394 protein-coding genes, 2 tRNA genes and 1 CRISPR repeat array (2 of these 397 running past the window's edge) are annotated in these 461,373 nt (G+C 50.0%); of the genes, 219 read left to right on the top strand and 177 right to left on the bottom strand.

The window, feature by feature from the left end:
* Window positions 1-2,952, top strand: the 3' portion of a protein-coding gene (locus ACYVAM_RS17495) for a DUF1553 domain-containing protein (RefSeq protein ID WP_461069258.1). Its footprint begins 255 nt before the window's first position; only the last 2,952 of its 3,207 coding nucleotides appear in the window; its start codon lies beyond the left edge, outside the window; it ends in the stop codon at window positions 2,950-2,952.
* Between the two features lie 11 nt (window positions 2,953-2,963).
* Window positions 2,964-4,412 carry a DUF1501 domain-containing protein gene (locus ACYVAM_RS17490; RefSeq protein WP_461069256.1) on the top strand — a complete coding sequence of 483 codons (1,449 nt, stop codon included), beginning with the start codon at window positions 2,964-2,966 and terminating at the stop codon, window positions 4,410-4,412.
* 70 nt (window positions 4,413-4,482) lie between these two features.
* Here ACYVAM_RS17490 and ACYVAM_RS17485 read toward each other — a convergent pair whose 3' ends face one another.
* Window positions 4,483-4,989, bottom strand: a complete 507-nt coding sequence (locus ACYVAM_RS17485; protein ID WP_461069254.1) for a hypothetical protein — start codon at window positions 4,987-4,989, stop codon at window positions 4,483-4,485.
* A 245-nt stretch (window positions 4,990-5,234) separates the two neighbouring features.
* Here ACYVAM_RS17485 and ACYVAM_RS17480 point away from each other — a divergent pair, with 245 nt between their 5' ends.
* Together ACYVAM_RS17480 and ACYVAM_RS17475 are read left to right on the top strand one after the other, a co-directional pair.
* Window positions 5,235-5,708, top strand: coding sequence for an anthrone oxygenase family protein (locus ACYVAM_RS17480; protein ID WP_461069252.1), 474 nt, complete (start codon window positions 5,235-5,237; stop codon window positions 5,706-5,708).
* 217 nt (window positions 5,709-5,925) lie between these two features.
* A complete protein-coding gene (locus tag ACYVAM_RS17475; protein WP_461069250.1) occupies window positions 5,926-6,507 on the top strand; it encodes a DUF308 domain-containing protein in 582 nt (193 codons plus the stop codon).
* Between the two features lie 89 nt (window positions 6,508-6,596).
* On the opposite strand, the gene ACYVAM_RS17470 is transcribed toward ACYVAM_RS17475, so the two are convergent.
* Window positions 6,597-7,940, bottom strand: coding sequence for a vanadium-dependent haloperoxidase (locus tag ACYVAM_RS17470; RefSeq protein ID WP_461069248.1), 1,344 nt, complete (start codon window positions 7,938-7,940; stop codon window positions 6,597-6,599).
* A gap of 337 nt (window positions 7,941-8,277) precedes the next feature.
* Between ACYVAM_RS17470 and ACYVAM_RS17465 the strand changes: the two genes are divergently transcribed.
* Window positions 8,278-8,538, top strand: coding sequence for a hypothetical protein (locus ACYVAM_RS17465; protein ID WP_461069246.1), 261 nt, complete (start codon window positions 8,278-8,280; stop codon window positions 8,536-8,538).
* A 12-nt stretch (window positions 8,539-8,550) separates the two neighbouring features.
* On the opposite strand, the gene ACYVAM_RS17460 is transcribed toward ACYVAM_RS17465, so the two are convergent.
* From ACYVAM_RS17460 to ACYVAM_RS17435, 6 genes are all read right to left on the bottom strand, one after another.
* Window positions 8,551-9,654 carry an alpha/beta hydrolase gene (locus ACYVAM_RS17460; protein WP_461069244.1) on the bottom strand — a complete coding sequence of 368 codons (1,104 nt, stop codon included), beginning with the start codon at window positions 9,652-9,654 and terminating at the stop codon, window positions 8,551-8,553.
* A gap of 53 nt (window positions 9,655-9,707) precedes the next feature.
* Window positions 9,708-10,430: a 3-keto-disaccharide hydrolase gene (locus ACYVAM_RS17455; RefSeq protein ID WP_461069637.1), complete on the bottom strand. Its 723-nt coding sequence runs from the start codon at window positions 10,428-10,430 to the stop codon at window positions 9,708-9,710.
* 140 nt (window positions 10,431-10,570) lie between these two features.
* Window positions 10,571-11,773 (bottom strand): DUF2235 domain-containing protein, encoded by a 1,203-nt coding sequence (locus ACYVAM_RS17450; protein WP_461069242.1) that lies wholly within the window; start codon window positions 11,771-11,773, stop codon window positions 10,571-10,573.
* Window positions 11,774-11,962: 189 nt separating this feature from the next.
* Complete coding sequence (locus tag ACYVAM_RS17445) at window positions 11,963-12,763, bottom strand: M90 family metallopeptidase (RefSeq protein WP_461069240.1); 801 nt, start codon at window positions 12,761-12,763, stop codon at window positions 11,963-11,965.
* A 64-nt stretch (window positions 12,764-12,827) separates the two neighbouring features.
* On the bottom strand, window positions 12,828-14,210 hold the full coding sequence (locus ACYVAM_RS17440; protein ID WP_461069238.1) for a DUF4403 family protein: 1,383 nt from the start codon (window positions 14,208-14,210) through the stop codon (window positions 12,828-12,830).
* Window positions 14,211-14,415: 205 nt separating this feature from the next.
* Window positions 14,416-14,964, bottom strand: coding sequence for a DinB family protein (locus tag ACYVAM_RS17435; protein WP_461069236.1), 549 nt, complete (start codon window positions 14,962-14,964; stop codon window positions 14,416-14,418).
* A 142-nt stretch (window positions 14,965-15,106) separates the two neighbouring features.
* On the opposite strand from ACYVAM_RS17435, the gene ACYVAM_RS17430 reads away from it, so the two are divergent.
* The 3 genes from ACYVAM_RS17430 to ACYVAM_RS17420 all read left to right on the top strand — a co-directional run bounded on the left by ACYVAM_RS17430 (window position 15,107) and on the right by ACYVAM_RS17420 (window position 17,127).
* Window positions 15,107-16,132, top strand: a complete 1,026-nt coding sequence (locus ACYVAM_RS17430) for a S66 peptidase family protein (RefSeq protein WP_461069234.1) — start codon at window positions 15,107-15,109, stop codon at window positions 16,130-16,132.
* 64 nt (window positions 16,133-16,196) lie between these two features.
* The gene (locus ACYVAM_RS17425; protein WP_461069232.1) at window positions 16,197-16,433 is read left to right on the top strand and encodes a DUF3820 family protein; all 237 of its coding nucleotides are present in this window, start codon (window positions 16,197-16,199) and stop codon (window positions 16,431-16,433) included.
* Window positions 16,434-16,467: 34 nt separating this feature from the next.
* Window positions 16,468-17,127, top strand: coding sequence for a Rossmann-fold NAD(P)-binding domain-containing protein (locus tag ACYVAM_RS17420; protein WP_461069230.1), 660 nt, complete (start codon window positions 16,468-16,470; stop codon window positions 17,125-17,127).
* A gap of 147 nt (window positions 17,128-17,274) precedes the next feature.
* Here ACYVAM_RS17420 and ACYVAM_RS17415 read toward each other — a convergent pair whose 3' ends face one another.
* Complete coding sequence (locus ACYVAM_RS17415) at window positions 17,275-18,078, bottom strand: YncE family protein (protein ID WP_461069228.1); 804 nt, start codon at window positions 18,076-18,078, stop codon at window positions 17,275-17,277.
* Between the two features lie 163 nt (window positions 18,079-18,241).
* Here ACYVAM_RS17415 and ACYVAM_RS17410 point away from each other — a divergent pair, with 163 nt between their 5' ends.
* Window positions 18,242-19,348, top strand: a complete 1,107-nt coding sequence (locus ACYVAM_RS17410) for a mannonate dehydratase (RefSeq protein ID WP_461069226.1) — start codon at window positions 18,242-18,244, stop codon at window positions 19,346-19,348.
* A gap of 20 nt (window positions 19,349-19,368) precedes the next feature.
* Here the strand turns inward: ACYVAM_RS17410 and ACYVAM_RS17405 are convergent, their stop codons facing one another.
* The 4 genes from ACYVAM_RS17405 to ACYVAM_RS17390 all read right to left on the bottom strand — a co-directional run bounded on the left by ACYVAM_RS17405 (window position 19,369) and on the right by ACYVAM_RS17390 (window position 23,026).
* A complete protein-coding gene (locus tag ACYVAM_RS17405) occupies window positions 19,369-20,772 on the bottom strand; it encodes a S8 family serine peptidase (protein WP_461069224.1) in 1,404 nt (467 codons plus the stop codon).
* A 60-nt stretch (window positions 20,773-20,832) separates the two neighbouring features.
* Window positions 20,833-21,072 carry a hypothetical protein gene (locus tag ACYVAM_RS17400; RefSeq protein ID WP_461069222.1) on the bottom strand — a complete coding sequence of 80 codons (240 nt, stop codon included), beginning with the start codon at window positions 21,070-21,072 and terminating at the stop codon, window positions 20,833-20,835.
* Window positions 21,073-21,217: 145 nt separating this feature from the next.
* Window positions 21,218-22,567, bottom strand: a complete 1,350-nt coding sequence (locus ACYVAM_RS17395; protein WP_461069220.1) for a S8 family serine peptidase — start codon at window positions 22,565-22,567, stop codon at window positions 21,218-21,220.
* 48 nt (window positions 22,568-22,615) lie between these two features.
* Window positions 22,616-23,026, bottom strand: a complete 411-nt coding sequence (locus tag ACYVAM_RS17390) for a hypothetical protein (RefSeq protein ID WP_461069218.1) — start codon at window positions 23,024-23,026, stop codon at window positions 22,616-22,618.
* Window positions 23,027-23,328: 302 nt separating this feature from the next.
* On the opposite strand from ACYVAM_RS17390, the gene ACYVAM_RS17385 reads away from it, so the two are divergent.
* The 6 genes from ACYVAM_RS17385 to ACYVAM_RS17360 all read left to right on the top strand — a co-directional run bounded on the left by ACYVAM_RS17385 (window position 23,329) and on the right by ACYVAM_RS17360 (window position 32,801).
* Window positions 23,329-24,645 (top strand): gluconate:H+ symporter, encoded by a 1,317-nt coding sequence (locus ACYVAM_RS17385; protein WP_461069216.1) that lies wholly within the window; start codon window positions 23,329-23,331, stop codon window positions 24,643-24,645.
* 229 nt (window positions 24,646-24,874) lie between these two features.
* Entirely contained in the window at window positions 24,875-25,471 is a 597-nt protein-coding gene (locus ACYVAM_RS17380; protein ID WP_461069214.1) for an RNA polymerase sigma factor, read from the top strand.
* Window positions 25,472-25,554: 83 nt separating this feature from the next.
* The gene (locus ACYVAM_RS17375; RefSeq protein WP_461069212.1) at window positions 25,555-26,619 is read left to right on the top strand and encodes a FecR family protein; all 1,065 of its coding nucleotides are present in this window, start codon (window positions 25,555-25,557) and stop codon (window positions 26,617-26,619) included.
* Window positions 26,620-26,652: 33 nt separating this feature from the next.
* Window positions 26,653-30,105, top strand: a complete 3,453-nt coding sequence (locus ACYVAM_RS17370; RefSeq protein WP_461069210.1) for a SusC/RagA family TonB-linked outer membrane protein — start codon at window positions 26,653-26,655, stop codon at window positions 30,103-30,105.
* A 25-nt stretch (window positions 30,106-30,130) separates the two neighbouring features.
* A complete protein-coding gene (locus ACYVAM_RS17365) occupies window positions 30,131-31,654 on the top strand; it encodes a RagB/SusD family nutrient uptake outer membrane protein (RefSeq protein ID WP_461069208.1) in 1,524 nt (507 codons plus the stop codon).
* A 97-nt stretch (window positions 31,655-31,751) separates the two neighbouring features.
* A complete protein-coding gene (locus ACYVAM_RS17360; RefSeq protein WP_461069206.1) occupies window positions 31,752-32,801 on the top strand; it encodes a glycoside hydrolase family 43 protein in 1,050 nt (349 codons plus the stop codon).
* A gap of 19 nt (window positions 32,802-32,820) precedes the next feature.
* Here ACYVAM_RS17360 and ACYVAM_RS17355 read toward each other — a convergent pair whose 3' ends face one another.
* The 5 genes from ACYVAM_RS17355 to ACYVAM_RS17335 form a co-directional block, all read right to left on the bottom strand.
* Window positions 32,821-34,107, bottom strand: a complete 1,287-nt coding sequence (locus tag ACYVAM_RS17355) for a DUF5690 family protein (protein WP_461069204.1) — start codon at window positions 34,105-34,107, stop codon at window positions 32,821-32,823.
* A 150-nt stretch (window positions 34,108-34,257) separates the two neighbouring features.
* A complete protein-coding gene (locus ACYVAM_RS17350) occupies window positions 34,258-37,029 on the bottom strand; it encodes a bifunctional YncE family protein/alkaline phosphatase family protein (protein ID WP_461069202.1) in 2,772 nt (923 codons plus the stop codon).
* A gap of 199 nt (window positions 37,030-37,228) precedes the next feature.
* Window positions 37,229-38,113, bottom strand: a complete 885-nt coding sequence (locus ACYVAM_RS17345; protein ID WP_461069200.1) for a cation diffusion facilitator family transporter — start codon at window positions 38,111-38,113, stop codon at window positions 37,229-37,231.
* Between the two features lie 232 nt (window positions 38,114-38,345).
* Window positions 38,346-40,487 (bottom strand): glycoside hydrolase family 31 protein, encoded by a 2,142-nt coding sequence (locus ACYVAM_RS17340; protein WP_461069198.1) that lies wholly within the window; start codon window positions 40,485-40,487, stop codon window positions 38,346-38,348.
* Window positions 40,488-40,505: 18 nt separating this feature from the next.
* Window positions 40,506-41,522 carry a zinc-binding alcohol dehydrogenase family protein gene (locus ACYVAM_RS17335; protein ID WP_461069196.1) on the bottom strand — a complete coding sequence of 339 codons (1,017 nt, stop codon included), beginning with the start codon at window positions 41,520-41,522 and terminating at the stop codon, window positions 40,506-40,508.
* Between the two features lie 215 nt (window positions 41,523-41,737).
* Here ACYVAM_RS17335 and ACYVAM_RS17330 point away from each other — a divergent pair, with 215 nt between their 5' ends.
* Window positions 41,738-42,547 (top strand): hypothetical protein, encoded by an 810-nt coding sequence (locus tag ACYVAM_RS17330; protein WP_461069194.1) that lies wholly within the window; start codon window positions 41,738-41,740, stop codon window positions 42,545-42,547.
* Between the two features lie 66 nt (window positions 42,548-42,613).
* Here the strand turns inward: ACYVAM_RS17330 and ACYVAM_RS17325 are convergent, their stop codons facing one another.
* A complete protein-coding gene (locus tag ACYVAM_RS17325) occupies window positions 42,614-42,943 on the bottom strand; it encodes a tetratricopeptide repeat protein (RefSeq protein ID WP_461069192.1) in 330 nt (109 codons plus the stop codon).
* A gap of 167 nt (window positions 42,944-43,110) precedes the next feature.
* Here ACYVAM_RS17325 and ACYVAM_RS17320 point away from each other — a divergent pair, with 167 nt between their 5' ends.
* The 3 genes from ACYVAM_RS17320 to ACYVAM_RS17310 all read left to right on the top strand — a co-directional run bounded on the left by ACYVAM_RS17320 (window position 43,111) and on the right by ACYVAM_RS17310 (window position 45,596).
* Window positions 43,111-43,848: an electron transfer flavoprotein subunit beta/FixA family protein gene (locus tag ACYVAM_RS17320; protein ID WP_461069190.1), complete on the top strand. Its 738-nt coding sequence runs from the start codon at window positions 43,111-43,113 to the stop codon at window positions 43,846-43,848.
* Between the two features lie 74 nt (window positions 43,849-43,922).
* Window positions 43,923-44,885 (top strand): electron transfer flavoprotein subunit alpha/FixB family protein, encoded by a 963-nt coding sequence (locus tag ACYVAM_RS17315; protein WP_461069188.1) that lies wholly within the window; start codon window positions 43,923-43,925, stop codon window positions 44,883-44,885.
* A gap of 114 nt (window positions 44,886-44,999) precedes the next feature.
* Complete coding sequence (locus tag ACYVAM_RS17310; protein ID WP_461069186.1) at window positions 45,000-45,596, top strand: bifunctional nuclease family protein; 597 nt, start codon at window positions 45,000-45,002, stop codon at window positions 45,594-45,596.
* 54 nt (window positions 45,597-45,650) lie between these two features.
* Here the strand turns inward: ACYVAM_RS17310 and ACYVAM_RS17305 are convergent, their stop codons facing one another.
* The 3 genes from ACYVAM_RS17305 to ACYVAM_RS17295 all read right to left on the bottom strand — a co-directional run bounded on the left by ACYVAM_RS17305 (window position 45,651) and on the right by ACYVAM_RS17295 (window position 49,577).
* Window positions 45,651-46,106 (bottom strand): PPC domain-containing DNA-binding protein, encoded by a 456-nt coding sequence (locus ACYVAM_RS17305; protein ID WP_461069184.1) that lies wholly within the window; start codon window positions 46,104-46,106, stop codon window positions 45,651-45,653.
* A 165-nt stretch (window positions 46,107-46,271) separates the two neighbouring features.
* Window positions 46,272-48,257, bottom strand: a complete 1,986-nt coding sequence (locus ACYVAM_RS17300; protein ID WP_461069635.1) for a hypothetical protein — start codon at window positions 48,255-48,257, stop codon at window positions 46,272-46,274.
* 870 nt (window positions 48,258-49,127) lie between these two features.
* On the bottom strand, window positions 49,128-49,577 hold the full coding sequence (locus ACYVAM_RS17295; RefSeq protein WP_461069183.1) for a PaaI family thioesterase: 450 nt from the start codon (window positions 49,575-49,577) through the stop codon (window positions 49,128-49,130).
* Window positions 49,578-49,705: 128 nt separating this feature from the next.
* Here ACYVAM_RS17295 and ACYVAM_RS17290 point away from each other — a divergent pair, with 128 nt between their 5' ends.
* The 4 genes from ACYVAM_RS17290 (at window position 49,706) to ACYVAM_RS17275 (ending at window position 52,265) form a co-directional block, all read left to right on the top strand.
* Window positions 49,706-50,467 carry a phosphosulfolactate synthase gene (locus ACYVAM_RS17290; protein ID WP_461069181.1) on the top strand — a complete coding sequence of 254 codons (762 nt, stop codon included), beginning with the start codon at window positions 49,706-49,708 and terminating at the stop codon, window positions 50,465-50,467.
* A gap of 11 nt (window positions 50,468-50,478) precedes the next feature.
* Window positions 50,479-51,120: a DedA family protein gene (locus ACYVAM_RS17285; RefSeq protein WP_461069180.1), complete on the top strand. Its 642-nt coding sequence runs from the start codon at window positions 50,479-50,481 to the stop codon at window positions 51,118-51,120.
* Between the two features lie 75 nt (window positions 51,121-51,195).
* Window positions 51,196-51,939, top strand: a complete 744-nt coding sequence (locus tag ACYVAM_RS17280; protein ID WP_461069178.1) for a shikimate dehydrogenase family protein — start codon at window positions 51,196-51,198, stop codon at window positions 51,937-51,939.
* Window positions 51,940-51,980: 41 nt separating this feature from the next.
* Window positions 51,981-52,265, top strand: coding sequence for a putative quinol monooxygenase (locus tag ACYVAM_RS17275; protein WP_461069176.1), 285 nt, complete (start codon window positions 51,981-51,983; stop codon window positions 52,263-52,265).
* Window positions 52,266-52,306: 41 nt separating this feature from the next.
* Here the strand turns inward: ACYVAM_RS17275 and ACYVAM_RS17270 are convergent, their stop codons facing one another.
* From ACYVAM_RS17270 to ACYVAM_RS17250, 5 genes are all read right to left on the bottom strand, one after another.
* On the bottom strand, window positions 52,307-53,080 hold the full coding sequence (locus tag ACYVAM_RS17270) for a glycoside hydrolase family 25 protein (RefSeq protein ID WP_461069174.1): 774 nt from the start codon (window positions 53,078-53,080) through the stop codon (window positions 52,307-52,309).
* Window positions 53,081-53,192: 112 nt separating this feature from the next.
* Complete coding sequence (locus ACYVAM_RS17265; RefSeq protein ID WP_046376234.1) at window positions 53,193-53,438, bottom strand: hypothetical protein; 246 nt, start codon at window positions 53,436-53,438, stop codon at window positions 53,193-53,195.
* A gap of 200 nt (window positions 53,439-53,638) precedes the next feature.
* A complete protein-coding gene (locus ACYVAM_RS17260) occupies window positions 53,639-54,274 on the bottom strand; it encodes a peroxiredoxin (protein ID WP_461069171.1) in 636 nt (211 codons plus the stop codon).
* Window positions 54,275-54,418: 144 nt separating this feature from the next.
* A complete protein-coding gene (locus ACYVAM_RS17255; protein WP_046376232.1) occupies window positions 54,419-55,075 on the bottom strand; it encodes a response regulator transcription factor in 657 nt (218 codons plus the stop codon).
* 4 nt (window positions 55,076-55,079) lie between these two features.
* Complete coding sequence (locus tag ACYVAM_RS17250; protein WP_461069169.1) at window positions 55,080-56,657, bottom strand: sensor histidine kinase; 1,578 nt, start codon at window positions 56,655-56,657, stop codon at window positions 55,080-55,082.
* A 91-nt stretch (window positions 56,658-56,748) separates the two neighbouring features.
* Here ACYVAM_RS17250 and ACYVAM_RS17245 point away from each other — a divergent pair, with 91 nt between their 5' ends.
* Window positions 56,749-57,246 (top strand): DUF3299 domain-containing protein, encoded by a 498-nt coding sequence (locus ACYVAM_RS17245; RefSeq protein WP_461069167.1) that lies wholly within the window; start codon window positions 56,749-56,751, stop codon window positions 57,244-57,246.
* A 115-nt stretch (window positions 57,247-57,361) separates the two neighbouring features.
* Here the strand turns inward: ACYVAM_RS17245 and ACYVAM_RS17240 are convergent.
* Window positions 57,362-57,435: transfer RNA gene (locus ACYVAM_RS17240), tRNA-Ala, on the bottom strand.
* A 167-nt stretch (window positions 57,436-57,602) separates the two neighbouring features.
* Here ACYVAM_RS17240 and ACYVAM_RS17235 point away from each other — a divergent pair.
* The gene (locus ACYVAM_RS17235) at window positions 57,603-57,857 is read left to right on the top strand and encodes a GIY-YIG nuclease family protein (protein WP_461069165.1); all 255 of its coding nucleotides are present in this window, start codon (window positions 57,603-57,605) and stop codon (window positions 57,855-57,857) included.
* A 53-nt stretch (window positions 57,858-57,910) separates the two neighbouring features.
* On the opposite strand, the gene ACYVAM_RS17230 is transcribed toward ACYVAM_RS17235, so the two are convergent.
* From ACYVAM_RS17230 to ACYVAM_RS17215, 4 genes are all read right to left on the bottom strand, one after another.
* Window positions 57,911-58,537 (bottom strand): C40 family peptidase, encoded by a 627-nt coding sequence (locus ACYVAM_RS17230; RefSeq protein ID WP_461069163.1) that lies wholly within the window; start codon window positions 58,535-58,537, stop codon window positions 57,911-57,913.
* Between the two features lie 67 nt (window positions 58,538-58,604).
* Window positions 58,605-60,746 (bottom strand): Tex family protein, encoded by a 2,142-nt coding sequence (locus ACYVAM_RS17225; RefSeq protein ID WP_461069161.1) that lies wholly within the window; start codon window positions 60,744-60,746, stop codon window positions 58,605-58,607.
* The gene (locus ACYVAM_RS17220; protein ID WP_461069159.1) at window positions 60,743-60,877 is read right to left on the bottom strand and encodes a hypothetical protein; all 135 of its coding nucleotides are present in this window, start codon (window positions 60,875-60,877) and stop codon (window positions 60,743-60,745) included. The genes ACYVAM_RS17225 and ACYVAM_RS17220 overlap by 4 nt, the downstream gene beginning before the upstream one ends.
* Before the next feature lie 47 nt (window positions 60,878-60,924).
* Window positions 60,925-61,116: a cold-shock protein gene (locus ACYVAM_RS17215; RefSeq protein ID WP_012925283.1), complete on the bottom strand. Its 192-nt coding sequence runs from the start codon at window positions 61,114-61,116 to the stop codon at window positions 60,925-60,927.
* Between the two features lie 219 nt (window positions 61,117-61,335).
* On the opposite strand from ACYVAM_RS17215, the gene ACYVAM_RS17210 reads away from it, so the two are divergent.
* Complete coding sequence (locus ACYVAM_RS17210) at window positions 61,336-62,127, top strand: M23 family metallopeptidase (protein WP_461069633.1); 792 nt, start codon at window positions 61,336-61,338, stop codon at window positions 62,125-62,127.
* Window positions 62,128-62,184: 57 nt separating this feature from the next.
* Here the strand turns inward: ACYVAM_RS17210 and ACYVAM_RS17205 are convergent, their stop codons facing one another.
* The 3 genes from ACYVAM_RS17205 to ACYVAM_RS17195 all read right to left on the bottom strand — a co-directional run bounded on the left by ACYVAM_RS17205 (window position 62,185) and on the right by ACYVAM_RS17195 (window position 64,590).
* On the bottom strand, window positions 62,185-62,391 hold the full coding sequence (locus ACYVAM_RS17205) for a hypothetical protein (protein ID WP_046376226.1): 207 nt from the start codon (window positions 62,389-62,391) through the stop codon (window positions 62,185-62,187).
* Window positions 62,392-62,453: 62 nt separating this feature from the next.
* The gene (locus ACYVAM_RS17200) at window positions 62,454-63,953 is read right to left on the bottom strand and encodes a CCA tRNA nucleotidyltransferase (RefSeq protein WP_461069157.1); all 1,500 of its coding nucleotides are present in this window, start codon (window positions 63,951-63,953) and stop codon (window positions 62,454-62,456) included.
* A 79-nt stretch (window positions 63,954-64,032) separates the two neighbouring features.
* The gene (locus ACYVAM_RS17195) at window positions 64,033-64,590 is read right to left on the bottom strand and encodes an L-threonylcarbamoyladenylate synthase (RefSeq protein ID WP_461069155.1); all 558 of its coding nucleotides are present in this window, start codon (window positions 64,588-64,590) and stop codon (window positions 64,033-64,035) included.
* Between the two features lie 158 nt (window positions 64,591-64,748).
* Here ACYVAM_RS17195 and ACYVAM_RS17190 point away from each other — a divergent pair, with 158 nt between their 5' ends.
* Window positions 64,749-65,870, top strand: coding sequence for an AI-2E family transporter (locus ACYVAM_RS17190; RefSeq protein WP_461069153.1), 1,122 nt, complete (start codon window positions 64,749-64,751; stop codon window positions 65,868-65,870).
* Window positions 65,871-65,872: 2 nt separating this feature from the next.
* Here ACYVAM_RS17190 and ACYVAM_RS17185 read toward each other — a convergent pair whose 3' ends face one another.
* A complete protein-coding gene (locus ACYVAM_RS17185; protein ID WP_461069151.1) occupies window positions 65,873-66,880 on the bottom strand; it encodes a nitrilase-related carbon-nitrogen hydrolase in 1,008 nt (335 codons plus the stop codon).
* 171 nt (window positions 66,881-67,051) lie between these two features.
* Between ACYVAM_RS17185 and bshB1 the strand changes: the two genes are divergently transcribed.
* The 3 genes from bshB1 (at window position 67,052) to ACYVAM_RS17170 (ending at window position 70,873) form a co-directional block, all read left to right on the top strand.
* A complete protein-coding gene (gene bshB1 / locus ACYVAM_RS17180) occupies window positions 67,052-67,771 on the top strand; it encodes a bacillithiol biosynthesis deacetylase BshB1 (protein WP_461069149.1) in 720 nt (239 codons plus the stop codon).
* 358 nt (window positions 67,772-68,129) lie between these two features.
* Window positions 68,130-69,167 (top strand): hypothetical protein, encoded by a 1,038-nt coding sequence (locus ACYVAM_RS17175; RefSeq protein WP_461069147.1) that lies wholly within the window; start codon window positions 68,130-68,132, stop codon window positions 69,165-69,167.
* A gap of 83 nt (window positions 69,168-69,250) precedes the next feature.
* Window positions 69,251-70,873, top strand: a complete 1,623-nt coding sequence (locus ACYVAM_RS17170; RefSeq protein WP_461069145.1) for a vWA domain-containing protein — start codon at window positions 69,251-69,253, stop codon at window positions 70,871-70,873.
* Between the two features lie 23 nt (window positions 70,874-70,896).
* Here ACYVAM_RS17170 and ACYVAM_RS17165 read toward each other — a convergent pair whose 3' ends face one another.
* The 7 genes from ACYVAM_RS17165 to ACYVAM_RS17135 all read right to left on the bottom strand — a co-directional run bounded on the left by ACYVAM_RS17165 (window position 70,897) and on the right by ACYVAM_RS17135 (window position 76,608).
* The gene (locus tag ACYVAM_RS17165; RefSeq protein WP_461069143.1) at window positions 70,897-71,361 is read right to left on the bottom strand and encodes a response regulator; all 465 of its coding nucleotides are present in this window, start codon (window positions 71,359-71,361) and stop codon (window positions 70,897-70,899) included.
* Window positions 71,362-71,516: 155 nt separating this feature from the next.
* Window positions 71,517-72,188: a type IX secretion system protein PorG gene (gene porG / locus ACYVAM_RS17160; protein WP_461069141.1), complete on the bottom strand. Its 672-nt coding sequence runs from the start codon at window positions 72,186-72,188 to the stop codon at window positions 71,517-71,519.
* Between the two features lie 107 nt (window positions 72,189-72,295).
* Window positions 72,296-73,309 carry a DUF6089 family protein gene (locus ACYVAM_RS17155; protein WP_461069139.1) on the bottom strand — a complete coding sequence of 338 codons (1,014 nt, stop codon included), beginning with the start codon at window positions 73,307-73,309 and terminating at the stop codon, window positions 72,296-72,298.
* Between the two features lie 169 nt (window positions 73,310-73,478).
* The gene (locus ACYVAM_RS17150; RefSeq protein WP_461069137.1) at window positions 73,479-74,354 is read right to left on the bottom strand and encodes an NAD kinase; all 876 of its coding nucleotides are present in this window, start codon (window positions 74,352-74,354) and stop codon (window positions 73,479-73,481) included.
* Window positions 74,355-74,429: 75 nt separating this feature from the next.
* Window positions 74,430-75,098, bottom strand: coding sequence for a CBS domain-containing protein (locus ACYVAM_RS17145; protein WP_461069135.1), 669 nt, complete (start codon window positions 75,096-75,098; stop codon window positions 74,430-74,432).
* 119 nt (window positions 75,099-75,217) lie between these two features.
* Entirely contained in the window at window positions 75,218-75,994 is a 777-nt protein-coding gene (locus ACYVAM_RS17140; RefSeq protein WP_461069133.1) for an alpha/beta fold hydrolase, read from the bottom strand.
* Window positions 75,991-76,608, bottom strand: coding sequence for an anthranilate synthase component II (locus tag ACYVAM_RS17135; RefSeq protein WP_461069131.1), 618 nt, complete (start codon window positions 76,606-76,608; stop codon window positions 75,991-75,993). Before ACYVAM_RS17135 ends, ACYVAM_RS17140 begins: the two co-directional genes overlap by 4 nt.
* A gap of 217 nt (window positions 76,609-76,825) precedes the next feature.
* On the opposite strand from ACYVAM_RS17135, the gene ACYVAM_RS17130 reads away from it, so the two are divergent.
* On the top strand, window positions 76,826-78,136 hold the full coding sequence (locus ACYVAM_RS17130) for an NAD(P)/FAD-dependent oxidoreductase (protein WP_461069129.1): 1,311 nt from the start codon (window positions 76,826-76,828) through the stop codon (window positions 78,134-78,136).
* 133 nt (window positions 78,137-78,269) lie between these two features.
* On the opposite strand, the gene ACYVAM_RS17125 is transcribed toward ACYVAM_RS17130, so the two are convergent.
* Complete coding sequence (locus tag ACYVAM_RS17125; RefSeq protein WP_461069127.1) at window positions 78,270-79,910, bottom strand: carboxylesterase/lipase family protein; 1,641 nt, start codon at window positions 79,908-79,910, stop codon at window positions 78,270-78,272.
* A 163-nt stretch (window positions 79,911-80,073) separates the two neighbouring features.
* On the opposite strand from ACYVAM_RS17125, the gene ACYVAM_RS17120 reads away from it, so the two are divergent.
* Window positions 80,074-80,817, top strand: a complete 744-nt coding sequence (locus tag ACYVAM_RS17120; protein ID WP_461069125.1) for an NUDIX hydrolase — start codon at window positions 80,074-80,076, stop codon at window positions 80,815-80,817.
* 48 nt (window positions 80,818-80,865) lie between these two features.
* On the top strand, window positions 80,866-81,714 hold the full coding sequence (locus ACYVAM_RS17115) for a hypothetical protein (RefSeq protein WP_461069123.1): 849 nt from the start codon (window positions 80,866-80,868) through the stop codon (window positions 81,712-81,714).
* Between the two features lie 43 nt (window positions 81,715-81,757).
* Here the strand turns inward: ACYVAM_RS17115 and ACYVAM_RS17110 are convergent, their stop codons facing one another.
* Together ACYVAM_RS17110 and ACYVAM_RS17105 are read right to left on the bottom strand one after the other, a co-directional pair.
* Entirely contained in the window at window positions 81,758-84,199 is a 2,442-nt protein-coding gene (locus ACYVAM_RS17110) for a T9SS type A sorting domain-containing protein (protein ID WP_461069121.1), read from the bottom strand.
* A gap of 101 nt (window positions 84,200-84,300) precedes the next feature.
* Entirely contained in the window at window positions 84,301-85,242 is a 942-nt protein-coding gene (locus tag ACYVAM_RS17105) for a LysR substrate-binding domain-containing protein (protein ID WP_461069119.1), read from the bottom strand.
* Between the two features lie 207 nt (window positions 85,243-85,449).
* Here ACYVAM_RS17105 and hemH point away from each other — a divergent pair, with 207 nt between their 5' ends.
* Window positions 85,450-86,511: a ferrochelatase gene (hemH, locus tag ACYVAM_RS17100; RefSeq protein ID WP_461069117.1), complete on the top strand. Its 1,062-nt coding sequence runs from the start codon at window positions 85,450-85,452 to the stop codon at window positions 86,509-86,511.
* Between the two features lie 238 nt (window positions 86,512-86,749).
* On the opposite strand, the gene ACYVAM_RS17095 is transcribed toward hemH, so the two are convergent.
* From ACYVAM_RS17095 to ACYVAM_RS17080, 4 genes are all read right to left on the bottom strand, one after another.
* Window positions 86,750-87,748 (bottom strand): c-type cytochrome, encoded by a 999-nt coding sequence (locus tag ACYVAM_RS17095; protein ID WP_461069115.1) that lies wholly within the window; start codon window positions 87,746-87,748, stop codon window positions 86,750-86,752.
* 175 nt (window positions 87,749-87,923) lie between these two features.
* Window positions 87,924-88,511 (bottom strand): carboxymuconolactone decarboxylase family protein, encoded by a 588-nt coding sequence (locus ACYVAM_RS17090; protein WP_461069113.1) that lies wholly within the window; start codon window positions 88,509-88,511, stop codon window positions 87,924-87,926.
* 86 nt (window positions 88,512-88,597) lie between these two features.
* Window positions 88,598-89,152: a peroxiredoxin gene (locus ACYVAM_RS17085; RefSeq protein ID WP_461069111.1), complete on the bottom strand. Its 555-nt coding sequence runs from the start codon at window positions 89,150-89,152 to the stop codon at window positions 88,598-88,600.
* 308 nt (window positions 89,153-89,460) lie between these two features.
* Window positions 89,461-90,543 (bottom strand): hypothetical protein, encoded by a 1,083-nt coding sequence (locus ACYVAM_RS17080; RefSeq protein WP_461069109.1) that lies wholly within the window; start codon window positions 90,541-90,543, stop codon window positions 89,461-89,463.
* A gap of 204 nt (window positions 90,544-90,747) precedes the next feature.
* On the opposite strand from ACYVAM_RS17080, the gene ACYVAM_RS17075 reads away from it, so the two are divergent.
* Window positions 90,748-91,680, top strand: coding sequence for an OmpA family protein (locus ACYVAM_RS17075; RefSeq protein ID WP_461069107.1), 933 nt, complete (start codon window positions 90,748-90,750; stop codon window positions 91,678-91,680).
* A 106-nt stretch (window positions 91,681-91,786) separates the two neighbouring features.
* On the opposite strand, the gene ACYVAM_RS17070 is transcribed toward ACYVAM_RS17075, so the two are convergent.
* The 7 genes from ACYVAM_RS17070 to ACYVAM_RS17040 form a co-directional block, all read right to left on the bottom strand.
* Window positions 91,787-92,656, bottom strand: a complete 870-nt coding sequence (locus ACYVAM_RS17070) for a DMT family transporter (RefSeq protein ID WP_461069105.1) — start codon at window positions 92,654-92,656, stop codon at window positions 91,787-91,789.
* Between the two features lie 113 nt (window positions 92,657-92,769).
* Window positions 92,770-94,869: an NAD(+) synthase gene (nadE, locus tag ACYVAM_RS17065; protein ID WP_461069103.1), complete on the bottom strand. Its 2,100-nt coding sequence runs from the start codon at window positions 94,867-94,869 to the stop codon at window positions 92,770-92,772.
* 370 nt (window positions 94,870-95,239) lie between these two features.
* The gene (locus ACYVAM_RS17060; protein ID WP_461069631.1) at window positions 95,240-96,103 is read right to left on the bottom strand and encodes a glycerophosphodiester phosphodiesterase; all 864 of its coding nucleotides are present in this window, start codon (window positions 96,101-96,103) and stop codon (window positions 95,240-95,242) included.
* A 25-nt stretch (window positions 96,104-96,128) separates the two neighbouring features.
* Window positions 96,129-99,350 carry a TonB-dependent receptor gene (locus tag ACYVAM_RS17055; protein ID WP_461069101.1) on the bottom strand — a complete coding sequence of 1,074 codons (3,222 nt, stop codon included), beginning with the start codon at window positions 99,348-99,350 and terminating at the stop codon, window positions 96,129-96,131.
* Window positions 99,351-99,645: 295 nt separating this feature from the next.
* On the bottom strand, window positions 99,646-102,141 hold the full coding sequence (locus ACYVAM_RS17050; RefSeq protein WP_461069099.1) for a S9 family peptidase: 2,496 nt from the start codon (window positions 102,139-102,141) through the stop codon (window positions 99,646-99,648).
* Window positions 102,142-102,374: 233 nt separating this feature from the next.
* Window positions 102,375-103,307, bottom strand: a complete 933-nt coding sequence (locus ACYVAM_RS17045) for a phosphatase domain-containing protein (protein WP_461069097.1) — start codon at window positions 103,305-103,307, stop codon at window positions 102,375-102,377.
* Window positions 103,308-103,309: 2 nt separating this feature from the next.
* Window positions 103,310-104,821, bottom strand: a complete 1,512-nt coding sequence (locus ACYVAM_RS17040) for a nicotinate phosphoribosyltransferase (protein ID WP_461069095.1) — start codon at window positions 104,819-104,821, stop codon at window positions 103,310-103,312.
* A 152-nt stretch (window positions 104,822-104,973) separates the two neighbouring features.
* Here ACYVAM_RS17040 and rpoN point away from each other — a divergent pair, with 152 nt between their 5' ends.
* The 6 genes from rpoN to ACYVAM_RS17010 all read left to right on the top strand — a co-directional run bounded on the left by rpoN (window position 104,974) and on the right by ACYVAM_RS17010 (window position 110,994).
* The gene (gene rpoN / locus ACYVAM_RS17035; protein ID WP_461069093.1) at window positions 104,974-106,419 is read left to right on the top strand and encodes an RNA polymerase factor sigma-54; all 1,446 of its coding nucleotides are present in this window, start codon (window positions 104,974-104,976) and stop codon (window positions 106,417-106,419) included.
* Window positions 106,420-106,529: 110 nt separating this feature from the next.
* On the top strand, window positions 106,530-107,168 hold the full coding sequence (locus tag ACYVAM_RS17030) for a hypothetical protein (RefSeq protein ID WP_461069091.1): 639 nt from the start codon (window positions 106,530-106,532) through the stop codon (window positions 107,166-107,168).
* Between the two features lie 49 nt (window positions 107,169-107,217).
* Complete coding sequence (locus ACYVAM_RS17025; RefSeq protein ID WP_461069089.1) at window positions 107,218-108,015, top strand: enoyl-CoA hydratase/isomerase family protein; 798 nt, start codon at window positions 107,218-107,220, stop codon at window positions 108,013-108,015.
* 53 nt (window positions 108,016-108,068) lie between these two features.
* Window positions 108,069-108,142: transfer RNA gene (locus tag ACYVAM_RS17020), tRNA-Arg, on the top strand.
* A 106-nt stretch (window positions 108,143-108,248) separates the two neighbouring features.
* On the top strand, window positions 108,249-109,118 hold the full coding sequence (locus tag ACYVAM_RS17015) for a DNA/RNA non-specific endonuclease (protein WP_461069087.1): 870 nt from the start codon (window positions 108,249-108,251) through the stop codon (window positions 109,116-109,118).
* A gap of 559 nt (window positions 109,119-109,677) precedes the next feature.
* Entirely contained in the window at window positions 109,678-110,994 is a 1,317-nt protein-coding gene (locus ACYVAM_RS17010; protein WP_461069085.1) for a phage integrase SAM-like domain-containing protein, read from the top strand.
* Window positions 110,995-111,142: 148 nt separating this feature from the next.
* Here the strand turns inward: ACYVAM_RS17010 and ACYVAM_RS17005 are convergent, their stop codons facing one another.
* Entirely contained in the window at window positions 111,143-112,426 is a 1,284-nt protein-coding gene (locus tag ACYVAM_RS17005) for a Y-family DNA polymerase (protein WP_461069083.1), read from the bottom strand.
* A complete protein-coding gene (locus tag ACYVAM_RS17000; protein ID WP_461069081.1) occupies window positions 112,426-112,872 on the bottom strand; it encodes a LexA family protein in 447 nt (148 codons plus the stop codon). The genes ACYVAM_RS17005 and ACYVAM_RS17000 overlap by 1 nt, the downstream gene beginning before the upstream one ends.
* A 582-nt stretch (window positions 112,873-113,454) precedes the next feature.
* Between ACYVAM_RS17000 and ACYVAM_RS16995 the strand changes: the two genes are divergently transcribed.
* Window positions 113,455-113,694 carry a hypothetical protein gene (locus ACYVAM_RS16995; protein ID WP_461069079.1) on the top strand — a complete coding sequence of 80 codons (240 nt, stop codon included), beginning with the start codon at window positions 113,455-113,457 and terminating at the stop codon, window positions 113,692-113,694.
* A 484-nt stretch (window positions 113,695-114,178) separates the two neighbouring features.
* On the opposite strand, the gene ACYVAM_RS16990 is transcribed toward ACYVAM_RS16995, so the two are convergent.
* Complete coding sequence (locus tag ACYVAM_RS16990; protein ID WP_461069077.1) at window positions 114,179-114,592, bottom strand: response regulator; 414 nt, start codon at window positions 114,590-114,592, stop codon at window positions 114,179-114,181.
* A 214-nt stretch (window positions 114,593-114,806) separates the two neighbouring features.
* Between ACYVAM_RS16990 and ACYVAM_RS16985 the strand changes: the two genes are divergently transcribed.
* Window positions 114,807-115,214 carry a response regulator gene (locus ACYVAM_RS16985; RefSeq protein ID WP_461069075.1) on the top strand — a complete coding sequence of 136 codons (408 nt, stop codon included), beginning with the start codon at window positions 114,807-114,809 and terminating at the stop codon, window positions 115,212-115,214.
* A gap of 723 nt (window positions 115,215-115,937) precedes the next feature.
* Here the strand turns inward: ACYVAM_RS16985 and ACYVAM_RS16980 are convergent.
* A complete protein-coding gene (locus tag ACYVAM_RS16980) occupies window positions 115,938-117,323 on the bottom strand; it encodes a hypothetical protein (RefSeq protein WP_461069073.1) in 1,386 nt (461 codons plus the stop codon).
* Between the two features lie 578 nt (window positions 117,324-117,901).
* Between ACYVAM_RS16980 and ACYVAM_RS16975 the strand changes: the two genes are divergently transcribed.
* Entirely contained in the window at window positions 117,902-118,147 is a 246-nt protein-coding gene (locus ACYVAM_RS16975; RefSeq protein ID WP_461069071.1) for a hypothetical protein, read from the top strand.
* A gap of 264 nt (window positions 118,148-118,411) precedes the next feature.
* The gene (locus tag ACYVAM_RS16970) at window positions 118,412-118,885 is read left to right on the top strand and encodes a hypothetical protein (protein ID WP_461069069.1); all 474 of its coding nucleotides are present in this window, start codon (window positions 118,412-118,414) and stop codon (window positions 118,883-118,885) included.
* A 53-nt stretch (window positions 118,886-118,938) separates the two neighbouring features.
* Here the strand turns inward: ACYVAM_RS16970 and ACYVAM_RS16965 are convergent, their stop codons facing one another.
* Both ACYVAM_RS16965 and ACYVAM_RS16960 read right to left on the bottom strand, forming a co-directional pair.
* A complete protein-coding gene (locus ACYVAM_RS16965) occupies window positions 118,939-119,274 on the bottom strand; it encodes a LytTR family transcriptional regulator DNA-binding domain-containing protein (RefSeq protein ID WP_461069067.1) in 336 nt (111 codons plus the stop codon).
* Window positions 119,275-119,534: 260 nt separating this feature from the next.
* Complete coding sequence (locus tag ACYVAM_RS16960; protein WP_461069065.1) at window positions 119,535-120,689, bottom strand: serine hydrolase; 1,155 nt, start codon at window positions 120,687-120,689, stop codon at window positions 119,535-119,537.
* A 1,523-nt stretch (window positions 120,690-122,212) separates the two neighbouring features.
* On the opposite strand from ACYVAM_RS16960, the gene ACYVAM_RS16955 reads away from it, so the two are divergent.
* Window positions 122,213-125,518 (top strand): cellulose binding domain-containing protein, encoded by a 3,306-nt coding sequence (locus tag ACYVAM_RS16955; RefSeq protein ID WP_461069063.1) that lies wholly within the window; start codon window positions 122,213-122,215, stop codon window positions 125,516-125,518.
* A 200-nt stretch (window positions 125,519-125,718) separates the two neighbouring features.
* Here ACYVAM_RS16955 and ACYVAM_RS16950 read toward each other — a convergent pair whose 3' ends face one another.
* Window positions 125,719-126,654: a DUF4238 domain-containing protein gene (locus ACYVAM_RS16950; RefSeq protein ID WP_461069061.1), complete on the bottom strand. Its 936-nt coding sequence runs from the start codon at window positions 126,652-126,654 to the stop codon at window positions 125,719-125,721.
* 603 nt (window positions 126,655-127,257) lie between these two features.
* Here ACYVAM_RS16950 and ACYVAM_RS16945 point away from each other — a divergent pair.
* Window positions 127,258-128,502: a DNA/RNA non-specific endonuclease gene (locus ACYVAM_RS16945; RefSeq protein WP_461069060.1), complete on the top strand. Its 1,245-nt coding sequence runs from the start codon at window positions 127,258-127,260 to the stop codon at window positions 128,500-128,502.
* Window positions 128,503-128,616: 114 nt separating this feature from the next.
* Here the strand turns inward: ACYVAM_RS16945 and ACYVAM_RS16940 are convergent, their stop codons facing one another.
* Window positions 128,617-129,930: a hypothetical protein gene (locus ACYVAM_RS16940; RefSeq protein WP_461069059.1), complete on the bottom strand. Its 1,314-nt coding sequence runs from the start codon at window positions 129,928-129,930 to the stop codon at window positions 128,617-128,619.
* A gap of 485 nt (window positions 129,931-130,415) precedes the next feature.
* Between ACYVAM_RS16940 and ACYVAM_RS16935 the strand changes: the two genes are divergently transcribed.
* From ACYVAM_RS16935 to ACYVAM_RS16910, 6 genes are all read left to right on the top strand, one after another.
* Window positions 130,416-130,610, top strand: coding sequence for a hypothetical protein (locus ACYVAM_RS16935; RefSeq protein ID WP_461069057.1), 195 nt, complete (start codon window positions 130,416-130,418; stop codon window positions 130,608-130,610).
* A gap of 242 nt (window positions 130,611-130,852) precedes the next feature.
* Complete coding sequence (locus tag ACYVAM_RS16930) at window positions 130,853-131,770, top strand: hypothetical protein (protein WP_461069055.1); 918 nt, start codon at window positions 130,853-130,855, stop codon at window positions 131,768-131,770.
* A gap of 4 nt (window positions 131,771-131,774) precedes the next feature.
* The gene (locus tag ACYVAM_RS16925) at window positions 131,775-132,143 is read left to right on the top strand and encodes a hypothetical protein (RefSeq protein WP_461069053.1); all 369 of its coding nucleotides are present in this window, start codon (window positions 131,775-131,777) and stop codon (window positions 132,141-132,143) included.
* Window positions 132,136-132,483, top strand: a complete 348-nt coding sequence (locus ACYVAM_RS16920; protein ID WP_461069051.1) for a hypothetical protein — start codon at window positions 132,136-132,138, stop codon at window positions 132,481-132,483. The genes ACYVAM_RS16925 and ACYVAM_RS16920 overlap by 8 nt, the downstream gene beginning before the upstream one ends.
* Complete coding sequence (locus tag ACYVAM_RS16915; RefSeq protein WP_461069049.1) at window positions 132,476-132,889, top strand: hypothetical protein; 414 nt, start codon at window positions 132,476-132,478, stop codon at window positions 132,887-132,889. The genes ACYVAM_RS16920 and ACYVAM_RS16915 overlap by 8 nt, the downstream gene beginning before the upstream one ends.
* Window positions 132,877-133,554, top strand: coding sequence for an antA/AntB antirepressor family protein (locus tag ACYVAM_RS16910; RefSeq protein ID WP_461069047.1), 678 nt, complete (start codon window positions 132,877-132,879; stop codon window positions 133,552-133,554). The genes ACYVAM_RS16915 and ACYVAM_RS16910 overlap by 13 nt, the downstream gene beginning before the upstream one ends.
* Window positions 133,555-133,717: 163 nt before the next feature.
* Here ACYVAM_RS16910 and ACYVAM_RS16905 read toward each other — a convergent pair whose 3' ends face one another.
* Both ACYVAM_RS16905 and ACYVAM_RS16900 read right to left on the bottom strand, forming a co-directional pair.
* The gene (locus ACYVAM_RS16905) at window positions 133,718-134,008 is read right to left on the bottom strand and encodes a hypothetical protein (RefSeq protein WP_461069045.1); all 291 of its coding nucleotides are present in this window, start codon (window positions 134,006-134,008) and stop codon (window positions 133,718-133,720) included.
* A gap of 48 nt (window positions 134,009-134,056) precedes the next feature.
* Complete coding sequence (locus ACYVAM_RS16900) at window positions 134,057-134,347, bottom strand: hypothetical protein (RefSeq protein WP_461069043.1); 291 nt, start codon at window positions 134,345-134,347, stop codon at window positions 134,057-134,059.
* 74 nt (window positions 134,348-134,421) lie between these two features.
* Here ACYVAM_RS16900 and ACYVAM_RS16895 point away from each other — a divergent pair, with 74 nt between their 5' ends.
* Window positions 134,422-134,772: a hypothetical protein gene (locus ACYVAM_RS16895; protein WP_461069041.1), complete on the top strand. Its 351-nt coding sequence runs from the start codon at window positions 134,422-134,424 to the stop codon at window positions 134,770-134,772.
* Between the two features lie 68 nt (window positions 134,773-134,840).
* Here the strand turns inward: ACYVAM_RS16895 and ACYVAM_RS16890 are convergent, their stop codons facing one another.
* Both ACYVAM_RS16890 and ACYVAM_RS16885 read right to left on the bottom strand, forming a co-directional pair.
* On the bottom strand, window positions 134,841-138,851 hold the full coding sequence (locus ACYVAM_RS16890; RefSeq protein ID WP_461069039.1) for a phage tail tape measure protein: 4,011 nt from the start codon (window positions 138,849-138,851) through the stop codon (window positions 134,841-134,843).
* 165 nt (window positions 138,852-139,016) lie between these two features.
* Window positions 139,017-139,577: a hypothetical protein gene (locus ACYVAM_RS16885; RefSeq protein ID WP_461069037.1), complete on the bottom strand. Its 561-nt coding sequence runs from the start codon at window positions 139,575-139,577 to the stop codon at window positions 139,017-139,019.
* Between the two features lie 204 nt (window positions 139,578-139,781).
* Between ACYVAM_RS16885 and ACYVAM_RS16880 the strand changes: the two genes are divergently transcribed.
* Window positions 139,782-139,967 carry a hypothetical protein gene (locus ACYVAM_RS16880; RefSeq protein ID WP_461069035.1) on the top strand — a complete coding sequence of 62 codons (186 nt, stop codon included), beginning with the start codon at window positions 139,782-139,784 and terminating at the stop codon, window positions 139,965-139,967.
* Window positions 139,968-140,276: 309 nt separating this feature from the next.
* Here ACYVAM_RS16880 and ACYVAM_RS16875 read toward each other — a convergent pair whose 3' ends face one another.
* From ACYVAM_RS16875 to ACYVAM_RS16835, 9 genes are all read right to left on the bottom strand, one after another.
* Window positions 140,277-140,873 (bottom strand): terminase small subunit, encoded by a 597-nt coding sequence (locus ACYVAM_RS16875; protein WP_461069033.1) that lies wholly within the window; start codon window positions 140,871-140,873, stop codon window positions 140,277-140,279.
* 312 nt (window positions 140,874-141,185) lie between these two features.
* Entirely contained in the window at window positions 141,186-141,530 is a 345-nt protein-coding gene (locus tag ACYVAM_RS16870; protein ID WP_461069031.1) for a hypothetical protein, read from the bottom strand.
* A gap of 1 nt (window position 141,531) precedes the next feature.
* Complete coding sequence (locus ACYVAM_RS16865; protein WP_461069029.1) at window positions 141,532-141,936, bottom strand: hypothetical protein; 405 nt, start codon at window positions 141,934-141,936, stop codon at window positions 141,532-141,534.
* Window positions 141,937-141,938: 2 nt separating this feature from the next.
* On the bottom strand, window positions 141,939-142,622 hold the full coding sequence (locus ACYVAM_RS16860) for a hypothetical protein (RefSeq protein ID WP_461069028.1): 684 nt from the start codon (window positions 142,620-142,622) through the stop codon (window positions 141,939-141,941).
* A 129-nt stretch (window positions 142,623-142,751) separates the two neighbouring features.
* On the bottom strand, window positions 142,752-144,260 hold the full coding sequence (locus ACYVAM_RS16855; protein ID WP_461069026.1) for a replicative DNA helicase: 1,509 nt from the start codon (window positions 144,258-144,260) through the stop codon (window positions 142,752-142,754).
* A 147-nt stretch (window positions 144,261-144,407) separates the two neighbouring features.
* Window positions 144,408-145,193 carry a Lin1244/Lin1753 domain-containing protein gene (locus ACYVAM_RS16850; protein WP_461069024.1) on the bottom strand — a complete coding sequence of 262 codons (786 nt, stop codon included), beginning with the start codon at window positions 145,191-145,193 and terminating at the stop codon, window positions 144,408-144,410.
* A 48-nt stretch (window positions 145,194-145,241) separates the two neighbouring features.
* Window positions 145,242-145,619 carry a helix-turn-helix transcriptional regulator gene (locus ACYVAM_RS16845; RefSeq protein ID WP_461069022.1) on the bottom strand — a complete coding sequence of 126 codons (378 nt, stop codon included), beginning with the start codon at window positions 145,617-145,619 and terminating at the stop codon, window positions 145,242-145,244.
* A 108-nt stretch (window positions 145,620-145,727) separates the two neighbouring features.
* Window positions 145,728-147,092, bottom strand: a complete 1,365-nt coding sequence (locus tag ACYVAM_RS16840; protein ID WP_461069020.1) for a hypothetical protein — start codon at window positions 147,090-147,092, stop codon at window positions 145,728-145,730.
* Window positions 147,093-147,100: 8 nt separating this feature from the next.
* Complete coding sequence (locus tag ACYVAM_RS16835) at window positions 147,101-148,333, bottom strand: phage integrase SAM-like domain-containing protein (RefSeq protein ID WP_461069018.1); 1,233 nt, start codon at window positions 148,331-148,333, stop codon at window positions 147,101-147,103.
* Between the two features lie 530 nt (window positions 148,334-148,863).
* Here ACYVAM_RS16835 and ACYVAM_RS16830 point away from each other — a divergent pair.
* Window positions 148,864-148,992 (top strand): hypothetical protein, encoded by a 129-nt coding sequence (locus tag ACYVAM_RS16830; RefSeq protein ID WP_461069016.1) that lies wholly within the window; start codon window positions 148,864-148,866, stop codon window positions 148,990-148,992.
* Between the two features lie 52 nt (window positions 148,993-149,044).
* Here the strand turns inward: ACYVAM_RS16830 and ACYVAM_RS16825 are convergent, their stop codons facing one another.
* On the bottom strand, window positions 149,045-150,862 hold the full coding sequence (locus tag ACYVAM_RS16825) for an AAA family ATPase (RefSeq protein WP_461069014.1): 1,818 nt from the start codon (window positions 150,860-150,862) through the stop codon (window positions 149,045-149,047).
* Window positions 150,863-151,483: 621 nt separating this feature from the next.
* Between ACYVAM_RS16825 and ACYVAM_RS16820 the strand changes: the two genes are divergently transcribed.
* On the top strand, window positions 151,484-152,548 hold the full coding sequence (locus ACYVAM_RS16820; RefSeq protein ID WP_461069012.1) for a hypothetical protein: 1,065 nt from the start codon (window positions 151,484-151,486) through the stop codon (window positions 152,546-152,548).
* Between the two features lie 263 nt (window positions 152,549-152,811).
* Window positions 152,812-153,324 carry a hypothetical protein gene (locus ACYVAM_RS16815; RefSeq protein WP_461069010.1) on the top strand — a complete coding sequence of 171 codons (513 nt, stop codon included), beginning with the start codon at window positions 152,812-152,814 and terminating at the stop codon, window positions 153,322-153,324.
* A gap of 113 nt (window positions 153,325-153,437) precedes the next feature.
* Here ACYVAM_RS16815 and ACYVAM_RS16810 read toward each other — a convergent pair whose 3' ends face one another.
* The 3 genes from ACYVAM_RS16810 to ACYVAM_RS16800 all read right to left on the bottom strand — a co-directional run bounded on the left by ACYVAM_RS16810 (window position 153,438) and on the right by ACYVAM_RS16800 (window position 155,388).
* A complete protein-coding gene (locus ACYVAM_RS16810) occupies window positions 153,438-153,617 on the bottom strand; it encodes a dihydrofolate reductase family protein (RefSeq protein WP_461069008.1) in 180 nt (59 codons plus the stop codon).
* 297 nt (window positions 153,618-153,914) lie between these two features.
* The gene (locus tag ACYVAM_RS16805; RefSeq protein ID WP_461069006.1) at window positions 153,915-154,595 is read right to left on the bottom strand and encodes a hypothetical protein; all 681 of its coding nucleotides are present in this window, start codon (window positions 154,593-154,595) and stop codon (window positions 153,915-153,917) included.
* Window positions 154,596-154,821: 226 nt separating this feature from the next.
* On the bottom strand, window positions 154,822-155,388 hold the full coding sequence (locus tag ACYVAM_RS16800; RefSeq protein ID WP_461069004.1) for a hypothetical protein: 567 nt from the start codon (window positions 155,386-155,388) through the stop codon (window positions 154,822-154,824).
* A 208-nt stretch (window positions 155,389-155,596) separates the two neighbouring features.
* Between ACYVAM_RS16800 and ACYVAM_RS16795 the strand changes: the two genes are divergently transcribed.
* From ACYVAM_RS16795 to ACYVAM_RS16770, 6 genes are all read left to right on the top strand, one after another.
* Window positions 155,597-156,202, top strand: coding sequence for a hypothetical protein (locus ACYVAM_RS16795; protein ID WP_461069002.1), 606 nt, complete (start codon window positions 155,597-155,599; stop codon window positions 156,200-156,202).
* 38 nt (window positions 156,203-156,240) lie between these two features.
* Window positions 156,241-156,627: a hypothetical protein gene (locus tag ACYVAM_RS16790; protein WP_461069000.1), complete on the top strand. Its 387-nt coding sequence runs from the start codon at window positions 156,241-156,243 to the stop codon at window positions 156,625-156,627.
* Window positions 156,628-156,942: 315 nt separating this feature from the next.
* Entirely contained in the window at window positions 156,943-157,176 is a 234-nt protein-coding gene (locus ACYVAM_RS16785; RefSeq protein ID WP_461068998.1) for a hypothetical protein, read from the top strand.
* Window positions 157,177-157,723: 547 nt separating this feature from the next.
* Window positions 157,724-158,086 (top strand): hypothetical protein, encoded by a 363-nt coding sequence (locus tag ACYVAM_RS16780; RefSeq protein WP_461068996.1) that lies wholly within the window; start codon window positions 157,724-157,726, stop codon window positions 158,084-158,086.
* A 136-nt stretch (window positions 158,087-158,222) separates the two neighbouring features.
* Entirely contained in the window at window positions 158,223-158,837 is a 615-nt protein-coding gene (locus tag ACYVAM_RS16775) for a 2,3-bisphosphoglycerate-dependent phosphoglycerate mutase (RefSeq protein WP_461068994.1), read from the top strand.
* 64 nt (window positions 158,838-158,901) lie between these two features.
* Window positions 158,902-159,834, top strand: a complete 933-nt coding sequence (locus ACYVAM_RS16770; RefSeq protein WP_461068992.1) for an NADP-dependent oxidoreductase — start codon at window positions 158,902-158,904, stop codon at window positions 159,832-159,834.
* Window positions 159,835-159,928: 94 nt separating this feature from the next.
* On the opposite strand, the gene ACYVAM_RS16765 is transcribed toward ACYVAM_RS16770, so the two are convergent.
* The gene (locus ACYVAM_RS16765; protein WP_461068990.1) at window positions 159,929-161,197 is read right to left on the bottom strand and encodes an asparagine synthetase B; all 1,269 of its coding nucleotides are present in this window, start codon (window positions 161,195-161,197) and stop codon (window positions 159,929-159,931) included.
* A 143-nt stretch (window positions 161,198-161,340) separates the two neighbouring features.
* On the opposite strand from ACYVAM_RS16765, the gene ACYVAM_RS16760 reads away from it, so the two are divergent.
* On the top strand, window positions 161,341-163,953 hold the full coding sequence (locus ACYVAM_RS16760) for a M1 family metallopeptidase (RefSeq protein WP_461068988.1): 2,613 nt from the start codon (window positions 161,341-161,343) through the stop codon (window positions 163,951-163,953).
* Between the two features lie 208 nt (window positions 163,954-164,161).
* Here the strand turns inward: ACYVAM_RS16760 and ACYVAM_RS16755 are convergent, their stop codons facing one another.
* On the bottom strand, window positions 164,162-164,464 hold the full coding sequence (locus ACYVAM_RS16755; protein ID WP_461068986.1) for a hypothetical protein: 303 nt from the start codon (window positions 164,462-164,464) through the stop codon (window positions 164,162-164,164).
* A gap of 656 nt (window positions 164,465-165,120) precedes the next feature.
* On the opposite strand from ACYVAM_RS16755, the gene ACYVAM_RS16750 reads away from it, so the two are divergent.
* From ACYVAM_RS16750 to ACYVAM_RS16725, 6 genes are all read left to right on the top strand, one after another.
* Window positions 165,121-169,560: a beta strand repeat-containing protein gene (locus ACYVAM_RS16750; protein ID WP_461068984.1), complete on the top strand. Its 4,440-nt coding sequence runs from the start codon at window positions 165,121-165,123 to the stop codon at window positions 169,558-169,560.
* Between the two features lie 95 nt (window positions 169,561-169,655).
* Complete coding sequence (locus ACYVAM_RS16745) at window positions 169,656-170,693, top strand: T9SS type A sorting domain-containing protein (RefSeq protein WP_461068982.1); 1,038 nt, start codon at window positions 169,656-169,658, stop codon at window positions 170,691-170,693.
* 48 nt (window positions 170,694-170,741) lie between these two features.
* On the top strand, window positions 170,742-170,888 hold the full coding sequence (locus ACYVAM_RS16740) for a hypothetical protein (protein ID WP_461068980.1): 147 nt from the start codon (window positions 170,742-170,744) through the stop codon (window positions 170,886-170,888).
* 158 nt (window positions 170,889-171,046) lie between these two features.
* Window positions 171,047-171,334: a PqqD family peptide modification chaperone gene (locus tag ACYVAM_RS16735; RefSeq protein ID WP_461068978.1), complete on the top strand. Its 288-nt coding sequence runs from the start codon at window positions 171,047-171,049 to the stop codon at window positions 171,332-171,334.
* Window positions 171,306-171,746, top strand: coding sequence for a lasso peptide biosynthesis B2 protein (locus ACYVAM_RS16730; RefSeq protein ID WP_461068976.1), 441 nt, complete (start codon window positions 171,306-171,308; stop codon window positions 171,744-171,746). The genes ACYVAM_RS16735 and ACYVAM_RS16730 overlap by 29 nt, the downstream gene beginning before the upstream one ends.
* A 20-nt stretch (window positions 171,747-171,766) precedes the next feature.
* Window positions 171,767-172,942 carry a nucleotidyltransferase family protein gene (locus tag ACYVAM_RS16725; RefSeq protein WP_461068974.1) on the top strand — a complete coding sequence of 392 codons (1,176 nt, stop codon included), beginning with the start codon at window positions 171,767-171,769 and terminating at the stop codon, window positions 172,940-172,942.
* 10 nt (window positions 172,943-172,952) lie between these two features.
* On the opposite strand, the gene ACYVAM_RS16720 is transcribed toward ACYVAM_RS16725, so the two are convergent.
* Window positions 172,953-174,899 carry an asparagine synthase-related protein gene (locus ACYVAM_RS16720; RefSeq protein ID WP_461068972.1) on the bottom strand — a complete coding sequence of 649 codons (1,947 nt, stop codon included), beginning with the start codon at window positions 174,897-174,899 and terminating at the stop codon, window positions 172,953-172,955.
* Window positions 174,900-175,229: 330 nt separating this feature from the next.
* Between ACYVAM_RS16720 and ACYVAM_RS16715 the strand changes: the two genes are divergently transcribed.
* Window positions 175,230-175,934, top strand: a complete 705-nt coding sequence (locus ACYVAM_RS16715) for a hypothetical protein (RefSeq protein ID WP_461068970.1) — start codon at window positions 175,230-175,232, stop codon at window positions 175,932-175,934.
* Here the strand turns inward: ACYVAM_RS16715 and porU2 are convergent.
* Entirely contained in the window at window positions 175,931-179,191 is a 3,261-nt protein-coding gene (gene porU2 / locus ACYVAM_RS16710; RefSeq protein ID WP_461068968.1) for a putative type IX secretion system sortase PorU2, read from the bottom strand. The genes ACYVAM_RS16715 and porU2 overlap by 4 nt on opposite strands.
* A 317-nt stretch (window positions 179,192-179,508) precedes the next feature.
* Here porU2 and ACYVAM_RS16705 point away from each other — a divergent pair, with 317 nt between their 5' ends.
* Genes ACYVAM_RS16705 through ACYVAM_RS16690 form a run of 4 tightly spaced genes read left to right on the top strand, consistent with a single transcriptional unit; the run spans window position 179,509 to window position 183,428 of the window.
* Window positions 179,509-180,381, top strand: a complete 873-nt coding sequence (locus ACYVAM_RS16705) for a methylated-DNA--[protein]-cysteine S-methyltransferase (RefSeq protein WP_461068966.1) — start codon at window positions 179,509-179,511, stop codon at window positions 180,379-180,381.
* Window positions 180,382-180,391: 10 nt separating this feature from the next.
* Window positions 180,392-181,087, top strand: coding sequence for a 2OG-Fe(II) oxygenase (locus ACYVAM_RS16700; protein ID WP_461068964.1), 696 nt, complete (start codon window positions 180,392-180,394; stop codon window positions 181,085-181,087).
* Window positions 181,084-181,344: an Ada metal-binding domain-containing protein gene (locus ACYVAM_RS16695; RefSeq protein ID WP_461068962.1), complete on the top strand. Its 261-nt coding sequence runs from the start codon at window positions 181,084-181,086 to the stop codon at window positions 181,342-181,344. The genes ACYVAM_RS16700 and ACYVAM_RS16695 overlap by 4 nt, the downstream gene beginning before the upstream one ends.
* 56 nt (window positions 181,345-181,400) lie before the next feature.
* Window positions 181,401-183,428 carry an alpha/beta hydrolase domain-containing protein gene (locus ACYVAM_RS16690; protein WP_461068960.1) on the top strand — a complete coding sequence of 676 codons (2,028 nt, stop codon included), beginning with the start codon at window positions 181,401-181,403 and terminating at the stop codon, window positions 183,426-183,428.
* 12 nt (window positions 183,429-183,440) lie between these two features.
* Here ACYVAM_RS16690 and ACYVAM_RS16685 read toward each other — a convergent pair whose 3' ends face one another.
* Window positions 183,441-184,919 carry an aminotransferase-like domain-containing protein gene (locus ACYVAM_RS16685; RefSeq protein ID WP_461068958.1) on the bottom strand — a complete coding sequence of 493 codons (1,479 nt, stop codon included), beginning with the start codon at window positions 184,917-184,919 and terminating at the stop codon, window positions 183,441-183,443.
* An 86-nt stretch (window positions 184,920-185,005) separates the two neighbouring features.
* Between ACYVAM_RS16685 and ACYVAM_RS16680 the strand changes: the two genes are divergently transcribed.
* The 3 genes from ACYVAM_RS16680 (at window position 185,006) to ACYVAM_RS16670 (ending at window position 187,299) form a co-directional block, all read left to right on the top strand.
* Window positions 185,006-185,629 carry a pyridoxamine 5'-phosphate oxidase family protein gene (locus ACYVAM_RS16680; protein WP_461068956.1) on the top strand — a complete coding sequence of 208 codons (624 nt, stop codon included), beginning with the start codon at window positions 185,006-185,008 and terminating at the stop codon, window positions 185,627-185,629.
* Between the two features lie 64 nt (window positions 185,630-185,693).
* A complete protein-coding gene (locus tag ACYVAM_RS16675; RefSeq protein WP_461068954.1) occupies window positions 185,694-186,353 on the top strand; it encodes an FMN-binding negative transcriptional regulator in 660 nt (219 codons plus the stop codon).
* A 40-nt stretch (window positions 186,354-186,393) separates the two neighbouring features.
* Window positions 186,394-187,299 (top strand): cation diffusion facilitator family transporter, encoded by a 906-nt coding sequence (locus tag ACYVAM_RS16670; protein ID WP_461068952.1) that lies wholly within the window; start codon window positions 186,394-186,396, stop codon window positions 187,297-187,299.
* Window positions 187,300-187,302: 3 nt separating this feature from the next.
* Here the strand turns inward: ACYVAM_RS16670 and ACYVAM_RS16665 are convergent, their stop codons facing one another.
* Together ACYVAM_RS16665 and ACYVAM_RS16660 are read right to left on the bottom strand one after the other, a co-directional pair.
* Complete coding sequence (locus tag ACYVAM_RS16665; RefSeq protein WP_461068950.1) at window positions 187,303-187,911, bottom strand: hypothetical protein; 609 nt, start codon at window positions 187,909-187,911, stop codon at window positions 187,303-187,305.
* A gap of 130 nt (window positions 187,912-188,041) precedes the next feature.
* Window positions 188,042-188,944 (bottom strand): SDR family oxidoreductase, encoded by a 903-nt coding sequence (locus tag ACYVAM_RS16660; protein ID WP_461068948.1) that lies wholly within the window; start codon window positions 188,942-188,944, stop codon window positions 188,042-188,044.
* 361 nt (window positions 188,945-189,305) lie between these two features.
* Between ACYVAM_RS16660 and ACYVAM_RS16655 the strand changes: the two genes are divergently transcribed.
* Window positions 189,306-192,107, top strand: coding sequence for a TonB-dependent receptor (locus ACYVAM_RS16655; protein WP_461068946.1), 2,802 nt, complete (start codon window positions 189,306-189,308; stop codon window positions 192,105-192,107).
* A 288-nt stretch (window positions 192,108-192,395) separates the two neighbouring features.
* Here ACYVAM_RS16655 and ACYVAM_RS16650 read toward each other — a convergent pair whose 3' ends face one another.
* Window positions 192,396-194,396 (bottom strand): hypothetical protein, encoded by a 2,001-nt coding sequence (locus ACYVAM_RS16650; RefSeq protein WP_461068944.1) that lies wholly within the window; start codon window positions 194,394-194,396, stop codon window positions 192,396-192,398.
* Between the two features lie 295 nt (window positions 194,397-194,691).
* Here ACYVAM_RS16650 and ACYVAM_RS16645 point away from each other — a divergent pair, with 295 nt between their 5' ends.
* Window positions 194,692-196,080, top strand: coding sequence for a Gfo/Idh/MocA family protein (locus ACYVAM_RS16645; protein WP_461068942.1), 1,389 nt, complete (start codon window positions 194,692-194,694; stop codon window positions 196,078-196,080).
* Window positions 196,081-196,111: 31 nt separating this feature from the next.
* Here ACYVAM_RS16645 and ACYVAM_RS16640 read toward each other — a convergent pair whose 3' ends face one another.
* Entirely contained in the window at window positions 196,112-196,849 is a 738-nt protein-coding gene (locus ACYVAM_RS16640; protein WP_461068940.1) for an OBAP family protein, read from the bottom strand.
* Between the two features lie 127 nt (window positions 196,850-196,976).
* Window positions 196,977-198,194: a glycosyltransferase gene (locus ACYVAM_RS16635; RefSeq protein ID WP_461068938.1), complete on the bottom strand. Its 1,218-nt coding sequence runs from the start codon at window positions 198,192-198,194 to the stop codon at window positions 196,977-196,979.
* Between the two features lie 342 nt (window positions 198,195-198,536).
* Here ACYVAM_RS16635 and trxA point away from each other — a divergent pair, with 342 nt between their 5' ends.
* Complete coding sequence (gene trxA, locus ACYVAM_RS16630; protein ID WP_461068936.1) at window positions 198,537-198,881, top strand: thioredoxin; 345 nt, start codon at window positions 198,537-198,539, stop codon at window positions 198,879-198,881.
* A gap of 116 nt (window positions 198,882-198,997) precedes the next feature.
* Here the strand turns inward: trxA and ACYVAM_RS16625 are convergent, their stop codons facing one another.
* Both ACYVAM_RS16625 and ACYVAM_RS16620 read right to left on the bottom strand, forming a co-directional pair.
* Window positions 198,998-200,758, bottom strand: a complete 1,761-nt coding sequence (locus ACYVAM_RS16625) for a pyruvate dehydrogenase complex dihydrolipoamide acetyltransferase (RefSeq protein ID WP_461068934.1) — start codon at window positions 200,756-200,758, stop codon at window positions 198,998-199,000.
* Window positions 200,759-200,933: 175 nt separating this feature from the next.
* On the bottom strand, window positions 200,934-202,130 hold the full coding sequence (locus tag ACYVAM_RS16620; protein WP_461068932.1) for a class I SAM-dependent rRNA methyltransferase: 1,197 nt from the start codon (window positions 202,128-202,130) through the stop codon (window positions 200,934-200,936).
* A 164-nt stretch (window positions 202,131-202,294) separates the two neighbouring features.
* Between ACYVAM_RS16620 and ACYVAM_RS16615 the strand changes: the two genes are divergently transcribed.
* On the top strand, window positions 202,295-203,164 hold the full coding sequence (locus ACYVAM_RS16615) for a sugar phosphate isomerase/epimerase family protein (RefSeq protein WP_461068930.1): 870 nt from the start codon (window positions 202,295-202,297) through the stop codon (window positions 203,162-203,164).
* 139 nt (window positions 203,165-203,303) lie between these two features.
* Here ACYVAM_RS16615 and ACYVAM_RS16610 read toward each other — a convergent pair whose 3' ends face one another.
* A complete protein-coding gene (locus tag ACYVAM_RS16610) occupies window positions 203,304-204,341 on the bottom strand; it encodes a zinc dependent phospholipase C family protein (protein ID WP_461068929.1) in 1,038 nt (345 codons plus the stop codon).
* A 132-nt stretch (window positions 204,342-204,473) separates the two neighbouring features.
* Between ACYVAM_RS16610 and ACYVAM_RS16605 the strand changes: the two genes are divergently transcribed.
* The 3 genes from ACYVAM_RS16605 (at window position 204,474) to radC (ending at window position 206,100) form a co-directional block, all read left to right on the top strand.
* Window positions 204,474-204,872: a Dabb family protein gene (locus ACYVAM_RS16605; protein WP_461068927.1), complete on the top strand. Its 399-nt coding sequence runs from the start codon at window positions 204,474-204,476 to the stop codon at window positions 204,870-204,872.
* Between the two features lie 104 nt (window positions 204,873-204,976).
* Window positions 204,977-205,243, top strand: coding sequence for a 30S ribosomal protein S20 (gene rpsT / locus ACYVAM_RS16600; RefSeq protein WP_461068925.1), 267 nt, complete (start codon window positions 204,977-204,979; stop codon window positions 205,241-205,243).
* Between the two features lie 161 nt (window positions 205,244-205,404).
* On the top strand, window positions 205,405-206,100 hold the full coding sequence (gene radC, locus ACYVAM_RS16595; protein WP_461068923.1) for a RadC family protein: 696 nt from the start codon (window positions 205,405-205,407) through the stop codon (window positions 206,098-206,100).
* A gap of 59 nt (window positions 206,101-206,159) precedes the next feature.
* Here radC and ACYVAM_RS16590 read toward each other — a convergent pair whose 3' ends face one another.
* The 4 genes from ACYVAM_RS16590 to ACYVAM_RS16575 form a co-directional block, all read right to left on the bottom strand.
* Complete coding sequence (locus ACYVAM_RS16590) at window positions 206,160-206,741, bottom strand: pseudouridine synthase (protein ID WP_461068921.1); 582 nt, start codon at window positions 206,739-206,741, stop codon at window positions 206,160-206,162.
* 45 nt (window positions 206,742-206,786) lie between these two features.
* Window positions 206,787-207,551, bottom strand: coding sequence for an exodeoxyribonuclease III (locus ACYVAM_RS16585; protein WP_461068919.1), 765 nt, complete (start codon window positions 207,549-207,551; stop codon window positions 206,787-206,789).
* 25 nt (window positions 207,552-207,576) lie between these two features.
* Window positions 207,577-207,756, bottom strand: coding sequence for a hypothetical protein (locus ACYVAM_RS16580; protein ID WP_461068917.1), 180 nt, complete (start codon window positions 207,754-207,756; stop codon window positions 207,577-207,579).
* A 251-nt stretch (window positions 207,757-208,007) separates the two neighbouring features.
* On the bottom strand, window positions 208,008-209,228 hold the full coding sequence (locus tag ACYVAM_RS16575; RefSeq protein WP_461068915.1) for a nucleoside permease: 1,221 nt from the start codon (window positions 209,226-209,228) through the stop codon (window positions 208,008-208,010).
* A gap of 187 nt (window positions 209,229-209,415) precedes the next feature.
* Here ACYVAM_RS16575 and ACYVAM_RS16570 point away from each other — a divergent pair, with 187 nt between their 5' ends.
* On the top strand, window positions 209,416-210,135 hold the full coding sequence (locus tag ACYVAM_RS16570) for a DUF4292 domain-containing protein (protein ID WP_461068913.1): 720 nt from the start codon (window positions 209,416-209,418) through the stop codon (window positions 210,133-210,135).
* Window positions 210,136-210,319: 184 nt separating this feature from the next.
* Window positions 210,320-212,530, top strand: coding sequence for a M28 family peptidase (locus ACYVAM_RS16565; RefSeq protein ID WP_461068911.1), 2,211 nt, complete (start codon window positions 210,320-210,322; stop codon window positions 212,528-212,530).
* A gap of 120 nt (window positions 212,531-212,650) precedes the next feature.
* On the opposite strand, the gene ACYVAM_RS16560 is transcribed toward ACYVAM_RS16565, so the two are convergent.
* The 3 genes from ACYVAM_RS16560 to ACYVAM_RS16550 all read right to left on the bottom strand — a co-directional run bounded on the left by ACYVAM_RS16560 (window position 212,651) and on the right by ACYVAM_RS16550 (window position 216,382).
* The gene (locus ACYVAM_RS16560; protein ID WP_461068909.1) at window positions 212,651-213,154 is read right to left on the bottom strand and encodes a Rad52/Rad22 family DNA repair protein; all 504 of its coding nucleotides are present in this window, start codon (window positions 213,152-213,154) and stop codon (window positions 212,651-212,653) included.
* Between the two features lie 31 nt (window positions 213,155-213,185).
* Window positions 213,186-215,846 (bottom strand): DNA mismatch repair protein MutS, encoded by a 2,661-nt coding sequence (gene mutS / locus ACYVAM_RS16555; RefSeq protein WP_461068907.1) that lies wholly within the window; start codon window positions 215,844-215,846, stop codon window positions 213,186-213,188.
* A 341-nt stretch (window positions 215,847-216,187) separates the two neighbouring features.
* A complete protein-coding gene (locus ACYVAM_RS16550; protein WP_461068905.1) occupies window positions 216,188-216,382 on the bottom strand; it encodes a hypothetical protein in 195 nt (64 codons plus the stop codon).
* Window positions 216,383-216,589: 207 nt separating this feature from the next.
* Between ACYVAM_RS16550 and ACYVAM_RS16545 the strand changes: the two genes are divergently transcribed.
* The 3 genes from ACYVAM_RS16545 (at window position 216,590) to ACYVAM_RS16535 (ending at window position 218,770) form a co-directional block, all read left to right on the top strand.
* Window positions 216,590-217,120, top strand: coding sequence for an RNA methyltransferase (locus ACYVAM_RS16545; protein WP_461068903.1), 531 nt, complete (start codon window positions 216,590-216,592; stop codon window positions 217,118-217,120).
* Between the two features lie 74 nt (window positions 217,121-217,194).
* The gene (locus ACYVAM_RS16540) at window positions 217,195-217,671 is read left to right on the top strand and encodes a hypothetical protein (protein ID WP_461068901.1); all 477 of its coding nucleotides are present in this window, start codon (window positions 217,195-217,197) and stop codon (window positions 217,669-217,671) included.
* 190 nt (window positions 217,672-217,861) lie between these two features.
* Window positions 217,862-218,770, top strand: a complete 909-nt coding sequence (locus tag ACYVAM_RS16535; RefSeq protein WP_461068899.1) for a sensor histidine kinase — start codon at window positions 217,862-217,864, stop codon at window positions 218,768-218,770.
* 97 nt (window positions 218,771-218,867) lie between these two features.
* On the opposite strand, the gene ACYVAM_RS16530 is transcribed toward ACYVAM_RS16535, so the two are convergent.
* From ACYVAM_RS16530 to ACYVAM_RS16520, 3 genes are all read right to left on the bottom strand, one after another.
* The gene (locus ACYVAM_RS16530) at window positions 218,868-222,635 is read right to left on the bottom strand and encodes a PVC-type heme-binding CxxCH protein (protein ID WP_461068897.1); all 3,768 of its coding nucleotides are present in this window, start codon (window positions 222,633-222,635) and stop codon (window positions 218,868-218,870) included.
* Window positions 222,636-222,668: 33 nt separating this feature from the next.
* Window positions 222,669-223,781, bottom strand: a complete 1,113-nt coding sequence (locus ACYVAM_RS16525; protein WP_461068895.1) for a Gfo/Idh/MocA family protein — start codon at window positions 223,779-223,781, stop codon at window positions 222,669-222,671.
* Window positions 223,782-223,856: 75 nt separating this feature from the next.
* Window positions 223,857-224,747 carry a sugar phosphate isomerase/epimerase family protein gene (locus tag ACYVAM_RS16520; protein ID WP_461068893.1) on the bottom strand — a complete coding sequence of 297 codons (891 nt, stop codon included), beginning with the start codon at window positions 224,745-224,747 and terminating at the stop codon, window positions 223,857-223,859.
* Window positions 224,748-224,882: 135 nt separating this feature from the next.
* Between ACYVAM_RS16520 and ACYVAM_RS16515 the strand changes: the two genes are divergently transcribed.
* Window positions 224,883-225,755, top strand: coding sequence for an AraC family transcriptional regulator (locus ACYVAM_RS16515; RefSeq protein WP_461068891.1), 873 nt, complete (start codon window positions 224,883-224,885; stop codon window positions 225,753-225,755).
* Window positions 225,756-225,806: 51 nt separating this feature from the next.
* On the opposite strand, the gene ACYVAM_RS16510 is transcribed toward ACYVAM_RS16515, so the two are convergent.
* Window positions 225,807-226,700: an alpha/beta fold hydrolase gene (locus ACYVAM_RS16510; protein WP_461068889.1), complete on the bottom strand. Its 894-nt coding sequence runs from the start codon at window positions 226,698-226,700 to the stop codon at window positions 225,807-225,809.
* 118 nt (window positions 226,701-226,818) lie between these two features.
* Window positions 226,819-228,204, bottom strand: a complete 1,386-nt coding sequence (gene radA, locus ACYVAM_RS16505) for a DNA repair protein RadA (protein WP_461068887.1) — start codon at window positions 228,202-228,204, stop codon at window positions 226,819-226,821.
* Between the two features lie 239 nt (window positions 228,205-228,443).
* Here radA and ACYVAM_RS16500 point away from each other — a divergent pair, with 239 nt between their 5' ends.
* Window positions 228,444-229,118, top strand: a complete 675-nt coding sequence (locus ACYVAM_RS16500; RefSeq protein ID WP_461068885.1) for a porin family protein — start codon at window positions 228,444-228,446, stop codon at window positions 229,116-229,118.
* 94 nt (window positions 229,119-229,212) lie between these two features.
* Here ACYVAM_RS16500 and ACYVAM_RS16495 read toward each other — a convergent pair whose 3' ends face one another.
* Window positions 229,213-229,632 (bottom strand): LytR/AlgR family response regulator transcription factor, encoded by a 420-nt coding sequence (locus ACYVAM_RS16495; protein ID WP_461068883.1) that lies wholly within the window; start codon window positions 229,630-229,632, stop codon window positions 229,213-229,215.
* A 242-nt stretch (window positions 229,633-229,874) separates the two neighbouring features.
* Window positions 229,875-230,306 carry a LytR/AlgR family response regulator transcription factor gene (locus ACYVAM_RS16490; protein WP_461068881.1) on the bottom strand — a complete coding sequence of 144 codons (432 nt, stop codon included), beginning with the start codon at window positions 230,304-230,306 and terminating at the stop codon, window positions 229,875-229,877.
* A gap of 365 nt (window positions 230,307-230,671) precedes the next feature.
* Between ACYVAM_RS16490 and pheS the strand changes: the two genes are divergently transcribed.
* The 4 genes from pheS (at window position 230,672) to ACYVAM_RS16470 (ending at window position 234,778) form a co-directional block, all read left to right on the top strand.
* Window positions 230,672-231,712, top strand: a complete 1,041-nt coding sequence (gene pheS / locus ACYVAM_RS16485; RefSeq protein WP_461068879.1) for a phenylalanine--tRNA ligase subunit alpha — start codon at window positions 230,672-230,674, stop codon at window positions 231,710-231,712.
* An 86-nt stretch (window positions 231,713-231,798) separates the two neighbouring features.
* Window positions 231,799-233,022: an exodeoxyribonuclease VII large subunit gene (locus ACYVAM_RS16480; protein ID WP_461068877.1), complete on the top strand. Its 1,224-nt coding sequence runs from the start codon at window positions 231,799-231,801 to the stop codon at window positions 233,020-233,022.
* A gap of 71 nt (window positions 233,023-233,093) precedes the next feature.
* Window positions 233,094-233,282 (top strand): exodeoxyribonuclease VII small subunit, encoded by a 189-nt coding sequence (xseB, locus tag ACYVAM_RS16475; RefSeq protein ID WP_046376117.1) that lies wholly within the window; start codon window positions 233,094-233,096, stop codon window positions 233,280-233,282.
* Between the two features lie 149 nt (window positions 233,283-233,431).
* Window positions 233,432-234,778 carry a DUF937 domain-containing protein gene (locus ACYVAM_RS16470; RefSeq protein WP_461068874.1) on the top strand — a complete coding sequence of 449 codons (1,347 nt, stop codon included), beginning with the start codon at window positions 233,432-233,434 and terminating at the stop codon, window positions 234,776-234,778.
* Window positions 234,779-234,836: 58 nt separating this feature from the next.
* Here the strand turns inward: ACYVAM_RS16470 and ACYVAM_RS16465 are convergent, their stop codons facing one another.
* The gene (locus ACYVAM_RS16465) at window positions 234,837-235,397 is read right to left on the bottom strand and encodes a DUF4136 domain-containing protein (protein ID WP_461068872.1); all 561 of its coding nucleotides are present in this window, start codon (window positions 235,395-235,397) and stop codon (window positions 234,837-234,839) included.
* Between the two features lie 152 nt (window positions 235,398-235,549).
* Here ACYVAM_RS16465 and ACYVAM_RS16460 point away from each other — a divergent pair, with 152 nt between their 5' ends.
* The 5 genes from ACYVAM_RS16460 (at window position 235,550) to ACYVAM_RS16440 (ending at window position 241,901) form a co-directional block, all read left to right on the top strand.
* Complete coding sequence (locus ACYVAM_RS16460; protein WP_461068870.1) at window positions 235,550-236,632, top strand: SDR family NAD(P)-dependent oxidoreductase; 1,083 nt, start codon at window positions 235,550-235,552, stop codon at window positions 236,630-236,632.
* A gap of 68 nt (window positions 236,633-236,700) precedes the next feature.
* Entirely contained in the window at window positions 236,701-237,651 is a 951-nt protein-coding gene (locus ACYVAM_RS16455; protein ID WP_461068868.1) for a tryptophan-rich sensory protein, read from the top strand.
* A gap of 213 nt (window positions 237,652-237,864) precedes the next feature.
* Window positions 237,865-238,350: an IS200/IS605 family transposase gene (gene tnpA / locus ACYVAM_RS16450; protein WP_461069629.1), complete on the top strand. Its 486-nt coding sequence runs from the start codon at window positions 237,865-237,867 to the stop codon at window positions 238,348-238,350.
* Between the two features lie 489 nt (window positions 238,351-238,839).
* On the top strand, window positions 238,840-241,461 hold the full coding sequence (gene clpB / locus ACYVAM_RS16445) for an ATP-dependent chaperone ClpB (protein ID WP_461068866.1): 2,622 nt from the start codon (window positions 238,840-238,842) through the stop codon (window positions 241,459-241,461).
* Between the two features lie 224 nt (window positions 241,462-241,685).
* Window positions 241,686-241,901, top strand: a complete 216-nt coding sequence (locus tag ACYVAM_RS16440; protein WP_461068864.1) for a hypothetical protein — start codon at window positions 241,686-241,688, stop codon at window positions 241,899-241,901.
* A 6-nt stretch (window positions 241,902-241,907) separates the two neighbouring features.
* On the opposite strand, the gene ACYVAM_RS16435 is transcribed toward ACYVAM_RS16440, so the two are convergent.
* Window positions 241,908-242,681 carry a M48 family metallopeptidase gene (locus ACYVAM_RS16435; protein ID WP_461068862.1) on the bottom strand — a complete coding sequence of 258 codons (774 nt, stop codon included), beginning with the start codon at window positions 242,679-242,681 and terminating at the stop codon, window positions 241,908-241,910.
* A 260-nt stretch (window positions 242,682-242,941) separates the two neighbouring features.
* Here ACYVAM_RS16435 and ACYVAM_RS16430 point away from each other — a divergent pair, with 260 nt between their 5' ends.
* Entirely contained in the window at window positions 242,942-243,343 is a 402-nt protein-coding gene (locus ACYVAM_RS16430; RefSeq protein WP_461068861.1) for a Dabb family protein, read from the top strand.
* 60 nt (window positions 243,344-243,403) lie between these two features.
* Here ACYVAM_RS16430 and ACYVAM_RS16425 read toward each other — a convergent pair whose 3' ends face one another.
* Window positions 243,404-244,870: an MFS transporter gene (locus ACYVAM_RS16425; protein WP_461068859.1), complete on the bottom strand. Its 1,467-nt coding sequence runs from the start codon at window positions 244,868-244,870 to the stop codon at window positions 243,404-243,406.
* A gap of 159 nt (window positions 244,871-245,029) precedes the next feature.
* Between ACYVAM_RS16425 and ACYVAM_RS16420 the strand changes: the two genes are divergently transcribed.
* Window positions 245,030-246,178, top strand: coding sequence for an acetamidase/formamidase family protein (locus ACYVAM_RS16420; RefSeq protein ID WP_461068857.1), 1,149 nt, complete (start codon window positions 245,030-245,032; stop codon window positions 246,176-246,178).
* Window positions 246,179-246,217: 39 nt separating this feature from the next.
* Here ACYVAM_RS16420 and ACYVAM_RS16415 read toward each other — a convergent pair whose 3' ends face one another.
* Both ACYVAM_RS16415 and ACYVAM_RS16410 read right to left on the bottom strand, forming a co-directional pair.
* Complete coding sequence (locus ACYVAM_RS16415; protein ID WP_461068855.1) at window positions 246,218-246,652, bottom strand: hypothetical protein; 435 nt, start codon at window positions 246,650-246,652, stop codon at window positions 246,218-246,220.
* A 75-nt stretch (window positions 246,653-246,727) separates the two neighbouring features.
* Window positions 246,728-248,392 carry an ArnT family glycosyltransferase gene (locus tag ACYVAM_RS16410; protein WP_461068853.1) on the bottom strand — a complete coding sequence of 555 codons (1,665 nt, stop codon included), beginning with the start codon at window positions 248,390-248,392 and terminating at the stop codon, window positions 246,728-246,730.
* A 269-nt stretch (window positions 248,393-248,661) separates the two neighbouring features.
* Here ACYVAM_RS16410 and pgi point away from each other — a divergent pair, with 269 nt between their 5' ends.
* From pgi to ACYVAM_RS16385, 5 genes are all read left to right on the top strand, one after another.
* Entirely contained in the window at window positions 248,662-250,320 is a 1,659-nt protein-coding gene (gene pgi, locus ACYVAM_RS16405) for a glucose-6-phosphate isomerase (RefSeq protein ID WP_461068851.1), read from the top strand.
* A gap of 162 nt (window positions 250,321-250,482) precedes the next feature.
* Entirely contained in the window at window positions 250,483-251,343 is an 861-nt protein-coding gene (locus ACYVAM_RS16400; RefSeq protein WP_461068849.1) for a porin family protein, read from the top strand.
* Window positions 251,344-251,483: 140 nt separating this feature from the next.
* A complete protein-coding gene (locus ACYVAM_RS16395) occupies window positions 251,484-252,386 on the top strand; it encodes a hypothetical protein (RefSeq protein WP_461068848.1) in 903 nt (300 codons plus the stop codon).
* A 153-nt stretch (window positions 252,387-252,539) separates the two neighbouring features.
* A complete protein-coding gene (locus tag ACYVAM_RS16390; RefSeq protein ID WP_461068846.1) occupies window positions 252,540-253,106 on the top strand; it encodes a precorrin-2 dehydrogenase/sirohydrochlorin ferrochelatase family protein in 567 nt (188 codons plus the stop codon).
* Window positions 253,107-253,122: 16 nt separating this feature from the next.
* A complete protein-coding gene (locus tag ACYVAM_RS16385) occupies window positions 253,123-253,671 on the top strand; it encodes an NADPH-dependent FMN reductase (RefSeq protein WP_461068844.1) in 549 nt (182 codons plus the stop codon).
* Window positions 253,672-253,674: 3 nt separating this feature from the next.
* Here the strand turns inward: ACYVAM_RS16385 and ACYVAM_RS16380 are convergent, their stop codons facing one another.
* The 6 genes from ACYVAM_RS16380 to dtd form a co-directional block, all read right to left on the bottom strand.
* A complete protein-coding gene (locus ACYVAM_RS16380; protein ID WP_461068842.1) occupies window positions 253,675-254,010 on the bottom strand; it encodes an MGMT family protein in 336 nt (111 codons plus the stop codon).
* Window positions 254,011-254,117: 107 nt separating this feature from the next.
* Window positions 254,118-255,269 carry a serine hydrolase domain-containing protein gene (locus ACYVAM_RS16375; protein WP_461068840.1) on the bottom strand — a complete coding sequence of 384 codons (1,152 nt, stop codon included), beginning with the start codon at window positions 255,267-255,269 and terminating at the stop codon, window positions 254,118-254,120.
* A 488-nt stretch (window positions 255,270-255,757) separates the two neighbouring features.
* Window positions 255,758-256,330, bottom strand: a complete 573-nt coding sequence (locus tag ACYVAM_RS16370) for a DUF3109 family protein (protein WP_461068838.1) — start codon at window positions 256,328-256,330, stop codon at window positions 255,758-255,760.
* A 107-nt stretch (window positions 256,331-256,437) separates the two neighbouring features.
* Window positions 256,438-258,849 (bottom strand): LysM peptidoglycan-binding domain-containing protein, encoded by a 2,412-nt coding sequence (locus tag ACYVAM_RS16365; protein ID WP_461068836.1) that lies wholly within the window; start codon window positions 258,847-258,849, stop codon window positions 256,438-256,440.
* A gap of 16 nt (window positions 258,850-258,865) precedes the next feature.
* Window positions 258,866-259,510 (bottom strand): O-methyltransferase, encoded by a 645-nt coding sequence (locus ACYVAM_RS16360; RefSeq protein ID WP_461068834.1) that lies wholly within the window; start codon window positions 259,508-259,510, stop codon window positions 258,866-258,868.
* A gap of 90 nt (window positions 259,511-259,600) precedes the next feature.
* A complete protein-coding gene (dtd, locus tag ACYVAM_RS16355; protein WP_461068832.1) occupies window positions 259,601-260,053 on the bottom strand; it encodes a D-aminoacyl-tRNA deacylase in 453 nt (150 codons plus the stop codon).
* Window positions 260,054-260,354: 301 nt separating this feature from the next.
* Between dtd and ACYVAM_RS16350 the strand changes: the two genes are divergently transcribed.
* Together ACYVAM_RS16350 and ACYVAM_RS16345 are read left to right on the top strand one after the other, a co-directional pair.
* The gene (locus ACYVAM_RS16350; protein WP_461068830.1) at window positions 260,355-260,567 is read left to right on the top strand and encodes a hypothetical protein; all 213 of its coding nucleotides are present in this window, start codon (window positions 260,355-260,357) and stop codon (window positions 260,565-260,567) included.
* A 73-nt stretch (window positions 260,568-260,640) separates the two neighbouring features.
* On the top strand, window positions 260,641-260,937 hold the full coding sequence (locus tag ACYVAM_RS16345) for a hypothetical protein (RefSeq protein WP_461068828.1): 297 nt from the start codon (window positions 260,641-260,643) through the stop codon (window positions 260,935-260,937).
* A gap of 17 nt (window positions 260,938-260,954) precedes the next feature.
* Here the strand turns inward: ACYVAM_RS16345 and ACYVAM_RS16340 are convergent, their stop codons facing one another.
* Window positions 260,955-262,871, bottom strand: coding sequence for a S9 family peptidase (locus ACYVAM_RS16340; RefSeq protein WP_461068826.1), 1,917 nt, complete (start codon window positions 262,869-262,871; stop codon window positions 260,955-260,957).
* 277 nt (window positions 262,872-263,148) lie between these two features.
* Between ACYVAM_RS16340 and ACYVAM_RS16335 the strand changes: the two genes are divergently transcribed.
* A complete protein-coding gene (locus tag ACYVAM_RS16335; RefSeq protein ID WP_461068824.1) occupies window positions 263,149-263,934 on the top strand; it encodes a DUF2490 domain-containing protein in 786 nt (261 codons plus the stop codon).
* On the opposite strand, the gene ACYVAM_RS16330 is transcribed toward ACYVAM_RS16335, so the two are convergent.
* Entirely contained in the window at window positions 263,931-265,199 is a 1,269-nt protein-coding gene (locus tag ACYVAM_RS16330; protein WP_461068823.1) for a sensor histidine kinase, read from the bottom strand. The two genes, ACYVAM_RS16335 and ACYVAM_RS16330, sit on opposite strands and share 4 nt — an antisense overlap.
* Window positions 265,196-265,873, bottom strand: coding sequence for a response regulator transcription factor (locus ACYVAM_RS16325; protein WP_461068821.1), 678 nt, complete (start codon window positions 265,871-265,873; stop codon window positions 265,196-265,198). Before ACYVAM_RS16325 ends, ACYVAM_RS16330 begins: the two co-directional genes overlap by 4 nt.
* 236 nt (window positions 265,874-266,109) lie before the next feature.
* On the opposite strand from ACYVAM_RS16325, the gene ACYVAM_RS16320 reads away from it, so the two are divergent.
* The 4 genes from ACYVAM_RS16320 (at window position 266,110) to ACYVAM_RS16305 (ending at window position 272,947) form a co-directional block, all read left to right on the top strand.
* Window positions 266,110-267,546, top strand: coding sequence for a TolC family protein (locus ACYVAM_RS16320; protein ID WP_461068819.1), 1,437 nt, complete (start codon window positions 266,110-266,112; stop codon window positions 267,544-267,546).
* A 146-nt stretch (window positions 267,547-267,692) separates the two neighbouring features.
* Window positions 267,693-270,920, top strand: coding sequence for an efflux RND transporter permease subunit (locus ACYVAM_RS16315; protein ID WP_461068817.1), 3,228 nt, complete (start codon window positions 267,693-267,695; stop codon window positions 270,918-270,920).
* A 247-nt stretch (window positions 270,921-271,167) separates the two neighbouring features.
* Window positions 271,168-272,310 carry an efflux RND transporter periplasmic adaptor subunit gene (locus ACYVAM_RS16310; RefSeq protein WP_461068815.1) on the top strand — a complete coding sequence of 381 codons (1,143 nt, stop codon included), beginning with the start codon at window positions 271,168-271,170 and terminating at the stop codon, window positions 272,308-272,310.
* A 151-nt stretch (window positions 272,311-272,461) separates the two neighbouring features.
* Window positions 272,462-272,947 (top strand): ankyrin repeat domain-containing protein, encoded by a 486-nt coding sequence (locus ACYVAM_RS16305; RefSeq protein WP_461068813.1) that lies wholly within the window; start codon window positions 272,462-272,464, stop codon window positions 272,945-272,947.
* Between the two features lie 168 nt (window positions 272,948-273,115).
* Here ACYVAM_RS16305 and ACYVAM_RS16300 read toward each other — a convergent pair whose 3' ends face one another.
* Window positions 273,116-273,832: an SDR family oxidoreductase gene (locus tag ACYVAM_RS16300; protein WP_461068811.1), complete on the bottom strand. Its 717-nt coding sequence runs from the start codon at window positions 273,830-273,832 to the stop codon at window positions 273,116-273,118.
* Between the two features lie 238 nt (window positions 273,833-274,070).
* Here ACYVAM_RS16300 and ACYVAM_RS16295 point away from each other — a divergent pair, with 238 nt between their 5' ends.
* Entirely contained in the window at window positions 274,071-275,459 is a 1,389-nt protein-coding gene (locus tag ACYVAM_RS16295; protein WP_461068809.1) for a glycoside hydrolase family 88/105 protein, read from the top strand.
* Window positions 275,460-275,667: 208 nt separating this feature from the next.
* Here ACYVAM_RS16295 and ACYVAM_RS16290 read toward each other — a convergent pair whose 3' ends face one another.
* On the bottom strand, window positions 275,668-276,108 hold the full coding sequence (locus tag ACYVAM_RS16290; RefSeq protein WP_461069627.1) for a nuclear transport factor 2 family protein: 441 nt from the start codon (window positions 276,106-276,108) through the stop codon (window positions 275,668-275,670).
* 235 nt (window positions 276,109-276,343) lie between these two features.
* Here ACYVAM_RS16290 and ACYVAM_RS16285 point away from each other — a divergent pair, with 235 nt between their 5' ends.
* The 6 genes from ACYVAM_RS16285 to ACYVAM_RS16260 all read left to right on the top strand — a co-directional run bounded on the left by ACYVAM_RS16285 (window position 276,344) and on the right by ACYVAM_RS16260 (window position 282,085).
* Window positions 276,344-278,272, top strand: coding sequence for a tetratricopeptide repeat-containing sensor histidine kinase (locus ACYVAM_RS16285; protein WP_461068807.1), 1,929 nt, complete (start codon window positions 276,344-276,346; stop codon window positions 278,270-278,272).
* Window positions 278,273-278,386: 114 nt separating this feature from the next.
* A complete protein-coding gene (locus ACYVAM_RS16280) occupies window positions 278,387-278,863 on the top strand; it encodes a DUF6252 domain-containing protein (protein ID WP_461068805.1) in 477 nt (158 codons plus the stop codon).
* A 3-nt stretch (window positions 278,864-278,866) separates the two neighbouring features.
* Entirely contained in the window at window positions 278,867-279,508 is a 642-nt protein-coding gene (locus ACYVAM_RS16275) for a response regulator (RefSeq protein WP_461068804.1), read from the top strand.
* A 100-nt stretch (window positions 279,509-279,608) separates the two neighbouring features.
* A complete protein-coding gene (locus tag ACYVAM_RS16270; RefSeq protein ID WP_461068802.1) occupies window positions 279,609-280,301 on the top strand; it encodes a hypothetical protein in 693 nt (230 codons plus the stop codon).
* Window positions 280,302-280,370: 69 nt separating this feature from the next.
* Window positions 280,371-281,129 carry a hypothetical protein gene (locus ACYVAM_RS16265; RefSeq protein WP_461068799.1) on the top strand — a complete coding sequence of 253 codons (759 nt, stop codon included), beginning with the start codon at window positions 280,371-280,373 and terminating at the stop codon, window positions 281,127-281,129.
* 62 nt (window positions 281,130-281,191) lie between these two features.
* Window positions 281,192-282,085, top strand: a complete 894-nt coding sequence (locus tag ACYVAM_RS16260; protein ID WP_461068797.1) for a helix-turn-helix transcriptional regulator — start codon at window positions 281,192-281,194, stop codon at window positions 282,083-282,085.
* A 5-nt stretch (window positions 282,086-282,090) separates the two neighbouring features.
* Here the strand turns inward: ACYVAM_RS16260 and ACYVAM_RS16255 are convergent, their stop codons facing one another.
* From ACYVAM_RS16255 to ACYVAM_RS16245, 3 genes are all read right to left on the bottom strand, one after another.
* Complete coding sequence (locus ACYVAM_RS16255; RefSeq protein ID WP_461068795.1) at window positions 282,091-282,501, bottom strand: putative toxin-antitoxin system toxin component, PIN family; 411 nt, start codon at window positions 282,499-282,501, stop codon at window positions 282,091-282,093.
* Window positions 282,498-282,707 (bottom strand): hypothetical protein, encoded by a 210-nt coding sequence (locus ACYVAM_RS16250; RefSeq protein WP_461068793.1) that lies wholly within the window; start codon window positions 282,705-282,707, stop codon window positions 282,498-282,500. Before ACYVAM_RS16250 ends, ACYVAM_RS16255 begins: the two co-directional genes overlap by 4 nt.
* A gap of 87 nt (window positions 282,708-282,794) precedes the next feature.
* Window positions 282,795-283,037, bottom strand: coding sequence for a hypothetical protein (locus ACYVAM_RS16245; RefSeq protein ID WP_461068791.1), 243 nt, complete (start codon window positions 283,035-283,037; stop codon window positions 282,795-282,797).
* A 600-nt stretch (window positions 283,038-283,637) separates the two neighbouring features.
* Between ACYVAM_RS16245 and ACYVAM_RS16240 the strand changes: the two genes are divergently transcribed.
* The 14 genes from ACYVAM_RS16240 (at window position 283,638) to ACYVAM_RS16175 (ending at window position 307,792) form a co-directional block, all read left to right on the top strand.
* Complete coding sequence (locus ACYVAM_RS16240) at window positions 283,638-285,536, top strand: TIGR02556 family CRISPR-associated protein (RefSeq protein WP_461068789.1); 1,899 nt, start codon at window positions 283,638-283,640, stop codon at window positions 285,534-285,536.
* Between the two features lies 1 nt (window position 285,537).
* Window positions 285,538-286,434: a type I-B CRISPR-associated protein Cas7/Csh2 gene (gene cas7b, locus ACYVAM_RS16235; protein ID WP_461068787.1), complete on the top strand. Its 897-nt coding sequence runs from the start codon at window positions 285,538-285,540 to the stop codon at window positions 286,432-286,434.
* Window positions 286,431-287,186, top strand: coding sequence for a type I-B CRISPR-associated protein Cas5b (gene cas5b / locus ACYVAM_RS16230; protein WP_461068785.1), 756 nt, complete (start codon window positions 286,431-286,433; stop codon window positions 287,184-287,186). The genes cas7b and cas5b overlap by 4 nt, the downstream gene beginning before the upstream one ends.
* Window positions 287,186-289,609: a CRISPR-associated helicase Cas3' gene (cas3, locus tag ACYVAM_RS16225; protein WP_461068783.1), complete on the top strand. Its 2,424-nt coding sequence runs from the start codon at window positions 287,186-287,188 to the stop codon at window positions 289,607-289,609. Before cas5b ends, cas3 begins: the two co-directional genes overlap by 1 nt.
* Window positions 289,610-289,614: 5 nt before the next feature.
* On the top strand, window positions 289,615-290,328 hold the full coding sequence (locus ACYVAM_RS16220) for a CRISPR-associated endonuclease Cas6 (RefSeq protein ID WP_461068781.1): 714 nt from the start codon (window positions 289,615-289,617) through the stop codon (window positions 290,326-290,328).
* 85 nt (window positions 290,329-290,413) lie between these two features.
* Window positions 290,414-291,520 carry a CRISPR-associated endonuclease Cas1 gene (gene cas1 / locus ACYVAM_RS16215; protein ID WP_461068779.1) on the top strand — a complete coding sequence of 369 codons (1,107 nt, stop codon included), beginning with the start codon at window positions 290,414-290,416 and terminating at the stop codon, window positions 291,518-291,520.
* Window positions 291,517-291,807: a CRISPR-associated endonuclease Cas2 gene (cas2, locus tag ACYVAM_RS16210; protein ID WP_461068777.1), complete on the top strand. Its 291-nt coding sequence runs from the start codon at window positions 291,517-291,519 to the stop codon at window positions 291,805-291,807. The genes cas1 and cas2 overlap by 4 nt, the downstream gene beginning before the upstream one ends.
* A 9-nt stretch (window positions 291,808-291,816) precedes the next feature.
* Window positions 291,817-292,404, top strand: coding sequence for a CRISPR-associated protein Cas4 (gene cas4, locus ACYVAM_RS16205; protein ID WP_461068775.1), 588 nt, complete (start codon window positions 291,817-291,819; stop codon window positions 292,402-292,404).
* 196 nt (window positions 292,405-292,600) lie between these two features.
* Window positions 292,601-293,223: a CRISPR direct-repeat array (repeat unit 37 nt; unit sequence ATTCCAGAGGCTAATCCACGAGAAGAAGGATTGAAAC).
* Between the two features lie 197 nt (window positions 293,224-293,420).
* Window positions 293,421-295,115 carry a hypothetical protein gene (locus tag ACYVAM_RS16200; RefSeq protein ID WP_461068773.1) on the top strand — a complete coding sequence of 565 codons (1,695 nt, stop codon included), beginning with the start codon at window positions 293,421-293,423 and terminating at the stop codon, window positions 295,113-295,115.
* 13 nt (window positions 295,116-295,128) lie between these two features.
* Window positions 295,129-301,179, top strand: coding sequence for a hypothetical protein (locus ACYVAM_RS16195; RefSeq protein WP_461068771.1), 6,051 nt, complete (start codon window positions 295,129-295,131; stop codon window positions 301,177-301,179).
* Window positions 301,179-302,369, top strand: a complete 1,191-nt coding sequence (locus ACYVAM_RS16190; protein ID WP_461068769.1) for a hypothetical protein — start codon at window positions 301,179-301,181, stop codon at window positions 302,367-302,369. Before ACYVAM_RS16195 ends, ACYVAM_RS16190 begins: the two co-directional genes overlap by 1 nt.
* A gap of 28 nt (window positions 302,370-302,397) precedes the next feature.
* Window positions 302,398-304,515: a fibronectin type III domain-containing protein gene (locus ACYVAM_RS16185; protein WP_461068768.1), complete on the top strand. Its 2,118-nt coding sequence runs from the start codon at window positions 302,398-302,400 to the stop codon at window positions 304,513-304,515.
* A 2-nt stretch (window positions 304,516-304,517) separates the two neighbouring features.
* Window positions 304,518-307,355 (top strand): fibronectin type III domain-containing protein, encoded by a 2,838-nt coding sequence (locus ACYVAM_RS16180; protein ID WP_461068766.1) that lies wholly within the window; start codon window positions 304,518-304,520, stop codon window positions 307,353-307,355.
* Window positions 307,352-307,792 (top strand): hypothetical protein, encoded by a 441-nt coding sequence (locus ACYVAM_RS16175; protein WP_461068764.1) that lies wholly within the window; start codon window positions 307,352-307,354, stop codon window positions 307,790-307,792. The genes ACYVAM_RS16180 and ACYVAM_RS16175 overlap by 4 nt, the downstream gene beginning before the upstream one ends.
* An 18-nt stretch (window positions 307,793-307,810) precedes the next feature.
* Here ACYVAM_RS16175 and ACYVAM_RS16170 read toward each other — a convergent pair whose 3' ends face one another.
* On the bottom strand, window positions 307,811-309,535 hold the full coding sequence (locus ACYVAM_RS16170) for a GMC oxidoreductase (protein ID WP_461068762.1): 1,725 nt from the start codon (window positions 309,533-309,535) through the stop codon (window positions 307,811-307,813).
* A gap of 239 nt (window positions 309,536-309,774) precedes the next feature.
* On the opposite strand from ACYVAM_RS16170, the gene ACYVAM_RS16165 reads away from it, so the two are divergent.
* Both ACYVAM_RS16165 and ACYVAM_RS16160 read left to right on the top strand, forming a co-directional pair.
* On the top strand, window positions 309,775-311,133 hold the full coding sequence (locus ACYVAM_RS16165; protein WP_461068760.1) for a cytochrome P450: 1,359 nt from the start codon (window positions 309,775-309,777) through the stop codon (window positions 311,131-311,133).
* 210 nt (window positions 311,134-311,343) lie between these two features.
* Window positions 311,344-311,721 carry an HPF/RaiA family ribosome-associated protein gene (locus ACYVAM_RS16160; protein ID WP_461068758.1) on the top strand — a complete coding sequence of 126 codons (378 nt, stop codon included), beginning with the start codon at window positions 311,344-311,346 and terminating at the stop codon, window positions 311,719-311,721.
* A gap of 81 nt (window positions 311,722-311,802) precedes the next feature.
* On the opposite strand, the gene metK is transcribed toward ACYVAM_RS16160, so the two are convergent.
* From metK to ACYVAM_RS16140, 4 genes are all read right to left on the bottom strand, one after another.
* A complete protein-coding gene (gene metK, locus ACYVAM_RS16155) occupies window positions 311,803-313,080 on the bottom strand; it encodes a methionine adenosyltransferase (RefSeq protein ID WP_461068756.1) in 1,278 nt (425 codons plus the stop codon).
* 84 nt (window positions 313,081-313,164) lie between these two features.
* A complete protein-coding gene (locus ACYVAM_RS16150) occupies window positions 313,165-314,361 on the bottom strand; it encodes a lycopene cyclase family protein (RefSeq protein WP_461068754.1) in 1,197 nt (398 codons plus the stop codon).
* A gap of 133 nt (window positions 314,362-314,494) precedes the next feature.
* On the bottom strand, window positions 314,495-315,388 hold the full coding sequence (gene lipA / locus ACYVAM_RS16145; protein ID WP_461068752.1) for a lipoyl synthase: 894 nt from the start codon (window positions 315,386-315,388) through the stop codon (window positions 314,495-314,497).
* Between the two features lie 132 nt (window positions 315,389-315,520).
* Window positions 315,521-316,306 carry a hypothetical protein gene (locus ACYVAM_RS16140; protein ID WP_461068750.1) on the bottom strand — a complete coding sequence of 262 codons (786 nt, stop codon included), beginning with the start codon at window positions 316,304-316,306 and terminating at the stop codon, window positions 315,521-315,523.
* Window positions 316,307-316,556: 250 nt separating this feature from the next.
* On the opposite strand from ACYVAM_RS16140, the gene ACYVAM_RS16135 reads away from it, so the two are divergent.
* Window positions 316,557-316,991 carry an OsmC family protein gene (locus ACYVAM_RS16135; protein WP_461068748.1) on the top strand — a complete coding sequence of 145 codons (435 nt, stop codon included), beginning with the start codon at window positions 316,557-316,559 and terminating at the stop codon, window positions 316,989-316,991.
* A gap of 15 nt (window positions 316,992-317,006) precedes the next feature.
* Here ACYVAM_RS16135 and ACYVAM_RS16130 read toward each other — a convergent pair whose 3' ends face one another.
* Window positions 317,007-317,774: a hypothetical protein gene (locus ACYVAM_RS16130; protein WP_461068746.1), complete on the bottom strand. Its 768-nt coding sequence runs from the start codon at window positions 317,772-317,774 to the stop codon at window positions 317,007-317,009.
* 602 nt (window positions 317,775-318,376) lie between these two features.
* On the opposite strand from ACYVAM_RS16130, the gene ACYVAM_RS16125 reads away from it, so the two are divergent.
* The 6 genes from ACYVAM_RS16125 to ACYVAM_RS16100 all read left to right on the top strand — a co-directional run bounded on the left by ACYVAM_RS16125 (window position 318,377) and on the right by ACYVAM_RS16100 (window position 327,447).
* Window positions 318,377-319,165: a FecR family protein gene (locus ACYVAM_RS16125; RefSeq protein ID WP_461068744.1), complete on the top strand. Its 789-nt coding sequence runs from the start codon at window positions 318,377-318,379 to the stop codon at window positions 319,163-319,165.
* Between the two features lie 30 nt (window positions 319,166-319,195).
* Window positions 319,196-322,351 (top strand): SusC/RagA family TonB-linked outer membrane protein, encoded by a 3,156-nt coding sequence (locus tag ACYVAM_RS16120; RefSeq protein ID WP_461068742.1) that lies wholly within the window; start codon window positions 319,196-319,198, stop codon window positions 322,349-322,351.
* 80 nt (window positions 322,352-322,431) lie between these two features.
* Window positions 322,432-324,111 (top strand): RagB/SusD family nutrient uptake outer membrane protein, encoded by a 1,680-nt coding sequence (locus ACYVAM_RS16115; protein ID WP_461068740.1) that lies wholly within the window; start codon window positions 322,432-322,434, stop codon window positions 324,109-324,111.
* 222 nt (window positions 324,112-324,333) lie between these two features.
* Window positions 324,334-325,260 carry a sugar phosphate isomerase/epimerase family protein gene (locus ACYVAM_RS16110; protein ID WP_461068738.1) on the top strand — a complete coding sequence of 309 codons (927 nt, stop codon included), beginning with the start codon at window positions 324,334-324,336 and terminating at the stop codon, window positions 325,258-325,260.
* Window positions 325,261-325,288: 28 nt separating this feature from the next.
* Entirely contained in the window at window positions 325,289-326,032 is a 744-nt protein-coding gene (locus tag ACYVAM_RS16105) for a 3-keto-disaccharide hydrolase (protein WP_461068736.1), read from the top strand.
* An 89-nt stretch (window positions 326,033-326,121) separates the two neighbouring features.
* Complete coding sequence (locus ACYVAM_RS16100; protein WP_461068734.1) at window positions 326,122-327,447, top strand: Gfo/Idh/MocA family protein; 1,326 nt, start codon at window positions 326,122-326,124, stop codon at window positions 327,445-327,447.
* Between the two features lie 67 nt (window positions 327,448-327,514).
* On the opposite strand, the gene ACYVAM_RS16095 is transcribed toward ACYVAM_RS16100, so the two are convergent.
* Both ACYVAM_RS16095 and pyrF read right to left on the bottom strand, forming a co-directional pair.
* Entirely contained in the window at window positions 327,515-328,807 is a 1,293-nt protein-coding gene (locus ACYVAM_RS16095; RefSeq protein WP_461068732.1) for a DUF2851 family protein, read from the bottom strand.
* Between the two features lie 110 nt (window positions 328,808-328,917).
* Window positions 328,918-329,757 (bottom strand): orotidine-5'-phosphate decarboxylase, encoded by an 840-nt coding sequence (gene pyrF / locus ACYVAM_RS16090; protein ID WP_461068730.1) that lies wholly within the window; start codon window positions 329,755-329,757, stop codon window positions 328,918-328,920.
* Window positions 329,758-329,869: 112 nt separating this feature from the next.
* On the opposite strand from pyrF, the gene rfbC reads away from it, so the two are divergent.
* On the top strand, window positions 329,870-330,415 hold the full coding sequence (gene rfbC, locus ACYVAM_RS16085; protein WP_461068728.1) for a dTDP-4-dehydrorhamnose 3,5-epimerase: 546 nt from the start codon (window positions 329,870-329,872) through the stop codon (window positions 330,413-330,415).
* A 43-nt stretch (window positions 330,416-330,458) separates the two neighbouring features.
* Here the strand turns inward: rfbC and ACYVAM_RS16080 are convergent, their stop codons facing one another.
* Complete coding sequence (locus ACYVAM_RS16080; protein WP_461068726.1) at window positions 330,459-331,151, bottom strand: type 1 glutamine amidotransferase domain-containing protein; 693 nt, start codon at window positions 331,149-331,151, stop codon at window positions 330,459-330,461.
* Between the two features lie 271 nt (window positions 331,152-331,422).
* On the opposite strand from ACYVAM_RS16080, the gene ACYVAM_RS16075 reads away from it, so the two are divergent.
* Window positions 331,423-331,818, top strand: a complete 396-nt coding sequence (locus ACYVAM_RS16075; protein WP_461068724.1) for a hypothetical protein — start codon at window positions 331,423-331,425, stop codon at window positions 331,816-331,818.
* An 83-nt stretch (window positions 331,819-331,901) separates the two neighbouring features.
* Here the strand turns inward: ACYVAM_RS16075 and ACYVAM_RS16070 are convergent, their stop codons facing one another.
* The 5 genes from ACYVAM_RS16070 to ACYVAM_RS16050 form a co-directional block, all read right to left on the bottom strand.
* On the bottom strand, window positions 331,902-333,464 hold the full coding sequence (locus ACYVAM_RS16070) for a hypothetical protein (RefSeq protein WP_461068722.1): 1,563 nt from the start codon (window positions 333,462-333,464) through the stop codon (window positions 331,902-331,904).
* 103 nt (window positions 333,465-333,567) lie between these two features.
* Window positions 333,568-334,593: a DUF6807 domain-containing protein gene (locus tag ACYVAM_RS16065; RefSeq protein WP_461068720.1), complete on the bottom strand. Its 1,026-nt coding sequence runs from the start codon at window positions 334,591-334,593 to the stop codon at window positions 333,568-333,570.
* Window positions 334,594-334,720: 127 nt separating this feature from the next.
* Complete coding sequence (locus tag ACYVAM_RS16060; protein ID WP_461068718.1) at window positions 334,721-335,338, bottom strand: hypothetical protein; 618 nt, start codon at window positions 335,336-335,338, stop codon at window positions 334,721-334,723.
* A gap of 56 nt (window positions 335,339-335,394) precedes the next feature.
* Complete coding sequence (locus ACYVAM_RS16055) at window positions 335,395-337,305, bottom strand: DUF3857 domain-containing transglutaminase family protein (RefSeq protein WP_461068716.1); 1,911 nt, start codon at window positions 337,303-337,305, stop codon at window positions 335,395-335,397.
* Between the two features lie 7 nt (window positions 337,306-337,312).
* Window positions 337,313-339,349, bottom strand: a complete 2,037-nt coding sequence (locus ACYVAM_RS16050; RefSeq protein ID WP_461068714.1) for a transglutaminase domain-containing protein — start codon at window positions 339,347-339,349, stop codon at window positions 337,313-337,315.
* A gap of 203 nt (window positions 339,350-339,552) precedes the next feature.
* On the opposite strand from ACYVAM_RS16050, the gene aat reads away from it, so the two are divergent.
* Genes aat through ACYVAM_RS16025 form a run of 5 tightly spaced genes read left to right on the top strand, consistent with a single transcriptional unit; the run spans window position 339,553 to window position 343,206 of the window.
* The gene (aat, locus tag ACYVAM_RS16045) at window positions 339,553-340,176 is read left to right on the top strand and encodes a leucyl/phenylalanyl-tRNA--protein transferase (protein WP_461068712.1); all 624 of its coding nucleotides are present in this window, start codon (window positions 339,553-339,555) and stop codon (window positions 340,174-340,176) included.
* 40 nt (window positions 340,177-340,216) lie between these two features.
* Window positions 340,217-341,251, top strand: coding sequence for a glutamate 5-kinase (gene proB / locus ACYVAM_RS16040; RefSeq protein ID WP_461068710.1), 1,035 nt, complete (start codon window positions 340,217-340,219; stop codon window positions 341,249-341,251).
* A 42-nt stretch (window positions 341,252-341,293) separates the two neighbouring features.
* Complete coding sequence (locus ACYVAM_RS16035) at window positions 341,294-341,563, top strand: hypothetical protein (RefSeq protein ID WP_461068708.1); 270 nt, start codon at window positions 341,294-341,296, stop codon at window positions 341,561-341,563.
* A gap of 30 nt (window positions 341,564-341,593) precedes the next feature.
* On the top strand, window positions 341,594-341,959 hold the full coding sequence (locus ACYVAM_RS16030) for a toxin-antitoxin system TumE family protein (RefSeq protein WP_461068706.1): 366 nt from the start codon (window positions 341,594-341,596) through the stop codon (window positions 341,957-341,959).
* Entirely contained in the window at window positions 341,956-343,206 is a 1,251-nt protein-coding gene (locus tag ACYVAM_RS16025) for a glutamate-5-semialdehyde dehydrogenase (protein ID WP_461068705.1), read from the top strand. The genes ACYVAM_RS16030 and ACYVAM_RS16025 overlap by 4 nt, the downstream gene beginning before the upstream one ends.
* Before the next feature lie 24 nt (window positions 343,207-343,230).
* On the opposite strand, the gene ACYVAM_RS16020 is transcribed toward ACYVAM_RS16025, so the two are convergent.
* On the bottom strand, window positions 343,231-343,539 hold the full coding sequence (locus tag ACYVAM_RS16020; RefSeq protein WP_461068703.1) for a hypothetical protein: 309 nt from the start codon (window positions 343,537-343,539) through the stop codon (window positions 343,231-343,233).
* Between the two features lie 268 nt (window positions 343,540-343,807).
* On the opposite strand from ACYVAM_RS16020, the gene ACYVAM_RS16015 reads away from it, so the two are divergent.
* Window positions 343,808-344,056, top strand: a complete 249-nt coding sequence (locus tag ACYVAM_RS16015) for a hypothetical protein (RefSeq protein WP_461068701.1) — start codon at window positions 343,808-343,810, stop codon at window positions 344,054-344,056.
* A 78-nt stretch (window positions 344,057-344,134) separates the two neighbouring features.
* Here the strand turns inward: ACYVAM_RS16015 and ACYVAM_RS16010 are convergent, their stop codons facing one another.
* The 4 genes from ACYVAM_RS16010 to ACYVAM_RS15995 form a co-directional block, all read right to left on the bottom strand.
* Window positions 344,135-345,406, bottom strand: a complete 1,272-nt coding sequence (locus ACYVAM_RS16010) for a replication-associated recombination protein A (RefSeq protein ID WP_461068699.1) — start codon at window positions 345,404-345,406, stop codon at window positions 344,135-344,137.
* Between the two features lie 203 nt (window positions 345,407-345,609).
* Window positions 345,610-346,209: an RNA polymerase sigma factor gene (locus ACYVAM_RS16005; RefSeq protein ID WP_460938704.1), complete on the bottom strand. Its 600-nt coding sequence runs from the start codon at window positions 346,207-346,209 to the stop codon at window positions 345,610-345,612.
* Window positions 346,210-346,314: 105 nt separating this feature from the next.
* Window positions 346,315-347,976: an adenine deaminase gene (ade, locus tag ACYVAM_RS16000; protein ID WP_461068698.1), complete on the bottom strand. Its 1,662-nt coding sequence runs from the start codon at window positions 347,974-347,976 to the stop codon at window positions 346,315-346,317.
* A 4-nt stretch (window positions 347,977-347,980) separates the two neighbouring features.
* On the bottom strand, window positions 347,981-349,129 hold the full coding sequence (locus ACYVAM_RS15995; RefSeq protein ID WP_461069625.1) for an acyltransferase family protein: 1,149 nt from the start codon (window positions 349,127-349,129) through the stop codon (window positions 347,981-347,983).
* 207 nt (window positions 349,130-349,336) lie between these two features.
* Here ACYVAM_RS15995 and ACYVAM_RS15990 point away from each other — a divergent pair, with 207 nt between their 5' ends.
* The 5 genes from ACYVAM_RS15990 (at window position 349,337) to ACYVAM_RS15970 (ending at window position 355,287) form a co-directional block, all read left to right on the top strand.
* Window positions 349,337-351,001, top strand: coding sequence for a UxaA family hydrolase (locus ACYVAM_RS15990; RefSeq protein ID WP_461068696.1), 1,665 nt, complete (start codon window positions 349,337-349,339; stop codon window positions 350,999-351,001).
* An 81-nt stretch (window positions 351,002-351,082) separates the two neighbouring features.
* On the top strand, window positions 351,083-351,856 hold the full coding sequence (locus ACYVAM_RS15985; RefSeq protein WP_461068694.1) for an SDR family NAD(P)-dependent oxidoreductase: 774 nt from the start codon (window positions 351,083-351,085) through the stop codon (window positions 351,854-351,856).
* A 100-nt stretch (window positions 351,857-351,956) separates the two neighbouring features.
* Window positions 351,957-352,811, top strand: coding sequence for a fumarylacetoacetate hydrolase family protein (locus ACYVAM_RS15980; RefSeq protein WP_461068692.1), 855 nt, complete (start codon window positions 351,957-351,959; stop codon window positions 352,809-352,811).
* An 80-nt stretch (window positions 352,812-352,891) separates the two neighbouring features.
* Window positions 352,892-353,722, top strand: a complete 831-nt coding sequence (locus tag ACYVAM_RS15975) for an amidohydrolase family protein (protein ID WP_461068690.1) — start codon at window positions 352,892-352,894, stop codon at window positions 353,720-353,722.
* A gap of 101 nt (window positions 353,723-353,823) precedes the next feature.
* The gene (locus ACYVAM_RS15970) at window positions 353,824-355,287 is read left to right on the top strand and encodes a gluconokinase (protein ID WP_461068688.1); all 1,464 of its coding nucleotides are present in this window, start codon (window positions 353,824-353,826) and stop codon (window positions 355,285-355,287) included.
* On the opposite strand, the gene ACYVAM_RS15965 is transcribed toward ACYVAM_RS15970, so the two are convergent.
* A complete protein-coding gene (locus ACYVAM_RS15965; RefSeq protein ID WP_461068686.1) occupies window positions 355,282-355,794 on the bottom strand; it encodes a GNAT family N-acetyltransferase in 513 nt (170 codons plus the stop codon). The two genes, ACYVAM_RS15970 and ACYVAM_RS15965, sit on opposite strands and share 6 nt — an antisense overlap.
* A gap of 243 nt (window positions 355,795-356,037) precedes the next feature.
* On the opposite strand from ACYVAM_RS15965, the gene ACYVAM_RS15960 reads away from it, so the two are divergent.
* From ACYVAM_RS15960 to ACYVAM_RS15945, 4 genes are all read left to right on the top strand, one after another.
* Complete coding sequence (locus ACYVAM_RS15960) at window positions 356,038-357,243, top strand: glycosyltransferase family 4 protein (protein ID WP_461068684.1); 1,206 nt, start codon at window positions 356,038-356,040, stop codon at window positions 357,241-357,243.
* A gap of 124 nt (window positions 357,244-357,367) precedes the next feature.
* Complete coding sequence (locus ACYVAM_RS15955) at window positions 357,368-358,699, top strand: thioredoxin family protein (protein WP_461068682.1); 1,332 nt, start codon at window positions 357,368-357,370, stop codon at window positions 358,697-358,699.
* A 68-nt stretch (window positions 358,700-358,767) separates the two neighbouring features.
* Window positions 358,768-359,334: a low affinity iron permease family protein gene (locus ACYVAM_RS15950; RefSeq protein ID WP_461068680.1), complete on the top strand. Its 567-nt coding sequence runs from the start codon at window positions 358,768-358,770 to the stop codon at window positions 359,332-359,334.
* Between the two features lie 156 nt (window positions 359,335-359,490).
* On the top strand, window positions 359,491-361,518 hold the full coding sequence (locus tag ACYVAM_RS15945; protein WP_461068678.1) for a PAS domain-containing sensor histidine kinase: 2,028 nt from the start codon (window positions 359,491-359,493) through the stop codon (window positions 361,516-361,518).
* Here ACYVAM_RS15945 and ACYVAM_RS15940 read toward each other — a convergent pair whose 3' ends face one another.
* Genes ACYVAM_RS15940 through ACYVAM_RS15930 form a run of 3 tightly spaced genes read right to left on the bottom strand, consistent with a single transcriptional unit; the run spans window position 361,519 to window position 364,788 of the window.
* A complete protein-coding gene (locus ACYVAM_RS15940; RefSeq protein ID WP_461068676.1) occupies window positions 361,519-362,112 on the bottom strand; it encodes a biliverdin-producing heme oxygenase in 594 nt (197 codons plus the stop codon). It lies immediately after the preceding gene.
* Window positions 362,109-362,540 carry a response regulator gene (locus tag ACYVAM_RS15935; protein ID WP_461068674.1) on the bottom strand — a complete coding sequence of 144 codons (432 nt, stop codon included), beginning with the start codon at window positions 362,538-362,540 and terminating at the stop codon, window positions 362,109-362,111. The genes ACYVAM_RS15940 and ACYVAM_RS15935 overlap by 4 nt, the downstream gene beginning before the upstream one ends.
* A gap of 7 nt (window positions 362,541-362,547) precedes the next feature.
* On the bottom strand, window positions 362,548-364,788 hold the full coding sequence (locus tag ACYVAM_RS15930; RefSeq protein ID WP_461068672.1) for an ATP-binding protein: 2,241 nt from the start codon (window positions 364,786-364,788) through the stop codon (window positions 362,548-362,550).
* A gap of 263 nt (window positions 364,789-365,051) precedes the next feature.
* Between ACYVAM_RS15930 and ACYVAM_RS15925 the strand changes: the two genes are divergently transcribed.
* The gene (locus ACYVAM_RS15925) at window positions 365,052-366,302 is read left to right on the top strand and encodes a hypothetical protein (RefSeq protein ID WP_461068670.1); all 1,251 of its coding nucleotides are present in this window, start codon (window positions 365,052-365,054) and stop codon (window positions 366,300-366,302) included.
* A 152-nt stretch (window positions 366,303-366,454) separates the two neighbouring features.
* Here ACYVAM_RS15925 and ACYVAM_RS15920 read toward each other — a convergent pair whose 3' ends face one another.
* From ACYVAM_RS15920 to ACYVAM_RS15910, 3 genes are all read right to left on the bottom strand, one after another.
* The gene (locus ACYVAM_RS15920) at window positions 366,455-367,129 is read right to left on the bottom strand and encodes an outer membrane beta-barrel protein (protein ID WP_461068668.1); all 675 of its coding nucleotides are present in this window, start codon (window positions 367,127-367,129) and stop codon (window positions 366,455-366,457) included.
* A gap of 209 nt (window positions 367,130-367,338) precedes the next feature.
* Window positions 367,339-367,395, bottom strand: coding sequence for a SipW-dependent-type signal peptide-containing protein (locus ACYVAM_RS15915; RefSeq protein ID WP_461069623.1), 57 nt, complete (start codon window positions 367,393-367,395; stop codon window positions 367,339-367,341).
* Window positions 367,396-367,399: 4 nt separating this feature from the next.
* Window positions 367,400-368,392 carry a GRP family sugar transporter gene (locus ACYVAM_RS15910; RefSeq protein ID WP_461068666.1) on the bottom strand — a complete coding sequence of 331 codons (993 nt, stop codon included), beginning with the start codon at window positions 368,390-368,392 and terminating at the stop codon, window positions 367,400-367,402.
* Window positions 368,393-368,524: 132 nt separating this feature from the next.
* On the opposite strand from ACYVAM_RS15910, the gene ACYVAM_RS15905 reads away from it, so the two are divergent.
* The 5 genes from ACYVAM_RS15905 to ACYVAM_RS15885 all read left to right on the top strand — a co-directional run bounded on the left by ACYVAM_RS15905 (window position 368,525) and on the right by ACYVAM_RS15885 (window position 372,710).
* A complete protein-coding gene (locus tag ACYVAM_RS15905) occupies window positions 368,525-368,968 on the top strand; it encodes a DMT family transporter (RefSeq protein WP_461068664.1) in 444 nt (147 codons plus the stop codon).
* Between the two features lie 84 nt (window positions 368,969-369,052).
* Complete coding sequence (locus ACYVAM_RS15900; protein ID WP_461068662.1) at window positions 369,053-369,676, top strand: hypothetical protein; 624 nt, start codon at window positions 369,053-369,055, stop codon at window positions 369,674-369,676.
* Between the two features lie 61 nt (window positions 369,677-369,737).
* On the top strand, window positions 369,738-371,009 hold the full coding sequence (locus tag ACYVAM_RS15895) for an MFS transporter (RefSeq protein ID WP_461068660.1): 1,272 nt from the start codon (window positions 369,738-369,740) through the stop codon (window positions 371,007-371,009).
* A 121-nt stretch (window positions 371,010-371,130) separates the two neighbouring features.
* Complete coding sequence (argH, locus tag ACYVAM_RS15890; protein WP_461068658.1) at window positions 371,131-372,465, top strand: argininosuccinate lyase; 1,335 nt, start codon at window positions 371,131-371,133, stop codon at window positions 372,463-372,465.
* Window positions 372,466-372,476: 11 nt separating this feature from the next.
* A complete protein-coding gene (locus ACYVAM_RS15885) occupies window positions 372,477-372,710 on the top strand; it encodes a hypothetical protein (RefSeq protein WP_461068656.1) in 234 nt (77 codons plus the stop codon).
* Window positions 372,711-372,818: 108 nt separating this feature from the next.
* Here ACYVAM_RS15885 and ACYVAM_RS15880 read toward each other — a convergent pair whose 3' ends face one another.
* The gene (locus tag ACYVAM_RS15880) at window positions 372,819-373,682 is read right to left on the bottom strand and encodes an SMP-30/gluconolactonase/LRE family protein (RefSeq protein WP_461068654.1); all 864 of its coding nucleotides are present in this window, start codon (window positions 373,680-373,682) and stop codon (window positions 372,819-372,821) included.
* A 198-nt stretch (window positions 373,683-373,880) separates the two neighbouring features.
* Here ACYVAM_RS15880 and ACYVAM_RS15875 point away from each other — a divergent pair, with 198 nt between their 5' ends.
* A complete protein-coding gene (locus ACYVAM_RS15875; RefSeq protein WP_461068652.1) occupies window positions 373,881-374,090 on the top strand; it encodes a hypothetical protein in 210 nt (69 codons plus the stop codon).
* Window positions 374,091-374,163: 73 nt separating this feature from the next.
* On the opposite strand, the gene ACYVAM_RS15870 is transcribed toward ACYVAM_RS15875, so the two are convergent.
* A complete protein-coding gene (locus ACYVAM_RS15870) occupies window positions 374,164-375,414 on the bottom strand; it encodes an MFS transporter (RefSeq protein WP_461068650.1) in 1,251 nt (416 codons plus the stop codon).
* Between the two features lie 54 nt (window positions 375,415-375,468).
* Here ACYVAM_RS15870 and ACYVAM_RS15865 point away from each other — a divergent pair, with 54 nt between their 5' ends.
* Entirely contained in the window at window positions 375,469-376,134 is a 666-nt protein-coding gene (locus tag ACYVAM_RS15865; protein ID WP_461068648.1) for a phosphoribosylanthranilate isomerase, read from the top strand.
* 78 nt (window positions 376,135-376,212) lie between these two features.
* Here ACYVAM_RS15865 and ACYVAM_RS15860 read toward each other — a convergent pair whose 3' ends face one another.
* A complete protein-coding gene (locus ACYVAM_RS15860) occupies window positions 376,213-376,635 on the bottom strand; it encodes an Hsp20/alpha crystallin family protein (protein WP_461068646.1) in 423 nt (140 codons plus the stop codon).
* A 396-nt stretch (window positions 376,636-377,031) separates the two neighbouring features.
* Here ACYVAM_RS15860 and ACYVAM_RS15855 point away from each other — a divergent pair, with 396 nt between their 5' ends.
* The gene (locus ACYVAM_RS15855; RefSeq protein ID WP_461068644.1) at window positions 377,032-378,372 is read left to right on the top strand and encodes a tetratricopeptide repeat protein; all 1,341 of its coding nucleotides are present in this window, start codon (window positions 377,032-377,034) and stop codon (window positions 378,370-378,372) included.
* 119 nt (window positions 378,373-378,491) lie between these two features.
* On the opposite strand, the gene ACYVAM_RS15850 is transcribed toward ACYVAM_RS15855, so the two are convergent.
* On the bottom strand, window positions 378,492-379,262 hold the full coding sequence (locus ACYVAM_RS15850; protein WP_461068642.1) for an AMP nucleosidase: 771 nt from the start codon (window positions 379,260-379,262) through the stop codon (window positions 378,492-378,494).
* Window positions 379,263-379,423: 161 nt separating this feature from the next.
* Between ACYVAM_RS15850 and ACYVAM_RS15845 the strand changes: the two genes are divergently transcribed.
* Complete coding sequence (locus tag ACYVAM_RS15845; RefSeq protein ID WP_461068640.1) at window positions 379,424-379,867, top strand: type I restriction enzyme HsdR N-terminal domain-containing protein; 444 nt, start codon at window positions 379,424-379,426, stop codon at window positions 379,865-379,867.
* 107 nt (window positions 379,868-379,974) lie between these two features.
* Here ACYVAM_RS15845 and ACYVAM_RS15840 read toward each other — a convergent pair whose 3' ends face one another.
* The 4 genes from ACYVAM_RS15840 to ACYVAM_RS15825 form a co-directional block, all read right to left on the bottom strand.
* Entirely contained in the window at window positions 379,975-380,544 is a 570-nt protein-coding gene (locus tag ACYVAM_RS15840; protein ID WP_461068638.1) for a YceI family protein, read from the bottom strand.
* Between the two features lie 66 nt (window positions 380,545-380,610).
* On the bottom strand, window positions 380,611-381,066 hold the full coding sequence (locus ACYVAM_RS15835) for a MarR family winged helix-turn-helix transcriptional regulator (protein WP_461068636.1): 456 nt from the start codon (window positions 381,064-381,066) through the stop codon (window positions 380,611-380,613).
* 54 nt (window positions 381,067-381,120) lie between these two features.
* On the bottom strand, window positions 381,121-383,151 hold the full coding sequence (locus ACYVAM_RS15830; RefSeq protein WP_461068634.1) for a hypothetical protein: 2,031 nt from the start codon (window positions 383,149-383,151) through the stop codon (window positions 381,121-381,123).
* A gap of 148 nt (window positions 383,152-383,299) precedes the next feature.
* Window positions 383,300-383,851: a GNAT family N-acetyltransferase gene (locus ACYVAM_RS15825; protein WP_461068632.1), complete on the bottom strand. Its 552-nt coding sequence runs from the start codon at window positions 383,849-383,851 to the stop codon at window positions 383,300-383,302.
* 148 nt (window positions 383,852-383,999) lie between these two features.
* Here ACYVAM_RS15825 and ACYVAM_RS15820 point away from each other — a divergent pair, with 148 nt between their 5' ends.
* Together ACYVAM_RS15820 and ACYVAM_RS15815 are read left to right on the top strand one after the other, a co-directional pair.
* A complete protein-coding gene (locus tag ACYVAM_RS15820; RefSeq protein ID WP_461068630.1) occupies window positions 384,000-384,605 on the top strand; it encodes a Maf family protein in 606 nt (201 codons plus the stop codon).
* A 116-nt stretch (window positions 384,606-384,721) separates the two neighbouring features.
* A complete protein-coding gene (locus ACYVAM_RS15815; protein WP_461068628.1) occupies window positions 384,722-386,293 on the top strand; it encodes an alpha-amylase family glycosyl hydrolase in 1,572 nt (523 codons plus the stop codon).
* Between the two features lie 151 nt (window positions 386,294-386,444).
* Here ACYVAM_RS15815 and ACYVAM_RS15810 read toward each other — a convergent pair whose 3' ends face one another.
* The gene (locus ACYVAM_RS15810; protein ID WP_461068626.1) at window positions 386,445-386,600 is read right to left on the bottom strand and encodes a hypothetical protein; all 156 of its coding nucleotides are present in this window, start codon (window positions 386,598-386,600) and stop codon (window positions 386,445-386,447) included.
* A gap of 164 nt (window positions 386,601-386,764) precedes the next feature.
* Here ACYVAM_RS15810 and ACYVAM_RS15805 point away from each other — a divergent pair, with 164 nt between their 5' ends.
* On the top strand, window positions 386,765-388,189 hold the full coding sequence (locus ACYVAM_RS15805; protein WP_461068624.1) for an arylsulfatase: 1,425 nt from the start codon (window positions 386,765-386,767) through the stop codon (window positions 388,187-388,189).
* A 176-nt stretch (window positions 388,190-388,365) separates the two neighbouring features.
* Entirely contained in the window at window positions 388,366-389,304 is a 939-nt protein-coding gene (locus ACYVAM_RS15800; RefSeq protein WP_461068622.1) for an aspartate carbamoyltransferase catalytic subunit, read from the top strand.
* A gap of 96 nt (window positions 389,305-389,400) precedes the next feature.
* On the opposite strand, the gene ACYVAM_RS15795 is transcribed toward ACYVAM_RS15800, so the two are convergent.
* From ACYVAM_RS15795 to ACYVAM_RS15775, 5 genes are all read right to left on the bottom strand, one after another.
* Complete coding sequence (locus tag ACYVAM_RS15795) at window positions 389,401-390,774, bottom strand: PhoPQ-activated pathogenicity-related family protein (RefSeq protein ID WP_461068621.1); 1,374 nt, start codon at window positions 390,772-390,774, stop codon at window positions 389,401-389,403.
* 216 nt (window positions 390,775-390,990) lie between these two features.
* Window positions 390,991-392,622 carry a SusD/RagB family nutrient-binding outer membrane lipoprotein gene (locus tag ACYVAM_RS15790; RefSeq protein ID WP_461068620.1) on the bottom strand — a complete coding sequence of 544 codons (1,632 nt, stop codon included), beginning with the start codon at window positions 392,620-392,622 and terminating at the stop codon, window positions 390,991-390,993.
* A 22-nt stretch (window positions 392,623-392,644) separates the two neighbouring features.
* Window positions 392,645-396,061, bottom strand: a complete 3,417-nt coding sequence (locus ACYVAM_RS15785) for a SusC/RagA family TonB-linked outer membrane protein (RefSeq protein ID WP_461068619.1) — start codon at window positions 396,059-396,061, stop codon at window positions 392,645-392,647.
* An 87-nt stretch (window positions 396,062-396,148) separates the two neighbouring features.
* Window positions 396,149-396,346, bottom strand: coding sequence for a hypothetical protein (locus tag ACYVAM_RS15780; RefSeq protein WP_461068617.1), 198 nt, complete (start codon window positions 396,344-396,346; stop codon window positions 396,149-396,151).
* A gap of 102 nt (window positions 396,347-396,448) precedes the next feature.
* Complete coding sequence (locus tag ACYVAM_RS15775; protein ID WP_461068615.1) at window positions 396,449-396,985, bottom strand: RNA polymerase sigma factor; 537 nt, start codon at window positions 396,983-396,985, stop codon at window positions 396,449-396,451.
* A gap of 834 nt (window positions 396,986-397,819) precedes the next feature.
* Between ACYVAM_RS15775 and ACYVAM_RS15770 the strand changes: the two genes are divergently transcribed.
* The 10 genes from ACYVAM_RS15770 to ACYVAM_RS15725 all read left to right on the top strand — a co-directional run bounded on the left by ACYVAM_RS15770 (window position 397,820) and on the right by ACYVAM_RS15725 (window position 412,374).
* Window positions 397,820-398,863, top strand: coding sequence for a polysaccharide deacetylase family protein (locus ACYVAM_RS15770; RefSeq protein WP_461068613.1), 1,044 nt, complete (start codon window positions 397,820-397,822; stop codon window positions 398,861-398,863).
* Window positions 398,864-398,901: 38 nt separating this feature from the next.
* Entirely contained in the window at window positions 398,902-400,092 is a 1,191-nt protein-coding gene (locus tag ACYVAM_RS15765) for a sialidase family protein (RefSeq protein WP_461068611.1), read from the top strand.
* Window positions 400,093-400,147: 55 nt separating this feature from the next.
* Window positions 400,148-402,385: a hypothetical protein gene (locus ACYVAM_RS15760; protein WP_461068609.1), complete on the top strand. Its 2,238-nt coding sequence runs from the start codon at window positions 400,148-400,150 to the stop codon at window positions 402,383-402,385.
* 236 nt (window positions 402,386-402,621) lie between these two features.
* Entirely contained in the window at window positions 402,622-403,509 is an 888-nt protein-coding gene (locus ACYVAM_RS15755; protein WP_461068607.1) for a glycerophosphodiester phosphodiesterase, read from the top strand.
* Between the two features lie 21 nt (window positions 403,510-403,530).
* Entirely contained in the window at window positions 403,531-404,913 is a 1,383-nt protein-coding gene (locus ACYVAM_RS15750; RefSeq protein ID WP_461068605.1) for a purple acid phosphatase family protein, read from the top strand.
* Window positions 404,914-405,043: 130 nt separating this feature from the next.
* A complete protein-coding gene (locus ACYVAM_RS15745; protein ID WP_461068603.1) occupies window positions 405,044-406,183 on the top strand; it encodes an acyltransferase family protein in 1,140 nt (379 codons plus the stop codon).
* Between the two features lie 126 nt (window positions 406,184-406,309).
* Window positions 406,310-408,895 (top strand): family 20 glycosylhydrolase, encoded by a 2,586-nt coding sequence (locus tag ACYVAM_RS15740; protein WP_461068601.1) that lies wholly within the window; start codon window positions 406,310-406,312, stop codon window positions 408,893-408,895.
* A 60-nt stretch (window positions 408,896-408,955) separates the two neighbouring features.
* Window positions 408,956-409,798 carry an ROK family protein gene (locus ACYVAM_RS15735; protein ID WP_461069621.1) on the top strand — a complete coding sequence of 281 codons (843 nt, stop codon included), beginning with the start codon at window positions 408,956-408,958 and terminating at the stop codon, window positions 409,796-409,798.
* Window positions 409,799-409,876: 78 nt separating this feature from the next.
* The gene (locus ACYVAM_RS15730) at window positions 409,877-411,127 is read left to right on the top strand and encodes an MFS transporter (protein WP_461068599.1); all 1,251 of its coding nucleotides are present in this window, start codon (window positions 409,877-409,879) and stop codon (window positions 411,125-411,127) included.
* 77 nt (window positions 411,128-411,204) lie between these two features.
* Window positions 411,205-412,374, top strand: coding sequence for a XylR family transcriptional regulator (locus ACYVAM_RS15725; protein WP_461068597.1), 1,170 nt, complete (start codon window positions 411,205-411,207; stop codon window positions 412,372-412,374).
* 41 nt (window positions 412,375-412,415) lie between these two features.
* On the opposite strand, the gene ACYVAM_RS15720 is transcribed toward ACYVAM_RS15725, so the two are convergent.
* Complete coding sequence (locus tag ACYVAM_RS15720; protein WP_461068595.1) at window positions 412,416-413,645, bottom strand: DegT/DnrJ/EryC1/StrS family aminotransferase; 1,230 nt, start codon at window positions 413,643-413,645, stop codon at window positions 412,416-412,418.
* A gap of 266 nt (window positions 413,646-413,911) precedes the next feature.
* Here ACYVAM_RS15720 and ACYVAM_RS15715 point away from each other — a divergent pair, with 266 nt between their 5' ends.
* Window positions 413,912-415,015, top strand: coding sequence for a vWA domain-containing protein (locus tag ACYVAM_RS15715; protein ID WP_046375993.1), 1,104 nt, complete (start codon window positions 413,912-413,914; stop codon window positions 415,013-415,015).
* Between the two features lie 157 nt (window positions 415,016-415,172).
* Window positions 415,173-415,886 carry a uracil-DNA glycosylase family protein gene (locus ACYVAM_RS15710; RefSeq protein WP_461068592.1) on the top strand — a complete coding sequence of 238 codons (714 nt, stop codon included), beginning with the start codon at window positions 415,173-415,175 and terminating at the stop codon, window positions 415,884-415,886.
* Window positions 415,887-415,934: 48 nt separating this feature from the next.
* Here the strand turns inward: ACYVAM_RS15710 and ACYVAM_RS15705 are convergent, their stop codons facing one another.
* Window positions 415,935-416,468 carry a lipocalin-like domain-containing protein gene (locus ACYVAM_RS15705; protein WP_461068590.1) on the bottom strand — a complete coding sequence of 178 codons (534 nt, stop codon included), beginning with the start codon at window positions 416,466-416,468 and terminating at the stop codon, window positions 415,935-415,937.
* A gap of 205 nt (window positions 416,469-416,673) precedes the next feature.
* Window positions 416,674-417,186 carry a lipocalin family protein gene (locus ACYVAM_RS15700; RefSeq protein ID WP_461068588.1) on the bottom strand — a complete coding sequence of 171 codons (513 nt, stop codon included), beginning with the start codon at window positions 417,184-417,186 and terminating at the stop codon, window positions 416,674-416,676.
* Between the two features lie 304 nt (window positions 417,187-417,490).
* Between ACYVAM_RS15700 and ACYVAM_RS15695 the strand changes: the two genes are divergently transcribed.
* Window positions 417,491-417,811, top strand: coding sequence for a heavy metal-binding domain-containing protein (locus ACYVAM_RS15695; RefSeq protein ID WP_461068586.1), 321 nt, complete (start codon window positions 417,491-417,493; stop codon window positions 417,809-417,811).
* 116 nt (window positions 417,812-417,927) lie between these two features.
* Here the strand turns inward: ACYVAM_RS15695 and ACYVAM_RS15690 are convergent, their stop codons facing one another.
* Window positions 417,928-419,469, bottom strand: a complete 1,542-nt coding sequence (locus ACYVAM_RS15690) for a P-loop NTPase family protein (RefSeq protein ID WP_461068584.1) — start codon at window positions 419,467-419,469, stop codon at window positions 417,928-417,930.
* 163 nt (window positions 419,470-419,632) lie between these two features.
* Here ACYVAM_RS15690 and ACYVAM_RS15685 point away from each other — a divergent pair, with 163 nt between their 5' ends.
* On the top strand, window positions 419,633-421,426 hold the full coding sequence (locus tag ACYVAM_RS15685; RefSeq protein WP_461068582.1) for an IPT/TIG domain-containing protein: 1,794 nt from the start codon (window positions 419,633-419,635) through the stop codon (window positions 421,424-421,426).
* A 103-nt stretch (window positions 421,427-421,529) separates the two neighbouring features.
* On the opposite strand, the gene ACYVAM_RS15680 is transcribed toward ACYVAM_RS15685, so the two are convergent.
* Window positions 421,530-422,465 (bottom strand): 2-hydroxyacid dehydrogenase, encoded by a 936-nt coding sequence (locus tag ACYVAM_RS15680; protein ID WP_461068580.1) that lies wholly within the window; start codon window positions 422,463-422,465, stop codon window positions 421,530-421,532.
* 154 nt (window positions 422,466-422,619) lie between these two features.
* On the opposite strand from ACYVAM_RS15680, the gene pdxA reads away from it, so the two are divergent.
* From pdxA to ACYVAM_RS15665, 3 genes are all read left to right on the top strand, one after another.
* Window positions 422,620-424,302, top strand: a complete 1,683-nt coding sequence (gene pdxA, locus ACYVAM_RS15675; RefSeq protein ID WP_461068578.1) for a 4-hydroxythreonine-4-phosphate dehydrogenase PdxA — start codon at window positions 422,620-422,622, stop codon at window positions 424,300-424,302.
* Between the two features lie 94 nt (window positions 424,303-424,396).
* On the top strand, window positions 424,397-425,284 hold the full coding sequence (locus tag ACYVAM_RS15670) for a YicC/YloC family endoribonuclease (RefSeq protein WP_461068576.1): 888 nt from the start codon (window positions 424,397-424,399) through the stop codon (window positions 425,282-425,284).
* Between the two features lie 5 nt (window positions 425,285-425,289).
* Window positions 425,290-425,928, top strand: a complete 639-nt coding sequence (locus ACYVAM_RS15665; RefSeq protein ID WP_461068574.1) for a DNA-3-methyladenine glycosylase — start codon at window positions 425,290-425,292, stop codon at window positions 425,926-425,928.
* Here ACYVAM_RS15665 and ACYVAM_RS15660 read toward each other — a convergent pair whose 3' ends face one another.
* Complete coding sequence (locus tag ACYVAM_RS15660; RefSeq protein WP_461068572.1) at window positions 425,929-426,492, bottom strand: pentapeptide repeat-containing protein; 564 nt, start codon at window positions 426,490-426,492, stop codon at window positions 425,929-425,931.
* Between the two features lie 341 nt (window positions 426,493-426,833).
* On the opposite strand from ACYVAM_RS15660, the gene ACYVAM_RS15655 reads away from it, so the two are divergent.
* Window positions 426,834-428,183: a hypothetical protein gene (locus ACYVAM_RS15655; protein WP_461068570.1), complete on the top strand. Its 1,350-nt coding sequence runs from the start codon at window positions 426,834-426,836 to the stop codon at window positions 428,181-428,183.
* A gap of 140 nt (window positions 428,184-428,323) precedes the next feature.
* Here ACYVAM_RS15655 and ACYVAM_RS15650 read toward each other — a convergent pair whose 3' ends face one another.
* Window positions 428,324-429,526 carry a hypothetical protein gene (locus ACYVAM_RS15650; RefSeq protein ID WP_461068568.1) on the bottom strand — a complete coding sequence of 401 codons (1,203 nt, stop codon included), beginning with the start codon at window positions 429,524-429,526 and terminating at the stop codon, window positions 428,324-428,326.
* 261 nt (window positions 429,527-429,787) lie between these two features.
* Between ACYVAM_RS15650 and ACYVAM_RS15645 the strand changes: the two genes are divergently transcribed.
* The 22 genes from ACYVAM_RS15645 (at window position 429,788) to ACYVAM_RS15540 (ending at window position 456,966) form a co-directional block, all read left to right on the top strand.
* Complete coding sequence (locus tag ACYVAM_RS15645; RefSeq protein WP_461068566.1) at window positions 429,788-430,135, top strand: LytTR family DNA-binding domain-containing protein; 348 nt, start codon at window positions 429,788-429,790, stop codon at window positions 430,133-430,135.
* 747 nt (window positions 430,136-430,882) lie between these two features.
* A complete protein-coding gene (locus ACYVAM_RS15640) occupies window positions 430,883-431,779 on the top strand; it encodes a glycosyltransferase family protein (RefSeq protein ID WP_461068564.1) in 897 nt (298 codons plus the stop codon).
* 74 nt (window positions 431,780-431,853) lie between these two features.
* Window positions 431,854-433,320: a right-handed parallel beta-helix repeat-containing protein gene (locus tag ACYVAM_RS15635; RefSeq protein ID WP_461068562.1), complete on the top strand. Its 1,467-nt coding sequence runs from the start codon at window positions 431,854-431,856 to the stop codon at window positions 433,318-433,320.
* Between the two features lie 780 nt (window positions 433,321-434,100).
* Complete coding sequence (locus ACYVAM_RS15630) at window positions 434,101-434,904, top strand: polysaccharide biosynthesis/export family protein (protein ID WP_461068560.1); 804 nt, start codon at window positions 434,101-434,103, stop codon at window positions 434,902-434,904.
* A 49-nt stretch (window positions 434,905-434,953) separates the two neighbouring features.
* On the top strand, window positions 434,954-437,251 hold the full coding sequence (locus ACYVAM_RS15625; protein ID WP_461068558.1) for a GumC family protein: 2,298 nt from the start codon (window positions 434,954-434,956) through the stop codon (window positions 437,249-437,251).
* An 82-nt stretch (window positions 437,252-437,333) separates the two neighbouring features.
* On the top strand, window positions 437,334-438,011 hold the full coding sequence (locus tag ACYVAM_RS15620; RefSeq protein ID WP_461068556.1) for a sugar transferase: 678 nt from the start codon (window positions 437,334-437,336) through the stop codon (window positions 438,009-438,011).
* Between the two features lie 36 nt (window positions 438,012-438,047).
* Window positions 438,048-438,830 carry a WecB/TagA/CpsF family glycosyltransferase gene (locus ACYVAM_RS15615; RefSeq protein ID WP_461068554.1) on the top strand — a complete coding sequence of 261 codons (783 nt, stop codon included), beginning with the start codon at window positions 438,048-438,050 and terminating at the stop codon, window positions 438,828-438,830.
* On the top strand, window positions 438,827-439,810 hold the full coding sequence (locus ACYVAM_RS15610; RefSeq protein ID WP_461068552.1) for an NAD-dependent epimerase/dehydratase family protein: 984 nt from the start codon (window positions 438,827-438,829) through the stop codon (window positions 439,808-439,810). Before ACYVAM_RS15615 ends, ACYVAM_RS15610 begins: the two co-directional genes overlap by 4 nt.
* Window positions 439,810-440,154, top strand: coding sequence for a cupin domain-containing protein (locus ACYVAM_RS15605; protein WP_461068550.1), 345 nt, complete (start codon window positions 439,810-439,812; stop codon window positions 440,152-440,154). Before ACYVAM_RS15610 ends, ACYVAM_RS15605 begins: the two co-directional genes overlap by 1 nt.
* Window positions 440,155-440,177: 23 nt before the next feature.
* Window positions 440,178-441,596, top strand: coding sequence for a flippase (locus tag ACYVAM_RS15600; protein WP_461068548.1), 1,419 nt, complete (start codon window positions 440,178-440,180; stop codon window positions 441,594-441,596).
* A 2-nt stretch (window positions 441,597-441,598) separates the two neighbouring features.
* Window positions 441,599-442,507, top strand: a complete 909-nt coding sequence (locus ACYVAM_RS15595) for a glycosyltransferase family 2 protein (RefSeq protein ID WP_461068546.1) — start codon at window positions 441,599-441,601, stop codon at window positions 442,505-442,507.
* 32 nt (window positions 442,508-442,539) lie between these two features.
* Window positions 442,540-443,709 carry a glycosyltransferase family 4 protein gene (locus ACYVAM_RS15590; protein ID WP_461068544.1) on the top strand — a complete coding sequence of 390 codons (1,170 nt, stop codon included), beginning with the start codon at window positions 442,540-442,542 and terminating at the stop codon, window positions 443,707-443,709.
* Between the two features lie 29 nt (window positions 443,710-443,738).
* Complete coding sequence (locus ACYVAM_RS15585) at window positions 443,739-444,971, top strand: O-antigen ligase family protein (protein WP_461068542.1); 1,233 nt, start codon at window positions 443,739-443,741, stop codon at window positions 444,969-444,971.
* Entirely contained in the window at window positions 444,968-445,852 is an 885-nt protein-coding gene (locus ACYVAM_RS15580; protein ID WP_461068540.1) for a glycosyltransferase family 2 protein, read from the top strand. Before ACYVAM_RS15585 ends, ACYVAM_RS15580 begins: the two co-directional genes overlap by 4 nt.
* Window positions 445,853-445,856: 4 nt before the next feature.
* Window positions 445,857-447,125 carry a glycosyltransferase family 4 protein gene (locus tag ACYVAM_RS15575; RefSeq protein WP_461068538.1) on the top strand — a complete coding sequence of 423 codons (1,269 nt, stop codon included), beginning with the start codon at window positions 445,857-445,859 and terminating at the stop codon, window positions 447,123-447,125.
* 55 nt (window positions 447,126-447,180) lie between these two features.
* Window positions 447,181-448,068: an aldo/keto reductase gene (locus ACYVAM_RS15570; protein WP_461068536.1), complete on the top strand. Its 888-nt coding sequence runs from the start codon at window positions 447,181-447,183 to the stop codon at window positions 448,066-448,068.
* Entirely contained in the window at window positions 448,065-449,738 is a 1,674-nt protein-coding gene (locus ACYVAM_RS15565) for a GMC oxidoreductase (protein WP_461068534.1), read from the top strand. Before ACYVAM_RS15570 ends, ACYVAM_RS15565 begins: the two co-directional genes overlap by 4 nt.
* Window positions 449,739-449,820: 82 nt before the next feature.
* Window positions 449,821-451,089, top strand: a complete 1,269-nt coding sequence (locus tag ACYVAM_RS15560; RefSeq protein ID WP_461068532.1) for a glycosyltransferase — start codon at window positions 449,821-449,823, stop codon at window positions 451,087-451,089.
* 79 nt (window positions 451,090-451,168) lie between these two features.
* Entirely contained in the window at window positions 451,169-452,419 is a 1,251-nt protein-coding gene (locus ACYVAM_RS15555) for a glycosyltransferase family 4 protein (RefSeq protein ID WP_461068530.1), read from the top strand.
* A gap of 51 nt (window positions 452,420-452,470) precedes the next feature.
* On the top strand, window positions 452,471-454,054 hold the full coding sequence (locus ACYVAM_RS15550) for a hypothetical protein (RefSeq protein ID WP_461068528.1): 1,584 nt from the start codon (window positions 452,471-452,473) through the stop codon (window positions 454,052-454,054).
* Between the two features lie 48 nt (window positions 454,055-454,102).
* Complete coding sequence (locus ACYVAM_RS15545) at window positions 454,103-455,791, top strand: IPT/TIG domain-containing protein (protein WP_461068526.1); 1,689 nt, start codon at window positions 454,103-454,105, stop codon at window positions 455,789-455,791.
* 335 nt (window positions 455,792-456,126) lie between these two features.
* The gene (locus tag ACYVAM_RS15540) at window positions 456,127-456,966 is read left to right on the top strand and encodes a LytTR family transcriptional regulator DNA-binding domain-containing protein (protein WP_461068524.1); all 840 of its coding nucleotides are present in this window, start codon (window positions 456,127-456,129) and stop codon (window positions 456,964-456,966) included.
* A 112-nt stretch (window positions 456,967-457,078) separates the two neighbouring features.
* Here ACYVAM_RS15540 and ACYVAM_RS15535 read toward each other — a convergent pair whose 3' ends face one another.
* Both ACYVAM_RS15535 and ACYVAM_RS15530 read right to left on the bottom strand, forming a co-directional pair.
* Window positions 457,079-457,561: a response regulator gene (locus ACYVAM_RS15535; protein ID WP_461068522.1), complete on the bottom strand. Its 483-nt coding sequence runs from the start codon at window positions 457,559-457,561 to the stop codon at window positions 457,079-457,081.
* A gap of 380 nt (window positions 457,562-457,941) precedes the next feature.
* Complete coding sequence (locus tag ACYVAM_RS15530) at window positions 457,942-458,262, bottom strand: hypothetical protein (RefSeq protein WP_461068520.1); 321 nt, start codon at window positions 458,260-458,262, stop codon at window positions 457,942-457,944.
* Between the two features lie 990 nt (window positions 458,263-459,252).
* Between ACYVAM_RS15530 and ACYVAM_RS15525 the strand changes: the two genes are divergently transcribed.
* Both ACYVAM_RS15525 and ACYVAM_RS15520 read left to right on the top strand, forming a co-directional pair.
* Complete coding sequence (locus tag ACYVAM_RS15525; protein ID WP_461068518.1) at window positions 459,253-459,720, top strand: response regulator; 468 nt, start codon at window positions 459,253-459,255, stop codon at window positions 459,718-459,720.
* Window positions 459,721-460,228: 508 nt separating this feature from the next.
* Window positions 460,229-461,373 carry the beginning of a right-handed parallel beta-helix repeat-containing protein gene (locus ACYVAM_RS15520; protein WP_461068516.1) on the top strand. Its footprint extends 1,963 nt past the window's final position, so only the first 1,145 of its 3,108 coding nucleotides appear in the window; the start codon lies at window positions 460,229-460,231; its stop codon lies off the right edge, out of view.

The following is a 461,373-nucleotide window of genomic DNA, read 5'->3' as shown; positions in this document are numbered from 1 at the left end:
CGCGAAGGAGCGATGGCGGCTCTGAAAAAGGCCAGGAGCAAACACGCCATCGTACCCGGCGACCTCAGCAACAGTGAGGTATATCATCGAATTATCAGCAAGGACGACCACGACATGATGCCGCCCAGGGCGTCGAATCGGGTGCTGAGCGTTTATGAGAAAGCCGTACTCATCAAGTGGATTGAGCAGGGCGCTGACTACAAACCGCACTGGGCACTGATCAAACCCCAAAAAGCAGACTTACCTACCGTAAAGAACAGCCAGTGGCCAGCGAATCCGATCGATTATTTTACCCTGCAAAAAATGGAGGAGAAGGGGCTTACGCCCGCGCCCGAGGCTGACAAAGAAACCTTGCTGCGCCGGGTATCCCTTGACCTCACGGGGCTGCCCCCTACGCTCGATGAAACAGCCGCTTTTCTGGCCGACAGAAGCCCTGATGCTTATGAGCGAGTCGTCAATCGGCTGATTCAATCGCCCCATTACGGCGAGAAAATGGCCGTCGACTGGCTGGACTTATCCCGCTATGCCGATACGCACGGCTATACCGTTGACCGCTACCGGGCCATGTGGCCCTGGCGGGATTGGGTTATCCAGTCGTTCAACCGGAATCGTCCTTTCAGCCAATTCATTACCTGGCAGCTGGCGGGCGATCTGTTGCCCGCTCCCACCCCTGAACAACGGCTGGCGACAGGCTTCAACCGAAACCATTCCCAGAATATGGAAGGGGGCATTATCAACGAAGAATTCCGGGTCGAATATGTGGCTGATCGAACCAACACGCTGGGCACGGCGATGCTGGGGCTGACAGTAGAGTGCGCCCGCTGCCACGATCATAAGTTCGACCCCATTTCCCAAAAGGATTATTACAGCCTGTTTGCCTTTTTCAACAACGTGGACGAAGCCGGACAGATCTCCTGGGATGATGCGATGCCGGTGCCAACCATGCTGCTGACTCAGCCCAAACAGGACAGCCTGCTGGCGTTTATCGACACAAAAATTCAGGCCGCCGAAAGTGCCCTGAAGCAAACGGTTCAGGCCGAGCGAAAAACGTTCGACCAATGGCAAAGCCAGACAAATACCGTATCGTTTGATCCTCGTAAAGGCTTACAGGCCCACTTCACCTTCGACCGACTGGTTAGCGGGCGATTCGTCAACGAGCTGAGTGCCAAAGACAGCGGGAAGGTGCTCGACCCGGTGTTGGTACCGGGCAGGCGGGGCAACGCTTTTCAATCCAACGGCGACGATATTCTGACGCTGGGGCAGGCTGGTGTGTTTAATCGGTCGCAACCGTTTTCCATTGGCGTGTGGGTCAACATACCGAAAGCCGTTTCCAAAGCAGCGCTCGTTCACAAAGGCAACGGCGATATTCTGTACAACTTCCGGGGATATTTTCTCAATCTCCGCGACGATAAGGCAGAGTTATTAATGGCCCACACCTGGCCCTACAACAGTCTTGTCCGGGTTAGTCAACAGGCATTGCACAAAGAGAAATGGATTCACCTGACCATGACCTACGATGGGTCCAGCAAGGCCAGTGGGCTCCGTTTATATGTGAATGGGCAGGAAGCCGCTTTGCTGACCGAAAAAGACAATCTCTACAAAGACATTCTGTTTTCGGGAAAACAGACCGGCCTGATGGTGGGCGCCGACATGCGGGGACCCGGTTTCAAGAAGGGGCTGGTCGATGAGCTGGTCGTTTATAACCGAACCCTAACATCGCCAGAAGTACAGGCCCTGGCTCAATCGGTACGAGCCGTGAGCCCCCCGAAAGGCGACCCGATGAAGGAGTACTTTTTCAGCCATCGGTCAACGGTCTATCCGCAACAGCAGGCTAAATTGCAGGCATTGCGGGCCGAACGCAATCGACTGGTGGAAGGCATACCGGAAATCATGGTGATGGAGGAAATGAAAACGCCCCGGCCAACCTACCTGCTTAAACGGGGGGTCTACGACGCCCACGGTGCCCAGGTCCGCCCCGATGTACCCGCCAGCGTCTTGCCCTTCTCGCCCGAATTTCCCCGCAACCGGCTGGGACTGGCGAAATGGCTGCTGCATCCCGATAATCCCCTGACGGCCCGCGTGGTCGTTAACCGCTACTGGCAAACCTACTTTGGAACGGCGATTCAAAAATCGGCCAATAACTTTGGTAATCAGGGCGGCTTGCCCACCCACCCCGAACTCCTCGACTGGCTGGCCGTAACCTTCAGGGAGAGTGGCTGGAACATGAAAGCCATGCAGAAGCTCATTGTCATGTCGGCTACCTACCGCCAGTCGTCCCGTGCCACACCAAAAAGCCTACAGCAGGACCCGGAAAACGTCTGGCTGGCCCGTGGGCCAATTGCCCGGCTGACCGCCGAAATGATTCGGGACAATGCGCTGGCTGCCAGCGGGCTACTGTCTGTAAAAATGGGTGGACCGAGCGTAAAGCCCTACCAGCCGGAGGGTCTTTGGGCTGTCAATAACACGACGTATGAACCGGATAAAGGCGAAAATCTGTACCGCCGGAGCTTGTACACCTTCTGGCGCCGGACAAATCCGCCCCCATCGATGAACACCTTCGATGCGCCGTCACGGAGTTACTGCGTTGTTCAGCGGCAAAAAACCAGTACACCCCTGCAAGCTCTGATCCTGCTCAATGACCCGCAGTTTGTCGAAGCGGCCGAAGTGGTCGCCGAACGCGCGTTTGAAGCCTGTAAAACGCTTCCGGATCAGCTTACACACCTGTTTCGGTTGCTGGCCAGCCGAAAGCCCACAGATAAGGAGCTAACGATTCTGACTCGATTGTATGGGCAGGAATACCAGAATTTCAAACAGAGTCCGACCAAAATGCAGGGCTGGCTTCAGGCGGGCGCGCACAAGCCAATCGGCACAGTCGACAAACCTGCCCTGGCGGCCGGGGCCGTTGTGGCGAGTACGGTCATGAACTCGGAAGCCTTCGTCACCAAACATTAACCAGCAATGCAATGAGCAGAAAAGCAACTCAACAACTGGCCGACACCTTCAACCGGCGGTCATTTCTAGCCAGGGCATCGCTGGGTTTAGGGTCGGTGGCGTTGGGGACTTTACTTCCCCGGAATCTATTTTCCAGGCCAACGGCTCAACAGGCGTTGACCGCACCGAACCGCCCGCCCAAAGCTAAACGGGTGGTGTATATGTGCCAGAGTGGCGGTCCTTCTCAACTTGAACTGTTCGACTATAAGCCGTATCTGGAAAAAATGCATGGCAAAGATCTGCCCGAATCGGTGCGAAAAGGCCAGCGATTGACCAGCATGAGTGCCCAGCAATCGGCGCTGCCGCTGGTGAGTTCGCCTTTTCGATTCGCCCAGCATGGAACGAGTGGTGCCTGGGTAAGCGAGCTGATGCCGTACACGGGCAATGTGGCCGATGAGCTTTGCTTTATCAAGTCGATGTACACCGAGCAGATCAACCATGACCCCGCGTTGACGTTTTTCCAGACAGGAAACCAGCTCGCCGGACGTCCCAGCATAGGTGCCTGGGTGAGTTATGGTCTGGGAAGTGCCAATGAAAACCTGCCCGCGTTCATCGTGCTGGTGTCGAAAGACGCCCCAAAGGACCAGCCTTTATACGCCCGGCTTTGGGGGAATGGGTTTCTGCCGTCCCGGCATCAGGGCGTGCAGTTTCGGTCGGGTACCGATCCGGTGCTGTACCTCAACAACCCGAATGGCTACACCACCGCCGATCGTCGCTACATGCTCGATGCCCTAAAAGAGCTCAATCAGGTTCAGGAGGAACTGTATGGCGACCCGGAAGTGGCGAATCACATTGCACAGTACGAGATGGCCTTCCGCATGCAGACGTCGGTTCCCGACGTGAATGATCTCTCGAACGAACCTGATTGGGTGTTCGACCTCTACGGCCCCGAGTCCCGCAATCCGGGTACGTTTGCAGCCAACTGCCTGATGGCCCGACGGCTGCTGGAACGCGATGTGAAGTTCGTTCAGCTATACCACCAGGGCTGGGACCAGCACGGGAATCTACCCAGCGGCCTCACCAAGCAGTGTAAAGCAACCGATCAGGCATCGGCGGCTCTGGTGCTCGATCTTAAACAGCGTGGCCTGCTGGACGATACCGTTGTGATTTGGGGCGGTGAATTTGGCCGGACAAATTACTCACAGGGCAAATTAACGAAAGACAATTACGGGCGCGATCACCACCCGCGCTGCTTCACCATGTGGATGGCGGGTGGCGGTATAAAACCCGGTATTACCTACGGTGAAACCGATGAGTTCGGCTACAACATTGTCCATAACCCGGTGCATGTGCACGATTTCCAGGCGACTCTGCTTCATCTGCTGGGCGTTGATCACGAAAAACTGATCTACGAATTTCAGGGACGACGCTTCCGGCTGACGGATGTAGAAGGGAAACTGGTGAACGGTATTCTGGCTTAAGAAAGGATTTCCTGTTCCGGCCTTTAGCAACACCGGGTTAGTCGATTCGCCGGATCCGGGGCTAGCTCATTTACTTTGGTGGGCTCCCTCCGTTCGGCACATTAGTCCGGATGCGAATCGTGTTGGCTGTCGCCCGCGGATCTTTATAGGTAACAGGTAGCGGACCATACTCTTTCAGCAGTTGGTCCATGAGCTGGGTAACACTACTATAAATCAGGCTTTCATCGACCAGGCCGGGCTCCAGGCTATAGATATTCAGGAACGTCTCCGACTTGGCTTCCGGTTGATATGTCTGGCTATAATAGCTCATATCGACGGATACGAGACTTTTGTAGGTCAATTGAAAGGAGACGCTGGCGATTGGCTGACCCTGTTCATCATTGAGCACCAGCCGAACCAGCTCAGGTGACAGCTCTTGAAACGTCCAGTTCAGGTCGGTAGCGTCCTGGATTTGCGTCAACGTTTTGTCCAGCAAAGGTTTGGTCTTTTTTTGCCAGTAAAAGTGATTACTCTGCACTTTTTCGAAGGCATCCTTCAGGCTTTGTGCTTTTCGCTGTACGTGCTCAAGAGTTGTCATTGGTCCGAGTTTATACGTTGATTATCCAGTAGTCAGTAAGCCGCTTTTGCATCCATTTTACTCATCAATGGCCATCTGGCTCGTTCAGCGCTAGTCATCTTATTTCCCTTTCCCGCAAATTCATCACTCGGTTTACCGGGTCTGTCAACGCTTTTTCCGCGTTGGCTCCCGTTTTCCGGCATCCTCAAACGCTGCTGGCTAGGTTTGCTGCCTAAACACACTATGACCGTTTACTAACCAGCCTAATGAGTCCTGTATCAGCCTTTCTGTTAGCGTTATTCATCCTGAACCTGGGCACTGCCTTCGGGGCAGGCTTGTATGAAACCCGGATTGTTCTTCCGATCTGGTTTCCCAAATCAGCGGAGTCTGGCTATCGTGTCAATACGGAGGCTATGCATGAACTAGACGCGGGCAGAAGTTTCTGGGCTTTTATCACAACGGGGCCGCTTACGCTCCTCACATTGGCTAATCTCGTGCTGGCCTGGCAATCACAGGCAACGGGGCACGGCTGGTGGCTGGCCGCAGCGTTGATTACCCTCATCGAACGCATCGGAACGTTTACTTTTTTCATCCCAACAATCATTAAACTTCAGAAAGCCGATCAGCTACCTGCAGCCTCCGTCGGCCGTTTAGTAACCTCCTGGATCAGACTAAATTATATCCGTAACGGACTCACGTTACTCGCCTGCCTGGCGGCACTGCGCGCGCTTTCCTTTTAGGCATAAGGGCCTCATGGCAACACGCCGAACAGCTGACTTTGCAGATGCAAAACCAGTAGATCGAACACACTCCTTTATCGGCCTAAATGACGCTCGTTTGTGAGGACCTGCCCAGATTTCCGGGCGGGTCCTCACTGTTTTTACGGGTTTAAAACAATGGTGTAAGGCATGGGTTAAGGCTGAAAAATGTGCAACAAAACTTAACGAACTCAACGTCATGTCAACTCAAAATCACGCAACGCCCTGGGGCTTTTTGCTGACCAAAGGGCTTATTTATGTACTGATAGGTGTTTATATTCTTGCGTTTGCTCAGTCATTTACACCGCTGTCAGGCCAGATCCTTGGTGGCTTGTTTATACTGGCCGGTGTTGTCCAGTTTCTGTTTTCGGGCAGAAACCATAGTACCGACAACAGCAATATTTGGGGGTATGCCTATGGCCTTAATGACATAGGTTTTGGAATAGCCATTGTGGTTGATGCAATGGGTGATACGACGACAATTATGGAAACGATGGCTTTCTGGGCTATGGTGTACGCCGTTTTACAGTCGGTGCAGGCGATGTATTCATTTATTGCGGCACGTGGCGGTAAAAGTATACCCATCACTAACAAGCTGATCCACGCAGCCGATGTGCTGGTAGCCGGTGGGATGTCGTACGTGCTTCTGTCGTTTACAATTGGTTTCGATGAATCCATGCGTTTATCGGGCGTCTTCCCGATTGCGCTTGGTATTTCAATTTTCGTTCTAACCCAGCAAATGCGGGCGCAGGCGGCCCAGCAGGAACGGCGGGTTAGCTAAAATAGCTTGCGGTGATTCCACCGATGCGGTTGACGGTCAATTGCATCGGTGGAATCACCCGGCAAACGCCTATTTACACGATTACGTCGCTACTTTCGGACGAGTTCTGGTCGGGCATCGGCACCATCCTGCCGGGCACGCTTGATTACCTCCTGCCCTACTTTCTGGCCTATATCCAGCCCCACGACATTGTCGATCCGAAAATGAACGCCCCCTTCGAAACGGGACTCGGCTGCTTCTCTGGCCTTGTTCAAAAAATAGGCCGCATCTTCCGGAAATAGATACGCGAGTGTGTTGGCCCGGGCATTGGATAAGGTTGCGTGCCCAGACGGATAACTGGGATGCGGAGGAGTAAACATCAGTATGGGCGAATAGGTGGTGTCATACTGATTGGGGCGGATTGACCAATACGTATATTTAGCATCCCAACAGGCAATGTAAGCATCATTGGCGGCCACACTAACCAGCGCATAAGCGCGGGCTGCCCTGGGCGCATCGAGGTGCAGGTTATGCTCAAATAACTTTCTATCGATCTCACTACCCCAGAAATCGTTGCTTGCCCAATAAAACGCCCGCGATACGGCCTGTGGTGATTTCTTGAACTGTTTTAGCTCCTGCATATCGTCGGCAGGTTCAGGCGGTGGGCCTGGCCGAAATTGATTACCGGCCGCCAGCACCCAGGGTTTACAACTCCCCATCATAGGTTGTATCGGTGGGCGTTTATCGTTCCACAAACCCGTATCCGTGGGGCGTTTGCCGTCCCATACAGCATCCGAGCCATCCATTTTAGCCCGTTCGATCACGGCTTGCGCTACCCGTTGTCCTAACTCAAATCCGGCCTTACTATCACTGGGGTACACCACGCCCGCCAGCACTCGCGACTGGCACGCCCGCTCGGCCACCAGCCGAATTGAATCTGCTTTGTTGGGAAATAGATACCCCAGAATAGCAGCCGCTGCGCCAGCCGCTACTGAATGTTCGCAGGGATATGAGGGACTATCGGGGTTAGGTAGATAAGGGGATATGGCTTTGTTGTGCGTCGATGGCCGGGGACGCCGGTACGCGTATTTCGTTTGCCAGGCGGCCACAGTTGCGTCGTAAATGGCAATGTTCATCAGTGCCTTGCCCCGCACCCAGGCAGGCGGAAACCCATTATTCAATTTCTCAATAGCCGTTTGCCAGCGATAGCCCGGCGCTCCGGCATTCCAGTAGTCGATGAGCCGAGTAGCCGACGAATCGCGCTGACGCTGCGCACTCAGCAGGGCTTTCTCTTCGGCCTGGGTCGCGTTGGCATCGGGCGGGGCCGGGAGTTTGTAGGCATCGCCTGATGGAATAACCCAGGTCTTCCAGGAGCCCGCCCGTTGGTCAATCTGAGCAGGGCTCTGCGTCGTAGTTGCAAGGCCGATTAGAAGAAAAAACAGACTAGTTTTCATCAGAAGCAGTAGTTGGCGTAAAGTCAAAATTACGAACGCCAACCTACAGCTACTAGGGCACAAATACGCTCATAAACAGGTATTTATACGTGTTTTATTACCTGGCATCATGGTCTGCTCTTAGTGATGTTTATAGCCTCTCTACGACGAACCCGGCGCGGCAACCAAAACGATGCTTCCCGTAGCGGTTAGTGACACGGTAAGCGACTAAATTAAAACATACGTTTATTCTTTCGCGTTAAATTGAAATATTCTGTAGTTGATTTTAGGCTATAGGGCGACATATCATTCCTGTACACCCCCGAATGAATGGCTGCACTACACAACGAACGACCAGATGGACATAGAAAAAATAGCCAATTTCGTAACGCCCTTCAGGCTTGTATCGCTAATGGGCATCGTCATGATAGGCATAGGATTTCTCCATATGGATCAGCGGGATAACGTTCTGCAATTCATCTTCGGGATTCCGCTTGCGGCCGGTATGCTTGGGTTTGATTATCTGATGCGCCGGGCTACCCGTGACAATACACTGTATTTATGGATCGTGGAAGCCGTTATCGTTGCCTTCATGTGGTACGGGTTCAACCACTCGTAAGTCAAGAATTTACTATCGTTTCTTGCTGCCTTTCACCGGCTTTGCCAATAAATTAGCCGTGAAAAAAGGCAGCATTTTCTGCTCGATGCGCTCCGCAATCCGGTTGATGTGATCACCGTCGTACTCTTCATACGTGTGCGGAATCTGGTAGTTGGTGAGCATACTGTCCAGTATCTTGTTGTTGGCCGCGATACTTTCGTCTTTCGAACCGGCATCGAACGCCAGCGCGTGGAGTTGCTTTATGTTTGACACATACTGATCGAGGGTGGCCAGGGGTGCGTTGGCTGCCCATTTGGCCGTAACCATGGCCTGGGGTTCGCCATCCTTCACCGGCAAATCCAGAAAGAACGGTGCCTTGGTGGGGTTGGGCGACCAGGAAGCTGCGGAAGCAAACATGGCTTTTGTCAGGAAATCAGCCTTATCCAGATCAGCAACTGACTTAACCGCTTCCATGCGGGTAGCCATTTTTGCATCGCCCGGGCCACTCATGTTGGGAACCATGCAACAGGGGCTGAGAAGGTATAGGCTGGAGAAGATTTCGGGGTGCTTCTGGCCAATGCGAATCGTGCCGTATCCACCCATCGAATGGCCTGCCAGTCCACGGCTGGATGCCTCCGGAATCGTGCGGTACTGCTTGTCGATGTACGAAACCAATTCATCCGCAACGAAATCTTCCCAGTTGCCAATGGTCACTGAATTGGAATACATGCTGCCGAAATAGCGATTGTAAGCATTGGGCGTCACAACGATAAATTCACCCGTTTTACCCTCGGCCAGCGCTTTATCGACAACGGCCGGCAGATTGATCCAATGCTTGGTCAGGCCGTACCATTTGTCGTCGCTGTCCGTAAACCCATGCAGAAAATAAATAACGGGGTAATGCCGCTTTTTATCCGTCTGATAACTGGGCGGCAGATAAATCGACACATCCCGATCCGGCGAGTCACCGGCCAGATTGCCTTCCAGCCCTTTGCCGTGCACTTTTATGCGTTCAACCCGGCCGGTTCCCGAGGGACCATTCTGGCTGTAGGCCTGCGGAGCAACGACGAACCCAAGGATAGTCAGAACCAAAATCGAAGAGAAAAGACGACGAAACGTCAGGTATTGACGGTGCATAATAACGGCTGGTAGAAATTGGATGTTATAATTGGTTGGCGGTTTGGGCAACGTTAAAAATCGGTGTTTGCCTGTTTCAGCTCCAACGGCTTGATCCAGATATTCCGGAACAGCACATCGTGGCCTTCGGCCTGTAATTTAATACCACCGGGCGTATCGGTAATGCCTTTTCCGCCGTCGTTGCCCCCATCGATACCGGAGTTAGGGCCACCCCACACCTGGCTTATTTTCTGATTGGTATGAGCTTTTTTTCCGTTCAGGTACATCGTTACCATAGCGGGTTCAGTCCGTTTGCCATCAGTAAACCGGGCCGCCCGAAACTCAATATCGTAGGCGTTCCATTTTCCGATGCCGTTGTATAGCTTGTAAGGCGATGGCGATTCGTTGATAACGGCTCCTAAACCATGGCTGGTCGTGTCTCCATCGAACACCTGAATTTCGTAGCGATTTTGCAGATACACGCCACTGTTGCCCCCCGGCTTGCTGACATAGAATTCGACATGCAGCCGGAAGTCGCGGAACGTTTCTTTGGTCACAATATCAGCGGCCCCGTATTTACCTCCGGCAGCCGCCGGATCATTGGTGTTCATCACCGTACCGGCGCCAGCGGGATCTTTTTCAATCATCCATTTAATGGGCAGGCTGGCTGCTAAACGAGGGCCTTCCCAATAGGTCCACTTTTCATCCAGCATCTTGCGCGACCCATCGAAAAGAACCTCCGCTCCTTTGGGCGCTTTCACCCCAACACCAACTGGTTCTTTGGCATTGGGAGTCATAGCCACGCTACAGGCAAGAACTAAAAAAGCGGGCAAAACGGCACGTTGGGCAGTCGCAAAGGGCGTCATCAGATCGGGATTCGTTTGGTGATAAAACTATAGTCTAGTAAGACCATACCCCGCCCGATTTACCCGGTTCGTCAGAAGCCATTTTCGACATGATGCGTTTGGGGTAACATTATTTTGTAGGGTTTCTTGCAGATCACCGACGTTTGCCGGTCGATAGCGCTTTGGGCAATGAGCGGAACGAGGCCCGCTTTGGCGCATAGTTCATCTACGTTGCGCATGCCCTTCTGAAAAAGTATCCGCTTGATCCAGCGGGCACGCTCATCCCTGATCTCGCCATAGAACGTGTCAGCCTGCGTACTTCGGGCCAAATAAGCATCCGAGAATTGAAGCCCGTGCTGTTTGGCCTGTTCCACCATCCAGAGCAGGGCATTGTCTGACAAGCCGGTATCCGCATAGCCTCCACCGACATTGCTATGGATGCCCGTAAACCATACCTGTTTCACCCGCTGGTGGGGTTCGAGACCCGCTTCGTCCCAAAGCGTTGGCAAAAAAGCACGTCGGTTTTCGTCAATCGAAAGGGCATGATAAGCCGCTTTCACTTTAGGGTTGAGGCCCACGTTGAGAAAGCGATAATTACCCAGCAACCATTTCGACAATTTCTCCGACACGGTATTCCCGAGCAGCCACTGCGGCACCAGCATGGGAATGCCTAACGACCCCACCGTATCCCAAACGCCAATCATTTCAATTGAGGGCTCGTAGCAATCATGGGTTCGTTTGTAGTCGCTGACCACCTGATCGCTTTGCCCCGCCTTTAACTGTTTATAGGCCAGACGAAGCTGATTGAGGTACTCCATCGATTGGTTGGCTTTCCGGGCCGATGTTTCTCCGGGACGGTTATTTTCCGTTGTGATCGCCGGTTTATTGGCCGTATCGACTAAGCTGGTTTCTGGCCGGGCAAGGTCCTGATTCGTCAGCGCCTTATCAATGCCGAACTGGCAAATCAACCCCGCCAGACTCCGTACAGTGTAGGCACCCCGGCTAAACCCGAACAAATAAATGGAATCGCCGGGCTGGTAGCGCTCGGCAATAAACAGGTAACACTCAAAAATATTATGCAGCAGTCCGTTGCCCGTCAGGCCGCCCATAAACCGGTCCAGTCCTTTGCCGGTTCCCACACCCAGATCGTAAAAGATCTCTTCCTGCCCCTCGGCCTTTGCCAGCGCCAGCGCTCTGGCAATTTTCACCACATTCGTCGGCACCAGACTACCCCGGTCCAGTTGCTCGGGGTCATTCCAGGTACCGTCGGCACAGACAATAATTTTCTTCCCCATCGTTCACCGTGTTTAGTGGTAAAACTTAGGAAAAAGAGTCGTTTATGAAGCCAGGCATTTATTTAACGTAACGAATTCTGAGTGAGCGAACTACCGGCAAAGATTGGTCGCTTTTTAGAACGAGATCGTCTTCGTTAAACCGGTAACGGGACCGGCAAAACAGATGGCCTCCTGACAGGCAGAAAACACCTACTCTGTCAGCCCTACCGCTTTATCGGCTTCCAGCGGATTCTGCCGGAATATTTCTTCCAGCCGGGCAAACAGGTCCGGGTGTTTTTCCTGAAGCAGATCGGGGCGTTTAAAAAAGTATTCCGATACAACGGCGAAAAATTCCGCTTCGTTCGTGATGCCGTAGGGGTTGATATCGGAGTGATTGGCTTTGATATCCTGAATACTCTTATGAATGAGTTGCAGCCAGGGCTTCACGTGGTCTTTCTCCAGCAAATTTTCTGGCAACCCATCGGTAGCGCCGTCGGCTTTGTCGAGCAGGTGAACAAACTCGTGAATACCCGTATTTCCTTTGCTGGTTTCGTTGGCAAAACCTTCGTGCAGCGCTGGCTTCGACAACACCATCGTGCTCTGCAAGGCACCACCCTCCCCTACCATACCCAGAATATTCCGGTCATCGCCAGTGGTCTGATAATCTGCATTAAATCGATCCTGACACAGCAGCACATCGGTCAGCGGATAATACCAGTCCGCAAATCCGAAAATGGGAATGATGGCGCTGCTGGCTACCAGCACCTTGTCCAGATCATCCACCGGCGTATCTACTCCCTCAATGGTGACGTGGCTCAGGAAGTAGCTCACCCGATCCTCGAACAATTTCTTTTTGTCGTCCGGCAACGACTGGTAGTACGAAACGTTTTTCTGCAACAATTGCGGATAGCTGTCGGGCAAGGGCAGTACTTCTTTGTCTTTTTTATCCTGCAGATAACGCCAGAGAAACCAACCGGCCACAAGCGCCGTGATTGTCACGAAAAGAGTCATTTTTTCGGCTGTTTGAGTCGTGTATACCTGAACACAAAATACGGGCGAACAACCCGTGAGTACCTTATAACTGGTTTACTTTCACGTCTATTTTCGATTGCACATTGATCAATGCCTGAATACCGTCGGGACGGATGGCTATTTTCTGAGGCACAAACCGAAACGTTTTGATACCCAGATCCGTCGTTTTGCCCGGTCCTTTTTCAAACGCTTTGTCGATAGACGCTGGCAATTTGGCAATGTCATCGCCCAGTGGAATAGTCAGTAAATGTTCCAGTAGCTTACGTAACCCTTTATGCCAGACAGTGTTCGAATCTTTGGATAATGCTTTCCAGGTCTCAGCGTCAAAATCCAGATTATTGACCCGTAGCGTATTGGTGAGCGTATCGAACTCGGGACGGCCGCGCAAATAGACGGTTCCATCGAGCAGCCCGCTCAGGTTTGCCTTAACGATGAGTGACTGCTGGCCACCGTAGACTGATACTTCATTGATGGTTAACGAGCCGAGGGCCAGTTTTTTGTTTTTGTTGTTGGTCGTAATGGCCAGCATTCGATTGATATCGGCGTAGGGAATATAGCTTAGTACATGCAAATCCGATGTTTCCAGGACCTGCTCCCGTTTTTGCAGAATAGGTAATGGTGCCTTCGCCCGTTCCGGTGCTTTGGGTTTGAGTTCGGTTTGCGTTTCGAGGGCAACACGAATGTGGGTGGTGATCTGACGGCTGTTGCCCGTGACAGGCCCGGCCATAACACTGATGGGTTTAGGAATCAGCCACAATCCGTACGCTTCACTGATCAACAACGGATTTTGTAGATCACGCCAGATAGGCTTCACCATTTCGTCGAGACGTAATTCTGTGTGTACGGCAGAGTCGATGGCCATTTCGATGGCCGTCTTGTGCTTATCCAGTATATTTTGAACCAGGTTTGTTAAGGAAATGCCGCCCCCTAACAGATGAATCTCGGGCTTGACGATCCAGGTATAATCCGTGAAGCTTGTCCGGCTCGCCAGCCGCCAGTTTGGTGTTACCCCGATTGGACTTTTAAAATGAACGTTTAAGGCACAGAAGGGCTTTTTGGGCGGTGTGGTATCCCGACTAAATGGCCGGGTGAGCCACATCTGAAGGGGAGCCGATAACTTTACCTGTTGATCGGCATACTCGACATGCACAGGTCCCAGGCGCTTGACCCGAAACGAAATGATGCCTTTTGTTTTGCCGTCCTTTGTTTCCTTACCAACCAGAACGGGGTCAAGCTCCCGGTTAATTTTCTCCTCCAATTCCCGAAGATCAAAGGTAATAGGCCCCGCCAGATACGAAATCTGAGCGGGAATCAGCGGGTCGAACCCTTCTGCTTTGGGAGCCTGCGGTTGTACTTTCTGGCATTGCACCAAAAGCACAATCAGGCTAAGGCCGATAAAATAACCGAGTAGTGGTGGTGTTCTCATTAATGGTGGAAGTGGCCAACAGCCTGATGTCAGGCTGTTGTTAAACCGCATTCCAGAATAACTTACTTTCTTTTGGGTATGTTTAACCGGGCCGTTTCATAGAGTAACTAGCCCCGTTTTCTATGGTCCGTGTCCCGTAGGGATTAGAAAGAATGTGCCGTCCGATTTAATAATCGGACGGCACATGAACCGACAGCACATACCATTAGAACAACTTCTCGTTAGGCGGCTTTATACCCTTCATCCGAATGTAGATCGTACATTGGCCCCGATGGTGTGTCTGGTGTTCAAATGCCTTGGCCAGCAGCACTTCACGGGTCATTTCACGCTGACCCATTTTCACGGATTCAGCCAGTTGAGCGTCGTTTAGTCCTTTGACGGCGTCGAGCATGAAATCATAACTATCCATCACCGTTTTGGTCAGAGCCGCTTTTGTTTTGAGTTCGTTCATCTCTTCCAGTTTCTTGCCCTGAAAGGGATTCGCTTTGCCGCTGACCATAGCGCCAAAATTGTAATTGGCCGCGGCCAGGTGTAGCATCTGATCGGCAAAACTGCGAATTTCGGGCGTTGGTTTGTAACTCATACCCTCTTCCGACATCACGTCCAGATACTCTTTTGTGTACTCTTTGGCCCGTTGCCAGTCGGCCGTTAGCTGTGTTATCGTTGTCATGGGGGCAGCGGCTTGCACAGCCGAAAATGCCCAGAGCAAGCCCACGATGGCGAGCATAAAGCGGAGTGGTAATTTAGTGATCATTGCAGGATTGTTAATTGGTTAATACCGAATTATAGCTTGTTCCTGTAAAAGTTCGGCAAATGTATAAGCTACTCCGTTTGCTTGCTCACCCGTTCGTTTTCGGTTATCTTTCTGCACTGATTTCGACCCACTTCTTACCCTGATGCCGTCTCGCCGTTCATTTCTACAGGCCACAACCCTGGCACCTTTTCTAGCGCTGGAGGTCAGCTCGTCAGCGCCAACCCTCATCAAGCCTGACCGCTTACGACCCGGCGACACCATTGGGTTGTTTTGTCCGGCGGCTCCGGCCTATAGTCGCGAAACGGTTCAGATAGCGCAGGAATCACTCCAGGCACTGGGCTTCAAAACGATGGTTGGTCCGCACGTATATGACCGGTACGGGTATCTGGCCGGACGCGATGCCGACCGAGCCTCCGATCTGCACGCGTTCTTCAACGATCGTTCCGTCAAAGCGGTCATGGCGATTCACGGCGGCTGGGGCTGCGCCCGGCTATTGCCGTTGCTGGATTACGACCTGATTCAGAGAAACCCCAAAATTCTAATCGGCTATAGCGATGTGACGGCCCTACTCCTGGCCATATACGCCAAAACAGGACTGGTCACGTTTCATGGCCCGGTGGCATCGGCCACGTTCAACGGGTATACGGTCGACTGGTTTAAGCGGCTCCTCCTGGACGGTGAGGCCCTGACCATGCACAACCCCACCGAAAAAGGCGATAACCTCACGCAAACGCAGGACCGAATTACCACGCTCAAACCCGGACTGGCCCGTGGCCGTCTGGTGGGTGGCAATTTAACAGTACTCAGTCACCTGATCGGCTCCCCCTACCTGCCCGACTGGAAAAACACGATCCTGTTTCTGGAGGATACCCACGAGGATATTTATCGCATGGACAGGATGTTCACGCAGCTCAAACTGTCGGGTATTCTGAATCAGATCGCGGGCTTCGTGTTCGGCAAATGCAGCGACTGCGGTCCCGGCAGTGGATACGGCTCCCTGACGCTGGACGACGTGCTGACGGAGTACATTATCCCGTTGGACAAACCCGCTTATTCGGGGGCTATGATCGGCCACATTCGGGATAAGTTTACGGTCCCGCTGGGCATCGACGCCGAAATCGACGCGACGGCCGGCACCATCCGACTGCTGGAGTCAGCCGTCAGCTAACCCATCAAGTAGCCCGTTTTTCAACGCTCAACACGACCCGTTTTCCTTCAAATCATTTATTCATATGCCCAACGAACAAGCCCACGGCAACACCGACATCTTACGCGAACTGTTGCATTATGAAATGCCGTTTGGCAAGTATAAAGGTAGGCTGATCAGATCCTTGCCCATGTCCTACCTGGAATGGTTCGTGCAGAAAGGCTTTCCGGCGGGCAAGCTGGGTATGCTGCTGCAAACAATGTATGAGATTAAACTGAATGGTCTGGAATACCTGCTCGACGGATTGAAACGTAACCAGTAAGCAGCTAGTTAATCTATCCTAAACGATTTACGACATGAAAATCAGAGCGATTATAACCGGGGCTACGGGTATGGTAGGCGAAGGTGTCCTCCATGAATGCCTGCTGCACCCCGATGTGGAGCAGGTGCTGGTCATCAACCGAAAACCGGGCGGAGTAACGCACCCGAAACTTAAGGAAGTCATCCTGAAAGACTTCTTCGATCTATCACCGATTGAATCACAGTTAAGTGGCTACAATGCCTGTTTTTTTTGCCTGGGTGTGTCATCGGTCGGAATGAGCAACGACGAGTATCGGCATCTGACGTATGACCTGACCCTGCATTTCGCCAGACTCCTGGCGACGTTAAATCCGGATCTGACATTTGAATACGTATCCGGCGCAGGCACCGACAGCACTGAAAACGGCCGGTCAGCCTGGGCACGGGTGAAGGGCGCTACCGAAAACGCGCTCATGCAGTTGTTCAAAAACGCCTACATGTTGCGGCCGGGTTTTATGAAACCAACGCCGGGTCTGAAAAATGTAAAAACATACTATACCTATATTGCCTGGCTGTACCCCATTGGCCGGGTTCTTTATCCTGCCGGTTTCTCGACCTTACAGGAACTGGCACTCACCATGATCAAATCGGCCAGCATCGGGTATGAGAAAAAAATTCTGGAAGTAAAGGACATTGTAGCGCTGGCAAAGCAGTAGTTCGCTTGTCGACACAAGTCTTTATTAAAAAAGGGATTAACCATAGAGGCACAGAGTACATAGAGAAAAATGACTTTGTGTCTTTTGAGCCTCTGTGGTTAATCCCTTTTTTATCCAGAAAGATGGCACTTACTGGACAGTCCCATTTCATTCCACTACCGAGACAATCACGTAATTATCGTTGCGGGTAATTCCGTAAAGAACGGGTTTGCCGGTCATGCTTCGGTCAATGGCGAAGGCCTGTCCTTCGCTGCGGGTCGGAATGGTTTTGACGTATTGCAGCGTATGCCCTCGTTCGGGCAATTTCAGCACATATACTTCGGGCTTGTCATGACCAGTGCAGTAGATAAACCCGTCCGCCCCCCAGGTGCCTCCCGATGTGCTGTAGGGCGCAAAAGCCTGTAACACATTGGCCGGAAACGCCCAGGATTCCAGTTGCTGCCAGTTTTCGTTGAATTTGACCAGTGTTGTCCAGCGGTTATCCCGGCCTTCGGCGGAGGCTTTATTCGAGTAGTTGGCAAAGGCCACCCACCAGTAGCCCTGGTAAAAATCAGCCCAGGTCACGGAGCCGGGAAACAGCCCGAAGCTATGGTTGGCAATATGCTTTAGGGTACGCGTATCGAAGATTTCGATGGAGCTGGCCATGGGCACATCGGGATAGTTCGAGTGGGTGCAGTAAAGTTTCTTCCCAATGACAACCCCGCTGTTCATGTGCTTGAGAAAACCCGTCGTATCGCTCCAGGCGGCTACCTGCTTCCCATCCGACTTGGTGTGTTTGGTCAGCGAATGATTGTTGATGACGTAAAAATGAGTCTGGTCGACCGCCACTCCCTGCTGAACCTGAGGCAGTTGAAACCGCCGAATTTCCGTTGCCGTCTGAGCCAGGCTGGTCAGGGAACAGCACATCATTAGGCCGAATAGGGTATGTCTAAGTCCTTGGTGAAAGTGCATAGTTTGGAAGTTCGCGGGTCGAGGCCGAAAGTTAAGCGACACGGGCCTTTTTTGGCTCATGACCCGGCACAATGTTGCTCGATGCGGGTATGGCGGAGGGTCGATTGTCTTTGTTTTTTGGTAAAAAACTACTGGACTTCCTCCGAATCGGGCCTTTTCTCCCATGGAAAACTCACGTCGCACATTCATCAGACAGGCTACGTCCGCCGTCACGTTACCAATGGGCAGCCTGTCGGCCCTGGCTAACCCCGCTCCGAAAAATACACAAACGATCTCCCTAATGAACGAAGCTGATCTGCAAATGGGACTGGCCTATTTCTGGGGATTCGAGCCACAGAAAATGAAACTCTCCAAGCAGATGGGCGTCAATGGGGCCATTGCGCCGGCTAGCCCCGGTATGGTGGGAATGAAAGATGGAAAAGCCTGGGATCTGGCCGTTCTGAAGGCCATAAAAGATGGGTTTGCGGCCGAAGGGCTGACCTTACAGGTCATTGAAAGTCCGACGCCCCTCGACAAAGCAAAGCTGGGCCTTGCAGGTAAGGATGAAGAAATCGACCATTTCATTACGTTCATGAAAAACCTCGCGAATGTGGGTGTCGATACGGTTTGTTACAACTGGATGCCGGTGATCAACTGGTCGCGCACGAACATGGCAAAACCGTCGCGGGGTGGCGCGCTGGTCAGTTCATTTACCTACGACGAAGCGAAGAAACAGCCGCTTACATCTTTTGGCGAATTCTCGGCCGACACGATGTGGAAAAACCTCGACTACTTTTTGAAAGCGGTCGTTCCTGAAGCGGAGAAAGCCGGCATAAAGCTGGCCCTGCACCCCGACGATCCGCCGGTCGATACCCTGCGGGGCATCTCCCGGATTATGACGTCGGCCGACGCCTTCAAGCGCATGCTGGCCCTTTATCCGAGCCCCAACAACGGCATTACTATGTGTCAGGGCAGTTTTGCCACCATGGGCGAAGATATTCCGACGGTGGTGAAGTACTTCGGGGAACGCAACAAAATCTTCTTTGTGCACTTCCGCGACATACGGGGCAACCGCCAGAACTTTGAAGAGACCTTCTTCGATGATGGGCAGAACGATATGTACAAAGCCATGAAGGCCTATTACGACATTGGCTACAAAGGCCCCATCCGGCCCGATCATGTACCGACCATGGCAGGCGACAGCAATGAGCATCAGGGCTACAGCCTGTTAGGCAGTTTGCACGCGGTTGGCTACATGCAGGGACTGATGGAAGCCATCCGCAAGAGTTGACACACTAGCGTAATCGTACACTATGGAGCCTGAACCAAGCCCGCGCCCACCTGGGTGGCTGGGAAAGGAAGACTTCTGGCCGTACTCTGTAGTTTCTTCCATAGCTTCATGCCCCGCAAACTCGACGAGGTTTCGGCCCAGAGCGCGGCACAACCCGATACGTGTGCTGTAGCCGAGGCAACCCCACTGATTGTGGCATATCGACGCGGCCGGGGCCAGGACGAAAGCGTATCTACGCCGGGAGCAGCAATGTCAATTTTGCCCACGGGTGAGAACGGAGTAGGCTGTAAATTCTGGTTGAGCGCAGCTACCGACAGGATGGTAGATGAGTTGGCCGGAGCACCCACCGATGCGCCGGTACTACTGGATCCGGAAATGATCAGGCAACCCTTGTTTAGAGCAGCCTGCCCAACGGCGGTAAACACAGTCGATGGGCCTCCCGACATGGACAGCGGAGCGAAAATGACTGGACATCGATTTGCAATGGCCCAGTTAATTCCCGTTAGTACACTAGCGACGGTACCCGCCATGGAGTTGGTCAGCACCTTGGCCACATAGATGGCCGACTGGTGTCCAATGCCGTAGCGCGGAGTCGGGTCGGCAGGAGCCAGCGGGCCACAAGCCGTACCAATCATGTGCGTACCATGCCCATTGATGTCCATGACGGGCTCACCCACAAAGGTTTGACTTACAATTGTGCGCCCCGAAAAATCGGGGTGACCGACATCGCACCCGTTCGTCAGCACGGCTACATTTATACCCGCGCCAGTGCGTCTGCTGGCAGACACTTTGCAGGCTTTCAGTCCCCAGGTAGCCTGAAGCACTTCCGTTTCTTCCTCTATTTCGTGATGAGAATGACCGTTTCCGCTTTTACGTATCTCGTTGGCAATCGTCTTGGTGGCCTGTAAAAATCCCCGTAGATAGTCATTAGATGGTTGTTGTAAGGATTCGGCAAAGCCGGGTAAACTCTCAAACGTTGTATTTTTGGCTAGCGCAACGAAGCCACTCTCAACAACACTCCCGCTTGTTCCGCCATCGGCAAATACAAAATACTCCGGCTCAATCGAGGCAATTGGACTATCTGGAGCGATCTTGGTCTGTGCCCCCAGCTTATGCTCACTAGCCGCCTGGCCACCAATCAGCGCCATGTTGATTTCGGGTAAGAACAGCGCATCGGCATCGCTCAGTTGATCCAGCGTAACGGCCTGCCCCTCAAAGTCTCCGGCATGAGCCACCCGCATAGCCTCTAAATACCGTAGACCCGACTGACCAGCGCCTTCTTTGAACGTAACTAGATAGCGACCGGTTTGAAAACTATCGTTATCACGGGCTAAGGCGGCTAGCAACAGGTCATCGACAGAAGAAGACACCCGGCTGGCCGATGATCCCTCCGGAGCGTCATTTTGCAGATCACTTTGTGCCATGACAATGTCCCTCCAAGTAAGTAATAGGTTATGGTTTATTCCACGGGCAGGCAGATCGCTCTACCAGGTAATCGATTCGTCGGATGGCGGGAGCTGAATAGGTGATTCCGGCGACACATCGGCTACACCGGGGACTTTTCGCAGTTTCTGCACGACTTCATCGCTGGCAGAGCCTGTGATACAGCCAATCTGGTCAAGTACCTGATCAACGTTGAATCCGGTTTTGGTTAACTCGTTGGATACCTCACTTATTGGCCGATCACTGGCCAGGGTGACAACCCATTTCTTCGTAGTAGACATAATAGTAGGGGAATAACGTACCGGTTGATCGTCTGCCTTTGAAACGACCAATAGGAGTAAAATAACAAACCATCGACCGTATATCATGCACTTTTGTGGGTAGGTGGTATGTTCGTTACATACCACCTACCCCGTTTAGCGTTGTCTAGGGAGCCTGTACCAGACCGGCGCCCACGCGTGTGGCCGGGAAGGGCAAGTGTCTGGCCGAGGCCTGTAGCTTCCGCCAGAGTGTCAGGCCACGCATATTGGGCGATGTTTCGGCCCAGAGCGCGGCACAACCCGATACGTGTGGCGTAGCCATACTGGTTCCGCTAATCGTTCGGTAGCGGGTTGGCCGAGGCCAGGATGAGAAGACATCCCGGCCAGGACCTGCAATCTCAATCTTTCCCTGGCAAGAAAAGGACGATGGGGCCAGATTTGAATCGAGCGAGGCTACCGACATAATTGTGGGCGAGTTGGCCGGATAACCCGTTGGCCCACCCGGCACATTACCGGCTGCGGCAATGATGAGACAACCGTTGTTCAGCGCAGCTTGCCCGGCTGCGGTATAGGACGGCTGAACTCCACCCTGCCCACCAAGGGACATGGAAATAACGGCACACCGATTGGCAACGGCCCAGTTCATACCTGCCAGCACACTGCTGCCTACACTACCACCTGAATTCGATAGTACTTTACCGACATAAATGGACGACCGATACCCAATCCCGTAGCGGGGTGTTGTGCCTGCGGGCGCTTTAGGACCACAGGCGGTACCTGTCGTATGGGTGCCATGCCCATGAATATCCTGAACCGGCTGCCCCACAAAGGTTTGGCTCACAATAGGGCGGCCCGCAAAATCGGGGTGGCCCAGATCAAAACCTGTGTCGAGTACGGCTACTTTTATACCAACGCCACTGCGTATGCTGGGTGGTACCCGGCAGGCATTTAACCCCCAGGTTGCGCCAAGTACCTGCACCTCCTCTTCGATTTCCAGCTGCGAATTGCCATTTTCCCGCATCTCTTTCGCAATGGTCTCGGTTGCCTGCAAAAACCCCCGCAGAAATTCATTCGACGTCCCCTGGGCCGTTTGCGTCGCACGGCCTTGTAAAAATTCGGAATACATGCTATCCGCAAAAACAAAGTATTCGGGGTCAATGGACAGGATCGGGCTGTCTGAAGCAATCTCGGCAAAGGTGCTTATGCTGCGCTCCTGAGCCGCATTACCTCCAAGCAGTGCTGAGCCAATTTCCGAGAAGACTACGGCGTCAGCATCACCGACACTTTCCATCTCCAGGGCCTGATTATCGAAATCGCGGGTATCGGCAACGCGCATTCCCTGCGTTTGCAGAGACTGAAGCCCTTCTTCCATGGCACCTTCTTTAAACGTAACCACATACCGGCCCGTTTCGAAACTGGTATCGTTCCGCTCAAGGGCAGCAAGTAATAATTCATCAACAGATGAAGAAGCCCGATTAGCGCCGTTCGACGAATTGGTTGACTCTTTCTTAGCCATGACTTTAACTTTTTGGTTTAGATAATAAAGAGGAAAGGGAACTACGATTTAAATCCCGGATGGGTCTACCAGCACGTCCAAACGTACATTCAGGGCTTGACTGAAATTCACATTTATCCGCGTCCAGAAGCCACCATTAAAGGGGCTAACGTTGAGCACACTCATTGACGCATTGCCAATAAATCGGTTCTGACGAGCATCGGAGTTGAACTCGCTGATCGAGACAAATACCCGTGAGTTGGCGGTAATTCGCGCGTCCAGAGCTCGAACGTTGACCAGGCCATTGCCCCGCCACGTGAAAAATGTAGAGAAGGTTGCCGGGCTTAAATTGGCGACCGTATCCAAAGGAGCAGTGGGGTGCCCAGCGGGTTTGGCATCCTGGATTTGCTCGGGCAAATTGCTGCCAGCCATTACGGTCTTCGGTGCGTGCTCCTGCAGGGTTATGCTTTCTGTTTCCATGATCGTTTGTGTTAATAAACTGGTTAGTTGTTATTTCCTTAGACAAAGTAGGGATGTAAATAATCACAGAATTAATATCCCTTATCTAACGGTAAACATTTAAAAACCAAGCAGTTAACATATAACTATCCCCTCTTATAGGTTATTTTATAAGGCTACTTTTGCGAATTTTCCGGTTGCAGCTAGCGAATTTATTTTGGCAGAAAAGGAACAATCCGTCGATACCCGCCCACAACCAGCGGGCGATTGCATTAGAGAAAACCACCTTCTGCGCTTTGTAGGGTAGATTCCTTATTCCTACCATGCCCCTAACTATTACCCTCCTCGGCATTCTGGTCCTGATTGTGCTTATTTCGGTTGTTCGCTTGCACGCTTTTCTGGCTTTTCTGGTCGTAGCGCTGGGCGTTGGTCTGGCACTGGGGCTAGCTCCCCTGCTGGTGCTGGACGCTATTCAAAAAGGGATTGGGGGGACGCTGGGCTCGATCACCGCCATTATCGCCCTAGGAGCCATGTTGGGTAAACTGGTCGCTCAGAGTGGCGCGGCCCAACGAATTGCCGTGAATATGATGACGCTTGTCGGAACCCGGCATGCCCGCTGGGCCTTTTTGATAACGGGCTTCATTGTGGGCTTACCCCTTTTCTATTCGGTTGGGTTTATGCTGCTGGCACCGCTCGTAATCACGGTGGCCTACCGCTACAAATTACCCGCCCTGTACATTGGCCTGCCAATGCTGGCGTCCCTGTCGGTGACCCAAGGGTACCTTCCACCCCACCCGGCCCCACTGGCGATTCTCAAGCAATTCAATGCCGACATGGGTCTGACGCTGTTTTACGGCATCATCGTTTCCATTCCGGCCATTCTCGTATCGGGGGCGCTGTTTGGGAGTACGCTGAAACGCTACACTACCTTACCAAACCCCGCCTTCATTGCGGCCGACTTACCCGGCGACCAGATGCCTTCAGCCACGGTCAGTTTCCTGACGGTTCTTTTGCCCATTCTGCTCATTGGTTTCAGTACGGTCGTTAGCCCCCTGTTGCCCATCGGTTCGGTCGGTCAGCAAGTCCTGCTTTTTATCGGCGAGCCCGTTGTGAGCATGTTCTGTGCCGTTATGGTGGCAAGCGTTACGCTGGGTCTTCGGTTGGGTAAGTCCATGTCGGTCGTGACGGCTATGCTGGCCGATTCGATTAAAGATGTGGCCATGCTTTTTCTGATCTTTGGCGGGGCAGGTGCCCTCAAACAGGTACTGACGGACGGTGGTGTAAACCAGGCGGTGGCCGACCTGATGCAGGGCTCCACTCTGCATCCATACGTGCTGGCCTGGGGTATGGCCGCTCTTATTCGGGTATGCGTGGGCTCATCGACGGTATCAGGAATCACAACGGCCGGATTTGTGGCCCCGCTCCTGACCGCGTCGGGTGTCAATCCTAATTTGATGGTATTGAGTATTGGGGCGGGTAGTATGATGTTCTCCCACGTCAACGATACGGGTTTCTGGCTCTTTCGGGAATATTTTCAACTGTCGATGGTCGATACCCTAAAAACCTGGTCCATTATGGAAACGCTGGTTTCGGTATCGGGGCTGGCAGGAGTTATGGCGTTGAACTGGGTATTGAGGTAGGCATCTGTCTACCGATGAAGATTGTACAGGCCCCCTAACCATGTGAAAAAGCTCCCACGGTCTGTGTCCTCACAGACCGCTTACCCGGATGGCTATCATACCAGCAGAACCACGAAAGCAGGCCACTCAAACAGCGTTAACAAACGAAAACTCCATCTTTAGCCTCACAAACAGTACAATTCCCATAAAGAGTAGTAAATTTAATCTTCCAGCAATTCGATGGTCAAAATTGGAAGCCTCAACGACTGCTTATCTGTATACAACTGACGCTGCCCTGTGGGACGATTTCCTGGGCGGTAGCAAGCACGCTTATGCGTATCTGTATAGCAAATACGCGCCGACATTATACAATTACGGCTATAAGATTGCCCAGAATCGGGAGTTGACCGAAGACTGCCTGCAAGACCTTTTTCTGACCATTCTGGAAACCCGCGAGCGTTTGGGCCGCACCGACTCCATTAAGTTTTACCTGATGCGCGCCCTGCGCCGGGACATTGTTCGGAAGCTAACCAATGAGCAGCGATTCGATCATGAGCTGGATACGCTCGACTTCACCATTGAGTTTCAGTATGAACCGACCTGGCTCGATCGGCAGATCTCGCAGGAGCAATCTGCCCTTTTGCTATCAGAACTGAACAACCTCCCCGCCCGGCAGAAAGAAGCCCTTTTTCTGAAATACTTCGACAACCTCAGCTACGAAGAGATTGCCGGGATCATGGGCATCGAGCAAACGTCGGTGTATAAAATCGTCTATAAAGCCATTGCGTCTCTCCAAAAACGAATGCCGGTACAGACCGTATTCTTACTATTAGTACTGATTCGATAAATTTTAGCAAAAAAGCAGGGTTACCAAGGGATAATTAGCGACGTACGGCTCTTTGTTGAGTGTAGTTCCGCCAGTAGCCTGTTATGAATTCCGCTCAACAACCCGATTACAGCCAGTATTCGCTTCACGATTTTGTCCTGGACGACTCGTTCCGCCAATGGGTTTTCGAACCCAATGAGCAACGCATGACGTTCTGGCACAGCGTTATGCTCCGGCACCCTGAGCAACGGGGGCTCATCGACGAGGCTGCCTCACTCCTGCTCCACCTTCATGCTCGTTACGACGATCTGACGGACGCCAGCCAGCAACGGATCTGGCAAGTTCTCGACCGGGCCTTTGACGAACACAAAGCCACAACGGCTATTGTCCGGCCTCTTTCGATCTGGCAACGGTTCACCACCGGGCGATCAGGTTGGCAGCTGGTAGCTTCTCTGACGGGCTTGCTCCTGATAGCGGCTGGGCTGATCTACTACCAGCTGATGCCCAGACAAATGCGCATCCACACGGCTTTTGGCGAAAACAGAAGCGTAACCTTGCCGGATGGGTCAAGGGTGTTGCTGAATGGAAACACGACCCTTACCTATACGGATAGATGGAACGACAATCAGTCGCGTGAGGTCTGGCTCGATGGCGAAGGCTTCTTTACCGTCACCAAAAAGAAAAGCCTGACTGGCCGGATAAAGTTTGTGACCCATACGCCGGGCCTGGACATCACCGTTCTGGGAACGCAGTTTAATGTCAACACCCGGCGGGGCAATACGGCCGTCACGCTGATCGAGGGGCGGGTGCAGCTCTCCAAGCCCAATGAACCGTCGGGGCGGATAATCGACATGAAACCCGGTCAGTTTGCGACCAGCCAGCCCAACATCGAAACGGTAGCTGTCAAGACCGAAAAGCCCCGGCTACATACATCGTGGGTCGAACACCAGTTCGTTTTCGAGAATACAGCCCTGAACGATATTGCCCAGCAGCTTTACGATACCTATGGCCTTGAGGTCGTTTTTGAAGACGGCGATCTGGCCAACCGCCGATTTACGGGGAATCTCTCGAATCAGAGCATCGAAACGCTGCTGACCACCCTTTCGCTCACATTCGACCTGTCGGTTCAGCGGAATGGCGACCGAATCAGTTTACGCCACAATCCATAAGTTAACCAGACTCATTTTCCTATCTCTCATCTTATGAAAAACCAGTATCTTATTTGTTCAATGCTGTTAACGGGAGGCTACGCAATACCGCAACTAACCGTTGCGCAGCTACTTACCCAAGCCCAGCCAACTGTTGAACGTACGGCCAACCGACACCTGTCTACCTCCGATAGATTAGCGATTCAGCGCAACCGCCGTAGTCGCTCCCTCAAAAAAGCACTGACCGAACTGGAACGGCGGTTCAACGTCAGCGTGGCCTACGACGAGCAATTACTGACCGGACGTCAGACTGAAGTCGATCTGGATGGCCTCTCGCTCGAACAGGCGTTGACCCAACTGATTGACTCCCAGGGATTACGCTACCGGAAGGTTAAAGACAATCTTTTTGTCATTCAGGCAGTTCCTCCAAAGGCCGATAAAGCCGCGCCTATTGACAATTCAGCCAGTGCATCGCTTACATCGTTGAGCAGTGATGTCATTTCGCCGAAGGCCGAGGCTGCCATTACGGTCACCGGGCGCGTACTGGATGAAACGGGCAGTCCATTGCCTGGCGTTACGGTTGTGTTGAAAGGCACAACGACCGGCACGACAACCAGTGCCGAAGGGGTTTATACGCTCTCGGTACCCGACGGAAATGCGACGCTGACGTTCTCATTTATTGGGTATACAACGCAGGATGTAGCGGTCAATAACCGAAGCACGATCGATGTCAGGCTGGTTCCTAATGCGACCGAACTAAACGAGGTCGTTGTCATTGGTTATCAGTCGGTTCGCAAGCGAGATGTAACGGGGGCCAACGACGTCATCAATCCGACCGAAGCCAACCGGGTAACGGCCCAGTCGCTGCCGGAGTCCATCCAGGGGCTGGCACCGGGCGTAACGGTTCGGAATACAGGCGTACCGGGACAACAGGCATCCATCCAGATTCGGGGGGTAGCCAGTTTCCTGAATACGGATCCGCTTTACGTTGTTGACGGCATGATTGCCGATGCCAACCCAACGCTCAATTCGGATGATATTGAGTCGATCCAGATTTTGAAAGATGCCTCGGCAGCGGCCATTTATGGATCACGGGCCGCCAACGGCGTTATCATTGTCACAACCAGGCAAGGAAAGGAAGGACCAGCGCGGGTGTCGTTCTCGGCTAAGTATGGCATACAACAAGCGTATAAACGCTGGGATGTCATGAATGCATCCGAGTTTGCCGCCACGCAGCGGCAACAGTATCAGAATGCAGGGCAAACCCCACTAAGCAGCGTAGCCGAAGCCACGTTCAACCCGAATGTGAATACCGATTGGCAGGACCAGGTGCTCCGCACAGGCAGTTTGCAGAATTACAACATCAACCTGTCGGGTGGCTCAAAAACGAGTCAATACTATATTTCGGGGAGCTACTTCAACAATACGGGTTACGTTATTGGCAGTAACTTCAACCGGGCCAGCCTGCGGATCAACACCCGCAGCGTATTGAACCGGTTTACCGTGGGCGAAAACCTGGTACTGACCAACTCAAACACCCAGAATCAGCCAGCCGGTACGAACCCAATTTACGACATGGTCTATAATCTGCCGGTCATTCCGGTTCAGGACCCGAGTTATATCAGCCCAACGAATCCGCTTGGCTACGGCATTGGCTCGTTCAATGCGGTGAGTTACGCATTTAACCCCGTTGCCGCCCGTAGCCTTGCCCCCAGCCGGACCAACGTTGCCCGGCTCGTTGGAAACGGTTTTATCGAGTATAAATTCGCCGACTGGCTGAGTTACCGCTTCAACGCAGGTCTGGATGCCAACTTTAGTTACAACCAAAATCTGCGTTACCTGGGTGTATTTCAGTATAATGCCTCTCCAGTTCCCACATCAGTCGGCGAAGACCGGTCACAATACAGAAGCTTTTTGTTTGAGAATACACTGAATTTCAACCGGACATTCGGGGCTCACAACATCAACGGCGTAGTGGGTATCAGCCAGCAAACGAGCCGAAACGATATAACGTCCGGCTCTCGCACCAATCTTGGGTATGCGGGTGGGCAGTATTTCACAACCATCGGGGCGGCAACGGGTATCTCCAATTCAGCCGGGGGAACACCCGACTATTACCGAATTCTGGGCTATCTCGGTCGGATCAACTATACGTATGGCGATCGGTATCTGCTGACCCTGACCGGCCGTGTCGACCAGGACTCGCGATTCGGGGCCAGCAACCGAACGGGCTTCTTCCCGTCGGTGGCTGCGGGTTGGCGCATCAGTCAGGAGAAGTTTTTCCATGTCGACTGGATTTCGGAGCTAAAGCTGAGCGCGTCGTATGGTAAGTTAGGGATCGTCGTGCCAACGCTGGGTTCATTCCCCTATACAGCCTATATCAACAGCAACCCACGGGCCATTTTTGGCACCGACCAGGCCCCGGCCGTTGGCGCTTATCAGGCCCAGCTGTCGAACCCGGATATACGATGGGAACAGCGGATTCAGCAGAACGTCGGTGTCACGGCCAGTTTCCTGAACAACCGCATTTTCACCGAGATCAACGTCTACAATTCCCTCTCGTCGAATGCTATTCTGAACCTGACCGTACCGGGCTATTTGGGTAACCTGCGCGGCAATCCGTATGTCAACACAGCCTCCATCCGCAACCGGGGTATCGAGTTTGCCGCTACCTACCGTAGTACCAAACACGACTTTAAGTGGGATGTATCAGGCAACTTCACCACCATAAAAAACCGCATTGAAAGTGTTGGTAATCAGGGCCAGGGTATCAATTACATCGTTAGCGGCAACACACGTTCGCAGGTAGGCAATCCTATTGGGCAGTGGTTTGTGCTCAAAACGAACGGCCTGTTCCAAAATCAGGAGGAAATCAATAATTATCGCGGACCGGATGGATCCATCGTACAGCCCTTCGCCAAACCAGGCGACATCCGCTACGTAGATACTAATAATGACGGACGGATCGACGTTAACGACCGGCAGTTCGTTACCTCGCCCTGGCCTACGTTGCAGACTGGAGCGCAGTTTAATGGTTCGTATAAGAACTTCTCCTTGAACATCCAGTTGGTGGGTACGTTCGGTTATACGGTCTACAACGACGTTCGGCGTATTCTGGACAGCTATCAAAACACCAACTTCCGCTCTGACCTCAGCCCCTGGACACCGACGAATACCGGCACCTCCGATCCCCGTTTGGGATTGGAAGCGACTGATCAGGGCATTATTTCCAACAACCTCGCTTATAGCGACCGTTGGCTCGAAAACGCGTCCTACGTTCGGGTGCGTAACGTGGAAATCGGCTATAACTTACCAAAAGAACTGGCGAATCGCTTCAAAATGCGCGGTGCCCGACTCTATGTCAGTGGTCAGAACCTACTCACAATTACCGGGTATTCCGGACTGGACCCCGACGTTACGGGGGCTAATATTCAGGAGCGAGGTGTTGATAATGGACACTGGCCCACACCCCGCGTGATATCAGTAGGTATCAACTGTGATTTATAGTGAACACTCCCTAACGAAATTAATCATGAAAAATAAATTCATTTTCCTGACTCTAACCGCTCTGATAGCGCTGGTAGGTTGTGAGCGGGACTTAAACATTGTCAATCCAAATCAGGTAACCACGGCCGTCTTCTGGCGGACAGCCGACGATGCGCTGGCCGGTGTCAACGCCATCTACAGCACGACGCACCGGGGTGGCATTTCACGATGGATGCCCTTCTATTACATCATCCGCTCCGACGAAGGTCGTAGCCAAAGTCCGGATCCGGGTATCCTCAACAACATGGATCGGTTCCTGGTAACTGATTACAACTACGGCAATGCCTATGGTGTCTGGAACGATAACTACATCGGCATCAATCGGGCCAACCAGGTCATTGCCAACGTCCCGGGTATTCAAATGGACGAGACGCTGAAGGCTCGCTACATAGGAGAGGCCAGGTTCCTGCGGGCCATGTATTACTTTCACCTGGTGACGCTCTTCGGCAACGTACCGCTTGTTTTGACCCCTTCGGCGCTTGGCGATCTGCCCGGCTCCGCAACGATTGCCCAGGTGTGGGCCCAAATCGAGCAGGACCTGACCCAGGCAGCAACCGCCCTGCCAACGACCTACAGTTCAGCCGATGTGGGCCGGGCCACGAAAGGAGCCGCGTATGCCTTGCTGGCTCGGGCTTATCTGCAGGAGCGAAAGTATACCGAAGCACTAACGCCCCTCCAGTGGCTGGCCGATGGAGAAGGCAAAAGTATTTATGCGCTTGTTCAGAACTACCGGGATAACTTTCTGATTACAACCGAGAACAACCGGGAATCGGTGTTCGAGTGGCAGTTTGAGATTAATCCGGCGGAGTACACGGACGACGACACCGAAACCCCGAATCAGAATTATGGTACGTCACTCGCGCAGTTCTTTGGTCCTCCCGGCATCGGCTGGTCCGACGGCGAAGCCAGCCGCTGGCCGATCTATCAATTTAATGAACCCACGACGACCGGAGCCCGCGATCCGCGCCTGGAAGCGTCGTTTTTGTTTGACTCAACCGATGTTCGTGGCCCGGCATTCACGCAGATTTACGGACAGACGTTCCTGCAACGATACGGTGCCGACAACAAGCGGGTATGGTTCCGTAAGTTCCAGAACGACCACTGGAAAAACGAAGAGGGCTATCGTTCGCCAAATAACTGGCGCTATATTCGATATGCCGATGTATTGCTGATGTATGCCGAAGCGCTGAACGCGACGGGCAAAACGGCGCAGGCTTACACCTATGTGGATCAGGTGCGGCAACGGGCAGGATTGGCCCGGCTCTCCACTGCCCGGCCCGGCTTAACGCAGGACCAGTTTCTGAACCAGCTCAAACACGAGCGCGTCACGGAACTGTCGGGAGAAGGCTGGCGATGGAATGATCTGGCCCGCTGGGGAGACCTCGGCCCACAGCTGGCCCCTCGTGATGCCGGGTTTGCCACGTTTACCAAGGGCCAGGATGAATTACTGCCCATTCCGCAGCAGGAGCGGGATTTAAACCCAAACCTGGTGCAAAATCCAGGCTATTAAGTTTGTCTGACACTGCAGAAACGAAGAAATACAGGGTTGCGCTAAAGAGCCTGTATTGCTTCGTTTCTGCAGTCTATAACCCCATTCGACGTCAACGATGAAGAACTTTCTTTTTCTTTTACTACTTGCCCTCTACGCTTGCAAATCAGCGGATACATCATCAACTACCCCCACTCCACCGGTTACGGCAGCTGATACGGTTGGCCGGTTCCGTAATCCATTACTCACGTCAGGGCCTGATCCCTGGGTGACGTATAACGACGGGTTCTATTACGTAATGCACACCACCGGAAATAATCTGCGTATCTATAAAACCCGGACCATGAGCCGTCTGGCTGCGGCTCCTTCTGTTGTCGTTTGGACACCGCCGAGCACGGGCCCGAACTCCCGCGACATCTGGGCACCGGAGCTTCATTTTATCACTGGTAAATGGTACATCTACTATGCCGCCGATAACAACGGTGCCGACGCCACGCACCGCATGTTCGTACTCGAAAACGAATCGGCCGATCCAACGCAGGGCACCTGGACCGATAGAGGCCAGTTGACTTTACCCGACAATAAATGGGCGATTGACGGAACGGTATTGCAACTCAATGGCCAGCTTTACTTTTCCTGGTCCGGATGGGAAAACGAACTGGGCGGCCTGCAAAACCTGTACATCTGTAAGCTAACGAATCCCTGGACGGCTGAGGGGCCCCGCGTCCGCCTATCGACACCCGACTATGCCTGGGAGAAACAAGGATTCGGCGTTAACGAAGGGCCTGAATTCCTCGTCCATAACAACAATGTGTTTGTCATCTATTCAGCCAGTTTCTGCGGCACCGATCAGTACGCACTAGGCCAACTGACGGCCACGACCAGTGCGAACCTGGTGGACCCAGCATCGTGGGCAAAGTCAGCGACACCGGTTTTTGGCCCTTACGGTCTGAATGGCACCTATGGTCCTGGTCACCAAAGTTTCTTTACAACACCCGATGGAAAAGAAAACTGGATGGTCTATCACGCCAACCCGGGAGCCGGACAAGGTTGTGGTGACCAACGCTCCATCCGGATGCAGCCATTCACCTGGAAAGCCGATGGCTCCCCGGATTTTGGTACGCCTGTACCCTTAACACAGTTAGTAAAACGACCAAGTGGCGAGTGATCGTGACTGGCCAGACCGTTCAGGCAACCGTTTCGACCTCGGTGATCGCTACGTTTGCCTTGAATCGGCGGCTGAAGTAAATGAACGAAGCAATCACCAGTACGCCATAGACGGCCGATAAAATGTAAGCGCCGTCCATAAAAAACTCCCGGTAACTGATCGTAGCGTGCCCGAAATTCTTATAGAGCAATACCGCGACACTGCCCAGATAACCGTACCAATCGGCCAGCGTTACGATGAACCCTACGGTGCTCACATACCGAAATGTGGCAATCAGTCGCTCAAAGTAAAGGCCATTGCAGGGTACGTAGGCCATGTATAAACCCAGTCCCGTTAGCAGAAACCAGTTGCCGGGCGATAGCATTCCGGTTGAGTAAGCATAGGTGCTAACGCCAACCAGCGTTCCGCCCGCCAGCATCAGGCAGTTGAGCAGTGCAAACGCCCGAAAATTGTTGGTCACCCGCTGGAGCAGCGCCATAACGATAAGAATACCGACGGCGACCATGGTTTCGGTTTTGGCAAAAATACCGGGGTTTTCGACGCCTGCATCTTTCAGGATTTCCGGCCCGAAATTGTCGCGAAAGTCCCGGAACGCCGATAACAGTACGTACGACGCAATGAGCAGAATCAGGCCCGGTCTGAAACTCCGAACAAAGCTTCGGCGCTCGCTAGCGTCCATCGGCTTGCGTTCGGTGCGCAAGGCACGGTCCTCAGCAGTAGGTGGTGGCAGCAGGGTCAGCGCATAAATGGATACCAGCATGGGCAACACAAACAGGCTCCCCGTCACAAACGGCAGCCAGAATTCCGACACGCCCCAATCGGCCCGGATGGTCAGCGCCACCGTTTTGACGAAACCCGAAGCAAAGATAAACGAAGCGGTCAGGCCCGCGACGAGTCCATCCGTCTGCCGCCGACCTTCCAGAAAACCCAACATGGTGCCATAGACCAGTCCTAATGGTAATCCGTTCAGAAACAGGAAGATAATATTATAGGGAGCGGGCACAAGCGCGAAGCCAAGCAGGGCCAGCAACGCCATCAGCACAAATAATAGAATGTTGATGGCCCGACGGCTCGGCGACATTTCGGAAACGACCTTAATGCCAATGCCTTTAGACATGGCGTAACCAAAGACCTGCGCCGTAACCAACCATATTTTATAGCTGATACCAGCAAACGCCATCCCCTCAAACGTGACCGCCGTGATACCCCGACGAAAGGCGTACATACAGGCGTAGGTACAAAAGGCAGCCGTAGCGCCGAAAAGCATAAAGGCCGTTGGATTCCGGAGGAAGGCAGGAGATTTCACAAATAGCGTGCGTTAATGTTGATGAGTAAGGCCTTTGACGAAATTAAATTGGGAGTCAAGCACGCAAGATAAAACAAAATTGATCTCGCGGTTACGTAGATGGCCAGGCTAATTCGTCGTCCCGACATCGATCATCAACCGGCACTACGGTCAAAACTCTCCGTTCTGCTGCCGATAATGCTCGGCTCGCTGGTCAGCCCGGTCATCCATTTCGGGACCTTTCTGAATTTTACGCCAGTCAAACGTTTTCTTATATGGCTTCATGGCGGCCTTTGGGTCGAACACCCGAACATCGGGCAGTACGGCATCATAAGGTCTAAAATCAGGTTTGTCGGCAAAAAAGTCCTGAAGTAGGGAGGCCGTTTGATCGTACTGATTGACGTACGGCACGCCCAGGATGTTGTACATCATTTTCAGAATGGAACCGAAATTAGCGTGTGTATGCGAGACATAGCCGCGCTTGACATACGGCCCGGCCAGCATCAGCAACGACCGGTGTGCATCGATATGGTCCACGCCCCCTTGTGGGTCATCTTCGGTGATAATGACAAGCATGTTCTTCCAGTATTTGGTGCGGGATAGAAAATGCAGCACCCGACCAACGGCCAGGTCATTATCAGCCATGTACGAATGAAGGTAAGGATAGGCAAAATCAGGGCGCGGCCCGGCTCCATGATCATTGGGTATCTGCATCGTCACAAATTGTGGCATCGGCTGCTTGCCCTTGATCCACCTGGCGGTAAACTCCCGCTCGAACTGCTCCATCCGATATTGGTCGGGCACATTGGTATTGTATCCGGCAAAATCGCGCGAGGTGTGCGGATACACGGCTTTCGGCATCGGGAACACCACCGACTGGGCCGCTCCAAACTGCGTGGTTGTCCATTCCTCCACGTTTCCGGCATATTCGTTGGCCTGCCCGAAATTATACAGTGATATCTTGTTTCGCTCGAAAGCTTCCCACAACCCGCCGATCTCATTATAATCTTCGGGATCTATGGCGCCAGACGCCTTGGGAAACCGCCGACCCGGTGCTTTCGAATCGGCATCGAATCGCCCCGCCGAAGCGGCATTGGCCTCTACCCATTCGTTGGGAATGGTCCCCAGCATCCAGTGGTGGCCGTGGATACTGGCATCTGAATCGCAGTAGAAATTATCCGAAAACGCAAACTGCTTGGCGACGCGCACATGATTGGGCATAATATCGGCATTGGTCACACGTACGGTATCGCCCGGCCGGTCAGTCGTTCGGCCGCTGGTTCCCCGGCTGGTCGCGATGCGGCTTTTGATGGTCACTCCTACCCCAAACCGCGCCAGTGTTGAATCGCCGTTGGCGGTCCCGAGTTGCCCTAGTACTTCATCGTACGTCCGGTTTTCTTTAGTAATGTAGACAATGTGCTTAATGGGCGACTGGCGTGTTTTTGGTAAAACAGGTAACGGGTTGCGGCCGTCGTCGGTCAGCGTAACCGTCTGGTACGTATTGTCCAGAACCTGCTTCGTATAAACCGCCAACTGGGCTGCGTCAGGTACGGGAATTGCCTGAAACGTGCCCAACTGAATATCACCGATGTATGTTCCCTGTGGGGGCTTCACAAAAGTAGCACCACCGTTGGGGCCTGCGCCATAACCCCGGGCCGAGGTCACATACAGCATTTGCTCAGGTCCGTCACCGGGCGATAAGGCTACGCGGGTGGGTCCCCAACCGGTTGGAATAAGGCCCCGAACCGTACGCGTGGGCACATCCACTACCGCCACTGCGTTGAAGGCCAGCAAGGTCACGTACAAGGTTTTTTCGTCGTTGGTCAAGGCCATCCCAAAAGGCATCAGCCCCCGGTAGCGGTCCAGGGTTGACTTGACCCGGAGTTGAATGGTGCCCACCAGCTTTTTACCGGAACGGCCAACCGATTTGTAGTCAATGATCGAAATGTTATCGTTTGTGGCATTGGACACATAAGCGTACCGGCTCCCAACGACCACGGAGTTGGGCGATGCGCCCCCAACCACTTCGGCTTCCTCGATCATTTCTCCAATCTGCACACCGGTTTTTACTTTGTTCACAACCTTATTGGTTTTCAGATCGACCGTCCAGACGCTCATTGCTTCATCAGCCAGTGGACTTCCTAAACCCGGAATCCGGCGTCCTTCCACCTCGACTCCTTCTGCGGATTCTTTGGTATGAGCGGCATAAGGCGGAAACTTGAGGGCCATGGTATCGCCATTGGTCTTGGTTACGCCCGGCACTTTGGGGTAGGCATACAAGCCAACATTAGCCACGAACGCCAATTTTCGGTCAGGGCTGATGGCTAGGCCAAACGGCTGTCGTCCCGTGGGAATCGAAGCCGTGATTTGCTTGGTGGTCAGGTCGATGCGTACGAGCCGGAAATTAGCCCGGTCCAGCACGAGCAGCTCGCTCCCATTCAGCAGCAAATCGGAGGTAAAACTATCCGTATAGCCATTGCCATCGAGGGCGATGCTGTCGATGGTTTGGTATTGGTCGGTGTCGAAAATAAGCACCCGTCCTTTGTCGCCATTACTCAGGTAGGCTGTGCGGTTATCAGGCGCAAAGGCCACGCCCAGGAAGGAGCCTTCTTTCAGCGCAGCCGGAATTTTACCGGCATAATCAGGAATGCGGGTAGCCGCCAGTTCATTCAATTTGTAGACGGTCAGAACGCCATCGTGCAGCGATACAGCCCGTTGCCCATTGGGCGATAGCGCCAATCCGAATGGGTCATTGGTGATCCGAATGGTTTTACCGGCGGGTGTCACGTAGCGCCCACTGGGCAATACAGACCGTCCAGCCGTGTCTATTTTGCAGAACTCCGCCCGCCCCGGCACTTGTAGGGTCGTATAGGTTCTGGGTTTTGGCTGAGCCAACAGATGAAAACAGGACAGATAAAAGAGAAAGAATAGAAGGTGCTTCATAGTTCGGTACAGAGCCTATTCCTAAACGTTGACATGAACTAACGTTCAGGATTGTCTCTTCCCAAAGGTAACCGTATGTCGATCAGCCTTTCAACAAAATATATTAAGAATTTATGTCCAGATTCGCCCGGGCTCCCCGGCGGTCAGTTAGGCAGGCGGTAGTTGTCAATAAACCGCTGATCGTTACCCATAAAAGCCATCAGACCGGTTCAATATGCACAAGCACATCATAAACAGATGGCTTTTCTCTGAGAATTTCCGCTTTGACGGCATGGGCGATGTCGTGGCCCTGCTTGACCGTCAGATCACCCGGAACCAGCACGTGCAGATCGACGAAATATTCAAAGCCCGTTTTCCGAACCCGATATTTGTCGATTCCTTTAACCTGCGGAACGCTTAAGGCAAGCGCTCTAAGCTCGTTTTGCCAGTCGCCAGCGGGTGTTTCGTCCATAATTTCACCAAACGAAGGCCGAAAGATCAGATACGCATTGTAAACGATCACGAGCGAAGCCAGCAGAGCCGCCCAATCGTCGGCACTTTCGTAGCCAGGACCACCAATCAGCGCGATACTAATGCCTACGAAAGCCGTAAGGGATGTGATGGCGTCGCTGCGGTGATGCCAGGCATCCGCTTTCACAGCGCTACTATCGGTTTCTTCACCTACTTTCGAGATTCGCCGAAACAAGACTTCCTTCACCAGAACGACACCTGCCAAAACAGCTAATGTGAAAGGCGCGGGTATTTCGTGAGGCACCTGAATATTTTTGATGCTCTGCACCGCAATCAGAATAGCTGCCCCTACCAGGGCCAGTGCTACGACAATGGCAGCCAACGGTTCGGCTTTCCCATGGCCATAGGGGTGATCCTGGTCGGGGGCTTTCGACGCCGTACGGAGGCCAAACCAGACAAAAATCGAGGTAACGATATCCGTTCCAGACTCCATAGCATCGGCAATCAGGGCGTAGGAGTTTCCTAACCAACCAGCCAGTCCCTTTACTAAAACCAGCCCAATATTAACGGCAATCCCGATTAGGGTTGTTTTTTTTCCCCGTTCGGCCTGGTGCGGTTTTATCGTTTGTTCCATATTGAGAGTCTATCCGTAACGCGCTGATGCGGCATACCAACGTTACCTCTATCAACCTTATAGTAGCCGGTTGGTTTATTTTTGGAGCCTATAACCTCCCTGAGACCCATTTTTGACCGTGTGATTTGTCCGGGCCATTCAGCGCTACCGGGCTTTCGAAGGCCGTGGCTGTTTCTTTAGAAACCAGTGCGGTATTTGGGAATAAACCGGAAAGCATTTGCTCTCTGGGCGTTTACTTAGTCATCTGTGTAAAGGTAACCGCCCCAATGGTATTAGGTTTTCCGGGTTCAGGGGCTGAAATAGTACCGCTAATCTGCCCGTTTGCTTGCCTTGTCACACGAATTTCCCGGAAGCTGTATTGCCCTTTTTCGTAATTGAATGTTTCTCCATCGTCGTCATACAGTCGGTAGTGGCCGGGTTTCGCACCGTAATAGCGAACCTCTATGGGTAGGACTTCGCTTGCTTTGGGCGCGTGGAGCCGGGCTGGCATCATGGGCACAATGCCCCCATCTTTGACATACACCGGAATTCGGTCCAATCCGGGCGACGTTGTAATTTGCTGGCCATTTCCCACCCGTTCGCCCGTGTAGAAATCGTACCAGTTGCCCGTAGGCAGGGTTACTGTCCGGCTCTTCTGGCCTTTAAACAAAGGCGCCACCAGCAAATATTCTCCTGCCATATACTGGTCTTTGATCTCCCGCTGAACGGCTTCGGCATACGGATTTTTCTCCAGGCTCGTCGTGACCAGTTCGTGTTTTACGTCCGAGCTAAAGCCTTCTTCCAGATTCATAGCCCGGAACGGGGGTGTACCGTTAAAATGGTATTTGGCAAACTCACTGTACCAATACGGCATCATCCGCATCCGAAGTAACGCCATGTCCTGCACAGACTGGCTCACATCGGCAAATGACCAGGGCTTTGTGCCACTATCCCACGCATTAATCATGGCCATTGGCGAGAAGACAACGGTCTGTATCCGACGTAGCCATTCCTCACTATTATCGGACGAACGAACTTCCGGCGTCCACAAAACCCCGGCGAAGCTACTGTTGATCAGCGCCGTGATAAAGTCTTCATGTTTGTAATAATCGTTGTAAATAACATACGGGAACGACGAACCGCCACCATTCGACGCGCGTATCAGCCCGAAGGTGCGGTTGTTCTGCTTCCGGTACATGTCAAGGCTGTACTGCTGTAGCAGAAGTCCGTACGTCTGCCGCATCTGTTCGGCCGCATGCCCCGATGGGAACGTAGCCACATCCGGCCAGAGCCATGAATCATAGCCATCAACCTCATCGATTTTATACCCGCTTACGCCGAGATTTACGCCGTCTTTCGCCAGTTGACCAAAGAAGAGTTGCCTTGCTTTGGGAAGTGTCAGATCGGGCACCTGACCCGTCCAGACGGTATGCGACGCGGTGAAGGGCGAAATAGAGGCAAAAATGGAGGCTGAAGGGGCTACATAGGGGTTCAGCCAGAGGTTCGCCCGAACGCCTTTGGCCAGCATCGTCCGCAAAAAGCCTTCGGGGTCGGGGAAACGAGTTTTGTCCCATTCAAAGGTGCAGGGATATGACTTGCTCTGCCAACCCGGTTCAAGCCCGACCACGTCGAGGGGAAATCCTTTCTGATCGAACAGGTCCGCTTCGGCCTGTACCTGATCGGCCATGTACAACTTCTGAACCCGTTGCTGAAAGCCCAGTCCCCAACGAGGAGGCAAACACCCGCCCCCATTAAAGAGATTATACCGCCGGACAACGTCCAGCGGTTTGGGTCCGGCGAACACATACATCTCGATGCCCGCAGCCGGAACAAGTATTTCAACCGCATCGGAATACGGCCGACTCGTCCAGGACTTGTCGGTATTACGATCCTGCGATTTGGGCGGATCGGAACTATCTTTCCGAACGGCCGTACCTGCATAGACGGTCAGGTACCGGGCCGAATTAATGAAAACCCCGTACCCGTCAGACGATACGTAAAACGGCGTAGGAGCGTGCGTCCGGCCATTATCGGAGCCGCCATAATGGTCGACATGCAGATTCAGAATTCGGCCTCGCTGGTGAACAGTCTGAAAATTAAGGCCGAAGCCATAAAGTTGTTCGGTACGGTTGAGTGGAAAACGCAGGTACGTTTTCCCGTCTACGATGCGCGCTGTAACAGCGCCCTTTGGTAAGGGAAAAGCCGAGTGCCCCAGCGTCGTCAAGGCCACTACGTTAGGTTTGGCACCAGCAGCGGTCAGCAAATTATAGGCCTCAGGTTTACCAACAGTCGCCTTCCAGACTCCAGGCTGAACGGACACCCAGGTAACGGTTTGTGCTGTGGTAATCGATGTAGTAAAGAGGAGGCAAAACAGCAGTTTCAGTCGAGTCGGCATTGTCGTTTTAGCCAAAAATCAGGACATCATAACCATTGCTTTGATGACCCCGTTACCCGGATCAAGCCAATTGGCAAACTCATCGCTGACCTGATCGAAACTGACCCGATGGGTAATATAGGTGGTAGGATCGATGGCTCCGCTTTTCATGCTCGAGATTACCAGCTCGAAATCAGCTCTTGTGGCATTGCGGCTGCTCATCAGCGTAGCTTCACGTTTATGAAACTCAGGGTGGTTCACACTGATATCGCCCTTTTGCAAACCAACCAGTACATACCGACCGCCGTGGGCCAGATACGAAAAGGCCGTGTTCATGGCCCGCAAACTCCCGGTAGCATCGATCACAACGGTAGGCATATCGCCGTTGGTAATGACCCGTAGTTCTTCCTGTACGTTGTCATTTGCAGCATTTATGGTAAAGGGAACGTTCAGTTTTTCCCGACAGAAAGCAAGTCGGTCTTCATTGATATCCAGGGCAATGACCGTCGCTCCGGCAATTCGGGCGAACTCCATAATGCCTAAACCAATAGGCCCCGCCCCCACAACCAGGACAAACTCACCAGCCTGCACCGCTGCCCGACGAACCCCATGGGCCCCAATAGCCAGCGGCTCTACCAATGCCAGTTCATCGAAACCCAGCCCTTCGCCATGCACCAGCAAACGGGAAGGCACGGACAGATATTCGACCATGCCGCCGTCCATGTGAACGCCGGCAACCTGCAGGGATACGCAGCAGTTCGGTTTCCCCGACCGGCAGGCGATGCAGTGCATACAGTTCACGTATGGAATGATGGTGACAGATTCGCCCGGTACAAAATCGGGCGCACCATCGGCGGCTACCACTTCTGCGGCTAATTCATGGCCTAAAATACGGGGGTAGTTAAAATAGGGCTGTGTTCCTTCAAAGGCGTGTAAATCCGTCCCACAGACACCTATCTGCCTGATTTTTAGTAAAGCGTTTCCAGGTGTTAGAACAGGAACTTCAGCCTGCTCGTAGGCAAACTGACCAGGTGTGAGGCAAACCAGGGTCTTCATAAGTAAGTCAATCTAAGTTAAGCGGCAATCATCTACCTACCCTGATATCCAGCGCAGGTAAGTGTATTTTATGAAAGTAAACAATACAAAGGAATACTATTTTTTCAGAACCATCATCCGTCCAATAAACTAACTGATCTTTAACACAATTGAATCGTCTACTTATGTAACTTTACACCTGTTAACTGAACTATCCAGCATCGACCTGTTCGCGTATGAAAGCTTTTTCCATTCTGACGAATACACTGGCAACCAGCTTTTTGGCTATTGCTTTTAGTGGTTGTGCTCCAACGCTCACAACCACTTATAGGCTCGAACCTGTTTCCGGCGATGTGGCCATGATTGAGGGCAGGCCGGTCACGAAAGCGGAGCAGAATGGCGTGGGTGTTGTGGCATCTTTTGAGCGGGAAGACCTGGAGTTTGTTACGCTCGACATTGAAGTTAAAAACCGTACCGACCACCCCATCGACGTCAACCCAGCCGACTTCCATTTTACGGCGCTCGGTGCAGCTCAGGATACGCTGCCAGAACCAACGAACACAGGTCTTGCTCTCTCGCGGGCTGCCGCTGATCCTGCCTATGAAGCAGGTCGTGTAGGGCAGAAGCGCAAGCAAGAAGAGAAACGGCTAAAAAAAGCCAAAGTATTGAACACAATTCTGATGGTTGCGGTCATTGCCAGCGATGTATCCTCCTCATCCAATAGCCGTTCTTACCGCGAATATGCCACCAATCGGGTTGCGCACGGTGTTGCCTATCAGGGTCTGGCCGCGAAACGGATCATCGACTACAGCACCTTTGCCAACCGGATGCAACGCTATGACTACGAAGAATATCGCTGGCGCGAACTGGCTCTGAAGGCCAATACACTGGCCCCCGGCGAATCGGTCCGGGGATTTGTGTATTTACCCAAAGTAGCGAATGCCCGTTACCTGGCCGTCAAGTATACCATTCCTGAACAGGCAAACGTGCCACTCCTGTTTAAACAGGAGCTGGTGCAGCAACCCAAAAGCCGCACCCGCCGATAGTTGGCTTGCCTACCTGAACACTCAAAAAATAGATAAACAGCGAAGCGGTACGACTGTTTTATACGATCACCAGTCATCGTCGTCATCGTCAAATGCCTGTTGCGCCCGCTCCAGCTCCTGAAGCGTTTTCTGGTTTTGCTGCGCTTTAGCCAGTAAAATTCCCTTTTCATACAACTCCGCTGCCCGCTCCCGCTCATCCAGTTCTGCGTACAGAGCGGCTGCGTGGTAATAGGTCGGCAAATAACCTGGATGATTGGTTAGCAATTGATCGAAATAGAGTCGAGCCTGAGCTGGCTGGCTGCTCATGTATTCCATAGCCAACGCATAGATGTTAAATGGATCATTGGGCTCTTCCTCTACAAATCGAATTAATTGCTGGATGCGTTCGTTATTCATACGTGCAAGAAAATTAGTATGCATGCATACTTTTATTTAAGAGTATTTGTACTTTTGAGTCGTAAAAGTAAGGATTCGTACGCAGCGAGCGGTATCTATTCAGCCAAGGTATCCGATACGGTTCATTGCCTACGAATCAGTATAACAACCACAAAACCCCAATCAGCATGAAAATTTTAGTGTGTGTGACGAGTGTGCCGGACACCACCACCAAAATTGCCTTCACGGACAACAACACCAAGCTCAACAAAGCGGGGGTAACGTTCATTACGGGTCCCTACGACGACTATGCGCTGGCAAGGGCCGTTGAGCTAAAAGAAAAAACGGGGGCTACCATTACCGTATTAAACGTAGGAGAAGCTGATTCCGAGCCCGTTATTCGTAAATGCCTGGCCATTGGTGCCGATGACGCGATTCGCGTCAATGCCGAACCGACCGATGCTTATTTTGTAGCTGAACAGATTGCTGCGATTGCCAAAGAAACTAGCTACGACCTGATTCTCATGGGGCGCGAATCTATCGATTACAATGGCGGTCAGGTGCATGGTATCGTTGGTGAAATGCTGGGTATTCCCTCCATTTCGCCTGTTATGTTACTCGATCTGGACGGTGACACGGCCAAAATTACCCGCGAGATCGAAGGCGGCAAAGAAAGCCTGGAGGCAAAATTACCCCTCGTATTAGGCTGTCAGGAACCCATTGCCGAATGGAAAATCCCAAATATGCGTGGCATCATGACCGCCCGGACTAAACCGCTCAAGGTAGTCGAGCCAACGGGCACGGACAAACTAACCACCGTTGCCAGCTATGAACTACCGGCTCCGCGTGGTGCCGTTAAAATGATTCCCGCTGATGCGGCAGAAACGCTCATTCAGCTCCTCCATACTGAAGCAAAAGTCATTTAATCAGTTTGTAGTTTGTCGTTCGTAGCATTACCTACAGCGATTATTGACTGCAACGTAAAACCATAAATCAACTTATGTCTGTCCTCATATTTGCTGAATTAGACGAAGGTAAAATCAAGAAATCCTCACAGGAGGCTATTTTCTACGGTGCTAAAGTGGCCGAAATGACGGGCACTTCAGCGACAGCTATTATTCTTGGCCCGGCTGATGACACTGAACTGGCTTCGGCCGGTCGGTTCGGAGCTACCAAAGTACTCCATGCCGCCGATGATAAACTGGCAGAACCCAATGGAATGGCTTATGCTACCGTGGTGGCGGCAGCAGCCCAACAGGAAGGCAGTAAAGTGATCGTGCTCGCCAAGTCATCGCTGGCCGATGCCATGACGGCCCGGTTGGCCGGTAAATTGAAAGCTGGCCTGGCGGCAAACGTGATCGAGTTGCCTAATTTATCCAACGGTTTTCTGGTCAAAAGCAGTATTTACACGGGTAAAGCATTTGCCTATAATGACTTAAAAGCTGACGTGAAAATTCTGGCTATCAAGAAAAATACGATCACGCCGGAAGAGAAAGACGCAACAGCTTCTGTAGAAGCTTTCGCTCCTGCTCTAAACGATGCAGATTTCGTTATTTCGGTAAAAAACACCGAAAAATCGTCGGGCGACATTCTTTTGCCCGAAGCCGACCTTGTTGTATCAGCCGGCCGTGGTTTAAAAGGACCCGAAAACTGGGGTATTGTCGAAGACCTGGCCAAAGCCCTCCACGCGGCTACTGCCTGCTCGAAACCTGTTTCGGATCTCGACTGGCGCCCTCACTCCGAGCACGTAGGCCAGACGGGAATTAAAATAAGCCCCAACCTGTACATTGCCTGTGGTATATCCGGGGCTATACAACACCTAGCTGGTGTAAACTCATCGAAGGTGATTGTTGTTATTAACAAGGATGCTGATGCACCGTTCTTTAAGTCGGCGGATTATGGTATTGTTGGGGATGTTTTCGACATACTTCCGCGTCTGACAAAAGCCGTGCAGGCATTGTAACGGTTGTAAGGAACGGAGTAGTAAGTCGTAAGTGACTGACTTTTTTTTTACTTACGGCTCACTCACCGATGGGTGTCCCCGTTATTACTTACGACTTTTTGTTAATTTCGCACCGTGGATAAGATTAAGCTGGAAATATTAGGACTGTCGCCCAGCCAATCGCAATCAGGTTCGTTTGCATTGGTATTAGGCGAGGAATATGGCAACCGACGATTGCCAATTATCATTGGTATGTTTGAAGCGCAGGCCATTGCTATAGAAATCGAGAAGATTGTGCCCAACAGGCCCATGACGCACGATTTGTTCAAGCAATTTGCCGAACAATTCAAGTTTACCGTTCGTGAAATTATGATCTCCGACTTACGGGAAGGCATTTTTTTTGCTAAAATCGTCTGTTTCGATGGCGTTCGCGAGTCAATTATTGACGCTCGGCCGTCCGATGCAATAGCTATTGGCATCAGGTTCGATGTACCCATATATACGAATGAGTCAATCCTGTCCGAAGCTGGTATTACAGCTACAGGCAACGATGAGGAAGAAGAGCAAGAAGAACTGGTTCGCTCCTCGAACAAGCCATCAACGCGGTCCTTTGGCGATCAGTTAAAGAATGCGTCTTCAGAAGAGCTACAGCGCATGCTCGAGGAAGCCCTCGGCAACGAAGAGTATGAGCGAGCGGCTAAAATCCGCGATGAGATGAGTAAACGCAATTAATTTATTTTTTACTATTACAAAAAAAAGCTATCCTTAATGGGATGGCTTTTTTTATTACTTCTTCTGTTTTTTCCGGACCACTAGCTCCTTATACCCAAAAGTAGGATCAGGCTCGCGTGCATAGATTAGTTCAGGCATAACGCCAATAACCAGTTCAGCTGTGGTGTAGATGATGCAGCCATCCAATAAGTGTCCCCCAATGGTTCGGCCAGTTGAATCAGAAGCCGATAAATGGATATGGCTTCCATTCATAGATAATGTACCAACGAGCGAAACGATCTCAAAATGTCCCCGCCATACGCTGGCTGCTTCCTGATTAGCCAGGCGTAATGTCAGATCTGTCAAACTACCGACACAAGTAAGCACTGCGCCAGCACTGATTCGTTCCTGCTGAACGACCAATTCCAGTGATTTCTTTAAATCCTGACCTGGCTTTAATCGTACAGAGTATGTCTGCATAGTAGCCGCAACGGCTGGTGCATGGCTACTTGATGGTTGCGCATTAAGCATGGTTATAAAACATTGGCACGTAAGCAGTAGTAAAACGAGTCGCATTCGGTATGGTGATTTTTATCTGGCTAAATCTGGTTAGTCACTGCTTAAAAGTCTGGACCTTATTAAATAAAAAAACCGGGAGCGTTGGCCCCCGGTTTTTTTTATTTATACGATACTCACTTATTCAACACCGAAGAGTACATCTGACCGGCGACCGCTGTTACCAGCCCGGCGAGTTTTCTTTTTAGCAGGTGCTGGTGGAGCCAGTAACTTAGCTTTCTGCTCATCTGTCAGTGGCTTCAGGTCAGTGATCGAGTAGCTGTTGTCGCTAATCGTTGTGTTGAAGCTACCCACCGCTTGCTCAGGCTGACCGTTGCATGGCAGTTTCGTAACAGTGAATACAGCGCGGAAGTACTGAACTTGTGGGCGTACCCGGCGACCTTTGTAGCGAATCGCGTTACCGCTTTCGATTTTAGCTTTTTCAGCTTGTAGTTGTTGAGCTAGACCACCTGGTAATTCACGAATGTTCAGGATAACCGTGTTCGTGTCGAACTCAACCGTGCTGTTTGCCAACTGACGGTTCAGGCCACGGTAACGAAGGCGTGTAACGGTGTCACCCACTGAGGTAACGGTGCCATTACAGTAACATACGTTAGCCACTTCACGTGTGTATGGCGTGCGGTAATAAACTTCCAGACGCTCAAGTTTATGGCGGTATTCACATTCAATAATGTTTTTCTTGTCGCGAATGCTAGCGAAGCTTGTTGTCGCAACCTCGCTCATACAGGTGCCACATTTTGCTACTTGCTTGTTGTGAACCGTTACGTAGTAAAAGCCTGGGGTTATCTGACCTTTCGAGAAGTAAGCGGTTGGGAAAGCGATCGTCGTGTCCGTCGTATTTTCTAACTGAGCGATCACCTGATCCGTTGAACCAGCCACTACTGAATCGGCGCGGTAGTACAGACGAGCCGTGAACGTTTCGTTCTTTGGGTTCGGGGTTGTGCTGCGCCAGCTGATAACAGGAGCCGTTGTGGTTTGGTTAACAGCTGCATACTTCTGTGCATCTGTGCTGTCAACAAACGAGAGCGATGCACCTTTAAGCGAAGAACTATTGAAACGTACGTTCAACTCAGGAACTTGTTCGCAGGTTGGGCAGGTAACAGGCGCTTTCGGAATAAGCTTCTTTTGAACAAATCCTTTCCGAACTGCCAAACCTACGTTGAAACCGCCGTGCTTACGCTTGAACTCATATACTTGATCGTCGATACCGTTGATGATGAGGTAGTTCAACTGAGTAATGAATCCTTGGCCCTGAACGCCGATGTTCCAGTTGTTCCGCAGGGGAAAGAAGATAGCTACCGACCCTAAAGCGCCTAAGTGGTATAGACTTGGGCTAGGGTTAACCGACCGGATCAAACCACCACCGCCTACGAATGAAGACACGGCAGGTAATGATAAGGTCGATGGCGTGTAAGCAGCGATTGTAGCCGCTTCTGTACGGAACAAACCGCCACGAGCTCCTAACTCAATGAACGTTGTCGCATCGGGATTACGACGGCTACGAGCCAGCGTAAACGTCAGGACAGGTCCAACCGTCAGGAACATATCTTCCGAAGCCCGTTGGCGAATAGTTACCTGATCTCGGTTAAACCCGCGAGCTGCGGCCAATCCATACAGGTAATCCGTATAAATACTCCGTGTGATGTAGTTCTGGTAACCAAAAGAGGCTCCTAAGCCAAACCGGAGCCGACGGGTAGCAGGCGTCAAAAAGTAATCAATGTTGCCTGTAATGTTAAAGCCTGCGCCATTGTACAGGGTGTTGTCTCGCTTGTTAGGGCCAAACGTATTCTCCCATGTTCCGCAATAAGCGAAGTTAGGACCGGCATACAAGCCAACCCGCCAGGGCGATAATCGCCGTACTAAAATGAACGTTTGGAAGGTTGTATCACAATCGTCCAGCTCAGCAACATCGCTGGCTTGTGCTTTGAAATCACCTCTGCGCAGTGTATCGGTGTATACACCTTTACCCAGACGATAAATGTTTTCTCGCACATAATTGCCGCTCGGTGCGGTTGTTGTAGCGGGTTGAACCCGGACTGTGTCAGCCTGTTGAGCAAGGCTAACAGAAGGTATTGCAAAACCTAGCAACACGAGTCCAGCCAGCATCCTCATAGGGTGTTGTTGGATAAATGTTCGCATATTTATTGAGTTAATTTGACGCAATGTTTGTTACTAAACTGTTATTCTCCCAAATGTGACCACGGAAATTTAGGGAACGGCCTGTCTTTTTTAAGCTATAGGTTACTTGACGAACCCATGTTGCCCTATATGACTAGCTTTTCAGAGAAATGTTTCAGGGTTACTCATAACTTTTATGATAATTCCTAAAAAAACCTCTCTACTCCTTAAATTATGGCCAGATAAATCTGACCAACCACACAGGTTATTTGATGAATAGCTCCATCAAGCAGCCCCACAATTCGCTATTTTTCTGCAATGTTAAGACTGAATTGCAAAACTCAATTCATCTATCAGTTTTTTTTTCGTCTTCATTACGAAATTATCTAGTTGACCAAATTTATAGGATACTCCCTAAGTCAATTTGACGGTTTAAATTTGGCCAGATCCTAGTCGTATCAAGTACTACTAATCTGATAGAATTGTGTTCGAAACTGGCATATTTTTTATTAATGGTCAATAATAGGAAGAATAAGGTGATAAAAAAATAATTACTCGTCTCAGCGACAAACAAACACTAAATCCCCGAGATTTTCTTACTTCTTCCTTTATTCGTTCTATTTATTCCAGCTATTATCTTGTCTGCCACCCGATTCTCTAGGAATTATCTACATAAGATAAAGGACGCTAGTACTACTCATCGCGGCCTCTTTTCAAGAGGTAATAATCTGCTTTCTGCAGGTATTGTTCACCCAGTATAAGCAATTACATAAGTCGATACGCTTAGACGAGCAAAATTATAAATTATAACAAATTGATCCGGCCAGACTAAATGTCATTGATTTTCTGGACACTGTATCAAAAATCCATTTTAACGGATGTCTGAATTAGATTGGTTGCACATTTAGCAACAATTTTACCCGTAGAGGCCAGGATACGCCCTTCGCAATGAACAATATTTTTTCCCTCCCGGATGACTTCAGCCATTGCCGTAACAACGTCTCCCCTACGAGCTGACTGTAAAAAATCGATTGTCAGATTAACCGATGTGTAAGCATATTCCCGGCCGAGCGAGTAGACCATAGCGCCAATTAAATCATCCAGAATAGCCGCACCCGCCCCACCGTGCAAAACACCGGCGGGGTTTGTCATTTCGGCACGAATGGTAAAATCAGCCACGAGTCGGCCGTACTCTACCTCCCGAATGGTGCCATTGAGCCAACGGCCAAAAGGTGATATACTGCCGCTCATGTCTTGCCCTATTCGGGCACGAAAGAACTCAAGCCGGGGATTTGTGATGTTATCCATGGGAACAAAAATAGTACTTAACTAAGCTAAAAGTCTATAACATGCTATTATTTATGTACTTTCTTGGGAGTTTTTCAAGACTTGTACTACTTTTGGGCGTTTTTAATACGCCTACGTAATTACTCCTCATGAATTATACGCTTACGCAGATACCCGATCGAACCGAAAAGCCTCGTCAAAGTGGGCTGACTATGGTTATGGATAAAGGGTTAAGCCTCCGGGAAGTAGAGGATTTTTTATCCGTCTCTGCAGACCACACAGACATTGTTAAGCTGGGATGGGCAACCTCATTTGTTACCCCGCGCCTGAACGAAAAATTAGCGATCTATCGCGAAGCAGGTATCCCCGTGTATTTCGGCGGAACCTTGTTTGAAGCGTTTGTCGTGCGAAATCAATTCGACGATTACCGCAGGTTATTAGACAAATTCGGCATGGATTACGCTGAAGTATCCGACGGGTCGATCGATATGACCCAGGACGATAAGTGTGAATACATCCGGCAACTTGCGACTCAGGTCATCGTACTTTCCGAAGTAGGCTCCAAAGATGAAGCTAAAATTATTCCGCCTTACAAATGGATTCAGTTGATGAAGGCTGAACTGGAAGCAGGTGCCTGGAAAGTAATCGGTGAAGCCCGCGAAGGTGGTACAGTTGGTTTGTTCCGGTCGAGCGGAGAAGTCAGACAAGGACTGGTCGAAGAAATTTTAACGCAGGTTCCCTTCGAGAAAATTTTATGGGAAGCCCCCCAAAAGGAACAGCAGGTCTGGTTTGTTAAATTGCTCGGTGCAAACGTAAACCTGGGCAATATCGCCCCTCATGAAGTTATTCCATTGGAAACCATCCGGTTAGGACTTCGTGGCGATACATTCTTACAATTTTTAGATAAGTAGAGGAAAACCATATGGATCTTATTAAATCGCTACTTGATTTTTTGCTTCATCTTGATCGCTACCTCGATATATGGGCAAACGAGTACGGTGTACTGCTGTATGCCATCCTCTTCCTGATCATATTTACGGAGACAGGATTAATTGTGATGCCGCTATTACCCGGCGACTCTCTGTTGTTCGCTGCTGGTGCCCTGGCCGCTCGGCCTACCAATGAATTAAGTGTATGGGTAATTATTCCGTTGCTGATTGTGGCGGCCTTATTAGGCGACAACGTTAATTACTTTGTTGGCAAATTTCTGGGAACAAAAATTAAATCTCGCGAACGCATCTTGTTCTTTAAACGGGAATACATTGCCGAAACAGAAAAATTCTACGAAAAATACGGTGGACGAACCGTAATCATTGCCCGATTTATTCCCATTGTACGCACCATTGCTCCGTTTGTGGCAGGCGCGGGCAGCATGAGTTACGGCACTTATATAAAGTTCTGTATTCTTGGTGCCATCTTATGGGTAACGAGTATTTCGCTTCTGGGCTACTTTTTTGGAAACTTCCCAATCGTTCAGAAAAACTTCGAACTCGTGGTATTTGGCATCGTCGGTTTATCGATTGTTCCCATCATTCTGGAGTTTTTCAAAAAACGGGCTCGTTAAACTTTTCAGCATGCTATCAGACAGTACCTATGCCATTGCATTAAGCAATGGCATAGTGTTTTTAAACCAAGTATTATGACACGCTACGGCCTGATCGGTTTTCCACTTACGCATTCATTTTCAAAACGATACTTTACGGAGAAATTTGATCGGGAAGGTATTACCGACAGTCGGTACGACCTGTTCGAACTACCGATCATTACCGCGTTACCTGACGTCCTGGCTTTGCCTGACTTGCGGGGTATAAATGTTACGATTCCGCACAAACAGGCCGTTCTGCCTTATTTAGATCGATTGGATGCGTCAGCCGAGAAAATCGGTGCCGTTAATGTCATCAAGCTGGAAGCTGATGGTTCCCGAACCGGTTACAACTCCGACTACTACGGTTTTCAGCAATCGCTGGTCGATTGGCTGACGTCGCTTGGCCGCTCGTCTGAGGGGCTGCGAGCGTTGGTACTGGGTACAGGTGGCGCGTCGAAAGCGGTTACGGTCGCTTTGACTGATCTGGGAATTCCGTACACCTATGTGTCGCGAACGAAAAGCGCGACTACCCTTACGTATGATGAACTGGCTGAGACATTGGGTGATTATTCATTAATCATCAACGGTTCGCCCATTGGTACCTATCCAACGGTTGACGAAGCACCAGCGCTTCCCTATCATTTGTTAACGGATCATCATTTACTGTATGATCTCGTGTACAATCCTACCGAGACGAAGTTTATGAAGCTTGGCCAGGAACAGGGCGCAGCGGTGCATAATGGTTTGCGGATGCTGGAATTACAGGCCGAAAAAGCCTGGGAAATCTGGCAACGGTAAATTTTGGATCTTCCTGCTTTTAGTAAATAAACGTACTACCGATGCCTCTTTTAGTATTTGCCACCATTACCGCCAAAGCTGGTGCAGAAACCAACCTCAAAAATGCCCTGAGCGAACTGATTCTGGATGTTCGAACTGAACCCGCCTGTCAACTCTACGAATTATACGAGAGCACTGAACAGCCCGAACGCTTTATTATGCACGAGCGCTGGGATGATGAAGCGGGTCTGCTGGCCCATACCCAAATGGCCCATATGAAAACTTTTGGTGAGAAAGCCAAAGACTGGTTAGCTGGCCCACCAGCCTTAACGAAAGTGAGTATATGAACGGGCTTCGGCCCGTTTAGTTTGTCTGTATATTTCTATCCCTACAAACAGATATCCTTCATTCGATCCTCATCCATCACGAACACGTTAAAGTCTACCTGCCCCCGAATACCCTGAACCCAGCCACTCTGGTTGTGTTGCCAAAGGTATAATTTGTCCGCATCGTAACTCCGCAGGTGTTTGGCGGAATAGTCGGCGATCCAAAGCGGGTATTCACCCAGGTTATCTTTGATGTATCGTTTGTATAGGTTACCATTCGTGTAAATGATTGGCCGTACGTGATAGTGCTCCTCAACTGTTTCGAGCCAGAGCCTCAGACCATTGATAATTGTTTCATCCGACTGGCCGTTTACCACCTCGAAGTCAACAACGGGAACGAAATCACCCTCGCTCAACTCTACAGTCCGAATGAAATTAGTAGCCTGTTTCAGCGGGTCACGCGTGGGATGGTAGAAGTGATAAGCTCCCCGCCGTAGCGCCGACTTTTTTGCTTCTCGCCAATTCTTCTCAAAATGCTTATCCGCTAAGGTTGCGCCTTCGGTCGCCTTGATGAACACGAACTGAAGTCGAACACCATCGGCTTCCATTTGCCTGACACGTGCCCAGTTTATCCGGTCATTATGCCGCGATACATCGATACCGTGGATGCCATATTTCATGGGCAACCGAATGCCGAAGGCGCGGACAAACTGCCAATCGAGCTGATTTGCTTTACGTGAGCGAACAACCCAAACAGTAATGAACACGATAAAGAATGCCGCAATCCATAGACCATATCGCTGAACGATGAGCTTAACCAGAACGCGGGTTTTCATGCAGTTTCTTAATTAGTGGGCCAAAAATACAGCATTAGCCCTGAACATAGTGCACATAAAAAAGCCCTCTGCACATACAGAAGGCTCTTTACTCAAATTTCGATGGTCGTTCTTAATCGTGGCCCTCTAGTTTAACCAACTTATTATATAAGCCAAGCAACAAAAAAGGAGCTGCCCACTGGCCAACAAACAGGCTGCGATCACGCTTATTTATCGACTGTAAATACAGTGAAACTCCCATAGAACCGAGTGCCGCCCATAAGAAAAGATCGGAAGGTAACTTGGCTGTTTGCTCTTCAATAGCGGTTGCTACTGGTCCTTCTGTGTGCTCAGGATTGTTGTTTTGAGACTTTGCCATAACGCTAAGTGTTTTGTTTATTCTACAAACCACCTAACTCAATGAACAATCATAAGGTTTTAAGACTATAGTTTTAAGCGGGTATTGTATGGATATGGTCCGCTTCACCCAAAAACCACGTCTGGCTAAGCGAAACAGCCATTACAGTAATGGCTGTTTCGCTTAGCCAGACGTGGCAACCTTAATAGTGTAATTAGACTCTATATATTGGGCTGGGGCGTTGTGCGCAAATACGGCTTGACAAACGTCACGCCTTTCGGAAACTTAGCCTCCAATTGATCATTGGTAACGGCAGGTGTAACAATAACGTCATCACCTGGCTGCCAGTCGGCGGGAGTTGCCACCTGATAATCAGCGGTCAACTGAAGCGAATCAATGACACGAATGAGCTCGTTAAAATTACGCCCGGTTGAGGCTGGATAGGTCAGCGTCAATTTGATTTTTTTATCGGGCCCAATCACAAACACCGAGCGAACCGTCGTTTTTTCACTGGCATTGGGGTGAATCATATCATATAAAGTAGCCACCTTCCGGTCAGCATCGGCAATTATGGGGAAGTTGACTTCCGAACCGGTCACGTCTTTGATGTCGGGTGTCCAACGGTTGTGCGATTCCAAATCATCCACCGACACGGCAATAACTTTTACATTCCGTTTGCCAAACTCATCTTTCAAGAGTGCTGTCCGGCCTAATTCCGTTGTACAAACGGGCGTGAAATCGGCAGGGTGCGAGAACAGCATTCCCCAGGAAGTACCTAACCATTCATGAAAGTGGATGGGGCCTTGCGTTGTATCGGCCTCAAAATCGGGAGCAATATCTCCTAAGCGTAACGACATGGTAATACAGGTTTATTAGTTAACAAATCCTATCTGGTTAATATAGTATCCAATAAATGGAAAACCGGCGCTGAGCCGGTTTTGGGAGCAAACCTAAAAAACAATTTTCAAGTTCGCAATGTGATGAGTAGAGTTGCTCAGAGATCAGATCAGTTTATCCTCTACGGCCATTCTGACTAATTCAGCGGCATTACGCACTTGCAACCGACGCATCATATTAGCCCGGTGGTTATCGACGGTCCGAACACTAAGTTGAAGTTTCTCGGCAATTTCGCGACTGCTCATACCATCGACCAGGAATTGCAGGATTTCTTTCTCCTTATTGGATAGCTTCGATTGGCGCTCGGCACGGCCATGTCGATCTCCTTTCTTCAACTGCTGCATGTAGCCGCTTAAAATGATCGAAGCTACCGGCGAACTATAATATTTCTCTCCGGAAGCGATGGTTCGAATGGCTTTGATCATCTCATCGGACGACGAATCTTTTAGAATATAGCCATATGCGCCAGCCTCTACAGACCGTAAGATATAATCTTCATTGTTGTGCATTGACAGCATCAGCACACGCACATTTTTATACAGTCGGCTAATGACCTGCGTCGTCTGGATGCCAGACATACCAGGCAATGAAATATCCATCAAGATCAAATCGGGTAAACGACTTGGATCGGGCTGAAGCACTTTCAGTTTATCGAGGATTTCTTCGCCATCGTTGGCTTCATCAATAATTTCCAGGCCATCAGCTTGTTCAAGTAGAAGCCGAATGCCGTCACGAACGATAGAGTGGTCGTCCACCAACATTATTCTAGTAGGTGTCATGGGGTGCAAAATGCGTTTTATAGGGAATGCTTACTTGAATTTTAGTGCCTTTACCAAACGCAGATTGTAATTTAAATTTACCGTTGAGCAATTTGGTTCGTTCCTGCATATTATGTAAACCCTGCGAAGGCGGCCGTAGTTCTGACGGATTCGCGATGTCGCCATTTATTTCTGACTTTTGTTTCATTACGCCACCTTCCTGTTTTTTCCGAGGTACCTGAAATCCTTTCCCATCATCGCTGACGACCAGTTGCAAGAAATTACCCCGTTCATATAATTCGATATGAATGTGTGACGGTTTAGCGTGTTTAACGGCATTACTGACAGCCTCCTGAGTTACCCGGTAGAGCATAATCTCAACATTTCGGTTCAACCGAGGCATATCGGAGGTAAAATTTGTTTCAAACGTAACATCAAAGGAATCGCTTCGGTCTTGCTCCGCCAGCATTTTGATGGCGGGTATGATACCGAAATCACTGAGCACACTGGGCATTAAATTATTGGAAATCGTCCGAGTTTCCTGAATGGTCTGGGTAACCAGGCTCTTTAACGTTTTCAAATTTTTGGCGTGTGGTGCCGTACCAACCTGTTCTGCTGCGGCAGCTCTGGTCAGGCTGGCCTCAAGCCCTTCAATTTGTAATTTAATAGCCGTAAGCATCTGACCGAGGCCGTCATGCAGCTCGCGCGATAACCGTTTACGCTCCTCTTCCTGCCCGGCGATGAGGTAAGAAGTTCGTAGTTTCTGGTCGTCAATCTCCTGCTGGTATTGCAGTTTTGTGGCTTCAAACAGTTTCTGGCGGGTTTCCTTCAGGATACGGTTAGCATTCAGCAGCTTCTTATTAGCAGCCGTTGTCTGGCTCTCGGCTTCAACCAGTTGCGCAAATGTCTGCTTGAGTCTTCGGGCAGCAGGACGGAAAATCAAGAATCCTATTCCAACCAGAACGGCTACTGTAAAGATGTATAAATAGAGTTCTATCGATTGGAGGAGCGTTAATTTAGCCCTGAGTTCGCCCGTGTATTCCCGAACAATACCATCCATTTCCTCTAGAAATGGCTTTTCATTCGCCAGCATCAGCTTGATACTGGCCTGCACTTCAGGTGTCTTGGTTTCGTCGAACGTTTGCAATCGCATCAGCCGATGGGCACTTTGCCGGAACGCATCAAACTGCGGACGAATGGCCTCATACAATCGTTGAACCGTATCGGAATTAACAATATATACCTTTGGGTTATCGACCTTTCCCTGCCGGCTTTGTATATGATAGCGTTCGAAAACAGGAAATACCTGACGCAAAGCCGCTACATTCTCCGAAAAATTAGCCTGTTCACTGGCATCCGCAAGTTGCAGGACTTGCTTCACAATTTGCTGACTTTGGTGCCGCTGCAAAGCTGAATACCGAATGATCCATAGTTCGTCCTGAACGGCACGCAGACGCCATTGCGTAAGCCCCTGCCCTACCGTCAGCAAAACGGCCAGAATAATCAGTAAAGTCATGTATAGCCGGGTAAACCGAATGGGAATTACCGAGCCATCTTTTGTGTTATCGTTGAGTGTATCAGGCACGAGCAGCGTGGTTGATGATAAAGTCCGTTAGTAAAAGTAATATTTTTTGTATTTTTACCATTGTATCTTCGCATATAAGACTTCCTTCAACATGACTCGTTTAGTAATTGCCTTTTTAGTCGTATCGCTCGCAGCCCCGGCCTTTCGTCCGGCACTGCCCCCTGTAAATCGGATTAAGTCAGGCATATCACCTGCGATGACTGCCGAACCGGTAAAACTTTCGTGGGAAGTTCTACGCGATGTCACATTTAAGAAAAAATGGTATGCCGAAGAATCCGTATACATGCTCTACCCAACATTTGGGCAAGGTATTCAGAAATTGAATGGAAAAACGGTCGATCTTACGGGATACGTGCTTCCCGTGGACCTGGAATCGAATATTTATGTTCTGTCGGCATTCCCCTATAGCGCCTGCTTCTTTTGCGGGGGTGCGGGCCCAGAATCGGTCGTGTCGCTGAAATTTAAAAAATCCGATAAAAAATTTAAGACCGACGAACGCCGTACGTTCCGAGGTACCCTCAAATTGAATGCGGACAATATTTATGAACTGAATTACATCCTGGCCGACGCGGAGATGATTCCGCAATAGGTTATATTGATTTACTCAAAAACAAACCCCACCAGTCGGCCGACTGGTGGGGTTTGTTTTTGAGTGAGTATCCAACAAAAAACCACTCGTTCAGAGTGGTTGGTTTGCAACGTAGTGGAGAATATCGGAGTCGAACCGATGACCTCTTCCATGCCATGGAAGCGCTCTAGCCAGCTGAGCTAATCCCCCAGAAACACCAGTGATCGTGTTTTGTGGGTGCAAAGATGAGTAAAAAATAGTTTTGACCAAAATTGAACGCCATTTTTTTTATTCGGGTAACTCAACCTATCCGCTGGATCAAGCAATGTTTGTTTTGTATGATCAATTGTGTAGTTTTGATAATACATCCGATACATATGCATACGGTATATATTATCTATAGCCCTTCCACTGACCAGTATTTTATTGGCCAGACCAAAGACCTGAAAATAACACTGTGGCAGCATAATGCTAAGACTAACCCTGTTACGGCTAACGGAAAGCCTTGGGAAGTACGCTTTACGCAGGCATTTGATACGCGAAATGAGGCCCTGAGTTTAGAAATGAAGCTGAAAAAGAAAGATCGTACGCATTGGGAAGAGCTGATTAATAATGCTCAGCCAGCTGTGTAGATAACCTCCTCATAAAAAAAACCGCTCCTGAAGCGGTTTTTTTTATGGGTTTATTAAAATGGGCGCAACGCCTTCACGAATCGACCTTTAAAATAATCTGCATAGAGATTATCTTCCCGAACGCCCCGCGAAGAAGACGCGTGAATAAACCGGATATTCTGCGCACCGTTTACCTCCGTCACGATTCCGGTATGCGAAACATACCCGGCCTGCCCTTTGTCGGGTACGAAAAAAATCAAATCACCAGGCAAAATTTCTGCCACCTCAACTTCGTGGCCAACTTCTGATTGCTGCCAGGATATTCGGGGCATTTTCAGACCTACCGTATTAAAAACGGCATAGACCAGACCCGAACAATCTATTCCATCGGATGTATTCCCGCCAGACCGGTAGGGAGTTCCGGTATAAGTTCGGGCAATTTTCACAACTTCCGGTACATACCGGTTTTCGTAGGTACGACTATCCACAACTTTGCCCGTCGGTTTGGCCGGAACAGCGGGCGAACGGCTGGGCGTTTTACCGGTGGATGATCGATGGGCAACTGGCCGGGACGATGAAGACGGTCGACGGCTAACAGACGGACCAGAAGAACGAAGTGCATTACAGGCACTCAGTAAGACGAGCAGGCAGGCACTCAGCAGTACGGGACGTAGACCTTCCCGAGACCAGCGTTGTTGCATACAGAATTAGGTTAGGGTAGTGTAGGCAATTTTTTAACGTTAAGGCACATCAACCTATTGCAACCTATCAAAATTTCATAGTTAATGCAATTCGTTTTCGGGCCTTATCCACCTCAATCACTTTAACTTTTACTTTCTGGTACACTTTCACCACCGTTTTGGGGTCTGAAACAAAGTGATTGGCCAGTTGAGAAACGTGTACAAGTCCATCCTGCTTAACACCAATATCGACAAATGCGCCAAACGCGGTGATGTTGGTTACGACACCAGCCAGCACCATGCCTTCGTGCAAATCATCGACTGACCGCACACGTGCATCGTATTCAAAGACCGAAAGTTGCTCGCGCGGATCACGGCCGGGTTTGGCCAGCTCAGCTAAAATATCACGAAGCGTGGGGAGACCAACCGTACTGGTCACATACTTGTCGATCTTGATTTGCTGCCGCAGTTCCGGTCGGCGGATAAGGTCATCGACTTTGCTGGCTACGTCAACGGCCATACGCTCAACAACGGCATACCGCTCGGGGTGAACGGCACTATTATCCAACGGATTCTTAGCGCCTTCGATCCGCAGGAAACCCGCACACTGTTCATAGGCTTTCGGTCCCAGACGAGGTACTTTTTTGAGCTGGTCGCGGGAGGTAAACGGCCCATTCTCGGCCCGATAGGCCACAATGTTACCGGCCAATTGAGGCCCCAGCCCCGATACATAGCGCAACAAATAAGCACTCGCCGTATTGAGCGATACACCAACCTGATTGACACAACTTTCCACCACCGTGTCGAGGCTGGTTTTCAAGTCGGTCTGGTCCACATCATGCTGGTATTGCCCAACACCAATTGATTTGGGATCTATCTTCACCAATTCGGCCAGCGGGTCCATTAATCGGCGACCAATACTAACGGCTCCACGAACGGTAACGTCTCGATCCGGGAATTCTTCACGAGCGACCTCAGAAGCCGAATAAATCGACGCGCCCTGCTCGCTCACCATGAAAACCGGTTTATCCAGATTCAGCGCTTGTATAAACTCCTCCGTTTCCCGACCGGCAGTACCATTCCCAATGGCAATAGCGTCAATAGCGTACTGCGACACAAGATTTTGAACGGTTTGAATAGCCTGCTGCCGTTGGGATTCAGAATGGGCCAGATACAGCACAGTTTCGGTCAATAAACTCCCCTGGGCATCCAGACAAACCGTTTTGCAGCCCGTACGATAACCGGGGTCGATAGCCATAACGCGTTTCTGACCCAGGGGTGGGCTAAGCAGCAGTTGACGCAAATTGTCGGCAAAAATTTGGATGGCTTCAGCATCAGCCTTCTCTTTCGACATAGTCGAGAATTCCGTTTCGAGCGAAGGCTTGAGCAATCGTTTGTACCCATCGCGAATGGCCAGCACCATCTGCTCCTTACAAACAGGCGTCCCCGACCGATCAGCCACAAACTGCCGTTCGAGCCGTTGCGTAGCCGCTTCTTCATCCGGGCCAATGGTAACGGCCAAAAACCCTTCTGTTTCGCCCCGGCGCAAGGCCAGCAACCGGTGGGATGGCACCCGGCGGAGCGGTTCGGCAAAATCGAAGTAATCTTTGTACTTTATACCCTCTGTTTCTTTCCCTTTTTTAACGACAGACCGAATAATGGCTTCCCGCTCAAAGAGATGACGAATTCGCTGGCGGGCGTCGGCGTCTTCACTGATTCGCTCGGCCAGAATATCGCGGGCGCCCTGTAAGGCATCAGCCAGTGTGGGCACCGCATCGGAGAGATGCCGCTGAGCTATCCGCTCCAGATTTACTTCACGCTGGGCAATGATCACGTTGGCGAGGGTCTCCAGCCCACGTTCGATAGCCTGACTGGCGCGGGTCTTTCTTTTTTGCCGATACGGTAGATACAAATCTTCCAGATCGGTGAGTGAATCGGCCGTTTCGAGTTTTCGACGTAGGTCGGGCGTGAGTTTACCTTGCTCGTCAATGGATTTAAGAATAGCTTCCCGGCGCTTGTCGAGGTCGATTAATTTTTGGTAAGTATCCTTAATCTGTCCGATTTGTACTTCATCAAGGGGATTTCCATCCGTCGATACCGTGGCTTCTTTCCGGTAACGGGCAATAAAGGGAACGGTGGCTCCGCCGTTGAGTAGATCGATAGTGGCCGTTACGGACCGGAGTTGTAAGCTAAGTCGGGCGGCAACGCGTTGCTCAATAGATTGGGTCATGCGAAAAATAGAGTAGGTCGTTTGTTGGGAGCGTACTCCGTGCCACGATCAATCAGGTTATCCTGAGCGAATGGGCGGGCAAACGAGCCTGCAAAAATGGCCTTATGAACCGACAGAGCAAAAAAAAACATGCCGATTGGCATGTTTTTTACAACGGTTGTCTTGGTATATCTTACGATTAAGCCATTTCGACGTTTACGGCGTTTAAGCCTTTCTTACCGCGTTCGACATTGAATTTAACTTTGTCGTTTTCACGGATTTGGTCGATGAGACCGGAAGCGTGTACAAAAATGTCTTCGCCACCGTCATCGGGTTTAATAAAACCAAACCCTTTGGTTTCATTAAAGAATTTTACAGTTCCTGTTTGCATTGCTATTTTAAATTTAGGCGAAGGACGGTACAATAAATGTATTTTCCAAATGCATTTGAAAAATATTCCTTGTATGCTGAAAATAATTTTCAAATGGGCTATTACATCCGTATCCGAGCCATTCAGGCTATAATATTCTACCTACCTATCACCCTACTTGCGTATTTTTACCGCCAGAATCGAATACAAACAGTAGTGAAGATTGACCTAATGTTGTTCATGCGGATAGCAGGTATCTTGGGGGCATTGCTAATTGGTGGTCTGAATGCGGCTTCCTCTCAGGTCGTCATCAGTAATTCCGATGAGCCTACGCTATATACCTACTGCCAGCAGTTCCAGACCCTATACACACAAATCCGGGAACAAAGTGTAAGCCCCGACTCAGCTCGGCTGCAGTTCAGCCATATTATGCTGGGGCTGCAAACACGATTTCGTAGTATGGAAGGCTACAAACAGGATTCTCTACAACGGGACAGCCTTCGTCGAACGGGCATCTACTTTAACTTCCCGATCCGTGGCTACTCGACCAATGCCATTGGCGGTACGCATGGTGAAGGCTACCGGGGCAATGGCTTCGACTTATTCGATTATAATGTACGCGGTAGCCATCCCGCCCAGGATATTTTTATCAGTGATCGAAATCAGGATAACATCGACGACCGAACCAGCCAACCTGTCGATATTCTGGCGATGAGCCAGGGGCTGGTACTGGCCGTCGAAACGGGCTGGAAACCAGGCTCCGACTACCGGGGAGGCAACTGGATCTGGGTATATGATCCGCTGCTAAATGGATTATTCTATTACGCTCACAACAGCGAGGTCGATGTATCGCCTGGGCAATGGGTAAAAGCAGGACAAAAGCTGGCAGAAATGGGCAGGACCGGTTTTAATGCCTACAAATCCCGGTCACCAACGCATCTGCACCTTATGTACCTTCAAATTAAACCCGATGGTCTCCCCCAGCCTGTTAATACGTATGAATGGCTATTGACCGCCAAACTGTCTAAATGATGTATGTAGGCTACAGGATATATGATATATACTATATATCATATATCCTGTAGCCCTTTACGATTCGCGGACGAGGTTAACGCCCGTAACGAGGAATATCATACCAACAATGAAAGGTGCGGCTGATTCAGCTTTTGATACGTGCATGCCTAACACCGCCTTTCCTTCTGAGAGAAAAGCGACTAAAGCGAACAAAACGACAACTACACCCAGAATGGTGAGAGAGGCCCCAAAGAAGCGACGAAAATTTGTATTGTTATCCATGAGCACATTAATGTAGCGTGGTGAATGAGAAATAATGAGTGGCTTATTAAACTTACCGACTTTTATTCGGCACGCCTGACTGTTTTAGGGGTCAAGCCGCGTTTGCGGCCTTCTTCAAGTAAAAATGGGTAAGCTGCTTCGAGCGAATTCGTAACAACCCCATCCAGAATGGCTTCCCGCATCACGGCTTTAATCTCACCAACTTCTTTGGACGGGGGCAAACCAAATGTTTCCATAATTAACTCACCCGTGATAACGGGCTGAAAACTACGAAGTTTATCGCGCTCTTCGAGGTCGTGCAATTTACGTTCGACACGGTCAAAATTACGCAGGTGTTTCTGTACACGTTCATAATTTTTAGACGTAATATCAGCACGGCAGAGGGCCATAAGCCCTTCGAGATCATCGCCTGCATCCACTAACAACCGGCGCAGGGCGGAGTCTGTAATTTGTTCCTTTGTTAAGGCAATGGGCCGCAGGTGCAACCGGACAAGCCGCTGCACAAAGCGCATATGTTCGTTAAGCGGCAATTTCATGGTCCGAAAAATGCCGGGTACCCATCGCGCTCCCAGGTCCTCGTGCCCATGAAATGTCCAGCCAACCTTTTGATCAAACCGCTTGGTGGCTGGTTTCGCGATATCGTGCAGCAGAGCCGCCCAGCGTAGCCAAAGTTCATTCTCGGCCTCACCCGCATATTTGGTTGGATTGGCCCGATTGGCGATGTTGTCGAGGACTTGAAGCGTGTGGTAGAAATTGTCTTTATGACCCTTCCCTTCGATGGTTTCAACGCCTTTTAAAGCAACCAGTTCGGGGAAGATCCGATCCAGTAATCCAGCATGATACAACAATTTGAACCCATACGAAGGGGTAGGCGACAGAATGATCTTGTTCAGCTCGTCAGTTACGCGTTCCCTCGAAACGATGGTGATCCGCTCGTTCATCCGCACGATGGCATCGAATGTATCCGGCTCAATATCAAAGCTTAACTGCGAGGCAAAGCGGATAGCCCTCATCATCCGAAGCGGGTCATCTGAAAACGTAATGTCTGGGTTAAGGGGCGTGCGGATAATTTTCCGCTTGAGATCCTTCAGCCCTCCGAACGGATCCAGCAGTTCGCCGTAGCCAACGGCTGACTCCGAGTTGTGGTTCAGGCTAATGCCCATGGCATTGATGGTGAAATCGCGCCGGTTCTGATCGTCTTCGAGCGTACCATCTTCGACAATTGGTTTGCGCGATTCGCTCCGGTATGACTCTTTGCGCGCGCCAACAAACTCAACTTCCCACTCCTCTTCGTCCAGCCGGTCTGCCGATGCGGTAGCTTTAAGCATCGCCGTTCCAAAATTCGGGAATACCGATACGTTTGTGCGAAGGGCTTTACCAACGGCTTCGGCGAGCGCAATACCACTACCCATGCAGACTACATCAATATCTTTCGACGGACGCCCTAAAATTAAATCACGCACGAACCCACCGATGACGTAAGCCTGCAGGCCAAGCGCATCAGCCTGTTGAGCAATGACCTCAAAAACGGGATTCTTATGTAAGGTGTCGCTAAAATTCATGTATACTAGATAATCACAGTCGCGCTGCGGCCTACCGTCCGTTGCAGTTGGTCAAAATTGGCCAACCCTGGTTGACAAGTTATTTCCTGATAAAATTAATTTCTCCATTCACGGCCAGACGCATAATACGCGGTCGTTTAGGCATACCCGGTAGCGCCCCAAACCGTTCGACAATGATTGCCTCGACCGGTGGCGGCAATACCAGAGACTCCAGTGGAATAGACAATAGCCCACGACCAAAACTACCGATCAGCCGTTGCACCTCCGTACTCAGCGACCGCCGAACGGCCACTTCGCCCGTTGGTTGCCCAGCAGCCCCGGTTGCCGCCGATTGCCACAGCAGGGCCGACAGATTTTTCCCCTGTTCGTAAATAACCGTTAATGGAATCTCGGCAAATTCCACTAAATCGTAGGCCACATCGGGGATTTTCGCCACGTATAAACCTACCTGATCGGCGTTTTGAATGACTACAGTTGGCTGTAAACCAGTGGGCATGAGTGCCCGTAAGGTCAACAATTTCTCAACGGCTGCATCATTAACAGGGTCAGCAACAACCGACCAGCCCGTTTCGTCGGCCAACCCAATAAGTTGTCCCTGCCTGAGTTGAAAAGCGATATCGCGAATGCTTGGCGTCATAAGTAAATAAACCGCAAAAATACAGCAAGTTTGGAGAAAGATGGTCAGCTATCGGTAAGATACATCTTGGGCTCTTCTCTCTGATGAACAAATTACGACAGACGATGTTGAAACTCTGATTCTTAATTCCCTACATTAAGACGAACCACCTTTCGCATATGGCAGCCGAACCGCTACGCCCCCACTATCATCAATTCTCCCATTCGCTGCTTGCCCTAGCCATCCTGACGGCCGGGATCTACATAGGGCAGGATATTCTGGTACCATTGGCCATGGCGGGTTTAATCGCCGTTCTACTACGTCCTATTGAGAACAGACTCGTTCGAATGGGCATGCATAAAGTTATTGCCATTAGCCTGGCCCTGCTGGTGGCGATCATTCTGGTCGCTGGCATTGCCGTGACGCTGTCCATGCAGCTCTCCGACTTTGCCGATGACCTGCCCAAAATCCGGCAAAACCTAACCGACTTTTTCAGCGATGCCAAACGCTGGGTCAGGCGCGAATACAACGTAAGCTATCGGCAACAGGAAAAATACCTTCAGAAAGCCCAGGCTCAAACACTCGATAGTTTGCAAAGCCCCGACACGCTTGGGTTCATTACCGGTCCCCTGGGTACGCTCACATTAATTCCAATCTATGTCTTCCTTTTGCTCTATTACCGCACCATGTTAGTGCATTTTATTGTCGTGCTTTTTTCCGAGAAACACACCGAACGAGTGCGCGAAGTACTGGGCGAAGTGAAAGTTGTTATTCAGAGCTATATGGTCGGTTTGCTTATCGAAACGGCCTGTGTAGCCGCTCTAAACTCCGTTGGCTTACTACTATTGGGTGTGCAATATGCTGTTTTACTGGGCATTATGGCGGCTATTTTAAATCTGGTTCCCTACATTGGCGGACTGGTCGCTACGCTGTTAACGGTGATCATCACGTTTAGCAATAACCCCGAAACGTCAATTATTCTGGGCGTGGTTGGCGTGTTTCTGCTCGTCCAGTTTATCGACAACAATGTTCTGGTTCCCCTGATCGTGGCCTCTAAAGTGCGGATCAACGCCCTTATTTCCATCATAGGCGTACTCATTGGCGGTGCCTTGGCCGGTGTATCGGGCATGTTTCTGTCGATTCCAGCCATTGCCATCTTAAAAGTAATTTTCGACCGCGTCGAGGGCCTCCAGCCCTGGGGTGTATTGCTGGGGGATCAAACGCCCGAAGAATCGGGCGGCAACTTATTTCGCTTGCCCCGACGCCGACGGAAACCAAAAACAAGCGAAGTCGAAGCGTAGTCTCAGCTGTATAACTTCTTGATGACCTCTTGCTGGGTCCGCATAAACTGGGGGCGCTCGGCCGGTTGGCTCAAAAGCGTGTTCGGTGGATATACACTATGTCTGGCATAACTTTCCGTGTAAAGTTCGAGCCGTTGGCGAGCCAGTTGATTTCCTGCTGCGGGCCGCTGCCTGAATTCGCGCAAAGCGGCCAGGTCGATGTCGGCGTTGGCCACGATGCTTTCCCCATAAGCTGCTTCGGCCAGTATAATTCCCTTAGGATCAATTAGTTTTGAATGACCATTGGCCGTACCTACCGGCAGTGAATTGCCAACCACACCGGCCGAGTTTGCCGATACCATATAGGCCATATTTTCAATGGCCCGGGCCTGTTTGGCTATATTTTTGGGCGTTAACTGCGGGCTTCCAATTTCCGATGTTGCGTGTAGCAGCACCTCGGCCCCGCGCATGGCCAGGCAACGAGCTACTTCCGGAAACAGTATATCTTCTGAAGCAATACAGGCCAGATTACCAATGTTTGTCTTAGCCACCGGAAACAAAGAATCATAGCCGTAAGCGTCGAGATACAACTCCCAAACATCGTGCGGAGTGGGGGTATACAACGCGTTTAACCGGCGATACCTCAATAGCATGTCGCCGTTAGGGCCGATGATAAAACTGGTTTGAAAATAAAGCTCAGGAAAAAAAGGGTCCTGTTCGTAGGCATTTCCAGAGAAATAAATCTGTTGCCGCTGTACCATCGCACTCAGGGCTTCATAAATCCGTCCGTCAATTTCAAGCGCAGCCTTATCCCGCCACTGGTCTACGGTTTCATCCATTGGTGGACCCGTCAGAAAGAATTCGGGTACGACAATGAGTAAGGTATCTCGGCCGATGAGGCCAACTGAAGCGGCAATCTGGCGTTCAATACGCTCAATGGATTGAAGCATAATCGCTTCGGCTTCATCACGGGTTTGGTACGAGTTTACGGTTTGACAAGTTAACTGGAGGGCAAGGGCTTTGTAGGACATAGATCAGGTAGTGACGGTAGTGTTTGCATTAGGGTTGCTAAATAAGGTGTTTCTACCGTAAAAACCGCAACCGACGCCCTTTGGCACTGATCCGGAACAAATCCAGGGCCTGGGTGATTATCTATCTGTCAGAATTTACTACAGAAACCACCAACCGTTAAATATACATACATGACCGTTGACGTACTGGCCATTGCGGCCCATCCCGATGATATTGAAATGACCTGTGCCGGCACCGTTCTTTCGCTGGTGGCGCAAGGTAAAACTGTAGCGGGTGTCGATCTGACCCGCGGAGAACTGGGAACACGCGGAACGCCAGAAATTCGGCTGCAGGAAGCCGCAGAAGGTGCCCGGATCATGAACCTGGTGGCTAGAGAAAATATGGGTTTTCGCGATGCTTTTTTCAGAAATGATGAAGAACACCAGTTGGCCCTTATCCCGATTATCCGTCAGTTTCGCCCCGAAATCGTTTTAACCAATACGCCCGACGACCGCCACCCTGACCACGGTCGTGCTGCCGAACTCGTTGCCGATGCCTGCTTTTACGCTGGTTTACGCCAGATCAAAACAGTGGGGAAAGATGGTAAACCTCAGGAAGCCCACCGGCCGAAATTTGTTTATAACTTCATTCAGGACCGCTCCCTGAAGCCCGATTTTGTGGTTGATATTACGCCCTATTGGGCCGGAAAAATAGCGGCCATCAAAGCGTATAAAAGCCAGTTTTTCAACCCCCAAAGCACGGAGCCTCAAAGTTATATTTCGGGCGAACCGTTCATGAAATTTCTGGAGTCGCGCACGCGCGAACACGGGCATATGATTGGTGCAGAATTCGGCGAGGGATTCATCAGTCGACGGATGCTCGGCGTTCAGGACTTGTTTGCGTTAGTATAGCGGGTAATCATGAACGTTGACAAGGCTGGTGACTCTGATAGCCAGACAACTAGGAGGCCCACCTTTGTCACCGTTTTTCATCTTACCTACTTTCTATCAACACAAAGGCCTGGCGACTACACGAACGATAAACGTGTAGTCGTCAGGCCTTTGTGCTTAACGACAACGTTCATCTAGGTCGTGTTGTCATAAAATTGACCGGTTATACACTTCTTATAGCTTCTAAATGAGTTAGGCTCCACCTTCGTCCTCCCAAACCGTATGCTTTTATCAGAAGTGGGGCGGGTGGTCCCGTTCCGGCTTGCCTGGCCGACCGCACCCTGCTTACATCCGTTTTGTGTTATTTTTTCAATTCGATATGCAGGCTTTTTTTTGTTTATCTCTGGTTTTCGCCAGCGTCTTTTTTACGAACAGCTCCTTTCAGGAAACACCTCAGCAGGCGCTCAATCAGTATATAACGTTCTTGAATCAGTCAACCGACGAGGTAAGCTATCGCGCCCAACAAATCCAGCTCTACTATTCAAGTATTGATGTCTATAAATCGAAATTGGGCATATCTCCCAAAATGCCGTCATCCAGACTACTGGAGTCGTATTATTACAAAAAAGCCCTGACTCCTTTTGCCTTAACCGAAACCGAAAAACAGCGCTTGAATACGAGTACAGAATCCCTCTGGAAGCTGCTGACCAAAATTGATGAGACAACCAAAGCCCTGGAAACGTATAACCGGCTCAAGGATTATGAACGCGACAAGTTTGCGAAAGCCAATGCGTTGATTGCTGAGTTGCAAACGCTTACCCGCCAGTTCAGTCGCGAAAAAGACGACATGCATATACAAATTCAACGGGTATATCGTCGTTACCAGCCTTACCGGGATACGGATGCTTATCTGTATGCGGAAAAAGAAATGGAGCAGGTGCTGATGAGCCAGCGAAAACTACTCGATACGCTATCCTATTACCTGAATGAAAAAAGCCATGCCGACTGGTCCATAAAACCCGTTCAGCAAAGTATCCTGGCAGATCAGGCACTCCTGGCCACGTTTGGTAAAGCAACACCAGCTATTGGTTATCCTGCATCGGACATGGTCAATTCATTCAGAACGGGTTTGCGAGCCATACAGGAGGTCAAAAAGCGCGCTGTCGATGAGTATACCTTTGCGGCACAGCAAACCGCTGAGCATGGCAACAAGGTATATCGTTCGCTTATTAATCAGTATAACAACGATTTAGTGAGTTGGCAAAATGAGTTTGTCAAAAACAGCACCTCGACAAAACAACTGCTGGCGTACCCGAAATTCTCCCCTGTTTTACGGTTGATCCTCCTCAGCCAGTCCTTCAGCCCATTCAACAAGCCCAACCCTTTAACGACAGTAAGCCCCTTGCCTTTGTTATAAAACCAGTTGCAACCCCGGCCACTACCGCTACGTTTCAGGCCCTGAACGCCTATGTGGAGTTTATCAACGAATCGCTGCGGCAAATGAATCATGTACAGGTTTTGGTGCGTAACTACCAGTCCTCGGCAGATCGCTATCGAGAATTATCCGGCAACAAACGCCGGAATGGTTTAACCTATTCTCATGAAGAATATAAAGTGCCCATTTCCGACCACCAGCTTCTGATTCTGAACAGCGTCCAGATTCCATTATCCTATCGCAACTCGATTAATAAACAGGCCGATGTGCTGCTGGCGATGTTGACCGAAATGGATAAGCTGAGCATTGAATTGATTGACTATACAAACAAAAGTCAATATGAACAGGACCATTTTCGACGGTCCAATATGATTTTGGACCGATACGCTTACCTGTTCGATGAGTTCGATAAAAAGAAGGAGCAACTCTACCGAGATGTCCGACGCATTCATGAAAGCTACCCACCCAGCAAACCGATCACATCCTGGATCAAATCGGGCAAGGCGTTACTCGATATCCTTGATACCAACAAAGAAAGTCTATTCGGCATACGAGCGTATTTACGTGGTGAAACAACCGAACCGCCCGCTACCGATTCACTGCATGCCCAAGCCCGAACCCTGATTGCGACTGAGTACCAAAACCTGAAAGGTCTGCAACGGTATGGCCCCAGTAATGGTCTGTGCCCTTACTCGCCGTATGAGGCTATTGGCGCCAACTCACTTCGTATGGCCGAAATGGCTCCAAAAATCAAAAAGCCCACGGCTGCTTCTACGACTCATCCTTACGAAACGTTTTACTATTTCTTTAACAACGAGCTGGTTTATCAATACAATAAATTCAGCGAGCTGGCTAAAACAGGCGTTTTGAAAGCCGTGAATGAGCCCAACGTCTTTGCTTTTCGTCGGTCTACATCAGCAGCCGGGCAGCAGACTACGCCCGAAGAGACGATACTGCCTGGCCCTAAACCAGACAGTGCGAGCAAGCCTGTTGCCAGTACACGCCCAGCCCAATCTCCGAAACTCACTCAACAGGACCGGACGATTATAAAGCACGACACGGTTTATGTCAATCGAGTGAGAACAGATACGGTATATATGGATCAGAAAAGCCAGCCAGGCGGTCCGCTTTCCCTGGCGGGCTTTGCTCCTAATAACATGGTTCTGTTGCTTGATGTATCGGCGTCCATGGCTTCTCCCTATAAAATGCCTTTGCTAAAACGATCCATAAAATCACTTCTCAGCGTGCTCAGACCCGAAGACCAGCTTTCTATTGTCGTTTACTCCGGCAAAGCGCGTGTTGTTCTACAGCCCACTTCGGGAGCCAACGTCAACGAAATCGCCCAGGTGATTGATCAACTCCAGTCAGACGGAGACACCGATGCGGATAAAGGCCTTCGACTCGCCTACAAGCTTGCAAACAAGCATTACTTACGGGCAGGAAATAATCGGATTATTCTGGCAACCGATGGCGAATTTTCGGTTAGCGACGAGGTGTACAACCTGGTTCGTGACTCAAGTAAAGACGATGTGTACCTGACCATTTTCACCTTTGGCCGGAGCGAGGTAAATGGAAAAAACCTCACAAAGCTGGCGCAATCCGGGCGAGGCTCCTACACACACATTACGGCCGGAAACGCCAATCTGCAACTGATTCTGGAAGCACAAGCAAAACGAGTACCCTATTAGTTACCAGTTCATAAACGTAGCGATCAACTCATGGATGGCAACGTAACGGTACCTAACCAGTATTCATTTAAAACCCGGAAATGATATTCCCATTCGTCAAGATCCATCGGTTTATTGATAAAGGAATGAGCGCCTAACTCATAGGCCGTTTCAACGATAGCCGTATCGTGATGACTACTGAGTATAATCACAGGCAACCGAGGATAGTGCCTTCGTATGTCTTTCAGCAATTGCCAGCCCAGAGTAGGGTCGGGCAAATATAGATCCAGCAACACCAATTGAGGAAACTCTTCCTGTTTGTCAAAGGTGATTTTCAGATGAGTAAGAGCCTCTTTTACACTCGATGCGAAAACAGGTTGAGCCTGCGGAACCTTTGCTCGTAAACTATAACCAATCAGTAATTGATGATCCTTGTTATCCTCGACAACCAACAGAGGCAATGACTTGCTTCGGTTGCTACGCTGTCGATTAGAAACTGTTGATATCATAATAGACTATTTAACAGAAGTGATGAAGTGATACAGTATGACCGCTAAGGCATTTTCTGTGAATAGTTACGCGTGCTATATAATTTTGCGGGCTTATTTTAGTAAATATACTTGGTATTTCTACACAAAAGTTTCCTTATAAGGATTATCTTACACTAAGGGCAAACGATTTTATAAAATGTGTAACTCAATGTGATAGCCGTGTAGGTATAGCTATCTTTAAGAGCCGGATTACTCTGCGTCACTTTTGTGAATGCCTGCCCAAACGTTTTTTCACCCAATCCATCCAGATAATCATTATTTGTAAAGCGGGTGCCAAATTCAACGCCAACGCTCCAGGGTCGCTTGATTTCATACTTGATGCCCACCCCCAGCGGATACGTGACAACCCCACCGACTCGTACGACCGCATTATTAAACCTACATATCCCAATGCCGCCGAAAATATAAGGCGTCCAGTTCTTTACTCTGGGCGACGCTACGTAATTCAGGAAATTATATTCAAAATCGATCTCTGCGGCTGTGATGTTCGTTCGAAATGAATAGTTGCGCGCCTTTTGAAGCGGGTCACTACTAACTCCATCCTCACCCCGGAGCCCACCAAGCGAGCCAGTTCCCCGAATGGAAAAAGAACGGGTCGCATTATACCGAAAGAAAAGACTTCCCGCAGGTCTGTAGAATCTAGGATTGAGCGAGGGCGACACATCGCCTTTATAAAGCATACCGCCCAACCCGCCCCCGATTTCAATTTTTTGCGCCTGTACAGTCAGGCTGATAAAAAGCCCGGCTACAATAAGCCGGGCCTTCCTGATTTCATTTTGATACATAAAGTAGATAACAGACCTCAACCAGGCGCGCAAAACTCGTTAATGCCAATGACTGCCATAACGTATAGTTGCTGAAACCGAACAGATAGCCTAGAGGACAGCCTCAGCTATTTGATCGGTGGGCATTTTATTTTGCTCGGAATAATGTAATGAATCGAGAAATTAGTTAGTAAGTAGCCATCGTTTAATTTCCCGTCCGTTGAGCGAACCGGAGTCGTCAACGCATCAGAAATAGCGGCCTGCAATTCAGGACTGCCGTTATTGAACAGATTCTGTAGGGGTGTATAACGGTCCGGTGCGTTTTTATAGCGGGCCGCAAATTGCTCAAAGCGCCGGTTAGACATGACAGTGGCTACACCTTGCTGGGTGGCGGGATCGGCGTAAGGGCCATTACCTACGTCATCGAGGTAGTCCGTGAAGGTATACCGGAAGCCAATTTCAGCCCCTATATTAAAGCTTTCATTTAACTTATACCGTACACCGAAACCAACCGGAATCGCCAACGTTACCAGCGAATAAGGCTTGTCGAATCCTGGCTGTCCTTGTCCTTCCGTGTGTAAAGGCTGGAGTTTTACCCATTCCTGACCGGCATACACATCGGTCCCAGTACCGCTTGCTACCGGCGTTCTGGCTTCAGGACTATGGGCTACCAAGGCTAATCCACCAAAAATATAGGGCGTAATTTTCGCTCTGGATTCCGAATTTCGGCCATCCTCAATGAAGTTGTAGATACCTGTTACGGCAAACTCTTTCAGATCATTCCGAAAGTGAGCATTTCGGGCATATTGCGGAAGATATTCTTCAATATTGCTCTTGGCAAACGTATAATCGTCACCCGTGATACGCGCCCAGGTGAACGTGGCACGAGCGGCAAAATGGGGTGTAAACTGGCGGGTGTAGCCCAGGCCGACATTCCAGCGGGGTAAGGTAACCAATGACTTAAATGCCTTACGATAACCGGCTAAATCGCCAAAATAAGTGGATGTACCTGCACCAAACGAAATTGACGAATACGGAGCGAAACGCGCATTCTGTCGGCGCTGTGCCGAACTGTCTGTAACTGACCCTGCCAGCAAACAGATTGCTGCAGCGCCCATTACTACCTGTTTATATTTATTCATATTCGTTAAATACGTGAATCAACCACTACTGGCCCGAAAGCCAGCCAATTCCGAAACGGCAAGGGACTTGCTTTTATTGGCAATGAGCTATAAAAATTATGCCAGGTCCAAAAAACAAGCAAAAGAAACGGGATTCTTTCAGCCGAATGTGCGTAATTACTCCCTGCCGTTAATTACGAATGTCCCAGCCCCAGTTGAGCTTACTACGAAGCGTATTCAGGAAATTATCGTCATTGAGCTTAACCAGGCGTGCCTTAAACGATTCTTTTTGCACGCTGATTCTAACCGACGTATCCACTGTGTAGGAACGGGAGTCTAAGGCTGCCAAAAAGTTGCCACTCCTGCTTTCGACCTCAAAGGCCAATTGACAGGTATCCATAACGATCATGGGTCGAACGTTGAGGTTGTGCGGGCTGATGGGCGTAATGATAAAACTTTCTGTTTGGGGTAACAGGACCGGTCCTCCACAACTGAGCGAATAACCCGTTGACCCTGAAGGTGTTGAAATGATCAGCCCATCGGCCCAATACGAATTCAGAAACTCACCATCGAGGTAGGAATGGACGGTGATCATGGATGAGGTCTGGGTACGGGTAATCGTGAAATCGTTGAGCCCGAACGGTAGATTTCCAAAAATATCCTGAGTAGACCGTACGCTCACTAAGGTACGCTCGTCGATGGTGTATTGTCCATTGAAAATAGCATCAATCATGAGCCGTACGGATGCCGGAGCTACGGTGGCCAGAAACCCCAGCCGACCAATGTTGATACCAATAATGGGAATTTGCCGGGAGCCAACATGCGTAACGGCATCGAGCAAAGTACCGTCGCCCCCGAGGCTAAAAATAAAGTCGGCGTCGGCAACGCCTTCTTCAACCGTATACGTTGCCTGACTATAATGCGCGACAGCCGCATTGTCCAAATATTCGCGGTAGCCCAGCGAAATGATTACTTCCGTTTGCCGCCTGGCCAGTTCTTCAAACATTGACTGAATGTAAGGCCGTGCCGATTCGGGAAAGTTGCGCCCGTGAATGGCGATTTTCATAGATAAAAGTTTACGGTCTGCGGTGTAAAGTTACGGCGATTCGTCTCGATGAAACTTAACCCGAAAACGTCAACGCTAGGTATTAAGGTAACGCAGTAGTAAATCGAGCCGCTCCTGATCGATACTTTCGACAGGCGCATTGGCAAAGGCCGCTTCTATCCGATAGCCAAACCGCTCGAGGGTCGAGATGACAGGCGTGATATCACGGCGGTTTAGTTTGAGGGTCAGCCGAGAGCGATCAGGCATGCCAAAAGCAGCACTGGAAAAATAGCTGCTGATAATTTTGACGTTATTGGATTCAATCAGTCGGCTAATCTCCGCCATTGAATAGTCCCGCTCATTCATATTCAGGATCAGAATGGCCCCTACTTCCTGAACGCCCAGATCCTGGGCGAATTTCTTAAGCAATTCATTGACGGAAATGGTACCGATAAACTCGCGCCCTTCCCCAATGACTGCAATGACCTGCATTTGATGTTGAATAGCCAGCCCCAATACTTCGAGCAAATGCTGTTCTTCATTGACAAAAGTCTGCTCGAACAGGCACATCACGTCGCGCAACGGACGCTCATCATCAGCAACATCCATAAGCAATTCTTCGCTTACGATACCTCGGTAATCGCCCTGATCAGTCAGTATGAGTTGACCGACGCGGTGCTCTTCCATCCATGCTAAAGCCTGCCCAACCAGGTCGGTTGGCTTCAGGGCGGGAAGCATGGGATCTATTAGTTCGGCAGCCAGCATAGTTAATAGAGTGTCGTATGATAAACAGTACCTGTTCGCCGAAAACTACGGAAATTCTCGCATAGTTTTCAATTTTAGTGTGGGAACAAAATTTTATGTTCCTGATGCACACCCTAAACTTACGCAACTAACTCGGTTACGGGATTTTTGGCGAGCCAGTTATCCAATAATTCGTTAAATTGGTTCGGACATTCCATCATCGGTGCATGGCAGCACTTATCAATAAAATGCAATTCTGAACCCGCAATCAGCCGGTTAAACTCATGGCCTACTTCGGCTGGCGTGATGGTATCGTTGAGCCCCCAAACGAGTAGCGTAGGAACCTGAATCTGATACAGATCTTTAGCGACATTGTTCCGCTGGGCTGATTTAGCAATGGCAACAATGCTCATGCATTTAGGAATACTGCTGGTTATTTCGAAAACTTCGTCGATCAGATCTTTCGATGCCACTGCCGGATCATAGAAGGTGTAGGCCACCCGCTCGGCAATATAATCGTAGCTGCCGCGCTTGGGAAACGAACCGCCCATCCCATTCTCAAACAGGCCCGAACTGCCCGTTAGTACCAGACGCCGAACCTGTTCCGGATTCTTAAACGTATACAGAATGGCCAGATGACCGCCCAGCGAGTTTCCAAGCAAGGTCATATCGTCCAATGATTTCTGGCCGACAAACTTTTCGATATACGCCACCAGGCCCTCCAGACTTGCCTGCCGGATGGGCATTTCGTAAATAGGCAACAACGGAATGACAACCCTGTAGCGATCCGAAAATGTTTTGATAACGCTGTCCCAGTTGCTAAGTGCCCCAAACAGGCCATGCAGCAGAAGCAACACTTCGCCCTGGCCTTCATCTACATAGCGGAAACCGGCTTCTTCCCGAATCTGATAGTTCATGCGTACTGCGTGGTTAAGGTTGTGGTGGAGTTCCTCTCGTTAATAGTAAACAATATAAAATCAATCCAGTTTTTGATAAGTGCTAATCCATGCTCCGTCAGAGCGGCTTCCGGATGAAACTGCACCCCCCATAAAGGCAGCGTTCGGTGGCGCAGGGCCATTACCTCATGCTGCCCGGTAAAGGCAGTACCAATCAGTTGCGGGGGCAGGTCCGTCAGCACCAGCGAATGATACCGGGTTACAGCAAATTCGGGAGGCAATCCCCGCCATAATACATCATCCGTTTGTGTCTGAATCACCGATACCTTACCATGCATGGGTCGACTGGCCTGGGTGAGTGTTGCGCCAAAAAATTCACCAAGCGCCTGATGCCCCAGACATACGCCTAATATCGGCACCCGTTGGTAATAATGTTCGATCACGTTTAGTAAACGACCCGCCTGCTTCGGCATGCCGGGCCCGGGCGACAGCACAACCGCATTAACAGATTCGTCAATGAGGGAATTCCATGAGTCGTCATTTCTGACTACCCGGCAACGGGCACCCGCCTGTTGTAGGTAATCAACCAGCATGTACGTAAACGAATCGAAATTATCAACCACCAACACGTTCATGCCGCTATAACGCAATTCATTTTGACAAAATTAATGCTTCTCAAAAAAAGCAACAACTTTTATTTTTTTAAATCTGATTATCAATTAATTAAAAAATCACTATCTGTAAATTATTCAATTTATATAAAAAAAGTGCTACCTAACTTCGCCTTCCTTCATTGATTGGTGCCTGTAGCGTTTAAATTTGGACTTTATTCCCAGACCTAAGCCTTTTGGTATGCTTATAGATTCGTCCAGCCAGCGGAGCGGAGAAGTTGATGCACCCATCATTATCGTCGGTGCCGGTATGGCCGGACTGACCTGCGCCGTTTACCTTAAACAGGCCGGTATACAGGCGCTTGTGCTCGAAGCTGCCGACGGTGTTGGCGGTCGGGTGCGTACGGATGTGGTCGATGGCTTTCGGCTCGACCGGGGGTTTCAAATTTTCCTGACTGCTTATCCCGAGGCCAAACGGTTGTTAAATTATTCGGCCCTCAACCTGCGCTCCTTTCGATCGGGGGCGCTTATCCACCAGCCCGCTGAGCCGACCTGGATGAGTCTGCTGAATCCCATTCAGGAGCCGCTTTCGATTTTCCAGACGCTGGTGTCGCCCGTTGGTACGTTCGGCGATAAACTGCGCATTGTGGAGCTTCTGCGCCGAACGCAGGAACTTCCTTTGTACGAACTGTTTCAGCAAACCCCAACCACTACGCTGGCTCTTTTGCACGAGATAGGCTTCTCGGATCAAATGATCGAGCGGTTCTTCCGGCCATTTTTTGGGGGCGTATTCCTGGAAGATGCCCTGACCACATCGAGCAACTTTTTTGAGTTCTGCTTTCGCATGTTCTTTTTGGGTGATGCCGCCATCCCCGCCAATGGTATCGAAGCTATTCCGACTCAATTGGCCAATCGGTTAGGAGCCGATCAGATTCGATTGCAAGCGCCCGTCAAACAGGTTTCAGGGAATACCATTTACCTGAATTCCGGCGAAATCCTGACTGCCCGTGCCGTTGTACTGGCTGTCGATGCTGCACAGGCCGCCCGCTTAACAGGCCGCCCAGAACCGCCTGAACAAGCCTTCAATCACACGACCTGCACTTATTTTAGTGTTCGTTCGGATCAGTTTACCAATGAACAGGCGCATAAAAAACTCTTGTTACTGAACACTCATCGGAGTTCAGCCGTGCATAATGTGGCCATTCTAAGCGATGTGGCCCCCTCCTACGCGCCAACCGGTCAAACACTGGTGTCGGTCAGTACGCAGAGTTTGATTTTATTCGACGAAGCGGAATTAACCCGAAAAATCAGATCCGAACTGAGTAGCTGGTTTGGCCAGGGTGTCCAGCAATGGCGGCACCTACGAACGTACCACATTCCACACGCCCTGCCCGCTTACAACCCGGCGCAGGCCGGAAACGACATCGTCCGGCAGCCACTTTTCCTAGCGGATAACCTGTACCAATGCGGTGATCAGACTACTTATCCGTCGCTCAATGCGGCTATGCAAACAGGCCGGGAAGTAGCGGAACTGATTATTGAGGGTGTATAAATGAAACGGGGACAGTTTGTTAGACTGTCCCCGTTTCATTTATACACCCTCAGTTGTCCAGTTTTCGACATGGCCAAGCCAGAGCTTGGCCCAGACAAATTCACGCTTAGTTGATTCCGACTATTTATTCTTCCTACTGCTTAGCGTAGAAAGGGTCCAGGAACAGGTACCGCGCCCGATTCGTTTCCGTTTCAAGTTTTGGGTTTACGTCGATATGCATAAACTGCACACTATTGCCTGCGTTTGCGGCTGACCATTTGGGCAGACCAGCGCCGTTTGGATTCGCTGTTTTTATGAAGTTCGCAAAGTAGTTCTGCATCAACTCCGACACTTTATAGTCTTCCGGTGCCCAGGCATACACCTTGTTGCTCGCCAGATTGCCCATCGCATATTCGATTTCGGCCGAGTGGACGGCACCCCGTGAGGGGGCAATTTTAACCGCGTTTGCATCTGTCGATTTAACAACGCCACCAGCCAGACCCGGTGCGGCATTGCCCATTTCGGGGGTCATGGCCGGGCGTGGCCGGGAATAATAATAGCGATATACGGGTTTGCCACCGCCCGTTTTGATTTGCATGTCCGCCCATTTCCAGGTGCTGTAGGCCAAAAAGCGATCACTGGCCAGGGCAGTCGCCGATTGCAGAATCTCTTCTTCGGTAGAACCCGGATACAGTTTAAGCACTTCATCCGCCTTGTCGTTGTAGAGTCGTTTGAGTGCATTGGCGTAGTTTTCAGGGGTCGGCTTTTCCTGGCCCAGTACAGCCCGATAGTTCATTTCTTCTGAATTCCAGCCAACCAGCAATGGCACATGCGCCTGCTCACCAGCTGCGAAAATATCCAGCGGTGCTTTCGGAAAGAAGTACCCGTCGATCGTGGCCGTAAACCGGGGGGTACTCGGTTTGGCCGTTGCTTCCAGCAGTTGTTCGGCTGGAATGGCCCGCAGTTGGGCCAGGGAACCCGCGCCAACAGCCGTCGCGAAGGTTGTACCCGACTCTTCTCCCTTGGCTTGTGGAACAGGTGGTAAGCCGCCCAATAACGAACCGCTTTCGCCGATGGCCGCGTTAATCAGATTCTTCGATAAAGGCGATACCATCAAGGCGCTTACGGCAATAGAACCCGCCGACTCGCCCGCAATCGTTACCCGGTTCGGGTCGCCCCCAAAGGCAGCGATGTTTTGCTTCACCCAACGAAGGGCAGCTGCCATATCCAAATAGGCATAATTTCCGGATGAGTGGTTGGGCGACTCTTTGGTTAACTCAGGATGCGAAAAAAAGCCAAACACGCCAAGACGGTAATTGACCGTTAGCGCCACAATGCCCTTCTTGGCCATGCTCTCGCCATCGTAACGAGCCTCGGAGCCGTCGCCAGCCATGAAACCCCCTCCGTAAAAGTACACCAGTACGGGCAGTTTCTCCTTGGCCGATTTAGCGGGCGTCCATACGTTGAGGTAGAGACAGTCCTCACTCATTCCATTGGAGCGAAAACCCATATCACCAAAGATAGCCCGCTGCATGGCCCGAGGACCAAACTTATCCGCTTTCCGGACGTCCTGCCAATTTTTAACGGGCTGGGGTTCCTTCCAGCGTAATTCGCCTACGGGTGGCTCGGCAAAGGGGACGCCTTTGAAGGCGCGAATACCACTTGGCTCAAGAACGCCTTCAACGAGGCCATTGGCTGTTTTGGCCTGCGGAGCCGAGCCTGTTTTAGCCGGCTGAGCCATCGATAGATGAGCCAGCTGCGCGGTTAGTAACGACAAAATAATCAGGGTTTTCATGTAATTTGGTTTAGTATAAGCAGGAAAAGTTTTAAACCAATCAGCCAATCGGCTGGAATCGTCAACCGACAGCACACCTATTGTCTCATCCTGCGACAATAATAAAAAACTAAATTGAGACCACCCAATTTTTTGTTACTTGCGCATCCTAACTGTCACGCGTATGCCGCATCAATTAACGCCGGAAGAGCAAAGTCCCAATGGAAATGATTTCTTGCCGGGTCTGGCGCTGGACTTTGTTGTGTTTGGCTTTCATCAGAATCAGCTAAAAATTTTGCTACTCGAATACCAGAATACGAACCTGTTTGCTTTACCGGGTGGTTTTATTCGGCGAGACGAAAACTTGAACGATGCCGCCCGTCGGGTGCTGGCCGAACGAACGAGTCTGACGGATATCTACCTGGAGCAATTTTATATTTTTGGCGATCTCGACCGGCATGACAAAGCCCCGCTGCGGGCCATCATGGAAGCCAAAGGGCTGGCTCCTGCCGACGACCATTGGCTGCTGGACCGTTTTGTTTCGGTAGGCTATTATGCGCTGATCGACTTTACCAAAACCATACCCATTCCGGATTCACTCTCCGATACCTGTGACTGGTATAAGTTAACGGCTCTGCCCACGCTCATGCTGGACCATAAAGCGATCGTTCAGAAAGCCCTGGATACCTTACGGGCTGATCTCGACCGGAAACTGATTGGCTTTAACCGATGGGCAGCACCACTCCTGGCCGAGACGTTTACAATGGCCGATCTACAACGTCTTTACGAAACAATCCTGGGCCAAAAATTACGCCGATCGAGTTTTCAACGCAAAATACTTAGTCTGGACATCGTCGAACGGCTTGATAAAAAATACAGCGGTGGCGCACATAAAGCGCCCTTCCTGTATCGGTTCATAACCTGCTAAAGGCCGAAACAGCGTACTCAACAGCCAATCTGCTTTACTGATTTTTTCATGCGTGGAAACGTATTTATTCGTTATGGTTTACCCCTATTGGTTGCGCTACCGATCAGCTTTCTGGTGCTTTATCCGCAAGTATTCTGGTGTATGATGGTGGGCTCATCGCCCGACTTCCGACGGTTAACCGATGGTACGACTCCCCTCTATATACAGCATACGGCTACGGCAAAACAGCAATTACTGTTCCGGCGGCATACGCAGGCGGCTTTCGACCGAATCCGACGGTTCTGGGGCGACCGGCGCGGCCAGGCCATTCTCATCTACTGCCCCGTACAGAGCGACTACGAACGGTATTGCGCCGGGGGCGAAGGGGCTGGTTGCAGCGTGGGCACACCCTGGGGTGCCTCCTATCTGGTTTTAGGGCCAGATGGTAATAATACCGATGTGATTGCACATGAACTTTGCCACGATGAATTGTTTACCCGAATAGGCTGGTGGCGCGTCAAACGGCAGATTCCCCAATGGTTCAATGAAGGACTGGCGTTAATGGTCGATTACAGATTCAGCAGTCCGGCGGTTTGGGAACAACCCGACAGTACAGAGCAAGCTTCGTCGGAGGAAAATACGGCGTTATCTTTTCCGCAACGCCCATTATTGACCCTTACTGAACTGGAAACGACCCGCGATTTTTTCGGTGGCGACTACGTCCACACAATGCTGGCCTATCAAACAGCCGCTGATGAGGTGGCACGCTGGCTGGCCGTCGTTGGCCGGGCCGGGGTTCCTGCTTTAAGTGACGCGATCAATGCTGGTCACGAGTTTGGCGAAACCTATCGGCAGTTGGAACGGAACAAACGGAAAGGCATTGGCTGGCAGAAAGAGCCGAAAGACACAAAACGGTAAGGGTACAAGCCAGCGAAAAGAAACAAGACTCAACCCTGGTCTATCAAAACTTGACAATTCGTTTAGAAGTCGTTCGGTCCCCGATTTTTATACGCAGGACATACGTTCCAGGTGAATAGTGGTCCAGCGTAATCAACGACACGGCCTGCCGGGTTTGCTGGCGACAGATCAGTTGCCCCGTTAAATCCGTTACCTCCAGCAGGGCGGGTTCAGTCATCGACAAACCGTCGATTTGTACGGTCAATGTAGTCGTTGCAGGTACTGGATAGACGGTTACGTTGCTGGCCAGCGACTGATCATCGACGCCCAGTAAGGGAATCAGATTGACGACGGCTACTTGCCGTAGTAGGGTGCTTTCGCCACATCCGTTACTGACAGCAGTCAGCAGATACGAGGTTGTTTTAATGGGTCTGGCATCAAAAACATATGGATTTGCACTCGTCGACACCGTTTTGGGGCTGCCTACGCCAGTAGCCGTACTATCATGGTACGAAAATTCCCAGGGGCTATCGCCCGTAAAAGCAACTGAGAGTGTAGCCGGTTGACCTTCGTAAATGGTTTGATTACCGGTTAACGTTGCTGTGGGCCGCGCCTGGACCGTTAACCGCGTCGGGCTGATGCTTCCTTTAACCGGAATTTTAGGGTTGGTTGCCGTCACGCGTATCCAATAGGAACCAGCGGGTGTATTGGCGGGAATAGTCCCAATCAGTTTTCCATCCGTAACCAGATTCGTCGGTATGTCGATGAAGTTAAATTTTGCCGTATCGGTTTCGACTGGCGTGACTTGAAGCGTGAAAACGCTCCCTGGATTTAACGTTCCTGTCGTTATGAAATTGGTGGTCAGACTCGTTCCGGCGCAGAGCGTTGAGGAGTTAACAGCGAGTGTCTCAATAGTTGGAATCAGCACGGTAACCGTCGCCGTTCCGCCCGCACCGGGCAACCCAGTCCCGCATTTATTAGCTACTTCAGTAACCTGATAGGTGGTTGTATGATCCGGCAAAACCAGTAACGTAGTGTCTTTCACACTGGTCCCGGACAAGCCATTCGAGAACGTAAACCGGTAAGGCCCCACGCCCGTAAACGTCAGCGTTAGGGGCACTTCAATGCCCAGATTGGTGGTAGTTGTGCCAAGAAGCGATACCGTTGGCGTCGTTTGCACGAACACCTGAATAGCCACTTTGGGACTTTCGCAGTCATTCAGCTTTTGCGCTACATAATACGTAAACGTACCCACCGTTGCCGTTGATGGCTGCGAGGCTATCGTTGAACTGGTTCCACCCGTTGCCGCCGTGCCGTACCACACCAGCGATGCACCGGCATCCGTTGCCGTAGCGCTCAGCGGGCTGGCCGTTTGAAACTGGCACAGGGAAAGAGAACTAGTAGCGATTGTCGGTTTGGATGGTTGAGCCTTTATGTTTACAACTAAATAAGTATCGGCGTTTGGATGGTTGGTACAATACTTATTGGGATCGCTGGGGATTGAATACAGACGAAAAATACGTTTGCCAACACTATCTGCCGTTATACTTGTCGAATTTTTATCACAAATGCGTACCTGATCGCCCGTGTTAATGGCCCTACTCTGCGTCACCTCACAAAAGCCACTATGAAATCCGGGTTCAGCATTGACTGGTAAATCGCTGAAATTTAGACTATTGCCACTCTGGCATAGATCGATCAATCCGGCAGATACGACTCCACCCACACCAGCAACGGATGTTTTCTCTGTGGTCATAACGGCAGGACCACTTTTCGCTCGTGCTAGTGTGGTAAATTGAAAAGCTACTTTTTCACTTGCGCACTCCTCCACACGCTGTGTTACCAGATAGGTTTTATTCCCCGGCTCGCCATTTATTCGATATTCGGAATTGTATACTCTTGAAGAAGCATTCAGGTCACCGTATTGCGAAAGGGAAAAGGCAACTTTTGCCCCATCAGCATCATAAAAATCAACCGTACTGGCTGGAATTAAATTACTTACGCCTACGCTTGAGTGGGATGTATTTGTATTCGTAGTTGACAGTGAAGCTACGAACTGACAGTCACTGGGCGGATTGGGAACCGTTGGTGGGGCGGGTCTGGCTTTCACGGTCAAAACGCTTACGCTGGGCGTTCCAACCACATCCGGGTTTCTCGATACGATTCTGATCCGGTAATTATTCCCGGCCGGTGTATTGGCCGGAATCGTTGCCCGACACGTAAATTCGTAGCGACCTGATGAGGCAATCAGAGCAGATGGTATTTCCGTATAAGCCCCTCCTCCATCCGACAACTCGACAGTAAACGAAATGCCACCCGAGCTTTTAACCCCTTTTACCTCAAGGTCGGTTCCGGCACAAACCGACGTAACAGCCAAGGGTTGGGTGTCCAGTTGCTGCGCGAATACCTGACCTGGCCCAAGAATAAACACCAGGCACGAACAACAAATAAACAGCCACTGTCGAAGCCATGTACAGCCGATGAAGTTATATGCTAATTGAGTCATGCTGGTACGTATGGATTACAGGCAACCAAGTAACTACAATCCGTGGTAATTTCTACTCACAGAAGCGGTTAAAGTTATCGTCGGTCAGTTAAACCGCTTGATTAGCGGACGCTCATTACGGTTCCGCGCCGGGTTGTATTCATGAGTTCGCCGGGTAGATGGGCCAGTATTTCCTGTTTAAAAGCGTTGATGAGCTGCCGTTTCAAAAAACTCCGATGCATCACTAAACTTACTTCCCGAACGGGTGCTGGCGCGTCGAACGGTCGGAGCCGTGCCCGGCGTGCAGCATCCATATCCAGGGTGGCCAGGTATGGGAGCAACGTAAAGCCATCCTGTTTGTCGATCAGTTTGATCAGCGTTTCCAGCGAACCCGTTTCGTACCGCAGGGTCGTTTTCCCGTTTGCATGTCGATCGGCACCGCATAAATTCATGACCTGCGTCCGAAAACAGTGGCCCTCCGTTAATAACCACAACCCATCCGACAGCAAATCGGCAGCGGAAACGGTGGTCTTGATTAGCATCGGGTTCGACTCGGCCGCATACGCCACAAAAGGCTCCTGAAACAACGGCATTTCGGTAATACCATTTTCTTCCAGTGGCGTTACAACCAGCCCTACATCAATAAGCCCGTTACGCAGTTTTTCAACCACTTGCTCGGTTACCAGTTCCTGAACATGCACCGATACGGCAGGGTATTTACCCACAAATTCACCAATAAAATAGGGAAGCAAATAGGGCGCCAGCGTCGGAATGATGCCGATTCGGAAATCACCCCGAAAATCCTCTTTCGACTCGCTGACAATTTCGGGGATGCGCCGGGCGGCCCGAAGGACATCTCTGGCCTGCGCTAAAATAGACTGTCCGGTTTCGGTAGGAACAACGGGTTGTTTAGAGCGGTCAAACACCAGAACGCCCAACTCATCTTCCAGCTTCTGAATCTGCATGCTCAGGGTTGGCTGGGTAACGTGGCAAGCATCGGCAGCCGTTGCAAAATGCCGATAGGTATCAACAGCAACAATATAATCAAGTTGAGAAAGCGTCATACTTAAGGTAAAAAAGATGAAGTGATACGAAACGATCTTCTCCCACTTAGTCATCAATAAAACCGATACAAATCTAGATCAGATAGAACGAAACAAATCTATCCTTGTCGTATTTTTGTAGCTGGATAGCTACCCAGCCAGTCGGAATACGGAGCGGGTTCTAAAACGACCTGCAACTTACTGGTTATCATCACTGTTTCCCTTACCATGGACGTTTCTGTTTTTCAACCACCCCTTACCGCTCAAAAATCGTACGGTAAAACGGGCGTTTTGATTGTCAATCTGGGCACACCCGATAGCCCATCCGTACCGGATGTACGAAAATACTTACGTGAATTTTTGATGGATGGCCGGGTTATCGACATACCCGCTCTGCCCCGTTCGGTGCTCGTCAATGGCATTATTGCTCCTTTTCGCGCGCCCAAATCGGCAAAAATTTATAAACAGCTCTGGAAAGAAACTGGCTCGCCCCTGAAATATTACGGGATGGTTGTTGAACGGGAATTGCAGCTTGCGCTTGGCGATGAGTATGTAGTTAAGTTAGCCATGCGCTATCAAAGTCCCAGTATTGACGCTGGTTTGGCCGAGTTCCAGAAACTGGGGCTGACCGATATTATCGTTGTGCCGTTTTTTCCGCAATATGCCTCAGCGTCTACGGGTTCAGTCTATGAGAAGGTAATGGATATTGTGAAAAACTGGCAGGTGATTCCTTCTATCCGGCTTGTCAATCGATTCCTGGAACACCCAAAATTCATTGAAGGATTTGCCCAGATTGGTCGTAAATACATGGCGGCCTATGATTACGACCACTTTTTGTTCAGCTACCATGGATTGCCCGAACGGCAGATTCGGAAGGGTGATATCACGAAAAGCGTTTGTCAGTTTGGCGAGTGCTGTGGTTCGCTTCAGCCACTGAATCAGCACTGTTACCGGGCACAATGTTTCGAAACAACGCGCTTACTGGTCAAGGCACTCAATATTCCCGAAGGCAAATACACCACCTGTTTTCAATCCCGCCTAGGCAGCGACCCCTGGATTAAGCCCTACACCGACGACATCATTAAAGAACTGCCGGGCAAAGGCATCAAAAGTGTATTGGCCTTTTCACCCGCGTTTGTGGCCGATTGTCTGGAAACAACAATCGAAGTAGGCGTTGAGTACAAGGAATTATTCGAACAGGCGGGCGGACAGCACTGGCAGTTAGTCGAGAGCCTGAACGACAGCCCAATCTGGATTGAAACGCTGGTCGACTTAGTTAAAACCGTGTAGCGCAGACGTTTCTCGTACCCAAAAATCAGACAAGCAAAAGCCCGCTTCTTGGGAAAGAAGACGGGCTTTACATTACGGCAGATACAGCACTGAAGACTATCAGGTACAAGTTATCGCAACATGCCTACATACGGTACCTACTTTATGGTAACACAGTAGACCCGTAGTTATCATTACCGCGCTGTACAATTGTAATCTACCCTATAACGATAGGATAACAATATTTGTTTGATGAAAATTACCGATTTGCGACTAATCTCGCCCTGGTCGTAAAGCGCTCTACTTTGTTTCCGACGGGTTTCAGGGTACGCAGGTAATCGTATACAGCACCCAAGTCCTGTTCGGTCATTCCACCCAGCATGGTCCAGGGCATGAGTGAGTTGAACTCATTCGCCTGCACGGCCGGGTGGCCATTCTTCCGATCAGCATAAGCCTTAAAACGGGCGATAAAGGCCTCTTTTGTCCAACTGCCAATACCCGATTTGTCGGGTGTGATATTCATGGAACGTACTATTCCTCCTGGCATCGGAAACTCCCGGCCACCCGCAAAGTCCATACCGGATAGCGGTTTTCCCTGCCCGTCAACCGGCGTATGACAGTCGGCACAAGCGGCAAACGTAGTTATGTATTTGCCATACGCCACGTGGTCGGTGGTATCAGGCCGGGCTCCGGCCTGGGTTTGGGCCGGAATGGTGTTGATAATAAAATTCATCGGAAAGTCCGATTCGGCGGCCGGTATCGTGTTTGGGATCGGTTTCAGTGTTCGCAAATAAGCAATAATGTCTTTAATATCAGCCGGGTCCATTTTTGCGTAACTCATATACGGCATGACGGGGAACAGCGCATGGCCATCACGGCTGACCCCGGTTGTAATGGCCCGAAAGATTTCCCCATCCGACCAGCTCCCAAGGTAATATGGAGTTAAGTTGGCGGCATAATAATTACCGGGAAATCCCATTTCGCGCAGAAATCCTTCGCCCCCTTTCCCTTCCGTGCCAGGCACCATAGGCCCAGCCAGTTTTGAGAAATCGCGGGTCGAATGACAATCCATGCAGGAGGCAACATGGTTTGCCAGATAGCGTCCATGCTCAATTTGAGCTGCCGTAGGGCGAATAGTTAAAACAGGGGCGGGATCAACCTTAGGCAACGCAAATTTAACGTAGGTTAATCCCGTGGCTACCAGTAAAATAAGCGCTGCAAGTACGCCGAGAATAATGATTCCAATCCGTTTTTTCATAGTAGTGAAAGAGGTGTTCAGTCGCAAGATTAAACAGAATGATAACAGATTCTACTGCAGCATGTGTAAACGGTCATTTATTAAGTAAAAGGCCTGAAAAAGCCCACCAATTTCTTCGGCTAGAAGAAACAAGTGGGCTTTCAGTACGCTTCCCTACCTAATGAATCAGAAGCGATTACAGCAAAGTGATCAACCCTTTGACAACTGATGCTAAACGGATTGCATCGAAAATCCGTGGCTCGCTGGAACCATGTTTCAGCACGCTCTCTTCGTGCGATCGAACGCAGAGTTCGCACCCATTAACCGCTGAGACGACCAGACTCATCAATTCGAAAAACTCCTTACCCAGCACCGGATTCATCATGATGCTCATGCGAATACCAGGTTGTGTTTGCTGGTAGTAATCCTTACCCATGAAGTGCCGGAACCGATAAAAAACATTGTTCGTGCTCAGTAACGACGTACAGGCGATTGTTTCAGCCAGTTCGGCATCGGTTGCTCCCTCCTGACGGGCAGCCGCCGTCAGCGAATCAACCAGGGGCTGGTATTTTTCGTTAACTGCCACCGACACAGCCAGTAAAAGAGCCTCTTTTTTCGTCAATGTCTGACTGCTGTTCAAGACGTTACCAACATTGATTTTGAGGTCACGCAGGTAGCGGCTGTCTGCCTGGGCTAGTGCGTCGAGCGCCGGATGCTCACCCGTTGTATCCAGTCCCACTAAATTCAGCAGCGATACGACCGTTTCGTTTTGTGTAATTGTCATGTTTTAAAGAGCGAAAGAATGAATGAGCGAAAGAGTGAAAAGCTTAGCGGTATGCCCATTCATTCTTTCGCTCTTTGTCCATCAGATTAAGCCGTTAACGTTTCTTCACCTTTCACCCAGTTACAAGGGCATAGTTCGTCGGTTTGCAACGCGTCGAGGACACGGATCACTTCGTTTACATTACGCCCAACCGACAGGTCGTTCACGGCTACCCAGCGAACAATGCCCTGGGGATCAACGATGTAGGTTACCCGGTAAGCAACTTTTTCGTTTGCTTCCAGAATACCCAGTTCTTCGGCCAATGATTTGGAAGTATCCGCCAGCATTGGGAATTTCAGGCCACGCAGATCGTCGTGATTCTTACGCCAGGCCAGGTGAACGAATTCGCTGTCTGTCGATGCCCCGATAACCATCGTGTCGCGATCCTGGAAATCTTCGAACTTCTTATTGAATTCGGCGATTTCAGTTGGGCAAACGAAGGTAAAATCTTTTGGCCACCAGAACATCACCAACCACTGACCAGCGTTTTTATGGTCATCGGACGAGATTTCGTAGAACTCTTTGTCTTTATCGAGCGAAACAACGGCTAGTTTTTTAAAATCCGGGAAGGTAGACCCAACGGAGATAATGTGATTTTTCATGGAATTTATTGAGGTTGTATATCAGACGTAATCTTGATTAAGCACAAAGTACGGAAGCAATACGCAAACGAGTTATGACTTTTATCAATGACCTCATAGATAAAAACTATCAAAAATCAGCAACTACAATGATTTTCAGCAGGCTATAGAAATGGCCATTCAGCAACGGCCCATTATCTTCTTTAAAGAATAATCTTATTCATTAAATACGTCCAAATTATAACTTTACCGATATATACCCAAAACATAAAAAAAGGTCCGATAAACGCATTCGTCTATCGAACCTTCTTTTTAACTCACTTAATTACTTAAGCTGCCATCTGTAAATAGGGCTCCTGATCGGCCTGGGGCCCTTCCAGCATCGGCGCAATGACTGTGTTCATGCGTTCGCGCACAAAGCTCTCCTGCAAATAGGATGGCAACTTGGCTACCAGTTGCCGATATGCCTGAATGCCAAGTGCCTTGGCAATGTAGGCTTCATGCACCGAGTTGACATGCGCCACAATGTTTACCAGACTCTGGTGATACAGTTTAACATCAATTTCAGAATCCACGAAACGCTCGATCTCCCGATTGGTCGATGAGATCCGTAAACGGCTCAGCATGTCGAAGTAGGTGGTGTAGCCGATTTGTTTTGCCAACTGCTTGTACTGCTCCACACTAAACTTCTGCAGAATCTCACCCGTCTTGGGGCTACGGAGCGCTGTTTTCGGATTCGTCTGAATGGCATTTCGTAAGGCTTTCACGCGCTGATCACGAGTTGTTTTCAGGAACTGCGCTAACTCGGCCTGTGCCGAAGCCGCTCTTGAAGGCAACAGCAAATCCGTTTTCGACGCCACACTGAATCGTTTCGACATGGGTAGTCGCTGAATCCGGTAGCTATTTATCGGACCAAGGGCATAATAGCCGATGGAAGCCGGATAATAACCCCGCACCACAGCATTGCCAATCCGCTTGCGAATCAGTTCTTCATTGCTGACATTGATGCCTTGCACGGCCAAAAAGGCCCGTGCGCTAAACAAGGCGCTGTAATAGGCTTGCGGAAATGTCCAGTGCAACGAGCTTTGCAGGTACTGCTCGTCGTTGACAACCGGCGTGATTCGTAATGCATACTCAGCGCTCCAGCTATTCAATAATAATTTCTCCAAGGCCTTGCGGCTCTCGTCCGTAACCTGTCCGTAAAACTGTTGAAAGACAGGAAACTTCACGATGTCAAAAAGGTCGTTCTGATGATGGATGTGGTAGTCCATCGCAAAGAAATGGTTCAGAAACACCTGCGCCGGAATAGATTTCCGCCAGTTGTCGTCGAGCGGCAAGTTGCCCGCCGAAGTCGGTGCAAGGGGTGCCTGAGCGTCCTGGGAATGCATCGTCACGTTGGTTATCTGTGTCATATTTAATTAACGAAAAAGGTGCTTTCAGCGTTCCTTTCAGGGCAACTTTTTACCATCCATATAGTATTGATTATCAATAAGTTATAAGTCATTTTTACAGACAAAAAATGCCTCTAAAAATGACTTATTTCGTGTGTAGGCAATAGGGTCAAGTTTGCGTATTTAAACGTACTTTTGGGGCACGTTTCAACGTTGTTTTAACACATGAATTGGACAAAATATATAGTGATTGCCGGGTGTCTAACGCTCAGCACCATCCCATCAGCTACCGTTTGGGGACAGATTAAGAATCAGGTTACCCCAAAAGATGGCAAAGCTTTAGTTGAAGGACTATTTTGGGATGCAGAAACGAAAAAACCTATTCCCGGCGTCAACATACAAGCAAAGACTCAGAATGGCGTCTTACAGGCTCAGCAGACTTCGAATGCGGAAGGAGTCTACCAGATCAAACTCGATCCAAGGCAATCGTATGTAATGACCGCCAAAGCAAATGGCTATGCGCCACTGGATGAGCAGATTACCTTTACATCGCCTACAGTCGATTACCTGAATAAAAAAAGAGTACCGACTCTTTTATACCGGGTAAATGCAACAAAACCAGCCAGCACAGCCAGCGCCAGTTCGTCGGCAGCGTCTGCTCCTCCACCATCAACCGCGACAACGGCATCGGTCGCCAGACAAGCTCCGGCTGGGAACGTACCTGCCCCTGCATCCGACAATCAGCGGGCTGTACCCCCAAAAACACTCGATGCGAAAGTGGTGTATACGCCACCGCTCATAGTAGCGGCCGTCGGCAAAACGACGCAATTGCGGGCGCTGCAATTCGTACAAAGCAAAACAGAGCTTCTGCCCGATGCCCAGCCAGCCCTGGAGCAGCTTTTACAATTCATGCAGAGCCAGCCCACGGCGGAAATTGAACTATCGGGGCACACCGACAATCAGGGCGATTTCGATCAGAATCTGGCGTTGTCAAAGCAGCGGGTGGACGTCATAAAGGCTTATCTGGTCAGCAATGGCATTGCAGCTACTCGCATCACAACGCGCGGCTACGGCCCCACACGCCCCATTGCCAGCAACAATTCGGAGGCCACCCGCCAACTGAACCGCCGGGTGGAAATGATCGTGCTGAAGCAGTAAGTGGGGGTTAATGGTTTGTAGTTTGTGGTTTGTAGTTGGCTGACGCCAGTCTATCTAACGCATTAGCCAACTACAAACCACAAACTACAAACCGTATACCACCGACTCACCTCCTGCCGAGCCACAGCCCGCCAATCACGAATCCGGTGCCTACAAGGGTATAGAGCGTAATGGGTTCGCCCATGAGGAAATACGAGTAGGCAAACCCGAAAATGGGGCAAAGAAACAGCCAAAGCGATGCTTGGATCGCGTCTTGCCGAACCAGGTAAAACCATAGTTGTAAAGCCGCCACCGACACGGGTACAATAAGCCAGAAGACCGACAACCAAAACCGCTCGTCGTAGTGTGCGTTGCTGAAACTGGCCGGGTCAATAACGGCACTCAGGAGCGTGAAGGGTAGAATCAGGATGCCGCCCAGCAACACCTGCCAGCCATTGATAACAAGATTGGGAAGTCGCCACGTGATCCGGGCGTAGTAAACGGTGGCGGCCGAAACCGAGATCATCCCGCCCAGCAAAATGAGCAGCCCCTCTACCGTAGCGTAGCTGTTTTGCAGGAGTGGATAGGTCGCTACACCGACGCCCAGCAGACCCAGCAGCAAGCCGCTAATCTGGTTCAGGCTTGGCATCTTCCGCAGCCAAAGCGCCGATAAGAGCGCAATGAACAATGGATTCGTCGCTGTCGATAAACTGCCGATGCCTGCCGATACTTGCTTGAGCGCCAGCACAAACGCGCCGAGATAAATGGTTGTGTTCAGGAGGGCGAAAATGGCTAACTGACCAAATTCCGTGCGCGTTGGCCAGGCATTCTTCGTTCGTTGAACACCATAGGCAAACAGTAGCATACCACTCCCGGCAATAAAAAACCGGACGGTAGCCAGAATAAGCGGATGCACCGACTGCACCCCAAACTTAGTCGCCACGGAAGCCGACGCCCAGAGAGCGGCAAAGAGAAGGCCGGGAATGAGTTGTTTCATAACATCTCCTTCCCGGCTATTTAACTTGTCGTAAAATCATCAAAATTCGATACGAGACCTACAATATGTCACGTTAGAAACCTATTGTATGCGGCCAATTTACGCCCTTTTCCCTAAAACCCAATTTTACCTTTTCGCCCATTGGGCTTCTGTTCATTGGCCCAGTCGCGCATTTCTGCCAGTTCTTTTTCGAAACCGCCCGACAAGATTGGGAAGCGACACCACGAGCGGGGATCGAGGTTGTGGTCGTCCAGGTGAAACGAGGGTGCGTAGCGCTCGCGTTTCCACTGATTTCGGCTCCAGAGTTTGAAGAATCGCTCCACCCAAAGCAGGAGTTTGTCGCGGTCATGAACCGGTCCGCCGTCGCGGCCCGCATACCGAACCTCCATCAACTTCAGCACCTCAACCGGCGATTGCTTGTCGCGGATGGCCGACTCTTCGATCGAGTTTAGCACATCGTAGGGCATCAGATCGTCTTCATCGGTCTGCTTCTTGTCCTGTGGCCGGAGTTCGGCGGTGGGTTGCAGGTTATTGACCGCTTTCAGGCCTCTTACTTTAATTAACTCATCAGGCTCCGCTGGCGAGCTGGTCGAGGCCGTGCGGTCGGTGGGTTCGGGGGCGTTTTTCACGTTCAGACCCACCGTTTCCAGCCAGCGCAGCCAGCCGCGAAGAAAATGTTTGTCGATACCCGTGATGGGCGAAATACTGCCCGCCGTGTCACCATCCATAGTAGCGTAGCCAACGGCCGCTTCGGAGCGGTTCGAGGTGGTTAGCAACAAAGCATTGTTGATGTTGGCCAGCATCCAGATACTCGGAGCCCGCACCCGCGCCTGAATATTTTGCAGCGCCAGATCGTCGGTATCCCACGACAATTTGCGGCCCAATTGTTCCTCAATCAGCCCAGTGTAGGTTTCCACCAATCCATTGATGTTGATATTGAGGAAGGTCGCGCCAATATCGTCGGCCAGTTCTTTGGCCGAATTAAACGTATCGTCCGACGAGTTCTGTGTTCCCTGGTACATCACGGTCAGCAGCTTACCCATAATTTCCTCCGCCGTTTTGCAGTCCTGAATCGCCTTGATGTAGCTCAGTTTTTTCTTGACGCCATCCAGGCCAATGTTCTCGATGGCCATCCGGATCATCAGAAAAACCAGTGCGGCAATAGCCGACGAATCGGCCCCGCCACTCAGCGAAAGCACATAGCCTTGCGAACGGCTCTTGCGCAGGTAATCGAACAGGCCCAGCGCAACGGCCCGCGCAAATTCTTCTTCTTTGAGGTAACCGCCCCGCTCCCAGCCTTCGAGTTGCGCTTTCTGGATGACGGGGGCAATGTCGGGCCATTCGAACCGGTCCGTTACGCGTAGATTTGGGTACGCCAGCGCAATATTGGCCCGGTTCTGCGTTTGGTTCAGGCGGGTCGCTTCAATGTCGATGACGGCTGGAACGATCACAAAATCTTCATAGCTCAGGCGAGGGCCCGATACCAGCAGTTCGCCGTTGGAGGCTACCATCGAGTCGCCGTCATAAATGATCCGGCCCGCTTCATTGCCCAGCATGTTGGCATATATATAACTGACGCCAAACGAGCGGGATGCATCGACAACGAACCGTTCCCGCACCTGCGATTTCAGAAAGGCAAAATGACTGGCCGTTGGGTTCAAAATAACATCGATACCCCGTTCATAGAGCAGACGGCCGGGACGACTGGCTACCCAGGCATCTTCGCAAATCTCGAAACCAACGCGCACGCCCGACAAGTCATACACGACATCGCCAAAAGGATAGGTAAAATCACCAATTTTGATTTCGTCCCGAACAAACGGTGGCCACGGCTGAAACCAGCGCGTTTCATAATGAACCCCATTATTGGCCAGATACTGTTTGGCCGTGAAGCCCAGAATCCGCTTGTTGGCAATCAGGCAAGCCGTATCGAAGGTGCGGTTGTTGTGCCGCAAGGGAAGACCGACGGCCACCACAATATCGTTTGTGTACTCAACAATCTCCAGCAGCGAAGCAATGGATTGATCGATGGTATTCTGGGCAAAAAACGCATCCTCGCAGCCGTAGCCCGAGATACAGAATTCAGGCAGACACAACAGGCTAACATTCTGTCGTTGGGCTTCCTCAATGGCACTGATAATATTTTTCTTGTTATGCTCCCAGTCTAGCGGGATTTGATTCAGGACGCCAGCGGCTACTTTGAGAAGTTTCATGTATAATGGCGAAAGAGCGAATGAACAAAATGAGCGTGCTGTCGCTATGGCGAGTAAAGGCCCGCCCACTTCGTTCAGTAATTAGAACAACGTTACAAGGATAACAAAGATGGGCGAAAATAGATTTGATGTCGCTGGAATGAGTTGGGAAACGATACTAAAATCTATTATGCTGTGCTGTCAGCCGGGTCACCGACCGTCCCGGCGAACCAGTTGCGATTCTCAAAACCCTGGCAGTCGGGTTTAAGAACCCGACTTCACCGTTGACACCACAAAATTGCGACTACCGACCAACGCAGAAAGCCGGGCGAGTTTTACTTCATCCCGGCTTTTGCTGGCGTCAACGTAACGAATGTATGCGAGACGGCTTTTAAAACAGATTTGGATAATCGGTGATGATCCCATCTACCCCTAACTGTTTGAGGCTGTCTATTTCGGCTTTTGTATTCACCGTCCAGGGAATAATTGATATTCCCTGATCATGGCAGGCCTTCACCGTTTCGGCGGTTACCGATTTGTAATAAGGGCTGTAGGTATTGGGCTTGAAGCCTAGTGCAGCCAGGTTTTCATCCAGTGTTTTGGCATTCGCGGTCAGGTACGAGAGCGAAATATCGGGCTGTTGCTTATGGATCAGTTGCAAAGGCCGGACATCGAACGACTGGATGATCAGCCGCTTGCCCAACTTTTGTTTCTGAAGAACCGCCATCACCAGATTGACGAATTCCGTTGGTTCGGGATGATACACGCCATCGGTTGCCGGATTGGATTTAATTTCGATGTTGAACATCGGCATGGGAAGCCCCTTCGTTTTGGCATATGCGTTGACCGAGTCGATCAACTCCGAAAGCAGTGGCTTGTAGGCCGGGAATTTCTGCTGTTGGGCAAACTGTGGATGCGGCTTACTTCCCACATCATACTTCTTGATATCCGCATAGGTCAGTTGATAGAGGTTGATTTTTTTCTGCTCTTCAGCCGTAACGGGTGTGCCATCCGGCTTCAGGGAAATATCCGACGACATGTAATTGTCATGCGAGACAACAACCTGTTTATCTTTCGAAATCACCACATCCAGTTCCAGCGTCTGAACACCCAGGTCCATCGCTTTTTTCATAGCCCGAACCGTATTCTCCGGCATCAGCCCGCGGGCTCCCCGGTGGCCTTCCCGATTGAAATTGGGTTGCGCCATCAGTACGTGAGAACCCAGCAACAGAGACAGTAATCCTAACTTTTTCATTGTATTCATAATATGTGCTAATTCATTAGAAGCTATACCGTGCGCCAAGCTGAATCTGGAACGGGTCACCCGACGGGGTTATGGCTCCCGAGTTATTGACCCGGTAATTATACCGCTGCGTCGACTGGCTGAAGGCGGGTATGGCCGCATTTCCTCCACTGGCTGGAACACCCAGTGCGTACAGCGACTGCGTACCCAGCGATAAGTTTGTACCCTTATTCCGGTTCAGCAAGTTAGCGAAGTTGAAGATATCGGCAGACACTTCGATAGCGTGGCTCTTGTGAATCCGGAACCGCTTCAGCGCCCGGATGTCGAGTACGCCATAAAACCCATTGATACCACCGTTGCGCTCGGCAATCTTACCCGAATAAGCATTGATGTAGTTTTTCAGGCTCTGGCTGGCGTCAGGATTATCGAGCAGTGTTTGCAGACCCGTCCGAACGTTGGTCGGCACTTCCGCGCTGTTGCGGTCGAAGACAAACGCCAGATCATTCGTGGCGACGAAGTCCGCGTTGGTGTTGGCACCCGACAGCAGCGAGTAGCGTGTACCACCGATACCTGTGTAACGGACGCCCAGCGTGATCCCGAAGAACGAGGGCAGCGTACCGTAGAACACGACTTTGTTCCGGAACTGATTGTCGGAATAGGTCATCTTGCTCAGGTTGCGCGGGTCATCTTTCACCGGTAAAGACAGCGTAGCCGTATTGGCCACGTTACCATTGTAGGTAACATTGTCGCGGGCATCATTCCAGGTATAGCTGGCCGTGATTTCACCATCGCGGAAATACTGCCAGGTTGCATCGACAACGGCGGCAAACTGATTGACGCGGCCTTCGCTGTTTAGCTCCAGCACCCGGCCCAGCTTCTGGCTAAGACGCCCCTGCTGCCAGTCGCCTACACCACTGGTAGGCATACTCGCCAGCGGTACATAGACGCCCCGATTATCTTCGTTAGCAAGCCGGAAGAATGGGTCTGTCACCATGTTGCGGTCAACGTACATGTAGTTATTCCGGCCCAGCGACATATAGCCCGAAATACCCACTTTCAGCTTGTCGGTCAGGAAGCGCGAATACGAGATATTGGCTTTATACAGCGTTGGTATCTTAGCGTTTGGCCCAGTCATGTTGATTGTCGGCACCTGAAACTGCGCCAGCGTCGGAATGCTGGCATAGTTGCTCCGGTAGGCCGCAAAATCAGGTGTCGGCACGTTGGCATCCCGTACATCGACGGTGGCGAAATGCTTGCCGTCAAAAGTCAGGTTATTGATCAGCATGTAGTTGTTGATATCGGATGCAAATACACCTGCCCCAAACCGGACAAAGTCACGGTGCTGGTTGTTTACGTCCCAGTTAAACTGAATGCGCGGCTGCAGAATAAAGCTCTTGATCTGGTTGTCGGTGCGTAGTTTCAGTTCGTCGAATACCAGTTGATTAAACTGTGCTTTAGGATAGATCGAATAGTCGAAACGCAGACCCGCCGTCATTTCCAGCCCTGGTGTCAGCCGGGTACTCAGTTGTCCGTAAGCGCCTGTGTTGAAAATGCTGCTGTAAACGGTTGGGTCAGCTACGAGCGGCACCTCGCGGTAAAAACGGTAAGGCCGTAGGTTATTGAAGTTGTCAAGTGCAGACGTTACCGTCACGACACCGTTCGTTGTGCTGCTGGTTTCGTTGTAATGAAACCGCCCGTTTACCTCACTACCATACAGCGATTTCGCGTGAGTATACATCAGGTCGACCCCGAACGTGTATTGCACCTTGTCCGTATTGTAATAAAAGTTATCGACGAGTTGTAACACGTTGTTGGTGAAGCCTTCCTGCGCGAAGCGGTGTCCCCCCATCTGGATGTTGGTCGACAATGTACCGCCTTCAATGGTCGACCGCACGGTTTCCACAATATTACGGGGAATGTTGGCGGCCGGCAGCTGATCGCCGGGGCTGCTTTTCTGGTACGTGTACAGATGTTGCAGCTTCAGTTCGTTGGTAATTTTGGGCGTAAACGTCGTACGGAGCGTAGCCAGCAGGCTATTGTCGACGTTATAATCGTTGCCGTACGATTCAAAGGCGTTGATCGACGTATTGTCGGCCAGACCCAGCTTGTTCCGGTCATTGGTGTAGTTGTCGCGGATCGTTAGCAGGTTATTTGAATTGATCTGCCAATCGATACGAGCGAAGGCCGCATCGGTACCCCGCTTTTTGGGAAAGGTACCAAACTGCTGCGTATTGGCCATCCCGTACTTGTTGCGGGCAATCTCCACAAAACGATTGAGGGTCGCGTTCGTTACATTGAACCGGCGCTCATCGAGGGGCGTCTGAATGTCGGCGATGATCAACGGGCGCGAATCCTGCTGATGATCCCAGACCACGAAGTAATGCAGCTTGTCTTTGATGATCGGTCCACCCAGCGAAAACCCAAATTGATTGGTCGAGAACGGCACATTCCGCAGGTTACCCCGAATGTCATATTTGCTCGACAGCCAGTTGGCGCGGGTATAGTTAAATACGCTACCCGTCAGTTTGTTGGTACCGGCTTTCGTCACGGCACTCACTAAACCGCCCCCGGCCCGGCCGTAGACGACGTCGTACTGGTTGGTAATCACCTTGAATTCGCGAACCGCTTCAATCGAAATGGAATACGGCGCACCGCTACGGCTCGTGGTCGAACCAGCCGAGGTTGGGTTCTTCGCGGTCATACCGTCGATGGTGTAGTTAGTCGACGAGCCAAGCTGCCCCGATAGACTACCACTGCTGTTTGTCAGGGGCGACAGGTTGATCAGCTGCGTGAAGTTCCGGCCGTTGACGGGCAACGACACCAGCGTTTTCGCGTTGATGGCCGTAGCCGCACCCAGAATATCGGTTTTGTTTTTTAGGCCCGACGCCACGACCTGTACCACTTCCAGGTCTTGCCCGGTTTCCTGCATAGTCAGGTTGACCTTGATGTCGTCGCCCTGATTGACCATGTACCCTGTCCGGCGCTGTTCGCCCAGACCGACCGCTGTCACAGTAACTGTATACGGGCCACCTAGCGGAATTTCCTTGAAGTAATATTCACCTTTTACGTTTGTAACGGTTCCGGTCGAGAAACCCGTCGACTCATTGCGCACCCGGACGGTCGCACCGGGCAGCGGTGACTTCTGCCCTTCGGTGATGATGCCCGAAATAGACGCCTGTGTTGTTTGGGCTACGGTTTTGTTGATAGTGAAACAAACGAAGAGTAACAAAAGAAGACTTAAATAGAGCTGTTTTTTCATGCAGAGGATAAGCGTTTTTTTCGAACTGCAAAGAGACTATTACTATATGTCTTTAATATTATTTTAACATTATCAAATTATCATGCTTACCAACGCAATCCTATAAAATTCAAAAATAACTTATTAAAATACCAAATTCCTTTATTTAACGGTAACTCCTGCTGCCAGCGGTTGTCTTTTGCTCAAGTCAACCAGATAACCACACGCTGGCTTATGAATTATAAAGACAAAGCCGGACTAGATAAATCCAGTCCGGCTTTGTTGTACATCTTACTTTTGGGTAGTTGTCTATCCCCTACTTCTCGTTGTTTCCTCCGCTTAGTTTGCCAGCTTTATTCGCCTGACCCGTCGCAGCGGGGGCGGGATTTTTTACGTACTTATCCAGCCAGCCGTTCATTTCCCACAACATATGCAGGAGCGACTCTTTGGCGGTGTAGCCGTGGCTTTCGTAGGGCAAAAACACCAGTCTTGTGGTCGCGCCAAACCCTTTGAGGGCATTGTAATACCGTTCCGACTGAATGGGGAACGTACCCGTGTTGTTGTCCGCTTCGCCATGAACCAGCAGCAGGGGCGTTTTCATTTTGTCGGCGTTCATAAACGGCGACATTTTGTTGTACACATCCGGAGCCTGCCAGTAGCTACGCTGCTCATTCTGGAATCCAAAAGGTGTTAACGTACGGTTATAGGCACCACTCCGGGCAATACCTCCTTTAAACAACTTACTGTTCGACAGCAGGTTGGCCGTCATGAAGGCCCCATACGAGTGGCCACCTACGCCCACGCGGCTCGAATCGACCACACCCAGCCGGACACCTTCGTCAATGGCCGCTTTCGCGCTCGATACCAGTTGCTCCACATAGGTATCATTGGGCTCTTTGTCGCCTTCGCCTACAATCGGGATGCTGGCATTGTCCAGAATGGCGTACCCCATCGTTACGAAGGCAGCACCACCCCAGTAGCTGATCCGGTTGAATTGGTAGGGCGATCCGGATACCTGACTGGCAGCTTCTTTGCTTTTGAATTCGGCCGGGTAAGCCCACAGGAAGGTGGGTAATGGCCCTTGTTCTTTCTTATAACCAACGGGCAAATAGAGCGTAGCCGTTAGTTCAACGCCATCGGCCCGTTTGTAGCGAAGCTGCTGCTTCTGAACACCCTTCAACTGTGGGTAGGGATGCGGGAAATACGTTGCCTGAATAGGTGCGATTCTGGCTTTCAAATTCCGAACGAAATAATTCGGGTTCTCATCGGGCGTTTCGCGGGTGGTTAAAATCACCTGTCTTGTCGCGTCCAGCACCGCAACAGGCCGCTCGAAATAAGGGGCCGCCGACCGCCAGAGTTCGCGCGTCTGTTTGGTCTTCAGATTCAGCAGGCTGACGAACGGCCGGTCGCCCTGCGGTGACGAGCCAATGGCATTCAGCATCAGAATCTCATCATTGGGCAGCAGATTCAGCACATCCCGTCCATATTGATTCTGTTTCATATCGGGCTGACCGGGGTTCGTGTAGCGATCTTCATACGAACGATCGAAAAGAACGGCGGTCTGCCAATTGCCGGGATTAACCGTTTTGGTAATGGTTTTGCGGTTCTGCCACCACCGTTCGGTAGCCAGCGCGGTAGACTCATTCCCCCATTCGAAGTTCTCGAACCGGAACTGAGCGGCATAAATTTCTTTCGGCGTAGCCGAGAAAGGGGCCTCGATCATGAAGACTTTATCCCGAATATCGGCTTTCACTTTCGGGTCGCCTTTGTCCTGCGCAACGGTGTAATAAACGGAAGCCGGTGCATCGGCCCGCCAGGTGAAATCGCGGGGGCCGGTGGGAGCTCCGTCGCGGCTGTAAGGAACGCTTTCCTGCAAAGGGCCATCGTTCAGGGTTTTCACCAGCGAACCGGCCATGGCATAAATTTCGGTTTTGAGCGGAAACCGCCCAACCGGCACCAGATATGAGAATGGCGTGTGAACGGTTTCGATCATGACATACTTACCATCCGGCGACGGATCGGTCGACAGGATAATACCCGGCTGCCCGATGCTGGTCATCGAGCCATCCAGGCCTACCCGGGCGACCTGCGCCGTGGTGTAAAACGCGAATTGCCGCTCATCGGAAGGACTTTTCAGCAAATCCTGGTAGGTTGGCGCCTGACCGCGGGCCCCAGCCACGTTTTCCTGCGTGGTAGGACCAGCGGGCACCCGACTTACCTCAGTGGCGGGACCGCGCGTAGCGGGAACCGTTTTGACGATCAGGCTTTTGCTGTCAGATACCCAGTGATATGGGACGCCCAGCGTGGCATTGAGTACCACAGAACCAACCTTTTTAGCCGTTACCGTAGCGACATCGGCAATGTAGAGCTCAATCTGGCTATCGGTCGAATTGGCGAACGCCACTTTCGTTCCGTCTGGTGACCATTGAACAAAGCTGATGAGGGGTGTGGCAGGCAGTCCCGCAATGGCTTTTGCCTCTTTGTCGGTTAGCTTTTTAAGAGTCAACCCCGTTATGTAACGGGCGCGGCTGGGCCCTGTGTTGGCCGGATTCAGGCGTAAACCCGCCAGTTTTAACTCAGGCTGAGCCAGTTCGGCAATGCTGGGGGCCGAAGCCTGCTCCAGAATGAGCATCATATCCCCTTTCGACGACATGCTTACGGTTGGCGTAAGTGGCGTTGTTACCAGATCAGCCAACGGCTTTGGCGGTGTTTGGTAGCTTACCGCGTCCTGGGCTTGTCCGGCCAGCGAAACCGCCAGCAGGGAAACAAGCAGGATCCAGCGGCTTTGTTGAGTAGTTCTGTCGTGAAGCATCGAATAAAAGGTTGGTTCAAATGAGAAGAGAGCACAAACAGACATAGGCTTTTTGCCTGAGCTATATCGAGGATAAGGTGAGGTTATCCGGTAATCAGAAAGAGCTTCAAGCAAAATCTATGACATGACAAAATTAAAAAATAATTAGAATATAGTCTGACTTAAGGAAGCTTTGCCAAACATGATTTTTCATTTTTAGCCATTTACTTCCTATTTATAAGGAAAAACAACTATTAAAAATCACCATAATCCACTTGTACGCAGGTTAGCTTAAGCGTTCGACGCCACAGATCGACGACCTGCTGGCGGTCGTCGATGACGAGCTCGACCTGGTAGCGCCCGAGTATGTGCTGGTCATACAGTTCATGTTTTACAATAAAATCTTTCCGGTTGTCATTGCGGGGACGCATAAACAATTGATAGTCGGCCGATTTCCACTCAAAATACTGCTCAAGCCACGCCATCGTTTCGGACCGGCAAATGGCGTCGCGGCCCGAGAAAAATATAATGGTGTAACCCGACGACTTTAGCGCCTGAACCAGTCGGATAACTGGCCACTTGGGCGTATCAATGCCCACCCGCTGCCAGTCGAAGGGCGAGCGGTCTCCGCGTTGCGCGACTGTGCCGTCAATGTCGACCAGCACACAGTAGGGCAGCGATGGACCGTTGGCGGTGGCATTTCGGCGCAAAATTTCCGGCTCAAATTTGAAATTCGCTTTCAGAATAGCCAGTTGCCCGGCCTGCCGTCGAATCCCGTTCTCCCCTACCGAATCGGGCCGGGCGCTGTCGCGCCGGATGCACTCCCCAAGGGGCGTATCCATCAGTTTGTAGCTGACGTCAACTTCATCGAAATGTGCCATCAGGAGTTTGCGAAACTCGTTAATATAGCGTTGCCGCAGGTTGGTGTTGTCAATCAGCACATGCCATCCTCGCTTTAATCCCTCCAGAATAGCCGTTTTCTGCAATTCATTCACCAGGGTTTCAATCCGGTCTCTCTCCGGCTCAGGCCAGTTTTTCCAGTATTCTCCCAGCGAAACCGGCAGCAGGCTACGCCGTAGATCATCGCGGTTAACGCGCAGCCAATTGGCGTTTTCGAGACAGAATCGTTGCGCAAACGTCGACTTTCCGCTGCCGCTCAAGCCCGTCAGAATAATAACTTTTTTCATGGTTACACCTGCGTCTGGCCTTCGCGAAGTGTTAAAATCAGTTCTGTTTTCAGTTCATGCAGCCCTTTTTCGAGCCCTACCGGATACGTGTGCGGATTCACAAATCGTTTTACGCCAGGGTGCAGATTGGCCAATTGGGTTTGGACCCGCTCCCGCACAGCGTGAATGTCCGGCAGAGAATAGACGCACTTGCCCGACTGAAATACGGAAACCAGCAGATCCTCATAGTCCTGCGTAGCCTCAAACCGCCTGCGTTTGGTAAAATCAAGCGGGTCGATCATCGTGGCTGTTTCGTTGCTCCGATTGTCCATGCTTTCCAAGTCGTAAATCATATCGGCCAGAAAACCCCGTTCATCGCGAAACCGGCGTACCTGCTGAATCCCCGGCGTCGATGTTTTGATCGCCTGTTCAGACAGTTTCATCTTGTATTCCCAGGTCGGGGCTTTCCCATTAGCCGTTTGTCCGGCCACCCCTTCGTGCCGAAGGGCCGCCAGTTTATAAACACCGCCGAGAGCGGGCTGGTCGAAGGCCGTTACGAGTTTTGTGCCCACACCCCAGATATTGATTTTTGCCCCCTGTTGCCGCAGGCTGTTGATAATCGTTTCGTCCAGGTCATTGCTGGCAACGATCGAAGTATCCTGAAAACCAGCGGCATCCAGAAGTTTGCGGGCTTCGATACTCAGGTACGCCAGATCGCCGGAGTCGAGCCGTATACCCGCCAGTTTGTAGCCGCGCTGCACCAGTTTCCGGCCGGTTTCGATGGCATGCCGGACCCCCTGCAAACTGTCGTACGTATCCACCAGCAGCGTCACATTGTTGGGCAGCGCATCGGCGTAGGCATCAAACGCCTGCTGCTCATCATCAAACGACATCACCCAACTGTGGGCGTGCGTCCCCCGAACCGGAATGTCATAGAGTTTGCCCGCCAGCACATTGGACGTGGCATCGCAGCCGCCAATGTAGGCCGCCCGGCTGGCCGTCATGCCCCCGTCGACACCCTGCGCCCGACGTAAGCCAAATTCGAGCAAGGTGTCTTTTTCGGCCACGAGCCGGAGCCTGGCCGCCTTGGTGGCAATCAGCGATTCGAAATTAATGAGATTCAACAGGGGCGTTTCCAGTAACTGGCACTGTAAGATAGGCCCCCGCACGCGCACCAGCGGTTCATTCGGGAAAACGACGGTTCCCTCGGGTATGGCTTCGATGTCGCAGGTTAGTTTCAGATCGGCCAGATAGTCAATGAAGGCGTCTTCGAACAGAGGCTTACCATCGTTTCCGGTCAGGGTTCGGAGGTAGCGCAAGTCTTTTTTCGAGAAGCCGAAATTCTCGATATAGCCGATCACATTGGCCAGGCCACAGGCAATGGTGAAGCCCCCATTGAATGGATTTTTCCGAAAATAGAGATTAAAAACGGCCTCTTTTTCCGACGTTTTCGTTTTCCAGTAACCATAGGCCATCGTTACCTGATACAAATCGGTCAGCAGGCTGAGCGAGGTGTCATAAAGCTTATTTGTCATACACTACGAAGGTAAGGTGTTGAAGGTTTATAGAAAATCGTGCAGAGAAAAACATTTTTTGGTTAATTTGGCCTAATAATTGTGAGGGGCCCTTTTAACCAGACTCTTACTCACTCAACGTAACAAGATCATCCACAGCTCGCAGTACCACCATGCAGAAATTAAGTCTTTCGCAATCCCTTCAACAGAAGCTGTCTCCGCAGCAGATTCAGTTTATCAAACTGTTACAGATACCGACAGTTGAACTGGATACGCGCATTGAGGAAGAACTGGAAATAAATCCGGCTCTGGAAGAGGGTATGGACGAAGAATATGACCAGAAAGAGGAGGACCCCTACGATGAAACCGACGACTACAAAGACCGGGACAATGACCTCGATATAGATAGTTACATTCAGGATGAAGATTATGCCGGGTATAAAATGCAGGGCGATGGGAACTATGGCGAGGAAGAACGCGATATGCCCCTGGCAACCAGCTCAAGCCTGACAGATTCCCTGCTTCAACAATTTGGCTATCTGCAACTAACCGAAGAACAACGCATTGTTGGCCTGCAGCTCATCGGCAGCATTGAAGCCGACGGCTATATCCGGCGGTCGATTCAGGCCATTGTCAACGATCTGGCCTTCTCCCAGAACGTATTTACCGATGCGGATGAAGTGGAAGAAGTGCTGCAAAAAATTCAGTCGTTCGACCCGGCAGGCATCGGCGCCCGGTCCCTGCCCGAATGCCTGCTGCTACAGCTTCGGCGCAAAGACCAGTCGGACCCCTACAATGTGCTGGCGATTCGGATCATCGACGAGTTCTTCGACGAATTCTCCAAAAAGCATTACGATAAAATCCAGCGCCGGCTCAACATCAGCGATGAATCGCTCAAACGGGTAATTGACATCATTATCCGATTGAACCCCAAGCCAGGTTCTATCGAAGGCGAATCGGGGAATATTCAATACCTGATCCCCGATTTTCTGCTGACCAACAACAACGGCAAGCTGGAGTTGACGCTGAACTCTAAAAACGCCCCCGAGTTACGGATCAGCCGCTCTTTTGCTGACATGCTCGATACCTACGACAAGAGCAAAAAGCAGAATAAAAACCTGAAAGAAACGGTTTCGTTCGTGAAGCAGAAACTGGATGCGGCCAAGTGGTTTATCGACGCCATCAAGCAACGCCAGCAAACGCTGCTCAAGACCATGAACGCCATTGTGCGGTACCAGTATGACTTTTTCCTGACCGGCGATGAGTCCCGGCTGCGGCCCATGATCCTGAAAGATATTGCCACCCTGATCGACATGGACGTGTCGACGGTCTCGCGGGTGGCCAACAGCAAGGCCGTACAAACCGAATTTGGTATTTATCCGCTCAAATATTTCTTCTCCGAAGGCATCTCGACCGATACGGGCGAGGACGTCAGCAGCCGGGAAGTGAAAAACATTCTGAAAGACCTGATCGATGCGGAGCCCAAGCTTCACCCGCTCTCAGACGACAAACTGGAGAAAATACTGAACGACCGCGGCTACAACATTGCCCGCCGAACCGTTGCCAAATACCGCGAACAACTCAACATTCCGGTAGCCCGGCTCAGGAAGCAGTTGTAAGACGAATGAATTATAAATGATGAATGCCTTGAGTTGTTAACTTTGTGGAACAGGTCAACGCCGGCTCCATCGATCGTTGATCGTTCATCATTTATAATTCATACTTTCCTTTGACCTCCCGTTTTGCCCACTTCCTGTCGGCGGTTCTTCATCCGTTGCTGATGCCGACATTCTTATTTGCCCTGTTGCTGTTTCGTGTACCGACTGTGTTGGGGCTGGACGTCTTTTCTCCCTCGCTGAGACTGAGCATCCTGGTTCTTATTTTTGTGGGCACGTTCATGGTTCCGTCCGTGCTTATCTATTATCTCTACCGCAATGGATACGTCAAAAGCCTGTATCTGAACACGCTGGCCGACCGTCGATTGCCGTATTTTCTGACGGCCCTGATCTACCTGATTACGGCCTATCTGTTCACGTTTCAGATGCAGGTACTGTCGACGCTGGCGCCCGAAATAGGCGTCATTATTGGCAGTATTGCCGTCTCGATTCTGTTTGTGGGCCTCATCAGCCTATCCTGGCAAATCAGCGCACATGGCGTGGGCATTGGGGGTGTAGTGGGCATTATCAGTAGCCTGATGCTCAAGTTTGGCCTGACCGATTTGTTCATACCCTTGTTGCTGCTGGTGATGCTGTCGGGCTTTGTGGCGAGTGCCCGGCTCAGGCTCAATGCCCATACTCCCGGTCAGGTTAGTGCCGGGCTGGCGCTTGGCCTGCTGGTTAGCCTGATTACCGTATATTGGTTTCTTTAACTTCCTGCCCGACTTAACAAATCGGGCTTTTCCCTTATGACCTTTTGCCATGTACGATAACCTTCTCTACAACGTCACCGACACGGTTTGCCGGATCACCCTCAACCGACCCCAGGTATACAATGCCCTTAGCCCCGGCCTGATTCGCGACATTACGGCCGCCATTGAAGCCGCAGGGGCCGATGAGCAGGTCCGGGTCATCGTTCTCACCGGCGCGGGCGACAAAGCCTTTTCATCGGGCGCTGACCTGAAAGAAGGCGTCACGAATGCGGCTTCTTCGGGTGGGCAGCTTGCGCTGGGCGACGCCCTCCGAACTACCTACCACCCCATGATTCAGGCGATCCGCAACGTAGCCAAACCGGTTATCGGCCGCATCAACGGTGTAGCCGCCGGGGCGGGCTGTTCACTGGCGCTGGCCTGCGATGTGGTTATCTGCGCCGATGAGGCTTATTTCAGCCAGATATTTGTCAACATCGGCCTGATGCCCGACGCGGGATCGACCTTCTTTCTGCCCCGGCTTATTGGTCCGCAACGTGCGTTTGAGCTATGCAGCACCGGCCGACGCGTCTACGGACCCGAAGCGGCCCAGATGGGTCTGGTGAGCCGCTCGGTGGCCACGCCGGAACTGGATGCGGCTGTCGATACCGTTGTGGCGTATTATGCCTCCGCTCCTACCCTGGCTATTGGGCTAATGAAAAAAGTATTGAATCAATCGTTGCAGTCTGATCTGGCTCACCAGCTCGAACAAGAAGCTGACAATCAGGACAAAATAGGCCGTTCGGCCGATGCTGCGGAAGGCATTGGGGCCTTTCTGATGAAGCGTAAAGCAAATTTTTCCGGAAAATAGGTTGACAAACGTCTTTTTTATCCCTACTTTTGCACTCCCAATCAACGGGAAATGCATTCGTAGCTCAATTGGATAGAGCACCTGACTACGGATCAGGAGGTTTGGGGTTCGAATCCCTACGAGTGCACTGATTACCAGCCATTTACGAGTTAATTCTTGTGAATGGCTATTTTTTTGCATACGGATTTGCATACATGGGGTTTTATATGCGATTCACTTTAAGGCGTTGAATCATGGCATTTCGCACTCAAATTGGCAGATTTTTTATTGGTTTCTTGCTCATTTTATCACTCGACCAATGTAAGCAGGCCAGCGTGCCCATTCCGGCCTACACAACGCCAACTCGTGATGACAATATGGCGATGGGTAACCCTGATGGTGCCAAAAAATCAGAAACTAGTCCGAACGCTTACTTAGTTATCCGCCCGACTTATTCGCTTTCCTACAATCAATCCACCGGCATCGCTAACTGGTGTAGCTGGCACCTCAGCGCTGCCTGGAAAGGATCAGCTACTCGCTACGCCGGTAATTTCATTCCTGATCAATCGTTACTCGCTACATGGTATCAGGCCCGGCATGCTGATTATACAAACACCGGCTTTGACCGTGGCCACCTCTGCCCTTCTGATGATCGGGATAGTACGGCCGAGGAGAATCGGACGACATTCATCCTAACCAACATCGTACCCCAGGCACCGCAGCTTAACCGCCAATCATGGCTAAGGCTGGAGGACTATTGCCGGAGCCTGGTAGCTCAAGGCAACGAGTTATACATTATTGCGGGCACTTACGGCAAAGGTGGTGAAGGTGATAATGGGAAGGCTACAAGCATAGCCAGTGGTAAGCTTACCGTTCCTGCTGCACTTTGGAAGTTGATCGTGGTGTTGCCTGTGGGTTCGGATGATGTGAACCGGATAAATACTCAGACGCGTGTTATTGCGGTCTGGATGCCCAACACTAATAATGTGGGCGAACAACCCTGGCCAGGTTTTCGGGTGAGTGTAGATGAGGTGGAGAAGCAGACTGGATACAACTTGCTGTCGAGCGTGTCAAATGACGTGCAGCAGGTAATTGAAGCGAAAGCAGATAATTTAGCTTTATAGCTTCTAGTAAAACATAAAGCTAATTCTAACCTTGACCTCAATGTTTATTCCTTCTACGTAAGATTAGTTATACAGCGGGCCTAAAGAAAGTACTATATTGACTGCGAAAGCAGCGTGAGTACAACTAGAATTTTTATATGAGCTACTTTCAACTACTACCGATGATTAATGAATGTATTGATTTTATCAATTTTAAAGGGCCTTATTCGAAGAAGAAATGGGCTATGCTTTATGTATTCGGGCTAGATTTCAAGCAGGGTGTCATGATATCTGTTAATTAGCTGTTTTTAAAAAAGGTGTAACTTGTATGCGTTGACTGAATTTGAATAAAACATATATCTGTTCTATAAACTAACCTGGCTACGGTCCCTCGGCGATCATGTCAGATGACGCGAAAGAACGGCAACCGCCAGATTAAGAAACGGGTTAAACAGCTGCTGAAGAAGCGATCATTATTATTTCGTTACCAATACAAAGCCCTGCCATAACTGGTGGGGCTTTTGTGTAAGTTGGCACTTTGGCTGTTCGCTTTTCTTACCTTAAAACCCTGACGCAAGCTATGCTTACCCAGCAACCGCTTTCCTTTTCGCTCAACCGCCAACGCATGGAACTAGCGCTTCTGTTTGAACTACCCGCCCAGCTCAACCAGGGGCTTTGCGAACTTCAATGTCATCTGCGGGTGGAGGGGACGAGCTGCCCACCCTACGGATCAGGCGTCTTTGTGCTGGCCTTGCAATGGAATGCCAAGGGACAAAAACTCGAAGGCTACCCTTCTGAAACCCTGGTGATCAACCAAACCCTATCCGAGATTCGCGCCCAGCATCGTCAGCTTATGCGGGATTTAATTCGGGCTGACCAGCAGCCTACAGCGGACTTGGTCCACCATCACTGGACAACAGGAGAGCTGATTTCACCTCAGTTGATGGTCGTCTTTGATGAATATATGACCTATCTGAACCGCGTGCCGCTGTCCGAACGAAAAAATAAATCCACCCTTCACAAATGGTACCTGGCCCATCGCCATTTGCGGGACTATTTGAGCCAGACCCACCAACTTCATTTATCCTTGAGTGAGGTAACACCTGTCTGGGGGCGCAACTTTTATCATTGGTTGCGCGAAAACGATCAATCCGAGGACATCGCAGCCCGCTACTTCTGCTTCATTCGGGAGACGCTGCATTACGCCGTCGAGCGGGAGATGATTGCCTACAACAAACTCCAAAGCATTGAAATCACACGGGAGGCTGCCAAAGTGGTGGTGTGTCTGTCGCCCAAGCAAATTGAACAGTTAGCTGATCTGGAAGGCTTATCACCGTTGCTCAATCAGGTCCGGCTTTGGGCGCTGTTCTGTTGCTATACTGGCCTGGACTACACGGATGCGGTCGCCTTTGCGAGTGATCCGACTCCCCACATTCAGACCCTACCTTACGGCGAAAAGATCGTCTGGCGCCGACTCAAATTTCATCAGGTGAAAGGGGCCTTGCCCGAATGGGGCTTTAGTCACATCCCGCTGCTTCCTGAAACCAAGCGATTACTCTTGCAAATCCACGAGTGGACGGCTCTCAGCCCCCAGCGGATGAATCAGAATTTACATAAGTTGGAGGAGAGGTTGAATCTGCCCTTCCGGCTGACAACCAAAGTCTGCCGAAAGACCGCAGGAGCTTTATTTCTGATTCGAGGCTACCAGGCCGAAGCGGTGCGCAAGATTCTGGGCATCCGCGCCCTTGCGGTGTTTGAGCGGTGTTATTTATCGCTGCTGAGCGATCTGGTCGATATCAACATGGAACGCTTAAACCGCGATCCTTCCTTAGCGGCCAACTTTCATGGTCGGGGTCTGGTGGCGGGCTTTCCTGCCACTGGCTCGGACACGTTGTAGATTGCCTACTTGAACGTCCACTTTTTAAACAGAATAAGGAACGACAAACCGGCGCTGCCGATTTCAATAAAATCATCATTTCTCTAGGAGTACGGAAGAACGCTGGCCATTACAAAACAATCTCTTTACTCCGCTACCTACTAAACCCTTATCGTACCTTAAGAATTTCACTCCACTTTGTTGTGTAGCAGGGAGAAAGATACTTTCGATTGTGCTCCCAGTCGGGACTAAAACTCTGATTGGCCAGTTGGATCGTTCCCCGACCGTGTCGCTGATTAAGCCGATCCATAACAACGGATAACTTAACCAATCGCTCGTCGGGTCCGTCGATGAAGATTCCCTTCTGGCGGTAATCGCTGGGCACAAAGCCCGACAGAATGATTCCTACTTTCTGATAGGCATAGCCAAACTGAAAAATGGACTGTAGCGCCAAATCACCATAACGAACAAGCTCAGTGATGCTGGCGGTTGGATGAGGCAGGGTAATCGTCCTGGCATTGTAGTACTGCTTCGCGGGTTGCCCGTTCGGGCTTTTTTTGAACCGGTTCGTGTGTAAGAAAACCGTCATCGTGCTGCACAGTGAATCCTGCTTTCTAAGCTTTTCGCTGGCCTTGCCCAGATACGTGGTCATGGCCTCAGTAATGGTCTTCAGGTCTGGGATAAGCCTACCGAACGACGGCGCCGTGATGATGGCTTTCTTCGGTGGCTGACCCACTTCCAGCATCCGGCAGGGAAAGCCCCGCAGCTCGTGTACCAGACGCAAGCCGTTGACGGTCATCACTTGGTTTACCCAATCATCATTGGCGTCCCGCAGCTGGGCTGCGGTGGTGATCCCGTTTTTCTTGAGCATACCCGCATAGCGACGGCCAACACCCCACAGATCACCTACCGGAAAATCAAACAGCACCTCATCAATCGCTTCTGGGTTATCCAGCACACAGACACCGTTCAATTCGGGACGCTGTTTGGCTATCCGGTTAGCCAGTTTGGCCAGCGTTTTAGTTGGGCCGAAACCTACACAGACCGGAAGCCTGAGCCACTGAGCCACGGTGGAGCGAATGGACTCGCCTAGGCCACGATAACTGGGATAGAGTCCCTCGTACCCATCAGCCTGAATAAACGCTTCATCGATGCTGTAGACCTCAACGTCTTCGACAAAATGCGTGAGCGTACTCATCAACCGCGCACTCATATCCCCGTAGAGCGTGTAGTTGGAGCTAAAGACAGCAACGTTATACTGTTCGATCAGCTCAGCCATTTGAAAGAAGGGAACTCCCATCTTGATGCCCAAGGCCTTAGCTTCGTTCGAGCGGGCTACCACGCAGCCGTCGTTGTTGGAGAGTACCACCACCGGTCGGCCGATCAGGCTCGGATCAAAGCTACGCTGGCAGCTGGCGTAGAAGTTATTGGCGTCGACTAAACCTAGCATCATCAGAACTTTTGCAGGTTATAAGTGACTACGCCCACAATAGAGAAGTTCTCTCCCGGATGCACGTAAATGGGTAAATACTTCGGATTCGATGACTCCAGGACAATTAACTTATCCGCGTACCGGATTCGTTTTACTGCATGGCCACCGTCGTACCACACAATGACAATCTTGCCATCGGAAGGTGTACGAGAACTATCCACAATCAACACATCACCTGGCTCGATCCGATCACCGATCATACTATCCCCGGTGACACGCACAAAATAGGTAGCCTCGGGGCTGGTGATGCACAAATCATTGAGATCACAGACTTTGTCCAGATAGCTTTCGGCCGGGCTGGGAAAGCCACCCTGAACGAGCGAAGAAAAGAAGGGAATCAGGTATTTAGTGGAGGCTGTCACCTTCACCATCGCTCCTTCATCAAGGTGATCTATCCTGTCAATCATAGCGTCAAAAATATGCACAAGACGCTATATTATACTTTTGTTATATATGTTGCAAGTGTAGTATATTGAAATAATCTTGACACGCAAATGAATTGGGTATGAAAATGGTCATTTCTCCGGGCGATCGGGTGCGGATTACCAGATTAATTAATGGCTATGAACGGGGCTATTACACGGGAATGGTGATAGCTTGGACTTCTTCGGGAAAGCTCAAGATCAAGGCGGATACCTGTACAGTTGCAGTGGTGTCGAGTGAATTGGTCAAGAAGGTAGCTGACGGACCATCCGAGTTATAACAAAATAAGCCCCGCCAATCATAACAGAGTAGTTAAGTATACGGGCTATATAAAATATAAACATATATACTAACGTTTGTTTCTATAATTACATTAGATACTTAAATGTTTATATCAGCCGCTGTCCAATGGACGACGGCTGTTTTTTACCATATAAATATTATTGCCTGTAGAGACTAGTCTACCTTATTTAGCGATCGCATTGAGTTAATATAATAATGCATGTCAGCTACAGCCAGATCTTACTGAGGTCTGGCTGTTTTAAAGAATACTTATTCATCCCGTTTTGTCTTTAGCAACACCTTCCATCGACGGCGGGACACGGATAATGCTTTTCCATCGGTCACCTGAACCATTTCAATTCGCTCTTGGCTGTATTGGGCGTATGGATGGAGGCACCACCACCCGTCAGAAGCGAAGCGCCAAGGTGGTTATTTCGGATCCAGCTACGCCAGATTTCGATGCCCTTGATTTTGTATTCTACCAGCTATTGCAAGGCGTCGGGTTGTTTCTAGCATCGTCTTAATGTATGATGGCTTTCATTTAAATGTATTTGCGTTTGATAAGATTTGAGACAATGTGGTCAAGAAAGTAGTGACCCTTTATTTGTTTCACTGTCTATTTTTATATGTTTATACGTATTTATGACTTTTTGTGGACTTCCCTTTTACTGATTGTCCACGAGCTACTTGAAGCAGGTCTCCCCAACAGGCCTGCCAAGAAGCCACTGCCTGAAGAAGAGCACCTGAAAACTTACAGATAAGGTCTTAATCATACTATTTGGGCTTCCAACCAAGCCTTTTTTCACTTCGGTATCTGTCTTAAAAAGTTTACGTCTGATTTTGACGACCTCGTCCAGGTCGGTTAGGCTAATGCCGATACGCCTTTTCAGAGTGGGTTTATCTTCGTGACAGCTGGACCGCTACGAAACGGAATTGCCCAACTCGGAAAGCTGGGCAATTCCGTTTTCATAGGTTAAACGCATGACTGACTATAGTAACGGCCAAAGTCTAACAGCATCGACCTACCAGCCACTCTCCCCGCAGCCGGATGACTAATTGACTCAGTAATGTTCCATTTATAGGCTTGGTAATAAACTCGCTGGCACCAAGTACCTGTGCTCGTTGTCGATCCTGCTCCTCATCAGATGTGGTCAGAATAACAATGGGCGTAGATTGGTAAAGCGGGTGTTCCCGAAGTTGTTTTAGCGCCTCGAATCCGTTAAGCCGGGGCATATTTAAATCCAGAATAATTAATTCAGGTGTCGATCCGCTTTGTTCCAGGGCTTCTAGTAAGGCCAGACCATCGTGAGCAAAGGCGAGCTGGCATTGGGGGCTATTCTTAGCGAAAGCACTATTCAGCAAGTAGCGGTCGTCTTCATCATCATCGGCCACAAAGACGCAGGTGTAGGAGTTTTTGGTCATCAGTAAGGCTGAAGGTTACAATGGATAAAAGGGGACATCTCAATAGTCTTCTATATGATCAGCCTGTCAGCCATTCATCAGACAATAGTACAATGAATTTAGGTAGCATGCGCTCTGTTTGTTACCTTATCGACTAACTAGTTCACTGAACAAAGGACTTCCGAATGCGCTTATCCTAAGTAGCTGTTTTACGACACTAAATACACTACCTCCGATGAATACGATAAAGCCCTGGGTTGCCCTGCTGGATGCCGATGAAGATGACTACATATTCTGGCAACATGGCTTTAGCTCATGGGCTCAGCATCTGGAACTGTACTGGTTTAACTCCATCAGTGCGTATTTCTCGGCGACCAGCCTAGGAAAGGATACGCCAGTAGCTTTAGTGATGGATGGAGTAATACCCGATGGAGAGGAAATGAAATGGTTGAGTACTTTATTACTCCACCCCAGTTGTCAGCAGGCCTGTCTGATTATGCTATCGGCCGAGGTAGATGAACAACAGCGGGAAGCCTCCCTGCGGCTAGGGGCGGCTGATCATTTGCAAAAACCATCAAATTTGAATGATTTACAGGCTGCGGTCTCGAAAGTAAGTTCGCATGTAGCCGCCAAGCGTGGTTAATAAGTACAGGATAAGGAGTTATAATTGTAACAACAGGAGCTACTAGTAGGGACCTTGTAATGGAAATACCCTAGTTTTAAACCCGCCAAAGTCAGTCCACATTGCAGGGGTATTAGTTAACCCATTTAATTTAAATCAGCCTATAAAGGCACTTTTTCCCATTTCTCTTCAATTTTTGTAGTCTAGGCATAACCCCACAAACATCCCTACACACCCCTTCGCCGAGTCCCTTCACAATTACTCACCTGCCGATAGCACATCAGAGGGGGTTAATTAACTTACTAAATTAACTCAAATCAACACATAAAGGGGCTTTGCCTCAGCCATAGGTCTCCCCCCCTATACCCCTTTTTCGAAACGTAATCTCTGATACTCTTCTGCCCTGTGGATAAAATTTATAAAAAGGCAGATTATGGAGTTTAGCCTAGCTTGAGGCAGTGTATGACTTTTCGTACTATTCGCACCCAAGAATTGGCTAATAAGCAGTTTTCGCATCTCCAGATTGACCGCTACGAAACAAAAATGCCCAACTCAGGGAGCCGGGCGATTTCGATTACAAAGGTTAGACGCAGGATTTTGCAGAAGTAACAAGGGTGGCAGAAAAAATAAAAAGATTTGTTTTCACCTGCATATCATACACTTCCTACACGGTTTAATAAGCGTATTACCTACATCATACCCGGTGTCAAGTCAGACATGGTTATTGTACGATTATGAGATATGTCATATCGACTTATGCTCTGACGGCAAAGTTCTGTTTGACAAATCAGCTTCTCGGCGGGGCACAGCTCGTACCCAGGTACGAAAAAATTTGCGATGTTCATCTTTTGCCATTCGCTTAGGTAATGAGCCTTTCAATAAGTCCCTACTCATCTGCCGCTTTAAAGCAGGTTGCCCTGGTCTTTTCACCGGCACCCTCGATTTAGTTTTGTCTATTTCCTGATATTCAGGAATGCTGGCGCTGTCAAATTCCTCTTCAAATCTCGGGCCCCCACCTATTAACAAATCGATTTGACGCTCTGGAAGAACTTTAACTAATTCGGCTCGAGTAAATTTATCTGTGGGCGACCGGTTAATTTTTTGAAATATTTTGTACCATTCGTTAGATCTACTTCGATACTTATGAGCCAAGAATGTAATAAATGGCCACAAGCCCCATTTTTGTTTGTTGTAATCAATGTAAGCTTTGTTGATATCAGCATATACCTCAACAATTTTTGTAGGCTCGATCGTACGATGCTCGACCGAGGGTGTCTTGTGGTGAATAGCTTCATCGACAAAAGCAACTACGCCATATTTGGGAATTCTAGTAGCACCAAATTCAGTCGGAATAGGAAGGAGTTCTTTTGCTCTCCTTAGATCTCTGATAAATTCTGTTGGCAAATTGCGGGCAATGTGAGCTTCGTACTTTTCGCTGCTTGCCGGATTGACAATATACTCGGGACCCGAAATCTCTTTATCATTTACATAATTAAGATTAACAAATAGTGTTTGCCCAATTGTATCCTTGTGTAAATTAGTGGTAGTTTGAAATCTCACTTTGGTATAATGGACTTCAATAATTATCTTCCAGTTTTCGTTTATTACTCCGCTCTTCTGTAAATACTCAAGCTGGCCAGCCTTTTCCATTGTGGCCAAAGTATTAATAATAATATCGTTTTCAATGCCTGCTTTTTGCACTAAGTCATAACTACTATTTTTAACAGCATTACTCTCAAGCTTAACAAGGCTGGCTTTGCTTATTAAGTCATATACGCTATCTCCTTCATCCATTTCAGTTAACACTATTCCACCTACGCAAGAGGAATTATATTTTGATCTATCTTTCTCGGGCTTTTGATCAATCATTTTATCTAAAGTATCACTAAGCCTTTGAACGTCGACATCTGGCCCCTCAAAGACTTTTGGAGTTGCTAATTCCTTTAGCAGTTCCGCTGGTGTTTTTTCTCTAATAGGAGTTTTATCTCTAATAATAGTGGCTAATGGTGGCGGTGATTGGGTCCTTAAGCCAGGGAATTTAGCAGGATGAGAGGCTTTACCTCCGCCTGCCTTAGTCCGGGCTAAGGCAGCCCGTTGCCAACGATTAGGTTTTCTTCTTCTGCAGAACATAGAGGTCTCTAAATGGTATTAAACTCAGAAAATAGTCTGATTGTCAGACGCTACCTACCTACCGCTAGCGGAAAAGTTATTAATCATTATCTACTATCCAACACTTCATCATGATGGATATTACACCCGCTCTAAGATAATGTATGAACACAGTACGATTTATAGCTGACTTTTAAGTCACAATAAAGACAGATAGTAAATTAAATAGATACATTTTCAAACAAATGGTATAATTTTTAAATATATTTTGAAAAATTATACCATATAAGGTCAATGATCATAAAACATTCATCATTCAGTGTTCATAGGGGCAAATAAACTATTGACTAGTAGCCCGCCCGCAATACGTCCAGGCTACTGCGCTGAGACAGTTGTAGATTGAAGCCCGAATCAATAGATTGCTAGAAAAGAGACGGTCAACTGAGAGGGAATATTTAAACTAGGACACTAATACATTTCCAGGCATTCACTTTATCATTAATCAGCGGAGCAGGTTTGATTAGCCTAAACTGTATCTAGTCAAACCTTATGGCAAACGTTCTGTTGTAGGGGTAATCTCTCAACTTTGATATAACCTTATGGCTAATCCAGACAATCCAAATCCAGAGCACAAAGAAGGACCTGTCGCTAAGACGATTGAACAACAAACGGCTAAGTTGCCTTCTGACTTGTTCCTGTGGGCAGCCTTGGGTTCAATGGGCGCTTCGCTATACATGCAATATAAGGGTGACCGGGATCGCAGCCTGTTCATTGGCCAGTGGGCGGCTCCCTTTTTGATACTAGGCTTGTACAACAAACTAGTTAAAGTGGAAGGCAGTGATTAGAGCCGTTTATCGAATTGACTTAGGAGGCCTGCTACTGATTAGTGGTAGGCTTTTTGTTATTATGGCTCCCATGTCCCATTTGGCTGATCTATTCCATTCAATCAGTTAGTGCTGATCTGCAGGTACAACCCAAGGCTAGTATCGAATTGATGCCCTGACTCATTTGTAGATCAAGCCAGCTCTATTGGAGTCAACAATAGATTAAGTTACTGACTTAAAAGCCTTCCCCGTAAACTATCAAAACAAACCATCTGGTTGATCGTAATGAGTGATTTAGTGATTTGCCCAAAGTGTGAGTCCGATCAGGTAGTCGAGGTCGGCATTAAGCCATCGATGCCTGTTGAAGACATAACGCTCACCCGGGAAAAGGAGGACCAGGTATTGACTGATTTATTTGGTCATGATAACCGGGACCGGCAATGTTTGGTCTGTGGCAATAAGTGGAATGCTGAAGAAGAAGACCTACGGCAGCAGGAAGATCAAAGCCAGTTCAACGCTCTCACCTTCGGCGATAGGAAGGATAAATTTTACGCCGATTATGAGTCGGGGCAGCTTGACCAGGCCGGACAAAACGTCCCGATGGAAGCCCTTGGCGTTTACAAAAGAAAGGGCATAAAAGCGGCCTACCGATTTCTCAAACTGCTGGACATAAAAGTAAACCGATTTAAAAAAAGAACAACACTGGCTGTTTTAGGGGTTGTATTTCTATTGCTTGTGTTGATTTATATGTTAGTTTAATTCTGAGTTCAATGTGTGTGCCCTAAAACAGTAACTACTCTACCTGTGTAATCCTAAAAGTAAGGGGTTAATTCAAGCAAAAGTACTGCCTCTTCAACACTGGCAACGCGTCGTCGCGACGCTTCGAAAGTTATACGTGTGTTCGCAAATTCCAGATGCACCGTCAGCCCTTTAGCGCTGTATCGATTGTAGCTGACAACATAGGTGGGATTGATGGCTATACCTTTTCGGACCTGAATGATATGTGGATACCAGGCACTAACTTTTTTAAGTGTCGTGCTGGCTAGCACCGTTTTACCATCCGGATAGTGCAAGGTTGTGTAGTTCCCATCGCCCTGTAAATAAGCAACGGGTTTGGTTCGGTCGATGTGTTTAGAGTGCTTGGGCATGGTGGATAGATTAAACGGCCAAAGTTCGGGGTTAATCTAGAAAAGCCAAGCACCCTACAGCCGGAAGGCTCTCTAATGCTCTCATAAACAAGCCCGACACAAGCGCATCGAGAACAAAAAAGCCCAGCCGCCATACGACCGGGCTTTTGAGTTGAAGGGAAGTGACTAGTCAGTTACTTAACTCTACTCCAGCGCCTGTTCCACTGGCAGAACTAGGGTCCTTTCTCATCGAACGGCCAGAAAGCTGGGTTCCTTAAACACTACTTGTACCACCCGTCAAAGGCTGCAACCACATCAGTCCATACACTCGTGCCTGGCTTTTGATCGGAATTAACCAGTACCGCTACATAGACTTCGTTCTCGAATCCAAACAGCCACGCTCCTACTTCTCCAGCATTGTTCGAGGCTGGGTATCCCCCGTTTTTTATGACGTATTTCTGGCCCGTGTTAGTCTTAATATTGGACTTATCATAACCCAAGGTGTCTCTGCGCATAGCGTCGGCTAGGGTTTTTGGCAGGATCTTGTAGGTATGGTGCAGTGCATTCATGAACGTCGCCATTTGCAGCGCCGACATGTTCCAGCCACGTTCGCCGTTGGTCAGGGTCATATCACCCCAATCTGTTCCTTTTCCGTTGGGGGCTGCCCATTTATAGCATAGGGCTGGGTTCACATCGGTAGGTTTACAGGCCATATTAGGAGCCAGTCCAATCTTATCGAACACATTGAGCTGGCAGTAGTCCATGTAGGCATCGGTGTATTCCTGAGCCTGTTTCTGCTCAACTTCGTTTATTTTCTGCACGGATGCATTGGCCGGCATCGGCGTTATGGAATAGCCACCTGCTACGTTTGGAATCAGGAACCGCATGAGAGCGAAGTTCATGTTCAGGTAATCAAACGTCAACCGGGGTGAGGTAGCCCCTACGACCATAGCCGCTTTTAAAGACCCATAGTCCGAGGGAACATTCTGCGGAAAGCCACTTCGCATGGCCAGGAGTTGCCGAAATGTAACGGTTTTAATACTACTATGTAATGACCAATGTTTAGGCAGATATGACCACATGGGCGAATCGATGCTGATGGATTTGGCGTTGAGGGCATGCAGTAGAGCCGCAGCCGTCACAGTTTTGCTTACGCTGGCCACATTGATTTTATCGCCCACATCCATCTTACGTTCAGGAGCGTCGGCTGGCTGGCGGGCATTGCCTCCGGCGCGTGAGGCCCGTAGCGATCCGTCGGCAAAAACGACGATCTGGTAACCCATCACGTCGGGTTTGATCCGGGCTTCAATATCGTCGGCCAGAGCAGCTACATCGAGCGTTTTACCGTCTTTGCCCACATCGGCATTTGGTTGACAGGCGGTTAATAAGGTAAGCAGAGTAAGAGAACTGGCTATTGAAACAGGAATTGTTTTCACGGCTACTATTGGGTCTAGATTTGTTGGGAACAAAGGTAGCCTGGCCCCTCACAGCCTATCAAGCGCATAAATCCTGCTTTCCAGGGCGATTTCTACGGATTTGTAAGCCGCGTAGTAGTACGCGTAACCTGCGTGAATTGGTGATCATGACGCGGCCATCAAGTGTTGTCATGTTGGCCGGTGAAGCCTGCTCTCAGCTTATACCTGATGATGATATTGCTGCCGCCTTCGAGGATTTCAAGACCAAAGCTTAGGACGTTATTGAATCATCCAATGATCCGGCGCCTTACACTACAGCTTGGAATTTAATCAACTTGTATGCCCAGAGCAGTTTAGCAGAATTCTCGCAGGGCAATATCTCTGCATTGGACAAACTAAAAGAGCAACTCAAGTCTAGTATCGAATTAATGCCTTAGCCATTTTCCAATAAATTCTCAAAAGTACGGGGGGGTAGTAAGAAACGGAGTATGACCGGGGGTGGTTTCCGCCGGTAGCCCCGGGCATCGCTCGTTGATAATTATAAGCTGACAGTAGTCAATTTTTACAGCAATGGCGGAGGACAATTCACCCGATGCGGTAGTCCCAAGGCCCGTTTTTAGACGCTAAAAGGTAAAAAATTCTTCTTTTTTTGCAACTCTCTATCTTATAGCATGTTAACCACTTCGATGTATACCGTAGGGGGGTGTTCAGCATAGTATATCATACGATTGCTAGCCCGAAAGCTACGTTTGAAGGCTTTTTTGTCTCTTTTAAGGGTAGCTAGCAAATCTGTTTACAATAGGGCTATAAGAGGTGGTGAGAGTTAGAAAATTAACCAATAATATCACTCCGCGCTTGAGCAAACACCTGACGATAGCAGCCATCGTTAGCGTTGTGCGGTAATTCCAAAGCTATTTTTGAGAAGAAATCTAGGTTAATAAAATGATTTTCGCCTAAATCGCTCGTAACTAGTTAACTACCCCCTAGCATACACCATAGAGTGTTTTATCCACGGTAATATATGACCTTTGAATCACTCCATATGTGCCGAGGGCGCGTTTTAAACGCAACCCTTAATACGATATTGAGCCGTATTTAAACTTGGATAAAATCTAGCTCCCCTTTTGCTCATTGCCCAACTTCGGTCGGCTACTTATCCGGATGCTCAGGAGGTTTTTGTGGTAATAAAAACACATCTTGCTAACCAAAATTCGGACCCTTCAGTCGGGGCCGTAAACCCGCCTTATTTTCGCTGTCCAGGCACTAATCAGTCCTTGCACAATTCCCCTCTCCTTAAAGTAATACTTTACCCATTTTCAAGAGAGAGTAGCGGGGCTACGGGGTTTTCCGCGTCTAACTGCGGGCTCGACATGTACGGCAATTGTCGTACAAATGGGTACTTGGTTCACTAAATCATTGCCCGATTTATTCCACTAGTTACCCCGCATGGCAACGCTAGACCCGGGTTACTTCGGCCAGGTATTGGCCGAGGAATCCGGGTTAATTCCGGGATTTAACCAAAAAATAGTCGCTTTTGCGCCCGGTTGGAACAATTCTCCGAGTTTTTGGGCGAAATCTCCGACTGCCTGGCTGGCAAAACCCCTAATCTTGCCCCCGCGATAAACGGGGCATTTTATTTTACCACATCCTGTACATCCGCTATTAACTCCCATTGGGCTCTACCAGCGGCAAAAAACTTGTTGTTCGTACTATTTTCACTTTTTATTAATTACCTTTTTACCAATGTTTGTATGACCATTTCTACTGTACCGAAACTAACTTCGAGGAACCCGGATGATAGGTTTCTTAGCAGCGTGACGTCATTATGCCCTAGACGGCTAGGCCCAGGGATGCCCCTCGTTTGGTTGAGTCTGCTGACCGTTTTGTTAACCCTAACCAGGGCAAACGCTCAGGACCCCTGCTTTGGCCCAACCATACCCACGATTACCACCACCCGAACGGCTATCTGTGCCGGAACCAGCACCATTTTACGAATCCAGAGTGGAAGCTTAAACGACGCGAGTAACTGGAAGTGGTATGCGGGGAGCTGCGGCGGCACGCCGGCCGGTACCGGTTCGTCGATACAAGTAAGCCCAGGATCAACGACGACTTACTACGTCCGGGGGGAAGGGGGCTGTGTCACCCCCGGTGCGTGCGCATCGCAACAAATCACAGTCAGTGAGCCCTTCTTCGCGAGCTTGAGCAACAACGGCCCCTTAACCTGCGCCAGGACCAGCGTCACGCTGACAACTAACGGCGGACCGTCGGGTGCCACGTATACCTACAGCGGTGGCGTTCAAGCCAATTCGGCCAACCCGGCCACCGCTACGGTCAGCCAGAGTGGTCCTTACAGTGTGACCGTGGCGGTGGCCGGAGGCTGCTCGTCCATCGCCACGACGACGGTCACCAGTAACACGGTGGCCCCTACCGTTGTTGTAACGCCAAGCAGTCAGAGTATCTGTTCGGGCCAGACAGCGACCTTCACGGCCTCGGGTGCCGATACCTACACCTGGAGTACCGGGGCTACCACCGCCAGTACTGCCGCCAGCACGCCCGGCTCCTACTCGGTCACCGGTACCCGGGCTAGTAATGGTTGCTCAGCCACGGCCGCGGGCCAGCTCACCGTCTTGCCCACCCCGACGTTAAGTCTGGATAACGCGCGCACGTCATCTTCCTCCCGCTGCGATACGCCCAACGGTCAAATCGGCTTTACCACCAATGTGGCCGGGGGGGACTACTCGGTGAGCTATCGCACCAGCCAGTTGAGTGACGTGCAGACCAAAACCGTCACCGTAGCCGACAGCCGCTTCGTGCTGTCGGGGCTGAGTGGCGGCAGTTATTACGGCTTCAGCCTGAGCAGTGCTGGGTGCACGGGCACCAATAGTGTGACGGTGACGCTGACCAGCCCCGTGCCACCTAGTGTGAGCATCAGTCCGGCTTCCCAGACCATCTGCCAGGGCCAAACGGCGATCTTTACGGCTCAGGGCGGGGATGCCTACAGCTGGAGTACGGGTACCACCACCGCCAGCCTCTCGGTTAGCGTGAGCGGGGCCTACTCGGTGACGGCTACGGCCAGCAATGGCTGCTCGGCGACGGCCACGGCGAGCCTAACGGTCAATTCCCTGCCGATGGTGTACGCCGTGACCGGGGGGGGCGCCTATTGTACCGGCAGCAACGGCATTGGCGTGGGCCTGTCGGGCTCGGAGTCGGGGGTCAACTACCAGCTCCAACGTGATGGTAACCCGGTGGGCTCGCCCCTGGCCGGCACAGGTAGCGCCCTGAGCTTCGGTCCCCAGACCACTGGTAGCTATACCGTGCTAGCTACCAGCACCAGCTGTCAGCAAGCCATGAACGGGTCGACCACGGTGACCAGCACGCCCCTGCCCTCGGCGCCCACCCTGGTGACCCAGAGCGGCTATAGCTACCCGGCCGGGCAGAGCAGCCTGACCATCGCCCAGAACGTGGGGCCGGTGAGCCTAACGGTGATGGGCTGCTCGGAGGGTATGGTCATGGCCAACGGCAACGCAGCCAGCAGCTTCACCGTCTCCACAGCCATGACCGGCACCCAAACCTACACGGCCACCTGCACCCAGGGCGGCTGCACCAGTCCGGCAGGCAACTTCCAGCTCACGGTGGTGCCCACCACGCTCAGCGTGCTGCACAAGGACGTAGACTACGGTCAAACCCAGGACCAGATCATCAAGCCATTTCTCAAGCTGGCCAATGCCGGCGGGCAGCCCGTGCCCTACGGCGAGCTAACGGTCCGCTACTGGTTCACCTCCGAAGGCAATTCACCCCCCACGGACTTTCAGCTTTATTACGCCCAGCTAGGAGCCGTCACCATGAAGTATGTTCCCCTGGCCCAACCCCGGCAGGGTGCCTTTGGCTACGTCGAGTACAGCTTCCCCGGGGGCGGCAGCCTGCCGGCCAACGGCAACTCGGGACCCATTGAGAATGGCATACTGAAGAAGGACCGCAGCAACTTCAACGAAACCGACGACTACTCCTACCAGCCTAACCGGGACTATCTGCCCAACGCCCGTATCACCGCCTATCGGAACGGCGTGATCGTCTGGGGCCAGGAGCCCACCCCGGTGGCCTCCCAGACCGCCGTGCAGGTGTACTCGGCCGCCAAGGATGGAGGGATCACCTCCCAGATCCAGACCCGGCTGGAGCTGCGCAATACGGGCAACGTAGCGCTGCCTGTCTCGAGCCTGAAGCTGCGCTACTACTTTACCTCTGATAACGGTCAGACGGCCAATGTGTACGTGGATTATGCTGATTTGGGGGCCAGCAATGTGCAGGCCCGTGTGGTTCGCTTACCCGCGCCGGTCAACGGAGCCGATAGCTATCTCGAGCTAAGCTTCCCGGGCAACCCCCGACAACTGGGCCCTCTGAGCAGCTTAGGGGTGATTGACTTCCGGTTGGTGCGCTCGGACTTTGGCTTGTTGAATCAGGGCAATGACTATTCGTACGCGCCCATTTATGGGCCGGTGGGGCTGAACAACCGGGTGACCGTGCTGTTGAACAACACGCTGATTTTTGGCACGCCGCCCTCGGGGGCACCGGCCCGGGTAGGAGCGCCCGAGCCGATGTTAGCTTTGCAGGCCAAGGTGTTGGGTAACCCGGTGGTGGGTAGTCAGGCTCAGATCGAGATTCGGGGCGCTGAAGGCCAGGTGGTCAACGTGCGGCTGGTGGATTTGCAGGGCCGGACCGTCCATGAGCAGCGCATCGAGCAGGCGGGTGAGACTGAGTTAGTGAGTCTGCCGCTAGGCCAGAGCCGGGGGCTGTTGCTGCTGAACGTAAGCACGGCCAGCCAGCAACAGCGTTTGAAGCTAGTGCGGCCATAATATACAGTTAGAAGAAAAGCGGTAAACGCCTGCCTCGCTTGGGGTGGGCGTTTCTTTTGCAGAGGCATTATCTCATAAATCGCTCCAAGTTGAGACGACAGAGTTTTCATGTATATGCTTCGCTAATTGGGCGCTTCAAGAAACAGAAATGAATACCGTTCTTTCTTCAAATTGTCGGCTACATGGGGACGACTATTAAATTAATGTTGATTGAGTTTGTGCATGACATCATACGTAACCTTATTTAAGTCTACATTTAGAAATTCCGGTTTAAGTTCCTCATACCCTTCTACAATATGACGCAGAAAAGCTTCGTTTGCACAAGCAACGTGTCTGTGTGACTGATGTAAAATGCTTGTGTTAATAAGCGTATGTAGATGTCCGTCGTAAAATTCAGGCACTTTATCAGCTAGAACGAGTATGCGATTCTTACTAATGGGCACAATTAGCTCGTTGAATATTCGGTCTAAACGCAACTCTGGATTATTAGTTATGAATGGGCTGTCACCGATAAGTGTGTCTTCAAAACTGGTTGGTAAATAAAACAGATTCCACTTTTCAAATAATCTAAGACCTTCCTGGAGGGCTGCTGGTGAGAGTGGCGCAGTTTGTTTGAAAAAACGAAGATTGTCGACATTACTCAATATTTCACTTTGAATTTTGGAAAGGACTGAGTCGGTCAGAGGATTACCTGCTTCGTCTGTTATATAGTTAAAGTGTCGACTTGACAAACCTTCTGTTTCGACTAATTTTTGGAACAACTTATCTGAATAAGGTGATCGCCAAAAGAGCATGCTGAAGAATAAGATGATCTGAATCTTATCTTGTATATCAATCTCTTGACTACCATCACCGTCTTTTATTTTCCTCAAAGATGGAGCCGATTGCGAATCCATTTCGGTATGGTATGGCTCTTCGAGCGTAAAAAGCAACTTACCATCAGGCCGATAGCTATTCAGGTGCTTAACGAAAAACCAATTATCAGGGCGTTGCCTTACATGAAACTCTTTTTCCAGTTTATCGTAAACACAAAATAACCCCTCTTCATCGGTGAACCCAGTTAAGTAGAACACGGGTAGGTAGTGATGCTTTTTGGCTGGATTCTTTGGAAGAAAGTTTGAATCAAAATCTTTCATAGCTTGAGTGAATAATGGGGACGACAGCTATCTTACTCCATAGAGGCAAATATTGTATATTCACCCAAACAAAGGTCTCACGAAAACTCTCCTTTCTAAAGATTGTACATATTCATCGCAAGCATCAGTTCGCAATCAGATTCGCATTTAAATAAATACAGCAGATCGATTCGCCGGGTCGGAATCTACATTTTTTTTGGTGACTTTACAGTGTTCTCTATAGATACATTCTCATCTCAACAGCAACAGCCATGAATAGTTGACCAAATACAATAGTCCTAGAGCCGTTTTTAGGGGACAAATTGTAGAAAAAACCGCTTTTCTTGTAACGCTCTAGTTATTAACACGTTGCCTACGCCAATGTATTCCGAAGGGGGTGTTCAGAATAATCTACTATTCCGTAATCAGAATAGTAGCCAAGATTTAAGCTATTTCTGAAGAAAATCGGCTCATGTGGGCATTCCGGAGACGCTGGTCATTAACAATCCAACATTATGCGCTTATAAGTACTGGATATATACGACATGTTCTTATTAACTTATCTTGACATGTCTTAAGATAAGCTTAGTTTTACCTTCATCTCACACCAACCATTACTAAACATTGAAAAAACTTATATACGTTTTTAGTGTAGCTGCTATTTTACTGGGTTGCCAAAAAGACCAACCTACGTCCGTAACTCCAGCACCAACAGCCCCTGTAGTACCCACTACGCCGACATATTCGGATGGTAGCACAAGCTTACCGCTGCTCATGGGCAATCCCAATCGAGCGACAACCAATCCTGATAACACAGATAATCTACTCCTTGTGAAGGAGCAATACGTTGTTTCCTACAACAACTTGCTGGGACGGCCTAATTGGGTCAGCTGGCACCTCCAAGAAAGTGATTTAGGCCAAATTGATCGGCAGGATGACTTTCGAACCGATGCAACTTTACCAACCGGCTATTATCAGGTGAAGCCCACCGACTATACGTCTGCTGATGGCTTTGATCGGGGCCACCTATGTCCCAGTGGTGATAGAACTGACACCAAAGTAAATAACTCGGCTACCTTTCTGATGACCAATATGATTCCCCAGGCACCAACCCTGAACCGGGGGGTGTGGCAGGAGTTGGAGTCTTACTGCCGACAACTAGTAGAGGAGGGCAATGAACTCTATATTACAGCCGGAGGCTACGGGGTTGGAGCGACGGGATCACAAGGGTATAAAACTGTCCTGGCAACGGGGAAAGTAAAACCACCTACCCAATGCTGGAAAATAATAGTCGTTTTACCCGAAGGGGATAATGACTTGTCTCGAATCAATGCTCAGTCCAAGGTGATTGCCGTCGACATGCTCAATGCGCAAACTGTCCGGACTGGCTGGGAAGATTATATTGTAACCATTAGCGATATTGAGAAAGCCACGAATTATACGTTCTTGTCAAGCCTGCCTACGTCTACCCAGACTGCACTGAAAGCGAAGAAGTATAAACTTGATGCTGTAGTTACTCCGCCAACGACGGTAACCACTACGACGCCCCCTACTAGTACTACAACAGCGCCACCGAGTTCGGCAACCACCACGCCACCGACAACTGCTACTGTGACGCCACCCGTGACCACTACGACTCCGCCTACCTCAGCTACAGTAACACCACCGACTACTACGACTCCGACTCCACCAAGTAGTGGAACGACCACAACCCCAACAACTACGACGAGCACACCACCCAGTACCGGCGATGCGAAGTGCGGCATCTATAATGGGAAACAACTTTACATTGGCCCTAAAGGCGGCTGCTATTACATTAATAGTAACGGCAACAAGACCTATGTTGATCGAAGCAATTGTCACTGCTGATCACTAAATGAAGAGGGGATATAAATATTGTGTATAACTACTGGGGTATAGCTACTATAAGAAGTCTATTTATTAGCAATAATAAGCACTCAAATTATACACTATCTATCTTTTCTAAGCCCAAGGTACGTCATTACCAAAATCATTTTCATAAATATAACATCTGTTTATATACTTGCCTTTGTACTTTAAAATGTACAATAGTGAAAGTTCAATGTACCACAAGCCGAGCTGTAATACCTCAAATTTTAATAAGCTACTCATCTCCGCAACCTTACTTCGTTTCGCTGCTTGTGAATGAACAATAGCGTTTCGTACCTGAACGAATGCTTCTGGTGCGTCTGCAATATTGCTGTCTGATTCGTCCATATATTGTTTTAAATTAACTAGCGTTGTAGGCAATGCATTACTTACATTAAGCAAAGAAATCAACAGTCGTATTTTGTTGGAGGCGGAGATGTTATCCGCATCATTTCCCATGATTAACTTTTTTTGCTCGACGATTAACCAATTGTAGATCAGCTCAAGCCCCGTTTGTGCCATAATTATTGCGCCATCGATCAACCCTGATTGGATATTAGCTTCAGTATACCAGTGCAACACATCGTTCAAAAACTGCCGGTGCTCTTTGACTTGCCAAAGAGCGTTAAAATCAATCCAAAGTTTATTGAGATCATAAAGCACATCAGGTGTCCATGATTTGACCTTTTTAAATTGATCAATATTATAACTTGTGTAATCACACCAAACTGTTTCATTATCGAATATACCCTGCCTGAAAACAGGCGAGCAACGTCTTCCATTTAAAAAGTTTAGAAACATTGATAATGCAGATAGCGGTTTATTTACGTCCTTAAAAGTAATTGATGCTCTCCTACTTGAAATTTCGCCATTGTATAAAGTGAAATAACCGCCTTTTTTTGTCAATGCACGGCTTCTATCTGAACATTGTGGATGTTTTCTTAAAATGATCGAAAAATTTTCATCTTCTAGAAGCAAAATATTATTAGAAGAGTCAGAATTTATTTGATTGGCTTCTCCATGAAACTCCTTTAAATTGGCAATGACGAAGCTGACTTTTTGAACAGGTATAGCTTTGTCACCAATAACGTTAATTCCCACCATTCTTCCTTCTAGGTAAATGGGTTCTGTGCCATTAATTAAATTGAATGAAGCTTTGCCTACAGATAAACCATCAACGAGCATGTCATATACAGTCCCAAAACTTTCATCTATCAAATCATAGAAGATATCCATTATACTCCATGACTGCTCAATCACTTCCCCACTAAATCGGGTTTCAGAGCTAGGAAACCATTCGAATGTCAAACTACCATTAACTATAACAATTTTGTTTTTAAGAACTAGTTGAAACTTGCCCGTATAAACAGGAATTGAATCATTTGGACTAACCATTGCTGCAAACATGTTGAAAGGGTTTATTATTGATGCTATTACTCGCTGCTAGTGACTTGACTCAATACAAATGATAATAGAGCAGAAGTAAACTCAAAGATGGCGAAATCTAAAAATTTACTTCACGAAGGTATTCTATATTGACCATCTGTATAGAGCAAAAGGGCACGATAAGCAACAATACCAAAACTATCATGTACTCTGAAAATAAATGAGTAACATAATACTAGGAAATAAGTAGCACATAATGCTTTTGGTAGCGACACGATCGCAGCGAGTGATCATAACTATTGTAGGCACGTATGATCTACTGTTACACGGTTTGTTTGTTGCCCAAGCAGATTCAACAGGATATAGACAAGTGAAGGGTGCGACTTCAAATAGCACCCTTTATAGTTTCTAATGGCTTTCAGCTCATACATTATTACATCCTATGCTTGTCGTGCAATGTGTTGCTTTTATGCAAATCATATATATTTACCTGAAACATCTTCGAAATGGCAAAAAAGCAGACACTATCACTGAGAATTCCACCCGAGAGCTTCCCTAAACTTGAGGAACTGAAAACGCTTTTCAACGAAAGTGGCAGTGAGGTGGTCGAGCGAGCAATTGATTATCTATTTGAGCGCAGAAAGGAAGCAGTAGAACTTGAAAACGTTAAACGCAGTCAGCTAGCGGCCGGCAACAAATGACCGATATCAGCCAAAGGAACTATATTCATTGCCTCTTTACAAAGAAAGCAACACACTGTGTTGCTTTTCGCATTTTTATTCTTTAATATTGTCTTAACCTAAGGAATATCATAAGAAACCGCAGAGTGCCGATGAGGTTGCCCGGTGGAACTGATGTCCTTTAAAACAGTAAACCCCCTCGTTTGAACTTTCTCAGGGTGCAACGAGGGGGCCTTATGGAAACCATTTAAATCTTTCATCAAATGATCACGGAGCAAAACTACGTGGGTAGGGGGACGAATGCAACCCTTACTGAGCAAACGGCTAAAATTGACCGTCAAACGCTTTTTTCGACTGAAAAGCGGCAAACACTGCTGGCTGAATCAGTCAACTACACGCCCTCTTCGGCTGCCTCTCAGCCAGGCGATCTTTATGTCAATCCAGCCACTGGTGTAATAGACCATACCTGGAAACCGTTTCCCGGCCTTGAATGGCTTTATGAGATTTCCATCGATGGTAAAGTGCGCCACATCGTGACCGGCAAGCCAGTGCGCACCTACATGAACAAGGGCTTTGAAATTTTGATGACCCGAGTTAGGGTCGGAAACAAGTCTGTCCGTCCGTCCATTCACCGAGCTCTGGCACTGGCGTTCATTCCAAATCCGAACGGCTATCTGTGGGTTCAGCCCAAAGATAAAAGTAAACCGATGACGCATGCGTCGAATTTGCAGTGGGTACCAAAACGGTTCTTAGGCGTTCGGCACGTCCGGGTCAGTTCATTGGCTCCGCAGAAGCAACAATCATCAGTCACGTCAGGATCATACAATGCGTATATCCTTGATCGTATGCTCGACGAGGGAAAGTTGAATTGTTCAGAGCGAAAGCTGGCTGGTATCATTTCAGTACTGGATGACAGTATGGCACCTCAGCTACAGGAAGGTGCTCGAATCGTTGCGGTGCCGGTGAGCCCTACTAACTATGATAGCCTGATCGGTAAGGTTGTCGCGGTGGCTGTCAAGGCCAAATTCTTTGCTTACTATTTGGGCCGTGTGGTCAGCATTACGGCAGACGAGGTTGTTGTTAGCCGGGATAATACGGAGTGGTCAGATAGAACTGAAAGTCGGTCATCAGTTGCCAGTATCGCGCGTGTAGTCTCAGTTTTGGAAACCTCTATCTACTAAGTCAATGGAAAGTAACTCAACCCCGAATGACCCAACGGCAAATTCAGCCACACAAACGGGCCGAAATCAGATCAAAATTAATCCCAGTTCATTAAACGACGCTGTCGAAGCACTTGAGACTGCTAACATAAATCTGTATGAATTGGTGATTGATTATTTGAGCGTACATTCTCCTTCGGCTAATGCTGAACTAGTTCAGAAATTTCTTTACGACTGGGTGATTAAGACTGATTTTACAATCGATGAAAATCGCAAAGCCCTGCATTCAACCTTTCGGCTTATTGGCTTTTTAAATGAATTAGCGGAAAAGGCTTATGAGGTAGAGTTTTTCACCAACCTAGTTAAAGAAACAAAGGAGGTGAGCCATGTATAAGCCTAACAAACTAACCCCTCCCTCTAACGAGCAAAAAGAGGCTTTTTTCAAATGGGTTGCCAGTGATTACGAATCCCGCGAAGGATTATTTTTAGTACTGAATTTGCTTGGTGAATTTCGAGATGCCCCAGATAGTAGTGATTTCATATCTAAGTTGTTAGCCGATTGGCTACACGACGAAAAAAATGATGTAAACGAAAATCGCTTTGTTGTGCGGGATTTAGTCAGACACCTTTCGTTTGTCAAACAACTCAAGGATGAGTTTTTGTATTTTGAACATAATTCCGACTTCTTAGAAAAGTTGGGGGAAAAATTTGAAAGGGAGGTGGGTCATGAATAAATCAACCCAAACCACCCTGGAGGTTCGATCAGGGAATGCGGTTCAACTGATACCTATTGCTTCAATTATTCGGATTGAGGTAGGCAGAGATTCCCGCTCTCGAATACTGAAAAGTTGTGGAGAAACTTGCTCTGCAACAATTAGCATAGCCCGCCTTCAGAATCAACTGCCTGGTTTCTGGCGGGTTAACTCGGGCCACCTTGTCAATCCGGAATTTGTCAACTGTTCATTCGGAGCCGTAAAACATGACAACCTTCTTCTGATGACCGTCGGCGATCCAGTACCAGTACACGTTCAGCGTAAAGAGCAGATCTATGCGCTGATGAGGCTCAAGCTGGCGCAGATGCCTCGCTACGAACGGGAAACAAACATCCTGCTTAATTTCCTGCTCCGATGTCAGTACTGATTCCAGTTTCTACCGGTGGGCAAGGCCTGCCGGTAGAATCGGCCCGGGCGCTTTATGACTTTCTGGGGTTTGATGGATCGCAGTGGAACCGATGGGCCAAGAAGAACATCGTCAACAATCCGTACGCGTTGCAGGGAGTCGATTGGGAGGTTTCCGACACAATGTCGAAAACCTCGGAAGGAGGCAGGCCATCCGTTGATTACCGGTTAACGATTGACTTTGCCAAACGCTTGTCCATGCTGGCCAGAACGCCCAAGGGTGAAGAGATCCGGCAGTACTTTCTGGATTGTGAAGCGACTCAGTCACCTGGCCAACTACAGATGGCTAGGCGACTGGCTTCTTTAGAAAAGATGGTCAGTCAGCTCATGGACCGCGAACAACTACGACTCCAGACGGATCCGGCTGCTTACCCCTTACCGGTGACGGTAGAAACTTACCGTGCCAAAGTTGCCCGGTTGGTCACTCAGTATGCCGAACACACGCAGGCGGTCTATTATGTTGTCTGGAACCGGGTCTATGATCGGCTGCACCTCCACTATGGGTTCAATGTCCGAGCTCAGCGTAAATCTAACTACGAAAACCTACTCGACGTCGCTGAACGTTGTGGTCAGATGGAGCGGCTATACACCATTGTATCGACCGAGTTTACTATTGAGAAGGAATGATCAACAATCACTTTAGTGTAGATGCCTGGTTCTTTAAAGAGGATCAGGCATTATTTATGTCTATGGCACCGTGGAAAGAGTACTTATATTTATGATATACTACTATAAAAAATGGTGTATATGTTTCTGCCGTTGGTTATCGGCTAATTATTCATTTTGCCGTTTATACGTGTACGTCTTTCACCTTGATGCTATTGCGTTCCGCAAATCTGATGATGGCTGATTTTCGGAATCGCTTAATCTGACGGCCATGCACAAACATCTTCTCTTCTGCGAGCATCAAATGAGCCGTTGTTTTGCTGATATCAAAGTACTGGGCGATCCAATCCCAACTTACATATCGATCTTCCTTAAGAGCTGCTAATTCTTTTTGGGCTTCTGCCAGTTGAGCCGCTACCTTTTTGTAATCAGCCACTAGGTTTGGTAGCTCGTTGAGGGCCTGAAGTAAATCCATATAGAGTCAGATAGTTTATCGTATCACAACTCCAATCAAACAGATCTGTTAGGTCGCTATTTCTTTGAGTTTTATGCTATTTCGCTCGGCAAATCGAAGGATATCTGACTTCTTAAATCGTTTGATCTTTCGGCCATGTACAAACACCTTCTCATTGGCCAACATCATATAACCAGTTTTCTTAGTAACGCCGAAGTACTCACATATCCATTCCCAATTCACGTATTTATCCTCTTTTAATGCCGCCAGTTCACGTTGAGTGGCCGCTAATTCTGCTGCTACCTTTTTGTAATCAGCAACCAGGTTCGGTAGCTCGGTAAATGCCTGTAGTAAATCCATAATGAAATGATAAGAATAATATCAATCAGGCTTTCGTAAATCAACCTGCACCTTTGTCTGAACGAAAATAAGTTATGGAGCCAATTGTTGTACTTACTGGGCAGCAGGTCAAAGAATTAATTGATCGATACGAATTGGTGACTGCCCGACTTGTTGAGGCAGATCGCGAATTGCAGGCTTTGCGGTCTGAGAAGTTTGTCGGTATTGACTGGATTGCTAGCCTGTGGTCAGTCGATCCGGATACGGCCCGCAAAATGATTCAGGTACTGGCCACCGGACCCAATCGGATGAATATTAAAGTGCTTAGTTTCGGGCCGAAGATTGTTAGATACCGTAAATCAGACATACAGCGGCTGACGGATTCAAATCTGGTTCAGCTTAAAGACATGCTGATTCAGAAACGAGCCCGGAAAAAAGTCCGTTAACTTGGAACACATAACAAAGAAACGGGTAGCGAAGCTCGCTACCCGTTTTCTGATTAAAACCATTCCCACTAAAGCTTTACCCCCATTTTCCTCAATGTATCCCGCTCATCGACGAAGCTTTTGCGACTGCCATCTTGTTCTACATAAATACCTGGTGTTAACATAGTGCGGTCTTTTTTGCCGGACATTGATGCCAGATGTTTGATAACTTCTTTGGTCAGCTCCTTTTGCTCCTGTAATTCCTGCCTGACTAACGAGAAGTCCTGCTGAGCCGACTGATTTTTATTGAAACTAGGGCTCTGTACGTACTGAATGACCATATCAGGTAATGCGACTCCGACTCGGCTCATGATTGCCCGCACAGCTGCATTTGGATCATCCCGGTTGAGGGCTTCCAGTGCCGTATCGTACTTAGCCGACATACTGGCCTTGGTAACGTGCTCGCCCCGCTCAACCTCAATGTCAGTACCTTCAATCCGATGGCCGCCCTGCTCGTGGGAACGGCCACTGAGGGGGATCCGGCCACCGTCCCGCAGTTTGATAATGTTTTTAAATTGCTGCTTGATCGCAAAAATCGAAGCCAGAATACTGGCCACGGCCGCGAAGTAAGCGATCGGTCCGGCAATCGGGCCCAGCTGTGCTGATTTGGCTGCGTAGGTGGTCAGGAAGTTAATCCCGTTGCTAATGGCTACTGCTGAGTTGGAAATGGCGGTAGCGGCATCAATAGCCTGCTGTACAGCCAGCGCTTTGCGTCTGACAGCTTCCTCTTCTGCTTTCTGACGCTTCAAATTATCGAGCTCCGCCCGGCGCAAAGCCAGATTGTTGGCGTACCCTTCTTTATCCCTTTCCATTTCAACGGAAACCTGCTCCTCTTTGGCGCTGATCTGGGCATCCAGGGCTTGAATAACCGTATCAGACTGCTCGATGATCAGCTGGGTCGTCGACTGAATTGACTCACCAATTGACTTGAAGCTTTCACGGAGTGAGTTCAACTGCACATCATTCATTCCGTTGGAAATACCCAACAGTTCGAAGATGTCCCGGTTCTTAGGGGTATTGTTGGCCAGTTCGGTTTGCTGTTTTTTCAAGCCGTCGACGGCCGCCTGGGTCTGGGTGATCAACAGGGCGTTTTCAGCCGCTCCCTGTTCTCTGAGGAGCCTGATCGTTTCCTCCCCAAAGTGAATGCGGACAGCCAGCTTCTTTTGTTCCCGCATCGTTGTGATATCGTCGGCATTGAGTGAGGGATCATCCGCGCGCAGATTCTTTTCAAACTGATTTGTATCAGCGAAAGCCGTTTCAATAGCTTCCTGATCTTTGTTTTGTTTCAGGATCAGATCCGCTGCCAGGGTGTTGCGGTCCCGGTTACGTTTAGCGACCATGGCCTTATATACCGCACTGTTTTTTTCCTCATTGGCCAGAATCAATTCCCAAGCCTTCTCGAACTCAGCAAGCTCTTTGGGGGTACCGGTAGCGGCTATAATTGCCCGGGCGTCATTCCGCTGTTTGACAAGCGCATCATAGCCCAGGGTATTTTGCTCTTCAATCTTTAGCTTTTCCTCCCAGAACTTATCGAATAGCTGTAATTCGTTTTCATTGGACTTTTTGGCCAGCTCCAGTAACTGATACTCCTGACGGATACGGGACAGAACTAGTTGACGGGACCGCTCGTCCTCGATCTGTTTCTGACGGTCGGCAAAGATCTGGGCAATCATCGGGGCCGAGTTCTCCAGGGTAATGCTGGTATCAGCGACTACCTGACGTTTTCCGTTCACCTCGACGACTTTGTTTGACTTAGCCAGTTGCAGCTTTTTCTCAATCAAATCGCGCTGTTGCTTGAGCTCCTTCTGATCCAGATCGGCCCGGGCGTTAATGTAAGCTTCTCCGCCTTTCTGCAGGGCCTCCAGTCGCTCCTTACCATAGTCGGATTCCAACTTCTGGGCTTCTTTGGCAAAGTCCTCTTTGGCAGCCAGTAACAGGCGGTTATTCTCATTTTCAATATCCTGCGCTTTCTTCCCGGCTTTCTTCTGTTCATCGGTGGCCCCTTCATTGAGCAATTGCGCTAGATTCTTGGCCTGATCAGCCGCTTGCTTATTTACTTTGGCCAGATTGCTGTCGGCTAGCTTCTTACCGGTGGAGGCTGCCAGAATCTTCTCCCTGGACTCCTGAAACTGTTTGCGCAGCTTACCCTCATCCTGAACGTTATCCTTGATCTGCTGCTCCAGTTGTTTACGCAGACGGGCGTGATCAGCTACCGCATCGAAATACGCCTTATCCCGCTGGGCTTTGACGGTTACAGCAGCATCCTTGATGGCCTGCGCTTCAGTATCCCCTCGATCTTTATTTACTTTTTTAAGGATGGTCAGATCATCGTTGACTGATTGCGTAGTAGCCGTAACGATTCCACCTGTTAGCGCATCCTGACGGGCCTGATTCAGATTAGCCTGACGCTGTTTGTTGGCATCTTTGCCAGCTGTATACAGAGCCCCCAATAGGCCATCCTGCTCATTATTGACGTAGCTACTAATGAACGTTTTGAACACCGATGTTTTAGAGCCGATATCGTTAACGAAGTTGGTAAACCGCTGCACCATACCTCGCAGGAAACCGTCATTGCTTTGTCCCAGATTCCGGAAGAAACTATCAATCGAGGTACCCGCTTTTTTGAGATCAGTGGCCAGATTATCGGTATTAGTTTTGGCCTGATCGTACGCCACATTGGTACCGGTAAGCGTTTCGGTCATCTTGGCTACCTCTCCCCGGGCATCCAGTACCTGTTTGGCCGCTACAATATTTTCCGTACCAAAAATTTTGGCTTGCTTGGCAGTCGTATTGTACTTTTCAGCTGCATTCTCCAAAGCTGTATTTAGTCCAACAATCGATGGCCGCAGGTTCTTATCCGAATCAGTTTCCAGCTTAAGCAGTACGTTCCGAAGGGCCGTACCAGCCTCCCCGCCCTTGATCATCTTACCCGCCAGTATCTGAAGCAGCGCGTTTCCCTGCTCAAAGCTGAGGCCGGCGGCTTTCATGGCAGTACCGGAATTCTTCAAGGCTTCCGCCGTATCGTTGATTTCGGAGTTACCCAGCTTGGCACCTGCGGCCAGCACGTTCGAGAAGCGAGCCGCCTGATCAGCACCCTCCTCGAACTGGGATAAGCTACCCAGTAATGCCCGGGCCGTATCGTCGAGACTTTCTTTTGATGCCTGGGAGAGGGTGATTACTTCCTTGGTGGTCTGAGCCAGTGCCTCATTATTTTCCAGCAATTCAAGCTTGATACCAGCAATGCTTTTAAAAGCTTCGAGTACAGTTGTGCCGGCGATACCCGTATCTTTTTCAATCTTCTGGGCCTGATCGTCGAGGAACTGTAGGCTCTTACCCGTAGCCCCAGTCAACGCACTGACTTCGCTAAGCTTCTCACCATATTCAGCCCACTCCTTTGTTCCCTTGATGACAGTTGCCGTTGCGGCCGCCACGGCTCCCGCTGCGGCCAATGTACCGCCTGAAAGCTGCACGCCTGTACTGTCCGCTAACTGATCGATAACGGCTTCGGTTACATTGCCCAGACCTCCACCAGAATTAGATGAATTACCCTTGTTTGATCCAGCACCGGGCAGAAATCGGCCATCCCCGCCACGGGTAGGCACATCGACCTTTGGAATACTCAGACCTTTAGCAAACTTCGCTTTTAGTTTATCCCACCACGAATCAGCCTCTTTCAGCGGTTTATTGATATTCTTTTCGATAGCCTCATCAACCTGGCTGATCTGCTTTTTAAGATCTCCATACGCATCCGCCGCAGCTAGTTCGTCCTGTTTCTTTTTGATATCGGCGGTCGTCTGCTTAACTCGTTCTTGCTCCTTTCGGAAAGAAACCGCAGCAGCCTCAACGCGTTGGTAGATCTGGACCTGCTGACCCAGTGCCTTATTGAAATCGGCCTGCCTGACTGACATTCCGGCCAAAGGATTCTTACTGGCCTGTTTAGTGATGATGGCATCTACCTTGCCCAGTGTGTCAGATACCTGGTCCATCTGGACAAAGAACTGCTGAAGGTCGAGCGTATATTTAGTACCTATTTCCTGCATGAGACTATTGTTTATAAGAGGCTGCAATGGCCTCGTTTCTTGCCTTAGCGGCTTTGTAGAGGTAATAAAATTCAACGGTCGTCATACGCTCCAGTACGGCTACACCTTCCGGACGACCTTCAGCCAGACCCAGCAGCAGCTGGTTCCAGTACAGATCCCTTTCGGCTAGCTGATTTCCGACTGTGGTGGGCTTGCTACCTCCTGATTGAGTACGTCCAGCGCTGGGAGTCTTAGGCTCAACGAAGACAGACTTATGAGTGCGTTCAAGTGAGCGTCGGTAATTTTTAGGTAGTCTAACGCCCAGCTCAAAAAAAAATTCTTAGTAATTCCGGCTTTCGCCCAGTCGTCGATCTTCTGTTTACCAAGTTCCGGACTATAGGCCCGAAGATCCTCATCCTCCCGGTTGATAAACAGGGTGCAGATGTACAGAATGGGAGATTCACGACTTTGCAGGTCCGCAGCGCCCCGTATCAGATTATCTGCCGTCAGGGCCGCATCAGCAATCTTGGACTCATTCAGGAAATCATAAATCCGACGTGCCTCTAACGCTATCGCTTTCGCATCCCGGCCAAGGGTAGCGTACAGACTGTATTTCTCCAGGTAGCGATCACGGATGACGCTGAGGTCAATCGTATGATCGACACGATAGGTATGGCCATTGGCATCGAATGTGGTTGTACCGGTTGACAGGTTCACCGGTAATAGATTAGGGTCTCTTTCTGACATGAGAATGAGCGATTAGAAATGAATTACTGGGAGCGAATGAGCTCTTAAGGAATGGTTTGCCTTGTACGACCGGGCGGGCCAAAGTATGCTGCTCGTTGCGGCAGAGCGGACCAAAGATTTCCTGAATCAATAGATTACAGCAATGTGTACTGGGACGAAATAGCCCTATATCTTGTTTAGTAAATAGACAATCATGTTATTCTCATGGCTTACCAGGCTAAACCCAATCCGTACCTAGACGCTTCCGGCTACCCACTACCCGGCAAGAGCGCGGGTGCCCGCATGTTTGCCCAGCAGGAGAACGAGCGGTACCTGGCTTCTCTGTCACCCGAAGAGCGCACCCGGATACTGGCCCGCCAGTGCAATGCTCAGCTTCACCAGAATAGCTGAACCGGACAACCAAAGATGCGATTACTGAAAAGTAATCAGAAATATAGGAGCAATCCGTTAGGTAACCGGTAAAAGCTGGCATCAGTAACAGGCTCATACCGACCAAAGAAATTTACAGCGTCTTTGCGAGATATCTTCTGATTTGATAATTCAGCCAAGTACAATCGTCTACACTCCAGTTCCTCTTCAGTATAAGCCCTTCCCTGCTTCGCTTTTAATTCCAGCAGTGGCTGAGGATTGCCATTCATGGCGGCGTGTAACGCTAGTATCTTATGGTTTTTATTCTGCCGATGAGTGTCCATGGTATAATTAAATTTTACTTAGTGCCTTTTCCAACAAATCATCGATTTGCTCATCTGATAGAAGGGATAAATCAATCTTAGTTTTGTAACGGCCGTGGACTTGCATCAACTTATCGACCGCATCTTTTGGATCGGCGAGTTCAATTTCCAAGCCGTACTGCCCCTGCTTGATCTTCTTCAACAGGTGAATATTGGCTTTAGCCTCATCGGAGGTTAGATCTAACCGGGCCTCCACCCTCTTAATCGGCTGGCCATCCGGGTCTAGTAGCGGCATGCCCGTAAGCATGTTATGCTCATAGACCTCCTGATACCGTATGAAGGGTTCCAGACTTCCCCGAGCCCATATAGTCAACCGGCCAATGGCTTCGCCGGCACTCATGCTGTGCTCTTCTAAAAAGGCTGAGAGGGCCGCTTTCACTGCTGGTTTTCTTAGTTGTTTAGCCGCTTCCACATGGGCATTCTTTTCCGAATAACCGGCTTCCCTCGCGGCCCGGGCCCCATTGCCATGTTCACTGTAGGCTAACACGAACCGCCTTTGCCGATCGGTCAGCAGACTCATCGGATCTGGTTTGCTAATTGGCCCAGATTGGTCATTGGCTTCCATAAAATGCAGCGAATTATCTCCCTTGAGCGGAGGTTACCAAAATAAACTTTTGATGAATGGGTTCTGTACGACCGAACTAGGCCAAGTACTCATCGGGTCAGTTGCGGCATGACCCATCGCCAAAGTGTCAACCAGTGATTGGTTGAAGAATATAAAGATACAGAAACCTTTGTTTTTAAAGATCTCCATCACAAGTTATTGATCTTTCTGTCTCACGCGATGTGATAAGCCCAACCAACTTGTTTTAATGTCCGGTGCTAAATGATGGGACTTATTAATGGATCTAGGTTAATAAAGTAACCCGACAAAATATTAACTTTTATTAACCCCTTCTCCTGAATTTGCTTTCTGCTGGTAGTACTGAATTCGTTTGTTGGCGCTGTACAGACAGCAGGCCAGCGCACGAAAGTTCAGCCCTTCCCGGAGCGCCTGCTGCTCACAGGCTAGGCCATACTCAGCCGGTAGAACCGGGTAGTTTGGCCTTGGCGTCGACTGATCACTGAGCTGCCAGCGTGCCACCTCCTCCGTGTGCTTCTCGATCTGCTGCTGATAGTTATCCAGCAGGTGATCAATCAAGCGGGGCAACAACGCTGGCCAGTTATCAGCGGTGTAAGCATCCGGAAACAGGCGGGCAACGCTGATTTGTAGTGTCTTCATCTTAGAGATTGTCTTCCTGGTTGAGCGATGAAATGGCCTGGCTGGCCAGTCGTTGATACCCGTGCATAACCTGCTCATGACCCTCGGCCTGCTGCCGGTAGTGATCAGCTGCTTTCATCTGGGCGGCCAGTTCGAGTTGAAGCAGATGATGCGTCAACGCTAAAAATGCGTAAGAGTGCTTTTTTTGTCTGGCCAGCAGGGTAACTGCTTGCTGCAATTCCGGACTGATTGCCGGGTAGCTGGTCTCCCGATTCTGAGCGCGTTGCTGCTCATAATAATCGCGCTGTATCAGAAAGGCTTTCAAATGAACCTCGACAAAATCAGTTAGCAGTCGTTTCCAGGTAAACAGACTATATCGATCGGGAAAGGCTCTGGCGATGGCCTGGCGTAAAGCTGAGTGAAACATCGTCATTTGGTTGTTTTTGCGTAAAGTAATAAAATCCGCTGAGCACAGGCCTGTACATCACCACCGTTGTAAGCACTGAGCAGGCCTGTCGCGTGCTCATAAAATGCATTATACCCGTCCAGGCAAAATTCGACCTGTATGTCGGAAATCTCCTGCTTAACGGCTTGCTGATGGCGAAACGATTCAGGTAGCTCACGTTCAGAAATCATTACCGTTTCTCCTTCCGTATCGGTTGCCGCATAGTACCAGAGCAGATCACCGAATGTGTCCTGAATGGCTTTGTTTTTTATCTGTTGAGTGGCGCCAAAGGAATGCGATAAGCTGAGCAGCTCTCTATACTGCTCAATTTGATCCGGCAGATCCTCGACGCTGGCACAGTCAAAGCACCGCTCCAGACACTCGAACGGATTGAATACCTGATCCTCATTCTCCGCCCACTTTTCGTGTTCATCGATGTAGGGGTCAAAGTTTTCAGCGATAAAATCCGTACAGACCTGATGAAGTCTGGTCAGTTTTGTATGGAGGTTTTGGGCTTGCCGGTACGTTTTCGCCAGCACGACGAATATATCGTCAGGAATCTGATCCGTTTGGCTGCTGGTATTGTAACAGTAGCTTTCAGCTAGTTGATAGTTACTCAGTGCCTCAATGGCTAATTCGCCAATATGCCGGAGATTGATGTAAGTCATGGTCTTATTTTTAAGAGGTTTATAAAATGAATCAGTAAAATGAGTAGACGTCTATCTTCCTTCAGATCAACAGTGACAAACAATTGATATTCAGTAATATACACATGTGGCGAGTGGATAATCTGTCGATCAGAAACCCTCCTGACCGGCCAGAATGACAGTTTCTTCACTGCTTTCAGCTACAGAGAGGCTTACATATACTGCTTGTAATAAAGGTGCGCTTTGGGCAGGAGCTTCGTCAGCAATTCGGTTTGTGGACACCTCAGCCCAGAAAACAGCCGTACCCGTTTCACCATCCCGGCTTTTAACAATGCCATACTCAAGTTGCTGGTCAAAAAGGGGCTCTTCGTAGTATCCCCCATTGGCCTCTGCAGCATCCCGAGCGGCTTTGTCTTTGTAGTAGTCGTCCCGGTAGAGCATGATGATTACCGTAGCATCCTGTTCAAACTGACCGGTCGAGCGCAGATCCGCCATACCCGCCCGTTTGCTGCCTGGCCGATTCTCTACACCCCGGCTGAGCTGAGCCAACTCGATAATAGGACAGTTCAGACGCTTCCGGAGCCGCTGGAGCTTGTTAGACACGCTGGTGAGGATATCATACTCCGCCGACGACTTAATGGTGCGGTCGGTCATTTTCTGAACGTAATCGATAATGACCAGACCAATGCCATGCCGTTTTTTCCAATGGAGAAGCTTGTACGACAAATCATTCACATCCGCGTTATGATCATCGTAAAAATGAATAGGCAACCGCTCGATCCGACCGATAGCGGCATGAATTTGCATCATTTCAGCCGGACTGACAGTTCCTCGCTTGATTCTTGAATATGGTATGCCGGTCTCATTGGCAATGATGCGGTTCATCAATGATTTAGCTGGCATTTCCAGAGACAGAAAGGCTACTGGTACGCCATCCCGGGCCGCAGCCAGCGCATGATACACGCCGGCTATACTCTTGCCCATGCCCGGCCGACCCGCGATCATGACGATATCTGAATCCTGCCAGCCTCCCAAAACCCGGTTGAGTTTGCCCAAACCTGTATTGATACCCGTGAGGCCACCTTTCTTGTTCATAGCCGATTCGAGCGACGTAACGGACTCCCGAATGATATCCGCCAGACTCTGATCGGCGCCGACGGATAAACCACCCGAAACAGAATCTGTGGCCCTGGTCAGCATGTCGACGATCTGGCCGACTGAATCGCCGGATTGAACACTGGCTAGGATTGCACTGGCCGACTCCATGGCCATCCGTTTGACCCACAAATCCCGAAGGTGCATACAGGTATCCACAAACTCAGACGTTTTAGCCTCCGCTGGAAGCCCTGTCAGACTAATTCCCATGTCGAGCAGTCTGGCCTGGGTACCAATCGCGTTTATACGTTGCAGAACTGTACCCAGCTTAATAACCTTACCCTCATCGTACAGCGTGCATAAGGTATCAAACAGAATTCGATAGCCTTCATGCATCAGTACTTCTCCACTGGCCAATCGCTCACGAGCGTCAGGCATCAGTTTAGGTGAATCCAGGAGCATAGCGACCAGGGCTCGTTCGGCCGCCGAATCTGAGAGAGTAGGGATATTAACGCTGATGTCAGTAGCCTCGCTGGTTTTTCTTGATTTGTAGTTGCCGTTCATACTCGAGAATCAGTTTTGTTTCGTCTAAATCATCCTGCCTTAAAACAGGGGCAGCATAGGTCAGATCAGGGGTTGGCTTTAATCGCCGGCTGTTCAGATTGCGATAGTCTTTTCTTCTGAGTATTTCGTTTACTTGCTCGGAGTGATTCATACCAGTTCACGATATGGTTTATTAGCGGTTGAGCTCGTCTGCGGTTGAATCGGAACGTAACTGGCCGTTGGAATCTGCCCCGTTGGCCTGGGAGCCACTTCGAATTCACTTTCCCACAATTTGTGTTTCAAGTAGCGCTCCGGATCCTTCCGATATTGCGAGTCCGGTTGATAGGCCTGATAACGGTCAATGCCATCGTAAGCGGCTTGCTGATCAGGTCTGGCTAGTTTGTTCCACTCCCTCATTGCAGCCGGTTTGCTACCTGTCTTTTTGCCATATTGATCCCAGAAGCGATTGAACTCTGTCGTATCCGGCTTATTAGATACTTTAGTATCTTTTACTTTACTTTCCTTTACTTTACTTTGTGTAGTTTCTGTGACAGGAATATCAGTTTCTGTGGCAGTTACCTTCTCTTTTGCCTCTAGAGCCACCAACCGGGACCGATTTCGCTTCTCAAAGACCTGCTCCAGTCCCTTATTCAAATCCGGGCATATCAGAAAACCGACTTCGTTACGAACGAAAAGACTTATTTTTTCGGCAAGCTGTATCAAACTGTGGATATCTGTGACAGAAACGCCGAAGTCTCCAGATAATAATTCCAGTTCCAACTCATCCATACTGAGTTGAATGTGATCTGCATCAGTCATGGCTTCCAGTAACATCAGCACAAGTCCATAACCAGCCGGACCGAAACGGGCACGTATGGCTCTGATTCGACGGTCGTTTCGAAAACTAGCTTTGTGGGGGAAATAGTCGGCGTTATGTCGAGCAGGGCGGGGCATAGCAAATTAGTTAAGCGTACACGGCTGTTTTCAACTAGAGTTGAACTGTCATGACCTTTTCCCACTATTACGCTCTTTTGACTCTTTACGGCGATTAAGACGAGCACCGACTTGCTGACGTACCTGCTCTTCCAGCTCTTCAGAGGTTGCCTTACGGCCATTCTTCACCCATTGCATCAGCTCTGAGCGCAAAAAAATCAATTTGCTGCTACCTGGGGGTTTGCTGAATGGAATCCGCTTTTCATAGACCATACCGTATACGGTAGCAGAGGTCAGATTAAGTAATTCGGCTGCTTGGCCGACGGTTAGTAATTCGTCGGCAGGGGGAGAGGATAGAGGCGACTGATCAAGTCGATCGAGGAGCGTTTGCACCAGTTGGCGCGTTTCGCTCACTTCATTTTGTAGTTTATGAAAATCGAGTGTCATACATCGGCTGGTTTATGTAAGCCGATGGCAAAGGGACGAAGAAAATAATGTCCGTTTCAAGGTCAGTAGACATGAAATGGACATCAAACGGACATCGAATTCTCGTTTTTATTTTGATTTCCGCGTGTGCCGTAGGGTTTTGACCAAAAACCCAGGGACAAATGGAGCGATGGTCTTGCCTGTATTACGAACAAACAATTTTGATAACTGCTCGCTTAGTAAGCTTGCCAATCCTTTTGGCGCTGCACCAGTTTCACGAAAGGTTGTACCGAACTCTCCTACTTCGCAGGTAACTACGATTGGCTTACTAGGAGCTATTTGTTTAAATATAAGGTCATATAGTTCTGGAAATTCTCCATTCTCATCACTTTCTACATACTCCAAAAGGTCCTCGTACAGTGCCTGACGAGAAGAAGGGGGAATTGATAGTATTTGAGGGCTCCGTTGGTCTTTTATTGAGGATGACGAGGTCTTATTTTCCTTGTCAACAGAGTGCTCTACTATTTTGATACTGGCGATTATGTCTTTAAGGTAAGATTCATAGTGGATAATATCCCAGTACATAGCCAAGTCTTCCATCCCTGAACCAAAGGTTTTATCTTCGAATTGAGCTAATTCAACAGGACGATTTGTAGTTAAAGTGCGCCGTAGTTTTGCAGTGGGGGAAAAAAGAGAAGGTGAGTCATCAATAGCGGATGAGATGTCTTTAAGCTCTGCATGTAAGAGTTCCTCTTTGCGTAGTGATGCAGCAAGGCGCTTTTCTAAATCTTCTTTTAAATAGTCAAGTGATTTAACAATAAAGGCTATGTCCCTATCCTCCTCCTCATCATCATCACTAAATGACCAACTAGTTTTACTGCCTCTTATGGCTTTCTTTTCGGCAATAAATTTCCTTCTCCAGCTTTCCAACTCCAGCCTAAGTTGTTCCTGTCTGTAGTCATCTGGACCTATAGAAGTATTTTGATGATGCTTGGTGAATAGCTTTTCGATAGCATTTTTATCAATAGTTGTCAAGTCTTCAGTTAACCGTTCCATCCGCCATTGACAATATTCACCTAGATCCCTATCTATTAATTCAGGGTCTGTCAGCCGTTCGAACTCAGCTTGATTAAGTTCAAATGTTAACTGAGTCTGTCTTAACTCTTTATTCAAGAGCGCATAAACTGTAAAAAAGGGACCATTTTTATGTTCTAAAAACCATTCCACGAAACCGGCATACCGAGGTTTGATGAGATATTTTTTTTTGAGATACGGGCTTATCTCTTCCACGATATCCTGAAACTTAATTTTCATTTTATCAGGCAGGGCTTCAATAGCATCATAGTAAAGTTTAAACATGGGATCTAGCGCAGAGTTAGGCAAGTTATAATGAACAGCCTTACCGGATTTCTCTTCAAACAACACTAGACAAAATTCCCCCCCTTCCCTCAGCAGCTTATCAACTACTACCGGAATTTTTTTTGTATAAGTCATGGTATGGTTTATTTTTTGAATCCAGTCAATGCATTTGCATATTGTCGCTTTACATCATCCTCAAAGCTATCGAGGTAACTCTCCGTTGTACGAATATCCTGATGGCCAAGACTCTCACTAATGAACTCGATCGGCGCTCCGGATCGCTTTAAGACCGTACTGAAGGAGTGTCGGGCGGTGTAGGTCGTTACGTCTTTATCGATGCCTACCGTTTCAGCAATCTGTCTAACGTACTTGTTAGTTGTCTTGACAAACTGCTTGATAAGGGCCATTTCCCGCTCGGCACTCAGGCCAGGTGTTAATACACTAAATACATATTTGGTGGCGGAAGCAGGCTTCTGTCCCCACTTGTCTATAATTCGATGCGTGTCCTCAGTTAAGGCTACCGTTATAGGCTTTACCTCTCGTTTTGTCCGTTCGGTCTTAGCGCGTACAAAGCGGAGCTGATTACCATCAATTTGCTGATAGGTAAGTCGACATATATCTTTAGGGTTCATGCCATTGCAGAGATATGAGAATAGCCATAGATCCTTAGCCTTATCCTCTGCACTCATGGGATGAGCAGCGTAATTATAAATCTTTTCTATATCGGCTAGTGTGAGTGCTTTCTTAACATTACGCCCGGTGGGTATTTGGTATCGGCGCTTAGTGAATGGGTAACCATCCCGGTCGACTATACCATCCTCGACGGCCCGATTATAAATCGTTCGCAAGCTTCGCAAGTATATACCCACTGAGGTAATGGATCGCCCCTTACCTATCATCCACTGCTCGAATCCTTTCAACCACTGCGGAGTAATTTCCTTAAACGCCAATGGGACCTTACGCGAGTGGTAGTCCAGCAGCGCATTAGCAGCACACTGGTAACTGTCGGCGGTGCCGGCCCGGCCCTCGACAGACAGTTGGCTGATATATTCAGTAAAAGCAGCAAAGACATTGTCTGTCCTTATAGTCTCGGTACCTACATATTGCTTTTCAAAATCATCGAATGTAAAAACAGGTAGGTTGCGAATTACCCGCTCAGCCCGATTACTGAAGGAGTCCAGTAAAGACTTGGTGTCCCGAATGAAGTCTTCCCTTGGCTTAGGTTTGCCTACCTTTTCCCACTGTGAATCGGTCAGGCTTATTTCGGTTGGATAGTACCGTTGCTGACGCTGATAAGTTACGCGCAGCTTAACCGGGTAGGTACCGTCTTTTTTCTGCTTACGGGTATCGAAATAGAAGTTGACTGTAGCGCTCATAAAACTGGGGCTCCCTCCTATCGCCGTGCAGTAAATTAGTCAGGGGGCTAAATCGGTTGCATACAAATTTGCATACAGTTTCCCGTAATATCTAGCAATGGGACGAAAAATAATGTAGGTTTTTATGCATTTCAGCGCAATTGACGAGGTTTTACAAAAGAGTACGAAGTAGCATTAAAGGTAATACCCTGACTACGGATCAGGAGGTTTGGGGTTCGAATCCCTACGAGTGCACTAGATACTTTACTACAAGCCTGCAAAACCCGCCCATACAGCGGGTTTTCTGCTTTTTTACCCAATACTTTCGGTTATGGCAAATATGCCGACTTAGAGTCTTTAATTAACAAGCCTATCCCCGTCGTGCCCCTTTCAAAGAGCGTCCTGGCCATCATCGACAAATACCAGGGAGTGGAGAACCTACCGAAGATCTCAAACGCAAAGTATAACGCTTGGCTGAAACAGGTTCAGTACATGGCTGGCATTAAATTAAGCCTCACAGTTAAGATTGCCCGAAAGACGTTTACTAACTCATGTTAAACGAGTTAGGCGTTTTAGAGGAAAGCGTAGCCGCTATGCTTGGTCATTCCAGCGCCAAACACGTTCGGTACTACGGCAAAGCTAATGAGAAAAAGGTGGCGAGAGAGATATTTTATAACTAAAGTTCTAATTGGAAACGGCAGTATAATTATGCTGCCGTTTCCAATTAGAACTTTAGTTTACCATTTGTAAAAGTTCAGAGATCATTTCTGTAAATTCATATCTTTCAACTCCATCTTCATCAATATAGCATTCGGCCTCTCTAATATGGCGTACTTCCATTTTCTTCCAGCATTTTTCAAGAACATCATCTTTAGCTATCCTCAAATGACTATTAATTATCACCTTAACATCGTCTGTATCAGAAAAAAAAGCTTTAATTTCTTCTATGCCTAAGATTTCTGGATGCAAATAATTTTCAGGTTCGCGTTTTCTAGTTAAAAATCCTTTTTTACCTTCTTGAATCAATTCATTTATTTTAATTAAATTTTGACCCTCTTCTTGCGTTCCTTTATCTGAATCTAATAATACTGCCCAAGGAAGACCAAACTGTTCTGCTAATTTTTTTGCTTTCCAATGTTTTAGATTACCACATCCACCAATAACTAATGGCAATATTTTAGCTTCTTCGAGCGTATTAGTAATATACCCACCTTCTTTCAATTTTTGGCACATATGACCAATAAAGGTTACATCAGAATGTCCTTCAAGTAAAATAAGAGCCTTAGCTTTAACAATATTTAATGTATCTGGAAATACTCCAAGAGCATTTGAAATCTTTTCAAATACATCATCTGTACCAAACAAAGCATTTGGTACAGAATTAATTTTTTCAACTAATACTAACCCATCAATTGGCAAAAGACCAGCTAGAGCAGGTACATGAGTAGTCAAAATAACCTGACAGTTAGGTTTATCAGAAATTTGTAATAAAGCCTTTACAAGCATCTCCTGGTACTTAGGGTGTTGTGAAGTCTCAGGCTCTTCAAAAGCATATATAACTCTTTGACTATCAGATTTATCTAGCCGCCGTTCTGCTTCCGCTCTGAAAAAATTCAGAAGAATCAATCTACGTACTCCACTACCTCGTTTATTTATTGGAATATTATCTTCGTCATCAATTGAGAAATCAAAAGTCCATTTAGGTGGTGACTTAAAGCGTGGATTTAAATAACTTGCCAAACTACTATCCATCTCTTTTAATTTTTCAATAGTATTTTGCGCCCGTTCTAATACCCTTTGTTGGATCTGTTCTTGAATAAGCTGAATTTGATCTTTCAATTCATTTTGTGCATGTTTAACAGCCTCTTGAAGAGGATTCTTCGCATGAGGGTCTGAATCTTTACTTTCTCTATCCCCTCGAAATAAAGCAAACATTGGTAGAAGAGATGTAATTTTTTCCTGTATACTTTTTGAGTCACCAGCAAATTTACTAATCTCTAACTCAGTTTCCTTAAGTTTAAGACTTGGGCAATTACTCCAAAGTGCCTTTCTCCAATCTGAGCTTTTTCTCTCATCATCTACAAGACCTTTATCCATTCCAACATCAGATGACCTCTTTTTTAATTCGCTAATTTTTAGACTGTGCAAATCAAGATAATTTTCACATGATGGATGATTAGCCAAAATAAATACTTGAGGTTTATTTAGAGCAGAACGTTTGAATTTTTTTATTAGCTCAAATTCTCCATTAGCATTAAGTAAGTACTCGCCTGCCAATGAAGTATTATTAGCTTCATCAATAATTACTTGTCCGGGTATGTCATCAAAAATACAAGATATCTCAATTTCTAGATCAGGGTATTGGACATTAAAATCATCTTTATCTAAAGATATTTCTCCTCCTTCGAAAAACAAATCTAATGCCTCAAGAATAGTAGACTTACCAACATCATTCTTACCCGTAATTCCTGTAAGTTTTTCATGAATTGGTATTATTACTTTCTGAGAGTATCCTCTAAAATTCTTTAACGACAATTTTATAAGCCTCATTTATTTAAGATAAGATTGAGTGTAGGGAAGACCATAGTTAGTGAAAATCAGACGATTATGTTGAAATCTTTTGTATATTATATAACTACGATCAAATAAACATACATATACAACCCTGAATGCTAGTACTTTATACCGTATTATAAATCGTAAAATAGTAGCATTAAATATTTATTTCTCTGAGAATATTAATGTATATATCCAAAAAGTTCAATACTTATACTTTTGCACTTCTTTTAAAGTGAAACAGTGTCACAATGAGACTGTTTCGGAAAAACATCCCCATTTAAGGTCATTTTTTTCTTTATCGACCCCGCCCTTTAGCAATTTGGAACTTTCCATTTTCGCGGATCCCGAACATATGAAACGCCCCCGCCAAATTTGGAAATAGATTTAAGAATGGCTATCCTTTCTTACCGTTTCGGCTGCTCAACGTAGATGACTGTTTTGCGCGTCAAGCTGGCCTACGTAAAATAAAACCTACCATTTGTTAAGTAGTATACTGAACCAGTAACATTGGATTTGTATATTGTAGAATAGAGTTTGGCCTCTATTCCAGCCTACATTGACCTACCTCAATAGCCTACCTGAGCGCCATAAAAACACCTAAATGAACCTACCATGCAAGCATTAACGACTTCCGAGAGTAAAAAGAAGCAGCAACCGGGTGGCAGAGGGCATAACCCTGCTTTCGAGGATCATCGAAGTCAAACCAACAGATTAATCGAACTGCATGAGTCACTTGGTCGGCACAATAAACTATCTCCCGGTGAATTGATGCAGCAGGCGATCAACGAAAAAAGGAAACAGGAAGGTAATACGGTTAAGCCATTTGCCGCACTGGCCGAAGCAGCTCTCACGTACATACCTCAACAGGATAGACAAGCCGTGCAGCAATTGATCCAGTTTCTGAAAACAGCCGACCCAAAAAGCATGTTCCAGCTAACTGAGGTTTCTAACAAAGCGAACAAAGTGTATGAATCGTTTGACTTTAGACTCAAGGAACATAATGAAGAAGCCTGGACCTATCAAACTAATTTAGATAATTGGCGCTACCAATTGCAAATAGCCATCTACCAGCGAAGGGATGAGTTGATTAAACAACAACCTGAGCGATTGCTTCAATTTGGCTTAGAAAAGCAGTTTAAAAAAATGCATCCGGATATGGACGTTCCTGCCTGTCTGGTCAACACGCAAAAACAGTTGGGCGTCGTTTTATTCGGTGGCAAAGTAGAAAATGACTGTGGTCGATTCGCGACAAAACTCTTCAATGAACTAAGAACGAGGGCCTTGCTGGCGCTGGAAGAAGAAGGTTCAACAGGAAAACAAATGCTGAACCATCCCGCCATTTCAGATCTCCACAACGATGTGTTGACCTATTTTAAAAGTGCCACGTTTCCCTATCCTCACCACGCAAAAACAGCAATCGGATCGGATAAGGGCAAAATCTATTCCTTAGAAGCCCATAAAGGAAAGCCCTTTATATTAGCTCCGGAATTGCGCGAGTTTAATTCACTCGATGATTACCTGGAAAGCAATGATGTTTATATTGAAAAGCGGGCGACAAAAAATCTGCTTTCAGAAATGGGAATAAAAGATGTCGACCAGTACACCGACGAATATATAATGAAACTCCTGAAAGGTTCTTTCATGCATGAAATAATTGAGCCTTTGGGGAAAAGGTAAACTAAATGGGAATGAACGATGTACCAAACTGCTTTTAGCCAAAGAACGAGAACGATGTTCTTCATATTTTAGGCTATTGGTTAAGCGCACCTTGACCATTGAGAGTTCGTTGGCAATATCTCCTATTACGATGGATATTCCTGAAAAGCCTGCTTTAAGCCGTTTGGTTGATTTTTACCCGACGTTCATTGCAACCCTTTCAGGGTGATTGGCCTCCAGAAGGTTAAATCAAATAATTTACGTTTACCACTCAACGATCAAGTATGAAACCATTTCTGCTGATTGGACTACTGGGCCTGCTGCTGGCCTGCTCCAAAAACGAGCCAACGGAGAATCCTACGCCCGTCATTACCGCCAAAGCAATTCAGAAAACGACGCTTCAGGCCAGTGCTGGCCAGGCCAAACGGGATTCGGTAATCGTTACCATCAGTTTTTCAGATGGCGACGGTGACCTTGGCGAAAACACGCAGGATTCAACGCGGCTTAAGACTGTCTTTGGCAACCAGCCCTGGGGCAACTACCAGATCCGGACGTTTCAGTTGGTCAATAATACGTTTGAAGAGATCAATATACCTGGCAACAATAAGCTTTTCGTCAATCTGGGTAGCGGCCCGGCCCGACCGCAAGTTGGTACAATCGACTATAAACAGGTCTTTCCATATACGGGCGCGTACAAACTGCGGCCTGTTAAGTTCCAACTGCGTATGCGGGATCGAAACCTGAACGAAAGCAATGTAGTCGAGACCGATACCGTTAGCCTCCCCATTCGCCTATAAGTTCATTAACCCGTTGACACGGTTGATGGAGCGCGATTTTATTCTGTCAACTCACCCATCGCTAAGGCAATGAGCTGCCAGAGGGTCGATTCGGGCCGGTTAATCCACTTTGCTTACCGGTTGTGTTTATCGTGAAGAACAACAATGCCGCAACTAAACGCCGTGGACTTGATGAAGCGTAACGGCTGTTTACCGTTACGCTCGCCGAAAACCGGCATGCCCTTCCCAATGGCCGTTGGGTTGATAAACAGATGATACTCGTCGATCAGGCCATGTTTAACCAGCCTTGACACGAAACCCGCACCGCCATAGGCGATCAGGTCTCCCCCATCCGCTTGTTTGAGTGGGGTGGTTTCTTTACGTCAAATCCATTTCGCCGTTTGGCCCTCCCATATAGCCGTTGATCGTTATTTGGACCTGCAGTTTTAATTTCCTCATTTGGCCAGCTGTTTTTTTACAAAGATGGTTGGCTAAGTGGTCAAAAGCAGGCGGCTTATCCGTCATTGAGAGGACGTGATTCCGACAAGTCCGAATTGGTCATGGCGCGAAAATCCGTATGTATCATAAGCGTAGCCCGTAGACCAAACGACCTAGAACTGATACCTGAATTGCGCCTGTACGCTTAGCGAATAAGAGCGTGAGTAATCGTAATTGTCCGGCTTTGCATTCAGGCTGTATTCCAGCATGGGCTGAACCACTAGAGACGTGCGTTCCCTGACTTGAAAAATTGCCCCCGCACCCACCATCAATGGACCCTTACGAATGGCCTTACCTTCCTTGATCGGTACTTCCTGCCCGTTGAGGTAGATATAAGAGGTCGATCGAAAATTCGCTGACGTGCCTACTGAAAGATAAGGAGAAACGCGTTTGTCTGTCCACCGATAGTTCAGGAGAACCGGTATCCTGTACCCATACTGGAAGGGATGAGGGTTGTGAATGCTAATCGTACTGTTGTCATCATTAACGTTGAAATCGCCTTTTGTCGACAAGATGGACGTAGCCCAGATACCAGTGGATACAGACCATTTGGCAGAGAAGCCATAATGCCCCATCAGACCAAATGAATACCCTATAGTATGTGATCGCGAAGCTATTGACGTGGTTGGAAAAGCAGGATCGGTAGAAAAAGGAAGCACAGCGTTGAACGCGGAGTGCCCATACAGGGGGGCAACATTGACAGATATTGAAAATCGACTCTGCCCCAAAGCTGGGTTTATCCATTTGCCCAGAGTGAGCATGAGCCAGGCCAGAAAGAAGAGTTTAGTTTTCATCGTGCCCGTAAACAAACAGTGTGTTCAGTTGAGTCACTACCCAAACCCGTTTTCAGGCGTATTCTACTTACCATCCATAAGGCTACTCTAGCGAAACACAATCGATTTAATCCTGAGTCTACGACTCCTTCTGACAAGGCCTACCGCCTTCAGGGTTTCCATTGGGTAATTAATCCTGGAAAACGTTCATTCTGAACATCATGGCTACTGCCGACAGCTGGCAGGCTCATTTAGTTAAGCAATAACCAATGGCCAGTTGGGCTGTAAATGAACCGTGTAAACGGTTGTCTGGTTTGTACGTGTTGACTTGAAGACCCGCCGACAAGTCGTAATAAAAGCGCTTAGGGGGTAACTGTCGTTGCATGCCCCACAAGACCCGCACATTCACCGTATTACCCAGTCCGAGAGGGTAAGTACTCCGGTAAAGGCTCTGTTCTCCCCAATCAGCAACAACAGGAGACCTGTAATAAGCGCCTACGCTCAGGTAGTTGCCACTGTTGTATTGAACATTCCTGCCAGCAGCCAGACGGAGGTCCAAATTATAATAATAACGAGCGCTCAGACTGGCCTGGGCCGTGATCGATCGATACCGGATGGTGGGCTTATTTTGTTCGCTGCGACTAATATGATCGGTACGCAGGTTAACCACTGAGAGCAGGGATACTTTGCGCGTGAGTCGTAACTCGTGGCTGAAGCCAGGGCTGACCAGGTTGAACAGGCCAACTCGCCACAGCGATTTCCTCAGTAAAGGCGTGGCTGAATCGGCTTGTGCGACACTGACCAAAGGCAACATAGTGCAGCCTATCAGAATGATTGATGTAAAAAGATGCGTCCGCATTGTCGTGTTCTTTCAGTGGAGACCTTATCGACAGATAACTGGTTGTACGCCTTCTGTTTTATTTTATAACCAATGCTCTGTTCAGCAACATTGACAGGTAACAATTATACACAAAGAGATATGATTTTGCCAACATTTATACCCTCTGATTGCTTTTAGGGGTATGGATACTGAACCCAAACCCACCACCGGCCTATCTCTAACGGATTCGAGCGGACGCGAACTGCTCCAGTCGTCCCTGTCAGACTATGTCGCCTTTCTTCGTCAGCAACCCGCCGTTTGCGGTACACCCGAACAGCAGGAAGCTCTTATTAAACATGTTGCCCAGGGGCACGAGCTGATCAAGCTCGTAGCAGCTGAACGACTGAAGATTACCCGTCAGCTCGACAAACAGAAACACGACTGGATGGAGATTGAGAAAGAGATGACGGCCCCTATTCTGGCCGCTATGCAGCCTCTGAAAGATGCGGTCGACCATTATAATCGGGAAGTGCTGCGGGTTCGGGAGCATCAGCAGGCCCAAGCCGCCCAGCAAACGGCCCAGACCGAGTCGGGTCAGACAACCTGGCTGATGCCTGACGTAGCCCTGGTTGCCAAGCCCAAGGGGGTACAGATGAAGTGGACATTTAACATCGTCGACCCAAATCAGGTGCCTAATGGGTACTGGATCATCGATGAGGGAGCCATTAAAGCCGATATTGCCAACGGCGTTCGCGAAATACCCGGCGTTCGTATTTATGAGGAAGCTGTTACAACCTTTCGTCGATAAGTAGACTCTTTTGACCTGGTGTAACCCGCTTGTGCGCTATGAAACCCGTTTTTCTACTCACCCTATTCTTTGGTTTGATAACCGCCAAGGCTTCTTTTAGTCAGGTTTATGTCGACGGCGTTCTAATTGATACACTAAACACGCCCTATTGCCAGTTGATTGGTTCCAATGCCAGTCTGTTGTCCAAAGCGCACATCGTCATCGACTATGGACAACGGTATTTAAACTCTGGACTAAACCGACAACAAATCAGTGGTCCCAACCGGCAGCCCATGGTCTTTAATTCAACCATCGATGCACTCAACTTCATGGTCAGACAAGGCTGGGAATTGATTTCTACTCAGGTGATCGGTAACGAATCCGGGTCAGAAAGTACATTCATCTATATGCTGAAACGAAGAAAGCTCCCGCTTGAGCCAAATTAATAACAGGCAATTAGTCCGCAGTAAGTAAATCATATATAAAGGCATAGTGGATTCTATCTGCTATGCCTTTTTTATTGCCTGACACACCAACCCGGTGGAACAACGCTCTGAGTAAATACACGTGTTGCCCAAACCGGCCTACTTAAGCTATTTACGTTAACGAAAGTGGGCTACCTAGGCACTAAAGGCTATTTTTTCATTAATCAAAGGGAGACTTGCCCGATACTTATACAATCCACCGTTGAGTATATTTAATGTTTATTAAAACAAAAAATTGCAAACTTAGTTACCGAAAACCTCATCTCTTTTTATCTCATGAACTCACTCTACGCGACATCTGATCAGGCATCTGAAAAAGAGGCTCATTCACAACTTAACTCCTCAAAAGGGCATCGGTTAACATTCAAGCGCGCTTGCCCATCCTGTCAGCGTACGTATGCACTGGAACGGGTGCCTCGTTCCTTTTTTCTTAAGTATATCCTTTTCTTCATTCCAACCCGTGTGTATCACTGCTATAATTGCCAGCATACGTTTACCCGAATCAATTGAAGAACGTATAAACGTAGTCTCTACCTACTGAACAACCCACTTTTCACCTACACAAGAGCCGGTCAGCCAACCGGCTTTTTTGTTTCTTTCAGAGTACACAAGCTTAAGGTAATTTCTTTCGTTTTATAAACAGACGGTTAGATTTATCGGTATAACTCTCTTTTTATGGCTACGCAGAACGTTGAACCCACTGTTTACCGATGAACCTGATGAATGGATCAGGGTGACTATTACTGAACTGTCTCAGGATACTTTCGTATCTTGCCGTCCATTCAGACAGCGTTTGCTATCTAATACTCCTTTTTTGAGTACCAAACCCCGATTGCTGCCCGTACGACAGGATTACCGCTGGCAGATTTGCCTCCTATTAATTCAAGTGTGTAGTCGTCACGCAGTGTTTTTTTAGCCGAAATAAATTCGGGAGTTGTCAGAAAGGAAAAGTTCTGACTTTTTTTTCGCTTAACCTGATCTAATGAAAAGCGCTTATGCCGCGTTGGCGAACTCGGTAGCTGGACGCTAATTAATTGACTATTAAATTACCTTATTCATGAGCAAACAAACATACATCCCGAAAGTAGCTGACTGGGTGCGAGTACATGGGTTCAACGACATCAAAGCCAATACAGAAGGGTTTCAAACCCCCATCTCCTACGGTCGTCAGCAAGACAGCGAACAGTTCATTCCTGACGTAACAGGAAAACAATTCGATCAGGAGTCGTACTTCGAGGTGATATTGAAAAGCAGTGGCGATGAAGCGCGGCACTTGCTGTCCAAATTAAAATTATTGAGTCAGTTAGCCGCCGTAAAAGGAGGAAAACTGTATCTGATGTCGCCCAGAGGGCACCGTTCCTACGCCAAGGAAGTGCTGGCAGAAAGCAATATCGTTGCCGAAGTAATCAATTTACCCTAGCCTGGTTTATTACCTTTGTTAAGACAGGCCGATCAGACCAAGGCTTCTATCATCGGGCAAACACCAACCCACTTTGGGCTTGAACACTTTGCCCAATCTAGTAGTAGTTACCCTATACAGCCTGTTTTAACTTATTATGCCTCTTTTCGTTATCGTCCGGCATGGACAATCCCAGTGGAACTCCGAAAATCGCTTTACGGGTTCCACCAATACCCCGTTAACTGATCTTGGCCGCCACGAAGCCCGCGAAGCCGGTATCTTACTGAAGGCCAAACAGCCGCCCAATTTTGCCATTGGCTTTACGTCGGTTTTGCAACGGGCCATTGAAACAATGGCGATTATTCTGGCCGAAATTGGCCAGACCGATTTGCCCGTCGAACAAAGTGCGGCTCTCAATGAACGCATGTATGGCGATTTGCAGGGCATGAACAAGCACGAAGCCGAAGAGCGCTTCGGAGCTGAACAGGTTTTCCGCTGGCGACGTGGTTACACCGATCAGCCCCCCAATGGCGAGAGCCTGGCCGATACCTACGCGCGGGTTATTCCTTACTTCCAGAGCAAAATTCTGCCTCATCTGCAGGCTGGCCAGCCAGTACTCGTGGTAGCCCATGGCAACAGCCTGCGGGCCCTGCTGATGGATCTGGAACACATCAGCCCCGAAGACATTGAGAAAGTTGAGTTGGCAACGGGCATTCCCCGCCAATATGAGTACGACGCAGCAACGGGTGAGTTCAGGCTATTACCGAGCTAAAACGTGAATTCTTTTGGACACGATCCTGTTGACTCAGACGCAAAGAAAGACAAAACGTAAACGTATGAAAGCCGTTGTATTAAGCGATTGGGGTGGTGCCGAAAACTTTACCGTTCAGGATATACCCACTCCAGCCATCAGGGCCGATGAAGTTCTGGTTAAAGTCAGGGCATTTGGGGTGAATCCCGCCGACTTCAAAACCCGTACTGGTGCCGCACCCTACTCAAAAGACTATACGCATCCCATTGTGCTGGGCTGGGACATGGCGGGTGAGGTGGTTGAAGCCGGTTCTGACGTGACAACATTCAAACCCGGCGATGCCGTGTATGGCATGGTCAACTTCCCGAAACCAGGCCAGGCATACGCCGAATACGTAGCCGCTCCCGCTGCTCACCTGGCGCTCAAACCCGCAGCCCTATCGTTTGAAGAAGCGGCCGCAGCTCCGCTGGCTGTCCTTACGGCCTGGCAGGCGCTGACCGAACATGGCCAACTGAAATCGGGCGAGAAAGTCTTGATTCAGGCAGCATCCGGTGGCGTTGGCCACCTGGGCGTCCAACTGGCAAAAGCACTGGGCGCTTATGTAATCGGGACCGCATCCGGTAAAAACGAAGCCTTCGTTCGGTCGTTGGGAGCCGATGCGTTCATCGACTATACCCAAACCAGCGTAGAGGATTCAGTAAGCGACATTGACCTTGTTTTCGATACGGCCGGTGCCGATACCATCATGGCTTCGGCTAAAGTCCTGAAACCAAACGGCCGGTTGATTTCCATTGCCTATGGCGCTATGGATAAAGTGCTGGCCATTCGCCCCGATATTCGCGCAGAGCGTATTCTGGTCCACACCAGTGGTGATGACCTGCGTACCATTAATGAGTTTATTGACGCGGGCAAACTAAAAATTTCCGTGAGCGAGGTTTTACCTGCTGATCAAATCGCTGATGCCCATCAAAAGCTGGAGAGCCGCCGGACAACCGGAAAAATCGTGCTGACGTTTTGAGTTGGCTAATAGAACGCAGATGGTTATGATTGCTAAGATTCTCAGTGATTTCTGGTCAACCTAATCTTATCAATCATAACCATCCAGTTACCTCTTACGTTTTCCGTTTCTTCTTTCGGGCCGAAGGGAACAAAACGTTATTTAGAATAAGCCGATAGCCGGGTGAGTGAGGATGCAGATTCAGGTCGGTAGGATTACGGAAGCCGCCCCCCCCCCGAAGCCCTTCGGGATCATGCCCGCCGTAGAATGTCCATTGGCCCTTACCCGATTCACCATAGATATAGCGATCGGAGGTTTTGCCTTCACCCATCACCAGTGAGCTGGGCTTAACGGCTGATTTCCGGAAGGCGGTTGTCTGGCCGAAGAATTCCTTGATAATGGACTCATGGTTTTGGGTGAGCATGGCCGGAATAACATCCCACTTGGCCGAGAAATTAAACAGTTCGAAAAAACCGCTGGCCTGATCGAACCCACGTCCACCTGCCGAATTGATATCCGAGAAAGTAGAGAATCCCCGGTAGCCATTGTCGCCTTCGAGGGTGAAATTGCCAAAAGCAAAGGTCTTGCTAAAATCAAGTTTCGACTGAGCATCCGGATCGACGTCGTCGCCGTCGTAGCTGCTGCCCACAATATCGACGCCATCGGCAGCCAGCGCAATGTCGAGCGTTTCGGCGGCCGAACACATGGCGAAGAGATATCCCCCACCCGCACAGAATGCTTTGATGCCTTTGGCTACAGCCAGCTTCATCTGCGACACTTTCGGGTAACCGTACTTTCGGGCAATATCTTCCTGTACCTTAATATCGGTCAGTGATTGCCGATGCATGTTTCGCCCATATTGCCCCGTAAAATCTTCATGGTGCAGGTGTAGCCAGTCATATTTGGGCAAATCGCCTTTCAGCACTTCTTCGTCGTAAACGACTTCATAGGGAATTTCGGCGTAGGTCAGTACCAGCAAAACGGCATCGGTATTTTCAAACTCGGCCGGACTTACTTTGATGGGTGAGTAAACGATGATCTTGGCTGCTTTCTGAAGCGTGACCACGTTCATATTTACATCGGGATCGGATAATTGCTGTTTGATCGAAGCCGCTTTGGCATCCGAAATGACTTCGACCGAAACGCCCCGCACCCGGCATTCGGTTTCAATAGAAGCAATCTGTTTGATCATGAAACTGCCGCCCCGGTAATTCAGTAACCAGTCGACATCCAGATCTTCTTTCAGCGCCTTATAGGCAATACCGTATGCCTTGAGGTGATTCGACTGCTGATTATCCATGGGAATCAGAATCGAGTTGGCCCAGCCCGGAACCGCCCGACCGATAATTGCCAGTAATAACAGAAAAGATAGGTGCCGTTTCATAACGTGCGTTATTTTTGACCCAACGTTGTTAACCCATTTCCAATTTCAGTTTGTCGGTTGATCGGTTGGGATTGCTGCGTCACCAACGGCCTGACTTTATCAGGAATCGGAAACAACAAACGCCCATCAACTCCCCTACCTCAATGGTCTGGAACTTTTCAAAAATCACTTGTTACGGCCTTACGCTACTCGTCCTTAGTTCACTCACGATGTCGTGCAGTCATCGGTCCTCACCAGCAAAGTCCTTCCTGGTCGAAACCGGCGTATCGCAGACACTCGCCAAAGCCAGAAAGCAGCAAATCAGCCAACTGGCGTATGCATTAAAGTTCGACATTCCCACGCAAAAAAACCAGCCTATTCTATCCACCGAAACAATTACTTTTTTCTGGACAGCATCGGGCTCTGACAAAAATGCACTGCAACTTGACTTTAAAGAAGAACGCACTCATTTGCAGGCGGTTTCGGCCAATGGTGCCAGCATTCCGATTGTCTTTGAGAGCGAACATCTGCTTATTTCTACTGCTTTCCTGAAGCCCGGAAAGAATACGATTTCTATTCAGTTTGCTGCGGGGAATTTATCCCTCAATCGCAACGATGAATACCTGTACACGCTGCTCGTTCCTGACCGCGCCCGAACGGTTTTTCCCTGCTTCGATCAGCCCGATCTGAAAGCTACGTTCCAGGTGTCGCTAACCATTCCGTCCACCTGGCAGGCCATGACCAATGCACCCGTGCGTGACTCGTCGGTGGTGGGTGACCGAAAAACGGTCAATTTTCTGACATCAGACCTTATTCCCACCTATCTGTTCTCGTTCGTGGCCGGCAAGTTTACGCCGGTGAGCCGCACCCTGAACCGGCGCCCCATGACACTTCTCCATCGCGAAACGGATTCGACCAAGCTACGCCTAAGCACTGACCTGCTCTTTTCACTCCATGCCGATGCCCTGACGTTTTTGGAAGAGTATACTCAGATTCCGTATCCTTTTCAGAAGTTCGACTTTGTGGCAGTGCCCGATTTTCAATACGGCGGTATGGAACATGTCGGGGCGATCGATTACCGCTCATCGGCTTTATTTCTGGACAATGGCGCCACCCGCGACCAACGTTTATCCCGCGCCCATGTGATTGCCCACGAAACGGCCCACATGTGGTTTGGCGATCTGGTCACCATGCGCTGGTTCGACGATGTCTGGCTCAAAGAAGTGTTTGCCAACTTCATTGCCGACAAGATCATGGAGGTCTCGACCGAAGCATCGGACCGCACCGAGGCCAACTACGACCTCCAATTTGTGGTGGATCATTATCCGGCGGCTTATGGCGTGGATCGTACCGAAGGGGCTAATCCTATTGGCCAGCCATTGGCCAATTTGCAGGAAGCGGGTTCACTCTATGGTGGGATCATTTACCATAAGGCTCCTATTATGATGCGCCAGTTGGAGCAGTTGATGGGCAAAACTGCCCTGCGGGACGGCTTGCGCGAGTACCTCAAAAAATATACGTCCGGCAATGCGAGCTGGGTTGACCTGATCAGCATTCTGGATACGCATACACCGGCCGATCTGCAAACCTGGAATCGGGTATGGGTCAACGAAACCGGCCGACCAAAGTTCAGGTATCAGCTCGACAGGCAGGGTGATAAAATCAGCCGCCTGGTTATTTCACAAACGGCGGAGGATGGTTCGGTTCGTCTTTGGCCACAGGGATTTCAGATTGCCCTGGTTTATCCCGATCATGTGGAGGAACTGACCGTAAATATGACGCAGCCGCAAGTAACGCTCCCGGAAGCGGTGGGCAAGCCCGCTCCATTGTTTGTGGTGTTCAATTCGTCGGGACAGGGCTATGGGCTCTTCCCGGTCGATACCGCGATGCTGCCAAAACTGGCGACGCTTAAAAACCCGGTAACACGGGCTTCGACCTATATTAATCTATACGAAAACATGCTTTCGGGCCAGGGTATAACCCCGGCACAGTTGGCAACCACCTATCGGACATTGCTGGCTAATGAACCCGAAGAACTGAATCTTCGCTTATTGACCAGTCAGCTTTCAGACATTGTCTGGACATTAACCAAACCCGAAAATCGGCCTGCGCTGGCAGCGGCCGTGGAGCAGGATGCCTGGAAAGCCATGGGACAGGAAGCTGCCTCCGGAAAGAAGAAGCTGTTGTTTCGGCTGTATCAGTCGATTGCGCTGAGTACAGAAGCCCGCGACCGGCTTTATACGATCTGGAATGAGCAGAAAGCTCCCGCGGGCGTTACCCTTACCGAAGATGATTACACGGCGCTGGCCCTTGCGCTGGCCGTCCGCGATTATCCGGTCGGTGGCATTCTGACAAAACAACTGTCGCGCATTAAAAACCCGGACCGGCGGAAACGCCTGGAGTTTATGATGCCTGCTCTATCATCGAATGTAGCGGAACGCGACGCGTTTTTTGCTTCCCTTGCCAGTGACGATAACCGCGAACACGAGGCTTGGGTAACAGCAGCTCTTGGGTATCTGCATCATCCGTTACGGGCGGAGACATCGGCCAAATACCTGCCTAAAAGTCTTGATCTGGTGGAGGAAATTCAGCGAACGGGCGATATCTTCTTCCCCGAATCCTGGCTCCGCGCAACCCTGTCCAGCTACCAGACGCCCGAAACGGCGCAACTGGTTCGCAAATTCCTGGCCGACCGCCCAACCTACAATGCGCGTTTACGCGCTAAACTGTTGCAAGCGGCCGACGGACCGTTCCGGGCAAGTAAACTAATTTATTAACCGCGACATGATCGAGGCTGATTTTTGTTCAGGTAAGCAGAAAGCGTTGGCAAAACCAGGACCACGAGTTACCCGATCATCAGAGTTGTCAGCTTTGTCAACGCTTTCCTTTCTGCCTGATTGCTCAGGATGAGTTCGTTTGCAGTCTATTTACTAACGCAAAAAGCCGGACAAACAGTCCGGCTTTTTGCGTAGAAAAGGAGGGGTATTACTTGATTGCTTCCAAAGCGGCCGCAGCTTCAGCGGCTGCAATGGCGGCACTATTTTTCTCGCCGTACTCGTCGCGTTGTGCTTCAAAGTGGGCGAAGATTTCGGTCACTGAATCGACGTTCTCGGCAATTTTCCCGTGCATGGTGCCCAGGTTTTTTTCCAGATACGAGTCATTTAGCCCGTTCATGTTGTCTACTTCAATCTTACCGATTTTCTCGATAAGCGCCGTTTGGCTATTCTGAAGGTCTTCCAGTTCACGAACGATCTTGTTCATCAACTCGAACTTCTGTAATTTATCCATGAGTAGTGTCTCTTTGTTGAGTAATTTATAAACAGGTTGTTGGATAAATGGTTTGATATTGTTTTTTAAAATACCTGTAACCTGTTGATTATAAATACAATAAACCAGAATTTATCTATCTTCTCAAAGAATGGGCCTGGCAGAAATTCGTTCTACATAGTAAGGCTCGACCAATTACTCCGCTGGTTTGCCCTTCTTCCTTTTACCATCTTCCTCCAACGGCTACAGAACACCGCTACTTAAAGCCCTGAGTAGTGTAAAAAACGAACGACACTGAAACGAGTGTACCGGCTACCATACCCAATTAATCTATTGTGGCTTAGATGGGGCTCTACAAAAAGAGGATTAGATACGAATTAGTGTAATAATATACATTCTATATACCAATACTTATATTTCTATTTACGTATAGATATCACTTGTTAACGTAATAATGATTAGATGTTACAAAAAGTATTCATATGAATTCATTTTTACCGAAAAACAGATATTTTTTAAAATAAAAGAAACTTTACAATACTTTTAACCGCCTAAAGAACTCATAGACACCCTATATAAGAGAGTTTTTCCTATAAATGTATAAACTAAATATTACTTTTTAGTACATAGAGTTTACTTACTTTTCCATCCACTTAGTTTCAGTTAATTCAACTTTTATGAGAAAACAATCTACCTGCTTATGCCGGGATTTTTTATTAAATCTCTTTGCATTGCTTCCTCTCTGCCTGTCCCTATTTGTAGCGCCACAGGCCCTGGCCCAATCAGGCAGTGCCACATGTAACACGGTTGTGGCGCTCACAAGCCCAACGTTTAGCAACCTCACCGCTACTTCAAGTAAATTTGGTATTGTAGACGAGTTCGCTAACAAGGGAAATCTGATTGATAACGATCCTACTTTTACAACGGCTACGACCTTTCTGGCTGCTCTTGGAACTTCGGCCTATATAGAAGTAAAAGACAATAACGCTACCGGCGCCAATGTGTATGCTGCAGGTACCTTTGCTGGTTTTATTATCAATAGTACCAGCCTGGCAGCAACTGTAACGATCAAAACGTATCTGGGTAGTAGTGACACCGAGGTAGATAAAAAGGACTTTACTAACCTGGCAGACATTGGGATTCTGGGTGGCAAAACAAAGATTGGCTTAATTGCAACGGCTCCTTTCGACCGAGTTCGCATTGAGTATGGAGGTGTTGCAGGAACGATCAGTGTGTATGCACCCCTGATTGAGCGCTTCTGCGATTCGGCACCAGCACTAGCCTGTAACGTACTCACGACACTAACCAGCCCTACGGTTCCCGTATATGTAAATCCGAATAATACCGGTTTTGGTGGTCTTCTAAATCTTGGTAGCATCACCAATGTTGACAATGCGGTAAGCGCTGATTTGACTGACTATGCATCTATAAGCTTAACGGCGGGTGTAGGATCAGCGGCAACGTTCTCAATCAAAAATGCAATCAACGAATACCCGGGTGGTTCATTTGCCGGTATTGATATTGCGAGCCCCGCCCTGCTGAACCTGGGCGCACTTGGCGGTATCTCCATCTCGACGTATAACAATGGGACACTGGCCCAGACAATATCGGGGTCCAGCCTGCTGTCGGCCAACACGTCGATCACATCAGGTCTAGGTCGTCGGGTCATTGGTTTCCTGACAGCGTCTGACAAACCTTTTGACGAGATAAGACTAACGGTGACCAAATTAGTCGCGGCTGGTATTGAAGAAACAAGAGTATATGGCTTCGTGGTTGAGAAGTTTTGCGCTGGCCCAAGCGTTGCCTGTTCCGACAACACGATTCCTCAGAACACATTGACGCCCCTGGTAGCTCCTGTATCGCCGGTTTATGTCGATGGGAACAACACCGGATTTCCGGGAGCCGCTTGTGTCGCCTGTGCCATCAATAACTCCGCAAACGTAATTGACACGGATCTGACAAACTTTGCCACGGTTGTATTGACAGCCGGTGTGTCAACCAGTGCCACCTTTGCCGTGGCGAATGCGGTGGATACGTATCCCGTCAACAGTTTTGCGGGCTTTGACATTCAAACCAATTCGGTGGTATCGGCAGCGGTTGTGGGCTCGGCAACGATCTCGCTTTATAACAATGGTGCCTTGGTACAGACGGGTACCGGCAATGCCATCGTTGTGGGGGCAACTACGGTTCTACTGAATGGCTTAACCCGCCAGGTTGTCGGTATCGTGGCTACGGTGCCTTACGATGAAGTGAAGATTACATTCCCAAGTTTAGTGGGCGTCAATTTAGGCACGATCAATATCTATAGCGCGATATTTGAGAAGACCTGCGCGGCAACCATCGTCTGTAACACGTCGTATAACCTGAGTAATCCAACCTTCCCGGTTGTTATCGATGCTGCCCGTACTGGCGTTACAGGACTTGTGGCAGCCGCAACGACTATTCAGGACCCCTGGAATGTTGTTTCAGCCTCTGCAACAGATTTTGCAAAGATCACCAACACCGCATCGGTAGGAACAAATGCATCCATAGCCGTGCTCGACCCCATCAGTACCTATCCGACCGGCACGTTTGCAGGCTTTTCGGTTCGGAAAGTGTCAGGTCTTGTCCTGGCCGACCTATTGGGTGCCTTAACGATTACGACCTACAACGATGGGGTGCTCCAGGAAAGCAGGACCGGTAATGGTAGTCTGCTCGACTTGTCAATCACTCTATTCGGTTCGACAAGTACGGCTGCCAACGTTGGTTTTATTACAACCAGACCATTTGATGAAATTCAGTTAACCGTAGCGCCACTGGTTGGTGTGGGTGTATTGGGTGGCAATCTTGACGTATTCGGTGCCTTCGTCGATACGCGCAGCTCGACAGGTGGCGGGCTGGTTTGCGCCTTGAATACAAACCCTGACTTCGCTGTGACCAACAAAAACGTTCCGGCTACAGGCAGCGTCAAAACGAACGATATCGTACCAGCAGGCACAACCTATGGCCCAGCGCCTGCGTCGACGACCCAGCCAGCGGGCTCCTCGCCAAGCCTGACGGTTAACTCCGACGGCACCTACACATTCGTTAGTGCAACACCGGGGGTATATGTCTATTCTGTTCCCGTTTGCGGATCAGGTTTATCAGGAACGGACTGCGCGACGCAAACACTGACCATTACGGTGCTTGACCCAACGGTCAATACCAACAAGCCAGTGGCCAACCCGGATGTTGTGTCTACCACAGGCGCAGCCAGCAATCCATTGGCCGTAACGATCAACGTTAAAGCGAACGACGGCCCAGGTAATGCAGGTGGTACGTTAGGCAATCCAACCATTACAACGCCCCCTGCCAACGGATCGGCAACGGTCGATGGCAGCGGCAACGTGATCTATACACCCAATGCTAATTTTTACGGAACGGATGTACTCACCTATCAGGTGTGTGAAACACCAGGCTCGAACCTATGCGCTACAGCCACAGTAACCATTACGGTGAAGGCACCAGGCAGCACGAACACAACCGTAGCTGCCGACGATTACGTCAGTACGTATCAGGGGCTGGCGGCCAGCGGGAACGTAAAAACCAACGATAGCGATCCTGAAGGCAATACGCAGACGATTACGGCTCAGACCACAACCATCGCGGGGAAAGGTACGCTCATCGTTACAGCGACAGGCAGCTACACCTTCACGCCCGTGGCAGGTGCTACCGGCCCGGTTGATTTCTCCTACACGACGACTGATAATGGCAATCCTGTAGCCAGTGCCAACGGGACACTGCACATCTTGATCAACCCGTTCAATCCCAACCCGGACTTCGTGGTCACCAACAAGAGTGTACCCGTAACAGGCAGTGTTAAAACGAACGATGTGATTCCGGTGGGTGCTACCTATGGACCGGCGCCGTCACCAGCCAGTTCGCCAGGCGGCTCGACACCCTCGTTGACGGTAAACAGCAATGGTACATTTACCTTCAGCAGTGCAATGCCAGGGGTATATGTGTATAATGTTCCGGTCTGCGCACCGGCTCCTCCCACCTATTGCACCACGCAGACATTGACGATCACGGTACTCGATCCGGCCGTAACGACGAACCCACCGGTTGCCAATCCTGATTTTGCGACCGTAACGGGCAGTCCAACGACGCCAGCAGCTACGGTCATCAATGTAAAAGTGAACGATGGACCGGGCAATCCTGGAGGTGTCTTAGGTACGCCTACCATTACCACAGGACCAGCGCACGGCACGGCCAGCATCGACGGAAATGGCAACCTGGTATACACCCCAACGGCGGGTTACTACGGAACGGATATTGTAACGTATCAGGTATGCGAAACGCAGGCGAATTGTGCAACGGCAACGGTTAGCATTACGGTAAAAGCGCCGGGCGCTCCCGCTAACGTAAGCATCAACGACGACTATGTATCGACGGCGGGCGTTACGCCAGCGACAGGTAATGTACTCACGAACGATCTGGGCAATACACTGACGGTTTCGAATCCGGGCACCACGTCGACCTCGTCGGGAACGCTGGTGCTGACGGCAACGGGTAGCTACACCTTCACGCCAGCACCGGGTGTAACGGGTCCTGTCGACTTAACGTACACGGCCTGTGATAACAGCACACCGTCGGTTTGTGGCAGCGCAACCCTGCACGTACTGGTTGGTCAGTCAATGCCTGATCTGACCCCAATCATCCGATTGCCTCAGAATGGGTTTTTGGCTACGGGTAGTGATGCGATCAGAAACATGGCTGTAGAAATTACAGAATTAACCGGCCAGCCAACCTCTAGTGGCAATATAGTGATTACGCTCACGGCTCCGCTTGGTTATACTATAGCTTACGATAATACAATAACTACTACTAGTGTAACTGGTGGCTCCACTGTATCGGTTGATAATACAAAATGGACAGTTATTAACAATAATCAGGACCGCCAACTAACATTAAAGATCAATGCAGGGCAATTTATAGCAGGGAAGGCTACAGCAGTACTTGGCTTTAGTATCAAGCGTAATGCAGTGACATCTGGAAGTATATCTAACATTACGATCAATGTTAACGATGATGTTACAAAAACCTACGATAGTAACCCAGTAAATAATATTTTTGTAAGAATAATAAATGCTTTATAACCTTTTGTTGGCGCTAAGAGTGAATTTATATACTTTTAGCGCCAACAAATCTCTTTTTCTATCAGTTTAACCAGTTAAATAAAAACAAGACGATTATGACCAGAAAACTTTTACTAATGTCGTTAATGAGCATTGGCAGTTGGTATGCGTGTTATGCCCAAGACCCATCTGTTGGCGGCTTCTCAGTCAATCCAAACCCGCTCTCTACTAATTCTACCGGTACAGTGGCGGTCAATATAGGGAATGGAAGTACTACCCCTATCTCGGTGACAAGCAATACAGCCTGGACAATAAACCTGCCACCTAATATTGGCGTTACCACCGCCGGTGTTACAATCAATCCAACTTCAGCCAATATTACGTCCACCGTTGGGACTTATAGCCCTACTGTAGGTACAATTATTACATTGAACAGTACTCAGGGGGTAATTGGTAATGCCGATATTGTAGTAACGGTTAATGTTATTGGGATACAACCAACATCTGCCCCTGCTCAAATCACCATTAACGCAACTACCAGTCCAGCTGTAGGAACCAATAATCCTACAAATGACAATGCCTCAACACCAATCACTGTTACCGGTCCTCTGCCCGTAGCACTGGTTTCCTTCACCGCGAAAGCGCAGGAAAATCGTACGGTGGCCGTAGCCTGGACAACATCGCTGGAAACCAACAACAAAGGCTACCTGGTTGAACGCAGCAAGGATCTCAAACGTTTTGAGCGCGTAGGTGAAGTGAGCGAACTGGCTGCCACAAGCAATTCGCTGAAAAATTACCAGTTGATCGATCAGACGCCCTACTCAGGCACCAGCTATTACCGGTTGACCCAAACGGATCTGAGCGGTAAAACGACGGTTTTCCCAGTGGCGTCTGTTGTCCTGCGGGAAGAAGCATACGGGGTATATCCTAACCCGGTGGTGAGTGATGGTCAGTTTACGCTTCGTCTGGATGAGCCCGAAACAGCAACGGTTGGTTTCTTTGGCGCCGATGGCCGCCCAATGTCATTCCAGAAAACGGGTATTCAATCGGGCAACCTGCTATTGAAAGCAACGGGTAAGTTATCGGCTGGTGTTTATGTACTTACCGTGGAAGAGCGGGGACAGACGCGTCAGCATCGCATCGTTGTTCAATAAGCAAGGCTGTCAACTTACTCATTTCACCACATTTACTTTTCTTGTCTCATGACTACAAAGACTGTACATATATCGGCTCCTACGCCAAAAAAAGCCTACAAAACGCCCAAGCTAAAATCACTGGGTAGTGTTAAAAAACTGACGTTAAAAAGTGGGTCAGCTACAGACGGCTTCGGTTCATTTGCCACAGCATAAAGAAAATGCAGCCGTTGTCGGCCAACGGCTGTAGCACAGACGACGGCCAAAACAATACCTCATTTTTTAATTAAGCATACCTTTGAGCTTGATTTGCCTGCATCTTGGCGAATCAAGCTCTTTTCATTACCTTCAAATCTAATTTAGTCCGTATCCCTATGCCCTTTACGCTTAACACACGCGTTCATTTACTGCCAAACCAGTCCTCTTCTGTACTGGGCAACGAAACCATTCTTTTGAATTATGAGGCTGGCAATTATTATGAACTGAATGAAGTCGGTGGATTCATCTGGGCTCTTTTACAGGACAAAAAAAGCCTGCTGGTTCACGAGATTCAGGCGCAGTTGCTGGAGGAGTTTGATGTAGAACCCGCCGTTTGCCAGAATGAGTTAATGCTGTTTCTAGACAATCTACTCCGTGAAAAGCTTATCGAAGCCCGCGAATAGCGCAGCAAAATTCGTATCCCTGAGCGGACGTAAACAATGGCTGCTGGTCAAGGTCTTTGGGGTGCTTGCCACTTACAAATGCCTGCTACTCCTCTTTCCTTTCAACAAATTCCTCAAGGCCACCGGAAAGGCCGCTCAACCTTCAGAAGCCCTGTCCGGCGCATTACTCACCGATACCGTTTGGGCTATTCAGGTAGTGAGTAACCGGATTCCCCTCGGCTTCACGTGCCTGATACAGGCGCTTAGTGCAAAATGGCTGCTTCATAATCACCCGGATGTACGCGTATGCATTGGCGTTCACAAAAACATACAGCAGGATTTTTCGGCACATGCCTGGGTCGTCTATAAAAACAAAATTATCCTGGGCGAACAGGCCAATCAGGTATTCGAACCCATCCTGGACTGGAATTGAGTACCATTTCTATACCCCATATGACGGTTGATCTTTCTCCTGAAGTAACACTACTTGTAATGGCCTGTTCGGTAGAGCTACCGGCCGAAAAAAGAGACAAGATTACTCACTTCATCAGCCAGCAATCCATCGACTGGAACCGCCTGTATACCCTGGCCGAGCGGCACCGGCTAAAGCCTTTTTTGTACCGGTCGCTCCGTCAGATAGACACGGTTCCCAAGCCCTTCATTGCGGCTCTCAAGCAGGATTGCCAGGTAACGACAACCGACAATCTGATAAAACTGCATCAGTATCATGGTGTTGCTGCGCTACTGGCCGACAACGGAATCGAGCATCTGCCACTCAAAGGAATATACCTCGCCGAACACGTTTATCCGGACAGCGGCCTGCGCATCAGTGGCGATATCGACATACTCATCAGACCAAACGATGTCTTTGCCACAATCGACTTGTTACAAAAACACCAATATCATTTATCCGAAAAACAAGAGTTACAATGGCGGCAGGGCGAGGAACGGATTCTTTCCGATTTGTTTGAAGTAAGCTTATTTAAGCCTTTTTTCAACGATAGCCAGTTTGATATCGACATGCACTGGCAAATTATGGGTTTCAACCAGCGCTATGCGCTGTTCGACCTGGCTTATGTGCAGGCGCAACCCTCGTTTGAGGCCGAACGGAAAATCGTCTTACTGGCAACGCATCATGGCGTCAATAATATCTGGCAACAACTCTATTACATCAATGATTTGTATTTCACGCTGGTCAAGGCCGATCTGAACTGGCCGTGGTTGCTGCAGGAACTAAGCCGATTTGGGTTTAACGAAGTTTTCCTGGCAGGCTTATACTGGTGTCAGCAAATCTGGGATTTACCATTGCCCCCGGCCGTTCAGAAACTGGTGACTACACCCAAAATCCGTTCACTTGCCGAAGCCTATGCAAAAAACTGGGAAACCGAAAAACCCAGGGAATTCAGCTATCTTATTATAGCGCAATTGACACTACTGCTCAAAGCACAAACGTCCGTTGGCAAGCAGTTGAAAACGTGTGTTACGTTTCTTACCAGCCGCGTGTTCAGATACAGTATGTTCAGAGTTGGCAAACGCCTGATTTACATCCCTAAAGAAGCCGGATTTATCACCCTTTTCATTCGCGCCACCCAGTCTCTGTTACGGTTTCTGCCAGGCCGTCGCAGATAGCTATGCAGGCTCAACCCTTTTGGGGAAATGAGCCCAGCCAGAGCGCCAGGTAAATAATACGGCTCAATAGCCAGTTATACCGGGTTTTCTGCTTTACGGGTATCCTGGCGTTGAAAACCACACGCACAATTTTAGCGAAAACAGCCCGATCGATGACGCCCCAAATGGGATGGTCTGCGGACGAAAACTGTTCGTGGGTAGCCTCATACAGTTGTCGCGCCGACACATTGCCGTATTCCACAAAGTTGGCTTTTGTATAACGGTTTATAATGGCCGAAGGCATCAAGGTATGTAGTCCATTTCGAATCAGACCCCGGCCGCGCCCTTTATCGAAACAAACCTCCAGGGGCGTTGCTAACCCTGCTTCAACAACATGCTTATCGAAGAAAGGAAAGGAGTATGTATGGCCGTAGTGAGCACCAATATGGTTCAGTTGCTCAGCACAAATGACATTGGTCGTATTCAAAATCTGATTTACCGGAACTGGTCGGCCCTGACTCAACTCCGTCGTTAGTGGCTCGGTCGATACGGGTACCCGGCGGGCAACGCGCTGTTTAAAGTCCTCACTAAACGCATTATCGAGTAGTGTCCGATGGGCCAGTCTAGCCTTGACCCGCCGGGCAGCGTAGCCAAGAATTCCCGCCGTCGACAGGCCAAAAATTTGTTTTTGCCGGCGTAATTGGCTCAGAAATTCACCAGAGGACTGCTCCCGGAACCGTTTCTTCAGGTTCGCTCCGAGGATACTCAACGCATAGCGTTCAAATTCTTCATCATTTCGCAACCGGGGCGGATTGGCAACAAAATCTGGTGGGTATCGGTGATCAACGTACTGGTGGCAGGCGGCCTGCAACATGTTCCAGTCGCTGGCATCGAGCAATTGATCCAGGAAATCAAATCCAGTGGCGATTACACTGTCGCCGTCATGCCCGGTCAGCAGAATATCGCAGCCAAGTTGACGGGCTTCCTGCGAAACACCCAGGTGAAAACTGGACGGAATAATGAAATGGTCGGGCCGGTCGAACAACTGATTAATTGTCAGAACGGACTCCAGCACATCCGCTTTCGGGTGAACGGTATGGTGTTGCGGCTGCCACTTACTGATGAATGCCCGAACGTATTCAGACTCATCCGTAGACGCCAGTCCCGTGTCAATATTGAACGTATGCAGCCTGGGGCGCTGCTGTTTTTCCAGCAGCGACTGCGCCACCGAACTCACCGACGACGAATCCAGTCCACCACTCAAATGAGCGCCCACCCGTTTTTTCCCAGTCATCCGCCGTTCGATAGCCGCCGTAAACGTGTCGTGAAATAGCTCCGAATAATCTTCAGGACGAGTCAGGTCACCGTATAGGTTCGGGTTGATCTTCCAGAAAGGGCGAAGGTCCAAACCCTGTGCAGTTACCTCGATGTAATGACCGGGCAAAAGACTGTAGATGGATTCGTAAAAGGTTTCTCTGCTATAAGGCACGTAACTCGTTGTCCAGGTCAGATACTCCCTGAACTTGCCTTCATTCGGTTTTACTGCAACTTCCCGCAGGGTCAGCAACGCCTTTATTTCGGAGGCAAAGGCGAAAAAGCGGCCGGGCTGATGGACATAATAAAACGGCTTTATGCCCAGCGGGTCACGAGCGCAAACAAGCGTTTGGCGGCTGGCCATCCACAGGGCAACGCTAAAATCGGCATTTGTAGCATTGAATGAATCGGGGCCATCCTGAGCAAACATCGATGTGAATACGTTGTCTTGCTCCGCATTGACAAATAGATCTGCATCAGTTACGGCACGTGTTCCCGTTACCGAATTAATCTCAAGAGTACTCTCAAAGGACAGCAACACCCCCCGCTCAACAGCCTGACGACTGACCTCGCCCCGATGGGCCAGCGACTTGATCATTCCAGCAATTTCGACTTCAGGCACCTCCTGTCCATCAAATCGGATAACTCCTGCTATTCCACTCATAGTATCACGTCCAGACAGAAAACCTGGTTTTCTATATTCCCAAAGCTACCTAATTTAATTCATGTTGCACGGTTGTCGCCCAGCGAACGAATGTCGCTTACCATGGGGTCAGGTTTAAGAATTGCACCACATCCGCGGACGGTCGGCGACCCGGCTGACCCCACGAACGTCAAACACCTACTTAACTAAACCGGCTACTAACTCTCGATCCGACCTGAGGTTACATTTTAGCCCGTAACCACCTATCTTCGTGCATCCGTATTAAATCACGTACAGTCAAAACGCTGGCTGTGTCCCCACTGGGTAATCTATTCTCTTCGTCAATTGAACATGCGTAAAAGCAGTCGTTTATACAATGTATTTATTCTTCTTGGTTTACTTGGCATCATAGGCGGTTGCCAGACGAACAGCGATCCTGCTCCCGATGATTCGGCGTATTATCCCCTTCAAACCGGCGATTACTGGGTGTATCAGGTTACCGAAGAGACGTATTCGCTCACCAATGGCGCCACCACACGGGCCTTTCAGCTTCAGCAAAAGATTGGCAGCTCATTTACCCGAAATGGGCAGGTATTTTTTCAACTGGAAGAATCTACCCGCCCATCAGCCCAAAATGACTGGCAGATCAGTGCCACGCGCACCGTGTATAAAAGCCTTTCGGAGGTTGTCAGTCAGGACAACAACGTACCGACGATCAATTTACTTTTCCCCGTTTCCGCCACTACATCCTGGAATATCAATACGTATAACGGCTCATCCGATACGCTAACGCTTCAATACCAGAACATTGGCCGTCCATTTGCCGCGGGTAAGTTAACGTTCGATCACACCGTTTCGGTTGTCGGGCCGAACGATTCGACGCTAATCAATTTAACTAAATACCAACGGGTCTATGCGCAGAACGTAGGGCTGGTGTACCGTGAAGACGCAGCCCTGGCGTATTGCCAGTCAACCCCCGATTGCATCGGCAAGGGCAAAATCGACTCGGGTACACGACAAAAATGGGTATTGATCGCGAGCAACCGGGTACCTTAGTGCTGCCAGACAACTTTGCCCGAATGCAGTTCGGTGTGCCCATCTGTATACGTTAAGCGTAGCGAATACAGGTACATGCCGGGCGCCGTCCCCTGCCAGAGAACCGAATTTTTTCCGGTCGATACGGGCAAATTAGTCTCGAAGACCGGCACACCCGCCTGATTGTAGATTAATAAACGGGACTCTGTCGGCAACTCCTTCACATTCAGGTTTAACTCGAACTTTACGTAGGTGCTTGCCGGGTTCGGATACGCCACAAACGTAATTGGCTTGTCTTCCGCTAATACATCAATAGCAAGCGTATAAGGCGGCTGCGTACGATTGCCGGCGGCATCTTTGCCAAACACGATGAGCTGATAGCGGCCGCCTGCTGCGAGCGATAAATTGGTCGTTATCTGTAGTTGGTTTGCGGATACCGCCGATACCGAAAAGGACGACGTCGCCAGCTTTTGGGGCGTGCAGGTTTCGCAACTTTTCAGGTACACATCCACAGCACTGGTATCTTTTGGCGAGAGCGGATTCTCATCCAGAACATAAACGTCCAGGCTTGGGTGCAGCCCAACCACGGCCTGATTCTCCCTCATTTTCCCATCCACAAAGACGTTGATTTCCGGGCTGATCCGGTCTGGTAAGCTATTAATCGGATAGCTGGTGCTACTCTGCGCCTGTGTCCAGTCAATGTCCAGTGTGGCGCTATTATTGGTCTTACTTAGCTCGACAACCTGATTATCGGGGTCGATGGACACCTCTATTTTCTGCAAACGCTCGTCTTTAGCCAGCGTATACGTCAGTGTGTCGCGGTACCGGAAGGCGTTGAACCGAATTGTACTGGTCGTAGCTACCGAATTGATCGTCTTTTTCACCCTCAGCGAAATCGCCTGCCCCGCCACGTATTTGCCAAGGTTAGCCAGCGGAATAACTACCCGAAGTGAATCGCTGTTTTTAAGCGAACTGCCAACGACTTTAGCCTGGATGTAGATGCCTTTGGGCTCGATGGTAAAATCGGGGTTGGGTAGCGGATACAGGCTAATGGCGGGGTCGCCCTGCAAGAGCATCTGCAACATAACCGAGACATCGTAGGGATCGACGCCTTCTTTCTCCAGCGCCATATTCAGTTGCTGCTGCACTTTTCCGAAAGGCACATTGAGCGTGCTGGCATCGGTATACAAGCTGCTGTACAGTTTTGTCAGGTAGCGAGTGGTGGGTTGCTGAAAACTCCAGTAGGTATGGGCCAGCACAATCCCAGCGCCTTTTTGCGGAGCCAGCAGCCAGTCTGTCGAGAGGGTTTTGAAACTGGAGAATATCTCCCCCACCCCACAGCCATTGAAAATCATTAGTGGGTAATTCTGGTTACGAAAGCCATTTTCGGGGGGCGAAGCAAAGCCAAAATTCATGTCCGTGACGGCGGGTCCGGCATGCCCGAAAAACGTAATCAAACTAACCCCGTCATTGACCAGCGGAGTGATGTTGATCGGCTCTACTTCGTCGAGTGTACTTTTGCTGAACGAGCTGATTTGCCCGCCCAGAAGCCCATTGCTATAAATGGTACCGATGCCCTTCAATGCCTCCCGAAGTCCCGCAGCTTCGGGCGCACTTTTTCCCCCGCTAATGTGCACGATGTGCTTCCGCCAGAGTCCGTTCGGCGTTGCTTGTTCGAGTTGTTTTACTTTCTCCAGATACGCCAGCACCTGCTCATTGGTAGTCGCGTTGATCCGGCCAGTTGGGATAGAGGGCGTATTGATCGGGTAATTACCCAGGCCGGACGTGATCAGAATATCGGAACCGGGATAGCCAACCGTTGGCACCAGGTCATCCGTTGCCGTTTTGGTTGTATAGGGATAACTATTTGCGCGCCCCACCAGCAATAGGTTTTTTACGGCCGTGTTCGCCAGCACATAATCCGCAAAACGACGAAGCGCCAACGGGCTTTTCTCCCCATAATTGAACTGGTCGAACAGCGAATCGGACTCAACGATAAAAGGCTTGTAGCCTCCGCCTTGAGCCGACGCCCGATAGCTGGCATACGCAACCGCCGACTGCCGGAGCGATGCATGTGTGATAATAAGATAGTCCGCTGTTTTAGGAATAGCTGGCGACAGCTTGACCGACTGAATAGCCAGTGGTTTATTGATGCGGTTGGTTACGAGTATGTCCCGGTTCCGGGCCGCTTCACTGACCACAATCTGCGTTTGCGCTCCGGTGGTTTGTGTCGTTAGAAAACGGCAGTTAGCCCGGTCCGTAACATCATAGACAATCGATGCAGCGGGTACATTGGCCACCGACATGAGTGCGGTCGAACTGCCGTTGGCTGGCAGGTGAAATACTTTGGTTGGCAGACCGGCCATGTCCAGTAGTTGCGGATAGGAAACCTTCAGGTAGGTGATCGAATAATGGTTGGTAAAGCCGTTTTTAGCCGCGTTAAACTGAACCGTAAGCTTATCGTTCTGAATGGACTCCGGCCTTACGGTTGCCTGAAACGTCTTGCTGTCGAAGCCCGTGAACGAAAGAGGAGCTATCGACGACGTTGTTGCCGCATCGAGTTGGACCTGTATCTGGTGGATCGTATTATCCCGGCCGTTGATCATTCCCTGCACCGAAATGGGCCAGTTTGCCGACACTCGTCCCGGCAATTTCATCTGAACAATGCCTACCGAATCAGGGGTAAGAATACGCCCCGACCAGCCTTCGCCGGGCTCGAAGTAGCTTTGCTGCAGGTAAGGCTCCAGCCCTTTCAGGTTATTGAAGGTATACTCACTGGTAAACGCCTGCACCGTTTCTTCGACGTGAAAAGCAACCGGCGACGAGCCCTGCGACGATGTGTTCAGTTCGGGCATTCGTTTACCGGGCACCGTGGCACCGCTGGTCAGGAAGTAAGCCGACTTATCCGAGAACAGGGTTTGATAGGGGTGTAGTCGTTGCTGCGGTCGGTAAAGCAGGGAATCCTGGGTACCGTCATTTCCTTCGCCATAAAACTCAATATAATCCTGAGCACCGAACACGCCATCCTGCTGACCGACAACCCGAATGGCTATTTCCTGACCTCTAAAAAACAGTTGCCAATTGATCGGGTTTGCCAGGAGAAGCGAAGCATCGGCTGCCTTAATATCGTCGTAGCTAACCCGATAAATACCAGCCTGGTTGACGGATAATTTAAGGTATTTCTGGCTCGCCTGTATCCATTCATTACCAAATCGTTTTTGGCCATTTACGACCAGCGTGCTGACCAAAAACAATAGAAGAAGTAACCCTTTTTTCATACGCAGATGAGCCTTATCTGGCCTTGCACACCCCGACGGGATGTTACCAATGTTTCTCAAAGATAACGAATCGAATTCATTAAATAGGTTAGTATCCAGTCTCGAAAAAGCTGTTTATCTTCACTAGCCCGTTGATTCTTAAGGCCATGCTGAGTAGCCGACAAAACCATTACTATGCCTGATGTAATTAAAAGTCAGTGGCCTATAATGATTTAAGTGACGTTAGCAACCCGTGATACGCACCAACTCCGCAAGAATCGGGTTTATCCCGACGCTGTTTCCTACGACCTTTGTTCAGGTCAAACAACACAAACACCATGAACACCAACAGCAGCCCCTATACGTATCAACAAATCGCCCGTGCTATTGAGCAATTAACGGCTACGTTCCGTCAGCAGCCTTCGCTGGGTGAGCTGGCCGAAAAGGCGAATCTGAGCGAGTTTCATTTCCAGCGGTTATTTACGGAATGGGCCGGTGTAAGCCCGAAGAAATTCAGCCAGTACCTGACGCTCGAACATGCCAAGACAAGGTTGCGTAACGGAGCGGCTTTGGCCGATGCGGCCTATGAAGCGGGCCTGTCCGGGACGGGTCGGTTACACGATCTGTTTGTAACCATCGAAGGCGTAACACCCGGTCAATTTAAGCAGGCAGGCTCGGGCCTTAAGCTGGCCTACGGGCTGTTCGAGAGTCCATTTGGCCAGTATGTGCTGGGCGCGATTAATGGAAAAATTGCCCTTCTGCACTTCCTGAACGCGGGTGAAGAACCCGAAGCCATCTTAACAACGGCCTGGCCCGAAGCATCCTATGAGAACAATCCGGCGGCTCTACAGCCGTTGGCAGATCAGATCTTCCCGTCAATGGCGGCATCAACCGTTGGCAGCGAACAAACCACGCAGTCGTTGCCAAAGCTACCCGTTCTACTGCGCGGCTCTACATTTCAACTCAAGGTATGGGAAGCGCTGCTGAAAATCCCGGAGGGCCAACTGGTTAGTTACGACCAGATTGCCACTGACATCGGGCAACCCACAGCCTCCCGGGCGGTCGGAACAGCGATTGGGTCGAACCCAATCGGCTATCTGATTCCCTGCCACCGGGTCATAAAAAAAACGGGCCTTTTTGGTGGGTATCGCTGGGGTGTCGACCGCAAACAAGCCATGCTCGGCTGGGAAGCCGCCCAAACCGATAAATAAGCGCTAGACCATGAATTTGACCACCCTCGACTGGCCCCTGTACCGACAGACTCTGTCCGAAACGGGATTTACCCTGTTGCCATCCGTCCTATCGGCCGATGCATGTCAGGAAATGGCCGACCTGTTCGATACGCCAGACTTGTTCCGCAAAACGATTGTTATGCAGAAGCATGGATACGGCAGTGGCGAGTACAAGTATTTCAATTACCCATTGCCTCACGCGATCGACGCGCTTCGACATCAGTTATTCAGGGAGTTAGCACCGGTAGCCAATGACTGGCATGCTAAGCTCGGCATCAATCTGCGTTACCCAACTGACCTCGACGAGTGGCTCAAAACCTGCCACGGAGCGGGCCAGACGCGCCCAACACCCCTGATTTTAAAATACGGACCGGGCGACTGGAACGCACTCCATCAGGATATGTATGGCGAACTATACTTCCCGTTTCAGGCCGTTTTATTTCTAAGTCAACCCGGTAAGGATTACAGGGGTGGCGAGTTCGTTCTGCTCGAACAACGTCCCCGAATGCAATCGAAAGCAACTGTTTTACTACCGGAGCAAGGGCAGATTCTGCTCTTTACCACCAAATTCAGACCAGCCAAAAGTGCACGGGGTCATTACCGTGTGGCCATGCGGCATGGAGTCAGCGACGTTAGGGCGGGAAACCGCGTTACGATTGGGTTGATCTTTCATGATGCCGCATGATTCGGCACATCGAGCTGGGCCCAACGCCCTTTTCCAGATTACGAGCGTTAACGGGGCTTGTGCGTATGGGCCGGGTCAGGTTTGGTGGCCATCGGCCCGGCAAAATTTACGGCCTGCTGACATGCCGCGCGGGCAAGCGCATGAAGGTCGATAACCGCGTCTTTTTTCGGGATGAAGCCGAGGCCATTCAGGCAGGATACCGGCCCTGCGCCGTTTGTATGCCCATCCAATATAGAGCGTGGCAGCGGGAGCAGTAAAAGCTGTCAATGATTTACTCTTTATTTTGACCAAGTATCAGTCAAACCATACGCTAATGCCTTTTTCACTCACTCGTTTACGCTTCTCCCTGATTCTCATCATCGCCTTCGCGTTGCCCGCTCAGGGGCGAATTATCCGTATTGAGATCACCAGCATTCAGTCGCCCACGTTTGAGGGTAAGGCGTTTGGGCGCGTGGGCGCTTACGAAAAACTGCGCGGCAAAGCCTATGGCGAGCTGGACCCGACCAGCCCGCAAAATGCACTCATTACGGATATTGCCCTGGCACCGCGTAATGCAACCGGTATGGTAGCGTATGTAATGGATATTTACATTCTTAAACCCATCGACCTCAGCAGGGGCAACCACAAACTTTTTCTGGAAATAAATAACCGGGGCGGCAAGCTCATTGGCGGGTTCAACAAAAGCAGTGGCGGCAACGACCCAACCACCGCAGCCCAGGCCGGCGAGGGCTTCCTGATGAACAGGGGCTACACCCTGGCCTGGAACGGATGGGATTTTTCGGCAGCACCGACCAATAACAACCTCACTATCAGCGTACCCATCGCCCGAAACCCCGACGGATCGTCCATCACCGGGCCGTCCTACGAATATATCTCCTTCGACAACGCAACTTCACTGACCTACTCGCTCGCGTATCCAGCCGCCACGCTGGATCAATCCAAAGCGACACTTACGGTGCGCGATCGGTTAGGTGATCAGCCTGCCATTATTCCGGCCGATGGCTGGGAATACGCGACCGATAAATCCATTCGGTTGTTACCAGCCGGAACGCCTTTCCGGCAAAGTGCCATTTATGAGTTCCATTACACCGCTAAAGACCCCGTTGTGGCTGGGATAGGCTTTGCCGCTACCCGCGATTTCGTCTCCTTTCTGCGGTACGCGGCCACCGATGATTTTGGCAATCGAAATCCACTGGCCAAAGACATTCAGTACACGTTTTCGTATTCAGTCTCGCAACCTGCCCGCTATGTCAATGATTTCCAGACGCTGGGTTTCAATGCCGACGAGCAGAACCGACGGGTGCTGGATGGCATTGAAAACTGGTTGGGCGGAGCCAGTGGCATTGCCCTTAACTACCGCTTCGCCCAGCCATCGCGGACGGAGCGAAACCGCCAAAATCATTTGTACCCCGAAGGCGTTTTCCCCTTCGCCTACCCCATCCTGACCGACCCCCTTACCGGAAAAACCGCCGGGCGTCTGGCGTGGTGCACCGCCAGCAATACCTGCCCGAAGGTAATGGAAATCAACTCCGCCAACGAATATTGGGTAAAAGCTGCTTCGCTGTTGCATACCGACAGCAAGGGCCAGGATTTGCCGGACCCCAAAAACGTTCGATTTTATCTCGTATCCGGCGCACAGCACGGAACAGGTAATGAAACCAGTAAGGGCATCTGTCAGCAATTCCAGAACCCAACCAACGGCGAACCGGCCTTGCGGGCCCTCTTTGTGGCGCTGGATGCCTGGGTGACAACCGGTATAGCCCCACCGGCCAGCCAGGTACCCCGGCAGTCAACCAAAACGGCGGTTGTGGCCGTACCGCAACCAGGCTCTCAAACGGGGGTGGTGCCGCAGGACGCGCTTGGCTGGCCTACCCTTCCGGGCGTGACCTACACGGGCCTGGTCACCACCCGCTTCCTGCTCGATTTTGGCCTCTCATCTGATCAGGGCATTTTAACGGCCTTTCCAACTACTGTCGCCGGGCGACCCAGCTATGTCAGTTTCGTTTCGAAGGTCGATAAAGATGGCAATGAAGTGGCTGGAATTCGGTTGCCCTCCGTTGCGGTACCCATTGCTACCACCACTGGATGGGCATTGCGCCGGTCCGAATACGGTGAGAACGACGGTTGCGAAGGAGCAGGTCAATACATTCCCTTTAAGGCGACCAAAGCCGAACGACTATTGACCAACGACCCGCGCTTGTCGATACAGGAGCGTTATCAAACGCATCAGGGCTACGTGGAGGCCATCCGAAAGTCGGTGCAGAAACTGGTCGAACAACGGTTTTTACTGGCGGACGATGCGGCCGTGTATATCAAGGGCGCACAGGAAAACAAGATGTAGTCCCTCCATTGCTCAGTAAACTACTTTTTTCAGTACCTGAATGCTTCGTTCCAGTTCCTCTTCTGAACTCGACGCAAAGCCCAGTCGCGTTCCATTTAGCTGCTGACCAGGTGGGTTATGGAAAACCCCATTCGACAAGGTCAGCCCTTTCCGGGCGGCCCGTGTGGCCAGGGCTTCCATGTCGATAGCCGGGTCGAAACGGGCCCAAACGGCCAGCCCGCCATCCGGTTTGGCAAACTGAATTGCATTTGGTAACTCATTGGCCAGCAACGCACAAAAATGATCCCGACGCGCCTGATACGTACGCAAAGCTTTGCGAAAATGACGCTTTAGATCACCCGTTTTGAACAACTGCCCAAGGGCAAATTCGAGCATCGGATCGCCTTGCCGGTCAATGATGCGCCGAAACCGGGCCAACTCGTCGATCAGCGCCGTTGGGGCCACCACATAGCCAATTCGAAAGGCCGGTGCCACCGATTTAGTCAGTGAACCGACGTATACAACCATGCCTCGGCGGTCGGCGCTGGCCAAGGGCAAAATCGGTCGGCTGAGGTAGTGAAAATCATAATCGTAATCATCCTCCAGAATGACAAATCCATACTGTTCAGCCAGTTGCAGCAACCGAACACGCCGACTGGGGTGAAGCGTTACCGTTGTGGGGTAATGGTGGTGGGGCGTTACAAACACCAGGCGAATCGGCTGCTGTTCGCAGGAATCAGCCAGCTTATCGAGGTTGATGCCGTGTTCATCAACGGGCACAGTCAGTACGGTAGCCCCCGCTTTTCGGAAGTTCATGGTCGCACCGGCCCAGGTCGTTTCGCCCGTTACGACCACGTCGCCGGGCCGCAACAGCACCTGGCTGGCGAGGTGCAGGCCCATAATACTGCCCCGCGTAATGAGTACATTATCAGGACTCGTTTGCAGGCCACGGGTTTCGTTCAAATGCAGCGATAGCTGTTCCCGAAGCAGCAAATGCCCTTTGGTGTCTCCATAGCCAAAGTGCTTCTGTGGATTTCCCCACCGAAAATAGGATCGATAGGCCCGACTCAACTCGTCCATCGGTGCCAGCCGAATATCGGGAAAACCATCGTCCAGATGCAGACCAGCCTGCATCGTCAGCACGGGCCGAACCAGAAAGTCAAGTCTGTCAAAGTCATAGCCTGGTTGCCCGTTGGCTACACTGTTTTTCACGATGGGCTCATCACCCGTCATTAGGGGTTGCGGTTTTACGTCGGGCAGGTGAGACGCGACATAGGTTCCACTACCAGCGCGGCTTTCGAGCCAGCCCTGTGCTATTCCTTCGTCATAAGCAGCCACCACGGTCTGGCGATTCAACACCAGCAGATTGGCCAGTTGGCGTGTGCCGGGCAGCCGTTGACCTGGCAACAACGTTCCTGCCCGGATCAGTTGCCCCAACTGATTGCTGAGTTGCACAAAAATAGGCAGTGGCGATGCCTTATCGAGTTGGATCAAGGATTTTAAAGGCACCATAACCGGACTAGTTTATTTATAAAAACCGGACGATTTACATAGACCACTAAAGCAAGACATTTGTCACATAAAAAACAAGAAAGCCAATGCAAACCGCCCGCACAACACCCAGTCGTTCGGCCAAACGTGCCCATTACGACGAAGCAACCATCAATCCCATCCTGGATGAAGCCCTGTTCTGTGTCGTCAGCTATTCGATTGACGGACAGCCAATGGCCATTCCGACGGCCTACGCCCGAAAAGACGACAAGCTTTACATACACGGGTCGGTGGGGAGTCATTTTATTCGTATGATCGAGCAGGGGAATCCCGTTTGTATCTCGGTCATGCTCACGGACGGATTGGTGCTGGCCAAGTCAGCGTTTCACCATTCGGTCAACTATCGCTCGGTAACAATTTTTGCCAATGCCCGGAAAGTAACCGACGAAGCCGAGCGTATGGAGGCATTGGCACTCATCACGGATCACCTGATTCCGGGCCGTTGGAATGACCTGCGCCCCACAACAGACAGTGAAATGCGTAAAACCACCGTGCTCGTTTTCTCGCTGGCCGAAGCCTCTGCCAAAGTTCGTTCGGGTGGTCCGATTGATGAGCCCGAAGATGAGGAGCTACCGACCTGGGCGGGTGTCATTCCCCTGCAAACCGTACGGCTGGCACCGATTCCCAAGGAAGGACAGTCGAATTGTTCATTACCTGATTACCTCGCCTGACCCGTACTGACCTACCTTATCGCATCGCTGGTATCAGGAAATAAAATCACAGACCTTATTCATTATGTATATCCCAAAAGCTTTTCAGGAAACTGACCGCGACACGTTGTTCCAGTTTATCCGAAACCACTCATTCGCCTTACTGGTCAGTACCGGCGACGACGGAATTCCGGTAGCCACCCATCTGCCGATCGAGCTTATGCCCACCGCCGACGGTCAATTTGCGTTGGTCGGACATCTGGCAAAGGCCAACCCGCAGGGGAAGCTTCTGGCTCGAAGTACGCCTTCGCTGGCCGTATTTTCGGGGGCTCACAGTTATATTTCCTCGTCCTGGTACGATCACGTCAATGTGCCTACCTGGAACTACCTTTCGGTGCAGGTTACGGGCCGGGCAAGCCTCCTGACGGAGGATGAAACCCTGAATTTCTTACGGCAGCAAGTCGACAAATACGAGGCAAAATCAGCCTGTCCCGTATCGGTCGAGAGCATGACGGAGGGGTATGTACGGAAAGAAATGCGTGGCCTTGTTGCCTTCTCGATGACCATCGACACGATACAGGGCGCAGCCAAACTTAGCCAAAACCGCGACGACACTAACTACAAAGCGATTATCTCCGAACTTCGGCTGACAGGCGACCCCACCGCTGATGCGCTGGCAAACGAAATGGCAGCCCGACGCCCTTCACCTCCTACTCTACCGAATCCGATAATCAACGCCCGATGACGCTCATAAACATACCGTTCCTCAAACCGGTTGAACCAGTATGGCATCGTCGAAAACCGCAATTTATACCGCCCTCGGGGCCAATCTGGCTATTGCCCTCACCAAGTTCGTGGCCGCTGGCGTAACGGGCAGCTCGGCCATGCTGTCGGAAGGGATTCACTCACTGGTGGATACCCTTAACGAGATACTGCTGCTATTAGGCCTGAACCGTAGCCAAAAGCCCGCCGATCATAAGCGGCCTTTTGGTTATGGGCGCGAGCTTTATTTCTGGTCTTACATTGTCTCGCTACTCATTTTTGCCGTGGGGGGCGGGGTATCGTTTTATGAAGGCATTACGCATATACAACACCCCGAACCTATCGAAAACCCGCAATGGAATTACATCGTGCTGGGTGTTGCGCTTGTACTGGATGGCGCATCGCTGGTGACCGCATTCAAGGCCTTCAATGCCCAACGGGGCGATCAGCCATTCTGGTCGGCCGTTAAAGACAGCAAAGACCCATCTACGTTTGTGGTCTTATTTGAAGACGGCTCCGATGTATTGGGATTGATTATTGCCTTTCTGGGCGTATTTCTGGGGCATCAGCTCAACAATCCGTATCTGGATGGGCTGGCGTCTATTCTTATTGGCGTCCTGCTCATGGCGGTGGCGCTGTTGCTGGCTCACGAAAGCAAGAGTTTACTGATGGGCGAAGGAGCCGACCCCGCGATTGTGCAACAAACCGTCGCCTTGACAGAAGCCGACCCGATTGTGGTGAAAGCCCAACAAACGCTTACGTTTCAAATGGGCGTCAATGATATTGTGCTTATTCAACGGGTTACGTTTACGCCCAATCTGTCAGCCGATGACCTCATTCAGGGAGTCGCCCGTATTCGGCAAACGATTCAGGCCGCCGAGCCCAGCATCAAGCAAGTGTTTATCGAGCCCGTCAGTGATTCTGTTTGATAGCTATAGATTCACTAAATAATCCGTCAATAATTTCCACTGAAGTTTCTGGTAAAATAGCCAGCCACCTTCGGCAATCAGCGTGTTAACCAGGGCGCGATCCCCAGCCTCTGGCCCCTCATTGTTGATGCCTTCGTGCTTCCCAATCTCGGATGCGGTGATGGTATTGCCCGACAATTCGACCCGAAAGGTACTGCTGGCCTCCACATGAAAGAAGTGTTTCACTTCGTCGGATTGGCTGTTTCGGGGATCTTTACTGGGCTTAACCGTAAACTCGACCCGGTTTTCGTCTGTAGCCAAGTCAACGATGTGCACCCAGTTTTCGGGCATCGGGCCGGGCAATAGTATTTGAATATAATCGCCGACCTGCGGAGGGCCACCCGCTTTGGGCTTACCCGCCTGATCGTGCAAAACAAAATCAGCCGTAAACATGGACAGGCCCGACCAGCCATTCACGTTCAGCAATTTCTCAACGGAATGTCGGAAGGCTTCCTGGGCGCTGGCCTGGTCAGGAAATGTCTGCTGACTGGCATAAACCTTATCTTTCGTTTCCTCTCCCTGAATGACGTTTGCTTCGTGCTGAACCTGATCCGTAATGCCTTTTTGTGCCATACGTTTGTTGGAAAATAAGTGGTCGATTACAACTGGTTTATTTTTTATCCTGCTGACGGAGCCGGGCGTCCGGCTCCGTCAGCAGGATAAAAAATAAACTACTGTATTGCTGTGGCCTACTTAAGCAATGTTAAATCGTTGGTGAACCGCCCGTTACCTGCACCGTGCTTCCTGTCATGTAACTGGAATCATCAGAAGCCAGTAAGACATAAATGGGTGCCAGTTCGGCAGGTTGCCCGGCCCGTTTCAGCGGCACATCCTGTCCAAAGTTTTTTACTTTTTCGGGCGGCATCGTCGACGGGATGAGCGGAGTCCAGACGGGTCCCGGCGCTACGCAGTTGACCCGGATGCCTTTTTCGGCCCAGACCTGACCCAGGTTGGCCGTAAAGTTCTGAATAGCGGCTTTGGTAGCGGCATACGCCAGCAATTGAGGGCTCGGCTTATACGCATTGACCGACGTGGTATTCACCACCGTGCTCCCCGGTTTGAGGTGTTCTTCGGCAGCTTTGCATAGGTGAAACATCGCAAAAATATTTGTCCGGAATGTCCGGTCGAGTTCTTCCGTCGAAATGTCCTGCAACGACTCATGGGCCATCTGATACGCGGCATTGTTTACCAGCACATCGAGCCCGCCCAACTCAGCGACAGCCCGTTGAATCAATTGCTTACAATGCGCTTCATCCTGGATATCGCCAGGCACCAATACGGCCTTACGGCCAGCCTCTTCTACGTAACGAGCCGTTTCACGGGCATCTTCGTCTTCGTTCAAATAAGAAATCAGCACGTCGGCTCCTTCGCGGGCAAAGGCAATAGCCACCGCCCGACCAATGCCGGAATCTCCACCCGTGATAAGTGCTTTACGCCCTTCCATCTTCCCGGAACCCCGGTACGACGTTTCGCCGTGGTCGGCCTTGGGCTGCATCTCGGCTTCGGTGCCAGGGGCGGATTGTTTCTCATCAGAATAAGGCGGCTGAGGGTACTTTGTTAGCGGATCCTGTTGAGTAGATGAGCTTTCTGTGGTCGTTGAGTTCATGATTTACCAGATGTTAAACGATTGACAATACGAATAACTATACTCCGCCTGGCAGAAATCGTTTGGTACGGTTACCAGATGGTTAGGGAACGGCCTGCTTTCGGAATCATTGACTTGCCTCAAATAAGCACAGAAATTGTACTATTTTTTTCATTCTCGCCGGGTTAAAATCCGGCGAGAATGAAAAAATCAGCAGTTATTTAATACTAGCTAATGATTCAGGATAACCCCTTTAATAAGCATTCTTCAACACCGGCACCGTTTCCTCATTTCCCGTTCCATTTCCATGACAGTACCCCGTAACCAGTTGGTTAGTAAGGCGCACCCGGCGAGGTAGAAACGCTACCCTGGGTGATTCCCTATGCATAAACTATACAGACACCAGCGCCTGACGCTACTTCTTTTTCTTTGGCTTTTGACGAGCGCATACGCGTTGGCACAAACGGTTCGGGGCCGGGTAACGGATGCAACGACGGGGACCAACCTACCCGGCGTATCCATTCTGGTGACCGGCCAGAATACGGGTGCCATCACCGACGCCAATGGCACCTACTCGCTTGCCCTTGGTCCAGGAACCTACAGCTTGCGCGTTAGTTTTGTTGGCTATGCCACCCAAACCATTTCCGTACAGGTCACAGCTGGCACCGACGCCAACGCCGATGTGCGACTGGTTGAGAGCCTCGCTAGTTTAAATGAGGTCGTCGTCGTTGGCTCACGCTCGACGCAGGCCCGGTCCAGCACCCAGACGGTTTCTCCGGTCGACGTCATTCAATCACGTGATCTGGTAGCCACGGGCCAGGTGGACCTGACGCAGCAATTAACGTTTGTGGCTCCGTCGTTCAATTCATCCCGGCAAACGGTGTCGGATGGTACCGATCACGTTGACCCGGCCACCCTGCGCGGTCTTGGCCCCGATCAGGTGCTGGTGCTGCTCAACGGCAAACGGCGGCACAATCAGGCATTGATCAACCTGAATGGCACCGTTGGGCGCGGCTCAGTTGGCACCGACCTCAACGCCATCCCTTCGTCAGCCATCGAGCGGATCGAGGTGCTGCGGGATGGCGCTTCCTCGCAGTACGGCTCCGATGCCATTGCGGGGGTTATCAACCTGCGGCTTAAATCACAGCCCGGCACAACCATCAATGCACAGGTCGGCCAGCAGTATGAAGGTGACGGCCAGGTGGCACAAGTCGGCATCAACCACGGCTTCAAGCTCGGCGACAAGGGCTTTTTGAACCTCACGGGCGAGTTCCGCCATCGGGGAGCCACCAACCGGGCCGGCGATTATACGGGGCCAGTCTACGTAAACTGGAACGCGGGGCAACAAACCGGCGAATCGGCTACGGCTTATGTTGCCCGTCGGCAGGCGCTGTACCAGCAGGATCAGGCCCTGATTCGTCAGAATGGGTTCGATGTGTCGAACAACCTGCAAGTAGGTAATGCCCGGGTCCAGAATGCGGGGTTTTTCCTGAATGCAAGTGTACCGATTCGGGGAACATCGGCCAGCTTTTACGCCACGGGTGGCCTGAATTACCGCCGGGGCCTGGCGGCTGGTTTTTATCGGTATCCTTACCAGACAACGCAGGTCATCACGGCCTTATACCCGAACGGTTTTTTACCCAATATTCAGTCGAGCATCAATGACCAGTCACTCCTGGTGGGTGTCAATGGCGAAACCAAAGGCTGGCGCTGGGATATCAGCAATGTGTATGGCGGCAACTCGTTTCGCTTCGACGTTACCAATTCGAACAATGCATCGCTGGCCTACCTCGGGCCGCTGAACAACCCAACCTCATTTTATGCCGGTACGCTCTCATTTTACCAGAATACCACCGATCTGGGAGCCGCCAAAGATTTCGGCAAGCAGTTAGGGCTAACCTCGTTTAACGTAGCGGCTGGGTTAACGTACCGCAATGACCAGTATCGAATCAAACCCGGCGAAGCGGCTTCGTATTTAAACTTCAGCCCGCAGTCGGGCCAGGTTGGTGGATCGCAGGTGTTTCCTGGTTATCAGCCTTCCAATGCCGTAAATGCCCGCCGAAATGTATACGGAGCCTACGTGGATGTCGAATCGGACGTAACCGACCGGCTGCTTCTCAATGCCGCCGGGCGTTACGAATATTACACCGATTTTGGCGGAAACTTGGCCGGAAAACTGGCTGCCCGGTACCGGTTCAGCGAAGCGTTTTCCCTGCGCGGTTCGGTGAGCAACGGCTTCCGGGCGCCCTCGTTGCACCAGCGGTATTTTAGTGCCATCAGCACCGTTTTCGTCTCGACCGGGCAGGGGCTGGAGCCCCGCCAAACGGGTACGTTCCGCAACGACAGCCCCATTGCCCAGGCATTTGGCGTGCCGCCACTGGGTGCCGAGCGGTCGGTCAATTTCAGTGTCGGCGTTACCTCCCGCCCCCTCAGCAATGTCAGCCTGACCATAGATGCTTATCACATCAGGATCAATAATCGGATCATTTATAGCAACCAGTTTTCGCGCGGCACGAGTGGCGCAGGCCTGATTGTGGCCAACATTCTGAATGGGGCCGGGCAAACGGACGTAAACAGCGCCCAATTTTTTGCCAATGCCGTCAACACACAAACGCAGGGTATTGATGTTGTGCTGGCAACGAATCCACGGCTCAATACGGGCACGCTCGATATAACTCTGGCGGCCAATTTTAACCAGACCAAACTGATTGGCGAAATTCAGCGCCCGGCCAATCTCCCGACGGATGTCACGCTTGGCAACTTTCTGTTCAATCGGCAGGACAGCGCCCGGCTTACGTCGGCTCAGCCGCGCAGTAAAATTCAGTTGACGTTCAACTACCGGCTACGCAAGTTCGGGGCGGTTCTCCGCATCTCCCGCTTTGGCACGGTCGAATCCTACGACCCAATCAACCCCGCTCTGGACGAGACTTTCAACCCGCGTTTCGTTACCGACCTGAACGTTTCGTATCGCGTTCTAAAAAACCTGAATTTGACCCTGGGTGCCAATAATCTGCTCAATGTCTACCCCGATCCTTTGCGGGTCATCAATGCCCCAACACCGGAACGATACGGATCGGCCGTATTGGATAACTCGTCATTTGGGCGGTTCATTTATGGCCGTAACGCCACTCAGTTCGGTTTCAACGGCGGCTATTATTTTTTAAATCTGTCCGCCAGTTTCTAAGCGAAAAACGTACTGGTCCGCCCATACATACCCTGATCATGCGTCAGAATACAATTTACCTGACCAGTCGTCGACATAGTCGATGCCCGTATTAAAGATCAACTGGCCCACTAAGTGCAGTGGATTGTCGAACGCTTCCCATGGCATACCAGCTAGTGCCGTACCGCTACGCGACCAATACCTAGCGCGAAATCACCTTTTATACAAACATCTGATCGCTAGCGCGACCGCCCTGGCATCTGAATCTGACAACTTGAGTTAAATCCCTAGCTGTAAGCAGTCAAGGCCTTATTGCTTGATGACCTTTACGGCCCGAACTTGCCCATCGCCAGACACAGACAAGAGCAGTGTACCGGCTGGCTGCTGACGGAGATCGAAGGTTTGTTGCTCGTCGATACCCGCCTGGTCAATAGTCCGCTCCTCCACCAGCCGCCCGCGACTGTCGACCAGGCGAATACGCAAAGCCTGGTCCTGGGCACCCTTGATGTCAACTGTTACGGCATCATGGGTGGGGTTACCCCTCAAAACAAGCGTCAGGCCGGAGGGTGCTTCTTCACGGGCAGCGAGCCGTGCCCGGCCGCATTCTGCTTTACTATCGAACGAATACGTGACTACGTTCCCGTGCTGACGGGCCATGAGCCTGATGAGCCTGGCATCCCGCAACTCGGGCGGAAGGACTTGCGTAGGATTGATTGTCCAGCCCGTACTGCCTTCGATAGCGTACTCAATGAGAGAGCTGTCTCCTCCAGCCGCATGCAAGGTAATTATCCCGGTTTCGCAGTTGTATGTAGGAGCAACCAGCCGTAGCGAGTCAGTAGGCGAGGCTCCAGTCGTATCAGAAGGGCAGGCGGCTCCCACGTTGAACGTGTAACTGACCGTCTGTTCATGCTGGCTCGCCCGTATCGTAATGATGCTCGAATCCGTGCGAAACGCCTGCTCCACCGTGCCAACACTATCGGTGGGTGAGACAAGAATGACGCCCGTTGCACTGAAACGAACGGGTGAGCCATCACCCCCGCTCGTATGCAGGCGTATCCGGCCCGTTTGACAATCGTAAACGGGAGGGACTAACCGCAGCGTTGTTACCTCGGGCGAGTTACCCAGTTTAAGCACCCAGGCAGCTACTGTTTTCGTTGATTTGCCCGTTACATCGCCATCCGTCGATGTCGTGGTACCCACAGCCAGATACCCGCCATCATCGGTAGCCAGCAAAGCCGTCGGTCTGTCCGTTCCGGAGCCCCCGAAACTTTTCGTCCAGCGGAATGTGGCAGGCAATCGTCCGCTGGATAAGCGAAAATCCCCACTATTGCCGGGTGCGGCATCAAGTACGGTCAGGTTTCCGACCCCGTCGTAGACGAGCGAGCTAATCGATACGACCCCTGGCATGGAGGCCAATGAGCTGCCGTCACCTGCTTTGCCGGGCGCAATGGTAATGGCTTGCCCGTTGTTCCCCGCGCCCGTCCCAATGGCGGTGTAGGTTCCTTCAACGCCCATGTTCGTGACCACATCCTGAATATCCCGTAGATTGGGATACTGTTGCTGCCAGATCAGTTTATACTGTGCGTCCAGTTGCAACGCGATTCCCTGGCTCTCGGCCAGCCCGCTTCCGATAGCCCGCCCAACGAGCAGATAGCCCTGATTGGGTAAGGTCAAAAGTCGATTGATGAGGGGCGTCGCCGATTGCGTCGAACCCTGAAACTTGATGCGCCAGCGCCCTGTCATGTACCCTTCCGAACTTAACTTCGTAATCGTCAAATACGCTAGTTTATCCGTATAGGTCCCAACGAGCATAAAGCCTCCATCGGGCGTACTGGATAGCACATTTTGCGTCAATCGCGCTGGCGAGCCTGCTTCCGGTCGTTCCACGGTTCGGCTCCAGGCCTGATTTCCCGCCGAGTCCAGCTTCGCGACATAGTACCGTTTTTGGACATCCTGGGCCAACACCGCAAAACCACCATCGGGGGTAGACGCAAGTGAAATGGTCTCCTGAACGGCGATTCGGGTCGTAGCGCTATCCGCGTAAGAACCGGGTATCTCTTTGTTCCAGACTAATGCACCCTTTGCCGAAAGCAGTGCCAGATTTCGTACGGATAAGACGCCATAGCCCCCACTCGGCGCTCTGGCGGCCCGTATGGGCGAGGTGGTCGTCAGGTTTCCGTTCTCGATGGTTCGTTGCCACTGAATCAACGGGGGCTGCGCGGGTTGTGCCACAAGGCCCGTCGTCATACCGATCACCCCTATGAGTACCATCCACCAATGGTGCACGGTCAGCCTGTATTGATTGATCATACGTCAGAAGGTCTAAACTAAACTGTTGACTAACTCTACATTACCAGATAGCCGAATGCGGGTTAACCCGTTAGTCAGGAAAATTGATCGAACGGCCAGACGCTGCCATAAAGTGAGGTACTGGCACGCGATAGCCGGCTGCCTGTGCACAACGACAGTGGCCCTTAACCGCAACAGACCCGATTTTGCAGCCCTGAAGCATAGGCAGGCAATTAGGCTCACTTTTTCATGGGTAAATCAACTATCGGCCCATACAGGGGTTTATCGGCCGGTATCAATCAACTCAACTGTGCCTATGAATCGCTTTACACAGCTCGTTAAAACCATGCTTGACGAATCGATGTCGCCCCACTCTCGTCAGGAATTTCTTAAACGAATGGGGAGGACGCTGGCGGTCGGCACAACAGGTGGCCTGCTAACAACCTACGGCCGCAATGATCTGACCCGTCGTGGCGGCCCATCGGCGCTGGCTCAAGCCGACACGGTACCGCACATTCAACCCGTTTCGCCCCCGGCCCTTATTCCGCCCAAAGTAGATGATCCGATCAAGCTGGAGCCCATTCGTGGAGATGCCGACCGGCAGTCGCCCCCTACCCCATCCCCACAGCCACCCGATACGCGCGTGGGCTACGCGGTCGTTGGTTTGGGGCATCTGGCCCTGGAAAACATTCTTCCCGCCTTCGGCTGGAGTCGAAAATCGAAGCTGGTGGCGCTGGTGAGCGGTAGCCCGGAGAAACTCCAGAAAGTAGCCCAGCAGTATGGTGTCAAACCCCAGAATTGTTACAGCTACGACACCTACGACCAGCTCAAAGACAACCCCGACGTACAGGTGATTTACATCGTATTGCCAAACGCAATGCATGCCGAGTACACCATCCGGGGAGCCCAGGCAGGCAAACACATTCTGAGTGAGAAACCCATGGCGGCATCCTCGGCCGAAGCCCAGGCCATGATCGATGCCTGCAACAAAGCGGGTCGCAAACTGATGGTTGCGTACCGAATCCAGTACGAACCACACAATCGCTACGTTCGTGAGCTGGTCCGGCAGAAGCAATATGGTGCGCCCAAAATGCTGCAACTGCATAATGCGCAGGTAGAAGCCAACCCAAATCACTGGCGGCACATTCGGGCGCTTGCAGGCGGTGGTTCATTACCCGATATTGGCTTATATTGCCTCAACACGGCCCGGTTTATTTTGGGCGAAGAGCCAACGGAAGTATTTGCTTATCAATATAGTACGCCCGGAAATCCATTATTCCGGGAGGTGGAGGAGCTGGTATCCTGGCAGATGCGTTTTCCAAGCGGAGTGATTGCGAACTGCGCGTCGGATTACTATGCACACGAATCGCGATGGTACCGGGTTCTGTCCGAACGAGGCTGGTTGAATCTGGAGAATGCCTTTGCGTATAACGGGCTTCAGCTACAGCAATCTTTTGCCGTTGGTCAGGCAGAGCACAACGACCATACGTACCTGATGGAGAAAGATCAGTTTGCGACCGAAATGGACCATTTTTCAGACTGTATCCAGCAAAATAAACAACCGTTTACACCCGGCGAAGAAGGCTTGCAGGACCATCGGATTATGGAAGCGATCTATCAATCGGCGCAGTCAGGAAAGCCTATCCAACTGCCCGTCATTACCAAACTAGACCCGTTCAGAGGTCCTGAGCCTCAGCTAACATAGGCACTTCTCTAAGCACAGCGGTTGAGTAAGCCTAGTGGTGTGCATGCCTGGTCAAGTTGGGTAGTTGAACGACATCACCCGTTTGCCAGGCATCAGCACCGGGCTGAACGGGTAGTGCCGGAATATCGGCACGGTTTTTCCGCTTATCGGCCGTCGACACCTCAAACCGCCGGTCGCGGTCCTGTTCCAATTGCTTATTGAGCTGACCATCTTTCAGAAATCCCATCATCAGGGCCGGACTGCCCAGGGGAAGTGTCAAATCCTGATCTGTGTGCCAGGTATGCCAGGTTTTTCCGTACGTGCTGACGATGGTTTCCATCAGCTCGTGTTCGGCCAGATCGGGCAGCCCCGGCGCAATGAGGGAACCACTTCTAACTTCGTACCGATGGCTGTGCCACAGCTTTTTCTCGTCAGCGGGTAAGGTTTTGAATAGTTTTTCGGAAACGATATACTCAACACCCATGATCTTGGCGCTATCGCCATTGCCATCGAAAATGACGCACTGGGTCAGGTCTTCATTCAGTTTGGTGCAGTAATGATGGGCTTCCATTTGTCCCGCCATATGGCCGTTGTAAAAGTGAAACCCGTCGAGGTAAATGGTCAATTTATCGACGGGTTTTCTGGCCTGTATAGCCGTTGCGCCCGCTTCGAGCACCTTTGTTTTCGCCGTTTTCTCCTGACCGGGCGAATTCACATTGGATGGCGTATTGCTTCCTCCGCAGGCCATTATAAGAAGCCCTAAACTGGTTATCGTCAGTAAGTTTTTCATACCAAATTCGAGTAATCCCTATTCTTTATAACGAGCCGTAGGGTCAGATCAACGTTGCTCACAGGTGTATAAGAAGCAAATAAGCCGGGTCACTAGCGGCCCGGCTTATTCGATCTGATGTCTGTCTCTATTTTACAGTGGCATAGTTTAACTGCCCGATCAATAGTTTCTGCATTTGCTGCCAGGTACGATCCCAGGATTGTTCCCGCAAGAACGTATCCAGCGCCGTTCGGTCTGATGTGGACGCGTACCGAATCATCTGACCCAGCGATTTTTCGATAGCGGCTGCCGAATCAGCAATCAATACCTGATCCCATCCACCATACGTCCGCTTGACGTCCCGAATCGGGGTCGATACCACGGGCAGTCCGGCTGCCAGATACTCAGGTGTTTTGGTTGGGCTGATGTACCGCGTTGCTTCGTTGATCGCAAACGGCATCAAAGCGGCATTCCAGTTACTGAAATAAGCGGGCAATTCGGCATATGACTTCATGCCCAGGTAATGAACGTTAGGCCCTTGCGGCAACGTTGCAGGATCTATTTTCACAACCGGTCCCAGCATAATAAACTGCCAATCGGGCAAGCGGTGCGCCAGCTCTCTCAGTAAGTCAAGGTCAAGTCGTTCGTCGATCACGCCACTGTAACCAATACGCGGACCGGTTATGTGCCGCTGATCTTCCGGGTCAGGGAGCCCGGTACGCGCTTTCTCAAAGTGCTCATAATCGATGCAACTTGGAAAGGCAAAGACGTTTTCGTGCCGCGAGAGTTTGGCCTCGTACAGACTATACCCGCCCGTAAAGACGACATCGGCAAGACTGAGTAGTCGTTTTTCTTCATGAAGCAGTTGGGGAGACGCGCCTTTAAAAGCCGCTAACTCATCCATACAATCGTATACGACTACTTTTGGGCGAAGATGGTCCGTGAATTGCATGGCCATCGGCGTATAATACCAGCTGACATAGTCATCGATGTGCTGCTGCTCGATCAATTGATTGACCAACTGCCGCTGCAGCCGGATAGCCGTTTCAGGATCGATACCGTGGGGTAGATGAGGCACCACGACCCGAATATTGTCGCCGACGGATCGAATGTCCAGATGAAGTGTATCATGCCAGACAGGTTCCTCAATGTACCAGATTCGCCACTGCTGGCTTGCCCTGATCAGCAGATGTTGTGGTCGCTGATAGACAAAGTTCCAGCGTAAATGCATAAAGCAGATCACATCCTGAATATCATTAGCCGAAGCCTTGAGCGTAAGCGGTATCTGTTCTCGTAAACGGGTTAATGCATTGGCGGTTTGCTTCTGGATTTTACTGGACGAATCGATTTTATTTTCAGTAATCATAGACGGCTAGACACGTTGAGGATTGATAAAACACAAGCGCCTTTCGACTCTTATGGGATAGTGTACTAGGCAAACTAATGATACCGCACATATGCCTTTTTTCTTATGTACTATAGTGAGGGTACGGTCCCACGGCGAAATTCAATTCTGTTTTAGAAATCAGAACGACCCTATTCGGATAGACACGTACCGTTCCAGGCCAGACGTAGCTGTCCGGACAGCTAAAGCGCCGGAACAAAAGTCAATGAAGTGGAAAGCGGGTGCGCAGATAACCCGGAACTAAACGCCCTGAAAACGGTTTATGTGCATGAAACAAGTTCAACTAATAAACTCATTTCAGTCATGGCAGCAGGAACACATGCCGTAGAAGCAACCGACGCGAACTTCAACGATCTTATAAATTCTGACAAACCTGTTTTAGTAGATTTCTGGGCCGAATGGTGTGGTCCTTGTAAAATGATCGGGCCCGTTGTTGAGCAACTGGCCGGTGAATACGAAGGAAAAGCCATCGTTGCCAAAATGGACGTGGATCAAAATGCCCAGGTTCCCGCTAAATTCGGTATCCGCAGCATTCCAACCCTGATGATTTTCAAAAACGGACAGTTGGTCGATAAAGTAATCGGTGCCGTTCCCAAAAACGTACTGGAGCAAAAACTTCAGGGCGCTCTGGAACCAGCCGCTATCTAAGTTACCCGATTCTATCATAAAAAAGGGCGCTCCCAACTACTGGGAGCGCCCTTTTTTATGAACAAGTTTGTGGTGAATATTCACCACAAACCGTAAATCTCAAACTATAAACTAACTTACACCAGCATCCGCATCGGATCTTCGAGCAGTTGTTTGAACGTCTGCAGGAAGGCCGAACCCGTTGCGCCATCCACAACGCGGTGGTCGCAGGAGAGCGTCACTTTCATAACGTTCGTTGGTTTAGCCACCGGAACGCCAGCTGCATCACCCTCAAACTTCACCGTTTGCTTGATAGCACCAACCGCCAGAATACAGGAGTCCGGTGGGTTGATGATGGCCGTAAATTCTTCGATGCCGAACATACCGAGGTTCGAAATCGAGAACGTGCTGCCTTCCCAATCCTTTGGCTGGAGTTTCTTATCTTTAGCTTTTCCCGCCAGTTCTTTTACCTCGCCCGAAATGGTCGACAACGTTTTCTGATCCGCGTTGCGAACAACGGGTACCAAAAGACCCTCATCGACAGCGACAGCGACACCAATATTGACGTATTTGTATTTACGAATTTTATCACCCAGCCAGGATGAGTTCACATTCGGGTGTTGCTTCAGCGCCAAGGCAGCTGCTTTGATCACAAAATCGTTGAACGATACTTTAACCGGGCTCAGTCCATTGACCGTACCCCGCAATTCCATCGCCTTATCCATGTTGATTTCCATGGTCAGGTAGAAGTGCGGAGCCGTGAACAGACTTTCACTCAACCGACGGGCAATCGTTTTGCGCATCTGGCTAACTGGTACATCTTCGTAGTCACCAGTTGGGGCGGGTGCAGCAGGCGTTGGTGTGGGTGCGGCCTGCGTTGGAGCAGCCGGTTGTGGAGCAGGTGCGGCAGGCTGAGCGGCCGGAGTTGCTGGCTGAGCAGCCGGAGCTGCTTTACCAGGCACAAACGACTCGACATCGCTTTTAACAATGCGCCCTTCGGGGCCCGACCCCTGAACCTGAGCAAGGTTGATTCCCTTCTCTTCGGCAATACGCTTGGCTAACGGCGAGGCTTTTACGCGTCCGTTGGATTCGACATTATCACCTGCGCCACCTGCATAGGACAAATCGGAATCGGCATCGGCGGGTAAGCTGGCTTGCGGATTTTGTTCCGCCGTTGCACTTCCTCCTTCGCCGGTAGCTGCCGGTGCAGGAGCCGAGCCTCCGTCCAGCAGTACTTTAAAGTTCGCGCCTTTCTCGCCAACAACGGCAATAATGTCATCGACGGCAACAGACGACCCTTCTTTAACGCCTATATATAATAGTGTACCCTCTTCGTAGGCTTCGAGGTCCATGGTAGCTTTGTCGGTCTCGACTTCAGCCAGCACATCGCCTGATTTCACTGTATCGCCTTCTTTTTTGTGCCAGGCGACGATGGTGCCTTCCGTCATCGTGTCGCTCATTTTGGGCATCCGGATGATCGACGCATTGACGTTCTCGGCTGGCGCGGCCGAAACGGCTTTCGCATCCGGTAAGGTCGACGTGGTTTCGGCGCTGGATGCACCCGCAGGAGCCGGAGCAGGATCTGGCTTGGGAGCCGCGGGGACCGCAGCCTCCTGGCTTCCTCCACTTGTGCCGTTGAGGAGCGATTTATAATCTTCACCATCGGCACCGATTACGGCCAGAACGCCATCTACCGGCACCGATGCGCCTTTTTCAACACCGATATACAGCAATGTACCTTCATCATAGGCTTCAAGGTCCATGGTGGCTTTATCGGTTTCAACTTCGGCCAGTACATCGCCGGATTTTACTTTATCGCCCACTTTTTTGTGCCACTCCGCAATGACGCCTTCGGTCATTGTGTCGCTCATCTTGGGCATTCTGATTAATTCAGCCATAATTAGCTATGTGTATATCGGGTTATCTAGACCGGCCGAGCCACCGGAGCACCGGGCCACTAGACCGCCAGTGCGGTTGAGACCCAAAATTAATGTAAAGCTACTAAGATTGTATCTTTCTGGACAGGAAAATGGAAGAAGCAAATGCCGGGAGATCAGTTTACATTCGTCGTCTTTACTCCACCCACAGGACTAATCCTTTCAGATACCCACCTTCGGGGTGAAATAAACTAACGGGGTGATCGGCGGGCTGGCTCAGGTGATGCAGCACACGTACCTGCCGGCCCGCTTCGATAGCAGCCGCCACAATCGTATTGTAGAACAACTCCCGATCGACTACCTGCGAACACGAAAAGGTAAACAACAGACCTCCTTTCGCTACCCGACGCAATCCTTCGGCATTGAGCCGTTTGTATCCCTGAACCGCCCGGTGCCGCGCCGACTGGCTTTTGGCATAAGCGGGCGGATCTAGAACGACAATGTCATATTGCCCATCGTGGTTTTTCAAATAATGCATGACATCGTCGGCATACGCCTGATGCCGCTCATCGCCCTCCGCGAAATTGGCCGTAATGTTCTGATTTGTCAGGTCAATTGCTTTCTGCGATACATCCACGGAATGAACCGAATAAGCACCCGCCTTGAGCGCATATACCGAAAACCCACCCGAATAACAGAAGGCATTCAGTACATTCTTACTCTGAGCATACTGCGCCAGCAAGGCCCGATTGTCGCGCTGATCGAGAAAGAAGCCGGTTTTCTGGCCCGTGATCCAGTCGATCAGAAACGTATTGCCATTTTCTTTTACCGGATGCGGCACGGGTGTTCGGCCAAAAAGGTAACTATTGGTGACCGTAGCACCGTATTCGTCGGGCAGCGTATCGGCACTTTTGTCGTACACGGCTTTGAGCTCATCACCAAAAACGGCTTTGAGGGCTTCGGTAATGATTTCCCGTTCGCGGTGCATCCCAATCGAATGAGCCTGAAACACGACGACGCCATTATATACATCGAGAATTAGTCCCGTACAGCCATCGCCCTCGCCATGAACAAGTCGGTAGCAGTTGGTTTCTCCGGTCACGATCACCTGCCGAATGCTCCGAATATGGGCTAGTTTTTTCGTCCAATAGGGCAAATCAGGCGTAACGGGTCCGCCAGCCGTTGCCCCAAAGGAGAACACCCTCACGGCAATACTGCCGTCGTGGTAATGACCCGTGGCCAGGTATTTTTGCTTACTGTCAAACACTTCCACGACGTCGCCATCGTTTAGATCACCTTCATAACGGCTGATGGCTCGCGAGAACACCCAGGGGTGGAAACGCCGGAGGGCCTCATCGCGTCCGGCTTGCAGATATAATTTGGAAAACGTCATTCATCTTCGGGAAAGGCCGCAAAGATACGATGCCAATGAATGGTGAATGATAAATGATGAATTATTGACACAAACGAAAACAAATTCATCATTCATCATTTATCACTCATTTTATGTAAAACAACGCCATCTTTACGTTTTATTCCCGCAAACTTTTACCAACAATGCAACGACGTAATTTTCTTAAACAGTCCGGCCTGTTAACGGCGGGCGCCCTTACCCTCAGCCAAACCAACCTGCTGGCCAACGCCCCGGCCAAACTGATCAGCCCGTTTGGCGTTCAATTGTACAGTGCCCGTGATGTGCTGCCCAAAGATCCAAAGGGAATCATGACGCAGTTGGCCAGCATGGGCTACAAACAGTTCGAAAGTTTCAGCGGAGCGCAGGGCTTTTTGTGGGGCCTGGAACCGAAAGAAATGAAGTCGTTTCTGGATGGCCTTGGCGTAAAAATGGTGAGTACGCACTTCAATTTCCGGGGCGATATGGAGAAGCCCGACGGCCTGAAGAAGAGCATTGAGATGGCTCACGATGCGGGGCTAACCTATTTACTATGTCCCTACATTGGTCCGCAGAAAACCTGGGACGACTGGAAGAAAATAGCGGACATGTTCAATACCGCCGGCGAAGAAGTAAGCAAGGCGGGCCTTAAATTTGGTTATCATAACCACGATTACTCGTTCCGTCCGCTCGATGGCAAACTCCCTCAGGAATATCTGCTGGCCAACACTGACCCTAAAAAGGTAATGTTCGAGCTGGACCTGTGCTGGATCGATGTGGCAGGCGTAAATACGGCTGATCACCTTAAAAAGTATGGCAACCGGTACGAATTATGCCATATAAAAGACTACACGGTAAAAGAAGGCAAACCTGTTCAGAATGACCTGGGCAAAGGTAATGTCGACTTCAAAAAGACGTTGCGGGTGGCTATGGATAGCGGCATTAAGTACTTCCTGGTCGAACAGGAAGAATACGCCGAATCGCCCATGGTTAGCTTGAAAAACGACGCCGAGTACATGAAGAAACTCTCGGTGTAATATCTAAACCGCACGGGCGTCCCCGCTGGAAATAAATGATTTTTCTGACCAACTATGATTTTGCTTTTATAGAAGCAGACTAATAAATCATAGTCGGTCAGAAAAATCATTTATTTCCAGAGATAACACACTGATTCGGTCAATTCTCTTCCCTCGCTGAAAACAGTCGTTTCAGCCAGCTTTTCTTCTCTTCGACTTCTTCCTTCTGCTCCTGATCAGTAAGCTGATACCTGGCCAAAGCCCGCAAATCCGGCTGACCGGCGTCTACCCAGCAGGTGTACCAGAAATCGCCTACCATTTTTACCGACGCCCGCATCTGGCGTTCAACCTGACCACTTAACCGTTCACTATATTGCCGCGAGAAATCGGCCGAATAAACTTTGGCGGTGATTCCATTACGCTCTTCGAAGCCATATTTGCGCGTTTCGCCCAATTCTTCCGTAAGCTGCTTTTCGAACCGCAATACCGAATCTAGGGCAGCATTAGCCCTGAACACCGCCCGCCAGGCGGCCTTTTGGGGCGACTCCACATACTCCGCTTGCCCCGTTAGAAAATCATAGTCCGTGCTGAATAATTCCGGCAGGCGCGACTCCCAAAACCCATGTATCCCCTGCTGACTGGTCAATTGCCCGTTGTAGTTGCGGGTCGTGTGCAAGGGAACATTGGCATCCGCAATATAATGGCCAAGATCAGCGGCTACGCGCAGAATTCGCCGAACATTTCGCTGTTTGAATGCTTCTGTGAGCTGGTATTTTGTTAACTGTATTTGCCAGGGGACCAGGCCATGCAGGGCCAGCGTATCTTCCCCATAGCGGGCGGTGGCGTCTTTATAAAATCGGGGCAATGTTGCAGCCGACGTATCTGCATACGCATCAAGGTCGATAAAATGGCGAGGGGCCTCCCCGACAACGGCATACCGGCGCTTGTCAGGATTTACGGCATTATCGGCCAAAAAGCTACTGTACTTCTTGAAGAAAGGCATCATCTCCGCTGGTAATGTGAACACGGCCAGTCGGTTAATTTGCTGATGCGCAAAGAAGCCCCACTTCGGGCGATGATTGGCCAGAAAGCGCGTCTGTTCTGTTGGTAAAACTGGCCTTACAGACACCTGATCGTCTGCCCGTTCATGGGCAGCAGGTCCCGCGGCTCCTGTTCCACCGAAAAAAAGATTGATCAAACCTAACAACCAAATAAAACGTTTGTACATTTGACAAAACATGGTACTATTAAGCTAAATTGTTTAACTATTCAATTAAAGCACCATGTAAATCAAAACAAAATTTGGTCAAAATAACAAATCTCGAATAACATGAATGCTAAATCAAAGGGATATACCCTAATCGTTGTGTTGCTGTGTGCTTTTGCTTTAACAATCTACGGTGCCTACTCACCTGCTAGAAAAGCTCAGAAACAGCAAGTTGTGTGTGTTAAATTCAAAAAAGGGGTTGAAAATGCAGCTGTTGAGCAGCATATGAATGGTTTTGCGTCCTTAAAGCATGAAATTCCACAGATCGTTGGTTACACCTCCGGTAAGACAATTTTGCCAAATCAGGCGGTTGCAGACTATGACGTAGTACACTACCTGACGTTTCAGTCCGAAGCGGATATAAAAACATTTGAGAACAGTGCGGCCTACAAACAGTTCGTCAAACAGAATGAGGTTATCTGGGAAAAAACGTTGACTGTCAACGCCGATATTCGTCAGTAAGGTCAAGTAAATCAAAGAATTTCGGATGGAACAGTTGGTTGTTCCATCCGAAATTCTTATTTTTGCGCCCTCATATCGCGACAACGATCTCATTTTATATACCAATGGCAAATCACAAGTCATCAAAAAAAGCAATCCGGTCGAGTGCCAAGAAGCGTCTGTTGAACCGTTACCAGCACGTAACCACCCGGAACATGGTAAAGAAACTTCGTACAACAACTGACCACGCCATGGCCGTTGAACTGTACAAAACAGTTTCGTCTGCCTTAGACAAACTCGCTAAGCGTAACATCATTCACAAGAATAAAGCAGCCAACAACAAGTCGAAGCTGGCTCGTTTGGTAAATAGTCTGAAAGCCGCTCAGGCTTAATAAGCAGTTATTGTTGTCGTGTTATAGTCAACAAGCTACTTGCAAAGCAGACAATGCCCGTTTTTGCGGACGCTAAGTCATACGAAACCTTACCTTTTTGTGGGTAAGGTTTTTTTTGTGCATTTTGTACACCAAACCAGCACCGTAACTGACTTAGATGTATGACTTATGAATCCTCCGGCACTATTCAAAGCTGGGCAGAAGAAGATCGCCCGCGCGAAAAACTAATGCTCAAAGGCAAAGCCGCCCTCTCGGAAGCCGAATTGATTGCGATCCTGCTTAACTCGGGAACTGTCGACCTGACAGCTGTAGATGTAGCCCGGATTATTCTCAAAAGTGTCAATAATAACCTCAACGATCTGGCTAAATTGAGCATCAAAGACCTGTCTAAGTTTCGCGGAATTGGGGAAGCCCGAGCCATTACCATCATCGCTGCGCTCGAACTCGGTCGTCGGCGAAAAGAACAGGACCGGCCCCAGCGAGCGAAGGTCACGTGTTCGCGCGATGCGTATAACGAGATGATTCCGCACCTGATCGACAAGCCCCACGAAGAATTCTGGATTTTACTAATGAACCGCGCCAATGAAATTATGCGGCCGGTATTGATCAGCACGGGGGGCGTTTCGGGCACTGTAGCCGATCCTAAAGTAATCTTCAAACAAGCTATTGAGCATCTGGCGTCTTCAATGATCTTGTTTCACAATCATCCATCAGGCAATTTACAGCCTTCACAAGCGGATAAAGACCTGACCAGAAAGCTAAAAGAAGCCGGGCGACTTCTGGATATTCCGGTTCTTGACCACCTGATTTTTACGGACAAAGCATATTTCAGCTTTGCTGATGAAGGCATCTTATAAGTAACCCGGACATCCTGTCCGGCTAAGTTTATTTCGCTCAACCGGACAGGATGTCCAGGTTACTTTAAGCGCAAGCCCTGTAACACTTCTACCCGGCTAAGTTCGCGCACCTGGCCGGGCACCATACCGTCGGCCGTGAGACTTTCGATAGCCCAGCGCACCAGTCGTAGGGTGGGAAAACCTACGGCAGCTGTCATTTTTCGTACCTGCCGGTTCTTGCCTTCATGGAGGGAAATGGATACCCACGAGGTTGGAATGGCGGCCCGGAAACGAATTGGCGGATTCCGTTCGGGCAGCTCTGGCAGATCAATACCAACAGCCGTAGCAGGCAATGTGTGGTACGGTTTTCCATCTACCGAGATCGTGACGCCTTCCGACAATTGCTGGCAGGCCTTATCCGTCAACGCCCCGTCAACCTGCACGTAATAAGTCCGGTTGTGTTTGAACTTCGGGTTCAGTAGGCGATGGTTCAGCTGTTTATCGTTTGTCAGCAGCAACAGCCCTTCACTATCGGCATCGAGTCGACCAACCGGATAGACGTCGGTGGGGAAATCAAAATTCAGATCGGCCAGCGTCTGCTTATCCCCTTCCCGGCTAAACTGGGACAGCATGAGGTAGGGTTTGTAAATGAGAAAATACATTGTTAAAAGAGCAAAAGAGTGGAAAAGCGGGTATCGTTAATTCACTCATTCGCTCATTGATAACCACACCGGGCAATGATCGGCGTGGACGGCGTCGGGTAGCATGGTGCAGTCTATGAGCTGGTCGCGCAGGTTATCGGTTAGGGACGCATAATCAATACGCCAGCCTTTGTTGCTGGTCCGGGCACCGGCCCGGTAACTCCACCAGCTATACGCTACCTCACCGGGGTGTTTGTAACGGAAGCCATCCGTCATACCGCTGCCAAACCAGGCATCCATCCAGGCACGCTCTTCGGGCAAAAAACCCGTCGTGTGCTTGTTCCGAACCGGGTCGTGAATGTCAATGGCGGTGTGCGCAATGTTGTAATCGCCGACGACGATCAGCTTCGGCCGTTCTTTCCGCAATTTCTGTACATACTCGTAAAAATCGCGCAGAAACTCCATTTTAACGCCCTGCCTGACTTCGCCGGTCGTACCGGATGGGAAATAGCAATTGAGCAAGGTCAGATCGCCGAAATCGGTCCGCAGAATACGGCCTTCGCAGTCATAGACGGGCAGACCGCAACCTAGGACGACATTAGTCGGGGCAATTTTCGAAAACGTCGCTACGCCCGAATAGCCTTTCTTCTCGGCCGCATGCCAATGATATTGGTAGCCTAACTGCTCAAAAACGGATAGGTCGACAACATCCGTTGTGGCTTTGACTTCCTGGAAGCAAAGGATATCGAATTGATGCTCAGCCAGCCAGTCGATCAAGCCGTTGCGAATAGCCGCACGAATACCGTTTATGTTGTAGGAAATGAGTTGCATATAAAAAATGGGAAAGGAGGCCGGTTTACTCGGGTGAGCTATCCTGTTTTTTTACCTCCTCAATGATCTCGTCGATCATCAGAATATCGTTTAAATCTCTCGTCCGACGGGCCAGTACTTTGGTTTCCCGAAGGTCATTAATGTGCAGGAAATAAATATCATCAGCCACGACGAAGTCCAAGAACTCCGGATTTTCTACATCCATGGTGGCCTCATAAGTGTGATACGTTTAGGCAATTTTGGCGGTTCACCCGTTAAGCCAAAATACATTCTACGTAGCTTGATGAACACCCGCCACCGCTCCTCGGGTGTCATAGCAACCTGCTCCCGTATCTGATCCTCATGGGGCCATTCAGGTCCGTATAGAATGTAATCCGCCGTTTCTTTTTCATACTGTACGGTTATAGACGATGCATACGACCAGTTACGTTGGTCGTATGCATTGTGTCCATTCACTTACAAACTTCCCGGAACCAGCTCGTCTTTGGTTGTCTCAATCCGTTTCTTATCCGTGAACAACAATACAAATACGATCAGGACAGCAGCCGCAATACCTGCCGGTACCAGCCAGAAATAGGTCCAGTTGACACTATCTCCCGTTCTGAACATATCTTTCACAATCCCGGAGAGATACGACCCGATTCCCATGCCAATGCCGTAAGTAGCCAGTGAAATCAGTCCCTGCGCTGATGACTTTATCTTTTCACCCGCTTTATTGTCAGTATAAATCTGGCCCGTTACGAAGAAGAAATCGTAACAAACTCCATGTAGAATAATGGCCAGGAATAACATCCATTCACGGGAGCCACCATCGCCGTAGCCAAAACAAATGAAGCGGATAATCCAGGCGACCAAGCCGACGAGTAGCATTTTTTTAACGCCCAATCGAGTGTATGCCAGTGGAATGAGCAACATGAAAATTACTTCCGATGCCTGTCCCAGCGACATTTTATTTTCAACGTTCTGCATCCCCCCATCCGTAAGCGACGGATTAGCCATGGCATAATAGAAAGACAGCGGAATGCAGATCAACACAGACGACAGGAAGAAGATGGCGAACGAACGATCCTTAAATAGCTTGAATGCATCCAGCCCTAAAATCTGAGAAACCGATGTTGACGTTGTGGCTTTAGGTGGTGTATCCGGCAGAAAGAAAGAGAAAATACCCAGCACAATCGCAGAATACATTGACAGTTGAAAAATTGTGACTTTATCACCAAAGCCGTAATATCCGACAATGTTGGTAACAACAATCCAGGAGACCGTGCCTAACACACGTATACCCGGAAACTCTTTTTCCGGACTGGTCATTTGCTGCATTGCGATGGATGATGTCAAAGCCAGCGTTGGGGCAAACGTTAAGCAATAGACCAATAGCACCCAGAAAAATTGATCGGCATCATTCACTTGAATGAGATAAAACAAAATAACTGCTCCCAACAGGTTGAGTACGCCCAGAACTTTCTGAGCCGCAAAATAACGGTCGGCGATCATTCCCACGAAGAAAGGGGCAATGAGCATAGCAATAGAAAAAGTCGCAAAAGCGGCTCCCTGTTGTGTGCCAGTAGCATGAAGTTGCGTTTCAAGATATTTCGTTACTTGACCGTACCAGGCCCCCCAGACAAAAAACTGGAGGAACATCATGATAGAAAGCTTGACGCGGGTCGTTGACAGCATCGTAGAGTAGGTAGTTAAGTTTTAAGCCGATGAAGGTAACGAACGCCCGTCAGCCCTGCAAGCCAACCAGCTCCGAAAATTGCCAATTGACTAGAAATGAATTCGACTGTTTCAACTATCATGGCCCCTACCGACGTTTTATATGTAGGTTCAGTATCTTTACAAACTATATGACTAATCTCTTTGTATGAAAAAGCAACTCATTAATCTTGTGGCCCTTTTGGCCATTCCAGCCCTATCCTTTGCGCAGACTGCCACCGAAGTAATCGACAAAAACATTGCTGCCTTAGGGGGCGCCGATAAAGTGGCCGCCGTAAAAACCGTTCAATTCGACCAGGGCATGAACATCATGGGTATGGACATGACCGCTAAAACAACGACTATTGTTGGCCAGTCGTCCCGTACGGATATATCGGCAATGGGGCAGCAAATCACGCAGGTCGTTGACGGAGATAAAGGTTGGGCGATCAACCCTATGTCGGGTGGCTCCGGAGCACAGGCATTACCCGAGGATCAGGTCAAGATTCAGAAAGGCAACACTTATATTATTGGCACGGAACTAGCTACGGCGAAGGACAAAAAGTATCCGGTCGAACTGGTCGGTAAGGAAAAACTGAACGACAAAGATGTGTTCAATCTGAAAGTGACAAGACCCGAAGGCGTAGTCAATTACTACGTCGATGCGACTACGTTCCAATTGGCGGGAAGTAAGGCAACCGTTAGTGTACAGGGCCAAAGCGGTGAGGTCAAATCGCAGTACGGTAATTACAAAACGATCGACGGACTGACATTACCCTCTACGATCGAACTCAGCAACCCTGCCATGCCGGGCCCCATAACCATGACCTTATCTAACATGGTGTTCAACCCTAAAATTGATTCCTCCATTTTTGCGATGCCAAAGTAATGGAACCTAGCGCCAATAAAAGGGGTGGAAAGCCATTATTTTTTGCCTAAAGAATGGGCGTTCATTTATATTTCTCCAGGAGACGCCTATTGGCGTCTCTTTTTTTGTACCCATTATTCGTTTGCCTTTTCAAAATATAACCGTAGTAAATAGCGATATTTGAGAAATAGACAATCTGATTCTTATGCAAAAACCCTCTTTACTCAAAATCACTTATGGGACGCTTGCTATGCTATTTGGCGTGGTAGCGGCTCGTGCTCAATCGAGTCCGGCCCTTAGCGGCTTTGCCCCTGCCCGACAGGCAGCTCAAGTTAAGCTCGAAACGGAGTTCAAAGCCAAACAATCATCGGCCGCGTTTAAAAATCACCTCGAAAAACTAAGTAGCGTACCCCACCTGACCGGCTCGGTCGAGAATGAGCATGTCCGCGACTACATTGCCGAAACCATGCGTAAGGCGGGCTGGCAGGTAGACATCTACCCGCACGATGTATTATTACCCAAAGGCCCCGGTGAGATAGCCGTCGAACTGGTCGAACCCATTCGTCAGCCGCTTAATATTCGGGAATTTCTCTTTAAAGAGGATAAATACAGCAGTGACCCACGCCTGACGCCCGGCTATAATGCCTGGTCGGGTTCGGGCGATGCCACCGCTGAGGTCGTGTATGCCAACTACGGCCGAAAGGAAGATTTCGAGCAACTGAAAGCCATGGGCATTTCGGTCAAGGGCAAGATCGTGCTGGCTCGCTATGGCGGCAATTTTCGGGGTTATAAAGCGCAGTTTGCGCAGGCAGATGGGGCCGTAGGCGTCATCATTTTTACTGACCCAGCCGATAGCGGCTACATGCGGGGCCTTACCTTTCCCGAAGGTCCTTACTACAGCGAAAGTGTGATTCAGCGGGGTTCTCTGCTGACGACACCTTACACCGGCGACCCGCTCACTCCTGGTGAAGCCGCTTTGCCAATGGATGCCAAGAACACGCCTAAACGGCTTGATCAAAACGCCGTTGGTCTGCACAAAATCCCCGTAACGCCCCTCCCCTATGGCTCAGCCACCGAAATCCTGAAGCGGATGGCGGGCGTACGACCCGTTCCGGCGGGCTGGCAGGGCGGCCTACCCTACACATACCGGCTCGAAGGCGGCCCCGCCCTGAAAGTGCGGTTAATGGTGAAACAGGAAAAAACGATTCAACGAATTTATCAGGTGGTGGGTACATTAACAGGTTCTGAATTCCCGGACGAGTGGATCATTGCCGGTTGCCACTATGACGCCTGGTCGTATGGCGCCACAGACCCAAATTCGGGCACAGCGATGTTGCTCAGCATGACCGAAACAATGGGCAAACTGGCCAAAGCCGGACAGCGGCCCCGGCGCACCATTAAAGTGTGCTATTGGGATGCCGAAGAGCCGGGGGTAATCGGTTCGGCCGAGTGGAGCGAACAGTTTCGCGATGAACTCTCGCAGAAGGCTGTTGCGTATATGAATTATGACGCAGCCGTGTCGGGGCGGACGTTTGGCGCGAGCGCATCGCCTTCCATGAAGAAGCTCATCATTGAAGCCACGCAGTCGGTTCAATATCCGGACTCAAACAAGACGGTTTACCAGCACTGGATGGGTCATAAAGCCGCCGGAAACCCGACTCGTGTAACGGGTTCATCGGCTCCGGCGCTGGTGGTCGGTGAGCCAACCATTGGTAATCTCGGTGGCGGTTCAGACCATATTGCACCGTATATGCACATCGGCATTCCGTCCTTGAGCGCGGGTATGGAGGGACCAACGCTTTATCACTCGCAGTACGACGATCTGTATTTCTATGATAAATTCGCCGATCCAACTTATAAAATGGGACCGATGATGGAACAGGTTGTCGGCACCATGACCATGCGGTTGGCCAATGCCGACCTGGTGCCGTATGACCTGGCCCGTTACCCGACCGATCTGGCCGTTCACCTGAAAGCCGCCGAAAAAGCCATTCAGGCATATGCGCCAACCTACTCGATTAACCCACTGCTCAATGCAGTTGCCGATATGAAAAAGAATGCCGACGCCTGCGAACTGGCCCGGCAGAACTACCTGCAAAGCGGTCGCACGGATAAACTGGTGGAGTTAAATAAGGAATTACGCTTGTTGGAGCGTTCATTCATCGATCCAAAAGGAAATGCCTTTGGCGGCTGGTATAAATCACTTTACGCATCGTCGGACCCGAATAGTGGCTATGCCTCCTGGATGCTGCCGGGCCTGCTTTACGAAGCTTCGCTGAAATCGACGGCGAACCTGCCCGATCTGGAGGCCCGTTACAAAAAAGCAATTCAGACACTGAGCGATAAGTTGCTCGTTATTTCCCAGGGCCTGGGAGGTGGAAACGCCCCCGCTGCGATTGGGAGTGGTAATAAGTAAGGGTTTACGGTTGCTGGCGCGCGACAATGATACGTTTGTGGTTGCTGACGCGAAAGTGGCCCGTGAGGACACGGGCCACTTTCGCGTCAGCAACCACAAACGGTAAACCACACATTAATTCTACACCGCTTTTGCCGCTGGTTTGGCGTGTTCGGGTTTGAGCACCACGACATCACGCACAGCACCACCCGAATTGATTTTCTCGACCATTTTATCCAACAAAGGCGTAGCCCAATTGGGGATATACTTGTCCGTTGTTTCAATCATTACTTTCGGGAAATCGTACAACGCCCGACCCAGCCCGAACTGCACGGCACAGCGTTTCATGGCATCACTGATGCCGCCTTTAACGGGTTCAACGCTGGTGCGGCTGGCCCCGTCCGTTTTCCGAACAATTTCTCCACCCGGCAAAATGGCCGTGATGGTGCACAGGAAGCCGCCATCAATTTCCTTGATTTCATTCTGCCAGCCCGCCCAGCCAAACTGGTCATCAAATCGCTGCATGACGCAACGATTGGTGATGTACGGCACGACGATGATCTTCTGACCATCTTTTGTTTGGCTTTGCACACGCCATTCAATTTCCTGTACCGTTAGCGGAGCAGTTAATGCTTTAAGTTCCATGTTCAGTTAATTGTTGTTTACTTGAGTTTACTTACTCTGCCATTTTAAGCAGTTCATTCAGTTTCAATAAGGCTTCAATGGGCGTCAGGCGATTGACGTCGATGGCGCGTAGTTTCTCCTTGATCGCTTCGGATTTTGGATCGCCGGACTCGATAATCCGCAGGGCCAGTTCCCGCTCCTGAGGCACAGCCTCCCGGATTTTTTCCCGGTTATTCTCCCGCTGGTGCGACGACTCCAGCTGCTTCAGGATCTCATTGGCCCGGCTAACGATCTGAGCGGGCATACCGGCCATCTGGGCTACGTGAATGCCAAAGCTATGTTCCGAGCCGCCTTCTTTCAGTTTACGCAGGAAAATTACTTTGTTGCCCAGTTCTTTCACGGACACATTATAATTCTTGATGCGCGGGTTATCCGTTGCCAAATCATTTAATTCGTGATAGTGCGTGGCAAACAGCGTCTTCGGGCGGCAATCTGTTTTGTTATGCAGGTATTCGGTAATGGACCAGGCAATCGAAACGCCATCGTACGTACTCGTACCACGCCCGATCTCGTCCATCAGAATCAGGCTCCGTTCGCTCAGGTTGTTCAGAATACTGGCCGTTTCGGTCATTTCGACCATAAACGTACTTTCGCCCCGTGAGAGGTTATCCGAAGCGCCTACGCGCGTAAAAATCTTGTCGACCAGCCCCAGTTCAGCCACCGATGCGGGCACAAAACTACCCGACTGCGCCATCAAAACAATCAGAGCCGTTTGCCGCAACAGGGCCGATTTCCCGGCCATATTGGGCCCGGTAATGATGATGATCTGCTGGGTTTCGTCGTCCAGGTAAATATCATTGGGAATATAAGGCTCGCCGGGGGGCAACTGTTGCTCAATTACGGGGTGCCTTCCGTCTTTGATATTCAGCACTTTGCTTTCGTTGATCGACGGGCGTACATATTTGTTCTTTACCGCAACCCGGCCAAACGAGGCCAGCACATCCAGCACCGACAGCACGCGGGCATTCTGCTGAATGGCGCCTACATATTCGCCGGCGGCAATCACCATTTCGTTGAACATCCGGGCTTCGATCTGGAAAATCTGTTCCTCAGCATTCAGAATTTTATCTTCGTATTCTTTGAGTTCTGGCGTGATGTAACGTTCGGCATTGACCAGCGTTTGCTTCCGGATCCACTCCTCAGGTACGCGGCTTTTGTGCGCGTGGGTCACCTCCAGGTAATACCCAAATACTTTGTTATACGCTATTTTGAGTGAGCTTATGCCCGTCCGCTGTACTTCCCGCTCCTGCAATTGCAGCAGGTAATCTTTCCCCGAATAGGCAATGGCCGTCAGTTCATCCAACTCGGCGTTAATGCCCGGCTTGATTATACCGCCCTGGTTGGACAGGGTCGGTGGATCTTCCCGCAGTTCGGTTTCAATTCGATCGAGGAGGAACGAAACCGGATTCAACTGATCGGCGTACTTTTTGAGAGAACCTGCATGTAGCCCGGTCGATTCATTCTGGCTCAGCGCCGTAATCAATAATTCTTTGATCGGCAATACATGCTGCAACGACCGTTTCAGTTGAAGCAACTCGCGCGGACTTATCCGCCGAACGGCCACTTTCGACACCAGGCGCTCCAGATCACCGATTTGCCGCAGATGATTTACCATCGCATCGGCCAGGTCGATGTCGTTGACCAGAAGTTCAACCATGTTGAGTCGCTCGTCGATCAGAGCTTTCTCCTTGAGCGGCAGATTGAGCCACTTCCGAAGCAGCCGGGCACCCATTGGCGTAACGGTCTGGTCGAGAATCTGAATCAACGGAATTCCCCCCTCCTGCTGGGCAACCGTCAGTTCGAGGTTACGGATCGTGAATCGATCCAGCCAAACATACCGGTCTTCTTCGAGCCGGGTTACGCGGGTTATGTGCTGAAGGTCCTTGTGCTCCGTCTCGTTCAGGTAATGCAAAATGACACCGGCTGCGATGATGCCATCAGGCAACCCGTCGATACCAAAGCCTTTGAGGGAAGTAGTCTGAAAATGCTGCTTTAGAAAGTTGTAGCCGAAGTCATACGTAAACGCCCAGTCTTCGAGCGTATAGGTGTGGAATTTATCGCCAAACAGGTTGCCGAACTCCTGCCGGTTGCGCTTGCAATAAAGCACTTCCGACGGATTGAAGCTTTGCAATAGCTTATCGACGTAGGCTGCATTCCCCTGCGATGCCAGAAATTCACCCGTTGAAATATCCAGGAATGAGATCCCGAAGGTATCATCTGTCTTGCCAAAATGGACGGCAGCCAGGTAATTATTACGCCGGGTATCGAGCACATTGTCATTGAACGACACACCGGGCGTTACCAATTCGGTAACCCCGCGCCGAACGATTCCTTTAGCTACCGACGGATCTTCCAGCTGATCACAAATGGCAACGCGTTCGCCCGCCCGAACGAGTTTAGGCAGGTGCGTATCAAGGGAGTGATGGGGAAAGCCAGCCAGTTCTTCATTCGACCCACCATTGTTACGTTTAGTCAGCGTAATACCTAGAATCTTGCTGGCCCGAACGGCATCCTCACCGAAGGTTTCGTAGAAATCACCGACCCGAAAAAGCAGCAGCGCGCCGGGGTATTTGGCTTTAATCTGATTGTATTGACGGTTGAGGGGCGTTTCGTTTTTCTTGACTTGTGGCTTTGCTGCGGTGGCTGATTTCACTGATTTTTGTTGGATTGTCGTAAACAAAAATAGTGATTTTTCAGGGGAAAAGCGAGACAGGAAGCAAAGAGATAAGGCAATTATCGCTGACTAACTATGCCTATAGCCAGTGTTTATCCTGTCTAAAATTCAGTCTGACATAATACGGTGATAGCCGCCAAAGGCATCTTAGGGAGCGACACCTTGTAGTAATGCTAAAAACTTCTGAAGGCGAATAGCCGTTAACGAAGGAAAACTGATTCTCTCAAAAATGGCATAATCCCTATCATTGCTGATAAGATAATCGGCGTTCACACGAATAGCAAAATCTGAAAACTTATTGTTATCCGGATCACTCTCAATCAACTCCCACCGGTAGAAAGGCTCAGCAAAAATTGGTTCGGAGCTACAGCTAATGTGTGAAGGACAAGATGGGTTGTCTGGGCTATCGGGAAGTTGTCATCGACCAGCATCCTGTTAAAGTCATCTTCAATATAGCCTTTTTCCTCTACGGCGCGGCTTACCTCTTCCTTAAGTTGGCTTGAAAAATGATTCATTAACAAGCGACGCACTTCTAATGTCTGCGGCTAATTCAACCCCTGATCAAATAAACGTAGTAAGCTGATTTGTAAGTCCGTCAACTTACCAGCATGGGCATTTGCAGATACCGATAGTTCAGCTAATTATAGATCACTATTATCAAAACTAACTATTTTCGAGCTTCTTCCGTTCTTTACGGCCTAGTTTCCATTTAACGCTACCCAATGCCCCCTCGCAAACTCGCTCTCGACGAACTCAACCGCCTGTCGGTTGCTGACTTTAAAGACGTTGAAAAATTCCCGTACTGCCTCATTTTAGATGACATCCGAAGCCTGAACAATGTGGGATCGGTCTTTCGAACGGCCGATGCGTTTCGTGCTCAGAAACTTTACCTCGGTGGCATTACGGGGCAACCACCCCACCGTGATATTACCAAGACGGCGCTTGGTGCCACGGAGTCTGTTGCCTGGCAACATGTCCCCGATGTTGTAACACTTGTCAAACAACTCCAGGCTGATGGCTGGCTTATTGCGGCTGTGGAGCAGGCCGAAGGCAGTACATCACTGACTGATTTTGTTCCTGAGCCAAACAAACCCTATGCGTTTGTGTTGGGTAATGAGGTAACGGGCGTTCAGGAGGAGATTGTCCAACTGGCTGATCTGGTGCTCGAAATCCCCCAGTTTGGCACCAAGCATTCGCTGAATATTGCCGTTACAGCCGGAATCGTTTGTTGGGATTTCCTCCAGAAAATGTAACAAAAACTTAACATTGAGCTTTAGATTGTCATAAAAAAACCGTATTTATTTGTAAATTTTTTCTTTCAAGTCAAATGGCAAACAAAACTGCAAAAACCAAGCACAAATCTCTGGCGTCCGATATCGCCAGTACGATTGAAACCAAACTCAGCGAAGCGGGTGAGGCTACCAAAAAAATGAAGAAATCCATCGAGAAATCGGCGGACAAACTAGCCAAAAAACTAGCTAAACTGATGCAGAAGGCCGAGAAAAAGGTCGCTAAGCCAGTTAAGTCGAGCGAAAAGAAATTAAAAAAAGAAGCGTCTAAAGCAAAAAAGAACGCTCAAAAGGCCGAGAAAAACGCCAAGCGTACCGCCAAGAAAGCCGTTGCGTTGGTTTCTGAAGCAGTCGACACCGCAACGAAAGCACCTGCTCCTAAACCAACTTCCCGCCCAGCACGTACCCAATCGACGGCCGCAAAACCAGCAGCCCCAAAAACAACCCGCCCCGCATCTGCTAAAGCGACCAGTACGGTTGCTGCACCCGTAGCAGCTTCGGAAGAAAATTCCTAGCCCCATTCAGTACGATCACGATTTGTTGAATGCCCGCTTTTCGCGGGCATTTTTGTTGTAGCCTATTATTTTTATAGGCATTTTAGTGTGACATTTACAAGGAGACCTCGTCTACTATAGGCTATATCTGCTTTTGATAATAGTCCTTACTTAATCCTGACTAGACGATTAATCTAATTAAGACGGCTTTATGCCTTATCGTTCAACTGCCGTTCCTTTATCAATCTTCGCTCTTGTATTGATACTTCTGGCTGGCTGGCTGTTTAAAAACTGGCTGGCACTGTCAACGACCGATCCCGCAGGAAATCCATCATCCGAATGGCTTATCCTGTTTGGCCTGGTCTTAACGCTACAGACACTGGCAGGCTATGGATTATGGTGGTGGTTGCGCAGACGGCAGCGATCCGTCATACAAACGGAAGTTTTGCATTCAATTGTTCACGAATTCCAGACGCCTATTGCCGCCATTCGAATGGCCACCGATATCCTGGACTCTCCCATTGCCCGCAATCAGCCCGAGCGAACCGAAAAATACGTGCGCATTATCCGGGAAGAAACCGAGCGGCTACAACACCAGGTTGAAACGATGCTGACACTGGCTCGCGCTGACCGCAATACGCTAACGCTCAACCTGGAGCCAATCCAGCTTCATCAACTTCTTCACTCAGTGGCCGAACGCCATGGCGAATACCTGACGCTAAGATTACTTGACGCCGATTCATACATTATGGCCGACCGGTTTCATCTAACGAATGTCCTGTACAACCTGCTCGACAATGCCGTAAAATACAGTTCAGATCAGCCCCGGATCATGATCCGGACCCGAGCCGACCACGATGGCCTGACTATTGCTGTCCGCGATGAAGGAGTTGGCATTCCAGCGAAGTTGATCACCCAGATTTTTCAGCCCTTTTTCCGGGTTCATGACCGGAATCAGGCCAGTGTCAAAGGCTTCGGATTAGGACTAAGTTATGTGCAGCGAATTATTCAATCGCATAACTGGACAGTCTGGGTAAAAAGTGAACAGGGAAAAGGCAGCGAATTTATCATTCAAATCCCTCCATCATCCATTTTACCCCACCCTCCGGCACTCGCCTGAAACGGTCGGCGGCACCCGGATGACAGACCTATAAAAAGGCAACGGGCAGCTATCTCTCGATAGCTGCCCGTTGCCTTTTTAAGCAATGCGGATTGTTTTATTTAGCGCTTATTCCCACTGATGCTTTTGTCACTTTCATGACACCATTCATCATCCGCCAGTGGCCTGGGAAGGTACATACAAATGGGTAATCACCGGGCGTAGCAGGTGCCGTGAATTTAAGCCGGTATGTCTGGTCCGGGTTCACCAACGGCGTAGCGGCAATGACCTGCGTTATAGAAGGAACATAGTTCTTTTCTGCACCGTCTTTGGCCATAATCAGCTTATCGGCAGCGGCTCCAATAATCTCCATGCTCTTTTGTTTGCCAATGACCAGATTATGCTGCATGGCATCGGGATTTTCCAAAACGATTTCGACTTGTTTGCCGGCTGTTACCGTAAACTCTTTCTTATCGAAGCGCATTTCTTCACGAACCGTTTTCATCCGAACGACTTCTACGTTGGGGTCAACGGGTTCGCTTTTGGTTAAGCCCCATACTTCATACAGGCGGCCCAGCCGTTCGCGGTTATCGGTTGACACGGTATTACTCAGGCTGGCCAGAAACGTCTTGTCTGCGTCACGAACCTGAGCCGTCTGCTTCATGTTCCAGCCGTCCAGAACACCTTTCATAATGGCTTCGCCCTGAGCAGACCCCAGTTTCTGGCTTTGCCGCAGCAGAGCAACAACCGAGTCAATCGGGGCTACGGAAGCATAGCTGCGCGTGGCCCGTTCCAGTGCATAAGCACTCAGGCTTTGTGGAGCGCGGTAGGTAAGCGTATGAGTAGCGTTATTATTTTGTTCGTTGCTTTCAGCAATGGCGTTCTCCCGATCCAGCATAACGGAGATCGTATAGTCGCCAGCCCGCTCGAACAACACACCCATGTCGCCAACCCAGGGGCCGTTATTCGACTTGCTGATGGTTACCGTTTCACCGGGTTTGATACCGGTATCGTGCGTTACGCTCACAAAATTGATCTTGGCACCTTCCAGATCGCCTTTCGGGCCTTCAATTCGAACGGACATTGGAATAACGGTTCCGGCCGGAATGGCAACGCCCCCAGCGTTGGTAACGTCTACAAAAATACGGGCTCCTTCCCGAACCGATGGCGACTCGGGTGTTGTCCGAATGGCCGCTACCGTTAAGTCTGGCTGATTACCTGTGGGCGTTACGGCAGCTCGCTGCTCGGGCGCATTAGGGCCGTGCCCCTTGGCCGAATGGCTGCTCATGTCGTGGGCAGGCTTTGGTTGAGACGGCGCGTTCAGGGCCAGTTGTCCCATGTACTTTTTCATGAGTTGGCCATTCTGTCCTGTCAACGCACAAGCGAAGGCATCGGGCAACCAGCGATCATTTGTCTCCGTGGCTTTATCAAGACGGGCAAGAATAGCCTTTTCGGTCGCATCACTTTGTGGTGAATCAGACAGAGCCAGTACCGTATTGAGCACCACCAGCGGTTCTTTATCGTTCAGCAAATCCGCCCTCAACAACGTACTAGCCGTTTCCTGCGTGTGTGGCAATACCTGGATGGCCGTTTTACGAACGCCCGCATCCTGGTGTTTCAGGGCTGCGGTAGCCGCCTGCGTCGCGGCACTGTTCGAGCCATCCAGGGCACCTAACCCTTGCAGAGTCCATAGCGCATGAATAGCGGCCGGATTGATACCAATTTCATCTACGGACTGATCATTCACCAGCGCAATGAGTTGGGGCACTACGTCTTTATTATTCCGGTCGATCAGCAACCGCTGCGCCGTTGTCCGCCAGAACATATTTGTGTTTTTCAGAGCAGCCACCAGGTCCGACGGGCGATCCTTGCTTAGGGCCATTGGCGTATAAACTGGTGCATTTTTATACCCGACGCGGTAGATCCGACCATGCGTAAAATCACGGAGGGGTGTGTCATACGCATTACCCGAACCATTGCTAGCCCCTTTGGGTGTTGGGTTATGCTGAATAATGAAACTATACCAGTCAACGACCCAAACGGCACCATCAGGCCCAACTTCGGCAAAAACGGGCGCAAACCACTCATCGGCACCCGCCACCAGGTTAAAGCCTTCCGCATCTTCGAAATTAGTGCCCGTTTTCTGCATCACGTTCTGGTGCAGGATGTGGCCCGTCGGTTCAGCGACGAAAGCAATTTTGTTCCAGTACTTTTTCGGGAAAGCGCGGGCCGTATAAAAGTTATGTCCGGCAGCAGCCGTGAAGCCCCCAAATACATCCACCTGACGTACTTTTTCGGTAATGGGCTTCATGTCTTTATGCGTATCCGTACTGCGGCTGCCGTTTTCGCGAATGTGAGGGGCACCATGGTAGTACCGGTTCGGAATGGCCATATACCAGCCATGCGAGTTGTTGGCCGTTGACCCAAAAATATCGCCCGTTTCCGAGAAACCCAGACCCCAGGTATTGTTCGACGTACTGGTCACGTATTCAAGTTTAGAGCCATCAGGCTTGAAGCGGAAAAATCCCTGCGAGAACTTGACGCTGTCGGCCCCGACCTTACCCTTAAAGCCTGCATACCCTACGCTACCCCAAATCCAGTTATCGAATCCATAATGTAAATTACTTGGCCCGGCATGGGTGTCGTACGTACCAAAACCCGTGAAAACGATCTTCTTCACATCGGCCTTATCATCGCCGTTGGTATCCTGCAAAAACAACATATGCGGTGCCTGCGACACATACAGCCCACCATTACCAAAAGCCATCCCGGTTGGAATGCTCAGCCCTTCCGCGAAGTTGGTGAACTTATCGGCCTTACCATCTTTGTCGGTGTCTTCGCAAATAACAATGTAATCGGAGCCGCCTTCGGGCTTGCGCTCGTTGGGATAATCTTTTGTAACCAGCGCATACAGCCGACCACGTTCATCCCAGGCCATGGCAATCGGGTGCATTACGTTGGGCTCGTGGGCAAACAAATCGAGCGTAAAATCCACCGGCACCTGAAGGTGTTTCATCGACTCTTCCGGCGAAAGCGGCTTCTGTTGCAACTGTGGGCCAGGGCGTTTTTCGTAGTTCGGCAGTTTCGCTTCATTATAAGCGAAGGGTTGTGGCTTCAGATCATCGTGGCTCTTTTTTACATTGTCGCCTACCGCCCACAAAATACCGCGCTCCAGCAACTGCTGAAATCCGGGCTGGCTCCAGGTGCGTTCATCATGGCCATAGGCGGTGTAGAACACACGTCCTTTGCCATACTGCCGTGTCCAGGTATAGGGTTCTTCCTTGACGCCCGGCTTATCCGAAGCCTGATCGGCTTTGATGTCCCGAACGGCCAATACGTTGTTATCGGCCTGCAAATGGCTATGTAGATACGTTTCGTCGTAGGCCTTGAATGAAGGCAAACCCGCTACGATTGGGTTGTTGGGCTGCGTAAAATGGGTTTGGATGGTATCCATCTTATGCCGCCAGAACTGACCGCCCACAACCTTGTCGACGTATTCCGTCGAATTACGAAAACAGTACGACGCACAGTGAACGGGAATTAGCCCTTTCCCCGAGGCCACATAATCGAGCAACGCTTTTTCCTGTGGCTTCCCGATGCTGTCCCAGTTGGCAAAAATCAGCAGACCGTCGTACTTGTTGAGGTTGTCGGCATTCAGATCCTCTAATTTGTCTGTATACGTAATGTTGATGCCCTTACTACCCAGCGCGGCCATCAATTGCGGTACCCGCTCGATGGGTCGGTGGTGACCGTTGTCGCCAAGGAACAGGATTTCCGTCCGGCGCGGCTTTAGCAGGTCCTGCCGACTAGCGGTTTGCGTCGCCGTTTGGCGGGCACATTGGGCAAGAACCAGCACTACCCCAATTGCTGTGAGTATCTTTTTCATAGCTTCTATTATAACCGGCCGATGAGGCCGGTACTACATCGTGTAATCAGGTAACTTAATTAATGCTCCACCCTGTAAAGCGGACTCGTGGGCCAGAATACCCACACTCGTCCAGTTGGCCGACTGCGCTGCATTTGGAAATGGGTCACGGTCTTCAATAATGGCCGATACAAACTCATGCACCATGTGCGGGTGTGAGCCACCATGCCCGCCCCCCTGTGTAAACGATAGATGTTGCTGTTCGTCAGCATCATACACGCCTTTGGTCGTGAAGCCAGCAATTTCGGCAGGCAGCAACCGGGCGTAATCAGGTACGGTAACTTTCTCGGGAATTTCCGGCTCCGGCTTTTTAGCGGTGTGAATAACGGGTTGCTCATCTTCGATCAACTGCCACTCAAACGACTTTTTGTCCCCATACACTTCAAAACTTTCCCGGTATTGCCGGGCCACGTCGAACAGCGACCGATAGACATAAGCCGACAAATCGCTGTTCTTGAATTTAATATGGGCCGACTCGACCGCAAACGGCGAGTTATGGATTTTGGCCAACTCCTCCCGAATCGTACCCGAGCCAAAACAGGACACGTAATCAGCTTCGAGTTTGAGTAAACCCGCTACAGGCCCTACGCAGTGCGTTGCGTAGTGCATAGGAGGCAGACCAGGCCAGTAATCAGGCCATCCATCCATATCCTGCTGATGGCTGGCTTTCAGAAACTGCACTTTCCCCAGCTCCCCTTTCTCATATAACTCTTTGACAAACAGAAACTCGCGACTGTAGACCACGGTCTCCATCATCATGTATTTTTTGCCCGACTCTTTACAGGCTTTCACGATTTCCATACACTCCTCCACGGTCGTTGCCATGGGCACCGTACAGGCCACGTGTTTACCGGCCCGCAAGGCTTTCAGGCTCTGCTCGGCATGGTTAGGAATAGGCGAGTTAATATGGACAGCATCGATTGCTGGGTCGGCCAGCAATTCGTCGTAGTTACTGTAGCGTGCCGAAATGCCATATGCATCGCCAATCTCGTTTAGTTTATCGACGTTGCGCTGACAGATGGCATACATGTTGGCATTAGGATGCCGCTGATAAATGGGAATGAATTCGGCTCCAAATCCGAGTCCGACAATGGCGATATTAATCATTAGTAAAAAGCGAAAGAGTAAATGCGTGAACGAGTGAAAGTAGAAGTGATACCCGACTGCCTGAACAAAATAGAGTTACGACGCGAGCAATTCGCTCGTTCGCTCTTTCATTCCGTTTCGGCGGTCCGATTCGTTCTTTATAAAAGCAAGTCCATCAACAGCCAGTTGCTCGGGCGATTCGAACATAGGCCGAAAAATATGCGTGGCGGCTGCGAGTTCGGGCGGATTCGGACCAAACGCTTCGATGGCAATTGGCCCTTCGTAGTTAATCTCTTTCAACACGCTAAACACATCGTCAAAGTTGACATGGCCCTTGCCGGGTGTAGAACGATCGTTTTCTGAAATCTGTACATGAACCAGATACGGCGCACACGTCCGTAAGGCATCACCCATATTTTTCTCCTCAATATTGGCATGGAAAGTGTCGAAGGCAGCCCGGCAGTTTGGGTGATCGACGGCCTCTATATACCGCACCAGATCGTCGGCGCAGGTGAGCAGGTACGTTTCAAAGCGGTTCAGGTATTCGGCGGCCAGGATAACATTCTGCGACTGGGCATATTCGGCTACCTCGCGCATGCTGGTCACCGACCAGTTCCATTCGTCGGTCGTCGCGGGCTTTCCCGTAAACACATTGAAGCCCGCGTAAAAAGGCCCCATTAGAATTTGCGCACCCACCAGGGCACAGCAGTCAATGACTTGCTTCAGATGCGTTATGCCGGCCTGGCGAACCGATGCGTCGGGACTGATCAGATTATGTTCCGGACCACAAAGCGTACAGGCCTGAACGGCCAATCCCACTTCGCTTAACTGTTGGCCAATGCGCATCCATTTCTCGATGTTGCCCGGTGTGTTGATTGGAATTTCGACAAAATCGAACCCACTCCTTTTCAGGAACGCGAATGTTCCAGTCAATTCTTCGTCCATTGACATTGTCCAGACGAACATATTCATTCCTACCTTATTCATATTCGTTCCATAAAAAATCAAACAAATATAAATAGTCCTTATCTTCGCCGTTTAGCCTTAATTGGCTAATTCCAACTCTATTTTTGCATACATTGCAAATATTGACCGTAATTTGTGTTAAAAACCAACTATTGAATGAAACAGCCTCTTCGTAAAGATCTTGAACCTGTCGCGGCTTCATTCATTGTCAAAAAATTAGTGGAGCCCCACTTTGACCCTAACTGGCACTTCCACCCGCAATACCAGTTGTTCTTGGTGGAGGAAGGTACAGGAACTCGCTTTATCGGGGACTCCATCAAACCATTTGGCCCTGGCGATCTGGTTTTTCTGGGCCCAAACCTGCCGCATCTCTGGCGAAGTGACCAGATTTACTTTGATCGCCAGTCAGAATTGAAAACCCGGGGCATTGTCGTTTACTTTACGGAAGATTTTCTGGGCAACGATTTTTTTGCCAAGCAGGAAATGGCACCGATTCGTCAGTTGCTCGATCAGGCACGGCAGGGTCTTGAGTGGACGAAACATACACGCAGCCGGGCTGAAACGGCCCTTCGTCATTTAACTACCCAGGCTGTTGGTTTTGATCGGGTACTCAGCCTGCTAGCGTTGTTAAATGACCTTTCCCGGGCCACCGACTACCGGTTTTTAACCAGTCCGGGGTATACGAACACGGTGAAGCCCACCGAAACCGATCGAATGCAGCTCGTGCATGACTATGTTCTGGGGCATTTTCCGGATGACCTCAGCCTGGACACCATTGCCGATCTGGCGGGTATGACATCGCCAGCTTTCTGCCGGTACTTTAAAACACGGGCCAACAAAACCTTTTCTGAGTTTGTCTCTGAGGTGCGCATTGGGCATGCCTGTAAATTACTGATGGATGGAAAGCTGAACATTACGCAGATCAGCTTTGAGAGTGGCTTTCGAACGCTGTCGAACTTCAACCGACAGTTCAAGGATATTACTGGCCAGACGCCATCGGCCTACGTGAAAACCTACCGGCAATTATAAAAAAACAGCCTGCCCTTTTAAAAGGCAGGCTGTTTTTCATAAAAACTAGGCTTAGTACAACGTGGTTGATCCAACCGACTCGTGCACAACGACGCCTTCCTGAATAAAAGCAAGCAGGTCGGCCGTTAAGCGATCTTTCTCCGTCATGAACAGGCCGTGGGGAGCTCCATCATAAACAATATATTGCGCGTTTGGCAACGCATTGGCAGTCCGTTCGCCCGATGCTTCGATGGGTACCGTTTTGTCGGAATCACCATGAATAACCAGCGCTGGCACTTGAATCTGCGCTAAATCATCCCGAAAATCTGTGGCCGAGAATGACTTGGCGCATTCGAGCGTAGCTTTGTGAGAAGCCACATAAGCGCGGGCAAAGTCACCATCCAGGTGAGCCTGGCTAACAGGCTGACTGAGCAAACTAACCCCATAAAACTGCTTGCTGAATGTTTGCAGAAAGGCCGCCCGGTCTTTCTGAATATTCTCGGCCATTTCATCGAATACATCCTGATCAACACCGTCCGGATTGTCATCTGTTTTGAGCAGATAAGGCGTTACTGCACTCACGAAGGCTACTTTGGCAACCCGGGCACCACCGTAACGACTCATGTAACGGGCCACTTCGCCCCCGCCCATCGAGAAACCCACTAACGTTACATTCTGCAGGTTCAGCTCGTCGAGAACCGCTTTCAGATCATCGGCCAGCGTGTCGTAATCATAGCCGTCCCAGGTCTGGGTCGACTTTCCAAAGCCCCGACGATCATAAGCAACCACCCGAAGGCCATGTGCGGGCAATTCGGCCAATTGATAGTCCCACATTTCGTGGCTCAACGGCCAGCCGTGTATTAATACAACAGTTGACCCGGCAGCGCCGGTACTGGTTCCTAAATCCTGATAAAAGAGTTTAATATCATTCCCGGATGCATCCGTTCCTGCTTTAATGTAGCTCATAACGTAAGGTTTCTTTTAGTTGAGTTATTCTATTCAGCAGATAGAACTGTAATGACAGGGAATAGTTAAAAAGAAAGTTCTATTTCTCACGTTTTCGTTGAGTAGACTGTGTTGATGTTCACATGAGTACGCCCTGAAATACTTCGTCCAGACGCGATACAGGCTTGATATTTATTTTGTACCCTTTAGTGTCCAGCCCTTTTAAATTATACTTCGAGATGAACATCTGCTTGAACCCCAGCTTCTCGGCTTCAGCAATGCGGGACTCGATGCGACTTACGGCACGCACCTCGCCCCCCAACCCGATCTCGGCTGCAAAGGCCACCGAGGGTGGAATCGCAATGTCTTCATAACTAGATACAATAGCCGCACAAACAGCCAGATCGATGGCAGGATCTTCAACCCGTAAGCCACCGGCAATGTTGAGGAATACATCCTGCTGACCAAGCCGAAAGCCACCGCGTTTTTCCAGAACGGCTAGCAGCATGTTCAAGCGCTTGGCGTCGAACCCAGTGCTGCTGCGCTGTGGCGTGCCATACGTAGCGACGCTTACCAGCGCCTGGCTCTCGATCATCAGCGGTCGGTTTCCTTCCAGCATAGACCCGATGGTAACGCCACTCAGGGCTTCGTCGCGCTGGGAGATCAGAATCTCAGACGGGTTCGTGACCTGCCGAAGCCCGCTGCCTAGCATTTCATAAATGCCCAGTTCATCAGTGCTCCCAAACCGGTTTTTGTTGGTCCGTAAAATCCGGTAAGTCGTATGGCGGTCTCCTTCAAAGGTCAGTACCGTATCAACCATATGCTCCAGCACTTTCGGGCCCGCCAGCGTTCCTTCTTTGGTAATATGGCCAATCATAAACACCGGCACGCCACTTTCTTTGGCATATTTCATGAACTCGGCCGCACATTCACGTACCTGCGACACGCTCCCCGCTCCGGACTCCACCAGCGACGACTGCATGGTTTGAATGGAGTCTATAATCAGAATTTCGGGCTCAAAATGTTCGGCTACCCGAAAGATATTCTGCGTTGACGTTTCGGTCATCACGTGGCAATCGCTGGTGGGAGCATCCAGCCGTTCGGCCCGCATCTTGATCTGCTGTTCGCTTTCTTCACCCGATACGTACAGAACACGCATGCCCGACAGGCTAAGGGCAATTTGCAGCAACAGAGTCGACTTGCCGATACCCGGCTCACCGCCAATCAGGACCAGTGACCCGGCCACGATGCCGCCCCCCAATACACGATTCAGTTCGCTATCGACAGTATAAATTCGTGGTTGTTCTTCGTAATTGATCGCGTGAAGTGCTTTCGGTTTAGCCGCTACTTTCAGCCCACCCGGACCGGACGATGGACTGCGCCAGCCGCCTTTTTCGGGCTCGTCTTTCTGAACGACTTCCTCAACAATACTATTCCACTCGCCACAGGACGGACAGCGCCCCATCCATTTTCCAGACTGGTGCCCACAATTTTGACAGAAAAAAGTAGTTTTTAATTTGGCCATTTGGTGCTATATAACTTGTCGACGAACCGCCTTGACAACACTTGTTTATAATGAAATTACAGGGCCTATTAAACCCTTTTAACGCGAGATAATCCAACTGGCAGACATCGCTTAAAGGACTCATTTTACCCTGGTTGCCCGGCACTGATAGAACGCCGTTCGCTCGAAATTAGTTGGTGTCTCGTACCGTCCATGCTCAATTATCGTTTACTAACAAGTACATTATTCTACCAACAAGAATGAAAAAAATCCTGCTTTTCGCATCACTCACAATTCTGCCTGCTCTGTCGTTTGCTCAGGGTGGTTTTCAAATTGGCATCAAAGGCGGTGTCAATCTTTCCAAGCTAAGCTTTGGCAATTTCATTAACACAAGCGCGAATCCCAATGGCTCACCAAACGTAAGTGTTGATGGCCAGACCTTTCGAAATAACCTAAGTGATAGCTTTAACAGCAAAACAGGTACGTCATTTGGTATTTATGCCCGCTTTGGCAAAAACCTGTTTATTCAACCTGAATTACTTTACTCGACCCGTGCGGGACAATTCAGCGTTATTCGAAATGGACAGACAGAAACCGCTACGTTGACAACGACCAGTTTCGATGTGCCCCTTTTATTGGGTATTAAAGGCGGACCTATTCGGGTGATGGCTGGTCCGGTCGTTTCGTTCCGGATCGACGATAATCAGAAGTTAGGGCAAGCGTTGAGCCAATACACAAATGGCAGTCTGAATGATGCCTGGTCCAAAGCCTATTACGGGTATCAGGTAGGCGGAGGTCTTGATCTGGGATCCTTTGGCCTCGATGTGCGGTATGAAGGTAATCTCTCCGATATTGCTCAAATTCAAGATAGCCAGGGTAAATTTAGCCAACGCCTGAAATCATGGCAGGTTACGCTGGCCTACCGGCTGTTTTAATAAACAGTGCTTTTAAAAGGCATACAATAAGGGGCTGATGTGCTACGTAAAACCAGCGCGTCAGCCCCTTATTGTATGCCCTATTTATGAATGTCTAGTTCAACAACTTGAGCCAGTATTGAGCCAGTCGTTGGGTGATATCTTTCATGCGCCGACGAGAAATTGCCACTTCCCGGCCATCGGCCATCCGTACCTGCCGTTCGCGATTAAAGATATTCCGCTGAACGTAGGCCAGATTAACAATGTATGATTTATGAATGCGCAGAAATAGTGAGCTATCCAGCGTTTTTTCGAACTCTTTCAGGGTTTTCGATACCAGGTAACGTTTTCGGTCGCGGGTATGCAGAAATGTATAATTCCCCTCTCCCTGTAAACACAGAATGTCGTCGACTGAAATAAAAATTGTACGGTTCAAATAAGGTAGCGCAATGCGTTGGGTACCACGCTGGTAAGTGCTTGGAAATTGTGGAACAACGGCCAGTGGTTGTACAGAGGAGAAAATCGAAGCTTCCATGGTAGAGAATAGTTTTGGTTCAGTGTTTATGATGAAACAAAACTACTTTATGAGAGCTGGTTCAAAAAAAATAGCCTGATTAACAAGGGCTATCCGATAAAGATAACCAATTGCTGATCAGGCTATTACGTTAATTTTAGAGCACAGGTTCGAGTGAATTTACCCAACCTATTGCGTAAAACTACGTAGTGGGCGCGCGTGTTATTTACGGCCACTTTTTGGGGAAAATCCACTTCAATTGATTAACTCACGGCAACTGGCCGGAAATCGCGAATGCGGTCAACAAATACCTGAGCCCGACGGCGGGAAATTTTTACTTGCTGACCGTCTGTCAATTCAAGCTCACCTTCTTTCTTGATAAAAAACTTACGAACAAATCCCAGATTTACAATACAGGATTTGTGCACCCGAACGAACGCCTGTCCATCAAGTAATGTTTCATATTCTTTTAAGGTACGGGAAACCAGCATTTTTGTCCCGTCTTTTAAAAAGAAATTTGTGTAATTGCCACAGCCTTCCAGGCGAACGATTTCATCGACAGATACGGTACGTTTCCGATCATAAAATGGGATGAGTAGCTTCTGCAGACAGGTAGAATCGGCAATTTTTTCCACACTATTGTGGAAAGGTCTGGACATACTATCAAAGAGGGAGTCGTTAACGAATGCGTTCATAGTCGTTTTATGAGATGATTGTGTATTAATAGTTAGAGGCTGACGTTCAGATACTTATTGCACTATTCCGGGGTTCGAAACGGCTCCCTATATCCTCTGTCGTACTAACTATAGTTACAAGAATCAGACCTAGTTATTAAAACTCACCTCTAAAGGTTAATATCCTTTAGATAACCCCTTATTATACAGCAACCATTTGCCGATTAATCAACAAATGAGAACGCCACTTCAGGCAATTTTATACTTAGACATATGTTAAGGATTGTGTATTAAAAACCCCAATTGATTTTCCTCCGCTTTAGAGGTCCCCTGCTCTCCTGAGTTTTGCGTACCTTTGTCAAAGCAAGTAGTGAAACACGTAGCGTATGCTGGATAAAGTAAAAGACCTACACCAGGAAATTAAGCAATTCGACATCAACACACCGGAGCAACTGGAACTGTTCCGGATGAAATTCATAAGCCGTAAAGGTGTTATTACGGAGCTGTTCGAAGGCCTTAAAAGCGTTCCACAAGCCGACCGGCGGACGGTTGGGCAAGAGCTTAACGGCCTAAAAAATCTGGCTCAGGAACGGTTTGAGACATATAGTCAACTCATGGATGAGCAACGGGCCTCGGCGATTAGCGCCCCTCCCGTTGACCTTACCCTACCAACTATACCGAACCCAACCGGCACACAGCATCCATTAAGCCTGGTTCGGCAGCGAATTATTCAGATTTTCGAACGCATTGGCTTCAACGTAGCCGACGGTCCCGAAATCGAGTCGGACTGGTACAACTTTGGCGCCCTCAATTTTCCCGACAATCACCCGGCCCGCGACATGCAGGACACGTTCTTTGTCGAGAAAACCTCCGAAGGGTCATCCTCGGACATGTTGCTTCGTACGCATACCTCCAATGTGCAGATTCGATTGATGGAAAGGCAGAAGCCTCCTATTCGGTCCATCATGCCGGGTCGGGTATACCGCAATGAAACCATTTCGGCGCGGGCGCACTGCATGTTCCACCAAGTGGAAGGCATTTATATTGATCGCAACGTAGGTTTCAAAGACCTGAAAGACACGCTCTATCATTTTGTGAAGGAGATGTTTGAACCCGGAACCCAGATTCGTTTCCGGCCTTCTTACTTTCCATTTACCGAGCCGAGTGCCGAGATTGACATATCCTGTCAGATCTGCGGAGGCAAAGGCTGTAACATTTGCAAGCATACAGGCTGGGTCGAAATTGCCGGTTCGGGCATGGTTGATCCGCAAGTGATTGCCAACTGTGGCATCGATCCGGAAGAGTATACGGGCTTTGCCTTCGGCATGGGGATTGAGCGCATCACCCAGTTGAAATATGTAGTGAACGATCTGCGGCTCTACACCGAAAACGATGTGCGCTTCCTGCGCCAGTTTGAAGGGCTTTAAATCAATTTTGAGTAACTGAGTAATTGAGTGATTGAATAACTATGGGTGCCAGTTATTCAATCACTCAGTCACTCACTCATTCCGTTATGTCTCCCATTCGCCTTTCTGATTTAGCATTTACGCTTGAAGCCGTCGTTGACGAAGCGTTCGGCCAAAAGGCTGTGTGGGTCGTGGCCGAAACCAGCGATATAAAAAACTATCCTGACCGGGGTTACTGCTTTCTAACGCTAGTGGAGCGGGATACGGCGGGCGGATCTGGTCGGGAAACACTGGCTAAACTCGATGCCGCTATCTGGCGAAAAAATTACCACGCCATCGGCGATTTTGAGCGGGCAACAGGCATAGCGTTTGCCCGAAACATTCAACTGCTGCTGCTGGTATCGGTGAGCTTTAGCCCGGTATATGGCTTGCGGCTGGAGATTCTGAAAATTGACCCGTCCTATACGCTGGGCAATCTCGAACGAGAACGGCAAACCGTACTCGATACGCTCGTCAAGAACCACCCGGATCTGGTTTGGCTCGAAGCCGGGCAATACATAACCGCCAACCAGCTTCTCCCCCGTCCGGCTGTTATCCAACGCGTGGCACTCATTACGGCCCCTAACTCGGATGGCTGGCGCGACTTCCGCCATGAGCTTACCCAGAATCCATTCGGCTATGACTTTGTCGTGGACGAATACCTGACGCAGGTTCAGGGACAGGGTGCCGAACGGGCTATTTGTGGCCAGCTCGCCCGTATTGAGACCAGCGGTATACCGTATGATGCCGTTGTTATTGTGCGGGGGGGGGGCTCGCAACTGGATTTCGGCTCATTTGATACGTATCTGATGGGGCAAACAGTGGCCGGATTCACGATTCCGATTCTGGCGGGTATCGGCCATGAGCGCAACGTAAGCATCACCGATTTACTTTGCCACCAGAGTGTGAAAACGCCCACCAAAGCCGCTGGCTTTTTAGTTGAACACAACCGCCAGTTCGAAGAAACCTGCCTTCAATTACGAGATCGCCTGCGCGTGATTGCCCGCGATACATTACAGGCAGCCCGCGAGGATCTGGATCGTGAAACAGAGCGCCTTCGGTTCGTTTCACAGACATATTTCCGCGAATGTCATACAAACCTTACGGAGAAAGCAGTTACCTTACGGCATCTGGACCCGTCAAATGTACTACGTCGTGGCTATGCGCTGTTGCTTCGTAATGGGCGAATTTTAACTCAATCCGCCGATGTTCAACTGGATGAAACACTTGAGGTACAAATGCGTGATGGCACCATCATAACGAAAGTCATTGGTTTACAAAAAGCACCATAAGCGTCTGTAGACCCTAAACGGCAGCCTCGCTATTGCGGACTGTCCTATCATTTTTTTTCGGACAAGAACAAATGACTTACCAGGAAGCGTACGACCAGCTCAGCACGCTGGTTTACGAAATAGAAAACGAGGAGGTTCCCCTTGATGAGTTACCCGGAAAGATTCGGTTAGCGACGGAACTGATCACCTTTTGTCAGGATCGGCTCCGGGCGGTTGAAACGGAATATCAGGAAGTTATCGAGCGACTGCCCAAGCGCTAAGACGCGGAATTTATTAGCGCCCTATGTGTAACCTTTGCCAAACCTTACCTAATTTTAAGCCCGGGGTCAATATACTAAGGTGCTCAGCGTCGTTTTAGGGTATGAGGTAATAGACAGCACCATTTTTTGCCTGATCGAGTCGTTATTCTATGAATTTATTTGCCAATCTATCTACTGTTTTCAATCCGGAGGTTTTGTCGCGTATTGCCGATTACATCGACGAGCCAATCGAAAAAACCAGCAAAGCCGTTGATGGCCTTGTGTATACAATAATGGGTGGACTGATGAAACGCACAACGAGTGAGATTGGCGTCAATCAGTTATATAACCATATCCAGAAGGGCCGTTATGACGGCGCTTCTCTCGATAGTCTGGTTACGGTTCTGCGGGATCCCGCTTATACAAACACGCTCATTACACAGGGCAATGATGTGATAAGCCATTTGTTGCCCGCCATGAAAAGCTCGATCGGCAGCATGATTTCGAGCTATGCCGGTATCCGTAATTCATCCGCTATTTCATTGCTGGGCTTAACAACCACTATTGTTCTTCATGTACTTGGCAAACAGGTAAAGGATCAAAAACTGGATGCCGACGGCTTAGCCACCGCCCTTTTTGCCGAGCGGGAGACCCTGGTCAATAATGTTCCCGAAGAGTTCATGCCCCGGCTGGTTGAAAAAGTTGGCCTTCAGCAGGTGATAGCCGGATTGGCCACACCCGCCCGACGCACAGCGGTCGAATCATCAGGTCGGACTGTTCCTACCGCCACACGTCCGGCCATTAGTTATGACCTTACTGACGATTCGGATAACGATAGTGGGGCATTGACCAAATGGGGCGTTGGGGCGCTCATCGCCGTAGCGCTTGCTTTTGGTGGTTATTACCTCTATCAAAATACCCAAAAATATTCGAACGGCGGGCAAGACTCGACCGATGTTGCCTCCGTTTCAACCGATACGCTTCAAGCCGATACCGTGACCCGGTCGCTTGCTGTGCCGAAAGAGCCGGTCGCTAAAACAGCACCAAAATCAACGTCAGCCGTTCCGGCTTCCCTGTCAGCTACACCAGGCAGCACAAGTCTGGCTGCGGCTACTGGTACCGGCAGTCTGGCCCAGGAAATGACGCCCTATCTGGGTAACGCAGCATTACCCAAAGGGCGGGTATTTCCCTTAACGGGTGTCGTTTTCCAGCCAGGGTCGTTGTCGATGACACCCGGCTCCCAGGCAGCCGTCACCGAATTAGCTACATTACTAAAAACCTATCCCCAGTTGCAGGTATTGCTGGTTGGCTACGCGAACGATGCGCAAGGCGGTTTCACCAATAAAAGCCTGTCGTTCAAACGGGTCAATATAATAAAACAGCAACTGGTAACATCCGGCATCAACTTCCAGCGAATCGACGCTATTGGAAAGGGTACAGGCGTTGCAAAAAACGATACGGCAGGTCCCCCGAAGCCTACCATGCGCAAGATTATGCTGAAAGTCGTTTCGAAATAAATGACACACATACGGGTAAACAAAAACGGCTCCTCTGGCAACAGAGGAGCCGTTTTAGCTAGGACGCCTTTCCGGGAAATTTGCTAAATACTTTACCAACCGCTTCATTGATCTGTTCGGGCGTCACGCCTTTCTTGCTCAGTATACTCGATACGGCAGCATCCCAAAGCAAATTCTCCCGTCTGGAATCAACGATGTGTAAACTGAGTGTCCCTTCCCGATACGTACCAACCGGTACCTCCTGGCTTTGCCAGTGATACCGACGCTGCCCAATATAGCGCGGAGCTTCATAGATGGTGGTTGGGCGCGTCTGCGTTTTTTCATTGACAACCGTACCAATATTTACCAGCAAATCGGGCTGGCCTGATGTGGAGCCTTCACTCACTTGTTGATACCCTCGGTTAACCATCTCCATCGCAACAGCTCGCTTTACCTGCTCCATCGTTGCCTGATAGGTCGTGCCGGGATTTGGGTCGATCCGGCTGGTATCAATAAACGCAAACGTTCGGTACGTTGACCAGTTCGCGGAGTTATCCTGTTCATTTTTAACGATCCGGTAGCTGGAGCAGCCTGCAGCTACCCCCAGAAACACAATCAGAAGACCAACAACTGTTTTCATAATGGCTCAATTTGTGACTTATGAACGTCCGATAAAGCCATTTTGTGTTAAAAACTTAGACACTGGACTATAGTCAAACATGGGCTGTTGAAACAACTTTCGATGGTTGCAGTTCCATAAGGGTGCGTAAACTCCACTAACTAATTACACGTATGAATCCAGAAACAGGAAAAACTGCTCTTATCACTGGGGCTTCCAGCGGAATCGGTCAGGAACTGGCCAAACTCTTTGCACAGGATGGCTACAACTTGGTTTTAGTAGGCCGTAGTGACGACAAACTGGATCGGCTGGGCGAAGTCTTTAAGAGTAATTATGGCACCCAGCAAATTACGGTCATTCATAAAGATCTGGCCCAGGAAGATGCCGCTCAAGATGTGTATGATCAGATAAAAGCCAAAGGCATCACCGTCAATGTTCTGGTCAACGATGCGGGCGTTGGTCTTTATGGCCTGTTTGCTACCGACACCGATTGGGAGCGCGAAAAGTCGATGATTCACCTCAACGTGCTATCATTAACACAAATGACGAAGTTGTTTTTATATGATATGCTGGCGCGTAATGAAGGTAGAATTCTGAATCTGGCCTCGCTCCTATCCATTACACCATCACCGTTGATGGCTGTTTATGCAGGCACTAAAGCCTACGTATACAACTTCACCCAGTCGCTGGTAAACGAGTTGAAAGATACCAACGTGACCATTACGGCCCTTTTGCCAAATGCGACAGATACGGATTTTTTCAACAAAGCCGATGCCGAGAACACGAAAGTAACCGACGAATTGCAGGACCCCGTCATGGTGGCTCAAGCAGGTTATGATGCGCTTATGGCGGGTAAGCCTAAAATAGTGCCCGGTGGCTTCAAGAATAAATCGTATGAGATTATGGCTTATGTGGCCCCGCAAGAAACACTGGCCGCGCTGATGCGCGACAAGATGTCGCAAAAACCGGAGCCCGAAGAAAAAGAGGCCTCTATATCACTAGCCTGGGGTATTGGATTCGGTATCGCAGTCATTGCGGGTATCGCCCTGACGATTGGCTATAAAAATACCAGCGACTTCCAGAAAGCCCGGTACCGATATAAGGCTAAATCAATAGGCGATTCGCTATCGGACACGCTGTCTTCGGCATTGAATACGGCCGTAAGTAGCGTTGTTGATGCTTATCAGACGACAAAAGAGAAAGCACAGAAACTCGCCGATAAGGAAGAAGATCTACAAGAAGAAGTCGTTGCGTAAATTAGCTAACCACCGCAATCAGGTTTCTCAAACCTGATTGCGGTGCATTTACTTCCGCTCAATTTATCATGAAAAACTCATCGTTTTGGCGTATTGCAACGGCTGTTTTTGCCGTTGGCAGCATAATCTATACAACAGCGTCCAGCAGCCGCTCCCGGCAGCAGAGTAAGGAACGGCATGAAGCCGGTCAGGGAGGCTCTGAATATGAGTATGACGTACCGGTCGAATACGAGAATGTATTCGAGAAAAATATGATCGTGCCGGCAGGCTGGTCGTTTGGCGTCGTATGGTCTACGGTCTACTCCGGTCTGGCAGCCCTAATGGTTCATCAGACATTACGGTCACAGGAGAATAACCCGCGCTATGAGAAGGCATTACCCTGGTGGTGGACGAGCTGGACGCTCAACGCCATTTTTGGCCGTTTCTTTTCGCAGAACGATCCACGGAGCATTGTCATTTCTGATCTTGTTACGAAGTTCAATTTACCGGCGGCCCTGGCCCTGCATCAGAGCCTGGAAATTGGCAAAACCGATGTTCCTGCTCCCGAAAAGTACCTTCGCATTCCCGTCAGTCTTTATGCGGGCTGGCTTACTACAGCCACGGTGGTGGGCACGCCCAACACGTTGCTGACGGTCAATGCCTGGGAGCCGGACGAAGAACGGGATGAGCCTATATCAGCCGGTATTCTTTTGGCCACGGCTGGAGCGGGTTACCTGATTGCCCGTCGACTCAACGACCCCTGGTACATGCTACCGTTTGTAGCAGGATTTGGGGGTATTGCTACGCGTCAGCTTAAAAAGGAGCCGGTTGTTGGCTGGACGGGTGCTATTCTGGCGGCTGCCTACGCAGGCCTGCTTGCGTATTGGCTACCGAAAGGTAAATTTCACGAATACGACCGAATTGTCGTTCACGATAACGAAGCGGAAGTACTGGCTGACCCTGTCGAAACCTGGGAGCCACACAGTACCGCCATTGCCAGGGAACGAATGAAACCGATTGAAGCCGAAGGGCTTGATTAATACGAAAGCCGCCTAAGTAGGGCGGCTTTTTTCGTTAAACTCGACCCCAAGTGTAAGTATGCTATCAGGACGCTACTAGCCGGACTGAAAAAGCATTCTTATCATCAGACTATTTTTCCAGCAATAACTACGTCCGGATAAATTATACTCGACCTCTTTCTGATGCTTTTTGCTGAATACGACGTCTCACAGACTTTACTTACTAGTCAGGCAATGGCAAATACATATACTCAATCATATGTGCAGATCGTCTTCGCTGTTCGAGGTCGTCAGAATTTAATTCCAAAACGTCACAAAGAAGAACTACAGCAATTCATCACCGGCGTAGTGCAGAAACGGGGGCAAAAGTTGTTAGCGATAAATACGATGCCAGACCATGTCCATCTCTTTATTGGCTTTACTCCCACCATTATACTTTCAGACTTAGTACGCGATGTTAAAGCATCCTCATCAAAATTCATCAAAGAAAAAAGATGGAAACTACCGTTTGCCTGGCAGGAAGGCTACGGTGCATTTATCTACGGTCAATCTCAGGTTAAAGATGTAATACAGTATGTATTGAATCAAGAACAGCATCACCGAAAATACTCATTTAGAGAGGAGTATTTTATGTTTCTTAAAAGGTTTGACGTGCCCTATGACCCAAAATATGTCTTTGAATTTTATGATCAGACAGAACAACCTGATGAACTTGTTTGATATTATATGCCCGGTTTCTAAGCCACTTAGTGGCGACCTGTCAATAGCACACGCCTAGCCTCTTGCAGTTATAACGCCATAGGTGCGGCCTATTCAGCGTTTTCGGGCCGCTCCTAACGGAGCTAGAAAATATAGGCTCATAGCACTGGCTATTGACAGGTCGCCACTACGTGGCTTAGAAATTGGTTAATCTAAATTTTCACTGTTGGTAGGCTCCTAACAGGATGGCTGATAGAGGATTTACTATCTATTCATATTGACGTGCAACGCCAACAATCCCTTTGTACTTGGGCGTTAGTTCGTTTCTTCTTTCCTACTTTTAGTAAGTCCAAGCAACGACATAATGTCGCATATTTGATCAAAAAGCGCACTTTTCCCGCCAAAATGTCTGAAAAACCAGCCCGGCCCGTGATTTGTTAGTATAGTGTCATCTAGTAAACAATCAAGTCGAACCGGCTAACCGGAACGAGATAACCACCCTATACCATCATGGACTTTAAGAATTACACCATAAAAGCACAGGAGGTCGTGCAGAAGGCGTCGGAGATCGCCCTCGGCAACGGCCAGCAAGGGATTGAAACCGGTCACCTGCTTCAGGCAATACTGTCAGAAGATGAGAACGTTATTGGCTTCATTGCCAAGAAAACAGCCATCAATTTAAAAAATACCAGCAGTGCCCTGGAGGCTATCCTGACCACCTACCCTAAGGTTTCGGGAGGAAACGGTAGCGTGTACTTATCGAATGATACGGCCGCTGCGCTGGCCAAAGCCAGCAGTTATACCAAAGAATTCGGCGACGAATTTGTGAGTGTCGAGCTGATGTTTTTGGGACTAATGGCCGGTAAAGACCAAATTGCAACGTTATTAAAAGATGCCGGTTTCAATGAGAAACAAACGAAAGCGGCAATCAACGAACTTAGAAAAGGAAATTCGGTGAAAGATCAGAACGCAGAAGCTAAATATCAATCGCTGGAACGGTTCAGCGTCAATCTGAACGAACGGGCCCGAACGGGCAAGATTGACCCGGTCATTGGCCGTGATGAAGAGATTCGGCGGGTGCTGCAAATTTTGAGCCGCCGAACCAAAAATAACCCGATCTTGCTGGGCGAACCGGGCGTTGGTAAAACCGCCATCGTCGAAGGTCTGGCCCAACGAATCGTGTCGGGTGACGTTCCGGAAAACCTGAAAACCAAAACTATCGTCTCGCTCGATATGGGCCTGCTCATTGCGGGTGCCAAATACAAAGGTGAGTTTGAAGAACGGTTGAAGGCTGTTATTAAGGAAGTGACGGACTCCGATGGCCAGATTATTCTATTCATCGACGAGATTCACACACTAATTGGGGCGGGTGCCGGTGGCGAAGGCGCGATGGATGCAGCCAACCTGCTGAAACCAGCCCTGTCGCGGGGTGAACTGCACACCATTGGGGCCACCACGCTGAAAGAGTATCAGAAATACATTGAGAAAGATAAGGCGCTCGAACGCCGGTTCCAGGCCGTTATGGTCGACGAGCCGGACATGGCCGATGCCATTTCGATTCTGCGCGGTATCAAAGAAAAATACGAACTGCACCATGGGGTTCGGATCAAAGACGATGCGGTCATTGCCGCCGTTGAGCTGTCGACACGCTACATAACTGATCGTTTTCTGCCCGATAAAGCCATTGACCTGATGGACGAAGCGGCCGCCAAACTGCGTCTGGAAATGGATTCGGTTCCCGAAGAACTCGATGAACTGAACCGCCGGATCATGCAGTTGGAAATTGAGCGCGAGGCTATCCGGCGTGAAAATGACAAGGAGAAGGAAACGCTGCTCAACAAGCAGATCGAAGACCTAAGCGAACAACGCAACGGCCTGAAAGCCAAATGGGAGTCGGAGAAAGAATCGGTTAACGAAGGCCGGACGCTGAAAGAACAACTCGACCAGCTTCGCTTTGAAGCTGACCAGGCCGAACGTTCCGGCGATTATGGTAAAGTTGCCGAGATCCGCTACGGTCGTATACCGGAAATTGAAGCGAAGCTCAACACGCTCGCCAAAGAAGGAACGAGCCAGGATAATTCCGAGCGAATGATGCAGGAAGAGGTTAGCGCCGACGATATTGCCGAAGTAGTCGCGAAATGGACTGGCATTCCGATATCGAAAATGCTGCAAAGCGACCGCGAGAAATTGCTCAACCTGGAGAAAGAACTGGGCAAACGCGTTGCCGGTCAGGCCGAAGCCATTGAGGTGGTGGCCGACGCCGTTCGTCGGAGTCGGGCTGGTATGCAGGACCCCAAACGGCCGATCGGCTCGTTTATCTTCCTGGGTACCACGGGTGTTGGTAAAACCGAAGTGGCCCGAACGCTGGCCGAATACCTGTTCAACGATGAGAATGCGCTGGTGCGTATCGATATGTCGGAGTACCAGGAACGCCACGCCGTGAGCCGGTTGATTGGTGCCCCTCCGGGATATGTGGGCTACGATGAAGGTGGTCAATTGACCGAAGCCGTTCGTCGGAAACCCTATTCAGTCGTGCTGCTTGACGAAATTGAAAAAGCACACCCCGATGTCTGGAACATCCTGTTACAAGTGCTCGACGAAGGTCGCTTAACGGACAACAAAGGCCGTGTCGCCAACTTCAAGAACACGATCATCATCATGACCTCCAACATCGGCAGCCACCTGATTCAGGAGAAATTTACGGAGGATGAAGGCTGGAACCACTCGCTGGTCTTGGAAGAAGCCAAAGCAGCCGTTCTGGAGTTGTTACGGCAAACAATACGCCCCGAATTCCTGAACCGGATCGACGAGATCGTGATGTTCGAGCCGCTGACAAAAGCGAACATTCGCAAGATTGTGGACATTCAGTTCCGTCAGATCAAGCAGCGCCTGAACGAAAATGGCGTCCAGCTCGATGCCACCGACGAAGTGCTGGACAAGCTGGGTGAAGAAGGATTCGATCCACAGTTTGGTGCCCGTCCGCTGAAACGCGTGTTGCAACGCCGGGTACTCAACGAACTCTCGAAGAGCATCCTCTCGGGTCAAGTCAAAAAAGACTCCGTTGTGCTGATGGAGCTCAATAGCGACGGTGAGATTGCCTTTACGAATCTGGACGCAGAGATTGAGCTGTAATTTATAGATAGAGAGAAGCCCGGCTACTGAAAAGTGGCCGGGCTTTTTTATTTACATCGCTTCATTACTCTGGATAGCTTTGCACGGTAACGCTGAAAAATACAAGCATCGAAACTATAAACGCGGGTAGCCGCTAGGAAAGTGGTAGTTTAACCGATGATTTCAAGGCAATCCAAAGCATACATCTCGATGAGGACTGAATTAATTATCGCCAAAAATAACCTATGCCAAAACACGAGTTTAAAGTGAATGACTGGGTAACGCTAGCCGACGAGGAAGCTGCCAGAGAGCAACAAGCCGCCAACCCCGATATTGACTGGCCAGTACCCGTCATCAGTCAGTATGGCGAGCGCGTTCATTGCTGGAACAGCCATCGGCGCGAATTTACCATTACGCTTAGCGCTACTGAAATACGGAAGGTAGACCCGCCGAAAACGTGAATCCGGTTACTTCAACAAGCCATCTCGCCGGGCGCGATCCCGAACACGTTGAGCGCGGCTCTGGCTATCGGGGTGGGTCGAGACGATCGAGGCTAGCTTGCCACCCTGCGCCCCACCGCCCAGCTTCGCCAGTTTCTCAAACGAGGTAGCCAGTGCCATCACGTTGTATCCATTGCGCTTCAGGAAGTCATAGCTGTAATCGTCTGCTTCGGTTTCCTGCTGGCGACTGAATTTGGCGCTTATCAGGTAATCCGCCACATCACCCAATTGCGACTGAGCAATTTTCCCGACTGTCCCCGACCGTGACGCAATTCCCGTGCGAAGAGCCGACAGTTGAAGGCCTCTTTTCATCGCATCTTTAGAATCATGGTTGATTACGTGGCCAATTTCATGACCCATGATAGCCAGTAACTCATTGTCGGTCATGATGTCCATGAGGCCTTTGAAAACACGCACGCTGCCATCAGCGGTGGCAAACGCATTAACATCAGTCACCTTATACACTTTATAATTGAGCGGTAGGCCGCCCATCGTCTGGTGACGGCTAACGATTTTATTGAGTCGTAGCGTGTAAGGGTCATTGGCTGCAGCTACGGGATTTTTGGCATCCATTTCTTTGATGGCCTGGCGCGATAGGTCGGCCACCTGAGCGTCGGAAACGGTAGCTGAGCTAACCGCCTGCATTAATGCCTGCATCAGGCTAGGACTTGTATTTGTTTGAGCCTGGCTGATGAACGGTAGCCAGACGGTGACAAAAATTAGCGATGCGATACGTTTCATAACTTGAGTTTTTGAGTGAATAAAGGGCAATTAATGGTAACAAATTCATTCTATAGACAGGCCAAACGCCTAAAAGTTTAGTATAAGGATAGAATAGGGCTCGTTTGTAGTCTTAAATAGCTCTATTCTTTGATCGGAATAACCTTATGAACTGCTTTTCCATACTGATTTTCAGCCGAATTTGCCTAAAGCTAAATCGTTTGGCATTTTTGCTTCCGAAACGAATCGTTTTGTCGTAAATCCAATAACCAGATTAATACATGAAAGAGCAATCGCGGAGAAGCTTTGTCAAAAAAAGTGTTGCGGCCGGGTTAGGGGCCGGGCTACCCTCTGTTACAAATGCGCCAAAGGAAATATTTGTCCACCACGTGCTGTTTTACTTAAAAAACCCTGGTAATGAAGCAGATAAAGCCAAGCTGTTGGAAGGCTTGAACAAACTGGCTAAATGTCCTACCATCAAAATGGTCAACATCGGTACTCCCGCAGCGACGAACCGTGATGTCATCGAACGGTCTTATGCCTACTCATGGCTGTGTTTTTTCGACAGCCCCGCCGACGAAGAAGCGTATCAGAAACACCCTATCCACGATGATTTCCGCAAGAACTATGCATCGCTCTGGGAAAAGGTCGTCATCTATGATTCGATAGGGCCAAAACGCTAGCCTGCTTTCGACTGGATGTCTGTAGCTTTTCAGTAGCTTCTGCGGACATCCAGTCGAAGATTAAGCAGCCATATCCACCGGTTGCCCATCGGTAGTGGTGACAGCCGCAGGTTGAGTGCTCTTACCACGGGTTAGCGAAATAAGGGCTCCGGTCAGCACCAGGCCTGCCATTGTGAGATAGGCGTAGTGCATACCCAGCAGTTGAGCCGCTGTGGCTTCGGGCGTTACTTCGTGCGCCAGTGCGTACCGATTGCGGGTACTATACCAGACCGCAGCGGCCAGCGCAATACCAACCACAAACCCTAGGTTGCGCATAAACGCAATCATGCTGCTGGCAATACCGCGCTGCTCTAATGGGGCGGCATTAAGGGCACTGCTGCTGTTGGGCGACTGAAATAACCCAAAACCCAGACTCACAAGCGCACTTCGCCAGATAACATCTTGCCAGGCCCAATTGGCATCCAGAAAAGAAAAGGCAAAATAGCCGATTGCCGTAATCAGTAGACCAAAACTGGATAACCATCGGGTACTGATACGACTGGAAAGATAGCCACCCAGGGGAGCAATGACACTGAGTGTTAATGGGCCCGCTAATAAAACCAGCCCAGCCCGCTCAGGATTGAAGGCCAGTATCTGCTGCAAAAAGAAAGGAATCACGAACAGATTTCCTCCCGAAGCGATGAATCCGCAGAAAGCGGCCAGAATAGCGGCTGTAAACGGCCGGATGCGAAATAGGCTGAGTCGTAGCATGGGCTCACTGACCCGCATTTCCCAGATCAAAAAAAGGACCAGCAGAATACCACCAACCGACAGCAATCCAATAACGAGTGTATTATCCCAGCCGTAGCGAGGCTCCGGTCCGAAGTCCAGCCCGGTGAGTAAGGTGGTCACCCCAACCAGAAAGAGCCCCGCGCCAACCAGATCGAACCGTTGATTCGTTTCTTTAGGGCTTTCGGGTAATATTGTCCACGCCCGCCAAATAGCCAGCAAGCCAATAGGAACGTTCACAAAAAATATACTTGACCAGCCAAATTTACCGAGCAAAAAACCACCGATCACAGGCCCCGCGCTGGAACCAGCCGCCACGATGGAACCCATCAGCCCTAAAGCCTGCCCCCGCTCCTGAGGAGCAAATGTATCGCTGATTATAGCCGGGCCAACGGCGTAGATCATGGATGCGCCGATCCCCTGAAGCACCCGAAACCCCACCAGCGACCAAAGATCCCAGGCTAACCCGCACAGCAACGACCCGAGCACGAACACGCAGAAACCCGTAATATATAACTGCCGGCGGCCAACCCAGTCCGATAGTTTGCCCATAATCAGGAGCGTACTGGTCGTTGTCAGCAGGTAACACAACACAATCCACTCCACGCTGTCGCCAGCGCCCAGCTCCCGGCGGATGGTGGGCAGAGCAATGTTGACAATGCTACTGTCGAGCGTGGACATGAACGTACCAAACATGATCGTTCCCAGAATAATCCACTTATTGGGAGAAGACGAAGCAGTAGTTGAAACAGGCGGCACAGACACAGGAAAATCAGGTTAATTCGGGAACGTAACTGGCTACATAAACCGGTTGTTCAGGAGCAGGTACGATAATTCCGCCAGAATCGCAGACGTACGCACCAATTGCCGGTCTATTTCCTATCTTACTACACGCATTCAACAGGCCGATACAACCTCATGAAAACATCCCGACGTACTTTTTTACAAAAGACCAGCCGAAATGGACTGGCCCTTCTCTCAACAGGCGGTCTGGCTACCGAAACTGTACTCAATCCCAAAATATCCAGCAGTACCTTATCGACCGACGCTGCGGCTAAAGCTCCCCTAAAACCCGATCATGTTGTTCGCTCGTTACCCGAAAATATGGTCTGGGGCTACTTCGGGGCAGATGTGCCACCGGTCTATAAAGTAAACGATGGCGATATTGTTGAAATTCAGACCGTCAATCCGTCGGGCGTGAGCCGGACGAACCCGGAAGAGTTCTATACCAAAAATAACTTACCTCTCGATCAGCACGCTCAGGAAGTCATTGCCATTATGAAAACCGTGAAACCCGAGCCGTCGGGCATTCGCGGGCACATGCTCACCGGTCCCGTTTACATTGATGGCGCGCAGCCCGGCGACAGTCTCGAAATCCGAATCCTCGATCTGACTTTTCCGGCGGGCTTTGGCGTTAATAGCGTCTGGCCGGGTGGAGGTGGTATTCCCGACGAGGTTAAAACCCGCGAAACATTTGTTTATCGGTACGATGCCAAACGAAAAACGGGTTCGTTGAAGGAAGGCGTCGACATTCCACTTAAGCCATTTATGGGCGTTATGGCGCTATCGCCACCCGCCGATATGGGTCGCCAAAGTTCGATTCCACCGGGGTTTTTCGGGGGCAATCTGGATATCAAGCATTTGGTCAAAGGCACAACGTTGCACCTACCTGTTTCAGTGCCGGGCGGGCTGTTCACAACGGGCGACGGTCATGGCGCACAGGGCAATGGTGAAGTAAGTGGCGTAGCGATAGAAACGGCTCTCAACCTCACCGTCAAGTTCATTGTTCACAAAGGCAAAACGCTGAAACAGCCACGGGCCGAAACGCCAACCCACTTTATTGCCGTTGGCCTGGATAAAGACCTGAACAAAGCGATGAAAAACGCCCTCTCAGAAGCCTGCGCCTTTATTAAGGAGGAGTTGGGCTTTACCTTCAACGAAGCGCTGTCCATTGCCAGCACGGGCGTCGATTTTGAAGTTAGTCAGGTAGTTGATCAGACATTGGGGGTTCATGCGATGATTCCCAAGTCGATCTTTACAAAAAAGAAATTTGCGTATTGGTCTTGATGTAACGCGGATCGCACGGGCGCCCCGATCCTGTCCGTGTTACTTGGCCACAACCTGCACAACGTACGTTCGAAGCGGCTGTCCGCTTCCGGTGGCATTCATTGGTTTGGCGGAGAAAATAACGTTTGCCGTCCCTACCGTAACGCCTTTTATCTGAAACACTGTCGGACCACCGCCCGTCCGTTTCAGGGTGTCGACGGCGGGAGCAAGTTGCTGCCGGGAAACTTCCACAACTTCCTGATTGTCTGATGTACCGATCAGCTCGACTGAGTTATCCCCGCGGCTTGGAACCGAAATTTCTTTAATTTCTCCAACGGAAACCCGGAGTTTTTTTTGAGAACCCGTACCCGACTGGCTACTTTTACTACAGGCAAAAAGGCTGGCTGCCAGGCAAAAAACCAACATGAAGGGTATCGCCCGAAGGAGCCAGATGCGGGAGAACAATATAGAGGATAAAGTCGTTGGGGTCGTCATACCGATATAACTGGCTGGCGACCCCAACGGTTTAAATCTAGCCCTTCTTGATTCGTTCAAGTTAATGATTAGTGCTTACTTTGCTTTTCGCTGATAGAAAACAAACCCGTTTTCTTCACCCGTTTTCCGGACATCAGGTAATGAATCGAGCAGGGTGGGTTGCTCGCTGGCTTTGCGAATGAACAACACATCTTTGTCTATTCGACCCCGTAAAAGCCATTCGTCATTATAAGAGTTGGGATTCGTGACCGGCGGTTTCCGGGTGTAGAAATAAGGACCATAACTATGGTACCCATAGGTGTGCACATAGACGTTCTGCCCCTGGGATCGTTCAAAAAAACGCATGGCCGCGTCCTGCGAAATTCCTTCGATCCGGCCAATAAAAAACCAGAGTGTCAGGGTAATGAAGACAGCCATCCCCCCGAAAAGCGTTAATGATGCACGGGCTGTCTCACGCTGATTGAACCAGATGATTGCCAGCACCAGTATGACCAGCAACCATATACCTGGCAATACTTCCCAGCCTGTCCAGTTCACCTTGGCGTCCAGATTACCCTGCGTAAACGCATCCTGATCGGCATACGACTTGACAATATCCATCCGATGCGCCAGAATGGGCAAGCCAACAATGGCCGTTACGTAAATACCACCAACCACAAGCAAGCCTGCCCGCATCCAGTTGTTGAACTGAATTTTGCGTTCCTCCAATTGCATCAGCGTCAGGGCGGCAAAGTACGTTAAGGGGAAATAACACAAGGATGAATAGTGGACGATTTTCGACTGCACAATGCTGAACAGCACCAGCACGACCCAGAACAGAATGAGCATCCATTTGCGAAACTCCCGCTGGTAATTCCGCTCGATAAACAGCGACCCGAAGGCCCGGATGCCGAAGATGGATGCCGGAAAACAACCCACTAGCAGAATAATGACGTGATAGGCAGGAAAGCCTACGTGACCCGCATCGGGTGTGCTGAACAGCCGGAACTGATACGCCAGAAAGTTACGCATCAACTCCGGGCCGTGCAGGAAAATATCCAGCCCATACCACGACAGCGATACGAAGGCCGCAGCCACTGAAAAAGCCAGAAATTGTATCGGAGAAATAAACCACCGAAATCGGCTCAACATCCAGTAAACCAACAACACCAGACACACGATGAGGTAGGCTACCGGCCCTTTGGTCATAATTCCCAGGCCCAGCACCAGGCCACCGATCAGAATGTAGGACCACTCATTTTTGGGCACCGTCATGGCGCCACCCAGGCGTTCCCGTTTCCAGGACGCAAAGATCAGGTTGACTAAACCGACAAAAATAAACAGGTTGAAAAAGGGGTCGATAATGCCCGAACGAAAATACAGATGGGGCGTTACGGAGCCCAGGTAAGCCAGCGCCCACAACCAGCCAAACCGATGGCCATGTAGCTTTTGGCCGAGGTGATAAAGATAAACCAGCGTGATAATACCACAAATGGCATTGGGTAGCCGGGCCGAAAATTCATTGATGCCGAAGAGGTTCATCATGGCCGCCTGAAACCAGAAAAACAACGGTGGCTTTTCGTAAAATGGCTTGAAATCTATATGAACGTGCAGATAATCACCTAAGGCAATCATTTCACGGGCGCACTCGGCAAAATTAATTTCGTCCCAGTCGAAAAGGCGAACGCCCCCCAAAAACGGGATAAAGAACAAGGCCCCTGTTACGACCAGCACCAACGAATAAAAAAGTTTTTGATTCATTAAGGAAGTATAAAATGTCAATAATGAGCTCCTTTCCCTAGGAAAGAACGCGTAAAAATAGCCGAAAAAAGATTGCCGGGATTACCGATATTCGCGCCGACAAGTCAGTTTATGGTTTTTGAGTTCGGCGTATCCTGACTCCGTAGTTTGTGGCGGCACCAGCCTCCCGACCGGATGGCAACGTTGGCTGACGGGCAAACAGTCTGTGGAGATTCAGGCCGCAGCACGCCCAAAACCATATTTGTAAACGTTATAACCAGCAACCCCTTATGCTCGCTAATCATCGATTCACCAGTTTACTGGCTTATACCCAGCTTCAAGCCCATTACGATAGCCTGAAAGACCAGCACATGCGTGATTTGTTTGCGCAGGATCCCGACCGGTTTAACACTTTCACACGCCAGTTTGAGGACATCCTGCTCGACTTCTCCAAGAACCGCATTACCACCGAAACACTTGGCTTGCTGGAACAACTTGCCGAACAGGCGGGCCTGAAAGATGCCATCAGTAAGATGTTTTCGGGCGACAAGATCAACCGGACCGAAGACCGGGCCGTTTTGCACGTTGCCCTGCGAAATCGCTCGAACACGCCTATTCTGGTTGATGGTCAGGATGTAATGCCTGACATAAATGAAGTGCTGACGCACATGAAATCGTTTACAGAGCGGATTCGGTCGGGTGAGTGGAAAGGCTACACCGGCGAAGCCATTACGGATGTGGTAAATATTGGCATTGGCGGTTCAGATCTTGGCCCCGTTATGGTAACCGAAGCATTGAAACCCTACGCCGATGACAAAAAACTGCGCGTTCATTTCGTTTCCAACGTCGATGGCGTTCATATCTACGAAACGTTGCAGACCGTTCGTCCCGAGACGACCCTGTTCCTGGTTGCCTCCAAAACCTTCACCACGCAGGAAACCATGACCAACGCCCAAACGGCACGGCAGTGGTTTCTGGATTCGGCTAAGGATGAAGCGGCCATTGCCAAACATTTTGCGGCCCTGTCGACCAACAAAAAAGACGTTGAAAAATTCGGGATCGATCCCGACAACATGTTTGGTTTCTGGGATTGGGTGGGTGGCCGGTATTCGCTCTGGTCAGCCATTGGCCTTTCCATTGCTTTGTACGTAGGCTTCGACAAATTTGAAGAGTTGCTGGAGGGCGCTCATGCCATGGATGAGCATTTCCGCGACACGCCCATTGATCAAAACATTCCCGTTATTATGGCTTTGGTGGGCATTTGGTACAATAACTTTTTTGGGGCACAAACCCAAGCCATCCTGCCTTACGACCAATACATGCACCGGTTCGCGGCTTATTTCCAGCAGGGTGACATGGAAAGTAATGGTAAATCGGTTGACCGCGACGGCCATCCGGTCGATTACCAGACAGGGCCGATAATCTGGGGAGAGCCGGGTACTAATGGCCAGCACGCCTTCTACCAATTGATCCATCAGGGAACGAAGCTGATTCCATGCGATTTTCTGGCTCCGGCCATCAGTCAACGCCCCATTGGCGAACATCATAAAATTTTAATGGCTAATTATTTTGCCCAGACGGAAGCCCTCATGAACGGCAAAACGGAGCAGGAAGCCGCCGACGAATTACGTAAATCGGGCAAGCCTGAAGAGGAAATTCAGTTCCTGGCTCCCTTCAAAATGTTCTCGGGTAACCGGCCAACAAATTCTATTTTATTCAGGAAATTAACGCCCCGGACACTGGGTAGCCTGATTGCTATGTACGAGCATAAAATCTTCGTTCAGGGCGTTATTTGGGATATTTTCAGCTTCGACCAGTGGGGTGTCGAGCTGGGCAAACAGTTGGCCAGCCGCATTCTGCCCGAGCTTCAGGATGACGCCCCCGTTCGCTCACATGATAGCTCCACAAACGGGTTGATGAACGCCTTCAAAGCGATGCGTACCGAATAGGAATATGAAAGTATGACGGGCTTTTTTTTTACCCATCTGAGAAATTAAATTTTTTCAAAAATTAGAATAGTTCAAAACATTGCCCAACTGCGGCCTGTTAATGGGGTGTAATTACGATTACATCCCATTGTTGTATAACTCAACGAAATCAAACAAATCGCTATGAAACGGCAATTCTCACTTTTGGCAGTATGCCTTTGCGGTATCGGCTTTGCAAATGCCCAAACCACAACAAACACCTACTCGACAACAGGTGCAACAACGAACTCTTCGTATACATCACCTGTAACGACTGACAGCACGAATTCGACCAACAACATGTCGTCGAACTCGATGAACACGAACAACTCGACAACGCCAAACACAACGTACTCGACCAACAGTACGCCAACCGACGTTACCACGACGACGACCACTGTAGACAACGACCGTCCAGAGCGCGTAAAAGCGACTAAAGATTACAAAAACTTTGTGTTTGGTATTTACGCCGGGTTGAACTCGACGAAACTTAAGGGTGAATCGACCGGTGGTGACATTTCAGGTCGTTTAGGTTATCAGGCTGGTTTCTTCGTACGGGGTGGCGGTCGTTTATTTGGTCAACTGGGCGCTGAATACTTCGCATCGAGCTCAAATTACTTCACGCGGAATGATGGCCAGACGATCAGCCAGATTCAGGATCAGATCAACATCCAGTACGTTCAAATCCCCGTGTACATTGGTTACAAACTGCTTGAATCGGATCGTGGTATTTCGGCTATCCGGTTGCAGGTTGGTTTAGAATATGCAAACCGGATCAACTCGAACAGCGGTCAGTTTAATCTGAGCAATGCTGAAATCAAGAGCGGTACCTTCAATGGTCTGGGCCAACTGGGCTTCGACATTGGTCCCCTGCTGATCGACCTGACTTACCACTATGGCTTGAGCGATTCGATCAAGAACCCAACCAACGGCAATGTAACGTCGACCGGTTTCAATGGTTCAGCGCGTCGTATCCTGAGCGCTAGCGTTGGTTTCAAGTTCTAAGAATACGCAGTGTATAAACAAGGCCGCCTTCCAACGAGGGCGGCTTTTTTATACCATAAGCCTTCGAACATATCCCTTATTTCACCAAACATTCCCCATCTGTGGGCTGTTGTAGGAACAAATACTCAACGTGTCACACTATGAAAACATTAACTAAAACAGTTCTCCTGGCAGCAGGGGTATGCAGTACGAGTCTCGTATTTGCCCAACAAAACTCATACGATGATCGCTATGACCGGTACGACCGCAATGACCGTTCGTATCGGCGCGATGAGCGTAGAGATGACCGGCGTATGGAAGAACGGCTCGACGAACGACGGGAATATAACCGCCGGGAAGAAGAAGAACCCCGCTACAATAACCGCTATGAAGAACGGCGGGGCGACAGCCGACGGGATGACCGCATGTATGATGAACGCGATTTGAGCAAAGCCTATGATGAAGGTTTTGAAGATGGTCAGCGCAACCAGATCGTCAGCGAACGGCAGGAACGTCGCGAGAACTATAAGCACTTTACGTTTGGTGTATATGGCGGAGCCAACTCAACCCGCTTTGAGGGTGAAACCACAACTGGGCAAGGCTTAACGGGTCGGTTGGGTTACCAGCTTGGCTTTCTGGTACGGGCCGGTGGCCGGGTTTATGGTCAGATTGGTGCTGAATACCTGACATCGAGTTCGCAGTTTTACAAAGCTGGTGACGGTCAGGCTGCTAACGCTGGTGAAATTATCGGCAATATCGATCAGCGTTATCTGCACATCCCAGCTTACATCGGCGTAAAGTTAGCGCAATCAGACCGGGGTGTATCGGGTATACGTCTGGCATTAGGTGCTGAATACGCTACTCCGCTTAGCACGGATAAGAACGACTTTAATCTGGGCAATGCCGATTTTCAGGCTGCTACAGTAAACGGTCTGGCTAACCTGGGCTTCGATGCAGGTCCGATCACGCTGGATTTTGTGTACCATTATGGATTTGCTGACGTGATCGCTAGTGGCAACAGCAAGCGCCGAATTCTGGGTGTAAACCTGGGATTCAAATTCTAAGCAAAAAGAGTTTCAAGTCGTAAAAGTCGTAAGTCAAAGTAGGTTTAGAAGTCGTAAGTTTGTCGTAAGGTTGTATGCCTTTACCGACACCCGTGACTTTCTCCTGCTGCGACTTACGACTTTCTGTTTTACGCCATTTACAACCCGTTTCCCATGAATACCCTCTTCCCTATTTTTGTCAAAGCTGAAAATCTGCACGTACTTATCGTTGGCGGAGGGTATGTGGGGCTGGAAAAACTCACGGCTTTACTCGGTAATTCGCCGGAAGCCAGGGTTACGCTGGTGGCCTCCGACATCCGCGAGGAAATCCGGGATATGGCGCGTCAGTACCCAAAACTGCAACTCATTCGGGAGCCCTATCACCCGATTTATCTTTCCGATAAAGACCTGGTTATTGTTGGCACAAATGACAAAGCAGTCAATCGGCTGGTGCAGGAAGACTGCAAAGCCAGACGAATTCTTGTCAACGTAGCCGATACGCCCGATTTATGCGATTTTTACCTAAGTTCGGTGGTGAAGAAAGGAGACCTAAAGATTGCGATATCCACCAACGGCAAGTCGCCCACCTTTGCCAAGCGGTTCCGGGAAGTGCTCGAAGAAATTTTACCCGATAGTTTACAGGAAACTTTGGATAACCTGACGGCCATTCGAAATCAACTGAAAGGTGATTTTGTGCAGAAAATGGAGAAACTAAACGAGATCACGAAGGTGTTGCGGTAAATATCAACCTACCACCATGCATATTCTCGCCATATCGGGCAGTCTTCGAGCTGGATCAACAAATACCTCACTCCTACGCGCGGCTGCCGAGCTGGCCCCGGCAAACGTAACCATCACGCTCTACGATGGGCTGGATGATATTCCCGCGTTCAGCCCTGAACGTGATAAGGAAAACAGAACAGCGTCGATCAATAAACTTCGACAATTGCTTCAGGAAGCGGATGCGGTACTTTTTTGTACGCCGGAGTACATTCATGGCATACCCGGTAGTCTGAAAAATATGCTCGACTGGCTGGCTTCATCGGGCGAATTTGTCGATAAACCCGTTGGAGTTATCAGCGCTGGGCCATCCGATACAGGTGGTTCACGGGCACATGCCGCGCTGTCGTATACCCTTGGGATTCTGACGGCTCAACTTCCCGAAAAAGCGTCGCTCCTTGTACCGTTCGTCAAGACAAAACTAGACGCCAACGGCCACCTGACCGATCCTGTTCTGGTACAGCAACTAAAGGCTGTTATTGATGCCCTGGCTCACGCGGTCCGGTCTAAAGAACAGCCCGTTTAATGACTACAGGGTTAGCTCGACCATTGGGTCCCAAAAACGGGCTTTGAAGTCAACGACCCGATCATTGTCTACCTGAACGCCCTCATCTTCGAGCAGTTGCTGCATGATGGTTGGCCCGCCAAAAAAATGTTTTCCCGTCAGTACGCCTACGCTATTGACTACCCGGTGAGCAGGTACATCGGGGCGGTTATGACACCCATTCATGGCCCAGCCCACCATGCGGGCACCGGCCCGCAGACTCAGGTAACGGGCAATGGTTCCGTAGGTTGTCACACGGCCTTTAGGCACCAGGCGGACAACCTCATACACTTCCTCAAAGTAATCGCGTTGTTCAGGCATAATCTGCCAACAGTTGTTCAGATCGGCAAAGTAAGCACACAGGCATACAGAAGAAAAACGTTGGCCTGAATCTTCCCTTACTATTTTTTGCTTACAGTGATTCACCCCTATTCGCTCATTTTTGCGATCAACTGCCGGAACAGAACTGGCCACCAGTCGATGTTTCCCCATCGTTTCCCAAAACGAACGATGACCGTCTCATGCAGAGGGCTGCAATAGATAAATTGCCCCAGATCACCCAGCGCAAAAAAATCGGGGTCCTGGTGAGGGCCGTTCTGATAGCCCCACCATAAGTATTTATAGTAGCCTATTGGACTAGATACCCATTGGCCGAGGGGTGGCTTATTACGGCCCATATAACGCTGATGGTCAGCAATTTCATCGAATAAGGGTGTACTGGTACTCTGCCTGATCCAGGTTTCCGGAATAAGTTGCTGGTTGTCGAATCGACCCTGGTTCAGGTAGAGCAAACCCAATCGGGCAAAATCGCGGGCGGTCGCGTTAAAGCCCGTATCCATCTTAGCGAAACCAGAACTACGACTGTCGATATTCCAGGAAGCTGGTTGCTCGGTTCCCATCCGGCTCCATAGTTTCTGCGAGCAGTAATCGGGCACAGACACTCCCGTGGCCTTCTCCAATAACCACCCGAGCAACAGTAAGTTATACTTATTATAATGGTAGTGACGACCGGCCGGTTCAATGGATTCGCACTGGAGGAGTTGTTGTCGTAAATCAGAACTGTACTCAATATGAGCCTCATCGGACCAGGGCATCCTGCCTTCCCGATACAAAAGACCGGAGCTCATGCAGAGTAAATGACGGATTGTCAACGCTGGGCTAATCTGGCTGGCCAATTCGGGGAGTTGCTGCAAAACGAAACTATCCAGACCCGGCAAAGCACCTTCCGTCAAGGCGATACCTACCAATGCCGATACCAGGGCGTGTGTGACCGACAAAGAGGTGACTACACTGTTGGCTGTGTAGCCGTTGAAGTAGTTTTCGTAGACCAGCTTATGCTGATGAATGACCAGAAACGAGGTCGTACCCGACTGCTGGAGAAATGACTCCAGCGGTTGCTGAGTAGCTTTTTGCTGATACGTGATCGTTACTGGTCCTACCCTCAACGGCAAACCCGACGACAAAGGCATCAGCCGTTCTGGATTATTGGGTATCAGTTGCTTAGGAAATCGCCGATGATCGTCCAGGTTCGGTAGGTTCCAGGTGATACACCGGTATAAGTACGATAAGTTGGTGCCCATTTTCACTGATGAACCTACTGGCAATTTTATATGTACAGGTGGCTTAACTAGTAATTTATACGATACATATAACTTTTCCTACACTGTCCTTAATTTACCAAAGCTAGAATAGATCAACTTTATAGCGTCGTTTCGAGTACAAATTATATTTATTAATTGAAGATATACCTTTTTTTAATCCAAATTCATTCGGAGTTATATTTTTACCTCTGGGATGGTCCCTACCAAATGTACTTCGGCTTTTTTAGTGAATTGTTACGCCCTGCTGAGTACGGTATGGCACCCAGGCATCTACGGTCGTCCCTATACGTTAAGTATTGCCAAACTTCTCCACAAAGCGAGATGCGGGCCACTTTTATGCCGAAATAGCTTGTGGATTATCCATGCAGGCTATACAAAAAGAGAGCCGATTCTGGTAAACTGACAGGCAGCTTCCCGGCAAATCGGCTCTTTTCTGGTCTGCTTAAAAACACAAACAGCGCAACAAGCTAAACGTCGCTTTTCTCTTCAATGGCTTTCGATAAACGGCCATACCACTCTTCTCCATAGGCCCGCACCAGCGCTTCCCGGACAAACTTGTAGATAGGCACGTTCAATTGTTCGCCCAGGCCACAGGCGGGACTGCAAATCGGCCAGCGATCATAGTTCAACGCATGAAAAGACTCGTATTTGGTAACACGAATCGGGTATAAATGGCAGGAGATGGGTTTTTTCCAATCTACCTTTCCATCATTGTAGGCTTCTTCAATACCACATTTGAGAATGCCACGATTGTCCCAGGTAGCGTATACACACTCCCGCCCGGCCACAGTCGTCGTTACAAACCCACCCGCTTCGTCGGATTCATAGCCGCCTTTCTGTTCAATAACACGAATCCCTTCGGGCGATAAATAGGGTTTAATATCTTCATAGATTCGGTCCAGAATGGCCGGTTCGTCGCCCTCCAGCGGTGCACCCATATCGCCTTCAACGCAACAGGCACCTTTGCATTTATCTAAGTTACAGACAAAGAATTTTTCAGCGACATCGTCGCTAATGCAGGTATTGTCAATCAGTATCATGTATGTAAAGATACGAGTTGACTGACAAATTTTTATAATAAGCCGTGTCAATAAAAAAGCTGCCCCGTCCTGAGGCAGCTTTTTTATTGACACGGTAATTCTGGCGACTAAGGCTTCATAATCTTAATTTTCTGCCCCACCTTGACACCCGGATCCGTCAGGTTATTCCATGTTTGAATCTGTTCGATGGTGACGCCGTAGATCTGCGAAATCCGAAACATGGTTTCGCCCTTTGCTACGGTATGGTAGGTAACCGCCGACTCGGGTGCCGACGTTGTTTTAGCCGTAACCGATGGCTTCACCAGCCGGCCGCCGGGGGTAAGTTTCACGGCCAGTTTTTGACCAACTTCGAGTTTATCAGCAGTGGTCAGATTGTTGATAGACAGTAGCTCGTCAACCGTCAACCCATAAAGTTTAGAAATACTGTAATACGTCTGGCCTGGTTCTACGGAGTGCGTTGTCGCCAATCGGTTCACGGCAGCAGCCGTCGATGGGCGGGTCGAAACTGATTCCGGGACGTCTTTCGTTTCCGTTCGGGTGGCAACAGGAGCTTCCGGACGAGTTTCCGTTCGGGTCGCAACGGGTGGAGCCGGGCGAGGTGGTGCTTTCGTTGGTGTACTCGTTGGTATGGTCAATGAACCATCGGCCTGCTGCTCCCGCGGTCCCTCATATTTACCCGTCTCGGGGCGGCCCACATCAGGGCGACCCATGTCGACGTCGGCGACCGGCGCTGGCTTCGTACGTGGGGTACTTGCGTAGGTATCTTTCGGCCTCGGTGCGGTCGTTACAGGGTTGCTGTCCGCCTGGACGCGCTCGGGCGTCGTGGCAACCGGTACGGCTTTGGTTGGCTCCGGCCCATCGGGTGTTCTGACAATGACAACCCGCTGCGATCCGTCACTGTTTTCTGACCGATTGGTGCTGGTTGGCACAGGCGGCCGGGTTGTGGCTGCGGGGCTCGTCGCTGGCTGGATAGACGGCCGTTGTGGCTCTGACCGCTGGGGAGTTGCCGGTTCCGATGTACCATCGTTTGGTGTTACTCCGCCACCGACTAATTTAGGCTGGTACATTTTTCGTTCCGAGGCATTACGTGGAACACCATCACTACCAGAAACGGGCCGGGCGGCACCACCCGTTGATACCGATGCAACCTCCTGACGAGCCGGGGGTGTTGGCGTGCGGTCGTAGACGGGTGCCGTAGGCGAATTGATGATTTCGATTGGCTTGTTGTTGGGTCGGCGTTCGCGCAACCACATAACGCGCCCGGTAGCCAGTTTTTGAACCCGGTCCAGGCGGTTGTAGCGCATCAATTTCTTCAGCCGAAGACCGTAGCGTTGCGATATGCTCCGAGCTGTTTCATCTTCGCGAACGGTATGAAAAGGCACCAGTGCTTTTTTGCGTTTTTTGGCTAAATAATAAACATCATTGACCAGTACCGGATCGCGGTCGCTCATGTCATTATACCGCAGGAAACTCGACAAACTGATTTTGGCTTTCCGTGCCAGTGAACCTGCATTATCACCGGCCTGCGCCTGGATACCCGGCAAGCCGTTGATCTCATACAGAACCGGGTCATTTTTGCTGCTCATTCCCGTTGTCACACGCCGTAACACAGGAAAACCAACATCGTTCTGAACGAATTCAGGTGTTTTTTTCGAATCGACATTGACAATTTTCTGCCGAACATCATTGATCTGATCACTCGCTACCGGAACCGCCATGACGTAAACTTTGTCAGTTGGCACGCCATCACCCAGCACCCAGCGGTTATATTTACGAAGTTCAAATTCATCGACACCCAGCTCCTCCGCAATGGACCGCATGGTTTTGCCGCCCCCGTTCGGGTATTCGATAAGCGCAAACCGATTGCTCGTCTGGTGAAACTTCAAGGCACTTTCAATGGCTACCTTATGGGCAAAGAACCGCAGAATGTAGCGATCTGTGTTACCGTCCAGTGCTACTTCGCGGGCGTAGGCCCAATCAGGCGGAATCAGTTTGGTAATACCACCGGCACCAAGGTAATAGGAATATAGCGAAGCAACCCAGTTGTTAAACTGCCCATTGCTTTTTTTCAGGTATTTGGCGGCTCCGTGTGTAGAGCTGGTAATGCTTTTTCGTTCGTCGATTTCTTCATCTACGCGCAACCCGTTATCGACAGCGGTTTCCCGTTTAAACTGCCAGTAGCCGACAGCCGTCGATGAAGACACGGCATCGGGCGTAAGTGAGCTTTCCTGAACCGCCAGGTATTTAAAATCGGTCGGAACATCTTCATCGATCAGAATGGATTCGATCATAGGAAAGTACAACACCACCCGATCAAGTTTAGCCGTCCAGTATTGCCGGTTAGACAGCAAAGCATTCACGTCCTGTTGCACAATACGTCGGGCATCGGGATTTAGCCGCACCGAAATATCGGCAAACGTTACCTGCTCCGGCACGATTGGAATGGATGTCGTTTGGGCCGATACGTGTAGTCCGATCAGAACGAGGAAAAGGGTTAGGGAAGATGTCAGTTTATTCATTGTCATTGTCAGTAAATCAGTTCCGTTTTCTAAGTAGCATAATCCCATCCCGAATGGGCAACAACACATTTTCTACGCGCGGATCAGTATGCACTTTTTGGTTAAAAGCCAGGACAGCAAGGGTATCCAGGTCAGTTGGTTTTACGGGGTCAACAACCTTGCCAGACCATAATACATTGTCGGCCAGGATAAAACCGCCGGGACGTAGTTTGTCAATTATCAGATCAAAATAAAGCGACAGGTTCCGTTTATCCGCGTCGATGAACACCAAGTCAAACGTTTGGGTTAGGGTTGGGAGTATGTCTGCTGCCGTTCCAAGGCGAAAATCGATGGCCTCATTAAGCGGTGACTGCCGCCAGTAGGACCGGGCAAACGCTTCCAGTTCTTCGTTCTGGTCGATTGTAATGAGTTTCCCGCCCTCAGCCAGCCCTTCCGCCAGGCAAAGGGCCGAGTACCCCGTGTAGGTACCGATTTCAAGCACATACCGGGGCCGGATCATCCACGAAATCATTGACAGGAAACGGCCCTGTATATGCCCCGACAGCATTCGGGGAGCCATCACGTGGGCGTGGGTATTGCGGTTAAGCCGACGCAGCAACTCGCTCTCAGGCGAGGTATGGGCATCGGCGTAGGCAGTTATATCGGAGGGTAAAAAATCCATTCGGCAATTCACCGGCTCACCATTGCGGCTGGTCGGGGCTGGTTTTAGTAAAAGTAACGGATAACGGTAACATATTGGGCATAAATGACCTTAAATCCGATCTTTTGAGTCGATCAAAATAGTTACCGGGCCATCGTTCAGCAGGGACACTTTCATATCGGCCCCAAACTCGCCCGTCTGAATGGGCTTGCCTAACTCAGCCGATACTTGAGCAATCATGGCTTCGTAGAGCGGTATAGCAACCTCCGGCCGGGCGGCTTCGATAAAGCTGGGGCGGTTTCCTTTTTTGGTACTGGCATGTAACGTAAACTGGCTGATCAATAGAATATCGCCACCAACAGCGGCCAGATCAAGATTCATCTTCCCTTCGTCGTCGCCAAAAATTCGCATACCCACAATTTTCCGGCTTAACCAATCAACATCCTCGCGGGTATCGGTGTGCGTAATGCCCAGTAAAATAAGAAATCCCGTCCCGATTTGACCTTTTATCTGATTATCAATGGTAACAGAAGCCTGAGAAACACGCTGAATGACAGCAATCATAGCAGAAACACAGTAGATAATGTGGCAAAAGTACGTATGGATTATTATACTCTTGAGCTATACGGCCAACAAGTTGGCAAACCATTCCCTCAGAATTATTATATGTTTACAGCCTTTATCCGTTAATCTTGCATGAATAAGCCAATTTTAATGTTTCTGGCATCAAATCTGTTATTCAATTCTTACCGTATACTAGATTATTAAAAAAAGTATCCACCCCGATTAAACCCTTTACAAATTTAGGAGTCATAAGCTTTACGATTACATTCTTAACTTTGACGCCCCTTGCGGATTCACCAACATGAATAAGACATTCTTTTTACTAATCATACTTATTGGTGCATCAGCAGCCTTTTTTGGCTACTGCGCTATACTGATTGATTGGATTCAGGATTATTCAAGTGGCATTTATGGTCAAAATCATCTGGAAGCCGTACTCGAATCGGGTGCTTTGCTGCTCTACACGTTCCTTGGCGTGAAATTTTTCTATCGGCATGTGAATTCGCTGCGGTAGCCCGATAGTTCAGTTTAATTTTAGTCTCCATCAGTTGTGAGACTTGAGGGAAACCTCGTAAGACAATACGCGTATGTGGTGGAAGAAAACAAAAGTATACAGTAAGCAAATTTTAAAAGACGCGAACCTCGATCCGGTTCCGTTTGTGAAAGAACGGGTTCGTATGGAATTTGCCCGAACTGTTCTGGAACCATTACCCATCACACAAACTGACCGGGGCAATGAAGTCGAGTTTCAGGCCGATGCCATCGTCCTCAGTTTACCGGCATGGCAAACGCTGAAAGCAGAACTAACGGCCCTTTCGGAAGCCGTTACCCCTGCCCAGCGTAGCACGCTTACGAAACTTATCGACGCTATCGAAAACGAGTAGCTGCCATTGATGACCAGCTACCTCAACACATTTGGGCTCTTCAGGTATTTATCCAGGAATTCTTTCACCGCTTTATAGGCGGTGATTTCGTTTTCTTTCTTCACGAACCCGTGCCCTTCGTCCGGGAAGGTAACATACTCGACGGGGACGCCGTTTTTCTTCACGTTAGCCACAATCTCGTCCGATTCAATTTTCAGTACGCGCGGGTCATTGGCTCCCTGAATGACCAATAGTGGTTTTTTGATGCGTTGGGTATGAAACAACGGCGACTTGTTGTATAAGGCAACCGAATCTGTCTTGGGATGGCCAATTTCCTTGAACATGGCATCGCGCTGGGGTCCCCACCATTCGGGCATACTATTTAGGGTACGAAGCCAGTTTGCCACCCCGAAAATATCGACACCAACGGCAAAATCGTCGGGCGTAAAAGTCAGGCCAGCCAGCGTCATGTAACCGCCGTAGGAACCGCCCATGATACCGATTCGGGCAGGATCTACATACCCGGTAGCAGCCAGCAGTTTCTTCGATTCAACACAGTCTTTCAGGTCGGCATCGCCATGTTTGCGGTCGTCGGCCGCATAAAACGTTTTGCCATAGCCCGAGCTACCCCGGTTGTTGACGGCCAGCACCACATAACCGCTGTTGACCAGATATTGAACCAAAGGCGAGTACGTCAGGCGTGTCTGACCACCCGGCCCACCATGAATCGAGAGAATGGCCGGAAGCTTGTCGCCAGCGGTGGCATCTTTGGGTTTATACAACAAGGCAGGTACCTCCATCCCATCGAATGACTTATAACGCACCACTTCACCAGCGACCAGGTCGCTGGCATCGATTTCAGGATTCAGGCCACGCACCAGGGGTGTAACTTTCCCGGATTTGAAGTCGTACGAATAAAGCGTTGAGGGCGAATTAGAACTGTTCACATAGAACGTCATCCGACCTTCGCTGTCGGTAATGTTCACACCAGTAACATCGCCACCGGGCAAGGCAGGTAATTTTATGGCCTGATTGGTACGCGTATCAATAATTTTGAGCTCAGTACGGGCGTCGTTGTTTACCGATAGCACGCGGTAACGACCATGATACGACAGGTAGTCTGAGGAAATATCCCAATTTGCTTTGTCGAGAACGGTGCTTTGCCCGCTGGCCAGGTCATACGCTTTTACATACGCAAATTCATTGCCTTCGTCTGTTGAAATCAGGAGTTTTTTTCCGTCGGGCGTGAAGCCTTCCGGGCTATTGTTTACCTCGCCTTCGTGTTTGGTGAGCAGGTTGGTTTCTTTGGTTTTTGTGTCATATAGAAACACATCGCCGTTGGTCGTCGTAATGGTTTTGGCCAGCGCGATGTAGCGTTTATCGGGCGATACATCGCCGGGGAAAAAGCCACCCGGATTCTCAAAAATCAAGGTTGGCTTCAAAGTTGCCAGGTCCATTTCATACACATCGAAAGCCGCCCGGTTGCGCTGGTTCGACTGATAGAAGAAACTCTTACGATCGTGGCTTAATCCGGCAAACTGGAATTTAGCTTTTTCGGCGGGGGTCAGATCAGCTACGGCCCCGTCTTTTTCCCGCAAATAAATGTGATTCAGCTCATTCCCGCCTTGATCGCTGCTGTACAATATCCGGCCGTCGGGCAGATAGCCGATGGCAAAAATGGCGTTCGTTTTTGACGCGGTCAACTGTTTGGGCTGACCAGTTCCATTAAATGGGATTTCATAGAGATTAAACACACCATCCTGATTGCTGCTGTAGAGCACCGTCTGCTCATCGGGCGAAATATCGGATCCACCAAAGCGAATAGTCTTCATGAACTGCTCGATGGTGTATTTCCGGACAGCAGTCGGCCTGGGCGCAGGTCCGGCCTGCGTCATACCTGCCAGCCCATTCAGGCTGAGGAGCAAAAGAGTTCGTGAGAGAAGTTGGCTGTTCATAGGGAAACCAATAGGTGGAGAAATGAATGATATACCGAAGTCAACAGGAAGCAAGTGGAGCAAAGTTGCTCATTAATTTTCGCCTTACGCGCTGCTTACCAGATTTTTAGCCCATGATTTGAGTGAAAGGTAGTTCTGCTTACTGCGGTGAACACAACCCCATCCAGTACACATCGGCCCTACCAATAGATTATCAAATTATTAAGGATTGACCCCCTAGTTTCACATAAGCGTAATGATGAGTAATTTTACCCCTATTTATTATACGTAACCCGTTGTGATCCCCGTTCGATTTCGTTTTGCCTTTCTGACTATACTTTTATCAAGTACCGTCAGCCGTAGTCTTGCTCAAACATCGCTCACTCCCTCATCGCCTTGGGGAACCTGGTTGATTGCCACCGTCCAGTTGCCTGCTGGCGAGAAAAAATGGGGCGGTTTCGCCGAAGTACAGGGCCGCGCCAATGGGGTGTTCAACCAATTCTTTTACAATGAATTGAAAGGGGGAGTCAGTTACGACCTTGACAAAAACTTCACCCTGACCGTGGCCGGTGGGCGTTATGCGACGTATGATTATCAGGCGCTGTCCGACGGACCACTGAACACCGAAAAACGACTTTGGGAACAGCTCATCATTAACCAGTACCTAACCCGGCTGAAGTTTGAACATCGCTACCGGGTTGAGCAGCGCTGGTTCACCTTTCGGGATGGAACAACGCCCTACCGAAGTCGGATTCGCTACCGGCTCAACATGTTTGTGCCGCTCAATAACCACACGGTCACGGCGAAAACGGCCTTCCTGTCAGCCTACGATGAGATTTTCCTCAACCCGGTCGGGCCCACATTCGAGCGGAACCGACTGTATGCGGGCGTCGGCTATCAGTTCGACCAGCAGTGGATTTTGCAGTTGGGCTGGGTAAACCAGACCAATTACAACGCAGCTAATTTCGATCAGGGCATTTTTACTCCTCAGTTGGCGACAGGAAAAAACAATCTGGTCGTTGGCCTTACGTACCGATTAAAACGCCGAAATTCATCGGAAAAGCTCCCAACGCAACCCGACTAAAGTGGCAACCGGGTCAGGCAAAACTGGTGAATACCCTCCGTTTCCTGATACTCAATTTTAAGGCCATAACTATCGCCGATCTGCCGGATAATGGACAAGCCCAGTCCCACCGAATCGGGTCCGGTACTTTCTTTCTTGAACCGTTCGAACAGCCGCTCCGGCGATGACGTCAACTGCCCGCCCGTATTGCTCAGACACAACTGATCAGCAGTCGATACCAACTCGATCCGGCCATTGATCTGATTGTGTTTGATGGCGTTATTGACCAGATTCGTCACCAGAATATCGGCCAGGGCGGGTGGCAACAACACCTCGAACGGCTTCACTGCTTTCATAGTCACCGACAACTCTTTGAACGATAGCACCTCCTCCATATCCGTTAATTTTTCGGTCAGCAGGTCAGCCAGATCAATCGTTTGACTATCATTGAATTGCCGATTTTCAATTTTAGCCAGCAGCAACAAACCCTGATTCAGGCGCGATATACGCCGGGAAGCCTGATAGATACTCTCGATCCAGTGCGTTTGCGTTTCGGTAAGCTGTTCGCTCTGAATGAGTTGCTCCACCTTGGCATTGATGAGCGCCAGGGGCGTTTGCATCTCGTGGGATGCATTCTCGGTAAATTCTTTCAGGCTCCGGTAGTCCTGCTGCATCTTGTCGGCCATTTTCTGCAACACGTCGTTCAACTCCCGAAACTCGGTTATCTGGGGTTTGTCCAGTGCGAGCGACGTGCCACTGCTTAAATCGAAGCCCTTGATCCGGGCCAACGTATCGTAGAAAGGATGCCAGAGCCGCCCCGACAGTTTGCCCTGGAACCAGAACGTACCGACCAGCAACAGGCCCAGAAAAAGCATCATCGCCACGGTCATGACTTCAATGAGCCGGTAGGTCTGGATGAGGGATTTTCGAATCTCGACCCGATGCACAATGCCCTGAATAGGCTGGTAAAATGTTAGTTGGCGAAAGGGAATGAGCTCATGATCGTACCGATTCAGAATGAGCGTATCCGAAAAGTCTTCCCCATGGGTAGCCTTCCCCGTTACGGGTGTCACTTCGATCTTATTTTCAACGAAATAAGGAATGTTCGACCAGGCATTGTGCGCACGAACGTAGGTCTCGAAGTCCCGTTTCTCGACCCGCAGCCGATTCTCGACTTCATCGTAAATAACCAGCCGGATGATCTGGTAAAACGCAACCGCCGTCAGCAGATAGATGACCAGCGAAAACGCCAGGTAAATTCGATTGGTTTTAGTGAGAAGTTTCACGATTGGCCGAATTTATAACCGATGCCGTAAATGGATTGTACGTAGTCGGCAGCCCCTTTTTCCAGTAATTTGCGACGCAGGTTTTTAATGTGTGAATATACCATATCGAACGAATCGGCGGAGTCGATGTTGTCGCCCCAGAGGTGTTCGGCAATCGACGCTTTGGTCAGGGCGACATCCACATTCGATAGGAAATAAAGCAATAAATCATACTCTTTCCGCGACAGCGGAGTAGCCTGTCCCGTCACGAAAACATTCCGGGTGTGGGGCACTACAACGATCTCCCGGAATCGAATTTCAGTATGCCCGCCAAATTGCCGTCGACGCATCAACGACTTAACCCGGGCGTTGAGCTCCGACAAGTGAAACGGCTTAGTCAGGTAATCATCCGACCCAATTTCCAACCCTTTCAGTTTGTCTTCCAGAGCATTACGGGCCGATATAATGATGACCCCCGTAGTCGCGATCAGTCGTTTAAGCGTCTCGATTATCTGAAATCCATTGCCATCGGGCAAGGTCAGATCGACGATAACACAGTCGTAGGTGTATAAGTGTATCTTCTCTTCTGCCTCCTGAAACGTAGCGGCCATTTCGCAGATGTAGCCATCCTTCACCATGTACTCGGTAATGCTTTCGGCCAGCCCCTGTTCATCTTCAACAACCAATACTTTCATGACGTCACCCAAGCTAGTAAACCCCTAAAGTAGTCGTCAATGTTGGAAATATTTGGGAGATGGCTGGGTCAACTCATCTGGCATTCGTTGCTGCTTTTTACATAACCAGATCATTTTGTTTAAAAAACTGGGCGAATCAGTTGTTAAACGCCCGTTTTCCCAAATGTTTCCAACATTGACACCTTGTTTTGCAGACACCTTGTCGTAAGTCAGCTTCGTTCGACTGGGTGTTGTCAATGAAAAAGACACATACTCGTTATTCGTCAAAAGGGTTCCCGGCCCGTCTGTCCCATTCTAAAAAAGCGGGCCGTTTACTCCTGCTTGGCATGGGCCTGTTCGCCTTTCAGGCACACGGCCAGACGATGACGCTCAATCAGATCGTTGACCAGAGCGTTCGGCAGTATCCGTTCCTGAAAGCCAAACAAGCCGAAGTCAGTAGTGCGGAACGACGCACAAAAGCCAGCCGGATTGAGCTATTACCCTCGCTCATCGTCCAGGACCAGTACACCTACTCGACCAGCAACAGCCTGAACGGCTCATTTTTCCCCAACGAAGGCACCGCCATCTCGACCTCGGGTGGTGTCCGGCCAACGACGATCTCACAGGCTAGTTTTGGTAGCTTTACCAGTGCCGTGATCGAGTGGCGAGCCATCAACTTCGGACGGATCAAAGCCAATATAGCCGTTGCGGAAGCGGATCTGCAACGGAGTCGGGTCGATTACGAAAATGAGATTTTCCAGCATCAGGTCCGCACGATCGACGCCTATTTACTCCTGCTTATCAACCAGAAGCTGGTTCAGATTCAACGCAGTAACCTGGATCGGGCCCAAACGTTCAAACGGGTCGTCGATGCGGGCGTCCGGTCGGGAATGCGGGCTGGCGTCGATAGTTCGCTGGCTACGGCGGAGGCCGTTCGGGCCCGGCTGCTCCTGTTAGGCAGCCAGCAACAGGAGCAGGTTCAGCGGCTGCGGCTTTCCGAACTTGCCGGGCAATTGCAAGCCAGCATGCAGGTCGATAGCATGCTTTTTTACACAAATCTGCCCAACGGAAACTTCCTGTCGGATTCCATCTCGCCCAAAAACCCGACGCTGCGCCTGTTTCAGTCCCAGATCAACTTATCGGCGGCCCGGAGTCTGGCCACCCAACGCTCCGGGATGCCAACGATCTCATTTGTGGGCGTCGGGAACGCCCGGGGATCAGGCTTTTCGAACCAGGGCGACCTCTTTCTGGCCAATCAAACAAACGGCCTGGGCTATCAGGTCGGGAATTACCTGGTTGGGATTGTGGCCCGCTGGAATCTGACCAATATCCTGCGGGTTCGGCAGGACTACCACGCCGATCAGTTTCTGGTCGAACGGTCGCGGCAGTTGTTCAATACCCAGCGCCTGCAAATCACCCGACAATACCAGGAAGCCGAAACACAATATCAGGTAGCGCTGGAACAGGCTCGTCAGGCCCCGGTTCAGCTTCAGGCTGCCAAACAGGCGTATAATCAGGCCAACTCGCGTTACCAGAGCGGTTTGACCGATTTGCCGACATTGCTCCAGAGTGTCGTAACCCTCAATCGTGCTGAAGTCGATGGCTATGTAGCCACCAGTAATGTGTGGCGGTATCTTTTGCTGAAGGCGGCCGCCGAGGGCGATCTGTCCCTATTTATGAATCAGGTTAAGTAAGGTTTATGATTTGTAGTTTGTGGTTTGTCGTTGGCTGACCGCACCGGCGGACCGGCGTCAGCATCGCCTGCGTCAGCCAACGACAAACCACTAATTACAAACCACAAACTATAAACCGGATACCGAATACCGTAAACTAGTTAATCATGTACAACATCATTCGTTCCGCGCTGAGAAAACCGATTTCGGTGGTTGTGGCGGTCATGGGTCTCCTGTTCTTCTCGGTGATGTCGCTCTTCACCATTCCGGTGGATATTTTCCCGAGCCTCGATCTGCCCACCATCTACGTCGTGCAACCGTATGGAGGGATGGCGCCCGATCAAATGGATGGGTTCATCGCGACCCGCTATCAGGATCACTTTCTGTATGTATCGGGCATTCGGGACATCGACGTTAAAACGATTCAGGGCTTATCGCTGATCAAACTCTCATTCTACCCCGGCACGGATATGGCCCAGGCTGCGGCCGAGGTGGCCAACAACGTTTCGCGAGCCAAAGCCTACATGCCAGAGGGAACCGTGCCGCCCCAGGTGGTTCGGTTCGATGCCAGTTCGGTACCGGTAGGGCAGCTGGTGTTCGAAAGTCCGAGTCGTTCCCTGAATGAAATTCAGGACTATGCGTCATCGCGGGTGCGGCCGATGTTCTCCCGAATTCCGGGCGTATCCAGCCCCCCACCCTTCGGCGGTAACCAGCGAACGGTCATTATCAAAGTAAATCCGCAATTGGTTCGCAGCTACCAGCTTACGCCGGAGGAGGTTATCAAATCCATTGTCATCAACAACCAGCCTTCACCCGCCGGAAATATCCGCATTGGCGAAAAGGCGCTTATGACGCCCGTCAACTCGCTGGTGAAGCGGCCCGAAGATTTCCTGAACATTCCCATTCGGGTGGGTTCCGGACCGACGGTGTTCGTTCGGGACATTGGTACGGTTGAAGATGGTGCCGACGTGACGGTGGGTTATGCGCTGGTAAACGGCCGCCGGGCGGTCTATATTCCGGTGGTTAAAAAGTCGGATGCATCGACGCTGGATGTGGTTAGCAACATTCGGAAAGCCATGCCCGACCTTCGGGCTGCCGTACCGGAAGATGTCAAGATTTCCTACGAATTCGACCAGTCGGTTTACGTCACCAACGCCCTCAAAAGCCTCGTTACGGAAGGCATTTTAGGTGCCGTCCTGACGGGTTTAATGGTGCTGCTGTTTCTGCGCGACTGGCGCAGTGTCATCATTGTTGTGGTCACGATCCCGATTTCGATTCTATCGGCCGTAATCATGCTGAACCTGTGCGGACAAACGATCAACATCATGACCTTGTCGGGTTTGGCGCTGGCCATCGGGATTCTGGTCGACCAGGCCACCGTAACGATCGAGAACATTCACCAGCATCTGGAGACGGGCAAGCCCAAAGCGGTTGCCATCTGGGATGCCTGTAAGGAAATCGTTTTTCCCGAGTTCCTTATCCTGCTGGCCATTCTGGCCGTATTTGCCCCGGCTTTCGTGATGAGTGGCGTACCACGCTCCATGTTCCTGCCCCTGTCGCTATCCGTTGGATTCGCCATGATTGCGTCCTTCTTACTTTCGCAAACGTTCGTACCCGTGCTGGCAAACTGGCTGCTCAAAAGCCATCCCCCGCACGAAGCGCCCACGCTGGCCCTCGATGCGCAGGAGCGCCACGCCATCCTGGAGGAGGGCGCGCATCCGGTGGCCAAGGCGACTGGCTTCGAGAAGTTTAAGCAACGGTATTCATCGGTACTCGAAAAGGTCCTGAACCGCAGGAAGCTGGTCGTGGGCGGCTATCTCGCGGGCAGTCTGGCCATTATCGTTATCTGTTTCATGGTTATTGGCACCGATATTCTGCCCCACGGCAATAGTCACCAGTTTCAGATGCGGCTGCGAATTCCCGATGGTACACGAGTGGAACGAACCGAAACAGCCACGTTAAAAGTGCTCGACATCATCAAGCAAGCCGTTGGTGCGGACAACGTCGAGATCTCCTCCGCCTACGTGGGAACAGTTCCGTCCAGCTATGGTACATCCAACATTTTCGTGTTCAACAGTGGTCCGCACGAAGCTGTTTTGCAGGTTTCGTTGAAAGAGGAACACCCCGTGAACATGGACAACCTGAAAGAAGACCTTCGGGCCCGCATTGCAAAGGCGTTACCAGCGGCTAACATTTCCTTCGAACCCATCGAGCTGACGGAGAAGATCATGAGCCAGGGCGCATCAACGCCCATCGAAGTGACAGTAGCGGCCAAAGACCTGAGTGAAGCCGGCCGGTTTGCCAACAAGATTCGGGAGCGGATGACGAAGATCGACTTTTTGCGCGACGTTCAGATTGCTCAACCCTTGGCCTACCCCATCCTGAAAGTGACGATGAACCGCGAGCGGGCGGGCCAGTTGGGCGTTACCTCGACGCAGGTGGCCCGATCGATGGTGGCAGCCACCTCGTCCAGTCGGTTTACGGATAAAAACCTGTGGCTCGATGAATCGAAAGGACTGGCGTATCAGGTGCAGGTTCAGATTCCCGAGTATCAGATGAGCAGCGCCAGCGACATTGGCAATATCCCGCTGAAAAGCGGTGAAATGCATCCGCTTCTATCCGATGTGGCTACGTTTTCGGAAGGAACCGCGCCGGGCGAATATGACCGCGCAGGGCCAAACCGGCTCGTCACGATCACGGCCAATTTGCAAAATAAAGATCTGGGTACGGCACAAAAAGCCGTTCAGCAGGCCATCAAAGAAGCGGGCGAACCGCCCCGTGGCGTTCTGGTCGAATTGGGTGGGCAAACCAGCCTCCTGACTGATACCCTGAGCAGTCTGCAAACGGGTTTGCTGGTTGCCATTGTGATTATTTTCTTGCTACTGGCCGCTAACTACCAGTCCTTTAAGCTGTCGCTGGTGATTCTGGCGGCCATCCCGGCGGTGGTAGCCGGAGCCCTGCTTATGTTGCTGGCCTGTGGCGCTACACTCAATCTGCAATCGTATATGGGTCTGATCATGTCGGTGGGTGTATCGGTAGCCAACGCCATCCTAATGGTCACCAATGCCGAGAACCTACGTCTGGAAATTGGCGACACGCGCAAAGCCGTCGTGCTGGCGGCTAATAGCCGGATTCGTCCGATTCTGATGACCAGTATTGCCATGATTGCCGGTATGGTGCCGATGGCATCGGGCCTTGGCGAAGGGGGCGATCAGATTGCTCCGCTTGGTCAGGCCGTTATTGGCGGCTTGATTGCCTCGACGCTGGCCGCGCTGCTGATTTTGCCCTGTGTATTCACTCAATTCCAGACCAAAGCGACCACCCAATCGGTGTCGCTGGACCCGGAAGATCCAGAGAGCAAATTCTACCACCACGAGCTGAGCCCTGGCGTATAGCCCGTCAACCAGTATGGAACAAAATGAGTCAAGTGCGCCTGTCAACGTAAGTGCCGTAGGCACGAAATGTTGGTAGCAACAGGCGATTCTGAGTCAACAGGCGTGCCGTAGGTACGCAACCACCTCTAAAAGTCGCGTACCTACGGCACGCCTGCAGGGCCCTTTAGAGACGAATGCTATAAACATCCAGTCGCTACGCGACCAGGCGAGTCCCGAGTTTGTCATCACTAAATAACGCATGAATTACATGAAACTGCTCTTATATCTGATCGGAACAACCTCTCTTGCGGCTGGCTTTGCGGCCTGTTCGTCGGCCAGCAGCGACAACAAGACGGCTGCCCCAAAAGAACCTGAGATACAGCGGGTTGAAGTAACGACGGTACAAGCCCTGCAACCCAGCAACCGGGTTACGCTGCCGGGTGAACTGAAACCCTGGAACCGGGTGAACATGTACGCCAAAGTGAAAGGTTTTGTGCGCGAAATCGCCGTCGACCGGGGAACAACGGTGCATAAAGGACAAGTATTGGCCCGGCTCGACGCCCCCGAAGTCATTTCAGAACTTAGTCAGGCACAGGCGCAGGTTCAGGCGCAGGAGGCTACGCTGGTGGAACAAACGACGCGCGCCCGCGCCAGCCGACTAACCTACAATCGGTTGGTGCAGACGGCCAAAATGGAGGGTGCCGTATCGGCCAATGAATTGGATCAGGCGCTGGCCAAAATGCAGGCCGATAGTGCTATGGTGGCCGTGGCGAAGGGAACGGTGCAGGCCGCCCGCTCCAACTACCAGGCCAAAACGGAACTTCGGCAATACCTGACCATCACCGCTCCTTTCGATGGCATGGTCATTGAACGGAACATCAGCCCCGGCGCGCTGGTCGGTGCGGGTGACAGTGGCAAACCCCTGTTCGTGCTGGAAGACAGTCGCACCCTACGCCTGACGGTTGCCATTCCCGAAACGTTTGCCAACCAGCTACAAAACAAGAGTGCCGTTTCATTCACCGTAAACGCCATGCCCGACCGGCATTTCAACGCTAAGCTGGCCCGTTCGGCCGAAAGTCTGGTGGAAGCGAACCGGGCTATGATGGCCGAGTTCGATGTGGCCAACGCATCGCACGAACTTAAATCGGGCATGTATGCCGAGGTGATGATGCCCGTCACGAGATCGGGCAAAACCATGTTTGTTCCAACTACCTCGGTGGTGAGTTCGAGCGAGAAAATGTTCGTTATCAAAGTGAACGACAACCGGGCCCAATGGGTATCGGTTCAGAAAGGCAACGTCGTCGATAGTCTGGTCGAGGTGTTCGGCGATCTACCCGCCGGAACAACCATTGTGAAGAAAGCCTCCGAAGAAATTCGGGACGGACAGGCAATTCAGGCAACCAGACAATAAATGGACTCGTGCGGCAGCAATGGGTGGGTATCGTTTCCTGAGGTTGATGGGCTGTAAATAGGGAGCACCTATTTTTTAAAACAAACAATCCGTGTTCCTTTGTTTACTTATCTGGTACCGTCAATTTCGACGTACTCAATTGCACTTGTCTATGTCTTTTTACTCATATCGCCCCGAAGACCTGCTCTTTGATGCTGCCCGTAAGGGGGATACGGCTTACATCAAGAAATTAATTGACGAACAGGTCAATGTAAACATACAGGATGGCAAAGGTTTCACGCCTTTAATCATAGCGGCCTACGATGGGCACATAGACGCCACCAAAACATTGTTAGGCGCGAATGCCGATGTCAATGCACAGGATCTGAGTGGCAACACGGCCCTGATGGGCGTTTGTTTTAAAGGCTATCCCGAAATTGCCCAACTGCTGATTGAACAGGGGGCCGACCTAAATATCCAAAACGGTAATGGTGGTACAGCCCTGATGTTTGCCACCTTATTTGGCCGCAACGCGCTGGTAAAACTGATGCTGGATGCGGGTGCCAACAAATACATTCAGGATAAGCGCGGCCTGACCGCCCTGGATCTAGCCGTTCAGCAAGGCAACGAAGAAGCCTGGCTGCTGCTAAAAGATTGAGTAATGGCGCAAGGCTCAAGCCTTGTGTCTATTATTGACCGGCCTCTGACCGGCCTCTGACCGGATTGGACGAATTATAGTTCGTGCAATTACCGGCCGGAGGCCGGCTAATAGTAGGCACAAGGCTCGAGCCTTGCGCCATCCTAAACCTTGCGCCATCTTCACAACCTATTTTCCACCCGGCCGTGTCGGGCGAACTTCGATCTTGCTGGGGAGCGTGCGGGCAGGCATGTGAATCAGATCGGCGACGATCTGTCCGATGTCTTCCGGCTGTATTTTCCAGGCGTCTTTCTGGTTTGGCTCGTGGTCGTTGAAATAGGTAGCAACCGAGCCGGGCATGATTGTCGTTACTTTAATGCCTTCACTGCGTAAATCGAGCATAATGGCTTGGGAGAAACCCACCAGGCCAAACTTACTGGCATTATAGGCCGCTCCTTTTTCGAAGAAGTTGGTGCCTGCCAGACTTGAGATCGTGATAAAATAACCTTGCGATTCTTTCAACGCGGCCAGTGTCGTCTTCGCCGTATAGAAGACACCCGTTAAGTTAATGTCGATGGTTTCGTGCCATAGCTCGGGGGTAAGTTCCTGAATTGAGGCAAAGTGACCTACCCCCGCATTGGCAATCACATAGTCGAGACGCCCCCATTGTTGTAAAATAGTGTCGACAGCTTGTTGCTGCGATGCCAGATCACGGACGTCGGCCGCCAGACCCAGCGCGTATCCCGGCCTGATTTCATTTAGTTTGGCTGCGGCTAATTCAGCCGCTACCGATGAACGGCTGGTAATAGCCACTTTAATACCATCCCGAATAAGCACCTCGGCAACGCCGTAGCCGATACCTTTTGAGCCACCTGTAATGAGCGCGGTTTTGTTATTGTCTGCCATGAATAAATCAATAATGTAAGAACCTGACGAGGTAAGTCGTTCAGGAAAACAACCCAAGTGGCCATCTTAAAGTTTTGGGTGTTCTTCGGCAAAATTTAACCGGCACAGGTGGGTGCATGGTAGAGGATAATTTACCTGGTGTAATCTTTGCTACCTAAATCACAGTCGCCCGGCGGATTAGCTGGCTCACTGTGCTTCCTATCTCTCGATTCTGTTCCTATCGCCTACCAGTACGATCATGCCAACTTACATTTCTGTCTTTCCTTCCATCACACGCCCGTTGGGTCTGCTTCTGGCGGGACTTACGGCTGGCCTCACCCTACACGCCCAACCGGGTGCGCCCAAAGCCAATGATTCGACAACGCCCCTGCACCTGCTCCAACCCGACTATCCGGTTCCTTATGGCCAGCCTAAAATAACTGATGTAACAGGTGTTCTGAACCGGATTTACACGTATCTGGACGCCAACACGCCTACACAGCTCATTGATAAAGAAACCAAAAAAGAACTAACACCCGGTGGTCCCTTCAACCCCAATGCAATCTTCAAGCCCGGCGATTTTCGGTTGATCAGCTACGAATGGGGCGTTACGTATGCCGGGATGCTGCTCGCTACAGAAGCCACCGGCGATGGTCGGTACGCCGATTACACGAATAAACGACTTCAGTTCATCGCCGAGCAGGTTCCATACTTCCGGGCGCAGGTAACAGCCGATCCAAAGGCCAATACACCCATGCGGTCGGTGATGGCGCCCCACGCCCTCGATGATGCCGGGGCCATGTGTGCCGCCATGATCAAGGCCAGCCGCGCCGGGGGCGTCAAGGCGAACATGCGCCCCCTGATCGACAATTACATCAACTACATTCAGACAAAAGAATTTCGGCTGGCCGATGGCACGCTGGCCCGCAATCGGCCACAGCCCAATACGCTCTGGCTCGATGACCTGTTCATGAGTGTTCCGGCACTGGCGCAGATGGGGAAACTCACCGGCGATCAGACCTATTATGACGAAGCAGTAAAACAAGTGACTCAATTTTCGAAACGGATGTTCAACCAGCAGAAAGGGCTGTATATGCACGGCTGGGTGGAGGGCATGGGTGTTCACCCTGAGTTTCACTGGGCGCGGGCCAACGGCTGGGGCATTCTGACAGCGGTTGAACTACTGGATGCGTTACCCACCAATCACCCCGGCCGACCGGCGATTCTGGACTTGCTCAAAGCACATGCCAAAGGGCTGGCGGCTCAGCAATCGGGTTCCGGGTTCTGGCACCAGCTGCTTGACCGACCTGATTCCTATCTGGAAACATCGGCCACAGCCATTTACGTATATGCGTTTGCGCACGCCATTAACCAGGGCTGGCTCGATCCACTGGCCTATGCCCCGGCCACCCTGCTTGGCTGGAACGCTGTATCGACAAAAGTGACGCCGAATGGCCAGATCGAGGGCGTTTGTGTGGGTACGGGTATGGGATTCGACCCGGCGTTTTATTACTACCGGCCCATTAACGTCTATGCAGCCCACGGCTATGGTCCGGCATTGCTGGCAGGTGCCGAAGTGATTAAATTACTGAAAAATAAAACGTTTGAGATCAACGACAGCTCGCTGCAATTGACGCAGAAAAAATGATGGACAGACTCAACCGGGAATCAGGCAGGTGAGTTCAGGAGAGTCGGCCAGCCATATCGTTTTACTTTTAATAAATTTATCATAGGTTATAATCAAACAAGCCCACCAGAATCTGGTGGGCTTGTTTATGGTTTCGCCGGTTTCACAAAAAGCGAGGGCTGTGGAGGCATAGCCCTCGCTTTTGTGAAATCCCAAACGCAGGCAACGCTTATATTTTCACGGCCTGCCGAGCCAGTAGCTTCCAGTTTCCTTTCTGCTTCACCCAGACCAGCAAAACCGCCAGTTTGGCCTGACCGGGTTTGCCATCGTTGGCCGTTTCGGCCATGAGTTTATGCCGTACCATGGCGGTGTTGTCGACCACGGTAATGGTTTCGTCCGTCAAGTCAATCGTTTTGAAGTCCGACGACCCGCTGGTAAGAGCTTCGATAAAGGCTTTCTTATCTTCTATTTTTCCCGTCGAATGGCCATAACTCAAGTCATCGGAAGCCAGCGACTCGAGTTTCGCTTTGTCGGGGTCAATCATAAGCTGCCGCAATTGCTGAACAGCCTGGGCTACAGCCGCTTGCTCTTTACCCTGTGCCAGGGTCTTGGTGGTTAGCATACTGCCTAAACAAGCGACAAGCGCAAAGAGAATGGTTTTCGTGTACATCATTGATCAGGATTACTGGAGAAATACCGTTGGTAAACAGAGCTCTAAAGGCTTTCTGTCACGCTAGTAAAAGCGGAAGTGCCGGATTTTTACCGTATGTGGTGTCAACAAATAAGAACCCGCCACATATGGCTGTAATCTTACACGGGTTGACCTATACTATAAATGACCGTATGCTAAACCATTTATGATTGATTCTGAATAAATTACTAATTAGCATTAAACTCTGTGACTGATGAAAAACATCTATTTGCTTGTTTATTTCTGCTGTTTAGTAACACTAGCATGTACCGTTAGAGCACAGGTGCCGCAAACCCTCGACTCCGTAACGATCTACCTGAAGAATCATACTACGCAGGATACCAACTACGTCCGGGCGCTGAACGTCATGGGCCGGGAGCTTCACTCAACAGACAACCCCAACTACATCCGAGCCGATTCGGTCCTGCGGGTATCGGAACAGCTGGCCACAAAGCTGCAATATGGCCTGGGGCTGGCAAAAGCATACACTAATCGGGCCTCCATTTACTACCTGACGGATCGGCCGCAACAGGCGCTGGAGTATTTCCAGAAAGCCCTGACAACAGCCGAAAGCTACAAACTCAACCCCCGATTCATTTGCGGGGCCATATCCAACGTGGCTGCGGCTTTGAGCAAATTGAGGCAGTACGACAAAGTAGTGGCGATGGAACTCCGTTCCCTGCGGCTCCAGGAACAGTATAATGTGCAGCCACGGATTGCCACGACCTACGGCGGCATTGGCAACGCGCTCCGGGAGCTGAATAAACCCCATGAAGCCCTCCAGTACTATCAACAGGCGCTGCCCATTATGAAGGCTACCAAAAACATCAGTGGCCTGGCCATCATTGAAAACAACATCGGCATTTGCTACGATAACCTGAAGCAGTACGACAAATCCCTCCCCACCTACAAACAAGCCCTAAAACACGCTCAGGAAATAAAATTCGAGTTGCTTCAGGCCGACATTCTGGTCAATATTGGCCTGGTGCTGAAATTGTCGAAACGCCCCAAAGAAGGCATTCCCTTTGTGAAACGATCGCTGGCTATTGGCCAAAAACAGGAAAGCAAAAGCGCTATGGCCACGGCTTACTTTAACCTAGGGCAGATATATGAAGAGCTGAAACAATACACGCCCGCTGAAACGTACATGAAAAAAGCGCTTCAACTGGCCAGAGAACGGGACAACAAAGAGCAAATCGACAACTACACGCAAGGCCTGGCCGATCTGTATGGCGGCATGAAAAATTTCCAGCAAGCCTATGTCTTTCAACTGGAAAGAAATCAGCATACCGACTCGATAACCTCCATTCGGACCAGTGCTGAAGTGCAACGGCTGGTGGCTCACTACAAAACCGAGCAAAAAGAAGCGCAGATAAAATTGCTCCGGCAGCAGGCTCAGATTCGGGAAGAAGAACTGATCAACAAACGATTACAAACCAATGGGTTACTCATCGGCGGTGTGCTGATCCTCCTGCTGGGGGCGGCCGTATCGGCTTGGCTATTGAACCGGGCCCGCCTGCGCCGACTCGAAGAAGCCCAGGCCCTGCGGAAACAAATTGCCCACGATTTGCACGATGAAGTAGGCAGCACGCTCAGCAGCATCTCGCTGTTGAGTGGCATGGTGAATGGCCTGATCGCCCAGAACCGCCCCGAATCGGTTGGACGGGCGATCCAGAAAATCAATACCGATGCCCGCCAGATTCTGGAGGCTATGGACGAAATTATCTGGACCATCAACCCCGGCAATGATTCCCTGCACCGAATTGCCATTCGGTTGCAGGAGTATGCCCAGCCACTGATGGAGTCGAAAAATATTCGGTTCTCGCTCGTAGCCGACCCCGCGCTGGACGTCCTGCCCATTTCCATGGAAGTACGCCGAAACCTCTATCTGATTGGCAAGGAAGCCATCAACAACCTGATTAAATATTCGGAAGCCACCCGCGCTACCATGCGGTTTGAGCACCAGAAAGACCGGCTCAGCGTGGTCATTGAAGACAACGGCCGGGGCTTCGACACCGCCCAGCCGAGTAGTCGGACCGGGCAGCAGAGTATGCAGGAGCGGGCCAGAGCCATGGGTGGTATACTCGCGGTACAGTCGACACCTGGCCAGGGAACCCGCCTGCAGTTAGTCGTCTCGCAATGAGCCTCATACATTTATCCGATTTACGGGCATCAGCAGACCCGCTACTTTTGTCAGACAAGGCCCGACGGTCAAGTGACCTGCCCGGATAGCCTTCTGATGTAAAGCAGCTATCTTATGAAAACGCTCAACATTGGCTTTATGCTTGGTCTGATCGCCCTCTCGATCTCGTGCAGCAAGAAAGAAGATACCCCGGTTACACCGGCCAGTACGGGCATCATGACCGCCCAGATTGATGGCCAATCGTTCACGTCGGACCAGGCCACCTCAACGTATAATAAAGTGACCAAAGATTTAACGCTGGTAGGCTATAACAACGTCCATATGACCGGGTTTACGCTGGAAAAATTCAGTGGTCCAGGCACAATGGCACTTGTCGACATTAGCAAAACCGGCAGCACGGGCAGCTATATCGACGTAAAGACAAACACAAATTACACCATCCGGGACGGCCGAACGGGCTCCGTTACCGTAACGAAGTTTGACGGAAGTAACCTTGAAGGCACCTTTTCTATGAAGACGTATAACAGCCAGCAAAAACGCGAAGTCGTCGTTACGAATGGAACATTCAAGGTACCGGTAGAGACCCTATAGCGTATGATCCGTATTTCTATTTTTGATGATAATGACTCCCTGCGCGAAACGCTGGCGCTGGTCTTCGATGCTACCGACGACCTGATCGTTACGGGAAAATACCCCAACGCGCTCACGGCGGTCGAAGAGGTACTCTATAACCAGCCAGATGTCATTTTGATGGACATCGACATGCCCGGCCGCACCGGCATTGAAGCCGTCAAGCTCATTCGGGAGCAGACAACGCGGCCTAAAATTCTGATGCTCACCGTTTTTGAAGACGTTGACCGCATTTTTGCCGCGATCTCGGCGGGGGCCGTGGGCTATCTGCTGAAGAAAACACCCGCCGACAAAATCATTGATGCCATTCGGGAAGTGATGAGTGGTGGAGCCGCGATGACGCCCTCCATTGCGTTCAAAGTCCTGGAAGCCTTTCGCCAGCCAATCAGTTCATCGTCACGAGCCGATGCATTTATGCTGACGGATAAAGAGAAAGAGGTATTACAGCGCCTGGTGGAAGGCGATAGCTATAAACTCATCGCGCACCATTGTACCATGAGCATGGGGACGGTACGCACGCACATTGTCAATATTTACGAGAAATTGCATGTCAACTCCAAGTCAGAAGCCGTAGCGAAGGCCCTCAAAACAGGGCTGTTCAAATGACTGACTGTTGCGTTTGTACGGTTGTGTCGCCTAACCAGGCCACCCGTTTTTTTTACGTTTTCGCGTCACCATCGATTGCCCACATTTAGCCGTTCAGCCAATGAAAATGCACTTAATTCGGGTATTACTGGGGCTCACGCTGCCCTTCACGGCGCAGGCTCAACCGCCTTTTTCAGCCACACTCACCAGCCCGCACAGCACAACGATCAAGTTTAATCCCAAACAAAAGATTCCTCCGCTTAATCTAGCCTGCAAGCTAACAAGCGGAAAAGACCGCCCCTATGCCTGCGAGTTTTCGTTCGACAAACTGGAGTTTTATGGGAACGATGGCTCGCTGCTCGGAACGGTAAAACCCGTAAACGGGCAACCAAAACCGACGCTATTGCCGTTTACCAAGGCTAAAAAATCAGCTCCCGCCGGACAGTCGGGACTGATAACCTACACGGTCAAAGCGTATTTTACCCGGCGCAACAAACCGGCTTTCCCGGTTGATAAAGGGTATCAGATCCGTACCTGCAAGGTTACGTCCTGTTTGCAGTCTGATCAGATTTCAACCGCATTGTCGGCGATAACGATGCCAGCGGGCCTGAACGACAAGTCTGTTATCACCTTTGATCTGGAGTGGCTGTATGGCAAAAAAGATGGCCTGATGATCGGTCCCCGCGAGGTATATATCGAAAATGATGTAACCACGACCAAGTTCAAGTTTTCAACGGAGTTTACCATGCGCGACAAGTCAGAAGCCTGGATCGACATCAATCCCCTCATCACCGGCGAACCAGCCACGCCTTAAGGGGCTACCTGTAGCTCTTTAACCGCCTATCCGAACCTTCCTGTCCATTTCCGTTGCCCGTAAACAGCCATGCCCTCTGCTCGTTTGTTCTTGCTTCTACTAACCGTTGCGCTATCGGGCTGTCAATCCCGCTCATCAACCAATAGCCAATCGGAGCGCAGTGACCAGCCTGATTCCCTTACCACGACTGCACCCAAAAAAGGAGCTGACCAGGATCGGGCAGCAGCCGTCGCCAACGATTTTCTGATCATACCGGGCGAGCGGGTTGGCCCCATTAACCCGACGACTTCCGAAGCCGATTTACTGACATTACTGGGCCCGTCGGTCGTAACCGTGGGCGATACGATCTATGGCGCTGAAGGGGCCGAGCTTATCGGTACGACGCTGTATAAGGGCACATTCGATGAAGTACAGGTTATCTATACCGATGAAAAACGAACCAAACCCGAAACCGTGTTTATTCGACCCCAATTAGTTGACGATGAAGGACTTCCTATTAAGCATCTGTCCCCTGCCCGCTGGACAACGGCTGATGGCTTACGCATTGGCACGACGCTGAATGAGCTGCAAAGCCGAAACGGCAAACCGTTCAAACTTTGGGGATTTGCCTGGGACTACGGTGGTCAGGTGTCGGACTGGCAGGGCGGAAAACTGGCCCGGGTACCCGAAAAGACGTTCCAGTCCATCACGCTCGGGCCACCTGCCTCCCGAACGCCGGCGCAGGAGAAAGCCTACAATCAATTGATGGGTGACAGCGAATTTCTATCGACCAATAAAGCCATGAACGTACTTAAACCGACAGTAGTAAGCCTGACAGAGAATTTTTAATAAGTATACTTATTTTATTTTTTTATTGTATTTTCCGTAATTGGGTGCTTGTCTACCCACACATGGCAGCCCAGCAAACCTTAACGCGTACCCTCAAGCTAATCCGGCTGTTAAAACAACGGCCTGGCAAATCCCTTGCGCAACTGGCGCAGATCCTCGAATGTGATCCGCGCCACGCCCGGCGTTTCATGACTGCCCTGGAAGAAGCCGGATTTATCATCGACAAAGAAGGCCAGCGGCCACCCCGCTTTTATCTCTTCGAAGATGAGCGCCGACACCAGGCCGACTTCACGGAAGAAGAAGCCCAACTGTTGCAGGAGGCTCTGGCAACTATCTCCAACACCCACCCTTTACTGGCCCCGCTTCGTCAGAAAATCTATAACCACTCAACCCTGTTACCCCTCGCCAACGACCTGGTCGATCAGCACCAAAGCCAGGTGGTAACCCGGCTGGCCGAAGCTATCCGCGACCGGCGGCAGGTTTGCTTACTGCAGTACCATTCCGTCAATAGCAATTCCATTCGTGACCGGCTGGTGGAGCCCTACAGCTTCTCGGAAAATTACACCCGCCTAACCGCCTACGAACCTGAGTCCGGGACCACGAAAACCTTCAAGACGCAGCGCATCGAAGATGTTGTGCTGCTGGCATCTTCACAGACAAGCCCACCTGCCGAAGTCCTTACGGACCCTTTCGACTGGCCGGGCGAACCGAAAAAAGTCTCGCTTCGACTCACCTATCAGGCGTATCACCTATTAAGAGAAGAGCATCCACTCACCCGCCCTGATCTGGCCCATTGCCCGACTGATCAAACGTTCCAGTACGTATATAGGGGGACTGTAAATAGTTGGATTGGCCTTGGGCGGTTTGTGTTGGGGATTCCTGGACAGGTGTGCGTTGAGGAGCCCGAAGCGTTTCGGGCGTATTTGCGGGGACGGGTTGGGGAGTTTTGTTGGTGACAACTTTATTGAATACTTATCCAATTTAGAAAATCGGTAGGCGTAAGAATAGGGATGCTATGGTAGGGATGCAAAACCAACAAATCCTGATCACCAGTTATGATACATGCAGCTTCCCCGTCTACAGCCAATTCAAGAAATTTATTGTCTTTCTGGTCTCTACAATCGGTAAGCGAGCTAGTGATGTTGATGGATGTAGTTGTAAGGCTGTATTGGTTAATGAATAAATCAGCCTCAAACGGCTTCAGGTACCGGGCAAATTTTGGCCGGTGCAATACCTGATTCAGTTCCGCCAAACAGCTCTCGGACGTGAGTAATTCGCCCCGGCGAAGAGCTGTATCGAATGCCTGCCGCGGAGTAGACTGAGCAGATAAAGCAGCACTAACGAGGGTATTGGTATCAAAAATGAATTTCATTCCTCGTCTAGTAAACTCTGTAGAATGCCGGGTGTCAACCCGCGCTGGGTAGCTTTAAAACTGATATAGTCCATTACATCGGATAAACTGGTGGGTTCCGCTAAACAGTCAGCTACTAGTTGCGAGACGAACGTTTGTTGTTGCTCCGACAGGGCCTGAAAGCGTAAGGCTGTGGTTTCAGGAACCGGAATTTGGAGTATGGTCATAGTAGTTGAAGGATGAATCTTATGAGTTTGGGAATTTCTTTATTGGTTGCTTACGGACATGGTGTAGAATCAGGTTTGTGTCGAAGATCATTGGTCATGCCGGATTTGGTCTTCCATATCGGCCCATTCGGCGTCGGAAAAGCCAAGGTCGAGAATGGGAGTAGGCTTTTTTGGGGCGACCAGCTGAAAGAACAAATCGGCACCAATGGCTTTGATCAGCGCCGGGTCATATGCGTTCATCTGCCCCCACTTCATTTTAGGCACGGTGACGCCATTGACAATGAATGCGTCGGGGGTCTCCAGGATAGTGGGTGTGTTGTTCGTAGTCATAGTTGTACTGGGCTATAACGAATGTACAACAGAAAAAGGTTTTGTGACAAGCTGTGTCACTTTTCGAGAATTACTTTGCTCAAAACAAAATAAATAAGATCATTTGCTTGGATACTTGGAGAAGATTAGTTGATATTTGTGAAGTAGGTTTTGTTTTCTCCTTTAGACCACTTTCTAAAGCTTGTAAAATTATATGATATTGATGTATTTCATCTCTACATATAGATCCATCTAAGAGGAATTGAAATCAAGCCTTTGAGAGCGGGCAAAGCCTAAAAAAGGAAAACGAGTCGGGGTCTCGCCAAAGATCGACTCGCTTCCTGGAAGTATTCACCACAAACAAGTGTTTTATGGTTTACCGCAAATTTAAGTCCTTACAGCCAGACTGCAAGGCTATGCAGCCAGATGTTCTCATACGTCATGACTGCTCATCTCTCGATTTTTCGGACTACCAACTGGGGTGTCCGAGTTGTATCGTTTGTACTTTCCTCGATCACAATCGATGTGAAGTATGTAACAGGTTTTTTCTCTAGCCAGTCACTCACTTTCTCTCGGTTGTCTTTATTAGCTGGAAAATCGCGAGAAGAAACCCTTTCTCATATGCAGGATAAAGCAGTTGCTGCCATTGGGCGGCTAGCCTTACAGAAGAGCGGACAAGCTGAGCCGTATCAGTTGTACGTGGAAAATATGTTTCCCGGATCAGGGGTGAATTATGATGTCCTGCTAGCGGTATTCTCATTCACTACCGAAGAGAGTCAACTTGTGTGCCGCTTCGAGGGAGTTGATACAGAGAAAGCGAATGAAACATCGTATCAGAAGTACGTATACCGAAAGGGAGCTGCTAATGGTGGGGATGTAACATTCACGACGAAAGCGGGCGATTTAGCGAAGAAGCTCAACACGCTGGTTAGTAATCAGGTCAAGAAAGCCATTACATTATGTCGGGTTTATAACTATCAATACGACTTAGGCATGTTGCTGGCTTTGCAAGATCGGCTGACAACTGACTATGACACGATTCTGCTGGCCTTACAAAATGCGTATGCCCTGATGGATAAGAAGCGGCAGCAGGCATCCGGGTTGAGTTTTTGTTTCGAGTTCGATGGAGAGCGTAAGTACCTGGCTGACTTTCCCATTTTTCAACAACAGGTTCTGTTGCATGGTACGTCGGGTAAATCCGAGAAATACAATGTGATTTCGCAGGGAGCTAACCAGCTTTGTTCGATCTGTCTGCAAAATAAGCCTTTGCTACACGGTTTCGCATCGCCCTTCAAATATGCCACGGTTGACAAGCCGGGTATGGTCAGTGGGTTCTTTAGCCAGCATAACAACTGGAAAAACTATCCTATCTGCTCTGACTGCTCACTTGATTTTGAGTATGGCCAAAAGTACGTCGCGCAGAAACTGAAAAAGTACTTCTATGGCACCAGTTATTACGCCATTCCGAAAACCGTTTTGAGTCCCGACAAAGGCGGATTAGAGAAAGCACTTAAGCTAATCACTGAGCTTGAATTTCAATTGTCTGAGGCTTCCAAAGAGAAACGGGTTGAAGACCGAATCATGCAGGAGATTGGCAAAGAGGATAACTACTTCACTCTGAACCTGCTGTTTTTCGAGGAAAACCCAACGACTAAAGCGATCAAAATCAAGCTTTTGTTAGAAGAGATCGTCCCGTCACGGTTTCGCACGTTATTCTCGACCGTACCCGAAATCGTTAACCGGCAGCCTATCTATAAAAATTCGTATCGAATCAAGAATGAGCCGCAAAATCTGACCTTCTCATTTGGCCTGTTCAAACAATTCTACGAAGATGATTTCTTCGGAATTGTGAATGATGTGTTCGTTGGGCGACCTATCAACCGGCAAACGCTCTACAGTCGATTCATGGCGGTAATACGGGCCAACTATAACAAAGCTCAGACTTCAGACGGGTACGTTGAGCCCGTAAATCTTACCGTATTGAAAGCGCACTATTTACTGAATTACCTATCGCAGTTGCAGTTAATAACCACTAATCCCCAACCAAATATGATTCCAGAAGAAACCAGTGTCGAGAAGGCTGACGAAAAATTTGGCCGTGCCTTCGACGAAACTACGTTCAAACAATTCGTTGCTGACAATCCCCATTTTTTGGATGACAATTACAAAGTTGGGGTGTTTGCTGTAGGTGTATTGGTACGCTTACTTCTTAACATTCAACGTCGTGAGCTGGATGGAGGTACGCCTTTTGAGAAGAAATTGAAAGGGTATAACCTCAACCCCGAGACGCTGAAAGGTATTTATATCGAAGCCTTAGCCAAGCTGGCTCAATACAGAGATTACGGCAAACGATACGATTCATTGAGTCAGATCATAAGCGAGTATTTCATTCTGAATAGCTACAAGCTGCCCACCATTTCCAACAACGAACTCTCTTTTTATTTCGTGGCAGGCATGGAAATGGCCAGCCGATTCCGCACCGAAGCCCAACAAACCAACACCCCTAATTCCACTAACTAACATGGCAACACCCCTATCCAAGCGCACGGAGATCCTATTCCTTTACGAAACGGAAAACGCTAATCCTAACGGCGATCCGTTGAATGAAAATCGGCCTCGGTACGACTCCGAAGAAAATAGAATACTCGTTTCGGATGTTCGCCTGAAGCGTACTATTCGGGATTACTGGTATGAATATAAAGGCTATAACGGCACTGATGGGAAAGACATCTTTGTGCGCGAAACCACGTATGAAGACAAAGGCAAGACGTTCGTTTCGGACGGAAAACGCCGGGCCAAGGCTTTTCAGGAAAGTAAGCAGACGGTTCTAGATCAATGCATTGACGTACGAACGTTTGGCGGTGTTCTACCTCTCGACAAAGACTCAATTACGCTGGTTGGCCCAACTCAGTTTCAGATGGGGAAATCGCTCAATAAGACTGACATCGTAACAGAACAGGGCACGGGTGCCTTTGCTTCAGGTGACGGCAAGGGGCAGGCAACATTCCGTACGGAATATAAAGTGCCTTACGCTCTGATTGGCTTCAACGGCATCATCAACGAGAAAGCGGCTGCTTATTCGCAAATGACCGATGATGACAAATCATTGTTGCTGGAAGGAATCTGGGAGGGTACTAAAAACCTGATTTCACGTTCTAAGTTTGGACAAACTCCTCTGCTACTAATCACCGTTGAATACAACGAACCGTACTACATCGGTGGATTACGGCAACGGCTGAAACTGATTACAGAAAAGAACGAAATGCAACTGCGTAGTACCGATGACTATACGCTCGATGTGTCGGTTCTTATGGCTGAACTTGTTTCCCAAAAAGACAAAATCAGTAGCGTAACGGTACGGATAGACCCTCGGCTGAAAACGTCGCAACCACTCACTAACGGACTTCTTGCGCTATGAACGACAACCGCCTGATCGTCTTTGAGTTGTCGGGCGAATACGGTCATTTTCGCAAGTTCAACACCACTACGTCACCGCTCACATACCCAATTCCTACCCGAACGGCCTTGACCGGTGTGTTAGGGGCCGTGTTGGGCGTTGAACGGGAAACGGCTCCCGGTCGATTCACTGACAATGCCTTACCTGTTCAGGAGCTTTTCGGTGCCGACGCTTGTCAGTTGGCCGTCCAGTTACTTGCACCCGTTAAAAAAGTGAACATTGGCTTTAACCTGCTGGATACGGGCAATTCGTTTTATGAGATTCGCAAAAGTGGACGTACCCAGATCGAGTTTGAGCTTCTCAAGAATCCGGCTTTTCGGGTATTTGTCCGGCTCAAAGACGAGGTTCTGTTCGATCGGTTAGCCGATCGGTTGATTACCCGTTCGCACTATTTCACGCCCTATTTAGGATTGAGCCAGTTTACAGCAAACCTTCAGGACGTGCATGTTACACGGGGTAGCGTATGTACCGCTACGGCTGGGTACGTACCTATACAATCGGCCGTGAATCTGTCGCTACTGACCACCACGCCCCCCATTGAGTTTGACCAGACGACGCACTACTATGTGGAAACGATGCCGATTGAACTGAGTCGCGACCGAGTGGTAAAGCGTTATGGTGAGGTGCTTGTCAACGCCGATGGCGGTTCGGTCATGGTTCAGGCAAATGAGTGGTTTGAAACACCTGATTTTGGCAATATTCTATTTCTCTGATGCTATACTCACACCCCGGCGTTCCGCTCATTGACCACACGAAAAACGTGGCCGACTCATGCCGTCTACTGTTGCAAAGTCGGGTAACCAACTTTGATTTGCCACACGGGTTAATCGCTGATCTAGGCTATTTGGCCGGGGTGTGCCACGACATAGCTAAAGGAACGAGATATTTTCAGCATTATCTTTTGACTTCTAATCACGAGCGTATTGGCCCCAAGGAACACGCTCTATTGTCATCGTTGCTGGCTAAACAAGTTGTCACACAATACCTGCTACCATTCGAGTTGACAAGTATTGATCGCCAACTGCTCCCCTATCTGGTGTTTACGGCGGTAAAGCGACATCATGGAAATTTGAATGATTTTAGGGAAGAGTTATCTCTCGAATCGAAAGTCGAAATTTTATGCAAACAGATTGATGTTTTTGATGATGAGCCGCTGATTCAGGAAATTCTGGATAAGTTGATGGCTGTAGTGAATTTTAGATTCGACTGGCAGCCGTTCAAGCGGTATATTCAGCAGAAGAAATACGGCGATGAATACGGCGATTTTGAACTGGATTTCTTTGATCTTGGTGATTATGATAGCTTACCGCCCGATGCCAAAAATCGGTACTACTACTGGCATCAGTTGTTCTACGGAACGCTGCTTCTTTCCGATAAGTCAGATGTAATCTTAAGAGGAATTACCGGACAGGGCGCAGAACGGCCATCACTTTCCGCGCTGGAAAGTTACCGAAAACGTCGTGGATTCGATTCGCCAAGAACGGCGCTGGATGGGCTAAAAAATCAGGCTTATCATGAAACACTGGCTAATCTGGACCGAATATTTTTGGCAAACCAGCATCTGTATTCGATCACGTTGCCTACCGGTTTAGGCAAAACATTGACCTCCCTAGCTGTTGGGCTGGCTATGCAGCAAAAGCTAGGTTTGCTGGCTGGTCGTCTCGTTATTACCATTCCGTTCACGTCAATTATCGACCAGAACTTCAGTGTATTTGAAGATGTCTTTGATAACCCATCGTCGGATATTCTACTCAAACATCACCATTTGGCAGAACCTGCTTATAAAACGGGTGATGATGTACTGGATCAGGATAAAAGTCAGTTTTTGATTGAAACATGGCAATCGGGCATTGTCGTGACGACGTTCGTTCAGTTACTGGAATCGCTCTTTTCCAATGACAAAACGAAATTGCTTAAACTATCTAATCTCGCTAACTCGGTTATTATTCTGGATGAGATTCAGCAGATTAAGTACGAACTATGGCCGCTGATCCGACAGGCGTTTATAACCCTTGGCCAACGCTACAATTGTTACTTCATCTTAATGTCGGCTACGCAACCGTTGATTTTTAAGCCTGATGAAGAGATTACTGAATTAGTGCCCAACTACCGCTCTTACTTCCGAAACGATCTGTTTAACCGAACAAAGCTCATCAATCGAACGAATCAGGAAGTTAGCTTCAGTGAGTTTACGCAGGACGTTATCACCTATTGTGCTGATCACCGGGACAAAAATGTACTGGTCATCTTAAATACGAAGAACGCAACCTTAGAGTGCTTTAAAAAAGTGGCGAATGCGCTGGACCCTGAAACGGTAGATGTGTATTACCTCACGACCCTGATCACACCTTTTGAGCGTAAACGGATTATTGATCGGATTAAGAATTACACAGGGTCGAAACAGCAGGTCATTATTTCGACCCAACTGATCGAGGCTGGTGTCGACGTATCGGTACACACCGTATTTCGGGCGATGGCTCCGCTTGATTCAATCATTCAGGCTGCTGGCCGGGCCAATCGGTACAACGAAAAGGGTGTAATCAGCGAGGTGTATTTGTATGCTATTGCTGAGATGAAGCGAGCCAGTGGTATGGTGTATGGTGGTGATCTGTTGGTAAAAACCGGCAACGTATTGAAGCATATCACCGAAGTTGACGAACATGGCTATCTGGACTTGATAGAAGCCTACTTCAATGAAGTAAAAAAGCAGGCTGACGTGTTGGTATCGCCCGAACTGACTGCTCTACAGGCACTAGATTTTAAGAAAGTTGGTGAATTTCAGTTTGTAGAAGAACGGGATACCGAATCAGTTTATGTGCAGCTTAACGACGAAGCTGAAAACCTCTGGCAACAGTACGTTGTGATTAGTGAAAAGAAGGACTTAAAGCCTTATGAACGGAAGCGAGAGTTTGCGCTTATAAAAGCGAGGTTCTATGAGTATGTCGTGAACGTTCCGCTACCCTATGAAAAGGGTGGGGTGAAAGCCAAGCAGATTGTTTTTGATGGCGAAAAAGAGCATTTCTTCTATGTATCGTATCAGAAAGCCCCATCTTCTTGCTATACCTATGCCTTTGATGATTTCCGCAATAATACCGGGTACGTTCCCATTGCTCAACCACTAACCAACTTCTTTTAACCACTATGCCAACTCTTCACCAAACCCTTGTCTCCATCACCACCGTTACCTTTCCCGAAATCGCGTTGCGGACCCGTGATGCCCATAAGCTTCGGGGGTATTTTGGGGAGTTGTTTAAAGAACATTCGCCCCTGCTGCATAATCACCTGGAAAGCGAAGCCGGGGCCGACGAAACCACAGCCGTAAAGTTTCGGTACGCCTATCCGCTGGTGCAGTATAAGGTGCTCGGCCATATACCGACGCTGGTAGGGCTGGGCGAAGGCGCTACTCTGCTGACCCAACTGTTCCTGCAAATTCGGGAAGTACAGATCGAACGTGAGACGTTCCCGGTGTTGAGCAAGCACATCCGCCATGCGCAAGTGCCCATCGGTCTGGCGGACGACCTGATCGAATACCGGTTCGAAACGCTTTGGATGGCCCTCAACCAGACCAATTACCGCGATTACCGCCAGTATTCCGAAGCGGAACAGCAGGCCCAGCTCAAACGGGTATTGACCAGCCAGCTTCTGGCCTTATTCCGCGAGTTTGGCCTGTGGCTGCAACCCCACGAGCGCATCATGGTGCGGCTGTCGGTGGACGAACGGAACACCCAATTCAAGAACCAGACGATGATCGCGTTCACGGGTGGCTTTCTGGCCAATGTTATCCTCCCGGACGGCATTGGCCTGGGCAAAGCCGTGTCGAGGGGATTCGGGACAATTCAACGAGCGAACGAGTGAATGAGCGAACGAGTGGCTGGTACATACCTGTACTCTTAGCCGCTCACTCGCTCTTATACTCATTCACTCTTTCACTCTTTGGTACATGCAACTCCACATCAGCACCTACGGAACCTACCTACACGTCAAAGACGCCATGTTCGACGTTCGGCGGAAGGGCGAGGATGGCAAACTCATCAGCGCGACCTATTCGGCCGAGAAGGTAACCCATATCCTGCTGGCAACGGGCACTTCGCTCAGTACCGATGCCGTGCGGCTGGCGATGCGGCATAACGTCGATATTGTGTTTATCGAGCAGCAGGGCGACCCCATCGGGCGGGTGTGGCACGCCAAGCTGGGCAGTACGACTAAAATCAGAAAGCGGCAGCTGGAGGCTAGCCTTGGGGCTGAAGGATTACGGTGGGTGCGGGGCTGGCTGCTGGCGAAACTCGATAACCAGACGGGGCTTATGCGAAGTATGAAGAAACACCGCCCACAGCATACCGATTATCTGGACGACAAACTAACTCGAATGGAAGCGCTGGCCTTGTCGATCAGCACACTCGCGTCGGCCGATGGGCCAACCGCCCGCGTAGCCGATGTAGCGGACACCCTGCGGGGATTGGAAGGAACGGCGGGTCGGCTCTATTTCGAGACGCTCAGTTATGTATTGCCCAAAGAATACCAGTTCAATGGCCGTAGCAGCCGACCCGCCCAGGATGCGTTCAATGCATTTTTGAATTATGGCTACGGCATGCTGTACGGAAAGGTGGAAAAAACGCTGATGATGGCTGGGCTCGATCCGTATGTAGGGTTTCTGCACCGTGATGACTACAACCAGTTGAGCATGGTGTATGACTTCATCGAACCGTATCGGGGCTGGACCGATGAGGTGGTGTTTCAGTTGTTTACGGCAAAAAAAGTCAATAAATCGCACGTCAGTGACGTGTCGGGCGTGAGAGCGCCGGGACCATCCGGAGCAACCACATCGGGCGGAACGCCGGAGCGGAACCGATCCGTTAGCGGGTATTCATTGAACGCCGAGGGGAAAGCGTTGCTGGTGAATGCCTTTAACGAGGCTATGGATAATGACCCCATTCGCTACCGGGGTCGGAATCTGGTTCGCAGCCATTGTATGCAACTCGACGCACATCAGTTCGCGAATGAACTCATCGGTAAAACGGGCGGCCTGCCCGACCTCGTCAAGCTATGATTATTTGGGTTCTCTACGATATTGTGAACAATAAGGCGCGCACAAAAGCGGCTAAACGCTGTCAGCAGGCGGGTTTATACCGGGTTCAGTTCTCGTGTTTTCTGGGCACGCTGACGCAGAATCAGAAAGACACCCTGCAACTGCAACTGGAAGAGCTGATCGACGAGGAGACCGACAAGGTCTATATTTTCCCGATGAGCCGGGGCGAATTACAGCAAACGGCCCTCTTGGGGCAGGCCTTTGACAAGAAACTAGTCACCGATGAAATCAGAGCGTTGTTTTTTTAACTCCTTCCCATGACCCTCACGCCATCGCACCTTATTGAATATTTGTTTTGTCCCCGGTTTACGTATTTCGAGTACGTGCTGGCGATTCCGCAGTATGAGGAGAAGAATTATAAAGTTATGCGCGGGCGTAATCTGCATGACGAGCGGCTGGAGCGCAATAAAGACTACCTCCGCAAGCGGCTGGGTCGTCCCGGTGCGCCGGTCACGGAGAAGCACACGGATCAGTATTTAACCAATGAGTTGATCCGTGGTGTAGTTGACGAGGTGCTTGGTTTCGGCGACGGGACGATGGCACCGCTGGATTATAAGTTTGCGGAGTATAAAGACAAGGTCTATGATACGTATCGAACGCAGTTGTATTGCTACGCCTGGCTCATCGAAGCGAACTTCGGCCGACCGGTTGACCGAGGGTTTATTGTATACACCCGTAGTAATAACCGAGTGATTGAAATCCCGGTTACGGAATCGGATACACTAGCGATAAAACGGGCAGCCGAAGCAATTTTTACGATTATCGACCGTAATTTTTACCCGAAGGCTACCAGGGTGAAAGCGCGTTGTGTAACTTGCACGTATCGCAATATTTGCATCAAATAAGCTGAGTCCGGGTGGCAACATATTTTAATGAAGCCCAAAACGGCCAATAACTCACTAGTTATCAGCGGATTGCATTTACGGAAAGTTTATAAAAATTACCCATTTCTTATGTACTTTGACCTGCGAACAACAAAAAAAGAGGGCCCAAAAAAAGGACCTATTTCCCTGTCCGTGAGCCCTTTATACACACCGACGCATTCCAGAGGCTAATCCACGAGAAGAAGGATTGAAACTCCTTACATCCAGGCCAATGCGGTCGGCGTAGAGATATTCCAGAGGCTAATCCACGAGAAGAAGGATTGAAACGCCACACCGAACCAAAGACCCAGATCAGGAGCATCTCATTCCAGAGGCTAATCCACGAGAAGAAGGATTGAAACAATGCATACATATTATCGCCCGGCTGTGGCGTGATTATTCCAGAGGCTAATCCACGAGAAGAAGGATTGAAACTTGAAGCCAGCAGTGGTGATCATGAAGATTAGCGGCATTCCAGAGGCTAATCCACGAGAAGAAGGATTGAAACCCTAAAAAGTCATCAAATGGATCTGCTTCTTTCTTAATTCCAGAGGCTAATCCACGAGAAGAAGGATTGAAACTCGGATATGCCTAAATCCTTTTTGTTGCCCGACCGCAAATTCCAGAGGCTAATCCACGAGAAGAAGGATTGAAACAATAGAGTTGCAAATGCATACTCCAAGGCTTATAGTATTCCAGAGGCTAATCCACAAGAAGAAGGATTGAAACAACGTGCCGTTTCTGATTCGTAACGGGGGGCTCTAATTCCAGAGGCTAATCCACGAGAAGAAGGATTGAAACGCTCATAAGTCGATAGGCGACACCGTACTTCTACGTATTAAACGCCAACAGGTAATACAAAGACTAAAAATAAAGCCCCTAATTATCAGCAAGTTAACTGAACGCGTAGTTTCCCTATCATACATTTATCCGATTGATGCGCGCAGGGTCTGTCAGTAGTTTTGACACAAGTTAGTCGAGTCAAAGCTGTGTCAGGAATGCGTGCACGTATACTACTTTTCTTTTACGGATTTTGGTTGATCTGCTCCGCTCAGGCGCAAACGAATCCACCAACGGGAAAAGCTTCCCCAGTTAAGGTGTCAGGTGGGCTGAACGCGTATGCGGGCTTCTACACGGCCAGTGGGATTGCGGCCCGCAACCAACCCTCCCCGTTCGGGGTAAGCGGCTCGGTAACGGTCGCCTTACCCGGTGGCATTTCGCTTCCCTTTTCGGCGGTGCTGGGTAATCAGGGAAGTAGTTTCCGGCAGCCGTTCAACCAGTTTGGCGTGTCGCCTACCTACAAATGGGCAACCGTACACGCTGGTTACCGAAACGTATCCTTCTCCCCGTTCACGCTGGCGGGCCACACATTTCTGGGCGGTGGCGTTGAGTTGAATCCCGGCAAACTTCGATTGGGCGCGGTCTATGGCCGGTTCAATAAAGCCATCTCCACGAATCTGGCCGAACCCGATATTATTCCGGCTTATGGCCGAACGGGCTACGCCGTAAAGGTGGGCTACGGAAAACCCGCTAATTATGTCGACCTGATCATGCTGCGGGCCAAAGATGATTCGACCTCGATCGTATCGGCTCCACAGTCCGTCTCGCAGACCGTTACGCCCGCCGAGAATCTGGTCGTGGGCCTGACAACCCGGCTACTGATCGTCAAACACATTACCGTTGAACTAGACGGCGCCGTTAGCGCCTACACCCGCGACGTTCGGAGCAGTCTGGTATCGGCAGAAGGGAGTAACCCCGTCACGCGCTTTTTCGGCAGACTCATAACACCCCGACTGGCTACCCAGCTCACCCAGGCAACCCAGGCCGCCGTCGGCTATCGGGTCCAGAATGCAGGTATCAAACTGCAATACAAACGCATCGACCCCAATTTTCAGACGATGGGAGCCTACTATTTCCAAAGTGATATAGAAAGTTACGCCATTGCCCCTAACCTGACCCTAATGGACGGAAAACTCCGGTTATCAGGCAGTTACGGCATTCAGTACGACAATCTGGCCAATAACAAAAGTGCTCGTACCGGTCGAAAAATTGGCTCGCTGGTTGTTTCCTACAATCCAGCAACGGCCTTTGGCATCGATGTCCAGCTATCCAACTACGGCATCAGTCAGCAGGCTGGTTTTCGCCCACTTATCGACACCATCCGGCTGGCACAGAACAATCTCTCCGCGACCGTAAATACACGCTATACGCTCCAGAAAGAAGATGTGCTGCAGGTGTTTACCCTCACCACAACCTACCAGAAACTAAGTGATCTGAACGCCAACACCGCCAGCCAGACCGAAAACAACAATATCAACCTGAATCTGGGCTACTTCTATCAGCAAACCACCACGGGCTGGGGCTTCAATGGGATGCTGTCCTACACCCAGACGCAGCTACCAATTGCGGTCGGTGATACGAACCGAACGGTTCGGTTCTTCGGACCAACGCTGGGTGCAACCCAGTCCTTCTTCGAGAAAAAACTAACCACATCGGCCAATGCCAGCTATCTGGTCAACCAACAAGCCGGCATAACGGGAAAAGTCATGACGGTATCCGTCAGTGGCGGCTATCAGGTGGCGAAACGGCAGACGCTCACGGTATCTCTCAATTACCTGAACTCAAATACGGGCATTCAGGAACAGACATTCAACGAACTAAGAGGCAATCTCGGCTATGGTATCTCTTTTTAGACATTTTCTACTGGTGACGACGTTTCTTATCCGCAACAGCGCCAAGGGTACGCCAAGGGCACCAAAAATCCTGATGGCCCTGGCGATGATCCTGGCAACTTTGTCGGTTAGAACGGCCTTTGCCCAAACCTTCCCGTTGCAAATTCAGGTCAGTGTGCTGCCTCCCTATAGCGCCTATTTGCAGGACTATCCCGGCGCGGGCCAGCAGGTGCGGGTGTTCCTGATCAACACCAGCCGAAGCACCTACCAGATCCGCCTGTCGGGGCAGTTGACCGGCGACAATGGGATCGAGATTCGTACCTCGCCCAACTATCGTCCGCCAAGACCCCTGACCGTACCGCCCGGCCAGACCTTGCTAAGCCGAAACGATCTGGAAGGACTCTTCGACCTCAACCAGATTGAGGTGACGGGGATTGACAAAAATTTGCTGGCCCGTGGTTTTCCCCTGCCCGACGGCACTTATCAGCTTTGCGTGCGGGCCTATAACGAAACCCCAACTAACACCGCCGTAACGGCCTTCGGGCAACCGCTGTCGGCCGAGTTTCCGCTGGGCTGCTCGGCCCCGATCGTGGTCCGTTCGGTTGAGCCGCCCATTCTTATTTCGCCCCTTTGCGATGCCGAAGTGACGGCAACGACTCCGCAGGCCGTTGTCTTCACCTGGACGCCCCCGGCGGGTGTTTCGCCCGCGCAGGTGGATTACACGCTTCGGATTGTCGAGTTGCCCCAAACGGGGGTCGACCCGAATGTGTTTATCGATGCCGTAGCCTTGCCCAGGTCAGGGGTCGAGGTTCAGAACCTGCGGACGAGTACGTTTTTGTATGGCCCCACGCAGCCGCCCCTGGTGGTGGGCAAGCGGTATGCCTGGCGGGTGCAGGCCATCGACCGCTCCCGGAAGCTCAACTTTCTGAACGATGGCAAGAGTCCGGTTTGCTCATTTACGTATGGAACGGGGCTGCCCGTTCTGGCCAAAAAACCAGGGCTTGAATTAGTGCAGACGCCCGCGTTGCCTGTATTACCCATTCCCGGTTTGGATGCGCAGGATACTCCCCCGGCGGGTGCTACAGCCATAGCCGACAAAATACCCGCTCCGTCAACACCCTACGAGCTTAAAATAGCGAACTGTAATTGCAAAATACCACCGTCGAGTACAGAAGGAAGCGTAGCCGATAACCAGACTGTCCTTACCAAAAAACAATTGACTGTCGCTGGGTTTACGGTCGATCTGGCGGGCATACAGTTGGACGCAGAACAGAAAATTAATGGGACAGGTACCGTACAACTCCCGTACGCGGGTGGGGGCTATATCAAGCTGCGGGTATCGCTTAGCAAGGTACAATGCAACCCGGCGGGGCAAGTCATTGCCGGTAAAGTCCGTGGGTTACTACAACAGAATGCCGGTTTGCTACCCGGTTACGACAAGCCTGACTTCAGCGCACTGGACCTGAAACCAGCTGATGTAAGTGAGATCAGCAAAAAACTGAGCGCCATTAAAGATCAGGTCAAGGAAAGTATCACCAATTCGAAGAACAGTATCGGTTGGGAAATGCCGCTGGGCGTGTATACAGCAAACGTGGATGTGGCCATTACCAATGTTGTGTTTGAGCCTGCTCAGGCCTATTTCGACGCCGTTACCTGGTTTAAAGTCGCAAGCGCACAATTTGGGGGTGTTCCGCTGAGTGCAACTAAAGTATGCATGAGTCCAGATAAACCTATCTGTGGCGACATGACACTTTATCTGGGACTGGATATGCCCCTGTCTACGTTATTGACGCTGAAAGGAGCTACAACAGACGTCAATAACAAGTCGGCAAATAATCTTGATTTCAAGAAGATTACGAACGTCAACCTGAATAATTGGGACTTTAAAACGTTCCATATTGTCGCCGATCTGAAACCGCCTGGCCTGAAAGAAGCCAACGGCATAAACAAGGATAAAGAGCTGGCAGTTACTCTGGTCTACGACTCCCCCAAGGCCGATTTGAACGACTGGACCACTACAGTCGAATTCCCTGACTTCTACGTCGATAAACTCTCCCGCGATTTCATCTTTTCGATGGATGGCAAGCCCGGTATTTACGATCAGTCGGAGTTGCCAGATGAATACACGGCCAAGTTACCGGATGATTATCCGCAGGCTGGACAGAAACCGGGAGCCGAGTGGAAAGGCTTGTTTTTCCCCAAGTTGAACGTGACGACAACAGTTCTGAAGTCGCTCAATCAGGGCAAGCCGTCAACAGTGTCCGTCGAAAACCTGATCTGCGATGACAATGGCTTTACGGGTGCCTTTATGGCCACACCCGTTATCTCGCTGGGCGACGGATCGCTGGATGGCTGGTATTGCTCAGCCGATACGTTGAAGTTTAACCTGCTGATGAGTCAGTTTAAGAATGCGCGACTGGCCGGGCGGGTTGTAATGCCCATCTTTAAATACACCGACGAGAAGCAAATGGAAAAATCGTCGATCTGGCCGTATACCTGCACGCTTTCCAAAGACGATAAAGCCAATGGTGCTTTAACGTATCAGTTCCTCATTGTTCCACCGAAAGAGGAGGCTAAAGTTGCCTTATGGGCGGCTAAGCTGTCGGTGCTCGACGGTACCGAAATTAAGGTCGGCAATCAGGGCAACAAAGACGGGGCATTCAATGCTTCGGTTACGCTCAATGCCAAGCTGAGTATAGATGCCAAAATCGTATCGCCGGGCATGACCATCATGGGCATGAAACTGCAAAGTTCGCCCGCCGATGGGACCAGCTATTTCACCTCCGGCTCCATTAATTCCTCCTTTGCATCGCCCCAGAAGGCGCTACTTGCCGCTGCCGACGACGAGGGCTTTCCGGTTACGATCAAGAGCGTTAGTCTGGATAAAGTAAAGGGCCAGGCCAGCCAATACGATTTCAAATTCACGGGCGACATTACGCTGATGGAGGGGAACATCCATGCGGCCATTACGCCCTATGTCCGGTTTAAAATCGGCTTCGGCGCCAATAAGCGTCCCGACTGGGGCTTAGACAAAGTGGGCGTCGATTCGGTGGGTATTCACGGAAATCTGAGCTTCATGCGCATCGACGGCACAGCGGACTTTTTCGACAATGAAGCTCCTTACGGTACTGGTTTCAAGGGCGATCTGAACGTCAAGCTATTGGGTGCGGGCTTTTCGGTAGGCGGCTATTTTGGGCGAGTCAATGGCTTTCGATACTGGCAAGTGGGGGGCAAGGCCGACCTGCCTGCCCCCGTTCCGATTCCGGGCACTCCGCTAACCCTGGCTGCTTTCGGTGGGGGCGCCTTCCACAACATGATCAAGGAAACCCAGACCGATGAGAAGGGCAAGCCAAAAGTGGGTGCTCCGGTCAAATTCACCCCCAGCCAGAAACACGACGGGTTTGAAGTAGCGGTCGAAGTAACGATGCAAACCAAAGACCTCTTCGATATGAATGGCGTAATGGCGGCCACCGTAAGTACCGAGAACGGTTTTCATTTGAGCGATTTACGATTAGACCTGAATGCCGCCCTGTTTGGTCCTGAACCCGATAAGGCACTGGCCACAGGCATTGGCTTTATCGATGTCAATTTTGACAAAGGCTACTTCGACAGCAAGTTTGGGCTTAATATGCATTATCAACCGGGTGGTGGGCCATTCAGTGTTGATGGGAAAGGTGATTTGGGTTTACACGTTTCCTTCCCGTCGTCGCTGGGCAATCCGGATCCAAAGCAGGATTACAGCAAAGAGAAACCCGGCAACTGGTACTTTTTCATTGGTCTGCCCGATGCAACACCCTGCGGCAATGCCGATGACTGTTTCGCTAATTCGGAACGGATAAAGCTGGCTATCAAAGTAAAAAGTTTAGGGTCACTCACGTTTGGGTCCTATTTTGTGATGTATCACAATCTAAAACCAGATGGAGTCACGACATTACCACCACCACCCTGGGGTATGTCGGCGGCTGATCTGGAGGCACTAGGCTACAAAGGTGTTCATTTAGCCGGGACCGACGCACTCGCTTTCGGATCAGGGTTTGTTACCGACGACAAGTTTGAATTTGGCCCCTTCGAAGCCAAGTTTCACGCAGCGTTCGGCTTCGATCTGGCCCTGCAAAAAATAACCGCTCCCTGTAGCAGTGGACAGATACCGGGCATCAATGGCTGGTATGCCAACGGACAGATGTATGCCGATCTGGCGCTGACGCTCGGTATCAACATCGACATCTGGATTTATTCGGGCTATCTGGAACTCCTCAAGGTGCAGGCGGCCGCCTTGCTTGAAGGCGGCATGGTAAACCCGATCTGGATACACGGGAGCATTTTGCTACGCTACCGGGCGCTGGGCGGACGCATCAAGGGCAGTACTACCTTCGAGATGTGGTATAACAAAGATGAGCAGTGTAAACCAGCCTTCGAGCAGCCTAATCCGTTCGCGGACCTGCCCATCATTGCGGGCATGACTCCCGAAAACAACAGCAAGAATGTATCGGTTATTTCGCCTTACTACGCCGAATTTAGCTACCCCGTTCGGACACTGATTCAGATCAATGATGTTGACTCTCTATCGAGACAGCCTGTTGCGAGCTTCCGCACGTTCCGGCTGGATTTTACGAGTGGTACAGCCACCAATCCGTTTGTCACAACGCAGTTGCAGGCCAGTAGTACAAACCCAAACTGTTCGCTCGATAACAGTGGTCGGCTACGGTTCGGTAATGACCCCGACGGCGGTGGAAACTTCAACATAACGTTTTTCCGCGATGCTACCCTACCGCCTAATGCCAAGCTCAGCGTATCGCTGACGGTGGGTGTCAAGTTATTGAACACAGGTACCAACCAGTACGACCCTTACTACTACAAGAAGCAACTGGTTGCGGAGACGAAATCGTACACTTTTACAACGGGCGAGTGTGTCAGTTCGCTTAGCCAGGAGGGAGCGGTTCCATCGGTCGCCTATTCCTATCCGTTCGAAGGGCAACGGTATTTCACCATTGGCGACGGCGGGATTTTCGGCTACGTTGAACTGTCAAGTAATTTCGGCTGCTGCCTCGATAAGATTCAGAGCGACAAGTATTACCGGCTTAGTGTGCGCTATACGGCTCTGAAAGGCAATAAGTTCGACAAGAAAGACCCTGGCAGCGTTTGGACGAACAACAGTGTCAAATTCGACGGGAAGCTGTTGCGCTTCGGGATTCCAATTAATTTTCTGCAAAAGAAAACCCTGTACCGAATTGAGATCTTCCGCGAACCAACCGACGCGCTGGTGGCCGAACAGAAAAAAATCATTGCTCAGCAGAAAGGTAAAATTAGAAAAGAACTGGAAGACACGTATCTGGGCGGGGAGAAAGCCGAATATGGCTTCGGTAACGCTGTTACAGTGTCATCTAAACCAGGCCCTGGGCCCGGCACAGGCTTGATGAGCAATAAAGTAGCCTCTGTCAATGGGTTGGCACAAGGTTATAATGCGGCTTACGTCGACCAGACGGTACAGAAAGAGAACAGCCAGCAGGGGAACGCCATCGGCGCAAAAGTAACTGGGCAATCGGTTGGAACGATGGCAGATATCAAGCTGGGCAAGGGAAAAAGCGACGAAGAAGTAGACGTAAAAACGCAGCTGGAGCAGCCGGTTTATACCTACTTTTTCCAGACCAGCCAGTATAATACACTAGCCGAAAAGCTGAAAGCCAGCCCATTCCTGACAGCAGAACAGAAAACCGTTCGGACGAGTGATATCGAAGCCTACACCATTCCGATTCAGAGCCCTGAGGGTTTCGATAGCTACGAGCTGCTTTGGAAAAAACTGCCTAACGGCAGCGTGTTGCCTCCGCTGGTGCTGCAAAAAGTACTGGATTCAACGAATCCCTGGTTTGCCGACTTCGTAAAACCAATGGTCAGCCTGATCAACGGTTTGTCGAACTACCAGTTGGGTGATGGCAATATTCTGTTCAAAACCGCTGACAACACCGCTGCCCCTACTGTCAATTATGATCAGCTGATGCGGCAGGTCGTACTCTTCAATCAGGGTGGTTTCGACAATGCGCAGTCCCCAATCTCAAAAAATAGCCTGAAAGGCATCACGCAGAACTAATGAAAGCAAAAAACTTACGCCGTTTTTACGCCATTGCCGGGCTACTTTTTCTGATCGGGAACCTAATGAACCCGTCGGTATGCCAGGCTCAGTATTCAATGAAGATGACCCAGCAGGATATGACGAAGGCTGCCAATACCGTCATCACAACGGATAATGTCGACAAAAAATCGGCGTCAATGGCCTTGGCCGGACAGGCATTCGCCAGCTCTCCCGGGAAATACGGCATGATGTTTCTGAACGTGCCCGTGTATAAAGCCTATGTCGAACGGCTGGAAGACAACATCGATGTACTGCTCAGTACACTCAATGGAGCTTACCCGCAGCGCAAAGCACTGATTGATAAACTCATAAGCCTGGCCAGTAGCCTGACCTATGAGTATCATATGGCCGTTGGGACGCAAACCGGTCAGCCCAAAAGTATGAGCCAGGCAGGCCGGGAGAAGTTTATGAAGAGCATCAGCACATCGTTGAATCTGGATTTCTACACAGAAGATTTTATCTCCCTGAATGAGGACTACCGCAATTATTTCTTTTCTGGCCGATTACAGAATGCTGCCGTTGCATCGGGTGAAGTGTCTATCACACAATACGATCCGAATATGGCGTATATGTCTTCTCAGGGCAGCGATCCCAGCCGGGGGAAAGACCGGATTCGTGATACGGCCAAAGACTGTGTGGCCCTGGTGCTAAGTGTAGTTAAACAAACCGAGACAGTGGGCGCTATAGGTCAGGCCGTGTCTAGTGTAGGATCTAGTGTAGGAGCCGCGCTAGGAAGTTCGGCGGCTTCAACAGGCTCAGTCCCTAACAGCGCGCAGGTGGATAAGCTCTTCAAAACGTTCACTAGTGTTAAAGGCGGCAATTATTGGCAACTGACTAAACCGGGTTCTGTTATTGGCTTCTACCTCAAGCAATTGCCTGGTGCTACACTCGCTTCCGACGTAACGATGAAAGACGGCACCGGCGACCGCTACGTCGATGAATACGCGTTCAAAAATGGTCTTCAGCCATTTCCGTCATCTTTTGCACTGGATTTGGCGAAAACAGTCAGTAATGATTTTTCAGGTGTAGGGGTAGTAACGGTTCCCGGCGGCACCAATGGAGTCATTGTTGTTCAGCCCAGTTCATCATCGGGAAATACGTCCGGTCAATCATCTGGCACGCCCGCCCCACCAACCCCTATTCATTAATTGCCAGGCTCTTTTTAGAAACTCGATCATGAAGGTATTCGTCACACTTCTCATTTTACTCTTCAGTATGTGGGGCTCTGGTCTGCGAGCCCAGGGCACAACTACGCCAGCTACGACCCGTCCTTCCACGCAAACAACAGTTGCTAAATCCGATACCTATTTCGAGCTATCCATGATCGGTCGGTCCTTTGGCGATTCGGTTGTGGTTCGGTGGGCACCGCACAACGTTATTCTATACCGCGAAATCAATCGCAGCGGAGGGTATATCCTGACTCGCCGGAGCCTGGGCGCCAATGGTCGGCTACAGGTCGATTTCCAGAAAGATATAAAGGCCTGGACGCTCGACGAATGGAAACAACGGGTTTCACGTACCGATAGCCTGGCGGCTGCCTGCGCCCAATTGATTTACGGCAAAAGCAGTGTACTCCAGTCGGCCAACGATCCGGTTACACTCGACAAGCTGATGCAGCAGAAAAGTCAGGACGATTTTCAACTGATGTTTCTGCTACTGCTGGCCGATGAAAACGTGCGTCATGCAACAGGCATGGGATTGGGCTATGTGGACCGGGCCGTCAAAAAAGGCGTACAGTATTTTTATTACCTCACCCCGCGCTACAACGGCAAGCTGTTATCCGTCGATGAGCAAAAAGTACTGGTCAGTAATACCGGCACGTATAGCCGACCACCCATGCCAATTGTTCGGGCCGAACAACAAGACCGGGCCATCAAACTTAGCTGGGATCGGCAGGTTACCGACGAACTGTTCTCGGCCTATTACATCGAACGTTCAGCCGATGGCGGACGAACATTCCGGCGACTAAATCGGCTGCCTTACACGCAGGCACCTATTCAGTCGGAACAGACACTGTATAGCTACGTCGATTCGCTGAAACAGAACTACATCAAGTACCAGTACCGGGTTGTGGGTATCTCGCCCTTTGCTGAGCGCAGTATCCCATCGCCTGTACTGACCGCGCAGGGTGTCGACTTAACTCCGCCTGTTGGGGTCAGAAATGTGCAGGCCAAACACCTGGGCGGCAGTAAAGTCCGCATTACCTGGGAACAACCCAGCCTGTCACCCGATTTTGCCGGGTATGTTATTGCGCGGGGAAACGACGAAAGCAAGCCATTGATTCCGCTGACAAAACAGGTGTTGGGGAAAACAGTGCGTGAATATGTCGACGAAACGGCGAACCCTTACGAGAAAACGTTCTACAAGGTGATGGCAATCGACACGGCGAAAAACTCGAACCCGTCGATGGCGGCTTACTGTACGTTCAAGGACGTGACCGGTCCGGCCAAGCCTAAAAATTTGCAGGGATACATTGATACAACAGGCTTCGTGCGGATAGTTTGGGACCCCAACAAAGAACCGGACATCCTGGGCTATGCCGTGCTCATGGCGAATCAGGTCGACCATGTGTTTACCAACCGCACCAGTAGTTATCTACCAACCAGTGTTTTCGATGACCGCACCACGCTAACTACCTTAACGAAAAAGCTATATTACCGGGTTGTAGCCTACGATAAAAACTACAACCCCAGCCCTCCGTCCGATATCCTGGAATTGGCCAGGCCCGACAAAATTGCCCCTGCCAGCCCCGTCATCAGCGACTACGTCGCCAGTGACACCGCTATTGCCTTGCGGTGGGTAGCCAGCATCAGCGAGGACGTACGGGAACAGCTCTTGTTCCGGCGTGGAGCCAGTACCGAGACCTGGCATCAGATCAGCAAGCTGACGCCAAAACTGAACAGTTATGTGGATCAACAGGTAAAGCCGAACACGCCATACAGCTACATGCTGGTAGCCGTTGATTCAGCTGGCCTACGATCTGCCGAATCGTTCCCGCTTAATACGAATACCTTACAAATGGCACCCCGTCCGGTTAAGCAGCTCAGCGTACAGGTAGGGACCGATGGTAAGACCATCATCTTAAGCTGGAAGCATCCCGATCAATATGCCCGTTTTATCATTTATCGATCAAATGAGGCTAAGCTCCTGCGCTCATACGATGCCGTTAACCGCGAGCAAACCTTTACCGACAAAGCCATTCAGAAAGGCCAGTACGAATACGCGATTAAAGTAGTCTATCAGGACGGGCGCGAGTCTGGCCTCTCGAACCGGGTGAAAATTGATATCAAATAGCCATGAAACTACCCCTGCCCTATTTACTACTGAGTTTGGCGATGTTGGTAGCCACTCGTGTGTTTGCCCAGTCCAACGCGCCGACGGGTCTAACCGGTACGGCACCCGCGTATAACCGGGTCGTGCTGACCTGGAAAGACAATTCGACCAACGAAACCAGGTTCGAGATCGAGCGAAACAACTTCACCAGTTTCACCAAAATCGGTGAAGTTGGCGCTAATGTTACTACCTATACGGACAATAGCGTCGGGGGCGGCACCTATCGCGTTCGGGTCATTTTTCCGACCGGAGCAACGGCCGTCTCGAACGAATTTACCATCAGCACCCCACCCGAACCACCCGGAACCCCAACAGGCCTCACCGTAATTCCGCAGAACAGCAACAGCATTAAGTTGACCTGGAACAATGGGTCGGGGAGCGCCCCCACCGACTACCGGATTGAACGGGGAACCAGCTCGGGCGGTACGTTTACATTGTTGCAAACCGTGACCTACAGTCGTGCGCCAACGTTTACCGACGGTAGTGTAAGCGGTGGTCAGCCGTATTGTTATCGGGTCAGGTCCCAGAGCGGCAGCGTCGTGTCCGAGTTTACAGCGCCCATTTGTGCTACCCCACCCCTGTCTCCGACCAATGTCAAAAATCTACAGGCAAACGCGCTGAGCAGTAGTTCCATTAAACTGACCTGGGATCGCTACGGCAAAGAATCCGGTATTGGCATCGAACGCCGAACGGGCCAGTCGGGCGATTGGCGCCAGGTGGCTACCACGCTGGCCGATGGTGGTGAATTTACGGACAACAACCTGAGCAGCAACACCGAATACTGTTACCGCATCTCCGAAAGCGGGCACGATTATTCCAGTACGGCTTGTGCCACCACCCGGCAAAGTGCCCCCAGAGCACCAGCCCGGCTAACGGCTACAGCGGTGTCATCGTCGCAGCTTAACCTGACCTGGGCCGATCTGTCGGATAATGAAGCGAACTTTGAACTTCAGCGTGCCGATAGCCCCGGTGCTCAATTTTCGACCATTCAGACGTTAGGGCCAAATACAGTGACCTTCAGCGATCAGGGTTTACGAGCCAGCAACCAATATTGCTACCGGATTCGGGCCGTAAACAGCATCGGTGCCAGCGACTACACGGATAGCCAATGCGCGACGACACAGGCACCGCCCGTAGGCGCTCCCCAAAACCTGGTCGCCACCGCGACCTCGACAACCCAGATCAACCTGATCTGGGCGGGTGTGTCGGGCGCCACAAGCTACCAACTCGAACGGAGTCCCAATGGCAACGACGGCTGGAATAAAGTGGCCGATCCGGCTGGCAATGCCGTCAGCTACGACGATCCGGGGTTGACACCGAATACCCGTTATTACTACCGGGTTCGGGCCGTTGTCAATGGCACTCCAGGTCCCTTCAGTAACGTGGCCAACGCCATCACGCCCGATGTTCCACCGGCGGCACCAGCGCGACTGGACGCCACGGCCGTTTCCTACAACCAGATCAACCTAAGCTGGGCCGATCTGTCGGGTAACGAAAGTGGGTTTCAACTGGAGCGCAGCCCGAACGGGACGGATGGCTGGAGTAAACTGGCGGACCTGGGCCCTAATGCGACGAGCTACGAAGACAAAAGTGTTCAGCCCCAGACGCATTATTTCTACCGGGTGCGGGCTATCAATGCCGCAGGCCCGTCGGCTAATTCCAACGTCGCCGATGCGACGACACCGGTTGGTCCGCCCACTGCGGCACAGGACCTCAAAGCCACGGCTACGTCGACGACGCAGATTAGCCTGACCTGGAGTGCGATTCCCAATGCAGCGACCATTCTTATTGAGCGAAGCCCGGACGGCACCACTGGCTGGACATCCCTTACCACGGTCGGGGGCACGGCCACCAGCTACACTGATAACAATCTGACCGTCAATACCCACTACTATTATCGGATCAGGGCTACCAACGCAAGTGGACAGGGGCCGACCAGCAATGTGGCGGACGCTACCACGCCTGATGTACCACCGGCTCCACCCGCCCGGTTGACGGCTACGGCCGTATCGCCTACACAAATCAATCTGGCCTGGGCCGACCTGTCGGGCAACGAAAGCGGGTTTGAGCTTGAGCGCGGTGCCAGCGCCACGGGTACATTTGAAAAAATTGCCGATTTGCCCGCCAATACGACAAGCTACGAAGACAAGAACTTGACGGATAACCGGCCGTATTGCTACCGGATCAGGGCCAAAAACGCGGCTGGCCCGTCGGCCTACAGCGATGCGGCCTGCGCCACCACGCCCCTGGCCCCACCAGCAGTCCCGACGAACCTGACGGCGCAGGTATCTGATTATGATCAGATTCGGCTGAACTGGTCAGCGTTGAGCCCTTCAGCCGTTACGGTGGTCATCGAACGCTCGACAAACCCGACATCCGGCTTTGCTGAGATCAAGCAGCAACCGGCGAGCCAGACCAGTTACCTGGATATGGGCCTGCAGGAGTTTACAACCTATTACTACCGCATTCGGGCAGTGAATATGGCGGGCAATTCGGGCTATTCAAATGTAGCCAGTGCTCGAATCGAAGAGGTGATCATTGCCGTAGAAGACGAATTAGCGACTCACACCACACTCTACATGAATCAACAGGATCTGCACGTCGTTACCAACTGGTTTTCATCCATGCGGGCCACCATTCAGCTTATGACCGCAACGGGTCAACCGGTCCTGACCGACACCCGCAAAGTGAATCCGGCCGATGCCTGGCACTATGCCCTCGATCGCTTGCCGACAGGTATCTACATCATTTCCATCGTAGCCGACGGGCGTTCGCTCACCAAACGAATCTTAATTCCATGAAAACCAACCTGTTTCTTCTTTTTCTGCTGCTGAGTCTCGGCAGTTGCCAACCCAAACCGGTCAAGCCGATCACGGATTTGCTGGGCAAGGTCTGGAAAGCCAATACGGTCAACGAAGCAGATCGGCTGGTGTTTACGTTGGGGTCTACCACGAACATTAAACCAGGCTACATCAATTTCAGGCTCGACCTGAGTCGCCCCGATAAAGTCAGTCTGAAAGATGTGGATGGGCGGCTCGTAACCGGCACCTGGTCCGTTTCGACCGACAACAAGCGATTGATTTTAGCTAACCTCAACCCCAAACCCACCAATACGGGCGGCCTTATCGAATACAACATTCTGACAGAGCCAGACGGGTCGTCCCTGAAACTGGAACGAACATCAGAAAGTCGGAAAACCGGCAATACGATCGATCAGTATGCTTTAATTCCTGAGTAAGTTTTCAGCTTTCGTCTCTTATAAGTTTGCCTTCTTCATTTCGCCTACCGCAAAGTTTACAGCTCGGGCCGTTAGCGCCATAAAGGTGATCGACGGGTTCTGGGTACCGGTTGAGGTCATGGCTGCACCGTCCGTTACGAACACATTTTTCACACTGTGAAGCTGATTATGCGCATTGAGTAATGAGGTTTTGGGGTCGCGGCCCATCCGTACTCCGCCCATCTCGTGAATGTCGAGGCCGGGGTTGCGGTGATCGTCATAAGGTTTAATGTGCTTACACCCCGCCTTGTCCAGCATCTCCGATCCCTGTTCCAGAAAATCCTTCATGACCTTCAGATCGTTGTCGGTGTAGCCAATGTTCGTCACGAGTTGCGGAATCCCCCAGGGATCTTTCTGGTCGGTGCTGAGCCGAACCTGATTTTCATAACGTGGCACGGTTTCGGCCTGCATCATCATGAATACGTGCCAGGCACCGGGGTCACTTAGTTTATCTTTGAAATTGGCTCCGAAATCATCCTGCCCGGTTCCGCGCTGCCAATTGCCGCGAGCCGCACTAAACGCCACCATGTATCCCCGCTGGAAGTCCATTTCCTGCTTCCGAACGTTTCTAAAATTGGGCATAAAGGCCGTTGTTGGCCGCCGACCATAGTAATAGCCATCGTCGAAACCTTCATAATCGGCCACGATGTTGCCCCGATAGTTGTGAAACGCCACATAGCGACCCAGCGCACCACTATCGTTCCCGAGTCCGTTCGGGAATCGACGGGAGGTGGAATTGAGAAGAATCAGGTTCGTGTTCAGACAGGCCGCATTGACGAAGATAATCCGGGCGTAATATTCGGTCATCTGTTTGGTATGCGTATCGATGACGCGAACGCCAGTTGCCTTACCAGCCTTCCCGCCTTTTCCTTCCTCATATATAATCGAATGCACGACCGAATCGGGCCGGAGGGTTAACTTACCCGTTTTGGCAGCCCACGGAATGGTGGACGAATTGCTACTAAAATACCCACCATAGGGGCAGCCCCGGTAACACAAATGCCGCGCCTGGCACTGCGCCCGTCCCTGATCATAATGAATTTGTTTCGGTTCCGTCAGATGCGCACAGCGGCCAATGATCACATGGCGGTCTTTGTAGCTTTCGGCAACGCGTTTCTGAATGTGTTTCTCTACACAATTCAGTTGCCAGGGTTTTAAAAACTCGCCGTCGGGCAGGGTTTCCAGCCCGTCTTTGTTGCCGCTGATACCCACAAATTTTTCCACGTGGCTATACCATGGCGCAATATCTTCATACCGAATGGGCCAGTCGATGGCGGCCCCATCGCGGGCGTTGGCTTCGAAATCAAACTTACTCCACCGCTGCGTTTGCCGCGCCCAGATCAACGATTTACCCCCAACCTGATAGCCCCGAATCCAGTCGAACGGTTTTTCCTGTACATACGGGTGCTCGGCATCTTTGACAAAAAACTGCTGCGTCCCTTCATCCAGGGCGTAGCATTTGGTAGCAATCGGATTCTCTTTATCGAACGCGTCCGACATCCGGTTCCGGTGCGGGAACTCCCACGGATTGAGCGTTGCCGTTGGGTAGTCGACAATGTGTTTCACATCGCGTCCGCGTTCGAGCACGAGCGTTTTCAACCCTTTTTCGCAAAGTTCTTTAGCCGCCCAGCCGCCACTGATTCCCGAGCCAATCACGATGGCATCGTAGGTACGGGCAGCTTTAGCATCACCGGTAATGTTCATGAGGGTACAGGTTTAATACGTAAAGATAAATGAGCACGAGGAGAAAATTACGAGTACAGTTTTGACAATACATCTATTGTCATACAGGTTAGCAATAGATATATTGTCAACCATTCATAAACCATCGACGACGTCCTGGCCGAAGTGACGCCGATGGCTATTGACTACGCCTAGTGATTCTGTGCGGTCGTTCGTATCTTTATTGTCGGCCGGAGCCAGATTCAGGCCAGCTTTTCTGAATGGAAACAATTGCTAACCCCACTCAACCCGTTCCCCTGCACCCTGGTTTGCCCTTCCTGGGCAACACGCTGGCCTTTCTTCGGAATCCGCTAGGCACCCTGGATACGTTGCAGCGAAACCATGACCGTATGGTTCACCTACGCATCGGCGGTCGGAATCAGTATCTGGTTTTGCAGCCCGAAGATGCCAAACACGTTCTGCAGGAAAACCACCGGAATTATGGCCGTTCACCGGCGTTCGAAATCCTCAAAATCTTCCTGGGAAATGGCCTGCTTACCAGTGACGGCGATTTTTGGCGCAGGCAACGTCGATTGGCGCAACCGGCCTTCCATCGACAGAAACTGGCCGCGCTGACCCAGACCATGATTTCGGAAACGGCCGACTGGCTTGATGAGCTTAATGGCCATACCCTGAACGAGCCGGTCAATGTCTCGCAGGCCTTTATGGACGTAACCATGCGCATTGTCTGCAAAACGCTGTTCGGATCTGATACCAACGGTAAACTCGACGGCCTTTCCAACGCGCTGGACACGCTCAATTACCTGGCGAACAAGCGGATGTTGTCCCCGCTCCGGTTGCCCTACGCCTGGCCAACGCCCGATAATCAACGCTCTAAACGGGCCCGGATGCAGGTCGATTCGTTTATTTTCGGGCTTATCGATGAACGACGAAAAGCCCCCGACGAACGCGATGATTTATTGGGGATGCTGCTCAGCGCCGAAGATGAAGAAACGGGTGAGCGCATGTCGAATCAGCAGCTGCGGGATGAATCGGTAACCATTTTTTCGGCCGGTCACGAAACCACGGCGGTTTCGATGGCCTGGACGATCCACCTCCTCACCAAACACCCTGACGTCTTGGCCCGGCTTAAGGCCGAAAGCCAATCCGTTCTGGGTGATGCCCGAACACCAGCACCTGAAGCCTTTCGTGCATTGACCTACACGATGCAGGTTGTCCAGGAATCTCTGCGGCTTTATCCACCCGCCTGGATTATGAGCCGACGGGCACACCAGGACGATCATATAGGCCCGTATACGATTCCGGCGGGCGATACGGCTTTGGTCTGTCCCTACCTTCTGCACCGCGACCCGAACAACTGGCCTGTTCCTGATCGGTTCGACCCTGACCGATTTGCGCCGGGTGGGCCAAAAGAAAGCCTGCACTCGTACGCTTATTTGCCTTTTGGCGGAGGGCCACGTTTATGCATCGGTAATCAGTTTGCGCTGATGGAGATGCAAATCCTGTTGGCAATGTTCGTCCGCCGTTTTAGGCCTAAAGCCGTCAATAATCAGCGCATTATTCCGAAGCCATTGATCACATTGCGGCCCAACCAGGCTATTCGGGCTGTTTTAGCGTAACCAGCCAATTATACTTTTCGAAGAACTTTACGATGAAACCGTTCCACGCGTAACAAAAAGTATACATACCTCAATCATTTAACTCGTAAAGTGCATATTGACCGTGAAACACGCTTGTATCTTTCATAGATGCTATTGACTTTGTGACCGATAAAGCCAACCTTAGTTAATCCATTGATGTTCTGATTAATTCACCTTAAAAACGACACGATGAGACTACAAATTAATGCCGTTAAGTTTACGGCCGATCAAAGCCTGTTAGATTTTATCCAGGCGAAACTCGATAAGTTGGACACATTTCATGACCATATTATTGGCGGAGAGGTGTTTCTAAGGCTAGATGGAGCCGACTCCAACAAGGTTAAAGAGAAGGTAGTGGAAGTCAGGCTGATGTTGCCAGGCAAAGAACTGTTTGTCAAAGAACATGACAAGAGCTTCGAAAGCGCAACGGACCGTGTGATGGATGTGCTGAAAGATAAGCTTGTTCGGTTTAAACAAAAACGTAATGATATTTCCAGTCCTGCCATTACAGAAGCTAAAACGCAGGTAGAAGATGAAGATGAGGTCTATGAGACCGATGAGTTATAAACGAGTATAACTTTATGCAAAACAGAAAAGCCACTCCCATAAGAGTGGCTTTTCTGTTTATGACGCGATTAGAACGGTGCCCTACAATCCAAATTCAGCTTTTACCTGATCAACGAAGTCCAGTTTCTCCCAGGTAAACAATTCGACTTCGACTTCTTTGGTTTGCCCGTTCGAGCCGAATGTCTTCTTCACGATTTCATTCTTACGGCCCATGTGCCCATAAGCGGCCGTTTCCGAATAGATTGGGTTACGAAGTTTAAGCCGTTGCTCAATGGCATACGGACGCATATCGAAAATGGCAGCCACTTTTTCGGCAATCTCGCCATCGTGTATGTCTACTTTCGATGTGCCATACGTATTCACGTATAAACCACAAGGCTTGGCAACGCCAATGGCATAAGAAACCTGTACCAGCACCTGGTCGCAAAGACCGGCAGCGACCAGGTTCTTGGCGATGTGCCGGGTAGCATAGGCTGCCGAACGGTCTACTTTGGACGGATCTTTTCCGGAGAAGGCACCACCGCCGTGAGCACCTTTACCACCGTAGGTATCGACAATGATCTTACGGCCTGTTAGACCGGTATCCCCGTGAGGACCACCAATGACGAACTTACCCGTTGGGTTGATGTAATACGTAATGTTATCGGTGAACAAGCCATGAAGTTCCGCCTTCTGAGCGGCTTTCACGCGTGGAATAACAATATTGATAATGTCATTCTTGATTTTCGCGAGCATCGTTTCGTCGTCGGCGAAATCATCGTGCTGCGTCGACACCACAATCGTATCGATACGAATTGGCTGATCGTCGTCCGAATACTCAATCGTCACCTGCGACTTGGCATCCGGCCGAAGGTAAGGCATCAAGTCAAGCTCGTTGTTGCGGATTTGTGACATTTCCCGCAGAATGGCGTGGGCCAGATCCAGCGGCAAGGGCATGTAATTATCCGTTTCGTTGGTTGCATAGCCGAACATCATACCCTGATCGCCCGCGCCCTGCGCATTGGCCAGCGTCTCGAAATCGGGATTCTCCACCTTACGATCAACACCCTGATTGATGTCAGCCGATTGGTCGTGAAGGGCCGAGAAAATACCGCATGAGTTGGCCTCAAACATGTATTCGCTCTTGGTATAACCAATTTTACGAATGACATCACGCGTAATCTTCTGAACGTCCAGATACGTATCCGTCTTGATTTCGCCAGCCAGTACGACCTGACCTGTGGTAACGAGCGTTTCGCAGGCTACTTTACTGGACGGATCAAAGGCCAGAAAATTATCAATCAATGCATCAGAGATTTGGTCGGCAACTTTATCGGGATGGCCCTCGGAAACAGACTCGGAAGTAAAGAGATAAGGCATTGCGCTATCTATAGAACTTGGTTAGAAAGTGCAAAGCTACGAGTTTCTGTGTAGGGGGCAAGTCGCTATCGGTTTCGGATGGTCTTATCCGACTATCTTTCGGCGTAGTACATCAAAAAAAGCGCTGAGAAAGGGCCTAAATGGCATCGTCGCAAACAACCGTAGTTCATCCATAAAACTGGTCTCTTCATCCAGGAACGTGAAGACTCGTCCAGGATTCTCCGTGTATACCCGCGTAAAAATGTCATCGGCCGGGTGGCGATGCTTCTCCAGTACATTGAGAAAAATACTGTCATATAGTTTAAATCGGCGGGCTAACCAGGGAGCAGGCCGATGGGGCTTGCCCGTTTTTACCAAATTTTGGACAATCGTCTGTAAATACCGTTGCGTCCGGTGGAATGTGTAGCCCGTTGACGCTTTGGTATACCCCCCCGATGTGCCAATTCGAACGATATGCTCAGATGGATTTTCGGGAGCGGATTCATCCGACATTGGAATTACACCGTATTCGGTTTCGCTGATTTCGTAAGCACCCGCCCGTAGGTATTGGTCGATGTAATGTCGTAGCTCGACTTCATACTCGCCGTCGGTAAGCAGTTTTTCGTTAAAGAGGGTAAACTCAACCAGTGCCGTTCGTTCATCGAACGGCAACACGTATAGGAACCGACAATCACCATGCTGCTTCACCCGAAAATCCATAATTTCGGGACGTTGAGGATCAAAACACGCATGCTCAGTCTGAATCACCCACCCTTTAAAATGTTGTAATAAATTGTGATTTTCGGGCTGGTCCAGCTTCAACAGAAATGTACTATCAAACACATAATCAGCCATATATGGCTCATCATCGGCAATGACGAATCCACCCTGTGGTGTATCTTTTAGGCGGTTAATAGTTGCCTGCTTCCATTCGATAGTAGGGTGTTTGGCCAGCTCCTGTTGTACGAACTCGTAGAAATCTACACCCCGGAGCATCTTGTACTGATAGGCGCCCATTTCGATAGGCCCGGCATAGGTTGTCCCGTGAAAGCTGACCGTATCCCAGGTGCGAAACAGTATGGGGTCAAAGTGAGTCAATCGGGATGCCCTTCCCGGCTCACCTTCCGAACGGGAAGGCGTATTCTTTGGCTCCCAAAAACACCAGGTGCGGTCGTTGCTGTTTTTAGCTTCTCGATCCAGAATTAAAATGCTTCGGTCGCGTAGCGGTGACTGACTCAGGTAATAGGCCAGACTCAAACCCGCCATCCCGCCCCCGGCAATGATGAAGTCGTATTTTTTCATGCGGCAAAGAAAAAGTCCGAACCCAGGGCCCGGACTCTCTTCTCTAAGTCTAGAATAAACTTAATTGTTTACGAAGTCATGAAAACGGTGCGTAGCTGAGTCCCATTATTGCTCATTAGCTACTTATCTCTTTTTATACGTTGACATGCTTTTCGGCATGGTAACTCGACCGTACCAATGGACCGGCCTCCACGTATTTCAAGCCACGTTTCAATCCTTCTTCCCGGTATTTAGCAAATGTTTCGGGATGAATCCATTCAATGACTTCGTGGTGCATTTTGGTTGGCTGCAGGTACTGGCCCAAGGTTAAAATATCGAGTCCGTTTGCCGCCAGATCATCCATTGCCTTCACCAGTTCATCGTAGGTTTCGCCCAAACCGAGCATAATGCCCGATTTTGTCCGTTGTCCGTATTCTTTCGTACGACGGATCTGCTCCAGGCTACGCTCGTAACGAGCTTGTGGCCGAACACGCCGATAAAGCCGCTCAACGGTTTCCATATTATGGGAAACAACTTCCTGGCCTGCTGAAATCATCCGTTCGAGGGCTTCCCAGTTTCCTTTTGTGTCAGGAATCAACGTTTCGATAGTCGTTGCGGGCGATGCTTCTTTGATCAGTCGTACCGTTTGGTACCAGATTTCGGCACCCCGGTCTTTTAATTCATCCCGGTTGACCGATGTAAGGACCGCATGCTTGACCTTCATCAGCACAATCGCTTCGGCTACGCGACGAGGCTCATCGGTATCATATTCATTTGGACGGCCCGTGGCTACAGCGCAAAACGTACAACTTCGGGTACATACGTTCCCTAAAATCATAAACGTGGCCGTACCGGCTCCCCAGCACTCACCCATGTTTGGGCAGTTGCCGCTCTCGCAAATTGTATGGAGTTTATGTTCATCCACCAGCTTACGAACTTTTGCATATTCGGGGCCAATGGGCAGTTTCACGCGAAGCCAGTCGGGACGTTTCGGTACGCCCGCCCGGTTACGTTGTTGTTCGGAGGGTATTACGGGTAGTTCAATCATGTCACCTCAATCCTTTCCAGCAAAATTCGTTTTTCGGACGTAAAGTTCACCAACCGGGACTGAGTACGCAAACGGAATTCAAGGCAGCGAAGGTGACGGCGTCACGCCAGACGCCCTTTCCCGTTTGTCTCTCTATTTTTTACTACCAAAAAATAAGGTGATGTACCCCGAGGTGAAGAAGCTACGGTTTCCATCTTCCCGTTTGCCTGTCGGATCGGGATTGGGAATGATAACGATTTTGTTGGGGAAAGCCTCGGCCAGAAAACCGATTTCGACGCCTGTAGTATTGTTTCGAAAAGCGCTCAGTTCAAAACTAAGAGCCGCTTTCAGGTTTAAGCCAACGGTCAGCTTCGATTCACCAATTCCCTGAAAAAAGCCCCCTGCTCCCGTAACGGTTTCGCCGGCGGAGGTAGCAAATCCATTAACCTGTGAGGCCGGTACCGTTCGGGTCTGGTTCCCGTAAGAAACTTCAAGATAATAGGGCTTAACGATACCCAGCGATGGACCCGCAGCCAGAATGCCGCTAATGGCAATGCCTTCATCGGCGCTACGCTGAAACAGCTTCACCTCCCGACCATAGGAAGGCCGCAGAACAAATAGATAGTTCTCTTTCCCATCCAGATAACCGGAGCCAATATTATTGATAGAAGACCGAAGTTCTTTGGGGTGTTTTACGTTCACCAGTTCGACACTGAGATACCGATACTGCGGCATACCGAACAGCGAATTAGAGAGCTGCTTGGACTGCCTGAATGCGAAGCCGCCAACAATACCCGAGTTTGTATTTGTTGTGATGCCAAACGTGGTTATCGTTTTGTAATTATCCTCTTCAACATCAGCTTTTTGCGCTACGGCTCGCGGCCCCCATAACAGCGAGGTGCATAGCAAAAAACCAGTCAATACGTATATAGTTCTCATCGTCGTAAAATCCTGAAATAAAAATACTATTTTTTGCTGTTGTTAACAACTTCAAACCAAAGTATTAGCGTAACTACCCGTTCATCTATATGTTTACGTTTATAAATCAGGAAGCGGCAAAAACTATAAGTTGTAAGTTTGCAGGTCGCAAGTCTGGTTAGCGTCAGGGTTCTCTGACCGCACCAGACAGCGAGCAGTAACTGGTTTTTATCAGCGACTGAACACATATAAATCCATTAGTTACCCTTTTATGGCCACAATTCATATTGACTACCTAGGCGAGTTACGCACCGAATGCGTCCATCTGCAATCGGGCACTCACATCAATACCGATGCGCCCACCGATAACCAGGGCCGGGGCGAAGCCTTCTCGCCTACCGATCTGGTGGCAAATGCACTGGGCACCTGTATCATTACAACGATGGCCATTTTTGCCCGACGGGACGGTATCGAGCTAAAGGGAAGCAAGCTGGACGTAACCAAAATTATGACCAGCCAGCCACCCCGGCGCATCGCCCGCATTGACGTTGACCTGACCCTACAGACCAATGCGTTACCCGATGAGGCAACCCGTACCCGGCTTGAAGCCATTGCTCACTCGTGTCCGGTAGCTATCAGCCTGCATCCCGACATTGAGCAGGCGGTGAGCATTTGCTGGGAAGAAAGCATTCCCGTTTCAGAATAAACTGGCGTGCCGGGTTTATCGGTTCTTCTTTCGTTTCTGCCGCCAGCGCTTAACATCGGCGGTCAGGTTTTCGAGAAAAAACGATGGTCCAACGGACAAATAAAGTCCGGTATAATTGATTTGACTTTCGGGAATATCCCGTTTTAGAATGAATCGGTAGCCTGTCAGCACATTGAGGCCAAACCAGTGCAAGGGTCGTAACCAAGGCACCAGAGGAAACTGATAGGCTGCCGATACACCTACGCCCAATGGCAAAAAAACACCCCTCGCTACTTCATTTTTACCAGCCAGATCGTCGTTAACTTCATATCTGGAATGGCCATACCCCAGTTCAATAGGCATACTCACTTCAAAGGCTTTCCGGCGGAACAGATAACGCTCATAATAGACGGTGGCAATGCGCAGACGGCGCGTAACAGACTCCGATGTATTGGGCAACAGACCTGGCCTGTCGATATGCTGATTAAGAAAATAAAAGCCAGCCCCCGCCTTAAAACTGGCGGATCGACCTCCCGCGAGAGCCGGTCTATCTCGTTTTGACGGAAACAAAAAACCAGCCCTTATCCCATATACACTAACCGGCACCCGGCGGTTGTCTTCGCTACGGGTATCCTTAAAAAAGAAAAAGCGCTGATCAGTAGATGCCGTAAACGTCAACGATTTAGGTTGCGCTACCTGAACACCCGTTGTATCGGCGTTTTTTTCCAGCGGTTGCCACACCGCTCCGGCATGTACATGCCAAAGAGTGAAGAACAAAAAAAGACCTGTACAGGTGAGCTGCACAAAGCATTGAAGAGTTATCCGCCAAGGTTGCCTGTTTCTTTTCATCATACGATGAATACATAACCGATAAAGACAACAATGGTTAGACTACAAACGGCTGCGGTTACTTATAAATCAGCCAAAGGCAATTAATTTATAGTAAATAGATAGGCATAAACGTGAAAGCAGTTCGTGGAAGCGCCGTAAACTAATTCAGATAGCCCCGTATAGTATATAAAAATAAGCGATCCTGATAGAATACATATTAAATAAATACAATGTTGATCCAACTTCTTTCTTGTTAGCCATTTAGCCTGTAGGGGCGGAGCATGTTCGATGAACTACGTTTTTTACAATAAAATCCCCTAGTGTTCCTGTCCGGGAACGTTCCCGGCAACGCTTGCATAAAAAAAAGTTTGTTTTTTCTTTCTATTATCTACTATTATTTACAAGCTTACGATAGTGTTGAAGAAACTACGGTTTCGGCAAACCTACCCTAATCATTAAATAGTCCATATCTTTTATAACCTCTAACCAACTTTTCTTCAATGCCTAAAGACTTACTGTAATAAGTAGAAACCCTTACGCCTGGCGCTTTGACTTACACGAAACTGTTACATACCGTGTCTAACAAGTCATATTCTGCCTACAGCGCTGAGGAGTTCGCCCTCGACGACCTGTTTGTCCGTTGGGTGAAATACCCGAACGACGAAGAGGTAGCCTCGTATTGGCACATGTGGCTCTTGAATCATCCCCATCAGGAAGAGACGGTTGAGACAGCACGTGAATTGATTCGGACGGGTAGCCTCCCCTACCTGCCAGGCCTGTCAACGGATGACGTTTCATCGGTATGGGGCCGGATTCGCGAATCACTCCAGACCATGGAGGATGTTCGCCCGTTGCAACCCGACGTACGGGTCGTTGCTGGCTGGTGGTATTTTATCAGAACGGCCCTGGCCGCATCGGGTGTGATCGCCCTGATTGGCTGGGCGCTCTGGATGCAGTATGGACCCAACCAATCGGTTTGGAGCATCAATGCACCGGCTGGTCAAACCCGCCAGATTCGCCTGCCCGATAACTCGACCATGACGCTTTACCCCAATAGCAGCGTCCGGTATGCCCGGAGATGGGGGGATGAAACGCCAAGAGCAGTCTGGCTGGACGGAGAAGCGGATTTCGCGATAACCCACCGGAGTGACACCTCGTCGGCTCGCCTGTTCAGAGTTCATACGGGTGGCCTTACGATTGAAGCGCTTGGCACCATCTTTCGGGTACGGCAACGTCCTAATGGTACATACGTAGCCCTAACCTCAGGGCAAGTCAACTTGCTGGTAAAGCACCAGGGGCCTATTCAGCTCAACCCGGGTGAAGCAATCGAGGTGGCGGCTGGTCCGGCCAGGATCTTACCATAGTCAATAACCTTTACACTAATCTAATCTAACATGCAGACAACTATTACCCAACCACCACGCCTGGCGTGGCTTCCTCTGCTTGGTCTGACGGCACTCGTGCTGACTGGCCAACCAGCGTTCAGCGCGCCCCCGGCGCGCCTTAACACGACCCTTACAAGCCCCAAACAGGAGCGCGCCATAACGGGTAAAGTGCTGTCGTCTGACGATAATACCGGGTTGCCGGGCGTCAATGTGGCGGTAAAAGGTACGACCCGTGGCACGACTACGGACGCCAATGGCGACTACAAAATAAACATACCCAATGAACAGGCCGTACTCGTATTTTCATCGGTAGGCTTTGTCTCTCAAGAAGTTACTGTTGGCAATCGGTCTACCGTTACGATAACCATTCAGGCCGATACCCGCGCGCTCAACGAAGTGGTAGTGGTAGGTTATGGCTCGCTGAAAAAGAGTCAGACAACCGGGGCTATCTCATCAGTTTCGGCGAAGCAAATCACCGAGCAACCCATTACCAACATAGGTCAGGCGATGCAGGGCCGTGTCGCAGGTGTAGATGTAGCGCAATCCGGGAGTAAACCAGGCTCGACACCGACGATCCGGATTCGGGGCCGTCGTTCGTTCAATGCTGGCAACAACCCGCTATACGTTGTCGATGGCATTCCGCTTACCGGCGATAGAAATGAACTGTTAGGCACTCGTCCATTCGATTTTACCTCGGGTGGTTACGAAGACCTGAATCCAAACGATGTTGCCTCGCTGGAAATCCTAAAAGATGCTACGGCAACCGCAATTTACGGAGCCAGAGGTGCTAACGGTGTCGTACTGGTAACGACCAAACGGGGCAATAACAACGGAAAGACGACAATCAGCTATGATGCCTACGCGGGTGTTACAGATCCGTTAGACAAAGTTCATCTGTTCAATGGCCCAGAATTTGCCGAATACGTACGGGAAGCTTATCGGTCTACCAATGAGTATAATGACGCCAATGGAAAGCCGGTACCAACAGGGGTAGCGGACGCCTATGCAGACGCCCACGTTGCCCCATTAGGAGGAGACCCTGCGGTAGCCGCCGGTATTGCCGCCAATCGGAACACCGATTATCAGTCATTAATCCTAAGGCAGGGGTTTCAGCAAAATCACTCACTTGGCATTCAGGGCGGAACCGAAAAAACACAGTTCTATATTTCCGCTGGCTATTTTCTTGACAAAGGCATTAATCCTGGTCTAGATTACTCGCGTTATTCATTGCGGGCCAATATTGATCATCAAATCAATAAGGTGATCAAAGTCGGTATCTCTTCATATATGATGTATAGCGTTCGAAACGGAGCCAACCTTAATCCATACGGTTTCACACTTTCGCAAAACCCACTTGGCAGGCCCTATGACGATAACGGGAACATCATCTTCTCGCCGACCAACGATGCCTTGCTGACTAATCCATTGGCAGAAATTGTGCCGGGTGCTCAGGTAGATCAAATCAAAAAATACCGGATTTTCAACAGTATTTATGCCGAAGCCAACATTATCGACGGCTTAAAATACCGGGTTAATTTTGGTCCTGATTTTTCCGTTTCGCGGGCAGGTCGCTTTACTGGTTCTCAGACGAACGACCGGAAGGGTGGTGACCCAACGGCGTCCAACAACAATCAGTTTGGATTCAATTATACACTGGAAAACATCCTGACGTATAACAAGACGTTTGGCAATCATAATGTAGGAATAACGGCACTACAATCCATTCAACGGGATAATTTTGAATACAGCAACCTATCCGTACAAGGTGTTCCGGCCGAAACACAGCAATATAACAATGTAGGGAATGCCAGTCTGGTGTTGGGCGTCGGGAGCAATTTAATTCAGTGGACGCTCAACTCGTTTATGGGTCGTATTAACTATGACTACAAGGATAAATACCTGGTAACCGTAACGATTCGTCGGGATGGTTCGAGCCGTTTTGGTGAAAACACTAAATACGGTAACTTTCCAGGTATCGCTTTGGCCTGGAACATCAACAACGAGGACTTCCTGAAAAATGTGTCCTGGCTTGATCAATTGAAGTTACGGGTTAGCCGGGGTTCTGTAGGAAACCAGGGGGTGGTGCCTTATCAAACGCAGGGGCTGCTGAGCCGTACTGTATATGCCTGGAACAACACGGCAGCTTATGGGTATCGGCCTAGTACGATTGGTAATCCTGATTTGAAATGGGAAACGTCGACCTCATCGAACATTGGTATAGACTTTAGCCTATGGCGAGGACGGGTAGCCGGTTCGATCGAATTCTATCAGACCAATACAACCGACCTGCTACTGTCGGACCAATTACCGCAGTCTATTGGCTTTAACGCCGTTACAAAAAACGTCGGCGAAACCCGCAACCGGGGGGTTGAACTTAGTTTGTCGACGGTAAACGTTAACTCAAAAGGTGGGTTTAAATGGACAACGGATTTCGCCTTCACCAAGAATAACGAAGCCATTATTTCCCTCTACAACGGTGCCGTTGATGACCTAGGCAACAAGTGGTTTATTGGCAAACCATTGACTGCTTATTTTGATTACAAGAAGGCAGGTATTTGGCAGACCAGCGAAGCCGATGCAGCTAAATCATACCAAAGTGCAGTTGGGCAAATTAAAATACAGGATACCAACAAAGACGGCAAAATTACAGCCGATGACCGTGTCTTCCTGGGTTCAGATATTCCCAACTTCAGTGCTGGCATTACCAACCGCTTTAATTACAAAGGATTCGATCTATCGTTCTTCGTGTATGGACGTTTTGGTCAAACAATTCTGAGCGGATTCCACCGGGATAACAATCAGTTGGCCGGTCGATATAATCAAATTAAAGTAGATTACTGGACGCCTAATAACCCGACCAACGAATTTCCTCGACCCAATCATAACCAGGAATTTCCTGTCAATAATTCCGCCTTATTTTACTTCGATGGTACATTCGTGAAAGTCCGTAACATCAATTTCGGGTATACTTTCTCGTCAAAGTTAACTCAGAAGTTGGGTATGCAATCGCTACGTGTCTTTACCAGTATTCAGCAGCCGTTCATCTTCTCGACGTATCGGTCGAAATACAATGGTGTCGATCCAGAAACAGCAGATGGCACGATCAATAATAATGTTACGCCTGCTACCCGGATAACGACCTTTGGCTTAAACGTTAAATTTTAATCATACTGGAGGTAGCTGTTTGACACAACTTTTAATTGCTAAAAAAAATGAACCGTATACATATAAAAAAATCAGTTTGTATGCTTGGCATACTAGCGTTTATGCTGGTTAGTCAATCTTGTAAAGACGTACTGGAAGAGAAAGTCATTTCCAGTATCGGGAATGATTATATCAACACGCCAAAGGGTTTCGAGGATGCTACCAGAGCTTCTTATGCTCCACTACGAAGTTTCTATGCAACGCAACAGGGCCTGACGATGACAGAGTTCGGTACGGATTTGTATACGACCGGTTCTGACGGGAGTTACAAAGGCTTCCATTTCTATGATACCCAGCTAAATAGTTTTGTCGATATTCTACAGGGTGTTTGGGAAGAGCTTTACCGAGGCATCAACACATGCAATGCGGTTATCGAACGAGCACCAGCAGCAACGGGAATTAGTGACGCGCTAAAAAAGCAGCGGGTAGCGGAAGTTAAGTTTCTTCGTGCACACTATTACTTTATTCTGGTACAACAGTGGGGAGGTGTAGACTTACGCTTAACGGAAACGTTGGGACCGACAAAAAAAACCAGTCGGGCCACCGAAGCCGATATTTATAAAGCTATTGTGGCTGATCTCGAATCGGCGTTGCCGGATCTGGAAAACAAAGCCAGATCTTCCGACTATGGCCGTGCGACAAAAGCGGCTGCCGAACATCTGCTGGCTCGAGTGTACCTGACAAAAGCAACATCGTCAGCGAAAGCAGCCGACGATTATGCCAAAGCCGCTACCTATGCTCAGAATGTGATTGCTAACTATGGGTTTAAATTATTGCCCGATTTTGCGAGTGTGTTTGCGCAGGGAGCAGGCGAAATTAATGATGAAGTAGTTTTCGCGGTTCAGTATACATCTGATCCGCTGACTAATGCTGCCTCATCTCCGTTAGCCAGTTCGGGGGGAAATACTGGGGGTAATAACCTTCACTTATTTTTCGGTATGCAGTATGATACGCAGGCCGGTATGGTTCGGGACATTTTTTATGGCCGCCCTTTTAGGCGCTTACGCCCAACAACCTATGCTTTAGAAACAGTTTTTAAGGATCGCGTCAATGATTCACGGTATAAGAAGTCGTTCCGGGATACCTGGTTAAGCAACAATCCGGGAACATTTAACACGGCCTTCGATAAATCCAAGTCAACCGTTACGTTCAAAGCGGGTGACACGGCCATTTTTATTCCTGGTTACGAAATGCCGCTGGCTGAACGGGCAAAAAAACCCTATCAGGTTCTGGTGCCCAGTGCTTATACGGAAACTTTGTTTTTGCCACTTCAAAAGTTTTTCGACCCCCTTCGTCCAGACAAAACGTATGAGCCTGGTAGCCGCGACTATCTGGCGTTCCGCTTAGCCGAAACATACCTGATATTGGCCGAAGCTCAGATTAAGTTAGGAAAAACGACAGAAGCAGCCACGGCTCTCAATGCAGTGCGTCGGCGGGCAGCCTGGCCCGGCAAAGAAGCAGCGATGGAAATCACGCCGGCTAATGCGACGATGGACTTCTTGATGGAAGAACGCGGTCGGGAATTAATGGGTGAACAGATGCGCTGGATGGATTTAAAACGTTGGGGAAATCTGGTGGAGCGCGTTAAACTCTACAACCCACAGGGTGCCGTAAACGTAAAAGAGACGAATAACCTTCGACCAATTCCGCAAACCCAGATTGACCGGACGGAGAAAGCGGCTGATGGTAGCGCAGGGTTTCCCCAGAATCCAGGATACTAGTGAGTGAACGAACGACACAGTAAAAGAGCGGTCCGCCATAATGGCGAAAACAGGCGTAAGCAATTTTCACCGCTACGGCGGGCCGCTCCTTCACGCTGTCGCTCGTTTACCTCAGTAGAAATGAGTGTCCCAGCGCTTCTTTAAATGATTTTTACGTAAAACGATTAATTAACAATCAGTTAGCTGACTAGCCGTTGCATCTGATTATTTACCCTTATGACTATGCTGGAAACGGTAAATCGACGGCAGTTTTTGACAACAGCTGGTGTTTCGGGCTTAACTTTACTAACGGGTATGAATCGGCTATTGGCCGGTAACGCCAAACCTTCCGGTATGAAAATTGCCTACTCGGCCATCACCTGGGGAGGTAACGATGCTCAGGCAATCACCGACATATCGGCACTTGGCTATCGCGGAATTCAGCTTCGTGCCAATGCTTTTGGCCCTTACAAAGCCAGGCCGTCGGAATTAAAAGCGCTGCTCGATCAGCATCACCTGGCCCTGGCTATGTTTTCGAGTGGCAACGTTGAGATCGACCCGGCCAAAGAACAGAGTACCATTGACATGCACGTGGCCCACGCCAGTTTCGTGAAGGCGTTGGGTGGTTCGGCCATTCAATTAACCAACTCAGCCCGGCCTAAAGATCGGCTCCCAACGACCGAGGAATTGAAACGGCTGGCAACGGTTATGAACGAAATCGGCAAACAAACCGCCGATTTGGGCGTGCAGGCAACGTATCACAACCACATGAGCCAACTCGGTGAAACGCCCGAAGAAGTGGAGGTGATTGTGCAGGCCATGAATCCTGAATTCGTAAAATTAGAACTCGACATTGCCCATTATAAACAAGGGGGCGGATTACCGGAGAAAGCGGTAAAACAGTATAAAGACATCATTTATGCCCTTCATTTAAAAGATACGATGTCTCCTCTCCCCGACAAGCCTGATAACCCAAAAGCGTATAAATTTGTCGAGTTAGGCCGGGGAAATGTCGATGTTCCGGCGGTGTTTAAAGCCCTGGACGAGATTAAGTTCAAGGGATGGGGGATCATCGAACTGGATGGTATACCGGAAAAAGACAAGACTGCCGCTCAATGCGCTCAGATCAATAAAGATTACTTAACTAAAACCCTACATTATCCTTTGTGAAAGCTAGCTTGCCACAAAGCAAACGTCTATGAAAAAATCGTTCATTTTTGGTCTTTTGGCCCTTAGCCTGATTGCTGCCGAAAAGCCACAGGCCCCTAACACGCTAAGTGCACAGGAAAAGAAAGACGGCTGGAAATTATTATTCGACGGTAAAACAACTAATGGCTGGCGGGGTGCCTATAAAGATGCCTTTCCTGCCAAAGGCTGGAACGTTGCCGATGGGCTGCTGACCATTCAGAAATCGGACGGATCGGAATCACAAAGTTTTGGCGATATCGTTACCGATGGTGAATACAGCGATTTCGACCTGATGTTCGACTTTAAACTGACTGAAGGCGCCAACAGTGGGGTTAAGTATTTTGTGGCGGAGCAAAGTCCAAAACCAAAGGGCTCGGCCTTTGGCCTTGAGTTTCAGGTGTTGGACGACGATAAGCACCCGGATGCCAAACTGGGCCGGGACGGCAACCGAACCGTTGGGTCCCTATATGACCTGATTCCGGCAAGCAGTAAAAAAGCCAACCCCATCGGTGAATGGAACACGGGGCGTGTCGTCTCGAAAGGCCAGCATGTAGAGCATTGGCTCAACGGCAAGAAAGTAGTAGATTACGAACGCGGCAGCGAAAAATTCCGGCAATTAGTAGCGATGAGCAAATACAAAGCTCCCGAATACAACGCCAATGGCCGTTTTGGTGAAGCCCCGAAGGGACATATCCTTCTGCAGGACCACGGCAATCAGGTATCATTCCGAAATATAAAAATAAAAACTCTTTAACCAGGAAGCTGACTAACAGCCATTAGACTTTCGGCTTAAATGCCTTTATCAATTGTCTGGTGTTTTCTGTTACCGGCTTTGTATATCATATGGAAAATCGTCGTGAGTTTATAAAAAAATCTGCCCTTGCCGGGCTCGGCATGAGCTTCTCAGCGGGCAGCTACGCCCGTATTCTCGGCTCGAACGACCGCGTTCGGGTTGGTATCATTGGTTTCTCTGACCGTTTCCGTCAGTCGCTGGCACCCGCTTTTATGGAGCACGCCAAGGCACAGAATTTTGCCTTCGTCGGCGTATCGGACATCTGGAGCCGCCGTCGCGATGAGGCCGAACAATATTTGAAAGGTAAAGGCTGGAACGATGATTCGTTTTTCAAAGCCCGCAACAACGACGAACTCCTCGACCGGAAGGATGTCGATGCCGTGATCATCAGTACCGCCGATTTTCAGCACGCGCTACATTGTGTAGCTGCGGTTGAATCGGGCCGTGATGCCTATTGCGAAAAGCCCTTCGCCGAATCCCTGGACGATGCCCGGAAGGCGGTTAAAGCCGTTGAAAGTTCAAAGCGGATTGTGCAGGTTGGCTCGCAACGCCGGTCGGCTCCTAATTACCACTCGGCCAATGATTTCATTAAATCAGGAAAATTCGGCGACATCACCATGGTTGAAATGACCTGGAATGTCAACCAGCCCGGTCGCTGGCGTCGGCCCAAGTTAGTATCTGAAATCCGGAAGGAAGATACCGACTGGGATCGTTACCAGATGAACCGTCCGAAAACAGCGTGGGACCCTCGTAAATACCTGGAGTTCCGCTTGTTCTATCCTTACTCGTCCGGTATTCCCGGTCAGTGGATGTCACACCAGATTGACACCGTTCACTGGTTCAGTGGCTTGGATCATCCCCGTTCGGTAGTGGCCAATGGTGGCGTATATAGCTGGAAAGATGGGCGCGTAAATGCCGACACATTCACCGCTGTCTTTGATTATGGCCCGGACAACGATAAAACCAAAGGCTTTCAGGTGCTGTATTCCTCCCGGATGAACAATGAAGCGGGTGGTGTGAAGGAATATTATTACTCAAACGGCGGCATGATTAACCTGGATACGAACAAAATCTCGCCCGAAGGTGGTCTGGAAGCTAAATACGCCAAGGACATGAATATGCAGGCGAATCTTCTGCCAACCATGTCGCTTGGTGAAGCGGCTAAAATGGAAACGTCGGCCAATACGGGTGGCGATCCGATGACCTCGCTTCACATGCTGAACTGGATGGGTTGTGTTCGTAGTCGCAAGGAGCCCAACGCACCGGCACGGGTCGGTTTCAATCACTCGGTTGCCAACATCATGGCCACAACGGCCCTGCATACCGGCAAGCGCGTAACCTGGGATGCCGCCAAACAAGACGTGGTAACCAGCTAAATTTTGACTGATAAATGATGAGTGATAAATGATGACTCTTTTTAAGGCATTTATCACTCATCATTTATCATTCCTTCACCAACGCTGCACCGACCTGGCAACTCAGGCATTTTTTTTGGGAGCAGAACTCGTTATAAAGTTCAATAGCCGCCTGCGAATCGAACGCTGTACGAATTCCCAGTCCAAGGGTTTCCCAATTTTCGGTCAGGTGGTTTTTTTCGGGAGGTAATTGTTCGAGCAATGTTATGGCCCGGTCAATGTAGGCGGGTTGCCCCCGGTGATGTGCATAAGCCGCCAACAACGGAACAACCGTGTTGATCACAATGTTTTCAGCGGCCTGCTGACCCAGTGCAGACGCCCCTTTTTCCGTTTGCTTACCGAACCGGTAGTGCGTCTGCCAATAATCGGAGGGTGTAATTTGCAGGGATTTCACTAACCGATCTACCTCCGTTGTTCCCACAAAAAGTGAAAATAAGCTACCCTGCTTGGTCAGTAAGCGGGCAAACTGGGCTAAGCGGAGTGTTGGAAAATTAGCGGGCCGGAGTCGCCCCCATTTCCAGGCATGCGGCATTAGCTGCTTATCGGTAAGGCTATATTTAGCCGATAGAAATCGGTATTCCCGCTGTAAGGCCACGACATACTCATCCGGTTCATCGACAGGCAATAAGCCAGCCGTACCAAACAGCATCGCTTCGGCTTGCAACACAGCATCCCGGTGCTTGAGTATCGCTTTCAAGGGCAACGCCTGGCTCAGTTGCGCCATAGGATCCGTATTAATTTTGAAGCCCATATTGGCGGCCAGCACTCTATAAGCCGTTTCTTCCCAATCACCGTTTGTTTCTTTAACGATTTCCTGAACGCCAGCGGCCTTGCGTTCCAGCCGTTGCATCATGGCTTTGTCCAGCATGGATGTAAGCCGCAATGGCGATACGGCCTTGAACTGCCCGGCGCAGGGAATAACATCTGGCGATTCGCTAAGCGTCTGATAGCGCGTTAGTAGTGCAGGATCGGTCAGCGGCCTGAGCTCTAGCGTAGGCAATGGCATCCCATCAGTTCTATCTACACGATGGTTGTTTGCCATTCGATCATCCTGCCAGACAACATGCAGAATAACGTTATCGTATGCCCGGTCATGCTGGTGGCGATGCGCCAGCCAGTCGGATGTCCGGATATGCATTTCAACGGTACCGACCCACTCAACATCGGCAATGAGCAGACGGGCATTTATAAAATCCGGTCCGGCATTATGATTTCGAAAGCCCGTATGCAGCACCTGCACAACCTCACCGTCGGTGGTTGTCAGGCTGTTTCTGGAGAAATATTGATATTGCCAGATAAAATACAGAAAAGCTTCAGGCACAGGAAAATAGCTAGCAGGCACTAACGCACCCCGATTGAGCAATCAATATAAACACAATTTATGAAAATGGTGCTTAAATGAAATCCGCTATAGCTATTTATTAGTAGTAACTACACTAATGCAGCCAGATGAGCCGCCATTTCCTGTTGCAATTGCTTCGCTTCATTACTGGCCTGTTGGGCAAAGTCGGCTCCATTGGAGGCATACAGAATACTTCTTGACGCATTCACCAGCAACCCACCTGATTTTGTTAAACCCAGCCGTGACACATCAGCCAGACTGCCTCCCTGTGCGCCAACACCGGGTACCAACAGAAAGTTATCGGGCGCCAGTTTGCGAATGTGTTCCAGTTCATCCGTTTGCGTAGCTCCTACAACAAACATCAGTTGTTCGGGGGTAGCCCAGGTCTGGGCCGTACGGATAACTGCTTCAAATAACGTTTGACCACTCAGTGGCCCACTTTGTATTTGCTGACGCTGAAAATCGGCACTACCTGAGTTCGATGTTAATGCCAATAGAATAACCCATTTTTCTGGGTAGGCTAAAAAAGGAAGCACAGAATCATGGCCCATATAGGGGGCCACCGTAACAGAATCGAAAGATAGGCCAGCGGCTGTCGAATCGAAAAAAGTACGGGCATACAAATCGGATGTGTTGCCAATATCACCCCGTTTAGCATCGGCAATAGTAAAGCAGGTTTTGGGGATGTAGTCCAGTGTCTTTTGCAGGCTTTCCCAGCCAGCCGGTCCCTGCGCTTCGTAGAAAGCAATATTTGGTTTGTAGGCAACCGTTACATCGGCGGTTGCGTCAATGATGGCTTTATTGAAGGTAAAAACAGGATCAGCTTCTGTTCGTAGATGCGAAGGAAGTTTACGGGGGTCCGTGTCTAATCCAACACACAAATAAGACTGTTTTTGAAAAATCTGTTCGCTTAATTCCGAATAGGTCATGCTCAAACGCCCGGCCAGAGGCTAAAATGATTCTGCCCAAAAGTACAACTTATGGTACCAGTTTCATAAATTTGCCCATAAGAGAACTACCATTACGTAACACATCTGGATTATGCACGTTCGGCAAACAGCCATTGAGGGTTTGATTGAGTTAACTCCACGCGTATTTGAAGACGAACGCGGCCATTTTTTCGAGTCATACAACAAGCCACTTTTCGTGTCGATGGGCTTACCGATGGACTTCGTGCAGGACAATCAATCCTTTTCCGTTAAAGGCGTTCTGAGGGGGCTGCACATGCAAAACGAGCCATTTGCACAAGGTAAATTAGTTCGGGTAATTACGGGGCAAGTTTTGGATGTGGCGGTGGATTTACGGCCCGACTCCCCTACCTTCGGGCAATATGAAACCTTCTTACTGGATGCCAAAATTGGTAATATGGCCTATATACCAGAAGGCTTTGCCCATGGTTTCGTTGCCCTGGAAGACAGTATTTTTAGTTATAAATGCACGAATATTTATAATAAAGCCGCCGAGTCAGGCATTATCTGGAACGACCCGGACCTGAATATAAACTGGGGAGTTACAAATCCGATTGTTTCTGAAAAAGATCAGGAATTGAAGCCACTTCGGGACGTATTTCCGCATGCCGTGGTTTAATTAAATAGCGCACAACGGCTAATGACCAGACGGCCGTTGTGCGCTATTTCTCATACATCTCCTCCAGCACTTTTCGGCCGACCTTCCGGGCCGAAAGCGGGTTTTGCCCGGTTACCAGCCGTTCATCGACTTCTATATAAGGCAGAAAGGGAATTAAGCTTTTACTGTAGATCGCTTTTTTTTGCCGAAGTAAATCTTCCAGTAGAAAGGGCACTTCTTCATCTAACCGGACAAGCTTCTCTTCCATATTGGAAAATCCCGTCAGCTGCTTATTATCAATCAGAAGTGAACCATCCGACAACGTTACATTCAGCAGGGCGCTCACACCGTGACACACAGCGGCCACCATACCTCCCTTTTCATAAATCTGACGTGTAATCGTTTGCAAAGCCGGGTTATTGGGAAAATCCCACATGGTGCCATGGCCACCCGTAAAGTAAATAATCTGATATAGCGCCGGATTTACATCATCGATACGGATCGAGCTCTCTAGTTTAGCTCGAAATGTGGGGTCATGATACCATTTTTCGTTTATAGCATCACGGCGATCAATGCTCTTCTCATCAATCGGTACTTGTCCACCGTTTGGGCTGGCAATATCGTAGGGCAGGTTACGGCCCGCCAACTCATCATAGAAATGTGTCGCTTCACTTAACCACAGCCCCGTTTTATGCGGCTTTGTCGGATAATCTGTATGATTCGTGCAAACGATGAGTGCACGGTAGATAGGGTCCATAGCATGAAATGACGTTCGGGGGCATAAGTTCGAGGTTTACCGGCAAACTTCAAACCCCAAACGATAAACGACATGCACCAATCCATTTATAAACTGCCGGACTAGGCGGGGTCTTGTTCCGGCGAAAAGCCTCCTTTTTGTAGACGTCTATCGAATAATTGGCCAGACGATAAAAAGCATAATATTTATTTGCCAAAGCGGTAGTTTAACTAGCAAAATCAACTGCATCCTTAGTATATTTGTTAATAAACCGTATACGTACTTAATTTCTATGACAACTATCACTTATGGTTCACTTCAAGCTGAACATGCCTGGATGATTGTATCTGATCAGCTTCAGCAACGGAATAACATGCTGGCTAAGAGTATTTCGCATATGGAACGAAATCCCAGCGATTTGCCGATGGCCAGCCGCTTGATTATGCTACGTTATCATCTTAAAATGAGTCTGCGGCAACTCACCAAAGAAGCCCGTCAACAGAAAAAAACGACACAACAAGAGAATCAATTAGCGGAGCAGTGGATGCATGTGCACCAGTTATTTTTCCTGTTACGGCAAATTGATAGCGAACTTGGTCGGGCAACCACGGAGAATACCATACTCCGCTCATGGCTGGAATCGCTTGAAGGGCGTGTGTATCGGTCAGCACTGGTACATTTGAATTGATATCGTCAAGACGAAGGTGACCAAAAACAAAGCCGGTGGAAATTTCCACCGGCTTTGTTTTTGGTCAGATAGCCTGTAGTCTTCTATTTTGCACGGACATACGTCAGGCGTTTCATGGTAATGGGTGCACAGCCAGGCTCACAAGGCGCTTGGATGACTACCGGTTTATCGATGATCGGTGGGTCAATGGTGGGCTGGTCAGTAGGGCCATTCTGGGAAGTTGCCAGCCATTCAAACTCTGCCCAGCCATCAATCTTTGGCCCTTCAGGAATCGTGGCAAATTCAATCTGCCCAATGCTATGTTCAAGCCAGTTATCATTACTGCTAAGGTTTATTTCATACGTATGAAACGCTCCATCATTGATAATTGGGAAATCCATAAACCTGTCTCCGGTACCGAATATGGTTTGATCTTCGCTCCGACGCCATCTAAACCGAATTTTGTCATTCTGCGTCTTGAATGCTGCCCGCAGATACAGTTTGGGGTTTGCCCGCCCACTCCAGAAACCATAGGGTGACGATATGCCAATGTTATTTTCGGCATCATTCAAATTGACATGGAGCTTACCATTGATCGGCAACCCGGTATCCTGCGCATGGCGATAGTACCATTCCTTGCGGGAGTTATCGAACCTATAATTAGGCCCAGCGGCTAACCGGGGTTTATTATATACATACGACCGAATCTCGTTCAGATGGCCGACAATTAACTCATAGTCCCATTCATAAACCGTATTGTAATCCAGAATTACCCGATTCGTAGCCGCAATGTAGGAAGCAACCTGGCTGTATTCATCCCCGCCGAGGTCACTTCCAAAGTAACCTCTCTTCCATTCGTAATTATCCTTTACATACAAACCGACGCCATACCCGTTGTCATTTACAGAAGCCATCCAGGGTTCTGTTGGAAACACATCACCAAAAATAGTCGTACTTGGCGGCTGTATACGTTCCAGATGCAGCGACCCGTTTGTGTAAGGCGAATTATCCTTGTAAAACCACATATTGTGGTAATCTCCATTCAGATAAGCACAGGGAAACTCCTGCTGGCGAGCCTCATACTGTGTTTTGTCGGAACGGTTCATAACGACTTTAGCATGAACTTTCACCACATTTCCCTCCAGACGGATCCAGTGCTCGATTGTGGCTTCACCTGGTTCATTATTTAAGCCGAACTGTTTAGGAATCGTTTTGACGTATAACTGATCCGGCTGCTTTTCGAGCGTGACTACCTGGGATGGATTTCCATGAGAATCGCCAGCCTGAATCGGGTTCCAGCCAAGATTGGACCAGCCTGTGGTTGATTTCTCCGAGTAATTAGCAGGACCACTATAAAGCGCAATCTGCACTTGACGGCCAAGGTCAGGATTATTGACCATGTTAGTCGTGCTCACCAGTCCGCCATGATTATCGAGAAAGGCCAGGTACGTAATAGCGCCACCATAGTTGGGGTTGACCCCGACTCTGATTTGTCCGTTCTCTATGGTCTGAAGTCCATCGGCCCCTTTCCTCGACGGGGAATAAACGGTTGATTTGCTGTTAATTGCCGTATGAGGCTGAGCATGGAGCAGGCCTGATAAAAAAGTACCGGCAACAAGGAATGTATATTTTAACAAGATAAAGTTACAAAATTTGAGTCGGGTCATACGAGCAGTACGATTTGGTGTACTTGGTCACCCTCAATCAAATAATATGCCAAATATAAGTAACGCATTATTTGGGGACCAATTACGTTGTCAACTGCTTCAATTACTTCATCAACTGCTTTAACGCGACATCCGATAAGTTGCCGGATTGAATCAGTAGTCGATAGCGAAACGTAACCGATTGCCTGGCCGGTAGTGTATAATTCATAGCAGGAGCCTTTCCATTACTAAAAACAGATGGGCCCAGCGGATTGGCGGCAAACAGGCCGTAACCTCTGGCGTGCCAGTAGGTTGGGTAGCCAATATTATTGGGATTATCTATCAATACCAGTGAGACGGTTTCGTTGCCAACTGTGCCAGTGAGTTTGGTCCATGGCGCACGAGTCCCCCAGACAGCGTCGCCCTCCACGCCTTCGCTGGTGCGATACATGCCCGTTACTCCGGCGTTGTCCAGAACAGGTACTTTAGTGGCTACTCCTTGTGCGTCGGTAAAAACCTCTGGTTTGGTTGACGGCTGTTCGAGCTGGCGGGCAAGGCGCAGGGCAATCAGCCCTTCTTTATTATCCTTGAAAATCACTTCTTTGTCGGCGGCCTTTAAGGTTGTAATCCGGTCAATAACCCGCTTGTCAGCACCTGCCCCGAACTGATAAGTCGTCGTTTCCTGGAGCATCACTTTTCCATCTTTGTCGAGCCAGTCGGCTGTAACGACCAGTTCTGCTTTATCTTTACCATTTTTCATGGATTTTACCCCTGTATGGACAATGGTGCCAAAAGGGCCTTTGTGCTCAGGTCCTATTTCGATGGAGTTGTTCCAGAAATCATGCCCGTTTACGTCGCCATAATTGAACCACATGCCCACATGGTGCGGATGGTCAATGCGTTCACCGGGACGAGGGTCCAGCGGCCAGCCGCGCGTTATGAAATTGCCACCAGCGGACAGTATTGGATATAAAACAGGTTTCTTCAAAACGGTTGGGCCCGGATAAATATAAGCGGTAAAGGGCTTCCCGTCTACGGTGACCGTTACCTTCTTCTGGGCTTCATCGTGCGTAAGCTGAATTTGGTTTGATTGAGCCCAACTCGTCAGCATAGAACCAACGAATAGACAGGAGAGGAAAAAATAGCGCATTGGATCGTTAATTAGTCAATTTTATAAACTACGTTTTCAAAAAAGTCAGCCAATAAAATAGCCCCAGCTTGAAAAGCCGGGGCCACCCAAATGCTACTGAATAAGGCGCCACAAAAGTCTGCGCTCCTTAGTTTCCCATCAAAATTTTGTTCGTTACATCCTGATCAATCGTAATGTAACCCGGGTAGTTAACCTGCTTACCCAGCAAATCCAGCGTTGGTTTGATCCGGATCGTCAGTTTAGACGGTTGCGTACCGCTGGCCCCCGACAAATTCTGCACCAGTTGCGTGAACGCATCGCGCGTTTTGCTGTCAGTCAATAACTGATACGCATTTGTATTCAGGCGAACCGGCACGCGTGTTCGTCCACCACCGGGCTGAACTTCAATCCGCTGATTCAGAAACCCATTGAACAGCTCCTGGCCAGCAAGCAGAATCCGGTATTCCAGTTGATTGATACCCGCCACTTTGTTGGTTGGGTTAGTAATGTCAATGTTCAGGCGGGCATCCAGCGGCACATTGCGGGTGAGCAGGCCCGTGGCCAGTCGTGGGTAACGCGCGGGATTGATATCTTCCAGCTTCTTTAACTGCCGAACATCGATGCCAGCCAGATAGATACTATCCGCCGACGCAATTGTATAGCGGCAGTCACCTAGGGTTTTAGCTTGTGAAATCTGTTTATTAACACCGCATTGGCTGAACAATAGCGGGAGTGCTACTACTATGAACGCAAGGCTCTTTTTCATGTTTACCAGTTAAATCGTTTTCCTATAAACCTTCGACAATGGGCAAAGGGTTTGGTTTAATTAAGTTTAACGAACACCATTTGTGCCCGGTCGGCTTTGGCAACCTTCTTCCGGAAGTCGACCCAGTCGGTATAAGCAGCAGGCAAAAAACGACCTCCATGCATCGTTATTTGACGAATATAGGTCATCCGGTCACCATTTACTGTCAGTTGTGCCGTATATCGTCCAAATTTTGACTCAATCTCAACCGGTGGTATGGTATATTCGGGTGCATACCCTTTCGGAATCTGGTACGTAATGGTATCGCTGTCTTCATAATTGTAGTTCGCTCCTAACTCAATTGCTGCCCGGCGGGGTTGTAATTGGGGCGTTGCCTGTGATAGGGCAGACATCAGATTCAGGGGCAGGAAGAGCCTCGTTCCGCTGGTTGTTGCCAAACGGCGCACCGTTAGCCCCAGCGTTTCAATAACAACCGGTACGGTCCCGCTCTGTTCCTGATACGCGAACGTGTTTAGCTCGAACGCCGGAATGTGGATACGTTTAAGGAGCCAGGTACGCTGATCATTATGGCTCAACCGATGCAGTACGCTGGCATAGTCATCTTGCTGAAGACCTGTGTAACGTGTTCGTACATCCGCAGTTGCATCGCCCTGTTCGGTCAGGGTAATCGCAATTCGTCGCTGCTGAAGGTTATTTTCCGGACGATAAGCCGGTGTTTTAATCAATCGACCACCGTCGGGCTGAATAAGGAGTACATGTCGGTTTCCGGTGAAATCACCAACATAGCCCGCCGGGTTATGTCCGTCTGTACATTCCAGAAAGAGGGTATCGCGCTTATCGGCCACGCATAGAATGACGTGGTTAAACTGAAAGCTCGGAAAATCGGCCAGCAGGTCAGGTTCATTATCGCCCGCCCGCACCAGTGCCGGATAAGCCGTAACCCCAATTGCCTTCAACAAAGCCTGCGTATAATTGGTGAGCGCTTTACAGTCGCCATATTTACTGACCGCTACCTTTTCGGCCTCAATGGTTTGCCAGCCCCCAATGCCAAGCTGAATGCTGATGTACCGCGTCTGATCCTGAACGAACTTATACACGGTCTGTACTTTCCTGAAGGTACTCGTTTCGTTTTTTGTCAATTCCAGCACGCGTTGTCGCAGTTCTTCGGGAATGCGATCACGACCTGTATTCAGTGTGTGATAGAACTGGCCTACATCCTTCCAAGTCGTTAAATGACCTTTGTAGTCCTGAACATCAAAATCGATCGGCGCCGTGTACACAATCGGTAGCTGCTCCCGCGCCGGGGGCGACAACGGTTCAAACTCCACAGCCGGTCGATCCGTTACTTTCCAGACATACGATTTCCCTCCGTCGGCCAACGGGGTCAACGCAACCGGCGTTGGCAGATTCACTTCTTTGTAGCGAAGTGCTAAACCCGGTGGCATGACGATCGTAAATATAGCCTGTTCAACAGCCAGGTGCTCCTCGTCCTGGGGTAGCCAGGTCGGATAAAACATCAGGTTTCGCTCCGTCGTTTCCACCAGAAAGTCGACCGTGTAGGGGTAAGATGGCTGTTTTGGAAACGATGCCACTTTTATTCGCTGATCATCAAAGAGGTTGTAATCCGTATAGGTACTGTTATCGTCAATGTCTGCTTTCTTGAGCTTCTTGATCAATTTGCCGTCAGCATCATACAAAGCGCCTTCCAGATTAGTCACTTTCGAGAGTTTATCATATCCGACTACTTTTTTGGCCTGATCGTCGCCCCGCTCATCCAGCACCGTCACCACAGTGTGAATCCGTTGGGTAGCCTCCCCTATCGACTTGACGGTAAACGTCGTTTCATGCCTGCGCACAACAGCATGGGCATTTTCTTTCAAAGCCGAGGGCAGCGACCCAGACTGATATTCAACCTGAGCCTGCGCAATTTGACTTATGAACAGCAGCAATAAAAGATGTTTTTTCATTACGCGCTTATTTTTTCTCTGCTACATCGATCCGTTTCAAAACAACCTGCTCGGCGTGTTTTGCCACAATCCGGCTGAACAACTCCCGCAAGGGCCCATATTCGTCGGCTAAAAACTGCGTTTTACGCAGTAGAATACGGCTTATTACCTGAAGCTGATTATCTGCATTAACGACCACCTGATACATAAAACGGCCGCCGTTTTCGGGTAAAACCATCGAGATCGATTTAGGCATTTCCTCTATCTGAAATCCTTTTGGCAAGGTATAGGTAGCCGAGAATGTATCATCGATCAGTACCCCAAAATCAACTGGATAGAGCCGTTCCATTTCCTTAAACGGGCTATTGCCATGGGCTTCGGTCAGCATCGGGCGGAAATAAAGTCGGTCTCCGGCTCTGGAACAGGCTTCGGGTATTGTAATCGTGTACGTTTCATTAAATGATTTGCTCTTTTCATCAGCCCCCGAAAAATCGGCTTTTTCAATCTGCCAGGCCGTCCGTTTCTTCTGAACACTTTCAAGGTATTTCGTCTTTCCCTCAACACTGAACTGTTTGCGGCTTTGCCAGGCACTGTAGCCCCCATGCGAAAGAACAAGTGTGCCAGACACGTCGCCATCGCTGTCGAGCGTATACGAACCGGTATGAACATCGATGTCTCGTTCCACAGGCATCAGCGATATAAACCGGGACTTCGTTGGATGCACAAGCCGGCCGGTTCCGTTCAAACAATGGATGGGCAACATGCCGGGGGCCAGATACACGTCAGTGGCATCAAGTAATAAGTCTTTCCCACCAACGGAAACATGCGCAACTACGTAATTGAATTTTTTTAATAAGGCATATATTTCGTTGATCCGTCCGTGAGAGCGGGTACTCAGAATAACCGGATTGGCGTCAATATCCATCTCCCGCAGCAAAGCGATCAGCATCAGGTTGATATCGGCCGCATCGCCTTTCTTCTCGTCAAATACTTTTTTGATATTGCGTGACCAGAGCGCAGCTTCCTGGTTCCACTTAATGGTCTGACGGATAAAGTCATAGGCGGCCGTGATGCGGCCCAGCGTGTCGGGATACTGACTAACCAATACTTTGGCTTTGTCGCGCAGGAAAGCTGCCCGTTTAAATTGCCCACCAAAGTCAGCGTCGCCAAGTAGGGTTTTATCCATGGCCTCCCAGCCCACCGAAATATTAGTCGTTATGACGCTACCAGCTCCCGGCAACTGATAGCTGGCCAGTTCAAACTCAATCTTGGCCAGGTAATCGTCGTCAGTGGTGATATAGGCCTCATTACGAAACGCCGGAACATTGCCCATAGCAAATCGATAAGCGGATGCCGATACGGACCCCTGGCCAGGCAACAGGTCTACTGTGGTCGTTTTACGAGTATTGACCATAAGAGGGATATACCCATTCTGCAATATTTTGTAATAGAAATAGTCAGGTATAGTGATGCGGTATTCACTCCAGTTGACGGGTATGCTCTGCTGAAATCGCCATGTTTTAGGATTATAACTAATACTGAATGGTGTGCGCAAGGTATACCGATAGTCAATAATAGATCCCTCCCGCACATTGGGCAGGGTGTATTTTTCGATCCAGAACTGATCGGAAGCCCGTTCAGTAAAATGCCCCGTTTTACTCAGTTGGTCAATCGACACGTTCCCATCGACAAGATTATAGGTGTAGCCCTCGAAATCGGTAATCATTTCGTGCTGTCCCGCTTTTCCACGACGCGCCATCAGTTCGATGGTGGCCCGGTCATAGGCTGATTTTTTTCGTATCTGCAATCTGATGTGGTAATGAGATACCAGCCAGAGATTACCACTGTTATTATCAAAGGTGACCTCTCCGTAGTCGTAAAGCATCACGGCTTCAGCGGTAGAGTCTGTGGTGGTGTTGAGAAATTGGTCGGGATTAATCTGGCCAAATTTAATGGCTGGGGCAGGGTCTTTTTCTTTCGCCTTTTGGGCAACCCCAATGGATAGCCCAACAAAGGCAAAGACAACCGTCAGCAGGACGTGCCGGTTAAACAGGAAAGTGAACATAGGTGGTGGGTAAATGTATGCTAATCGGGAAGCAATATATTAGCCAAATGATCAATTCGCACTACATCATGTACGTATATACATTTTATGGTAGTCGTCCTGACGGGCTCCAGGTGCTTTAGCCCCTTATTGGCCGTCCTCCATGGCTATCAAAATAGTCTCTGAATGTTCTATCTTTGCTCAATATACATCCACTTGATTTAATGGATAAGCTAACCGCCGACGATCTCGTTTACGGCTATATTAACGGTATTTTTCCTATGGCCGACGCCGACGGTACGCTTTACTGGTACGCGCCAGACCCCCGTGCCATTATCCCGCTGGCCACGTATAAACCAGCTAAATCGCTTCGTCCGGTTCTTAATCGCAATCAATTCGAGGTTCGCATCAACACCGCGTTTAATGACGTGATGCGCTTTTGTGCGATACCCCGCTCCGACGATGACAGCGTTTGGATTTCGGAGGAAATCATTGACGCCTACACGGAATTGCACCAGATGGGGCTCGCGCACAGTGTAGAAACGTATATAGACGACAGGTTAGTAGGCGGCCTCTATGGCGTGGCGTTGGGCAGTGCTTTTTTCGGCGAATCCATGTTCAATCGGGTAAGTAATGCCTCCAAAGTGGCCTTCCATCACCTGATTCTGATTCTTCGCCAACAACACTTTACCCTACTCGATACCCAATTTATCAACGACAATGTGCGCCGGTATGGCGCCATTGAGATTCCTAAAGCCGACTATCTGAAACAGCTTAAGGCGGCACTGCGCCAGAAAGCCCGTTTTGTGGACCCGTTACCCGCGATTAAGAAAAACCCAGCCAGATGAGTAGCGCGGTGATGCGGCATTGGTCCGTATCTTTGCCGCCATGACAAAGCCCGTTCTTGTACTGAAATTTGGTACGGCGTCCATTACCAAACCCAATGGCGAGCCGAACGAACCCGTAATGGTAGACATTGCCCGGCAGGTGGCCGCCCTGCATCCCTATTATCGAATTGTGTTGGTATCATCGGGGGCTGTTGGCGCCGGAAAAGCATTGATTCGGGAATATCGGGGCGACATTACGCAACGAAAAGCCGCAGCAGCGGTTGGTAACTTACTGTTGCTCAATCAATATTCCCGATTCTTCTCCATTTATGGCATTTCTATTGCCCAGAGCCTGTGCGAACGTCATCACTTTGCCAATCGGGATCAGTTTCTGCAATTAAAGCAGACGTATGAAGAACTCTGGGCCAATGACCTGATTCCAATTGCCAACGAAAACGATGTGGTCAGTAACCGCGAACTCAAGTTTTCGGACAACGACGAACTGGCCACCCTCATTGCGATCGGTTTTGGGGCCGAAGCCCTGATGCTTTGTACATCCGTAGGAGGGCTACTGGACGCTAACAACCAAATAATCAGGCAGGTATCTAACTTTGATGAACGCGTATTCGGTGTTGTCCGAACCGATAAATCATCACTGGGATTAGGCGGTATGGCCTCTAAGCTAACGTTTGCCAAACTGGCGACGCGCATGGGCATTCGGGTCGTTATTTTCGGGTTGAGTGAACCGGATAGTATTAGCCGGGCGTTACGCCGTGAAATTGGTACCGAATTTACACCACAGACCACGGCTCTCTCTGCCCGAAACCGGTGGCTTGGCAGTGGCAGTCTGGCCGTTGGTCGTGTTCAGATTGATGCGGGTGCTGTTCGGGCTTTGCAGCAGCGACGGAGTTTGCTGGCCGTAGGGGTCAAAACGATTGTTGGCGAGTTTGCAACGGGCGAAATGGTTGAAATAATTGCCGAAGATCAAACAACGGTGGCCGTAGCCCGCGCCCGAATTTCGTCGGAAACACTGGCGCAACAGCTTAATCAGCAAAACGTTGAGGTTGCCAATGCAAATGATATTGTACTTTTGTAGCTCATTCTTCTTGAGCACCTTTACAGTGAAACGCAATTCGATATGGTACAGGTAACGAAACAATCGGTGCAGCAGTGGATTATGTTTGACTATCTGTCAAAAAAACATCGCTTTCAGTCAACCATAACTATGTTTGAACGTAAATATGGTATGCCACTGGAGCTATTTGAAAAGCGTTTTGAAACTGCGGAAAAAGAGGTTTATGAAGAATGGGACGACTACATAGATTGGAAAGCGGCTCATGAATTTCTACTTCGTTTGAATGTAAAAATTCAGGACATAAAAAACGGCAACATCGAACTTATTGACTAGCCTGGTCAATCCATTATTAGTGTTCTTATCATGCCTGGATTTTTAGATTGGATAAGAGACCATCCCCTTATTCTCTACTTCGACGTGCTAGATTATTACGATATTGACGATGCGACATTATTAAAATTGCGGCTTGTATTGACGGATGGCTCTCTTCTGTTCACGAAAGAGTACTTGGATGAGTCTACCAGAAAATATGCCTTTCAATGGCAAAAAGCTGACAACACATGGTTGATACGTTGGGATAACGTTCCACATTTCCCCAAATTAGCTTCTTTCCCTGATCATAAACACGATTATCGGAAAGGCACAGAAATTGTAACTGATAGCATTGATATCACGCTGACAGAGGTGCTTACCTACATCAACAATCAGCTCACGAACTTGGAATCATGACCCCCATTACACCCCTTCTCCAGGCCACTCAACAGGCCGCAGCCATTGTTCGGCGGCTTAGCCCGGCTCAAAAAACGGACATGCTCAACCGATTGGCCGATGTGCTGACCGAAAACACCGTTGAAATTCTGGCTGAAAACCAGAAAGACCTCGACCGGATGCCAACGTCTGATCCAAAGTATGACCGCCTGAAGCTGACAGCAGCCCGCGTGGCCGACCTGTTAGCAAGTTTGCGTCAGGTAGCGGTTTTGCCCGATCCGGCGGGTGAGGTCGTGCTGGAACGTAGTATCGAGCAGGGGCTTCAGCTAAAGAAAATTACCGTACCATTGGGTGTGGTTGGGGTTATTTACGAAGCGCGTCCGAATGTAACCGTCGATGTGGCATCGGTATGTCTGCGGTCAGGAAATGCCTGCGTTCTGAAAGGCGGTAAAGAAGCCGACTATTCCAATCGGTACCTGATCAGTCTGATTCAGCAAGTGTTGGTTGAATTTGATGTACCGAAAGCCGCCGTTACGCTGCTCCCCCCCGACCGGGCTGTGGTGAATGAACTGCTGACGGCCACGCGCTACGTCGACATTATTATTCCGCGCGGCTCGGAGTCGCTCATTCAGTTTGTCCGTAAAAACTCGCTGGTGCCAACCATTGAAACGGGCGCCGGTGTCTGCCACACATACGTTGAGGAAAGTGCCGATCTGGACAAAGCCGTTGCCATTGTTGTCAACGCCCGCGTTTCCCGGCCATCGGTCTGTAATTCGCTTGATTGTGTTCTGGTCGATGAAACCATCGCCGGCCGGTTTCTACCCATGTTAACTGCCGACTTTGCCAAATGGAACGTTGAAGTTTTCGCCGATGAAACGGCTTATCCAATTTTCGAAAAAGTGGGTTACACGAATCTACAGCACGCTCAGCAAGAAGATTTCGGCCGTGAGTTCTTAGACTATAAATGTGCCGTAAAAGTGGTAGCGGATCTGGACGAAGCGCTGTCTCACTTACAAACGTATTCTTCACGCCATTCGGAAGCCATTTTGTCGCAGAATCAGGCGCACATTGATCGGTTCCTGTTCGAGGTCGATGCGGCTGCCGTTTACGCGAATGCTTCCACTCGGTTTACCGACGGTGGCGTCTTTGGCCTCGGTGCCGAAATTGGCATCTCGACCCAAAAACTCCACGCTCGTGGGCCATTCGCCCTCGAAAAGCTGGTAACTGAAAAATGGATCGTTGTGGGCGACGGTCAGGTACGGTGGTGATTTCGAGGTTGCGACCTTTGCTTATTATAAGCAACCGCAAGTAGACGCAACCGTAGCAGGCCCTGGCCGTAACGCATACGTAGTTACAACCGAATTCATTGAATAACTGATTGTCAATGTATTGCCATCGTTCGATAATTCACCCTTCACGATGGCTGGTACACTGGCGAAGCCAGCCCCGTTGAATGTAAAAAAATCGGCTTTAACGGAAAACTGCTTCTTTTTACTGAGTTCGATTTTTGGAAGGATCACGTAAGCGCAGCAGAGGCCACTCAAGCGAAAGCCCTGTGGATCGGGTGCCAGTTGAATGCTACCCTGGGACCAAGTATCCATAGGCAGAGGATCTTTGGGACTGCAACTTGCCAAGGATATCCACAGTACAAAACCTAGTAGCGAACTTAATTTAGCAGTCATCGTATGTTGGCTCTGGTGTAGAAAATTAAACCCAGCCAATAGCTAGACCCCTATCGTACGATTCTGGTTGGAAAATTAGTCAAGATTCCCAGATAAAAGATATTAACACTATTTATATACCACAGCTATAGTTTACTTAATAGATCATTTACTTTTATCAAAATTTACAACCTACCATTCTGGTTTTATGATTGACACCTATGCCGCCATTTTTGGTGATCTAGCGGATGCGTATGTGAAAGTACACAATCTAATTCCGGATGATAACACGCATCTTTTCAGAATATCTTCAGTGGGGCCTTATCTGGATTTACTACCGATGTTATCCATTTTCCAGACCCACGGCGTCACCCTCGATCAGTTTGTTGTCGAAGCTACTCCAGAGGGAGTTACGGTAGCGGTTCTGGTTCGCGATAGTGCTTATCCTTTACCCTGATCACTCGTCAGCTTCTTAAAATAGGGCCTGGTAAAAGGAAAGCCTCTTATGGGGTACGCGTTTTACGCCAACATTTTCCTAATACCCATACCAGTCACCCCACCATTTCTGTAAACTCCGGCGTATCTCGGCTTCACGGGCATTATGGCCGGGATCATAAAGTTTGCGCCCTTTCAACTCATCAGGCAGGAAGTTCTGGAGGGCAAAGTTGCCTTCGTAGCCGTGGGCATATTGATACTCCTTCCCGTAGCCAATCTCTTTCATCAATTTTGTCGGGGCGTTTCGCAAATGCAGGGGTACGGGTAAGTGTGCGGTTTGTTCAGCCAGCGCAATGGCCTCGTTGATGGCCACATAACTCGCATTACTCTTGGGCGACGTTGCCAGATACACCGCCACCTGCGATAGAATGATCCGGCCTTCCGGCATACCAATCGCCCGAATGGCCTGCACCGCTTCCGACGCCATAATCAGGGCTGTGGGATTGGCGTTACCAATATCTTCGGAGGCCATGATCAGCATCCGGCGGGCAATAAAGACGGGGTCTTCACCAGCCACGATCATGCGGGCCATCCAATATAAGGCCGCGTTTGGATCCGAGCCACGCAGAGATTTGATAAAGGCAGAGATAATATCGTAATGCTGCTCGCCCGATTTATCATAGCGAGCAATATTCTGTTGCGCAACGGCGGTTACACCCTCATCGGTAATGATCAACGGGTCGGCAGACACGTGCGCCGAAGCCACTAGTTCCAGTAGATTAAGCAGTTTACGCCCATCGCCACCCGACAGCCGTAAGAGTGCATCGTAGGATTCGACCGTAATTTGTTTCGATTGGAGGAACGTATCCTGCGCAATGGCCCGGTCGATCAGTTGAATCAACTCCTCCCGATTGAGTCCTTCCAATATGTAAACCTGGCAACGTGACAACAGGGCGCTGTTTACCTCGAAAGAAGGGTTTTCAGTGGTGGCACCGATAAGGGTAATCTGCCCTTTTTCGACAGCTCCGAGCAGGGCGTCCTGCTGGCTTTTGTTGAATCGGTGAATTTCATCAATGAATACCACCGGTGAAAACAGGCCACCGGGACGACTCAACACCTCCCGAATTTCCTTAACGCCTGAATTGATAGCGCTCAGCGCAATGAAAGGGCGTTTAACAGCCTCGGCCAGTAGTAACGCCAGCGTTGTTTTGCCGACGCCCGGCGGCCCCCACAAAATCATGGAGGGCAAACGCCCGGATTCTACGGCTCGCCGGAGAGCACCCGACGGACCAATGAGTTTGCGTTGACCAATTACATCATCGAGAACGCGGGGACGAACCCGCTCAGGTAAGGGCGTTGAGTCTGTATTCATTCAGCGAAGTTACCCGAACCGCGGAGTCTTTACAAGACAGAATCCGGTTATAAACCCCGTTATAGTGGCCCTGGCATATTGACTTGCTTAGCCAGGGGTTGGCGGGTGAGTAAGCTCCGGTCAGCTCTCGAAAGATGACAAAGAAAAATCCCGACAACTGGCGGGCAGCGATCGGGATTAGAAAAGTTCAGGGTTATACGGCGTCAGAGTGACACATTTTCAAGCGTGACATAACGCTTGAGGTTACTCATGGCACCAAAGATCAGGTTATAAACGGATTGGATATTGATTTCCATGAGCGACGAAATTTCCTCATTGCTCATGTTCTGAAAATACCGAAGGTGAACAGCTTCACGCTGACGGCGGGGAAGTTTGTCGAGGGCCTGATGCAGGCAATCCGTCATAAACGAATCTTCCTCGTGGGCAATCAACAGGTTTTCGTGCGATGGATCAGCACCAGGCAACGTATCGCCAACACGCCGGCCATTGATCATATCGTCCTGACTAACTAGCTTCTGCTCAGCCGTTAAGTGCCGAACCAGTTTGCGTTTGATGGAGGCCATCAGGTAAAAACGTACGGAGGTTGTTGGGCCAATGGTCGTACGGTGTTTCCACAATTCAACAAATAGGTCGTGGATGCAATCTTTGATTAAGGCGCGGTCAGTAGCAAAGTGGGCGCAGTAGTGGTAGAGAGTTTGAACATAATTTTGGTACAATCGGGCAAACGCATTTTCATCGCCACCGCGAAACTGATTCCAGAGGGTTTCGTCGTCGGGGCCGGTTTGGGAGCGTGAGCGAGCCATAGTCGGGATGTGAGAGATTAAGGTTAGGAATAGCCTTGAGGAGTGTAAACGTACCCATAAAAAATAGAATTTAAAACAGTTAGCAAATAAAATTTTTTAATGGGGCTATTTAACTATTTGAAGAGGGGTAAATTGAAACGTTTGCCCATCAAATAATCCTTTATCACTTAGTTTTAGCGAAGGAATAACAAGTAGCGCCATAAAGGACAGGGTCATAAAAGGAGCTGCCAGAGTGCTTCCCAACACGTGCTTGGCAAACTGGTCCAGAGCTGTATACTGATCGGCTACTTCATACCCATCCGCATCGGTCATCAGTCCCGCCACCGGTAGCTGCAACAGCATAGATTCGCCTGCTTCATGTTCACGACTTCCTCCTACGGCCGATAAGCCTCCCTTTGCCTCAATGACCAGATTGACCGCCCGGCATATACTCTCATCATCGCAGCCAACGGCCGTAATATTATGCGAATCATGTCCAACAGATGACGCGATAGCGCCCTGTTTCAGCCCCACATTTTTAATGAAGGCGACCGCCGGGGGCGCATTCTGGTACCGATTAACCACAACCAGTTTAAGGAGATCACGGGCCGTGTCGGGTACGATTTGCCCATTCTCGATTCGAGCCTCCTCCTGTAATTCATTCGTAATGAGCTGTCCATCAAGCGCTTCGATGACCCGAATGAGGGTCTCCCCTTTTGATAGATCAGCTTCTACCGCAAAGTCGGCTGGAGTTTTGGGCGAGCAGCTAAATTGATTGACATGCTCACTTCGCAAATCCGGGATCATCGACTGACCATTCTGGGCGACAATCTCCCCGTTAATGACGGTTTGCTGTACGCGAAATTCGCTCAAATCAGCAACCAAAATGTAGTCGGCGGGGTCGCCTTCGCGCAAAAGCCCCACCGGTAACCGATAATGAAGCACCGGATTCAGGCAAGCCGCCCGTAAGACCTGCCAAAGCGAATGGCCTTTTCCCAACGCCCGCACCACCAGTTGGTTGATGTGCCCTTCGGCCAGGGTATCGGGGTGCTTGTCATCCGAACAGAACATGATCTGCGTTGGGAACTCGGCCAGCAGCGGGATGAGCGCTTCGAAATTACGAGCCGCGCTCCCCTCCCGAATCAGAATATTCATGCCCCGCTGCGCCTTGTCCAGCCCTTCCTCGTAGGTAAAACATTCATGATCGGTGCTGATATCGGCATCTATGTACCGCTGTGCATCATCGCCAGTCAGGCCGGGGGCATGGCCATCGACAGGTTTATTGAACGCTTTGGCCAGGGCAATCTTCGCCATCATGTCGGGGTCTTCGTGCAGCACGCCCGGAAAGTTCATCACCTCGGCCAGGTATCCAATTTCTTTCATGGCCAGTAAAGCTCTGACATCCTGGGCGCTGATCGTTGCACCCGCAGTCTCAAAGGGCGTGGCAGGCACGCACGAAGGGGCCCCGAACATAAACTTAAACGGCACGCGACGGCCTTCCTCAACCATGTAATTGACGCCCGCAACGCCTAACACATTCCCGATCTCGTGCGGGTCCGAGACGGTTGCGACCGTGCCATGCACCACTGCCAGCCTCGCAAACTGCGGAGGTGTCAGCAACGAGCTTTCTACGTGGACATGTGCATCCACAAAGCCCGGCAACACATACGGTTCGCCGGGGCGTTCAGCACCTAACCGATCTATCTGGGCAATACGACCATTTTCAACCGAGATCGTACCGTAAAAAATTGTCTGATCGAACAGATTCAGAATATTAGCGCTGAGCATGGGGTTAAATACGAATAAAGAGTTTCCGACGGTACATCCACCGAAGAATGAGGTAAAAGATGCCTAATGTGACCAGACCCACCAGTAGTTGTTCATAGGCTGGCCCAAGTATCCGAAAAGGCCCCTGTCCCAAATGGGTGTAAAGCGACGTAATAATGAACCGGTCAATCAAGTGCACCAGGCAATAAATGGCAATGGAATTCATGCCGACAACGATGAGAGGAAAGGCCCAACTTCGCTTATTGGCCACATCGATAACCGCATAGAAGAGAGCAAGCAGCCAGAAACACCAGCCCCCGCTGAACAGCACCCAGGCGGGGGTCCAAATGCGCTTCACAATCGGACAAATGCCCAAAACATGCAGGATAAGGCCAGCGGCCAAGCCAATGGCCCCAGCGATCAGAAACCGCTTCACGAGCTCGCGCGGTGCTATCCCCGACCGCAGCCACCGACCAGCCACCAGACCCAGCAACATGGTAGCTAACGTTGGAATGAAACTGAGCGTGGCATACCCGCCCCCGTTGAACAGAAACGGCTTTTCGCGGGGAAACAGATTGAGAAACCAGGTATCGAACGCCCAGGCCAGGTTGCTGTTTTTGTTGAAATGAGCCATCAGCCCGCTATACTGCTCCGGCCAGTCGGCCGGAACGCCGACAGATGCATACGGGAAATCAGCACCGGGTGCGGGGTAGAGAACAAAGGCCAGCCAATAGCCGACCAGAATGGCAATCAGTGCTATCCAGACAGTTCGGGCGTTTGCCTTTCCCAGCAAAAACAGGAAGGGATAGCCAAGGCCGATTTGCGTCAGGGTGTCTTCAAACGTAAAGTTGGTTTGGCTGGCGTGCGTTGATCGCAAAAAAATCCCCAGCAAAATCAGGATCAGTGACCGACGTAGCGCCCGCCCAAATTGCGCGGTAGCCGAATGTCCCAGCTCAGCCCGGCTGGCCATCGAATACGGCAGCGCCACCCCGACCAGAAACGAGAACGACGGCTGAATAAGGTCGTGAAGCGAACAGCCCGCCCACGCAACATGGCTCTGATGATGAGCCAGAAAGGCCCAAAAAATACTATTGGGAAACGCTTCGTGTAGTTTCTCGAATTGCAGCATTTCGGCTGCCATCAGTGTCATCACAAAGCCCCGATAGGCATCCATGGACATCAGACGACCAGGCCACGCATGGCCGGTGGCAAAGCCGGTTTGGGTAGTAGACAACGATGGGGGCATGATTAAGGTAGGAATTCAAGTGTCAAAACTTGGCATTGGCCGCCACATTCGCAACAGAGTTGACCAAAGTTTTTGCCGGAGGTGGTATATTTATGTCCATTTCGACTTACCGAATTATAACTTCTTTATTCTCAGATGCCTGCCCGTGTATTAAAAGTTCATCCTGCCGATAACGTCATTGTTGCCTTGCGAAATCTGGATGCCGGAGAACGAATTGAGTTCGATAATACGGTTTATGATTTACCCTATGCCGTTGGCGCCAAGCACAAATTTGTAACCGAAGATCGGCAACCCGGCGATCCAATTACCATGTATGGTGTATTAGTCGGCAAAGCTACTCAAGCCATTCGCCGGGGGGAACCCATCACGACGTTTAATCTGAAGCATGACGCCGACCGCTATGGGCTCGATAAAAAACAACCCTACGCCTGGCAACCACCCAATGTTTCGGCCTGGGCCGATCGGACGTTTATGGGGTACCACCGGGCCGACGGCAGCGTTGGAACGCGCAACTATTGGCTGGTTGTGCCCCTGGTCTTCTGCGAAAACCGGAATGTTCTCATTCTCAAAGATGCCTTTGAGCGCGAGCTGGGCTATGCGCAACCCGACACCTACCGAACGCAGGTGCATGAACTGCTGAGTCTTTACAAAGCCGGTGAAATGGATATTGCAAAAAAAATGCAGCCCTTCGTCGACGAGTCGCAGATTAAAACCATTCACCACCAGCAAAATCGCCCCTTCAACCACATCGATGGCATTAAATTCCTGACCCACGAAATGGGTTGTGGCGGCACCCGGCAGGACTCAGGCTATCTGTGCTCGTTATTGGCGGGGTTCATCAACAATCCCAATGTGGCCGGGGCCACGGTGCTTAGTTTAGGTTGTCAGCATTTGCAGGTCGATATGATTTCAGCCGAGATCAAACGGCAAAATCCGAAATTCAACAAACCGCTGCTTTTATTTGAACAACAGGCCGGTACGGAATATGCGCTGATGTCGCAGGCCGTAAAAGAGACATTTCTTGGTTTGGTCGAAGTCAATAAACTCGAACGGAAGCCCGCCCCCCTCAGTGCCTTAACGGTTGGATTGAAATGTGGTGGTTCCGACGGATTTTCCGGCATTTCGGCCAACCCCGCCCTCGGTCAGCTCTCCGACATCATTGTGACCTTAGGTGGTAAAACGGTTCTGGCCGAATTTCCCGAACTCAACGGGGTGGAGCAGGAATTGATCAACCGCACGGACGATACCGCCAAAGCGCAAAAGTTCATTACGCTAATGGGCGATTACTCGGCGCAGGCCGAAGCTGCCGGATCCGGATTTGACATGAATCCATCACCGGGCAATATCAAAGATGGCCTGATTACGGATGCCATCAAATCGGCCGGGGCGGCTAAAAAAGGAGGCACCGCACCCGTCGCCGATGTGCTGGACTATGCCGAACCAGCCACCGCTCCCGGCCTTAGCTTGCTCTGCACGCCGGGCAACGACGTTGAAGCCACAACGGGTATGGCCGGATCAGGCACCAATGTTATCGTTTTCACAACGGGACTCGGCACACCGACCGGCAACCCCGTTTGCCCCGTCGTGAAGGTTTCGACCAATACGATTCTCAAAAACCGGATGCCCGATGTGATCGACTTCGATAGTGGCCCCGTTATTGATGGCGAGCAAAGCATCGAACAAAACGCCCACGCCATGCTCGAGTACATTATCCGGCTGGCGTCGGGTGAAGAGATTACCCAGGCAGAACGGCTGGGTCAGGACGATTTCATTCCCTGGAAACGGGGCGTTTCACTATAATTTTGAATGACTGAATGATTGACTAAGCTGTCCGTAGACTATTCAATCATTCAATCATTCAGTCTTTGAATCATTTTCTTTATGTTCTCTCTCAAAAATAAAACGGCGCTTGTTACAGGCGGGGCCAGCGGTATCGGACTGGCTATTTCTCAGGCGTTTGCCCAGGCGGGTGCCAGCGTGCATATTCTGGAAATCAATGGAGACCTGGCCCAGCAGGTTGCTAACGACATTACCGCAACCGGCGGACAAGCACAGGCGCATACGATCGATGTGTCGAACCAGGCGCAGGTGGTCGACTTGGTTGGGAAAATTGCTCAGCAATCGCCCATTCACATTCTAGTCAACAACGCGGGAGTCGCCCACATTGGCAAGGCCGACACGACGGAAGAAGCGGACTTCGACCGGATTTTCCGCATCAACATCAAGGGCGTCTATAACTGCCTGTATGCTACCATTCCGCACATGAAGGCCAATGGCGGTGGGGTAATTTTGAATATGGCCTCGGTAGCGGCCTCGGTGGGCATTCCGGACCGGTTCGCTTATTCCATGAGCAAAGGGGCCGTGCTGACCATGACGTTATCGGTGGCGAAAGATTACCTGAGCGACAATATCCGGTGTAACTGCATTTCGCCCGCGCGGGTCCATACGCCGTTCGTCGATGGGTTTCTGGCCAAAACCTATCCGGGTCAGGAAGCCGAAATGTTCGAAAAATTGTCGAAAACGCAGCCCATAGGCCGTATGGCCGAACCCAACGAAGTAGGCGCATTGGCGCTGTATTTATGTTCCGACGAAGCCGGTTTCACGACCGGCTGCGACTATCCGCTGGATGGCGGTTTTATCCGGCTGAATAATTAATCCTGATCCCGTTTACTTTTCATCGTATGGGCCACGTTTTAACCAGAATGGTTAAACTTGCGGCCTAATCTACTTTTCGTTCAAAGAATCTCTCTCCTGCATGAAACTCTTCCGCTTCGGCTCGCCCGATCACGAACATCCTGGTGTTGTATTACCCACTGGCCAGCACATTGACGTCACCCACTTTGGCGAAGATTACGACGAATCGTTCTTTGCCACCAACGGCCCCGAACGACTTACCCACTGGCTTTCGGCGCATGCCCAAAATTGTCCCGAAGTGTCGACCGATACACGCTTTGGCCCCTGTGTGAAGCGCCCCTCAAAAATCGTTTGCGTTGGCCTGAACTATGCCAAACATGCAGCAGAGACGAATGCGCCCAGCCCGGCAGAGCCTATTTTATTCTTCAAATCGACAACGGCCCTTTGCGGACCGAATGACAACGTAGTGATCCCGAAACGGTCCGAAAAAACGGACTGGGAAGTCGAACTGGCCATCATCATTGGCAAACGGGCCAGCTATGTCGAACTGGACGACGCTATGGACTACATTGCGGGCTATGCGCTGCACAACGACTACAGCGAACGCGCCTGGCAACTGGAACGGGGCGGGCAATGGGTGAAAGGCAAAAGTGCCGATACCTTCGCGCCCCTGGGGCCTTACCTGGTTACGACCGAGGAAGTACCCAATCCAAACGCGCTGAATCTGTGGCTCAAGATCAATGGGGAAGAATTACAGAACTCCAACACCGACGATATGATTTTCAACGTACCGACGCTGGTCAGTTATATCAGTCAGTTCATGACGCTGCTGCCCGGTGATGTTATTTCGACGGGTACGCCAGCCGGCGTCGGCCTGGGCCTGAAACCCCAGCGTTACCTCAAACCCGGCGACGTAGTTGAGTTAGGCATCGAGGGGCTGGGTGAGCAGAAACAAACCGCAGTAGCATTCGTCTGAACCACGATTTGTGTGATTTTATAGATTTTCATGATTCCTTGGCAATCATGAAAATCATTCCAATCAATTAAATCCCGGTTATGACAATTGATGCTCACCAACATTTCTGGCATTTTGATCCGGTGCGGGATAGCTGGATTACGGATGACATGGCTACCCTTCGACGGGATTTCCTGCCTGCCGACCTGGAGCCAATTCTGCAACAAAATGGCATAGACGGCTGCGTAGCGGTTCAGGCATCGCAATCGGAGGCCGAAACGATCTTTCTGGTTCGCATGGCGCAAGCCTACGACATCATTAAAGGCGTCGTAGGCTGGGTCGATTTGCAGTCAGCGCAACTGCCCGACCGCTTACAGGCGTTGTCGCAATACCCCGAGATTAAGGGGTATCGGCACGTAGCCCAGGCCGAGCCGGATGATTTCCTGACGCGGCCGGCCGTAGTGGAGGGCATTCGTCAGCTCGCCAGCTTTGGGCTGACCTACGACATTCTGATCTACCCAACGCAACTGAAGGCCGCCCTGCATCTGGTACGAAGCGTTCCTGAAGTTTCTTTTGTGATCGACCATTTGGCCAAACCCTACATCAAGAAACGGGAGATTAGCCGCTGGTCGAATTTCATGGCGGAGATTGCCAAAAACAAACATGTTTCCTGTAAACTATCGGGCATGGTTACCGAAGGTGACTGGCTGGACTGGAGTAAAAAAGATTTCTTCCCCTACATGGATGTCATCTTCGAGACTTTTGGTCCTGACCGGATCATGTTCGGCTCCGACTGGCCGGTCTGTCTGGTAGCCGCCAATTACACGCAAGTGAAAACGTTGGTTGACGAATACGTCAGCAATTGGGGCGAGGAGGTTCGGGCAAAAGTTTTCGGGGCGAATGCTGTATCTTTTTACAAGTTGCCTGACTAGTAGTGCTCTTCCTGTTTAAACCTATAAGGTTTTAGAAACCGCTCCGGCGGCCCTTATAGGTTTTTAAAACGTCGTGTCTGACTTTTTTGATTTCCTACCTTATGGATTGTTTCGTTGGCGTTGATGTCGGCACTACCAATATAAAAGCACTGGCTATGCCATCGGACCTGAGCCAGATTCTGGCCCACGCGTCTGTCTCGCTTACGACCCTCGCCCCTCAGCACGGCTATGCCGAACAGGACCCCGTCGAGATTTGGTCGGCTTTCATTCAGGTCATTACTGAAGTGAACAAGGAGCTAACGCAGGCCGGTCACGCCATTACGCACGTCGCCTTCTGCACGGCTATGCACAGTCTGCTGCCCATGGATGCCGACGGATCGCCACTGGGCAATGCCATTCTTTGGTCCGACAACCGGGCCGAAGAACAGGCCAACACCTTACGAAGCACCCAGGCCGATCTGGGGAAAGCGATTTATGCCGAAACGGGCACGCCCCTTCATCCCATGATTCCGCTTTGTAAGTTGGCCTGGATGCGTGAAAATGATCCGCGTGTACTGCGCCGGACGGCCCACTTCGGGTCGATCAAAGAGTTTTTATGGCACAAATTAACGGGTGAATTTGAAGTCGATTTTTCCATTGCCACCGCCACGGGGCTTTTCAATGAGAGTAAACGCGACTGGAGCGCACTGGCCATGAAGTTTGCCGGTGTTCGGGCCGATCAGTTATCGACACCGGTTGCCACAACCCACCAGCGACCGTATCAGCCCCGTCCAGAAACGACCGATACGGGCTTGCCAGCTGGCATTTCGCTGCTGATCGGCGCATCGGATGGGTGCCTGGCCAACCTGGGCGCGGGCGCGATCAAAAAAGGGACAGCCACACTCACGATTGGCACGAGTGGGGCCATCCGGCAAACCGTTCGCAAACCACTGCGTGATGCCGAAGCCCGTTTGTTTTGCTACTACCTCGATGAAGGCTATTATGTGGTTGGCGGACCGACCAATAATGGTGGTAACGTGCTGGAATGGGTAACCGAAAAGCTCACTCAACAGGATACAGATGCCGTTTTAACCGAAGCCGCAACGGTTCCGCCCGGCTCTGACGGGCTGTTGTTTCTTCCCTATCTTCAGGGCGAACGCGCCCCCCTCTGGAATGCGTCGGTACGGGGGGCTTATGTGCAGGTAGACTGGCTCCATACGCGGGCCCATTTTGTTCGGGCGGCCCTGGAAGGTGTTCTTTTCAACCTACTCAGCATAAATGAATTATTAACAGACCATACCGGACCCGCCCGGGTTATCCACGCCAATGGCGGCTTTGCCCAGTCGGATCTATGGGTGCAAATGCTGGCTGATATGGCCGGTATTCCGGTTCGGCTCAACGCCAGCAACGAAAGCGGCTCAATGGGCGCTATCCTGCTCACGCTAAAGGCAACGGGCGTCGTAAAAACGCTTGATGAAGCTGCCGAGCGAGTGGCTTTTGGCCGTACGTTCCAACCTGATCTGGACCGGCATACGACTTATCGAAAAGCCTTCACAAAATGGGAGGAAGCCCTGAAAAAGCTATAGCTCAGCCGGTGGTGGACCAAACAACAGACTCTCTTCGCTATCGGCCCTAACGCTAATGGTACGCTCGAAACGAAGGCCTAATTTTTCGAGAAGGCGAATCGAATATAGATTGGCAGGCAGTGTGATTCCCACGATGCGCGTCAGTCCCAGAATGTCCTGCGCGTATTTCATTACCGCCGTAGCCGATTCGAATCCATACCCTTTACCAGCGTAGTTGGGCAGAAACGCAAATCCGATGTCAGGGTCGTTCAGCATATCACGCTTAAATAAACCACAGAGACCAATGGGCTGCCCATTGGTCTTTAGTTTTACCAGGTATGGCCCAAACCCATGCTGTTTATAACTGTTAAGGGCTCCATCCGAAATATAGCTCTGCGCATCCGTTAGCGTTCGAACGCCCCTGTCGCCAATGAATTGAATCCACGAAGGCATATTGAGCAGTTCGAAAACAAAGGAAGCATCATCAATAGAAAATTTGTCAAGTACTAAACGCTCTGTCTCAATCATAGTAACCAGGAAAGCTTAAAAAGAACATATAAGAGACTACTATCAACTTAAATTTACTTCATATATCTACGAAAGCATAAACAGGTAATACACGTAAAAATTCACCCTGCCAGGTCAGAAAACAAAAACTGACGAAAAAGAAAGTATACAGTCTAATAGTTAAACCATTGCGTGTATCAGCCGATTAGCAAACGAACCCTATTCGCTTTACCACCGGCCTGGCACATAGAGCTACCCATAAATATGACCACCAGAATAAAAGTACTTCTAGCCATTCGTCAGGGGCAAATTGGCGGAGGTGAAAGTCATGTGCTCAATTTAGTACACTTTTTAAACAAGGAACAATTTGAACCAATTGTCCTGTCGTTCACGCCCGGCCCCATGGTCGATAAGCTTAGAGAAAGCGGGATAGCCACTCACGTCATCGAAGGAAAAAGCCCGTTCAATTTCCACGTCTGGAAACAGGTAAAAGCGTTGTTGCTGGACGAGAAAATCGACCTGATACACGCCCACGGCACCCGGGCAAACATGAACATCATCTGGGCGGCTAAACAGTGCACGATTCCCGTCATTTATACCGTACACGGCTGGTCGTTTCATTCGGATCAATCGTTTCTGGTACGAACGGCCCGGATCATCGCCGAACGTAAGCTGACCCGCTGGTCTCACTTAACCATCACTGTATCGGATTCTAACCACAAGACGGGCCAGCAACTGATTAAAGGCTTTCAGTCGAGCGTAATTTTTAACGGAATTGACATGACGCGCTTCCGTCGGAATCAACCGTTCAAGGATGTTCGGACGCCCTATAATATACCCGCCAGCCATACAGTTGTCGTTTTTATGGCCCGCATGACGGTACAGAAAGATCCGATTACGATGCTAAAGGCGTTCAAATACGTGGCCGATCAACATCAGGATATTACGCTGCTCTTGATTGGCCAGGGCGATCTGGACCAGGATGTGCTGAACACTATTGACCAGAATGGGCTTCAGAAACGCGTTGTCCGCGATGGTTTTCGGCTCGACGTTGCCGACGTACTCAATGCCAGTGATATTTATTGCCTGCCTTCTCACTGGGAAGGCCAGCCCATTGGCTTGATCGAGGCAATGGCCATGGGCAAAGCGGTCATCGCGACGCATGTAGATGGGTCGAAAGAATTAGTGCAGGACGGTGTCAATGGCCTTTTGATCGATCCGCAGCAGCCCAGGCAATTAGCCAACGCGATAGAACGGCTCCATACGGATCATCAACTGCGAGAGAAAGTAGCTGAACAAGCTTATCACCTTAGCCGGGAGCGCTATGATGCAGCCTTTATGGCTGGCTATATCGAAGATGCCTACATGACAGTAGTCGCCAGCGATTACTCTCGGCCTACTTCTACCCAGCGAAATCCACTCAGAAAAGATGACATGGCTAGTTTAGAAACGCAGGAGACCGTTGTTTAATGGCCTCCTGTTTGTTGAAACAATGTTCGCCGGATAGAGCATAACTTCTTTGCGTTAACCCGAAACGTCCGTTACCCTTCTGCTTAAAAGCGTTATCTTTCCCCTCAGGAAATAACTTGCTTGAATGAAATCACTAGGGTTAAGGCTGTCATTGGGTCTCATGATGGTTGTGAGCGTTGGCATGTTGGGTCGGGCGGGGGCCATCCCGACCAACGAGCCACCAGGCATCACATTTTTTAAAGGGTCCTGGAAAGAAGTGCTGACCGAAGCGAAACGCCAGAACAAACCCATTTTTCTGGATGTATTTACGACTTGGTGCCCTCCCTGCAAGCGAATGGCGAAGGAAGCCTTTCCCAATACCCGGGTAGGCGCCAAATTCAATGTCCATTTCATTAACTATCAGCTGGATGCCGAACAAGGGGAAGGCATCACCATTGCGAAACAATATGCGGTAGCCAGCTACCCGACGGCGCTGTATATAACGCCAGACGGTGGGCTCGTTCACCGATCGGTGGGCTATGGAGGAGTTAACGCGATGATGGATCAGGCCGATCTTGTCTTGGCCACTCATCAATTGAAAATAACCCTCGCCAAAGGAGACAAAGATTATGCGAATGGCAAACGAGACCCGGACTTCCTGAAACGTTACCTGAAAACCCGGCAATCGCTCAACCGTCCCACCCATGATGTGCTGGATGCTTACCTGGACGCCCTGCCCGAATCGGAACGGACAACCACCGAAACCACAGCCTTGGTAGCCGATGCGCTTCAATCATCCGACACAAAGGCGTTTGACTACCTGATCAAAAATCGCCCCTCTCTGTTATCGTCTGATCTCACGAAACAAAGTCTGGCGCGGGCTAGTAGCGGAGCCATTGACCGCGTACTCGACAACGAGTTCATACGGGCCTGCGCCACCAATAACGAAGCTCTTCTGGAAACGGTAATTACCAACAGTGAGCGAAATGCGGCCGCGGCAAATCCATTTATGGTACGGTCGGATGCTCAGAAACAGGAAGCTGCCACCACCTATCGGCTGAAATTTTATAAAGCAACCAAAAATTTTGTGAAATACCGGGCAATCGCTGAGCCTGTCGTGCAGAACCAGCTGATGAGCCAATCAGTCGGTGAGGTACAGAAAACGGATTCGGCAAGCGCTGTCCGAATGAAGAATATGATGGCTTCGTTACCTGACTCCCTCAGAAATAGAATCAATACCCAGCTGAACGACACGCAGATGATGAGCAAACCTATGTCGTGGAAAGTCGCGTATTCACTTCATGAAATTGCCAGTACGTATTTGGCACTGGGTACATCACCCGCCGACTGGAACCCGGCACTGACGTGGGTCGAACGGTCGATTGCGTTATATCGAACGCCGGAATACGAAACCACTTATGCTGATCTGCTCAAAAAACTGGGCCGAACAAACGATGCCCGCAACGAGCAGAAATAAAGCCTACATCTTATTTGTCGTTCAGAACACTCACGGACCAGAACCTCGTTAAATTACTTACCAAGATCATGAATACGAATTCATTCACCAGACACTTCGAGAAATTCGCGTCCAAAGCCACGCAGGCCACAGGCTCCTCAACGGCGTTCCTGCTGGCTCTGGCCACAATTGTTATCTGGGTTATCACCGGCCCTATTTTTGGCTATTCGGATACATGGCAACTCGTCATCAACACAGGCACGACCATCATTACGTTTCTGATGGTTTTCCTGATCCAGAAGTCGCAGAATAAAGATTCCATGGCCATGCAGCTCAAACTCAACGAACTGATTGCGGTGAATACCAAAGCCAGTAATCGCCTGTTGAATGTCGAAGATCTGACCGAAGCCGAACTACATGCACTGCACCAGTTTTTCGGCAAACTCGTTGAAAGGGCAAAAACCGAAACGAATCTATCCGAGTCACACTCGGTCGAAGAGGCCGAAGACATCCACGAAGACAAAATTGAAGCCTTACAGGAAAGGCAGGCTGCCCGCCGGAAAGAGCGACCAACCCGGCAGCCCGACTTACCAAATAACAGGCAATCCGGACAACGACGAGCAGGCAGGAAAAAGACCGACGACAAAAGCTCGTAGACGAATACCTTATCCGGTTATAAAACAATTTTATCGTCTTTGGCCTTATTATTGTTTTGGCAAGAAAACCAGCTATTGACCTTACGCCAAAATACAGGAATCCGCTATAATATCGTTAACAGGGTTCTGGCACCCTTTTTTCGCTAGCCTTACCGCATGAATCAGCCTGTTGCTGCTCACTTTACACCGTCAGTAACTGCCGAAGAAACGTTACTCCGACGTTCATACGACCAGTTGCAAACAGCCCTGAGCATTGGCATGATCGCCACCTGGTTCTGGGATATCGGCACCGATAAAGTATCCGGGGATTTGAATCTTCTGCGTTTGTTCGATGTCAATGAACGTGACAACATCGACGGCCTTCCGTTGAGTGCTTTCACAACGTCGATTCATCCGGAGGATCAACAGCGAGTGATGAGCCTCATTGACGAAGCCATTCGTTCGGGCAACACCTACGAAGCCGAGTATCGTATTAGCCTCCGAGGCCAGACGAAGTGGGTACTTGCCCGCGGTCAGGGTACCTATACGACCGATCATCAGCCCCTTACCTTATCTGGCGTACTGGTTGACGTTACCGACCGAAAGCAGATCGAACTGCACTCCAGGATCGTTGAAACCAGCTTTCGTTTATCACTCGAAGCGGCCCGGATGGGCACCTGGGAATACCGATTGCTGACCGACGAGCTGATCTGGTCCGATCGGACCAAAGAACTCTTCGGCCTGCCGGCAACAGCAGCGGTCGATTACAGTATGTTTTTACAGGCCCTGCATCCAGATGATCGGGAGGCAACGGACCGGGCCATTCAGGCCGTTCTGCAACCAGACAGTTCGGGACGCTTTGATTATGAGTATCGGACAATAGGTGTCAACGACGGCCAACTGCGCTGGATTCGGGCCAACGGACAGACGTTCCTTAATGACCAGGGCGTTGTTTATCAATTCATTGGCACCGTCATCGATGTTACATCCGACAAAGAAAATGAAACCCTGCTGAAACAACGTGTTGATCAGCAAACACGCACGCTGGAGCAACAGGCCCATCAGTTACGCACCACACTGGATGCTTCGATCAATAGCATTATTGCCATGACCGCCCTGCGCGACGAGACCAATACGATCGTTGATTTTATGATGGATACCGCCAATGCAGCGGTCATCAAAAGCAATTTTATGACACCCGATCAAATCATTGGCCGCAAATTGCTCACAGTCTTTCCCGGCAATAAAGAAAATGGGTTCTTCGATCTGTATGCGCGGGTTGTCGAAACAGGTGAACCGGAACAAAGCAGCCAATATTACCGCGATGAGTTTGGCCTTGAAGGCTGGTTCGAAGTGTCGGCGGTTAAACAGGGCGCGAATGGTGTGGTCGTAACGTATAATAACATTACGGAACGGAAGCAGGCCGACTTAGCCGCCAAACAACAGGAGAAGGAGCTTAAGGAAGCCAATGAGGAGCTACAACGCTCTAATGAAAGCCTCCAGCAGTTTGCTCACATTGCATCGCACGACTTGCAGGAGCCCCTCCGACGCATTCAGGCGTTCAGCGACATCCTGCAAAACCAGTTTATGGATAGCCTCTCTGATGGCGAGCGCGATATGGTCCGGCGGATTCAGAAATCGGCCCAGCGAATGCAACTTCTCATCAAAGACCTGCTACTGTACTCTCAGCTCAGTACACAGCGCGAGTCGTTTACGGTCATTCCGCTTACCAATGTGTTGCAGGATGTTACGACCGATCTGGAAATGACGATCGCCGAGAAACATGCCACCGTCGATGTCTCTTCTCTACCCAACGTATCCGGCAATGCATCACGGCTCCGGCAGCTTTTCCAGAATCTGATTACCAATGCGCTCAAGTTTGGCCGCCCCGACGTGTCGCCGTTCATTCAGATTCGTTCTCGTCTGGCAAACCCCGATGAACTCCCCCCTCGACTAACCGACCAGGCCGACCAACCGTTCTGGCTGATTACGGTCAGCGACAATGGCATTGGCTTCGACGAGCGCTACAAAGACCGCATTTTCACGCCATTCCAGCGGCTGCACAACCCGGCTATCTACAGCGGTACAGGCATTGGCCTGGCAATTTGCCAGCGGGTGGCTGAAAGTCACGGGGGAGCCATTGACGTAAGCAGTCAGGACGGGCAGGGTTCAACGTTTAAAGTTTTCTTACTCGCTACGGCTTAATTACGCGACCCCGCTTAATACCTCTGGTCGGGTAGCCAGAAAAATGGATTGGTAGGCTTTGAAGGTTTCGTCAGCCGCAGCCACCACTGCATCGGCGTGTAAGGTACCCTGCTTAGTCAGGAAAACACCGAAATTTTTCCAGTTGCTTCCTAAAGCCGAGCCATATCCCTGGTAAAACCGCCCCTGAGCCATAAAGGGCCTGATGGCTTCATTTTGCTGTAACAGACGACAAATCACCGTTCCACCCAGCATAGAGCCTTCGCCAACATACGCAGCACCCAGTAATGAAACGGGCGACCAGGCGTCAAAAAGTTCGGGCATCGGCACGGGTAGTACTTCCGGTAGGTGTGCCAGATCGGCCAACAACCAGGGTGTTTTCCGGCGGACCTCTGGCTCATAATCGTGAAAAAACTCGTGGTTACGATCAATGGCGGTTTCCAGTGCCTGATGAAAGACCAGATGAGTGCGTAAGAGATGGCTGTATTCAGTAACTGAGAGCGTCCCGTTTCGCAGCGCTTCGGTGTAAAAAAGTTGCTCGGTTTGCTCATGCAGAGGCCGGGTTTCTTCCCTTAAGCGCGCCAGTAAGTTTGTCATTTATAATCCGTTCGAGTATTATTTCCCAGCCAGAAATCGCACAGTTTCTTGAGCACGTCGCCTGTTTCCTGATAGCTTCCTGGTTTTACAACATACGCATTGATACCCGCGTCATAAGCTGACTTAATATCGTTCGGGTTATCGGATGTGCTGAACGCAACAATGGGTATATGCCGCGTTCGGTCGATAGCCCGCGCTTGCTCAATCACCTCAAAGCCACTTACTCCACCCAGGTTCAGGTCCATCAGTACCAATTTGGGCAAAACAGTCCGCTGCTGCTCATACCGCCCTATTCCTGCCAAATATTCAATGGCTTCTGAACCACTGTTAATAACGGCATAGGTAATAGGCCGGTCTAGTTTTCGTATCAGGCGACTGAAAATATCCGCATCGTTCGGATTATCTTCAACATAGAGTACATCGACCATAAGCTTGTTATTCAGCAGCGTTTAGTGGAAACGAAACAAAAAACGTGGTGCCTTGGTTTGGCTCGCTGTGAAACCAGATTTTCCCTTGATGCCGGTTGATGATCCGCTTGACAATAGCCAGCCCGACCCCGGTGCCTTCGAAGGAACGGGCATTTTCCAGCCGTTTGAATAAGTCAAATATTTTACCGGCCTGCTTCATGTCGAACCCAACCCCGTTGTCCTCAACGGAATAAATGACTTCGCTACCGGTTTGCGTACCCTTTATTTTTACCCATCCTTCTGCAGCCAGTTGTGTATATTTAGCTGCGTTACTAATCAGGTTGGTAAACAATTGCAGGGCCATCGTCGGGTCAGCCGTAATTGATGGCGTATCGCCAATGTCGATGCGTAACGAACGGTCTTTCGACATGATCAGAATCTCCTCCCGAATACCTTCCAGCAACTGGCGCATATCGATCGGTTGTGTATCCAGTTCCGAACGGCCCATCCGGGAGTAAAACAGAATATGCCGAATCAATCGACGCATCCGGTCGGTGGAGTCGATGACTTTCTGAAACAGCGCTTGCGCATCGGGCGAAAAACCCTCGCCATACTCTTCGAGCAGAATTTCAGCATAACACCGGATAGACGATAAGGGCGTACGCAAATCGTGCGACACCGTATAACTGAAGGCATCCAATTCTTCGTAAGCCAACTGTAAGCGCTGGTTGAGCAAGCGAATTTCATTGGCCTGCCTTGTTACGATCTGCAAAATATCTTCCCGCAGTTTCACCACAACAGACAGTTCAGCTTCGCTCCACGGTTCAGAGGTGTTCCGCACAATTTCGGTCCAGGCAGCAAAACTTTTACGCGGACTAAGGCGACGCAGTCCCTCCTCATTGACGGTAACGGCCTTGTCGGGATTTCCGGCCCAGGTAACCTGTTCAACGCGTTCGGGTTTGAACCAGAACAGGTATTCGTTCAATTCGCGCGACAGGACAATGGTCAACAACCCCGCTCCTACAGCCCGGAATTGTTCGGCTGGTGGATACAGCGAAGGCAGTTGGCTAGTTTGTAAAAACGATTCTGTCCCTGTTGTGCCCATCCACTCGGCCAATGCCCGGATTTGCTGATCATCAGGTGTTTTACCAAGCCGATGTACCTTATTGTTGAAAATAAGCGCGGCTCCGGTAGCGCTCGTTATATCCAGGGCCGTTACGGGTAGTTTGGTCAGCGCCCGCACCACATCGTCGTTCAGAAGCAACTGCTGGTGCAACTCACGGCCCGTCTGTTGATATTGCTGCAGGTTCGTTAAGTCTTCCTTATCTTTCCGAAACTCCAGAGCCGCCGATAGCAATTGACTAACAAATTTGGCGGCCTGCCGTGCCTGGTAGTCCACAAAATGAGGAGTGCGATTATGGCACGAAATCAGGCCCCATAGTTCGCCCCGGTAGAGTAGCGAAATACTCATGGATGCCTGCACGCCCATATTTTTGAGGTATTCGATATGCACCGGCGATACGGCCCGTAGTACCGAATGTGTTAAATCGAGCGGCTGACTGGCGGGCCAGCCAGGTCTGGAAAGAATAGGCGACGGCACACTGCCTGCATCGGCAATCAGTCGCACCAGATTGACTTTATACAACTCCCTGGCCTGCTTTGGAATATCCGATGCCGGATAATACAGTCCCAGAAAAGGCTCCAGATCGTCTTCTTTTTCTTCGGCTATAACCTGTCCATGCCAGTCGTCTCCGAAACGATAAACCATTACGCGATCGAAACCGATAATCGTTTTGACCCGACGGGCGGTATTTTGCAGCAACTCATCCAGCGTTCGGCTGGACTGCACCTCGGTCAGGGCCTGTGAGATCAACTGCTGGTTGGTTAGCTGGTTATGATCGTTGTTTACCGGTTCCCACTCCAGCAAAATGAGCTCTTTATGCTGATGAATAATCAGATTCCAGGCTTTCCCGTTCAGGGTTAAGCGGTTTGGATTCATAGTTTCCCATGAATCGTTTCGCTGGCCTACGTTCAGAATTTCAGCCAGGGTACTGATGGGCAGATTCGTACCTGCCAATACCGTATCGATCGACTGGCCCAGCAGTTGGGCAGCCTCCGTACCAACGAGATCGACAATGTTGGCACTGGCATGAACAATCGAATACGTATCGGGCTCTACAGCGATCAGGTAGCCGTAAGACTGGATATGACCAAGAATATGGATTGGCTCCTGTTCGCAGTTTATAAGATCAATCGTTGATGGAATCATTGAGTAATAGCCCGTTGCTAAAAAAACGTAATCGACAGGGCAGGCAAACGAAAACGCCGAGAATCTTAACACTAAATTACACTATAATCATACGTACTACTTATAAAACTATAACTAGTCTACATTGTGTCTATGAGATAGCGTATAAATAAAAACGATACAATACGTAAATGTTTATTCAGAAACGCATTTATTTAACTAAATACGCAAACTAGTTGTGGGTGCATAGCTCCATAGCCATTGAGACTAGAGTAGGTACAACGGTGCAACGAACGGTAACCGCGTTCCGGCTGTCCTTCCACTGGATTGATTTTACGGTAAACAAGCATATGGATGTCAAGACCTGCCTGTTTTTCTTTTTTCTGACGGTATCCGCTTCGGCGCAGAAACCTGTACCGCCCAGCCTGCATGCAAACCCAATGGGCGAGCTAGAAGCCTACCGCCAGCAGTTGGCACTACTTCGGCAGGAGCATCCAAACCACCGCGAACTCCCTAATCTGCACTTTTTTCTGTTCGGTATGGGCGACCGGCTCAAGTTGATTTATCGCAATGGGCGTCTCCTGAATGCGCTGACCGGTAATATTGAGGAGCAGTGGCAGGTAAAGCAGGAAATCATTGTTCCGCCAGCGTATCTGGTTCACCTGATCCTGACGGATGGCCAAACGATTCAGATTCGGGAAGATGAAGCGGGCGTATGGCTTCTTCAGCCAAACAAGCGCCCCAAACTGATTCCGGGCACCCGCAGTCGATTGACGCTACCGTCCTTCACGACCAGCCGGTTCGGTTCCGTGCTCCGGGTATTGCATCAGGAAATTCTCATAAACATACTCCACGGCCGCCCAGTGCCCAATTTTCTGGTTTATCAGAAACCCTGGTATCGCGATGCGGCACTGATGGCTATGGTGTTGCGGCAGACCCGTAACCTGCCGCTGATTCATGACTGGATCATGGCCATCCGCGACCCGTTCGACCGCAATAACCACGGCATAACGGAAGCTGATAATCCGGGCGAGGTGCTGTTTCTGGTTTCGCTGGTAGCCGATAAAACTCACCCGGTGGTGAAAATGGCGCTGGATTCGGTGAAGCGTTTTGAAAAAGAAGACTACATTATTGGCAAATCTGACGATGCTGACCACCCCGTTTATCAGACGAAATGGCTCAAGTATGGCCTTAAGTCACTCAACTTACCCGACCCTTATCATATTCCCAGGCAATATGACAGCTATTCGTCGTTGTGCTGGTGGGCCTATACCCATGAACACGTAGTGGGCAAGAAATTTGCCGAGACCTCAAGCCTGAATTACCCTTATCTGGTCTGGGCAGAAGATCATTTTTATCATGAAAAACGCGGCATGGTCGGCACAATTGACTATCCATTAAGTTGGGAACAGCAAGCCCGCGATGCCCACTATCCAGGCTTAACGGTGCTTGATAAAGACCTGATCAAGCAAAAAATAGCTCTCCCACACACAGGGCACGCAGCCGAACAGTTTCTGCTTCTGCTTGATCAATAGGGTCTTTTTAGCCATACCGCGTTGATTAAGTTGAACAAATTAACCATCGAAGCGAATCCTATCAGCCCACCGCTTTGGCGGTGGGCTGATAGGATTCGCTTCAAAGCTTATTTAACTACCCGATGTGGCTAGAGTCCGCGCAAATCACCCGTTTAGCGGGAACCGCCAATTGTAAGGCCCGCTTTAACACTAAAGTACGAGTTATTGGCCGTTAATGTGAGTCGGCTGGCCGCGTTGGTAATACTGGTGTCGCTGATCAGGTTGTAGTTCGCTTCAACGTGCACAAGACCGTATTTAACGCCTACTCTGCCCAGTCCGCCAAAGGCTGTTGTCGTTGGCAACGGGTATGATACAACAGAGCTGGTACCTGATAATTGGTAGGATTGCTGGCTGGATTCAGCATAATAAAAACCAGCGCCAAGGCCTATATAAGGCTTTAAGCCTGTGCTCGTATTCAAAACGTAATTGGCGGTCAAAGACGCAGACAAAATAGATTTTGCCTTCGTGGCCAGGGAGATATTGTTGTCAAGAACCTCCGGACGCTGGATAAATGCCTGCTCTAAACGAACGCCAACTTCCAAATTTCTGGTCAGTTCATATTGTGGCTCAACGCTGTACACAAATCCGGCCTTACTAAGATCGGCGTTTGTATTGCCCGGTACATCGGCAGATGCGGCATAGCCCCCGGCAATAGTTACTTTGAATGGCTTTGCTGGTCTGGTTGACTTAACGGGTGGCTTGGTTTTAGTCAGTGTGTCAGGTTGAGCAGTTTGAGCACTTGCGGCAAATGAAACCAGGGCGAACAATAGAGCGAATAACTTACGCATAGGGAATTGAAATTGGGTACTTATTAATTGGTTTTCTACGAACAGACTTCCTGTGGCGCAAAGATGGCCATTTTATCCATGAGCTGTTCTTCGCATCAACGGTTGCTTCTGCTCACAGCTATTTTTTGTCGACAAGCAGGCGTCACCCGGCAACCGCAGCCCATAATCTATACACGGCTTACCCTCATTCCGTTGCAGCAAGCCGTTCTTTATGCAGAAAAATAGGCAAGCGTATTTGTCGATACGACCAGAGCCACTAAGGCCAAAAACTCATTTTGCGTATATAATCAGCGCCAGCCCCATCACGTAAAACAGGCCCATCAGTGTCAGGTAACGACTAGAGACTGTGGGGGCTCCCCGAAACTCATTCCAGATAAATACACCCCATAGCACCGCAATAATAGTAGCACCCTGCCCCAATCCATAGCTAATAGCGTAACCCGCTTCGCCAGAAGCCAACAGACTTGATGCCATACCCAGACACCAGACCATGCCCCCCAGCATACCAATTCGGTGGTTTCGGCGGCTCACGTCACTGTAGTGAATTTCGCCATCGGCTGGCTTGCTGGCAAACCGACGCAGAACCGGCAAAAACAACGGTGTGCTACAAACAACGCCGATTGCAAACAGAACCAAAGCGGTGTAGGGCGTCAGGAGGCCCGGCCCCGGATGGGCAAAATCAGGCGCCATGGCCCGTGCGACGAAATAGAAAAAGAAACTCATCAGAAAACCACCCACCAGCGAAACCACAATTCCTTTTGTGCTCACGGATGCGTCTGTCATGGCTTTGGACCGGTAGGCTAATGCACTGAATACGATCGCTAAAAAAATGGCAAAAACGCCAGCCAGCAACAAGCCTAAATTACCGATTGGCGACAAAATATAATTAACGACTACGCCCAGAATCAGCGCCAGCCCGATACCAACCGGCATTGCCACCGATAAGCCGGCCAGTTCGATACCGATCACGATCAGCATGTTGGCTATATTGAAAACGAACCCACCGATCAACGCATATAGAATATTTTGTCCATCAGCCTGATTGACATCCACCAGAAATGACCGGCCTGCCGCACCGAAGCTACCTAATGTAAAGGCCAGTAACAGGCTCAGAATCAGAATACCGTATGTATAATCCCGATAAAAAATAGTAGTTGGAACAGACTGCGTCGTTAATTTTTGGGTGTTGGCCCAGGAGCCCCAACAAAGCATGGTCAGAAAGCAGACGACAACTGCCAGCGGATAGTGCGAGATGATAAACATATGTAGTTGAGGCTGTTTAGGTTAGGAATATCTGGCAATCTACAAAATGCATTCTTGCTGACAAAGAAGCCAATTCATTAGAAAAGTTGATCAGGGGGAAGGCTACGCTTTGGCGTTGGTTACCTTTGCGCCATGAATTACATCTATATTCTCTTTGCCTTTCTGGTTGGACTGGCCATTACCGTACAGGCCGGTGTGAATGCAAATTTGAGACAGGCCATGGCCAGCCCGATTCTGGCAGCGGCTATTTCGTTCGGTTCTGGCTTTGTGGCCTTACTCCTTCTTTTTGCCGCATCCGGCTCGTCAACACCCTCGCTCGACGCTATCAAACAGGTAAGCTGGTGGAAATGGATGGGTGGCGTGATGGGGGCCGTTTATATGATTACCGTGATTGTCAGTGTGCCAAAAATTGGGACCGCAAACCTGGTTAGTCTAAGCGTAGCCGGACAATTGATAGCCGCCATCATCCTTGACCATTATGGCCTGCTTGGTTTCCAGCTACACCCGGCTAATGGCTGGCGCCTGTTGGGTGTCATGCTGATTATAGGGGGTGTACTGCTGGTGGTAAAAAACTAAGTAGCCGGTTTACGGTTTACCCTTTTCGGGGCATTGTTGAGTCAACCGTTACGACGGGCCACCGTATCGACAAACCGTACATCAATGATCAATTACCGCTTTTACCCTTCTCTGCTGAATGTCTTCGCTCGGTACGTACGTGGTGGAAACCTCTCTGCCCAGGAACTGATTGACTCAATCAATCGGGTACCCACGCCCACTACCGCAGCGCAGGAACGGGGTGTTTCGTTTGAGGATGCCGTTGTTAAAGGCACCAACGAAGACCGATTTGATCCGGAGGTCATCAAAAAAGTCCGCAAGCTGCTCCCCCGCCCTATTGTCGATACGCAGGTGTATTGCCAATGGGAAATTGATGACGTGCTCTTTTATGGCTACGTCGATCTGATCGGCAAATTCAAAGCGGTCGATTTAAAAACGACAGCTTCTTACCAGGCTGGCCGCTTCCAGCACAACCACCAGAACCTCTATCTGCATGCCCTCAAGCGCAAGGGTATCAAGCTGATGGAATACGTCATTACGGAGTTTCAACCGGGCGGCCCGACTGAAGTGTATGTGGAAAGTTATACGCTTACGCACCCCATTGACAAACAGTTGGAAGAAATCCGATTGCTCAAAACTTTTCTGGAAGAACACCGCCCCCTGATTACGGACAAAAAAATATTTGTTGCACCGGGCGAAGAAGCCGATGCACGTCGAAAGTCCCGCTAACGCCTGTAGTTTCTGGTAAAGTTGCCGCTATTTCGGGGCTGGTTTCACGTACCTTCGCGCCATGCTTCAGCGCACCTTACACCTGTATCAACGTGCTTACAAGGGCCTGTCGCCCTCCGTTTGGCTATTGGCGGGCGTCATGCTCATCAACCGTTGCGGCACGATGGTTTTGCCGTTCATGACGCTTTACCTCACCCAGCACCTACGGTATTCCGTTCAGGATGCGGGTATTGTCATGGCCATTTATGGATTGGGGGCTTTTGTGGGCACCTTCCTCGGCGGCCGACTTACCGACCGGTTTGGTTTTTATTACGTACAGTTAGTCAGTCTGTTATTTGGCGGAATGGCTTTGCTCGGCCTTCAGTTCGTCACGGACTTCACCGCTCTTTGCGCCAGCGTGTTTGTATTTACACTCTTCGGCGATGCGTTCCGACCGGCTAATCAGGCGGCTATTGCCTATTATTCCGATACAGAAACCCGTACACGGGCATTTTCTCTCAATCGGCTGGCCATTAACCTGGGCTGGTCTGTCGGTGGCGGTCTGGGCGGCTGGATAGCGGGCATCAGTTATAACCTTCTTTTCTGGACCGACGGCCTGACCTGCTTAGCAGCGGGCGTTGTTCTCTGGCTCTGTTTGCCCGTTCCCGCCAGCATCCCGGCAACCAACGATCAGCAAGGCGAGAACACCGTTGTTCTGACAAAAAGCCAGTCGCCTTACCGGGATACCTGGTTTATTGCTTTCGTTATTTGCTCCTGCCTCTACCTGATGGCTTTTATGCAATTATTTTCCATTGTGCCCTTATTTTTCAAGGAGGTTATGCAGATGAAAGAAAGCACGATTGGGAGCCTAATGGCCCTGAACGGCCTGGTCATCGTGTGCGTAGAAATGGCGCTGGTTTATAGCCTCGAACAGCAGCAACGTTCAAAAATAAGCCTGATTGTCACCGGAGTTGGTTTGACCAGCCTTGCCTATGGCTTACTCTCCCTACATCAATGGCTACCCGTTTCCCACATGGCTGTTGCGCTGGTTTTTATTCTGGTTGGCACCTTGAGCGAGATGCTGGCGGTGCCTTTCATTCAATCGTTTACGGTTGGGCGCTCCAGTCCGGCCACGCGTGGACAATATCTGGCGCTGGCCTCCATGAGTGGTGCCCTGGCACAAACGCTGTCACCCGCCCTGGGGTCGCAGATTGTGGCCCATTTTGGTTTTTCAGTACACTGGCTCGTTGTGGCCGCTATCAGTCTGGTGTCGGCGAGTGGCTTTTGGTGGCTGGGTATAATAGCCCGAAAGAATGCCCAAGCAGCTATCCCAGCAACCGATTCAGTCAGGTAAGGGGTTGTCTCCCCAATTTTCTTTGCGAACTTTGCACGAGAATAAAAGAGCGAAAGAGCCAGACGGGCCTGCTCAAGTACCATTCGCTCTTTCACTCATTCACTCTTTCACTCCGTAAGCCTTGAAACTCTGGCAAAAAGAAGGCGTCAGTACCGCCGAACAGATTGAACGCTTCACCGTCGGTCGCGACCGTGAAATGGACTTATACCTCGCTCCTTTCGATGTACTGGGCAACCTCGCTCACGCGCAAATGCTCGAAACCATTGGCCTGCTTTCTGCCGATGAACTGGGTCTGCTGACGGCTGAATTAAGGAAAATCCATCAAACCATTCAGGCTGGACAGTTTGTAATTGAAGACGGTGTGGAGGATGTACACTCGCAGGTTGAACTAATACTGACACGGGCACTGGGCGATGTTGGCAAAAAAATTCACTCGGGTCGGTCACGCAATGATCAGGTGCTGGTCGATTTAAAACTCTTCACCCGCGACCGGCTCTGGCGCGTTGCCGAAGCCGTTCAGATTGTGTTTGATCGCCTGATCAGTCGGTCAGAACAGCACAAAAACGATCTTCTGCCGGGTTACACGCATCTGCAAATCGCCATGCCTTCGTCGTTCGGCCTGTGGTTTGGGGCCTACGCCGAAGCCCTTGCCGACGATATGCTGACCCTGCAAACGGCCTACCGGCTGGCGAACCGGAATCCACTTGGTTCGGGAGCCGGTTATGGGTCATCGTTTCCCCTCAACCGCACGCTCACCACCGAATTGCTGGGCTTTGAAGGGATGCACGTCAACGTTGTGTACGCCCAAATGAGCCGTGGAAAAACAGAACAAACAGCCCTTACGGCGCTAGCTGCCATAGCCGCAACCCTGTCGCGGATGGCAATGGATATTTGCCTGTATAACAGTCAGAATTTTGGCTTCCTGATTCTCCCGGATGCCCTCACGACGGGTAGCAGCATTATGCCGCACAAGAAAAACCCGGATGTAGCCGAGCTTTTACGGGCTAAAACTAACCGGATGAAAGCCCTACCCATGGAAGTAACGCTGGTCATGAGCAACCTGCCTTCTGGCTATCATCGCGATATGCAACTGCTGAAAGAAATTCTGATGCCTGCGTTTGACGAACTCATCGATTGCCTGGAAATCACCGACTTTATGCTTGAGCACCTCCAGGTGAAGCCCAACCTGCTGGACGATCCGAAATACGATTTATTGTTCAGTGTGGAGCGGGTAAACGAGTTGGTACTGCAGGGTGTACCGTTCCGGGAAGCTTACCGAACTGTCGGCAAAGAAATTGCCGAACATACGTATGAACCACCCCGAACCCTTCACCATACGCACGAAGGGAGCATTGGCAATCTGGGCAACAACCTGATTCAGGACGCCATGAAACAGGCCATAGCGGGTTTTGGAGCTGAAAAAGCTGAATTAGCCACCAGACAATTGCTGGGATAATAAAAGATGCGATGAATGAATTACCCGAACAAACACGAAACGATTTACGGCGCATTGGTGGCGAACTATCCCGCTTATCCTTCGAGGTATTGACCGTTGTGGGCGTCAATGAGCAGGACGCACGAAGCCAGAAACGCCTGACTGAAGTCATGGATGCGATCGATCAGGCCATACAGGGCCTGGCAGAAATCATTACCTACGATCAATCAGAGGACGATGAGGACTTTCAGGATGACGATGAGTAAATGCGTCATTTCTTATTAATAAGGTAACACCGGGTTGAAACCTGGTGTTACCTTACTATTGCAAATTGCTGACGCGAATGAGCCGCATACTTGCGGCTCTACGTTACGTTATTCGACCCGGTAAGCCACCAGCGAATTTTTGTAGAAGGTCGGCACGATCAGCAGCTTTTTATTAGCCACATAATCGATATCGGCGGCATTGATTTTTTGCTCGCGGGTATCGAGCAACTGTACTTTGGTGCCATCGGCGCCGACGTGAAAAATCTGGCCGTTCCAGTCCGAAACGAAAAAATTGCCTTTCCCTTCAGCGACGATCCCATCGGTAGCGGCCATGCCATCGGCCAGGGTCGTCATTGTTTTCGTCGCCAGATCCACGGATCGCAACGCGCCGATCTTGGTGCTGCCAATCATCAGTTTATCTTTACCAACGGCCAGCACGCCATTAGGTTTGTTGAGTTGTTCACCTTCCATCCAGACTTCCCATTTTTCATCTTTCAGACGATAAATTTTATCGTTCTGGTTGTCTGATACATACACCGTACCATCTTTAGCGACAGTTACATCGTTTAGAAAACCACCTTTCCCAACGGCATCCCAGGTCTTTTCGGCCTGTCCGTTTTCCGTATTGATGCAGACCAGTCGGTACACATCGGTTACGTAAAGGCGATTTTTATAGAGCCCCATGCCTTTGGGTGCGTTCAGGCCCGATGTCCAGCGCAGGTTCTCAATTTTACCGTCGAGCGTCACTTTGGAAATAAAACCACTGCCGTCGAGGTCACCGGGTTTTCCATCGATATTGGCTACGTATAAGGTGTTATTTCCGTCATATAGCACCGATTCGGGTGTGCGTAAGGTAGTATCGGTTTCCCAAGCCTTTACCAATTTCATCGGTTTTGGCTTAACGGGTGGCGTCAGCGCCAGCAGACTTACACTAACGGCTGTTAGTAATACAAATAGGTTGATATGTTTCATAATTGTCCTGATTGTCAGATGATTAAAGTTTTTCAAAAAAATATTATTGTACCATGCCGGGTTGAAAGTAGCTCTACGGCGCATGGCTAAAAGACAAAATATAACTATTCTAACCGGCCCGAAAAAGAGACTCGTTTATGTAAAAACAATCAGATAGAGAGGGTGTTTACAAAACTCGCACATTACTAACACAAGGCTATGGAAACTGCTCAATTCCACTCTTTTGACGTGCAAACGCCGGTCGCTCAGCTTAAAGAAAGCACCCGCGATATGCTTCGGCTGCAACGAGATTACCAACTCTCCGATGAATTGTTCTGGGAGGTCTTTAACGCCCGCGTTCTACTCAATGAGCCGATAGACATCGACGCATTTATTAGGAATTACAACAGGTCGCCTGCCTACGCGTAGTAAGAAACTTGCTATTGCCCACATTCGCCCGACTACCCGAAAACGGAGGATAGCCGGGCGAATGTTTGTTCGATCAGCTCAATCGAACAGAAAATAGCGCTTTCGATTTGGCGTATACGTAGGTTACGACGATCAGCGTGACCACGCCACCGAGCATAACTGAAGGAACCGTACCCAGCAAACGGGCCAGTAACCCCGACTCAAAGGCACCGATTTCGTTGGATGAGCTCACGAAAATACCGTTCACGGCGGCCACCCGCCCACGCATGTGATCAGGTGGGAAAATCTGAAGGATCGTTTGACGAATGATAACACTGACACTGTCGAAAGCGCCCGTTAAGGCAAGCATGATCAGCGACAGATAAAAATTCGTTGATAGCGAAAATACGATAGTCGCTATACCAAAACCCGCCACTGAAAGAAGCATATTGCGCCAGGCGTTGTGGGTGGGCGGATGTTTCGTCATGTAGGCCATGGTCAGCAAAGCGCCAATGGATGGAGCAGCCCGTAAAAACCCTAAGCCTTCGGCCCCTACTTTCAGAATGTCTTCGGCAAAAACGGGCAGGATGGCCACGACGCCCCCAAACAACACCGAAAACAGATCGAGCGAGATCGCGTAGAGGACAATCTGGGTCTTGAAGACAAAGCGAAAACCTTCCGTCAAACTCTCCCGCAGACTCAATACCGGCGCATCGGAAACAGGTGTTGGCTTCCGTTCGATGAGTGTAATCAGCAAAAAACAGACCGCCAGCAGGACAATGACCACAATCAGGCTATTGTCGAACCCAACCCAACTGTACAGAAAACCAGCCAAACCCGGCCCGACAATGGCCCCTGCCTGCCAGAATGAACTGCTCCACGTAGCTGAGTTGGCATAGAGTTCGCGCGGTACTAAAAAGGGTTTTATTGACGAACTGGCTGGCGAGTAAAACCCTTTTGCCGTACCAATCAGCATCAGAACCCCATAAATGGTCGCTAACCGGGCGGTTTGTGATAACCCGGCCGCAACAGAGGGTTGAAAGACCAGATACAGAATAACCGAGCCGAGCAAAATAACCAGTAGGCTCCAGAGTAGAATCTGTTTCTTATCCCGCCGGTCGGCAAGGTGACCGCCAAACAACGATAGCGCAATAAAGGGGATGGCTTCGGCCAGACCAACCAAACCCAGCATCAACGGATCGTGGGTGAGTTTGTATAATTCGTAACCCAGAATAACCTCCTGAATCAACAAGGTGGCCGTGATCAGAAAACTGTTCATCACGAAATACCGAAATTCAGGAATGCGAAGTGATGCGAAGGTATCTACTGTGGACTGCTGAGCCATTCTATTGTCGGCGTATAGTATATTTACCGCCTGAGTTTTAATAAGCAACCCAAAATGATGCAATCTCCGTTCCGAACAAGGGTGAAAATTTGCTGCATCAGCAGTTTGGACGAAGCCCGGCTGGCTACCCGGCTGGGTGCCGACGCGCTGGGTTTAGTGGGCCAGATGCCCAGTGGCCCCGGCGTCGTAGGCGATGAACGGGCTGCCGAGATTGTGGCGGCTACACCCCCACCGCTGGCTACGTTCATGCTTACCAGCGAGACCACTGTCGACGCAATCATGGCTCATCAGCTTTGGGTGGGCGCCAATACCATTCAACTCGTCGATGCCGTAGCGCCCGACACGTATGCCCAGCTTCACGCGGCCTTACCAGCCATCAAGCTGGTTCAAGTCATTCATGTACTCGATGAGCGAAACATCGATGAAGCCTTGCAGGCGGTTCAATTTGGGGCCGATGCGTTGCTGCTCGACTCGGGCAATCCAACGCTGGCCATTAAAGAATTAGGCGGCACCGGACGCGTGCATAACTGGCAATTGAGCCGCCAGATTGTCGAACAATCGCCCGTACCTGTGTTTTTGGCGGGGGGCCTGAATTCCGGAAATGTTCGCCAGGCCATTGAATCCGTACAACCCTTTGGCCTCGATATTTGCAGTGGTGTTCGCACCAACGGCCAGTTGGATGAACAAAAGCTGGAAGCGTTTATGAACCTGGTACGATAAAACAGCCGTTACCAACTGTAACCAAACAAAAACGCCCGCACCAAGTGGAGCGGGCGTTTCGAATTCTACCGAGTGCGATTAAGCAACGGCAATTTCTTTCACTAATTTCTCTTCTTTTACCTCAACTTTTGGTAATTCCACCGTGAGGATACCGTCGGTATAAGCGGCTTTGATCGCGTCAGCATTTACCGTTTTGGGTAAGCGGAAGCTGCGTTCGAACGAAGTGAAACCAAACTCCTGCCGGGTAAATTTCCCAGCGGTTTCTTCAGTTTTCGCTTCTGATTGATACGCAATCGTCAACTTGTTATTTTCTACGTTGATTTTCAAATCTTCTTTTTTCAGACCGGGAGCGGCCAGTTCAAGTTGAAAACCAGCTTCTGTTTCTTTAACGTTTACGGCTGGCACGTTAGGCGTCGTATTTTGATACCGGTTGATAACGGGACGGCCATAGAATGGGTTGAAGAAGGTAGGAAAGTTGTTATATCGAACTAAGGTTGCCATTGTCTTATCTGTTTTAGTAGGTTGTTTATTGTCAAACACAAACATCCTTACTCAAATGATGTACCAATCCAATAACTACGCAAAGAAGTGTCATTTTGTCTGATTTCAATCAACTAGAACCGACAAATGATGACATAATGTCCTATAACGGTAAATAACTATTTATTTAGCCAGTTAAAATGGCTGGTTCTTCATCATTACGCTCATTACACGGGGCAACCAGACGCAGACAATTCTGTTATTGGTGTGACCAGATCCACTAATGGCCCAGATAATTAACCTATTCTAGTAAAACACTACACTTTAGTATATTAATAACTTGGTGGATCGGTAACAAACGGCTAATTTTATCGGGCTTAGCCAAGCATGTACTCACCATAACTTACTACTTTGTTTATGAAGCGACATCTACTGCCGCTGCTCACACTGCTTTTGTGTGCCAGTTCTTCCTTTGTTACCCACGCCCAACAATCAGCCGTCGACTTCTTCGATAGCGGAATTACAAAAAGCAAATCGAATGATTTTACAGGGGCTCTACAGGCGTTTAGCATGGCCATTACGATGAACCCCGAAAACTCAGCGAGTTACTATAATCGGGGTTTAGCTAAAGCCAATTTAAAAGATCACCGGGGCGCGATTCTGGATTATGACAAAGCCATTGATCTGAATGGGAAAGATGCGTTGGCTTACCTGAGCCGGGGCGTGAGCAAAAGCCGCCAGGACGACCACCGGGGCGCTTTGCTGGATTACAGCCGCGCTATTGAGCTCAACCCCGACGACCCACAAGCCTACTACAACCGGGGTGTCAGCCGTAGCCGCATCGACCAATACCGGGGTGCACTAGCCGATTTCTCTAAAACAATTGAGTTAGAGCCAACCAATGCCCAGGCCTATTACACACGGGCAGTGACCAAACAAAATCTGGAAGATTATGTAAGCAGCGTCGCTGACTTTACGAAAGTGGTGGAAATAACACCTAAACGGCCACAGGCCTACGCCGGTCGGGGAGTATCGAAAGTGGAGCTAAATGATTTTGCCGGGGCCGTAGTCGATCTGAACAAAGCGATCGAATTAAGTCCTGAAGATGCCGAATCTTATTTTTACTGGGGCTTTGCCAAAAGCAAACTGGACGACTATAAAGCGGCACTTGGCGATTATGACCGGGCCATTTCACTCAAGGGTGAGAACTACCGGGCTTATTATGGCCGGGGTTTTTGCCGAAGCAAACTGGGTGACCAGAAAGGAGCCATTACGGACTTTAATCAGGCTATTGAAATCAACAACGTCAATGTGGACACCAAGGTGGTTTATACAGGCCGAATGACGCATGCTATTCTGGATAATCTCCGCAACGTTGTTCAGGAGCGCAGCAAAATCAACGAGTTGGGTAGCGAACGGGCCGAAGCGTACTTTAGCCGCGGTATTAGCAAAAACAAGCAGGGTGAGCCCAAAGCGGCTATTCTTGACCTTAACAAAGCCATAGAGCTTAGCCCGGCCTATGCCGAAGCGTATTTTAGTCGGGGCATGATTAAGTCGGCTCAGGGCGACCAGAAAGGAGCGCTCACCGATTGCAACAGTGCCATCAAACTAAACCCGCGCTATGCTGAAGTTTATTATGTGCGTGGCCTCATCAAACACAGCCTTGGCGACGAAAACGGTGGTTGCCTCGACTTATCCAAAGCCGGTGAACTAGGCTACAGTCCAGCCTACAAAGTGATTAGTGACTACTGTAATTAAGGGCATGCATAGGGCTTTTGTGCCTTCTTCCCTTATGAAACACCGGATTAAAACCCGACGCAGAGAAGACCTCAGACACACTGCGCCGGGTTTTAATCCGGTGTTTTATAAGAAAACAGTTACTCAAACCGCAGGTGCTTAACCGAATCGCCGGAGGATTCGAGTTCAAGCAGGGCATCGATCCCAATGTCGAGGTGGACATTGACGAACTGGCCCGTCACACGTTTATCACTTTCCTCTGTCTTCACACCCTCGGGCACCAATGGATTGTCGGATACCAGCAACAGGGCACCGTGCGGAATTGAATTGACAAAGCCAACGGTAAAAATAGTCGCCGTCTCCATATCGATAGCCATCGTCCGGATTTCGCGCAGGTAATCTTTAAACTTCTCGTCGTGCTCCCATATTCGCCGATTGGTGGTATATACCGTGCCCGTCCAGTAATCCATTTCGTAGCGTTTGATGGTCGATGAGACCGCGCGCTGCAACCGGAACGAGGGCAATGCCGGAATTTCGGGACGCATGTAATCGTTGCTGGTTCCCTCACCCCGAATGGCCGCAATGGGAAGAACCAGATCACCAATCTGTGTTTTTTTCAATCCACCACATTTACCCAGAAACAACACCGCCTTAGGGTCAACTGCCGAGAGCAGATCCATGACCGTAGCAGCCATGGCGCTACCCATCCCGAAGTTGATGATTGTAATATTGTTGGCAGTCGCGGTTTGCATGGCCCGCCCCATACCGAAAATTTCGACGTCGAACTTCTTGGCGAAGAGCTCGACGTAATTGATGAAGTTGGTCAGCAGAATGTATTCGCCAAATTGCTCGATAGGCGTGCCCGTATAGCGAGGCAGCCAGTTTAAAACGATTTCTTCTTTTGTCTTCATTTTTAATCAGTGAAAGCGTAAACGAACGAACCAGTGAAATCGGATGACAGGGGCCGTCCCGCCCAAAAGCGGAGCCTTTCAACCTGTGTCAGAAGAAGGATTGATCGTTTTTTATTCCGTCTTTCGCTCTTTCACCCTTTCGCTCTTTGTATATTTGAAGCATGGTTGCGCTGAACCTCCCTCCTTTTGATTGTAAAATTAAACAAGTCGAAGGGAAACCCTATATTTTCGATTCATTACGCCGGAAGTACGTTCGGCTATCACCCGAAGAGTGGGTTCGGCAACATATTGTTAATTTATTGTTAACCCACTACGCTTACCCAAAAGCGCTTATTCGCGCCGAAGGTGGGTTGATCCTTAACCAGACCCAGAAGCGTACAGATGTCGTTGTTTTCGACCGACAGGGGCAGCCGTTCCTGGTCGTTGAGTGCAAGGCTCCTCATATTCCCCTGACCCAGTCGGTATTCGATCAGATTGCCCGCTACAATCACGTGCACAAAGCGCCTTACCTAGTCATTTCCAATGGACTGACCCACTACTGTTGTGGTATCGATCATACAACGGCTGCTATTCAATTTCTGGACGACTTTCCGGCATTTATGTAATGTAATGCGGGCAGGATGTCCGCGTTACGGTTACACTGCACCACCACGTTACATAAAAAAATCCCTGCTACCGTTGGATAGCAGGGATTTCTATACGTCGGGCTAACTTAGTTAGCTTTAACAAGTTCTCCACTAGCGCGGATCGTAATTTCGTCGCTAACAACGGCTGCAGGAACTGATCCCAGCGTAAAGTCAGCACGTTTTACTTCACCCGTTACTTTAAAACCAGCCAGGGTTTTCTTGTTTTGTGGGTTGGTAACAGGACCGGTAATAACCGCGTCGAGCGTTACAGGCTTCGTAACACCGTGCATGGTCAGGTCGCCCATCAGTTTGTATTTGTTGCCGGATACTTTGCTGATCGACTTACTTTTGAACGCCAGCGTTGGGTATTTGGCGGCATCGAAGAAATCAGCGCTTTTCAGGTGGCCATCACGTTTTTCCTGGTTCGTGTTAACGCTGTTCACATCGGCGGTCAAGTCGATTTGAGCATCGGTAAAATCAGGTTTCGACGAGGTCATTTTAACATCGAAATCCTGAAATTTGCCATCCACTTCAGACAACATCATGTGTGTTACCGTGAAGGCCAGGTTAGAGTGGGCTTTGTCAAGCGTCCAGTTTTGAGCAAAAGCGCCTACTGAAGCGAACAGCAGTGCAGCGATCATTGTAACTTTTTTCATTGGTCTGCAGTAAAATAGTGATTAGTAAATACAAGTAAAAAAAAACAAAAAACTCTATCAGATAAATTAAGCACGAAGCCGGTCGAGCAGATGACTGAGTGCCGTGGCTTCATCAACCGAAAGCTTATCATGCAATAAGGCGTCCCATTCGCCCTGAAGGGCATCCAGCTGCTTTAGCAACTCCAGTCCCTTCTCTGTAATGACGACGTCTACGGCACGTCGGTCACTCGGGCACTCCGTACGCAGTACTAATTTTTTAAGAACCAGTTTATCCACCAACCTTGATGCGTTCGACATTTTATCGAGCATTCGCTCCGTAATATCAGACACCTTTATGGGATTTGGGAACTGGCCGCGCAAAATTCGTAATACGTTGTATTGCTGTATCGTCAACTTAAATGGCTTCAAAAGCCGTGTCTGGTTATCAGCAAGCCAGTTAGTTGTATAAATCAAATTCACAATCACCCGCTGATAGGATGATTTGAATGGCGCACTCTGCTTAATGTCTGTTTCTATTGACATGCCACAAAGATAGTGTAATTGTATTTAATGTTTCTACATTATATGCATTTATTTTTATCGGTAAGGTACAATCTGCGGAGCCGATAGATCAAAATCACGCAATTTCAAGGTTGGAATGCCTTCAAATGCCTGCCGGAAGGGGATCGTATTGCCCGGAATGTTAGGGTAGTAGGTCAATCTAATCTGGAAACTATTGAAGGTCAGGTTTTCATTCCGCAGACGAAATCCAATGCCATAGCCCTGATAGAGCGGGCCGCTAAACAAAGGCCGTTCGGGAAAGCTAGCCAGGCCAAGGTTAACGAACGTAATAAAAGCAACCCGAAAACCAATCAGGTTCAGCCGGGAGAACAGGATATTTTCGTAATTGATAAGCCAGCGCTTAGTGCCTCGCAAGGCATCGCTGTTAATGCCTATCCCATCGGTATTAAGGCCCCCACCACTACTCCCCAGCGTAATGTATTCGTTACTGAATCGATTGATACCGGTAGTGAAACGGGTATTGAAAAAATGACGCATGTTGCCCCATTTCGTTTTCAACAACGGACTGAAATAGTTCGATTCAAACGAAAAAACGCCCTGCTCAATGTGGCTATTACGAATGTAGCCACCGACATTGACCAATCCATATAGGTATCCCAGGTGCCGGACGTATTTACCCTGTGAAAAATTCAGGCCCACATACAGTCGTCTGCCCAATTCTGCATTATCATAGCCCGCAATACCAGCCACGGTTTCTCCAATGGGCACGTCTTCCGTGCGGCCGAAGCCATAAATTAATACATCGCGCACGTATTTACGGCGGGAATAACCCACACTAAACAGGGTCGTGCGGCTATCCTGATAGATCTGGTTCGTATCGGCGGTTACGTCGGGGCGACGACTATAGGTGTAACGCGTATTGCGCAAAGCCACAATAAGGCGCGAACGGCCTTTTTCGTCCGATTCGCGCCGTTTGTAAAATAAACGAAACGAACGGCCAATCCAGATGTCGGAATAATTATAACCAAGTGGCACCAGCAGCACACTGTCATTGCGGGTAACCAGCCGATTATTGATCTGGGTATGGTTCAATTCGATGGCTCCGGCATACTTCATGTCGGGCGTCAGAAAAGGACGATAGAGCTTTATGGCGACTTGTTTCAAATCACGCAGATACAACAAATCAGCTTCGGCCGTCAGGAAGGTTTTGCCAATGAAGGGAACCGTATAGCGGGACTGGTATTCCAATTTTTGCCGGGGGTCGGTGCCTGAATAAGCCACCTGTGCAAAAAGGTGGTGACCTAATCCCCGGAAATTAAGCTGGTCGAATCCAACGCTGAAGTTGGTTAACCCACCAAAGCCCCCATTGGGCAACAGCGACCAGACATCCTGTGTAATGACATAGACATCCACAAACTGCTTACTGCCAGCCCGTGGCAGGACCAGAATACGTGCATCGTGGAAGATCGACGTCGTCCGCAGTAATCGTTCGTTATCGCGCAACACATTCGGATCAAGCACATCGCCCTGCTGAAAAAGCAGGTAAGAGTTCCGAATAACGTGCTCACGAGTGTTAAAGTGCAGGCGATTCCCCGTTCGCTCAACCCAGTTGGCCGGCTTGCGCAGGGTGTCATATACGGTCTGGCCAAATACGCCAAGCCTCCGGATATAGATATCCCCAATGATTTTGCCTTCAAAAATTCGGAAGGGATTTACCTCGATCTGATTAACCTCTCCCGTTGCCGTCCGGCTATTGTAAACATCCTGGAATATGGCGTCGTATAATTGCCGGGTCAGCCGGTGCTTATACATCTTTGTTTTCAGTTTACTGTAAAAAACGCTGTCGCGCAGCATCAGTACGCTGTCCGCCGTCACCGAGCGAATGATCGCCAACGAATCCGGGTAGCCCTGTTGAATTGGTTTAGGCGTTAGGGTATCTGCTTTGATCTGACTGGTTGGTGTGGAGGGTACTTGTTTGGGACTTATTTTCCGCTGGCTGCTATCCGTCTGCGCAACTGCACTGGCTGAGTATCCGACAATGCATACCAACCACACCAACGAATGGCGCAGGAACGATATATACATGGACAGATACTGTTTCTTCATTGCTTCATACGGGTGCCTTATGCGGTTTCCAGTAAACGATTACCTGGCAATAGTACCAATAAACTTACTAACTATACGGCTCCTTACTTATCCGTTTTACTTACGTAGTCATACAAGCGGCAGTTAGAACATAGCCGGGACAAATAGTTTAATGAACACCGCCGACAGAACAGGCCCCTTCAGCTTCCAACCGCTTTTGAAGCCATAAGTCCCGTTGTCGTTCGGGGCCAAACTGAAAATAATGGAAGCCAAACGGTTCAAAGCCCATCTTTTCGTAAAATGCTCTTGCCCGGTAATTTCGCTCCCACACCCCCAGCCATACGGCCTTGTATCCTTGTGCGCTGGCCCAGTCAATACAATACTGTAATAACGCTCGACCCTGCCCCTGCCCTATCTGCGACTGCAATAAATAAATTCGCTGAATCTCTACAGCATTACGCTGTTTCATGCGTCTTGGTGGCGTATGCTTCCTTAATTTTGCATACCCAATTGGTGTGCCATCGGGCAAAACCATCAGAAAAAAAGTTGATCGGGCATCCAGCAACTCAGCCTCCAAGATCGGCTGTGTAATGGCCGAGGCAATATACTCCTCAACAAGTTCGGTCGGGTTGTGGGGCGGCCCAAAAGCCTCACGCATGGTTACGGCTGATAGATTGGTAAGCCGGGCAGCATCAGCAAGGGTTGCAGATCGGATAAGCAAGTGAATGTATGTTAAAGGTGAATTATAAATGATACCTGATGGGTTATCAGCCTGATGATCTACGAATATAGTGTGAAATTTACCCGATGCATACCCATACTCACGACTCACTCATCCCTATCGTTCATAATTAATCGTTCGTTTATTCGTGTTAACCTTACGTTACCCTTTAATTCTGGCATCGGGGTCGCCCCGCCGGAAACAACTCATGATGGATGCGGGCTTTTCCTTTACCATCGAGACACGCACAACCGATGAGTTATTTCCCGCAACGATGCCTGTCGATGCAGTCGCGGAATACCTGGCCCGGCAGAAAGCAGAGCAGTTTCTGACCGACCTATCCGACAACCAGACCCCGGCTCGAATTGTCCTTTGTGCCGATACGGTTGTTATCCTGGGCAATCAGATCCTGAACAAACCACAGGATGAGGCCGAAGCCCGCCGAATGCTGCGCGCTCTTTCCGGAAATACTCACCGCGTTCGTACGGGCGTTGCGATTCTGGCACCGGACCCCAACGGCGATCCGCAATTATACTCCTTTACGGACGAAACCATCGTACAGTTTTCATCCCTCACCGACGATGAGATTACGTATTACATCCGCGAATGTAAACCCTTCGATAAAGCCGGGTCGTATGGCGCCCAGGATTTCGTGGGCCTGGTGGGTATCGAGCGGCTCGAAGGGTCCTTTTACACCGTGATGGGATTACCCACACATCGGGTGTATCAGGCCTTGAAAGCGTATGCCGTGTAACCACGGTGGCAGCTTACACCACATCGCCCCCGGTCGTGCAGGGTACAGTTGATAAACAATCGATAAACTCATCGGTAACTTTCTCCGTTTGGTAGTGAGTAGCAATCCTTCTTTGAATGCAATCTGATTTTTCTGGCATAAACACCCCGCAGACCAACGCGTCGATTAACCCGTTATCTGCCAACCAACTTCATACGGGCCATTCGGGTGTTCATTACGAAATTTTCGTTCGTTCCTTCGCAGACTCGAATGGCGACGGCATCGGTGACCTCAACGGCGTTACCAGCAAGCTTGATTACCTGAAAGACCTCGGCGTCTCAGCCATCTGGCTTATGCCCATTAGCCCCTCGCCAACCTACCATAAATACGATGTCACGGACTACTACGGCATTGATCCGGAATACGGCACGATGGCCGATTTCAGGCGACTTATTGCCGAAGCTCATCAGCGGGACATAGCCGTTGTTATCGACCTGGTCCTGCACCATACCAGTATCCATCACCCCTGGTTCCAGGAAGCAGCCAAAGGACCCGACAATCCCTACTGGCACTATTACAAGTGGTTACGACCCGATGAAATTAAACGACGTAAGCTGGCCACCCGCGATATTACGGCCGATTCGGGCGAGAAAAATCCCTGGCATTCCGTAAAAGGAGCGACCTACCCTGAGCAATACTATGGCATGTTCTGGAGCGGCATGCCCGACCTGAACTTCGACTACCGTCCGCTGCGCGAAGAAGTCTTTTCCATTGCCCGTTTTTGGCTTACCGATGTGGGGGTCGATGGCTTCCGGCTCGATGCCGCCCGGCACCTTTACCGGGAATCGGAAGAGCCCAAAAACCATGAGTTCTGGCAGGAGTTCGGTCGCGTGGTCGAAACGGCAAAGCCAGGTGCCTACACGGTGGGAGAAGTATGGACCCGCCCCGAACGCATTGCGCCGTATTTTCGGGGCTTGAAAGCCAACTTCAATTTTGACCTGCAACTGATGTTAACCGAAATCGTTCGGCAGGAAGATGACACCGAGGATCTGGTTGAATTTCTGTCGTATGTTCACAAAACATTCAGCAAGGTCAATCCACAATTTATTGATGCGCTGCTTCTGTCCAATCATGACCAGAACCGCATTGGCAGTATGCTGAAAGGCAATATTACTCACCTGAAAGTAGCGGCTAATCTGTTGCTTACCCTCCCGGGCCTGCCTTATCTCTATTATGGCGAAGAGATCGGTATGCTGGGCATGAAACCCGACGAGACCATCCGCGAACCCTTCCTGTGGGACATTCGCACCAACGATACGCAGCGCACCCGCTGGCGACGGGGCAAGTACAGCACCAGCCAGACCGTACGGCCACTGGCGCAGCAACAAACCGATCCGGATTCACTTTTCTCGCATTACAAACGCCTGATTCACTACCGAAACAACCATCCGGTTTTAACGGACAACCTCAGTCGGCTTTTACCCACCGGTATCCGCCAGAAAGGCATCATTGCGTTTGTGCGGCAGGCCTCTACCGCTGATGGCCCACTCGTATTAGTGGTCCACAACCTTACCAAAAAGCCCATTGAAGTCGTCTTTTCGCCGGACGAGTCCTGGTGTCGCTGTGTTATTTTTGAGACCATCCCTGGCAGTTCGTTCACCGGCGACCGGCTACTAGTGCCAGGGTATGGATGCGTGATTGTAGAATAACTAACGCCGATTCGACGGCCCAAACGCCGACTTCTGCTTTCAGGGGCCGGTATGATCAGCAACCATCCGCGATAGTCGGGATACCAAGTATTTTGTCATCAACAACCATCCCAGGCACAACCAGGCAACTAACCGCATCAGCAATGCTCGTTCATCGGGGAAGCCCAACGGGATGAATGGAGCGCAGGCGGGGCGAGCCGGTGCCCGTCCGGGTCGGCAACAACCGGACCAACGAGGCAGCGACCGGACTCACGCGGAGCGGCCATAAGGACGCAGCCCGCGCTAAGTACTTAGATGCAGAGGCCATGCAAACGTCTGATTTAGCGAGTTTACCCCTATAAATCAGACGTTTTGTCTACCGACAAAACACGGGCACGTAAAAAATGGTATGCATAAGCCGTATAACTTGTTCTTTACGGCCTTTAGTATTCAGGAATACGCGTATCGAGTTCCCAATGCTTCCTCAACAACATGACTAAAATTATCGTATGCTTACTGCTTCTCGTTTCCTGTCGGATACAAGCACAGCCGCCTAAAGCCATCCGCCCAAATATCATTTTCATCCTCGCAGATGATCTGGGATTCGGAGATGTAGGTATCAATGGGCAAAATCTGATCAAAACTCCCACCCTCGACCGAATGGCGGCCGAAGGTATTCAGTTCAGGCAGTTCTATGCGGGCACTTCAGTTTGCGCGCCCTCCCGGTCGTCGCTCATGACGGGGCAACACACAGGCCATACGTATATTCGGGGTAATAAAGAAGTACAACCCGAAGGCCAGCAACCCCTTGCCGACTCAGTGGTGACCATGGCAGAACTTCTAAAAAAAGCCGGATACGCGACAGCCGCGTTTGGCAAGTGGGGACTGGGACCTGTCTGTTCGGAAGGTGACCCGACAAAACAGGGTTTCGACCAATTCTACGGCTATAACTGTCAGGCTCTGGCACACCGCTCTTACCCCAATCACCTCTGGGATAATGACAAAAAGGTGGTCCTGGCCACCAACAAAAATCTGACGCAAACGAATGAGTTTGCGCCCGATATGATCCAGAAAAAGGCGCTGAAATACCTGGATAACCGCAAAAGCAACCAGCCCTTCTTTCTGTTTCTGCCCTATACCCTGCCTCATGCGGAGCTGGTTCCGCCTACCGATAGTCTGTTTGCCTACTATAAAGGGAAATTTGCCGAAACCCCGTATGCCGGTGCCAATTACGGTCCTAACGCAAAAACGGGAGGTTATGCTTCGCAAAGCCACCCCCATGCGGCCTATGCGGCACTGGTAGCTCGGCTGGATAAGTATGTAGGCCAGATTCTGGCTAAGTTAAAAGCAAAAGGGCTTGATAAAAATACGCTCGTTATCTTCTCGAGTGACAATGGCCCACACAAAGAAGGCGGTGGTGATCCTGTCTTTTTCAACAGCAGTGGCGGCTTTCGCGGAGTTAAACGGGATCTTTACGAAGGTGGTATTCGGGAACCATTTATTGCCCGCTGGCCCGGCGTCATCAAGCCTGCTACACAAAGCGATTTTGTGGGTGCCTTCTGGGATTTGCTACCCACCTTTGCCGAGCTGGCCGGTGCCAAAATACCCCCTAAACTTGACGGCATCTCGTTTGTGCCCTCACTGACGGGTAAAAGCCCGCAGAGAACACACGATTACCTCTATTGGGAATTTCATGAGGACGGGGGCAAACAGGCTGTCCGGCAGGGAAACTGGAAAGCCGTACGGTTACAGGCATCCAGTAATCCCAACGGCCCTATCGAACTGTATGACCTCTCGAAAGACCCCGCCGAGACGCATGACATAGCGGCCAAATTTCCCGACAAGGTCAGGTACCTCAGCAAGCTTATGGCCCAGTCTCATACCGAATCGGCGTTGTTCCCCTTTGCCAAACGCTAGGGCGTATATGACACCCGTCTTGACGCAGTTAGCCACTAATTACCAACTGATTAGCGGATCATCAGGCGTTCTTTAGCCAGTAAGCCATTCGAGAAAGCCTATAAATTCTGATGGAATCGATAACCGACTAGTGTCGATCTTTCTATCTTTGCCCAATTTATAGGTATACTGCTCTCATGGCCCCATCGACCCATCGAACTTCCCTAAGTGTCCGCCATTTGGTGGGTATCAAAGACCTGACCGAATCTGACATTCAATTAATTCTGGATACGGCCGGGCAATTTAAAGAAGTTATTAACCGCCCCATCAAGAAAGTCCCCTCGCTGCGCGATGTGACCATCGCCAACGTTTTTTTTGAAAACTCGACCCGCACCCGGCTCTCGTTCGAGCTGGCCGAAAAGCGCCTGTCGGCCGATGTTGTGAATTTTTCGGCGTCGGGCAGCTCCGTCAAAAAAGGCGAAACCCTACTCGATACGGTCAATAACATTCTGGCCATGAAGGTCGATATGGTCGTGATGCGCCACAGCAGTCCCGGCGCTCCTCATTACCTCACCAAACACATTAAGGCCAATGTGGTCAATGCAGGCGATGGCACCCACGAGCATCCTACTCAGGCCCTGCTGGACTCCTTTTCCATTCGCGAAAAATTAGGTGATGTAGCCGGAAAACGGGTGGCCATCATTGGTGATATTACCCACTCTCGTGTGGCCTTATCTAATATTTTTTGTTTGCAAAAACAGGGCGCAGAGGTCATGGTGTGTGGCCCTAAGACACTCATTCCCAAACACATTGAAGCACTGGGCGTAAAAGTAGGGCACGATGTTCGGCAGGCGCTGGCCTGGTGCGATGTGGCCAACGTATTGCGTATTCAGCTAGAGCGGCAGCAAATCAAATATTTCCCGTCTCTGCGCGAGTATTCTCTTTACTTCGGTATTTCCAAGCAGATGCTCGACGAACTGGATCGCCCCATTGTACTCATGCACCCCGGCCCCATCAATCGGGGCGTCGAGCTTACGTCGGATGCGGCCGATTCGTCGCACTCGATCATCCTGGATCAGGTTGAAAACGGGGTTGCTGTGCGAATGGCGGTGCTGTACCTGCTCGCACAACTGTAGGGCTATCCGTCTGCGTGCCCTTCAGCCAAAGAAAAGCCTACTACTGCTACCAATGGTGAGCGCAGCAGTAGGCTAATGACCAACAAGTTAATTTATTTATTTCAGAAAAATCTCGTCGTTATCTGTCACAAACATCCGCGTACTTTCGGTGTAGGTACCGCCCGTTGGCGCTTTATAGGTCAAATCGACGTAAAAGGCCCGGAAACCCGATGCCGGGTACACTTCATTTACAGAAAACGTGGCTTTATTCTTGATGCCCAGGCTTTTACCTTCCCATTTCTCATCCTGAAATATCATATCTGTCGAATTCGCTGACCAGACCGTAACATTTTCGAGTTTATCGGACGTTGCTTTCATGGTGACATCTACGCCTTTCTTGGTGGTCGACACACGCCATTGACAGGCTGGGTAAGGTTGCCGGGCTAAGGTGTTTCCGAAGAAGGCGTTCAGCGCTTCCAGTGCCTGTCGTTTGTCGCCCAGGTCATGACCAACGTTGGGAACATAATGAATGTAATTCTCGCCCGGAATCTGACCGATATAATGCTTGACGGCATCGACAGTCCAATACTCGTCATTTGTGCCCATGAAAAGCATTTTGGGCATGGTTAATTTTTTACGGTACGAATAAGGATCAATCATTTCATTGATGGCAGCGCCCTCTTTAGTATGAGCACTCTGCGGAATACCAATTTTCACGTAATCATCGATCTGTTCGCTATACTTATTCCAGACCTTCATCTGATAATCCAGGTTGACGGGCATGTTCAGGATATCGATTACCATCGGGGCAATGGCCGTCACCCGTTTATCACTCGCTCCCGTCAGCCACGTGGTCCAGCCGCGCTTGGAGGCCCCCGATACCACAAAGCGATTCACCTCTTTGTGAAGCGTTTCGTTGGCCAGCGCCTGTACCGCATCCATCGCCCGAACGGCACTTTTTACCATCGGAAACAGCAACGGCCAGGAATAGTCACCGTCTTGTTTAAACTGATGTAGGGTATACGAAATCAAGGCATCTTCGGTGAGGTTCCCGTATAACGGCTGGTTGGGTGTCTGGCGTAGTACGGCTGCAATGGCGTTGTTTTTGGTAGCCAGCGTACTGATTGCCCGATTGAATCCGTCCTCCCGTTTGTTCCAGTTAGGTTCGCCTTCTTTAACTGATCCACCCGTAATAAACAGCAGCGCCCCATCGTGTTTGATTTCCTTCGGGACGAGTACAGTCAGTTGGTGCTTCCAGGTATGTTCCCGCCATTTCTGGGAAGTCAACAGGACTTCGTAGGCCGTAATGTCGCCATAGGTGTAGGTGTCTTTTACTTCCCACTTAAACGTTTTATCGCCATTATGCAGGTAACTTTCCAACGCCGTTGAGGGTGTAATGCCATCAGTTGGTTTTAAGGCATTAAATGAAAAAAGCGTACTGACACTGATAAGGCCAAGAAAGGCAAGGGTTTTCAGGAAATAGGATTTCATTTTTGTATCTGAGGTTAAATTCATGTGTAGCGCGGACATCCTGTCCGCGCTACGTTCGGTCTATTCATCAGCTTTAAAAATTCGGCAAGCAGCTTCGTTCATGTGCATTCCGGTGGTATTTTCTCCGACACCCGTGCGGCTTACAGCCAACAGGCTTGACCCTATTGACAGGCTTCGCTGGAGTGATCAGCCAACCGTACACCAATGACACGCTCGTTACCAGGGCTTACCGGTACCCTGAACCAGCCATGGTTTTGACCAGGCACTGTTTTTACCATCAGACTGCGAGTTGGCCGTCACCTCCAGTTTGTCCATAGCCGCAGTCGAATTGGTCTTGTTGAGGTTCAATTCATCCCGCATGTAATAGAACCGAAGCGGCAAGGCTTTCCGTTTAGCCGCGTAACCAGTTGCTAAGGCTGGCAAACCCGTCCGGCGATAATCGAACCAGGATTCGGTAGCGTTCGTCCAGCTCGCAATCCACTTCTGGCCAATGACCTGCGCCAGCGTTGCGTCATAGGCGACTCCTTTCTGCGCAATAAATGCCGTGTAGCTGCTGGCCAGTCCCCAGGCCGTAAGCGAGGCTTTAACGCCCGCTTCATAATGCGTTTTGGCATCGCCGGCTGCCCATCCTTTCTGGGCGGCCTCGGCCAGAATAAAATGTACTTCAGCGGCCGATACCAACCGGGCTTTCAGCAAGGTTCCTTTAGCCTGCATGTAGAGTTCATTGAGGTAGGAAACGTGCGGATTGTAGGATGTCTGGCCCGGCGTTGGGTTGAAGTTGTAGCCAGAAGGAAGCTGAGAAACACTGGGCGGCAGACCAACATAGTTCGGGTCTGTATCAATTTGAGTCGTTCCCACTTTATCCGGCGATAAATACCGAACGCCATTCACGATTTTATCCGTACCAACTGGCAGCGTTGCATCGACAGCCAATGGAATCTCTACCTTTTTGGCCCACAGTGCCAGCCGTGGATCGCTGGTTGCCTGCATGGGCTTGAGCAGGGTCGAACACATTTTGATCCGGCGGTAGTTGCTGCCACTGATGTCGAACACCGTATTGGATGGCCAGGCATCGCCCGAATTATTACCCACAAAAGCCATCGTTGCATCGGCAGATGCATCGTCGATGATGGGATATTGCGCTGGATTGGCTACGATTTTCTCGATGCCTGCCTTAGCCACTTCGGGTTGTTTGGCCGAAATGCGCATGTAATACCGAAGCTTGAGTGAATTGGCCAGTTTTTGCCATTTAGCCGGATCACCCGCGTAATACACATCCGCACTTTCGACAATACTGCCGTACGACGCTTTGGGTTTCGAGAGCAAGGTGCTGGCCTTATCCAGGTCAGCCAGAATACCGGCATAAATAACATCCTGGCTATCATATTTCGGCGCAATACCTCCCGACTCTCCTTTTAAGGCTTCGGTATAAGGCGCATCTCCCCATAAGTCGGTTATCAGGCCGAAGATCATCGATTTCATCACCAACGCCACACCTTGCTGGAATGGCATGTCCAGCGTAACCGCACGCTGATAGAGCAGGTCATTGTTGCGGAGCAGATCATAATAAGCCGTCCAGCTCTGATCGCCCCCCCAGTCATAATCATTGTGCTCACTAAACCAGGCGTCTTTCTGCGTATGCTGCACCACGCCGGCAATATTCTGAAAACCTAAGTTGACGAAGGCTTTGCCCGTTTCTGTCAGTACAGTCGGCAGCACCAGGTTCGGGTTCACCGTTTCGGGCTGAACGCCATTGGGGTTTACGTTCAGATCGGTGAGGTCTTTACAGGAAAATAAAAGCGAGAGAAACAGAATGGGAAGGACCGTATTCTTTTTGAAAATAGTCATGGCAGAATATGTTTTGTCGTGCTTAGAACGTGAGACCAAGTTTGAAACCAACCGGGATAGTCCAGGGTGTTACGTTATAGCGCTCGATACCTTGCTTAAACTGCGTACCGGCTTGTGGACTTGCCTGTGGCTGGAAGGCCATTTCGGGATCTACGTTGATTTTAGCCGCTGTCCACAGAATGATGTTACGGCTATATACCGAGAACGTAGCGTTCTGTAAACCAATCGATTTGACGAATCTTGCCGGAATATCATACCCCAGCGAAATTTCCCGCAGCTTCACGAAGGAGGCATCGAAGGTAGCCGCCCGGGTAAAGCTCCAGGGGTAGTTATCACCGTAAGGAACGATTTTGGTGCCCGCTCCACCCAGGTTTTCCGTATAGCCCGTGATATTGCCCTGCGAATCATACTGGGCAATAACGCCGGGGTTGAATACACCATAGGCATAGGTCTTTCCGCCGAATTCAAAGGGGAACCCGCCATAAGCAGCCGTTGGCCCACCCACGATCGGGAAGAAATTATCATGAATTTTGATGTACTGATCCTGGTTCTCGACCAGCCAGTTACGGAGCGCATCACCGGTCCGCCCGCCCGGGTTGATCAGGTTATCCAGGAACCGCTGCGAACGCAGATCGGATTCCATGTAGCGGTACGTTTGCGATACGAAATTACCACCAGCCCGCCAATCGAGAGACACGTTCAGCGTGAAGCCTTTGTAGGATAGGGAGCTCTGAGCACCCAGCATGAAGTTCGGGTTGAAGTTCCCGATTTTATTCTTTGTGTTGGTCGCGCTTGTGCTCTGCCAGGAACCATCGTTGTCCAGAATTGGATATCCATAATAGGGTGATTTCTGGTCGGTTACGGTAATAACGGCCGCATCATAAATATCACCAACCTTGTCGCCTACATAGGTCCAGGCGCCCCCTTTGGCATCGGTCCATAAGGTGTAGTAGGGTATACCATCGGCCAGTTCCTTAATGCGTGTCGTGTTCTTGGTAAAGTTGGTTGTCAAGTCCCAGCGTAGACCGCCTTTGTCGACGATGGTGCCTCCCAGCGAGAGTTCGACACCCCGGCTTTCGAGCAGCCCCGCATTGATATTTTTGGTTGTAAAGCCAGAAGACGGTGCAATCTGCGAGGGAAGAATCTGGTTTCGGTTGTCCGAGGTATAATACGTTCCCGAAAACCGGAGCCGGTTCCGGAACATGTTGTAGTCGATGCCCACTTCATAGGACGTTGCAATCTCGGGCTTCAGGTTGGGCAGCAGAATACTGCCTGATTTATTCAGGCGGGTTACACCATTCCAGGCACCAGCATCACCCAGCGTCGGATAGAGGCTGTAGGGATTAGCATCATTGCCTACCTGCGCTACGCCAGCCCGCACTTTAAACAGATCGACCGTGCCCGGCATGTGGATCATTTCGTTGACCAATAAGCTTAGAGAAGCCGATGGATAGAAATACGACCGATTGTTGACCGGTAGCGTACTTGACCAGTCATTACGGGCTGTCAGGTCCAGATAAATCATGTCCTTAAAGCCGAAATTAGCGGTTCCGTAGACGCTGTAAATTGCCTTTTTATAGAGGTAATTGTTATACTGGAGGTTGTTGGGAGCAATATTCTGAATGGTATAGAGACCCGGAATAATCAGTCCTGCGCCATTTTTACTGCTGGTGCTTATATCCGTCGACTGCGAGTAGCGATTGTTTCCCCCGGCCGATACGACTACGCTCAGCGCGTTGAATCGTTTGGTATACGTGGCCAGAAAGTCGGCATTACGCTCATAGCGTTTCAGGTTAATCAGCCCATAGGCCCCGTTGGGTTCGCCGGTATAGCTTTTGGCGATTTTCGTTTCCCGTTGTTCAGAATACGTGTCCAGTGCATAGCGGCCCATCAATTTGATCTCCGGTGTAATCTGCCATTCGGCCCGCAGGTTGCCAAATACCCGGTCCCGGACATAACTGTTGTTCACTTCATAGGCCAGGAAGTACGGGTTATTATAGTTGCCGATACTTTGAGACTTTTGTTGCAGGCCCTCTTTACCCGGAACCCAGTAGTCCCGCAGGTCATTGATGTCGATATGTGATCCAACGCCGTAGGCCCATTGCAGCGGGTTTGTTCCCCGTTCGCCAGCGGGCCGGTTGTTGGAATTGTTCCGGCTAAAATCCAGGTTTGTGCTCAGCGTAAATTTGCTGTTTACCCGGGCCGTCGTGCTGATGGCCAGGGTGTTTTTGAACAGATCTGAATTGGGAACAATACCCCGGCTGCTCATATTGGAATAGGAAAGCCGGTAAGTGATTTTATCGGAATTATTGGCGATCGATACGCCATTGGTACTGGTAATGCCCGTTCTCACAAAATCCCGGATATTGTTAGGGTGCGAAACAAGGGGCGTTGGTATCGGCTTGCCATCCGGCCCGACCGGGCTGTTCCACTGAATGGCGTTATAGCCTTTGTCGAGTTCAGGGCCGACCCCACCCGACGAGCTTTCATCGATTTGCAGAATTCCGCCCGGATACGGGTTGTTGTTGGGTGTAAAGGGAAGAATACCAGTAGCAAACTGGTTCGAGGTTTTCAGATACTTGTATGGCTGATCAAATACGGTATTCGATGTGACCGACACCGTCATTTTCTGCGATTTTGATCCACTTTTTGTTGTAATCAGCACCACGCCATTCCCCGCCCGAGAGCCATATAAGGCCGCTGCACTAGGCCCTTTCAGGATAGATATGCTCTCCACATCATCGGGGTTGATATCCGAAATGGCGTTACCATAATCGACACGATTGTCGTTACCAATCTGGCTTACGTTGTTCAGCGAGTTGGCTATCGGAACGCCATCGACCACAAACAAGGGCTGGTTATCCGTGTTCAACGATTTAGCACCCCGAATAATCATGCTCACCGACGAACCGGACGGTCCTGTCGAATTGATCTGAACACCCGGCACACGACCGGCCAGCGAATTCAGGACGTTTTCCTGGGCTATCCGGCTCAGGTCTTTTCCCTGAACTTCGCCTATCGAATACCCCAATGAGCGAGCTTCCCGCTTGATACCCAGCGCAGCTGTAACGAGGACTTCGCCCAGTACCTCGCTATTTTCAACCAGTTCGACATTAATAACGGACTGATTACCTACCGTAATTTCCTGCGTTTTATGTCCGATAAACGAGAATACAAGAATCGCCGTGTTGCTGTTTACAGAAATCGAGTAGTTCCCCTTCTGATCGGTAACCGATCCGGTCTGTGTGCCTTTGATCAGGATGTTGGCCCCGGCAATCGGCTGATTATTGGTGGCCAGCGTAACCGTCCCCGTTATGATTTTGGCCGGATTTCGCTTGGGCGTTCCCTTAGCCAACGCGTGTGCAAAGCATACGCCAACTACGACAGCGATAGCCAGCGAATGCTTCAGAATCAACTGAAAAGTAGAAATTGGTTTCATGCGTGTTCAGTTATGAGATGGTCAATAAATCAAATACAAAGGTTAATCAGTAGGCCCTACACGTTTGTGGAGTTGGTCGGCGCTTGCTTACTCCGGTTGTTTACCAGGTTCTGGCTGATATTCGTGTTGATTCAGTAATTCCGTGAAATAGGCTTCGAGTATGTCGGAGTAGGCCTGTCTCATTGCCGGATAATGCAGACTAGCCAGCAATTCGTCAACTTCTTCTTTTGACAGCTTCTGGCGGATTAATTGCTCAATAAGATAGGTGATGCTTTGCCTTTCCATTCTCCTTGTGTTCAGGCAGTTTACACATAGTACTGGCAAGGCTAAAAAAGAGACTATTCGTCTATCTTATTTTCTTTAAATCAGGAAACAAACGACCACTGCTTAGTCAGCGAGATCGACCCGTTCCCGCAGCAGCTGTTTTGCCTTAACAAGCTGGTTTTTAACGGTATTCTTGGAAATCCGTAATGACTCCGCTATTTCCTGATAGGACTTCCCCCCTTCTACATTAAGCAGGAGGATCAGTTTACGTTTTTCAGACAGCGCATTGATGGCTGTATGCAGTACCCGGCAGCGAGTTTCAATAGCCTCCTGATCCTCTTCCGTTGTTCGCTCCATCCGTTCCATATACCGTTGCCGAAGTAACTGGCTCTTTTCCAGTTGCTTCAGGTAATCGAATATCATGTTCCGAAGGCAGGTGAACAGATAGGAACTGAAATTAAGCTCAGGGTTGATAAGGGACCGTTTGTCCCAGATTTTTATGAATACGTCATGGACCATATTTTCAGCCTCCTCTTTATCTTTCAGGAGCGTGATACTGAACTTGAGGGCGGGTGTACGGTAATGCTGATAGACTTCAGCAAAAGCGACCTTATCACCCTGTATGGCCTGGTGAATAATGGTTTCGGAGAGATGAGCCATGCGTATAAAAAGTTAAGGTGGAAAGCTGGGCAAAAAGAGAGCAAAAATCAGTGCGCGTACTACCAAGCTGTTTAACCAGACTCCATACAGTTTACTCCTCGCATGGGTCTATCAAAAAGCTATAAATTGAATTAATCGCAAAACTTTTATAAACTATTCCAGAAAACAGCAGAACAGGATTCTGAACTACCGAAACAAAATTATTTTCCGCTAATTAACCTTTTTAGTTTTCATTTAGTCTATGGGAGTACATTATTCAAAATAATATTTTGTTTATACCCGGTAGACTCAACAAATATAGACGAGCCGATCTCATTTCGTTTTCGCTTATTGCGTAAAATTGCCTTCAATTTGCGCAAATCACTCAAATTTCATTCAGGGGTAATATTCCGGAAGGAGTCTCTATCGTTACGGCCACACTATCAGCCGTTTATAAAAAAGTAGCCTGCGTTGGCCAAAAGAGGCATAATGTTGGGTTAACGTACCTTTTTTAGGCACCCAGATCGTCCCGAAATACCCCGCCGGCAACCGCCAGGTTGTCCTTGTTCACGAAATTTATCAATCCCCGAATAGCCCGATACACCATCCGCAGCGTATATCAGAAACACGCTGCACACGAGGTTCGACCAGAAGCGTACCCCGGCAACAGAACGGACAGCCCCATTCTCAGTGCACAGATGTGCCCTTTGTTGGCCCGCTCGTGCCGGATGGGCGTCCGGTCAATGAGCTATCCCTAGCCAATATACGTATACCCTTATGCGCTGGCCTGGAATCCATAAACCGATACAAGTCTATGATTGAGGCTAACCAAGAAGTACCTGAAACCCTGACAATATGACCCGCATCCTGCTTCTATCTGTTCTTCTTTGCAGCACGATCGGCACACTAATCGCCCAGACCTATGCCGAGAAATTAGGCTGGCCGAAGGGTTCGAAAGTGGTTATTTTCCACGTAGACGATGCCGGTATGTCGTACCCTTCCAATCAGGGCACTATCAAATCGCTGGAGCAGGGAACGGCCACCTCCACAAGTATCATGATGCCCTGCCCCTGGTCGGCAAGTTTTGTGAATTATGCGCTGAAAAAGGGAATCGACGCAGGCATTCACCTGACCCTGACGTCTGAATGGAAAAACTACCGCTGGAGTCCGCTGGCAGGCAGCAAACAGGTGCCCGGCCTGACAGACCCCGAAGGTGCTTTCTGGCCCGATGTGCCCGACGTTATCAAGCACGCTACCGCCGACGAGGTCGAACTGGAAATGAAAGCACAGATCGACCGGGCCGTGGCGATGGGGCTTAAACCCACTCACCTCGACTCGCACATGGGAACGCTCTTCGCCAACGAATCCTACCTCGAACGTTATATCAGGGTGGGCATCGCCTATGGTATTCCGGTAATGTTTCCGGGTGGAAACAACAAGCTGCTGATCGAATGCACAAATTATCCCCTCATTAAACAGCTCAAGGCCGAAGGCAAATGGCAAGAAGGTACCCAACTACCCTTGCCGGAAAGCCTGAAAAAAGCAAAAGCGGTAGGCGACATGATCTGGAAAGCAGGCCTGCCTGTGCTCGATGATCTGCACACAATCAGTGGAAACTGGAAGCCCGCCACCACCGACGTAACGCCGGAAGCCTGGGGTAAGTATAAAACCGCGCAGTTCAAAGATGCCCTGACCCGCATGGAGCCCGGCCTTGCCATGTTCATCATCCACAGTACCGATGCGTCGGAGGAGTTTACTCAAATTTCATCGTCGGGCGGCTCCCGCTATGGCGATATGCTTTCTATGATGGACCCCGAATTGGCAGCCTATCTCCGCAAAGAACGCATTATACTCACCACTTGGCGGGAGGTAATGACGCGACGAAAGCAGGCTAAATAGAGAATCATGCGTATAGCCCACTCATGAATGAAACACCAATGAAAAGAATCGTTCTCCTGCTGACAGCTCTCCTCCTGGTCACAAGATCCCTTGTCGCACAGGTGCCCAATGCTGCCATTGTCCGTGAAATGCTGATTTTCCCGGCTCAGGAAAAACACGTACACGGCAGTAGCCTTGTCAGCCTGCCCAACGGTGATTTTCTGGCGGTCTGGTTTTATGGTAGTGGCGAACGAACTGCCGACGATGTCAAAATCATGGGAGCTCGTTTACGAAAAGGGCAAAAAACCTGGAGCGAACCGTTCCTGATGGCCGATACGCCCACCATTCCCGATTGCAATCCCGTCATTTTTCTGAACAGCCAGGGCAAATTATTTCTGGTCTGGATTGCCGTTCAGGCCAACCAGTGGGAATATTCCATACTTTGCTACAAGACCTCAACCGATTATACTAAAAGTGGGCCACCCGTCTGGAACTGGCAGGACAATATCTTGCTCAAACCCGGTGACGGTTTTGCGCTGGAAGTAGCTGCAAAGTTTAAAGAGCTACCACCCAGCACCACTGGGTGGGCAGGGTATGCGCCCAAATATGACGACCTGATTTTGCAGGCCAGTCGTGATGCCGGAAAACGTAGCATAGGCTGGATGACCCGAATCAAACCCTTGCTGCTCGAAAAAGGCCGAATCCTCCTCCCCCTCTATTCCGACGGCTTCAATTTCTCACTCATGGCCATTTCAGACGACGACGGCGCTAGCTGGCGGCCCAGCCTGCCCGTTGTGGGCAGAGGACCCATTCAACCAGCGCTGGCCCGCCGGAAAGACGGAACGATTGTCGCCTTCATGCGCGACAGTGGCGACGAACCCACCCGGGTGCATATCAGCCAGTCGACCGATCAGGGCGAAAGCTGGGCAGCCACGGCAAAAACAGACATCCCCAATACCGCCAGTGTTGAACTGCTGGTGCTGAACGATGGTCGATGGGCCTTTCTGGGTAATGATCTGGCGGATGGCCGCTATCGGCTGAGTTTGTTTTTATCCGATGATGAAGGAAAAACCTGGAAATGGAAAACCCGCATTGAAGCGCATCAGCCGGGGCAGGGCAATTATTCGTATCCCTCTCTCATTCAAACGTCCGATGGCTTGCTGCATATGACGTACTCGCATCATGGCGTCGGGAAAAATGACAAATCAATCAAGTATGTCGTCGTTGATCCGCAACGCCTTACCAAGTAAAGATAACCCAGCGACACCCGCGCGTTAAAACCGCCTATATAACCTGTTCTCTTTCATGATCACACCCCTCCGTTATACCCGATTAGCTGGCAGTCTACTGGCTTTTCTCGTTCTGGGCAACCAGCGGCTCAGCGCCCAGAGCGTCTATCAGGATAAACCATTCCAGCAGGACTACAGTATCAAATACTATGTCGATAAACCAACGACCAGCCTCACCGGCGTCGCCTGCGACCGAAACGGAATCATTCAGGTATTCTCGTCCGAAGGGCTGCTACACCCCGCCAACGGTGAATTTCTGCATCCGGGTGCCTTATTACCCGATCAGACGTACCGGTTCATGAAAGACATGAAGCTACAGGCGATCGGCTCACAGAATCAGCAACTCGTTTACCTGAGTCAAAAGGCCGTGGTGAGTAATGCCTGGGCAGGAAAATTACAGGCGGAACACCAGCTTCCGCAGGCAACGATCTTTACTGGAACACCCGACCACACCTTTCTCGTTTCCGATGGTCGTGCGCTACAGCTTGTCAGGGATAGCAGGCTGCTTTGGAAAGGGGCGCTCCCATCCGATGAAGTGATTAGCGCTCATTTCCAACCGGCAACGAACCTGTTCTGGATACTCGGCAAGAAGTCGCTCTATACTCTCTCGGGGGCAGATTTCAACCTAACCAAAGTGCTTGGCGGTTCGGGATTCACCGCTTTTGCCCTGACACCCGCCCAGAAGGTACTAATTGGCACCAACGATGGGTATATCGAAGTCGATGCGGTGAGCAAAAAACAACTCGGTTCCATTCACCAGAAGCTCCCCTGGACTGACATCACCGCCGTGGCTGCCATAAACGGTAAAGTTTGGTTCGGTACCACAAAAGGCGCTTTTTCGCTGCGCCCCGATGGCAAATACGATTACTACAACGGCGAACGCTGGCTACCAGGCAACCAGGTAACAGCGATCACGGAAGGTCCGAAAAATTCGGTTTTGATCCTGACCACGGCGGGCCTGAGCAAAATCTGTTTTAAGTCGATGACACTCTACGACAAAGCGGTTTTCTATGAAGATCAGGTTCGAAGCCGACACATTCGAAACGGCTTCAATGCCTCGCTCGACCGTATGGAAAAAGGCAATCTGGCTACGGGCTATCTGGCTGATTCTGATAACGATGGCCTCTGGACATCCATGTATCTGGGCGGAGAAATTTTCCGCTACGCGGTCACCAAAGACAAGGAAGCGCTCCAAAATTGCCGTGAATCGCTCGACGCCATGGAGCGATTATATACCATCAATCCGGTACCGGGCTTCCCGGCTCGTTCCTTCGAGCGGGCGGGTTACATCGATCAGTTGTCGGACCCGGAGCGCTGGCAGCATTCGCCACAGGCTGGCTGGGACTGGAAATCCACCACCAGTAGCGACGAAATCATTGGCCATATTTTCGCTTTCGGAGCGATGGCCGAGTTGGTCGACGACAAAAGCCTTCAACGCCGGGCCATTACGCTCATCGATACGGTCATGAGCCATATCCTGTCGCACAACCTGTACCTGATCGACTTTGACGGCAAGCCGACGATGTGGGGCAAATGGAATCCGGAGTACGTAAATGCCTTTCCAGTCAACGTGGGCGATCGGAAGCTAAATTCCTCGAACCTGACGGCCATGCTGCAAACGGCCTATCATTTCACCAAAAAAGAAAAGTATAAAAAGAAAGCGCTCGAATTACTCCAAAAACAAGGTTATTTAGAGAACCTGATGCGGCCGATGCAGATCATCGGAAAAGCGCCCGAAGATGCCGACGAGCACAGCAAACACATGTCGGATGGCTGGAACCACTCTGACGATGAGATGTATTTCGTTGGCTACTGGGGACTATACCGCTACGCATTCGATGAGGACTTGAAGGCCAAATACAAAGCGGCCATTCTGGACCATTGGCAGGCTGAGCGGCCGGAAAAAGACGGGGCCTGGAATATATTCGCGGCAATGACCGGCGCAAAAAACGTCGACCTTCCCGAAGCGGTCTGGTATTTGCAGGAATATCCGCTCGATATGATCGACTGGTCCATCCAGAACAGTCACCGAAAAGACATTACAACCATAGCTCCGAATTTCCGGAATCAAACCACCCAGGAAGTACTTCCGCCCGACGAAACGCCCATTCAGCGCCACAACGGCAATAGATTTACGCTGGATCGTTCCAAGGGCAATAGCGGTACTTCCGAACACAGTGCGGGCGACATCTGGCTCCTACCCTATTGGATGGGCCGGTATCTGGGCGTGATCAGTGCCCCGGCCGGGAAGTGACTTTGCTATTTGTCGAAATAACGTCTGGCCAGACTAGCCTGAATCTTGCCGTACGCCGTACTAAATTATAGTTGTCTTCAAATCGCTGGTAAAGGCAAGGGATCAACCCTCGTTGGCGTCGAAAACGACAACGAGGTCAAAACAACTCTGGCAAATGCCTTGGATCGACAGAAACGGTATAGCCAAAGGCTATCCGACCGGCGGGCCCGACCCAACCGAAAAAACGCGCCACATACATGACGAATAAACAACCGGCACAAGCCTGGTCGCTCGGCCTTCTGTTTTTAGGGCTGATCACCACGAACCTGGTCGCTGGCCAATCAATGGATAAGTCGGGTTCCGTTGCCGACTCCATCAACCAGTACCGCACGAGTATGGCAACTCGCTACCCAACGGGCGTTTCTGCTCACCGGGGAAGCTCGCAGCTGGCGCCCGAAAATACGCTCGCTACCTTTCGGGAAGTACTGAAGATGCAAGTTGATTATATTGAAATCGATGTTCGAACAACGCAGGATGGCCAGTTGATTATTTTGCACGATGGCAGTTTGAACCGCACAACGACAGGCACCGGTCCGGTCAACGATCAGCCCCTGTCGGCCCTGAAAACACTATCGGCGGGCAAGGGATTTGCCGATCGTTTCCAGACCGAACAAATCCCGACCCTGGCCGAAGTTTGTCAGTTGGTTGCTCACTGGAACGCAACTCATCCGACTCCCACAAACCTGTACGTCGATTGTAAAGCAGTAGCGCCAGCGCCTTTAGTCAACACATTACAAACATATGGGCTGCTAAAAAATGCTGTTTTCTATGGCTCCGATGACGTTTTGCTGGCGCTGAAACAAGTGGCCCCAACGGCCCGGCTGATGCCTTCGTTACGGAAGGCAGAAGAAATGCCCGACAAAATCAACAAGCTTAGTCCATACGCTTTTGATTTAAACTGGCTGGCGGTTAACGAAACGCTCATCCAGCAAATTCACGAACGGGGAATCAAGGCTTTTTCTGATTTATTAGGCCCGCTGGATTCGCCCGAACAGTACCGAAAAGCAGCTCACGCAGGCATTGACGTCATCCAAACCGATTATGTCATCCATGTGTATAAAACCCTGGCTCAGTCCACAAAATAATGCCCAAGGCACTCAAACCGTATGAAATTACTTTTCTTTTTTCTTTTTGCTGCCCTCCCCATCTCATCTGCCCAAGCGCAGCTTCATAAACCATACCCTGCCACTTCTTATCCCGACCGGCTCATATTGGGCTGGCAGGGTGAACCCGCAACCTCGCAGTCGGTAAACTGGCGCACCGATTCGACGGTTACGAACGCCGTTGGCGCTATTGCTGAAGCGGATCCTTCGCCTGATTTTGTCAGGAACGCGACCCTTGTTCCGGCTATCAGTGAAACAGCAGTGATGGACGAAAAACAGGTCCGCTACCATTCCGTCCATTTCAAAAACCTGAAACCCGGCACGCAGTATAGTTATCGCGTTGGTGATGGCACCTACTGGAGCGAATGGTTTCATTTCAAAACCGCTCAGGACAAACCCGCTCCGTTTTCTTTTTTGTATTTCGGTGATGCCCAGAATGACATTCGCTCGCTCTGGTCACGGGCCATACGGGGCGCTTACTCGACATTGCCAACGGTGAATCTGATGGTCCATGCGGGCGATTTAATTACTACTTCAAATGCCGACTGGCAATGGGCCGAGTGGTTCGAAGCAGGCGGCTGGATCAATGGCATGGTGCCCACGCTGGCCACACCCGGCAATCATGAATATTTTAAGGATGAACAGGGCAAAGGTCGGGTGTCGAAGCACTGGCGGCCCTCTTTCGTATTGCCCGAAAACGGGCCGAAGGGCCTCGAAGAAACGGCGTATTTCTTCGATTATCAGGGAACACGGTTTATTTCCCTGGATTCACAAGCCGCCCTGCTCGACTCGGCCGTTTTAACCACCCAGGCAGACTGGCTCGTTCGGGTGTTGGGCCAGAACCCAAACCGCTGGACGATCGTCGTTCATCATCACCCGATTTATTCAACCAAGCAGGGCCGCGACAACGACGAATGGCGGCTGAAAATGGAGCCCATTTACAAAAAATACGGCGTCGACCTCGTCTTGCAGGGGCATGATCATACCTATGGCCGTGGCCTGAATATGCCTCTGGGAAAAAGCCGGAAACATCCGGACGGGCCCATTTATGTGGTATCGGTGAGCGGCCCGAAGATGTATGATATTGGTTTGCAGGATTGGATGGATCGGGCGGGCTCAAACACGCAACTTTATCAAACCGTGTCAATCGATGGCGACAAATTAGCGTATCAGTCCTTTACCGTAACCGGGCAAAAATACGACTCATTCATCCTGACGAAGAACAGGAACGGGCAGAATACACTGCTCGATCAGGCACCGGCACTCCTGCCTGAGCGCCTGGATCTACCCGCCGAATACCAGCAGAAGATCAAGCCCGAACAGCTACAGGAATACCAGAATCGCTTTCAGAACTACAAAGCCCGAAAGCAACAGGCCAACCCTTAGCGCTGGCGGTCACAGAATCAAACGAACTCATAGACGCCACGAAAATCGCTTATATCCAGACAAGCTACTATCCCTGCTTCGACACCGGATCGATCCATACGCCTGCTACTCGCCGAACCCTATGTCTGTAATGCCTACATCGTCTGTTGACCCTGTTGTACTCCAGCCTGCTCCCGTGAAGCGCCTTCTCTCGCTCGATACCTTGCGGGGATTCGATATGTTCTGGATTATGGGTGGTGAAGAGATTTTTCAGGTTCTGGCCAAAACAACCGGCTGGGCCTGGGCTGTGCTCATCGCCGATCAGTTTACCCACCCCGACTGGAATGGCTTCCGGGCCTATGATCTGATTTTCCCGTTGTTTGTGTTTCTGGCGGGCGTATCCACGCCGTTTTCAATAGGGTCGCGGTTGGAAAAAGGCGATGAAAAGGCGCAGATTGCCCGCAAGATTATTTCCCGTGGGCTTGTTCTGGTTTTGTTAGGCATTATTTATAACAATGGGCTATTTGTCAAAGCAATTCAGGATACCCGTTTCCCGAGTGTTCTGGGGCGTATCGGGCTGGCGGGCATGTCTGCTCAGTTGATTTTTCTGTATGTCAGACCACGCACACAATACCTCGTGTTTGTCGGGATTTTATTGGGTTACTGGACCGCTCTGGCGCTGATACCTGTGCCGGGCTGCGGAGCGGGTGTGCTAACCATGGACTGTAATCTGGCCAGCTATATTGATCGCATGGTGGTACCGGGCCATCTCTACAAAACGATGCATGATCCGGAAGGCCTGTTCTCGACCATCCCAGCCATTGGCAACGCGCTGCTGGGCATTTTCGCCGGCTCATTTCTAAAAACGAACCATAAAACAGGTCGTCAGAAAGCGCTATACCTACTGGGAGCAGGCGCCCTCTTTGTCCTGCTTGGCGTACTCTGGAATTTTGTCTTCCCGATCAACAAAAACCTGTGGACCAGCTCGTTTGTGCTGGTTACCGGCGGTCTGAGCCTGAGTTTACTCAGTATCTTTTACTGGATCATCGACGTCAAGGGCATCAAAGGCTGGACGTTTTTCTTTACGGTTATCGGCATGAACTCCATCCTGATCTATGTGGCCGACGAGTTCATCGACTTCGCCTACGCATCCCACTTTTTCTTTGGCGGATTGATCAACCGTCTTTCATCAGGATGGGTAGCCGCCGTGCTGGGCGTCCTGGGCTACCTTGCCGTAAAGTGGGCGTTCCTTTATTTCTTATACAAGAAAAAGACGTTTCTACGGGTTTGAGCCAGTTCACATACAGCGAGCGGGAGCCCGGTTGCGTCAGCATCAACATGCAAAAAAAGCCGCTTCCGGCAATGGTATCTTTAGTACTGATTTGAGTATTACTAAGGATACTTAACCTAAGGATTTATGCGATCTGCTTTTTTTACCATCCTCATCCTGTCGATCAGCGTTTGTATGAATGGCTGTCGATCAGGCAGCACACCCACTTCGGATGAGGCCAAACAGATCGCCGTTGGCTGGGAACTCGTCAGCAATTTTACAAAAATAGACACGGGCTTCGAAGCCCGCTTCAGCCTCACTAATGGCAGTAGCACCCCACTGACCGATGCCAATTGGGCCTTGTTTTTCAACATGTCTCCCCGGCCGCTCATTCCAACGTTGACCCCTCAGCCTGCCACCGTCCACCATATCAATGGCGACTGGTATAAACTCACCCCTAACCCAGGCTTTACTCTGAAACCAGGTGCGACTATCCAAATTCGGTATGAAGGAACAGAAGCCGTCAATAAGCTGACGGATGCGCCAATGGGGCTTTATTTTGTTTTTTATTCGAAAGATGGCCAGGAAGAGCGCATCGTACAGGTAGCCAACTATAGCGTTACACCCTTTACCCGACGAGAGCAAATGCTGCGGGGCAAAATCGATAGCGAGCCGCTATTTACACCCGAGCATACCTATCAGACCAATCTGACAGCGTCTTTGCTTCCCGCCGATAACCTTCAACAAATCATTCCGTCGCCGGTCAAACTGACGCCCGGTACGGGCACATTAACCCTTAATTCGTCATTACCGATTTACACGGACAAAGGCCTCGAACGTGAAGCGAACTACCTGAGCCGGAAGTTAAAACCATTGACTGGCAGCAATTTCTCCGTAAGCACCGGAGCGCCGAAAGGACCCTGCATATCACTAAAAAAGGGCAACGTCAGCGTTAAGGGCGTTGCCAGCGAAGCGTACCGATTAGGCATCGACGGAAACGGGGTGCTCATTACCGGTAACGACGCAGCGGGGGTTTTCTATGGCGTTCAGAGTTTGCTGGCCCTCCTTCCGACCACAAGCTACTTGAAGCCTGCGGCTACTGTTGCCGTCCGCTATGTGCAGATCGAGGATGCCCCCCGCTTTGCCTTCCGGGGAATGCATCTGGATGTTAGCCGGAACTTCCAGACGAAAGAAACCATCCTGCGATTACTCGATCTGCTGGCCATTTATAAAATCAATACGTTCCTGTTCTACACGACAGAAGACGAGGGCTGGCGACTCGAAATCGATGGATTGCCCGAGCTGACTCAAGTGGGTGCCCAACGAGCCCATACGTCGGGAAAAGAAACGCCCGTGCTGCATCCGGCTTATGGCTCAGGCCCCAGGGCGTATGACGAAGGCAAATACGGCAGTGGGTATTATACAAAAGCCGATTTTATTGACATCCTGAAGTACGCCACTGAACGCCATATTAAAGTAATTCCTGAAATCAATTTACCGGGCCACGCCCGAGCGGCCATCAAAGCCATGGAGGCCCGCTACGAACGGTTGATGAAAGAAGGAAAAGAGAAAGAAGCCAGAGAATACCGGTTGATCGACCCCGATGACAAATCAGTGTATCTGTCGGCACAGGGCTATACCGATAACGTAGTGAGCGTTGGGCAGGAGTCCACCTATCATTTCTGCGAAAAAGTGATCGATGAGCTTACGAAGATGTATAGAGCAGCCGGTCTACCGATGGATGTTCTGCATACGGGTGGGGATGAAGTACCCGAAGGTGCCTGGACAAAATCGCCCGTAGCGGCCAGGGTGTTAAGCGCTAATCCAACGATCAAAGATCCCAAGAATCTGCAGACCTACTTCTTTCGGAACCTCGTCAAGCGACTCAAAAAGCGTAACCTGGAAATACATGGCTGGGAAGAAGCCGTATTGACCAAAGCCGCTGACGGGAAATTAGTCCTGAACCCTGAATTTGTTGGCCAGGGCGTAGTTCCGTATGTATGGAACAATCTGTTCGATATGGATCTGGGCAATCGGATGGCGAATGCGGGTTATCCCGTGGTGTTATGCAACGTGTCGAACTTTTACTTCGATATGGCCTATACCAACGATCCGCAGGAGCCGGGTCTGTACTGGGCGGGTTATGTCGATACGCGCAACAACTGGGCATTTGCGCCCTTCGATATGGTCAAGACAACCTATAAAACGTCGATGGGAAAACCCTTAACTTACGCGGGCCTGGAGCCTATGAAACCCGAAGCCCGCAAAAACATCCGGGGTGTAGAAGCCCAGCTCTGGAGCGAAACGGTTAAGGGCCGCGCCATGGCCGAATACGACATCCTGCCCAAACTGCTGGGCTTCGCCGAAAGTGCCTGGGCAGCAGAACGACCCTGGGAAACGATCGAGAATAAGCAGGCGCGCGAAAAATCGATGCGTATGGGCTGGAATGTATTTGCCAATACCCTGGCTCAGAAAGACTTACCCCGGCTGGCGACAATCAACGGCGGCTATACCTACCGGTTACCGCTGCCTGGTGCCCTTATTGAAAAAGGGATGCTTAAAGCCAATGTAGAACTGCCTGGCCTTGCCATTCGGTATACGACCAATGGAACGGAGCCCACGGCTCAGTCCACCTTGTATGCGGGGCCGGTGAAGGTTGCAGGCACGTTGACACTAAAAAGCTTCGATGCATCGGGCAGATCGAGCAGGTCGGTTGTCCTGAAGGTTCCGTAATGCCCCAGGCGAAGCGTATCGTATAGACCAGGCGAACACACTAAAAACTGAATGCATCAAATGACTATTGGGGTCGACTTAGGCGGGACGAACGTGCGGGCCGGGCTTGTGCAGAATGGATCAATTGTCCACCAGAAGAGTGGGCTGTTGCACCAAAAAGAATCACTTTCCTCTACCTTATCACAACTAATTGGACTGATTCGTCCCCTGGCGGACTCGTCGGTAAGCAGCATCGGCATTGGCGTTCCATCGGTGGTCGATGTGGGCCGGGGCATCGTTTATAATGTCGCCAATATCCCCTCCTGGAAAGAGGTAGCGTTGCGCGACATTCTGGAGGCAGAGTTCGCCGTTCCCGTATTTGTCAACAATGATGTGAATTGTTTCACCCTGGGCGAGCATCAGTTTGGGCAGGCGAAATCCTACCATTCGGTGGTTGGCATGTCTATTGGCACCGGACTCGGCTCGGGAATTATCATGAACAATCAACTTTTTGCGGGCTCAAATTGTGGCGCGGGCGAAATCGGCTTACTGCCTTACCGGGACAAAAATTTCGAGTATTATGCCTCTGCCGAATTTTTCAAGGCGGTTCACGGAACAACCGCCCTGGAAGCCAGCCAGGCGGCTCAACTGGGTGACCAAAAGGCGCGGCAACTATGGCTCGAATTTGGCCATCACTTTGGCTGGGCCATCAAAGCGGTCCTGTATGCCTATGATCCGGAAGTTATTGTATTAGGCGGCTCCATTGCCAAAGCGTACCCTTTCTTCAAAGCCGGGATGCTGGAGAGCATGCAGGATTTTGCCTATCCGATGACCCTGAAACGGTTGAAAATTTTCCAATCAGAAAAAGAAGGCATCGCTCTCCTGGGCGCTGCGGCTCTAGTCGACCAACGCGAGCGCACGTAAGGGACGTTTACCCGAACGGTTTACGAATGAAAAAAGCCTTCTTTTATTTTAACAGCCGGAAGCTCCTAAGAACTAATTATGAACCGTAACACCCTGATTGTTGTCCTGATTCTACTCGTTTTCTTTGTCATTTCGTTCCTGACCAACATTCTGGGGCCCATCATTCCCGACCTGGTCGACAGTTTTCATCTGAGCATTGGCCTGGCGGGTTTTCTGCCGTTTGCTTTTTTTGTCGCCTACGGTGTGTCGGTACCGGCGGGCTTACTAGTCGAAAAATACCGGGAAAAGCGGGTGTTGCTTGGGGCTTTTTTTCTGGCGTTTCTGGGTGCGCTGCTGGTTGCGCTGCTTCCCCGTTTTTCAGTCGCGCTGGTCTCCCTGTTCTCCATTGGTGTAGGGATGGCTATATTACAGGTCGTCATCAATCCGCTGTTGCGGGTGGCGGGTGGCGAAGCTCATTTTGCATTCAATTCGGTACTGGCGCAACTTTTCTCCGGAGCCGCTTCGTTTATCAGTCCTTTTTTATACAGTTATTTTGTCGTTAACCTTCACACAACGAACACCAGCCTTCCCATTGCCCTGCTCAACCGGCTGGTTCCTGTTCATCTCGAATGGGTATCGTTATACTGGGTGTTCGCCCTCACGACACTCCTGATGATTGTGGTGGTGGCTCTGATCAACTTCCCGACCGTGGAGCTTAAGGATGACGAAAAGATAGAAGTGGGCACCACGCTGACGGAATTAGTGAACAATAAAACCGTACTTCTCTTTTTCGCGGGAATTTTTGCGTATGTCGGTACAGAACAGGGCATTGCCAACTGGATCTCAACCTTTCTCCAACTCTATCATGGTGTTGACCCGGCCACTACCGGGGCTCAAGTGGTGGCTGCTTTCTGGGGACTGATGACGGTAGGCTGCGTGCTGGGCCTTGTTCTGTTAAAGCTGGCAGACAGCCGCTACGTGCTTATCCTGTTTACATTAGGTGCCATCATTGCCTTACTGGCCGGGCTGTTTGGCACAAAAGACGTGGCCCTGTATGCATTTCCGGCCACTGGCTTTTTTGCCTCCGTCATGTGGTCGATTATTTTCTCGCTCGCGCTTAATTCCATGCCTCGACATCACGGTACATTTTCGGGTATCCTGTGTACAGGTATCGTTGGGGGGGCGCTGGTGCCTCTGATCATTGGCGGCCTGGCCGAACTAGTCGGGCTTCGCTGGGCGATGCTGGTTTTGTTATTTACTTTGGGCTATATTTTCAGCATCGGCCTCTGGGCTAAACCATTGATTACCAACGCAATAATCAAACTAAAGAGCGACAGAGTTTATGAGTGAAGGAGCCGCCTGACGCAATCGCGCAACTTCCCGGTGGTTTTCACTCGTTTCCTCATTCGCTCATTCGCTCTTTCCCTATGCACAAGATTATTCTGTTGATCGACTTCGCGGAGGAATACAGCAAAAGCCTGTTGAAAGGCATCACGAAGTACTCGCGGGAGCATGGCCCCTGGATTTTTTGTCGGATGCCGCTCTTCCACCGGGAAACGATGGGCATTGACGGCATCTTGAACTGGGCGCTCGAATGGGAGGCCGACGGTATTATCGGACAACTATACAACGATGAAAACATCGGCAAAATCGTGCAGGCGGGCATTCCGCTCATTGCGCAGGACTTTAAGGAACGGTTCACCGAAATTCCCAACATAACAGGGGCTCACCACGAAACAGGCGCCATTGCCGCTGACTATTTCCTAAAAAAAGGCTTTAAAAACTTTGCCTTTTATGGATTCACCGACATCGTCTGGTCTCGGGAACGAGCGGAAGGATTCGAGGAACGTATTTCCAGAGCGGGCTATGAAGTTCATTATTTTGAGAATAAAAATGCACGGGCCAACGAGTCCGAATTGTGGTATTATAAGCCCAGCTCGCTGAGCCAGTGGCTACTATCGTTACCCAGGCCGGTTGCCATCATGGCTTGCGATGACCGCCTGGGACAGCATATTACCGAAGCCTGCCGACATTCGGGAATTCGCATTCCCGAAGAGGTAGCCGTTTTGGGAGTCGATAATGATGAAATGATTTGTGAGCTGTCGGACCCTCCCCTGTCAAGCATTGCGCAGGATGCCGAGAAAGGTGGCTATGATGCAGCCCGCCTGCTCGACCGCATGATCCGGAAAGAAACGGCCTCTTTTTATGACATCATCGTCAAACCCACACAGGTCATCACCCGCCAGTCGACCGACATCTACGCGACCCATGACGATTTCATTGCCACTTCGCTGAAGTACATCCATCAGAACATAGACAAAAATCTTCAAGTCGATGTTCTGGTCAAACAAGTACCCTTATCGAGACGGTCGCTGGAGATGCGGTTTCAGCACGAGATCGGTTACCCCATTTACAAGTATATTCAGAATCTACGCATGGAGAAGTTCTCGAAAAAGCTGCTGGAAACAGACTTGACGGTTTTTGAGATTGCCCTGGAACTCGGCCTGAACGACAGCAAAAACATTGCCCGGCAATTCCGGCAGGTAAAAGGCTGCACGCCCCTCGAATACCGAAATCGGTACCTGGCAGGCAAGTAGACTTAACTTACCGAAAACCTGATGTTTAAACCCGGACGCCGTCAATGACCGACAGCCGCCTGAATTTTCTGAATCGCCCGGGCAAACGACTCCATATCGGCCCGGCTACCCAGCATGGCCTGTTGAAAAATCCACACGGCTTCGTCGCGGCAGGCCCGCTCAGCTTCCGGGCAATACACCTGCGTATAATCGACCGATTTGGGGATGGCGTAACACATAAAGTTTTTCTGCTGAAACACGGGCTGTTTATACAACGGATGCGGATAGCCCGCCGAACAGGGAACTCCTTCTGCCGAGAGCATGGCAACAAATTCGTTCCTGGGTAGCTGGCCGAATTTGGTTCGATCATACTTGAAGATATACAGGTGATAGCAATGCCGAATCGCTACCGTTCCCCGGCTCAGGGGTGTAACGCCGTCAATATCGGCCAGCAGGCTATCGAGATAAAGGCCATTTTCGTTGCGGGTAATCGTCTGCTCATCCAGTCGTTTCAACTGCTCGGAAAGAAGCACCGCCTGGAGTTGCGTGATCCGGTAGTTGCAGCCAGGATTGAAATGGTCATACCATTGGCCACCCGGCAAACGACCCACATTCCGGAGCGAATTCATCGTTTCATACAGGGCCTCATCGTTAGTAATGACAATTCCTCCTTCGCCACTGGTGAGGTTTTTGGATGACTGGAAACTAAAGCTGCCTGCGTCGCCGATAGAGCCAAGTTTGCGGCCTTTGTACTCGGCTCCGTGTGCATGGGCCGCATCTTCGATCACCCGCAGGTTGTGCCGTTTAGCAATGTCCAGAATAGCCTCCATGTCGCAGGCCAAACCGGCAAAATGAACCGGAATGATCGCCCTTGTCTTCTCCGTAATGGCGGCTTCGATTCGGGCCGGATCGAGGTTATAAGTTTGCGGATCAATATCAACGAAGACGGGCACGGCATTTATTTCCAGTACGACCGAGGCCGTTGCAATGAACGTGTAAGGCGGCACGATGACTTCATCGCCGGGTCGTAGGCCAGCGGCAATTAAAGCCAGCCGTAGCGATACCGAACCGTTTACGCAGGTCACGGCATATTTGCTACCACAATAGGCAGCAAACTCCTGCTCAAAGCGGGCCACGTCATCGGCACAGTCGGGATTTCCCCATTGGCCACTCCGCACCACACCGGCCACCGCCTGAACGTCGGCTTCGTCGTAGATGGGCCAGGGGAAAATCTTGCTCACGGATTTTGGCCCGCCCTCTATTGCCAATTGTTTTTTATTTATATCCATCATTCTGTACGGTCTTTTGGGACTATTCGTTTAACAAGCTGAACCCAGTGCCAATATAGTACATGGATGAACCGGTTTCAGGCTATCGAACTACGTATTGACGTTGCCTTATAAGCTAGGCTGAACAGACCGAACAAATCCGCGAAACGCGCTGTTCTGACAATACGCCGATGGCTTACGCATTAATGACAGAGGGCACGACCACCGCGAAGAAAGAGTATCAACTTAGGCGTTCCAAGCCGTTCACCCGATAGCAAACCACTTTACCTATGAAAGGCTTTCAATTTTCTGATTATGTACCACCCGAACAAAAAGAAGGCAGCAAATTCGACCAGTTGCTGAACATCTTCCAGCAGTTGCTGCTCTTGACCTCCGGGGATGTCGAGCAGGCCATGTCCTGGATGAGCCAGCTCGATCGCCAGTATGGTCTCACCGATGACAAATACGGCATTGGTAATTTCTTCGATGACCTGAAAGAAAAAGGCTACCTGACAGAAGACAATCAGGAAGGAAAAATTGTGATGACGCCAAAAAGCGAACAGACGATTCGCCGGAGCGCCCTCGAAGAAATATTTGGTAAACTTGAGCGCTCCAAATCAGGCGGCAATCACCAGACGCCTTATACCGGCACCGGCGACGAGCTGAGCAGCGACATTCGCACGTATCAGTTTGGCGACTCCCTGGAACAGATTTCCATGACCGAATCCATCCGCAACGCCCAGATTAACAGTGGCGTAGAAGATTTTACGCTCATGGAACGCGATCTGGAAGTGACGCAGAAAGAGCAGAAAACGCAGACCTCTACCGTGCTGATGATCGACATCAGCCACTCCATGATTCTGTATGGCGAAGACCGGATTACACCCGCCAAAAAAGTGGCGCTTGCGCTGGTTGAACTGATCAAAATCAAGTATCCGAAAGACACCCTCGATATTGTAGTGTTTGGCAACGATGCCTGGCAGATTCAGGCCAAAGACCTGCCTTATCTGGAAGTTGGCCCTTACCATACCAATACCGTAGCGGGTTTGGAACTGGCGATGGATTTACTGCGTCGGCGCAAGAACAAAAACAAGCAGATCTTCATGATCACCGACGGCAAACCGACCTGTTTGAAAGAAGGCATCAAATACTACAAGAACTCGTTCGGACTCGACCGGAAGGTCGTTAGCAAAACGCTGACCCTGGCCGCACAGGCCCGTCGGCTGGAGATCCCGATTACGACCTTTATGATTGCCTCCGACCCCTACCTGAAACAGTTTGTGCAGGAGTTTACGAAAGTGAACAACGGCCGGGCATATTACAGCGGTCTGCAGGGATTAGGCAACATGATGTTCGAAGATTTTCAGCGGAACCGTCGCAAGAATATCAAGTAATAACTGAAAAAATGAGTGGCGTGTAGCATCGGAGAACCCGATGCTACACGCCACTCATTTTTTATACGTCTGCTGGTTAAGCCGCCCCATCCAAATAAAAGATACAAAAAACGAATAGGGGCGGTTCGTTAGTTTAATGTACATACTCTTCGTATAAATGACCACTTTCGCCAGTAAAGCCATTGCTTACTATAACTCTCTGGAAAAACCCGCCAATCTTCCGCCGGATATTGGTGTTTTGAACCCGTATCCGCAACCGGAGGTTCGGGCCATTGTCGATGAGTTTTACACAAATTTCTTTGCAGACACCGCTCCTCGGGTGTTTGTGCTGGGCATTAATCCAGGTCGATTTGGAGCGGGTGTAACAGGAATTTCGTTCACGACGCCCCAGAATCTGCGCCGGTACTGCGGCATTGCTAACGACCTGCGCGACACACCCGAACTATCGAGTCGATTTATTTACCAGGTTGTTGACGCCTTCGGTGGGGCGAAGGCATTTTACAGCCAGTTTTTTCTGACATCGCTGTTTCCGTTGGCCCTCACCAAAAATGGACCTGCCCGAGATGGAAAACTGGGTGGCCCAAAAAATTACAACTTTTACGACGACCGCAAAACCACCGAAGCACTATGGACCGCCATCACCGAAACGGTTCGTACCCAGATTGACTTTGGTTGCAACAGGCGAGTAGCGGTGTGTCTGGGTCGCAAAAATGAAACGTATTTGCGTCGACTCAATGAGCAACAGGGTTTCTTCGACCGCATTCTTACCCTCGACCATCCACGCTACATTTTGCAATATAAATCGAAGGATATAGCGACGTATCTTGATCGTTACATTGCTACCCTACATGAATGCGTGGAAGGCGCCTAACGAACGACTTATTGTCTAGTGAGTCGTTCGTTAGGCATCAACGTTTTGTTAAACCTTCGTTAGTTCCAATGTAATTGTATAGGTCTCATCTTTGCCGTCACCGTCATAATCCTCCATTTCTTGCCCGGAAAGTTTCAGGGTGTTACCACTGATTACCGTATCATAGACAGTCACATCAGATCCGCTGGTCAGGGTCAATTTGTTGCCATCTAATTTCCAGCTTGAATTTTCCTCAACGGGGTTCATGTCCGTCGTAGTCGAGCATTTAGATCCTGCTGTTCCGCTAACTTTCCCATTGGCGTTGAACGTAATCACGGAAGTGGTCAGGCACTCCACGGCATCATTCCCAAGCCCGTTGGGCAATGACCGCAAAATGACCAGCATATCGTTGACTTTCTGGCCATTTCCCGAAATATCAATACCGGGGTCAATCTTATAACCGGATATTTTCCAGCTACCCTGTACGGATGATGTTGTTGGCGTTACGACATCGTCACTACCTTTTTTACAGCTTCCGAACCATAGCGGCATGGCTACTACTAGTGCCCAGGCCATGATCCGGGCGATATTCATCGTTTTCATAAAAGTATCCAATTGATTTGTTTTTAAGTTATTACAAATCTATTGGAGCCATTCAGCGCGTTAAGTAACTTACTGTGTGAACGGTCGTATTTACTGAGTGAAGTGTATTTGTTGGCCGATGAATTGACTTCAGCGTTGTCTGACTAGTTCATAAAAAAACCGGCTCACTCGTGAGCCGGTCCTCGAAAAGCGCTGATTTACGTTCTTATTGTTTCTTCAATTCCATGGTGTACGTGTAAATGGTAGGACTAGGCGTAGGATAGTTCAAGGTACCTTGCCATTGCAGTTTCATCGTAGACCCTGTGCTCAGAACGGTATAAGCCGTTTTAGTCCCATCACTTTTGGTCACCGTCAGTTGGTTACCACTCAGGCTCCATTTACTGGTGGCATCGATGCCGGTAAACGTGCTAACCGGAACAGGAATCGTTTGGCATGCTGCGGGGTTATCAGTGGTTGCTTCCCCACCGGTCTTAAACGTAATGGTAAGATCGTTCAGGCAAGTTGTGTTATTAAAGAACAGCTTAGAGCCTGCTATCAAGTCGGTATACAACCCCAGGGCCTTAGGATCAATAGTCAAGGTGCTGATTTTGTAGCTTCCTTCAACCGTGGGTGTATCGGTAATAATCGGGTTGTCATCTTTTGAGCAACTACCAAACCACACTGGAATGGCGATAAGTAGTGCCCAGGCGAATAAGCGGGATAAACGGAGGTCTTTCATTTGCTTCTGGTTGTAAAAGTTGATTAACTAGGTCATGCCATACTCTGGCCTACAAAGAAAGACAGTTCTTCGATACAATGGTACGCGATCTATTCAGTGGTGGTCAAGGATTAGAACCAAGTCACCTTCCTGGCAAACCAATGACGTTCCAGGCCTTCTGGTATGAACCAGGCAACGATTCCGGGCCAAGGACCTGAAAATAAGTACCGGTGCTAAAATGATATCTGATGCATGTTGAAACGAACAACTGTATAACTTTACAACCGCTAGGGCCGAACAGCCTGTTACTTTATACCCTCTTCTTATGCTCGTAACGACTACCTCTAACATTGAAGGCAAACGTATCACCAAATATGTGGGTCTGGTCAACGGTGAGGCCATTATTGGCGCCAATCTCGTTAAAGATTTTTTTACCACGATCAAGGATGTCGTCGGCGGTCATTCGGGGGCCTATGTTCAGGCCCTACGGGAAGCAAAAAGTATAGCCCTCAAAGAAATGATTGAGCAGGCCACCCGCCTGGGTGCTACGGCCATCATCGGCGTTGATCTGGACTACCAGACCATTGGCGGCAACGGCGCCATGCTCATGGTCAGCGCCAACGGCACGGCGGTCGTTGTCGAGTAAAGCAGTAGCTCTACGTTTATTTCCGATAAAAAAAAGGACGGGTATCTTACCAGCAACTGCCTGATAAGATACCCGTCCTTTTTTATCCTCTTGATTACCTATAGCCAGCAATCGGTTTAGAACCGATCGTCATCGTCATCGTCATCCTCTTCTTCCTCTTCACCAAAACTGGTGCCGGGGTTGAACATTGAGCCAAGCAAATCCTTGAATGACAGGCCTGTATCCAATGCCTTTTTACCCACTAGTGAGTGTTCGGCCAGTCCATGCAGAGCGAACTCCATCATGAACAGCTTTTCCGTTTTGCTCAAACGCGGATGGAATTGGTCAACCAAATCGTCGAGACCATCAATGGTACGCAACCGAGCTTCGTAATCACGGTTGGTCATTTCGTTGAGGAAATCCATCACATTACCATCACCGAACCAATCCGTGATTTTCTTGTAAGGATTACCCCGCTTGTCTTTCTTAGCTTTTTCAGGGTTCGGGAAATACCCTAAAAACTGATTCCGAATGGCTTTACCGATCAGGTTCTGCGCCACAATCACCGGCCCTTCTACCTCACCTTCATAGACCAGTTCTACCTTTCCACAGATGGCAGGTACGACACCGTAGAGATCGGCAATGCGCACATACGTTTCTTTTTCGCCGTTGATCAGTGCCCGCCGTTCAGCCGAGGAAAGCAGGTTCTCGTAAGCCGAAATCGTCATCCGGGCCGATACGCCACTTTTCGAATCAACGTATTCACTTTCACGGGCTTCCAGAGCGATCTGCTCGATCAGATCAGTAATCAGATCATTGGTTTTCACCATGCCTTTCTGCTCGGTTTTTACGACGGCTTCCTGCATGGTGATTTTCTTCCCGATTTCGATCGATTTCGGATAGTGGGTCACAATCTGGGAGTCAATCCGGTCTTTCAGAGGTGTTACGATACTGCCACGATTGGTGTAATCTTCCGGGTTGGCCGTAAAGACGAACTGGATATCGAGCGGCAAGCGAAGTTTAAACCCACGTATCTGAATGTCGCCCTCCTGTAAAATGTTGAACAAAGATACCTGAATACGGGCCTGGAGATCAGGTAGCTCATTGATCACAAAAATACAACGGTGTGATCGAGGAATTAGCCCGTAGTGAATGGTCCGTTCGTCGGAGTAAGGCAGTTTAAGCGTAGCGGCTTTGATGGGATCCACATCCCCGATCAGGTCGGCAACCGATACATCGGGCGTCGCGAGTTTTTCAGTATACCGATCATTCCGGTGCAACCACGTGATGGGTGTCTGGTCGCCTTTCTCAGCGATCAGATCGACGGCAAAGCGGGAAAGGGGCAGAAGCGGGTCATCGTTCAGTTCTGACCCGGCCACCACCGGAATATACTCATCCAACAGATTGACCATCAGGCGAGCAATCCGTGTTTTAGCCTGCCCACGCAACCCCAATAAATTAATATGGTGCATGGAAAGAATGGCGCGCTCTACATCCGGAATAACCGTATCTTCATAACCCCATATACCCGGAAAAACCACTTCCTTTTCCTTAATTCGGTCGATTAAATTGTCCCGCAGTTCCTGTTTGATTGAGCGGGTTTCATACCCGGCGGCTTTGAGTTCGCCAAGCGTAGTGATTGCTAATAATTTTGATGCTTTCAGGCTGCGGTAGCTCATTTGTTTACGAATAGATGATAGTAATGAATAACGAGTTATTCTTCATCTTGCATTATTCACTGTTACATTGTTCTAACAGGCTTTCGAAGGAAATGGTTTTTGGACAGTCAAATTGACTAATTTTACCAATTATGCCCAGGAGAACAAGCTCCGTTTGCCGTTTATGAAATCAAGAACATTACTTTTCTTTTTCTTTAGTACACTTATTGGATTAACCAGTTGCCGCGTTCAGCACAGCCCGCCGGAACTTATCAAGCTGTCGGCGCCCCAGGCTTACGTAGATCAGGGACTGACCCTGACGGGCTATCAGTTTGGCAATGAGCCAACCGTTACATTTGGTGTAGGAGCCGGTGCCATGTCGGCCCCTATTGGCAGTCACGACGAGACCACAATTCAGGTAACGGTGCCTCGTGTTGCACCCGGAAAAACGCAGGTTAGGGTTCAAACCCAGGAGGGCACGTCTGACCCACTGCCCTTTACGGTTCAGCAACCACCCCCAATTATAACGGCGATTACGCCAGCCAACGGCCTTCAGGGGCAGCTTATTACCGTAACCGGCGATTACCTGAATCAGATAAAACGGGTCCGTTTTGACAATATTGATGCGGTAGTACAAGACAGCTCTGCGAAAAAGATTACCTTTTCCGTACCCGCCACCGTAGCACGCGGACCTCAGCCACTAACGATCGAAACCATCGGGGGCGGTGTTACCAATCGATTTATTGTTACCGGAACACCCCAGATTACCAGCGTAAGTCCCCTGAACACAAAGCCCGGGGCGGAGCTGGTCATTCAGGGCAAAAACTTCACCGATGGCATTGTGAGTATCAATGGCCTCACGACCGACAAAACCCTGACAACGATCAAGGATACCGAAATTCGTACCATCATTCCGGCTACGGCCACATCCGGTCGGGTAACGGTGCAGGTTTTCGAAACATTAGTCGCCACCAGTACCGATTCGGTAAAGATCTTCCAAGCCCCATTCATTACACACCTTCAGGCTCAGGATGGTATTGCGGGTGATAAACTAGTGATTGAAGGCCGTAATATGAGTCAATTGACGTCGGTGTTGATTGGGAACGTACCCGCCACATTCCGTATCCTTAGTGACGCCCAAATAGAGGCCGTTGTACCGGCATTACCGGCGTCGGCGCAAGTGTCGGTATCGGCAAGTGGGATTGGCGGAACGACAACGGCCACCGATCCATTCTTCTTTTATGTAGCCCCTTCCAATCTCGTCCTGACACCAGCGCGACAGCTCCGGGGCAAAACACTTACCGTATCGGGCAGAAACCTTTACCGCATCACGGCCGTCAGTATCAGTGGCATTCCAGTGCCCATAACCAGCCGAAATGAAGGTATGGACCTGTTGGTTGGTATTCCAACAACGGCAGTTAGTGGTTCTGTTACCGTTACCAGCCGCGCGGGCACAGCATCGGCCCCCCTGGTTATTGTTCAAAAAGCGATTGTTTCGGATGTGATCCCGCTTATGGCCCGGCCTGGTGAACGCGTAGTCTTACGAGGTGACTTTTTGAAGGACGCCCAGATTCTTTTCGCTGGCTCCGCTACGGCTGCGGTCGATGGTGGTAAAAACGAAGAATCCGAACGCTGGGTAACGGTCCCTGCCGATGCCCAAACGGGCCCTCTGCGCGTAATAAACCTGACCAATGAGGCAACCACCACGGCTGCCTTCACCGTACTTCGGCTAATTTCAAACGTAGATTTTACGCCAAAGTCCGGGAAGGTTGGCGACGACCTAATTTTAACGGGTCAGAATATAGCTACCGTTCAGGAAGTTCGGTTTGGCAATGGCGCATCAGCTGCTGCCAAATTTGTTGTCGAAGGCGCCACCCTTCGCGTGACGGTGCCAACCGGCGCAACAACGGGCCAGATCTGCCTGACGAACGCAGCTGGCACCAGTTGTACCAGTGCCAGTTTTACCGTAACTAGGTAGAGCCGCATACTTGCGGCTCATTCGCGTCAGCAACAGTTCATATAAATAAAAACTATTCAAACACGTAAAATTGCTGACGCGTCTGAGACGCAAGTATGCGTCTCTACATGCATATCTGTTTGACCAGCACTTCGTTGATCCGAACATAGCTCTCGTGGGTCCAGCCAGCAATGTGCGGGGTCAGGACAACCCGGTCTGACTGACGAAGGTAGTCGAACGAGCGTTGCTGTTCGGGCGTAAGTTTGGCTAGCTTCTCGTTTTCCAGCACATCCAGACAGGCACCCCGAATTTTACCGGTCTCCAGCCCACGCACTACCGCCGAGAGAGAGGCAATTTCGCCCCGTGCAATATTAACCAGGTAGAAAGGCTTGCCAAACTGATCAATAAACGCGTCGTCGATTAGCCTTCGGGTTTCGTCGGTTAGCGGGATGTGCAGGCTCAATACATCCGCTTCGGCACAGATTTTCGCCAGTGTGGCTTCCTCGGCAAAGGTGTCTCCGTAGTTGGTCAGGAATTTGTCGTAGGCCAGCACCCGGCAGCCGAAACCACTCAGCCGACGGGCTGTTGCACGGCCGTTATTCCCATAACCAATAAGGCCTACGGTCAGGCCCCCAAGTTCGTAGCCCCGATTCCCTTCGCGGTCCCAGATACCCTGGCGTACTTCCCGGTCAGCTTTCAGAATATTGGCCAGCAAACCCAGTAACATTCCAACCATATGTTCGGCAACGGCGTCGCGGTTGCCTTCGCCCGCGTGAAACACCCGGATTCCCCGCCGTTCGACGGCCGCCAGATCAATTAAATCGAGTCCGGCACCGGCCCGGCCAATAAACTGAAGGTTGGGTGCCTGAGCCAGCACGTCTTCATCTATCGTGGTTTTGCTTCGAATGATCAGTCCTTCGTAGGGTGCTAATGTGGTTAATAAGTCAGCCCGCGTGATTTTGGGCTGGTAATCGTACCGAAAGCCAGCCCCATCAAGCAGGGCAAAAAGTGACGGGTGCATTTCGTCGGCAATGAGAATAGACAGTTGATTCTGGGACATCTGTGGGGTTTTCGTAACTTGCAGGCAATTACAATGAAAAATGTAGAATGAAAAGTGACGAATAAACACGTGTTTTGTTTATTCCGTTTATTCATCACGTTTCATTCTACATTTTTCACTATTTGCTAACTCTTGGCGAAACTACAAAAAGTGCATGGAACAACGCCAATCCGAAGAATCGAACCCACACCGGACGAATGTGTCTGATGAGTCCACTCCAGACAATCGGCTACCTAATAAGCAAGCGGGTGAGACCGACCCAACAACTCCGCAGCAGGCGGGTAGTCAGGCTGTAGATAACCGACAGGAAACGCCAACACGCGAAAATCGCAATGGCGAACCACGTACGAATGAGCAACGGAACAGCGGACAACGCCCTGAACGGAACCGCGATGGCGGACCACGCGATGGCCAACAACGCAATGGCGCTCAGAACCAACGTGATAATCGCAATGGCGAACCACGCAATGGCGAACCACGTACAAACGAGCCGCGCAATCAGAACAACCGCCAGAACCGCGACGAACGACCGGCTGCTTCGGGGGCAACGCCAGCCGTTGTTCCTGCATCGACTGACCGGCCAGAACGAGGCCAACGGCCGAACAATCAACGGCCTAAACAGCAGCGCGAAGGTCAGCCAGCAAACACTCCCCGATCAGCTGAAAACCGGCAACGTGATGATGCCCAGCCCAATCGGAATCGCCCGGCAACCGACAACCGGAGTAGCCAGCGCGATACCGGGTTCATGAATTCTGAACCGCGCGAGGATACTGACCAATCGAGCCAGCTTGCCGAAAACGCGGGGCGCGATGATCGGTTGGTAATTGGCATTTCGCTCGGCGACTTCAATGGCATAGGTCCCGAAGTGATTCTGAAAGCGCTGCAGTACAACCGGTTACAAAAAATCTGCACGCCCGTCATTTACGGCTCCATGCGGATTCTGAACCGATACCGTAACTTGCTGAATCTGAAAGACTGGAACCTGAACGGTGCCCAGACAGTAGGGCAGATCAGCCACAAGCTCACTAATGTTATTACCTGTTGGCCCGATCAAAACCAGGAAATTCAGCCCGGTCAGGTAACTCCCGAAGCTGGACAAGCGGCACTGGCGTGTTTGCAACGTGCCGTTGATGACCTTAAAGCGGGGAAACTGGATGCGCTGGTAACCGCCCCTATCAACAAAAATAATATTCAGTCGGAAGAGTTTAAGTTTCCGGGTCATACCGAATACCTGGCCGAAGAATTTGGGGTAACGGACAACCTGATGTTTTTGGTAAGCCAGACCCTGCGCGTGGGCGTTGTAACGGGCCACGTACCGCTGGGCCGCGTTCGCCAGAATGTTACCCGCGAACGGATTGCTCAAAAACTAACCCTGATGATGCAGTCGCTGAAGCAGGATTTTGGCATCGAAAAACCGAAAATTGCCGTACTGGGCCTAAACCCCCATGCAGGCGAAGAAGGATTGCTGGGTACGGAGGAGAATGAGATTATAAAACCCCTCATTGCTGAATGGCGCAACAAAGGCCAGCTGGTGTTTGGGCCCTACCCTGCCGATGGTTTCTTTGGCACACGGGCTTACGCAAAATTCGATGCAGTACTGGCCATGTATCACGACCAGGGCCTGATCCCATTTAAAGCGATTGCCTTCGAAGAAGGCGTCAACTTTACGGCAGGCATGCCTGCTGTTCGAACATCGCCCGATCATGGTACTGCCTACGACATTGCAGGTAAGGATATGGCAGACGAAACCTCCATGCTACAGGCTATTTACACGGCCATCGACGTGGCCCGGAATCGAAAAGAATTTTTAGAACTGGAAGCAGGCGCACTAAAGTAGTTTACGGTTTTCTGTTTGCGGTTGGCTAACGCAAAAAGTTATTGACCCGCCAGTCAACCGTAAGCAGAAAACTGAAAACCATAAACAATAAATTATGCTTAAATCAATGACCGGCTTCGGCAACGCAACGGTGGAGGCTGGTGGCCTGTCGGTAACAGCGGAAGTTAAAACGCTGAACTCTAAGTTTCTGGATATCTATTGCCGAATGCCCCGCCAGTTTTCCGACAAGGAAATTGAACTTCGGGCCTTACTGACGCAGCAATTAGAGCGGGGGAAAGTTGAACTTTCGCTCAATCTGACGCGGGTCAATGCGGTTCGGCCCGGCGTTACGATTAACCGGCCGTTGGTGCTGGCCTACGTTTCGGATCTTAAAGAAACCGCCAACACGATGCTGATGAGCATACCGGATAGCGATGTCCTGCAACTGGCCCTGCAACAGCCCAATGCTTATCTTACCGAGTCGAACGACACCACCGCCGACTCGTCCGACTGGGAAACGGTGCTGGCGGCCGTGAAGGAAGCGATTCATCGGTGCGATGGCTTCCGTAAGCAGGATGGAGCCGTTCTGGAAAGTAAGTTTCAGGAGTACATCCAGATCATTACCGACCGACTGGCTGATATTGAGGAACATGACGTTCGGCGTATTCCGGCGGTGCGCGACCGGATGCGGAATTCGGTACGCGAGTTACTCGACAGTGAATCCTTCGATCAAAACCGTTTTGAGCAGGAATTAGTCTATTACGTAGAGAAGTTCGACATCTCGGAAGAGAAAGTCCGGTTAAACAATCACCTGAGCTACTTTCTGGAAGTACTGGCAACGGAAGAGGCCAACGGCAAAAAACTTAACTTTATTTCGCAGGAAATTGGCCGTGAGATCAATACCATCGGCTCAAAAGCCAATGACTCCTCCATTCAACGGTTTGTGGTGCAAATGAAAGATGAGCTGGAGAAAATTAAGGAACAGACCATGAATGTGATCTAGTTTATATGCCTAAACTTCCTCTTGATTTCTACCAAAACCACGATACGCTAACCCTAGCCCAGCTTCTGCTCGGTTGCGAATTGGTGCATGAATCCGCCGACGAAGGCACAACGGCCGGAATTATCGTTGAAACAGAAGCTTACCTGACCGATGATCCGGCCTGCCATGCTTACCGTCGACAAACGCCCCGCAATGCGGCTATGTTTGGTCCGGCAGGCACGCTCTACGTCTATCAAATCTACAATCATTACAACTGCATTAACGTCGTGGCGGGGCCAGAGGGCGTTGGCGAAGCCGTCCTGATTCGTGCCCTCGAACCCACAGAAGGTCTCGAGTTGATGGGGCTCCGACGCAATGAAGCCTTCAAAACGGGTTTCGCCCGATACCGCAACAACACCATTGATCCCACAACAGCCGATGGAGAACGTAATCTGGCCAACGGGCCGGGTAAACTCACCATTGCGCTGGGTATCAGTCGAAGCGAGCATAACTTCTCGTCGCTAACGACCGGAGCTATTTCAGTTCGTGGCCCCGTTCTGCATGATTTCGATATGGTGACGACCACTCGCATTGGCCTGACGCATGGCGCCGATCTGCCTTATCGATTCTATGTGAAAGGCAATAAGTATATCAGTAAGAAATAGCTAACCAATAACGATATCGTACTTCGTCAATAAACCTGGCAAGCTGTGAAGCGAGAACTTTGTCTTTTTCAGCTTATTGCCATCGGGATCCAGCGTCAGGTTGTAAGACGTAGAGAAATCTACCTGCGTCAGCGTGTTGTTGGCAAATTGGGTTAGTTCCAGGTTACAATTTTTAAATATCGCTCCACTCAGGTCGCAACTCATAAAGCGGGCTTCTTTCAGCGAACAATCTACAAAGTGGGTTTTCTTAAGATTACGGCTCAAAAAACTGGCGTAATCCAGGCGGCACTCCTGAAAATCGACATGAAAACCAAAGCTGCTGCAATGCCCGAAATTGAGCGAGCTTAAGATGCAGTTACTAAATACGACATCGTCTAGCTTAGTCCCTTCCAATACGGCCATTGCCAGATTACACGTTTCGAAACGGCAGTTCGTAAAGCTGGCATTGGCGAGTACAACTTTTGATAAATCAAGGTTTCTGAATGTACACTGCTCAAACTCGTGGCGGGGCCATTGATCCACAAGGGCTGAATTCTGGTCAAAAAGCTGTTGATGAAACTCCATTTATTATTGCCTTCAAATCGTTACCTACTGCATTAGGCGTTCGTTGACCGGAACCATACGTCCAATTTTGATGGCACAAAATTAGCCGAAGCATTGCGCTAATTACACCTTTCTGCCGAATAAAACCATAGTTGCCGAATGCGTCTGCCGCAGTCTTGACAACACGCTGTGTAAGTGGTTACTGAAGATTACAACCGGTCGTCAATTTAGTACGTTGGGGTGGTGTAGTAGCCGTAGCTACACCCCTCTTCCTAATGGGCTGTAATCGCTCAGATGTACAACCATATTCTACTGCTGCTCTGAAAACAGCGAACATATCTTCCTCACTCACAAACATGTCGATGGAGCAGCTAAGGGGGCTTAGAAGTAGCGCCACTCCAGACAGCGTTTACCTGTCAGACCCGGATAAGGAAGGCGTTTTCGCGCTGGATACCAAGGATAAGCAAAGCAGGGATAGCACAGGGGTCACCCTGGTTACGGCCAATGGTCTTCGCTATAAACGTGTGCATGCCGGAGTGGCCAGTGCCGCCTGGTTCAACATCACACCGGCTGACAACGATATTGGCCCCGAACTTCAGAATGCAGTCAATTCGACGGAAATGGTAGTTATTCCGGATGGAGAATACAATCAGCTCACGAAAGTAATTCTCCGAAGCAATGTAACCATAAAGGGTAATCCGGGTAAAGCGACGCTGAAACTGACGGGTAATGAATACATTTCTTTTCAGAACTACTGGCAGGAACAGAACCTGGAGAATGTTACCATTGATGGGATAAACTGGCTCGTTGCCTCAACAGCCCGTGTAGAAGGCTCATATGGCCCCATTACTATTGATGGACCTTCGGTAAAACACCTGACCGTTCAAAACTGCCGCAGCGTTCATACGTCGCCAACGGCTAACGTAAACTGGTTTTTTCTGAAAGTACAGCCCGGAAAAGTAACCGACAATATCGTTATCACCAATAACTATGCTAAGGGGGCGCGGATGGGTGCCGAGTTTATCAGTCAGCGTCAGCCTGTTCCTTATCTCGGCAAAGGTATCAATGTAACAAACAACCGATTCGAGAATTGCGGCTTCGGCATATCCGTTGCTGGCTCATTCGACGGTGTCGATGTCAGCAATAATTACCTGAAAGACTGCCCGACTTATGGCATTGAATTTGCCGGTTGGCTACACAACGCCCGTTTAGGGAACAATCAGTTTGAGGGGCGATTTATTTCGCTTTTTGCCGGAAACTGGGAGAACGATGGCGATGGAACCATCAGCAGCCCTGGTATGCATATTTATGACAACGCGACCGTAGGTACATGCGTGGGAAAATGGCAGGTCCGTAATGGCTACAATATGTTCATGGAAAACAACTTCCTGACCATGACTGGCCTATTAGATTTATCAGGCGCAACAAATAATGCCCAGTTTGTTAATAACAGACTTATTAGTACGATGGAGAATAAGGTCATCCAGATCAATGATGTGGCTAATCTGACATTCGCCGGTAATTATATAAGCAATGAAAATGTGAACAATAGCTGGCTGATAATTATTGTGAACGGCAGAACGGCAACCAATAATGCTTTTTACAATAACACCATTGTGAGAAGTTCCGGGAGCTTGATTGGGGCCGGAAACGGGGCAACCTACAGGTTCTACAATAATTTTGATAAAAATGGGGCCTTGTTAACGCTGTAGTGTTGACTACGGTAGGTTAAGCTACTCCATCCAGCAGGAAGCTTTTCTTCAGTTCCTAAGTCTCCTCCATACAACCGGCATCGGGCTACTGCGGTAGTAAGCAGTAGCCCGATGCCGGTTGTGTAGACAGAATTTAACAGTCAAAGCTGCTTATTGAGCGCTTTTTCCAGTTCGCTTTCGTCATTTACCGACGCAGGTTTTGGCCGCTTGTGCTCTTTCGGCTGATCAGTAGCTTTTTTTTTCCTTTCCCGACGGCGAATAGTTGGGCGAACAGAAGCGGTCGGCTCTTCCGATGCGTCCTCGGCCCGTCCTGCATCCGATTTATCAACTGAAAATGACTGCCGCAGGCGGGATAATGAATCAATCACCTGGGTTAAATTTTTCTGAGCCTTTTCCGGATAATACGCTCCTTCGTCTTCATGGTTTGGTAAACTCCTGGAAGATGCTGATTCGTCTGGCAACGGTACTGGCGCCTTGACCACCGTTACCCTTGAAGTCGAATCAGGGCAGAGGCCAGGAAAAAGCTGGCACTTATGGGTATATCCCATATACCCTAATCCACTCACACCGGCGAGTAGGGCTAGGATGATCCAACTTGCCGATCGACTTTCGGTTTTGGGCAATTCCCGTTTTGGCTGATCGACGGATGCACTAAGCCTGGGCCTTATGGACAACCACCCCGTCCGCCTTCCCTGAAGGGCAACCGTCTTACAGTCATAAGGCGCCTGAATCGTCAATTGTCCCTTGTGCAAGCCTCGCTCAGTGGAAGCATACCGGATATGCACATGGAACTTCGAGGCCGATGATTCTACCGTTAAGGTAGAACCAAAATAAGGACGGCTATCGCTGGCCAGTTGAAAATATGCCGACGCATCGGTTGTAAGCGTAATGGGCGTATCGATCAATGGCTGCGTAATAGTCAATAACAGATATGCTGGTTTATCGCTCGCTGTCTGCCTAAACGAAAGCGCGGACTGGCTGATCGTCAGCTCAGGGTTTCTGGTCACCGCTGCTGTGGCCTGAATTGGTAAAACCACCGGTTCTTCCACCGGATTCTGGATCGTCAATACACCATTTTCAGGATAGCCCCCGGTATACGCTAAGATAATGGTGCCGCTGGCAACCCATTGTCGGTTAGCTTGTTGTATATGCTCAAAGGTTTGCTCCCTACGAGGTTGGCTGGTTAGCGACGTGGTCATATAATACCCATCCGATACTGTCACGACCAGATCTTTGTGGCTGGAGGGCAAGTCTTCTACTACCGATTCTACTGTGAAGCTAAACGCCTTATCGTGGAAGTCGTCGGCTCGAATGAGCGCCTGAACAGACTGTTGAATAGGCATATGTATTTGTGTGGATTAAATTGACCTTAGTATACTGATAGTCAGACATACAACAAATAATTCAGCAATAGGATTATTCCTTATTTCTGTACACCGAATAGTAAATTAGTCGATAAACACATGAATAAACTGGCTTGAAATGAGTAAAATTCCGTCTTAGAATCAGACGAGTAGGCTATAGTGTTCTGAGCGATTTCTGCGATTTGTTTAAAAACCGAACGTAAAGTCAGTACGTATATAAACCAACTCAACAAACACTCTATGAAAACTATTCAATTAGTTGGCCACTCGCCAGCTGTATTCATTCAATCTATTATGTGGCTGGAAGGAGATGCCAATTATACACGAGTTCATTTTCAGGACGGTTCCATTAAATTAATTACCCAATCACTTCACTGGTTCGAGAAAAACCTGGACTTTGTTCGGGTTCATCGTTCGGCCATTATAAATCCTGCTTATGTTCAGGAGTTCAGTCAAAAAAAAGGTCGATCCGGCTGGATCCGGTTAGCCGATAGTACGCTCATCCCTGTTTCGCGAGATCGCCTGGAGTATACGGCTGCTCAGCTTTCACTAACAAACGAACATCGATCACCGTCCGAAGAGGTCTGACATAGACCAGATCGACTTTCATTTCTGAAGTTAGGCTCCAGCTAATGCCTAACTCATTTCATCTTTATTTGCAAACTAGTTATTCGTTTATCGTTCCTAACGACAACCTTGAATTCGTACACGAAATTAAGCACTCTACCCAGAAAACAGGAACCACCTACGCAGAAAACAGAGTTAATTTCTTAGCTGGTATAACTAAGAATAGTACTATTTTAAATCAAGCTGATTTTATATTATTGTTACTATATAGAGCTATAAATAAATAAATTATCGCCATTACAAACGATACGTACATACAGCTATCACTTTAATTTATTCCTGTCTTTATTCGTATAGGCATCTGCTTTTTGTTTAAGAAAACTCCCCCTCTAGTTTTATAGTAGATATACTGGCAAGCAACCTGAACAGGCGCATCGCTTCCCGGCTGATGCTCCTCCCAAACTAGATAAGCTACCAGTTTCTACCCTTACCTGAATAACGCCCACCCCGATGGCAACGTGCAGCTAACAGAGCGGGCACAATGTCCCTGGATCGATCAGGTGATTACCCGTTAGCCAGTCACGTTTGGGCCTGCCACCCAATGGCGATTGACCGGCCCTTTACACGTACTTATTCGATACATAAGCAGATTCTTTTCTGATAGGCAATGCCACTGACGTGCGAACAGGTCTTAATTCACTCAGCATATTCCAACGAACCGGCTTTGTGGCGCCAACAAAAACTTAGTCTACTCAATCGTTTTATTATATGAATGCACCGGTAATTCTATTTGCCTACAAGCGTCCCGATGAACTAAAGGCAACTATCCAGGCTCTTGAAGCCAACTATTTAGCTTCGGAAAGTGATCTGTACATTTTTGCCGATGCGCCAAAGCGCCCGGCAGATGCCCCAAAAGTGGCGGAGGTTCGTCAACTTCTGGATGCAATTTCAGGCTTCAAAAGCATTCATCGAGACTACGCGGAAACCAACATTGGGTGTGCCGATTCGGTTATTCGGGGCATTTCTCAGGTGTTGGCCAAATACCCCACCGCCATCATTGTCGAAGATGATCTAATAACGTCGCCTAATTTCCTGGATTTCATGAACCAGGGCTTGCAACAGTATGCCAAAAATAAGCGGGTTTACTCCGTTGCAGGTTACACGTTCCCGTTTCAGAAACCGGCAAATCATGAATCAGATGCCTATTTTATTCCCCGCCATAGCCCCTGGGGATGGGCTACCTGGGCCGATCGCTGGCAGTCGATTGATTGGGATATGGCCGACTACCCGGCCTTTACACAGGACAAAGCCGAACAGCGCCTGTTCATGCAGGGCGGCTCCGACCTGTTGGGTATGCTCCGCGACCAGATGGAAGGGCGCGCAGATGCCTGGGACATCCGCTTTTGCTTTAACCGGTTCAAAAACAATGGCTTAACCGTATATCCAACTATTTCGAAAGTGGAAAATATCGGTTTTGGCGAAGAAGCTACCCACACGAATATTTACAACCGCTACAAAACCCAACTGGACGATGGGACACAACGGGTCTTTACGCTGCCCAGAATCGTTCAGTCTACGGAATATTATCAGCAACAGACGCTGCGTCGATACAGCGTTCCCATTCGGATTTTTAATCGATTGAAAACGCTTGCTGGCATGCGTTGATCCAGTTTTACCCGCCCCGATCGTGTTTATCGGGGCGTTTTTTTACCGTGTTTATCTCTAGATCGCTCATCGTAATGACATATTCAGCTTTTTTCAAATGCGTGATGCTGGTCGCTTCGTTCACCATCCTTGCCCATTGCAAACCATCTGACCCCGAACCGGACACCATCGTTGAGCGGCAGGACGCGCTAACGATTGCCCAGCTAAGAGCCTTTTCGGGCAGTTCGGTTCCTACTCGCATCCAGATCACGGATGCGGGCAAAGAGGGCGTATTCAAACTGGATCAGACCGATCATACCAGTACTGACAACATGGGGCTGACACTGGTTACGATAAAAGGATACCGCTACAAACGGGAGTTCTCGGGGTCGGCCAACGGGTTTTGGTTCGGCATCACCGAATCCGACGACGACATCGGGCCTGAATTGCAGGTAGCCATAAATGCTACGGACGACATCACCATTCCGGATGGCACCTATACCCAGACCACTAATGCCAACTTGAGGAGTAATTTGACCTTACGGGCTAATCCAGGTAAAGCAATTATCCGACTGCCAAAGTCCCACGTTTCTTTGGGCGCTCTTGTCAGCGCAACAACCCCCAATGCATCGTTGGACAATGTCTTGATTGATGGCCTAAGCTGGGTTGTATCCTCGCAGGAAATTGGCAATTATGGTACCATTTCAATTGATGGTCCATCCGTTTCTAACCTAACGATCCAGAACTGTAGCGGAGACGACAGCGCGGCCAAAGACAGTACCAACTGGCTGACGCTAAAAATTCAGGCCGGACGAACGGCCTCCAACATCATCGTTCGCAATAACACCGTGCAGGCGAAACGCATGGCGTGTGAAATTTTCAACCATGACAATTTCAACGTTTATGCGGGAAAAAACATCAATGTGAGTGGCAATACGTTCTACAATTGCCACTTTGGTATCTCGTTGTCTGGCCCGCTGGACCAACTTACGGTGGACAACAATTACATCAAAAACTGCAGTCTGTTCGGGATTGAAATTGCCGGGGCGGCTCAGCATGTGACGATTACGAATAACAAATTTGAAGGCGTATTCGACAAATTCCTTGAAGGGTCCAACGACGGAGGTGGTAATGGCTCGATCGTTGGCGGCATGATTATTAGTGGTAACTCAACAGTTGGTTTATGCACAGGAGGCATCCAGCTCTTTAATGGAGGAGCCGTTCAGTTCACGAAGAACACATTCAGAATGACGGGAATGATCGAGTTGTTTTCGTCAACGGCGGGTGGCACGTTCACCGAAAATGTGATCGAGAGTTCGGCTACCAAAGCAATCGTTTGTGATAACTCCCCGAATAACACGTTCTCGAACAATACCATTTCGAACAAAACAAACGCGGTCAATCAGGCTACATTTTTAGCGTATGGCAGCAAAGCAACGAACAACGTACTAACGGGTAATAAACTGATCCAGGGAGTGGGCGGAAAGCCCTATGATGCTGTGTTAGGCGCTAGTTGCAAGGCATCCATGAATTACGACGCGGCTGGCAACTTAATTCCCTAAAAGCGGCTTTTAGCCGATAAATCAACGATCTCATACCTGCTTATGGCTAGTTAGAATCGTCTTGGCTACCCATTCTTTATTCTGCCCATCAGCGATCAACTGCTGATGGGCAGTTTGCTTTTACTCACCAGAATAGGCCTGATCTACGATCCAGCGAAGCATCCTGTCCTGGATAGGCCGAGTCAACTCCACTTATGAAAAAAGTAACACATGCAACATCTGGTAATAATACAAATCAGTATTTATAAAGCGCTAGAGTTGTTTTTTAAAAATTCCCATCAATGGTATAACTATTCCCATAAACAGGCAAAATGCAGAGTTAATTTCTTAACAGGTATTACTTGCTTGTTTTATAGAATACATGATATAAATCCCATATCATTATTACTCCAGACGTAATAACCTACCCAAGTTGTTACCGACTAGAGTAAACTAATAATCAATTTAAAATATTTGTTTACAAGCCTAAGAAGGTCGTGAATTCAGTAATCCTTTGTCTTCAGAAATCAACATTCTACTTTCGAGTTATAATAGTACAACGGCGAACGTCAAGTTTATCCGTTATGTGCTCCACCGTGCACCCATCTTCTTAGTACTCTAGCAGTACACGCTCCAAGCCTCTTTTACTAGAAAGCCGTAGAGCAGTAAAATCTGATTATCAGTCAAATCAACATACCAAAAGTATAGTACTACTGAAAAGACGTACGAACGATTAACGATTGTTAAGTCAGTTTTCACCCATTCACTATACGAACCAGGAATACCAAGCCATACGCACGAATGAGTAAAAAGATTCTTACACCACACCTAGCCCATTGGATAAGCGTATTAGCTATTACCCTGTCTGTAGCATCGCTGGAAGGCTGTACATCGGCCAAAAAGCTGGTTTACTTCCAGGGCGCTACCCTAAATGATGATACTGTAAACATAGCCGAGCCGTTCATTCCAACTATCAAAAAAGGCGATGTCTTATCCGTTCAGGTAAGCAGCCTCAACGCTGAAGCATCTGCCTATTTTAACCCCGTTTCTATGGCCGAGGCCACTGCTGTGACCGCCACCGCTAACCCTCTGGCCCGTACGGTTGGCTATCCCGTAGCCGACGACGGTACCATTAAACTACCGCTTATTGGCCAGTTGAGTGTACTTGGGCTGACCAATACCAAAGCAAGTGAACTCATTACCAGTAAACTCAAAAGTTATCTAAAAGAACCAACGGTTAATGTCCGAAACCTGAATTTTAGAATTTCAGTACTCGGCGAGGTAACCCGCCCGGCTTTATTCACCATTCCAAATGAACAAATAACCTTGCCGGAAGCCTTAGGACTGGCTGGCGACCTGACCATCTACGGTCGTCGCGACAATGTTCTTGTCATTCGGGAAGAAGGGACAAAACGCATCTTTGCCCGTCTTGACCTTACCCGACGGGATGCCTTTCGCTCGCCCTATTATTCGCTTCACCCCAATGATGTCGTTTACATAGAGCCAGGAAAAGCCCGCGTAACCAGTGTTGACAGAGCCTACCAACTTACCCCCGTGGTTACCGGTATTCTGTCTCTGATAGCGATTATTGCGACCCGGCGTTAACCGGAATTACTCATAACTGTCATCACTCTCAACGTAATTTTCTTTATTTATGAATTCACGGTCATCTAATTCATATGTTTCCTACCAGGTTGTCGATTCAGGCAGTTCGGTGCTCAGGACACATATACTGCCATACCTCCGCTACTGGCCCTGGTTTGTTTTATCGGTAGGGTTGGCCCTGGCGGGCGCTTATGTATACCTACTTTACAAACAGCCTATCTACAAGATCCAGGCCAGCCTGTTGCTTCAGGATGAAAAGAGGGGAAGTGGTCAGGATAACCCCCTGAAAGAACTGGAAGTATACTCGCCTAAAAAGGTGGTCGAAAATGAGCTCGAAGTGCTGCATTCATCTACCCTGATGGATCGGGTCGTTGCGAACCTCCACCTGGACAGCCAGTATTTTCGGAAAACGAAATTCGGAAAACGGGAGATCTATGCCGATTCACCCGTCTGGCTACTTGTTGAGGAAGCCGACCCGAGTCTGTACAAAACTCCCCTGGCGCTGTCGTTCGTGAATGCGGAAACGGTGCGGATCAACGACAAAACGTATCCGCTCAATCAGCGCCTGAAGACTCCCTATGGCCAAATTCGTGTATTGACAAGGAAAGACGTCAGTAGCAAAAGCGAACCCATAACCATTCAAGCTATGCCCCAGGCGGCTGCCGTTGGTATGTATCTGGATAAACTGAAAACCGAGCCAACCAGCAAAACGTCGACGGTTATCCACCTTACTCTCGAAGATGCCGTTCCGGAGAAAGGAGAGGCCGTACTGAATAGCCTGATCAACGAGTACAATCAGGCGGCCATTGCCGATAAAAATAAGGTAGCGTCCAATACCCTTAAATTCGTGGAAAACCGGCTTCGTATGGTGTCGGGCGAGTTGTCTTCGGTCGAGCGTAATGTGGAGCAATACAAATCGACGATGGGGATTACCGATCTGGGCGCTCAGGCGCAATCGTTTCTGCAGACAACGCAACAAAATGACGCCCAGCTCAACCAGGTAAACATTCAGTTGGCGGTGCTTAACGATCTGGAAAATTTTATCAGCACACAATCGGACAAACGAGGCAGCACACCAGCCACGGTAGGTATCAATGATCCGGTTCTGCTGAATCAAATCGACAAGCTCTCGCAACTCGAACTACAACGCGACGAAATACAGCAGACAAGCGGAGACGCAAACCCAAGGCTACAATCGCTGGATAACCAGATCAAAAATACCAAACACAACATTGACCAGAACATTCGGACAATGAAATCCATGCTGACCAGTTCGAAAGAACAGTATGTGGCGAAGAACGAAAAACTGGAAAATGTGATCAAGACCGTTCCTAAACAGGAACGTGCGCTGATGGACATTACTCGTCAGCAGACCATCAAAAACAACCTCTATACGTACCTTCTTCAGAAGCGCGAGGAAATGGCTGTTACGTTTGCCGCTGCCATTTCAGACAGCCGGACAATCGACGCGGCCAAAAGCAGCCTGAGTCCTGTGAAGCCTGTTGGTATCGTTATCTATGCCCTCTTCGGACTCATAGGGCTGTTGGTACCAACAGCGGCCATTGCAGGCAAGGGAGCCTTAAACACCAAAGTATCGCGCCGGGGCGATGTGGAGGATGTTACTCAGGTACCCATTCTGGGCGAAGTGATGAACAAGCGGCAACGCGATGTGCTGATCGTTGGACCAAACAACCGATCGGTGATTGCCGAGCAGATTCGGACCATTCGCACTAACCTCTACATTGGCAAAGGCGATATGGACGAGAGCCAGGTGCTGTTGTTCACCTCCAGCATCAGTGGTGAGGGCAAGTCATTTATTTCCATGAACCTGGGCGCGAGTATGGCCTTACTCAAACAGCCAACCGTCATTCTGGAAATGGATATGCGTTTGCCACGTCTGCACCAACTGTTCGACATCGACAATTCAGTTGGGATCAGTACGTACCTGAACGGAGAAGCTACATTAGCCGATATTCTGAAGCCTGTTCCGGGTTATCCGAATTACTTCATTATCCCAAGCGGCCCCCTGCCTCCAGATCCATCAGAACTCCTGAGTGGGCCTAATCTGAAACAGTTGATTGGTGAATTGCGCGAGAAGTTCCGGTATGTGATCATCGATGCCCCCCCAATTGGTATCGTCACCGACGCGCAGGCCATTGCTCCTTATTCCGACGCTACCCTGTTCGTAGTCCGTCATGGGGTGACGCCGAAAGACAGCCTGAAAATTCTGGACATGCTCCACCGCGAGCAGCGCTTCCAGAACATGCGCATCATACTTAACGCCGTAGGAAGTGGTCATGGGTATCACTTCAACAATGGCTATAAGAACAGTTACTCGTACCGGTAAGACCATTGACGCCATTAAGGCGGTCTTACTTCGGATGATACCCAAGGCAACTTTTCATCCATACCTGTAAATAGACACGATCATGCAGGCTTCTACCAACGGAAAAACGTTTCATTTATATCTTAGCTACGACGATGAGGCCAGGCCTTATACAACGAAGCGCGTGCTCAGGGGCATCAAAAAGCGAGGATTTGACCTACTCATTGCCAGTATCGTAGTGGCTGCCATTCTCATTTGGCTGATACCTATACTTGCTCTATTGATCAAATTGACCTCGCCAGGACCAGCCATTTTTGTGCAGTCCCGCACCGGGCGAAATGGCCGGGTATTCCCGTGCCTGAAATTTCGAACCATGACCTACGACCGGAACGCCGAATTTCATCAGGCCACCCGACACGATATGCGCGTTACGCGCATCGGAAAGTTTCTGCGCAAAACGAATCTAGACGAGATGCCCCAGTTTCTGAACGTACTGGCGGGTCACATGAGCATTGTGGGGCCGCGTCCGCACCCCATTCCGCTCGATGCCCAGCATTGGCACACACTACCCGGCTACAAGGAACGCTATACCGTTCGGCCCGGCATTACCGGACTGGCGCAGGCCAGAGGGGCCCGTGGCGAAACAGCCGAGCTCTATAAAATGAAAGTCCGGGTGCGCTACGACCATCTGTACATCCGTCGCCAGTCGACCCGGCTGGATGCTAAAATCTGCTGGTGGACCGTACAGGCCGCCATTAAAGGCAACAAAAACGCCTGGTAGAGCACAATACCCTTAACGCGTAAATAGTCCATCACCATGACAAAAGTCCTACAAGTCCAGCTCTATGATGCCGGTCTGCCCTCGGCGGTTCAGGACATCATTGAGCAGTGTCAGCCAACCGCCATTCGGCAAAACAAATGCGTGAGTGCTACCGGCGCCCACGGCCTGGTAACGGCCTTCAAAGAGCCGGAGTTTAAGTCGGTACTCGATTCATTTTACTGGAATCTGCCCGACGGCATGCCCGGCGTCTGGGTTGGCAAACTCAAAGGAGCCAAACAAATGACCCGTTGCTACGGCCCCGACTTTTTCAAATATGTGTTTGAAAACAGCGCCGACAAGTCGATCAGGCACTTCCTGTGTGGCGGTCAGGAGGGCGTGGCCGAGGAACTGAAGAAAGCCGTTGGCCAAAAGTTTGGCAACTACCAGGTGGCCGGCACATTTTGTCCGCCTTTCCGGGAAATGTCGGATCAGGAATTTCAGACATTGGGCGATCAGATAAATCGTTCGGGAGCCAATATCGTCTGGATTGGTCTGAGTACACCCAAGCAGGAACGCTTCGCCCGGCGGCTGGCCCAATGGGTCGATGTCAACTTCATTGTGACAGTCGGAGCCGCCTTCGACTTCCACACGGATCGGGTTAAACAGGCGCCCAGTTGGATGCAACGGATGTCGCTGGAGTGGCTCTTCCGGCTGATGGCAGAGCCCAAACGGCTCTATAAGAGATACTTGGAAATCGTTCCTCTTTTTATATTCCTTAATGTGAAAGAATTTTTCTCACCCGTTAAACAATCAACCGCTTCGGCGAATCAACAATTATGAAAAAAGCGCTCGTCTGTGGTGCAGGTGGCTTCATTGGTGGTCACCTTGTTAATCGACTCAAATCTGAAGGATACTGGGTTCGTGGAGTCGATGTAAAAGAAAACGAATACGGCAACACCAACGCCGATGAGTTCGTTATCGGCGATTTAAGAAACCCGGAAGTAGCCGACGAAGTAATCACGTCAGATCTGGACGAGATCTACCAGTTAGCGGCTGATATGGGCGGGGCAGGCTTTGTCTTTACGGGTACAAACGATGCCGCCATCATGCACAATTCGGTGCTCTGCAACCTGAACGTTCTCGAAGCTGCCAAGAACAAAGGCGTGAAGCGAATCTTCTATTCGTCGTCAGCCTGTATGTATCCTGAGCATAACCAGATGGACCCCAACAACCCAAAATGCTCGGAAGAGTCGGCTTATCCGGCCAATCCAGACAGCGAATACGGTTGGGAGAAACTCTTCTCGGAGCGGCTGTTCCTGGCCTACCAGAAGAATCATGGTATCGAGGCCCGCATTGCCCGGTTCCACAACATCTTCGGTCCAATGGGCACCTGGGATGGTGGTCGTGAAAAAGCACCTGCTGCCGTTTGCCGCAAAGTGGCGATGGCCGAAGATGGTGGCTCGATCGAGATCTGGGGCGATGGCAAACAAACCCGTTCATTCCTGATCGTAGACGAATGTGTTGAAGGGATCCGCCGGTTGATGAGTTCTGATTTTTCGGGACCTGTGAACATCGGTTCGGAAGAAATGATCTCGCTCAATGACTTCGCCAAAATGGTGATCGACATTTCGGGCAAGAGTCTGTCCATCAACAACATTCCGGGTCCATTGGGTGTGCGGGGTCGTAACTCCGACAACCACCTGATCACCGAGAAACTAGGTTGGGCTCCCTCGACTCCCCTGCGGAAAGGTGTTGAGAAAACCTACGACTGGATTTCGGAACAGATCCAGAAAAAAGTACTCGAACCTGTAGAAGCCTAATGGAACGGATTACGGCCTCCCTTACGCACCTTGAGCGCGAGCTTACCGCTCATGCTCAGGGTGCAAAGCAGGTTTTCCTCCGGAATAGTGATACGCCAACGAATGTAACGCAGGTAGCCTATGGCACCTTTACGAAGGCAGATTATTGCGAGCTGCACGCCCACGCAACCATGGAAGAGTGCTTCTTTTTCCTGAAAGGTGAGGGAATTTATGTCGTTGCCGATCAGCAGATTCCGCTGGAACACGGTGTTTTTGTCAGGATTCCGGCGGGGGTGCCTCATCGGCTCGAAGCCACCGGCGACGAACCCCTGGAGTACGTTTATTTTGGAATAGCCACGAATTGAGCTCTTTAACCAACAAACAGAGTATGGTAAGCAAGCAGGCAGCCACTGTCGATATAGCCGACGTGACCGTACTGGATTCAGTCGCCCTAGATTCGGATAGCCCGAAGCCAAAGGCGTTATCGAAACCGGTTCTGAAGCGATTTGCTATTAATGTAGCGTCGCTGTTCAGCGTTCACGTGGCCAATATGCTGTTGCCGCTGCTGACCGTACCCTATGTCGTTCGCATCATTGGGCCGGAACGCCTGGGCCTGCTGAATTTTTCGCAGGCTTACGTGGCCTACTTTACGCTGTTGATCAATTACGGTTTCGATATGGCCGCCGTTCGAACTATTGCGGCTAACCGAACGAATAAAGTGCTGGTGAATAGGGCGTTCAGCGAGGTCATTGCCGGGAAAGCCCTGTTGTGGGTACTATCGACACTGATCTTCATGGGCATCACGTGGTTCACGCCCGAGTTCCGGTCGCACATTGTGCTGCATACCTGCACCTACATCACCTGTATTGGTATCGTTCTGTTTCCGGTATGGCTATACCAGGCCATGGAAGACTTAGGACGGGTGGCCATTTTTAATCTGGTTGTCAAGGTGTTGTTCACCCTGGCAGTGTTCCTGCTCATTCGACGACCTGAGGACTATTTCTACCAGAACCTGTCTGTCAGTATAGCGCAGGTAGTCGTCAGTGTTATTGCCATTACCGTAGCCATACGACGCTTTAAACTAACATTTACCTGGCCAACGGTTAGCCAGTTGATCAATCGGTTCCGGGAAGACAGCACCCTGTTTTTCTCGTCGGTGATGATCACCCTATACGCCGGGTCGACGGTTTTCCTGCTGGGTTTGCTCAGCAATGCTTACGATGTGGGTATTTTTTCGGCGGGCACCCGGCTCGAAAGTATCTCCCGCTCCTTCGTTACGATGGGGCTGAATCAGGCCTTCTTCCCCATTGTTGCCAGTGCTTTCGGCGCTAGCCGGGCGAATGGCCTGCACGTTGTTCGAATGACATTTTTTCCCCTGATGACCTGCATGGTTCTGGTCTCGCTGGGGTTATGGCTGGTTGCTCCGGTGTTCATTACCTTATTCTACGGAGCTACGTTTCAGGACGCCATTCCGGTGTTACGGATTGTTTCGCTGCTTCCCATTATGATCGGGATCAGTAATCTGCTGGGCATGCATACGATGCTCAATCTGCGCATGGATAAAGCGTTCTTCCGGATAACCGCTCTTGGTTCTGTCGTTGGCCTGGTGGTCAACGCGGTGATGATTCAGAAGATGGGTTTTGTCGGAGCGGCTTATGCCTGGGTAACGGCCGAAGCCTTCATTGCCCTGTCCATGTATCTCTACCTGCGCAATCAGGGCATACAAGTCATTCAACTGGCTTATTTTAAGGAGGCTGTTCAGTTTACGCAGACCCGATTAGCCACACTTTTTAAACGATCGAATTGACAATGGCAACAGTAGCCGCCGTGGTTGTGACCTATAACAGGCTCGAAGACCTGAAAAAATGCATCGTTAGTCTGCAGGCGCAATCGCACCCGCTTGATGCCATCTTTGTCATCAACAATGGCAGTACAGACGGGACCGACGAATGGCTGGCCGAGCAAACCGGTCTTCAGATCACCACTCAGCCAAATCTGGGCGGAGCGGGTGGGTTTGCCACCGGTATCGATACGGCTTACAAGGCCGGATACGACTGGCTCTGGTGCATGGACGACGATTGTCTGGCTGCGCCAGATGCGCTGGAAACCCTGATGACCGCGCCCAACATTGGCCCCTGCATTAAGAACTGCGTTTCGGTCAGTAATAAGGATCATAGCGAATTGGCTTTTTACGTAGACCGCCCCAACCGCAGCTACCGCAAAGTGGCCGATATGTCGCCCTTTGATCTGGTCTATGGTGTCGCCTTCTTTTTCAACGGTACACTGATTAGTGCTGAGGTGGTTAAAAACGTTGGCCTGCCCGACAAGAAATTATTCATCTGGGGCGACGAAGTGGAATACATGACCCGCGTCCAGAAAATGGGGTATCCTGTAGTAACCGTACCCCGTTCCAAATTTTATCACCCGCCTTCCTTCGATCGGGATGGTATCCCCTGGCCGGGTGCCTGGAAGCAATACTACGCCGTACGCAATCAGCGCCGGGTATTCCAGAATATTCACGGCGACAAATACGGTAAACTCGTTTTTCTGCGGTGGTCCATCCGGTCTACACTAGGGCAAGCGGTAACCAGCCATAATAACAAGCTGTATAATTTTCTGCTCTACAGCGAAGCGGCTTTCGATAGCCTGTTCAATAATTTCCGTAAGAAACCAGGCAATATTCTTACCCTGAAACTGTACCGATTATTGAATAAATAACCTAGCCAGCCCACTAACAAGACCTGTTCAGTATGAGAGTTTTACTCGTTTCAACGGCCACTCAAACCTCCCGCACGGGTGTCACAGCGCATTACAATCGCTTGTTGGCACAATTGCCGGGCCGGGTGGACTCTGTCGAGCTCATAACCCCCGCCGATGCGCCATTCCTTGTAAAAAAAACCTTTGGTGTCTTACGGCGAATAGCGGCTTTGTTGGGACAAAACAGCAGTGTGCTTTGTCTGGAACTGGAAAATTTCGTTAGTGTGTGGGCGTCGGTTCGGTTAAAAGGGGCCCATTCAGTCGACATTGTTCATGCGCAGGATACGACGTCCGGGGCGGCAGCCGCCATCGGTTTATCCCGCAAGGTACGGGTGATCGCTACCTGCCACTTCAACGACAACCCAATAGCCGAATATCAGGAAGCTTATAACCTCAACGCCTGGACTAGCCAACGTTTGACCGACTGGTTCACCTACCTCTTCAAACAGCAGGACGCCTTCATTACGGTCTCCGGGTATACAAAACGCACCTCCGCTTTTTTACGCCCGAAGCAGGCCATCTGTACCGTCATTCATAATGGCGTTACGTTTCCACCCGTGTTGCCCCGGCGGAATGAAGGCCTGCTAACGATTGTCAATATTGGCACTATTGAAACCCGCAAAAACCAACGGTTGCTCATTGACGCTGCCGACGAGTTACGAAAGCAGGGATACACTAATTTTCAAATCCAACTGTTGGGCGATGGCCCCAAACGAAACGAATGGGAAGCACTCGTGCAGGAAAAAGGCCTGGCGGGTTTTGTCTCCTTCCTGGGTTTCCAGGCAGATGTGACAAGCTTCCTGCAACAAGCCAGCCTGTATGTGCATACGGCCGCTAACGAATCCTGGGGATACACCATCACCGAGGCCATTTCGGCCGGAACGCCCGTGCTGGCTCTGGCAACGGGAGGTATTCCCGAACAATTCGACAGCCAGAAACCGGGGCTGCTGCCAGCCAAAGCAACCGCGTCTGAACTGGCCGAGGCCATTCTGCGCTACCAGCATCCGGACGCCAGACAACGGTTGGCGGATCAGCAAATGCAGTACGCCCGTGAGCGATTCCGCATGGACATCATGATCGACAAACACCTTGCTTTCTACCGGGACGTCATGAATCGACAGGAAGCAAGTTTCACCCACGAATCAACGGCCCTGACAGTATGATAACCTGGATATATAGACTCGTACTTTTCATGCTCCTCTTCGGAATGAGCGCCCTCATTTATGGGGGAAATTCGCTCAATCCCTTGCTGGACAAAGCCGTTAGCGGAACAACGCTGATCGGTATTCTAGCCCTGATCGTTTGTTACTTCTGGCAACCCCCGCTTTTCAAAACAGTAGCCTGGTTGCTGGGCCTGGGCGTTATTGGCTTGGTTCTGGAATCGAAGTATGAATACGGGCAGTTTGTGTACTCGTACTTCGTTATTAAGCGCTTCGCCTATTGTGGCTTGGCATTGCTAGCTTATGTAGTAGCTACCCAGGCAGAGCCATTCAAACTTAAGTACGCAGTTTACATCATCTTCGCCTTTTATGTCATTAACCAGTTATTTCTGGGCCAGATTTTTAGCTACAACCTCACCTCCGAGAGCCGAACAGTAACCTCAAACGAGGCCCTGTATCTGGTTATTCCGTGCCTGTATTACCTGATGATGTATCTGAAAGATCGTAAAATCCCCGATCTGCTGCTGACCTTGTTTAGTTTCGCTTTAATCGTTTTTCTGTTGCACCGTTCCGTCATTTCGGCCGCTATTGTGGCGATTGGCGTCGTAGGAGGCCTGTCGATGGTCGGCAAGCTGCCATCGAGTGGCTTCCCCATGGGCCGCACGCTGGGTACGTTTGTGGTATTGCTCATTTTGCTGGCCCCGGCCCTGGCCATGATGCCGGGTAACAAAGTAAACGCCATCCTGGAAAACCTCGGCGGCATCCTCGACCCAAAAGAAGACAATACCGGAAGCTGGCGGCTCGAGCAGTCAGAATATTATTTAAGCCAGATTCCCGATAAACCCTTGCTGGGCTGGCGCTATGAAGGCTACGACCGGGGCGAAATTATGGTGAATGAGGACTTCCCCGAGAAGGGAACCATCATTCACTCGCAGTACATCGACATGTTGTACAATTACGGCGCGGTTGGTCTGGCCATTAACCTGCTCATTATCCTCGGCACCTTACTGATCATGTATCGCCGGAACAAGACCTTCACCATCGAACAGACCGTGCTGTTCGGTTTCATCGTCAGTGGTCTGGTCTACGGCGTTTCGTATCAGTTGCCCGTTTTTTTCTGGGGTTTCGTTGGCCTGGCGATGTACTACGCCCTCAAACGTCCGGATGAAGATTATGCCGATGAGTACATCACAGTGGACATCACCGAGTCATCGGATACGTCCCTTCACCCCTTTGCACCGACTAAAATTCAGGAAGTCTTATGATCAGTATCGTTATCCCTGTCCACAACCGCTTAGAGTTTACCCGGCAATGCCTGGCGTGTCTGTTTGTTCAGACGTACCGAAACTTTCAGATTATCGTGGTCGATGATGGGTCGACCGACGGAACCGACATCATGATCAGCCAGGAATTTCCGGAGGTGGTTGTGTTGAAGGGCGATGGGAATTTATGGTGGACAGAAGCCACCAACTGGGGTATTCGCTATGCCCAAAAACACCAGGATAAACGGCAGGAGAGTTTTGTGCTAACCCTCAATGACGACACCCGAGTGGCACCCGACTACCTGCAAACCATGCTGGACGGGTATCGAAAACACAAGCCTTGCCTGATTGGATCGGTCAGCGTCGATAGTGACAATCCCGAAAAACTGGAGTATGCCGGGGCGGCCTTTGAACTGTACACAGCTGGTGGCCGACACTTATCGGAAGACTATCATAACAGTTACCGTGAATTGTCAGCGCGTACGTCCTATGTGGAATCGCACTCGTTGCCCGGTCGGGGAACGCTGATTCCAATGGAAGTATTTGACAAAATCGGGCTGTTTGATTCGAAGAAATATATCCATTACATGTCCGACATCGAGTTTTCGGTGCGGGCGCGCAAGGCAGGGTATCGGCTGATTGTCAACGTGCCCAGCGTAGTCTATGAGTTTGTGAAAGCAACGGGTATTCAGGTTGAGCGCAAAATAACGCTGAAAGAGTTCATCGACGGCTTTACGTCGATCAAATCGCCGACCAACCTGCGCGTTCGTTACAACTTCGCCATTGACCATTCCAAGACAAAAGCGCTCTATTTCTGCTTCGACGTTGGTCGAATTTGTACGGGTTTTTTACTACGTAAAGTTCGAATTATGAAATCGCTATAAGGCTATGAAAAAAGTGCTTCTATCGGCCTACGCCTGCCTGCCCAACCACGGCTCCGAAGAGGGGACGGGCTGGACGTATGCAACCACACTAAGCCTGAATGAACTGGAAGTGCATTGCCTGACAAAAAAGGACGGTGAAGTCGCTATCGATTCGATTCTGGACAGCGGCCTGTTTCCGAACCTGATGGTACACTATGTGCGGCTGCCTGCCTGGGTCGATAAGTTCTGCGATTCCAACCTGATCGGTATGTATTTCCATTACATCTACTGGCAATGGAGCGCTATGAAACTAGCCCGGCAACTGGATCAGCAGCACAACTTCGATATTGTACATCACGTTACCTACGGCAGCATTCAGCTGGGTAGCTTCCTGTACAAACTACGCAAACCGTTTATTTTCGGGCCGGTGGGTGGCGGACAGCGGGCACCTAAAAACATGAAACGGTATTTTGGCACCTACTGGACGCGGGAATGGCTGCGCGACTGGGTTGGCACCTTGCTTCAGTACACCAACCCCGGCTTTTTCAAATCCGTACAAACAGCCGACCGGTTGGTTGTCACGAATCTGGACACCTATGCTCTGGCCCGAAAACTACGCCCGAACCTACCCATCGACCGGATATGGGATGCGGGACTTAATTCGACGTTTTTGCCAGAAAAACCAATCGAACACTATCCCGACAGCACGCTGAAATTGTTATGGACAGGTCGCTTATTACCCCGTAAAGCTCTGGAACTAACCATTCAGGCCCTCGGAAAAGTTGATCCGGCCATTCCCATCACGCTGACCATTGTAGGCGGAAAAGGCGAAATGGCGGAATTTGTTCCGCAGTACATCGAGCAATATGGCGTCAGTAACCGGGTAAACTGGGTTGGTCATGTAACGTTCCAAGAGGTAAAGAATTACTACGAGCAGTCGGATGTATTTTTCTTCACGAGCCTGCGCGACTCCTGTCCACACCAGTTGCTGGAAGCCATGGCTTACTCGCTACCAGTGGTTACACTGGACTTGCACGGACAGGCCGAACTGGTCAACGATAACACGGGATTGCGCGTGCCGGTCACCAATGAAGAACAGGTCGTTTCAGATCTGGCACGAGCCATCGAGTGGATGTATGCGCATCCCGAAGAGCGGCTGGCGATGGGACAGGCAGGTTATTCGTTTGCTCAGTCGCAGTTGTGGGAAACCAAAATCAGAACCTTCATTGACGAATTATATCCGGCCGTGTTAGCGAAGCCGGTTGCCTGTTCGCCTGCTTTCAGGCGAGGGTAACGAATTTCGCTACGCATTACTGACTCAACGATTATACGTGTAAAAACTTCTCAACATGATTACCCTAGATCAACTGTCATCCTTAGGGATTGGAACAAGTCGGGCTGCATCACTGGGAAGTCGGCTTTCCTCAGACTTTTTTGCCGGTTTCCTTCGCTTAGCGTCTGAGCAAGGCGTTAACCTGATTGATACGGCCGATTTTTACGGCTCGGGCGATTCCGAACGGCTGATTGCCAAAACCCTAAGAGCAACCGGCCTTCCTTTTTTTGTTGTCACAAAAGCAGGGCTCCCCTGCGTGCACACCCCTGGCTGGCTCTCGCCCCTCAACCAGATCGGCAAAAAGATAAAGCAGCGAGCGGGCGCAAAAAGCAACTACACGGCCGCTTACCTGATCGAGAGTGTTCAGAAAAGCAATAAACGCCTGCAGGTTGAAGCCGCAGACGCACTACTATTGCACGAGCCAACCTGGAGTGACATTGCCGATGCCGACTCCTGGGATGGGCTGGCCAGAATAAGGCAGCAGGGACTAGCCCGCTATACCGGCGTGTCCTCCAATGATTACCGGGTGGTGGAAGAAGGCATTCGCAGCGGGCAGGTTCAGCTCGTGCAAACGGCTACGGCCTGGCAGGCAGACGGGACTTACCCGATCCTGGATCTCTGTCGGAAACATAACATTCCGGTGATTGGCAACCAGGCGTTAAGCCCGTATAAAGCGCTCCAGGAAAAATTTACCCAGCACGAAACGGCTATCCATCAATTGGATGGACTGGCCAATATGTCATTACCTCAGTTCTTACTAGCCTCCTTACTGGCGGATAAGAAAGTGCACACCGTGCTATTTGGCACCAGCAATCTGACGCATTTGGCACACAACATAGCCTCATTGGGCTATGTCGCTGCGTTGCAACCCTCGTTATCGAGATTAAACCAACTCCTGTCATGATCGTCACCAAGAACACGTTCCAGCCAGGACAAAAGTTCGATGCTGATATTTGCATAATTGGCAGTGGTCCGGCGGCTATATCCATGGCCCTGAGCCTGGATGGCTCGCCCCTCTCCGTCATACTGCTGACGGGCGGAAGCTGGACAGAAACCATCGCCAATCAGGACCTATACCGGGGCGGTGTCTTTCCGGCGGGCTCTCATGAGCCGCTGGAAGAAAACCGCCGACGCCAGTTTGGGGGTACCTCATCGGCCTGGGGCGGGCGTTGCATTCCGTTCGAACCCATTGATTTTAAAACCCGCTCCTGGGTACCTGATGGCCAGTGGCCCATCACCTATGACGACCTACTGCCCTATTATTATAAAGCTGCCGACCTGTGCCAGATTGGCCGTTTTGAATTCGATGCCCAGAAAGCGTTTCCGGATAGTAGACGGGAAATCCTGGAAGGGTTAGATTCAGAGGAATTAATTTCCTATCCCCTGGAGCGTTGGAGCCCCCCTGTACATTTTGGCAAAGTCTATCAGGGAACGCTGGAGAATAGTAAAAACATCCAGGTATTGATGGATGCCCACGTGCTTTCGCTCCAAACACAGGATAATGCGGGCCGGGTGAGTCATGTAGATGTATCCATGGGCGGCACCCGACTATCCGTTCAGGCCCGTCGGTTTGTGCTGGCCACCGGTGGTATCGAAAATGCCCGCTTGTTGTTAAGTTCGAAAAACGATCGATTCCCTACTGGTCTTGGTAATCAAAATGACAATGTAGGCCGCTACTACATGGTCCATCTCAGCGGCATTTATGCTGAAGTGAAACTGCGGGACAAACAGAAGCTTATGGCGGAATTTGAACGCGATGCCGGTGGGGTTTACTGCCGCCGACGCTGGTGGTTTCCCGAGCCCGTTCAGGAAGCCAATAAACTACTGAACAGCATCTTTTTCCTTTACCACGCCAACACCACAAACGGACACCGCGACGTTCTGTTCTCTTCGCGGTTCGTTGCCAAGTCAATGCTTTCGATACTGGGTCAGAAGTCAGTGAACCGGTCGATCAGTAAGGCCAGACAGCTGATGCCTGCCCTCCGGGAGCATTCGGTCAATATTGCCAAAAACGGGTTGCTTGAAGTGCCTGACCTGATCCAGCTTAGCCTGAAGCGAATGGCTAAACGGCGGTTGCCCTTTCTGCTTCCATCAAAACGAAACGATTATTGGGGCTTGTATTTCCAGACGGAACAGGCACCCAACCGCGAGAGCCGGGTTTGTTTATCTGACTCGCAGACGGATACGTTCGGCGTTCCCAGAGCGGAGGTTAAACTTGCTTTTCTGGATGCTGATATCGACTCGATCGTGAAAGCGCATACCCTCTTTGTAAATACGTTTACCAGCAAGGATCTAGGCGAAATACGGTATAGCGAAACAGGTCTCCGTACCTATATGCAGGAACGGATCAAGGCATTCAACTCCGCATCACACCATATCGGAACCACCCGAATGTCGGATGATCCTAAAACGGGTGTTGTGGATAAAGATGCCAAAGTGTATGGCTTAGACAATTTATATGTAGCGGGTTCTTCCGTATTTCCGACCGGCGGACACGCCAATCCAACCTTGACCATTGTTGCTCACGCGCTGTTACTGGCCGAGCATTTGAAACATAAACCTTTATCTGAATGACGCAAACCGGCCCTATCGTTCAGCCTAGTACCGGCCTTTATTTCTGGTGAAATTGACTCGTATTCCTCTTCCTGCTCCCGTTATGAAAAAAGTATTGGTTTCCGCTTATGCCTGTATTCCAGATCTTGGATCTGAAGAAGGGAATGGGTGGTTTTATTCATCCTTAATCAGCCAACAGGGCTATCAGGTCGTATGCCTGACCCGTGACGTTGGCAAACGCCAGATTGAACAGAAACTAGCCCATAACCAATACCCAAACCTGACGTTTGTGTACGTCACCTTGCCCAAATGGATCGACAAGCCTTATTCTTTCGGCCTGTTGGGGATGTACTTCCATTACATTTTATGGCAATGGACAGCCATGCGGGTTGCCCTGAAACTGCATAGGGAGAGCCGGTTTAATTTAGTGCATCATGTTAGTTATACGAGCCTTCAACTGGGAAGTTTCATGTATAAACTCAAAATCCCATTTATCTATGGACCCGTTGGTGGTGGACAGGAAGCTCCCAGAACAATGCGCCATTATTTTAAAGATAACTGGGTGAAAGAACGCATGCGATCGCGGGTTAGTGACCTTATGCTTCGCTTTAACCCCGGCTGTTACCAATCGGTCCGGTACGCTGATTATGTACTGGCCTGGAATGAGGACACCCGTCGGATGATTCATTCCCTGGGCCGTACTAAACAGGTTGAAAAGGAATTCGGGGGCGTTGGCAAACACTTTATTCCGGAAGAGCCTATTCATCGGCCCACCCATAATTCGCTGGAGCTGGTCTGGGTTGGTCGCCTGATGCCGCGCAAAGCATTGGAGCTTTCGCTACATGGCTTTAGCCACGTAGACCCGCAACTGCCCATTCGATTGACAATTGTTGGCGATGGCGAGATGGGACAGTTTGTTCCCGAATACATCGCTAAATACAAGCTGGAGAACCGGGTAAACTGGGTTGGTAAAGTGAGCTACGACCAGGTAAAGGAATACTACCGCAAAGCGGATGTTTTTCTGTTCACCAGCCTGCGCGATACGGGCCCGGCGCAACTGATGGAAGCCATGGGCTATTCGCTTCCGGTAGTCACCCTCGACCTACACGGACAAGCCGAGTTAGTGAATGACAACACGGGAATTCGGGTGCCTGTCACTGACCCGGATACCGTAGCCTTTAACCTGGCAAAAGCCATTACGTGGATGTACCACAACGAAACCAAACGGATGGAGATGGGCCTGAACGCCTTCCGGTTTGCGCAACAGCAGAAATGGGAACTGAAAATCAATCGCATTATCCAGAAATATTACAATCCGCTCCTTGAACAGGGTGTCGGTCTGGCCTTTGCTATGAGCAATTTTATTGACTGACTGTACCCGCCCTTAGCGACTCCGGTCGTACAGCCTATCGAGCATGTATCTATCAACCCAACTAAACGAAAGCAGTCCAATGTATATCAGCATTTTAGGCTCCATTGCAACCGATGATCTGTTGTCAGAAAACGCACGGCAACAACTGGGCTCGTATCCAAAAGGGCAGGCTGGCGCGCCCCTGATTAGCAACCTGATCAAAGAATATCTTGGGCGTGGTTATAAAGTGCTGGCCATTACACAGGATGATAAACTGCCCGATGATGAACCGCCTTTTGTGTACGAAGATCAACAACTGACGTATGTCATTGTGCCCAGACGGAAACATACCTTTCGGCCCAATGGCAAACGACCCGGTCGGACAGCCGACTTTTTCAGCTTCGAACGGGCTCAGTTACTGGCCGTTCTCCGGCACTACAAACCGGATGTCGTTCATGCTCATTGGACTTATGAGTATGCCCTGGCGGCCCTGGCTTACACACCGGATGCGGTGATTACGGTTCATGACAATGCCCGTATCATTTTCAATTACGTCCGTACGTTGAACCGCTTTTTTCATCTGTTGCTGGCCCGTTACGTTTTTCGGAAAGGCCAACGCTTTACGGCTGTATCGCCCTACATGGCAGCAACGGTGCAAAAGTGGACGTCTGCTCCGGTTACGGTAGTGCCCAATCCCGTGCCGATGCCTGCCAAACCAAGTACGAGATCTACCCCAGAAACACCGGTCATCAGCATGGTGGTGAACGGCTGGGACGATCGAAAGAACAGCAAAAATGCGCTGCTGGCGTTCAAAGGAATTCAGCAGATCCATCGAAACGCCGTGCTTTGGGCTTTTGGAACGGCCTTTGAACCCGGTGCCGAAGCCGAAGCTTTTTGCCGGGAGCATCAAATTCCAAACGTAGTCCTTCATGGGATGACGCCTTATGTTGAGGTACTGGAAAAAGTATCGCAAAGCTCGCTGCTGCTGCACGCATCACTCGAAGAATCGTTTGGCATGGTGCTCGCCGAAGCCATGAGTTATGGCGTGCCGGTGGTGGCTGGAAAAAACAGTGGGGCCGTTGCCTGGGTAGTGGAAGATGGCGGATTGCTGGTCGATGTGACGAAGATTGAGGAGATGGTTGGTGCCGTCGATACCCTGTTGTCTGATACTGCCCTGTATGAGCAATGTTCAGCAAATGCCATTCGGGTGGTAAAAACACGCTTCCCCGTCGAGCACATTGCTGATCAGTTTCTGGCTCTCTATCCCGCTTATCAGACCAATCCACAAACGGCCGAACGCGCCCCTTCGACTCACAGCCAGTTAAGTCTGGATTCTGCTTATAAAAGCTAGAATTTGGGGTAACCTGTAAAGTAAGCCGCTTATTTATTTCCTGTGACGTACATGAAACAGCAAAAACAAGAAACTCGATTACTAAGTATTGCCCTGCTGCTTGTCGTCTCCGTCAGCCTGATTACCTCGTTGTTTTTCAAAGAAAAATGGCTGTGGATGGATGAGGTGCTGAGTTACTTATTGATTTCGGACCCATCGGTTGCTCACATGAACGATGCGGTTGTGAGTGGTATGGACGCCAATCCCCCCCTCTTCGCGAATGTCTACTGGCTCATTGGGCATGCGGTCAGTTTAGATCCGCAATTCTTGCGGTCGGTGTCGATTGTCCTTTTTGCCCTTACCTGCGCACTGTTTTATCGGTATACAACCACCCTGATTGGCACTGCCGTTACGAATTTCGTCCTGATTACAATGATTCTTAGCCTGACGTATTTAAACATCATGCTTTCGACTCAAATCCGGACGTATTCGCTTTTTCTGCTCATCAGTTTCGGATATTTTGTCGTGCTTCAACGGCTGACCAACGCACCGGGTCAGTTCAAGCTGTTACTTTCGTTTGGCCTGCTAGGTTTGCTGATGCTGTTCACCCACAGCTTTGGCCTATTTTATGCAACGGCGTCGGGGGCTTTTTTCGCTATCCTGTTTATCTGGTCAAAAGATCGACGCTACTTGCTGGTACTGGGCGTTCACATGCTGGTGCTGGCTATCTGGCTGCTGAGCTGGTACCCCAGTTTTGCGATTCAGAGCGAAGCTGGGAAACCGCACTCTTGGATTCCCCTGCCGACGGCTTCTTCTTTCTTTACCATTGTTGGTGAACTGGTGCCCACGATATCCTCCAGCTTGGAGCGTCATTCACTTTTCCAATGGCTGCCGATTTTCCGCTTCTTTCTTGTTGTTGGGCTGTGGCTATACATTGCCTTACCCCGCCTGAGAACCAACCGTTTTCAGACGCTTGTCCGCGACCAGGCCTTTATGCTTTACCTGATGGCTGGCTTTGTGTACCTGTTTACCATCGGCATTACGGTGGCCATTTCGGTTTTCTTCCGCTCGGTATTCATCAGCCGGTATTTATGGCCAAGCCACCTGCTGATGGTGTACCAACTGGTCTATGCCTTCTACTTTTTCCAGAGCCGGTGGTCGTTTTCATGGGGCAGGTTGGCACTATCAGTCCGACTTCTGCCGATTTATACGGGTTTGCTGGCCGTGTTTATGTTTTACCAAAATCGGAAGGTGATTATTTTCCCCAGCAACGTCCTGAGCTACCTGCCCCAACTGGACAAACACTATCCGGTTTTCGTAGAAACGGCCGATTACTTTTTACCCATCTGGTTCCACGATAAAACGACCAAAGTTCGCTACCTGCTGGATTGGGAAACCGCAGCACGAGAACCAAACATATTGAGCGCAACGGTCGAGCATAAAATTCTGAAATCAGTTCGGGAAAAATACCATGTATACGATATCATACCGAAGCAGGACTTCAACCTGAGCAACGTTTCTCACTTCTATGTTGTCGACGAAAGCAGTACGTATCAGATCGAAGATTTTATCAAAACCGGCAAAGTCCAGATCATTCGTGAATTACCGATTGACATTGCGGGACATCGTCTCTTAGAGTGCAGGCTCCGCTCCTGACCGATGTTCATTTCTCAGCAACCACTTTTTAACTAATAACAACGTGCTATGAAACAGGTTAAACAATTTTCGACCGGGTTACTCCTGCTGGTTGCCCTGATGGTGGTTATCATTTCCTGTAAGAAAGAAACGACCGATGATCCGCAGCCGCAGCCTGCTACCACTACGATAACCACCATTAGCCCGGCAACGGCCCCGGTGGGTAGTACCATTGTCATTACGGGCACAAATTTCAGTACGGATCCAGCCAGCAACACGGTCACCATCGGGGGCGTAACCGCCACGATTGTATCGGCCTCACCGACCCAGCTGGTCGTTGTTGTGCCAACGGGCGCAGCGAACGGCCCGGTCTCCGTAACGACTGGTGGGCAAACAGCTCAGAGCCAGGCCACGTTTACGGTGGCTATTCCGACAACGAAGCCCGTGAAAGAAGTGCAGGGAACGCTTTTTGCGAATGTGACCTGGAAAAAGGATACGGTCTATCAGCTTCGGGGAATGGTTTATGTTCCGGCCGACTTTACATTGACGATCGAGCCAGGAACGGTTATTAAGGGATCGGGACCCGAACTGGATCCGACGGGGACCAATCATGCCGGTGCGCTTGTCGTTGAACGGCGCGGGAAGATCATTGCACCCGGCACAGCCGCAGCGCCCATTGTCTTTACCTCGGCAAAAGCGGCTGGCCAGCGGGCAGCCGGCGACTGGGGCGGACTGGTTCTGGAGGGTAAGGCACCGGTAAACCAGCTAAAAACAGCTACATATCCTAACGGTATCCGCGGTACGGTAGAAGCCTATGGCGAACCCTTCGATAATTCCGGCACCTTGCAATATGTGCGCATCGAGTACGCTGGCGCCGTTCAGCCGACTACCCCAGCAACGCGGCTTGCGGGCTTAACGCTGATCGGTGTCGGTACAGGTACGGTCATCGACCACGTTCAGGTTTCGTATAGCGGCAGCGACGCATTTGCCTGGTTTGGGGGCACGGCCAAAGTGAAAAATCTGGTTGCCTACCGCACCACGGACGATGACTGGAGCATTGACTGGGGCTTTGTCGGGAATACCCAGTTTGGCGTATCGCTGCGCGATCCGGCCGTGGGTGCCTCAACTGGATCCAACGGGTTCGAAGCAGAGGGTTATCAGGCAACGGATGCCACCGATGTTACACCGGTTGTTGCCATTAACGGGTATACCCAAACCGCACCAACATTCGCCAACATAAGCAACTTTGCCTTTAGCACAACGCCAACGACAGGGCTTTATCAGGCCGGTATGTATCTGCAACGCAACACCGCGATCAATATTTACAACTCTCTGGTTTATGGCTATCCGGAAGGGCTGCACCTAGCCGGGTCCGCAACGGGCGCGCAGGCCAACCTGACCAGCGGTGCGCTGGACCTGAAAGGTATTGTACTAGCTAATGTGTTGACACCCGTGGTCGGCGCAGGAGCGGTTACGACCGATCAGACTACGGCCTACTTCACGGCCAGTGGGCGTTCTAATCAGGTCATTCAAACATCAGATTTGGCATCGCTGTTGCTACCGGGCGAAAATTTCAGTTTGAGCGCACCCAACTTTTTGCCACAAACGGGCTCTCCCTTGCTAACGGGTGCCGTAACGGGGGGCAAACTGGCCGATTCGTTCTTCACACCCGTAACCTACCGAGGAGCTTTCGGTACGGACAACTGGACAACTGGCTGGACGAGTTTCAATCCCCAGGCTAAGGATTATGACCGCTAGCTCATTAAATTATACGTTGTGAACCCTACCTTGTTATCTCTAGATGTAGAATGGGGAATGAACACGCAGCTTAGCCGTACGTTTATTCCCCATCCAGGGTTCCTGACTTAAGTAAACGGGCAGAAATCTTTGATAAATCGGCAAACAGTAGTCATTTGACTATCGAAGCGATCCGCTTTGTCGACGTTCGATCTCCTTCTGTGTGATTATTTATTCACAAGCATGATACGTTAATGGACACGTACACTTTCATTATCTACCAAAACTATATGAATACATCTTTATACTAAAAACACCTTAAGCAAAGCGAGTACGTATCTCAATATATTGTTGTTATGAGCGTCATTAAACCTGCCTTACAGTATCCAGAACTTATAACCCATTTATCGGGGGCTAATAATTATTGTTGGCTTCACTTTCGGAATGGTGAAAAAAAATTACTGGCAAAACCAATCAGTTACCTGGAGTGCGAACTACCCGGATTTATTCGGGCTCACAAAACAGTCCTCATTAATCCGGAGTATGTAAAAAGTTTACATCAGCCACCCCGCCAGAAAATGGCTGGTGAGATCCATTTAAATAATGGACTTTCGTTTCCCGTTAGCCGTCGGCGCTGGAACCAAGTGGTCGATGCCTTGGCGTATCGCATCTCCCCCATTTCCAGTAAGAGTACTGTAGACTATTCAGGCGGCAATGTTCCGTCCAAGGTTCCGGCTCCGGAGGTAGCGATACCAGAAAAATCTATATTACTCGTATCGGATGATGAGCCCAGCGCATTGCTGGTAGGACAGATGATCGAGAAAAAATGGCCAGGCTACCGGTTTCATACGACTGATCAGGCAAATCATTTACCCGATTTATTGGCAGGGGTTTCGGAAGAAGAGTACCCAGCTCTGTTGATATTGGATGCCCGTACCACAACGTTAGAACGTTTGCACACATTGCAAAAGCTCAAACAGCATCCACAGTTGTGTCGATTACCCATTATTCTGCTGGTTTCGCCAACAGATAGTTTAGTTACGGATGGGTATCGGCGGCAGGCGAACTCTGTCATCTCCCTGCAGGATGGGTACATCACCTTTGCCCAGACGATTGAGCGGGTTTGCCAGTTCTGGCTACTAACGGCGGCTTTGCCGGGTGCCGCAAAAACAGCCACCGTTAGCGAAGTGAAGTAAGTTTGTTTGGGCCAGTGGGTGGCTTACCCGTTTGTAGTTTCTGTGAACAACTAGCGGTTATGCACGTAATAACCAGCTAGTTCACGGGCAAATCACCCTTGGCAAAACTGGCTTAAAGCAAAAATTGTAAGGGAGGAAGCGTGACGGTTTCCCACCAGTAGATACGAAGCTCTTTAAAATAGGTTAGCCAGCCTGAGAAATCTTTGGGTTTCACAATGTAGGAAGAACTACCAAACTGGTAAGAATCAGCTATATCGGTAGAGTCATTTGACCCACTCAGGATAATAACAGGAATTTGATTACAGGGTGAAGGCATGCTTTTAATTTTCCGGAGCAGTGCCCAGCCATCGGTACGTTCTGGCAAATACAAGTCCAGCAAGATCAGTTTTGGTGCATCCCACTCCTGCGAATGCCATTCGTCAAGCATCGTCATTGCTTGTTGGGCACTGTTTGCCAGTACTGGAGCTACCTCGCTAAGGCATTGATCCATAGCCTTTTTCATAATCAACCAATGATCTGGGTTATCTTCGACGATTAGTAATTTAGCGCGATTGAAATTGGTTTTGATCGTATCCAGAGATTGCGTGATGGGCATAAGATGTCATTGATAACGTGTCCCCAAGTTACTCAATGACCATCAATTAGCGCTTATTATTAAGTGAAAAATAATATGAATCATTTAACTAATCTTCATTGAATCATAAGCACAACGAAGAATATTCGATGAAACACCAGAATACCGATCGTCTAAAGTCTTAATCAAACCGTCAGATAATCTCGACACGCTTAATGTTATTTGCCCATTTACGTAAAGCAGCCATCCGGTCAATTTTTTAAATCCAAACCAAGTGGCTACTACAATCCTTTACTTACTACCAAGCTTGGGATTTGAACGCCCCAAAAGACCGTTACCTCACTAATTAACGATTAAAGTCAATAAACTCTTTTAAAGTTTAAAACGACAAACAGCTTATCCTAACTTGACAAGACAAATGTGATGGTTTTTGATGTTCCATCAATAGCTCTTTCCTGTATCATTAAGCCCAAATCTTCGTCGGAAAGTCGATCACCGTATTGAGGAAGGCAACCGAATGATTCATAATACTTTTCGACATTATAGAAACAAACTTCCAGTTTAACCATCCAGTCATCTATAACCAACTGATTTTCATACCAGTCCTCAACAGGTGATAACTTCTTTATTAAATGCAGTTGTTTCTCTGATAGTATAAATTGCACACTCCACTCGTTAACAGTCCATTTTTCATGCTCGATAGCGTCAATCAAGGTTCGCATAACGTTTTTTCAGTAACACATAATAATTTACTAACTTGGAGTAAAGTAAACTATTGTTTTTTGCTTTTCACAAAAATCTTAAATTGTTAATTCTGTACGTGTAAGTTTTGTACTATTAATAAATGGTATAGATACAATTTTTCGATTCTTATAAATTCTGTGATTTTGGGTTACCATATTCTGTATTGATAGTAGAATGTCTGCTTTTCGCACCTAACATCTTTACTTATAGAACCTTATTTTTCACCACTTATCATATAGGTATTTCTCTTTTAGTAAGCTTTTCCGGACGATATGAACAAAACAAGTGGTACAGTTTTATAAGCTGATTAATATTTATCATCATAAACACATACCAAAAAGTAGATACTTCCTAATAAAATTACCTATATATTATCAATTTATAATCTGTCGTTGCTGACATCCAGATACGCCTGCACTATGTATATACTTATATCAGGATGCAATACTTATCAAGAGAATTTCACCAATTTTTACAATCCATTTTTTATTTCTATAATAACCAGTATATAAGTTACCTGCACGCAGCATTTCGCAGTGCTCTGATTACGCAAAAAAAATTAACCAGTTAAAGCAAGCTTATTCGCTCGTCTAACTAAGTTATCAATTTAGAAAAATGATTAACCTACTTCTTTACATCTGATACCATGAATAGCCTGCTAGAGCTTATTAAGGGGTGTCATACGAGTAACGTAGAACTATTTCTAAAATTTACCTTTACCAATATAATCTGGAATCAATTCTTAATCTGATTTGATATCAGGTTAAAGAACACAAGAAAGTTCAAGGCATATCGACTATATATAATAAATTTATTCGTATACTAAAAAGTACTTACTTAAAAAAATAAATGCGTACGATAAGTATCTAGTAAATAGAATAGAAAATCCGTCTTATTAAATAGATGGCTGCTCACTTAGTGAGTATATTTGGTATAAGTACGTTCTCCAAGCAATTATTCTAGCCTATATGACAAAGTTACCTACTACGAAACGTCGAAAATTACCTAGAATTCCGATTTTAGTCGTTGAGGATAACGCCGATCAATGGCTTATTATCCGCTCTGCACTCGCTCAGTGCTTTCCGGAAGTAGAGCCCTTATGGATGAACAACAATGTACAGGTATTGCATTATTTGGAAAACTGTTTATCAACGGAAAAACAGTTACCACGCTTGGTGTTAACTGACTTATATTTACCTCGTCGGGAAGATGGCTTTTCATTATTGGAATCAATAAAAGGTCATTCTGTTTTTCGTCAGTTACCGGTAGTTATTCTAAGCAATTCGGAGGATAGTAAAGACATTGAAAAGTCATATGCGCTGAGCATAGCTTCCTATATTGTTAAGCCGGTTACTTACCACCAATGGCTAAATTGTTTTTATACGTTCAGACGCTATTGGCTGGAAGCTGTTCGGCTTCCTTCTCATTCAAACTGAGGCATTCCTCACCACTTATTCTATATCAGCTCATCTGGAGAAGCGCCTTTTTTAGCCCCCTGGCCTTCGATTTGAGCCATTAGATTGCGTGTATTTAACCCAAAAAACAGGCACTAATAACCAATCCAACCTGGTTATTAGTGCCTGTTTTTTGGGTTAAACCTATATGTAAGTTAAATCCGTAAAATTTTAATTTATTAAGCGGTTAACAAATTAGTAATATAAGGATAATAAATAGAATATCTTCTTACATTTATTCATCATTATAAAATTATATAAACAAGGGCATCAGGTCTATTTACTGGTTGCTATTGTAAAGTGCATAGGGCGTTATAATTACCTATTCTACTTGTTTGTTAATTTATTAATACTCGTTCACACCGCTTTAATCGAATAGGATATACTTACCTATCTTATTCTTCTAACGAAGAAAATGTACTCAACATTAAAGAAAAGATTAACTTACTATTTAACTATATCTGCTATAACTACTCAGTTATCGGTCAGTTTGGCTCAATCAACCTACTATGTAGCCAACTTAGGTAATGATGCTAACGATGGTCGTTCTGTTACTTCTCCTTTCCGAAGTCTGAACCGGGTTAACCAGTTAAATTTACAGGCAGGCGACTCCGTTCTATTTCGCCGGGGCGATACATTCAGTGGAACCTTAGTGCTTAAAAACTCCGGGCTATCCAGTAAACCTCTCTTTGTTGGGGCCTATGGGCAAGGAGCAAAGCCGACGCTCACAGGGGCCGTTCCGGTAAAAAATTGGGTCAATCTGGGTAACAATCGGTGGCAGGCGCCGTGCCCTAACTGCGGAGATCAGGTAACCGGCGTGTACAAAAATGGATTGCCGCTCCCATTGGGGCGCTATCCTAATCCAGACGCCCCAAATCGTGGTTATCTGACCGTACAGAGTCATACGGGAGCCACTCAGCTGACCAGTCAAGAAGCCTTGACAACGAACTGGACTGGTGCAGAAGTCGTGCTTTTTCCAACTTACTGGATCATTGACCGGGCCACGATAACGCAACAAAATAGCAATACGCTTACTCTTAACAATTCTTCGACGTACAGCCTTACCGATAACTGGGGCTTCCTGATTCAGAACCACCCGGCCACGCTCGACCAAGCCGGCGAATGGTATTACAACCCGGCTACTCATACGATTCTGCTCTATGCAGACAGCGGCAATCCCAATACGGAGACGGTCATGGCAACCGCCTATGACCGAGCCATCGATATTTCCAACTCGGCTTTTATAACGATCAGCAGCCTCAACATTACGCAAGCAAGACATGAAAACGTATACGCGAATTCAGTATCCAATCTTGTTTTGACCAATAATGATGTTACCAGAGCTGGCGAGAATGGCCTGGTGTTTACTGGATCTGGCAACAACCTTCTTGTTGAGAATAACACGATTGCCCATGTGAATAACAATGGGGTTTATATTGGTGCTTATCAAAACGTTACGTTCCGAAAAAATACGCTTCGGAATATTGGTGTTTTGCCCAATCGGGGAAAAAGTGGTGATGGCCAGTTTACGGGCTTTCAATCCTTTGCTACCCAAAACACACTTATCGAAAATAATGTAATCGATAGTGTCGGGTATATTGGCTTGTCGGTATTTAGCAACAGCACAATCCGACA

It is taken from the genome of Spirosoma horti (genome assembly GCF_054776595.1).
This window is presented reverse-complemented; position numbering and strand designations above follow the sequence as displayed.

What these genes read in the sequence shown, in the direction of transcription:
- ACYVAM_RS17490 (WP_461069256.1), top strand. Translation starts at nt 2,964, where the DNA reads ATGAGCAGAAAAGCAACTCAACAACTGGCCGACACCTTCAACCGGCGG.
- ACYVAM_RS17485 (WP_461069254.1), bottom strand. Translation starts at nt 4,989, where the DNA reads ATGACAACTCTTGAGCACGTACAGCGAAAAGCACAAAGCCTGAAGGAT.
- ACYVAM_RS17480 (WP_461069252.1), top strand. Translation starts at nt 5,235, where the DNA reads ATGAGTCCTGTATCAGCCTTTCTGTTAGCGTTATTCATCCTGAACCTG.
- ACYVAM_RS17475 (WP_461069250.1), top strand. Translation starts at nt 5,926, where the DNA reads ATGTCAACTCAAAATCACGCAACGCCCTGGGGCTTTTTGCTGACCAAA.
- ACYVAM_RS17470 (WP_461069248.1), bottom strand. Translation starts at nt 7,940, where the DNA reads ATGAAAACTAGTCTGTTTTTTCTTCTAATCGGCCTTGCAACTACGACG.
- ACYVAM_RS17465 (WP_461069246.1), top strand. Translation starts at nt 8,278, where the DNA reads ATGGACATAGAAAAAATAGCCAATTTCGTAACGCCCTTCAGGCTTGTA.
- ACYVAM_RS17460 (WP_461069244.1), bottom strand. Translation starts at nt 9,654, where the DNA reads ATGCACCGTCAATACCTGACGTTTCGTCGTCTTTTCTCTTCGATTTTG.
- ACYVAM_RS17455 (WP_461069637.1), bottom strand. Translation starts at nt 10,430, where the DNA reads ATGACTCCCAATGCCAAAGAACCAGTTGGTGTTGGGGTGAAAGCGCCC.
- ACYVAM_RS17450 (WP_461069242.1), bottom strand. Translation starts at nt 11,773, where the DNA reads ATGGGGAAGAAAATTATTGTCTGTGCCGACGGTACCTGGAATGACCCC.
- ACYVAM_RS17445 (WP_461069240.1), bottom strand. Translation starts at nt 12,763, where the DNA reads ATGACTCTTTTCGTGACAATCACGGCGCTTGTGGCCGGTTGGTTTCTC.
- ACYVAM_RS17440 (WP_461069238.1), bottom strand. Translation starts at nt 14,210, where the DNA reads ATGAGAACACCACCACTACTCGGTTATTTTATCGGCCTTAGCCTGATT.
- ACYVAM_RS17435 (WP_461069236.1), bottom strand. Translation starts at nt 14,964, where the DNA reads ATGATCACTAAATTACCACTCCGCTTTATGCTCGCCATCGTGGGCTTG.
- ACYVAM_RS17430 (WP_461069234.1), top strand. Translation starts at nt 15,107, where the DNA reads ATGCCGTCTCGCCGTTCATTTCTACAGGCCACAACCCTGGCACCTTTT.
- ACYVAM_RS17425 (WP_461069232.1), top strand. Translation starts at nt 16,197, where the DNA reads ATGCCCAACGAACAAGCCCACGGCAACACCGACATCTTACGCGAACTG.
- ACYVAM_RS17420 (WP_461069230.1), top strand. Translation starts at nt 16,468, where the DNA reads ATGAAAATCAGAGCGATTATAACCGGGGCTACGGGTATGGTAGGCGAA.
- ACYVAM_RS17415 (WP_461069228.1), bottom strand. Translation starts at nt 18,078, where the DNA reads ATGCACTTTCACCAAGGACTTAGACATACCCTATTCGGCCTAATGATG.
- ACYVAM_RS17410 (WP_461069226.1), top strand. Translation starts at nt 18,242, where the DNA reads ATGGAAAACTCACGTCGCACATTCATCAGACAGGCTACGTCCGCCGTC.
- ACYVAM_RS17405 (WP_461069224.1), bottom strand. Translation starts at nt 20,772, where the DNA reads ATGGCACAAAGTGATCTGCAAAATGACGCTCCGGAGGGATCATCGGCC.
- ACYVAM_RS17400 (WP_461069222.1), bottom strand. Translation starts at nt 21,072, where the DNA reads ATGTCTACTACGAAGAAATGGGTTGTCACCCTGGCCAGTGATCGGCCA.
- ACYVAM_RS17395 (WP_461069220.1), bottom strand. Translation starts at nt 22,567, where the DNA reads ATGGCTAAGAAAGAGTCAACCAATTCGTCGAACGGCGCTAATCGGGCT.
- ACYVAM_RS17390 (WP_461069218.1), bottom strand. Translation starts at nt 23,026, where the DNA reads ATGGAAACAGAAAGCATAACCCTGCAGGAGCACGCACCGAAGACCGTA.
- ACYVAM_RS17385 (WP_461069216.1), top strand. Translation starts at nt 23,329, where the DNA reads ATGCCCCTAACTATTACCCTCCTCGGCATTCTGGTCCTGATTGTGCTT.
- ACYVAM_RS17375 (WP_461069212.1), top strand. Translation starts at nt 25,555, where the DNA reads ATGAATTCCGCTCAACAACCCGATTACAGCCAGTATTCGCTTCACGAT.
- ACYVAM_RS17370 (WP_461069210.1), top strand. Translation starts at nt 26,653, where the DNA reads ATGAAAAACCAGTATCTTATTTGTTCAATGCTGTTAACGGGAGGCTAC.
- ACYVAM_RS17365 (WP_461069208.1), top strand. Translation starts at nt 30,131, where the DNA reads ATGAAAAATAAATTCATTTTCCTGACTCTAACCGCTCTGATAGCGCTG.
- ACYVAM_RS17360 (WP_461069206.1), top strand. Translation starts at nt 31,752, where the DNA reads ATGAAGAACTTTCTTTTTCTTTTACTACTTGCCCTCTACGCTTGCAAA.
- ACYVAM_RS17350 (WP_461069202.1), bottom strand. Translation starts at nt 37,029, where the DNA reads ATGAAGCACCTTCTATTCTTTCTCTTTTATCTGTCCTGTTTTCATCTG.
- ACYVAM_RS17345 (WP_461069200.1), bottom strand. Translation starts at nt 38,113, where the DNA reads ATGGAACAAACGATAAAACCGCACCAGGCCGAACGGGGAAAAAAAACA.
- ACYVAM_RS17340 (WP_461069198.1), bottom strand. Translation starts at nt 40,487, where the DNA reads ATGCCGACTCGACTGAAACTGCTGTTTTGCCTCCTCTTTACTACATCG.
- ACYVAM_RS17335 (WP_461069196.1), bottom strand. Translation starts at nt 41,522, where the DNA reads ATGAAGACCCTGGTTTGCCTCACACCTGGTCAGTTTGCCTACGAGCAG.
- ACYVAM_RS17330 (WP_461069194.1), top strand. Translation starts at nt 41,738, where the DNA reads ATGAAAGCTTTTTCCATTCTGACGAATACACTGGCAACCAGCTTTTTG.
- ACYVAM_RS17325 (WP_461069192.1), bottom strand. Translation starts at nt 42,943, where the DNA reads ATGAATAACGAACGCATCCAGCAATTAATTCGATTTGTAGAGGAAGAG.
- ACYVAM_RS17320 (WP_461069190.1), top strand. Translation starts at nt 43,111, where the DNA reads ATGAAAATTTTAGTGTGTGTGACGAGTGTGCCGGACACCACCACCAAA.
- ACYVAM_RS17315 (WP_461069188.1), top strand. Translation starts at nt 43,923, where the DNA reads ATGTCTGTCCTCATATTTGCTGAATTAGACGAAGGTAAAATCAAGAAA.
- ACYVAM_RS17305 (WP_461069184.1), bottom strand. Translation starts at nt 46,106, where the DNA reads ATGCTTAATGCGCAACCATCAAGTAGCCATGCACCAGCCGTTGCGGCT.
- ACYVAM_RS17300 (WP_461069635.1), bottom strand. Translation starts at nt 48,257, where the DNA reads ATGCTGGCTGGACTCGTGTTGCTAGGTTTTGCAATACCTTCTGTTAGC.
- ACYVAM_RS17295 (WP_461069183.1), bottom strand. Translation starts at nt 49,577, where the DNA reads ATGGATAACATCACAAATCCCCGGCTTGAGTTCTTTCGTGCCCGAATA.
- ACYVAM_RS17290 (WP_461069181.1), top strand. Translation starts at nt 49,706, where the DNA reads ATGAATTATACGCTTACGCAGATACCCGATCGAACCGAAAAGCCTCGT.
- ACYVAM_RS17285 (WP_461069180.1), top strand. Translation starts at nt 50,479, where the DNA reads ATGGATCTTATTAAATCGCTACTTGATTTTTTGCTTCATCTTGATCGC.
- ACYVAM_RS17280 (WP_461069178.1), top strand. Translation starts at nt 51,196, where the DNA reads ATGACACGCTACGGCCTGATCGGTTTTCCACTTACGCATTCATTTTCA.
- ACYVAM_RS17275 (WP_461069176.1), top strand. Translation starts at nt 51,981, where the DNA reads ATGCCTCTTTTAGTATTTGCCACCATTACCGCCAAAGCTGGTGCAGAA.
- ACYVAM_RS17270 (WP_461069174.1), bottom strand. Translation starts at nt 53,080, where the DNA reads ATGAAAACCCGCGTTCTGGTTAAGCTCATCGTTCAGCGATATGGTCTA.
- ACYVAM_RS17265 (WP_046376234.1), bottom strand. Translation starts at nt 53,438, where the DNA reads ATGGCAAAGTCTCAAAACAACAATCCTGAGCACACAGAAGGACCAGTA.
- ACYVAM_RS17260 (WP_461069171.1), bottom strand. Translation starts at nt 54,274, where the DNA reads ATGTCGTTACGCTTAGGAGATATTGCTCCCGATTTTGAGGCCGATACA.
- ACYVAM_RS17255 (WP_046376232.1), bottom strand. Translation starts at nt 55,075, where the DNA reads ATGTTGGTGGACGACCACTCTATCGTTCGTGACGGCATTCGGCTTCTA.
- ACYVAM_RS17245 (WP_461069167.1), top strand. Translation starts at nt 56,749, where the DNA reads ATGACTCGTTTAGTAATTGCCTTTTTAGTCGTATCGCTCGCAGCCCCG.
- ACYVAM_RS17235 (WP_461069165.1), top strand. Translation starts at nt 57,603, where the DNA reads ATGCATACGGTATATATTATCTATAGCCCTTCCACTGACCAGTATTTT.
- ACYVAM_RS17230 (WP_461069163.1), bottom strand. Translation starts at nt 58,537, where the DNA reads ATGCAACAACGCTGGTCTCGGGAAGGTCTACGTCCCGTACTGCTGAGT.
- ACYVAM_RS17225 (WP_461069161.1), bottom strand. Translation starts at nt 60,746, where the DNA reads ATGACCCAATCTATTGAGCAACGCGTTGCCGCCCGACTTAGCTTACAA.
- ACYVAM_RS17220 (WP_461069159.1), bottom strand. Translation starts at nt 60,877, where the DNA reads ATGTTTTTTTTTGCTCTGTCGGTTCATAAGGCCATTTTTGCAGGCTCG.
- ACYVAM_RS17215 (WP_012925283.1), bottom strand. Translation starts at nt 61,116, where the DNA reads ATGCAAACAGGAACTGTAAAATTCTTTAATGAAACCAAAGGGTTTGGT.
- ACYVAM_RS17210 (WP_461069633.1), top strand. Translation starts at nt 61,336, where the DNA reads ATGCGGATAGCAGGTATCTTGGGGGCATTGCTAATTGGTGGTCTGAAT.
- ACYVAM_RS17205 (WP_046376226.1), bottom strand. Translation starts at nt 62,391, where the DNA reads ATGGATAACAATACAAATTTTCGTCGCTTCTTTGGGGCCTCTCTCACC.
- ACYVAM_RS17200 (WP_461069157.1), bottom strand. Translation starts at nt 63,953, where the DNA reads ATGAATTTTAGCGACACCTTACATAAGAATCCCGTTTTTGAGGTCATT.
- ACYVAM_RS17195 (WP_461069155.1), bottom strand. Translation starts at nt 64,590, where the DNA reads ATGACGCCAAGCATTCGCGATATCGCTTTTCAACTCAGGCAGGGACAA.
- ACYVAM_RS17190 (WP_461069153.1), top strand. Translation starts at nt 64,749, where the DNA reads ATGGCAGCCGAACCGCTACGCCCCCACTATCATCAATTCTCCCATTCG.
- ACYVAM_RS17185 (WP_461069151.1), bottom strand. Translation starts at nt 66,880, where the DNA reads ATGTCCTACAAAGCCCTTGCCCTCCAGTTAACTTGTCAAACCGTAAAC.
- bshB1 (WP_461069149.1), top strand. Translation starts at nt 67,052, where the DNA reads ATGACCGTTGACGTACTGGCCATTGCGGCCCATCCCGATGATATTGAA.
- ACYVAM_RS17175 (WP_461069147.1), top strand. Translation starts at nt 68,130, where the DNA reads ATGCAGGCTTTTTTTTGTTTATCTCTGGTTTTCGCCAGCGTCTTTTTT.
- ACYVAM_RS17170 (WP_461069145.1), top strand. Translation starts at nt 69,251, where the DNA reads ATGAATCATGTACAGGTTTTGGTGCGTAACTACCAGTCCTCGGCAGAT.
- ACYVAM_RS17165 (WP_461069143.1), bottom strand. Translation starts at nt 71,361, where the DNA reads ATGATATCAACAGTTTCTAATCGACAGCGTAGCAACCGAAGCAAGTCA.
- porG (WP_461069141.1), bottom strand. Translation starts at nt 72,188, where the DNA reads ATGTATCAAAATGAAATCAGGAAGGCCCGGCTTATTGTAGCCGGGCTT.
- ACYVAM_RS17155 (WP_461069139.1), bottom strand. Translation starts at nt 73,309, where the DNA reads ATGAATAAATATAAACAGGTAGTAATGGGCGCTGCAGCAATCTGTTTG.
- ACYVAM_RS17150 (WP_461069137.1), bottom strand. Translation starts at nt 74,354, where the DNA reads ATGAAAATCGCCATTCACGGGCGCAACTTTCCCGAATCGGCACGGCCT.
- ACYVAM_RS17145 (WP_461069135.1), bottom strand. Translation starts at nt 75,098, where the DNA reads ATGCTGGCTGCCGAACTAATAGATCCCATGCTTCCCGCCCTGAAGCCA.
- ACYVAM_RS17140 (WP_461069133.1), bottom strand. Translation starts at nt 75,994, where the DNA reads ATGAACTATCAGATTCGGGAAGAAGCCGGTTTCCGCTATGTAGATGAA.
- ACYVAM_RS17135 (WP_461069131.1), bottom strand. Translation starts at nt 76,608, where the DNA reads ATGAACGTGTTGGTGGTTGATAATTTCGATTCGTTTACGTACATGCTG.
- ACYVAM_RS17130 (WP_461069129.1), top strand. Translation starts at nt 76,826, where the DNA reads ATGCTTATAGATTCGTCCAGCCAGCGGAGCGGAGAAGTTGATGCACCC.
- ACYVAM_RS17125 (WP_461069127.1), bottom strand. Translation starts at nt 79,910, where the DNA reads ATGAAAACCCTGATTATTTTGTCGTTACTAACCGCGCAGCTGGCTCAT.
- ACYVAM_RS17120 (WP_461069125.1), top strand. Translation starts at nt 80,074, where the DNA reads ATGCCGCATCAATTAACGCCGGAAGAGCAAAGTCCCAATGGAAATGAT.
- ACYVAM_RS17115 (WP_461069123.1), top strand. Translation starts at nt 80,866, where the DNA reads ATGCGTGGAAACGTATTTATTCGTTATGGTTTACCCCTATTGGTTGCG.
- ACYVAM_RS17110 (WP_461069121.1), bottom strand. Translation starts at nt 84,199, where the DNA reads ATGACTCAATTAGCATATAACTTCATCGGCTGTACATGGCTTCGACAG.
- ACYVAM_RS17105 (WP_461069119.1), bottom strand. Translation starts at nt 85,242, where the DNA reads ATGACGCTTTCTCAACTTGATTATATTGTTGCTGTTGATACCTATCGG.
- hemH (WP_461069117.1), top strand. Translation starts at nt 85,450, where the DNA reads ATGGACGTTTCTGTTTTTCAACCACCCCTTACCGCTCAAAAATCGTAC.
- ACYVAM_RS17095 (WP_461069115.1), bottom strand. Translation starts at nt 87,748, where the DNA reads ATGAAAAAACGGATTGGAATCATTATTCTCGGCGTACTTGCAGCGCTT.
- ACYVAM_RS17090 (WP_461069113.1), bottom strand. Translation starts at nt 88,511, where the DNA reads ATGACAATTACACAAAACGAAACGGTCGTATCGCTGCTGAATTTAGTG.
- ACYVAM_RS17085 (WP_461069111.1), bottom strand. Translation starts at nt 89,152, where the DNA reads ATGAAAAATCACATTATCTCCGTTGGGTCTACCTTCCCGGATTTTAAA.
- ACYVAM_RS17080 (WP_461069109.1), bottom strand. Translation starts at nt 90,543, where the DNA reads ATGACACAGATAACCAACGTGACGATGCATTCCCAGGACGCTCAGGCA.
- ACYVAM_RS17075 (WP_461069107.1), top strand. Translation starts at nt 90,748, where the DNA reads ATGAATTGGACAAAATATATAGTGATTGCCGGGTGTCTAACGCTCAGC.
- ACYVAM_RS17070 (WP_461069105.1), bottom strand. Translation starts at nt 92,656, where the DNA reads ATGAAACAACTCATTCCCGGCCTTCTCTTTGCCGCTCTCTGGGCGTCG.
- nadE (WP_461069103.1), bottom strand. Translation starts at nt 94,869, where the DNA reads ATGAAACTTCTCAAAGTAGCCGCTGGCGTCCTGAATCAAATCCCGCTA.
- ACYVAM_RS17060 (WP_461069631.1), bottom strand. Translation starts at nt 96,103, where the DNA reads ATGAAAAAGTTAGGATTACTGTCTCTGTTGCTGGGTTCTCACGTACTG.
- ACYVAM_RS17055 (WP_461069101.1), bottom strand. Translation starts at nt 99,350, where the DNA reads ATGAAAAAACAGCTCTATTTAAGTCTTCTTTTGTTACTCTTCGTTTGT.
- ACYVAM_RS17050 (WP_461069099.1), bottom strand. Translation starts at nt 102,141, where the DNA reads ATGCTTCACGACAGAACTACTCAACAAAGCCGCTGGATCCTGCTTGTT.
- ACYVAM_RS17045 (WP_461069097.1), bottom strand. Translation starts at nt 103,307, where the DNA reads ATGAAAAAAGTTATTATTCTGACGGGCTTGAGCGGCAGCGGAAAGTCG.
- ACYVAM_RS17040 (WP_461069095.1), bottom strand. Translation starts at nt 104,821, where the DNA reads ATGACAAATAAGCTTTATGACACCTCGCTCAGCCTGCTGACCGATTTG.
- rpoN (WP_461069093.1), top strand. Translation starts at nt 104,974, where the DNA reads ATGCAGAAATTAAGTCTTTCGCAATCCCTTCAACAGAAGCTGTCTCCG.
- ACYVAM_RS17025 (WP_461069089.1), top strand. Translation starts at nt 107,218, where the DNA reads ATGTACGATAACCTTCTCTACAACGTCACCGACACGGTTTGCCGGATC.
- ACYVAM_RS17015 (WP_461069087.1), top strand. Translation starts at nt 108,249, where the DNA reads ATGGCATTTCGCACTCAAATTGGCAGATTTTTTATTGGTTTCTTGCTC.
- ACYVAM_RS17010 (WP_461069085.1), top strand. Translation starts at nt 109,678, where the DNA reads ATGCTTACCCAGCAACCGCTTTCCTTTTCGCTCAACCGCCAACGCATG.
- ACYVAM_RS17005 (WP_461069083.1), bottom strand. Translation starts at nt 112,426, where the DNA reads ATGATGCTAGGTTTAGTCGACGCCAATAACTTCTACGCCAGCTGCCAG.
- ACYVAM_RS17000 (WP_461069081.1), bottom strand. Translation starts at nt 112,872, where the DNA reads ATGATTGACAGGATAGATCACCTTGATGAAGGAGCGATGGTGAAGGTG.
- ACYVAM_RS16990 (WP_461069077.1), bottom strand. Translation starts at nt 114,592, where the DNA reads ATGACCAAAAACTCCTACACCTGCGTCTTTGTGGCCGATGATGATGAA.
- ACYVAM_RS16985 (WP_461069075.1), top strand. Translation starts at nt 114,807, where the DNA reads ATGAATACGATAAAGCCCTGGGTTGCCCTGCTGGATGCCGATGAAGAT.
- ACYVAM_RS16980 (WP_461069073.1), bottom strand. Translation starts at nt 117,323, where the DNA reads ATGTTCTGCAGAAGAAGAAAACCTAATCGTTGGCAACGGGCTGCCTTA.
- ACYVAM_RS16975 (WP_461069071.1), top strand. Translation starts at nt 117,902, where the DNA reads ATGGCTAATCCAGACAATCCAAATCCAGAGCACAAAGAAGGACCTGTC.
- ACYVAM_RS16970 (WP_461069069.1), top strand. Translation starts at nt 118,412, where the DNA reads ATGAGTGATTTAGTGATTTGCCCAAAGTGTGAGTCCGATCAGGTAGTC.
- ACYVAM_RS16965 (WP_461069067.1), bottom strand. Translation starts at nt 119,274, where the DNA reads ATGCCCAAGCACTCTAAACACATCGACCGAACCAAACCCGTTGCTTAT.
- ACYVAM_RS16950 (WP_461069061.1), bottom strand. Translation starts at nt 126,654, where the DNA reads ATGAAAGATTTTGATTCAAACTTTCTTCCAAAGAATCCAGCCAAAAAG.
- ACYVAM_RS16940 (WP_461069059.1), bottom strand. Translation starts at nt 129,930, where the DNA reads ATGTTTGCAGCAATGGTTAGTCCAAATGATTCAATTCCTGTTTATACG.
- ACYVAM_RS16935 (WP_461069057.1), top strand. Translation starts at nt 130,416, where the DNA reads ATGGCAAAAAAGCAGACACTATCACTGAGAATTCCACCCGAGAGCTTC.
- ACYVAM_RS16930 (WP_461069055.1), top strand. Translation starts at nt 130,853, where the DNA reads ATGATCACGGAGCAAAACTACGTGGGTAGGGGGACGAATGCAACCCTT.
- ACYVAM_RS16925 (WP_461069053.1), top strand. Translation starts at nt 131,775, where the DNA reads ATGGAAAGTAACTCAACCCCGAATGACCCAACGGCAAATTCAGCCACA.
- ACYVAM_RS16920 (WP_461069051.1), top strand. Translation starts at nt 132,136, where the DNA reads ATGTATAAGCCTAACAAACTAACCCCTCCCTCTAACGAGCAAAAAGAG.
- ACYVAM_RS16915 (WP_461069049.1), top strand. Translation starts at nt 132,476, where the DNA reads ATGAATAAATCAACCCAAACCACCCTGGAGGTTCGATCAGGGAATGCG.
- ACYVAM_RS16910 (WP_461069047.1), top strand. Translation starts at nt 132,877, where the DNA reads ATGTCAGTACTGATTCCAGTTTCTACCGGTGGGCAAGGCCTGCCGGTA.
- ACYVAM_RS16905 (WP_461069045.1), bottom strand. Translation starts at nt 134,008, where the DNA reads ATGGATTTACTTCAGGCCCTCAACGAGCTACCAAACCTAGTGGCTGAT.
- ACYVAM_RS16900 (WP_461069043.1), bottom strand. Translation starts at nt 134,347, where the DNA reads ATGGATTTACTACAGGCATTTACCGAGCTACCGAACCTGGTTGCTGAT.
- ACYVAM_RS16895 (WP_461069041.1), top strand. Translation starts at nt 134,422, where the DNA reads ATGGAGCCAATTGTTGTACTTACTGGGCAGCAGGTCAAAGAATTAATT.
- ACYVAM_RS16890 (WP_461069039.1), bottom strand. Translation starts at nt 138,851, where the DNA reads ATGCAGGAAATAGGTACTAAATATACGCTCGACCTTCAGCAGTTCTTT.
- ACYVAM_RS16885 (WP_461069037.1), bottom strand. Translation starts at nt 139,577, where the DNA reads ATGTCAGAAAGAGACCCTAATCTATTACCGGTGAACCTGTCAACCGGT.
- ACYVAM_RS16880 (WP_461069035.1), top strand. Translation starts at nt 139,782, where the DNA reads ATGGCTTACCAGGCTAAACCCAATCCGTACCTAGACGCTTCCGGCTAC.
- ACYVAM_RS16875 (WP_461069033.1), bottom strand. Translation starts at nt 140,873, where the DNA reads ATGGAAGCCAATGACCAATCTGGGCCAATTAGCAAACCAGATCCGATG.
- ACYVAM_RS16870 (WP_461069031.1), bottom strand. Translation starts at nt 141,530, where the DNA reads ATGAAGACACTACAAATCAGCGTTGCCCGCCTGTTTCCGGATGCTTAC.
- ACYVAM_RS16865 (WP_461069029.1), bottom strand. Translation starts at nt 141,936, where the DNA reads ATGTTTCACTCAGCTTTACGCCAGGCCATCGCCAGAGCCTTTCCCGAT.
- ACYVAM_RS16860 (WP_461069028.1), bottom strand. Translation starts at nt 142,622, where the DNA reads ATGACTTACATCAATCTCCGGCATATTGGCGAATTAGCCATTGAGGCA.
- ACYVAM_RS16855 (WP_461069026.1), bottom strand. Translation starts at nt 144,260, where the DNA reads ATGAACGGCAACTACAAATCAAGAAAAACCAGCGAGGCTACTGACATC.
- ACYVAM_RS16850 (WP_461069024.1), bottom strand. Translation starts at nt 145,193, where the DNA reads ATGCCCCGCCCTGCTCGACATAACGCCGACTATTTCCCCCACAAAGCT.
- ACYVAM_RS16845 (WP_461069022.1), bottom strand. Translation starts at nt 145,619, where the DNA reads ATGACACTCGATTTTCATAAACTACAAAATGAAGTGAGCGAAACGCGC.
- ACYVAM_RS16840 (WP_461069020.1), bottom strand. Translation starts at nt 147,092, where the DNA reads ATGACTTATACAAAAAAAATTCCGGTAGTAGTTGATAAGCTGCTGAGG.
- ACYVAM_RS16835 (WP_461069018.1), bottom strand. Translation starts at nt 148,333, where the DNA reads ATGAGCGCTACAGTCAACTTCTATTTCGATACCCGTAAGCAGAAAAAA.
- ACYVAM_RS16830 (WP_461069016.1), top strand. Translation starts at nt 148,864, where the DNA reads ATGTTAAACGAGTTAGGCGTTTTAGAGGAAAGCGTAGCCGCTATGCTT.
- ACYVAM_RS16825 (WP_461069014.1), bottom strand. Translation starts at nt 150,862, where the DNA reads ATGAGGCTTATAAAATTGTCGTTAAAGAATTTTAGAGGATACTCTCAG.
- ACYVAM_RS16820 (WP_461069012.1), top strand. Translation starts at nt 151,484, where the DNA reads ATGCAAGCATTAACGACTTCCGAGAGTAAAAAGAAGCAGCAACCGGGT.
- ACYVAM_RS16815 (WP_461069010.1), top strand. Translation starts at nt 152,812, where the DNA reads ATGAAACCATTTCTGCTGATTGGACTACTGGGCCTGCTGCTGGCCTGC.
- ACYVAM_RS16805 (WP_461069006.1), bottom strand. Translation starts at nt 154,595, where the DNA reads ATGAAAACTAAACTCTTCTTTCTGGCCTGGCTCATGCTCACTCTGGGC.
- ACYVAM_RS16800 (WP_461069004.1), bottom strand. Translation starts at nt 155,388, where the DNA reads ATGTTGCCTTTGGTCAGTGTCGCACAAGCCGATTCAGCCACGCCTTTA.
- ACYVAM_RS16795 (WP_461069002.1), top strand. Translation starts at nt 155,597, where the DNA reads ATGGATACTGAACCCAAACCCACCACCGGCCTATCTCTAACGGATTCG.
- ACYVAM_RS16790 (WP_461069000.1), top strand. Translation starts at nt 156,241, where the DNA reads ATGAAACCCGTTTTTCTACTCACCCTATTCTTTGGTTTGATAACCGCC.
- ACYVAM_RS16785 (WP_461068998.1), top strand. Translation starts at nt 156,943, where the DNA reads ATGAACTCACTCTACGCGACATCTGATCAGGCATCTGAAAAAGAGGCT.
- ACYVAM_RS16780 (WP_461068996.1), top strand. Translation starts at nt 157,724, where the DNA reads ATGAGCAAACAAACATACATCCCGAAAGTAGCTGACTGGGTGCGAGTA.
- ACYVAM_RS16775 (WP_461068994.1), top strand. Translation starts at nt 158,223, where the DNA reads ATGCCTCTTTTCGTTATCGTCCGGCATGGACAATCCCAGTGGAACTCC.
- ACYVAM_RS16770 (WP_461068992.1), top strand. Translation starts at nt 158,902, where the DNA reads ATGAAAGCCGTTGTATTAAGCGATTGGGGTGGTGCCGAAAACTTTACC.
- ACYVAM_RS16765 (WP_461068990.1), bottom strand. Translation starts at nt 161,197, where the DNA reads ATGAAACGGCACCTATCTTTTCTGTTATTACTGGCAATTATCGGTCGG.
- ACYVAM_RS16760 (WP_461068988.1), top strand. Translation starts at nt 161,341, where the DNA reads ATGGTCTGGAACTTTTCAAAAATCACTTGTTACGGCCTTACGCTACTC.
- ACYVAM_RS16755 (WP_461068986.1), bottom strand. Translation starts at nt 164,464, where the DNA reads ATGGATAAATTACAGAAGTTCGAGTTGATGAACAAGATCGTTCGTGAA.
- ACYVAM_RS16750 (WP_461068984.1), top strand. Translation starts at nt 165,121, where the DNA reads ATGAGAAAACAATCTACCTGCTTATGCCGGGATTTTTTATTAAATCTC.
- ACYVAM_RS16745 (WP_461068982.1), top strand. Translation starts at nt 169,656, where the DNA reads ATGACCAGAAAACTTTTACTAATGTCGTTAATGAGCATTGGCAGTTGG.
- ACYVAM_RS16740 (WP_461068980.1), top strand. Translation starts at nt 170,742, where the DNA reads ATGACTACAAAGACTGTACATATATCGGCTCCTACGCCAAAAAAAGCC.
- ACYVAM_RS16735 (WP_461068978.1), top strand. Translation starts at nt 171,047, where the DNA reads ATGCCCTTTACGCTTAACACACGCGTTCATTTACTGCCAAACCAGTCC.
- ACYVAM_RS16725 (WP_461068974.1), top strand. Translation starts at nt 171,767, where the DNA reads ATGACGGTTGATCTTTCTCCTGAAGTAACACTACTTGTAATGGCCTGT.
- ACYVAM_RS16720 (WP_461068972.1), bottom strand. Translation starts at nt 174,899, where the DNA reads ATGAGTGGAATAGCAGGAGTTATCCGATTTGATGGACAGGAGGTGCCT.
- ACYVAM_RS16715 (WP_461068970.1), top strand. Translation starts at nt 175,230, where the DNA reads ATGCGTAAAAGCAGTCGTTTATACAATGTATTTATTCTTCTTGGTTTA.
- porU2 (WP_461068968.1), bottom strand. Translation starts at nt 179,191, where the DNA reads ATGAAAAAAGGGTTACTTCTTCTATTGTTTTTGGTCAGCACGCTGGTC.
- ACYVAM_RS16705 (WP_461068966.1), top strand. Translation starts at nt 179,509, where the DNA reads ATGAACACCAACAGCAGCCCCTATACGTATCAACAAATCGCCCGTGCT.
- ACYVAM_RS16700 (WP_461068964.1), top strand. Translation starts at nt 180,392, where the DNA reads ATGAATTTGACCACCCTCGACTGGCCCCTGTACCGACAGACTCTGTCC.
- ACYVAM_RS16695 (WP_461068962.1), top strand. Translation starts at nt 181,084, where the DNA reads ATGATTCGGCACATCGAGCTGGGCCCAACGCCCTTTTCCAGATTACGA.
- ACYVAM_RS16690 (WP_461068960.1), top strand. Translation starts at nt 181,401, where the DNA reads ATGCCTTTTTCACTCACTCGTTTACGCTTCTCCCTGATTCTCATCATC.
- ACYVAM_RS16685 (WP_461068958.1), bottom strand. Translation starts at nt 184,919, where the DNA reads ATGGTGCCTTTAAAATCCTTGATCCAACTCGATAAGGCATCGCCACTG.
- ACYVAM_RS16680 (WP_461068956.1), top strand. Translation starts at nt 185,006, where the DNA reads ATGCAAACCGCCCGCACAACACCCAGTCGTTCGGCCAAACGTGCCCAT.
- ACYVAM_RS16675 (WP_461068954.1), top strand. Translation starts at nt 185,694, where the DNA reads ATGTATATCCCAAAAGCTTTTCAGGAAACTGACCGCGACACGTTGTTC.
- ACYVAM_RS16670 (WP_461068952.1), top strand. Translation starts at nt 186,394, where the DNA reads ATGGCATCGTCGAAAACCGCAATTTATACCGCCCTCGGGGCCAATCTG.
- ACYVAM_RS16665 (WP_461068950.1), bottom strand. Translation starts at nt 187,911, where the DNA reads ATGGCACAAAAAGGCATTACGGATCAGGTTCAGCACGAAGCAAACGTC.
- ACYVAM_RS16660 (WP_461068948.1), bottom strand. Translation starts at nt 188,944, where the DNA reads ATGAACTCAACGACCACAGAAAGCTCATCTACTCAACAGGATCCGCTA.
- ACYVAM_RS16655 (WP_461068946.1), top strand. Translation starts at nt 189,306, where the DNA reads ATGCATAAACTATACAGACACCAGCGCCTGACGCTACTTCTTTTTCTT.
- ACYVAM_RS16650 (WP_461068944.1), bottom strand. Translation starts at nt 194,396, where the DNA reads ATGATCAATCAATACAGGCTGACCGTGCACCATTGGTGGATGGTACTC.
- ACYVAM_RS16645 (WP_461068942.1), top strand. Translation starts at nt 194,692, where the DNA reads ATGAATCGCTTTACACAGCTCGTTAAAACCATGCTTGACGAATCGATG.
- ACYVAM_RS16640 (WP_461068940.1), bottom strand. Translation starts at nt 196,849, where the DNA reads ATGAAAAACTTACTGACGATAACCAGTTTAGGGCTTCTTATAATGGCC.
- ACYVAM_RS16635 (WP_461068938.1), bottom strand. Translation starts at nt 198,194, where the DNA reads ATGATTACTGAAAATAAAATCGATTCGTCCAGTAAAATCCAGAAGCAA.
- trxA (WP_461068936.1), top strand. Translation starts at nt 198,537, where the DNA reads ATGGCAGCAGGAACACATGCCGTAGAAGCAACCGACGCGAACTTCAAC.
- ACYVAM_RS16625 (WP_461068934.1), bottom strand. Translation starts at nt 200,758, where the DNA reads ATGGCTGAATTAATCAGAATGCCCAAGATGAGCGACACAATGACCGAA.
- ACYVAM_RS16620 (WP_461068932.1), bottom strand. Translation starts at nt 202,130, where the DNA reads ATGACGTTTTCCAAATTATATCTGCAAGCCGGACGCGATGAGGCCCTC.
- ACYVAM_RS16615 (WP_461068930.1), top strand. Translation starts at nt 202,295, where the DNA reads ATGCAACGACGTAATTTTCTTAAACAGTCCGGCCTGTTAACGGCGGGC.
- ACYVAM_RS16605 (WP_461068927.1), top strand. Translation starts at nt 204,474, where the DNA reads ATGAATGCTAAATCAAAGGGATATACCCTAATCGTTGTGTTGCTGTGT.
- rpsT (WP_461068925.1), top strand. Translation starts at nt 204,977, where the DNA reads ATGGCAAATCACAAGTCATCAAAAAAAGCAATCCGGTCGAGTGCCAAG.
- radC (WP_461068923.1), top strand. Translation starts at nt 205,405, where the DNA reads ATGACTTATGAATCCTCCGGCACTATTCAAAGCTGGGCAGAAGAAGAT.
- ACYVAM_RS16590 (WP_461068921.1), bottom strand. Translation starts at nt 206,741, where the DNA reads ATGTATTTTCTCATTTACAAACCCTACCTCATGCTGTCCCAGTTTAGC.
- ACYVAM_RS16585 (WP_461068919.1), bottom strand. Translation starts at nt 207,551, where the DNA reads ATGCAACTCATTTCCTACAACATAAACGGTATTCGTGCGGCTATTCGC.
- ACYVAM_RS16580 (WP_461068917.1), bottom strand. Translation starts at nt 207,756, where the DNA reads ATGGATGTAGAAAATCCGGAGTTCTTGGACTTCGTCGTGGCTGATGAT.
- ACYVAM_RS16575 (WP_461068915.1), bottom strand. Translation starts at nt 209,228, where the DNA reads ATGCTGTCAACGACCCGCGTCAAGCTTTCTATCATGATGTTCCTCCAG.
- ACYVAM_RS16570 (WP_461068913.1), top strand. Translation starts at nt 209,416, where the DNA reads ATGAAAAAGCAACTCATTAATCTTGTGGCCCTTTTGGCCATTCCAGCC.
- ACYVAM_RS16565 (WP_461068911.1), top strand. Translation starts at nt 210,320, where the DNA reads ATGCAAAAACCCTCTTTACTCAAAATCACTTATGGGACGCTTGCTATG.
- ACYVAM_RS16560 (WP_461068909.1), bottom strand. Translation starts at nt 213,154, where the DNA reads ATGGAACTTAAAGCATTAACTGCTCCGCTAACGGTACAGGAAATTGAA.
- ACYVAM_RS16550 (WP_461068905.1), bottom strand. Translation starts at nt 216,382, where the DNA reads ATGAATCATTTTTCAAGCCAACTTAAGGAAGAGGTAAGCCGCGCCGTA.
- ACYVAM_RS16545 (WP_461068903.1), top strand. Translation starts at nt 216,590, where the DNA reads ATGCCCCCTCGCAAACTCGCTCTCGACGAACTCAACCGCCTGTCGGTT.
- ACYVAM_RS16540 (WP_461068901.1), top strand. Translation starts at nt 217,195, where the DNA reads ATGGCAAACAAAACTGCAAAAACCAAGCACAAATCTCTGGCGTCCGAT.
- ACYVAM_RS16535 (WP_461068899.1), top strand. Translation starts at nt 217,862, where the DNA reads ATGCCTTATCGTTCAACTGCCGTTCCTTTATCAATCTTCGCTCTTGTA.
- ACYVAM_RS16530 (WP_461068897.1), bottom strand. Translation starts at nt 222,635, where the DNA reads ATGAAAAAGATACTCACAGCAATTGGGGTAGTGCTGGTTCTTGCCCAA.
- ACYVAM_RS16525 (WP_461068895.1), bottom strand. Translation starts at nt 223,781, where the DNA reads ATGATTAATATCGCCATTGTCGGACTCGGATTTGGAGCCGAATTCATT.
- ACYVAM_RS16520 (WP_461068893.1), bottom strand. Translation starts at nt 224,747, where the DNA reads ATGAATAAGGTAGGAATGAATATGTTCGTCTGGACAATGTCAATGGAC.
- ACYVAM_RS16515 (WP_461068891.1), top strand. Translation starts at nt 224,883, where the DNA reads ATGAAACAGCCTCTTCGTAAAGATCTTGAACCTGTCGCGGCTTCATTC.
- ACYVAM_RS16510 (WP_461068889.1), bottom strand. Translation starts at nt 226,700, where the DNA reads ATGAGCTACATTAAAGCAGGAACGGATGCATCCGGGAATGATATTAAA.
- radA (WP_461068887.1), bottom strand. Translation starts at nt 228,204, where the DNA reads ATGGCCAAATTAAAAACTACTTTTTTCTGTCAAAATTGTGGGCACCAG.
- ACYVAM_RS16500 (WP_461068885.1), top strand. Translation starts at nt 228,444, where the DNA reads ATGAAAAAAATCCTGCTTTTCGCATCACTCACAATTCTGCCTGCTCTG.
- ACYVAM_RS16495 (WP_461068883.1), bottom strand. Translation starts at nt 229,632, where the DNA reads ATGGAAGCTTCGATTTTCTCCTCTGTACAACCACTGGCCGTTGTTCCA.
- ACYVAM_RS16490 (WP_461068881.1), bottom strand. Translation starts at nt 230,306, where the DNA reads ATGAACGCATTCGTTAACGACTCCCTCTTTGATAGTATGTCCAGACCT.
- pheS (WP_461068879.1), top strand. Translation starts at nt 230,672, where the DNA reads ATGCTGGATAAAGTAAAAGACCTACACCAGGAAATTAAGCAATTCGAC.
- ACYVAM_RS16480 (WP_461068877.1), top strand. Translation starts at nt 231,799, where the DNA reads ATGTCTCCCATTCGCCTTTCTGATTTAGCATTTACGCTTGAAGCCGTC.
- xseB (WP_046376117.1), top strand. Translation starts at nt 233,094, where the DNA reads ATGACTTACCAGGAAGCGTACGACCAGCTCAGCACGCTGGTTTACGAA.
- ACYVAM_RS16470 (WP_461068874.1), top strand. Translation starts at nt 233,432, where the DNA reads ATGAATTTATTTGCCAATCTATCTACTGTTTTCAATCCGGAGGTTTTG.
- ACYVAM_RS16465 (WP_461068872.1), bottom strand. Translation starts at nt 235,397, where the DNA reads ATGAAAACAGTTGTTGGTCTTCTGATTGTGTTTCTGGGGGTAGCTGCA.
- ACYVAM_RS16460 (WP_461068870.1), top strand. Translation starts at nt 235,550, where the DNA reads ATGAATCCAGAAACAGGAAAAACTGCTCTTATCACTGGGGCTTCCAGC.
- ACYVAM_RS16455 (WP_461068868.1), top strand. Translation starts at nt 236,701, where the DNA reads ATGAAAAACTCATCGTTTTGGCGTATTGCAACGGCTGTTTTTGCCGTT.
- tnpA (WP_461069629.1), top strand. Translation starts at nt 237,865, where the DNA reads ATGGCAAATACATATACTCAATCATATGTGCAGATCGTCTTCGCTGTT.
- clpB (WP_461068866.1), top strand. Translation starts at nt 238,840, where the DNA reads ATGGACTTTAAGAATTACACCATAAAAGCACAGGAGGTCGTGCAGAAG.
- ACYVAM_RS16440 (WP_461068864.1), top strand. Translation starts at nt 241,686, where the DNA reads ATGCCAAAACACGAGTTTAAAGTGAATGACTGGGTAACGCTAGCCGAC.
- ACYVAM_RS16435 (WP_461068862.1), bottom strand. Translation starts at nt 242,681, where the DNA reads ATGAAACGTATCGCATCGCTAATTTTTGTCACCGTCTGGCTACCGTTC.
- ACYVAM_RS16430 (WP_461068861.1), top strand. Translation starts at nt 242,942, where the DNA reads ATGAAAGAGCAATCGCGGAGAAGCTTTGTCAAAAAAAGTGTTGCGGCC.
- ACYVAM_RS16420 (WP_461068857.1), top strand. Translation starts at nt 245,030, where the DNA reads ATGAAAACATCCCGACGTACTTTTTTACAAAAGACCAGCCGAAATGGA.
- ACYVAM_RS16415 (WP_461068855.1), bottom strand. Translation starts at nt 246,652, where the DNA reads ATGACGACCCCAACGACTTTATCCTCTATATTGTTCTCCCGCATCTGG.
- ACYVAM_RS16410 (WP_461068853.1), bottom strand. Translation starts at nt 248,392, where the DNA reads ATGAATCAAAAACTTTTTTATTCGTTGGTGCTGGTCGTAACAGGGGCC.
- pgi (WP_461068851.1), top strand. Translation starts at nt 248,662, where the DNA reads ATGCTCGCTAATCATCGATTCACCAGTTTACTGGCTTATACCCAGCTT.
- ACYVAM_RS16400 (WP_461068849.1), top strand. Translation starts at nt 250,483, where the DNA reads ATGAAACGGCAATTCTCACTTTTGGCAGTATGCCTTTGCGGTATCGGC.
- ACYVAM_RS16395 (WP_461068848.1), top strand. Translation starts at nt 251,484, where the DNA reads ATGAAAACATTAACTAAAACAGTTCTCCTGGCAGCAGGGGTATGCAGT.
- ACYVAM_RS16390 (WP_461068846.1), top strand. Translation starts at nt 252,540, where the DNA reads ATGAATACCCTCTTCCCTATTTTTGTCAAAGCTGAAAATCTGCACGTA.
- ACYVAM_RS16385 (WP_461068844.1), top strand. Translation starts at nt 253,123, where the DNA reads ATGCATATTCTCGCCATATCGGGCAGTCTTCGAGCTGGATCAACAAAT.
- ACYVAM_RS16380 (WP_461068842.1), bottom strand. Translation starts at nt 254,010, where the DNA reads ATGCCTGAACAACGCGATTACTTTGAGGAAGTGTATGAGGTTGTCCGC.
- ACYVAM_RS16375 (WP_461068840.1), bottom strand. Translation starts at nt 255,269, where the DNA reads ATGGGCACCAACTTATCGTACTTATACCGGTGTATCACCTGGAACCTA.
- ACYVAM_RS16370 (WP_461068838.1), bottom strand. Translation starts at nt 256,330, where the DNA reads ATGATACTGATTGACAATACCTGCATTAGCGACGATGTCGCTGAAAAA.
- ACYVAM_RS16365 (WP_461068836.1), bottom strand. Translation starts at nt 258,849, where the DNA reads ATGAATAAACTGACATCTTCCCTAACCCTTTTCCTCGTTCTGATCGGA.
- ACYVAM_RS16360 (WP_461068834.1), bottom strand. Translation starts at nt 259,510, where the DNA reads ATGGATTTTTTACCCTCCGATATAACTGCCTACGCCGATGCCCATACC.
- dtd (WP_461068832.1), bottom strand. Translation starts at nt 260,053, where the DNA reads ATGATTGCTGTCATTCAGCGTGTTTCTCAGGCTTCTGTTACCATTGAT.
- ACYVAM_RS16350 (WP_461068830.1), top strand. Translation starts at nt 260,355, where the DNA reads ATGAATAAGACATTCTTTTTACTAATCATACTTATTGGTGCATCAGCA.
- ACYVAM_RS16345 (WP_461068828.1), top strand. Translation starts at nt 260,641, where the DNA reads ATGTGGTGGAAGAAAACAAAAGTATACAGTAAGCAAATTTTAAAAGAC.
- ACYVAM_RS16340 (WP_461068826.1), bottom strand. Translation starts at nt 262,871, where the DNA reads ATGAACAGCCAACTTCTCTCACGAACTCTTTTGCTCCTCAGCCTGAAT.
- ACYVAM_RS16325 (WP_461068821.1), bottom strand. Translation starts at nt 265,873, where the DNA reads ATGAAAGTATTGGTTGTTGAAGATGAACAGGGGCTGGCCGAAAGCATT.
- ACYVAM_RS16320 (WP_461068819.1), top strand. Translation starts at nt 266,110, where the DNA reads ATGAAAAAGACACATACTCGTTATTCGTCAAAAGGGTTCCCGGCCCGT.
- ACYVAM_RS16315 (WP_461068817.1), top strand. Translation starts at nt 267,693, where the DNA reads ATGTACAACATCATTCGTTCCGCGCTGAGAAAACCGATTTCGGTGGTT.
- ACYVAM_RS16310 (WP_461068815.1), top strand. Translation starts at nt 271,168, where the DNA reads ATGAAACTGCTCTTATATCTGATCGGAACAACCTCTCTTGCGGCTGGC.
- ACYVAM_RS16305 (WP_461068813.1), top strand. Translation starts at nt 272,462, where the DNA reads ATGTCTTTTTACTCATATCGCCCCGAAGACCTGCTCTTTGATGCTGCC.
- ACYVAM_RS16300 (WP_461068811.1), bottom strand. Translation starts at nt 273,832, where the DNA reads ATGGCAGACAATAACAAAACCGCGCTCATTACAGGTGGCTCAAAAGGT.
- ACYVAM_RS16295 (WP_461068809.1), top strand. Translation starts at nt 274,071, where the DNA reads ATGCCAACTTACATTTCTGTCTTTCCTTCCATCACACGCCCGTTGGGT.
- ACYVAM_RS16290 (WP_461069627.1), bottom strand. Translation starts at nt 276,108, where the DNA reads ATGTACACGAAAACCATTCTCTTTGCGCTTGTCGCTTGTTTAGGCAGT.
- ACYVAM_RS16285 (WP_461068807.1), top strand. Translation starts at nt 276,344, where the DNA reads ATGAAAAACATCTATTTGCTTGTTTATTTCTGCTGTTTAGTAACACTA.
- ACYVAM_RS16280 (WP_461068805.1), top strand. Translation starts at nt 278,387, where the DNA reads ATGAAAACGCTCAACATTGGCTTTATGCTTGGTCTGATCGCCCTCTCG.
- ACYVAM_RS16275 (WP_461068804.1), top strand. Translation starts at nt 278,867, where the DNA reads ATGATCCGTATTTCTATTTTTGATGATAATGACTCCCTGCGCGAAACG.
- ACYVAM_RS16270 (WP_461068802.1), top strand. Translation starts at nt 279,609, where the DNA reads ATGAAAATGCACTTAATTCGGGTATTACTGGGGCTCACGCTGCCCTTC.
- ACYVAM_RS16265 (WP_461068799.1), top strand. Translation starts at nt 280,371, where the DNA reads ATGCCCTCTGCTCGTTTGTTCTTGCTTCTACTAACCGTTGCGCTATCG.
- ACYVAM_RS16260 (WP_461068797.1), top strand. Translation starts at nt 281,192, where the DNA reads ATGGCAGCCCAGCAAACCTTAACGCGTACCCTCAAGCTAATCCGGCTG.
- ACYVAM_RS16255 (WP_461068795.1), bottom strand. Translation starts at nt 282,501, where the DNA reads ATGAAATTCATTTTTGATACCAATACCCTCGTTAGTGCTGCTTTATCT.
- ACYVAM_RS16250 (WP_461068793.1), bottom strand. Translation starts at nt 282,707, where the DNA reads ATGACCATACTCCAAATTCCGGTTCCTGAAACCACAGCCTTACGCTTT.
- ACYVAM_RS16245 (WP_461068791.1), bottom strand. Translation starts at nt 283,037, where the DNA reads ATGACTACGAACAACACACCCACTATCCTGGAGACCCCCGACGCATTC.
- ACYVAM_RS16240 (WP_461068789.1), top strand. Translation starts at nt 283,638, where the DNA reads ATGCAGGATAAAGCAGTTGCTGCCATTGGGCGGCTAGCCTTACAGAAG.
- cas7b (WP_461068787.1), top strand. Translation starts at nt 285,538, where the DNA reads ATGGCAACACCCCTATCCAAGCGCACGGAGATCCTATTCCTTTACGAA.
- cas5b (WP_461068785.1), top strand. Translation starts at nt 286,431, where the DNA reads ATGAACGACAACCGCCTGATCGTCTTTGAGTTGTCGGGCGAATACGGT.
- cas3 (WP_461068783.1), top strand. Translation starts at nt 287,186, where the DNA reads ATGCTATACTCACACCCCGGCGTTCCGCTCATTGACCACACGAAAAAC.
- ACYVAM_RS16220 (WP_461068781.1), top strand. Translation starts at nt 289,615, where the DNA reads ATGCCAACTCTTCACCAAACCCTTGTCTCCATCACCACCGTTACCTTT.
- cas1 (WP_461068779.1), top strand. Translation starts at nt 290,414, where the DNA reads ATGCAACTCCACATCAGCACCTACGGAACCTACCTACACGTCAAAGAC.
- cas2 (WP_461068777.1), top strand. Translation starts at nt 291,517, where the DNA reads ATGATTATTTGGGTTCTCTACGATATTGTGAACAATAAGGCGCGCACA.
- cas4 (WP_461068775.1), top strand. Translation starts at nt 291,817, where the DNA reads ATGACCCTCACGCCATCGCACCTTATTGAATATTTGTTTTGTCCCCGG.
- ACYVAM_RS16200 (WP_461068773.1), top strand. Translation starts at nt 293,421, where the DNA reads ATGCGTGCACGTATACTACTTTTCTTTTACGGATTTTGGTTGATCTGC.
- ACYVAM_RS16190 (WP_461068769.1), top strand. Translation starts at nt 301,179, where the DNA reads ATGAAAGCAAAAAACTTACGCCGTTTTTACGCCATTGCCGGGCTACTT.
- ACYVAM_RS16185 (WP_461068768.1), top strand. Translation starts at nt 302,398, where the DNA reads ATGAAGGTATTCGTCACACTTCTCATTTTACTCTTCAGTATGTGGGGC.
- ACYVAM_RS16180 (WP_461068766.1), top strand. Translation starts at nt 304,518, where the DNA reads ATGAAACTACCCCTGCCCTATTTACTACTGAGTTTGGCGATGTTGGTA.
- ACYVAM_RS16175 (WP_461068764.1), top strand. Translation starts at nt 307,352, where the DNA reads ATGAAAACCAACCTGTTTCTTCTTTTTCTGCTGCTGAGTCTCGGCAGT.
- ACYVAM_RS16170 (WP_461068762.1), bottom strand. Translation starts at nt 309,535, where the DNA reads ATGAACATTACCGGTGATGCTAAAGCTGCCCGTACCTACGATGCCATC.
- ACYVAM_RS16165 (WP_461068760.1), top strand. Translation starts at nt 309,775, where the DNA reads ATGGAAACAATTGCTAACCCCACTCAACCCGTTCCCCTGCACCCTGGT.
- ACYVAM_RS16160 (WP_461068758.1), top strand. Translation starts at nt 311,344, where the DNA reads ATGAGACTACAAATTAATGCCGTTAAGTTTACGGCCGATCAAAGCCTG.
- metK (WP_461068756.1), bottom strand. Translation starts at nt 313,080, where the DNA reads ATGCCTTATCTCTTTACTTCCGAGTCTGTTTCCGAGGGCCATCCCGAT.
- ACYVAM_RS16150 (WP_461068754.1), bottom strand. Translation starts at nt 314,361, where the DNA reads ATGAAAAAATACGACTTCATCATTGCCGGGGGCGGGATGGCGGGTTTG.
- lipA (WP_461068752.1), bottom strand. Translation starts at nt 315,388, where the DNA reads ATGATTGAACTACCCGTAATACCCTCCGAACAACAACGTAACCGGGCG.
- ACYVAM_RS16140 (WP_461068750.1), bottom strand. Translation starts at nt 316,306, where the DNA reads ATGAGAACTATATACGTATTGACTGGTTTTTTGCTATGCACCTCGCTG.
- ACYVAM_RS16135 (WP_461068748.1), top strand. Translation starts at nt 316,557, where the DNA reads ATGGCCACAATTCATATTGACTACCTAGGCGAGTTACGCACCGAATGC.
- ACYVAM_RS16120 (WP_461068742.1), top strand. Translation starts at nt 319,196, where the DNA reads ATGCAGACAACTATTACCCAACCACCACGCCTGGCGTGGCTTCCTCTG.
- ACYVAM_RS16115 (WP_461068740.1), top strand. Translation starts at nt 322,432, where the DNA reads ATGCTTGGCATACTAGCGTTTATGCTGGTTAGTCAATCTTGTAAAGAC.
- ACYVAM_RS16110 (WP_461068738.1), top strand. Translation starts at nt 324,334, where the DNA reads ATGCTGGAAACGGTAAATCGACGGCAGTTTTTGACAACAGCTGGTGTT.
- ACYVAM_RS16105 (WP_461068736.1), top strand. Translation starts at nt 325,289, where the DNA reads ATGAAAAAATCGTTCATTTTTGGTCTTTTGGCCCTTAGCCTGATTGCT.
- ACYVAM_RS16100 (WP_461068734.1), top strand. Translation starts at nt 326,122, where the DNA reads ATGGAAAATCGTCGTGAGTTTATAAAAAAATCTGCCCTTGCCGGGCTC.
- pyrF (WP_461068730.1), bottom strand. Translation starts at nt 329,757, where the DNA reads ATGACCTATTCGGAATTAAGCGAACAGATTTTTCAAAAACAGTCTTAT.
- rfbC (WP_461068728.1), top strand. Translation starts at nt 329,870, where the DNA reads ATGCACGTTCGGCAAACAGCCATTGAGGGTTTGATTGAGTTAACTCCA.
- ACYVAM_RS16080 (WP_461068726.1), bottom strand. Translation starts at nt 331,151, where the DNA reads ATGGACCCTATCTACCGTGCACTCATCGTTTGCACGAATCATACAGAT.
- ACYVAM_RS16075 (WP_461068724.1), top strand. Translation starts at nt 331,423, where the DNA reads ATGACAACTATCACTTATGGTTCACTTCAAGCTGAACATGCCTGGATG.
- ACYVAM_RS16070 (WP_461068722.1), bottom strand. Translation starts at nt 333,464, where the DNA reads ATGACCCGACTCAAATTTTGTAACTTTATCTTGTTAAAATATACATTC.
- ACYVAM_RS16065 (WP_461068720.1), bottom strand. Translation starts at nt 334,593, where the DNA reads ATGCGCTATTTTTTCCTCTCCTGTCTATTCGTTGGTTCTATGCTGACG.
- ACYVAM_RS16060 (WP_461068718.1), bottom strand. Translation starts at nt 335,338, where the DNA reads ATGAAAAAGAGCCTTGCGTTCATAGTAGTAGCACTCCCGCTATTGTTC.
- ACYVAM_RS16055 (WP_461068716.1), bottom strand. Translation starts at nt 337,305, where the DNA reads ATGAAAAAACATCTTTTATTGCTGCTGTTCATAAGTCAAATTGCGCAG.
- ACYVAM_RS16050 (WP_461068714.1), bottom strand. Translation starts at nt 339,349, where the DNA reads ATGTTCACTTTCCTGTTTAACCGGCACGTCCTGCTGACGGTTGTCTTT.
- aat (WP_461068712.1), top strand. Translation starts at nt 339,553, where the DNA reads ATGGATAAGCTAACCGCCGACGATCTCGTTTACGGCTATATTAACGGT.
- proB (WP_461068710.1), top strand. Translation starts at nt 340,217, where the DNA reads ATGACAAAGCCCGTTCTTGTACTGAAATTTGGTACGGCGTCCATTACC.
- ACYVAM_RS16035 (WP_461068708.1), top strand. Translation starts at nt 341,294, where the DNA reads ATGGTACAGGTAACGAAACAATCGGTGCAGCAGTGGATTATGTTTGAC.
- ACYVAM_RS16030 (WP_461068706.1), top strand. Translation starts at nt 341,594, where the DNA reads ATGCCTGGATTTTTAGATTGGATAAGAGACCATCCCCTTATTCTCTAC.
- ACYVAM_RS16025 (WP_461068705.1), top strand. Translation starts at nt 341,956, where the DNA reads ATGACCCCCATTACACCCCTTCTCCAGGCCACTCAACAGGCCGCAGCC.
- ACYVAM_RS16020 (WP_461068703.1), bottom strand. Translation starts at nt 343,539, where the DNA reads ATGGATACTTGGTCCCAGGGTAGCATTCAACTGGCACCCGATCCACAG.
- ACYVAM_RS16015 (WP_461068701.1), top strand. Translation starts at nt 343,808, where the DNA reads ATGATTGACACCTATGCCGCCATTTTTGGTGATCTAGCGGATGCGTAT.
- ACYVAM_RS16010 (WP_461068699.1), bottom strand. Translation starts at nt 345,406, where the DNA reads ATGAATACAGACTCAACGCCCTTACCTGAGCGGGTTCGTCCCCGCGTT.
- ACYVAM_RS16005 (WP_460938704.1), bottom strand. Translation starts at nt 346,209, where the DNA reads ATGGCTCGCTCACGCTCCCAAACCGGCCCCGACGACGAAACCCTCTGG.
- ade (WP_461068698.1), bottom strand. Translation starts at nt 347,976, where the DNA reads ATGCTCAGCGCTAATATTCTGAATCTGTTCGATCAGACAATTTTTTAC.
- ACYVAM_RS15995 (WP_461069625.1), bottom strand. Translation starts at nt 349,129, where the DNA reads ATGGATGCCTATCGGGGCTTTGTGATGACACTGATGGCAGCCGAAATG.
- ACYVAM_RS15990 (WP_461068696.1), top strand. Translation starts at nt 349,337, where the DNA reads ATGCCTGCCCGTGTATTAAAAGTTCATCCTGCCGATAACGTCATTGTT.
- ACYVAM_RS15985 (WP_461068694.1), top strand. Translation starts at nt 351,083, where the DNA reads ATGTTCTCTCTCAAAAATAAAACGGCGCTTGTTACAGGCGGGGCCAGC.
- ACYVAM_RS15980 (WP_461068692.1), top strand. Translation starts at nt 351,957, where the DNA reads ATGAAACTCTTCCGCTTCGGCTCGCCCGATCACGAACATCCTGGTGTT.
- ACYVAM_RS15975 (WP_461068690.1), top strand. Translation starts at nt 352,892, where the DNA reads ATGACAATTGATGCTCACCAACATTTCTGGCATTTTGATCCGGTGCGG.
- ACYVAM_RS15970 (WP_461068688.1), top strand. Translation starts at nt 353,824, where the DNA reads ATGGATTGTTTCGTTGGCGTTGATGTCGGCACTACCAATATAAAAGCA.
- ACYVAM_RS15965 (WP_461068686.1), bottom strand. Translation starts at nt 355,794, where the DNA reads ATGATTGAGACAGAGCGTTTAGTACTTGACAAATTTTCTATTGATGAT.
- ACYVAM_RS15960 (WP_461068684.1), top strand. Translation starts at nt 356,038, where the DNA reads ATGACCACCAGAATAAAAGTACTTCTAGCCATTCGTCAGGGGCAAATT.
- ACYVAM_RS15955 (WP_461068682.1), top strand. Translation starts at nt 357,368, where the DNA reads ATGAAATCACTAGGGTTAAGGCTGTCATTGGGTCTCATGATGGTTGTG.
- ACYVAM_RS15950 (WP_461068680.1), top strand. Translation starts at nt 358,768, where the DNA reads ATGAATACGAATTCATTCACCAGACACTTCGAGAAATTCGCGTCCAAA.
- ACYVAM_RS15945 (WP_461068678.1), top strand. Translation starts at nt 359,491, where the DNA reads ATGAATCAGCCTGTTGCTGCTCACTTTACACCGTCAGTAACTGCCGAA.
- ACYVAM_RS15940 (WP_461068676.1), bottom strand. Translation starts at nt 362,112, where the DNA reads ATGACAAACTTACTGGCGCGCTTAAGGGAAGAAACCCGGCCTCTGCAT.
- ACYVAM_RS15935 (WP_461068674.1), bottom strand. Translation starts at nt 362,540, where the DNA reads ATGGTCGATGTACTCTATGTTGAAGATAATCCGAACGATGCGGATATT.
- ACYVAM_RS15930 (WP_461068672.1), bottom strand. Translation starts at nt 364,788, where the DNA reads ATGATTCCATCAACGATTGATCTTATAAACTGCGAACAGGAGCCAATC.
- ACYVAM_RS15920 (WP_461068668.1), bottom strand. Translation starts at nt 367,129, where the DNA reads ATGCGTAAGTTATTCGCTCTATTGTTCGCCCTGGTTTCATTTGCCGCA.
- ACYVAM_RS15910 (WP_461068666.1), bottom strand. Translation starts at nt 368,392, where the DNA reads ATGTTTATCATCTCGCACTATCCGCTGGCAGTTGTCGTCTGCTTTCTG.
- ACYVAM_RS15905 (WP_461068664.1), top strand. Translation starts at nt 368,525, where the DNA reads ATGAATTACATCTATATTCTCTTTGCCTTTCTGGTTGGACTGGCCATT.
- ACYVAM_RS15900 (WP_461068662.1), top strand. Translation starts at nt 369,053, where the DNA reads ATGATCAATTACCGCTTTTACCCTTCTCTGCTGAATGTCTTCGCTCGG.
- ACYVAM_RS15895 (WP_461068660.1), top strand. Translation starts at nt 369,738, where the DNA reads ATGCTTCAGCGCACCTTACACCTGTATCAACGTGCTTACAAGGGCCTG.
- ACYVAM_RS15885 (WP_461068656.1), top strand. Translation starts at nt 372,477, where the DNA reads ATGAATGAATTACCCGAACAAACACGAAACGATTTACGGCGCATTGGT.
- ACYVAM_RS15880 (WP_461068654.1), bottom strand. Translation starts at nt 373,682, where the DNA reads ATGAAACATATCAACCTATTTGTATTACTAACAGCCGTTAGTGTAAGT.
- ACYVAM_RS15875 (WP_461068652.1), top strand. Translation starts at nt 373,881, where the DNA reads ATGGAAACTGCTCAATTCCACTCTTTTGACGTGCAAACGCCGGTCGCT.
- ACYVAM_RS15870 (WP_461068650.1), bottom strand. Translation starts at nt 375,414, where the DNA reads ATGGCTCAGCAGTCCACAGTAGATACCTTCGCATCACTTCGCATTCCT.
- ACYVAM_RS15865 (WP_461068648.1), top strand. Translation starts at nt 375,469, where the DNA reads ATGATGCAATCTCCGTTCCGAACAAGGGTGAAAATTTGCTGCATCAGC.
- ACYVAM_RS15860 (WP_461068646.1), bottom strand. Translation starts at nt 376,635, where the DNA reads ATGGCAACCTTAGTTCGATATAACAACTTTCCTACCTTCTTCAACCCA.
- ACYVAM_RS15855 (WP_461068644.1), top strand. Translation starts at nt 377,032, where the DNA reads ATGAAGCGACATCTACTGCCGCTGCTCACACTGCTTTTGTGTGCCAGT.
- ACYVAM_RS15850 (WP_461068642.1), bottom strand. Translation starts at nt 379,262, where the DNA reads ATGAAGACAAAAGAAGAAATCGTTTTAAACTGGCTGCCTCGCTATACG.
- ACYVAM_RS15845 (WP_461068640.1), top strand. Translation starts at nt 379,424, where the DNA reads ATGGTTGCGCTGAACCTCCCTCCTTTTGATTGTAAAATTAAACAAGTC.
- ACYVAM_RS15840 (WP_461068638.1), bottom strand. Translation starts at nt 380,544, where the DNA reads ATGAAAAAAGTTACAATGATCGCTGCACTGCTGTTCGCTTCAGTAGGC.
- ACYVAM_RS15835 (WP_461068636.1), bottom strand. Translation starts at nt 381,066, where the DNA reads ATGTCAATAGAAACAGACATTAAGCAGAGTGCGCCATTCAAATCATCC.
- ACYVAM_RS15830 (WP_461068634.1), bottom strand. Translation starts at nt 383,151, where the DNA reads ATGAAGAAACAGTATCTGTCCATGTATATATCGTTCCTGCGCCATTCG.
- ACYVAM_RS15815 (WP_461068628.1), top strand. Translation starts at nt 384,722, where the DNA reads ATGCAATCTGATTTTTCTGGCATAAACACCCCGCAGACCAACGCGTCG.
- ACYVAM_RS15810 (WP_461068626.1), bottom strand. Translation starts at nt 386,600, where the DNA reads ATGGCCTCTGCATCTAAGTACTTAGCGCGGGCTGCGTCCTTATGGCCG.
- ACYVAM_RS15805 (WP_461068624.1), top strand. Translation starts at nt 386,765, where the DNA reads ATGACTAAAATTATCGTATGCTTACTGCTTCTCGTTTCCTGTCGGATA.
- ACYVAM_RS15800 (WP_461068622.1), top strand. Translation starts at nt 388,366, where the DNA reads ATGGCCCCATCGACCCATCGAACTTCCCTAAGTGTCCGCCATTTGGTG.
- ACYVAM_RS15795 (WP_461068621.1), bottom strand. Translation starts at nt 390,774, where the DNA reads ATGAAATCCTATTTCCTGAAAACCCTTGCCTTTCTTGGCCTTATCAGT.
- ACYVAM_RS15790 (WP_461068620.1), bottom strand. Translation starts at nt 392,622, where the DNA reads ATGACTATTTTCAAAAAGAATACGGTCCTTCCCATTCTGTTTCTCTCG.
- ACYVAM_RS15785 (WP_461068619.1), bottom strand. Translation starts at nt 396,061, where the DNA reads ATGAAACCAATTTCTACTTTTCAGTTGATTCTGAAGCATTCGCTGGCT.
- ACYVAM_RS15780 (WP_461068617.1), bottom strand. Translation starts at nt 396,346, where the DNA reads ATGGAAAGGCAAAGCATCACCTATCTTATTGAGCAATTAATCCGCCAG.
- ACYVAM_RS15775 (WP_461068615.1), bottom strand. Translation starts at nt 396,985, where the DNA reads ATGGCTCATCTCTCCGAAACCATTATTCACCAGGCCATACAGGGTGAT.
- ACYVAM_RS15770 (WP_461068613.1), top strand. Translation starts at nt 397,820, where the DNA reads ATGACCCGCATCCTGCTTCTATCTGTTCTTCTTTGCAGCACGATCGGC.
- ACYVAM_RS15765 (WP_461068611.1), top strand. Translation starts at nt 398,902, where the DNA reads ATGAAAAGAATCGTTCTCCTGCTGACAGCTCTCCTCCTGGTCACAAGA.
- ACYVAM_RS15760 (WP_461068609.1), top strand. Translation starts at nt 400,148, where the DNA reads ATGATCACACCCCTCCGTTATACCCGATTAGCTGGCAGTCTACTGGCT.
- ACYVAM_RS15755 (WP_461068607.1), top strand. Translation starts at nt 402,622, where the DNA reads ATGACGAATAAACAACCGGCACAAGCCTGGTCGCTCGGCCTTCTGTTT.
- ACYVAM_RS15750 (WP_461068605.1), top strand. Translation starts at nt 403,531, where the DNA reads ATGAAATTACTTTTCTTTTTTCTTTTTGCTGCCCTCCCCATCTCATCT.
- ACYVAM_RS15745 (WP_461068603.1), top strand. Translation starts at nt 405,044, where the DNA reads ATGCCTACATCGTCTGTTGACCCTGTTGTACTCCAGCCTGCTCCCGTG.
- ACYVAM_RS15740 (WP_461068601.1), top strand. Translation starts at nt 406,310, where the DNA reads ATGCGATCTGCTTTTTTTACCATCCTCATCCTGTCGATCAGCGTTTGT.
- ACYVAM_RS15735 (WP_461069621.1), top strand. Translation starts at nt 408,956, where the DNA reads ATGACTATTGGGGTCGACTTAGGCGGGACGAACGTGCGGGCCGGGCTT.
- ACYVAM_RS15730 (WP_461068599.1), top strand. Translation starts at nt 409,877, where the DNA reads ATGAACCGTAACACCCTGATTGTTGTCCTGATTCTACTCGTTTTCTTT.
- ACYVAM_RS15725 (WP_461068597.1), top strand. Translation starts at nt 411,205, where the DNA reads ATGCACAAGATTATTCTGTTGATCGACTTCGCGGAGGAATACAGCAAA.
- ACYVAM_RS15720 (WP_461068595.1), bottom strand. Translation starts at nt 413,645, where the DNA reads ATGATGGATATAAATAAAAAACAATTGGCAATAGAGGGCGGGCCAAAA.
- ACYVAM_RS15715 (WP_046375993.1), top strand. Translation starts at nt 413,912, where the DNA reads ATGAAAGGCTTTCAATTTTCTGATTATGTACCACCCGAACAAAAAGAA.
- ACYVAM_RS15710 (WP_461068592.1), top strand. Translation starts at nt 415,173, where the DNA reads ATGACCACTTTCGCCAGTAAAGCCATTGCTTACTATAACTCTCTGGAA.
- ACYVAM_RS15705 (WP_461068590.1), bottom strand. Translation starts at nt 416,468, where the DNA reads ATGAAAACGATGAATATCGCCCGGATCATGGCCTGGGCACTAGTAGTA.
- ACYVAM_RS15700 (WP_461068588.1), bottom strand. Translation starts at nt 417,186, where the DNA reads ATGAAAGACCTCCGTTTATCCCGCTTATTCGCCTGGGCACTACTTATC.
- ACYVAM_RS15695 (WP_461068586.1), top strand. Translation starts at nt 417,491, where the DNA reads ATGCTCGTAACGACTACCTCTAACATTGAAGGCAAACGTATCACCAAA.
- ACYVAM_RS15690 (WP_461068584.1), bottom strand. Translation starts at nt 419,469, where the DNA reads ATGAGCTACCGCAGCCTGAAAGCATCAAAATTATTAGCAATCACTACG.
- ACYVAM_RS15685 (WP_461068582.1), top strand. Translation starts at nt 419,633, where the DNA reads ATGAAATCAAGAACATTACTTTTCTTTTTCTTTAGTACACTTATTGGA.
- ACYVAM_RS15680 (WP_461068580.1), bottom strand. Translation starts at nt 422,465, where the DNA reads ATGTCCCAGAATCAACTGTCTATTCTCATTGCCGACGAAATGCACCCG.
- pdxA (WP_461068578.1), top strand. Translation starts at nt 422,620, where the DNA reads ATGGAACAACGCCAATCCGAAGAATCGAACCCACACCGGACGAATGTG.
- ACYVAM_RS15670 (WP_461068576.1), top strand. Translation starts at nt 424,397, where the DNA reads ATGCTTAAATCAATGACCGGCTTCGGCAACGCAACGGTGGAGGCTGGT.
- ACYVAM_RS15665 (WP_461068574.1), top strand. Translation starts at nt 425,290, where the DNA reads ATGCCTAAACTTCCTCTTGATTTCTACCAAAACCACGATACGCTAACC.
- ACYVAM_RS15660 (WP_461068572.1), bottom strand. Translation starts at nt 426,492, where the DNA reads ATGGAGTTTCATCAACAGCTTTTTGACCAGAATTCAGCCCTTGTGGAT.
- ACYVAM_RS15655 (WP_461068570.1), top strand. Translation starts at nt 426,834, where the DNA reads ATGGAGCAGCTAAGGGGGCTTAGAAGTAGCGCCACTCCAGACAGCGTT.
- ACYVAM_RS15650 (WP_461068568.1), bottom strand. Translation starts at nt 429,526, where the DNA reads ATGCCTATTCAACAGTCTGTTCAGGCGCTCATTCGAGCCGACGACTTC.
- ACYVAM_RS15645 (WP_461068566.1), top strand. Translation starts at nt 429,788, where the DNA reads ATGAAAACTATTCAATTAGTTGGCCACTCGCCAGCTGTATTCATTCAA.
- ACYVAM_RS15640 (WP_461068564.1), top strand. Translation starts at nt 430,883, where the DNA reads ATGAATGCACCGGTAATTCTATTTGCCTACAAGCGTCCCGATGAACTA.
- ACYVAM_RS15635 (WP_461068562.1), top strand. Translation starts at nt 431,854, where the DNA reads ATGACATATTCAGCTTTTTTCAAATGCGTGATGCTGGTCGCTTCGTTC.
- ACYVAM_RS15630 (WP_461068560.1), top strand. Translation starts at nt 434,101, where the DNA reads ATGAGTAAAAAGATTCTTACACCACACCTAGCCCATTGGATAAGCGTA.
- ACYVAM_RS15625 (WP_461068558.1), top strand. Translation starts at nt 434,954, where the DNA reads ATGAATTCACGGTCATCTAATTCATATGTTTCCTACCAGGTTGTCGAT.
- ACYVAM_RS15620 (WP_461068556.1), top strand. Translation starts at nt 437,334, where the DNA reads ATGCAGGCTTCTACCAACGGAAAAACGTTTCATTTATATCTTAGCTAC.
- ACYVAM_RS15615 (WP_461068554.1), top strand. Translation starts at nt 438,048, where the DNA reads ATGACAAAAGTCCTACAAGTCCAGCTCTATGATGCCGGTCTGCCCTCG.
- ACYVAM_RS15610 (WP_461068552.1), top strand. Translation starts at nt 438,827, where the DNA reads ATGAAAAAAGCGCTCGTCTGTGGTGCAGGTGGCTTCATTGGTGGTCAC.
- ACYVAM_RS15605 (WP_461068550.1), top strand. Translation starts at nt 439,810, where the DNA reads ATGGAACGGATTACGGCCTCCCTTACGCACCTTGAGCGCGAGCTTACC.
- ACYVAM_RS15600 (WP_461068548.1), top strand. Translation starts at nt 440,178, where the DNA reads ATGGTAAGCAAGCAGGCAGCCACTGTCGATATAGCCGACGTGACCGTA.
- ACYVAM_RS15595 (WP_461068546.1), top strand. Translation starts at nt 441,599, where the DNA reads ATGGCAACAGTAGCCGCCGTGGTTGTGACCTATAACAGGCTCGAAGAC.
- ACYVAM_RS15590 (WP_461068544.1), top strand. Translation starts at nt 442,540, where the DNA reads ATGAGAGTTTTACTCGTTTCAACGGCCACTCAAACCTCCCGCACGGGT.
- ACYVAM_RS15585 (WP_461068542.1), top strand. Translation starts at nt 443,739, where the DNA reads ATGCTCCTCTTCGGAATGAGCGCCCTCATTTATGGGGGAAATTCGCTC.
- ACYVAM_RS15580 (WP_461068540.1), top strand. Translation starts at nt 444,968, where the DNA reads ATGATCAGTATCGTTATCCCTGTCCACAACCGCTTAGAGTTTACCCGG.
- ACYVAM_RS15575 (WP_461068538.1), top strand. Translation starts at nt 445,857, where the DNA reads ATGAAAAAAGTGCTTCTATCGGCCTACGCCTGCCTGCCCAACCACGGC.
- ACYVAM_RS15570 (WP_461068536.1), top strand. Translation starts at nt 447,181, where the DNA reads ATGATTACCCTAGATCAACTGTCATCCTTAGGGATTGGAACAAGTCGG.
- ACYVAM_RS15565 (WP_461068534.1), top strand. Translation starts at nt 448,065, where the DNA reads ATGATCGTCACCAAGAACACGTTCCAGCCAGGACAAAAGTTCGATGCT.
- ACYVAM_RS15560 (WP_461068532.1), top strand. Translation starts at nt 449,821, where the DNA reads ATGAAAAAAGTATTGGTTTCCGCTTATGCCTGTATTCCAGATCTTGGA.
- ACYVAM_RS15555 (WP_461068530.1), top strand. Translation starts at nt 451,169, where the DNA reads ATGTATATCAGCATTTTAGGCTCCATTGCAACCGATGATCTGTTGTCA.
- ACYVAM_RS15550 (WP_461068528.1), top strand. Translation starts at nt 452,471, where the DNA reads ATGAAACAGCAAAAACAAGAAACTCGATTACTAAGTATTGCCCTGCTG.
- ACYVAM_RS15545 (WP_461068526.1), top strand. Translation starts at nt 454,103, where the DNA reads ATGAAACAGGTTAAACAATTTTCGACCGGGTTACTCCTGCTGGTTGCC.
- ACYVAM_RS15540 (WP_461068524.1), top strand. Translation starts at nt 456,127, where the DNA reads ATGAGCGTCATTAAACCTGCCTTACAGTATCCAGAACTTATAACCCAT.
- ACYVAM_RS15535 (WP_461068522.1), bottom strand. Translation starts at nt 457,561, where the DNA reads ATGCCCATCACGCAATCTCTGGATACGATCAAAACCAATTTCAATCGC.
- ACYVAM_RS15530 (WP_461068520.1), bottom strand. Translation starts at nt 458,262, where the DNA reads ATGCGAACCTTGATTGACGCTATCGAGCATGAAAAATGGACTGTTAAC.
- ACYVAM_RS15525 (WP_461068518.1), top strand. Translation starts at nt 459,253, where the DNA reads ATGACAAAGTTACCTACTACGAAACGTCGAAAATTACCTAGAATTCCG.